428 protein-coding genes, 5 tRNA genes, 1 other RNA gene, 4 pseudogenes and 4 riboswitches (2 of these 442 only partly in view) are annotated in these 449,105 nt (G+C 66.5%); of the genes and pseudogenes, 193 read left to right on the top strand and 245 right to left on the bottom strand.

The features are described from left to right. From JCQ34_RS03025 to JCQ34_RS03000, 6 genes and pseudogenes are all read left to right on the top strand, one after another. Positions 1–954: the 3' portion of a cupin domain-containing protein gene (locus JCQ34_RS03025; protein WP_286401690.1), read on the top strand. Its footprint begins 177 nt before the window's first position; the window shows 954 of its 1,131 coding nt (coding positions 178–1,131); its start codon lies off the left edge, out of view; the stop codon is at positions 952–954. Next, a complete protein-coding gene (locus tag JCQ34_RS03020; protein WP_286401687.1) occupies positions 954–1,793 on the top strand; it encodes a fumarylacetoacetate hydrolase family protein in 840 nt (279 codons plus the stop codon). Before JCQ34_RS03025 ends, JCQ34_RS03020 begins: the two co-directional genes overlap by 1 nt. Then, positions 1,793–2,551 (top strand): maleylpyruvate isomerase family mycothiol-dependent enzyme, encoded by a 759-nt coding sequence (locus tag JCQ34_RS03015; RefSeq protein ID WP_286401685.1) that lies wholly within the window; start codon positions 1,793–1,795, stop codon positions 2,549–2,551. Before JCQ34_RS03020 ends, JCQ34_RS03015 begins: the two co-directional genes overlap by 1 nt. A gap of 337 nt (positions 2,552–2,888) precedes the next feature. Further along, positions 2,889–4,379 (top strand): PucR family transcriptional regulator, encoded by a 1,491-nt coding sequence (locus JCQ34_RS03010; protein ID WP_286401684.1) that lies wholly within the window; start codon positions 2,889–2,891, stop codon positions 4,377–4,379. Continuing rightward, complete coding sequence (locus JCQ34_RS03005) at positions 4,376–5,314, top strand: glutaminase (RefSeq protein WP_286401682.1); 939 nt, start codon at positions 4,376–4,378, stop codon at positions 5,312–5,314. The genes JCQ34_RS03010 and JCQ34_RS03005 overlap by 4 nt, the downstream gene beginning before the upstream one ends. Before the next feature lie 202 nt (positions 5,315–5,516). Continuing rightward, a pseudogene (locus tag JCQ34_RS03000) lies at positions 5,517–7,157 on the top strand (thiamine pyrophosphate-dependent enzyme). A gap of 104 nt (positions 7,158–7,261) precedes the next feature. On the opposite strand, the gene JCQ34_RS02995 reads toward JCQ34_RS03000, so the two are convergent. After that, complete coding sequence (locus JCQ34_RS02995) at positions 7,262–8,041, bottom strand: SDR family NAD(P)-dependent oxidoreductase (protein WP_286401681.1); 780 nt, start codon at positions 8,039–8,041, stop codon at positions 7,262–7,264. Between the two features lie 82 nt (positions 8,042–8,123). Here JCQ34_RS02995 and JCQ34_RS02990 point away from each other — a divergent pair, with 82 nt between their 5' ends. Together JCQ34_RS02990 and JCQ34_RS02985 are read left to right on the top strand one after the other, a co-directional pair. Continuing rightward, positions 8,124–8,726 (top strand): TetR/AcrR family transcriptional regulator, encoded by a 603-nt coding sequence (locus tag JCQ34_RS02990; RefSeq protein WP_286401679.1) that lies wholly within the window; start codon positions 8,124–8,126, stop codon positions 8,724–8,726. Positions 8,727–8,841: 115 nt separating this feature from the next. Next, the gene (locus tag JCQ34_RS02985; protein ID WP_286401678.1) at positions 8,842–9,486 is read left to right on the top strand and encodes an NADPH-dependent F420 reductase; all 645 of its coding nucleotides are present in this window, start codon (positions 8,842–8,844) and stop codon (positions 9,484–9,486) included. 72 nt (positions 9,487–9,558) lie between these two features. Here the strand turns inward: JCQ34_RS02985 and JCQ34_RS02980 are convergent, their stop codons facing one another. Next, the gene (locus JCQ34_RS02980; protein WP_286401676.1) at positions 9,559–9,906 is read right to left on the bottom strand and encodes a hypothetical protein; all 348 of its coding nucleotides are present in this window, start codon (positions 9,904–9,906) and stop codon (positions 9,559–9,561) included. 213 nt (positions 9,907–10,119) lie between these two features. Between JCQ34_RS02980 and JCQ34_RS02975 the strand changes: the two genes are divergently transcribed. Continuing rightward, positions 10,120–10,329: a hypothetical protein gene (locus JCQ34_RS02975; protein WP_286404276.1), complete on the top strand. Its 210-nt coding sequence runs from the start codon at positions 10,120–10,122 to the stop codon at positions 10,327–10,329. Between the two features lie 148 nt (positions 10,330–10,477). On the opposite strand, the gene JCQ34_RS21055 is transcribed toward JCQ34_RS02975, so the two are convergent. Beyond that, entirely contained in the window at positions 10,478–10,729 is a 252-nt protein-coding gene (locus tag JCQ34_RS21055) for a hypothetical protein (RefSeq protein WP_350310816.1), read from the bottom strand. Between JCQ34_RS21055 and JCQ34_RS21050 the strand changes: the two genes are divergently transcribed. Further along, positions 10,722–11,135 carry a DUF4232 domain-containing protein gene (locus JCQ34_RS21050; protein WP_350310815.1) on the top strand — a complete coding sequence of 138 codons (414 nt, stop codon included), beginning with the start codon at positions 10,722–10,724 and terminating at the stop codon, positions 11,133–11,135. The genes JCQ34_RS21055 and JCQ34_RS21050 overlap by 8 nt on opposite strands. Positions 11,136–11,266: 131 nt before the next feature. Here JCQ34_RS21050 and JCQ34_RS02965 read toward each other — a convergent pair whose 3' ends face one another. Continuing rightward, the gene (locus JCQ34_RS02965) at positions 11,267–11,731 is read right to left on the bottom strand and encodes a DUF4383 domain-containing protein (protein WP_286404273.1); all 465 of its coding nucleotides are present in this window, start codon (positions 11,729–11,731) and stop codon (positions 11,267–11,269) included. A gap of 200 nt (positions 11,732–11,931) precedes the next feature. Between JCQ34_RS02965 and JCQ34_RS02960 the strand changes: the two genes are divergently transcribed. From JCQ34_RS02960 to JCQ34_RS02950, 3 genes are read left to right on the top strand one after another with little or no spacing between them, the layout of a single operon-like run. Then, complete coding sequence (locus JCQ34_RS02960; RefSeq protein WP_286401673.1) at positions 11,932–13,491, top strand: FAD-dependent oxidoreductase; 1,560 nt, start codon at positions 11,932–11,934, stop codon at positions 13,489–13,491. Positions 13,492–13,550: 59 nt separating this feature from the next. After that, positions 13,551–18,713 carry a DNA glycosylase AlkZ-like family protein gene (locus JCQ34_RS02955; RefSeq protein WP_286401671.1) on the top strand — a complete coding sequence of 1,721 codons (5,163 nt, stop codon included), beginning with the start codon at positions 13,551–13,553 and terminating at the stop codon, positions 18,711–18,713. Beyond that, positions 18,706–19,536 (top strand): Fpg/Nei family DNA glycosylase, encoded by an 831-nt coding sequence (locus tag JCQ34_RS02950; RefSeq protein ID WP_286401669.1) that lies wholly within the window; start codon positions 18,706–18,708, stop codon positions 19,534–19,536. The genes JCQ34_RS02955 and JCQ34_RS02950 overlap by 8 nt, the downstream gene beginning before the upstream one ends. Here JCQ34_RS02950 and JCQ34_RS02945 read toward each other — a convergent pair. Then, complete coding sequence (locus JCQ34_RS02945; protein WP_286401667.1) at positions 19,500–20,174, bottom strand: YczE/YyaS/YitT family protein; 675 nt, start codon at positions 20,172–20,174, stop codon at positions 19,500–19,502. The two genes, JCQ34_RS02950 and JCQ34_RS02945, sit on opposite strands and share 37 nt — an antisense overlap. 60 nt (positions 20,175–20,234) lie before the next feature. On the opposite strand from JCQ34_RS02945, the gene JCQ34_RS02940 reads away from it, so the two are divergent. Next, positions 20,235–21,731: a PLP-dependent aminotransferase family protein gene (locus JCQ34_RS02940; RefSeq protein ID WP_286401665.1), complete on the top strand. Its 1,497-nt coding sequence runs from the start codon at positions 20,235–20,237 to the stop codon at positions 21,729–21,731. A gap of 37 nt (positions 21,732–21,768) precedes the next feature. Here the strand turns inward: JCQ34_RS02940 and JCQ34_RS02935 are convergent, their stop codons facing one another. Next, positions 21,769–22,461 (bottom strand): SRPBCC family protein, encoded by a 693-nt coding sequence (locus JCQ34_RS02935; RefSeq protein WP_286401664.1) that lies wholly within the window; start codon positions 22,459–22,461, stop codon positions 21,769–21,771. Further along, a complete protein-coding gene (locus tag JCQ34_RS02930; RefSeq protein WP_286401661.1) occupies positions 22,454–23,092 on the bottom strand; it encodes a winged helix-turn-helix domain-containing protein in 639 nt (212 codons plus the stop codon). The genes JCQ34_RS02935 and JCQ34_RS02930 overlap by 8 nt, the downstream gene beginning before the upstream one ends. A gap of 105 nt (positions 23,093–23,197) precedes the next feature. Here JCQ34_RS02930 and JCQ34_RS02925 point away from each other — a divergent pair, with 105 nt between their 5' ends. Continuing rightward, on the top strand, positions 23,198–24,181 hold the full coding sequence (locus JCQ34_RS02925) for an RluA family pseudouridine synthase (RefSeq protein ID WP_286404270.1): 984 nt from the start codon (positions 23,198–23,200) through the stop codon (positions 24,179–24,181). 15 nt (positions 24,182–24,196) lie between these two features. Here the strand turns inward: JCQ34_RS02925 and JCQ34_RS02920 are convergent, their stop codons facing one another. After that, positions 24,197–24,721 (bottom strand): O-acetyl-ADP-ribose deacetylase, encoded by a 525-nt coding sequence (locus tag JCQ34_RS02920; RefSeq protein WP_286401660.1) that lies wholly within the window; start codon positions 24,719–24,721, stop codon positions 24,197–24,199. On the opposite strand from JCQ34_RS02920, the gene JCQ34_RS02915 reads away from it, so the two are divergent. Beyond that, complete coding sequence (locus JCQ34_RS02915) at positions 24,720–25,379, top strand: DedA family protein (protein WP_286401658.1); 660 nt, start codon at positions 24,720–24,722, stop codon at positions 25,377–25,379. The genes JCQ34_RS02920 and JCQ34_RS02915 overlap by 2 nt on opposite strands. Here JCQ34_RS02915 and JCQ34_RS02910 read toward each other — a convergent pair. The 4 genes from JCQ34_RS02910 to JCQ34_RS02895 form a co-directional block, all read right to left on the bottom strand. Beyond that, positions 25,376–25,681: a hypothetical protein gene (locus JCQ34_RS02910; protein WP_286401657.1), complete on the bottom strand. Its 306-nt coding sequence runs from the start codon at positions 25,679–25,681 to the stop codon at positions 25,376–25,378. The genes JCQ34_RS02915 and JCQ34_RS02910 overlap by 4 nt on opposite strands. Before the next feature lie 94 nt (positions 25,682–25,775). Continuing rightward, positions 25,776–28,583 carry a phosphoenolpyruvate carboxylase gene (gene ppc / locus JCQ34_RS02905; RefSeq protein ID WP_286401654.1) on the bottom strand — a complete coding sequence of 936 codons (2,808 nt, stop codon included), beginning with the start codon at positions 28,581–28,583 and terminating at the stop codon, positions 25,776–25,778. A gap of 79 nt (positions 28,584–28,662) precedes the next feature. Further along, positions 28,663–29,235, bottom strand: coding sequence for a hypothetical protein (locus JCQ34_RS02900; RefSeq protein WP_286401651.1), 573 nt, complete (start codon positions 29,233–29,235; stop codon positions 28,663–28,665). 8 nt (positions 29,236–29,243) lie between these two features. Then, positions 29,244–29,930, bottom strand: coding sequence for an NADPH-dependent F420 reductase (locus JCQ34_RS02895; RefSeq protein ID WP_286401649.1), 687 nt, complete (start codon positions 29,928–29,930; stop codon positions 29,244–29,246). A 103-nt stretch (positions 29,931–30,033) separates the two neighbouring features. On the opposite strand from JCQ34_RS02895, the gene JCQ34_RS02890 reads away from it, so the two are divergent. Beyond that, a complete protein-coding gene (locus JCQ34_RS02890; protein ID WP_286401647.1) occupies positions 30,034–30,906 on the top strand; it encodes a DUF1684 domain-containing protein in 873 nt (290 codons plus the stop codon). Between the two features lie 12 nt (positions 30,907–30,918). Here the strand turns inward: JCQ34_RS02890 and JCQ34_RS02885 are convergent, their stop codons facing one another. After that, positions 30,919–32,124, bottom strand: coding sequence for an acyl-CoA dehydrogenase family protein (locus tag JCQ34_RS02885; RefSeq protein ID WP_286401646.1), 1,206 nt, complete (start codon positions 32,122–32,124; stop codon positions 30,919–30,921). Next, positions 32,121–32,915: a 3-hydroxyacyl-CoA dehydrogenase gene (locus tag JCQ34_RS02880; protein ID WP_286401645.1), complete on the bottom strand. Its 795-nt coding sequence runs from the start codon at positions 32,913–32,915 to the stop codon at positions 32,121–32,123. The genes JCQ34_RS02885 and JCQ34_RS02880 overlap by 4 nt, the downstream gene beginning before the upstream one ends. 144 nt (positions 32,916–33,059) lie before the next feature. Here JCQ34_RS02880 and JCQ34_RS02875 point away from each other — a divergent pair, with 144 nt between their 5' ends. Further along, positions 33,060–34,340, top strand: coding sequence for a glycoside hydrolase family 76 protein (locus JCQ34_RS02875; protein WP_286401643.1), 1,281 nt, complete (start codon positions 33,060–33,062; stop codon positions 34,338–34,340). Here the strand turns inward: JCQ34_RS02875 and JCQ34_RS02870 are convergent. Further along, positions 34,337–34,939, bottom strand: a complete 603-nt coding sequence (locus JCQ34_RS02870) for a YdeI/OmpD-associated family protein (protein ID WP_286401641.1) — start codon at positions 34,937–34,939, stop codon at positions 34,337–34,339. The two genes, JCQ34_RS02875 and JCQ34_RS02870, sit on opposite strands and share 4 nt — an antisense overlap. 108 nt (positions 34,940–35,047) lie before the next feature. On the opposite strand from JCQ34_RS02870, the gene JCQ34_RS02865 reads away from it, so the two are divergent. The 7 genes from JCQ34_RS02865 (at position 35,048) to JCQ34_RS02835 (ending at position 41,493) form a co-directional block, all read left to right on the top strand. Further along, the gene (locus tag JCQ34_RS02865) at positions 35,048–35,791 is read left to right on the top strand and encodes a VOC family protein (RefSeq protein WP_286404268.1); all 744 of its coding nucleotides are present in this window, start codon (positions 35,048–35,050) and stop codon (positions 35,789–35,791) included. Between the two features lie 9 nt (positions 35,792–35,800). Then, entirely contained in the window at positions 35,801–36,340 is a 540-nt protein-coding gene (locus JCQ34_RS02860; protein WP_286401639.1) for an NUDIX hydrolase family protein, read from the top strand. Between the two features lie 88 nt (positions 36,341–36,428). Continuing rightward, a complete protein-coding gene (locus JCQ34_RS02855; protein ID WP_286401638.1) occupies positions 36,429–37,460 on the top strand; it encodes a DUF6707 family protein in 1,032 nt (343 codons plus the stop codon). A gap of 72 nt (positions 37,461–37,532) precedes the next feature. Beyond that, positions 37,533–38,261: an SRPBCC family protein gene (locus JCQ34_RS02850; protein WP_286401636.1), complete on the top strand. Its 729-nt coding sequence runs from the start codon at positions 37,533–37,535 to the stop codon at positions 38,259–38,261. A gap of 55 nt (positions 38,262–38,316) precedes the next feature. Continuing rightward, positions 38,317–39,603: a tRNA guanosine(34) transglycosylase Tgt gene (tgt, locus tag JCQ34_RS02845; RefSeq protein ID WP_286401633.1), complete on the top strand. Its 1,287-nt coding sequence runs from the start codon at positions 38,317–38,319 to the stop codon at positions 39,601–39,603. A gap of 36 nt (positions 39,604–39,639) precedes the next feature. Next, the gene (locus tag JCQ34_RS02840) at positions 39,640–40,398 is read left to right on the top strand and encodes a dienelactone hydrolase family protein (RefSeq protein ID WP_286401632.1); all 759 of its coding nucleotides are present in this window, start codon (positions 39,640–39,642) and stop codon (positions 40,396–40,398) included. 156 nt (positions 40,399–40,554) lie between these two features. Then, the gene (locus JCQ34_RS02835) at positions 40,555–41,493 is read left to right on the top strand and encodes a type IV toxin-antitoxin system AbiEi family antitoxin domain-containing protein (protein ID WP_286401630.1); all 939 of its coding nucleotides are present in this window, start codon (positions 40,555–40,557) and stop codon (positions 41,491–41,493) included. A gap of 121 nt (positions 41,494–41,614) precedes the next feature. Here the strand turns inward: JCQ34_RS02835 and JCQ34_RS02830 are convergent, their stop codons facing one another. Beyond that, positions 41,615–42,376, bottom strand: a complete 762-nt coding sequence (locus JCQ34_RS02830; RefSeq protein WP_286401627.1) for a queuosine precursor transporter — start codon at positions 42,374–42,376, stop codon at positions 41,615–41,617. Positions 42,377–42,571: 195 nt separating this feature from the next. Here JCQ34_RS02830 and JCQ34_RS02825 point away from each other — a divergent pair, with 195 nt between their 5' ends. The 4 genes from JCQ34_RS02825 (at position 42,572) to JCQ34_RS02810 (ending at position 45,491) form a co-directional block, all read left to right on the top strand. Then, positions 42,572–43,228, top strand: a complete 657-nt coding sequence (locus tag JCQ34_RS02825) for a TetR/AcrR family transcriptional regulator (protein ID WP_286401624.1) — start codon at positions 42,572–42,574, stop codon at positions 43,226–43,228. Between the two features lie 22 nt (positions 43,229–43,250). Continuing rightward, on the top strand, positions 43,251–44,162 hold the full coding sequence (locus tag JCQ34_RS02820; protein WP_286401620.1) for a TIGR01777 family oxidoreductase: 912 nt from the start codon (positions 43,251–43,253) through the stop codon (positions 44,160–44,162). Between the two features lie 160 nt (positions 44,163–44,322). Beyond that, the gene (locus JCQ34_RS02815) at positions 44,323–44,562 is read left to right on the top strand and encodes a hypothetical protein (protein ID WP_286401619.1); all 240 of its coding nucleotides are present in this window, start codon (positions 44,323–44,325) and stop codon (positions 44,560–44,562) included. Between the two features lie 71 nt (positions 44,563–44,633). After that, positions 44,634–45,491 carry a hydroxymethylpyrimidine/phosphomethylpyrimidine kinase gene (locus JCQ34_RS02810; RefSeq protein ID WP_286401616.1) on the top strand — a complete coding sequence of 286 codons (858 nt, stop codon included), beginning with the start codon at positions 44,634–44,636 and terminating at the stop codon, positions 45,489–45,491. Between the two features lie 30 nt (positions 45,492–45,521). Here JCQ34_RS02810 and JCQ34_RS02805 read toward each other — a convergent pair whose 3' ends face one another. From JCQ34_RS02805 to JCQ34_RS02795, 3 genes are all read right to left on the bottom strand, one after another. Further along, a complete protein-coding gene (locus JCQ34_RS02805; protein ID WP_286401613.1) occupies positions 45,522–46,793 on the bottom strand; it encodes a serpin family protein in 1,272 nt (423 codons plus the stop codon). A 134-nt stretch (positions 46,794–46,927) separates the two neighbouring features. After that, on the bottom strand, positions 46,928–48,676 hold the full coding sequence (locus JCQ34_RS02800; protein ID WP_286401611.1) for a pyruvate dehydrogenase: 1,749 nt from the start codon (positions 48,674–48,676) through the stop codon (positions 46,928–46,930). 187 nt (positions 48,677–48,863) lie between these two features. Continuing rightward, on the bottom strand, positions 48,864–50,258 hold the full coding sequence (locus JCQ34_RS02795; RefSeq protein ID WP_286401608.1) for an MFS transporter: 1,395 nt from the start codon (positions 50,256–50,258) through the stop codon (positions 48,864–48,866). A 240-nt stretch (positions 50,259–50,498) separates the two neighbouring features. Here JCQ34_RS02795 and JCQ34_RS02790 point away from each other — a divergent pair, with 240 nt between their 5' ends. The 4 genes from JCQ34_RS02790 (at position 50,499) to JCQ34_RS02775 (ending at position 54,372) form a co-directional block, all read left to right on the top strand. Beyond that, positions 50,499–51,170 carry a response regulator transcription factor gene (locus tag JCQ34_RS02790; protein ID WP_286401605.1) on the top strand — a complete coding sequence of 224 codons (672 nt, stop codon included), beginning with the start codon at positions 50,499–50,501 and terminating at the stop codon, positions 51,168–51,170. Continuing rightward, complete coding sequence (locus tag JCQ34_RS02785; RefSeq protein WP_286401603.1) at positions 51,167–52,612, top strand: sensor histidine kinase; 1,446 nt, start codon at positions 51,167–51,169, stop codon at positions 52,610–52,612. The genes JCQ34_RS02790 and JCQ34_RS02785 overlap by 4 nt, the downstream gene beginning before the upstream one ends. Continuing rightward, on the top strand, positions 52,605–53,615 hold the full coding sequence (locus tag JCQ34_RS02780) for a TAXI family TRAP transporter solute-binding subunit (protein ID WP_286401600.1): 1,011 nt from the start codon (positions 52,605–52,607) through the stop codon (positions 53,613–53,615). Before JCQ34_RS02785 ends, JCQ34_RS02780 begins: the two co-directional genes overlap by 8 nt. Positions 53,616–53,952: 337 nt before the next feature. Beyond that, the gene (locus JCQ34_RS02775; RefSeq protein ID WP_286401598.1) at positions 53,953–54,372 is read left to right on the top strand and encodes a hypothetical protein; all 420 of its coding nucleotides are present in this window, start codon (positions 53,953–53,955) and stop codon (positions 54,370–54,372) included. Here the strand turns inward: JCQ34_RS02775 and JCQ34_RS02770 are convergent. Then, positions 54,369–55,880 carry a helix-turn-helix transcriptional regulator gene (locus tag JCQ34_RS02770; protein ID WP_286401596.1) on the bottom strand — a complete coding sequence of 504 codons (1,512 nt, stop codon included), beginning with the start codon at positions 55,878–55,880 and terminating at the stop codon, positions 54,369–54,371. The genes JCQ34_RS02775 and JCQ34_RS02770 overlap by 4 nt on opposite strands. A 149-nt stretch (positions 55,881–56,029) precedes the next feature. Between JCQ34_RS02770 and aceA the strand changes: the two genes are divergently transcribed. Both aceA and aceB read left to right on the top strand, forming a co-directional pair. After that, entirely contained in the window at positions 56,030–57,358 is a 1,329-nt protein-coding gene (gene aceA, locus JCQ34_RS02765; protein WP_286401595.1) for an isocitrate lyase, read from the top strand. A 250-nt stretch (positions 57,359–57,608) separates the two neighbouring features. Further along, positions 57,609–59,261 carry a malate synthase A gene (gene aceB / locus JCQ34_RS02760; protein WP_286401594.1) on the top strand — a complete coding sequence of 551 codons (1,653 nt, stop codon included), beginning with the start codon at positions 57,609–57,611 and terminating at the stop codon, positions 59,259–59,261. Positions 59,262–59,457: 196 nt separating this feature from the next. Here the strand turns inward: aceB and JCQ34_RS02755 are convergent, their stop codons facing one another. Next, positions 59,458–60,651, bottom strand: a complete 1,194-nt coding sequence (locus JCQ34_RS02755) for an MFS transporter (protein ID WP_286401593.1) — start codon at positions 60,649–60,651, stop codon at positions 59,458–59,460. A gap of 143 nt (positions 60,652–60,794) precedes the next feature. Between JCQ34_RS02755 and JCQ34_RS02750 the strand changes: the two genes are divergently transcribed. Both JCQ34_RS02750 and JCQ34_RS02745 read left to right on the top strand, forming a co-directional pair. After that, positions 60,795–61,754: a D-2-hydroxyacid dehydrogenase family protein gene (locus tag JCQ34_RS02750; RefSeq protein WP_286401592.1), complete on the top strand. Its 960-nt coding sequence runs from the start codon at positions 60,795–60,797 to the stop codon at positions 61,752–61,754. Positions 61,755–61,769: 15 nt separating this feature from the next. Then, entirely contained in the window at positions 61,770–62,303 is a 534-nt protein-coding gene (locus tag JCQ34_RS02745) for a GNAT family N-acetyltransferase (RefSeq protein WP_286401591.1), read from the top strand. An 8-nt stretch (positions 62,304–62,311) separates the two neighbouring features. On the opposite strand, the gene JCQ34_RS02740 is transcribed toward JCQ34_RS02745, so the two are convergent. Both JCQ34_RS02740 and JCQ34_RS02735 read right to left on the bottom strand, forming a co-directional pair. Next, positions 62,312–64,492 carry an amylo-alpha-1,6-glucosidase gene (locus JCQ34_RS02740; protein ID WP_286401590.1) on the bottom strand — a complete coding sequence of 727 codons (2,181 nt, stop codon included), beginning with the start codon at positions 64,490–64,492 and terminating at the stop codon, positions 62,312–62,314. A gap of 58 nt (positions 64,493–64,550) precedes the next feature. Further along, positions 64,551–65,612 carry a glycosyltransferase family 4 protein gene (locus JCQ34_RS02735; protein ID WP_286401589.1) on the bottom strand — a complete coding sequence of 354 codons (1,062 nt, stop codon included), beginning with the start codon at positions 65,610–65,612 and terminating at the stop codon, positions 64,551–64,553. 215 nt (positions 65,613–65,827) lie between these two features. Between JCQ34_RS02735 and JCQ34_RS02730 the strand changes: the two genes are divergently transcribed. Next, positions 65,828–66,526: a DsbA family oxidoreductase gene (locus JCQ34_RS02730; protein ID WP_286401587.1), complete on the top strand. Its 699-nt coding sequence runs from the start codon at positions 65,828–65,830 to the stop codon at positions 66,524–66,526. Positions 66,527–66,561: 35 nt separating this feature from the next. Further along, the gene (locus JCQ34_RS02725; RefSeq protein ID WP_286401585.1) at positions 66,562–67,212 is read left to right on the top strand and encodes a TetR/AcrR family transcriptional regulator; all 651 of its coding nucleotides are present in this window, start codon (positions 66,562–66,564) and stop codon (positions 67,210–67,212) included. A gap of 30 nt (positions 67,213–67,242) precedes the next feature. Here JCQ34_RS02725 and JCQ34_RS02720 read toward each other — a convergent pair whose 3' ends face one another. Both JCQ34_RS02720 and JCQ34_RS02715 read right to left on the bottom strand, forming a co-directional pair. Next, a complete protein-coding gene (locus JCQ34_RS02720; RefSeq protein ID WP_286401582.1) occupies positions 67,243–67,905 on the bottom strand; it encodes a LytR C-terminal domain-containing protein in 663 nt (220 codons plus the stop codon). Next, positions 67,898–68,197: a type II toxin-antitoxin system VapB family antitoxin gene (locus JCQ34_RS02715; protein ID WP_286404266.1), complete on the bottom strand. Its 300-nt coding sequence runs from the start codon at positions 68,195–68,197 to the stop codon at positions 67,898–67,900. The genes JCQ34_RS02720 and JCQ34_RS02715 overlap by 8 nt, the downstream gene beginning before the upstream one ends. Positions 68,198–68,335: 138 nt before the next feature. Between JCQ34_RS02715 and JCQ34_RS02710 the strand changes: the two genes are divergently transcribed. Continuing rightward, positions 68,336–69,265: a hypothetical protein gene (locus JCQ34_RS02710; RefSeq protein ID WP_286401580.1), complete on the top strand. Its 930-nt coding sequence runs from the start codon at positions 68,336–68,338 to the stop codon at positions 69,263–69,265. Positions 69,266–69,359: 94 nt separating this feature from the next. Further along, positions 69,360–70,985 carry a stealth family protein gene (locus tag JCQ34_RS02705; RefSeq protein ID WP_434738927.1) on the top strand — a complete coding sequence of 542 codons (1,626 nt, stop codon included), beginning with the start codon at positions 69,360–69,362 and terminating at the stop codon, positions 70,983–70,985. Positions 70,986–71,042: 57 nt separating this feature from the next. Here the strand turns inward: JCQ34_RS02705 and JCQ34_RS02700 are convergent, their stop codons facing one another. Both JCQ34_RS02700 and JCQ34_RS02695 read right to left on the bottom strand, forming a co-directional pair. Next, positions 71,043–71,972 (bottom strand): phosphodiesterase, encoded by a 930-nt coding sequence (locus tag JCQ34_RS02700; protein WP_286401574.1) that lies wholly within the window; start codon positions 71,970–71,972, stop codon positions 71,043–71,045. A 159-nt stretch (positions 71,973–72,131) separates the two neighbouring features. Then, on the bottom strand, positions 72,132–72,608 hold the full coding sequence (locus JCQ34_RS02695; protein WP_286404263.1) for a glutathione peroxidase: 477 nt from the start codon (positions 72,606–72,608) through the stop codon (positions 72,132–72,134). Between the two features lie 136 nt (positions 72,609–72,744). Here JCQ34_RS02695 and JCQ34_RS02690 point away from each other — a divergent pair, with 136 nt between their 5' ends. Then, positions 72,745–73,281 carry a hypothetical protein gene (locus tag JCQ34_RS02690; protein ID WP_286404733.1) on the top strand — a complete coding sequence of 179 codons (537 nt, stop codon included), beginning with the start codon at positions 72,745–72,747 and terminating at the stop codon, positions 73,279–73,281. Positions 73,282–73,628: 347 nt separating this feature from the next. On the opposite strand, the pseudogene JCQ34_RS02685 reads toward JCQ34_RS02690, so the two are convergent. Then, a pseudogene (locus tag JCQ34_RS02685) lies at positions 73,629–73,982 on the bottom strand (M23 family metallopeptidase); the annotation flags it as partial. Between the two features lie 605 nt (positions 73,983–74,587). Here JCQ34_RS02685 and JCQ34_RS02680 point away from each other — a divergent pair. Then, on the top strand, positions 74,588–75,523 hold the full coding sequence (locus JCQ34_RS02680) for an oxygenase MpaB family protein (protein WP_286401572.1): 936 nt from the start codon (positions 74,588–74,590) through the stop codon (positions 75,521–75,523). Positions 75,524–75,636: 113 nt separating this feature from the next. Here the strand turns inward: JCQ34_RS02680 and JCQ34_RS02675 are convergent. Then, a tRNA-Ser gene (locus tag JCQ34_RS02675) sits at positions 75,637–75,721 on the bottom strand. 330 nt (positions 75,722–76,051) lie between these two features. Between JCQ34_RS02675 and JCQ34_RS02670 the strand changes: the two genes are divergently transcribed. From JCQ34_RS02670 to JCQ34_RS02650, 5 genes are all read left to right on the top strand, one after another. Next, a complete protein-coding gene (locus tag JCQ34_RS02670; protein ID WP_286401570.1) occupies positions 76,052–76,375 on the top strand; it encodes a hypothetical protein in 324 nt (107 codons plus the stop codon). 45 nt (positions 76,376–76,420) lie between these two features. Beyond that, positions 76,421–76,517: signal recognition particle sRNA small type (gene ffs / locus JCQ34_RS02665), an RNA gene on the top strand. Positions 76,518–76,538: 21 nt separating this feature from the next. Next, entirely contained in the window at positions 76,539–80,057 is a 3,519-nt protein-coding gene (locus tag JCQ34_RS02660; RefSeq protein WP_286401567.1) for a DNA polymerase III subunit gamma and tau, read from the top strand. A 76-nt stretch (positions 80,058–80,133) separates the two neighbouring features. Further along, the gene (gene recR / locus JCQ34_RS02655; protein WP_142131272.1) at positions 80,134–80,733 is read left to right on the top strand and encodes a recombination mediator RecR; all 600 of its coding nucleotides are present in this window, start codon (positions 80,134–80,136) and stop codon (positions 80,731–80,733) included. 208 nt (positions 80,734–80,941) lie between these two features. Next, a complete protein-coding gene (locus JCQ34_RS02650; protein ID WP_142131273.1) occupies positions 80,942–82,300 on the top strand; it encodes an aspartate kinase in 1,359 nt (452 codons plus the stop codon). A gap of 110 nt (positions 82,301–82,410) precedes the next feature. Here the strand turns inward: JCQ34_RS02650 and JCQ34_RS02645 are convergent, their stop codons facing one another. Together JCQ34_RS02645 and JCQ34_RS02640 are read right to left on the bottom strand one after the other, a co-directional pair. Then, positions 82,411–82,626 carry a hypothetical protein gene (locus JCQ34_RS02645; RefSeq protein ID WP_286404260.1) on the bottom strand — a complete coding sequence of 72 codons (216 nt, stop codon included), beginning with the start codon at positions 82,624–82,626 and terminating at the stop codon, positions 82,411–82,413. A gap of 117 nt (positions 82,627–82,743) precedes the next feature. Beyond that, positions 82,744–82,986, bottom strand: coding sequence for a hypothetical protein (locus tag JCQ34_RS02640; RefSeq protein ID WP_286401559.1), 243 nt, complete (start codon positions 82,984–82,986; stop codon positions 82,744–82,746). 77 nt (positions 82,987–83,063) lie between these two features. Between JCQ34_RS02640 and JCQ34_RS02635 the strand changes: the two genes are divergently transcribed. From JCQ34_RS02635 to JCQ34_RS02620, 4 genes are all read left to right on the top strand, one after another. After that, on the top strand, positions 83,064–83,549 hold the full coding sequence (locus JCQ34_RS02635; protein ID WP_286401557.1) for a MarR family winged helix-turn-helix transcriptional regulator: 486 nt from the start codon (positions 83,064–83,066) through the stop codon (positions 83,547–83,549). A gap of 75 nt (positions 83,550–83,624) precedes the next feature. Beyond that, positions 83,625–84,194, top strand: coding sequence for an SSI family serine proteinase inhibitor (locus JCQ34_RS02630; RefSeq protein WP_286401554.1), 570 nt, complete (start codon positions 83,625–83,627; stop codon positions 84,192–84,194). Further along, positions 84,172–85,104 (top strand): 3-methyladenine DNA glycosylase, encoded by a 933-nt coding sequence (locus JCQ34_RS02625; protein ID WP_434738926.1) that lies wholly within the window; start codon positions 84,172–84,174, stop codon positions 85,102–85,104. The genes JCQ34_RS02630 and JCQ34_RS02625 overlap by 23 nt, the downstream gene beginning before the upstream one ends. Further along, positions 85,101–85,433 (top strand): serine protease inhibitor, encoded by a 333-nt coding sequence (locus JCQ34_RS02620; RefSeq protein ID WP_286401549.1) that lies wholly within the window; start codon positions 85,101–85,103, stop codon positions 85,431–85,433. The genes JCQ34_RS02625 and JCQ34_RS02620 overlap by 4 nt, the downstream gene beginning before the upstream one ends. 90 nt (positions 85,434–85,523) lie before the next feature. Here JCQ34_RS02620 and JCQ34_RS02615 read toward each other — a convergent pair whose 3' ends face one another. Together JCQ34_RS02615 and JCQ34_RS02610 are read right to left on the bottom strand one after the other, a co-directional pair. Further along, positions 85,524–88,637 (bottom strand): S8 family serine peptidase, encoded by a 3,114-nt coding sequence (locus JCQ34_RS02615; protein WP_434738943.1) that lies wholly within the window; start codon positions 88,635–88,637, stop codon positions 85,524–85,526. 273 nt (positions 88,638–88,910) lie between these two features. Next, positions 88,911–89,096 (bottom strand): hypothetical protein, encoded by a 186-nt coding sequence (locus JCQ34_RS02610; protein WP_286401543.1) that lies wholly within the window; start codon positions 89,094–89,096, stop codon positions 88,911–88,913. 269 nt (positions 89,097–89,365) lie between these two features. Between JCQ34_RS02610 and purS the strand changes: the two genes are divergently transcribed. Genes purS through purL form a run of 3 tightly spaced genes read left to right on the top strand, consistent with a single transcriptional unit; the run spans position 89,366 to position 92,698 of the window. Then, complete coding sequence (gene purS, locus JCQ34_RS02605; protein ID WP_015935902.1) at positions 89,366–89,617, top strand: phosphoribosylformylglycinamidine synthase subunit PurS; 252 nt, start codon at positions 89,366–89,368, stop codon at positions 89,615–89,617. A gap of 1 nt (position 89,618) precedes the next feature. Beyond that, entirely contained in the window at positions 89,619–90,392 is a 774-nt protein-coding gene (purQ, locus tag JCQ34_RS02600; RefSeq protein ID WP_286401540.1) for a phosphoribosylformylglycinamidine synthase subunit PurQ, read from the top strand. Beyond that, positions 90,389–92,698: a phosphoribosylformylglycinamidine synthase subunit PurL gene (gene purL, locus JCQ34_RS02595; RefSeq protein WP_286401537.1), complete on the top strand. Its 2,310-nt coding sequence runs from the start codon at positions 90,389–90,391 to the stop codon at positions 92,696–92,698. Before purQ ends, purL begins: the two co-directional genes overlap by 4 nt. A 265-nt stretch (positions 92,699–92,963) precedes the next feature. Here the strand turns inward: purL and JCQ34_RS02590 are convergent, their stop codons facing one another. From JCQ34_RS02590 to JCQ34_RS02570, 5 genes are all read right to left on the bottom strand, one after another. Beyond that, positions 92,964–93,635 carry a hypothetical protein gene (locus JCQ34_RS02590; RefSeq protein WP_286401534.1) on the bottom strand — a complete coding sequence of 224 codons (672 nt, stop codon included), beginning with the start codon at positions 93,633–93,635 and terminating at the stop codon, positions 92,964–92,966. Positions 93,636–93,883: 248 nt separating this feature from the next. Continuing rightward, a complete protein-coding gene (locus JCQ34_RS02585; RefSeq protein ID WP_286401533.1) occupies positions 93,884–94,177 on the bottom strand; it encodes a DUF503 domain-containing protein in 294 nt (97 codons plus the stop codon). Positions 94,178–94,253: 76 nt separating this feature from the next. Further along, positions 94,254–94,571 carry a putative quinol monooxygenase gene (locus tag JCQ34_RS02580; RefSeq protein ID WP_286401532.1) on the bottom strand — a complete coding sequence of 106 codons (318 nt, stop codon included), beginning with the start codon at positions 94,569–94,571 and terminating at the stop codon, positions 94,254–94,256. Continuing rightward, the gene (locus tag JCQ34_RS02575) at positions 94,568–95,122 is read right to left on the bottom strand and encodes a DUF1990 family protein (protein ID WP_286401530.1); all 555 of its coding nucleotides are present in this window, start codon (positions 95,120–95,122) and stop codon (positions 94,568–94,570) included. Before JCQ34_RS02575 ends, JCQ34_RS02580 begins: the two co-directional genes overlap by 4 nt. Further along, complete coding sequence (locus tag JCQ34_RS02570) at positions 95,115–95,528, bottom strand: MmcQ/YjbR family DNA-binding protein (protein WP_286401528.1); 414 nt, start codon at positions 95,526–95,528, stop codon at positions 95,115–95,117. Before JCQ34_RS02570 ends, JCQ34_RS02575 begins: the two co-directional genes overlap by 8 nt. A 45-nt stretch (positions 95,529–95,573) precedes the next feature. Between JCQ34_RS02570 and JCQ34_RS02565 the strand changes: the two genes are divergently transcribed. Beyond that, positions 95,574–96,602 carry an isopenicillin N synthase family dioxygenase gene (locus JCQ34_RS02565; protein WP_286401526.1) on the top strand — a complete coding sequence of 343 codons (1,029 nt, stop codon included), beginning with the start codon at positions 95,574–95,576 and terminating at the stop codon, positions 96,600–96,602. Here the strand turns inward: JCQ34_RS02565 and JCQ34_RS02560 are convergent. Continuing rightward, on the bottom strand, positions 96,599–97,024 hold the full coding sequence (locus tag JCQ34_RS02560) for a CoA-binding protein (protein ID WP_286401525.1): 426 nt from the start codon (positions 97,022–97,024) through the stop codon (positions 96,599–96,601). The genes JCQ34_RS02565 and JCQ34_RS02560 overlap by 4 nt on opposite strands. A gap of 320 nt (positions 97,025–97,344) precedes the next feature. Here JCQ34_RS02560 and JCQ34_RS02555 point away from each other — a divergent pair, with 320 nt between their 5' ends. The 7 genes from JCQ34_RS02555 (at position 97,345) to JCQ34_RS02525 (ending at position 105,230) form a co-directional block, all read left to right on the top strand. After that, positions 97,345–98,160, top strand: coding sequence for an ABC transporter ATP-binding protein (locus tag JCQ34_RS02555; RefSeq protein WP_286401523.1), 816 nt, complete (start codon positions 97,345–97,347; stop codon positions 98,158–98,160). A gap of 145 nt (positions 98,161–98,305) precedes the next feature. Further along, positions 98,306–99,358 carry an aliphatic sulfonate ABC transporter substrate-binding protein gene (locus tag JCQ34_RS02550; RefSeq protein WP_286401520.1) on the top strand — a complete coding sequence of 351 codons (1,053 nt, stop codon included), beginning with the start codon at positions 98,306–98,308 and terminating at the stop codon, positions 99,356–99,358. Further along, a complete protein-coding gene (locus tag JCQ34_RS02545; RefSeq protein ID WP_286401519.1) occupies positions 99,358–100,260 on the top strand; it encodes an ABC transporter permease in 903 nt (300 codons plus the stop codon). Before JCQ34_RS02550 ends, JCQ34_RS02545 begins: the two co-directional genes overlap by 1 nt. Then, the gene (acs, locus tag JCQ34_RS02540) at positions 100,251–102,203 is read left to right on the top strand and encodes an acetate--CoA ligase (RefSeq protein ID WP_434738942.1); all 1,953 of its coding nucleotides are present in this window, start codon (positions 100,251–100,253) and stop codon (positions 102,201–102,203) included. Before JCQ34_RS02545 ends, acs begins: the two co-directional genes overlap by 10 nt. After that, the gene (gene sfnG / locus JCQ34_RS02535) at positions 102,200–103,393 is read left to right on the top strand and encodes a dimethylsulfone monooxygenase SfnG (RefSeq protein ID WP_286401514.1); all 1,194 of its coding nucleotides are present in this window, start codon (positions 102,200–102,202) and stop codon (positions 103,391–103,393) included. Before acs ends, sfnG begins: the two co-directional genes overlap by 4 nt. Beyond that, positions 103,393–104,739 (top strand): O-acetylhomoserine aminocarboxypropyltransferase/cysteine synthase family protein, encoded by a 1,347-nt coding sequence (locus tag JCQ34_RS02530; protein ID WP_286401511.1) that lies wholly within the window; start codon positions 103,393–103,395, stop codon positions 104,737–104,739. Before sfnG ends, JCQ34_RS02530 begins: the two co-directional genes overlap by 1 nt. Beyond that, complete coding sequence (locus JCQ34_RS02525; protein ID WP_286401510.1) at positions 104,736–105,230, top strand: CoA-binding protein; 495 nt, start codon at positions 104,736–104,738, stop codon at positions 105,228–105,230. The genes JCQ34_RS02530 and JCQ34_RS02525 overlap by 4 nt, the downstream gene beginning before the upstream one ends. 61 nt (positions 105,231–105,291) lie before the next feature. On the opposite strand, the gene JCQ34_RS02520 is transcribed toward JCQ34_RS02525, so the two are convergent. From JCQ34_RS02520 to JCQ34_RS02500, 5 genes are all read right to left on the bottom strand, one after another. Further along, on the bottom strand, positions 105,292–106,260 hold the full coding sequence (locus JCQ34_RS02520) for a hypothetical protein (protein ID WP_286401508.1): 969 nt from the start codon (positions 106,258–106,260) through the stop codon (positions 105,292–105,294). After that, positions 106,257–106,808, bottom strand: a complete 552-nt coding sequence (locus tag JCQ34_RS02515) for an RNA polymerase sigma factor (protein WP_286401505.1) — start codon at positions 106,806–106,808, stop codon at positions 106,257–106,259. Before JCQ34_RS02515 ends, JCQ34_RS02520 begins: the two co-directional genes overlap by 4 nt. 298 nt (positions 106,809–107,106) lie before the next feature. Continuing rightward, complete coding sequence (locus tag JCQ34_RS02510) at positions 107,107–107,490, bottom strand: YegP family protein (protein ID WP_286401503.1); 384 nt, start codon at positions 107,488–107,490, stop codon at positions 107,107–107,109. Between the two features lie 177 nt (positions 107,491–107,667). Next, positions 107,668–108,957 (bottom strand): adenylosuccinate synthase, encoded by a 1,290-nt coding sequence (locus JCQ34_RS02505; protein ID WP_286401502.1) that lies wholly within the window; start codon positions 108,955–108,957, stop codon positions 107,668–107,670. A 236-nt stretch (positions 108,958–109,193) separates the two neighbouring features. Next, positions 109,194–110,258 (bottom strand): M14 family zinc carboxypeptidase, encoded by a 1,065-nt coding sequence (locus tag JCQ34_RS02500; protein ID WP_286401500.1) that lies wholly within the window; start codon positions 110,256–110,258, stop codon positions 109,194–109,196. 231 nt (positions 110,259–110,489) lie between these two features. Further along, positions 110,490–110,594, top strand: a riboswitch (SAM riboswitch). 13 nt (positions 110,595–110,607) lie between these two features. On the opposite strand from JCQ34_RS02500, the gene JCQ34_RS02495 reads away from it, so the two are divergent. Both JCQ34_RS02495 and JCQ34_RS02490 read left to right on the top strand, forming a co-directional pair. After that, positions 110,608–111,816, top strand: a complete 1,209-nt coding sequence (locus JCQ34_RS02495) for a cobalamin-independent methionine synthase II family protein (RefSeq protein ID WP_286401499.1) — start codon at positions 110,608–110,610, stop codon at positions 111,814–111,816. Positions 111,817–112,019: 203 nt separating this feature from the next. Beyond that, positions 112,020–112,649: a uracil-DNA glycosylase gene (locus tag JCQ34_RS02490; protein WP_286401498.1), complete on the top strand. Its 630-nt coding sequence runs from the start codon at positions 112,020–112,022 to the stop codon at positions 112,647–112,649. Between the two features lie 74 nt (positions 112,650–112,723). Here the strand turns inward: JCQ34_RS02490 and JCQ34_RS02485 are convergent, their stop codons facing one another. From JCQ34_RS02485 to JCQ34_RS02475, 3 genes are all read right to left on the bottom strand, one after another. After that, positions 112,724–113,146: a DUF3151 domain-containing protein gene (locus JCQ34_RS02485; protein ID WP_286401496.1), complete on the bottom strand. Its 423-nt coding sequence runs from the start codon at positions 113,144–113,146 to the stop codon at positions 112,724–112,726. Beyond that, complete coding sequence (fbaA, locus tag JCQ34_RS02480; RefSeq protein ID WP_286401494.1) at positions 113,147–114,166, bottom strand: class II fructose-bisphosphate aldolase; 1,020 nt, start codon at positions 114,164–114,166, stop codon at positions 113,147–113,149. It abuts the gene before it with no gap. Between the two features lie 261 nt (positions 114,167–114,427). Then, positions 114,428–115,084, bottom strand: coding sequence for a TrmH family RNA methyltransferase (locus JCQ34_RS02475; protein WP_286401491.1), 657 nt, complete (start codon positions 115,082–115,084; stop codon positions 114,428–114,430). 70 nt (positions 115,085–115,154) lie between these two features. Between JCQ34_RS02475 and JCQ34_RS02470 the strand changes: the two genes are divergently transcribed. Then, positions 115,155–115,991, top strand: a complete 837-nt coding sequence (locus JCQ34_RS02470) for an HAD-IIA family hydrolase (protein ID WP_286401490.1) — start codon at positions 115,155–115,157, stop codon at positions 115,989–115,991. Here the strand turns inward: JCQ34_RS02470 and JCQ34_RS02465 are convergent. The 4 genes from JCQ34_RS02465 to JCQ34_RS02450 all read right to left on the bottom strand — a co-directional run bounded on the left by JCQ34_RS02465 (position 115,988) and on the right by JCQ34_RS02450 (position 119,320). Further along, positions 115,988–117,028, bottom strand: coding sequence for an alpha/beta fold hydrolase (locus JCQ34_RS02465; RefSeq protein WP_286401488.1), 1,041 nt, complete (start codon positions 117,026–117,028; stop codon positions 115,988–115,990). The two genes, JCQ34_RS02470 and JCQ34_RS02465, sit on opposite strands and share 4 nt — an antisense overlap. Positions 117,029–117,097: 69 nt before the next feature. Then, positions 117,098–117,718: a hypothetical protein gene (locus tag JCQ34_RS02460; RefSeq protein ID WP_286401486.1), complete on the bottom strand. Its 621-nt coding sequence runs from the start codon at positions 117,716–117,718 to the stop codon at positions 117,098–117,100. Positions 117,719–117,798: 80 nt separating this feature from the next. Continuing rightward, positions 117,799–118,545, bottom strand: a complete 747-nt coding sequence (locus JCQ34_RS02455) for a GAF and ANTAR domain-containing protein (RefSeq protein ID WP_286401484.1) — start codon at positions 118,543–118,545, stop codon at positions 117,799–117,801. A 61-nt stretch (positions 118,546–118,606) separates the two neighbouring features. After that, positions 118,607–119,320 carry an ArsR/SmtB family transcription factor gene (locus JCQ34_RS02450; RefSeq protein WP_286401483.1) on the bottom strand — a complete coding sequence of 238 codons (714 nt, stop codon included), beginning with the start codon at positions 119,318–119,320 and terminating at the stop codon, positions 118,607–118,609. 64 nt (positions 119,321–119,384) lie between these two features. Here JCQ34_RS02450 and JCQ34_RS02445 point away from each other — a divergent pair, with 64 nt between their 5' ends. Beyond that, a complete protein-coding gene (locus JCQ34_RS02445; protein ID WP_286401482.1) occupies positions 119,385–120,014 on the top strand; it encodes a flavin reductase family protein in 630 nt (209 codons plus the stop codon). Here the strand turns inward: JCQ34_RS02445 and pyrE are convergent. Further along, positions 120,011–120,595: an orotate phosphoribosyltransferase gene (gene pyrE / locus JCQ34_RS02440; protein ID WP_286404258.1), complete on the bottom strand. Its 585-nt coding sequence runs from the start codon at positions 120,593–120,595 to the stop codon at positions 120,011–120,013. The genes JCQ34_RS02445 and pyrE overlap by 4 nt on opposite strands. A 48-nt stretch (positions 120,596–120,643) precedes the next feature. After that, positions 120,644–121,894 (bottom strand): annotated as a pseudogene (locus tag JCQ34_RS02435) (FAD-dependent oxidoreductase); the annotation flags it as partial. A gap of 75 nt (positions 121,895–121,969) precedes the next feature. Between JCQ34_RS02435 and nadE the strand changes: the two are divergent. Next, complete coding sequence (gene nadE, locus JCQ34_RS02430; protein ID WP_286401481.1) at positions 121,970–122,824, top strand: ammonia-dependent NAD(+) synthetase; 855 nt, start codon at positions 121,970–121,972, stop codon at positions 122,822–122,824. A gap of 105 nt (positions 122,825–122,929) precedes the next feature. Here nadE and JCQ34_RS02425 read toward each other — a convergent pair whose 3' ends face one another. After that, positions 122,930–123,727 (bottom strand): IclR family transcriptional regulator, encoded by a 798-nt coding sequence (locus tag JCQ34_RS02425; RefSeq protein WP_286401479.1) that lies wholly within the window; start codon positions 123,725–123,727, stop codon positions 122,930–122,932. 163 nt (positions 123,728–123,890) lie between these two features. Here JCQ34_RS02425 and JCQ34_RS02420 point away from each other — a divergent pair, with 163 nt between their 5' ends. The 3 genes from JCQ34_RS02420 to JCQ34_RS02410 are packed head-to-tail and all read left to right on the top strand — an operon-like array spanning position 123,891 to position 126,502. After that, the gene (locus JCQ34_RS02420; RefSeq protein WP_286401475.1) at positions 123,891–124,619 is read left to right on the top strand and encodes a CoA transferase subunit A; all 729 of its coding nucleotides are present in this window, start codon (positions 123,891–123,893) and stop codon (positions 124,617–124,619) included. 30 nt (positions 124,620–124,649) lie between these two features. Then, the gene (locus tag JCQ34_RS02415; RefSeq protein ID WP_286401472.1) at positions 124,650–125,321 is read left to right on the top strand and encodes a CoA transferase subunit B; all 672 of its coding nucleotides are present in this window, start codon (positions 124,650–124,652) and stop codon (positions 125,319–125,321) included. Beyond that, positions 125,318–126,502 carry an acetyl-CoA acetyltransferase gene (locus JCQ34_RS02410; protein ID WP_286401469.1) on the top strand — a complete coding sequence of 395 codons (1,185 nt, stop codon included), beginning with the start codon at positions 125,318–125,320 and terminating at the stop codon, positions 126,500–126,502. Before JCQ34_RS02415 ends, JCQ34_RS02410 begins: the two co-directional genes overlap by 4 nt. Before the next feature lie 305 nt (positions 126,503–126,807). Here JCQ34_RS02410 and JCQ34_RS02405 read toward each other — a convergent pair whose 3' ends face one another. Next, positions 126,808–127,668 (bottom strand): 3-hydroxyacyl-CoA dehydrogenase family protein, encoded by an 861-nt coding sequence (locus JCQ34_RS02405; protein WP_286401467.1) that lies wholly within the window; start codon positions 127,666–127,668, stop codon positions 126,808–126,810. An 11-nt stretch (positions 127,669–127,679) separates the two neighbouring features. Next, positions 127,680–128,891, bottom strand: a complete 1,212-nt coding sequence (locus tag JCQ34_RS02400) for an MFS transporter (protein ID WP_286401465.1) — start codon at positions 128,889–128,891, stop codon at positions 127,680–127,682. A gap of 181 nt (positions 128,892–129,072) precedes the next feature. On the opposite strand from JCQ34_RS02400, the gene JCQ34_RS02395 reads away from it, so the two are divergent. From JCQ34_RS02395 to JCQ34_RS02380, 4 genes are all read left to right on the top strand, one after another. After that, positions 129,073–129,579: a TetR/AcrR family transcriptional regulator gene (locus JCQ34_RS02395; RefSeq protein WP_286401464.1), complete on the top strand. Its 507-nt coding sequence runs from the start codon at positions 129,073–129,075 to the stop codon at positions 129,577–129,579. Positions 129,580–129,747: 168 nt separating this feature from the next. Further along, positions 129,748–129,951: a cold-shock protein gene (locus tag JCQ34_RS02390; protein WP_009357211.1), complete on the top strand. Its 204-nt coding sequence runs from the start codon at positions 129,748–129,750 to the stop codon at positions 129,949–129,951. Positions 129,952–130,087: 136 nt separating this feature from the next. Beyond that, positions 130,088–130,423 carry a hypothetical protein gene (locus tag JCQ34_RS02385; RefSeq protein ID WP_286401448.1) on the top strand — a complete coding sequence of 112 codons (336 nt, stop codon included), beginning with the start codon at positions 130,088–130,090 and terminating at the stop codon, positions 130,421–130,423. A gap of 67 nt (positions 130,424–130,490) precedes the next feature. After that, the gene (locus tag JCQ34_RS02380) at positions 130,491–131,273 is read left to right on the top strand and encodes a MerR family transcriptional regulator (RefSeq protein WP_286401446.1); all 783 of its coding nucleotides are present in this window, start codon (positions 130,491–130,493) and stop codon (positions 131,271–131,273) included. A 34-nt stretch (positions 131,274–131,307) separates the two neighbouring features. Here the strand turns inward: JCQ34_RS02380 and JCQ34_RS02375 are convergent, their stop codons facing one another. The 4 genes from JCQ34_RS02375 to JCQ34_RS02360 form a co-directional block, all read right to left on the bottom strand. Next, entirely contained in the window at positions 131,308–131,961 is a 654-nt protein-coding gene (locus JCQ34_RS02375) for a DedA family protein (protein ID WP_286401443.1), read from the bottom strand. A 110-nt stretch (positions 131,962–132,071) separates the two neighbouring features. Further along, positions 132,072–132,848 (bottom strand): enoyl-CoA hydratase, encoded by a 777-nt coding sequence (locus JCQ34_RS02370; RefSeq protein WP_286401441.1) that lies wholly within the window; start codon positions 132,846–132,848, stop codon positions 132,072–132,074. Then, positions 132,845–133,807, bottom strand: coding sequence for a 3-hydroxyisobutyrate dehydrogenase (gene mmsB / locus JCQ34_RS02365; protein ID WP_434738941.1), 963 nt, complete (start codon positions 133,805–133,807; stop codon positions 132,845–132,847). The genes JCQ34_RS02370 and mmsB overlap by 4 nt, the downstream gene beginning before the upstream one ends. Before the next feature lie 25 nt (positions 133,808–133,832). Beyond that, entirely contained in the window at positions 133,833–134,948 is a 1,116-nt protein-coding gene (locus tag JCQ34_RS02360; protein ID WP_286401437.1) for an enoyl-CoA hydratase/isomerase family protein, read from the bottom strand. Positions 134,949–135,110: 162 nt separating this feature from the next. Here JCQ34_RS02360 and JCQ34_RS02355 point away from each other — a divergent pair, with 162 nt between their 5' ends. After that, entirely contained in the window at positions 135,111–135,917 is an 807-nt protein-coding gene (locus JCQ34_RS02355) for an exodeoxyribonuclease III (protein ID WP_286401434.1), read from the top strand. Between the two features lie 34 nt (positions 135,918–135,951). Next, entirely contained in the window at positions 135,952–136,842 is an 891-nt protein-coding gene (locus JCQ34_RS02350; RefSeq protein ID WP_286401431.1) for a hypothetical protein, read from the top strand. A gap of 49 nt (positions 136,843–136,891) precedes the next feature. Here JCQ34_RS02350 and JCQ34_RS02345 read toward each other — a convergent pair whose 3' ends face one another. The 5 genes from JCQ34_RS02345 to JCQ34_RS02325 form a co-directional block, all read right to left on the bottom strand. Next, on the bottom strand, positions 136,892–137,947 hold the full coding sequence (locus tag JCQ34_RS02345; RefSeq protein ID WP_286401428.1) for a LacI family DNA-binding transcriptional regulator: 1,056 nt from the start codon (positions 137,945–137,947) through the stop codon (positions 136,892–136,894). Positions 137,948–138,102: 155 nt separating this feature from the next. Further along, positions 138,103–138,351 (bottom strand): hypothetical protein, encoded by a 249-nt coding sequence (locus JCQ34_RS02340; protein ID WP_286401425.1) that lies wholly within the window; start codon positions 138,349–138,351, stop codon positions 138,103–138,105. After that, positions 138,348–139,247 carry a carbohydrate ABC transporter permease gene (locus JCQ34_RS02335; protein WP_142131327.1) on the bottom strand — a complete coding sequence of 300 codons (900 nt, stop codon included), beginning with the start codon at positions 139,245–139,247 and terminating at the stop codon, positions 138,348–138,350. The genes JCQ34_RS02340 and JCQ34_RS02335 overlap by 4 nt, the downstream gene beginning before the upstream one ends. After that, a complete protein-coding gene (locus tag JCQ34_RS02330) occupies positions 139,244–140,281 on the bottom strand; it encodes a carbohydrate ABC transporter permease (protein ID WP_286401422.1) in 1,038 nt (345 codons plus the stop codon). Before JCQ34_RS02330 ends, JCQ34_RS02335 begins: the two co-directional genes overlap by 4 nt. Before the next feature lie 7 nt (positions 140,282–140,288). After that, entirely contained in the window at positions 140,289–141,584 is a 1,296-nt protein-coding gene (locus tag JCQ34_RS02325) for an ABC transporter substrate-binding protein (RefSeq protein ID WP_286401419.1), read from the bottom strand. A 141-nt stretch (positions 141,585–141,725) separates the two neighbouring features. On the opposite strand from JCQ34_RS02325, the gene JCQ34_RS02320 reads away from it, so the two are divergent. Further along, on the top strand, positions 141,726–143,540 hold the full coding sequence (locus JCQ34_RS02320; RefSeq protein ID WP_286401417.1) for a glycoside hydrolase family 13 protein: 1,815 nt from the start codon (positions 141,726–141,728) through the stop codon (positions 143,538–143,540). Positions 143,541–143,639: 99 nt separating this feature from the next. Here JCQ34_RS02320 and JCQ34_RS02315 read toward each other — a convergent pair whose 3' ends face one another. The 8 genes from JCQ34_RS02315 to JCQ34_RS02280 all read right to left on the bottom strand — a co-directional run bounded on the left by JCQ34_RS02315 (position 143,640) and on the right by JCQ34_RS02280 (position 146,419). Beyond that, positions 143,640–144,251 carry a hypothetical protein gene (locus JCQ34_RS02315; protein ID WP_286401415.1) on the bottom strand — a complete coding sequence of 204 codons (612 nt, stop codon included), beginning with the start codon at positions 144,249–144,251 and terminating at the stop codon, positions 143,640–143,642. Then, positions 144,248–144,886, bottom strand: a complete 639-nt coding sequence (locus tag JCQ34_RS02310; RefSeq protein WP_286401412.1) for a hypothetical protein — start codon at positions 144,884–144,886, stop codon at positions 144,248–144,250. Before JCQ34_RS02310 ends, JCQ34_RS02315 begins: the two co-directional genes overlap by 4 nt. After that, the gene (locus JCQ34_RS02305; protein WP_286401410.1) at positions 144,883–145,308 is read right to left on the bottom strand and encodes a hypothetical protein; all 426 of its coding nucleotides are present in this window, start codon (positions 145,306–145,308) and stop codon (positions 144,883–144,885) included. Before JCQ34_RS02305 ends, JCQ34_RS02310 begins: the two co-directional genes overlap by 4 nt. Then, positions 145,305–145,496: a hypothetical protein gene (locus JCQ34_RS02300; protein ID WP_286401408.1), complete on the bottom strand. Its 192-nt coding sequence runs from the start codon at positions 145,494–145,496 to the stop codon at positions 145,305–145,307. The genes JCQ34_RS02305 and JCQ34_RS02300 overlap by 4 nt, the downstream gene beginning before the upstream one ends. After that, entirely contained in the window at positions 145,493–145,942 is a 450-nt protein-coding gene (locus tag JCQ34_RS02295) for an Asp23/Gls24 family envelope stress response protein (protein WP_286401406.1), read from the bottom strand. Before JCQ34_RS02295 ends, JCQ34_RS02300 begins: the two co-directional genes overlap by 4 nt. A gap of 116 nt (positions 145,943–146,058) precedes the next feature. Next, positions 146,059–146,134 (bottom strand) — tRNA-Phe (locus JCQ34_RS02290). A 48-nt stretch (positions 146,135–146,182) separates the two neighbouring features. Further along, positions 146,183–146,256, bottom strand: a tRNA-Asp gene (locus JCQ34_RS02285). A 90-nt stretch (positions 146,257–146,346) separates the two neighbouring features. Beyond that, a tRNA-Glu gene (locus JCQ34_RS02280) sits at positions 146,347–146,419 on the bottom strand. 175 nt (positions 146,420–146,594) lie between these two features. Here JCQ34_RS02280 and JCQ34_RS02275 point away from each other — a divergent pair. From JCQ34_RS02275 to JCQ34_RS02255, 5 genes are all read left to right on the top strand, one after another. Then, entirely contained in the window at positions 146,595–147,611 is a 1,017-nt protein-coding gene (locus tag JCQ34_RS02275) for a PHP domain-containing protein (RefSeq protein WP_286401404.1), read from the top strand. A 139-nt stretch (positions 147,612–147,750) separates the two neighbouring features. After that, positions 147,751–148,731, top strand: a complete 981-nt coding sequence (locus JCQ34_RS02270; RefSeq protein ID WP_286401401.1) for a DMT family transporter — start codon at positions 147,751–147,753, stop codon at positions 148,729–148,731. Between the two features lie 9 nt (positions 148,732–148,740). Then, entirely contained in the window at positions 148,741–149,169 is a 429-nt protein-coding gene (locus JCQ34_RS02265) for a metallopeptidase family protein (RefSeq protein WP_286401398.1), read from the top strand. Between the two features lie 10 nt (positions 149,170–149,179). Then, the gene (locus JCQ34_RS02260; RefSeq protein WP_286401395.1) at positions 149,180–150,100 is read left to right on the top strand and encodes a cation diffusion facilitator family transporter; all 921 of its coding nucleotides are present in this window, start codon (positions 149,180–149,182) and stop codon (positions 150,098–150,100) included. Positions 150,101–150,283: 183 nt separating this feature from the next. After that, the gene (locus JCQ34_RS02255; protein WP_286401393.1) at positions 150,284–151,798 is read left to right on the top strand and encodes a C40 family peptidase; all 1,515 of its coding nucleotides are present in this window, start codon (positions 150,284–150,286) and stop codon (positions 151,796–151,798) included. A gap of 46 nt (positions 151,799–151,844) precedes the next feature. Here the strand turns inward: JCQ34_RS02255 and JCQ34_RS02250 are convergent, their stop codons facing one another. The 5 genes from JCQ34_RS02250 to JCQ34_RS02230 are packed head-to-tail and all read right to left on the bottom strand — an operon-like array spanning position 151,845 to position 158,843. Next, complete coding sequence (locus tag JCQ34_RS02250; RefSeq protein ID WP_286404256.1) at positions 151,845–152,705, bottom strand: ABC transporter permease; 861 nt, start codon at positions 152,703–152,705, stop codon at positions 151,845–151,847. Between the two features lie 13 nt (positions 152,706–152,718). Further along, positions 152,719–153,696 carry an ABC transporter ATP-binding protein gene (locus JCQ34_RS02245; RefSeq protein WP_286401392.1) on the bottom strand — a complete coding sequence of 326 codons (978 nt, stop codon included), beginning with the start codon at positions 153,694–153,696 and terminating at the stop codon, positions 152,719–152,721. A gap of 44 nt (positions 153,697–153,740) precedes the next feature. Beyond that, positions 153,741–154,862, bottom strand: a complete 1,122-nt coding sequence (locus JCQ34_RS02240) for a hypothetical protein (RefSeq protein WP_286401390.1) — start codon at positions 154,860–154,862, stop codon at positions 153,741–153,743. 48 nt (positions 154,863–154,910) lie between these two features. Next, entirely contained in the window at positions 154,911–157,751 is a 2,841-nt protein-coding gene (locus JCQ34_RS02235; protein ID WP_286401387.1) for a PEP/pyruvate-binding domain-containing protein, read from the bottom strand. A gap of 51 nt (positions 157,752–157,802) precedes the next feature. After that, positions 157,803–158,843 (bottom strand): universal stress protein, encoded by a 1,041-nt coding sequence (locus JCQ34_RS02230; protein ID WP_286401385.1) that lies wholly within the window; start codon positions 158,841–158,843, stop codon positions 157,803–157,805. 473 nt (positions 158,844–159,316) lie between these two features. Here JCQ34_RS02230 and JCQ34_RS02225 point away from each other — a divergent pair, with 473 nt between their 5' ends. After that, positions 159,317–159,955 carry an NAD(P)-binding protein gene (locus JCQ34_RS02225; protein WP_286404253.1) on the top strand — a complete coding sequence of 213 codons (639 nt, stop codon included), beginning with the start codon at positions 159,317–159,319 and terminating at the stop codon, positions 159,953–159,955. A gap of 55 nt (positions 159,956–160,010) precedes the next feature. Here JCQ34_RS02225 and JCQ34_RS02220 read toward each other — a convergent pair whose 3' ends face one another. Continuing rightward, a complete protein-coding gene (locus tag JCQ34_RS02220) occupies positions 160,011–160,676 on the bottom strand; it encodes a copper resistance CopC family protein (protein WP_286401382.1) in 666 nt (221 codons plus the stop codon). A 111-nt stretch (positions 160,677–160,787) separates the two neighbouring features. Here JCQ34_RS02220 and JCQ34_RS02215 point away from each other — a divergent pair, with 111 nt between their 5' ends. Then, positions 160,788–162,230, top strand: a complete 1,443-nt coding sequence (locus JCQ34_RS02215; RefSeq protein ID WP_286401380.1) for an NCS2 family permease — start codon at positions 160,788–160,790, stop codon at positions 162,228–162,230. Positions 162,231–162,295: 65 nt separating this feature from the next. Here JCQ34_RS02215 and JCQ34_RS02210 read toward each other — a convergent pair whose 3' ends face one another. Then, complete coding sequence (locus JCQ34_RS02210; RefSeq protein ID WP_286401377.1) at positions 162,296–163,600, bottom strand: cation:proton antiporter; 1,305 nt, start codon at positions 163,598–163,600, stop codon at positions 162,296–162,298. A gap of 205 nt (positions 163,601–163,805) precedes the next feature. On the opposite strand from JCQ34_RS02210, the gene hutG reads away from it, so the two are divergent. Further along, positions 163,806–164,759 carry a formimidoylglutamase gene (gene hutG, locus JCQ34_RS02205; protein ID WP_286401375.1) on the top strand — a complete coding sequence of 318 codons (954 nt, stop codon included), beginning with the start codon at positions 163,806–163,808 and terminating at the stop codon, positions 164,757–164,759. Between the two features lie 25 nt (positions 164,760–164,784). Here hutG and JCQ34_RS02200 read toward each other — a convergent pair whose 3' ends face one another. Further along, positions 164,785–165,450, bottom strand: coding sequence for a response regulator (locus tag JCQ34_RS02200; protein WP_286401373.1), 666 nt, complete (start codon positions 165,448–165,450; stop codon positions 164,785–164,787). Continuing rightward, positions 165,447–167,027, bottom strand: coding sequence for a sensor histidine kinase (locus tag JCQ34_RS02195; protein WP_286404251.1), 1,581 nt, complete (start codon positions 167,025–167,027; stop codon positions 165,447–165,449). The genes JCQ34_RS02200 and JCQ34_RS02195 overlap by 4 nt, the downstream gene beginning before the upstream one ends. A gap of 318 nt (positions 167,028–167,345) precedes the next feature. Between JCQ34_RS02195 and JCQ34_RS02190 the strand changes: the two genes are divergently transcribed. The 4 genes from JCQ34_RS02190 to JCQ34_RS02175 are packed head-to-tail and all read left to right on the top strand — an operon-like array spanning position 167,346 to position 170,835. Beyond that, a complete protein-coding gene (locus JCQ34_RS02190) occupies positions 167,346–168,356 on the top strand; it encodes a Bug family tripartite tricarboxylate transporter substrate binding protein (protein WP_142131346.1) in 1,011 nt (336 codons plus the stop codon). Beyond that, positions 168,353–168,856, top strand: coding sequence for a tripartite tricarboxylate transporter TctB family protein (locus tag JCQ34_RS02185; RefSeq protein ID WP_286401367.1), 504 nt, complete (start codon positions 168,353–168,355; stop codon positions 168,854–168,856). The genes JCQ34_RS02190 and JCQ34_RS02185 overlap by 4 nt, the downstream gene beginning before the upstream one ends. Further along, entirely contained in the window at positions 168,857–170,446 is a 1,590-nt protein-coding gene (locus JCQ34_RS02180; protein ID WP_286401365.1) for a tripartite tricarboxylate transporter permease, read from the top strand. Beyond that, positions 170,443–170,835, top strand: coding sequence for a universal stress protein (locus JCQ34_RS02175; protein ID WP_286401362.1), 393 nt, complete (start codon positions 170,443–170,445; stop codon positions 170,833–170,835). Before JCQ34_RS02180 ends, JCQ34_RS02175 begins: the two co-directional genes overlap by 4 nt. 41 nt (positions 170,836–170,876) lie before the next feature. Here JCQ34_RS02175 and JCQ34_RS02170 read toward each other — a convergent pair whose 3' ends face one another. After that, positions 170,877–171,767 (bottom strand): fumarylacetoacetate hydrolase family protein, encoded by an 891-nt coding sequence (locus JCQ34_RS02170; protein WP_286401360.1) that lies wholly within the window; start codon positions 171,765–171,767, stop codon positions 170,877–170,879. Between the two features lie 193 nt (positions 171,768–171,960). Between JCQ34_RS02170 and JCQ34_RS02165 the strand changes: the two genes are divergently transcribed. Continuing rightward, on the top strand, positions 171,961–172,221 hold the full coding sequence (locus tag JCQ34_RS02165) for a hypothetical protein (protein WP_286401357.1): 261 nt from the start codon (positions 171,961–171,963) through the stop codon (positions 172,219–172,221). 111 nt (positions 172,222–172,332) lie between these two features. Here JCQ34_RS02165 and JCQ34_RS02160 read toward each other — a convergent pair whose 3' ends face one another. From JCQ34_RS02160 to JCQ34_RS02140, 5 genes are all read right to left on the bottom strand, one after another. Next, on the bottom strand, positions 172,333–172,578 hold the full coding sequence (locus JCQ34_RS02160; RefSeq protein ID WP_286401355.1) for a hypothetical protein: 246 nt from the start codon (positions 172,576–172,578) through the stop codon (positions 172,333–172,335). Positions 172,579–172,740: 162 nt separating this feature from the next. Beyond that, positions 172,741–174,333, bottom strand: a complete 1,593-nt coding sequence (gene hutH, locus JCQ34_RS02155; RefSeq protein WP_286401352.1) for a histidine ammonia-lyase — start codon at positions 174,331–174,333, stop codon at positions 172,741–172,743. Between the two features lie 100 nt (positions 174,334–174,433). Then, on the bottom strand, positions 174,434–176,131 hold the full coding sequence (locus JCQ34_RS02150) for a urocanate hydratase (RefSeq protein WP_286401349.1): 1,698 nt from the start codon (positions 176,129–176,131) through the stop codon (positions 174,434–174,436). A 126-nt stretch (positions 176,132–176,257) separates the two neighbouring features. Continuing rightward, the gene (locus JCQ34_RS02145) at positions 176,258–177,115 is read right to left on the bottom strand and encodes an IclR family transcriptional regulator (RefSeq protein ID WP_286401347.1); all 858 of its coding nucleotides are present in this window, start codon (positions 177,113–177,115) and stop codon (positions 176,258–176,260) included. Positions 177,116–177,230: 115 nt separating this feature from the next. Further along, positions 177,231–177,944 (bottom strand): helix-turn-helix transcriptional regulator, encoded by a 714-nt coding sequence (locus JCQ34_RS02140; protein WP_286401345.1) that lies wholly within the window; start codon positions 177,942–177,944, stop codon positions 177,231–177,233. A 73-nt stretch (positions 177,945–178,017) separates the two neighbouring features. On the opposite strand from JCQ34_RS02140, the gene JCQ34_RS02135 reads away from it, so the two are divergent. After that, positions 178,018–178,749 (top strand): alpha/beta fold hydrolase, encoded by a 732-nt coding sequence (locus tag JCQ34_RS02135; protein WP_286401342.1) that lies wholly within the window; start codon positions 178,018–178,020, stop codon positions 178,747–178,749. 64 nt (positions 178,750–178,813) lie between these two features. On the opposite strand, the gene JCQ34_RS02130 is transcribed toward JCQ34_RS02135, so the two are convergent. Beyond that, positions 178,814–180,400 carry an HNH endonuclease signature motif containing protein gene (locus tag JCQ34_RS02130; protein ID WP_286401340.1) on the bottom strand — a complete coding sequence of 529 codons (1,587 nt, stop codon included), beginning with the start codon at positions 180,398–180,400 and terminating at the stop codon, positions 178,814–178,816. A gap of 231 nt (positions 180,401–180,631) precedes the next feature. Here JCQ34_RS02130 and JCQ34_RS02125 point away from each other — a divergent pair, with 231 nt between their 5' ends. Next, positions 180,632–182,101: an amino acid permease gene (locus JCQ34_RS02125; protein WP_286401339.1), complete on the top strand. Its 1,470-nt coding sequence runs from the start codon at positions 180,632–180,634 to the stop codon at positions 182,099–182,101. Here JCQ34_RS02125 and JCQ34_RS02120 read toward each other — a convergent pair. The 3 genes from JCQ34_RS02120 to JCQ34_RS02110 all read right to left on the bottom strand — a co-directional run bounded on the left by JCQ34_RS02120 (position 182,098) and on the right by JCQ34_RS02110 (position 185,285). Beyond that, positions 182,098–183,027: a hydroxymethylglutaryl-CoA lyase gene (locus JCQ34_RS02120; RefSeq protein ID WP_286401338.1), complete on the bottom strand. Its 930-nt coding sequence runs from the start codon at positions 183,025–183,027 to the stop codon at positions 182,098–182,100. The genes JCQ34_RS02125 and JCQ34_RS02120 overlap by 4 nt on opposite strands. After that, entirely contained in the window at positions 183,027–184,370 is a 1,344-nt protein-coding gene (locus JCQ34_RS02115) for a CaiB/BaiF CoA transferase family protein (RefSeq protein WP_286401336.1), read from the bottom strand. The genes JCQ34_RS02120 and JCQ34_RS02115 overlap by 1 nt, the downstream gene beginning before the upstream one ends. A 141-nt stretch (positions 184,371–184,511) precedes the next feature. Continuing rightward, a complete protein-coding gene (locus JCQ34_RS02110; RefSeq protein WP_286401333.1) occupies positions 184,512–185,285 on the bottom strand; it encodes an IclR family transcriptional regulator in 774 nt (257 codons plus the stop codon). Positions 185,286–185,517: 232 nt separating this feature from the next. Here JCQ34_RS02110 and JCQ34_RS02105 point away from each other — a divergent pair, with 232 nt between their 5' ends. The 3 genes from JCQ34_RS02105 (at position 185,518) to JCQ34_RS02095 (ending at position 188,369) form a co-directional block, all read left to right on the top strand. Beyond that, complete coding sequence (locus JCQ34_RS02105; RefSeq protein ID WP_286401331.1) at positions 185,518–186,357, top strand: ABC transporter ATP-binding protein; 840 nt, start codon at positions 185,518–185,520, stop codon at positions 186,355–186,357. Then, positions 186,354–187,220, top strand: coding sequence for an ABC transporter permease (locus JCQ34_RS02100; protein WP_286401330.1), 867 nt, complete (start codon positions 186,354–186,356; stop codon positions 187,218–187,220). Before JCQ34_RS02105 ends, JCQ34_RS02100 begins: the two co-directional genes overlap by 4 nt. A gap of 66 nt (positions 187,221–187,286) precedes the next feature. Next, positions 187,287–188,369, top strand: a complete 1,083-nt coding sequence (locus JCQ34_RS02095; protein ID WP_286401328.1) for an ABC transporter substrate-binding protein — start codon at positions 187,287–187,289, stop codon at positions 188,367–188,369. A gap of 95 nt (positions 188,370–188,464) precedes the next feature. Here the strand turns inward: JCQ34_RS02095 and JCQ34_RS02090 are convergent, their stop codons facing one another. Then, complete coding sequence (locus JCQ34_RS02090) at positions 188,465–189,328, bottom strand: SDR family oxidoreductase (protein ID WP_286401326.1); 864 nt, start codon at positions 189,326–189,328, stop codon at positions 188,465–188,467. A gap of 118 nt (positions 189,329–189,446) precedes the next feature. Between JCQ34_RS02090 and JCQ34_RS02085 the strand changes: the two genes are divergently transcribed. Both JCQ34_RS02085 and JCQ34_RS02080 read left to right on the top strand, forming a co-directional pair. Then, complete coding sequence (locus JCQ34_RS02085) at positions 189,447–189,821, top strand: winged helix-turn-helix transcriptional regulator (protein ID WP_286401324.1); 375 nt, start codon at positions 189,447–189,449, stop codon at positions 189,819–189,821. A gap of 166 nt (positions 189,822–189,987) precedes the next feature. After that, the gene (locus tag JCQ34_RS02080) at positions 189,988–190,251 is read left to right on the top strand and encodes a hypothetical protein (RefSeq protein WP_286401323.1); all 264 of its coding nucleotides are present in this window, start codon (positions 189,988–189,990) and stop codon (positions 190,249–190,251) included. A gap of 4 nt (positions 190,252–190,255) precedes the next feature. Here the strand turns inward: JCQ34_RS02080 and JCQ34_RS02075 are convergent, their stop codons facing one another. Both JCQ34_RS02075 and JCQ34_RS02070 read right to left on the bottom strand, forming a co-directional pair. Then, on the bottom strand, positions 190,256–191,005 hold the full coding sequence (locus JCQ34_RS02075; RefSeq protein ID WP_350310803.1) for a 3-hydroxybutyrate dehydrogenase: 750 nt from the start codon (positions 191,003–191,005) through the stop codon (positions 190,256–190,258). Between the two features lie 90 nt (positions 191,006–191,095). Continuing rightward, positions 191,096–192,475 (bottom strand): MFS transporter, encoded by a 1,380-nt coding sequence (locus JCQ34_RS02070; RefSeq protein WP_286401318.1) that lies wholly within the window; start codon positions 192,473–192,475, stop codon positions 191,096–191,098. A 127-nt stretch (positions 192,476–192,602) separates the two neighbouring features. On the opposite strand from JCQ34_RS02070, the gene JCQ34_RS02065 reads away from it, so the two are divergent. Continuing rightward, positions 192,603–193,520, top strand: a complete 918-nt coding sequence (locus JCQ34_RS02065) for a LysR family transcriptional regulator (protein ID WP_286401316.1) — start codon at positions 192,603–192,605, stop codon at positions 193,518–193,520. 46 nt (positions 193,521–193,566) lie between these two features. On the opposite strand, the gene JCQ34_RS02060 is transcribed toward JCQ34_RS02065, so the two are convergent. The 11 genes from JCQ34_RS02060 to JCQ34_RS02010 form a co-directional block, all read right to left on the bottom strand. Beyond that, positions 193,567–194,529: a spermidine synthase gene (locus tag JCQ34_RS02060; protein WP_286401314.1), complete on the bottom strand. Its 963-nt coding sequence runs from the start codon at positions 194,527–194,529 to the stop codon at positions 193,567–193,569. A gap of 32 nt (positions 194,530–194,561) precedes the next feature. Then, a complete protein-coding gene (gene rfaE2 / locus JCQ34_RS02055) occupies positions 194,562–196,097 on the bottom strand; it encodes a D-glycero-beta-D-manno-heptose 1-phosphate adenylyltransferase (RefSeq protein WP_286401313.1) in 1,536 nt (511 codons plus the stop codon). Further along, positions 196,094–197,533: an aldehyde dehydrogenase family protein gene (locus tag JCQ34_RS02050; protein ID WP_286401311.1), complete on the bottom strand. Its 1,440-nt coding sequence runs from the start codon at positions 197,531–197,533 to the stop codon at positions 196,094–196,096. Before JCQ34_RS02050 ends, rfaE2 begins: the two co-directional genes overlap by 4 nt. 104 nt (positions 197,534–197,637) lie before the next feature. Then, a complete protein-coding gene (locus JCQ34_RS02045) occupies positions 197,638–198,354 on the bottom strand; it encodes an SDR family oxidoreductase (RefSeq protein WP_286401309.1) in 717 nt (238 codons plus the stop codon). Between the two features lie 45 nt (positions 198,355–198,399). Beyond that, a complete protein-coding gene (locus JCQ34_RS02040) occupies positions 198,400–199,806 on the bottom strand; it encodes a PfkB family carbohydrate kinase (protein ID WP_286401307.1) in 1,407 nt (468 codons plus the stop codon). Beyond that, positions 199,803–200,468 carry a D-sedoheptulose-7-phosphate isomerase gene (locus tag JCQ34_RS02035; protein WP_286404248.1) on the bottom strand — a complete coding sequence of 222 codons (666 nt, stop codon included), beginning with the start codon at positions 200,466–200,468 and terminating at the stop codon, positions 199,803–199,805. The genes JCQ34_RS02040 and JCQ34_RS02035 overlap by 4 nt, the downstream gene beginning before the upstream one ends. Before the next feature lie 56 nt (positions 200,469–200,524). Continuing rightward, on the bottom strand, positions 200,525–201,802 hold the full coding sequence (locus tag JCQ34_RS02030) for a glycosyltransferase (RefSeq protein WP_286401305.1): 1,278 nt from the start codon (positions 201,800–201,802) through the stop codon (positions 200,525–200,527). After that, a complete protein-coding gene (locus JCQ34_RS02025) occupies positions 201,799–202,833 on the bottom strand; it encodes a glycosyltransferase (RefSeq protein WP_286401304.1) in 1,035 nt (344 codons plus the stop codon). Before JCQ34_RS02025 ends, JCQ34_RS02030 begins: the two co-directional genes overlap by 4 nt. Continuing rightward, positions 202,830–203,918 (bottom strand): glycosyltransferase family 9 protein, encoded by a 1,089-nt coding sequence (locus JCQ34_RS02020; RefSeq protein ID WP_286401303.1) that lies wholly within the window; start codon positions 203,916–203,918, stop codon positions 202,830–202,832. The genes JCQ34_RS02025 and JCQ34_RS02020 overlap by 4 nt, the downstream gene beginning before the upstream one ends. Continuing rightward, complete coding sequence (locus JCQ34_RS02015) at positions 203,918–204,454, bottom strand: D-glycero-alpha-D-manno-heptose-1,7-bisphosphate 7-phosphatase (protein ID WP_286401302.1); 537 nt, start codon at positions 204,452–204,454, stop codon at positions 203,918–203,920. The genes JCQ34_RS02020 and JCQ34_RS02015 overlap by 1 nt, the downstream gene beginning before the upstream one ends. Positions 204,455–204,768: 314 nt before the next feature. Further along, positions 204,769–205,728, bottom strand: a complete 960-nt coding sequence (locus JCQ34_RS02010; RefSeq protein WP_286401301.1) for a sigma-70 family RNA polymerase sigma factor — start codon at positions 205,726–205,728, stop codon at positions 204,769–204,771. Between the two features lie 148 nt (positions 205,729–205,876). On the opposite strand from JCQ34_RS02010, the gene JCQ34_RS02005 reads away from it, so the two are divergent. Further along, complete coding sequence (locus tag JCQ34_RS02005; RefSeq protein WP_286401300.1) at positions 205,877–206,917, top strand: NAD-dependent epimerase/dehydratase family protein; 1,041 nt, start codon at positions 205,877–205,879, stop codon at positions 206,915–206,917. 54 nt (positions 206,918–206,971) lie between these two features. On the opposite strand, the gene ccmD is transcribed toward JCQ34_RS02005, so the two are convergent. Continuing rightward, complete coding sequence (gene ccmD / locus JCQ34_RS02000) at positions 206,972–207,631, bottom strand: heme exporter protein CcmD (protein WP_286401299.1); 660 nt, start codon at positions 207,629–207,631, stop codon at positions 206,972–206,974. Between the two features lie 186 nt (positions 207,632–207,817). On the opposite strand from ccmD, the gene JCQ34_RS01995 reads away from it, so the two are divergent. The 5 genes from JCQ34_RS01995 to JCQ34_RS01975 all read left to right on the top strand — a co-directional run bounded on the left by JCQ34_RS01995 (position 207,818) and on the right by JCQ34_RS01975 (position 211,849). Further along, complete coding sequence (locus JCQ34_RS01995; RefSeq protein WP_286401298.1) at positions 207,818–208,825, top strand: hypothetical protein; 1,008 nt, start codon at positions 207,818–207,820, stop codon at positions 208,823–208,825. Next, positions 208,825–209,256, top strand: a complete 432-nt coding sequence (locus tag JCQ34_RS01990) for a phage holin family protein (RefSeq protein ID WP_286400676.1) — start codon at positions 208,825–208,827, stop codon at positions 209,254–209,256. The genes JCQ34_RS01995 and JCQ34_RS01990 overlap by 1 nt, the downstream gene beginning before the upstream one ends. Continuing rightward, on the top strand, positions 209,253–209,915 hold the full coding sequence (locus JCQ34_RS01985) for a DUF3618 domain-containing protein (protein ID WP_286400674.1): 663 nt from the start codon (positions 209,253–209,255) through the stop codon (positions 209,913–209,915). Before JCQ34_RS01990 ends, JCQ34_RS01985 begins: the two co-directional genes overlap by 4 nt. A 105-nt stretch (positions 209,916–210,020) precedes the next feature. Continuing rightward, positions 210,021–211,238, top strand: a complete 1,218-nt coding sequence (locus tag JCQ34_RS01980; protein ID WP_286401297.1) for a YihY/virulence factor BrkB family protein — start codon at positions 210,021–210,023, stop codon at positions 211,236–211,238. 353 nt (positions 211,239–211,591) lie between these two features. Continuing rightward, on the top strand, positions 211,592–211,849 hold the full coding sequence (locus JCQ34_RS01975) for a hypothetical protein (RefSeq protein ID WP_286401296.1): 258 nt from the start codon (positions 211,592–211,594) through the stop codon (positions 211,847–211,849). 104 nt (positions 211,850–211,953) lie between these two features. Here the strand turns inward: JCQ34_RS01975 and JCQ34_RS01970 are convergent, their stop codons facing one another. The 5 genes from JCQ34_RS01970 to JCQ34_RS01950 are packed head-to-tail and all read right to left on the bottom strand — an operon-like array spanning position 211,954 to position 216,342. Then, positions 211,954–212,754 carry a glycosyltransferase gene (locus JCQ34_RS01970; RefSeq protein ID WP_286401295.1) on the bottom strand — a complete coding sequence of 267 codons (801 nt, stop codon included), beginning with the start codon at positions 212,752–212,754 and terminating at the stop codon, positions 211,954–211,956. Next, a complete protein-coding gene (locus JCQ34_RS01965; RefSeq protein WP_286401294.1) occupies positions 212,751–214,130 on the bottom strand; it encodes a bifunctional PIG-L family deacetylase/class I SAM-dependent methyltransferase in 1,380 nt (459 codons plus the stop codon). The genes JCQ34_RS01970 and JCQ34_RS01965 overlap by 4 nt, the downstream gene beginning before the upstream one ends. After that, positions 214,124–215,212 (bottom strand): hypothetical protein, encoded by a 1,089-nt coding sequence (locus JCQ34_RS01960; RefSeq protein WP_434738925.1) that lies wholly within the window; start codon positions 215,210–215,212, stop codon positions 214,124–214,126. The genes JCQ34_RS01965 and JCQ34_RS01960 overlap by 7 nt, the downstream gene beginning before the upstream one ends. 56 nt (positions 215,213–215,268) lie before the next feature. After that, positions 215,269–215,958, bottom strand: coding sequence for an O-methyltransferase (locus tag JCQ34_RS01955; protein WP_286401291.1), 690 nt, complete (start codon positions 215,956–215,958; stop codon positions 215,269–215,271). 60 nt (positions 215,959–216,018) lie between these two features. Then, a complete protein-coding gene (locus JCQ34_RS01950) occupies positions 216,019–216,342 on the bottom strand; it encodes a thiamine-binding protein (RefSeq protein WP_286401289.1) in 324 nt (107 codons plus the stop codon). Positions 216,343–216,464: 122 nt separating this feature from the next. Between JCQ34_RS01950 and JCQ34_RS01945 the strand changes: the two genes are divergently transcribed. Then, complete coding sequence (locus JCQ34_RS01945) at positions 216,465–217,088, top strand: TetR/AcrR family transcriptional regulator (RefSeq protein ID WP_286401287.1); 624 nt, start codon at positions 216,465–216,467, stop codon at positions 217,086–217,088. Positions 217,089–217,268: 180 nt separating this feature from the next. Beyond that, positions 217,269–217,496 carry a hypothetical protein gene (locus JCQ34_RS01940; protein WP_286401284.1) on the top strand — a complete coding sequence of 76 codons (228 nt, stop codon included), beginning with the start codon at positions 217,269–217,271 and terminating at the stop codon, positions 217,494–217,496. Positions 217,497–217,608: 112 nt separating this feature from the next. On the opposite strand, the gene JCQ34_RS01935 is transcribed toward JCQ34_RS01940, so the two are convergent. The 7 genes from JCQ34_RS01935 to JCQ34_RS01905 all read right to left on the bottom strand — a co-directional run bounded on the left by JCQ34_RS01935 (position 217,609) and on the right by JCQ34_RS01905 (position 222,572). Then, on the bottom strand, positions 217,609–218,013 hold the full coding sequence (locus JCQ34_RS01935; protein WP_286401282.1) for a hypothetical protein: 405 nt from the start codon (positions 218,011–218,013) through the stop codon (positions 217,609–217,611). A gap of 83 nt (positions 218,014–218,096) precedes the next feature. Continuing rightward, positions 218,097–218,354 (bottom strand): hypothetical protein, encoded by a 258-nt coding sequence (locus tag JCQ34_RS01930; protein WP_286401279.1) that lies wholly within the window; start codon positions 218,352–218,354, stop codon positions 218,097–218,099. A 113-nt stretch (positions 218,355–218,467) separates the two neighbouring features. After that, the gene (locus JCQ34_RS01925; protein WP_286401277.1) at positions 218,468–218,779 is read right to left on the bottom strand and encodes an AzlD domain-containing protein; all 312 of its coding nucleotides are present in this window, start codon (positions 218,777–218,779) and stop codon (positions 218,468–218,470) included. Then, positions 218,776–219,564, bottom strand: a complete 789-nt coding sequence (locus tag JCQ34_RS01920) for an AzlC family ABC transporter permease (RefSeq protein WP_286401275.1) — start codon at positions 219,562–219,564, stop codon at positions 218,776–218,778. Before JCQ34_RS01920 ends, JCQ34_RS01925 begins: the two co-directional genes overlap by 4 nt. After that, on the bottom strand, positions 219,561–220,055 hold the full coding sequence (locus JCQ34_RS01915; protein ID WP_286401273.1) for a DoxX family protein: 495 nt from the start codon (positions 220,053–220,055) through the stop codon (positions 219,561–219,563). The genes JCQ34_RS01920 and JCQ34_RS01915 overlap by 4 nt, the downstream gene beginning before the upstream one ends. 259 nt (positions 220,056–220,314) lie before the next feature. Then, complete coding sequence (locus JCQ34_RS01910; RefSeq protein WP_286401271.1) at positions 220,315–221,652, bottom strand: CoA transferase; 1,338 nt, start codon at positions 221,650–221,652, stop codon at positions 220,315–220,317. 20 nt (positions 221,653–221,672) lie between these two features. Next, positions 221,673–222,572, bottom strand: coding sequence for a glycerophosphodiester phosphodiesterase (locus JCQ34_RS01905; RefSeq protein ID WP_286401268.1), 900 nt, complete (start codon positions 222,570–222,572; stop codon positions 221,673–221,675). A gap of 49 nt (positions 222,573–222,621) precedes the next feature. Between JCQ34_RS01905 and JCQ34_RS01900 the strand changes: the two genes are divergently transcribed. After that, entirely contained in the window at positions 222,622–223,983 is a 1,362-nt protein-coding gene (locus tag JCQ34_RS01900) for a DUF445 domain-containing protein (protein WP_286401264.1), read from the top strand. Positions 223,984–224,115: 132 nt separating this feature from the next. Here the strand turns inward: JCQ34_RS01900 and JCQ34_RS01895 are convergent, their stop codons facing one another. From JCQ34_RS01895 to cycA, 3 genes are all read right to left on the bottom strand, one after another. Beyond that, on the bottom strand, positions 224,116–224,865 hold the full coding sequence (locus tag JCQ34_RS01895) for a LamB/YcsF family protein (RefSeq protein ID WP_286401262.1): 750 nt from the start codon (positions 224,863–224,865) through the stop codon (positions 224,116–224,118). Then, complete coding sequence (locus JCQ34_RS01890; protein WP_142134903.1) at positions 224,849–225,658, bottom strand: hypothetical protein; 810 nt, start codon at positions 225,656–225,658, stop codon at positions 224,849–224,851. The genes JCQ34_RS01895 and JCQ34_RS01890 overlap by 17 nt, the downstream gene beginning before the upstream one ends. 175 nt (positions 225,659–225,833) lie before the next feature. Beyond that, the gene (cycA, locus tag JCQ34_RS01885; RefSeq protein ID WP_286401257.1) at positions 225,834–227,366 is read right to left on the bottom strand and encodes a D-serine/D-alanine/glycine transporter; all 1,533 of its coding nucleotides are present in this window, start codon (positions 227,364–227,366) and stop codon (positions 225,834–225,836) included. Between the two features lie 51 nt (positions 227,367–227,417). Beyond that, a riboswitch (glycine riboswitch) is annotated at positions 227,418–227,512 on the bottom strand. Next, a riboswitch (glycine riboswitch) is annotated at positions 227,513–227,611 on the bottom strand. A 290-nt stretch (positions 227,612–227,901) separates the two neighbouring features. Beyond that, a riboswitch (glycine riboswitch) is annotated at positions 227,902–228,002 on the top strand. Positions 228,003–228,162: 160 nt separating this feature from the next. Between cycA and gcvP the strand changes: the two genes are divergently transcribed. The 6 genes from gcvP to lipA all read left to right on the top strand — a co-directional run bounded on the left by gcvP (position 228,163) and on the right by lipA (position 236,743). Continuing rightward, positions 228,163–231,024, top strand: coding sequence for an aminomethyl-transferring glycine dehydrogenase (gene gcvP / locus JCQ34_RS01880; protein ID WP_286401254.1), 2,862 nt, complete (start codon positions 228,163–228,165; stop codon positions 231,022–231,024). A gap of 11 nt (positions 231,025–231,035) precedes the next feature. Beyond that, positions 231,036–232,169, top strand: a complete 1,134-nt coding sequence (gcvT, locus tag JCQ34_RS01875) for a glycine cleavage system aminomethyltransferase GcvT (RefSeq protein ID WP_286401251.1) — start codon at positions 231,036–231,038, stop codon at positions 232,167–232,169. A 228-nt stretch (positions 232,170–232,397) separates the two neighbouring features. Continuing rightward, positions 232,398–232,781: a glycine cleavage system protein GcvH gene (gene gcvH, locus JCQ34_RS01870; RefSeq protein WP_286401250.1), complete on the top strand. Its 384-nt coding sequence runs from the start codon at positions 232,398–232,400 to the stop codon at positions 232,779–232,781. Between the two features lie 29 nt (positions 232,782–232,810). Next, positions 232,811–234,112, top strand: a complete 1,302-nt coding sequence (glyA, locus tag JCQ34_RS01865) for a serine hydroxymethyltransferase (protein ID WP_286401248.1) — start codon at positions 232,811–232,813, stop codon at positions 234,110–234,112. An 83-nt stretch (positions 234,113–234,195) separates the two neighbouring features. After that, positions 234,196–235,671 carry an L-serine ammonia-lyase gene (locus JCQ34_RS01860; protein ID WP_286401245.1) on the top strand — a complete coding sequence of 492 codons (1,476 nt, stop codon included), beginning with the start codon at positions 234,196–234,198 and terminating at the stop codon, positions 235,669–235,671. 58 nt (positions 235,672–235,729) lie between these two features. Beyond that, complete coding sequence (gene lipA, locus JCQ34_RS01855; RefSeq protein WP_286401242.1) at positions 235,730–236,743, top strand: lipoyl synthase; 1,014 nt, start codon at positions 235,730–235,732, stop codon at positions 236,741–236,743. Between the two features lie 10 nt (positions 236,744–236,753). Here the strand turns inward: lipA and JCQ34_RS01850 are convergent, their stop codons facing one another. The 3 genes from JCQ34_RS01850 to JCQ34_RS01840 all read right to left on the bottom strand — a co-directional run bounded on the left by JCQ34_RS01850 (position 236,754) and on the right by JCQ34_RS01840 (position 240,794). Further along, positions 236,754–239,099 (bottom strand): glycoside hydrolase family 65 protein, encoded by a 2,346-nt coding sequence (locus tag JCQ34_RS01850; protein WP_286401238.1) that lies wholly within the window; start codon positions 239,097–239,099, stop codon positions 236,754–236,756. 139 nt (positions 239,100–239,238) lie between these two features. Further along, the gene (locus tag JCQ34_RS01845; RefSeq protein ID WP_286401235.1) at positions 239,239–239,976 is read right to left on the bottom strand and encodes an HAD family hydrolase; all 738 of its coding nucleotides are present in this window, start codon (positions 239,974–239,976) and stop codon (positions 239,239–239,241) included. 200 nt (positions 239,977–240,176) lie between these two features. Next, positions 240,177–240,794, bottom strand: a complete 618-nt coding sequence (locus JCQ34_RS01840; RefSeq protein WP_286401232.1) for an alpha/beta hydrolase — start codon at positions 240,792–240,794, stop codon at positions 240,177–240,179. Positions 240,795–240,966: 172 nt separating this feature from the next. On the opposite strand from JCQ34_RS01840, the gene JCQ34_RS01835 reads away from it, so the two are divergent. The 5 genes from JCQ34_RS01835 (at position 240,967) to JCQ34_RS01815 (ending at position 245,781) form a co-directional block, all read left to right on the top strand. Then, positions 240,967–241,224, top strand: a complete 258-nt coding sequence (locus JCQ34_RS01835) for a DUF6458 family protein (protein ID WP_141158415.1) — start codon at positions 240,967–240,969, stop codon at positions 241,222–241,224. 290 nt (positions 241,225–241,514) lie between these two features. Beyond that, the gene (locus JCQ34_RS01830; RefSeq protein ID WP_286401228.1) at positions 241,515–242,321 is read left to right on the top strand and encodes a DeoR/GlpR family DNA-binding transcription regulator; all 807 of its coding nucleotides are present in this window, start codon (positions 241,515–241,517) and stop codon (positions 242,319–242,321) included. Beyond that, positions 242,318–243,340, top strand: a complete 1,023-nt coding sequence (locus JCQ34_RS01825) for a 1-phosphofructokinase family hexose kinase (RefSeq protein WP_286401225.1) — start codon at positions 242,318–242,320, stop codon at positions 243,338–243,340. The genes JCQ34_RS01830 and JCQ34_RS01825 overlap by 4 nt, the downstream gene beginning before the upstream one ends. 2 nt (positions 243,341–243,342) lie before the next feature. Then, positions 243,343–245,436: a PTS fructose transporter subunit IIABC gene (locus tag JCQ34_RS01820; protein WP_286401223.1), complete on the top strand. Its 2,094-nt coding sequence runs from the start codon at positions 243,343–243,345 to the stop codon at positions 245,434–245,436. Between the two features lie 66 nt (positions 245,437–245,502). Further along, positions 245,503–245,781 (top strand): HPr family phosphocarrier protein, encoded by a 279-nt coding sequence (locus tag JCQ34_RS01815; RefSeq protein ID WP_142131405.1) that lies wholly within the window; start codon positions 245,503–245,505, stop codon positions 245,779–245,781. Between the two features lie 118 nt (positions 245,782–245,899). Here JCQ34_RS01815 and JCQ34_RS01810 read toward each other — a convergent pair whose 3' ends face one another. From JCQ34_RS01810 to JCQ34_RS01800, 3 genes and pseudogenes are all read right to left on the bottom strand, one after another. Beyond that, complete coding sequence (locus tag JCQ34_RS01810; RefSeq protein ID WP_286401219.1) at positions 245,900–246,331, bottom strand: SRPBCC domain-containing protein; 432 nt, start codon at positions 246,329–246,331, stop codon at positions 245,900–245,902. Between the two features lie 3 nt (positions 246,332–246,334). Next, positions 246,335–247,177, bottom strand: a pseudogene (locus JCQ34_RS01805) (class I SAM-dependent methyltransferase). A gap of 149 nt (positions 247,178–247,326) precedes the next feature. Then, complete coding sequence (locus JCQ34_RS01800; protein WP_286401216.1) at positions 247,327–248,457, bottom strand: Ku protein; 1,131 nt, start codon at positions 248,455–248,457, stop codon at positions 247,327–247,329. A 40-nt stretch (positions 248,458–248,497) separates the two neighbouring features. Here JCQ34_RS01800 and JCQ34_RS01795 point away from each other — a divergent pair, with 40 nt between their 5' ends. After that, on the top strand, positions 248,498–251,083 hold the full coding sequence (locus tag JCQ34_RS01795; protein ID WP_286401214.1) for an ATP-dependent DNA ligase: 2,586 nt from the start codon (positions 248,498–248,500) through the stop codon (positions 251,081–251,083). Between the two features lie 145 nt (positions 251,084–251,228). On the opposite strand, the gene JCQ34_RS01790 is transcribed toward JCQ34_RS01795, so the two are convergent. Beyond that, the gene (locus JCQ34_RS01790) at positions 251,229–251,486 is read right to left on the bottom strand and encodes a hypothetical protein (RefSeq protein ID WP_286401213.1); all 258 of its coding nucleotides are present in this window, start codon (positions 251,484–251,486) and stop codon (positions 251,229–251,231) included. A gap of 433 nt (positions 251,487–251,919) precedes the next feature. Between JCQ34_RS01790 and JCQ34_RS01785 the strand changes: the two genes are divergently transcribed. Both JCQ34_RS01785 and JCQ34_RS01780 read left to right on the top strand, forming a co-directional pair. Next, positions 251,920–253,509, top strand: a complete 1,590-nt coding sequence (locus JCQ34_RS01785; protein ID WP_286401211.1) for an MFS transporter — start codon at positions 251,920–251,922, stop codon at positions 253,507–253,509. A gap of 203 nt (positions 253,510–253,712) precedes the next feature. Next, positions 253,713–254,819 (top strand): FUSC family protein, encoded by a 1,107-nt coding sequence (locus tag JCQ34_RS01780; protein WP_286401208.1) that lies wholly within the window; start codon positions 253,713–253,715, stop codon positions 254,817–254,819. Here JCQ34_RS01780 and JCQ34_RS01775 read toward each other — a convergent pair. Further along, a complete protein-coding gene (locus JCQ34_RS01775; protein WP_286401205.1) occupies positions 254,787–255,560 on the bottom strand; it encodes an SDR family NAD(P)-dependent oxidoreductase in 774 nt (257 codons plus the stop codon). The two genes, JCQ34_RS01780 and JCQ34_RS01775, sit on opposite strands and share 33 nt — an antisense overlap. 176 nt (positions 255,561–255,736) lie before the next feature. Here JCQ34_RS01775 and JCQ34_RS01770 point away from each other — a divergent pair, with 176 nt between their 5' ends. Beyond that, positions 255,737–256,075: a hypothetical protein gene (locus tag JCQ34_RS01770; protein ID WP_286401202.1), complete on the top strand. Its 339-nt coding sequence runs from the start codon at positions 255,737–255,739 to the stop codon at positions 256,073–256,075. A gap of 136 nt (positions 256,076–256,211) precedes the next feature. Continuing rightward, a complete protein-coding gene (locus JCQ34_RS01765) occupies positions 256,212–256,535 on the top strand; it encodes a hypothetical protein (RefSeq protein ID WP_286401199.1) in 324 nt (107 codons plus the stop codon). A 173-nt stretch (positions 256,536–256,708) separates the two neighbouring features. On the opposite strand, the gene JCQ34_RS01760 is transcribed toward JCQ34_RS01765, so the two are convergent. The 7 genes from JCQ34_RS01760 to JCQ34_RS01730 form a co-directional block, all read right to left on the bottom strand. Then, positions 256,709–257,038, bottom strand: coding sequence for a GNAT family N-acetyltransferase (locus tag JCQ34_RS01760; RefSeq protein ID WP_286401196.1), 330 nt, complete (start codon positions 257,036–257,038; stop codon positions 256,709–256,711). A gap of 15 nt (positions 257,039–257,053) precedes the next feature. Then, positions 257,054–258,361 carry an acyltransferase family protein gene (locus tag JCQ34_RS01755; protein WP_286401193.1) on the bottom strand — a complete coding sequence of 436 codons (1,308 nt, stop codon included), beginning with the start codon at positions 258,359–258,361 and terminating at the stop codon, positions 257,054–257,056. A gap of 87 nt (positions 258,362–258,448) precedes the next feature. Beyond that, positions 258,449–258,853, bottom strand: coding sequence for a DUF1304 domain-containing protein (locus tag JCQ34_RS01750; RefSeq protein ID WP_286401191.1), 405 nt, complete (start codon positions 258,851–258,853; stop codon positions 258,449–258,451). A gap of 117 nt (positions 258,854–258,970) precedes the next feature. Then, complete coding sequence (locus JCQ34_RS01745; RefSeq protein ID WP_286401188.1) at positions 258,971–259,822, bottom strand: class II fructose-bisphosphate aldolase; 852 nt, start codon at positions 259,820–259,822, stop codon at positions 258,971–258,973. After that, on the bottom strand, positions 259,822–261,288 hold the full coding sequence (locus JCQ34_RS01740; RefSeq protein ID WP_286401186.1) for a GntP family transporter: 1,467 nt from the start codon (positions 261,286–261,288) through the stop codon (positions 259,822–259,824). Before JCQ34_RS01740 ends, JCQ34_RS01745 begins: the two co-directional genes overlap by 1 nt. A gap of 183 nt (positions 261,289–261,471) precedes the next feature. Then, entirely contained in the window at positions 261,472–262,371 is a 900-nt protein-coding gene (locus JCQ34_RS01735) for an NAD(P)-dependent oxidoreductase (protein ID WP_286401184.1), read from the bottom strand. An 81-nt stretch (positions 262,372–262,452) separates the two neighbouring features. Next, complete coding sequence (locus tag JCQ34_RS01730; protein WP_286401182.1) at positions 262,453–263,952, bottom strand: four-carbon acid sugar kinase family protein; 1,500 nt, start codon at positions 263,950–263,952, stop codon at positions 262,453–262,455. Positions 263,953–264,123: 171 nt separating this feature from the next. Here JCQ34_RS01730 and JCQ34_RS01725 point away from each other — a divergent pair, with 171 nt between their 5' ends. Together JCQ34_RS01725 and JCQ34_RS01720 are read left to right on the top strand one after the other, a co-directional pair. After that, positions 264,124–264,828 carry a FadR/GntR family transcriptional regulator gene (locus tag JCQ34_RS01725; RefSeq protein ID WP_286401180.1) on the top strand — a complete coding sequence of 235 codons (705 nt, stop codon included), beginning with the start codon at positions 264,124–264,126 and terminating at the stop codon, positions 264,826–264,828. Between the two features lie 127 nt (positions 264,829–264,955). After that, positions 264,956–265,168, top strand: a complete 213-nt coding sequence (locus JCQ34_RS01720; protein ID WP_142131425.1) for a dodecin — start codon at positions 264,956–264,958, stop codon at positions 265,166–265,168. Positions 265,169–265,241: 73 nt separating this feature from the next. On the opposite strand, the gene JCQ34_RS01715 is transcribed toward JCQ34_RS01720, so the two are convergent. Further along, positions 265,242–265,448: a hypothetical protein gene (locus JCQ34_RS01715; protein WP_056331347.1), complete on the bottom strand. Its 207-nt coding sequence runs from the start codon at positions 265,446–265,448 to the stop codon at positions 265,242–265,244. Between the two features lie 152 nt (positions 265,449–265,600). Continuing rightward, positions 265,601–266,500: a helix-turn-helix domain-containing protein gene (locus tag JCQ34_RS01710; RefSeq protein WP_286401175.1), complete on the bottom strand. Its 900-nt coding sequence runs from the start codon at positions 266,498–266,500 to the stop codon at positions 265,601–265,603. A gap of 216 nt (positions 266,501–266,716) precedes the next feature. Between JCQ34_RS01710 and JCQ34_RS01705 the strand changes: the two genes are divergently transcribed. The 12 genes from JCQ34_RS01705 (at position 266,717) to JCQ34_RS01650 (ending at position 281,312) form a co-directional block, all read left to right on the top strand. Next, positions 266,717–267,538 (top strand): aldo/keto reductase, encoded by an 822-nt coding sequence (locus JCQ34_RS01705; protein ID WP_286401173.1) that lies wholly within the window; start codon positions 266,717–266,719, stop codon positions 267,536–267,538. Positions 267,539–267,591: 53 nt separating this feature from the next. Beyond that, positions 267,592–268,563: an aldo/keto reductase gene (locus JCQ34_RS01700; RefSeq protein ID WP_286401171.1), complete on the top strand. Its 972-nt coding sequence runs from the start codon at positions 267,592–267,594 to the stop codon at positions 268,561–268,563. Then, positions 268,557–269,579: an SDR family oxidoreductase gene (locus JCQ34_RS01695; RefSeq protein ID WP_286401168.1), complete on the top strand. Its 1,023-nt coding sequence runs from the start codon at positions 268,557–268,559 to the stop codon at positions 269,577–269,579. Before JCQ34_RS01700 ends, JCQ34_RS01695 begins: the two co-directional genes overlap by 7 nt. An 81-nt stretch (positions 269,580–269,660) precedes the next feature. Then, a complete protein-coding gene (locus JCQ34_RS01690) occupies positions 269,661–270,398 on the top strand; it encodes a TetR/AcrR family transcriptional regulator (protein ID WP_286401166.1) in 738 nt (245 codons plus the stop codon). A gap of 126 nt (positions 270,399–270,524) precedes the next feature. Continuing rightward, positions 270,525–271,781: an acyl-CoA dehydrogenase family protein gene (locus JCQ34_RS01685; protein ID WP_286401163.1), complete on the top strand. Its 1,257-nt coding sequence runs from the start codon at positions 270,525–270,527 to the stop codon at positions 271,779–271,781. Between the two features lie 30 nt (positions 271,782–271,811). Continuing rightward, positions 271,812–273,008, top strand: a complete 1,197-nt coding sequence (locus JCQ34_RS01680; RefSeq protein WP_286401161.1) for an acetyl-CoA C-acetyltransferase — start codon at positions 271,812–271,814, stop codon at positions 273,006–273,008. 24 nt (positions 273,009–273,032) lie between these two features. Continuing rightward, on the top strand, positions 273,033–274,589 hold the full coding sequence (locus JCQ34_RS01675; protein WP_286401158.1) for a long-chain-fatty-acid--CoA ligase: 1,557 nt from the start codon (positions 273,033–273,035) through the stop codon (positions 274,587–274,589). 215 nt (positions 274,590–274,804) lie between these two features. Next, entirely contained in the window at positions 274,805–277,366 is a 2,562-nt protein-coding gene (locus tag JCQ34_RS01670; RefSeq protein ID WP_286401157.1) for a rhamnogalacturonan lyase, read from the top strand. 35 nt (positions 277,367–277,401) lie between these two features. Next, on the top strand, positions 277,402–278,235 hold the full coding sequence (locus tag JCQ34_RS01665; RefSeq protein WP_286401156.1) for an aldo/keto reductase: 834 nt from the start codon (positions 277,402–277,404) through the stop codon (positions 278,233–278,235). Positions 278,236–278,367: 132 nt separating this feature from the next. After that, positions 278,368–278,634: a GlsB/YeaQ/YmgE family stress response membrane protein gene (locus tag JCQ34_RS01660; protein WP_142131436.1), complete on the top strand. Its 267-nt coding sequence runs from the start codon at positions 278,368–278,370 to the stop codon at positions 278,632–278,634. 122 nt (positions 278,635–278,756) lie between these two features. Beyond that, the gene (locus JCQ34_RS01655) at positions 278,757–279,176 is read left to right on the top strand and encodes a YtxH domain-containing protein (protein ID WP_286401153.1); all 420 of its coding nucleotides are present in this window, start codon (positions 278,757–278,759) and stop codon (positions 279,174–279,176) included. Positions 279,177–279,416: 240 nt separating this feature from the next. Then, positions 279,417–281,312 carry an HNH endonuclease signature motif containing protein gene (locus JCQ34_RS01650; RefSeq protein WP_286401151.1) on the top strand — a complete coding sequence of 632 codons (1,896 nt, stop codon included), beginning with the start codon at positions 279,417–279,419 and terminating at the stop codon, positions 281,310–281,312. A 78-nt stretch (positions 281,313–281,390) separates the two neighbouring features. Here the strand turns inward: JCQ34_RS01650 and JCQ34_RS01645 are convergent, their stop codons facing one another. Then, positions 281,391–282,116, bottom strand: coding sequence for a putative protein N(5)-glutamine methyltransferase (locus JCQ34_RS01645; protein ID WP_434738924.1), 726 nt, complete (start codon positions 282,114–282,116; stop codon positions 281,391–281,393). A 313-nt stretch (positions 282,117–282,429) separates the two neighbouring features. On the opposite strand from JCQ34_RS01645, the gene JCQ34_RS01640 reads away from it, so the two are divergent. Then, positions 282,430–283,509 carry a lactonase family protein gene (locus JCQ34_RS01640; protein WP_286401149.1) on the top strand — a complete coding sequence of 360 codons (1,080 nt, stop codon included), beginning with the start codon at positions 282,430–282,432 and terminating at the stop codon, positions 283,507–283,509. 177 nt (positions 283,510–283,686) lie between these two features. Next, positions 283,687–286,872, top strand: coding sequence for an alpha-amylase family glycosyl hydrolase (locus tag JCQ34_RS01635; RefSeq protein WP_286401148.1), 3,186 nt, complete (start codon positions 283,687–283,689; stop codon positions 286,870–286,872). Positions 286,873–286,961: 89 nt separating this feature from the next. On the opposite strand, the gene malQ is transcribed toward JCQ34_RS01635, so the two are convergent. Both malQ and JCQ34_RS01625 read right to left on the bottom strand, forming a co-directional pair. Continuing rightward, positions 286,962–289,184 (bottom strand): 4-alpha-glucanotransferase, encoded by a 2,223-nt coding sequence (gene malQ / locus JCQ34_RS01630; RefSeq protein WP_286401146.1) that lies wholly within the window; start codon positions 289,182–289,184, stop codon positions 286,962–286,964. A gap of 161 nt (positions 289,185–289,345) precedes the next feature. Then, positions 289,346–290,080: a GAF and ANTAR domain-containing protein gene (locus JCQ34_RS01625; protein ID WP_286401144.1), complete on the bottom strand. Its 735-nt coding sequence runs from the start codon at positions 290,078–290,080 to the stop codon at positions 289,346–289,348. A 177-nt stretch (positions 290,081–290,257) separates the two neighbouring features. On the opposite strand from JCQ34_RS01625, the gene JCQ34_RS01620 reads away from it, so the two are divergent. The 3 genes from JCQ34_RS01620 to JCQ34_RS01610 all read left to right on the top strand — a co-directional run bounded on the left by JCQ34_RS01620 (position 290,258) and on the right by JCQ34_RS01610 (position 292,321). Then, entirely contained in the window at positions 290,258–291,301 is a 1,044-nt protein-coding gene (locus JCQ34_RS01620; RefSeq protein ID WP_286401141.1) for an aldo/keto reductase, read from the top strand. Positions 291,302–291,406: 105 nt separating this feature from the next. Next, complete coding sequence (locus JCQ34_RS01615) at positions 291,407–291,931, top strand: DUF488 domain-containing protein (RefSeq protein ID WP_286401138.1); 525 nt, start codon at positions 291,407–291,409, stop codon at positions 291,929–291,931. Positions 291,932–292,024: 93 nt separating this feature from the next. Beyond that, a complete protein-coding gene (locus JCQ34_RS01610) occupies positions 292,025–292,321 on the top strand; it encodes a DUF3040 domain-containing protein (RefSeq protein WP_286401136.1) in 297 nt (98 codons plus the stop codon). Here the strand turns inward: JCQ34_RS01610 and JCQ34_RS01605 are convergent. Both JCQ34_RS01605 and JCQ34_RS01600 read right to left on the bottom strand, forming a co-directional pair. Then, entirely contained in the window at positions 292,208–293,266 is a 1,059-nt protein-coding gene (locus JCQ34_RS01605; RefSeq protein WP_286401133.1) for a DMT family transporter, read from the bottom strand. The genes JCQ34_RS01610 and JCQ34_RS01605 overlap by 114 nt on opposite strands. 2 nt (positions 293,267–293,268) lie before the next feature. Continuing rightward, positions 293,269–293,877: a TetR/AcrR family transcriptional regulator gene (locus tag JCQ34_RS01600; RefSeq protein WP_286401131.1), complete on the bottom strand. Its 609-nt coding sequence runs from the start codon at positions 293,875–293,877 to the stop codon at positions 293,269–293,271. Positions 293,878–294,082: 205 nt separating this feature from the next. Between JCQ34_RS01600 and JCQ34_RS01595 the strand changes: the two genes are divergently transcribed. The 3 genes from JCQ34_RS01595 to JCQ34_RS01585 are packed head-to-tail and all read left to right on the top strand — an operon-like array spanning position 294,083 to position 296,860. Beyond that, entirely contained in the window at positions 294,083–294,559 is a 477-nt protein-coding gene (locus tag JCQ34_RS01595) for a hypothetical protein (protein ID WP_286401129.1), read from the top strand. Further along, on the top strand, positions 294,556–296,571 hold the full coding sequence (locus JCQ34_RS01590) for a glycoside hydrolase family 15 protein (RefSeq protein WP_286401126.1): 2,016 nt from the start codon (positions 294,556–294,558) through the stop codon (positions 296,569–296,571). The genes JCQ34_RS01595 and JCQ34_RS01590 overlap by 4 nt, the downstream gene beginning before the upstream one ends. Further along, entirely contained in the window at positions 296,561–296,860 is a 300-nt protein-coding gene (locus tag JCQ34_RS01585; protein WP_286401123.1) for a DUF4193 domain-containing protein, read from the top strand. The genes JCQ34_RS01590 and JCQ34_RS01585 overlap by 11 nt, the downstream gene beginning before the upstream one ends. Positions 296,861–296,946: 86 nt before the next feature. Here JCQ34_RS01585 and JCQ34_RS01580 read toward each other — a convergent pair whose 3' ends face one another. From JCQ34_RS01580 to JCQ34_RS01540, 9 genes are all read right to left on the bottom strand, one after another. Then, on the bottom strand, positions 296,947–297,429 hold the full coding sequence (locus JCQ34_RS01580) for a hypothetical protein (RefSeq protein WP_142131448.1): 483 nt from the start codon (positions 297,427–297,429) through the stop codon (positions 296,947–296,949). Further along, positions 297,426–299,891, bottom strand: coding sequence for a molybdopterin oxidoreductase family protein (locus JCQ34_RS01575; RefSeq protein WP_286401119.1), 2,466 nt, complete (start codon positions 299,889–299,891; stop codon positions 297,426–297,428). Before JCQ34_RS01575 ends, JCQ34_RS01580 begins: the two co-directional genes overlap by 4 nt. A 125-nt stretch (positions 299,892–300,016) precedes the next feature. Continuing rightward, positions 300,017–301,039 carry a bile acid:sodium symporter family protein gene (locus tag JCQ34_RS01570; protein ID WP_286401117.1) on the bottom strand — a complete coding sequence of 341 codons (1,023 nt, stop codon included), beginning with the start codon at positions 301,037–301,039 and terminating at the stop codon, positions 300,017–300,019. A gap of 102 nt (positions 301,040–301,141) precedes the next feature. Further along, positions 301,142–302,704 (bottom strand): o-succinylbenzoate--CoA ligase, encoded by a 1,563-nt coding sequence (gene menE / locus JCQ34_RS01565; protein WP_286401115.1) that lies wholly within the window; start codon positions 302,702–302,704, stop codon positions 301,142–301,144. Positions 302,705–302,711: 7 nt separating this feature from the next. Next, on the bottom strand, positions 302,712–304,037 hold the full coding sequence (locus JCQ34_RS01560; protein WP_286401113.1) for an MFS transporter: 1,326 nt from the start codon (positions 304,035–304,037) through the stop codon (positions 302,712–302,714). A 108-nt stretch (positions 304,038–304,145) separates the two neighbouring features. Continuing rightward, positions 304,146–304,601: a MaoC family dehydratase gene (locus JCQ34_RS01555; RefSeq protein WP_018763272.1), complete on the bottom strand. Its 456-nt coding sequence runs from the start codon at positions 304,599–304,601 to the stop codon at positions 304,146–304,148. Positions 304,602–304,655: 54 nt separating this feature from the next. Beyond that, positions 304,656–305,885, bottom strand: a complete 1,230-nt coding sequence (locus JCQ34_RS01550; protein ID WP_286401110.1) for an acyl-CoA dehydrogenase family protein — start codon at positions 305,883–305,885, stop codon at positions 304,656–304,658. Position 305,886: 1 nt separating this feature from the next. Continuing rightward, positions 305,887–306,777, bottom strand: coding sequence for an amidohydrolase family protein (locus tag JCQ34_RS01545; protein WP_286401108.1), 891 nt, complete (start codon positions 306,775–306,777; stop codon positions 305,887–305,889). A gap of 2 nt (positions 306,778–306,779) precedes the next feature. After that, a complete protein-coding gene (locus JCQ34_RS01540) occupies positions 306,780–307,721 on the bottom strand; it encodes an SDR family NAD(P)-dependent oxidoreductase (protein ID WP_286401106.1) in 942 nt (313 codons plus the stop codon). Between the two features lie 130 nt (positions 307,722–307,851). Between JCQ34_RS01540 and JCQ34_RS01535 the strand changes: the two genes are divergently transcribed. Together JCQ34_RS01535 and JCQ34_RS01530 are read left to right on the top strand one after the other, a co-directional pair. Further along, the gene (locus JCQ34_RS01535) at positions 307,852–308,319 is read left to right on the top strand and encodes a MarR family winged helix-turn-helix transcriptional regulator (RefSeq protein ID WP_286404729.1); all 468 of its coding nucleotides are present in this window, start codon (positions 307,852–307,854) and stop codon (positions 308,317–308,319) included. 806 nt (positions 308,320–309,125) lie between these two features. Further along, a complete protein-coding gene (locus JCQ34_RS01530) occupies positions 309,126–309,392 on the top strand; it encodes a hypothetical protein (protein WP_286401104.1) in 267 nt (88 codons plus the stop codon). A gap of 368 nt (positions 309,393–309,760) precedes the next feature. Here JCQ34_RS01530 and JCQ34_RS01525 read toward each other — a convergent pair whose 3' ends face one another. The 9 genes from JCQ34_RS01525 to JCQ34_RS01485 form a co-directional block, all read right to left on the bottom strand. After that, positions 309,761–310,264, bottom strand: coding sequence for an SMI1/KNR4 family protein (locus tag JCQ34_RS01525; protein ID WP_286401102.1), 504 nt, complete (start codon positions 310,262–310,264; stop codon positions 309,761–309,763). A 1,252-nt stretch (positions 310,265–311,516) separates the two neighbouring features. Beyond that, positions 311,517–312,341, bottom strand: a complete 825-nt coding sequence (locus tag JCQ34_RS01520) for a class I SAM-dependent methyltransferase (RefSeq protein WP_286401100.1) — start codon at positions 312,339–312,341, stop codon at positions 311,517–311,519. A gap of 81 nt (positions 312,342–312,422) precedes the next feature. After that, complete coding sequence (gene manD, locus JCQ34_RS01515; RefSeq protein ID WP_286401098.1) at positions 312,423–313,652, bottom strand: D-mannonate dehydratase ManD; 1,230 nt, start codon at positions 313,650–313,652, stop codon at positions 312,423–312,425. A gap of 55 nt (positions 313,653–313,707) precedes the next feature. Further along, the gene (locus tag JCQ34_RS01510; protein WP_286401096.1) at positions 313,708–314,688 is read right to left on the bottom strand and encodes a sugar kinase; all 981 of its coding nucleotides are present in this window, start codon (positions 314,686–314,688) and stop codon (positions 313,708–313,710) included. Further along, positions 314,685–315,362, bottom strand: a complete 678-nt coding sequence (locus tag JCQ34_RS01505; protein ID WP_286401094.1) for a bifunctional 4-hydroxy-2-oxoglutarate aldolase/2-dehydro-3-deoxy-phosphogluconate aldolase — start codon at positions 315,360–315,362, stop codon at positions 314,685–314,687. The genes JCQ34_RS01510 and JCQ34_RS01505 overlap by 4 nt, the downstream gene beginning before the upstream one ends. A gap of 5 nt (positions 315,363–315,367) precedes the next feature. Further along, positions 315,368–316,516 (bottom strand): galactonate dehydratase, encoded by a 1,149-nt coding sequence (gene dgoD, locus JCQ34_RS01500; RefSeq protein ID WP_286401092.1) that lies wholly within the window; start codon positions 316,514–316,516, stop codon positions 315,368–315,370. A gap of 8 nt (positions 316,517–316,524) precedes the next feature. Continuing rightward, the gene (locus tag JCQ34_RS01495) at positions 316,525–317,403 is read right to left on the bottom strand and encodes a carbohydrate ABC transporter permease (RefSeq protein WP_286401090.1); all 879 of its coding nucleotides are present in this window, start codon (positions 317,401–317,403) and stop codon (positions 316,525–316,527) included. Further along, entirely contained in the window at positions 317,400–318,353 is a 954-nt protein-coding gene (locus JCQ34_RS01490) for a carbohydrate ABC transporter permease (RefSeq protein ID WP_235009338.1), read from the bottom strand. The genes JCQ34_RS01495 and JCQ34_RS01490 overlap by 4 nt, the downstream gene beginning before the upstream one ends. A 96-nt stretch (positions 318,354–318,449) precedes the next feature. Then, positions 318,450–319,748 carry an ABC transporter substrate-binding protein gene (locus JCQ34_RS01485; RefSeq protein WP_286401085.1) on the bottom strand — a complete coding sequence of 433 codons (1,299 nt, stop codon included), beginning with the start codon at positions 319,746–319,748 and terminating at the stop codon, positions 318,450–318,452. A 138-nt stretch (positions 319,749–319,886) separates the two neighbouring features. Here JCQ34_RS01485 and JCQ34_RS01480 point away from each other — a divergent pair, with 138 nt between their 5' ends. Further along, positions 319,887–320,615: a FadR/GntR family transcriptional regulator gene (locus tag JCQ34_RS01480; RefSeq protein ID WP_286401083.1), complete on the top strand. Its 729-nt coding sequence runs from the start codon at positions 319,887–319,889 to the stop codon at positions 320,613–320,615. Between the two features lie 180 nt (positions 320,616–320,795). Further along, the gene (locus JCQ34_RS01475; RefSeq protein ID WP_286401081.1) at positions 320,796–321,554 is read left to right on the top strand and encodes an SDR family NAD(P)-dependent oxidoreductase; all 759 of its coding nucleotides are present in this window, start codon (positions 320,796–320,798) and stop codon (positions 321,552–321,554) included. 62 nt (positions 321,555–321,616) lie between these two features. Here JCQ34_RS01475 and JCQ34_RS01470 read toward each other — a convergent pair whose 3' ends face one another. From JCQ34_RS01470 to JCQ34_RS01460, 3 genes are all read right to left on the bottom strand, one after another. Continuing rightward, positions 321,617–322,054: a universal stress protein gene (locus JCQ34_RS01470; protein ID WP_286401079.1), complete on the bottom strand. Its 438-nt coding sequence runs from the start codon at positions 322,052–322,054 to the stop codon at positions 321,617–321,619. A gap of 36 nt (positions 322,055–322,090) precedes the next feature. After that, a complete protein-coding gene (locus JCQ34_RS01465; RefSeq protein ID WP_286401078.1) occupies positions 322,091–322,375 on the bottom strand; it encodes a hypothetical protein in 285 nt (94 codons plus the stop codon). 119 nt (positions 322,376–322,494) lie between these two features. Further along, positions 322,495–323,217: an AAA family ATPase gene (locus tag JCQ34_RS01460; protein WP_286401077.1), complete on the bottom strand. Its 723-nt coding sequence runs from the start codon at positions 323,215–323,217 to the stop codon at positions 322,495–322,497. Positions 323,218–323,319: 102 nt separating this feature from the next. Here JCQ34_RS01460 and JCQ34_RS01455 point away from each other — a divergent pair, with 102 nt between their 5' ends. Further along, positions 323,320–323,640, top strand: coding sequence for a hypothetical protein (locus JCQ34_RS01455; protein WP_286401076.1), 321 nt, complete (start codon positions 323,320–323,322; stop codon positions 323,638–323,640). Here JCQ34_RS01455 and JCQ34_RS01450 read toward each other — a convergent pair. Next, positions 323,625–324,425: a GAF and ANTAR domain-containing protein gene (locus tag JCQ34_RS01450; RefSeq protein WP_286401074.1), complete on the bottom strand. Its 801-nt coding sequence runs from the start codon at positions 324,423–324,425 to the stop codon at positions 323,625–323,627. The two genes, JCQ34_RS01455 and JCQ34_RS01450, sit on opposite strands and share 16 nt — an antisense overlap. Positions 324,426–324,476: 51 nt before the next feature. Between JCQ34_RS01450 and JCQ34_RS01445 the strand changes: the two genes are divergently transcribed. Then, on the top strand, positions 324,477–326,048 hold the full coding sequence (locus tag JCQ34_RS01445) for a carboxylesterase/lipase family protein (protein ID WP_286401072.1): 1,572 nt from the start codon (positions 324,477–324,479) through the stop codon (positions 326,046–326,048). Here the strand turns inward: JCQ34_RS01445 and JCQ34_RS01440 are convergent. Continuing rightward, positions 326,032–326,472, bottom strand: coding sequence for an SRPBCC family protein (locus JCQ34_RS01440; protein ID WP_286401070.1), 441 nt, complete (start codon positions 326,470–326,472; stop codon positions 326,032–326,034). The two genes, JCQ34_RS01445 and JCQ34_RS01440, sit on opposite strands and share 17 nt — an antisense overlap. Positions 326,473–326,677: 205 nt before the next feature. Here JCQ34_RS01440 and JCQ34_RS01435 point away from each other — a divergent pair, with 205 nt between their 5' ends. Continuing rightward, positions 326,678–327,127, top strand: coding sequence for a transferase (locus JCQ34_RS01435; protein ID WP_286401068.1), 450 nt, complete (start codon positions 326,678–326,680; stop codon positions 327,125–327,127). A gap of 3 nt (positions 327,128–327,130) precedes the next feature. Here JCQ34_RS01435 and JCQ34_RS01430 read toward each other — a convergent pair whose 3' ends face one another. Next, positions 327,131–328,183, bottom strand: a complete 1,053-nt coding sequence (locus tag JCQ34_RS01430; RefSeq protein WP_286401066.1) for a LacI family DNA-binding transcriptional regulator — start codon at positions 328,181–328,183, stop codon at positions 327,131–327,133. Positions 328,184–328,348: 165 nt separating this feature from the next. On the opposite strand from JCQ34_RS01430, the gene JCQ34_RS01425 reads away from it, so the two are divergent. Then, complete coding sequence (locus tag JCQ34_RS01425; protein ID WP_286401064.1) at positions 328,349–330,280, top strand: adenylyl cyclase; 1,932 nt, start codon at positions 328,349–328,351, stop codon at positions 330,278–330,280. A 55-nt stretch (positions 330,281–330,335) separates the two neighbouring features. Here JCQ34_RS01425 and JCQ34_RS01420 read toward each other — a convergent pair whose 3' ends face one another. From JCQ34_RS01420 to JCQ34_RS01365, 12 genes are all read right to left on the bottom strand, one after another. Continuing rightward, positions 330,336–331,388 (bottom strand): HoxN/HupN/NixA family nickel/cobalt transporter, encoded by a 1,053-nt coding sequence (locus JCQ34_RS01420; protein ID WP_286401063.1) that lies wholly within the window; start codon positions 331,386–331,388, stop codon positions 330,336–330,338. After that, entirely contained in the window at positions 331,388–332,218 is an 831-nt protein-coding gene (locus tag JCQ34_RS01415; protein ID WP_286401062.1) for an urease accessory protein UreD, read from the bottom strand. The genes JCQ34_RS01420 and JCQ34_RS01415 overlap by 1 nt, the downstream gene beginning before the upstream one ends. Positions 332,219–332,349: 131 nt before the next feature. Beyond that, positions 332,350–332,964: an urease accessory protein UreG gene (gene ureG, locus JCQ34_RS01410; protein ID WP_286401060.1), complete on the bottom strand. Its 615-nt coding sequence runs from the start codon at positions 332,962–332,964 to the stop codon at positions 332,350–332,352. Between the two features lie 30 nt (positions 332,965–332,994). Beyond that, positions 332,995–333,663, bottom strand: a complete 669-nt coding sequence (locus JCQ34_RS01405; RefSeq protein WP_286401058.1) for an urease accessory protein UreF — start codon at positions 333,661–333,663, stop codon at positions 332,995–332,997. A gap of 150 nt (positions 333,664–333,813) precedes the next feature. Then, a complete protein-coding gene (gene ureE / locus JCQ34_RS01400; protein ID WP_286401057.1) occupies positions 333,814–334,299 on the bottom strand; it encodes an urease accessory protein UreE in 486 nt (161 codons plus the stop codon). Positions 334,300–334,320: 21 nt separating this feature from the next. Continuing rightward, positions 334,321–336,051 carry an urease subunit alpha gene (gene ureC / locus JCQ34_RS01395; RefSeq protein ID WP_286401056.1) on the bottom strand — a complete coding sequence of 577 codons (1,731 nt, stop codon included), beginning with the start codon at positions 336,049–336,051 and terminating at the stop codon, positions 334,321–334,323. Continuing rightward, positions 336,048–336,401: an urease subunit beta gene (locus tag JCQ34_RS01390; RefSeq protein ID WP_286401054.1), complete on the bottom strand. Its 354-nt coding sequence runs from the start codon at positions 336,399–336,401 to the stop codon at positions 336,048–336,050. The genes ureC and JCQ34_RS01390 overlap by 4 nt, the downstream gene beginning before the upstream one ends. A 10-nt stretch (positions 336,402–336,411) precedes the next feature. Next, a complete protein-coding gene (locus JCQ34_RS01385) occupies positions 336,412–336,714 on the bottom strand; it encodes an urease subunit gamma (RefSeq protein ID WP_286401053.1) in 303 nt (100 codons plus the stop codon). A 94-nt stretch (positions 336,715–336,808) separates the two neighbouring features. Further along, positions 336,809–337,366: a cysteine hydrolase family protein gene (locus tag JCQ34_RS01380; RefSeq protein WP_286401052.1), complete on the bottom strand. Its 558-nt coding sequence runs from the start codon at positions 337,364–337,366 to the stop codon at positions 336,809–336,811. 98 nt (positions 337,367–337,464) lie between these two features. Next, positions 337,465–338,469, bottom strand: coding sequence for a LacI family DNA-binding transcriptional regulator (locus tag JCQ34_RS01375; protein WP_286401051.1), 1,005 nt, complete (start codon positions 338,467–338,469; stop codon positions 337,465–337,467). Beyond that, a complete protein-coding gene (locus tag JCQ34_RS01370) occupies positions 338,469–339,056 on the bottom strand; it encodes an HhH-GPD-type base excision DNA repair protein (protein WP_286401049.1) in 588 nt (195 codons plus the stop codon). Before JCQ34_RS01370 ends, JCQ34_RS01375 begins: the two co-directional genes overlap by 1 nt. 57 nt (positions 339,057–339,113) lie before the next feature. Continuing rightward, positions 339,114–340,640, bottom strand: a complete 1,527-nt coding sequence (locus JCQ34_RS01365) for an alpha-N-arabinofuranosidase (protein WP_286401047.1) — start codon at positions 340,638–340,640, stop codon at positions 339,114–339,116. A 466-nt stretch (positions 340,641–341,106) separates the two neighbouring features. Between JCQ34_RS01365 and JCQ34_RS01360 the strand changes: the two genes are divergently transcribed. Beyond that, positions 341,107–341,895: an ANTAR domain-containing response regulator gene (locus tag JCQ34_RS01360; RefSeq protein WP_286401045.1), complete on the top strand. Its 789-nt coding sequence runs from the start codon at positions 341,107–341,109 to the stop codon at positions 341,893–341,895. A gap of 104 nt (positions 341,896–341,999) precedes the next feature. Then, on the top strand, positions 342,000–342,476 hold the full coding sequence (locus JCQ34_RS01355) for a hypothetical protein (protein WP_286401043.1): 477 nt from the start codon (positions 342,000–342,002) through the stop codon (positions 342,474–342,476). Here JCQ34_RS01355 and JCQ34_RS01350 read toward each other — a convergent pair. The 5 genes from JCQ34_RS01350 to JCQ34_RS01330 all read right to left on the bottom strand — a co-directional run bounded on the left by JCQ34_RS01350 (position 342,466) and on the right by JCQ34_RS01330 (position 346,710). After that, the gene (locus JCQ34_RS01350; RefSeq protein WP_286401041.1) at positions 342,466–343,260 is read right to left on the bottom strand and encodes an anti-sigma factor; all 795 of its coding nucleotides are present in this window, start codon (positions 343,258–343,260) and stop codon (positions 342,466–342,468) included. The genes JCQ34_RS01355 and JCQ34_RS01350 overlap by 11 nt on opposite strands. Further along, on the bottom strand, positions 343,247–343,861 hold the full coding sequence (locus JCQ34_RS01345) for an RNA polymerase sigma factor (protein WP_434738923.1): 615 nt from the start codon (positions 343,859–343,861) through the stop codon (positions 343,247–343,249). Before JCQ34_RS01345 ends, JCQ34_RS01350 begins: the two co-directional genes overlap by 14 nt. 29 nt (positions 343,862–343,890) lie before the next feature. Further along, positions 343,891–344,631, bottom strand: coding sequence for a class F sortase (locus JCQ34_RS01340; RefSeq protein WP_286401038.1), 741 nt, complete (start codon positions 344,629–344,631; stop codon positions 343,891–343,893). 112 nt (positions 344,632–344,743) lie between these two features. Beyond that, positions 344,744–345,580: a DUF4397 domain-containing protein gene (locus JCQ34_RS01335; RefSeq protein ID WP_286401036.1), complete on the bottom strand. Its 837-nt coding sequence runs from the start codon at positions 345,578–345,580 to the stop codon at positions 344,744–344,746. A gap of 110 nt (positions 345,581–345,690) precedes the next feature. Next, positions 345,691–346,710, bottom strand: a complete 1,020-nt coding sequence (locus JCQ34_RS01330) for a LacI family DNA-binding transcriptional regulator (RefSeq protein ID WP_286401034.1) — start codon at positions 346,708–346,710, stop codon at positions 345,691–345,693. A gap of 148 nt (positions 346,711–346,858) precedes the next feature. On the opposite strand from JCQ34_RS01330, the gene JCQ34_RS01325 reads away from it, so the two are divergent. Both JCQ34_RS01325 and JCQ34_RS01320 read left to right on the top strand, forming a co-directional pair. Continuing rightward, complete coding sequence (locus JCQ34_RS01325; RefSeq protein WP_286401032.1) at positions 346,859–347,200, top strand: YciI family protein; 342 nt, start codon at positions 346,859–346,861, stop codon at positions 347,198–347,200. A gap of 34 nt (positions 347,201–347,234) precedes the next feature. Beyond that, a complete protein-coding gene (locus JCQ34_RS01320; RefSeq protein WP_286401030.1) occupies positions 347,235–347,834 on the top strand; it encodes a M23 family metallopeptidase in 600 nt (199 codons plus the stop codon). An 84-nt stretch (positions 347,835–347,918) separates the two neighbouring features. On the opposite strand, the gene JCQ34_RS01315 is transcribed toward JCQ34_RS01320, so the two are convergent. Next, positions 347,919–347,994, bottom strand: a tRNA-Lys gene (locus tag JCQ34_RS01315). Between the two features lie 210 nt (positions 347,995–348,204). On the opposite strand from JCQ34_RS01315, the gene JCQ34_RS01310 reads away from it, so the two are divergent. From JCQ34_RS01310 to JCQ34_RS01295, 4 genes are all read left to right on the top strand, one after another. Then, positions 348,205–348,864 carry a hypothetical protein gene (locus tag JCQ34_RS01310; protein WP_142131545.1) on the top strand — a complete coding sequence of 220 codons (660 nt, stop codon included), beginning with the start codon at positions 348,205–348,207 and terminating at the stop codon, positions 348,862–348,864. 313 nt (positions 348,865–349,177) lie between these two features. Further along, positions 349,178–349,795 carry a DUF47 domain-containing protein gene (locus JCQ34_RS01305; protein ID WP_142131547.1) on the top strand — a complete coding sequence of 206 codons (618 nt, stop codon included), beginning with the start codon at positions 349,178–349,180 and terminating at the stop codon, positions 349,793–349,795. 1 nt (position 349,796) lies between these two features. Continuing rightward, complete coding sequence (locus JCQ34_RS01300; RefSeq protein WP_286401027.1) at positions 349,797–350,807, top strand: inorganic phosphate transporter; 1,011 nt, start codon at positions 349,797–349,799, stop codon at positions 350,805–350,807. 180 nt (positions 350,808–350,987) lie between these two features. Then, positions 350,988–351,395 carry a hypothetical protein gene (locus tag JCQ34_RS01295; RefSeq protein WP_286401025.1) on the top strand — a complete coding sequence of 136 codons (408 nt, stop codon included), beginning with the start codon at positions 350,988–350,990 and terminating at the stop codon, positions 351,393–351,395. 119 nt (positions 351,396–351,514) lie between these two features. Here JCQ34_RS01295 and JCQ34_RS01290 read toward each other — a convergent pair whose 3' ends face one another. The 5 genes from JCQ34_RS01290 to pstS form a co-directional block, all read right to left on the bottom strand. Beyond that, positions 351,515–351,946 carry a hypothetical protein gene (locus JCQ34_RS01290; protein ID WP_286401023.1) on the bottom strand — a complete coding sequence of 144 codons (432 nt, stop codon included), beginning with the start codon at positions 351,944–351,946 and terminating at the stop codon, positions 351,515–351,517. A gap of 90 nt (positions 351,947–352,036) precedes the next feature. Next, on the bottom strand, positions 352,037–352,816 hold the full coding sequence (gene pstB, locus JCQ34_RS01285) for a phosphate ABC transporter ATP-binding protein PstB (protein ID WP_018763202.1): 780 nt from the start codon (positions 352,814–352,816) through the stop codon (positions 352,037–352,039). Between the two features lie 76 nt (positions 352,817–352,892). After that, on the bottom strand, positions 352,893–354,005 hold the full coding sequence (pstA, locus tag JCQ34_RS01280) for a phosphate ABC transporter permease PstA (protein WP_286401021.1): 1,113 nt from the start codon (positions 354,003–354,005) through the stop codon (positions 352,893–352,895). Next, a complete protein-coding gene (gene pstC, locus JCQ34_RS01275; RefSeq protein WP_286401020.1) occupies positions 354,006–354,938 on the bottom strand; it encodes a phosphate ABC transporter permease subunit PstC in 933 nt (310 codons plus the stop codon). A gap of 103 nt (positions 354,939–355,041) precedes the next feature. Then, positions 355,042–356,163 (bottom strand): phosphate ABC transporter substrate-binding protein PstS, encoded by a 1,122-nt coding sequence (gene pstS / locus JCQ34_RS01270; protein ID WP_286401018.1) that lies wholly within the window; start codon positions 356,161–356,163, stop codon positions 355,042–355,044. Between the two features lie 248 nt (positions 356,164–356,411). Here pstS and JCQ34_RS01265 point away from each other — a divergent pair, with 248 nt between their 5' ends. The 3 genes from JCQ34_RS01265 (at position 356,412) to JCQ34_RS01255 (ending at position 360,771) form a co-directional block, all read left to right on the top strand. Beyond that, entirely contained in the window at positions 356,412–357,539 is a 1,128-nt protein-coding gene (locus JCQ34_RS01265; RefSeq protein ID WP_286401016.1) for an FUSC family protein, read from the top strand. A gap of 29 nt (positions 357,540–357,568) precedes the next feature. Continuing rightward, the gene (gene radA / locus JCQ34_RS01260; protein WP_286401014.1) at positions 357,569–358,942 is read left to right on the top strand and encodes a DNA repair protein RadA; all 1,374 of its coding nucleotides are present in this window, start codon (positions 357,569–357,571) and stop codon (positions 358,940–358,942) included. A 122-nt stretch (positions 358,943–359,064) separates the two neighbouring features. Continuing rightward, a complete protein-coding gene (locus JCQ34_RS01255) occupies positions 359,065–360,771 on the top strand; it encodes a sensor histidine kinase (RefSeq protein ID WP_286401012.1) in 1,707 nt (568 codons plus the stop codon). Positions 360,772–360,815: 44 nt separating this feature from the next. On the opposite strand, the gene JCQ34_RS01250 is transcribed toward JCQ34_RS01255, so the two are convergent. Next, entirely contained in the window at positions 360,816–361,052 is a 237-nt protein-coding gene (locus tag JCQ34_RS01250) for a hypothetical protein (RefSeq protein ID WP_286401011.1), read from the bottom strand. A 129-nt stretch (positions 361,053–361,181) separates the two neighbouring features. Here JCQ34_RS01250 and JCQ34_RS01245 point away from each other — a divergent pair, with 129 nt between their 5' ends. Beyond that, positions 361,182–361,670, top strand: a complete 489-nt coding sequence (locus tag JCQ34_RS01245; RefSeq protein ID WP_286401009.1) for an NUDIX domain-containing protein — start codon at positions 361,182–361,184, stop codon at positions 361,668–361,670. Between the two features lie 102 nt (positions 361,671–361,772). On the opposite strand, the gene JCQ34_RS01240 is transcribed toward JCQ34_RS01245, so the two are convergent. Together JCQ34_RS01240 and JCQ34_RS01235 are read right to left on the bottom strand one after the other, a co-directional pair. Next, complete coding sequence (locus JCQ34_RS01240) at positions 361,773–363,017, bottom strand: beta-ketoacyl-[acyl-carrier-protein] synthase family protein (protein ID WP_286401007.1); 1,245 nt, start codon at positions 363,015–363,017, stop codon at positions 361,773–361,775. A gap of 1 nt (position 363,018) precedes the next feature. Continuing rightward, positions 363,019–364,632, bottom strand: a complete 1,614-nt coding sequence (locus tag JCQ34_RS01235; RefSeq protein ID WP_286401005.1) for a peptide chain release factor 3 — start codon at positions 364,630–364,632, stop codon at positions 363,019–363,021. 194 nt (positions 364,633–364,826) lie between these two features. On the opposite strand from JCQ34_RS01235, the gene JCQ34_RS01230 reads away from it, so the two are divergent. The 3 genes from JCQ34_RS01230 to disA all read left to right on the top strand — a co-directional run bounded on the left by JCQ34_RS01230 (position 364,827) and on the right by disA (position 366,918). Then, positions 364,827–365,075, top strand: coding sequence for a hypothetical protein (locus JCQ34_RS01230; RefSeq protein WP_286401003.1), 249 nt, complete (start codon positions 364,827–364,829; stop codon positions 365,073–365,075). A 17-nt stretch (positions 365,076–365,092) separates the two neighbouring features. Continuing rightward, a complete protein-coding gene (locus JCQ34_RS01225) occupies positions 365,093–365,593 on the top strand; it encodes a 2'-5' RNA ligase family protein (RefSeq protein WP_286401001.1) in 501 nt (166 codons plus the stop codon). A gap of 248 nt (positions 365,594–365,841) precedes the next feature. Beyond that, on the top strand, positions 365,842–366,918 hold the full coding sequence (disA, locus tag JCQ34_RS01220) for a DNA integrity scanning diadenylate cyclase DisA (protein ID WP_286401000.1): 1,077 nt from the start codon (positions 365,842–365,844) through the stop codon (positions 366,916–366,918). 147 nt (positions 366,919–367,065) lie between these two features. Here the strand turns inward: disA and JCQ34_RS01215 are convergent, their stop codons facing one another. Beyond that, a complete protein-coding gene (locus JCQ34_RS01215; protein WP_286400999.1) occupies positions 367,066–367,761 on the bottom strand; it encodes a hypothetical protein in 696 nt (231 codons plus the stop codon). 256 nt (positions 367,762–368,017) lie between these two features. Between JCQ34_RS01215 and JCQ34_RS01210 the strand changes: the two genes are divergently transcribed. Together JCQ34_RS01210 and JCQ34_RS01205 are read left to right on the top strand one after the other, a co-directional pair. Continuing rightward, positions 368,018–368,854, top strand: coding sequence for an A/G-specific adenine glycosylase (locus JCQ34_RS01210; protein WP_350310822.1), 837 nt, complete (start codon positions 368,018–368,020; stop codon positions 368,852–368,854). Positions 368,855–368,912: 58 nt separating this feature from the next. Then, positions 368,913–369,344 carry a DUF3592 domain-containing protein gene (locus tag JCQ34_RS01205; RefSeq protein WP_286400998.1) on the top strand — a complete coding sequence of 144 codons (432 nt, stop codon included), beginning with the start codon at positions 368,913–368,915 and terminating at the stop codon, positions 369,342–369,344. 30 nt (positions 369,345–369,374) lie between these two features. Here JCQ34_RS01205 and JCQ34_RS01200 read toward each other — a convergent pair whose 3' ends face one another. From JCQ34_RS01200 to lysS, 10 genes are all read right to left on the bottom strand, one after another. Beyond that, entirely contained in the window at positions 369,375–369,548 is a 174-nt protein-coding gene (locus JCQ34_RS01200) for a hypothetical protein (RefSeq protein WP_286400996.1), read from the bottom strand. Positions 369,549–369,583: 35 nt separating this feature from the next. After that, entirely contained in the window at positions 369,584–370,294 is a 711-nt protein-coding gene (gene dhaM / locus JCQ34_RS01195) for a dihydroxyacetone kinase phosphoryl donor subunit DhaM (RefSeq protein ID WP_286400994.1), read from the bottom strand. Continuing rightward, positions 370,291–370,923: a dihydroxyacetone kinase subunit DhaL gene (gene dhaL / locus JCQ34_RS01190; RefSeq protein ID WP_142131584.1), complete on the bottom strand. Its 633-nt coding sequence runs from the start codon at positions 370,921–370,923 to the stop codon at positions 370,291–370,293. The genes dhaM and dhaL overlap by 4 nt, the downstream gene beginning before the upstream one ends. A gap of 2 nt (positions 370,924–370,925) precedes the next feature. Continuing rightward, positions 370,926–371,927, bottom strand: coding sequence for a dihydroxyacetone kinase subunit DhaK (gene dhaK / locus JCQ34_RS01185; RefSeq protein WP_286400993.1), 1,002 nt, complete (start codon positions 371,925–371,927; stop codon positions 370,926–370,928). A gap of 251 nt (positions 371,928–372,178) precedes the next feature. Beyond that, on the bottom strand, positions 372,179–372,688 hold the full coding sequence (locus JCQ34_RS01180; RefSeq protein WP_142131588.1) for an amino-acid N-acetyltransferase: 510 nt from the start codon (positions 372,686–372,688) through the stop codon (positions 372,179–372,181). A gap of 184 nt (positions 372,689–372,872) precedes the next feature. Beyond that, complete coding sequence (locus JCQ34_RS01175) at positions 372,873–374,993, bottom strand: S9 family peptidase (RefSeq protein ID WP_286400991.1); 2,121 nt, start codon at positions 374,991–374,993, stop codon at positions 372,873–372,875. A gap of 353 nt (positions 374,994–375,346) precedes the next feature. Then, positions 375,347–377,839, bottom strand: a complete 2,493-nt coding sequence (locus JCQ34_RS01170) for an ATP-dependent Clp protease ATP-binding subunit (protein ID WP_142131592.1) — start codon at positions 377,837–377,839, stop codon at positions 375,347–375,349. Positions 377,840–378,206: 367 nt separating this feature from the next. Beyond that, on the bottom strand, positions 378,207–378,539 hold the full coding sequence (locus tag JCQ34_RS01165) for a histone-like nucleoid-structuring protein Lsr2 (protein ID WP_286400989.1): 333 nt from the start codon (positions 378,537–378,539) through the stop codon (positions 378,207–378,209). A 138-nt stretch (positions 378,540–378,677) separates the two neighbouring features. Then, entirely contained in the window at positions 378,678–378,854 is a 177-nt protein-coding gene (locus JCQ34_RS01160) for a hypothetical protein (RefSeq protein WP_286400987.1), read from the bottom strand. A gap of 2 nt (positions 378,855–378,856) precedes the next feature. Further along, a complete protein-coding gene (gene lysS, locus JCQ34_RS01155; protein ID WP_286400985.1) occupies positions 378,857–380,395 on the bottom strand; it encodes a lysine--tRNA ligase in 1,539 nt (512 codons plus the stop codon). 68 nt (positions 380,396–380,463) lie between these two features. On the opposite strand from lysS, the gene JCQ34_RS01150 reads away from it, so the two are divergent. After that, positions 380,464–381,393, top strand: a complete 930-nt coding sequence (locus tag JCQ34_RS01150; protein WP_286400984.1) for an alpha/beta fold hydrolase — start codon at positions 380,464–380,466, stop codon at positions 381,391–381,393. Here JCQ34_RS01150 and atzF read toward each other — a convergent pair. From atzF to JCQ34_RS01125, 5 genes are read right to left on the bottom strand one after another with little or no spacing between them, the layout of a single operon-like run. Beyond that, positions 381,371–383,245, bottom strand: coding sequence for an allophanate hydrolase (gene atzF / locus JCQ34_RS01145; protein WP_286400982.1), 1,875 nt, complete (start codon positions 383,243–383,245; stop codon positions 381,371–381,373). The genes JCQ34_RS01150 and atzF overlap by 23 nt on opposite strands. Beyond that, on the bottom strand, positions 383,242–386,955 hold the full coding sequence (uca, locus tag JCQ34_RS01140; RefSeq protein ID WP_286400981.1) for an urea carboxylase: 3,714 nt from the start codon (positions 386,953–386,955) through the stop codon (positions 383,242–383,244). The genes atzF and uca overlap by 4 nt, the downstream gene beginning before the upstream one ends. Next, on the bottom strand, positions 386,952–387,647 hold the full coding sequence (locus tag JCQ34_RS01135) for an urea amidolyase associated protein UAAP2 (RefSeq protein WP_286400979.1): 696 nt from the start codon (positions 387,645–387,647) through the stop codon (positions 386,952–386,954). The genes uca and JCQ34_RS01135 overlap by 4 nt, the downstream gene beginning before the upstream one ends. Further along, positions 387,644–388,522 carry an urea amidolyase associated protein UAAP1 gene (locus JCQ34_RS01130; RefSeq protein ID WP_286400978.1) on the bottom strand — a complete coding sequence of 293 codons (879 nt, stop codon included), beginning with the start codon at positions 388,520–388,522 and terminating at the stop codon, positions 387,644–387,646. The genes JCQ34_RS01135 and JCQ34_RS01130 overlap by 4 nt, the downstream gene beginning before the upstream one ends. 41 nt (positions 388,523–388,563) lie before the next feature. After that, positions 388,564–390,066 (bottom strand): amino acid permease, encoded by a 1,503-nt coding sequence (locus JCQ34_RS01125; protein WP_286400977.1) that lies wholly within the window; start codon positions 390,064–390,066, stop codon positions 388,564–388,566. A 239-nt stretch (positions 390,067–390,305) separates the two neighbouring features. On the opposite strand from JCQ34_RS01125, the gene JCQ34_RS01120 reads away from it, so the two are divergent. Then, the gene (locus tag JCQ34_RS01120; RefSeq protein ID WP_286400976.1) at positions 390,306–390,977 is read left to right on the top strand and encodes a TetR/AcrR family transcriptional regulator; all 672 of its coding nucleotides are present in this window, start codon (positions 390,306–390,308) and stop codon (positions 390,975–390,977) included. A gap of 57 nt (positions 390,978–391,034) precedes the next feature. Next, the gene (locus JCQ34_RS01115) at positions 391,035–391,871 is read left to right on the top strand and encodes an alpha/beta fold hydrolase (RefSeq protein WP_286400975.1); all 837 of its coding nucleotides are present in this window, start codon (positions 391,035–391,037) and stop codon (positions 391,869–391,871) included. A gap of 63 nt (positions 391,872–391,934) precedes the next feature. On the opposite strand, the gene JCQ34_RS01110 is transcribed toward JCQ34_RS01115, so the two are convergent. Next, positions 391,935–393,449 carry an MDR family MFS transporter gene (locus JCQ34_RS01110; protein ID WP_286400973.1) on the bottom strand — a complete coding sequence of 505 codons (1,515 nt, stop codon included), beginning with the start codon at positions 393,447–393,449 and terminating at the stop codon, positions 391,935–391,937. Positions 393,450–393,572: 123 nt separating this feature from the next. Continuing rightward, entirely contained in the window at positions 393,573–394,139 is a 567-nt protein-coding gene (locus JCQ34_RS01105; RefSeq protein ID WP_286400971.1) for a type 1 glutamine amidotransferase domain-containing protein, read from the bottom strand. A gap of 259 nt (positions 394,140–394,398) precedes the next feature. Between JCQ34_RS01105 and JCQ34_RS01100 the strand changes: the two genes are divergently transcribed. Next, on the top strand, positions 394,399–396,123 hold the full coding sequence (locus JCQ34_RS01100) for an HNH endonuclease signature motif containing protein (RefSeq protein WP_286400969.1): 1,725 nt from the start codon (positions 394,399–394,401) through the stop codon (positions 396,121–396,123). Positions 396,124–396,181: 58 nt separating this feature from the next. On the opposite strand, the gene JCQ34_RS01095 is transcribed toward JCQ34_RS01100, so the two are convergent. Then, a complete protein-coding gene (locus JCQ34_RS01095) occupies positions 396,182–396,856 on the bottom strand; it encodes a TetR/AcrR family transcriptional regulator (protein ID WP_286400967.1) in 675 nt (224 codons plus the stop codon). Between the two features lie 129 nt (positions 396,857–396,985). Between JCQ34_RS01095 and JCQ34_RS01090 the strand changes: the two genes are divergently transcribed. Next, positions 396,986–397,252, top strand: coding sequence for a hypothetical protein (locus JCQ34_RS01090; RefSeq protein WP_286400966.1), 267 nt, complete (start codon positions 396,986–396,988; stop codon positions 397,250–397,252). An 11-nt stretch (positions 397,253–397,263) separates the two neighbouring features. Here JCQ34_RS01090 and JCQ34_RS01085 read toward each other — a convergent pair whose 3' ends face one another. From JCQ34_RS01085 to dacB, 14 genes are all read right to left on the bottom strand, one after another. Then, positions 397,264–398,187 carry a 4-phosphopantoate--beta-alanine ligase gene (locus JCQ34_RS01085; RefSeq protein ID WP_286400965.1) on the bottom strand — a complete coding sequence of 308 codons (924 nt, stop codon included), beginning with the start codon at positions 398,185–398,187 and terminating at the stop codon, positions 397,264–397,266. Further along, a complete protein-coding gene (locus JCQ34_RS01080; protein WP_286400963.1) occupies positions 398,188–399,081 on the bottom strand; it encodes a Rossmann-like and DUF2520 domain-containing protein in 894 nt (297 codons plus the stop codon). Then, complete coding sequence (locus tag JCQ34_RS01075) at positions 399,074–400,720, bottom strand: PH domain-containing protein (RefSeq protein WP_434738922.1); 1,647 nt, start codon at positions 400,718–400,720, stop codon at positions 399,074–399,076. Before JCQ34_RS01075 ends, JCQ34_RS01080 begins: the two co-directional genes overlap by 8 nt. Continuing rightward, positions 400,717–401,229: a PH domain-containing protein gene (locus JCQ34_RS01070; protein WP_286400961.1), complete on the bottom strand. Its 513-nt coding sequence runs from the start codon at positions 401,227–401,229 to the stop codon at positions 400,717–400,719. Before JCQ34_RS01070 ends, JCQ34_RS01075 begins: the two co-directional genes overlap by 4 nt. Next, a complete protein-coding gene (locus tag JCQ34_RS01065) occupies positions 401,210–401,755 on the bottom strand; it encodes a DUF3180 domain-containing protein (RefSeq protein ID WP_142131628.1) in 546 nt (181 codons plus the stop codon). Before JCQ34_RS01065 ends, JCQ34_RS01070 begins: the two co-directional genes overlap by 20 nt. Then, entirely contained in the window at positions 401,752–402,297 is a 546-nt protein-coding gene (gene folK / locus JCQ34_RS01060) for a 2-amino-4-hydroxy-6-hydroxymethyldihydropteridine diphosphokinase (RefSeq protein ID WP_286400957.1), read from the bottom strand. The genes JCQ34_RS01065 and folK overlap by 4 nt, the downstream gene beginning before the upstream one ends. Next, positions 402,294–402,686 carry a dihydroneopterin aldolase gene (folB, locus tag JCQ34_RS01055; protein WP_286400955.1) on the bottom strand — a complete coding sequence of 131 codons (393 nt, stop codon included), beginning with the start codon at positions 402,684–402,686 and terminating at the stop codon, positions 402,294–402,296. The genes folK and folB overlap by 4 nt, the downstream gene beginning before the upstream one ends. Before the next feature lie 13 nt (positions 402,687–402,699). After that, positions 402,700–403,638 (bottom strand): dihydropteroate synthase, encoded by a 939-nt coding sequence (folP, locus tag JCQ34_RS01050; RefSeq protein ID WP_286400953.1) that lies wholly within the window; start codon positions 403,636–403,638, stop codon positions 402,700–402,702. A 9-nt stretch (positions 403,639–403,647) separates the two neighbouring features. Next, entirely contained in the window at positions 403,648–404,292 is a 645-nt protein-coding gene (folE, locus tag JCQ34_RS01045; RefSeq protein ID WP_286400951.1) for a GTP cyclohydrolase I FolE, read from the bottom strand. A gap of 9 nt (positions 404,293–404,301) precedes the next feature. Next, positions 404,302–406,362 carry an ATP-dependent zinc metalloprotease FtsH gene (gene ftsH / locus JCQ34_RS01040; RefSeq protein ID WP_286400950.1) on the bottom strand — a complete coding sequence of 687 codons (2,061 nt, stop codon included), beginning with the start codon at positions 406,360–406,362 and terminating at the stop codon, positions 404,302–404,304. A 184-nt stretch (positions 406,363–406,546) separates the two neighbouring features. After that, entirely contained in the window at positions 406,547–407,098 is a 552-nt protein-coding gene (hpt, locus tag JCQ34_RS01035; RefSeq protein ID WP_142042755.1) for a hypoxanthine phosphoribosyltransferase, read from the bottom strand. A gap of 30 nt (positions 407,099–407,128) precedes the next feature. Continuing rightward, positions 407,129–408,187, bottom strand: coding sequence for a tRNA lysidine(34) synthetase TilS (gene tilS, locus JCQ34_RS01030; RefSeq protein ID WP_286400947.1), 1,059 nt, complete (start codon positions 408,185–408,187; stop codon positions 407,129–407,131). Positions 408,188–408,286: 99 nt separating this feature from the next. After that, entirely contained in the window at positions 408,287–409,462 is a 1,176-nt protein-coding gene (locus JCQ34_RS01025) for a zinc-dependent metalloprotease (protein WP_286400945.1), read from the bottom strand. 274 nt (positions 409,463–409,736) lie between these two features. Continuing rightward, positions 409,737–411,233 carry a D-alanyl-D-alanine carboxypeptidase/D-alanyl-D-alanine endopeptidase gene (gene dacB / locus JCQ34_RS01020; protein WP_286400943.1) on the bottom strand — a complete coding sequence of 499 codons (1,497 nt, stop codon included), beginning with the start codon at positions 411,231–411,233 and terminating at the stop codon, positions 409,737–409,739. A 156-nt stretch (positions 411,234–411,389) separates the two neighbouring features. On the opposite strand from dacB, the gene JCQ34_RS01015 reads away from it, so the two are divergent. The 3 genes from JCQ34_RS01015 (at position 411,390) to JCQ34_RS01005 (ending at position 414,193) form a co-directional block, all read left to right on the top strand. Further along, the gene (locus JCQ34_RS01015) at positions 411,390–411,878 is read left to right on the top strand and encodes an inorganic diphosphatase (protein WP_018762663.1); all 489 of its coding nucleotides are present in this window, start codon (positions 411,390–411,392) and stop codon (positions 411,876–411,878) included. Between the two features lie 211 nt (positions 411,879–412,089). Beyond that, entirely contained in the window at positions 412,090–413,433 is a 1,344-nt protein-coding gene (locus tag JCQ34_RS01010; protein ID WP_286400941.1) for a carboxylesterase family protein, read from the top strand. Between the two features lie 7 nt (positions 413,434–413,440). After that, positions 413,441–414,193: a DUF429 domain-containing protein gene (locus tag JCQ34_RS01005; RefSeq protein WP_286400939.1), complete on the top strand. Its 753-nt coding sequence runs from the start codon at positions 413,441–413,443 to the stop codon at positions 414,191–414,193. Between the two features lie 4 nt (positions 414,194–414,197). On the opposite strand, the gene JCQ34_RS01000 is transcribed toward JCQ34_RS01005, so the two are convergent. Beyond that, positions 414,198–416,621, bottom strand: a complete 2,424-nt coding sequence (locus tag JCQ34_RS01000) for a phosphoketolase family protein (RefSeq protein ID WP_286400937.1) — start codon at positions 416,619–416,621, stop codon at positions 414,198–414,200. A 186-nt stretch (positions 416,622–416,807) separates the two neighbouring features. Here JCQ34_RS01000 and JCQ34_RS00995 point away from each other — a divergent pair, with 186 nt between their 5' ends. Then, entirely contained in the window at positions 416,808–419,039 is a 2,232-nt protein-coding gene (locus JCQ34_RS00995) for a catalase (protein ID WP_286400936.1), read from the top strand. Between the two features lie 155 nt (positions 419,040–419,194). Further along, entirely contained in the window at positions 419,195–419,794 is a 600-nt protein-coding gene (locus tag JCQ34_RS00990) for a hypothetical protein (RefSeq protein WP_286400934.1), read from the top strand. A gap of 52 nt (positions 419,795–419,846) precedes the next feature. Here the strand turns inward: JCQ34_RS00990 and JCQ34_RS00985 are convergent, their stop codons facing one another. Together JCQ34_RS00985 and JCQ34_RS00980 are read right to left on the bottom strand one after the other, a co-directional pair. After that, complete coding sequence (locus JCQ34_RS00985; RefSeq protein ID WP_286400933.1) at positions 419,847–420,431, bottom strand: histidine phosphatase family protein; 585 nt, start codon at positions 420,429–420,431, stop codon at positions 419,847–419,849. A 118-nt stretch (positions 420,432–420,549) separates the two neighbouring features. Then, entirely contained in the window at positions 420,550–421,437 is an 888-nt protein-coding gene (locus JCQ34_RS00980; RefSeq protein WP_286400932.1) for an HAD family hydrolase, read from the bottom strand. 272 nt (positions 421,438–421,709) lie between these two features. Between JCQ34_RS00980 and JCQ34_RS00975 the strand changes: the two genes are divergently transcribed. Further along, positions 421,710–422,705 (top strand): hypothetical protein, encoded by a 996-nt coding sequence (locus JCQ34_RS00975; protein ID WP_286400931.1) that lies wholly within the window; start codon positions 421,710–421,712, stop codon positions 422,703–422,705. An 85-nt stretch (positions 422,706–422,790) separates the two neighbouring features. Here JCQ34_RS00975 and serS read toward each other — a convergent pair whose 3' ends face one another. Beyond that, positions 422,791–424,071, bottom strand: a complete 1,281-nt coding sequence (gene serS / locus JCQ34_RS00970) for a serine--tRNA ligase (RefSeq protein WP_286400928.1) — start codon at positions 424,069–424,071, stop codon at positions 422,791–422,793. An 88-nt stretch (positions 424,072–424,159) separates the two neighbouring features. Between serS and JCQ34_RS00965 the strand changes: the two genes are divergently transcribed. Beyond that, a complete protein-coding gene (locus tag JCQ34_RS00965; protein WP_286400926.1) occupies positions 424,160–425,239 on the top strand; it encodes a diacylglycerol/lipid kinase family protein in 1,080 nt (359 codons plus the stop codon). 64 nt (positions 425,240–425,303) lie between these two features. Here JCQ34_RS00965 and JCQ34_RS00960 read toward each other — a convergent pair whose 3' ends face one another. The 3 genes from JCQ34_RS00960 to JCQ34_RS00950 form a co-directional block, all read right to left on the bottom strand. Next, positions 425,304–425,528, bottom strand: a complete 225-nt coding sequence (locus JCQ34_RS00960) for a hypothetical protein (protein WP_286400924.1) — start codon at positions 425,526–425,528, stop codon at positions 425,304–425,306. A gap of 94 nt (positions 425,529–425,622) precedes the next feature. After that, complete coding sequence (gene pheA, locus JCQ34_RS00955) at positions 425,623–426,603, bottom strand: prephenate dehydratase (protein WP_286400922.1); 981 nt, start codon at positions 426,601–426,603, stop codon at positions 425,623–425,625. Beyond that, entirely contained in the window at positions 426,603–426,929 is a 327-nt protein-coding gene (locus JCQ34_RS00950) for a rhodanese-like domain-containing protein (RefSeq protein WP_286400920.1), read from the bottom strand. Before JCQ34_RS00950 ends, pheA begins: the two co-directional genes overlap by 1 nt. A gap of 211 nt (positions 426,930–427,140) precedes the next feature. Here JCQ34_RS00950 and JCQ34_RS00945 point away from each other — a divergent pair, with 211 nt between their 5' ends. From JCQ34_RS00945 to JCQ34_RS00925, 5 genes are all read left to right on the top strand, one after another. Beyond that, the gene (locus JCQ34_RS00945) at positions 427,141–428,547 is read left to right on the top strand and encodes an amidase (protein ID WP_286400918.1); all 1,407 of its coding nucleotides are present in this window, start codon (positions 427,141–427,143) and stop codon (positions 428,545–428,547) included. Positions 428,548–428,696: 149 nt separating this feature from the next. Further along, positions 428,697–428,924, top strand: a complete 228-nt coding sequence (locus JCQ34_RS00940; protein WP_286400916.1) for a hypothetical protein — start codon at positions 428,697–428,699, stop codon at positions 428,922–428,924. A 78-nt stretch (positions 428,925–429,002) separates the two neighbouring features. Continuing rightward, on the top strand, positions 429,003–429,221 hold the full coding sequence (locus JCQ34_RS00935; protein ID WP_286400914.1) for a hypothetical protein: 219 nt from the start codon (positions 429,003–429,005) through the stop codon (positions 429,219–429,221). A 202-nt stretch (positions 429,222–429,423) separates the two neighbouring features. Beyond that, positions 429,424–429,876 (top strand): LapA family protein, encoded by a 453-nt coding sequence (locus JCQ34_RS00930; RefSeq protein WP_286400913.1) that lies wholly within the window; start codon positions 429,424–429,426, stop codon positions 429,874–429,876. 49 nt (positions 429,877–429,925) lie between these two features. After that, positions 429,926–430,510 carry a dihydrofolate reductase family protein gene (locus JCQ34_RS00925; protein ID WP_286400912.1) on the top strand — a complete coding sequence of 195 codons (585 nt, stop codon included), beginning with the start codon at positions 429,926–429,928 and terminating at the stop codon, positions 430,508–430,510. Between the two features lie 75 nt (positions 430,511–430,585). Here the strand turns inward: JCQ34_RS00925 and JCQ34_RS00920 are convergent, their stop codons facing one another. From JCQ34_RS00920 to JCQ34_RS00910, 3 genes are read right to left on the bottom strand one after another with little or no spacing between them, the layout of a single operon-like run. Beyond that, the gene (locus tag JCQ34_RS00920; RefSeq protein ID WP_286400910.1) at positions 430,586–432,103 is read right to left on the bottom strand and encodes a carboxyl transferase domain-containing protein; all 1,518 of its coding nucleotides are present in this window, start codon (positions 432,101–432,103) and stop codon (positions 430,586–430,588) included. Position 432,104: 1 nt separating this feature from the next. After that, on the bottom strand, positions 432,105–433,313 hold the full coding sequence (locus JCQ34_RS00915; RefSeq protein WP_286400908.1) for a CaiB/BaiF CoA transferase family protein: 1,209 nt from the start codon (positions 433,311–433,313) through the stop codon (positions 432,105–432,107). Positions 433,314–433,362: 49 nt separating this feature from the next. Further along, positions 433,363–434,733 (bottom strand): SLC13 family permease, encoded by a 1,371-nt coding sequence (locus tag JCQ34_RS00910; RefSeq protein ID WP_286400906.1) that lies wholly within the window; start codon positions 434,731–434,733, stop codon positions 433,363–433,365. 133 nt (positions 434,734–434,866) lie between these two features. Between JCQ34_RS00910 and JCQ34_RS00905 the strand changes: the two genes are divergently transcribed. Next, complete coding sequence (locus JCQ34_RS00905; protein WP_286400904.1) at positions 434,867–435,565, top strand: FadR/GntR family transcriptional regulator; 699 nt, start codon at positions 434,867–434,869, stop codon at positions 435,563–435,565. A gap of 118 nt (positions 435,566–435,683) precedes the next feature. Here the strand turns inward: JCQ34_RS00905 and JCQ34_RS00900 are convergent, their stop codons facing one another. Together JCQ34_RS00900 and JCQ34_RS00895 are read right to left on the bottom strand one after the other, a co-directional pair. Further along, entirely contained in the window at positions 435,684–436,154 is a 471-nt protein-coding gene (locus JCQ34_RS00900) for a DUF4190 domain-containing protein (protein WP_286400902.1), read from the bottom strand. A 34-nt stretch (positions 436,155–436,188) separates the two neighbouring features. After that, positions 436,189–436,761 (bottom strand): LysE/ArgO family amino acid transporter, encoded by a 573-nt coding sequence (locus JCQ34_RS00895; RefSeq protein WP_286400900.1) that lies wholly within the window; start codon positions 436,759–436,761, stop codon positions 436,189–436,191. A 95-nt stretch (positions 436,762–436,856) separates the two neighbouring features. On the opposite strand from JCQ34_RS00895, the gene JCQ34_RS00890 reads away from it, so the two are divergent. Beyond that, positions 436,857–437,783, top strand: a complete 927-nt coding sequence (locus JCQ34_RS00890; protein WP_286400898.1) for a LysR family transcriptional regulator ArgP — start codon at positions 436,857–436,859, stop codon at positions 437,781–437,783. Here the strand turns inward: JCQ34_RS00890 and JCQ34_RS00885 are convergent. Next, positions 437,743–438,708, bottom strand: a complete 966-nt coding sequence (locus JCQ34_RS00885; RefSeq protein WP_286400896.1) for a nuclease-related domain-containing protein — start codon at positions 438,706–438,708, stop codon at positions 437,743–437,745. The two genes, JCQ34_RS00890 and JCQ34_RS00885, sit on opposite strands and share 41 nt — an antisense overlap. Before the next feature lie 240 nt (positions 438,709–438,948). Between JCQ34_RS00885 and pgm the strand changes: the two genes are divergently transcribed. Further along, entirely contained in the window at positions 438,949–440,613 is a 1,665-nt protein-coding gene (gene pgm / locus JCQ34_RS00880; RefSeq protein WP_286400895.1) for a phosphoglucomutase (alpha-D-glucose-1,6-bisphosphate-dependent), read from the top strand. Here the strand turns inward: pgm and JCQ34_RS00875 are convergent. Together JCQ34_RS00875 and JCQ34_RS00870 are read right to left on the bottom strand one after the other, a co-directional pair. Next, positions 440,603–441,151 (bottom strand): 2'-5' RNA ligase family protein, encoded by a 549-nt coding sequence (locus tag JCQ34_RS00875; RefSeq protein ID WP_286404720.1) that lies wholly within the window; start codon positions 441,149–441,151, stop codon positions 440,603–440,605. The genes pgm and JCQ34_RS00875 overlap by 11 nt on opposite strands. A gap of 114 nt (positions 441,152–441,265) precedes the next feature. Continuing rightward, positions 441,266–441,871, bottom strand: coding sequence for a malonic semialdehyde reductase (locus JCQ34_RS00870; RefSeq protein WP_286400893.1), 606 nt, complete (start codon positions 441,869–441,871; stop codon positions 441,266–441,268). Positions 441,872–442,071: 200 nt separating this feature from the next. Between JCQ34_RS00870 and JCQ34_RS00865 the strand changes: the two genes are divergently transcribed. After that, a complete protein-coding gene (locus tag JCQ34_RS00865; RefSeq protein ID WP_286400892.1) occupies positions 442,072–443,424 on the top strand; it encodes a uracil-xanthine permease family protein in 1,353 nt (450 codons plus the stop codon). A 428-nt stretch (positions 443,425–443,852) separates the two neighbouring features. Here the strand turns inward: JCQ34_RS00865 and JCQ34_RS00860 are convergent, their stop codons facing one another. Both JCQ34_RS00860 and JCQ34_RS00855 read right to left on the bottom strand, forming a co-directional pair. Further along, positions 443,853–444,761 (bottom strand): SGNH/GDSL hydrolase family protein, encoded by a 909-nt coding sequence (locus JCQ34_RS00860; RefSeq protein ID WP_286400890.1) that lies wholly within the window; start codon positions 444,759–444,761, stop codon positions 443,853–443,855. Beyond that, entirely contained in the window at positions 444,758–445,642 is an 885-nt protein-coding gene (locus tag JCQ34_RS00855) for a GAF domain-containing protein (RefSeq protein WP_286400889.1), read from the bottom strand. Before JCQ34_RS00855 ends, JCQ34_RS00860 begins: the two co-directional genes overlap by 4 nt. Before the next feature lie 277 nt (positions 445,643–445,919). Between JCQ34_RS00855 and treS the strand changes: the two genes are divergently transcribed. Beyond that, the gene (gene treS, locus JCQ34_RS00850) at positions 445,920–448,193 is read left to right on the top strand and encodes a maltose alpha-D-glucosyltransferase (RefSeq protein WP_286400887.1); all 2,274 of its coding nucleotides are present in this window, start codon (positions 445,920–445,922) and stop codon (positions 448,191–448,193) included. Positions 448,194–448,224: 31 nt separating this feature from the next. On the opposite strand, the gene JCQ34_RS00845 is transcribed toward treS, so the two are convergent. Continuing rightward, on the bottom strand, positions 448,225–449,105 hold the 3' portion of the coding sequence (locus JCQ34_RS00845; RefSeq protein ID WP_286400885.1) for an ROK family transcriptional regulator. It continues 337 nt past the right edge of the window; only the last 881 of its 1,218 coding nucleotides appear in the window; its start codon lies beyond the right edge, outside the window; it ends in the stop codon at positions 448,225–448,227.

The following is a 449,105-nucleotide window of genomic DNA, read 5'->3' as shown; positions in this document are numbered from 1 at the left end:
AAGGCCGTGCCGCACGTGTGGCGGTGGGATGACCTGTACCCGCTGGCCGCCCGCGCCGGCGACCTGGTTCCGGTGGGACGCGGCGGGGAACGCCGTGCGATTGCGCTGGCCAACCCCGGCCTGGGCGGCACCCCCTACGCCACCCCCACGCTATGGGCTGCCATCCAGTACCTGGGCGGCCGCGAAACTGCCCCGGAGCACCGCCACTCCCAGAACGCTTTCCGCTTCGTGGTTGAAGGCGAGGGTGTGTGGACGGTGGTGAACGGCGATCCCGTGCGGATGTCCCGCGGCGACTTCCTGCTCACCCCGGGCTGGAACTTCCACGGCCACCACAACGACACCGACGAGCCAATGGCCTGGATCGATGGCCTGGACATCCCGTTCGTGCACTACGCCGACGCCGGGTTCTTCGAATTCGGCACCGAGCGTGTCACCGACGAGGCCACCCCGGACATTTCCCGCTCCGAGCGGCTCTGGGCCCACCCCGGCCTGCGCCCCCTCTCCGGCCTGGAGAACACCACCAACTCCCCCATCGCCGCTTACCGGTGGAAGTACACCGACGCCGCCCTGCGCGAGCAGCTGCTCTTGGAGGACGAGGGCCACCCGGCCACCGTGTCGCAGGGCCACGCCGCCATCAGGTACACCAATCCCACCACCGGCGGGGATGTCATGCCCACCATTCGCGCCGAATTCCACCGGCTGCGCGTCGGCGCCTGGACCGAGACCGTCCGCGAGGTGGGCTCCAGCGTCTGGCAGGTCTTCGAAGGCATCGGCACCGTGACCCTGAACGGCGAAACCCGGGTCCTGGCCAAGGGCGACCTGTTCGTCGTCCCGTCTTGGGCCGCATGGTCCCTGCAGGCGGAATCCGAGTTCGACCTGTTCCGGTTCAGCGACGCCCCAATCTTTGAGCGCCTGAACTTCAACCGCACCTACATCGAAGGACGCACCAAGTAATGAAACTCCTCACCCTCCGCACCGCTGACGGCACCGGCAATGGCAGCACGGTGGCGGTCCGCCAGGACGGCGACACCCTCACCGAGATCCCGGGTTTCTCCGACGTCGGGGCCCTCCTGAAGGACCCCAACTGGGAAACCACGGCGAAGGCGGCCAACGGCGCAACCCATGCCCTGTACGGCGCCGACCTCGCCGCCGTCGTGCCCTCCCCCGGCAAGATCATCTGCGTGGGCCACAACTACCGCAACCACATCAAGGAAATGGGCCGCGAAGTCCCGGCGCACCCCACCCTGTTCGCCAAGTACGCAGAATCCCTGATCGGGCCCAACGACGACCTTGCCCTGCCGCAGGAATCGGACACCGTGGACTGGGAAGCCGAACTCGCCGTCGTCATCGGCAAGGCCGGCCGCCGCATCCGCGAATCCGAGGCAGCGGACCACATCGCCGGGTACGCCGTGCTGAACGACATCTCCATGCGCGACTACCAGTTCCGCACCATCCAGTGGCTGCAGGGCAAGACCTGGGAGAAATCCACCCCGTTCGGCCCGGCCCTGGTCACCAGGGACGAATTCACCCCCGGCCCGCTGATGACCTCGGCGGTGGACGGCGAAGTCCAGCAGTCCACCCCTACCTCGGACCTGGTGTTCACCCCTGAGTTCCTGGTCTCCTACATCTCCACCATCATCACGCTGAACCCGGGCGACGTGATCGCCACCGGCACCCCCGGCGGCGTGGGCCACGCCCAGGACCCCAAGCGCTACCTGCAGGAGGGCCAGGTCCTGGTCACCACCATCGAGGGCCTGGGCCAGCTGACCAACCGCGTGGTCAAGGAAGCCTGATGGTTGCCCGGCACGACCAGACCACCGATCCTGTCCTGCTCGACGGGCTGCTGCAGGCCCGGCGCGGCACCGCGTTCTTCGCCCGCAAGCTCAACGAGCTCACCGACGCGGAACTCGACGGGAAGTCCCTGCTGCCGGGCTGGTCGCGCCGGCACGTTGCAGCCCACGTGGGCTACAACGCCCGGGCCGTCGCCCGCCTGGTCGAATGGGCAGCCACCGGCGTGGAGACCCCCATGTATCCCTCGGTCGAGGTCCGCAACCACGAGATCGACTTCGGTGCGACGCTCTCCCCCATCGCGCTGCGGAACCTGTTCGACCACTCCGCGGTGCACCTGAACGTCGAGTGGCGGGACCTGCCCGCGGACAACTGGCACCACAAGGTCAAAACCGTCCAGGGACGGACGGTCCCGGCCGAGGAAACCGTGTGGATGCGCACCCGCGAGGTCTGGGTGCACGCCGTGGACCTGGACAACGGAGCCACGTTCCAGGACATCCCCGAGCCCGTCCTGGAACGGCTCCTCACGGACATCACCGGCGCCTGGCACGCCCGCGGCACGGACAAGGACCTGGTGGTCAAAGTCACCGGCCAGCCTTCCGAGCTGGTCTTCGGTGACACGGCAGCCGCCTCCCCCACCGTGGTCTCCGGCTCCCTGGCCGCCATTGCACAGTGGGCCACCGGCCGCGACACGGACGGCACCACGGCAACCCGCGACGGCGGATCGGTCACCCCGGCGTTACCGGCTCCTGCCTGGATCTAACGCCCAGGACACTTCCACTAACCGCCAAAGGCGGGTCAGCATCCGCTGGCCCGCCTTTCGTGTGTACCGTCATTTACTCGCCTGTCCCCCGCCTGCCGCCGCACCTCAGTCTGCGGACCAAAAATCACCGCCCGCACTTGGAAGGGGATCCATATTTCGGCTGCCCGGCGCTCGGTAGCATGAGGGAACCGGACAAAGCCGTCCGGCGGGATCGACGCAAAAGGAAACCCCATGGCCGCGGTTACGGTGGATGACATCCTCTCGGATCTCCCCCTTGGCTTCGCCAGCCTCATTCTCCGGCCCGCTTCTACGGCGCCGGCCATTGAACGGTTCCTGATTGTCGACGCCGACGACGACGCACCCGCAGCCTCCGGCGCGTTTGTCCTGCTCATCGGCGTCCGCGGCCGCTCCGCCCTCCCGGCGCTCCGGCGGCTCCTCAAAGACCCGCCGCCGGTGGTGGCCGTCAAGGGCACCCACGAAGACCTCGCCGAAGCGGAAGAAACTGCTGCAGGCCGCCGGCTCGGGCCTCCTGCTGGTGGATCCGGCCGCCGATTGGGACCGCCTGCTCTCCATCGCGCAGGACCGGATCCAGCCGCGCAGCTACGAGAGCGAAGTCCTCACCCTGCTCGAGGAAGACCTGTTCGCCATCGCCCAGACCACAGCCAGGCTCACCTCCAGCCACGTGCTGATCGAGGACGCGGCCAACAAGGTCCTGGCGTATTCAACGGTGACCAATGACATCGACGAGCTCCGCAAAGCGTCCATCCTCTCCCGCCGCGGCCCGCGGAAGTACGAACTGCTGCTCAAGGACCTGGGTGCCTACCGCGAACTGCACCGGACCCGCCAGCCGGTCCGTGTGCCGGCCCGCCCCCAGGACGGGCTGCGGGAACGCGTGGCCATCGCACTCTTCGCCGGCGAGCGGATCATGGGCTACATCTGGCTCCAGGAGACCGGAGAGGGCTTCGGCCCGGATGTGGAGTACGTCCTCACCGGATCCGCGGCCAGGGTTTCCGCCGAACTGATCCGCTACCGCAACCAGCAGTCCGTCCACATGCGGGAGGACCGGGTGGCACGGATCCTGTCGGGCCCCGCCGAGGCCGCCGCCAGCGCCCACAGCGGAAAGATCCCTTCGGAGCGTCCCGCCGCTCTGCTCCTGATCGGCATGTCCGACGCCGACTCCCGGGCTGATGACGCCGCACTCAAGCACGGCGAACTGGCCAACCTGGCATCCATCCACGCCGCCGCGTACAAGGCGTCCGCCGTCGTCGGCCAGTTCAAGGGCGACACCGCAATCATCCTGCCGGACCTTCAATCCGGCACGGCGGAGGCTGGGCTGAGGTCCCTCGCGGAAGCGGTGGTCAAGGATGCCCGCAGACACCTGGGCATCACCCCCTTCGCCGCCGTCGGACCGCTGGCCCCGGACCTGCTGTCCATCCACGGGATCGCCGGTATTACCGAGGCCCTGCTGGCCTGCGTCCGGGACGCCACCCCGGGCACGGTGGCCGGCGTGGACGATTTCGAGGCGGAAGTCCTCTATCGCGAGGCCATACGGAACTTTCACAGCTCACCCTTCAGGCACCGCAGCCTGGCCGCGCTGCTCCAGGAGGACGCCGAACTCGCAGCAACCCTGCGGGCCTACTTCGACGCGTGCTTCGACGTGTCCGAATGCGCCAAACACATGAACCTTCACAAGAACACCGTCTACTACCGCGTTGCCAAGGCGGCCAGGGTGACCGGGCTGGACTTCGGCAATCCCCGCGATTCACTGGTGGCCCTGCTCCACATCCAGGAGTGGGCCTCCTCCAACGACAATTCAGGCAGGAAATGAGCACCACACTCAGCGCACCGCCACTCAGCCTCCTCCTGGAGGACATCGTCCGGCGCCACCGGCCCCGGCAGAACGCCGGCAACGTCCCCACTAACATTCCATTCCTGGCCACGGTTCCGTTCGACCGCTTCGGCATCGCCGTGGCCACCACCTCCGGGGAGGTCTACAGCTCCGGCGACGCCGGCGTTCCCTTCTCCATCCAAAGCATTTCCAAAGTCTTCACCCTGGCCATGGCCCTGCAGGGCGGCAGGTCCGCCGGCCTTTGGTCCCGGGTGCTGCGCGAACCGTCCGGAACGTCCTTCAACTCGCTGGTCCAGTTGGAAGCCGAAAAGGGCATTCCCCGCAATCCCTTCATCAACGCAGGCGCCCTGGTGGTCACCGACCACCTGCTGGAAGAGACGCCCGACGCCGCCACGCAACTCCTGCGGTTCCTCACCGAACAGGCGGGGGACGCGGGCCCCGCGCCGTTCATCGATGAGGCCGCCGCGGCCGGTGAGCTGGACAGCAGCAGCCGCAACCTGGCCCTGGCGCACTTCCTCAAGGATTTTGCCAACCTCACCCGGCCCGCCGCCGTCGTGGTGGAGAACTACGTACGCCAATGCTCCATCATGATGACCTGCGTCCAGCTGGCCAGGGCCGGCCTGTTCCTCGCCAACAACGGCCAGGGAACAGCCGGCACGGTGCTGTCCCCCAGCGAGGCAAAACGGATCGGCTCCATCATGCTGACCTGCGGCATGTACGACGCCGCCGGCGAATTCGCCTACCGGGTGGGCCTGCCCGGCAAGAGCGGGGTGGGCGGCGGCATTTTGGTCATCGTCCCGGGCCAGTGCGCCATCTGTGTCTGGAGCCCCCGCCTGGACGCCAAGGGCAATTCCCTGGCCGGCACCGCAGCCCTTGCAGACCTCTCCGACCGCACCGGCTGGTCGGTCTTCTAAGCTTCCCCATCCACCAGGATCTTCCCCTGATTCGAAAGGAACACCCATGCCCAGCAACCCCAATGACGAGGTTGATTTCCGCCACACGGTTGACGTTCTTGACGGCGGCCGCGCGCCTGCGTCCAGGACGGGACTGCCCATAGGAGACAAGGGTATCCCCAGGACCCTCGCGCCCCGGCTCCGCCCGCATCCAACGGACCGTGTGCAGCCCCAGCTCAAGTCCGCCGGGCACGTGATTGTCGATTCACTGGCGGCCCACGGCGTGGAACGCACCTACGTGGTTCCCGGCGAGAGCTTCCTCGACGTGCTGGACGGGCTGCACGATTCGGACATCGAGACCATCATCTGCCGGCACGAGGGCGGGGCCGCCTACATGGCCGAGGCGGACGGCAAGATGCAACAGCGTCCGGGCGTGGCGATGGTCACCCGCGGACCGGGAGCAGCGAACGCCCACGTCGGGCTGCACACCGCATGGCAGGATTCCACGCCCATACTGCTCTTCGTGGGCCTGATCCCCTTTGCCCACCGTGACCGGGAAGCGTTCCAGGAATTCGACATCAAGTCGTGGTTCGATACCGGCGCCAAACGCGTCATGGTCCTGGACCATCCGGAACGGGCCTCGGAAATCGTGGCCGAAGCCATGTTCGCGGCCATGAGCGGGCGGCCCGGGCCCGTGGTTGTGGGCCTGCCCGAGGATATCCTCCGGCAGCAAATCAGCCCCGCGCTGCACCCCGTAATTCCTGTGGCGGCCGGCGGCATGAGCGGCAGCGATTCCGCGGCATTGAAGGCTGCCCTGGCCGGGTCCAGCAAGCCGCTCTTCGTCACTGGCGGCAATGATTGGACGAAGGAGGCGGCAGATCAGCTCACCGCCTGGCTGGAGCGGCACCACATCCCCGCCGCTGCCGAATGGCGGACGCAGGGAACGGTTTCCTTTGATTCGCCGTCCTATGTGGGACCCATCGGGTACGGCCGTCCCCGCCCCACCTACGACCTGCTGGAGGAAACCGACCTCCTGATATTTGTGGGCACGGTGCCCGGAGACGTGATCACTGACGGGTTTGTGTGCCGGCAGGACTGGGACAAGAAGAACTTCCTGGTGACGGTAGACCCCTCCCTGCGCGGCCGCTCCGGCCCCGTTTCCCGCCAAATCCTGGCCAAACCGGAAGCCTTCGTCCGGAACCTCGACGAGATCGACCTGCCGGTCAAGGAAGAGTGGAAGGCGTGGACCGCCAGGATGCGCGCCGAGCAGGAGAAATTTGCCGCACTCCCCCCGGCCGCGCCGGCTCCGGGCAAGGCGCGGATGGACACGCTGATGGCTAACCTCGTGCCCCGCCTTCCCGAGGATGCCGTGGTGACTTTCGGGGCCGGTGAACACCCCAACTGGGCCCACCGGTATTTCCCCACCCGCCGCTAAGCCTCCATGCTCAGCGCCCGCAACGGCTCCATGGGGTATTCCGTGCCGTCCGCCATTGCCGCGTCGCTGGCCGACCGGGGACGCCGTGTGGTCACCATCGCGGGGGACGGCGAGTTCCTCATGAACGGGCAGGAGTTGGCTACTGCCGCCCAGTACGGCGCCACACCGCTGGTGGTGGTGATGGACAACCGGGAATACGGCACCATCCGGACGCATCAGGAGCGCCACTACCCGCAGCGCGTGTCCGGCACGCAGCTGACAAACCCGAATTTTGCGCTGCTGGCCAGGGCTTTCGGTGGTTTCGGCATCACTGTCACGGCGGACTGGGAGGTCCCCGCTGCCCTGAACGCCGCCATGGCGGCAATCGACAGGGACGGCGTGTTCGCCCTGATCCACCTCATCGTGGAGCAGAGGGTGAAGGCCTATTAGGAGCCGGGCAAGGCCGGGGACAGGCAAATGGTGACAGGGACGACGGCGGGGCTTCCCGCCGTCGTCCGCCTGCCCTAACTGCCGGTCACCAGCGCCGGCACCGGCTACAGCGCCGACCAGCCGCCGTCGGACGCGAGGATGGTGCCGTTGACGTTGGTGCCGTCATCGCTGAGGAGGAACGTGATAGACGCGGCGAGCTGGGCAGCCGTGGCGGGTGCGGGAATGTTGGCCTGCATTAGCGGGCCCAGCCGTTCGGCGGCCATCTGCGACCCCCAGTTGGCCACGATGTTGGTGATGGTGGCGCCGGGGGCGACGGCGTTGAAGCGCAGGCCCTTGGGTCCGTATATCACTGCCGAATTCTTGGTCAGCCCCACCACGGCGTGCTTGGAGGCGGTGTAGGCCGCTCCGGCGGCAGAGCCACGGAGGCCGGCTTCGGAGGAAATGTTGACCACCGAGCCCGCGCCCGCTTCAAGCATCAGCGGCAACACTGCCCGAGTGAGCCGCATCAGGGCGGTGACGTTGATGCGGAGGACGCGATCCCAGGTCTCGTCGTCCAGGTCGTGAATGGGCGCGAAATTGTCCATGATGCCTGCCACGTTGGCCAATGCGTCCACTCGCCCGCCAGCGGCGCTCACCACGGCGGCCACTGTTTCTTCAGTCGATATATCCCCCGCGACCGGCACCAGGTCCAGTCCAGGGTTCTGCTCCACCAGTTCGTCCAGCCGTTCCTTGCTGACGTCGGCGGCGATGACCCGGCCGCCTTCCTTCGCAACCCGCAGCGCCGTTGCCTTCCCGATGCCCGAACCTGCGCCGGTGACGATGACGGTCTTGCCTGCGAAGCGGCCGTGCGTGACCACTTCCTGCCATGAAGCTTCGTTGCCCATGATGTCCTTCCCAATTGCGAGCCAGATGCCCACACTTTATGACACAGGGTGTCATTATGGAAGGGCAGGCAGGACGGCAGCGATGGAGGCAGCAGTGAATGGTTCAAAGGTGCGGACGCCGGGCCGTCCCGCGACTATCGACCCGGACGCCGTTGCACGCGCTGCCACGCGGTTGTTCGATACAAAGGGGTACGACGACACCTCCATGGACGATATCGCCCGAGCGGCGGGAATCGGCCGCAAGAGCCTGTACCGTTACTTCGCCACCAAAGCCGACCTGGTGTGGGGTGGAATGGAACCCGCCCTCGATGCTTCGCTGGAGGCCCTCGACGCCGGTGCCGCAGAACCTGTACGGTCCGGGGACCCGCTCGCCCGCCTCGCCCGCGCGGCAACCGCAGGATCGGCGGCATTGCCTGACCTCGAACTGACCCGGGCACGCTTGCGGCTCATCGCCGCGCACGGCGAGCTCCTCAGTCACAGCTACGAGGCCTTGGGTGCCCAGCGCGGGCGGACGCTCGCCTACCTCACGGCAGCGGGCGTACCGGATGATACCGCCAGTTACCTTGCCGCAGCCTTCATCGCCGCCACCTTCCAGGCCTGGCTGGACTGGGCAGCGGGAACCGGGCCGGATCCGGCCCCTTACCTGCGGGCGGCGGCAAGCGTCCTCCAGATTCCGTCCGATTGAAGTTGGCGCGGCGGGAATAGATTTCCAAAATCAGTAGTTGAAGCTTCAAGTAAGAGCATTTCGACAAAGGATTGCAGTGAGTTTCCTATCCCGCCTCTTTGGAAAGAAGAACATCATGACTGACATCACCATCATCGGCACCGGCAACATGGCCCGTGGATTGGCAGTCCGGGCCCTGGCCGCAGGCAAGAACGTCCAGCTGCTCGCCCACGAAGACAAGTCCAAGGCCGACGCCCTGGCCGCGGAACTCGGCGGCCAGGTAGCCACCGGAGTACTCGGCGACACCGTCACCGGTTCCATCGTCATGCCGGCCGTCTACTTCGACGCCGCCAAGGACATTGTGTCGCGCTACGGCGAAAGCCTCGAGGGCAAGGTGTACGTGGACATCACCAATCCTGTGGACTTCTCGACCTTCGAAGGCCTCTCCGTTCGCGCCGACAGTTCAGCTGCCGAAGAACTCCAGAAAATCACCCCGGCCAAGGTGGTCAAGGCCTTCAACACCGCCTTCGCCGCCACCCTGGGTGCGGGCGAAGTGGATGGCCAGCAGCTAGACGTCCTGATTGCCGGCGATGACGAGTCCGCCGTTGCATCCGTCAGCGGCTTCGCTTCCGCTGCCGGCCTGACCCCCATCGTTGTCGGTCCTCTCCGCCGTGCCCGGCAGCTGGAACAGGCAGGCTTCCTGAACATCCTGCTCTCAGCCAACGAGCAGCTGCCGCAGTTCCAGTGGAACTCGGCCCTTAGGTTCATTCCCGCGGCGTAGCCGGCACTGAGCAGGACAGACAGAGGGGAAGGCCGACACATCCATGCCGGCCTTCCCGTCTATTTGTTCGGGCTAGAGCCTGTCGGTCCGGTCCTCGCCACCCTTGTGGCCGGCTCCACGCAGGTTTTCCTGGACCTTGCCGAACAAGTCCTTGATGGTGGACTCCGCATTGGAAATAACGTCCACAGGAACGAAGACCTCATGGGTCACCGGCAGGTCGTATTCATCCTTCAGGTGCGTGCCGTTTCCAACCCCCGTCAGGGAGAGGTAGACCATGGCCTCTGTCCGGGCGATGCCGGCGAGCTTGCCGAATACGATGGTGAACTCGTTCGGCTGGAAACTGATGGTCTGCCCGATGTGGCTGCGGCCCAGCTCTCCCGCGGGGACGGCCTTCTCTGACTGGCTTCCGGTGTAGTCCATGAACTTCTCCTTCGATCGCCAACACGTACGGAGGCAGTCTAACCCTGGCCCCTTCACGCCGACACAGGCCCTGCTGGAGCCGTGCACAAAGGCCGGCGCGCGAGGGTGGCCATTCCTCCATTGAGCCGGGCAGGGGCGCCCCTGTTTGATGGCATCACCAGTGCGGCAACGGCCGCCCGGCCATACGCTTTCAAAGGAAAAACCGTGACTTCAATGACGAACCGCGCAAAAATCCCTGTCCGTTGGGACACCGTCGAGACCGGTGATGCAGTGGAACTGAGGAGTAATGGACGCACCGTGTTCAGCGGCCTGGTGGACTCCCGGACAGAAGACGGCGACGTGGTGTGGGTGGCTGCTCCCGCGGGCGGCCGGCGCCTGTTCCACATCGCGGACGGCTTCGACCTGGCAGGGGTGCCGGCATGACGGACTGCCCCGAGGACTGCCACTACTGCACGGGCCCGGAAACCGATTGAAGGTCCGGATCATCACGATCCGGGCATCAAATTGCCGCTACCGCATGTGGCATCGTTGACGCGGGCAACAGCTACAGCGAAGGTGGTGCCATGAGGTCTCAGAAAATTTCCCAGGGGTTGGTTATGACGACGGCGGCTGCAGCGGCAGCACTGTTGCTCACCGCGTGCGGTCCAAGCCAGCCGCAGTCCCAGACGACGACGTCGCCCTCACCTTCGGGCAGCGGGCAGGCGAGCCAGTCCGCTACGCCGTCGGCCAGCACGCCACCTCCGGCGTCTTCGGCGCCGGCCACGTCCACGCCTTCCTCCCCGGCCCCCGCCACCACAGCCGCCGGCGCACCCGGCCTGTGCAAGGCAGCCGGCCTCACCGCCGCCACCGACGCTTCCGGCGGCGGCGCGGCGGGCAGCGTCTACATGAAGCTAAACCTCACCAACAAGGGCTCCGAGCCCTGCATCCTCAGGGGCTTCCCCGGCGTTTCCCTGGTGGCGGACGCCGCCGGCGAACCGATCGGCGCCCCGGCAACGCGGGACGACTCCGCCGGCGTCGTCGACGTCCTGCTGGCTCCCGGCCAGACCGGCACCGCGGTGCTGCGCTACACGCAGGCCCGTAACTACCAGGGCTGCTCACCGGTGGATGCGGCCGGTTACCGGATCTACCCGCCGGAGGACACCGACTCACTGTTCATCCCGCAGCCCACAACGGCCTGCAGCAACGCAGATATCACCCTGCTCTCCATCGGAGCGTTCCAGCCCGCCTGACCTGGCGACCACTCCCCATACGGCGAAAGGCGGCCCGGCAATCAAGCCGGGCCGCCTTCGGTAGTCCTGGGCCGCCGTCGGAGGTTTCATCCCGACGGCGGCCCTATTGGCTTATTCGCGCTGCGTTATGGTTACCGGGCCGCCGTGCTGGTGCGGCCTGCGCGCGTCGTCCCGCGGGACAGTGCCACGCCCAGGCCGATCATGGCGACTCCGAGGACGAAGTGCAGCCAGTTGTCAGCACTGTTGACCGGCACGAAGTTGGCTCCGCTGTCCTGTCCGATGAACAAGCCATAGAGCCACAACACCAGGTAGATGGCGCCACCGACCACCAGGTAGTTCCTGGAGGCTGCCGCGCTGCGCGCCATGGCGACGCCAGCGATGCCGAACAGCAGGTGGACGATGTTGTGCAGGATCGAAACCTGGAAGATGCCCAGCAGCAGGGCGTCGGATCCGTGGCCGGCGAAGCCCAGGGATCCGTAGTTGGAAGTGATGCCCGGGATGAACCCCAGGACCCCCACCAGGAGGAAGACCACGCCTACGGCAAGGGTGGCTTTTTGGATGTTGGCCCGGCCTGCGGTGCGACCGCCGGAATTCATGGTTGTCATGATGTCTCCTGCTTGTGTCGTTGGTGCATTCTGGCTGCCGGGCGATGCACGACCATTGGTGCTCGACCGTAGACTTAAACCCCGACATCGTAAGTATACTTAGCAAATCCGCCGCGGATAGTAAGGGTCAGTAACGGACCCATCACAAAGTGGCCTGTCAGGGCCTTGGACCGGAGGCAGGTTGGACTGGCATGACGTCGATATGGCTGGACCGCAGGACCCCTTTTACATCTGATCCTTTCGAACCGGACACCAGGTACGACACTGTGGTTGCCGGTGCCGGGCTCACGGGTCTGGTCACCGCCCTGTTGCTGGCCAGGTCCGGGCAGAGCGTGCTGGTACTGGAGGCCCGCCACCCCGGCGCCGTAACCACCGGCAACACCACGGCCAAAGTAACCCTGCTGCAGGGAACGTTCCTGTCCCAGCTTGCCCGCCAGTATTCCCGGAAACAGGTGCAGGCGTACGTCGACGGAAACCGGGAAGGGCAGTCGTGGCTGCTGCGCTACCTCGAGGAACAGGATGTGCCCTTCCAGCGACGGGATGCCTACACCTACGCCGCCTCCGCGCAGGGCACCGAAAAGCTGCGGGAAGAGATCGGCGCCGCTACCACCGCCCTGCTGGACGTGGACTACGTGCGCGACGCCGGCCTGCCCTTTCCGGTCCACGGTGCCGTGCGCATGCGGAACCAGGCCCAGATCAACCCGCTGGACGTCCTGGATGCGCTGGTGGCGGATATCCGCAGCCGGGGCGGACGGATCGTTAGCGGAGTGCGCCTCCGCGACGTCACCGGGGATTCCCCCTCCGCCGTCCGGACCGACCGGGGCAGCGTAAGAGCGGACAAGGTGGTCCTGGCCACCGGCATCCCCGTCCTGGACCGCGGCCTCTATTTCGCCAAGCTGAAGCCAAGCCGCTCCTATGCCGCCGCACTCCAGCTCCAGGAGGACCAGGCACCTCCGCCGGGCATGTACATCTCCGTTGAGCAGCCCACCCACTCCCTCCGCGACTACGAAGTGGACGGCAGGAACCTGCTGCTGGTGGGCGGACACGGGCACCAGGTAGGCCGCACGGAGTCCGAAAAGGCACACCTCGCAGGCCTGCTGGACTGGGCCGGGAAGCATTACCCCGGCGCCGTCACCACCCATACATGGTCGGCGCAGGACTACATGCCAACCAACCTCATGCCGTTCTTCGGCAAACTCCCCCGAGGCAAGGGCCAGATCTACTTTGGCACCGGCTACAACAAGTGGGGAATGACCAACGCCGTAGCCGCCGCACTGGGCATCTCCGCGGACATCCTGGGCGGGCAGGTGCCCTGGGCGGATACCATCCACCACCGCATCACATCGCCGGCAGGTGCATTCTCCGCCGTCACGCTTAACGCCGGCGTGGCTGCCAGGATGGCCACGGACTGGGGAAAGGTGAGTGCCGGGGGCCGGAAGATCGATGGCCTGAAACGCGGCACGGATCAGGCTCCTCCGGCACCTGTGGCGGCTGGCCCGTCCGATGCCGCCGCTCCACCGGAAGGGCAGGGCAAGGTCTACCGTGACGGCAACCGTCCGGTGGCAGTGTCCACCGTGGACGGAATCACCTGCCGGCTGTCCGCAGTCTGCACCCATCTGGGCGGCATCCTGCACTGGAATGACAACGAACGGTCCTGGGACTGCCCGCTGCACGGCTCCCGGTTCACCAACGAGGGCCAGTTGCTCGAAGGGCCCGCCACCAAAGACCTGCCGGAGGCCGGAACTGCCTGAGCAGGGTGGAGTTGAATGGGGCGCAGTTGACTGTCAGTGGCTTGGGGCATGATGGAGGCATGAACCAGGAACAGCGTCCTGCCGGCAGCAGTGCTTCCGGTGCAGCTGCACCCATGGGCCAGTTCAGCCGGCCCACCCGGGAATGGTTCCTGGGCGCGTTTTCCGAGCCAACACCTGCGCAGGCAGGAGCCTGGAACGCCATCTCCTCGGGCTCGCATGCGCTGGTGGTGGCCCCCACGGGCTCCGGCAAAACCCTTGCGGCCTTCCTTTGGGCACTGGACCGGCTCTTGGCGTCTGCGCCCCAAGCCCCTGAACCCGTCGCAGCTGAGACGCCCGCCAAGGGCAAGCGTGTCCGCGCGCCCAAACGCAAGACCCGGGTCCTTTACATCTCGCCCCTAAAGGCTTTGGGCGTGGACGTTGAACGCAACCTGCGGTCCCCCTTGATCGGCATCACCCAGACAGCCAAGCGGCTGGGGCTTCCCGCGCCGCTGATCACGGTGGGGGTCCGGTCCGGGGATACGCCGGCGGCGGACCGGCGTGCCCTTTTGAGCAACCCGCCGGACATCCTCATCACCACCCCCGAGTCCCTGTTCCTCATGCTCACCTCCAAGGCCCGGGAGACCCTTACCGAGGTGGACACCATCATCATCGACGAGGTTCACGCCGTGGCCGGCACCAAGCGCGGCGCCCACCTTGCTGTCTCGCTGGAACGGCTGGACGCGCTGCTGCCCAAACCTGCGCAGCGCATCGGGCTTTCCGCCACGGTGGAACCCAAGGAACTCGTGGCCCAGTTCCTTGCCGGTTCGGCCCCCGTGGAAATTGTGGCCCCGCCCGCCAGGAAGAACTGGGACCTCACCGTCTCCGTACCCGTGGAGGACATGTCGGACCTGCAGGGGGCAGCGGGAGCGTTCGATTCCGGGCCAGCCTCCGGGCTCCAACCGCAGGCATCCATCTGGCCGCATGTGGAAGAAAAGATCGTGGACCTGGTGCTGGCCAACCAGTCAACCATCGTGTTCGCCAACTCCCGGCGCCTCGCCGAGCGCCTGACGGCCCGGCTCAACGGAATCTACGCCGAACGCCAGCTGATCGCGGTGGGTGGCGGCTGGGACGACCCCAGTCCGGAAGGGCACGCGGGTGCGTCCGGTACCCGGGAGGCAACGGCGTCGGGCATTCCCGCGTCAACCGCCACGCCCGCCCATATGATGGCCCAGGCCGGAAGCTCCGCCGGTGCGGATCCTGTCCTGGCCCGCGCCCACCACGGTTCCGTCTCCAAGGACCAGCGCGCCCTCATCGAGGATGACCTCAAGTCCGGGCGGCTGCGCTGTGTGGTGGCCACGTCGTCCCTGGAACTCGGCATCGATATGGGAGCCGTGGACCTGGTGGTGCAGGTGGAGTCGCCGCCTTCGGTGGCCAGCGGCCTGCAGCGCGTCGGCCGGGCCGGGCACCAGGTGGGCGAGATCTCCCAGGGCGTCCTCTTCCCCAAGCACCGGGCGGACCTGGTCCACACCGCAATCACCGTGGAACGGATGCTGGACGGCAAGATTGAGCGCCTCAGCATTCCGGCCAACCCACTGGACATCCTGGCCCAGCAGACTGTGGCCGCCACCGCCCTGGGCAGCATCGATGTGGAGGAATGGTTCAGCACCGTCCGGCGCTCGGCACCTTTTGCCTCCCTTCCGCGCTCAGCATTCGAGGCCACCCTGGACCTGTTGGCCGGCCGCTACCCCTCTGACGAGTTCGCCGAGCTGCGGCCCAGAATCATCTGGGACCGCAACGCCGGCACCATCGAAGGCAGGCCGGGCGCCCAGCGCCTGGCCGTCACGTCCGGCGGCACCATTCCGGACCGCGGTTTGTTCGGCGTCTACATCATCGGCACCGAGCAGGAAGGGGCGGAGTCCCCTGCGGAGGACGGAAAACCGGCGCGTGCCCCGAAGGGCGGCCGTCGCGTGGGCGAGCTGGACGAAGAGATGGTCTACGAGTCCCGGGTGGGCGACGTCTTTGCCCTGGGTGCCACCAGCTGGAAGATCGAGGACATCACACACGACCGCGTCCTGGTCTCCCCCGCTTTCGGGCAACCCGGCAAACTTCCGTTCTGGAAGGGTGACTCCCTGGGGCGGCCGGTGGACCTGGGCCGTGCGCTGGGAGCGTTTGTCCGCGAGCTGTCGGCCTCCGACGCCGGCCCTGCAGCGGAGCGGTGCAAGGCCAGCGGGCTGGACGACTTCGCGGCGAACAACCTTATCCAGTACCTCACCGAACAAAAACAGGCCACGGAGGTAGTCCCCAGCGATACCACCCTGGTGGTGGAGCGGTTCCACGACGAACTGGGCGACTGGCGCGTCATCCTGCACAGCCCCTTCGGCATGCCGGTGCACGCGCCGTGGGCACTGGCCGTGGGGCAGCGGCTCCACCAGCGCTACGGGCTGGACGGCTCGGCAATGGCGGCCGACGACGGCATCGTGCTGCGGGTGCCCATGATGGAGGACGAGCCGCCGGGCGCTGAACTGTTCCTCTTTGATCCGGAGGAACTGGAGCAGATCGTCACTGCCGAGGTGGGCGGCAGCGCCTTGTTCGCGTCGCGGTTCCGCGAATGTGCAGCCCGCGCACTCCTGCTGCCCCGGCAGACCCCAGGCAAGCGGCAGCCGCTGTGGCAGCAGCGCCAGCGGTCGGCCCAGTTGCTGGATGTGGCCCGCAAATACCCAACGTTCCCCATCGTCCTGGAAACGGTGCGCGAATGCCTCCAGGACGTCTACGACCTGCCGGCGTTGAAGGACATCGCCGCATCCGTGGAACGGCGGGAACTGCGGATCCTGCAGACCACCACCCAGCAGCCTTCACCGTTCGCCAAGTCCCTGCTCTTCGGCTACGTGGCCCAGTTCCTCTACGAGGGCGATTCCCCGCTCGCGGAACGGCGCGCAGCCGCCCTGGCGCTGGACTCCACCCTCCTGAACGAACTGCTTGGCCGGGTGGAGCTGCGCGAACTCCTGGACGCCAAGGTCATCGACGCCACCGAACGCGAACTGCAGCGCCTGGCGCCGGACCGCAGGGCACGCGGGATGGAAGGCGTCGCGGACCTGCTGCGGCTGCTGGGTCCGTTGGCGCCCGCGGAAACCGCAGCACGGCTGCAGGGCGCGGCGGAGGCTGATCAGGAAACCACGGCGCCGGGGCCGCCCGGAAACGCGGCCATTCCAGCTCCGGAGCCGCCGAGTGAAGGCGACGACCCGGCACATACTGAAGCCGGGCCTGGGCCCATGCCCGCAGCCACGGTGGCAGAAGCGGCAGCCCACCTCGCCGCCCTCCAGCGTGCCAACCGCGCCATCAAGGTCAACATCGGCGGAGTTGAGCGCTTCGCCGCCGTCGAAGATGCAGCGCGCCTGCGGGATGCCATCGGCGTTCCGCTGCCCATGGGGGTGCCGTTGGCTTTCATTGAACCGGTTGCCGATCCCCTGGGTGATCTTGTCTCCCGGTACGCACGGACGCACGGCCCCTTCACGGCGGCCGAGGCAGCCGCCCGGCTCGGTTTGGGCGTGGCCGTGGTGGGAACAGCGTTAAAACGGCTGGCCGCGGACGGCCGCGTCGTTGAGGGCGAATTCCGCCCCCATGTCACCTCGACGGCAGCCGCGCTGCCCGAATCAGCGCTGGCGGATGCCGCACCCCTGGAAGTCGGGCCGCCGGAGGCCGGCCGTGCTGCCGGCGCACCGCCGATCGACGAAACAGCGCAGCCAACTGGCGGCACGGCTCTGCCGCCCGCCGAAGCGCCCGCGCCGGACATTCCGCATTCCATCGCCAGCGAATGGTGCGACGCGGAAGTGCTGCGCAAGCTCCGCCGTCGTTCGCTGGCTGCCCTGCGCGCTGAAGTGGAACCGGTGGATGCCGCCGCCTACGGACGCTTCCTGCCCGCGTGGCAGCACGTCCGGACGCCGGGCGGTGGCCGCGGCCAGCCTTCGCTGCGCGGACTGGACGGCATCATTACCGCCATCGACCAGCTTTCGGGGGTGCCCGTCCCGGCATCGGCATGGGAGCCCCTGGTGCTGGCCACCCGCGTGTCCAACTACCAGCCCGCCATGCTGGACGAACTCATGGCCGCCGGCGAGGTGCTCTGGTCCGGCGCAGGCGCCCTGCCCGGCAACGACGGCTGGATAAGCCTGCACCTGGCGGATTCGGCCGAGCTGACGCTCAACCCCGCGCCCGAGTTCGAACCGGGGGACGCGGGACAGCGGCTCCTGGACCACCTGCGCAACAACGGCGGTGGGTACTTCTTCCGGCAACTGACGGAGGTGGCCGGCGGCATGGACGCCGTCCTGGGCGACCAGGAAGTGGTGGCTGCGCTCTGGGACCTTGCGTGGGCGGGGAGGATCACCGGCGACACTTTCGCCCCTGTGCGGGCCCTGATCGCCGGAGGCCACACCGCGCACCGGCAAGTGGCCCGTGCGCCGCGTGCCAGGGCCCCGCGGCTAAGCCGCCTGGGCCGTTCCCATGGCACCGGCCTGATGGGGTCCCCCGGGCTGGCCGGCGGGCGGTACGGAACGCAGGGTGCCGCCACACCGCCTACAGCGGCAGGCCGCTGGTCGGCGCTTCCGGAGCCTGAACTCGATCCCACCATCCATGCCCGCGCTACCGCCGAACTCCTGCTCGACCGCTACGGCGTGGTTACCAGGGGATCGGTCATGGCGGAACAGATCCTTGGCGGCTTCGGGCTTATGTACAAGGTGCTCGCACGGCTCGAGGAAGCAGGCCGGTGCCGCCGCGGCTACTTCATCGAGCACCTGGGTGCCGCCCAGTTCGCGGTTCCCGCCACCGTGGACCGGCTTCGCTCTTACTCGGAGGACACCCAACTGGCAAAAGGCGAACCCGTGGCCCTGGCCCTCGCCGCCACCGATCCCGCCAACCCCTATGGCGCGGCTTTACCCTGGCCGGCGCTGCAGGAAGACGCCGGCACGGGGCACCGGCCGGGCCGGAAAGCGGGGGCACTGGTGGTGCTGGTGGACGGGGCGCTGGTGCTCTACGTGGAGCGCGGTGGAAAGACCCTTCTGGCGTTCAGCGAGGACGACGCTGTGCTGGCGGCAGCAGGTGCTGCTCTGGTGGGGGTGGTGACCCGCGGGGCGGTGGACAAGCTGATCATGGAGAAGGTGAACGGTCACGACCTCCTGGATACCCCTGTCGCTGCTGCCCTGAGCTCCGCCGGTGCCTACTCCACGCCGAAGGGGTTGAGGATCCGTGCCTGAGGGCGATTCCGTGTGGCGGGCCGCCCACCAACTTCACGAGGCCCTGGCCGGACAGACACTGCTTGCCTCCGACTTCCGCGTGCCCCGGTTCGCCACACTGAACCTGGCCGGCTGGACCGTGGACGAAGTTGTCCCCCGCGGCAAGCACCTGCTGATGCGGGTGGTCAGCCCGGAGGACAAGAGACTCACCATCCATTCACACCTGAAGATGGAAGGCGCGTGGCAGGTTTATCCGCCCGGCGGCAGGTGGCGGAAGCCGGGCTTCACCGCGCGGTGCGTGCTGCGCACGGCAGTGGCGGACGCCGTCGGCTTTTCGCTTGGCATTGTGGAAGTGGTGGCAACAGCGAACGAAGACGCCATCGTCGGCTTCCTCGGCCCGGACCTCCTGGGCCCGGACTGGGACCTGGACGAGGCGGAACGCCGCATCCGCTCCCGTCCGGAAGTCCCCATCGGAGTAGCGCTCCTGGACCAGCGGAACCTGGCGGGCATCGGCAACATCTACCGCTGCGAAGCGTGCTTCCTGTCAGGAACGCATCCCGCCACGCCTGTCTCCGAGGTGGCCGACGTCCGGACCATGATGACCGACGCCAAGCAGCTCCTGGAGGTCAACCTTGGACCCGGCCGCCGCGTCACCATCCTCAACACCCGGGGCATGCCGGTGGGCAGGATGGCCGGCAGGCCCGGCTACTGGGTCTATGGCCGGGAACGCCAGCCGTGCCTGAAATGCCGCACACCCATCCGGCGTGGGCTCCTGGGCAAGCCCAACGGTGAAGAGGAGCGGGACATCTACTTCTGCCCGAAGTGCCAGCCGGCTCCTACCTGACGTCGTTCAGCGGGCCGCCAACAGTTCGCGGCGCTGCTTTCACTGCTGGATTTCCGGGGCGCGGCAGCCACCGTGAAACGCGGCAGCAGCACATGCACCAGGGGGCCGATGGCCAGGGCGTAGACCACCGTGCCCACGCCCACCGAACCGCCCAGCAGCCACCCGGCCGCCAGCACTGTCACCTCAATGAGGGTGCGTGACACCCTGACGGTCCATCCGGTACGGCGGGCCAGACCGGTCATCAGGCCGTCGCGGGCGCCCGGGCCAAAGCCGGCGCCAATGTAGCAGGCTGAGGCCACGGCATTTACCAGCACGGCCCCCGCGAGGAGCACAATCTGCAGGGCCAGGTGGGACACCGGCGGCAGCAGTGCCAGCCCGATGTCCGCGAACACCCCCACCAGGATGGCGTTGCACAGGGTCCCGAATCCAGGCATCTGCCGCAGCGGGATCCACAGCAACAGCACCAGGAAACTCACGATGATGACCACAAGGCCGATGCTGAGCCCGGTGCGGTTGGCCAGCCCCTGATGGAACACGTCCCAGGGATCCAGGCCCAGTCCGGCGCGGATGAACATGGCCAGGGAGATGCCGTAGAGGGCGAGGCCGGTGAAGAGCTGGATCAGTCTGCGGGTCATCATAAAATCATGTTCGCAGCCAACTGGCATGGAATTACATATCCAGTCTGAAAGACTGGCTACATGGCTGCCGCGCTTAGTGCCCTTGCTTTGTCCCGCCTCCTTGGCCCTTGGAACAGCGGAACCGGCCCGGCCTATCGTGAACTGGCCGACGTGGTGCGCCTGCTCATCCTCGATGGCCGGATCCCGCTCGACACAGCCCTCCCCAGCGAGCGTTCACTGTGCACAGCCCTGACGGTCAGCCGCACCACCGTCACCGCGGCCTACGCCAGCCTCCGGGAGCAGGGATTCCTCAGCAGCGGGCAAGGGAGCCGCGGTAAGACCCGCATCCCTGAACTGACGCCGTTCGGCCCGGCACTCTTCGGCCCCCAGCCGCCTACCGCCAGCCCCTCGGCGGGGCCAGGGCTGAGCGCGCCCGGGCTGGCTGCGCCCGGGGGACTCATCGATCTGGCATACTCCGCTCTGCCCGCGAGCGGCGAGGTGGTGCACCGGGCCTTCGCCGCGGCCCTGACGGAACTTCCTGCCCTGCTCCCAGGTTTCGGGTACGACGCCTTGGGGCTGCTGCCGTTGCGCCAGGCGGTCGCGGACCGGTATTCAGCCGCCGGAGTGCCGACGCAGCCGGGACAGATCATGGTGACGTCCGGTGCCCAGCACGCCCTCACCATCATCATCCGCACCCTGACGGACCGGCAGGACCGGGTGCTGGTGGAACATCCCAGTTACCCCCACGCGCTGGATGCCATCCGCTCCGCACGGTGCCGCCCGGTCCCGGTGGCGTTCACAGCGTCCGGCTGGGACCTGCCCGCGCTGGAATCCGCCATGGCGCAGCAACAGCCAAAGCTTGCCTATGTGGTCCCGGACTTCCATAACCCCACGGGCATGATCATGCCTGATGCCCAGCGCCGCCGGCTGGCGCGCGCGGCCGCAGCTGCAGGAACCGTGCTGGTGGCAGACGAGACGCTTCGCGACCTTAATCTCGACGGCGTTGCCACAACTCCCCTTGCCGGGTTCAGCAGCAGCGTGGTGTCCATAGGGTCGCTGAGCAAATCCCACTGGGGCGGCCTGCGGACTGGCTGGATCCGGGCATCGGAACCAATGATCCAGCGTTTCGCCGCCGCGCGTACCACCTTGGACCTTGGCGGCCCTGTGATGGAGCAACTGGCAGCAGCCCACCTGGTCCGGGCACTGGAGGAACCACTGCCCGCGCTGCTGCAGTCGCTGCGCCGCAACCGGTCCGCACTGCTCGGCTTCCTCGCCGAGCACCTCCCGACATGGCAGGTGGCGCCTCCGCCGGGCGGTCTCTCCGTCTGGTGCCGGCTGCCCGGACCCATCAGCACGGCCCTGACAGTGCTGGCACCCGACTTTGGCCTCAGGCTTGCAGCCGGTCCGCGCTTCGGGATTGGCGGCGCCTTCGAACGCAACCTGCGGCTGCCCTTCACCCTTCCGCCCGACAAGCTTGAGACCGCGGTCCTGGCGCTGCGGGCGGCCCAGGACAAACTCGACGCCGCACCCCAGCTCCGGCAGTCTCTGACCCAGGCCCCCGCCGTCGCCATCGCGTGACCGGCACCACCGGACTCGCCGGAACGGCAAGCGGGAGCTACGCGTACACGCGCTCCAGGAATCCACCCCACGCCTTGGCAGTTGCCTCGGAATCACCCGCGCCGCTGAAGTCGTGCACCGTCATGCCCACGGGGGCACCCCACGCATTGCGGCCGAAGAACCGGTACATCGCGTCAGCGGTGCGAATGCCCAGGAAGTGCTCGTTGGAGAAGTCCACCTCGCCCGTAAGCCGCCCCACGCCGTCGAGCTCCACATCAACCTTGGCGCCCTGCTCCACGGAACCGGCGCCCAGCGCGTCACGGAGCAGGGTGAACCCGCCCGGCCCCTGGGAGGCCGCAGGGGCCTGGATGTCGGTGAAGACCACGGGCCGCCCGTCAAAGTACTGCAGGTACTCGCCCAGCGTGTGCAGGTAGAACCCGGTGTGGCGGCTGGCGCCGTCATACTGCTGGTCCCAGTTGTCCGCGAAGATGCCGCTGTGGACGTAGTGGAGCCGGGCGCGTCCGCCGTCGAGCGGTTCCAGGACGTGCTCCAGCTGGTTGAACCAGCCGTCCGGGCCGTCCATCCGGGACACCAGGTGGCGGGGGTACTCCTCCACGGTCTTGACGTCCGGCCACTGGTCCGTGGGGAACATCCACGCCGGCGTCCCGTTGGTGACGGCTTCCCAGACCCGCTCGGGAGTGGCGGGAAGTTCAGTGTCGTAGACGATTTCGAAGTCTCGGTTCTCAGTCATTGTCCTGCTCCTTGCCTGCTGTTTGGTTGGCTGCCTTGGGGGCATTGGTTTCTTTGAGGGCAGGGTGCAGCGCCACGACGAGCCGGTGCCTCCGCCCCTGGGGTGCTGCCCCGCCGTCGTGGTACTTGTCCACCAGACGCGTGACTTCCACGCCGAGCTCCTCGGCGAAAGCGGCACGGTCAGCGGCGCTGCGGAAGGTTATGTCGCCGTCGATGGCGAACGTGGCCAGCTTTTGCCTGGCAGCAGCGGCGCCGGCAAGGAGCTTGCCCACCTCCTGGACCATCCGTCCCGCCAGCGCCAGCAGCCAGAAGGCGGAGAAGCGGTCCGCGAACCGCCGCGGGTCGGGGGACACCGCCGCGAGCGCGGTGGGTGAGATGAGGTAGGACGCCGCCGTGGCCTGCACCACCCGCTCCGTCACGTTGCCCTTCCGGCGCTCCTCCACCAGCTCAACCAGCCCGTGCCGCTCCAGGGCCTTGAGGTGGTAGTTCACTTTCTGCCGTGGCAGGCCCACGCGGACCGCCAGCTGCGTGGCTGAGCCCGGCTGGACCAGCTCGCGCAGGATCTGCGTGCGGATGGGGTCAAGGGATGCCTCGGCCGCAGCCGGGTCCTCGATGATTGCGATGTCCTGCATGCCTTCAGTCTGGCAACCGACAAGTTTTTTTGTCAAGAACTTTTTTGTCGTCGGGAGGACAGTGCCAGCAGGGTGCCGATCCTGCCCCGGTAGAATGGACCGGTGATGCGATCCCCCCTCCCCGTGCGCGACGGCGTCAACGCCACCCGCCTGCGGCTTCCGGACGAAGGGCCGTGGGACACCGCGATGGACTACATGATGCACCGCTGGGGCCACATCGATCCGCAGGGCATCGAGGACAGGTTCGACGCCGGCGAGATCGTCGGCGAGGGCGGCATCCCCCTGAGCCGGCACACCAAGCTGGAGGACCACACCTTCATCTGGTACTACCGCACCCTGCCGCAGGAGACGCGCCTGCCCGTGGACCTCAGCATCCTGCACCAGGACGAGCACCTGCTGGTGGTGGACAAGCCGCACTTCCTGCCCACCACGCCGGGCGGCACCTACATCCAGGAATCGGCCCTGGTGCGCCTGCGGAACCAGCTGGACCTGCCGGACCTGATCCCCATGCACCGGCTGGACCGCATGACCGCCGGGGTCCTGCTCTTTTCCACCAATCCGCAGACACGCGGCAAGTACCAGGTGCTGTTCGAGAAACGGCAGGTGCAGAAAGAGTACGAGTGCGTGTCCGCAGCCGAGCCCGCGCCGGGGTATCCCGCCGTCGAATTCCCGGTGGTGGTCCGCAACCGGATGACCAAGTCCCGCAGCTACCTGCTGGCGGAAGTCATCGACGGCGAGCCGAACGCTGAAACCAGGATTGAACGGCTGGAAACGTTCGACGGCGGCAAGGCCATGAGTGCCCGGGGAACCAGTGCGAACGGAACCTCGGGTGCCAACCGCCTCGCCAGGTACCGGCTGGAACCGCACACCGGCAAGACCCACCAACTGCGCGTCCACATGGCTTCGCTGGGACTGGGGATCGTGAACGACGCCTTCTACCCGGACCTGCTGGACAAGGCCCCGGACGACTACACCAGGCCGCTCCAGCTCCTGGCCCGTGGCATCCGGTTCGTAGACCCTATCTCGGGGAAGCCAGTGGAGTACCGCAGCGGCCTGGAGCTCAGCGAAGCAATTCGGGCACAGCCCTAAGCTTCGGGTACGTCCCTAAACCCCGAGCACGTCCCTGAACACGGCCTCGATCCCGGCGGTGTGCAGCACGAACTCCACCAGCGCCAGTCCGCTGTCCGGGTGCAAGGATTGGAACCCCGCCACGGCATCCTCCGCGGCCTGCGCAACGGCCGCCGCGCTCCACCCATAGGCTCCGGCTCCCACCGCGGGAAAGGCCATGTCCCGGGCGCCCAAAGTATGGGCCAGCCGCAGGCTTTCGCTGAAGCAGGACACCAGGAGCGCGCTGTTGGTCTGGCCCGCGTGCCGGTTGGGCCCCACGGTGTGGACCACCCAGCGGGCCGGCAGCCGGAACGCAGGGGTTGCCACGGCGGCGCCGGTCTGGAGGCCGTGCGGCAACGCGCTTTCCCGCAGTTCCCGGCACGCTGCCAGCAGCTCCGGCCCCGCGGCCCGGTGCAGCGCCCCGTCCACTCCCCCGCCGCCGAGCAGCGAAGCGTTGGCGGCGTTCACCACCACGTCCACCCGCCGTTGCGTAATGTCGCCCTGCAGAACAGAGATCCGCATGCCGCCAGTTTCCCAAGTGCGGTACCTTGTGGCAATGGACTTCGGCGGCATCGACAGCTGGGGAGCGACCTTCTATTTGTGGGTCATCCCGATGGTGATCGGTGACGCCATTTTTCCGCCCATCCCGTCCGAAATGGTGGTGATCACCGGCGGCGCCCTGTCCGCGGACGGCCGGGCCAACGTGTTCCTGGTGCTGGTGCTCGCCGCCCTGGCGTCCTGGCTTGGTGACATGGTGGTCTTCCATCTCTTCCGGCGACGCCTCAGCCATGTGCTGGACCGCTGGAAGTGGGGCCGGCGCGTCCATACCGGCATCCATGCGGCCCTGGCCAAGGCGGGGCGGTCCTCCACCTACGGAACCATCATCGGCGCGCGCTTCATCCCCGGCGGCAGGCTGGCCACCTCGGCAGCCTCAGGCGTGGCAAACGTTTCGGTCCGCGGCTTCAGCCTGTGCGCAGGCCTGGGGGCGGTCCTGTGGGCCTGCTGGCTGGTGGGGCTTGGCTACTTCACCGGCTCAACCACCAAGCTGCCGTTCTGGGCAAGCTCGCTCATCGGCGTGGCGGTGGGCCTGGTGATCGGCGCCGTCGTGGGCATCATCGTCACCCGCCGCAGGGGCACCCGTTCCCCGGTCGAGGACGAGCCCATCCCCGACGCAGGCTAGACGGGCAGCCACTTGCCGCGGCTGCGCCGCAGCACGCTCAGTGCACCCGTCAGCGCAACGCGTTCGACGGCGTCGCGCATCATGGCTGCCGACTCCACCGCCTGGCGGTTCTCGCCGCTGTATTCGCTCGCCTCCACGAGGAAGCGCAGGTTCAGCTGCGGCACGCCTCCGGCGATCTGGAGCTGGTGCGCCTCCACGTGGTGCCGGGTCCCCAACGCCTCCACGGCCGCGTCCATGACGGATTCCGGCGCATTGCCCGGCCGGAGCCCGGTGATCTTGAGGCGGGTCTGGAAGGAAGGCATGCCCTCCACCCTATCCAAACGCCCCGATGCTCCATCACGTATGGTCCCTAACATCGCCTGTTAGGGACCATAAGTGATAGAGCAACAGGAGAGATTAGCCGGTGTTGCGGAGGCCGGCGGCCACGCCGTTGACGGTGATGAGCATGGCCCGCTGGAGGCGCTCGTCGAGCTCGGCTCCGCTGATTTCGGATTCGGTGCGGACGCGGCGCAGGAGCTCCACCTGCAGGTAGCTGATGGGGTCCAGGTACTGGTCCCGGATCTCCAGGGAGCGCTTCAGCGTCGGCTGTGCGTCCAGGAGGATGTTCTCGCCGGTGAGCTTCCGCACCTCGGCCACCGTCAGCTCGTACTCTTCGCGGATGGTCCGGAACAGGTGGTGCAGCTCCTCCGGGACCAGGGTGGACACGTAGTAGCCGGCAATGTCCATGTCCGTCTTGGCCAGTGTCATTTCCACGTTGGACAACACAGAGCGGAAGAAGTTCCAGTGGTCCATCATTTCCATCAGCTGCGCTGAGTGGCCGGCTTCGCGGGCTGCCTTCAGGCCCGAGCCCACGCCGAACCAGCCGGGCACGATCTGCCGCGACTGGGTCCAGCCGAACACCCACGGGATGGCGCGCAGGCCGCCCAGGCCGGCACCGGAATCGGGGCGCTTCGACGGGCGGGACCCGATGTTCAGGGAACCCAGCTGTTCCACGGGGGTGGAGGCCATGAAGTAGGCGGGCAGGTCCGGGTGGTCGATGAGCTTGCGGTACCGGTCAAAGGCGGCGTCCGAGATGGCCTCCATGACGTGCCCGTAGCGTTCCCGCTGGTCCTCGGAGGTTCGCGGATCGCGGTGCAGGGCGGACCCCTGCAGGACCGCAGCCAGGGAGAGCTCAAGGTTTTCCCGGGCCAACTCCGGCAGGGAGTACTTGTCGGAAATGACTTCGCCCTGCTCGGTGAACTTGATCTCGCCTTCCAGGACGCCGTTGGGCTGGGCCAGGATGGCATCGTAGGTGGGCCCGCCGCCGCGGCCCACAGAACCGCCGCGGCCGTGAAACAGGCGGACGCGGACACCGTGCTTGGCGGCGACGTCGCGCAGCTTGCGCTGGGTCTTGTGGATCTCCCACTGGCTGGTCATCACGCCGGATTCCTTGTTGGAGTCCGAGTAGCCCAGCATGACTTCCTGGATGTCACCGCGCAGCCGCACCAGTTCGCGGTAGGAGGGGTCGGACAGGAGCTGGTCGATGATCTCCGCGGAGGCCCGCAGTTCCTCCACGGTCTCCAGCAGCGGCGCGAAGCCGAGCTTGGCGTAGGGCTTGTCACCGAAGAGGTTGATCAGCCCTGCCTCGCGGGCCAGCACGGCCGCGGCCAGGACGTCGTCGGCGCCGCGAGTCATCGAGATGATGTAGGTCTCGATAACGTCCGGGCCGTACATGCGCAGCGCCCGGCGGATCTCGCGGAAGACGTCGTAGGTGCCATCGGCAGCGCCGTCGAGCTTGATCGGGTGGCCGGATAGCGGGCGGCGGGAAGCCAGTTCGGAGCCCAGCACCTCAAAGCGTTCTTCCCGGCTGAGTTCGGCGTAGCGCAGCCCCGGACCGCCGATCCGGTCCATCAGTTGCCCCACGGCGTCGTGGTGGTGGTCCGCGTGCTCGCGGATGTCCAGGGTGGCCAGGTGCAGGCCGAAGGACGCGATGGCGCGGCGGACCCGGGCCAGGGAGCCATCCGCAGCGAGGGCTGCGGAGTGGTTGCGGAGCGACAGTTCCAGCAGGTGCAGGTCCGCCAGGAGCTCTTCGGTGCCACTGTAATCGCGGCCGTGCTCATGGTTGGAGTTCACGGCGACACGCTTGCCGGTGTTGATGAGCTTGGCCTTGATGCAGGTGAGCTTGAGCCGGTAGGGCTCCTGGGCGTTCAGCTCCAGGACGCGCTTGTCCAGGCCGGGAAGCTTCCTCAGATCCTCGTCGATGGACGTGAGCAGCGATTCGTCCGCGCCTGCCAGTGCTGTGGAGTTGGAGAGGATGGAGATCAGTTCGTCGATCATGCCGATGCTGATCCGGATGGCGCTCTGGTTCTGGATCTGCAGGATCTCGCGGGTAACGGCCGCGGTAACGTTCGGGTTGCCGTCGCGGTCACCGCCGATCCAGGAGCCGAACCGGATGGGGGCGTCCTTGGAGGCAAGGGTGACGCCGTGCTCGCCGAGGAGCTCGGAGAGTTCGGACAGCATTTCGGGCATGGCGTCGGTGAGGATGCCGCCCAGGTAGTAAATGGCGTTACGGGCTTCGTCGACTGGAGTGGGGCGGACCTGGCGCAGTTCGTCGGTCTGCCACATCTGGTCGATGATCTCGGCCAGCTGCCGGTCCTGCCGGCGCCGGGCCGTGGATCCTTCGGCGGTGGACTGGGACAGGACGTCGGAGAGCTTGCGGATTTTGTCCAGGACCGAGCGGCGGGAGGCCTCGGTGGGGTGGGCGGTGAAAATGGGCCGCACGTCCAGGCCGTTAACCACTTCCTGCAGGACGTCGGGTCCGGCCTTGGCGGCGATGTCCGCCACGGTCTTGGCCAGCCAGCCGTCCTTTTCGGCGCGGGTCCGCAGTCCCCGGACGCGGTGGACCTGCTCGGCGGCGTTGGCCAGGTGGAAGTAGAACGCGAAGGCACGGACCAGGTCGGTTGCCTGCTCAATGGGCAGGGAGCCGAGGAGTTCACGGACCTGGGCAACGACGTCGTGCGCGCTCCAGGGGCCGGTGGCGTGCGCACCGCCGCGGGCCGCCTCCTTGGATTCCTTGGTCAGGAGCCGGACCTGCTCCACGAGGTCCAGGAGTTCCGGACCGTGCTGGCGGACCAGGGATTCGCCCAGCAGGGTGGAGACGCGCCGGACGTCCGCGCGCAGTTCGGAGGCAAGATCGGTCTCGGGAGGTGTTGCAGTGTGAGCCATTGAAACAATCTTTCGAGGGGTTCGGACTTGGCTCGTACACTGCGCTGGATACTGTGAGCCACGTTACTAGCTAAAGATGCTACCCCCGCTCCTGCGCGGTGGTGGAATCCGTCTCAAAAGATGTCGTGATACCCAGGTGGTGTTTGACCGCGTCGAGTTCGTTGCGTAGTTTTTCCACCTCGTCCTGCCAGGCAGCAGCCTGGGCCTTCCGCCGGCGTGCGCGCCTGGCCTGCACCGCTGCGGCTGCCAGTGCCACCGGCACCGAAGCGGCAAGGGCCCAGCCTGCGGCCGCGAAGAAGCCCAGTGCCACAGGCAGTGCGGCCTGGAAGTCGATGAAGTCGTTGACGCCGCCGGCCATTCCGGCCATGGCCCCCTCAAGGGGCTGCAGGAACTGGCCCACAACGGGAGTCCCGGACAACGATGGCGCGGCGAGCTTGGCCTGCGCATCCCCGCCCCAGCGCCCGTCCGCCAGGTGGTTGAGGACATAGATGCCGGCGCCGACGTTTGCTGCCATGAAGACGACGACGGCGGCGAGCGCGGCGAGGTCCGCCCGCCTTCGCCGCCACACCAGCACGCCCGCGCAGGCAGCCGCAGCTGCTATCCAGGTGAGCGCCGCCAGCCACTCCCGATTCACTCCGGCAAGGATGTCCACCTCCCCATTCAACCCCGGCGGACGATCTTGAAGTTGAAATCCGGGGTGCCCAGCGCGCCGAACAGCCGCAGCCAGAGCGGCAGCACCATCTCGGCGCCGCGGGCCGTCGTGATGTCGCCGAGGTCAATGACGTCCCGGTGGCCCAGGGATTCCAGCAGGCCGGTGACGATCTTCTTGGCTTCGGCGTCGTCGCCGGAAACGAACACCGAATGGTCTGCGTCCGCCAGCCGGCGCGGGTCCACCATCAGCCCGGCATTCATGGTGTTGAGCGTCTTCACCACCCGCGTCTCCGGGAAGGCCCGCTGGATCCGCTCACCCAGGCTTTCGGTATTGACAGGGTTCAGCACCGGCGGCATGCCCTGCGAGAAGTCGAGCGGATTGGAGACGTCCATCAGGACTTTTCCGGCCAGCCGCGCGGCACCGGCCGCCCCCAGGGCCGCAAGGGAAGCGGCGCCGTTGGTGGCATTGACCACCAGCTCACAGTCACCCGCCGCGGCCGCGAAGGTGTCCAGCCGGATGTTGCCGTGCCCTGCATGCCAATCCTTGAAGGGCGGGCCGCCCATGGGATCCGGGCTGGTCCGGCCCGCGGTTTCGGCGGGGTCCCGTGTTCCCAGGACCACCTCGTGGCCCAACCTGCTGAATGCTGCTGCCAGCGTGCGTCCTACAGTGCCCGTGCCAAGAACTGCGATCTTCATGGCAGAACGCTACTCTCCGCACCAGCGGGAACAAGAGGACTTAGGGCGGAATAAACACGCCGTGTACGCGGTTATAGCGGGGGCATCCGCAACGGAAGGAACCATGGCCACCACCCCAGCCGCCCAAACGTCAACTGCCACTGCACCAACTGCCGCCCCGCCGGCCGCGCGGGTAGAGCGCTGGCAGCGTTTCCGTACCAACCGGGACAAGGCCCTCGCCTCACCGCATGGCTGGCTCACCCTCACTTCCTTCCAGTGGCTCGGGGACTCCCCCGCCGCCGTCGACCTCGCCCCGGGCCTGTGGTCCACTGACGCAAAGGGTACGACGGCGTTCCTCACCGCGGTCCCGTCGGACGGGCTCACGCTGGTGGAGACGGGCGGGAAGGTGGACGGTACCGTGTCCGCCGTCCTGGCGGACGAGGAATCGCTGATGTGGGTGCGGTACGGCGGCCCGGACGGGGACCAGGTGGTGGTGGAACTGGCCATGCGCGGCGGCCGGTACGCCATCCGCACCCGGGACGCGGCCTCACCGGTCTTCACGGACTTCGACGGCGTCCCCACCTACCCCTACAACCCGGACTGGGAAGTGACGGGCCGGTTTGAGCCGTACCCCGAGCCGGTGGACGTTCCGATCGGCACTGCGAACCCATTGGTGGACGGCGTGCACCGGAGTGTGGGCGAGGTGGTCTTCCGCCTGCCTGGCAGTAGCCACGAGTTCCGGCTTCAGGCCGAGGAGGAGAAACTCGGCGCCCTGACCGTCACCTTCCACGACGAGACGAATGGGGACACGACGGACGACTGGCGAAAGCTCGCGGTGCCCAGGCCGCGGCCGGATGGCTCCGTGGTCCTGGATTTCAACCGCGCGATCAACTACCCCAGCGCCTTCACCCCGTACGGCACCTGCCCCATGCCGGTGAAGAACAACAGCCTGGATGTGCGGGTTGAGGCAGGCGAGAAGCAGCCGTATCCGGCCTAGCATCCGGGAAGCTCAGGAAATGGCGGAAATCCCGGTGATGGCCCGCCCCACGATCAGTGTGTTGACCTCAAACGAGCCCTCGTAGGTGTAGATGGCTTCGGCGTCGGCGAAGATCTTGGCCATCCGGTAGTCGGTGACGATGCCGTTTCCGCCCAGGATGGAACGGCCCAGGGCCACGGTTTCGCGCATCCTGGCGCTGAGGTAGGACTTGGCCAGGGCCACCTGGGGCATGTCGGCGGCGTCCCGGTCCTGCAGCCTGGCGATCCCGGCCATCATGGACATGCTGGCCACGGCGTTGCCCAGCATGGTCACCAGCTGCTGCTGGATCAGCTGGAAATGGGCCAGCGGGCGGCCGAACTGGTGGCGTTCAACCGCGTACTGCCGGGCGACGTCGAACGCCGCCAACTGCTGGCCCACCGCCTGCCAGGCCACCATGATCCGGGAACTGCGGAGCAGTTCCTTGGTGTCCTCGAAGCTGTTGATCCCGGCAAAGCGGTCCGCTTCCGGCACCAGGACGTCCCGGAACTCAATGTTCGCGTTCTGCACCGTGCGCAGGGCGATCTTGTTCTCGATCCTGCTCCGGCTGACGCCCGGCAAAGCGGCGTCGACAATGAACCCCCGGACCGATCCGTCCGCCTCGTCCCGGGCCCACACCAGCATGTAGTCGCAGAACGTCCCGTTGCCGATCCAGCGCTTGGCGCCGTTGAGCACCCAGGCATCACCGCCATCGTCCGTTTCTCCTGTTGCCGACGAAACCCGCCTGGCACGCGTCTCCATGCCACCAGCCACATCGGACCCGTGCATCGGTTCGGTGAGCGCGAAGGCACCGGTGGTGCGCAGTTCCGAGGCGTCAGCGAGCAGCCGTTCCTTCTGGTCGTCGGTGCCGAAGGTGTGGAGGGATTCAACAAAGAGGTCGTGGTGGACCAGGAAGAAGGTGGCCAGGGACGTGTCCACCCTGGTTATCTCCGCGATGACCAGCCCGGCGAAGAGGTGGCTGTAGCCGCGGTGCACGGGCGTGCTCAGTTCCAGGGCGGCCAGCTTGGGAAGGATGTGCGCCGGAAACTCGGCCTTGTTCCACCAGTCCCCCGCGTAGGGTGCGACCTCGGCGGCCAGGAAGTCCCGCAGCTCGGCAAGCTTGTTCCGTTCAGCCCCGTCCAGCATCGCTTCGACGGCGAAGAAGTCCGCCGCAGGCAACTGGGACAGGTCCGGCGTGCTCATTTCGGCCCCATCCTGATGGCGCCGTCCAGGCGGATGGTTTCGCCGTTCAGCATGGCGTTGTCCACGATGTGCGCCACCAGGTTGGCGTATTCCGCGGGCTTGCCCAGCCGGGAGGGGTGCGGGACCTGCGCGCCGAGGGAGTCCTGGGCTTCCTGCGGCAGGCCGGCCATCATGGGCGTCTCGAAGATGCCCGGGGCAATGGTGACCACCCGGACCAGCGAGCGCGCCAGCTCCCGGGCGATGGGCAGGGTCATCGCAGCCACCGCACCCTTGGACGCGGAATAGGCGGGCTGGCCGATCTGCCCGTCGAAGGCCGCCACGGAGGCAGTATTGATGATGACCCCGCGTTCGGGGCCGCCCAACTCGGTGGCGGTGGGCTCCGTGGCCACCATGGCTTCGGCGGCCAGCCGCAGGACGTTGAACGTGCCCACCAGGTTCACCTGGATGACGCGGCTGAACGTGTCCAGGGGCAGGACGCCGTCGCGCCCCAGGACCTTGCCGGGGGTGGCGATCCCGGCGCAGTTCACTACGATCCGGAGCGGCCCCAGCTCCGCGGCGGTCCCGACGGCGGCCCGCACGTCGGCCTCGCTGGTCACGTCTGCGGGGGCGAAGACGGCGGACTGGCCGGCTTGGGCGCGGCCGTTGAGTTCGTCCGCCACTGCCTGGCCGCTTGAGGACGGCAGGTCGACGAGCACGACTGACGCGCCGCCGTCGAACAATCTGCGCGCGGTGGCCGCTCCCAGCCCGGACGCGCCGCCTGTCACCAGCGCGACGCTGCCTTTGATGTCCATACATCCTCCTTGATGCGTGTCCCCATGCCGCGGCGCGGCCTCGAGCAACAGTTAATGAATGTTAACTGAAATTGTGATCTCCCGCACCCTGCGCGCATGCCGCGTTGCCCCGGCGGCTCCGCAGGCACGGTTAGGGTGGACGGCATGACGTCCAGCAGCACTTCCATGACCGCCTGGCCGGACAGGGCGAACCACGCGGCCCGGTCCGTCACCGCCCTGTTCGGGCACAGGCTGCTGTTCCTCCCGGGCACCCATCTGGGCGCGGTGCTGTGGCAGGGCAGGCACCCGGGCCCGCGGGTCCAGCAGGAGCAACAGGAGCAGGCCGCGCATCCGGGCAACCGGTGGCTCGCGTTGCTCCGGCGGGCCCGGCCGGCCGCCGCCCTGGCCCTCCCGTGGCACTACTGGTGGCAGGCGCACTACGTGGACTGCCTGGTGGACGCCGGCCGGCGCGAACTTGGCAGCGGAGCAACCCCCGCGGCCCGGTTCGACGGCCCGGACCGGCCCAGCGCGGGCCACCTGGCCTCGCGGTTGGTGACGGGCATCAGGCTCCGCAACGCGCTGACCTTCGTGAACAGCTACTACGACGACATGGCCTGGCTTGCCCTGGCAACCCTGCGGCTGGACCGGCTGGCCGGGGAGACACGGCGCCCCGGCCGCCGCCGCAACGCCAAAGTCCGTGCGTCGCTGGCGCTGCAGTTCGACGCCGCCTGCACCGACGACCTGGGCGGCGGAACGTTCTGGAGCAAGAAGCGGGACTTCAAGAACACCCCCGCCACGGCGCCGGTGGCGCTGTTCTATGCCCACACCGGCCAACATGCCAAGGCACAGGCGCTGCTGGACTGGCTGGACGCTACCCTGTTCGACGCCGGGCAGGGACTGTACCTGGACGGCGTCCGCCTCACCCCTGCCGGCGAGGTGGTGGAACGGGCCGTGTACACCTACAACCAGGGCCCGGTGCTGGGCGCGCTCCTGGAACTGGGCGGCGAAGCGAATCTGGCCCGGGCAGCCGTCCTGGTGGACGCGGTGCAGCGGCTGCTGACGGTGGCGGCAGGCGGCGCGGAGGGCGCTTCCGCCGGCGGTTCGGTGCTCCGCTGCGAAGGAACCGGCGACGGCGGCCTGTTCACCGGGATCCTCTGCCGTTACCTGGCGCTTGCGGCAGCGGATACCCGGCTTCCCCAGGCCACCCGCGCAACCGCGGCCCGGCTGGTGACGGACACGGCCGAGGCGTTCTGGTCCGGCCGCCGCCCGGTAGGCCCCAACGAAGCCGGTGGGCGGTTGCGGGGCAGGAGTATCTTCTCTATTCACGCTGCGCAACCGGCGGCCGCGACATATCCGCCGGGCGCCGCCGTCGAGCTCGTCACCCAGCTGCAGGCATGGATGACGCTGGAGGCCGCCGCGGCCGTAACCGCAGCGGGTCTTCCCTAATCCAACCCTGGCGGGCGCTTCTTCTGCGGATAGGGCGTCTCGCCGCGCGCCAGCATGTCAACGAAACCGGCGATCCTGCGCTCGCGGGTGGCGGCCTGCTTCGCGGAATTGGTCCGGTACACCAGGGAGAACAGGTTGGTCTTGGTGAGGACATCGAACATTGCCTGGGCGGCCGGGTTTTCCGCGATGGCGGCTGCCAGGTCCGCCGGAACCTCAACATCGGCCTGCCCGCCGTAGGCCGCGTCCCAGCGGCCGTCGGCCTTGGCGGCTTCCACCGCCGCCCTGCCGGCGTCGGTCATCTTTCCTGCCGCTTCCAGCCTGGCGATATGCCCCACGTTCCGGGCGGACCAAATGCTGCGGGGACGCCGCGGCGTCATCCGCTGGAACACGCTCTCGGCATCCCGGCGCCGCCCCTGCCCATCGATCCAGCCAAAACACAGGGCCTCATCCAGTGCAGCGGGATAGTCGAGCCCGGTGACCGTCCCGCCCTTCTTGTGCAGGACCAGCCACACGCCCGGGCTGGTCCCGTGATTCGCTTCCAGCCAGGCACGCCAGGCAGCGGCATCAGGCACCAGCAGTTCCTCAAGGTCATTGGCCATGGCCTAATTCTGCCCCCGGAAGCACAGGCCACAAGCCCCGTGTGCACCGCGCCTCCAGGTGGCATCATGGCCCTACAGACCGTCGCCCACCTCCTCAAGGACAACGCCATGCTTCGAGTCCGCCCCGTCCACTTCACCTCCCGCACCGACTCCTGGAAGCAGTTCCTCACCGCACTGGGCATGGTGCAGACAGAGGACGACGGCGGCTGGCACGTCTTCGATTCAGCGTCCGGACGGCTGGCGCTCCACGGAGCGGAGGCCGGGTCCGGGCAGGACGGCCACACCGTATTCGGGGTGGAGGTGGGCGACGTGGCCGAATTCGCGCGCCGCACCAACCTCTCCGCGCAGGAGGATGGGACACAGGGAGGAGGAGCGCAGCCGGCTGAGCTGGTTACGGCGGCCCACGGCGAAACCTGCCGGATCAGCGCCCCGGACGGCTTCAGTTTCATGGCCGACAAGGCATCCCATGCCGCCCAGTGCGCTGACGCCGACCCCGCCCTGGCCGTCGTCGCGGTCTGGTACACAGCGGACCCCGAGGGAGCCGTCCGCACCCTGCTGCACGTAGGCGCGCATCCCCGCCCGGTCCCGGACAATGACGAGACCGCCGACTTCACGGCCAAGAACGGCGGTGTCCTCCTGGTGCGGCCGGCAACGGGCGCCTCCCGCTCGGGTTTGGGCTTTGAGTACGACGGCGGCCTGGAACCGTTGCGGGACCGGCTCACCGCCGCCGGTTTTGCCGCCAGCCTCACCGAGGAGGCGTTTGGAAGCACCCTCCACGTGGCCAATCCGGACGCCGGCAGCCCCAACGCGCCAGCCACCGTCTGGATCTCCCAGCGCCGCCCCATGGGGTAGAACTTAAGCATGAACGTGCGCACACCTGACCCGAATCCCGGCTGGCTCTCCGAAGAAGACCTCTTTGAGGCGCGCGGGCGGCTGCCCATGGTGTACGTGGAGGCCGTACCGGTCAGGCTGGATCCGCTGGGGTACGTCAACGAGGTGGGCACGCTGCTCCAGGCGGACTCGGACGGAACCATGGTGCGCTCCCTGGTCTCCGGCCGGGTCATCTACCGCGAAACCATCCGCGCCGCCCTGCTGCGGCACATGGAAAAGGACCTGGGCCCGCTGGCGTTCCCGCAGCTGCCGCTGAGCCCCGTGCCGTTCACGGTGGCCGAATACTTCCCCGCGCCCTCACAGACGGGGTTCACGGACGAGCGGCAACACGCCGTGTCCCTGGCCTACGTCATCCCGGTGACGGGCGAGTGCGAGCCCCGCCAGGACGCCCTGGAACTGACCTGGATGACCCCCGAGGAAGTCCTCAGCCCGGGCGTCCAGCTGGAGTTTTCCGGCGGCCGTGGCGGCCTCATCCGGCAGGCCCTGGCGTTCGCTGGCGTGGGCTTCTAACCACCCCGCCGGGACGTGGGGGTCCCCGGTTTTGAGTGCCCGCCTTTGTAGACTGTAGGGCGGACCGCAAGAGAACTTAAGGACTCCCATGACCGAATCACCAGCCGCCAGGCACCACAGTGAGCAGCAGGCTGGATCTCTGACCACCGGCAGCCACATCCTCCTTCCCGACGGCCGCCGCACTGCCGAAATCGACCAGGTGGAGCTCGAGCACGACGACTTCGGCTCACCGGCACTGGTGCTGGCAAGCCTTTCGGGCGGCGGCACGCTGCGGGTGGCCATCGGCACCACGGTCACGGTGGTGGATGGAGCGCACGACGACGTCACCCAGCTTCCGCTGCCGGCAAACCTTCCGGAGCCCACACCGCCGGCGGAAACCGCCGCACCCAACGACGGACGGCAGGAGCAGCCCGGCTCCGGGACCGGTCCCATCAACGTGGCCCCCGCCGTCGTCGTCCCTCCCCTTCCGCCGGTGCCGCCCGCGGTGACGGGGCCCAGCGAAGAGGAACTGGCGCTCATCCCGGCTCCTGCCGGCACCCCTGAGTCGGTGGTGGAAGCCGCCGCTGAGGCGCACCCTGACGCGGAGGGCGTCCTGCTCCTGGCCGACCGGCTGTCCAAGGGCGTCAACTTCAAGTCCGGAAGCTGCCTGAAGGACCTCAGCGACCTGGCGCACGAGCTGTTCATCACGCTGAAGGACGCAGACGGTGCACTGTCCGTGGCGGACCTCCTGACCGTGCTGCCCTATGACGGAAACCCGGGTCGATGGACCTCGGTGGAGGCGTCCCTGGCGCTGGCCAGCTACATCTGCCGGCAGGACGGCCAGGACAAACGCGCCGAGGTCTACGAGAAGCTGATCCGCACGCCGGAGAACCAGGAAACGGACCCGTTCAAGGCGCGCATGGCCGCCAAGGTGCGGCAGCGCTCGCTCAACGAGCCCAACCTGTACGACAAAGAGATCTTCCGCTCCATCGACAACTCCAATCACGACGCCGAGCGCGAGTGGCGGCTGCTGCGGCTGGAGTCCCTGCTCTTCCTGCGGGCGCACGGCGGCTCTGAAACCATCGGGATGTCGGAGCTGGAACGGCGCATCAGCAACGAGCTGGAGGCCGTCCGCTCCTGAGCCCCGCGGCATCTGCCCGGGCGGGGAAGTTACCCCTACCCGGGGCAGTCTCCGGGGCGTACATTCGGGGCTATGACGAACAATCTCAGCGTAGTGATCAACGCCGACGCGCCGCAGGTCTGGACCATGCTGCGTGAACCGTCCAGGGTGGCCCAGTGGCATGGCTGGCAGGCCGAAGACCTGGAATCCGAGATCAAGGAGATCTACTTTTCCAGCGACGTGGAGGAAGCCGCGGACCACACGAGCCTTACCGTGCACGGCGGGGACACGTTCCAGCTCCACCCGGAAGCCGGGGGGACGCGGGTCAGCGTCACGCGTGGAGCCGTGGATCACGATTCCGAGTGGGCTGCCTGGGACGAGGACATCACCCAGGGCTGGCTGACGTTCCTGCAGCAGCTCCGCTTCGCTTTGGAACGGCACCCGCACGGCAAGCGGCACACCTTGTTCCTGCACCTGACCGAGGGCAACGGCTCCGCCATCGACAAGCTGGGGCTCGCCGACCTCCCGGCGCCGGGTGAGCCGTACCAGGTGACGCTGGGCACCGGCGAGGAGATCAGCGGCAAGGTCTGGTACCGGACCAGCCACCAGGTGGGGCTTACCGTTCACGGCTACGCGGAGCACGGCGAAGGGCTGCTGGTGGTGGCCGACCATCCCGCCATCAAGGATGTCCGGGCAGAAGGCGACGGCTCGCTGGTTGTCGCGTCCACCTACGATCTCGGGGCCGGGGCGTTCGACGCCATCCGGCAGTCCTGGGATTCCTGGCGGGCCACGAACTACCCGGCATCGGAACCGGCCAGCTGACCCCACTTGCCCCTTGATTTACGGGGGCCGGGTGGTTTGCTGGCACACTGGTACGGTGCCAGCCAACCCTGCCTTCGCCCTGCCTGATACCCGGTCACAGTTTTCCTTCACGGTAGGCACGCGCCTTGGGGACTCCTGCCCGCCCTCCGGGGAACAGGTTGCTGAAAACGGCGGGGAGTTCCTGGGCCGCACCGGCACCATCACCACCCCGCACGGCGAGATCCAGACGCCGGCGTTCATCGCCGTCGGTACCAAGGCCACGGTGAAGGCCGTCCTCCCGGAATCCATGGCGGACCTTGGCGCCCAGGCGCTGCTGGCCAACGCCTACCACCTGTACCTGCAGCCGGGCCCGGACATCCTTGACGAAGCCGGCGGGCTGGGCGCCTTCATGAACTGGTCCGGCCCCACGTTCACGGACTCGGGCGGATTCCAGGTGATGAGCCTGGGCTCGGGGTTCAAAAAGGTCATCGACATGAAGTCTGTGGACGCCTCCGGACCGGACGACGCGGTGGCACCCGGCAAGGAACGCCTGGCACACATCGACGACGACGGTGTCTGGTTCAAGTCCCACCTGAACGGCGACCGGCACCGCTTCTCCCCCGAAATCTCCATGCAGGTCCAGCACCAGATCGGCGCGGACATCATGTTCGCGTTCGACGAGCTGACCACCCTGCAGAACTCCCGGCGGTACCAGGAGGAATCGCTGGAACGCACCCGGCTGTGGGCGGAGCGGTGCATCGAAGAGCACTTCCGGCTGACGGAGGCACGGGCGGCCAAGCCGTACCAGGCTTTGTTCGGCGTGATCCAGGGCGCCCAGTACGAGGACCTGCGCCGCAAGGCCTGCCGTGATCTTGGGGCCATGCCCTTCGAAGGATTCGGCATCGGAGGTGCCCTGGAGAAGGAAAACCTGGGCACCATCGTCCGCTGGTGCAACGAGGAGCTCCCGGAGGACAAGCCGCGGCACCTGCTGGGCATCTCCGAACCGGATGACATCTTCACCGCCATCGAAAACGGCGCCGACACCTTCGACTGCGTTTCCCCCACCCGGGTGGCCCGGAACTCCGCCTTCTACACCCCGGAAGGCCGGTTTAACCTCTCCGGCGCCAAGTACAAGCGCGACTTCGGGCCGCTGCAGGAAGGCTGCGACTGCTACGCCTGCGCCAACTACTCGCGGGCCTACATCCACCACCTGTTCAAGGCCAAGGAAATGGTGTCCGCCACCCTCATCTCCATCCACAACGAGCGGTTCGTGGTAAAGATGGTGGACGATGCCCGGCTGGCCATCGAGTCCGGCACGTTCTTCGACTTCAAGGCCGAGACGCTGGGCCGGTACTACTCCTAGGCACTACCATCAGGGAGCTCCGGTAGGGTGAGCCCCATGCCTATCGAACCCATCGAAATCCCTGCCGCTGACGGCACCGCAGAGGCCCTGGTGGCCCGTCCGTCCAACGGAACCGGCCCTTTCCCGGGCGTCATCTTTTATATGGACGCTTTCGGCCTGCGGCCCCGCATCCACGAGATGGCCCAGCGCATTGCCGACTGGGGCTACGTGGTGCTGGCGCCGAATGTTTTCTACCGGGAAGGATCGGCCGCAGAGCTGGCCCCTTCAATGGACATGACCAGCCAGGAAGGCCGGGAGACGGCCGGCAAGGCTGCCTTCCCGCGCGTTGGCCGGCTGACCTCGGACAAGGCGCTGCCGGACATTGATGCCTGGGTTTCCGCGCTCAGGGCGCTCGACGGCGTGGCCCCCGGCCCTATCGGGACCACCGGCTACTGCATGGGTGCCCGGCTCGCCGTCCGCACCGCCACTTCCCACCCCGAGGAAGTGGCAGCGTGCGGGGGCTTCCACGCCGGCGGCCTTGTCACCGACGAGCCGGACAGCCCGCATCTGGGACTCAAGGAGGCAAAGGCGCGGTTCGTGTTCGGCCACGCAAACCACGACCCCAGCATGGCCCCCGCCGCCGTCGCCCGCCTGGGCGAAACGCTGAAGGACGCAGGGCTGGAAGCGTCCAATGAGATTTTTGAGGGGGCCCCGCACGGCTACACCATGGCGGACACCTCCGCCTTCCACCCCGAAGCCACCGAGCGGCACTTCCAGGAACTGCGGGCGTTGCTGGACGGCGCGCTGAAGGGCTAAGCCGGCCAGCCGCCGTCGAACCCGCCGGAAAGCTGCCGGCCCGCCGGAACGTTCCGGCGACCCCGCACATTTCCGGCGAGCCCGGGAGGCAGGACGTTGTCCACATGACGACGGCGGCCCCTTCCGGAGGTGCCACAGCTGCAGGATCGTGTCGGCATGACGCCACAGCAGCCGGTCCGCCTCCCCGCCCTTCCGAGCACCGGCAACCTGTGGCGGACGGGACAATTGCACGAGCACGGGCTCAATTCCCGGGCCATCAAGGCGCTGGTGCTCCACGGGAAGCTTGTCCGCCTCCGCCACGGCTGCTACATCCGCTCCGGGCTGTGGGAGGAGCAGTCAGGGCCTGTCCGCAGCAGGCAGTTGATTTACGCCCATGCCCACGGGACGCTGACCTCCTCAGCAGGCGGCTATGTGTACAGCCACACTTCGGCGGCCCGGCTGCACCGTTTGTATGTCTGGGACGTCGATGACCTGATCCACCTTCTGCTGCCAGGCAGCCCATCAAGCGAACGGCTCGGCAAGGATGTCCGTGGCCACACCCGGCCCTGGACGGAGGCGGATGTGGTGACTCTCGGCAGCCTCCGGGTGACATCGCTTGAGCGGACGGTAGTGGATTGCGCCATGATGCTGGGCCACCGGCAGGCACTGGTGCTGATGGACCACGCCCTCCGGCTCGGTGCGGACAAAGCCGTCATGGAAAGCATGGCTGACGGCCTGCCGGGAAGCCGTGGGATCCGGTGGCTCCGGCTCGCGCTCGCCCACGCAGATCCTCGATCGGAGTCGGCCGGTGAGACGCTTACCCGTGAACTCCTCATACGGCTGAACCTTCCCCTGCCGGAGCCCCAAGTCAACGTTGACACGCGCGCGGGCCGGTACCGCCTTGATTTTGCCTGGAAGGAAAAGAAGGTCGCCCTGGAATTCGACGGTAAAACGAAGTACTTCGACTACAAACCGGCCGCCGAAGTGCTGTACCAGGAACGGCAGCGGGAGAATGCCCTCACCGAGGACGGCTGGACCTTCGTCCGCGTGAAATGGGCCGACCTCTTCCGCGAACAGGAGTTCAAAGCCCGAGTTCTTGGCGCGCTCCGGCGGTAGTCATGCCACGGGGCGCCAAATCGCCGGAACGGCACCAAAACGCCGGTAATTTCCGTCGATCCGGCAGCTTTCCGGCGGTCCCACGCGATCAGCTGTTGGAACGCCCGACGCCGGGTGGCAGCTACGCGGCGTTGGTCACCGCTTCCGCGGCGCGGGCCGGGGCACCGTAACTGGGCTCGCGCCGCTTGACCCAGTTGATGGCCAGCGAGGTCACGGGGACGAAGAGGAACTCCACCAGGGTCTTGTAGATGAAACCCACCAGCACGTAGTTCACAAAGCTGCCGAAGTCGGCGATGCCGATGACGGGCGCGGCGATGCTGCAGAAGATCAGCGTGTCCACGAACTCTCCGGCCCCCGAGGATCCCATGAGCCGCGCCCACAGGGACTTCTCCCCCGTGCGGGCCTTCATCCGCACCAGGATCCAGGAGTTGATGGTCTGCCCGGCCAGGAATGCCAGCAGCGAAGCCAGGACAATCTGCGGCACGGGGCCAAGGGCGCCTTCCAGGGCGGACTGCTTGGCTGCGCCGTACTCGTCGTCGAACCCGGGCAGCGCGATGACCACCCAGTAGCAAAGGGAAGCGAACACGGACAACGCGAAGGTGGTGAAAATGGCCTTCCGGGCCACCTTATAGCCGTAGACCTCACTGATTACGTCCCCGAGGATGTACGCGAGCGGAAAGAGGAAAAAGCCGCCGTCGGTTACGATGGGGCCGAATGCCACTCCCTTGGACGCTCCGATGTTGGACAGGATCAGCACCACTGCCATGGCCGCCAGCATGATCCCGAAGTAGGGCGAACCGATGTCCGCGAATCTGGCGGCGGAACGCGCGGCGGTTGGCTGGATGTCTTCGGGCACGGCGCTGCGGCCGGGGGCAGGGGTCATCAGGGGATCCGTTCAGGAGTGGTTGGCCGGCCCGCCGTCATGGGCGGCCGGTTGTATTAGCACTCGTGTCATTCTCGCACCGCCTTTCGCAACAAAGCTCCTCGAGCAGCAGGGCTGACCGGCGCGGAGTATTTTTTGAACATGTTCAAGTAGTGTGGCAGACTGCTTTTGAACACGTTCAAGAATGGGGATGCTGTGGCAGCGAAGAGCGAACAGACCAGGCAGTTGGTGGCGGACACCGCGCTGCGGATGTTCCGGGACATCGGGTTCGAGAAAACCACCATGCGCGCCATCGCCGCCGAGGCAGGCGTTTCCGTGGGCAACGCCTACTACTACTTCGCATCCAAGGATGACCTGGTCCACGAGCTGTACATCCAGGTACAGGCAGAGCACGCGGCGCGGGCCGCGGAGGTGCTGGACGGGACCGCCGCCCTGGCCGACCGGCTGAAGGTCACGCTGCATGCCGGCCTTGACGTCATGGCCCCGTACCACCGGTTCGGCGCGGACTTCGTGGCCACCGCCATCCGGCCCACGTCACCGGTGAACCCCTTTTCAGCAGGGTCCACGACTGCGCGGGAGGCATCCCTGGACATCTTCAGGCGCACCGTGGAGGGAGCCAAACCTGCCGTGCCGAAGAAGCTGCGGGCCGACCTGCCGGAGCTGCTGTGGCTTTGCTACATGGGGGTCACCCTCTTCTGGGTCTATGACACATCGGAGGGCCAGCGGCGGACCAGGAAGCTGGTGGACGGCGCGGCCCCACTCCTTGCCCGCGGACTGTCACTGGCCCGCATTCCGGGAGTCAACAAGGTTCTGGACGATGTCCTGGACCTGAGCCGCAGCATCCGCGATTAGGGAAGAAACATTGGGGGACAAGATGGGCAGCACAAAGACCGTGGTGGTGGCAGGGGCTTCGGGCTTCATCGGCACGTACCTTCGCCGGCGTTTCCAGGAGGACGGGTGGACGGTGCGCACCATAGGACGCAAGGGAACCGGCAGTTCTGCGGCAGCGTGGGACGACGACGCCGGCATGGTCCGGGTGCTCAACGGCGCCGCACTGGTGGTGAACCTCGCCGGCCGGTCCGTCTCCTGCCGCTACAACAGGCGGAACAAGGCGGAGATTCTGGACTCGCGGGTGGCCACCACCAAGGCACTCGGCCGGGCCATCGCACAGTGCCCGGAGCCGCCGTCGACCTGGCTGAATGCCAGCACCGGCACCATCTACCGGGACGCCCGCGACCGCCCCCAGTCCGAAGCCGGGGGCGAGCTTGGCTCCGGGTTCTCCGTGGACGTAGCCAAAGCCTGGGAAGCCGCCGTCGAGGCAGCCACCACGCCGGCCACCCGGAAGATCCCGCTGCGGATCGCCATCGTGCTGGGCCGCGGCGGCGGCGCGCTGGCGCCCTTCGCCAACCTGGCGCGGCTGGGCTTGGGCGGCCACATGGGCGACGGCAGGCAGCGCTTCAGCTGGATACACGTGGAGGACCTATACCGCGGCATCCGCTTCCTGCATGCGCGGACCGATATCACCGGACCCGTCAACGTGGCCTCGCCCGATGTGGTCAGCAATCAGGAGATGATGCGCCTGGTGCGGCGGGCTTACGGCGCGCGCTTTGGGCTCCCCACCCCTGCGTGGCTGCTGCGGGCCGGGGCCGTGCTGATCCGCACCGAAACCGAGTTGGTACTCAAAAGCAGGTGGGTCCAGCCGCAGAAGCTCCTGGACGCAGGCTTTGTCTACAGCCAGCCGGAGTTGGGGCGGGCCCTGCTGCAGATCGCCAAGGGCCAGGGATGAGCCGCCCGGTGCGCGTCACCTTCGGTCCCGGCGCGTTCCTTGCCGGCGCGTTCCTCACAGTCCTGGTCTTCGGGTTCCCCCTGGGTTTCCCCGGCTATCTCTACGGAACGCTCTCCGCGCTGCTTCTGGGCATGCCCTGGCGCTGGCTGCCGGAGTTTGCATGCGGCCGGTCCGCAACCAACTGCTTCACGTCTTGGCCGTCAGCGCGGCAGGGCTGGTTACCGGGATGCTCACGCTCATGTTCATCACCGGGAGCCACTGGCCCGCCATGTGGGGCACAGTCTTGTGGACCGGGTTCTGCGCAGCCCTGGGGCGCGCTGCCGTGTCCGGCCTCGTCACCATCCATGACGCAGCCGGGCACCAACCCGGGGTACCCGCACCTGCACCGCTGGAACCCTGACCATACGGCGTCCCGGAGCCCTGTCCGGTGACACATGGAAAGCGGCCGACGCCGGGTGGCAGGATGGGTGCATGACTTCCGCTACCCCTGACGCAACGCTGCCCGCCGCAAGTCCCGCCGTCGTCCTCACCGTCGCCGGCTCCGAAGCGACCGGCGGCGCCGGCGCGCAGGCCGACCTGAAGACCTTCCAGGAACTCGGCGTCTTCGGCATCGCCAACCTCACCTGCATCGTGTCCTTTGACCCGAAGGACAGCTGGAATCACCGCTTCGTGCCGGTGGACCAGCAGGTGATCGCGGACCAATTGGAGGCGACGACGGCGGCGTATGGTCCGGCGTCGGGCGCACCGTCGGCTTTGGACACGGTGAAGATCGGCATGCTGGGCAGCCCTGCCACCATCAGCACCGTGGCCGGCGCCCTGAAGGAGAACAGCTTCGCCAACGTAGTGCTGGATCCGGTGCTGATCTGCAAGGGCCAGGAGCCGGGCCACGCGCTGGACACGGACCAGGCCCTCAAGTCCCAGATCCTTCCGCTGGCCACATTCGTCACGCCCAACCGCTTCGAGGCGGAGTCGCTGTCCGGCCTGGACATCACGGACGTGGAGTCGCTGAAGGCCGCTGCGGTCCGCATCCACGAGCTCAGCGGCGCAGCAGTCCTGGCCAAGGGCGGGGTCAGGCTGGAAGGCCCGGACGCCGTCGACGTCTTCTATGACGGCCAGACCCTCGAAGTCCTCAGCGCCCCCAAGGTGGGAGAGGTGGCAGTGTCCGGTGCGGGCTGCTCGCTCGCCGCCGCGGTGACGGCCGAGCTCGCCAAGGGCGCCACGCCGTTGGACGCCGCCCGGACCGCCAAGGACTTCGTCACCGCCGGCATCCGCAACCGGGTTGCCTCGGGCGCCCCCTTCGATGCCCTCTGGCAGGGCGGCGCCCGCTAGCCCTGGTCCTGCAGAATCCCAGGGAAGGTCTCATGAGCTGGGGTTAGACACCCTGCCCATAAACAGCGGCAGCCCGGTCTCGACGTGGACGATCTCGTAGAGGAACGGCCGGTCGAAACGGATCGTGCGCGAGGAGACGGTGCCGCTCACCGCCTGCGCGTTGATCTGGGTGGCGGCGGCCGCAATGGTGCCCTTCTCCGCAACGGTGATGTTGGCGGCCTGCGCGGCCTGCGTGATCTTCAGGCCAGGCTGGATCGAGTCGAAATCTGTCTCGGTATCAAGCATCTTCCGCAGTCCGAGGCCAGCGAAAACCTCCCGCAGCTCGAAGCTGCTCTTGTCATCCCAGTGCGGCAGGTAAATCTGAGTAGGCGCCGAGGCAGCCGCGGCCAGTGCCCGGGCAGCATCTGTCAGATATGGCTCGCCGGCGCCGGGGGTCCCGGCATCCGGCAGAACCAGCCGCATGACGAATCCCTCGGCGTAGGGAAGGTCGACGGCCTGCCAACCCTCGCCCCGGGCAAAGGCGAGATCCTGGACGCCGGACATGGTGGGAACAGAGACCTTCTCACCCGTGGCAGTCGTGAAGGGACGGTCTGCGGAGTCCGCCGGATTGAAAGGAACCTTCCATGCCGAGGCGAAATACACGGCATTGACCATACTGAAGGTGTTCTCGCGGCGGTAACCAGCGGGTGCCTTTTTGATCCGTCCGCCGGTGTTCTTGTCCACCCAGGCGTCGATCGCCGGTTTGGTGGTGCCCTCATCCTGGAAATCCACTGGGTACACACCGGCCCCGAAGTATCGCGCCAGTGAGCGCAGGTAACCCTCACCCGCGGGTACGCGCTTGTCCACGAACAGGCCGTTGGCGGTGTGCAGGACCGGCCGCCGCGGAGGGTTCTTTTCGTCCACCGAGCCGGGGTCGCCGTCGAAAGCCTCCAAGGAAGCGAGCAGCGCGGCCAGCGCCTCGTCGCGGTGCTGTGCGGGGAGGTCCAGGACGTTGTCCATCTCGGCGGCCGTCGCCCCAGACGCACCCGTGCGCAGCATGGCCAGGGCAAGCAGCAGGCTGCCCGGGGACGCAACGACGTTGCCGTTTCCGGCCTCCCCGCCGTTGGCGAGGAGCGTTGCGCCCAATTTCCGGGCTGATGCCTGGAGCTGCGCCAGCCCGGCCTGGTAGTCGGACCGGCCCACCGACACGCGTTCGACGCCGCCGGCCTTCACCACTGCCGGCGGCGAGGCCGCACAGGCTGTCAGAACCAGCACCAGGCCCGCTGCGCCCGCAAGAATGCGTGCCGGAATCTTCCGTTTCATCGCGCCCCCAAAGCCCGCACAACCGAGGAAAACGGCGGGGAATCCGCCTACCGCCAGTCAAGCACCGGCAACGGGATAGCGGGACCGCGCCCCGGTCACGATTTGGTGCCGTTTCGTGTGGGAACCGGCGCCCCTTACCTCCGCGGAATGTTCCGCAGGTTGCTGCGGGCCATGCTGACGGCCTCGCCTGCGCCGCGGTTGAGGACCACCTTGGACATGGCGGTGGCAAAGCCGATCACCTGCGATCCGGAGATCTTGGGCGGGATGGACAGTGCGTTGGGGTCGGTGATGAGTTCCACGAGTGACGGGCCCGGGTGCGCAAACGCCTCCCGGTAGGCCGCCTCGATCTGGCTTGGATCGGTGACCCGCACGGCGTGGAAGCCCAGGGCCTTGGCCACCTGGGCGTAGTTGGCGTCCGGCACGTCCACGCCGAAATCCGGCAGCCCGTCCACCAGCATTTCCAGCTTCACCATGCCCAAGGTGGAGTTGTTGAAGACGACCACATTGACCGGCAGCTTGTATGCGGCGGCAGTGATGAGTTCGCCCAGCAGCATGGAGAGCCCACCGTCGCCGGAAACCGAGATGACCTGGCGGCCCGGATACGCCAGCTGCGCGCCGATGGCGTGCGGGAGGGCGTTGGCCATGGAGCCGTGCAGGAAGGACCCGATCAGCCGGCGCGTGCCCAGCGGGTTGATGTAGCGCGCGGTCCAGACGTTGCACATGCCGGTATCCGCAGTGAAGATGGCGTCCTCGGCGGCCACCTGGTCCAGCAGCGACGCCGCGTACTCGGGATGGATGGGCTGCTTCTTCTCCACCTTGCGCGTATAGGCGCCCACGGCCTTGTTCATGAGCCGGTCGTGCTTTTTCAGCATCTGGTCCAGGAACCGGCGGCTCTTTTTGGCTTTCACCAGCGGCAGCAGCGCACGAAGCGTGGGCAGGATGTCGCCGTGGACAGCGATGTCAACGTCGGTCCGCCGGCCCAGGCGCTGGGCCGCGCGGTCCACCTGGGCGGTGCGGGTGTCCGGCAGGAACTGGTCGTATGGGAAGTCCGTGCCCAGGAGGATCAGCAGGTCTGCGTCCTCGATGCCCTCCGCCGCGGCCCCGTAGCCAAGGAGGCCGGTCATGCCGATATCGAACGGGTTGTCGTACTGGACGAAGTCCTTGCCGCGCAGCGAGTGCCCCACCGGCGCCTTGGCGAGCTCGGCGAGCGCCATGAGCTCACTGTGTGCCCCCTCGACGCCGGCGCCGGCAAAGATGGCAACCTTGCCGGCGTCGTTGATCGCGTCGGCGAGCGCCTGCACGCTGACGGGATCCGGCACCAGGGCGGCCGGCCGGAAGGTGGCCGGCGCGGGGGTGGAACCTACAGCCTCCAGGCCGGCGATGTCGCCGGGCAGCGTCACGACGGCGACTCCCCCGAGTCCCAGCGCGTGCTGGATGGCGCTGTGCATCACACGCGGCGCCTGCTCGGCGGTGCTGACCAGTTCGGAGTACACGGAGCACTGGTTGAAGAGCCGGTCCGGGTGGGTTTCCTGGAAGAAGTCCGTGCCGATCTGCTTGCTGGGGATGTGCGAGGCGATGGCCAGCACGGGCGCCCCGGAGCGGTTGGCGTCGTAGAGGCCGTTGATCAGGTGCAAGTTGCCGGGCCCGCAGGATCCGGCGCATACGGCGAGCCTGCCAGTGAGCTGCGCTTCGGCCGCTGCGGCGAACGCGGCGGCTTCCTCATGGCGGACGTGGATCCAGTCGATGCCGCCCTTCGCGGAGCCTCCCGTTTGGCGGACGGCGTCCACGATCGGGTTGAGGCTGTCACCCACGATTCCATAGATCCGCTGCACGCCGGCAGCCTGGAGTTGTTCGATGAGCTGGGTGGCAAGTTCCTTGGCCATGGGTGCAGACTCCCGCGTTTGTGGTGGTGTTCTGACATGGCCCAATATAGTCCGCCCACCTCAGCGGGCACTTCGGAACAGGTATTCAGCAGCAGCAAGCCGAAACAAAAAGGAGGCGTACGACGGCGGCCTGGCAGCCGCCGTCGTACGCCTCCTTTAGGAAACAGGCACCGTGGCGCCGTCCGGACTAAACGCCCAGGGGATCCTTGTCCTTGCCGCCGCCCTTGGGCGCCTGGTCCCAGGCGTGCCCCTGCTCGTCGTCGAGGTGCGTGGCCTTCTTGTTCTTCAAGGCGAAGATGTAGACCAGCAGCGAGATGGCGATCGCCACGGTGACGTAGGTGAAGAAGAGGTCCTCGCGCTCCGCCTTCTGGAATGCGGCGCCAATCAGCGGAACAGTGCCGCCGAAGAGCGAGTTTGCGATCGCGTAGCCCAGGCCCACGCCCAGGGCTCGGATGGAGGCGGGGAACAGTTCTGCCTTCACCAGGGCATTGATGGAGGTGTAGCCACCCACGATCAGCAGGCCGCCCATCATCAGCAGGAACGCGGTGAACGGGTCCTTGGTGCCGGCCAGGGTGGACAGCAGCGGCCAGGTGAACAGCACGCCGGTAATGCCGAACCAGAGCAGCAGGGGCTTGCGGCCCACCTTGTCCGAAATGATGCCGTAGACAGGCTGCAGCAGCATGAAGATAAACAGGGCCCAGAAGTTGATCACGGAGGTGTCGGTCTTGGCGATGCCGGAGGTATCGTTCATGAACTTCAGGATGAAGTTGGTGTAGGTGTAGAAAGCCACGGTGCCGCCCAGGGTGATGCCGATGCACACCAGCAGCGGCTTCCAGTAGCCGGTGAAGAGCAGCTTGAGTGTGCCGGGCTGTGCCTGGCCGGACTTCGCGGGGGTTTTCGCGGCGTTGATCTGTTCAGCGGAAACGGTCTCTTCCATGGAGCGCCGCAGCCACAGCACCACCAGTGCGGCCACGCCGCCGATCGCGAACGGAATGCGCCAGCCCCACTCGCCCAGGTCGCCCTTGGGCATGACGTTCTGCAGGATCACCAGGACCAGCAGGGCCAGCATCTGGCCGCCGATCAGTGTCACGTACTGGAAGCTGGAGAAGAACCCGCGGCGCTTGCTGGTGGCGGCCTCGGACATGTAAGTGGCGCTGGTGCCGTATTCGCCACCCACGGAGAAGCCCTGGATCACGCGGACGATGACCAGCAGGATCATGGCCCACAGCCCAATGACGTCCTGGGTGGGCAACACCGCGATGGCGAAGGAACCGGCGGACATCAGGGTGACACTGAGCGTCAGCGCAGCCTTCCGGCCGTGGCGGTCGGCGTACCGGCCGAAGAACCAGGCACCGATGGGCCGCATGAGGAAGGACGTCGAGAAGACGGCCATCGCTTCGAGGCCCGCCTGGAGTTCATCCTTGGAGTTGAAGAAGTGGGCCTGGAAGTAGGCGGCGAAGACCGTGTAGACGTAGAGGTCGTACCATTCCACAAGGTTGCCCGCGGAACCCTTCAGGATGTTGCCCACGGCCCGCCGGGTCTGGGCGGCCTCCGATAAGGGCGCGGTTTGTTGGGTGCTCATCGGTGAGTTCCTCCTTGTGGTGACGTGCGTCCTCCAACGCCGGAGGGCCTCATCCAAGGTATGGGTGATCCACCGCACAACCAACGTGGCGGGGCATTTCCTAACACTTCCTTAGGTTTTGACTGACTGGCCGTCCCTTCCTGCCGGCCGGCCGCCGTCGGACATAACTGTTCCTTAGGCGGTAGTCTCCAAAGGCGGGGGATGAACCGGAGACCGCACAAAACAGCAAGGAAGATGGCAATGGATGTGCTGATCGTCGAGGACGACGACGCCATGGCCGGCGCCCTTACCGCTGCCGTCGAAAGCGCCGGGCACCACCCGCAGCGGCTCTCCCGCGGCGCGGACGCGCTGCTGTCCCACCGGAACTTCCAGGTGATCCTCCTGGATCTTGGCCTGCCGGACATGGACGGGCTGGAGGTCCTGCGCAAACTCCGCCAGGTTACCAACGTCCCCATCCTCATCCTGACCGCCCGCGACGACGAACGCAGCGTGGTGCTCGGGCTCCGTTCCGGCGCGGACGACTACCTGGTCAAGCCGGTCAAACTGGTTGAACTGCTGGCCCGGATCGAGGCGGTGACGCGGCGGGCCGGGCGTACGGGCAGCGTGCCGCAGGAAGACACCATCGTGCTGGACGACGTCGCCATCGACCTGAACCGGCGCACGGCGTTTAAAGCCGGCCTCCCCATCCCGCTGACGGCCACGGAGTTCGAACTCCTGGCCCTGCTGGCGCGCCACGCAGGCTCGGTGGTCACCCGCGAACAGATCCTGGACGCGCTGTGGGGCGACGCCTTCCTGGCCTCATCCCGCTCGCTGGACGTCCACCTCACCGGGCTGCGGGCAAAACTGCAGAAGCCGGGATTCATTATCAACGTCCGCGGCGTGGGCTACCGGGTGGAGGCGGCCGGCGCATGAGGCTGCGGGTCCTGGGCGTCCTCAGCGTCCTCTGCCTGGTAGTGGTGTTCCTGATCTCGGGCACCATCCTCACGTCCGCATCCCGTGAGCTGACCCAGGAACTGCAGATCAACCGGGCGGCCTCGCTGAACCGGCTGGCCCAGGTGGCCTTCGATGCCGCGAACGACGGCGACACCGTGCGCCTGCAGCGGGAAATGGACACGTACTCGGGGCTGTACGGCGAGGGAATAGTGGTGCGGGTGCAGGCGTCCACCCTGGCCTCCGGGGGCCTGTCCCCCGAACGGCCGGATGTGCAGAATTCCTTGTCCCTGGCCCGACTGAACGTGAGCGGCACATCGCTGAAGCCGCTGGAGCCGTTCAGTTCGGGCTCCCAGGTCATTTTCCGCCCCTTCGGCAGCGCCAGCCAGGTCCTGGGTGCAGTGGTCCTGGACGTCCATGCGGACACGGCACAGCAGAAACTCCGTGAGCGCTGGCTTGGGGTGGGCGTGGCCGCGCTCGCGCTGGCCACCATACTCCTGGTGGGGGCGGCACGGGTCACCGGCTGGGTCCTGCGGCCCGTCCTCCGCCTGGATTCGGCGGTGCATGAGCTGGAGCGGACCGGGCGCATGGAACGGCTCCCGGAGGACGGCCCACCTGAGCTGCGGGAACTGAGCCGGTCCTTCACGGCCATGGCCAGGACCGTCAGCGCCAGCATGGCGGCGCAGCGGCAGCTGATCGCGGACACCTCGCACCAGCTGCGGAATCCGGTGGGAGCCCTCCGGCTGCGGCTTGACCTGCTGCAGCTCGAGCTGAAGACGGCCCGCGAACACGACGCGGCCGAGCGGGCCGTGGCGGAGCTGGACCGCGTGGAGGAGATCCTGGACGGGGTGCTGAAGCTGGCCGCAGCGGAGCACCGGGCATCCGAAGGCTACCTGCGGGCTGCCGGTGGTTCCGGAGACCATCCCCCTGCCCAGCCGGTGGATCCTTACCCGGTACTTCAGGGGGAGATCGAGCGTGCAGCGCCGCTGGCGGAACAGGCGGGGTGCCGGCTGGTCCTCGCCGAGCCTCCGCAGTCGCCGGCGCTGGCTGCCTGCCACCCGGCCGAGCTGGCCCAGATGGCGGGCGAACTCCTCAACAACGCCATCAAGTACGCCCCAGGTGCCACGGTGGCGGCGGCAGTCCGGCTGGAGCAGGATGTGGTGGTTGTGGAGATTTCCGACGACGGTCCCGGGCTTTCCGCTTCAGAGCGCGCCTCGGCTGCCACCAGGTTTTGGCGGTCCCCGCGGCATTCCGCGGTTCCGGGGACGGGGCTGGGCATGACAATCGTGGGCGAGCTTGCCGCGGCCAACGGTGGCCGGCTGGTGCTCGCCGAGGCCTCTCCGCATGGGTTATTGGCCCGGATTGAGTTCCCCGTCGCAGCTTCTGACCCGGTGCTTCCGGATAAGGGCGGCGCCAATGCGTGAACCACTTGCCCGGGGCTGTCCTGACCCCCTGCCGGCGCGACGGTCCGTGCTGAAGTCAGCCTTCGCCGTCGGACTCGCAGCGTTCCTGCCGCCTGCCCTCAGCGCCTGCACCGGCGGGGACCGGCCAGAGGATCTCGTGGTGGCCGGCGGCGAACCGGGCGGGTTCTACCTGGAGTTCTCAACGCTGCTGGCCGCCGCGCTTGAGCGGCACGGCGTCGCCGCGCACGCCCGGGCTGTTGCAACGGGCGGAAGCCTGGACAACATTGCAGAACTGCGGGACGGGCGGGCCGCTTTTGCCGTAGCCCTGGCCGACGCTGCCGGCCAGGCGGGCAGGGACACAGCGGAGATCGCCGCCATCGGGAAGGTGTACGAAAATTACGTCCACTGCGTGGTCCGGAAGGACAGCGGCATCCGCGATATTTCCGGACTGGCAGGGCGCAGGGTTGCCGTGGGCCAGCCGGGATCGGGCACTTCGCTCACCACTCCCCGGCTGCTGGAAGCGGCCGGGCTGGGCACCTCAACGGACGGTGTGGCGCCCGCTGCCGGAACTGCCGCCGTCGAAAATCTCGGCCTCAACGATGGGATCGCCGCCCTCAAAGCGGGCACCGTGGATGCCCTGTTCTGGTCCGGCGGGGTGCCCACGGCTGCCATCGCCGCCGCCCAGCAGGAAGTGGCACTGGGGCTCGTGGACCTGTCGGGCCTGCTGCCGGAACTGCGCCGGCGATATGGCGGCATGTACGACCGCGTCCTCATTCCGGAAGGCAGCTACCCCGGAATTTCGGCAGTGTGGACGGTGGGCGCACCCAATCTGCTCCTGTGCCGCCGTGACCTGGACAACGCCACCGTGGAGCGGACCGTCCAGTTGCTGGTGCACAATGCCGGCGAGCTGATTCCGCAGTCCACCCTGGGCGTGCAGTTCCTCAGCGCTGAGAGCCTCATCAACACCGCAGGCGTCCCCCTGCACCCCGCCGCCGCGGACGCGTACCGTGCCCTCCACGGCTAACCAAACGCCCGCTCATGTTTGGCAGGAAATCCTCCAACGCCCGCTCACTTATGGCGGCCTAAACCCCAACGCCCGCTCACTATCCTCAGGAGAGTGAGCGGGGGTGTCTGGAAAACGCCAGGATTCGAGCGGGCGTTCAGTCAGCTTGTATGCCGACTTTCCACATAGGTGCTTCCGGCTGTCGCAGGGCCGACAGTTTCCTCCGTACTGTTTGGACGACCAGGAGAGCAGGCAGGAAACGAGGATCACTGTGGGCAGGAACCAGCGCCGACGGGCGGCACGAACGAACCATGTGCGAAAGCAACCAAGAGTCGCGTTCAAAGCCGCCGTCCCTAAAGTGGCAGTCCCTTTATCGGACAACGTCCGGGAGCTGGAAACGCTGGCCCCAGCCTTCATCTGCTGGTATGTCCAGCGCCCATTCAGCACAGACGTGGAAGAGGTGCTGGCGAGCCTGAAGCTCTTTTTCCGCTTCTACCCTGAGGCTGGCGAAAGCCGTTCCATCACTGCCCTCGACCCGGCCGAGGTGGCAGCAAGACTGGTATCTCTGATAATCAATACCGCCCACGCAGGCCTCGTGGCCACCTATTCGCTGATGCAATTCCTAAAGTTTCTCCAGGATTCCGGCCGCTGGTGCGGCAACCCGGAATCGTACCGGGCAGTATGCGGCATCCTGACGGACATCATCTGCCTGGACATGCGCTCGACTCCCAGCGGCGCGGAGACGGCTGCAGGCGTCACAGCTTCCCCCGCTGACTAACTCCCCGAGTGGGCCTGCAGGAAGCTGTACACCTCGGTCTCGTCCACGCCGGGGAAGGCGCCGGGCGGCATCGCGGCGAGCAGGTGGGAGTGGGCCCGGGCTGACGGCCAGGCGTTGCCGGCCCACTGTATGGCCAGCTCGGCCGGCGGCCGCTTGCAGCAGGTGGGGTCCGGGCAGTTGGACGTTGCCCGGGCAGTGGTCTCCCGGCCCCGGAACCACTTCACATGCTGGTACGGCACCCCGATGCTCAGGGAAAACTCTCCGCTGGCGGACCGCTCTGTCCGTGCCGTGCACCAGTACGTGCCGGACGGCGTATCGGTGTACTGGCTGTACGCACTGAACTTGTCCGGCACGTCGAACACGGCGCGGGAGGTCCAGGCCTTGCACGACGGTTGCCCCTCGATGGCGCCGGTGTGGTCCTGGGGGAAGTTCACGCCGTCGTTCTCATACGCCTTGTAGATGATCCCGCTCTGGTGTGTCTTCTGGAAATGCGTGGTGAGGCCCAGATGCTTCGTGGCCAGGTTGGTGAAGCGGTGTGCTGCGGTCTCGTAGGAAACGGCGAACGCATCCCGGATGTCCTCAACGGCTATTTCCTTGGCCGCTTTGGCTTTCTGCAAAAAATCCACGGTTGCCTGTTCGGGCAGGAGCAGGGCGGCGGCGAAATAATTGGTGGCCACCCGCTGGGCCAGGAAGTCGCCGTAGTTTTTGGGTGTCTCATGGCCCAGAACGTAGTGGCCCAAGGCTTGCAGCAGCACCGAGCGGGGGTCATGGTCCTGCCGCTGGCTCTGCGTCAGGTAAATTTTGCGGTTCTTCAAATCCGTCACGGAGCGGGTGGAATGCGGTAAATCCCCCACGTGGTGGAGGGTGAAACCGAGGTGCTCGGCGATGTCCGCGATGACGTGCTGGCTCAGCGGACCTGAGGTGTAGCCCACCTCTTTGAGGACCTTCTGCGCCTCGGCCTCGTACTCCGGGAAGTAGTTGCCGCGCTCCCGCATCATGGCCCGCAGTTCACCGTTGGCGCGGCGGGCCTCCTCAGGGGTGGCCACTTGCTCGTTCATCTTCCGTTCCAGCTCATGCAGCAGCCCCACCTGGGCCTCCAGCACATCCAGCGGAAGCCGCGAACTGATGCGGATTTTGGGCAGGTCCAGCGATTCGTACAGCGGCCCCCGCTGGTACCGTTCCAGCTCGATTTCCAGGGCTGCCCGGCGGCTGGGAGGCTCGGCTCCGAGCAGCTGGTCGATGGTCACATTGAGCGCCCCCGCGAGGTGCTGGAGGAGGGTCAGTTTGGGCTCACGCTTGCCGTTTTCAATCAGGCTTAGCTGGCTGGGCGCGGTGCCGACGGCGGCGCTCAGGTCATCGAGCGTGAGCCCGGCTTGTTTGCGCAAATGGCGGACCCGGCGGCCCAGCGCGATGACATCCAGTTCCGCTGCGGCGGTGGACTGTGGCTGGGAAACGTCCCTGTTCCAGCTTGAAGGCGACATTTCTGAAGAATACGTGAAGAAGTGCATTTCTTTCCAGACTTCTTATCTAGAAAGGGGGTTGAAAGTGCTGAAAAGTAGTTGTCACGGAAAGAAACACCGCACCGGATAAGCCGGTGGGAGCCTCAACGACGCGGTTCCCACCTACTCCATCCGGAGCTCAATCAAGGAGATCAACGATGACTGCAGCATTTGAGCCCACCCAGCAGCCGTCCAGCCAGGACACAACGCAGCAGGCCGCCGCCCTGGAGCTCGAGTGGGCCGCCAACCCCCGCTGGGAAGGTGTGACCCGGGACTACTCAGCCTCCGACGTCGTCCGCCTCCGCGGCCGCGTCTCCGAGGAGCACACCCTGGCCCGGCGGGGCTCCGAGAAGCTGTGGAAGCAGCTCACCGAGGAGCACAAAACCGGCGGCTACACCAACGCCCTTGGCGCCCTCACCGGCAACCAGGCCGTGCAGCAGGTCAAGGCCGGGCTGCGCGCCATCTACCTCTCCGGCTGGCAGGTAGCAGCCGACGCCAATAACTCAGGCCACACCTACCCGGACCAGTCCCTCTACCCGGCCAACTCGGTCCCCACGGTTGTCCGCCGCATCAACAACGCCCTGCTCCGCGCAGACCAGATCGAATTCTCCGAAGGCATCCAGTCTGTTGAGGACTGGCTGGTCCCCATCGTTGCCGACGCCGAAGCCGGCTTCGGCGGCCCGCTCAACGCCTACGAGCTCATGAAGTCCATGATCCAGGCCGGCGCATCCGGCGTTCACTGGGAAGACCAGCTCGCATCCGAAAAGAAGTGCGGCCACCTGGGCGGCAAGGTCCTCATCCCCACCCAGCAGCACGTCCGCACCCTGAACGCCGCCCGCCTGGCAGCCGACGTCGCCGGCACCCCCACAGTCGTCATCGCCCGCACCGACGCCGAGGCCGCCACCCTGATTACCTCCGACGTCGACGAGCGCGACCAGGAATTCATCACCGGCGAGCGCACAGCCGAGGGCTTCTACAAGGTCCGCAACGGTATCGAACCCTGCATCGCCCGCGCCAAGGCCTACGCCCCGTACTCCGACCTCATCTGGATGGAGACGGGCACCCCTGACCTGGAACTGGCCCGCAAGTTCGCCGAATCCGTCAAGGCCGAGTTCCCGGACCAGATGCTCTCCTACAACTGCTCGCCGTCCTTCAACTGGCGCAAGCACCTGGACGACGACACCATCGCCAAGTTCCAGCGGGAACTCGGCGCCATGGGCTTCACGTTCCAGTTCATCACCCTGGCCGGTTTCCACGCCCTGAACTACTCGATGTTCGACCTCGCCCACGGCTACGCCCGTGAAGGCATGAGCGCCTACGTCGAACTCCAGGAAAAGGAATTCGCCTCCGAGTCCCGCGGCTACACCGCAACCAAGCACCAGCGCGAAGTCGGCACCGGCTACTTCGACACCATCTCCACGGCGCTCAACCCGAACGCGTCGACCCTCGCCCTCGTGGGATCCACCGAAGAGGGCCAGTTCCACTAATTTTCGCCCAAGGTGAGCCATTCGCCTCGCTCACCGAAGAGGCACGACGGCGGCACGCGCCTGAGCGTGACGTCGCCTGGCCGGGATGGGGAATCCGGAAGAGTGCGTAAAGGGGCCCTGTCCCCGGCGTCGACCGAGCTTTGCGAGGTCTTACGCCGGGGATGGGGATAGCACGCGGAGGATTTCCGATCCCGGCCCACCCAGGTAAGTCCCGCCGTCGAACTTCCCTTTCGTCTTTAAGGAGACTGAGATGAACAGCTTCACCGATAACTTCACGATCAATGGCATAACCCTCACCGCGCAGCCGATTTGCCGGCAGGATGAAGTGCTCACGCCGGATGCCCTGTCCTTTATCGCCAAGCTGCACCGGGCCACTGCCGAGCGGCGTCAGGAGCTGCTCCAGGCACGGCGGGCACGGCGCGCCGACATCGCGGCGGGCGCCGATCCCCGGTTCCTCCGGGAGACCGAGCACATCCGCAACGATCCGTCGTGGCGGGTTGCTCCCCCCGCACCCGGCTTGGAGGACCGCCGCGTGGAAATCACCGGGCCGGTCGACAAGAAGATGACCATCAACGCCCTGAACTCGGGCGCCAAGGTGTGGCTCGCTGACATGGAGGACTCCTCCACCCCCACATGGCGCAACGTCATCAAGGGCCAGCTGAACCTGACGGATGCCCTGGAGCGCCGGATCGATTTCACCAGTGAAGAGGGGAAGGAATACAAGCTCCGCCCGGCCGGCGACCTGCCCACCATCGTGGTCCGTCCCCGCGGCTGGCACCTGCCGGAGAAGCACATGCTGATCGATGGCCAGCCAATTGCCGGTGGCATCGTGGACTTCGGCCTGTTCTTCTTCCACAACGCCCGCCGCCTGCTGGCCCAGGGCAAGGGCCCGTACTTCTACCTGCCCAAGATCGAGAACCACCTCGAAGCCCGGCTGTGGAACGACATCTTCATCCTGGCCCAGGACCTGCTCGGCATCCCGCAGGGCACCATCCGCGCCACGGTGCTGATCGAAACCATCACCGCCGCATTCGAGATGGAGGAGATCCTCTACGAACTGCGCGACCATGCCGCGGGCCTGAACGCGGGCCGCTGGGACTACATCTTCTCCATCATCAAGAATTTCCGCACCCGCGGCCCCCGCTTCGTGATGCCGGACCGCAGCCAGGTGACCATGACCGCCCCCTTCATGCGCGCCTACACCGAACAGCTGGTCCGCGCCTGCCACAAGCGCGGCGCCATGGCCATCGGCGGCATGGCCGCGGCCGTACCCAATCGCAAGGACCCCGAAGCCAACGCCAACGCGCTCGAGAAGGTCCGCGCCGACAAGACCCGCGAGGCCAACGACGGCTTCGACGGCTCCTGGGTTGCCCACCCGGACCTGGTGCCCATCTGCCGCGAGGTGTTCGACAGCGTCCTCGGCGAACGGCCCAACCAGCTCGGCATGCTCCGCGAGGACGTCACCTCTGACGACCGCGCCCTCATCGATATCGCCTCCCTGCACGGCACCATCACCGAACAGGGCATCCGGAACAACATCGAAGTGGGCATCCGCTACATCGAGTCCTGGCTGCGCGGCAACGGTGCGGTGGCCATCCACAACCTCATGGAGGACGCCGCCACCGCCGAAATCTCCCGCTCCCAGCTGTGGCAGTGGATCTACGCCCGGGCCATCACCGACCACGGCGAGATCGTCAGCCACGAGTGGGTGGAGGAGCTCCTGGACGAGGAGTTCGCCAGGCTGGAACGCTTCGACGGCGATCGGTTCGAGGATGCCCGCGACATCTTCGAAGAGGTCACCCTGGCCACCGAGTTCCCGTCCTTCCTTACCCTCCCCGCCTACGCCCGCTACCTGACCGAGGCCCGCGAGAAGGCAACCGTTGAGGAGCTGGCTGCGGCCTGACACTCAAGAAACTTCCGTTTGCCGGGCCGGCACGCCCTTCGCAACAGGCCCCCCGAAATCCGGGGCGCCGGCCCGGTAACGGAGCATTACATTCCATCCGCGAGATGGCATTTATGGGCAGTGTTCCGAGGAACCATCGGCCTTAAATGCCATCTCGCGGTGGGGTTTAAGGGAAGCGCGACGGCGGCGCCCCGCCTTAGCGCCCCTTCGGCACCTTTCGCACGGAGAGGGTGGTGCTGACGAAGAAGGTCAGCACCGAAACCAGGATGACCAGCAACGCAGGGGTCCACGACTCCGAGCTGTCGTGCACGAAGCCCACCAGCGGCGGGGCCACCGCCCCGAGGCAGTAGCCCAGGCCCTGGACCGTGGCGGACATCCGCCCGGCGGAAGCCTGGTCGCGGGCCAGCTTGATGATGGCGATGAAGATCAGCGTGATGCCGCCGCCCTGGGCGATGCCGCCGGACGTTGACCACAGCCACCACAGCTGCGGCGCAAGAAGCAGCCCCACCGGAACGGGAAGCCACAGGGCGCCCAGGGTGACCGCGACCGCAGTCGTACTCATGTATTTGGCCGCAAAGGGCACGCCGAGCCCGCCCACGATGGCAAGGATCTGGAAGATGGAGGAGGCGGCTCCGGCTTCCGCGGCCGTCATGCCCAGCTCGTCATGCAGGTAGCTGGGCAGCCACGCCGTGACGCCGTAGTAGGAGAACGCCTGGCCACCGAACCCGGCCGTGAGCCCGAAGGTGATCCAGCCGGAACGGGCCGCCGGGGCACGGGGTGCATCTGCGTCATCCTCAGCCACGGCCAGGAATGCGGTCCGGGGCCCAACAGCCAGCACCCACACCACCACCGCTGCGACTGCCAGGACGGCAACTGCTGCCAAAGCCAGCCGCCACCCCGTCGCGGCCGCGAGCGGGGCCATGATGACCGAGGTCAGGAAGGACCCAATGTTCAGTGCGGCGGTGTAGATCCCCATCGCGGTCCCCTGCCGCCGCGGCGCAAAGTCCCGCCGGATGATCAGCGGCACCGCGATGTTTCCCACCGTGATGGCAACCCCGATAACCACCGTGCCGGCCACCACCAGCACCGGTCCCCCAGCGGAGCGCACCAGCACACCGGCCAGGACCCCCACGATGGTCAGCGTAACGGCGAACTCGGCACCGAATTTCCGCGAAGCAAGGGACGCCAAGGGAGCAGCGAGCGAAAAGCAGAGCACGGGAATGCTGGTCAGCAGCCCCAGCATGACCGGCGAAAAGTGCAGCTCCGCCTGCATGAGGTCCACCAGGGGTGCTACGGCAACGAAAGGGCCGCGGAGGTTCAGCGCAAGCAGGCCGATGCAGGCCAGCAGGACCCAGCTCTTCGGGATGCGGGAGAGGACGCGGCCGCTCACAGGGGCAAAATCGGGAATGGGCGTGGATTCATCACTCCCATTGCTATCATGCCCGGCGTTGCTGGAGTTTCAGGCACCCTCCCGGGCGGCGCTGCCATACGATGAACGTGACCCAAGGACGCAGCACACTGGGAAGGACACCCATGACGCACCGCCTGGCCATCCTCGACGACTACCAGGACGTGGCCCACGGCTTCGCCGACTTCGCGGCCCTGGAGGCGGAAGGGGTCGCCGTGACGTCCTACCGTGAGCCTTTCGCTTCCCAGGACGCCCTGGTTTCCGCGCTGGCAGACACCACCATGGTGATCGCGATGCGCGAGCGGACCGCGTTCCCGCGTGAGGTGTTTGAGAGGCTTCCGGGGCTTGAGCTGCTGGTCACCACCGGAATGGCGAACGCCGCCATCGACGTGGCAGCCGCGGCCGAGCACGGGGTGACGGTGTGCGGCACGAACGGTTCGCCCGCTGCAGCGCCGGAACTGACCTGGGCCCTGCTGCTGGCCATCGCCCGGCACCTTCCCGCGGAGGAGTCCTCCCTCCGGGCCGGAACGTGGCAGTCGACGGTCGGGGTGGAGTTGGCCGGAAAGACCCTGGGGATCGTGGGGCTGGGCAAAATCGGCCGGCGGGTGGCCGCCTACGGGCAGGCCTTCGGCATGGACGTGGTGGCGTGGAGCCAGAACCTCACGGCGGAAGCAGCCAAGGAGGCCGGGGCCCGGCTGGTTTCCAAGGAGGAGCTCTTCACGGTTGCCGATGTGGCCACCCTCCACCTGAGGCTCTCCCCACGCTCGGAGAACACGGTGGGCGAGGCAGAACTGAGGCTCCTGGGGCCTGACGGCATCCTGGTAAACACCTCCCGCGGACCGCTGGTGGACCAGGAAGCGCTGATCAAAGCGCTGAACGAGGGGTGGATCCGCGGCGCCGCCCTGGACGTCTTCGACCAGGAACCGCTGCAGGCCGGTCACCCGCTCCTGGCTGCACCCAACACCGTACTCTCCCCGCACCTGGGGTACGTCACCCAGGAAAGCTACCGGCAGTTCTACGGCGGCGCCCTTGAGGACATCACCGCCTGGCTGGCCGGCTCCCCCATCCGAACCATCACCGCCTGAACCCGAAAGAACAGCATGACCCACACCATCCGCAGGGCAACAGCGGACGACGCCGGCGCGCTGGCTGCGCTGGCGGCCGTCACCTTTCCGCTGGCCTGCCCGCCGTCGTCGTCACCTGCCGATATTGCCGCCCACCTGGCCAACACCCTGAGCGAAGAACACTTCAAGGGGTACCTTGCGGACCCGGACACCACCATCCTGGTCATCGACGCCGGCGGGCAGCTCAACGGCTACAGCCTGCTGGTGGACCGGCCCGCCACCGATCCCGACGTGGCCTCTGTCCTGAAGTTGCTGCCGTCCGTCGAAATCAGCAAGTGCTACGTCCACCCTGACTACCACGGCCTGGGCGCGGCAGCCGAACTCATGCACGCCAGCCTGCAGGCGGCGGCAGGAGGCGGCGGCGCCGGAGCCTGGCTGGGCGTGAACAGCCAGAACGCCCGGGCCATCCGGTTCTACGAAAAGTCCGGTTTCCACAAGGTGGGCACCAAGTCCTTCCGGCTGGGCAGCACCGTTGAACATGACTTCGTCCTGGAGCGCGCCCTCCCCTGAACCCGGGATCAGGCGCCGGGCTGGTTGAGTCCGTGCCGCACGGAACTCCCGGCAAAACCGTTCGGCGGGTAGGCCAGCGGGGGCCGGGGCTCGGTCAGGAGCTTGAGCCCCGGCGGAAGGCCCTCGACACTGCCTTTGGTTCCGGCTGCGCTGATGGTGACCCGGCTGGAGTCGAGCAGGACGTTCTCCGCCCGGAAGGTGCCCACCACCTCAGGCAGGATGGGTGCCAGGTGCACCACGTCCCGGGTGAAGACGGGGTCGAACCGGAGCAGGATGCGGGCGAGTTGCACGGGCGCCGCGGCAGCCCACGCTTGAGGTGAGCATGCCGTGGGATAAGGCACCGGGCTGGGAAACTCTCCGCGGTCGAAACCGCAGAACAGTTCCGGCAGCCGACCGTCGAAGTGCGCGGCAGCGTCGAAGATTCCCAGGGCCACCCGCTTGGCCTCGTCCACGAACCCGTAGCGCATCAGGCCCGTGGCTACCAGCGCCGTATCGTGCGGCCACACGGAGCCGTTGTGGTAGCTGACGGGGTTATAGGCGCCCATGTCCGAGGCCAGCGTACGGATGCCCCATCCGGTGAACATCTGTGGGGACATCAGATGCTCCATCACGGACACCGCTTTGTCCTGGTCCACGATGCCGGTCCACAGGCAATGGCCGATGTTGGAGGTCAGGGCGTCGACCGGCCGCTTGTCCTTGTCCAGCGCCACCGCATAATAGCCCTTGTCCGGCAGCCAGAACTTCTTGTTGAACTCCTCCTTGAACGCCGCTGCCTTGTCGGCCCAGTGCAGTTCCAGGGCCGGGTCGCCGCTCCAATGGGCCAGCAGTGACCTGCCCAGGTAGGCGGAGTACACATAGGCCTGGACTTCGCACAGGGCGATCGGGGCTTCGGCGATGGTGCCGTCGGCGAAGTTGATGCCGTCCCAGGAGTCCTTCCAGCCCTGGTTGACCAGGCCATGGTCATTGGCGCGGAGGTATTCGACGAATCCATCACCGTCCCGGTCGCCGTAATTTTCGATCCAGTCCAGTGCACGGTCGGCGTGGGCCAGCAGCGGCTGGATCTTGTCCCGGGACAGCCCCCAACGGCTCAGCTCACCGAGGACCGCTACAAAAAGCGGTGTCGCATCCGCCGTGCCGTAGTACGCCGTGCCGCCGAGGGAAAGGCCCGCCGTCACGCCGAGCCGAACCTCATGGGGAATGCGCCCCGGTTCTTCCTCCGAATCCGGGTCCACCTTCTTCCCCTGGATTCCGGCCAGGGTCTGCAGGGTGCCCAGGGCAAGGTTGGGATTGACCATCAGGCTCATGTAGGAGGTCAGCAGCGAATCCCGCCCGAACAGGGCCATGAACCATGGCGCACCGGCAGCAACCGCTGCCCGTTCCGGGTGATGGGCATCGAAGATGCGAAGGGCACCAAGATCGCTCTGGCTTCGGTTGAGCAGGTTCTGGAGGCTGGTGTCCTCAATGCTGATCCGCGGGATGTTCTCTTCCCAGGCCAGGTGCCGTCGCACACCCTCGCGGTGATGCGGCAGTTGTCCTTCCTTGAATGGCTCTTCCGGCGCTTCACCGTTCACCAGCGGCACCACAATGACACTGGTGGCCCATTTGCCCCGGGCCGGGACAGTCACCCGGAAGCGCAGTCCGTCCGTGCTGACCTCTGCGTCCCGGGCCCCAATGGCGGAGCCGCGCTGCTGGCCATGGCGCCCGGCCTCGATGACAAGCCTGCCCTCGGACACCGTCCGGGTGGTGTCATCCGCTCCCGTGGTGCGTCCACCTTTTACGTCAAACAGGTCGGCCTGGTCGGCATCCACCAGGAGTTCGATGTCGCATTCCACGGGCTCGGCGGCATAATTTTCCAGCGTGATGTCGTCCTGCAGGCCCGGGCCGATGTGCCGGACCTGCCGGACCACCAGCGGGCTGTCGAATCTCCCGCCGGGCCACTTTGCCCGCCCTACGAAGGTGGCCTGGAAGGGTTGGGGGCGCTGGGCCGAAAGCGGTTCGCGCAGCGAGCCGTTGACGCGCAGAACCCAGCGGGACACGATGCGGGTGTCCTGGTAGAACGCTCCGTTCGTGCCGGCATCTGGACTGATGTCGCCACTGCCCGAGGAAATACAGAAGGACGAACCCTCCAGGACAGTGACTGAGCCCGACTCGGAAACGGTGGCCTCATTGTCTGCGTTCCAGGCTGTCATGGAAGGACTCCCTTCTGAAGGGGACGCTTCCCGGGGGATCGGGAATGCAGTTCTGCCCCTATCGATTCTGGTGCAACCGGGTACCGTGCGGAACCCCTGGCGGCATCCTCCCTTCAATCAGGTCGCTGTAGAGTTCCAGGTGCTCGGCAACCATCCGTTCGGCACTGAACCTGTCCTCCACGGATTTGCGGCACCCAGCCCTGTCCAGTGCTGCAGCAGCAGGAACGAAGCCGGCCAGCTCCTCTGTCTTTCCCAGGAATCCCGTGCGTCCGTGCTTAACGATCTCCGGGGCGGAACCGATGTACGTCCCTACCACGGGCGTTCCGGTGGCCAGGGCTTCGATCATCACCAAGCCGAACGGCTCCGACCACTGGATAGGGTTCAGGAAGGCTGCCGCCTCCCCCATCAGCCGGTATTTGGTGGCGTCGTCCACCTCGCCCACGAAGTCCTCGTTGGGCCCAAGCATCGGTTCAATGACATCCCGGAAGTAGCGGATTTCTTCCGGCTCCCGCATTTTGACCGCGATCTTAAGATGCATGTCGGCCTGCCGCGCGATGGCGATGGCCTCAACCAGGCCCTTATCCGGGCATGATCGGCCCACGAAGCACAGGTAGCCGCCGCTTCCGGACCCAACCGGTACGGCGGAAAGGTCCATTCCATGGTGAATCACGCGGGTCACGGGAACCGTGGGTGCGTGGGATGCCTGGTCCCTGGAGATGGCTATGACCGCTCCACTCCTGGCTACGGCACGGTAGATGTCCGCAGCCTGTTCGTGGATTGGCCCGTGGATGGTGGTTGCCAGCGGAACCCCGCCGGGCCGGTGCAGGTAGAGGGGACCCGCAAGCGTGTGGTCGTGGATGATGTCCACGCCCTTCAGCCCCTCGTAAGCCCTGACCACGTGGCTGAGCTCGGAGAGCGTGGTCCCCAGCCCCCCATAGTCGGTGGGCCGCATCCCGGGCACCAACTGCACGGGGCAGGTGCTGTCTGACGGTGCTGCCAAAAGCACCTCATGCCCGGAGGCCGCGAAGCCCCTGGCCAGCGTGTCCACCACTCTCTCGGTTCCGCCGTACGTTGCCGGTGGCACCTGAATCCACGGCCCTGTGACAAGTCCAATCCGCATTCCTGGCTCCCAGGTTTGACAGGCCGGGCTCCCCAGCTGGCCGGGCAATACTTCACCGGGCGTATTACCTGCGCCGCGGTGCTTTCCGAAAGGGCCCGCTGCATGACCTCTGCTCCGACTATTCCGCAGGATTGCCCCGGCCACAAGACCCGGTTGTGGGACATCTCATACCCGGGGCCAGGAATGGTGGCGGAAGCCCGCGGGTTGTGCAGGACATGAAGATTGAGATCTGGTCCGACGTCGCCTGCCCGTGGTGCTTCATCGGCAAGCGCCGGTTCGAGGCTGCCCTGGCCGCATTTCCCCACCGCGATGCCGTTGACGTGGTGTGGCGCAGCTACCAGCTGGATCCCACGCTTCCGGAACACTACGACGGCACCGAACTGGAGTACCTGAGCAGCCGCAAGGGCATGCCGGCCCAGCAGGTTTCCCAAATGTTCGAGCACGTGGCCCAGCAGGCAAAGGGCGAAGGCCTGGACTACCGGTTCGACAAAGTGGTGGTGGCGAACAGCTTCACCGCCCACCGGCTGATCCACCTGGCCGCGGCACACGGCAAACAGGATGCGGCGAAGGAACGCCTGCTCAGCGACCACTTCGAGCACGGCAAGGACATCGGCAGCCGGGAGTACCTGTCCGCCCTCGGCAAGGACCTGGGGCTGCCGGCCGCCGAGGTGGATGAGCTGTTCACCACGGACAAGTACTCGGACGAGGTACGGTTCGACTTCCAGGAAGCCCGGGGCCTGGGCATCAGCGGTGTCCCGTTCTTTGTGATCGACCGCAAGTTCGGGCTGTCCGGAGCCCAGCCCACGGAGACGTTCACCGCAGCCCTGGACCAGGCCTGGCAGGAAGCCAACCCACTGGTCCTGGTCAATTCCACTGACGCCGAAGCCTGCGGTCCTGACGGTTGCGCCATCTAGCGCACTTTACTGACACATCGCGGTAAAGTGTCCGCATGCCCAGGATTTCAGCGGCCAGCAATGCCGAACAACGCGCGGAGACCCAGCGCCGCATCCTCACCGCTTTCGGCGAGCTCCTGTTCACCCACGGCCTTCCAGGGCTGACCATGACCGACGTGGCCCGCCACGCAGGCATTGGCAGGACTGCAGTCTATAACTACTTCGCCGATATCGAAGAGCTCCTGATCTCCTACGCCCTCGATGAAACCGAAAAGTTTCTTTCCGACCTGCGCGACGCACTGGAGCGCCTGGAGAACCCGGTGGACCGGCTGGCCCTGTACGTCCGCGCCCAGGTGGTTGACCTCAGCCGCCGCCACCTCCCGCCTGGGCCTGCCATGGGGGCCGTGCTGTCGCCGTCGTCCTTTGCCAAACTCTCGGACCACGTGGGTGAGCTCAGCGTCCTGCTCCAGGGCATCCTGCGGGATGGCATGGAACAGGGCTACCTGCCCGTAGCCGACGTGGGCCAGCAGTCGCAACTGATTCTGGGCACCCTGTCCTCCAGCGCGGCGAGGGGCAGCGACGAGCCTGCCGAGCTGGAGGCCCGCGTGGCCCGGACCGTGCGGTTCATCCAGTTGGGCGCAGGTGCAAGGTTCGACGCCGGGGGGCGGCCCATCAGGGTGGCGCAGCTTCCGGCGGTGGCCAGCTGACGGGCAGGCGCCAGGTGCCGGGCCGGAGGATCAGGCGGCAGGCGTAACGGGCAGCTTGTCAGGGTCTGCTATGCGCCGGCTTTCCCGGGGGCAGCTGAGCTGGCCCGGAGTCTGGTCAACAAGTTCCGGCGGGACGAGGCCCTTGTAGTCCTGCGCCAGGATCACATCAACGCTGGCGTCGTTCCTGCCGTCCTGGAAGTAGTCGGAACCCTGGAGATTGCGCTGCACCGTGAAGGCCGCCGCTTGTCCGGCCGCACCTGACACCACCGCAGCCACGCCCCGATAGCCGGCGTTGATGTTAGACACGTTCCCCACCACGAACTTCCGTGCCAGGAACTCGTCCGCCACCGAGCGGGCCAGCCCGGACCGGCTGGTGGAGTTTAGGACGTTGAGGTTGACCTTGTCGTTGGGTGTGTAGTCGAAGCTCGAGGCCGGGCAGGATGACACCGGAGTCGGGGCCGGTTCGGCGGCAGGGATTTTCAGCCGCCCGTTGATGATGGCCATGGCAACGATGATGCCGGCGGCGATCAGGCCGATCAGCAGGACCAGCACCACCCCGTGCAGTACGCGGCGGCGGACCCGGGCGGTCTCATCGGCGTCCTTGGCCGCTTCCATGGCGGCGCGCAGCTCCGGGCCGGAAACAACATGGTGGCCGTGAAGGACGCTGGGGTCCGCCGGCCGCTTCCTAGCCATCGAGTACCAGGACCCGGGCGTGGATTGCGGTGCGCTGGTGCAGTGCGGTGCGGACCGCGCGGTGCAGCCCGTCCTCCAGATACAGGGTTCCCCGGTACTGCACCACGTGCGGGAAAAGGTCGCCAAAGAAGGTGGAATCCTCCGCCAGCAGCGCCTCCAGGTCCAGGGTGCGCTTGGTGGTCACCAGTTCGTCCAGCCGGACGGGCCGCGGCGGCAGGGAGGCCCACTGTTTTGGGGTGTTGAAACCATGGTCGGGGTAAGGGCGGCCCTCGCCCACAGCTTTGAATATCACCATGCCACAGTAGGCACCGCGCCGCGCCAGTGAAAGTAGCAGGGCTGGTGCGTGCCAGGTTGTAGCCAAACAGTGACAAAGCGCCCCCGTCCCCCGGCGCCCGCGCAGCACCCCCGCCCGTGCTGAGAGAATGGAGCCATGACAGCCACCGAGTCCCCAGCCGTGCCCGCACCCGGAATCCGCCTGCCGTCCGCACCGCCGCTGGCGCTCCTGCTGGATGTGGATGGGCCGGTGGCCAGCCCGGTGACCCGGAACGTTAAAGCGGACATCATCCTGGACCTGGTGGCCCTCGCCGCGGCAGGGATTCCCGTCATCTTCAACACCGGCCGCTCCGACGCCTTCATCCGGGAGCAGGTGATGGAACCGATGATCGCGGCCGGTATTCCGGCAGGCACGGTTATCCACGCCATCTGCGAAAAGGGGGCCGTCTGGTTCAGCTACACCTCCGCCGGGCCCGGGCCCGTCCACGTGGACCGGGAACTGGCCGTGCCGGCAGCGTATGGCGACGACATCCGCCGGCTGGTGGCAGAGGACTACGCCGCGCACATGTTCTTCGATGAAACCAAGCGGGCCATGGTGTCCGTGGAGCAGCACATCGACGTGCCGAGCGCCGACTACCTGGCCGAGCAAAAGCTGTTCGACGCCGAAGCGATGGAGCTCATGGTGCGGCACGGCCTCGGCGTTGTCCGGCTGGACCACCACGTCCCCAATTCCGACGACGAGGTGGACTACCGCGTGGATCCCACCATCATTTCCACTGACATCGAGTCCGTACGCCTGGGGAAGGACCTGGGCGCCAGCCGCGCCGTGGAACTCCTCGCGGCCCAGGGCATCACGCCGCAGGCGTGGCGGACGGTGGGCGATTCACGCACCGACTACGCCATGGCTGATTGGCTCCACCACAACGACCATTCCGTCAAGCACGTGGACGTGCGCCCTGCGGACGGCGTGCCCAACAAGCCCTACCCGGTGCTCACGGCGGAGGACCTGGGGCTGGAAGCCACAGTGATCCACGACGACGCCGGCGGCGCCTTCCTGCGCGCCTGGCGGGAGGCGCTGGACGCCTGAGCCGCTGCCGGGCCGCCGTCGAACGTTCACCGGGGTGCCCTGACGGCGCTCCGAAACCTCCCGTTACAACTGCAGGACTATCATGCAGGTAAGAATGCCCACTTCCAGCAGCACGGAGACAACCATTACAGAAGCACCGGTCCAGGACGAGGTCTACTACGGCGGCCAGGCGTCCGTGGAGGAACAATTTCATGCCGAGATCACGTCGGCGGCGGCGGAGCAGCGGCTCAGCCACCGGCCGGACGTCATCAGGCACAAGGGCCGCTATTCCCTGATCAACGACACCAGGACCCCATACCAGGCCATGGTGGAAGACCTGCTGTTCCTGCGCAACGTCCTGGCCAACGCCGGCCTCTCCTACCTCCTGGTCCGCGGGAACAACGACCGGCCCGTGCTGGCTCTGGACTGGAAGGACCGGAAGAAGCTTCGCGCTGCCCTGGTGGAGGCCTGCCGGGACGAGCCCTTCTACTCCATGACCGTGGATGCCAAGAAAAAGACATCCGTCCTGGTGGCCGACGGCGAACTGTCCCCCAACCGGCAGGGCCGCATCTTCCGCCTCTACCGTCCGCGGGTTGAGCCGGTGGGCGGCTTCGAGTTCGGCGCCTCCGCCGGCGTCCAGATCGAACTGTGGGCCTTCGAGGGCGAACAACTCACCCTTCCCATCGAAAACTCCCTGACCCGCAGGACCCTGCTGCGCCAGGACGCGGTCCGCGGCACGGTGGAGCGCTACGGCCACACCTGGCCCACCATCGAGAACATGTTCGCCGACCATGCCAGCGACATCAGCTTCGACGTCGACATCGTCTTCTCCTGGGTGGACGGCAGCTCCCCCGAATACATCGCGGCCCGCCGCGCCCAGCAAAAGGGACATGTCCTGGGTGAAGGCGACGACCATGAGGCCCGCTTCCGGCAAATCAACGAGCTGAAGTACGCGCTGCGCTCGGTCTACATGTTTGCGCCCTGGATCCGCCGCATCTTCATCGCCACGGACTCCCCCGCGCCGGCCTGGTTGGCCGACCACCCCTCCGTCACGATCGTCCGCAGCGAGGAGTTCTTCTCTGATCCCTCGGTGCTGCCCACCCACAACTCCCAGGCGGTGGAGTGCCAGCTGCACAACATCGAGGGGTTGTCCGAGCACTTCCTCTACTCCAACGACGACATGTTCTTCGGCCGCCCCGTGGGCCCGGACATGTTCTTTACCCCCGGCGGCATCACCAAGTTCATCGAGGCGGAAACCAGGATCGGCCTGGGCGAGAACGATGCCGAGCGCAGCGGATTCGAGAACGCCGCCCGCGTGAACCGCAAGCTGCTGTGGAACCGGTTCGGGCGGATCACCACCCGGCACCTTGAGCACACCGCCGCGCCCCTGCGGCGCAGCGTGGTAAGCCAGATGGAGCAAGAGTTCCCTGAGGAGTTCCGCAAGACGGCGGCCAGCCGGTTCCGGGCGGCGGACAACATCTCCGTGACCAACTCGTTCTACCACTACTACGCCCTGCTCACCGGCCTGGCCGTCACCCAGACAGCGGCCAAGGTGCGTTATGTGGACACCACCATGCGGTCCGGGCTGAAGTACCTGCCCAAGCTGCTGGGCAAGCGGAACATGGACTTCTTCTGCCTGAACGACGGCAGCTTCCCCGAGGTCAGTGCGGACGAGCGGGCCGAACTGGTGACCGATTTCCTGGAACGGTACTTCCCCATCAAGGCGCCCTGGGAAAAGTAGCCAGGAAAGACCAATGCCGGTCCCCCAACGGGGACCGGCATCACCTTCAAGCTATGCCTAGCGTCGCACGCTGATTCCGAGCTTGGAGCTCCCCAGCTGCTTGGTGGTTTCCGGGATCCGGACGCCCGCCGCTTCCAGGCGCCGGGCCGTTTCTTCGGGTGAGACGTACTCGCCCACGGTGGGCGAGCTGCCCAGCGGAACCACCGAGTGCACGATGGTGTGCTCGTAGACGTGCACCAGGTTGAACGCCTGGCCGCCGTCCTGTCCGCGGGTGCCTCCCACCGGAACGTTGAGGTCCTGCGTGTAGCAGGACGCGGACGCGACCGACACGGGCACGCCGGCGAAGCTGGCAGTGGTGGAGTAGTGCAGGTGGCCGGCCAGGATGGTGCGGACGTCCGAGTTGCGCACCACGGCCGCCAGGGATGCCTGGTCCCGCAGTTCCACAAGCACCGAAAGATCCAGGACAGACGGGACCGGAGGGTGGTGGAGGGCCAGGATGGTGCCGTCCGGCGCGGGGGTTTCCAGCTGCCGGGCCAGCCACTCCAACTGGGCGGCACTCAGTTCGCCGTGGTGGAAACCCGGGACGGTGGTGTCCAGCGTGATGACGCGCAGCCCGTTGATGAAGTAGCTGTGGTCCACCGGTTCATCCGTACCGGGTTGGTCGAGCAGGCCCTTGCGGAAATTGGCACGGTCGTCGTGGTTGCCCATGGCCCAAATGACCTGGGCGCCGAGTTCCTTGCAGGCGGGCTCGACGATGGCGCGCAGCTTGACGTAGGCCTGTGCATCGCCCTTGTCGGCGAGGTCGCCGGTAAAAATCACGGCTTCCGGCCTGGCGCCGGATGCTTTGACTTCGTCGAACAGCTGGATAAGCCTGGCTTCGCTGTCGACGGTTCCGTAGAGGGGTTCTGGACCTCCCAACAGGTGGGGATCGCTCAGGTGGAGTAGGAAGTGGCGTGGCCGGGGATGTTCGGCCTCGATGTGCTCCATTGCTACCTCTATGGTCGGTGGGAAGCCGTTCTTCCCTTGTACCCTTCAGTAATATTTATCCAATCAGACATTTGGCAAACTTGGGGTGAATCGCCGTTGCTGATGTGGAAAAAGTTAAAAGAACTGCGCTTTTGCGGACGATGTTCGGACAACCCGCCCTTATCCGAGCTCCTGCTCGATCGCGTCGATCACTGCTGCTGAGTCCGGCTCCACTGTGGGAGCGAACCGGGCCACCACATTCCCCTCGCGGTTGACCAGGAACTTCTCGAAGTTCCACTTCACCATCCCCGGCAGCAGGCCGGTCCGGAACTTGGTGAGCTCGCCGGAGAGCAGGTGCTGGTTCCTGCCGCGGACATCGGTCTTGGCCGTGAGTGGGAACGTGACGCCAAAATTCCGTTCACAGAAGTCCGCAATTTCGTCGTCGGTACCGGGTTCCTGACCCGCGAACTGGTTGCACGGAACGCCAAGGACTTCGAACCCCCGGTCCCGGAACTTGCCGTAGAGGGCTTCGAGGCCTGCGTATTGGCGGGTGAATCCGCAGTTCGAGGCGACATTGACCACCAGCACTACTTTCCCTTCGAACTGTCCAAAATTCGTCCTGGTCCCGTCATTGAGGATCAGCGGGATCGGATACAGGGGCGCGGGCTGCGCATCAGCGAAGAATTATTCATATGGGGAGTTCGTTGCCGAAGCCCCCATGTACGGGTACGGACCGGAGTTTTTCTAGGCCGGCGGCGTTGTGGGTACGGGTCCGGTCAACGAGGGCGATGGCGTGGGGGTTGGCGTTGGGGTTGGCGCAGGCGGCACGGTCGTCGGAGCCGGGACCGGAACCGGTGCCGGCGCCGGCGCCGGAGCAGGCGCTACCGTCGTCGGTGCCGGGGCGGGTGCGGGAACCGGGGAGGGTGCGGGAGCAGGAGCCGGAGCCGGAGCCGGAGCCGGAGCAACTGGAGCCGGCGCAGGTGCGGGAGCAGGTGCTGGTGCCGGTGCGGGAGCAGGTGCAATTGGCGTTGGCGCAGGTGTAGGAGCCGGCGGGGCAGGAGCCGGGTCGACGGGCGCCGGTGAGGTGGGCGAGGGAGCCGGATCAGTGGCCGCGGGAGTCGGGCTGACCGGCTCTGTGGGGGTCGGCTGGGTCGGCGAAGGCGACGGACCCGGCGAAGTGGGCGAGGGCGCCGGATCAGTGGGCGCGGGAGTCGGGCTGACCGGCTCTGTCGGGGAAGGCGACGGGCTCGGAGAAGTGGGCGACGGCGTCGGCCCAGTTGGCGAAGGCGTCGGGCTCGGCGAAGTGGGCGACGGCGTCGGGCTTGGCTGAGCAGCCGGCGGCCCGCTGGGTGCCGGGCCGGACGAAGGCGGCGCGGCACCTCCGGATGGTTCGGGCGGTGGCGGGGCCGACGTCGTCGTTTGCGCGCTGGGAGGTGGGAGCACGATGCCCGTCGCTTCGGACGGCACTGGGCTTGGAAGACGTGGCAGGAGCGGCGGGAAGGGCGACGGCAGCAGCCCGGCCGCCGGCGACCCATCGCCCGGGTCCACCTGGAGGGGAATAGTCCAGCTGATCATGCCCGCGGAGGCTCCCTGGCCCGGCGCGTACGAAACCATGTCGGCCGGAACCTGGCCCAAAGCCCGGAGCTGGAGGAAGCTCCACCGCAGGGGATTGGTGTAGCGGCCGTTGAGGATGGCTTCGAAATGCAGGTGGCAGCCCGTGGACCATCCGGTGGTGCCCACGCGTGCGATGACCTGGCCAACCTTCACCCTGTCGCCGGTATGAACGCCGATGGACTCCAAGTGGTTGTAGGTGGTGATGAGTCCATCGCCGTGGTCGATCTCTATCCGGTTGCCGCCGCCCCATGGATGCCAGCCGGCCGCCCGCACAACACCCGAATCAGCTGCGTAGACGGGCGTGCCGCAGGCCGCCGCATAATCCTGTCCCAAATGGAAGTCCCCCGCAGTGCCGCTAAGCGGGCTGACCCGGAGACCGAAAGGCGAACTCGGATCGAGGAACTGGAGCGGTGCCATCAGGAAGCCGGCCAACGGCCTGCCCGCACCTGCGGGTCCCAGGGTCAGGGCACCCGGACCCACTTGCCCGGCGCCACCGATCGACGTGTGCGGGAAGGCCAGCGTGACCTGCGGACTGGACAGGATTGCGGGCGGAAGCGCGCCGGCCACAACCTGGTCTGATGCAGGCGGAACTGGTTGCCGTTCGGTCTTTTTGCCCGCGTCTGCACCCGGAGTTTCGAACGGGGCGGCGGTACCCGGAGTTACCCCGGCGGGGGCAAAGGATCCTGCCCATTGTCCCGGTTCTGCTGAATCGGCGGAAAGATTGACAGCGTAAACAGACGCGGCCAGCACGCCTGCAGCGGCGGCGGCGCGGGCAACGGGGCGAAACGTACGCTGGTCCGGCTTCCTGCTGCCGGGTACGGATTTCTTAGCCAATTGACTGACTCCACGACGTGGCCTGCCGCACGTTGTCTCGACGGTATGTCCCATGGGACCACAGGGCCGCACGGGTGGAAACCCCACGTACGGGCAATGCGGGTTTTTTATCGGGCGTTAGGGGGTGCGCAGTTGTGGTCTTGGGCCGGCGGCCCTGCTGTCCCGGCCGGAATGGGCAACAATGGTTCATGCGCAATGTCCTTCGATCATGGCAGGACGAGGTCAAGAAGACCTTCTCAGGCAACGCCGACGCTCCGCCGGAGTGGTCGCTGCGCCTGGCGGAAGGCGACGACGCGGGCTACCACCTGCCCGGTTCAGCGGTCTGGGCTGTCCACGGCTCCATGACGCCCATTGTCGGAGGAATCCGAACGTTGCTCATGCAGTCGCTGCATCCGGGCGCCCTGGCAGGCGTTCACGAGCACTCCAACTTCCGCGAGGACCCCTTGCGCCGGCTGGCCAACACCATCCGCTGGATCTTCACGGTCACGTATGGATCCACGGCGGCGGCGGAGGAGGCAACACGGCGTGTCCGCCACCTGCATAAGCCCGTCCAGGGCAGCTACCAGGACAACGACGGCGGCCAGCGCACCTACAGTGCCAACGATCCGGCGCTCGCAGGCTGGATCCACCTCGCCTTCACGGACGGCTTCCTCGCAGCCCACAAGATCTGGGGTGGGCCCATTCCGGACGGGGACGACGCCTACGTCCGGGAGTGGGCCCAGGCGGGGCGGCTGATGGGGGTGGAAAACCCGCCGACGACGGAAGCGGAGATGCGGAGCCAGCTGGAAGGGTGGTACGCGCAGGGCCAACTGAGGGCAGACGGGCGGGTGAAGGAGACCGTGGAGTTCATCCGCAAGGCTCCGCTGCATCCCCTGCTCAGGCCCGGCTACCGGATCCTGTTTGCCGGCGCCGTCTACAGCCTGGAACCCCGGTACCGCGAAATGCTGGGGCTCTCTGTGCCACGGCTGGGCCCCTTTCCCCTTCCGGTGAGGCTGGCCACGAAGGTGGTGCTCGGCGTCGTACACCTCGCCCTGGGCGGCATCGGCCGGCGCATGGGTCCGAGTGAAATCGCCGCGAGGCAACGCCTGAAGCGGCTCGGGGAGCCCTCGGCGAACCTGGCCTGAGCAAACATCTATCGACAAGGCGGGCACCAAGGAAGCCGGCGGCAACAGTGCCGGGCGACGGCGAAAAAGCAAGAACCCGGCCCCAGGGTTGCTGGGACCGGGTTCTCGACCGGCGGAGAATGGGGGATTTGAACCCCCGAGGGCGTTAACCCAACACGCGTTCCAGGCGTGCGCCATAGGCCGCTAGGCGAATTCTCCATCTGCTTCTGAATCAAAAGCAGGTACTAGATTACCTGAACTTTTCCGCATCGCCCAATTGGCCCACACGGAGCAGGTTTGAGGGCGCCGTCCAAGCATTTGCGGAGGCTTCTTTAGGGAGTCTTTAATCTGAAAATGGACGCCCCCAATGCGCCCATTCCCTGGTGCACCGTTGAGCTGCCGGGTCCGGCCCGCCCAACCAGGCCACGCAGCTCACAACCTTGAGATTGCCCCAATCGGTGTACGTTTCCATGATCGCGGCTGGGACGGAGATAAGCAATGGAATCCGTGAAGCGCCCCGCCCCTGGCGGCATCGGGCAGGATGGGTTCATGGCCGAGCTGCATGCACTGGTGGTTTACGTTCCCGCGTCCCACACCCGGAAGGTTCTCGATGCCATCGGCGACGCCGGAGCTGGCCGGCTGGGCAATTACTCCCACTGCTCTTTCGTCACGCCGGGGACCGGGAGGTTCACACCCCAGGATGGCGCCCGGCCCTTCCTTGGGCGGCCAGGCGCCCCTGAAGTAGTCGCCGAAGAACGCATCGAGTGTGTTGTGGACGAACGGGTGCTGGCCGCCGTCGTGGCCGCCTTGCGGGCCGCGCACCCGTACGAGGAGCCCGCCTTCATGACCTGGCGCGTGGAAGGCTGGCGGTGACGGGAGCCCGATTCGAGTCGGGCCACATGTTCGGGTAAAGTATCTGACGGCCCCTCATGTGGCGTCATCCTGTTGAACTCCCCCAGGACCGGAAGGTAGCAAGGGTAGACGGGCTCTGGCGGGTGCATGGGGGGTCTTTACTATTCCCCCACAGGGCGGCATGATGTCAGCCCGGATTGGTAGGGTTTTCTCTGTGACAGTTACTACCGCCCTGTACCGCAGATACCGTCCCGACTCGTTCGCTGACGTTATCGGGCAGGAGCACGTCACCGAGCCGCTGATGACGGCTTTGCGGAAGAACCGGGTCAATCACGCCTACCTTTTTTCCGGCCCCAGGGGCTGCGGAAAGACCACGTCCGCCCGCATCCTGGCCCGCTGCCTCAACTGCGCCCAGGGTCCCACAGACACCCCTTGCGGAAGCTGCCCCAGCTGTATTGAGTTGGCACGCGGCGGCTCCGGATCCCTCGACGTCATCGAGATTGACGCCGCCAGCCACGGCGGCGTCGACGACGCGCGGGACCTCCGCGAGCGGGCCACCTTCGCCCCCGTGCGGGACCGCTACAAAATCTTCATCATCGACGAAGCCCACATGGTCACCTCCGCAGGGTTCAACGCCCTGCTGAAGATCGTGGAAGAGCCGCCGGAACACATCAAGTTCATCTTCGCCACCACGGAGCCGGACAAAGTCATCGGAACCATCCGGTCCCGGACCCACCACTACCCGTTCCGGCTGGTGCCGCCGGAACCTCTGATGGCCTACCTCGAGCTCCTGTGCCGCCAGGAAAACGTCCCGGTTGCCCCGGGCGTGCTGTCACTGGTTATCCGGGCCGGCGGCGGTTCCGTCCGCGACTCGCTCTCCGTCCTGGACCAGCTCATGGCCGGTGCCGGTCCCAACGGCCTCGACTATGAACTCGCCGTCGCGCTGCTGGGCTACACCCACGCCTCACTGCTGGACGACGTCGTGGAGGCCATCGCCGCTTCCGATTCCGCCACCGTCTTCCGCGCCGTGGACCGGGTCATCCAGACCGGCCACGATCCGCGCCGGTTCGTGGAGGACCTGCTGGAACGCTTCCGCGACCTGATCATCGTCCAGGCCATGCCCGAAAGCGCCCACGCCATCCTGCGGGGGATGCCGGCCGACCAGATCGCGCGGCTGCAGAACCAGGCCCATAACCTGGGGGCTGCGGAACTTTCGCGTGCCGCGGATGTCACCAATACTGCGCTGACCGAGATGACCGGTGCCACGTCCCCGCGGCTGCACCTGGAACTGCTGTGCGCCCGGATCCTGCTGCCCAGCTCCGAGCAGAACGAGCGCGGCATGGCTGCACGGATCGACCGCGTGGAGCGGCGGCTGAACTACGCCGGGAACGACGTCGGAGCTCCCGCCGCCCCAGCACCGGCAGACCCGGCAACCGTCCCCTCAGCCCGGACAGCAGCGGCTGCAGCACCAACGGCAGCGCCAGCAGCCCCGGCAGGCCAGGCCACAGCCCCTGCCGGAGCTCGTGGCCCGGCCTCCGGCGCATCGTCTGCCGGACCACGCCCTGCCCCGGAGCAGGCGGGCCCCGAAGTGAGCCGTATGCCGGAGCAGGCGCGCCCTGCCCCTCAGCCGGCTCAAGAGGCATCCGCTCCCGCTGCGTCCGCTGCACCCGGGTCCGGCAGCCAGGACTCTCCTGCCGCCGAGGCATCCCGCAGCCCGCTCACACCGCCAAGGGTCAGCACCAGCGACTGGCCTGTCGAGGAGCCGGCGCGGCCCCGAACACAGCATGGCTCCGGAACTGCGGACCCCAGCCAAGCAGCGCCGCAGGCGAGCGCTGCGGTGCATCCCGGCGCCGCGCCGGACCACGAATCTTCAAGCCCGCAGGCACCTGCCCACCAACCACCAGCCGGCGCGCCAGCCCCTGGCAATCACGCACCGGGCAACCAGGCGCCCGCGCCGCAGCAGGGGGCACCGGGAAGGCCAGCACCCGCCAGTGCTGCAGGCATGGGTGATGTGGAGGTCCTCCGCAGGGCATGGCCGGACGTCCTGCAGGCTCTGTCCAAGATCAAGCGCAGCACCTGGGCGCTTGTTGAGCCCAACGCGCAGGTAAGTGCGTTTGACGGCAGTGTCCTCACCCTGTCCTTCACTACGTCCGGACTTGCAGGCGCCTTCGGCCGGGCGGACCACTCTGACAACCTGCGCCAGGCCATCCACAGGACCGTGGGCATTGACTGCCAGATCAACGCCGTTGCCGGTGGCGCCAGCCAGGCGAGCTCTGAGCCAAACCCAAAAGCGCCCGTCAGCCCGGTGGTTCCGGCCACTTCAGCTGACGTTGCCTGGGGTCTGGCTCCTGCGCCGGCACAACCAGCCGCACCGGCACAAGGCCCGGCCTCACCCGTCCAAACAGCCGCACCGGCGCAGGGCCCTGTCTCACCGCTCCAGCAGGCGGCCAATTCGACCACGCCCGGGACCGCCCCTGAAACTCTGGCCGCCCCGGCAGCCCAGTCGGGTGGAAGTCCTGAGGGTTCCGACGTTGGTAACTCCGCCCGCAGCAGAAGTTCCGGGAGCACTGCCGTTGCCGGCGGCCCGGCTGCCGCACCGGCAGGTACGCCTGCTGCGGCCACCGTCGCTGAAACACGTCCGGCACAGGGTGTGAACAGCCGCGTCCGGCAGGACCCGGAACCCGTCCGGACGGCGGCCGGGAGCCCGGGAACCCCTCCTAGCGCCTCCGGCCCTGATGCCGGCCAGTCCCCGTACCCGTCAACCGGCGGTGACTATTCCTACTCGGATGACGACTGGGGCCCGCCCCGGGACGAGGACGCTCCCCCGCTGGATGAGGAACCTCCCATGGACTGGGAGCCCTCCGCGGGTCCCGCCAGCCGCGGCGCCTCATCCTCCTCCGCAGCCGGCGGGCGCCAACCTGCCGGCGGCCAAACGGAGGCTGGCACACGTTCCCACGGAAGTTCGGCTGTTGCCCCGCGCACGGACAGTGCCGCCGCTCCGCAACCTGGCCCGTCCTCCGCCCAGTCTGCAGACGCACCCCACGATCCATGGACACGGGCGGTTGAGCAGGCCCCAGGGGTCTGGGTTGTGGGAGACAAGAGCAACGTGGGTGCCAAACCGGTAGCCGCCTCCGGCAGCGACAACATCGGAGCGCAGGGCAACGTTCCGCACTATGCGCCGGCAACAGCCCAGGTACCGTCCTCTATTCCTGTGGCTCCGGTGCCTGCTGCCGGCGTGCCAGGGAACGGTTGGGATCCGGGTTCCGGCAACGGTCATGCGGCGTCCGCCACGGAAAGCTACCAGGCATCGTCACCGCAGCCCGCCCCGGTACCCGAATACGCCATGGCCTCCGCCGCGCCCGCGACGGGTGCGCCGGCCGCTGTTGCACCGGCCACGATGGCACCCGCTGCCCCGGCCCGCGCGCAGCCGCCTGCAGCTGCTCCGGTGGCCGGGAGAACCGAAACGCGGCAAAGCCTGTACCAGCGGCTTTCAAGCAGTCCGGAAGCTGAAGCAGGCCGGGCCAAGGCGCCTGCCAGGGCGGCTGCCGCCCCCAGCGCCTATGTCCAGGACATCCCAAGCGCCGATGATGAAACCATCGAGGAATCGGGCGTGTTCGGCCGGGCGGCCGTGGAGCGAATCCTGGGTGGCAAGCTGATCGAGGAGCGGTCACTGGACGGCAGCCCGGTCACCCCACGCTATTGACGGTGGGCAAGGCTGCCCCGGCAGCCCCAGGCCATGACCGATCCACCCGCATCCAAACCAATTTGAAGAGGGAAACGTGTACGAAGGTGCTGTCCAGGAGCTGATTGATGAGCTCGGACGCCTTCCGGGGGTTGGACCCAAGTCCGCACAGCGGTTGGCGTTCCACATCCTGGAAGCCGATCCCCAGGACATGAAGCGGCTGGTGGAGGCCATCACCACCGTCAAGGAGCGGGTCAAGTTCTGCACCGTGTGCGGCAACGTCACCGAGCAGGAGCTGTGCAACATCTGCCGCGACCCGCGCCGTGATCCCGCTGTCATCTGCGTAGTGGAGGAATCCAAGGACGTGCTCGCGGTGGAGCGCACCCGGTCGTTCCGCGGCCGGTACCACGTGCTGGGCGGTGCCATTAATCCCATCGCCGGTGTGGGACCGGACCAGCTGCGGATCCGCGAACTGCTCACCCGTTTGAACGACGGCCAGATCCAGGAAGTCATTATTGCCACGGACCCCAACCTGGAAGGTGAGGCGACAGCCACGTACCTGGCCCGCATGCTGAAGACGATCGGCATCGCCGTCACCCGCCTTGCCTCCGGCCTTCCCGTGGGCGGGGACCTGGAATACGCCGACGAGGTTACTTTGGGCCGGGCCTTCGAAGGCCGCCGGAACGCCCTGGGCTGACGCACCCGGCCGCCGTCCGCCGTCGTACATCATCCCCACTTGGCCCTGCCGCCATCTTTCCTGCCGGCGCCGTGCCGTGGCCGGTATGTGGTCACAATTAAACGTCCCTCCGGGCACGGCGATAAACTGTCCCAAGGAATGCTGCGCCCGCGCGGCGCCAGGCCGTCTGGCCTCCCGGAACTCCAATTGACCCAATGAAGGTACGCGCATGAGTACGCCCACCACCGAAGTGCACAACGCAACAGAGCCGCAGGCAGCGCCCGCCGCCGGCGCGGTGACCAAGCAGCTCATTGTGCAGAAATTCGGCGGCTCGTCCGTTGCGGACGCGGCAGGGATTAAGCGCGTGGCCGCGCGGGTGGTGGCTGCCCAGCAGGCCGGCAACGAGGTGGTGGTGGTTGTTTCGGCAATGGGCGACACCACCGACGAGCTCCTCGACCTTGCCGCCGAGGTCACCGACTCCGCGCCCGCCCGCGAAATGGACATGCTCCTTTCGGCCGGCGAACGCATCTCCATGGCGCTGCTTGCCATGGCCATCAACAAGCTTGGCGCCTCAGCCCAGTCCTTCACCGGATCCCAGGCCGGCATGATCACCGACGGGATCCACGGCAAGGCGCGGATTATCGACGTCGACCCGCACCGGATCCGAACCGCCCTGGACAAGGGCAACATCGCCATCGTGGCCGGCTTCCAGGGCATGAGCCGCACCACCCACGAGATCACCACCCTGGGCCGCGGCGGCTCGGACACCACCGCCGTGGCGCTGGCCGCAGCACTTGAAGCTGATGTGTGCGAGATCTACACGGACGTGGACGGCATCTTCACCGCCGACCCCCGTGTTGTCCCGTCAGCACAGAAGATCGACACCATCTCCAGCGAAGAGATGCTGGAACTCGCTGCCTCGGGCGCCAAGATCCTCCACCTGCGCTGCGTCGAGTACGCCCGCCGGTTCGGTGTGCCGCTGCATGTCCGTTCCTCATTCAGCCAGCATGAAGGCACCTGGGTAATCCCCAGCGCCGACGACAAGATCACCACTCAAGAGGGAGTTGCCTTGGAGCAGCCAATCATCTCCGGCGTTGCGCATGACCGTTCCGAAGCGAAGGTCACCGTGGTCGGCGTCCCCGACATCCCCGGCAAGGCTGCCGCGATCTTCCAGGTCATCGCCGCCGCGCACTCGAACATCGACATGATCGTGCAGAACGTCTCCACCCACGGCACGGGCAAGACCGACATCTCCTTCACCCTGCCCATTATTGAAGGTGCCGACGCCCTGGCCGCCCTTCACGCTGCGCAGGACCAAATCGGCTTCGAGGCCATCGAATACAACGAGAAGATCGGCAAGCTGTCCCTGATCGGCGCCGGCATGCGGTCCCACCCGGGCGTCTCCGCCACGTTCTTCAAGGCGCTGTCCGACGCCGGCATCAACATCAACATGATCTCCACGTCCGAAATCCGGATCTCCGTGGTGACCCACGCGGACCTGCTCGACGAAGCTGTGCGCGTCATCCACAAGGCGTTCGGGCTCGATACCGAAAGCGAAGCCACGGTTTACGGCGGCACCGGCCGCTAACGCCGCGCCGGCAAAAAGCCTGGCTGCCTTCCCTGGATTCCCAGGAGGAAGGGCAGCCCGGCTTTTTTGGTGCCATGATGCTTTGTTGTTTCAGGAAGCGCCGGAGAGAATCAGGTTTCGCGTTCCAGGTCTTCGCGGCGCACGGCGTAGTGGTGTCCGGTTGAGTCGGTTTCCACCACGAAATGCGTGAGTTCCTCTTCGGAGGCCTGCTCGAATTCATCATGCTTGTGCACCACCGGCGCATCGGCATCCAGTCGGGTGGCAGGACCGAAGACGAAGCGGAGCCTCTCAGTCAGGCTCATGAAGCCGCTGAGGACATGTGCCACTGTTTCCACCCCCTTCCCGAGCCTCGGGCGAAAGTGCAGCCGGCTCCGGCGGGAGCCAGTGCCCTTATTTTATGCCCGGGCCGTGAAAAAGGCGCCGGCGCGTGAAGGGCGGAATCGTCAGCGCAGGGACCGGTCTTCGGGGTTCCTTGGGACGACGTAGGTGCTGCCGTCCGGCCTGGTGATCGTTTCCCATTGCTGGGTCTCGGCCTGGCGCTGGGCAAGCAGCCGGCGGTTCTCTTCGGTCATGTCGTGCCCCAGGGCAGTGCGGCTGGCGGGACCGAAGATGGCCCTCAGCTTTCCTGTGGCGCGCATGAAGCGCTGGGAGGCGTTGCCCTTGTCCGCGGACTTGTCCCTGCCCATGAAGAAGTTCCTTCCACTCACCCTTTACCTACATCAAATGTACACTAATGATTAGTGCACTAACAGTTGGAGGGGCCATGACCGTCACAACGGCGAAGGAAGCGACAGCAAAGGACGCGGCAGGGGCAGATGCGCAGGAGGAAGACCTGCTGCTGGAACACCAACTCTGCTTTGCCCTCACGGTGGCTGCCCGCAGCGTGGTGGGGGCCTACAAGCCTGTATTGGAGAAGCTCAACCTCACCCATCCGCAGTACCTGGTGATGCTCTGCCTCTGGGAAAACAGCCCGCGGACAGTCCGGAACATCAGTGAGGCGCTCGCGCAGGAACCGGCCACCATTTCCCCGCTCCTCCGCCGACTGGAGGCAGCGGACCTGATCACACGAAAGCGGGCCGACGGAAACGAGCGCGCACTCGCCGTCGAACTGACACCCAAAGGGGCCGCACTGCGGCAGCAGGCATTACGGGTGCCGGGGACCATGATGGAGCGGCTGGGGCTGACCCGCGAACAGGTCGCTGAACTGCATGCCTCGATGATGGGACTGATTGCCGCCACCTCCCAGTGAGTGATTGCGGCCAAACGGAAACCTGCCGCCGTACGCCAAGCGACTAGAATTACGGGACGAACGAGAGGTGGCCTGATGCGCAAATTTCGGACCCTCGCGGTCTTCCTGGCCGTGACCGCCGGGCTGGTCTCCGGTTGCAGTGGTACACCCGACGGCGGCACGTCCGCGTCCACAGCACCTTCCACCAACCCAGGCAGCTCCTCCAGCTCTCCCGCGGACTCTGCCACCCCCTCCGCTGACACGGAAACCTCGGTACCGGCCCCCGCTCCCGCATCATCGCGGCCAAGCGCCGGCCCGGGACAGGGAAACGCCGAACTGGCCATCACGGTGGTGCCGTCCCAGGGCGCACCTGAGGTCGACTACACCCTGGTCTGCACCTCGGGAACACCGGCCGCGGAAAGCAGCCATCCGAATGCCGCTGCGGCCTGCGCGGCAATTAAGGCAAACCCGGACATCCTGGCTCCGTCGAAGCCGACAAGCGCCCAGGCCTGCACCCAGCAGTACGGCGGCCCCCAAAAGGCGACCATCACGGGGGTAGTGGACGGTGTCGCCGTCGATTCATCCTTCGCCCGGACCAATGGATGTGAAATCAGCGCGTGGGACGCCGCCAAGGACGTTTTGGGTGCGGCCGGTGGAGCCTCTTAGGCTCCTGGCGGCTGACGGTGCGCAGGACAGGGAGAAAGCCCATGTGCAGCGTGTCAGCCGCTATGCCGATCCCTACCTGGCCCGCCGGTCGGCCGGACAAAAACACCCCGTAGAGGATTTCCTCTTCACCTACTACACGCAGAAACCCGGCCAGCTAAAGCGCTGGCACCCAGGGGCCGGCGCGGTCCTCACCGGTGACCAAGCCGCCGCGCGGGTTGGGTGGAAGCACTACCGGAGGCTCGACGACGGCGAGCTCGCCTCCCTGGGGCTGGCTGCGGGCAGCACCGCGGTCACCTTCGACCGGAGCGCCTTCCTCGACGACCGCAAGGAAGCGGTGGCCTTTGCCGGCATTATCCTCCGCGGCACTGCCGCCAGGCCCGCCCAGTTCGGCTGCTTCGGCCTGCACGAGTGGGCCATGGTCTACCGGCAGGACAAGTTCGACCTCCGCCATGAGTACCTGCAGCTCCGGCTGGGAGCCGCCGGCACGGACAAGGTGGTGGAGGACAACAGGATCCGCTGCACCCACTTCGATGCGTTCCGCTTCTACACTCCGGACGCCATACCGCTCAATGAACACTCCCCCAGCCGGGAAACGCAGCGGCATCTGGAGCAGCCCGGCTGCCTCCACGCCAACATGGACCTGTACAAGTGGGCCTACAAACTCCTGCCTGCACTGTCCAGCGAACTGGTCATGGACTGCTTTGAACTGTCATGGCGAATCAGGGCCATGGACATGCAGGCATCGCCCTACGATCTGGCCGACTGGGGCTACCCTGCCATCGCCATCGAGACGCCCCAGGGCAAAGCCGCCTACGTCGAGTACCAGCGGGCGTTTGCAGCGGAAGCGGGGGTCCTGCGGAACAGGCTCGCGGCGGAGCTTGGGGCCATGGCAGAAGGGATATCACGGTGATCGACCTGACCATCAGTATTCGGGAGGACCCCGGAGCTCCCGAACACGTATTCCGCCTGCTGGCTGGCGACGGCCAACCCCATGCCGGGACCACCTTGCCTGACCCGGGGGCGGCCCTGGCAGCGGTAGAGCGCTTCGGCGAGGACATCTTCTTCCCCAAGCCCGGACCCCCAAAGCTGTGCACCCAGCAGTACGGCGGGCCGCAGGTTGCCGTGGTCACCGGGACGTTCCATGGGCGCACCGTGCATTCGACCTTCACCCGCACAGACGGGTGTGAAATCGCACGGTGGAAAGCCATGGCCCCTTTGCTGGGCGGCACGGCCACCTAGCCACTCCCGGGCAAGGGAAGAAGCCGCGGGAACAGAAAAGGTCCCGGGCGGCCTGACGACCACCCGGGACCTCCCCCCATGTCTACCCGGTCAGGTGGCGGGTACCGCCTGGGCCAGGTCAAGCTGGGGAGCGCCGGCCGGGGCAGGAGCGGTGCCCGCTCCCACCTGGACGTTCACCCAGGTCTTGATGCCGTTGCTGCCAAGGCTCAGCCGTGAGAGGTAGGAGCCTTCAGCAAGCCCGGTCCAGTTCAGCGTCGCCGAGGTTGCGGTTCCGTTCGGTGCCACAATGGGGTTCGGGTTCACCGTAAGGTTGCCCGCATCACCGGCGAAGGTCACCGCCTGCACGGAGGCAGTGGCGGGACCATTGTCCGGCGTGGCGTACAAATTGGCCACCACATAGTAGGTTCCGGCCCGCGGAGACTCGATGTCCAGGAACTCACTGGCAGATGCCGTGGCCACCTGGGTGGCCGCCAGCCCGCCCGAACCGTTCGGTGCGTAGACCACCATGTCCCAGTCGACGTCGTTCGACTGCGCCTGGATGCCCAGCCGGGCAAACGAGGCGCCGGCAGGCACTTTCACCTGGACCAGGGCGTTGTGTGCGTCATTTGTAGGCGCGTACTCGCCCGGCGTCTTGGTGATCGCGGTCTGGCTCAGTGGTGCAAGGCCCTCGACGCCGACGGCGATGGGGCTGTCCGAGCCGGACACCAGTTCCATGGTTCCGCTGCCGGTGCCGGTGCCGGTGGCAGAGCTGAACGAGAACGACGGGGCGATCTGCGCGTCGACCGGGCGGATGGCGATCGGTGAGGTCACCGTCCGCGGGCCCTTCCAGGTGAGGCTTCCGGTGCTGAACTTGCCCACGGGTGCACTGACGTTGCGGATGGTCACGGTCACTTCGCGGGTCTGGCCCGCCTTGGCGAAGTTCAGGGCCTTGGGTTCCACATTGACGTTGAAGCCCGGCATGTTCACCTCGGGGCGGTACATGCCCGGCACCAGAGCGGTCAGCTTGCGCTTCACCTGGACCTCGCCCACAAGGCTGCCCAGGGCAATGGAAGGCAGGTTGAGGTCGCGGGCAGCGATGGAGCCTGCCTGCGGAGCGCCGGTGTCCACACCCTGGCCGTTGAGGAAGCCGAGCCAGTCCTGGATACCGGAGTCGTACACCAGGCCGGGATCGAGGACCCGGGTGGAATCGATGTGTCCCGCACCGCCCTGGAAGGGGTCGGTGTTGGGCGAGCCATCGGCGTTGACCAGCGGGTAGGCCGTGGTCATCATGGCGGACTTCACCATGGCGGGGGTCCACTTGGGCTGCTTGCCCAGCACCAGGGCGCCGAAACCGGCGATGTGCGGCGCGGCCATGGACGTGCCGGACATGAACCCGAACTGGTCGCCGTGGTTGCCGATGGTGGAGACGCCAGCCAGGACGTTGACACCCGGGGCAGAGATGTCCGGCTTCAGCAGGTCACCGCCGGAGGCGAAGGTGGGTCCGCGTGACGAGAAGCCCGCGATCTGGGGTGCCGGAGCCGGGGGAAGGCCAGTCAGGTCACCCTTGACCAGGCTGACGGTCAGCGCAGGGTTGGCTTCCAGTTTGGATTTGAGTTCCAGGCTCTTTGGCGCGTTGACGTGGACCGTGGGGATGACGTGGTTGTCGGCGTCCTCGGAGCTGCTGGTGAGGTTCACCAAAATCATGCCCACGCCGCCCTTGTCCATGACCTCCTTGCTCTTGGCGGTCCGGTCCACCACTCCGCGGTCGCAGACCACGACCTTGCCGGCCACCTTGGTGGCGTCGAGGGTTCCCGGACCGCACAGGTTGGGATTTGCGGCGCCGGCGGCAGCGGCTGCGGCGGCGACCACAACAGGCTTGTCCGCCACTTCGGACTTCATGATGGAGGCGCCACGGTACAGCGATCCGTCGGATACCTTGACGGTGCCCTGCAGGTCGCTGGGGAAGGTGGAGGCGGCCACAGTGGTCAGCCACGGCGATGCGTGGTTCACGGTGGAAGCCGTAGGACCGGAGTTTCCTGCGGAGGCCGAGACGAAGATTCCTGCGGCTGCGGCGTTCAGGAAGGCCAGCGCGACCGGATCGGTAGTGCTGTTGTTGTTGCCTGAAATGGAGTAGTTCAGGACGTCGACGCCGTCCTTGATGGCTGCGTCCACAGCCTCAACGGAGGCCGAGGAGTAGCAGCCGCCGGTGTCCGGGTTGGTGTCCTCCCAGCAGACCTTGTAGACGGAGACCTTGGCGGCCGGGGCCACGCCCGAGCTCTTGCCGAAGCTGGCCCCGTCAATCACCTGCTCAATATTGGCGTTACCGGCTGCCGTGGTGGCGGTGTGGGTGCCGTGGCTGCCGACGTCCACCGGGGAGATCTGCTCTTCCGGTGCCCGGTTTCCCGGCGCCACGTACTGGAGGAAGGAGTCGGCGAAGTAGCGGGCACCGATGACCTTCGAGTTGCAGAGCGAGCCGTCAAACCCTGCCCCGGTTCCCTCGCCCTTTTGGCATTCGCCCTCAAAGGTGGTGCCGTCTGACTTCAGCATGGCGATCTTGCCGTCAGCCGTGCGGTAGGGAACGCCCACCTGCGGGCTCCCCTGCAGCGGCTTCAGCGCTTCGCCCTGGAGGAAGGGGTTGTCCGGTGCGTAGCCGGAGTCGATGACGCCCACCACCACACCCTTGCCGGCGTTGGCTTCTCCGCCGAACTGCTTGGCCCAGGAACCGTCGGGACCGGTGAGCTTGAGGAAGTCGGTGGTGGTGTAGTCCGGCTTGTTTTCAACGTCGGGCGCCACCACCAGGACGCGGGTGTCCTTGGACAACGCCGAAGCCTGGGCCGCGGTCAGCTCTGCGCTGAACCCGTTCAGGGCCGCGGTGTACTGCTTGGCCGGTGTGACTCCCTGGGCAGCCGCGACATCACGCTGCTGCTTGCGCAGGTGGGCGTCGTAGGCCTTGTAGTTGGGGCTGCCGGCGTCGAGCTTCCTGCCCTGCTGGGGCTTGGTTGCACCAAGCCCGGGAGCTCCCCCTTCATAGGCCGCGGCAGCGGGCCCGGCCAGCACTACGATGTACCGGCCGTCCTTGAACTGACTGTCCTTGGCGCTGGAGGAAGCATTCCCCACGCCCTTGCCGTCAGGGGCCGCCGAAGCGGGACCTACTGCCAGCGAGCTGAGGATAAGGGGCAACCCGACGGCCAGCGCGGCCGCCTTCCGGAGTCCCCCAGCCCGCAAGGGGCTCTTTCCAGTTGATTTCACGTGCAACCCTTTCACGATGTGCCGCCCAGACTTGGTGGGCGCCCCCGAACGACTGGCACTGCAGAGGAAATTACAGGTTTTGTAATTTGCTGAGACCAGACTGATCACAGAGTACAGACTGAGAGCGGGATATGACATAGAGCACATTTGAGATTTTTTTGCTTGTCATATGGGCATGCCCGGACAGTTCCGGGCATGAAAAAGGGCGCCCCGAAGGACGCCCGGACGAGTGGCAGGTGGGAGGCCGCGTTACTGGCGCGGGGTCCGCACCACGTCGCTGATCCACTGCCTGGTCTTTTCATCCACCGGGCCGGCTATCCGCGTTTCGCGGGCCAGCCGGTCTGCCTTGATCTTCTGGAAGACCATCCTGCCCAGGCCGGCGAACACCGCTGCGGCAACCATCGGCAACAGCACGGACTTTGAATTCTCAGCCATCCAGCAATCCTAGTGAAGGCCTTCGGGCAACTCCAGACCATCCTGCCAGCGGAGCCGGAGCGGGCCGTTCCACGCGGCGTTCCGGCCCCGAACCCGCCGAATACAGAGGGACGTGTCCGGGCCGGTAGAATGGGAAGGCAAGCTCGCGGAGCGCCCGACCTCATGGTGAACCAACGCAGGTGACCACTTGTCCCCCAACATCCCGGTACGGCGTGAGACGGCACCACTCCGCTGCGCCCTTACCCAAGCTCACGCACAGGAGTTACCGGATGCCCCGGATCGTTGTTGACGTCATGCCCAAGCCCGAGATTCTGGACCCGCAGGGGAAGGCAATCGTTGGCGCTCTCCCCCGGCTGGGCTTCACCAGCTTCAGCTCTGTCCGCCAGGGCAAGCGCTTCGAACTGACGGTCGACGGCGAGGTGACGGAGGAAATCCTGGCCCAGGCACGTGACGCCGCGGAAACCCTCCTCTCCAACCCCGTGATCGAGGACGTCGTCAACGTCGAGGTCGTCGAGGCCTGAGATGACTGAACTTCCCCTGATCGGCGAAGCTGTCGCTGTCGCGGCGGAACCGCGCCTCGCCGGCGCCCGCATCGGCGTCGTCACCTTCCCCGGCACCCTGGACGACCGGGACGCTGCCCGCGCCGTCCGCCTTGCCGGCGCCACCGCCGTCGAACTCTGGCATGGCGACACCGAACTTGGCGACGTGGACGCCGTAGTCATCCCCGGCGGTTTCTCCTACGGTGACTACCTGCGCGCCGGTGCCATTGCCCGCTTCGCCCCGCTGATGTCCAAGATCATCGACGCCGCGAACTCCGATGCCAAGCTGCCCGTCCTCGGCATCTGCAACGGTTTCCAGATCCTTACCGAGTCGCACCTGCTCCCCGGTTCGATGATTAAGAACGACCACCTGAAATTCCTCTGCCGCGACCAGGTGCTGCGCGTCGAGAACAGCAACACCGCGTGGACGCTGGACTACGAAGCGGGCCAGGAAATCACCATCCCGCTGAAGAACCAGGACGGCCAGTACATCGCTGACGAGAAAACCCTGGACGCCCTTGAGGCCGAGGGCCGCGTCGTCTTCCGCTACGTAGGCTTCAACCCGAACGGTTCACGCCGGGACATCGCCGGCATCTCCAACGCCGCCGGCAACGTGGTGGGCCTCATGCCGCACCCCGAGCACGCCGTGGAGCCGGGCTTCGGTCCCGAGTCCCTCGATGGCATCGGCGGGTCCGACACCGACGGACTGGGCTTCTTCACCTCCGTACTGAACAAGATTGTGGGAGGCGACAAGTGACCACCGAAACCACCAAGAAGTTCAACATCGACACCGTCGAGAACGCTGCCAAGACCCCGGACACCGAGCTGCCCTGGGCAGAGCTGGGCCTGAAGCAGAACGAGTTCGACGAGATCGTCAAGGTCCTGGGCCGGCGCCCCACCGGCGCCGAGCTGGCCATGTACTCCGTCATGTGGAGCGAACACTGCTCCTACAAGTCCTCGAAGAACCACCTGCGCCAGTTCGGCCAGAAGGTCACCGAGGAAATGAAGAAGGACATGCTGGTGGGCATCGGCGAAAACGCCGGCGTGACCAACCTGGGGGACGGCTGGGCCGTGACCTTCAAGATCGAATCGCACAACTCGCCGTCGTTCGTTGAGCCCTACCAGGGCGCTGCGACCGGCATCGGCGGCATTGTCCGCGACATCATCTCCATGGGCGCCCGCCCCGTGGCGGTCATGGACCCGCTGCGCTTCGGCGCCATCGACCACCCCGACACCGCGCGCGTCATGCACGGCGCAGTGGCCGGCATCGGCGGCTACGGCAACTCGCTTGGCCTGCCCAACATCGGCGGCGAGATGGTGTTCGACTCCGTCTACCAGGGCAACCCGCTGGTCAACGCCCTCGCCGTGGGCGTCATGCGGCACGAGGACATCCGCCTGGCCAACGCCTCGGGCAAGGGCAACAAGGTGGTCCTGTTCGGTGCACGCACCGGCGGCGACGGCATCGGCGGAGCCTCCGTCCTGGCCTCCGAGTCCTTTGACGACACCAAGCCCTCCAAGCGTCCCGCCGTCCAGGTGGGCGATCCCTTCGCCGAGAAGGTGCTCATCGAGTGCTGCCTGGAGCTCTTCAAGGGCTCCCTGGTGGAAGGCATCCAGGACCTCGGCGCCGCGGGCATCTCCTGCGCTACCTCCGAGCTCGCGTCCAACGGCGACGGCGGCATGCAGGTTGAGCTGACCTCCGTCCTGCTGCGCGACCCCACGCTGACCCCGGGCGAGATCCTGATGTCCGAGTCGCAGGAACGCATGATGGCCGTGGTCACGCCGGAGAACGTGGAAGCGTTCGAAGCCGTCATGGACAAGTGGGCTGTGGAGTACTCCTGGCTGGGCGAGGTCACCGACACCGGCCGCCTCATCATCACGTGGGAAGGCGACGTGATTGTCGACGTCGATCCGCGCACCGTGGCGCACGACGGCCCGGTCTACGACCGCCCGTTCGCCCGTCCCGAGTGGCAGGATTCGGTCCAGGCCGACGCCTTCACCGGGTCCGTCCAGGATGCCGGCCGCCCGGCCGCTCCCACGGAACTGGCCGCCGCTGTCACTGAGCTCGTGGCGTCCCCGAACATGTGCTCCAAGTCCTGGATCACCAACCAGTACGACCGGTACGTGGGTGGCAACACCTCCATGGCGTTCCCCGACGACGCCGGCGTGGTCCGCGTTGACGAGGAATCCGGCCTGGGCGTCGCCCTGGCCACCGATGCCAACGGCCGCTACACCTACCTGGACCCGTACCACGGCGCCCAGCTGGCGCTGGCCGAGGCTTACCGCAACGTTGCCACCGCGGGCGCCATCCCCATGGCCGTCAGCGACTGCCTGAACTTCGGTTCCCCCGAGGATCCGGACGTCATGTGGCAGCTGGCCGAGGCAATCCGTGGCTTGTCCGATGCCTGCATGGTGCTGGGCATTCCGGTCACCGGCGGCAACGTCTCGCTCTACAACCAGACGGGCACCACACCCATCCACCCCTCCCCCGTGGTGGCGGTGCTGGGCAAGCTCGACGACGTCGCCCGCCGCACGCCGTCGGGCTGGCGTGAAGACGGCCAGGCCATTTACCTGCTGGGCACTACGGGTGCCGAGCTGGACGGGTCCGAGTGGGCCAACATGCGCGGCCACCTGGGCGGGCAGCCGCCGAAGGTTGACCTTGAGGCCGAACGCGCCCTGGGTGAAATCCTGATCAACGCCTCGCGCGATGGCATGATCGACGCCGCGCACGACCTCTCTGAGGGTGGCCTCGCGGCGGCCCTGGTGGAGTCCTCGCTGCGCTACGGCGTGGGTGCGCGGATTGCGCTGCAGGACGTCATGGACCGGGACGGCGTGGACCTGTTCACGGCGCTCTTCTCCGAGTCCCAGGGCCGTGCCATTGTGGGCGTCCCGCGCTCCGAGGAAGTCCGCTTCACCGACATGTGCACCGCCCGCGGCTTCGCGCACACCCGCATCGGCGTTGTGGACGCGGACAGCGGCAAGCTGGAGATCAACGGCGTGGACGCCCTTTCCCTCGACGCCCTCCGCGAAGCCCACGAGGGGACCCTGCCGAAGTACTTCGGCTAGTCCCACCCCCATCGAGTGCTCCGTACTTGTCGTTTTGAACCGTCAGAACGACAAGTACGGTGGGCCCCCGCCGGCGAGGGGCCCGGCCTGAGCTTGCGAAGGCTGGGAGCCGGTGGGGACAATCGTTTTTAAGAACCCCTCCGCCAACCGGCCTGGGCCAGGGCAACGAGAACTCTGGCCGCGGCCGGTTTCGCGTCGTTGACCATGTGGCGCTTGGAGATCCTGACCTCCGTCCACCCCAAGGCGGCGTACCGTTCAGAGCGCGCTATATCCCTGCGATCTGGCTTTCCTCGCCGTGGTGTTCGCCCTCGTACTCGATGCCGATCCGGTATTTGCGGTAAGACAGGTCCGGCTTGTGATGCCTGATGCCGTCCTCAGTGATAATTGGGACATTCAGCTCGGGTTCGGGCAGCCCCGCGCGCACAATCGCGAGCCGCAGCATGGTTTCCTGGGCCGAATCCGAGCCGACCCGGATCAATTCCAGGGCGTCCTTCGCCTTCCGGAGCCCGCGTTTTCCCCGGTGTCCGTCAACCATCCGCTGCAGATCCCATACGCTGCACAGCGGCATGTCCCGGTCCTCAAACTCCGGCCTGGGCATGCGAACGCAGGCATCCCCTATGGCCACGATTTCATCGAGGGACAGCAATTCCGCCATGTCGAGCCAGGTACGCGCCGGGGTCGTGACCGGAACCCCGTCAATTGCCGTGACTTCGTCCCCGTACAGCTTCATGCGGTGGACGATGACGTGGGGCCTGTCCAGGTGGGCTGCGCCTTCGGGCCGGATCAGGTGGAAAACGTCAAAGGTCCCGTCCTGGCGCCGCTGCGGCAGCGCGTGAAGCTCCGCAGCCGTAACATGCGAGGCGGCGCAGAGCTCGTTGACCTCAACGAAAGGCCGGACCCGCGCGCCTAACGAAAGCGCCGCCGTCGTGCCCTCCATCCTGATGCCCCGGCCGAAGCGCTCCAGCGACCCATGCCGCCAACGCCGCGGTGATAGGCCCGCAGAAGCTGCGTCAGCAACGGTAAAGGGGCGGCCGCGGAGTTCCTCCGGTAATGAGCGTGGGGTCTTCATCGGTCCATGACACCAGAATCAGGATTAGTGCGCAGAAGTTATCCACACCCTCCATCGATTGCTGAGTACTTGTCGTTTTGGCGCGTGAAAACGACAAATACTCAGCAGTCGATGGGTTAATCTTCGCTGTGGAGTTCCCGTTGGCGGGCGCTGAGCAGTTCGATCTCCGGGCGGCCTGCCACGAAGCGTTCGACGGCGGCCAGCACCTCCACGAGGTGCGCCCGGTCGGCTGCCACCAGGCCAACGCCGAGCTGCGTGCGCCGGTACTGGCTGTGGTCCCCCGTCTCGGAGACTGAGACCTCGAAGCGGCGCTTGAGCTCGGCCAGGAGGGGCCGGACCACGGAGCGTTTCTCCTTCAGGCTGTGTACGTCGCCAAGGAGGATGTCGAACTCGATCCAGCCGATCCACATGGCTTCATGCTATCGACTGCTGCGTACTCGTCGTTTTGGCGGGTCAAAACGACAAGTACGGAGCAATCGACGGGGTTTAGATGGTGAGTTCGCCCATCAGGTCCCAGCCTTCGCCGTCGAGCTGGCGGCTGATGATTTTGGGCGTCTCGACGAGGGCCTGGGGCATGTCAGCCATGGCCTTCTTGAAGTGGTCGCTGTTCACGTGGTCGCCGGCCGCGTCGTCCTTGAAGGCCTCCACCAGGACGTATTCGTTGGGGTCGTCCAGGCTGCGGGACCAGTCGAACCACAGGTTGCCCGGTTCCTTGCGGGTGGCTTCGGTGAAATCAGCCACGAGGTCCGGCCAGCGCTCCGACCACTCGGGCTTGACCTTGAACTTGACGACGATAAAGATCACTTGGTTTTTCCTTCCGCGGCGAGACTGCGTGCTCCTTCAATGTACCGGGAAGTAACGTAGCGCTGCGTCGCCCGGGTGACCGGGCCGCCGGCCGCATAGAACCAGTTGGAGGGCTTGCTGAAGGCACGGATCCTCAGCCACACCTCCCCCTGGCTGTTGATCTCCACCTCGAATGATTCCTCCCCGCGGGCGGGGTGGCCAGGCAGTGTGCCGTATCCGAAGCCGGCGGATTGGGGAACACCGTCGGGGGCCGGCTCGTGGACCCACACCACTTGGCAGGGTGCGGGCAGGCGGAAGGGCCCGACGCCGAATCCGCTCACCACGTGTGCCCCGGGGACGGCCCGCGGCGAATCGGCCCGGACCCGGAGCCCTGCCCACCGCTGCAGTTCCCAGCCCAGGATGCCGTCCGCCACCCGCCTGTAAACGTCCAGTCCAGTGCCCAGGCGGGCCTCCTCCAGGACTCGGTCGTAGCCTTGCGGAGCGCTGCCCTGCTCCGTGCTCCCCACACCGGGGTATCCGAGCTTGCCCGGAACCTGTCCCTCTTCAGTCATTGCCGCCTGTCCTCTCGAGGCCTGCCCACCCCAGTTGCTCCTGTTGCTTCCGGCTCAAGCCTGCCACCACAAGGTCATAGGAGTCCTCCACCATGTCCCGGACCATCCCGTCCGGCAGCGAGCCGTCAAGTCGGATGCCATTCCAGTGGGTTTTGTTCATGTGCCATGCGCCGGTGATGGCCGGGTGCACTGCGCGCAGCTGCACGGCCAGGGCCGGTTCGCACTTCAGGTTCACGTAGAAGTCGGCCTGGTCCATGGAGGACAGGGCAAACAGCTTGGCCTCGTGGCGGGTCCCGCCGGCAATGTGGGCGCGGACCTTGAACACCGAGGTTTCGGGCCCGAAGGGGAAATCCTCATAGGTTCCCGGGAAAGACAGGCAGATCTCCCGCAGCGCACTTGGGTCCATATAGGAAGCCTATAAAGCGGGCCTGCACGGTGCTAGTGTGCAGGGATGTCACGCGACCAGGGAGCAATACCTGTTCTGGATTTAGGTTCCGCACGGCTGCCTTACGGGTCTTTTCGCCCTGAGTTTATTGAGCAGCTGCGGCACGCCACCCACGATGTTGGCTTCTTCCAAGTCACGGGATATGGCGGCCGGCCGGGCCAGGCCGAAGAGCTCCTGGGCACTGTCCGGCGCTTCTTCGACCTGCCGCTTGAGGAGCGGATGAAGCTGGACAACCGCCTTTCCCCGCATTTCCGCGGCTACACCCGGATGGGCACGGAGGTGACCCAGGGCAGGGCGGACGCCCGCGAGCAGATTGACTACTCACCGGAGCGCGAGCCTGTCAGGGATTATCCGGCCGACCAGCCCTACTGGCTGCTGCAGGGCCCCAACCTCTGGCCGGATGAAACCTTCCCGGAGCTGAAGACTGCCGCGATGGAGTGGGCGGACCTGATGTCCGGGGTGGGGATGGAACTGCTGCGGGCCATCGCTGTCTCCCTGCATCTGCCCGAGGACTATTTCGACGAGCCTTTTCGGGATTCGCCTGCGTGGATGGGCAAGCTGGTGCACTACGTAGGCGGTGTGGTGGAAGAAGCCGGCGACCAGGGCGTTGGATCCCACGCCGATTACGGCTTCGTGACGCTCCTGCTGCAGGATGAGGTGGGCGGCCTTGAAGTACTGCCGCCCGGGACCACCGAGTGGCTGCCGGTGGAACCGCTGCCCGGAGCGTTGGTGGTAAACCTCGGCGAGATGCTGGAAGTTGCCACCGAGGGGTACCTCGCGGCGACCATCCACCGTGTGCAGGCGCCTCCGCCCGGCGTGGACCGCTACTCGGTGCCGTTCTTTTGGTCGCCACGGCTGGACGCGGTCATTGAACCGGTGCCGCTGGCTCCTGACCTGAAGGCGGCTGCCCGGGGAATCACCGATGACCCCGCCAACCCGCTCCTGGCTTCCTTCGGCATGAACATGCTCAAAGGCCGGATGCGTGCGCACCCGGACGTCACCGAACGGCACTATCCAGAGTTACTGAAGCGCTAAAGGTTGTACTTCCACGCGAGCTGGGCCGGGCAGGCGTTCATCACCACGTCCAGTCCTGCAGCCTTGGCGCGCTCCGCCGCTGCCTCGTCGATAACCCCCAGCTGCAGCCAAACAGCTTTGGCCCCCACTGCGATGGCCTGGTCCACCACGCTGCCCACCTTCTGCGAGTTCACAAAGCAATCCACGACGTCGATGGGCCGCTTTTCCGCCGGAATGTCACCGAGGGTGCGGTACCCGGTTTCGCCGTGGACAGCGTCGCCGGGCAAGTTGACGGGGATGATCTCCATGCCCAGCCGGTCGCGGATGAACAGCGAGACATCATAGGCGGCACGCCATTCGTTGGTGGTCAAACCCACGATGGCCCAACGCCCCTTGGTTCGCATGAGGCGTTCGATGACTGCAGGATCGTTCGTGTGGCCCATGGGATTAGCCTACGCTTTGCCTTGAGCAGCAGGAGCGATCGAATAAAAGAATGATCGCTCTTCGCTCATGCCGCTATGAACGAATATTACGCGCGGAAACGCGAGAGTTTGCTCTCGGCGATTCATTGCTGTGTAGTGGTGCTTGACCATCCCGAGCGGCCGAGAGACCTGGATCGATGACGCCGCAGCAACCCTGGTCGCCGGACGCTCCCCAACGGCCCCGGCGATAGCAAGGATTGCAGCCGTGGGTACCGGAACCGACCACTCCGGCGAAGGCTGCCTCCGTAGGGTGCTACTGCCAGGACCGATGGAGTGATCCTATGACTGCAGTTTTGTCGCCCCTTTCTGCCGGGGCGAACCCCGGCCACGCGCCTGCCCTCCCCGTATCCTTTAGGAACCTGCGCCGCACGTTCGGAGCCGGCACCGCAGCCCATACCGTCCTCCGCGATGTGACGTTCGATGTGGCAGCGGGAGAGGTGCTGGCCATCCTGGGACCTTCCGGCTGCGGAAAGTCCACACTCCTGCGCGCCACGGCGGGCCTGGACTTCCCTAGCGCCGGTTCCGTGGTTATCGAGGACACCCCGGTGCACGGCATCGATCCCCGCTGCGCCTTCGCCTTCCAGGAACCCCGGCTACTGCCCTGGCACACCCTGCAGGCGAACGTAGCCATCGGCCTGCCCACCGGATGCAGCGCGAAAGAGGGCAAAGCAAAGGTCGCCCGCCTGCTGGAACTGGTGGGGCTCGAGAAATTCGCCAAGCACCGCCCGCGCGAGGTGTCCGGCGGCATGGCGCAGCGCGCATCGCTGGCCCGTGCCCTTGCCCGGAACCCCGGCGTCCTGCTGCTCGATGAGCCGTTCGGCGCGCTGGACGCCCTCACCCGCATCAAGATGCAGGACCTGCTCCTGGACATCCACCGGGCAGAGCCCACCACCGTCCTGCTGGTCACCCACGACGTAGACGAGGCCCTACAGCTCGCCGACCGCATCATCGTCCTCGGCCCCGACGCCACCGGGCAGGGTGCAACCATCGTCAGGACAGTCCAGGTACCCGGCAGCCGGCCGCGCGATCGCGCCTCAGCCGAACTCGCGCTCATGCGCAGCTCGCTCCTGGAAACGCTGGGCGTCGACGGGCACTAGGCGCCCCTGACCCCGACAAAACCTTCACCCGCCCCGGTGGCCCGCGCCGCCGTCGGACCCTATCCCTTTGGCAGGCGCAGCCTGGCCTCCCCTGTTCCGCACCGTCTATTTCCGCACCGTTCCATCCCGTTTTCGAAGGAAACCAATGCCGCACGCATCGCCCATCTCCCGCCGTTCAGTCCTGGGCGCCGCAGCCCTCGCCGTTTCCACGGTCCTGGCACTCACCGGATGCGTTGCAGGGGAAGGTTCCTCCGGCAGTGCGGCGGCGGCCGGCAACAGCAAAGGCGGTGGAACCCTGAACATCGACTTCGCCACGTACAACCCGCTGAGCCTGGTGATCAAAAAGCAGGGGTGGCTCGAGGCGAGCCTCAAGGAGCAGGGCGTCACCGTGAACTGGGTCCAGTCCGCCGGCTCGAACAAAGCCAATGAGGCGCTGCGCTCCGGGGCCATCGACGTCGGATCCACGGCAGGATCCGCGGCACTCCTGGCCCGTGCCAACGGTTCGAAAATCAAGACCATCGACATCTTCTCGCAGCCGGAGTGGGCAGCCCTGGTGGCACCGGCCGGCTCAGACATCAAGTCTGTGGCCGACCTCAAGGGCAAGTCCGTTGCCGCCACCAAGGGCACCGACCCCTACTTCTTCCTCCTGCAGGCACTGGAGCAGGCCGGACTGAAGCCAAGCGACGTGACCGTGCAGAACCTGCAGCACGCCGACGGCCGGACCGCCCTGGAAAACGGCTCGGTCCAGGCCTGGTCCGGGCTGGACCCGATCATGGCAGGGGCGGAGCAGAAGGGCGCCAAGCTCTTCTACCGCAACCTGGACTTCAACACCTACGGCTTCCTCAACGCCACCGAATCCTTCCTGAAAAACAAGCCTGAACTGGCCCAGGCTGTGGTGAACGCCTATGAAAAGGCCCGTGCCTGGGCAGCGCAGAACCCGGACCAGACCGCCCAGATCCTGGCTGACGTCGCCGGCCTGGACCTCTCCGTGGCCAAGACGGTAGTCCTGGAGCGCAGCAACCTGGACGTCAACCCCGCACCGGGTGACGCGCAGCGCAAAGTATTGGAGAAGATCGGCCCCACTTTCGTGGAAACCGGCGACGTCAAGACGCAGAAGCAGATTGACGACGCCGTAGCCTCCCTTCTCGACGACTCGCTGGTGAAGAAGGCTGATCCGTCAGCCATCAAGGCCTCCTGATGAGCCATCAAGGAGAGCCCTACACCACCGGCGCAAGTGTTGCGGATGGGCGTGCTGCAGCCGCCACCGCAACCGCGGCAGACGCCGCCCATGCGGGTGCCGGCACGGCACCCGCTCCGGCACCGGGATGGTCTCCCGCCGGAGTCCGTTCCTGGAACTGGGCGCGTCTGCCCCTTGGCCTGATCATTCCGGCAGCCCTGCTGGCAGCGTGGCAGCTCGCCTCCACCAGCGGGATGTTCACCGTGGTCCAGCTGCCCCCGCCGGCCATGGTGCTGTCCGCTGCCGGCGAGCTCGTGGACCGTGGCGAACTGGGGACCCACATCGCCATCTCCACCCAGCGGGTCCTTATCGGATTCCTGGTGGGCGCGGCCCTGGGCCTGGTCCTCGGCGCAACCGTGGGACTGTCCAAGCTCGCCGATGCCCTGCTGGCACCCACCATCGGCGCACTCCGGGCAGTGCCGTCGCTGGCCTGGGTGCCGCTGCTGATCCTGTGGATGAAGATCGGCGAGGACTCGAAGGTCACGCTCATCATCATTGGCGCCTTCTTCCCGGTGTTCACCACCGTCTCCCTGGCGCTGCGCCACGTGGACCGCAACCTGGTGGAAGCCGCCCGCGCCTTCGGGCTCAAGGGGATCCGGCTGCTGACCACCGTGCAGTTGCCCGCCGTCGTCCCCGCCGTGTTCTCCGGCCTGCGCCTGGCCCTTGCCCAGGCCTGGCTGTTCCTGGTGGCGGCTGAGCTGATCGCCTCCTCCATGGGACTGGGCTTCCTGCTGATTGACTCGCAAAACAACGGCCGCACGGACCGGCTGCTCCTGGCTATCGTGATGCTGGCCGTGATTGGAAAGATTACCGACGCCCTGCTGGGCCTGGCCGAAAAATGGGCGGTGAAACGATGGGCTTGAGCGCCACCGAAACGTTGGACCAGAACGCAGGCGTGCACCCGGACAACGTTGCCTTTTGGGAGCAGCAGGCGCTGCGACTTGACTGGGACACCCCCTGGCATACCCCGCACCGCTGGATTCCGGCAGACGCCGGGGCGGGCCGCGGCCCGGAAATCACCTGGTTCGAAGGCGGCAAGCTCAACGTGGCCGCCAACTGCGTGGACCGGCACGTAGCCGCGGGGCGCGGCAACAAAGTGGCCCTCCATTTCGAAGGCGAGCCGGGCGACCGCCGCTCCATCACCTACGCCGAACTCCAGCGCGAGGTGTCCAAGGCAGCCAACGCCCTCCTGGCCCTGGGCATCACCAAGGGCGACCGGGTGGTCATCTACCTCCCGGTCATCCCCGAAACCATCATCATCACCCTCGCTGTGGCCCGCATCGGCGCCATCCACTCGCTGGTGTTCGGCGGCTTCTCGGCGGAGGCACTGAAGTTCCGGGTGGAGGACACCGGCGCCAAGCTCCTGGTCACCACCGACGGCCAGTTCCGCCGCGGCGTGGCCGTTCCCGTGAAGGACAACGCGGATGCAGCCGTCGCCGGGGACAATGCCATCGAGCACGTCCTGGTGGTCAACCGCACCACCCCGGCCACCGACCTGGCAACCGTCCCCATGACGGAGGGCCGCGACCTCTGGTGGCACGACGTCGTCGAAACCGCCGCGGACGTCCACGTTCCGGAGGCGTTCGACGCCGAGACGCCGCTGTTCATCATGTACACCTCCGGCACCACCGGCAAGCCCAAGGGCCTGGTCCACACCTCCGGCGGCTACCTCACGCAGGCGTCCTGGAGTTTCGAGCACTTGTTCAGCAACCCGGACCCTGCCCTGCGGGACCGGGACGTGCACTGGTGCACCGCGGACCTTGCCTGGGTCACGGCGCACACCTACGAGATCTACGGCCCGCTCTCCAACGGCGTCACCCAGGTGACCTTCGAGGGCACCCCGAACACCCCGCATCCGGGCCGGCACTTCGAGATCATCGAACGCTACGGCGTGACGCAGTACTACACAGCACCCACGCTGGTGCGTTCCCTCATGGGCTGGTTCCCGGACGGCGTTCCGGACACCTACGACCTGTCCTCCATCCGCCTGCTGGGCACCGTTGGGGAAGCGGTCAATCCGGAGGCCTGGCGCTGGCTGCGCGAGAACGTGGGCGCCGGCACCGCACCGGTGGTGGACACGTGGTGGCAGTCCGAAACCGGCGCCACGATCCTCTCCCCCGCGCCCACGGACACCAGCTTCAAACCCGGCTGCGCGGCACGCCCGCTGCCGGGCGTCAGCACCAGGATCGTGGACGACGGCGGCAGTACCGTTGCGCCGGGCGTCCAGGGAAACATCGTGGTGGACTCCCCCGGACCCGCCATCGCGCGCACCGTCTGGGGCAACCCCCGGCGCTACTTTGATTCCTACTGGAGCAAGTATGCGGACCAGGGCTGGTTCCTGGCCGGCGACGGCGCCAAATACGATGCCGACGGCGACATCTGGATCCTGGGCCGGGTGGATGACACCCTGAATGTTTCCGGCCACCTGCTCTCCACGATCGAGATCGAGTCCGCCTTGGTATCGCACTCGGACGTGGTGGAAGCCGGCGTCTGCCCGGTGGCGGACCCCAAGACGGGGCACGCCGTCGTCGCGTTCGTGGTGCTGAAGGCCGGTTCCCCGGCTGACTGTGCCCAGGAGCTCCGCAACCACGTCGCCAGGGAGATTGGCCCCATCGCCAAGCCGCGCGACGTCGTCGTGGTCCCTGACGTTCCCAAGACCCGCAGCGGCAAAATCATGCGCCGGCTGCTCACCCAGCTGTTCGAAGGAACGACCCTGGGCGACACCACCTCACTCCAGAACGAGCCGGCCATCGCCGGCATCCAGGACGTCCTGCGCCAGCGGGCCCTACCAAAGGAAGAATCATGACAGACACCAGCAACGTCGCACGTCTCTCCGAACCGCTCAAGTTCGCCTACTGGGTGCCCAACGTCTCCGGCGGCCTGGTGGTGTCCACCATCGAACAGCGCACCGGCTGGGACTTCGACTACAACAAGAAGCTGGCCCGCATCGCGGAGGAGTCCGGCTTCGAGTACGCGCTGACCCAGACCCGGTACGCCGCCTCCTACGGGGCGGACAAGCAGCACGAGGCAACCTCGTTCAGCCTTGCCCTGCTGGCCGCCACCGAACGGCTCAAGGTAATCGCCGCCGTCCACCCCGGCATGTGGCACCCGGGTGTGCTGGCGAAGTACATCATCACGGCGGACCACATCTCCAACGGCCGTTCCGCCGTCAACATCGTCTCCGGCTGGCTCAAGAGCGAGTTCACCAACTTCGGCCTTGAGTGGCTGGAGCACGACGAGCGCTACGTCCGCACTGAGGAATTCATCAACGTGCTGCGCGGCCTGTGGACCGAGCAGGAGTACAGCCAGTCCGGCAAGTACTACAACATCACCGACTTCACCCTGAACCCCGCTCCCGTGGACGTCCCGGGCCGGGCGCACCCGGAGATCTTCTTTGGCGGAAACTCGACGGCGGCCCAGGCCACTGCAGGCCGGGTGGCCGACTGGTACTTCTCCAACGGCAAGGACCTGGAGGGCTTCAAGGAGAACATTGCCGGCGTCGTCGCTTCGGCCGGTGAAGCCCGCCGCGGCACCCCGGGCCAGCTGGCCGCTCCGCGCTTCGGGCTGAACGGTTTCGTCATCGCCCGCGACTCGGAGAAGGAGGCCCGGGACACGCTCCGGGAAATCGTGCAGAAAGCCCACAAGCCGGCCGTGCAGGGCTTCCGGGACGCGGTCCAGGAAGCCGGGGCCTCCACCAAGGACGGCAAGGGTATGTGGGCCGACTCCACGTTCGAGGACCTGATCCAGTACAACGACGGCTTCAAGACCCAGCTGATCGGAACGCCGGAGCAGATCGCAGAACGGATCGTCGAATACAAGAAGATCGGCGTGAACCTGTTCCTCACCTGCTACCTGCACTTCCAGGAGGAGGTGGCCGCCTTCGGCCGGGACATCCTGCCGATCGTCCGCGAGCTTGAGGCGGACCTGGCCCGGAAGAACGGCACCGAGCTCGACCTGTCCAGCACCCCGGTTACCGCCGAAGCGGTGGCTGTCTGATGGCTGAACGCACCTTCGGTTTCCGCACCCGCGCCCTGCACGCCGGCGGCACCCCCGACGCCGAGCACGGCGCCCGCGCCGTCCCCATCTACCAGACCACGTCGTTCGTCTTTAAGGACACCAACGACGCGGCCAACCTGTTCGCCCTGCAGAAGTACGGCAACATCTACTCCCGCATCGGCAACCCCACCGTCGCGGCGTTCGAGGAGCGCATCGCGTCCCTTGAGGGCGGAATCGGAGCCGTGGCGACGTCGTCGGGCATGGCAGCGGAGTTCATCACCTTCGCGGCCCTGACGCAGGCGGGAGACCACATCGTGGCAGCCTCCCAGCTGTACGGCGGCACCGTGACCCAGCTGGACGTGACCCTCCGCCGGTTCGGCGTGGACACCACCTTCGTCCCCGGCACGGACCCCGCAGACTACGCCGCGGCTGTCCAAGACAACACCAAGGCGATTTTCGTGGAGGCAGTGGCCAACCCGTCGTCGGAGGTCCAGGACCTTGCGGCGCTGGCAAAAGTGGCGCACGACGCCGGGATCCCCCTGGTGGTCGACGCCACCTTGAGCACGCCGTACCTCGTGCGGCCCATTGAACACGGCGCCGACATCGTGATCCACTCAGCCACGAAGTTCCTGGGCGGGCACGGCACCACACTGGGCGGCGTAGTGGTGGAAAGCGGCCGGTTCAACTGGGGCAACGGCAAGTTCCCCACCATGACCGAGCCTGTGGCTTCCTACGGCAACGTCTCCTGGTGGGGCAACTTCGGCGAGTACGGCTTCCTCACCAAGCTCCGCTCCGAGCAGCTGCGGGACATTGGCCCGGCCCTTTCGCCGCAGTCGGCGTTCCAGCTGCTCCAGGGTGTCGAAACCCTGCCGCAGCGGCTGGACGAGCACCTGAAGAACGCACAGGCCGTGGCCGAATGGCTGGAAAACGATGACCGGGTAGCCTACGTCAACTACTCCGGGCTGCCGTCGCACCCGCACTTCGAACGGGCACGCAAGTACCTGCCGCAGGGCCCTGGATCGGTGTTCTCCTTCGGGGTCAAGGGCGGCCGCGCTGCCGGCCAGAAGTTCATCGAGTCGCTGCAGTTGGCATCGCATCTCGCTAACGTGGGCGACTCCCGGACCCTGGTAATCCACCCCGGCTCCACCACCCACCAGCAGCTCAGTGCGGCCCAGCTTGAATCGGCGGGTGTGCCGGAGGATCTGGTCCGCATCTCGGTGGGCCTCGAGGACATCGAGGACATCCTGTGGGACCTGGACCAGGCACTCACCGAAGCGTCCAAAGCGGTGCCCGGAGCCATCGCTGAAGAACCCGCAGAAGCCTGCACGATCGGAGCAAACGCATGAGCACCGCCGAACGCACCTGGTCCGGCCCGTCCGCACCGGAGCGGCTTTCCCTGCTCCGGCAGGCGAAGTCCATTGCCATTGTTGGCGCCTCGGACAAGCCGTCCCGGGCCAGCTACTTTGTGGCCACCTACCTGCTGTCCTCCACCCGCTACAAGGTGTACTTCGTCAACCCGGTGGTCAAGGAGATCCTGGGCCAGCCCACCTACGCCTCGCTGGCGGACCTGCCGGAAAGCCCGGACATTGTTGACGTGTTCCGCAAGCACGACGACCTTCCCGGTGTCCTGGACGAGGCAGTGGCCGCGGGCGCGAAGACGCTCTGGCTGCAGCTGGGCTCATGGCATGAAGGCGTGGCAGCAGCCGCGGAAGCCGCGGGGCTCAATGTGGTGATGGACCGCTGCGTGAAAATCGAGCACGCGCGCTTCCATGGCGGACTTCACCTGGCCGGTTTCGATACCGGCGTGGTTTCCTCCAAACGCCAGGTCCTGGCGTAACGCTTCCCTTCGAAAGACGACAGCGGGCCCGTTGCCACGGGCCCGCTGTCGTCTTTAACGGTCATTTCGCGGGGAAGGCACCCTTCTGCGCGTTGCCCGGGTTCCCGCCCTGCGACTGGCCCTGTGTCTGGCTTTGGGGCTGGCCCTGCCCCGCATTGCCCGCGGAGCCTGCCGGCTTCTGCGCGCCGGCACCGGCTGTCCCCTGGGCCCCGGCCGGAGTACTGGCTGCCGGCGGTTCAGCCTTCGCCACTCCCTGCGAGCCCGGCCCTGCCGTCGTTCCGTCAGCCCCGGCCGGTCCCGCGTTGCCTTTGCCGCTGCCGGCTCCATTGCCCTGTGCAGCTGCCCCGGATGAACCGTTGTCCCCGGTCGCCCCACACTTCGCTGTACCCTGTTCGGCGGCAAGCCTCACCGGGCTGGTGCACGGCGGGAAGTTTCCGGACAGGCCCGCATGACCCCGCAGGAGCCGGGACGCCGGATTTGCGGCGTCGGCAGCCGCGCCGGGCGCAGCGGTTGATGCGGGTTCACCGTCTGCCGCCGCTTGAGGCGCGCGGTAACCCGGGCTGGCCGCCCCGGTACCGTCCCCGGCGGCTGACGCGTCGGCGGCAGGCCGGCTCCACGGTGCCCACTCCTCCAGCACCTGCTCGATGGCGTTGCCCCCGGGAGCGGTGGTGCTGGCAGCAACTCCACCAACGCCGAGTCCCATCCCGGCCACCAGGACCAGGCCCAGCGCCGTAGGGCGCTGGCGGCGACGGCGGCGGGCAAGTTCGTCCTGCGGCTGGACGCCTGGCTCCTCCTGCGGCGGGCCACCTGGCTGCTCTGCATCCGGCTCACCCGAATCAGGCACTTCAGCCGTTGGCGGCACACCTGCAGCAAGCAATGCGGCCAACTCCCCGGTGGGAGCGGGTACGGGCAGCGATGCCATGGTGCCGAGCGAGAGCAGGGCGTCACGAAGTTCCGCGTCCTGGCCGCAGCCTGCGTCCTGGAGCATGTCGTCCACAAGGGTGGCGAGGTTATCCGAGGCGGATGTCATGGCGTGAGATACTCCTTCACTGCCTTAAGTTCCCGGAGTTTGAGCAAGGCGCGCCGCTGGAGCTGTTTCACCGCACCGGCGCTCTTATCCATGGTTTCCGCTGTCTGTTCTATGGAAAGGCCGCCCACCAGCCGAAGCGACAGCACTTCCCGCTGGTCCTGGGGCAGTCCGTCCAGCAGCCCAAGGACTTCCCGGGGCGAGATGCGCCGCAGGGCTTCCTTCTCCGCGGAGGTATCTTCGCGCTGGTCGAGTTCGGGCTCGAAGGACAGCTTGACCGGAGTCCGGCTTTGGCGGCGGTGGTCATCCACCATCCGGGCATGGGCAACGGAGAAGATAAAGGTCTTCAGCCCGGCTTCTCCTCCATGGACGGTGTCGAGCCTGGGCAGCACCGAAAGGAACACTTCCTGCATGGCGGCCTCCGGATCCTCGACTCCCCGGGCCGTGAGATAGCCCAGTACCTGTGATGCGTATGTCCTGTAGACGAGGCTGAAGGCAGCGGTACCGGAAACTGGCTGGTCCGGAGCCTCATCTGTCTGTGCATCGGTCACTGACGTAGTGCTTTCCGTCAAAGAGGGTGTTGGCAAGGCAAGCGCTCAGTACATCCGGAACGCTGGCCCCCACTCTACCCTCCGGTAACCACCCTGCCGGAACGCCACGGTGCCGGGTACGGTCCGGTGCGGGGTACGGTCCGGTGCGGGGTCAGGCGGGGAAGCTACCTACGGGGAAAGATAAAAGAGCCGGCCTGGAACGTGATGGGGGACAGGTTCCAGACCGGCACTTCATAGGGGTAATCGCCAACGCTGCAGTCAGGGTTACGCGTTTTCAAAAAAACTTTCAAAAGTTTTTTCAGCGGGCTGCTGTCCTGGTCCACCGCGGGGACGTCGCTTGCCGTCGGGGCGCCTTGGCCAGTGCGAATGCGTGCAGCCTGACGGGCAGGCGCTCTTCGCCGCAGACGGGCACGACGACGGCCCGCGGCTCCGCGGCACTCGCGGCAGCGGGCGGGGTTCCGTGACGGTTTACCGCTTCGCCGGGACGGGTTACGGCTCCCGCGGGGCACAGATCGGTGACCAGGCCGGTGCCGGCACATTCCCGCACCGCGGCGATCCCGGCCGCCACCGATGCCTTATCTTCGTACGGGCCTGAGATCGCGATTACTCCCCCGTCAGGAGCCAGGAGCCGGAACCGGAAGAATGAATCAGCGTCGATGAATGCTTCGAATTTTCCAGCCATGACAGTCCTTCCTTGGGCACCAGGGGGTACTACCGAGTGTGGCTGCCACGCCAGCCGCCTCACAAGACCGGCCGCGTTAAGCCTGTGTAAATTGCTTCCACCCCAGCACCAAAGCAAACGGCAGGCCACCTGCAAAGGTGGCCTGCCGCCGTCGTCATGCTGCGCTCTAAGCGCGGGTTAGTCGTTGATGAGGTCGTTGACCACAATCGTCTGGTCCCTGTCCGGGCCAACGCCAATGGCAGAGAACCGAGTGCCGGAGAGCTTCTCCAGCGCCAGCACGTAGTTCCGCGCGTTCTCCGGCAGGTCCGCAAGGGTCCGGGCGCCGGTGATGTCCTCGGTCCAGCCGTCGAAGTACTCGAAGATCGGCTTGGCGTGGTGGAACTCGGTCTGCGTCATGGGCATTTCGTCGTGCCGGACTCCGTCCACGTCGTAGGCCACGCACACGGGGATCTGTTCGATGCCGGTGAGCACGTCCAGTTTGGTCACGAAGTAGTCCGTGAAGCCGTTGACGCGGGAGGCGTGGCGGGCCAGGACGGCGTCGTACCAGCCGCAGCGGCGCGGCCGGCCGGTGTTGACGCCGAACTCACCGCCCGTCTTCTGCAGGTACATGCCCATCTCGTCGAAGAGTTCCGTGGGGAAGGGGCCGGCGCCAACGCGGGTGGTGTAGGCCTTGATGATGCCGATGGAGCGCGAGATCCGGGTGGGCCCGATGCCGGAGCCAACCGATGCGCCGCCTGCGGTGGGGTTGGAGGAGGTGACGAACGGGTAGGTGCCATGGTCCACATCGAGGAACGTCGCCTGGCCGCCTTCCATGAGGACCACCTTGCCTTCGTCCAGGGCGGAGTTCAGGACCAGGGTGCTGTCGATGACCAGCGGGCGGAGCCGCTCGGCGAAGGACAGGAAGTACTCCACGATCTCGTCAACCACCACGCTGCGGCGGTTGTAGACCTTGACCAGGAGTTCGTTCTTCTGGCGCAGCGAGCCTTCCACCTTCTGGCGGAGGATGGATTCGTCAAAGACGTCCTGGACGCGGATGCCCAACCGGGCAACTTTGTCCATGTAGGCGGGGCCGATGCCGCGGCCCGTGGTGCCGATGGCACGCTTGCCGAGGAATCGCTCGGTCACCTTGTCCAGGACCTGGTGGTACGGGGCCACCAGGTGGGCGTTGGCGGAGACGCGCAGCCTGGACGTGTCGGCGCCACGGGCCTGCAGGCCGTCGATTTCCTGGAAGAGTGCCTCGAGGTTCACAACGCAGCCGTTGCCGATGATGGGAACGGCATTGGGGCTGAGAATGCCTGCCGGCAGCAGCTTGAGTTCGTACTTTTCACCGCCCACGACGACGGTGTGCCCGGCGTTGTTGCCGCCGTTGGGCTTGACGACGTAGTCAACACGGCCGCCCAGCAAATCGGTGGCCTTGCCTTTTCCTTCGTCGCCCCACTGGGCTCCTACGATCACAATTGCTGGCATGGGATCCTCCCCCATTCGTTCGGGCTGCCCGGGTCCGGCCACCAGGTGGCAGGCCTATGCAGCGCCGTTCATGAGAATGCCCCGAACATACCGGCCTTCGCGCGGCCGCAGCACGGCACGGCGAAGGAAGAGTCCCGGGGCTCTTACCACCCAAGTTTAGCCGATGGGGCACTTTGTCCACCGTTTGGCCCGCCGCTGCCCTTCAGGCGTATAGGGCAGCGGCGGCCCTTGGCGCGCTATTCGTCGTCCGCCTCCCCGGCGGGCCGGGACGTCTGCTCGGCGAGGGTGTCCCAGAAGGAGGTGTCGGCGTCGGCAATGGAACCGTCCGCAATGGCGGCGGCGGTGGACGTCAGCGTGGTGACCGTCTGCTTGATCAGGTAGCCGTTGCTGCGCTGGCCCAGCGCGTAGCCGTCCAGGTAGTGGTCGGACATGCCGCGCATCTCGAAGAGCAAGGTGGCGATGCCGTATTCCACGGAGATGCCGTTGCGGCTGATGGTCTCGGCGCTGCCGCCCTGGTACTTGCCCAGGTGGCCCCAGCCGGTCGAGTCGACGTTGTTGAAGACCACGGCGCCCAGCTGCTTCGACTTTTCGACGACGGCGGGATCTGCGTTGGGAGTGGTGGGGTACAGGATGGAGCCGGAGACCAGCTTGCCGTCACGCTCGGCGCGGGTGCCCTGGTGGTGCAGGTCGATCATGTAGTCGATCCGGTACTTGCGCATCACGTTGTTGTGCAGCGCCTGGGTTTCCGGCTGGACCTTGGCCACGTGGTCGCGGTTCAGGTCCACGCCCTGGGCGTTGTAGCGGGTGAGGTGCCGGTCCCCCTTGGCGAGGTAGTTGTCCAGGGAGAAGTTGACGTCCCCCATGGCGCCATCCGCGTTAAGCATGGGCACCACCAGGATGTTCACGCCTTTGAGGATGTCCGCCGATTTGCCGGTGCCCAGGTGCTTGATGAACTCCATGGCGCCCTCGGTGGTGAGCTGTTCGTTGCCGTGCTGCTGGGTCAGGTAGAGGATGGTGGGCTTGGCCGGATCGGAAATGTACTTGACCAGGTGGATGTCGCGGCCCTTCACGGTCTGGCCGATGACTTCCAGTTCCATGGCGGGCTGCTTGGCGTCCTGGTCCTTCAGGAAGGAAACCATCTGGTCATAGGTGGCCAGTTTTGTTGTGGTGATCTGGCCGTTGCCGTCATAGCCGGGGCCTTCGCCCACTGCGATGGCCAGCGGCGCCGGTCCGGCCACGACGGCGAGCGCCAGGGCGCCGGAAAGGGCAAGGTTCCTGAAGGTTGCCAGGGATTTGTTCACGGTGAATGACCTCTTCTTTGGGTGCGATGCGGTTCGTGCGAGTGGGCAGTCAGCCATCGTTTCCCTCATTTGGCTGTGACAAGAGCCAACCAAGCTGGACAGAATCTGTCAATACGCTGGACGAAAGCTGTAAGTACGCCAACAGCACAGAAGAAGTAAGCGCCGGCATCTGGTGCGACACAAAGCGGACAGGACTTGCCCAGACCCGCGCTTCTCGCTTTAAGTGAGAGGGAACCATCCGGAGCGGCCGAGAGACCTGGCTCGATGACGCCGCAGCAACCACGGTCCAGCAGGAGTCCTGCTGGCCGAAGGTGCTACTGCCAGGACCGATGGAAAGAGAGATTCCAGCATGTCCCTGAACACCGACCACATCCGCGTCACCCACGCCGGTTCCCTCCCCCGCACCCCGGAACTCATCGCAGCAAATGCGGCCAAGGAAGCCGACGGCATCACCCCGGAATTCCTTGATCTCCTCGAGGCCTCGGTGGTGGACATTGTCCAGCGACAAAAAGACCTGGGCGTCGACATCGCCAACGACGGCGAGTACGGCCACACCATGTCCACTTCCGTGGACTACGGCGCTTGGTGGAACTACTCGTTTTCCCGACTCGGCGGCCTGGAACCGACCAACGTGGACCGCTGGGCCGACTCGCAAGTCCACCGCTCCTCGCCGGGCCACATCGTCCTGACCTCCTTTCCGGACCGCCGCGACCGGCAGAAGTTCAACGACGCCTATAGCGATCCGTCCTCGGGCATCCTCTCAAACCGCAAGTCGGTCACCCAGCCCAAGATCGCCGGGCCGCTGACGTACACGGGCCAGGACCTTGTGGCGTCGGACATCAGGAACCTGAAGACCGGGCTGGCCGCTGCGGGCCTCTCCGACGGTTTCGTGGCCTCGCTTTCCCCCGGCTCCTGCGCCCGGGTGGCCAATGAGTACTACAAGTCCGACGAGGAACTGGTCTACGCCTGTGCCGACGCCATGCGGGAGGAATACAAGGCGATCATCGACGCCGGACTCACCGTGCAGCTCGACGACCCGTCCCTGGCCGAGAGCTGGGACCAGATCAACCCCGAACCGTCGTTGGAGGACTACCTGAAGTTCATCCAATTGCGCGTCGAGGCTACCAATTGGGCCCTCCGGGACCTTCCGCAGGAGCAAATCCGGCTGCACGTCTGCTGGGGTTCCTGGCACGGCCCGCACACCACCGACATCCCGTTCGCAGACATCATCGGCTCCGTGCTGCAGGTCAACGCCGGCGCCTACTCCTTCGAGGCTGCCAACGTGCGCCACGAACACGAATGGCGGATCTGGGAGGACACCAAGCTCCCCGAAGGCAAGGTGATCATTCCGGGCGTCGTATCGCACGCCACAAACGTCGTGGAGCACCCGGACCTGGTGGCGGACCGCATCGTCCGTTTCGCCGACGTGGTGGGCCGGGAGAACGTCATTGCCTCCACCGACTGCGGCCTGGGCGGCCGCGTGCACCCGCAGATTGCCTTCGCCAAGCTGGAGGCGTTGGGCGAGGGTGCCCGCCGCGCCACCAACCGGCTCTGGTAAATACGCCTGCAGTCCGGGCGCCGGCTGTTCCTTCCATCACCGGAAAGGGGCAGCCGGCGTTTCGCTTCCCGGGGCTTGCTAAACTGGGGAAGGCCGGCGAGGTCCGGCCCACCCCAACCAACCGCTGCTGATGCGTTGCGCCTGCCCGCGCCCTCATCTGCCGGCGGCAGCAACGCCAATCCCCGCAGGAGAACCAGCACTTCATGACAGCCCTGGCCCCCGAAACATTCCACGAACAGCTCATGAGCCGCCGCTACGAACCCAGCGTGGCAGCCGTCAACGAACTGTGCGATTCCCTGCGGGAGACCAAGCCCGGAACCGTGGTCCCCTACGTGGATCCGATGCACGACGTTGAAGAATGCCGCATTGTCAGCCTCTACTCCAACATCGGTGAGGCGGATCCGTCCGGCTTCATCACCGCCGGCGACCAGGACGCCGCCACCCGTATGCTGGGCATCCAGTGGAAGCTGGGCCTGCGCCCCGAGTTCGTGATGCCGTGGAACGTCCACCCCTGGCACGTTCCCGGCGAACCCAACGGCAAGTTCACCCCGGACCAGGTTCAGGCCGGCCTGAAGCCCCTGCTGAAGTTCCTGGCCCTGGTGCCCCGCGCATCGGTCATCGTGGCGCACGGCACTGAAGCCAACCGCCTGGCCAACCTGCTGCTGAAGACCGAGGTGCCCCTGCTGTGGCGCCGCGGCCTGAAGACCTACAAGGTCCGCTCGCTGAGCGGCCGCGCGTTCGCCGGTTCCCCTGCACGCCAGGAGGAGTTCCTCGAAGACATGCGCACGGCCTACGCCGACGCCATGGCCCGCACCGGCATCGCCAAACCTTAAACGAACGACGGCGGGTGGTGACTTTCGGAATGAAAGTCACCGCCCGCCGTCGTCTGCTTTAAGGCCGTTGGGCCTCAGGCACCCTCGATGGCCGCTTTCGCCTTGGGGTCCGAGTCGTTGAGGAATTTCTCGATCCGCTCCGGCTCGTCAGCCTCGCCAATGGCCGAGGACGCCCGCCCCAGGGAGTAGAGCGCCCGCAGGAAGCCGCGGTTGGGCTCGTGCTCCCACGGGATGGGCCCCACGCCCCGCCAGCCATTGCGCCGGAGCGAATCCAGGCCGCGGTGGTAGCCCACCCGCGCATAGGCGTAGGAGTCGATGGTGCGCCCCTCCGCCCAGGCTTCCTCGGCCAGGATGGCCCACAGGAGCGAGGACGTTGGGTGCTTTTCCACCAGGTCCAGGGCTTCCTGACCGGCGTCCAGCTGTCCGTACACTTCGGTCTCGGCGGGCAGGAGCGTGGGCTCCGGCCCCATCAGGTTCCGGCGGAACTCGTCCGACATCTAGAAGGTCTTTCCGGCCGAACCGAGCTGCTTGGTGGCTTCCACCACGCGGGCCGCCAGGCCTGCTTCTGCGGAAGCGCCCCAGACGCGGGGGTCGTAGGTCTTCTTGTTGCCCACTTCGCCGTCCACCTTCAGGACACCGTCGTAGTTCTTGAACATGTGGTCCGCCACGGGACGCGTGTAGGCGTACTGGGTGTCGGTGTCGATGTTCATCTTGATCACGCCGTAGGAAACAGCGTCCGCGATTTCCTGGTCGGAGGAGCCGGAGCCGCCGTGGAACACCAGGTCGAACGGGTTCTCCTTGCCGATCTTGGCACCCACCTGGGCCTGGATGTCCTTCAGGATCTCCGGGCGCAGCTTAACGCCACCGGGCTTGTACACGCCGTGGACGTTTCCGAAGGTCAGGGCGGTGATGTAGCGGCCGTTCTCGCCGGCGCCCAGGGCGTCGATGGTGGCCAGGGCGTCCTCGACCGTGGTGTAGAGCTTGTCGTTGATGGCGTTCTCCACGCCGTCCTCTTCACCGCCGACGGTGCCGATTTCAACCTCGAGGATCATCTTCGCCGCAGCGGTGCGTGCCAGCAGGTCGCGTGCGATCTTCAGGTTCTCCTGCAGGGTTTCGGCGGAGCCGTCCCACATGTGGGAGTTGAACAGCGGGTTGCGGCCGGCCTTGACCTCAGCCTCGGAAGCCTCGAGCAGGGGCAGGACGAATCCGTCCAGCTTGTCCTTGGGGCAGTGGTCCGTGTGCAGGGCGACGTTAACGCCGTAGTTCTTGGCAACCTCCCGGGCGAAAGCCGCGAAGCCCAGGGAACCGGCGACCATGTCCTTCGTGGAGGCGCCGGACCAGTAGGCTGCGCCGCCGGTGGAAACCTGGACAATGCCGTCGGACTCGGCCTCGGCGAAGCCGCGGAGGGCTGCGTTCAGGGTCTGCGAGGACGTGACGTTCACGGCCGGGTATGCGAAGCCGCCCGCCTTCGCGCGGTCGATCATCTCGGAGTAGATCTCTGGGGTTGCAATGGGCATGCTGGCTCCTCTGCTGAGTTTCGTCTGTGGGTGGAAGACCCTCAAGTAGACCGCTTACGGCTTGGCACCATCCTAGCCATTAGCGGGCCGGGAGTGCTCTGGGTTACGCCCCACCCGCACCCTAACTTCGCAAGCTCAGCCAGGGAACCCTGCGGGCGTGGGCCCACCACCCGCACCCTAACTTCGCAAGCTCAGCCAGGGAACCCTGCGGGCGTGGGCCCACCACCCGCACCCTGGCCGTCCAAAGGAAGCGGCCCTTCCCTAGACATGCTGGTTGAAGACGTGCCGGCGGATCCACGCGTGCATGGCGATGGCGGCGGCGGAGGCCGCATTGATGGAGCGGGTGGAACCGAACTGCTCGATGGACAGCGTGGCGACGGCAGCCTGGTGGACTTCCGGGGTCAGGCCCGGCCCCTCCTGTCCGAAGACCAGCACGCAGTCCCGGGGCAGCTCGTAGGTTTCCAGCGGCACGGAGTCCGGGAAGATGTCGATTCCGATGATCGCGAGCCCCTCCCCCTGCGCCCACTGGACAAAGTCCTCAACGGTGGGGTGGTGGCGGACATGCTGGTAGCGGTCGGTGACCATGGCACCGCGCCGGTTCCACCGCCGTCGGCCGATGATGTGCACTTCCTTGGCAAGGAAGGCGTTGGCGGTGCGCACCACGGTGCCGATGTTCAGGTCGTGCTGCCAGTTTTCGATGGCCACGTGGAAGTTGTGGCGCCGCGAGTCCAGTTCCGCGACGATCGCCTCGTGCTTCCAGTAGCGGTATTTGTCCAGGACGTTGCGCCGGTCGCCGTCGGCCAGCAGATCAGGGTCCCAGTGGTCGCCTTCGGGAAGTTCCCCTTCCCAGGGCCCGACGCCGACCTCCGCCTTTGCGGGTTCGGCCTCCCCGGGCTGGTGGTCGGGTTCGTCTGTCATGCCGGGCGTTTGGTTCACCCTTCAACACTAGACTGGACTCTTCGGGCAACCATCACAGGCGGAGGCAGGCATGGCAGAGGCAGACGAGGTAGCAGGCAACCCCGCGGTATACCGCAGCGGCCAGGACATCGAGTGCTGGTTGACGGACATGGACGGCGTCCTGGTCCACGAAAACCAGCCCATCCCGGGAGCCGCGGAACTGATCCAGCGCTGGGTGGATACCTCAAAGCGCTTCCTGGTGCTGACCAATAACTCCATCTTTACCCCCCGCGACCTCGCCGCCCGCCTGCGCGCGTCCGGTCTGGAGATCCCGGAGGAAAACATCTGGACCTCCGCCCTCGCCACGGCCCAGTTCCTGAAGGACCAGGTGTCCGCCGGGGGCGCTGAATCCGGGAACCGCGCCTACACCATCGGCGAGGCAGGGCTGACGACGGCGTTGCACGAGGCAGGCTTCATCCTCACCGACCAGAACCCCGACTTCGTGGTGCTCGGCGAGACGCGCACGTACTCTTTCGAAGCGATCACCACCGCCATCCGCCTGATCCTGGCCGGTGCCCGGTTCATCGCCACCAACCCGGACGCCACCGGCCCCTCCAAGGACGGCCCGATGCCCGCCACCGGCGCCATCGCGGCCCTGATCACCAAGGCCACCGGCAGGGAGCCTTACATTGTGGGCAAGCCGAACCCCATGATGTTCCGTTCGGCGATGAACCAGATCGACGCCCATTCCGAAACCACCGCCATGATCGGTGACCGGATGGATACGGACATCATTGCCGGCATGGAGGCTGGCCTGCACACCGTCCTGGTCCTGAGCGGCATCACCCACAAGGACGACATCGCCGCGTACCCGTTCCGGCCCAACCAGGTGCTGAACTCGGTGGCGGACCTGAAGAACCAGATCTAGAAGATGCTGACCCGGGAACCGCCCCGGGGAAGTGGGAAGTACTCGTCCAGCAACTCCTTTACCAGGGGCCGGTAGATCTGCGGATTCCAGCCGGGGCTGGCGTGGGCGGGGGCAGCACCGGTGGTCTGCAGGTTGCTTGAGACCATGTTGTCCTTGAACACCACGGACCACGTTTCGGACGCGGTCTCGTAGTCCACGGTCCCGTCCTTGGGATTGCCTATGTAGGCCATCTTGGCTGTGCCAAGATGGCCGGCGAACTGGCTTCCCTCGAAGTGGTAGATGTAGGCGGACTCCGTCTGGACCAGGACATTGGACGGGGCAATCGGTGAAAGCTGCTCCAGCGTCTGGTTCAGGATCTGCCGCCAGCTCCGTTCGTCCTTGTGGATGATCCGCTCCCCCAGTTCATAGCCGCCGCGGAGGGTGGACGGGAACCTGACCCCGCTCTCGTAAAGGAACACCACGCCGTCGAACCAACTCTGGTCCAGGACGTCGTGCGCGCTGTAGGGGCTGGAGTCCAGGAGGATGAACTGCACCTGGACTCCCTGCAACGCCAGCAGCCGCGCAGCCACCTGTGTTGCCAGCATGCCGCCAAAGCTGTGTCCGTAAAAGAACAGCTTGGTGATCTTCTCGGCGGCGATGTAGTCAGTGATGGCGTTGACCACCTCGGTGATGTTCAGGCCCAGATTGGAGTACCCGACGGCGGCTAGCCGGGCCCGCTTGTTCAGGGCGCCGCGCATGGTGTTGAGGATCCACTGCGCCTCTTCCCAGCTGGTTTTGTAGCCCGGGAACAGGAACCAGCTGGCGTCCGGGTAGTAGGCGTCGGCGAAGTCATCAGGAACGGTCAGGATCCTGGTGCTGCGGCGCTGCGACTGCACGTCGCGGGTCACCAGCATGTCGGCAGCCAGAAGTCCGGAGGCCCCGGCACCGGCCAGGAAGCTGCGCCGTGAAAAGCGCTTTAGGGCAGCCGCTTCCAGCAGCAGCCGGGCGTCTGGGACCCAGCGCCGGCCCTGCGGACTTACCTCCCCCTCATACGGCACCCTCCTACCGTAAGCCCACCGAAAGTGGCCACTGCAACCGGTGGAGGTAACCGTTTGGTGACGGGAGGGTCAGCTGGCGGCCTGCCCTTCCGCAGCTGGGAACGGCGCGTGGGGTTCCTGCCGGCGGCGGAGGATTTCCAGGCCGATATCGTTGTAGCGGCCCAGCAGGTCCGCTCCGTCGGGGGCTTCCGGGGTGTCCAGGAGCGCAAAGACCGCGTCACTCGCCTGGAGCAGTTCCTCGTCTGTGTATTCGGTCAGCGGGCGGCCGTACAGCTCTTGGATCCACATGACGGGCAGCTGGGGGAACTCACCGGCAAACTCGCCCCCGGGGAAAAGCTCACGGACGTCGTCGTCCATCAGGAGCGGCTGGCAGCTGGCGGCATTCTCCGGGGCCCAATCATGCGCGGCGGGCGTGAGCTGAAGTTCCACCGTGGCGGAAGGAACACCCAGCAATGAGTTGGTGGCGATTGCGTTGAGATCCGTCCGCAGCCCGGCCAGCGCGGAGGATTCAATAAGCTCAGCCTGCGAAAGATCAACGCAGATGCGGCAGCGGATGCCCATCCTTCGGACGCGGCGGATAATGTGGACCAGGTCAGCACGGGTGTCGTGGTGAAGGGCCCCCCGGACTTCAATCCGGACGATGTCGGCAGGGACATCAAGGTTAACGAGTGCGTCTAATACGCGGTCCATAGGTACTCCAAAAGAGGTCTATGGCCGACGGCTCAACCTCCGCAAGCGTAACCCCCGTGAAGCCCCCGCACAAGCTGCCGTCAGGCGCTGGGGCCCGACCCGACCTTCCCCGGCTCCTGGTAGTAGGTGCGCGCACCGGGACCGCCCACCGAATCAACCAGTGACTTGGCGATGTCCCGCAGCTTTGTGTTGCTGTTGCTGGACGCCTCGGTGAGGATTTCGACGGCGGCCTCTTGGCTGCAGCGGTTCTGCGCCATGACGATGCCCACCGCGATGTCGATGATGGTGCGGGATTCCAGGGTGGCCTTGAGGTTGGTCGCGCTGTCTGCGTGCAGCGAGAACCTGACGGCCAGGCGCAGGGCCTGTGAGATCTCCCGGGTGAAGTCCCTGGCCCTCTCCGCAGCCCGCCCGTCGAACTTGTGCGGGAAATCAGAGTAGAGGTTCAGGGCTGCCCTGGCTTCGCCCTGCAGGTGGAAGGGCAGGGAAAAGACCGAGCGCAGGCCATGCGAGGCAACCGCAGCGGCATAGTCCGGGCCCCACCGGTCCTCCTGCAGCAGATCCGGAACGTAGACTTCCCGTTCTTCCTTCGCCGCAGTCAGGCAAGGACCTTGGGAAAGGGAGTACTGGATCTCGTCCACTTCCCGCGCCGAGGGGCTGCTCCAGCCAATGGTGGCTGCCTTGCGGTCACGGAGCAAGGTGATGCCGCACAGGGCATCGTCGCCGTCCCCTGCCATTTGGTGGGCGGAGAACCGGGCGAGTTCGTTAAGGAAATCCTCGAAATCAGCGCTTTCCAGGATCAGGTTCTGCACCTGGTCGGTTGCGCTCAAGGGCTGTTCTGGGGGGAGCAAGATGCATGGTCTCCAAGCAACTGAAAAGTGTTAACGCACATCATAAATCAGCGCCTATGGGGGCTCCAAGCGCATTGGCCAGTCCCAAGCCGGCAAGCCGCCCGGCGCCTGATTCAGTCAGGACGACGGAGCGGGGATGCGATCCGCGCTTGAGCCATCCTGACGACAGTGCGTGCTGGGTGAAAAGATCCGGCAGCACGCCGGCGGCATGGTCAACACGTTCGGTCCAGTCCAGGCACGGCCGGACCAAAGGGCGTGGCGGCTTGTCGGGGAACCGCAGGCCAATCGATTCCGCCCAGTCAAACCCGGCCCCGCTCACCTCCCAAGCCGGGGTGATGAACCCACGGGTTTGCCACAGGGCGGTCAGTTTGACCCCCATTGCCCCGGCCAAATGCTGGTAGCAGGTCCGGCCATGTTGCAGCTCCTGCTTATGCCTGCCCCCGCGGTAGGTCGTGGGAACTTCCGGGCCGGGTGAAGGACTGAGCCGGACCATGGCTTCGATCGCGTCGGCTACACCCTGGTTCTTCAACCGTACATACCGGTGCCGCCCCTGGCGCACTTCATCCAGCAGGCCGACATCAACGAGATGGTTCAAATGCGTGGTGGCCGTGCCCTTGCTGATCCGCGCACAGCCGGCAAGTTCTGTGGCTGTCCAGGCCCGGGCATCCATGAGGGCAACCAGGATCCGCGCCCGCGACGCTTCTCCCATCGCCCTGGCTATCAGGGCGAGGTCCTCAGCCCAATACGCTGTCATGCAGCCATCCTGCCCGGAGGACAGTTTGTCCCCCCTCAAACCTTCTCCCGGGAAGGATGAACCCATGTTCACCACGATTTCCCCAAGCGTCCACTACTTCGGCTCCCTGGTGGTCCTGCTAACCACCAGCAACCCGGATGGAACCACCAACATCACGCCCATCTCCTCCGCGTGGTCGCTGGGAGACCACTACGTCCTGGGGCTCAGCTCCCGTAGCCAGGGTTACCGGAACCTGATCCGCACCGGCGAGGTGGTGCTCAATCTTCCCGAGGAATGCATGGCGCCGGCCATCGAACGGATCTCCATGACCACGGGCAGTGACCCGGTGCCGGCCGTGAAGGGCAGCAGCTACCGCACCGAGCACGACAAATGGGCCGTGGCGGGCTGGGACCCGTTGCCGGGCCTGCGGACCGCTCCCCAACGGATTGCGCAATGTCCCGTCCATATCGAGGCGACCCTGGACAACTCGTGGCCCTTGGAAGCCGACCTGCATGCAATCCATGTACGCGTCCGGCAGGTGCAAGTCCGCGATGACCTGGCGCTCGATACCTCCCGTGTGGACGTGCGAACCTGGCGGCCCATGTTCTATACATTCCGCCACTACTTTGGGAAAGGTCGCCATCTTGGCCAAAACGCAAGGGCGGAGCAGCGGTTCACCGCCCAGACCAGCGGCCCGTCCGGCCGCGGGGTCTAGTCCAGCCCCAGTTCGTCCTTGCCGAACGCGAACAGGTACGGCACGCCGGTTTCGGCTTCGATCTTTTCCTTGGCACCGGTGTCGCGGTCCACGATCACGGCCACTGCCACAACGTTGCCGCCGGCTTTCCGGACGCCTTCGACTGCCGTGAGCGCGGAGCCGCCCGTGGTGGAGGTGTCCTCCAGGACCAGCACCTTGCGGCCCTCGACGGAGGGGCCCTCCACCTGGCGGCCCATGCCGTAGGACTTCTGCGCCTTGCGGACCACGAACGCGTCAACGGTGCGGCCGGCGTCAACGGCGGCGTGCATCACGGCTGTACCCACGGGGTCGGCACCCATGGTCAGCCCGCCGGCGCACTCAAAGTCGATGCCGGCGTCGTCCGCCAGCGCCAGCATGACCTGGCCCACCAGCTTGGACGCCTCGTGGTGCAGCGAGATGCGGCGGAGGTCGATGTAGTAGTCGGCCTCAGCTCCACTGGAAAGGATCACCTTGCCGCGGACCACGGCGAGCTCCTTGATCAGTTCGAGCAGTCGGGCGCGGGCAGCCGCGGTGTCTACCGCAGTGTCAGTGGGCGAAGTCATGGCTTCAAGTTTAGTGGGTGGGCGGACCGTGAGTGGGCGCGCAAACCCCGGCGCATGCTCCGGGCGCGGTCCCAGCGCGATGACGCGCGGGAGTACGCGCTTTACCACGGGGTTGTGGCGGAGGATGAAAAAGATGGCCCGCTGTATCAGGAACCTGCCACCAACCCCCTTGCCTGCCAGCGTGTCTCCGGACAGCCTCCCCTCGAAGAGCGGAACGAACACCACCCTGTGCATGACGCGCTGCACGGTCTGCACCACCACCGTGGGCATGCGGCGGCGGCGCTGGATCGCGGCGAGGGTTTTGGTGCGCACGTATCCCCGGCGAAGGTCCGGAGCCAGCCGTTCCGCGGCTGCCACTGCGTCCTGGATGGCGAGGTTGATTCCCACTCCCCCGGCGGGGGACATCGCGTGCGCCGCGTCCCCAATGCACAGGAAGCCGTCCACGTACCATCGGCGCAGGCGGTTCAGTTTGACGTCCAGCCAGTGCAGGTCCTCCACGCTGCGGATGGACTCGACGCGGTCCGCGAGGTCCGGGCGGAGCGCCGCCACCCGCTGCCGGAACCGGTCCACACCATTGGAGCGAATCAGGGCGTCGGAACCCTTGGGGGCGAGATAGCCCATCTGGTAGTACTTGGTGCGGTTGAGCGCGATCATGGCGTCCCGGTCGCCGATGGCGGGCACCACCCCGGCAACTTCACCTTTCTCGGAGGCGTGGCGTGGAAGCGTGAACCACCAAACGTCGAAAGGCACGGGATACTCCTTGGTCCGCATCCCGGCCGCCTGGCGCAGCACCGAATGCCGTCCATCCGCGGCCACCACCACGTCGGCGTGCAGCACCTGCTCGCCGGTGGCTCCGGCCCTGCGGCAGCGCACTCCGGTGACCCGCCCGCCGTCGAACTCCAAACCCGTTGCTTCGGTTTCCAGGAGCAATGTGAACGTCGGTTCCTCCGCGGCCGCGGACGCGAGGAAATCCAGGAAGTCCCACTGGGGCATCATAGCCACGTAGTTGTACGGGGGTTTCAGGGAGTCGAAGGCGGCAAGGGTGACCAGGCCGGTGCCGGGGACCGGGACGGCTACATTGCTCAGGCGGCTTTGCGGCAGGGCGCGGAACCCCGCGCCCAAACCCAGTTCGTCCATCAGCCGGACAGTGGAGGCATGCACCGTGTCACCGCGGAAGTCACGCAGGAAATCGCGGTGCTTTTCCAGGACCGTTACGTGCACCCCGGCCCGGGCCAGCAGCAGGCCCAGCATCATCCCCGCCGGGCCCCCGCCCACCACGGCACACCCTGTCCGCTCCATGGCATTACGCTACGCCCCGCAGAACCCTCGTGGAACAGTTGAGGGTTGTTGACAGCGCTGGCTAGGCTGGACCACATGCGCGAACTCCAGGCCAAGATCATTGCAGAAATGGGCGTCCAGCCCCGGATCGATCCAGCAGGGGAGGTGCGCAAACGCGTCACGTTCCTCAAGGAATACCTCAAGGCCACCGGCACCAAGGGCTTCGTCCTGGGCATCTCGGGCGGCCTGGATTCATCCCTCGCGGGAAAGCTTGCCCAGCTGGCAGTGGACGAGCTTGAAGCCGAGGGCGTCGAGGCCAATTTCGTGGCCGTCCGCCTGCCCTACGGCGTGCAGCATGATGAGGAAGACGCCCAGGCGGCCCTGGACTTCATCAAGGCCAAGACGGAATGGACCTTTAACATCTCCGCGGCGGTGGACGGTTTCGAGGACGAGTTCGAGAAGACCGTGGGTTCGGAGATTTCCGATTTCCACAAGGGCAACACCAAGGCCCGCACCCGGATGATCGCCCAGTATGCGCTGGCCGGCGAGTTCAACTACCTGGTGCTCGGCACGGACCACGGCGCCGAATCCGTCACGGGGTTCTTCACCAAGTACGGCGACGGCGGCGCGGACATCCTGCCCCTGTTTGGCCTCAACAAGCGGCAGAACAGGGCCCTGCTGGCCGAGCTGGGTGCGCCGGCCCGGGTCTGGGAGAAAGTTCCCACGGCCGACCTGCTCGATGACCGGCCGGGCCGCACCGACGAGGATGAACTGGGCATCAGCTACGACCAGATCGACGACTACCTCGAAGGCCGCGAGGTGCCGGACGCCGTGGCCGAGTCCATCGAGCAGAAGTACCTGCGCACCCGCCACAAGCGCACGGTGCCGGTGACCATCTTTGACACCTGGTGGAAGGAAGAGGGCCCGGAGGAGCCCCGCGCTGGCCTGTAGCCCTCCGCTTCTGCTGATTTTTCCCCATCTTTGGGGAGTACGACGGCGGGCCGCGCCGGAAAAGCGCGGCCCGCCGTCGTGGTTTCACGCCAAAGCCGGGGAGACTCAGCGGGTGCGCCGGCCGCCGTCGCCGCCCCCGCCCAGCTGCTGGGTAATCCGGTGCGCCTCCGCCATCAGCAGGCCACCCAGCTCCTCCTGCCGCTCGGGCTTGAAGCGCGGCTCGATGCCGGTCAGGGACAGCGCCCACGCAGGCTTCCCGGAACGGTCAAACACGGCGGCCCCCATCCCCCAGCTTCCCTCCAGGACCAGCCCGGGGTTCACCGAGTAGCCGGCCAGCCGGGTGCGGGCCAGGTTCTCCCGCACCAGCTGCGGAGTGTGGTTCGCGGCGAAGGCTCCGGCGTGTTCGCTCCAGTGGCCCAGCAGTTCCTCCTGCTCGCTCTTCGGCAGGAACGCCAGGATGGCGGTCCCGGCCGACGCCACCCCCAACGGGAACCGGACGCCCTCGTGCAGGACGAAGGACCGGACCGGGAAGCTGCCCTCCTCGCGCAGCAGGCATACCGTTTCGGCCCCGCGGCGGATCGAGAAGAAGGCGCTCTCCCCCGTTGCCTGTGCCAGCCGGCGCAGGCTGGGCCGGGCAATGTCCTCCATGGGAAACCTGGCTGAAGCCACCGACCCCATCAGCAGGATTTCCGGGCCCAGAACCCAGTTGCCCGTGATGGGGTCGTGGTCCAGGAGTCCTTCCGCGGCCAGTGATGCCAGGAGCCGGTGGACCGTGGGCCGGGTGAGTCCCGATTCCCGGACCAGGCCGGCAAGCGGCATGCCTTCGGCGCTCCGGCCCACCAGGCGCAGCAGCCCGGCGATTCGCGCCACAACCTGGGCGCCCTGTACCGGCGTCGTCGCCATCAACCCTCCCAGTGTCCACAATATGGATGCTTTTGTTCCTACTGTCCATACTGTAATGCCTAGAGAAGTGATTCTTGACACTCCCGGCCAGGCGCCCGTAGTCTCCAAACTCAGATCCAGGTGTCCACCAAGTGGACGCCACTGCGCTCAACGAGGAGACGTCATGAAGAAACTCCAGGCTTCTGCCGCCGCCGCCCTGGAAGGGGCCCTGCAGGACGGCATCACCCTGGCCGTCGGCGGGTTCGGCCTCAGCGGCATCCCAGCCGACCTGATCGAAGCCGTCCGGGACTCCGGTGTCCGGGACCTTACCGTCGTGTCCAACAACATGGGCGTGGACGGCAAGGGCCTGGGCCTCCTGATCGAGGCGGGCCAGGTCCGCAAGGTGATCGCCTCCTATGTGGGTGAAAACAAGCTGTTCGCCGAGCAGTACCTCGCCGGCAAGCTCGAGGTGGAATTCACCCCTCAAGGCACCCTCGCCGAGCGGCTCCGCGCCGGCGGCGCCGGTATCCCGGCCTTCTATACCAAGACCGGCGTGGGCACCGTGGTTGCCGAAGGCAAGCCGCACGAGGTGTTCGACGGCGAAAAGTACGTCCAGGAGCGCGCCATACTGGCCGACGTCGCATTGGTCCACGCCCACACCGCGGACACGGACGGCAACCTGGTCTACCGCTACACCGCCAGGAACTTCAACCCGGTGGTGGCCACGGCAGGGATCCTCACCGTCGCGGAGGCGGAAGTCATCGTGGAGCATGGCCAGCTGGACCCCAACCACATCGTCACCCCCGGCGTCTTTGTCCAGCGCCTGGTCCAGGCAACGGACCGGGTCAAGGACATCGAGCAGCGGACCGTCCGGCAGCGCGCCGGAGCAGACATTGCAGCGTTAGCTGTCTAAACCCCCGCCACTTTTCAAAGGAGAAACCCCATGGGATGGACCAGGGATGAAATGGCCGCCATCGCGGCAGAGGAACTGAATGACGGCGACTACGTGAACCTGGGGATCGGCATCCCCACCCTGGTGGCCAACAACCTGCCCGAGGGCGTGCGGGTGGTCCTGCAGAGTGAAAACGGCCTGCTGGGCATGGGACCGTTCCCGTACGAAGGCGACGAGGACGCGGACCTGATCAACGCCGGCAAGCAGACCGTCACGGTGCTGCCCGGCGGGAGCATCTTCGACTCCGCCACCTCCTTCGGCATGATCCGTGGCGGGCACGTCAAGGTGGCCATCCTGGGCGCCATGCAGGTCTCCGGCAACGGCGACCTGGCCAACTGGACCATCCCGGGCAAGATGGTCAAGGGCATGGGTGGGGCCATGGACCTGGTGGCCGGCACGCCGCGCGTGGTGGTCCTCACCGAGCACAACGCCAAGGACGGCTCAGCCAAGATCGTGCGCGAATGCAGCCTTCCGCTGACCGGGCTCAGCTGCGTGGACAGGATCATCAGCGACCTCGCCGTCTTCGACCTGCACAAGACGGACGACGGCGGGCGGCAGCTCACGCTCACCCGGCTGGCCCCGGGGGTCACGGTGGAAGAGATCCGGGAGAAGACCGAGGCCGGCTTTGAGGTCCGGCTCGAGAATGAGGAAGTGGCGGCATGAGCTTGCAGGAACAGTTTGGCAAGGACGTCCTGCTCACCGGCTGGGGACACAGCCGGTTTGGCAAGCTGGCTGAGGAGACCCTCGAGTCCCTGATCGTGCAGGTGGCTACCGAGGCCATTGGCAATGCCGGGATCGAGCCCGGCCAGATCGATGAGATCTACGTGGGCCAGTTCAACTCCGGCATGATGCCACTGGCCTTCCCGTCCTCGCTGGCGCTGCAGGTCTCGCCGGACCTCGCCAACGTCCCCTCCACCCGGGTGGAAAACGCCTGCGCCTCCGGTTCGGCCGCATTCCAGCAGGGCACCAAGTCGCTGCTGGCGGGGACCGCCAGGACGGTCCTGGTCATTGGTGCCGAGAAGATGACGCATGCCGGCGCCGACGTTGTGGGCGCGGCCCTGCTCGGGGCCGACTACGACATGGCCGGCAAGCCCTCCACGACAGGCTTCACCGGCCTCTTCGCCGAGGTGGCCAAGCACTATGAGAAGCGTTACGGAGCGGTGTCCGACGTGCTGGGCACCATCGCGGCGAAGAACCACCGCAACGGCGTCGACAACCCTTACGCCCAGCTCCGGAAGGACCTTGGTGAGGAGTTCTGCCAGACCGTCTCGGACAAGAACCCGATGGTGGCAGATCCCCTGCGCCGCACCGACTGCTCCCCGGTCTCCGACGGCGCTGCCGCCGTGGTGCTCAGCGTGGCGCCCACGGGCGGCGCCACCGCACCGGTACGTCTCGCCGGCTTCGGCCAGGCGAATGATTTCTTCCCCACCGACCGCAGGGACCCCACGGCCTTCGCCGCGACCCGCGCGTCCTGGCAGCGTGCCCTGGGCATGGCCGGTATCGGGCTGGAGGACCTGGACTTCGCCGAGGTGCACGACTGCTTTACGATCGCCGAACTGCTGATGTACGAGGCCATGGGCCTGACCGAACCCGGCCAGGGCGCCCGCGCGGTCAAGGAAGGTTGGGTCTTCAAGGACGGCAAGCTTCCCATCAACGTCTCGGGCGGCCTCAAAGCAAAGGGCCACCCGGTGGGGGCCACCGGAGTCTCACAGCACGTCATCACTGCAATGCAGCTCACCGGAACCGCCGGCGACATGCAGTTGGCCAGCCCTCGCCGGGCAGCCGTGCAAAACATGGGCGGCGTGGGCATCGCGAACTATGTCAGCGTGCTTGAAGCCGTCTGAATGCCCGCCCGCAGAGCTGGTTCGGGTTACCAACTGGCTTGGGCTGGCGGCCGGCGCACCCGTGATGGTGCGCCGGCCCGGGTGTTTCCCGGCGGCCGCGACGGCAGAACTCGCGACGCCGGACGGGACAGTTCTCTGGGTCAGGTACCTTGCCTCCGCTGAGCGCGTCATGCTGCACAAGGGCGACGGCACACAGGTCTGGTGCCCGGCAGTCCGGGGCTGAGTACGGCATCGAACATGCGGCTGGTCTGCCGTTCCGGGATTCCTCGACAACAACGTAGGCATCGCCAAGGTGGGCGGCGGATTTAGGCGTAGTCGCTGTAGAACCCGCGGCCGCTCTTGACGCCCAGCCAGCCCTTGTCGATGTAGCCCTGCAGCAGCGGGGCCGACTTGTTCTCCATTCCTGCCAGCTGGCAGTAGTGGTTCTCGATGTCGAGGACCACGTCCAAGCCCACCTGGTCCATGAAGCGGAACGGCCCGGTGTTGGACTTGAAGACATCAAGGAACAGTGCGTCCACGTCTTCGGGATCGGCAACACCCTCGGCCACTACCAGCAGGGATTCACGCTTGATCGCGGCCCAGACCCGGTTGAAGATGAAGCCCGTGCTTTCCTTGCGCACCAGGTGTGGGGCCAGTGCGTACTTGGGCAGCTCCCCCATCAGCAGGTCCAGGATCGCCGGCTCGGTGCGGCCGCTGGACATCAGTTCCACCGAGCGCACGGCCGGCGGCATGTAGAAGTGCATGTTCAGCACCCGTTCCGGCGTGCCTACCCCACCGATGAATTCGGACGAGGCGAAGGACGAGGAGTTGCTGGCCAGGACAGTGTCGGGGGCGGCCAGGCGGTCGAGGTCGGCGAAGATCTTCTGCTTGAGCTCAAGCTTTTCCGGCACCGCCTCAATTACGAGCCAGGCGTCACTGAGGGCTGACGGGAGGTTGTCACCCGCGGTAATCCGCCCTGCGGGAACACCACCGAATTCCTCCACGGCTGCAGGGCGCTCCGCTGCGATGTAGTTGACGGCGGCCTGGGCCACCGCAACGTTGGTGTCGAAGATGCGCACCTCGGCGCCCTGGAGCGAGAGCATGAGGGCGATGCGCCGGCCCAGGGTGCCGCCACCGAGTACGGTGATGGGCCGGCCCGCGATGTTGGCAGGAAGGGTGAAGGTCATGTCATTTCCTTTCAGGATGCCGCTGTTGGTTCAACAGGCGGGGTGATGCGGTTGGTGCGTGTGCCCCTGGCGGTGACCAGCAGGGCAGGAATGGCCGCCAGCACCAGGGCGGCGCCGTAGAGCAACGTCGTGCTCTTCATCCCGGCAACGGCCACCAGCAGCCCTGCCGCCACGGCGGGCACACTGAAGCCGAGGTAGCAGATCAGGTAGATGCTGGAGAGCATCCCCACGCGCTCATGCGGGCTGCACAGCGGCAGCGTCATCCGCATCGCGCCGAAGTAGCCGCTGCCAAAACCGACTCCGGCCACCATCGTGCCGGCGAAGTACAGCGGCGCCGAGCCCACCTGGACGGCAAGGACCGTCAGGGAGATCCCGGCGATCAGGGAGACTACACCGGTCAGGAGCGTGTTGCGGTCGGACCAGCGGCGGACGACAAGGATTGCCAGCGCCCCCGGAACGAAGAGGGCAAACAGGGCCAACCCTCCCACCAGCACCGAGTTGTCTTTCGTAATCGAGTGCGCGAGCGACGGTCCGAGCGAGAGATAGAAGCCGGCAAGCGCCCAGGTTGCGGCTGCCACCGGCATGGTTGCGGCCATCGTCTTACGGGCAGAACTGGGGATCCTCGCCTCGGGGACCAGGGAGCGGAACCAGCCGGGCGTCTTCTGCCCGGCGCTGGGCAGCCACAGCAGCGCAGCTCCGAGGACAAGGAGGAGGGCCGCGAGGAAGAAGTACACCGTTTTGGTCGGTTCGGGCAGGAAGCGCACCAGCGAGGCCGAGCCCAAGGCACCAATGGAGAGCCCGACGGGGGAAGCGGCGCTGTTGACCAGGGAGCCGCGGCCGCGCCGCACGGTGCCTTCGAAGGCCAGCAGCGCAGCTCCGGCGGCCGCCATGGCCCCTCCGGTGGCAACTCCCTGCAGGGCCCGCGCAGCGAGGAGCATTTCCGGGCCCGGCGCGAATGCAAAAGTCATCATGGCTCCGACCTGGAGCACCACGGCGCCCAGCAGCACCGGCCTGGTTCCCAGATGGTTTGCCAGCGATCCCACCACCAGCAGGGTCAGCAGCACTGCCACCGCATACACGGCGAAGACGACCGTGACGGCCGCGGATCCGAGACCCCATTGCCTGGCGTAGAACTCATACAGCGGAGACGGCGCCGACGAGGCGCCAATAAAGACTGTCAAAAGCGCCGCGTGCAGCCAGAACGCTGCCCCATTGTTTTTCACTGCTCTCCCTGCCCGATCCACGCGCAAAACCTCTCTAAAGCACAAACTCTGCATTAAGAGACTACTCCTGAGTGCCGTCACTAAAGCGTAGTTTTTGCATTAAGATGGTGTGATGATGGTGACAGCGACTCCCCGGCCAGGCGGCCGCAGTGCCCGGGTTCAACAGGCCGTTCACCAGGCTGTGCGCTCTCTACTCGACGAGAACGACGGCGACCGCTCGGCTTTGTCGGTCCCGCAGGTTGCAGAGCGTGCCGGCGTCAACTCCTCCACCATCTACCGAAGGTGGGGTGACCTTTCGCGGCTCCTCGCCGCCGTCGCCTCCAACCGGATGCTGCCCGAGCAGGTGGAGGATACCGGCTCACTCAGGGGCGACATGGAAGCCTGGTTCATCCCCTACGTAGAAGAGTTCTCCTCGCCGCTGGGGCGCCAGGTGCTGAGGGACATGCTCGCGGACGGGGCAGTAACGCGGGAGTACTTCCAATCGATGCAGGGCCATGTCGACGAAATCCGAAGACTTGCCGGACTTCGCGGCGAGAGTGCGCCGGAGACGTCGCAAATTGTGGATACCGTGGTTGCTCCCGTGATCTACCGCATCCTCTTCAACCATGAATCTGCGGCGGATCTGATGGTCCAGGACCGGATTAGCCGGCTGCTGGGCGATGGACCGGAACACCCCGCGCAGCCATAGAGCCCGGCCAATGGCCCGGTTGCGACCACATCGGACAACGCTTTATGGCGTATACCCTTGCACCACGGCCCTGCGCCCCGTACGTTTGGGGACAGTGGGGGATTACCTCCCGCGCACTCCGGGACGATCCCCGGGGAGAGAATCAGAGTCACATGAAGGAATGCAGCCATGGCAACAGGCACAGTTAAATGGTTCAACGCCGAAAAGGGTTTTGGCTTCATTGCCCCCGATGACGGGTCCGCTGACGTTTTCGCCCACTACTCGGCAATCGCCACCAGCGGTTACCGCTCCCTGGACGAGAACCAGAAGGTCGAATTCGATGTGACCCAGGGCCCCAAGGGTCCGCAGGCTGAGAACATTCGCCCGCTCTAAGTCTTCGGCGGCCTCCGGCAACTGCCGGGACCCCATTCAGCGGCCCCTCCACCCCATGGTGGAGGGGCCGCTATTTTAATGCCAAGGCTGTTGGGTGTCCGCACCCTTCGTTTCCAGAGTTTGGGATAATTAAGGCATGAGCGCACAGGACCAGGACAGGGATCCGTGGGAGGAGTTCGACTCCCTTGGACCTGCCGCACCGGACCGCGTCCCCGGCCAGCCCGGCGGGGAGCCGCACGGGTTTGGGTTCCGGACCGGCGTCCGCAGCGCCCGGGTGGCCGTCGGCTTCGCCGTTTACGCGCTCGCCCTGGGAACCATTCTGGCCTTGACCGGATGCATCGTCTTTATCACCCGGCAGCAATGGCTGTTGATGGGCCTCATGCTGCTGTTCGAGGCGATCTTTGTTTTCGCGTTCACCAGGCTGGTCGCCCAGGCCAGGCACCGCACGCCCCGTGACCGCCACGCCAAATAACCCGGCGGAACGCCTGCCGGCCATCCGGCGTTGACCTTGACGCAGCGTCAAACCTTAGGCTCAAACCATGGAAGAAACGGCGGCTCGCGGGGGACGGGATTGGTCCATCCAGGAGGTGGCCAGGATCGCAGGCACCACCAGCCGCACCCTGAGGCACTACGACGACATCGGCCTGCTGAAGCCCAGCCGGGTGGGCAGCAACGGTTACCGCTATTACGACGGCGCCGCCCTCCTCCAGCTGCAGCGCATCCTTTTGCTGCGGGAGCTGGGCCTGGGGCTGCCGGCCATTGCGGAGGTCTTCCACCGGCAGGCCGGTCCCGTTGCGGCGCTCACCCGGCATCTCAAGTGGCTGGACCAGGAGCAGCAGCGGCTGGCCCGGCAGGCGGAGTCCGTGCGGCAAACCATCGAAACAGTGAAGGCAGGAGGCCAACTGATGGCAGAGGACATGTTTGAAGGCTTCGACCACACGCAGTACAAGGATGAGGTCGAGGAGCGTTGGGGCAAGGACGCTTATGCCACATCCGATGCCTGGTGGCGCGGCATGGCTGCGGCGGAGAAGCAGGAGTGGAAGTCGAAGGCGGAAAAGCTCAGCAGGGACTGGAGCACGGCAGCGGCCGCCGGAGCCGCGCCGGACGGGCAGGAGGCCCAGGACCTGGCACGGCGGCACGTGGCCTGGCTGCAGTCCATTCCCGGAACCCCCGCCGCCGGCGATAAAGACCTTCGCGGATACGTCCTCGGCCTGGCGCACATGTACGTCATGGACCCCCGGTTCGCTGTGAATTACGGCGGGATGGAGGGCGCGGGTTTCGTCCGGGAAGCACTGCGCAGCTTCGCCGACGAGTCCCTGTAGCGTTCAGGAGGTGGGGTTCGCCTGCTGCCGGTTGTCAGCGCCTGGTCTTGGCGCGTTTGGTCCGCCGGACGATGAGCAGGACCACAGCAACAGCCAGCGCGGCGTAGACCGCGTAGTTCAGGTAGTGCGAGTACTCCTCAATGAGCCGGTACTGAGTGCCCAACAGGTAGCCCAGGCCAATGAGGGCGCCGTTCCAGAGGCCGCTGCCGGCGAGGGTGAAGAGGCTGAAGGTTCCCACGGGCATGGCAGCCGCTCCGGCCGGCAGGGAAATCAGGCTGCGCACCCCGGGCAGCAGACGGCCAAAGAATATGGAGGACCTGCCGTGGCGCCGGAACCAGCCTGCCGCGTGCTCAAAGTCTTCCCGGTCCACCAGCGGCAGCTTGGACAACCACTGGATGGACCGGTCAAGGCCCAGTTTGGCCCCCAGCCAGTAGAGCAACAATGCCCCGAGGTACGCGCCAAGGGTGCTGGTGCCAAAGACGAGGAGGAGGTTCAGGGAGCCCTGTTTGGCGAGGTAGCCCGCCAGCGGGAGTATCACCTCGCTGGGAATGGGAGGCAGCACCGTTTCGGCGAGCGTGAAGGCGCCAACGCCCCACTCCCCCAGGGCATCAATAGCCCTCGCCGCAAAGCCCACGATTCCGGTGAGCCCCTCGGTGGGGCTGGCTGCACCGGTCATGATTGTCCACATACGCCTGTCCCGTTCCGCTGCATGCCATGGCCGCGTGCTAGCCCCGTCATGCCTACCTTACGGGGCTTCCCGTCGTCGCACGCTTTATCCAGGCAGGCGGGACATCCGCATCACCGGTGCTTGAACTCCGGCTGGCGCTTCTCAGTGAAGGCTGCCATGCCTTCCTTTTGGTCCTCGGTGGCGAACAGGGAATGGAAGAGCCGCCGTTCGAACTGGACCCCGTGGGCCAGGCCGGTTTCGAAGGCCGCGTTGACCGCTTCCACCGCGGCCATCGCCGCAGGCTTGGATTTGCCGGCTATCACCCCGGCCGCCGCGAGCGCCTCGGACACCACGTCCGCTGCCGGAACCACCCTCGACACCAGACCGCACCGCTCCGCTTCGTCCGCATCGATGAACCTGCCGGTGAGGATCATGTCCATCGCCTTCGCCTTGCCCACGGCCCGGGTGAGGCGCTGGGACCCGCCCATGCCGGGGAGGACGCCGAGGTTGATTTCCGGCTGGCCGAATTTCGCGTTGTCGCCGGCAATGATGAGGTGGCACATCATGGCCAGTTCGCAGCCGCCGCCCAAGGCAAAGCCGGACACAGCAGCGATTGTGGGGATCCGCAGCCGGGCGAAGTCCTCCCAGCCCCGGAACCAGTCCGCCAGGTACATGTCCATATAGCCCTGGTCCGCCATCTCCTTGATGTCGGCTCCTGCCGCGAACGCCTTGCCCGAGCCCGTGATCACCACCGCCCCCACGCCGGGATCGGAATCCATGGCGGTGACGGCTGCCACCAGCTCTTCCATGGTGGCCTTGTTCAGGGCGTTCAACGCGGAGGGCCTGTTGAGCGTCACCAGCCCCACCCTGCCCTGCTGTTCCACCAGGATGTTGGCGTACTCCGTCATTCGGGGCTCCCGTCGTCGTGTGCTCTTGTACTGTGCCTGCGTGGTGCCTCCCCGGGGGCAAGCTCCCCGGCTGCCTCGTCCCGGGCAGGCTTGCCGGATGCCCGGCGGATCTCCGTGATGATGGCGGAGAAGTCACGGCCCGCGCCGCCCTCCGCGGCAAACCTATCGTAGATATGGGCGGCGAGCGCTCCCATCTCCCCCGCCACCCCCGTGCCGTTGAGGGCGTTGACCGCGAGGTTCAGGTCCTTTGCCATCAGCGCTGAGGCAAAGCCCGGCTGGTAGTCCCGGTTGGCAGGGCTGGTGGGAACCGGCCCCGGCACCGGGCAGTTGGTGGTCAGCGCCCAGCACTGGCCGGACGCGGCGGAGGCGACGTCGAACAGCGCCTGATGGGTCAGGCCCAGCTTTTCGCCCAGGACGAAGGCCTCGCTCACCGCAATCATGGAAACGCCCAGGATCAGGTTGTTGCAGATCTTGGCAGCCTGGCCGGCGCCGTGGCTGCCGCAGTGCACCACCCGCTTGCCCATGACCTCCAGGAGCGGCCGCACGGCCTCAAAGTCCGCGTCGTCTCCGCCGGCCATGAAGGTCAGGGTGCCGGCTTCGGCACCCACCACGCCGCCGGAAACGGGGGCGTCAACGGACCGGTGGCCTGCCTCGATGGTTAGGCGGGCAGCTGCGCGGGCCTCTTCGACGTTGATCGTGGAGCAGTCCAGGAACATGGTTCCCGGACGGGCTGTTGCCAGCAGGCCGGGATCACCATCGGAGCCCTGGTAGGCGTCCAGGACGTGGCGGCCGCTGGGGAACATGGTCAGCACCAGGTCCGCGCCGGCCAGGGCGTCAATGGCAGAACCCGCCACGGGAATGCCGTGCGCCTTTGCCGCTTCACGTGCTGCCGGAACGACGTCGAAACCCGTCACCCGATAGCCTGCGCGGACCAGGTTGACGGCCATGGGGCCGCCCATGTGCCCCAGTCCCAGGAGGGCAACACTAAATGTGCCAGGCACGGTCGCCCTCCTTCACCTGCAGGTCCAGTTCCCCGCTATCCAGCGGCTGGAAAAACCGGTCCACATCCTGGGGAAGCACCTCGGCAAGGGTTGCCGGCTTCCACTGCGGGTTCCTGTCCTTGTCCACCACCTGCGCGCGGATTCCCTCGCGGAAATCCGGCCCCTGCAGGAATCGCAGTCCTGCCCGGTACTCCTGGGCCAGCGCTTCATCCAAGGTCAGGTTTGAAGCGCGGCGCAGGGACGCCAGGGTAACTTTCACGGACGTCGGCGATTTGGCTTCGATGGTGTCTGCAGCCGCCGACGCATCGTCCTGGCCTGGCCCGGTCCAGGAGCGGAGGCGGGCGACAATTTCCCCCGCGTCGTCGGAGTCATAGCAGGCATCAATCCACTCCCGCTGCCCTGCCAGCACCGAGGCGGGGGCCTGCTCAGCGTAACGGGCGACGGCGTCTTCCGGGCTTTCGGTTTCCAGCGCCGCCGCCAGGCGGGGCAGCTCGGATGACGGAACATAGTGGTCTGCAAGGCCCAGGAACAAGGCATCCCCGGCGCCCAGGTGTGCGCCCGTAAGGGCGGCGTGGGTTCCCGTTTCGCCCGGCGCGTGCGAGAGCAGGAAGGTCCCGCCGACGTCGGGCGCAAACCCGATGGTGGTTTCCGGCATCCCCATCCTGGTCCGCTCGGTGACCACGCGGACGTTCCCGTGCGCCGAAACGCCAACCCCGCCGCCAAGGACCAGTCCGTCCATCAGCGCAACGTACGGCTTGGGGTACCGGGAAATCAGGGAATTCAGGCGGTACTCGGTTTGCCAAAAACCCGCCGTCGCACTTCCGCCGTGCAGCATGTCCTGGTAAATGGCCACGATGTCTCCGCCCGCGCACAGTCCCCGTTCCCCGGCGCCCTGCACCAGGACGGCGGCCACGCCGTCGTCCCCTGACCAGGTGGTGAGCTGGCTCAACAGCAGGTCCACCATGCCCGCCGTGAGCGCGTTGACCGCGCGGGGGCGGTTGAGGGTGGCCACCCCCAGCCTGCCGCGGCGCTCAAATAGTACATCCGCACCTCCGCCGCCTGTCGTGCTGTCCGTCATGTTCCCCTTGGCTGCGGTCATCGGCTGGGTGCTCCTTCGCATGGTGGCCGGATGAGTGATCCAGGTCATTCTGCTTGCGAATATACCCGCCCCTTCCGGTCCCTAACCAACCGCAGGGGCACCTGGAGGCGGGGCCGCCCAGGGCTTTACCCGGCGTGCGGCTGCCAAGGTAAGTTAGGAACCGTGAAGATAGCTACCTGGAATGTGAACTCGCTCCGTGCCCGCGCCGACCGCGTGGAAGCGTGGCTGCAGCGCAGCGACTGCGATGTCCTGGCCATCCAGGAGACCAAGTGCAAGGACGACAACTTCCCCTGGGAACTCTTTGAGCGGATGGGTTACGAGGTGGCCCACTTCGGGGTGAACCAATGGAACGGCGTGGCCATCGCCTCCCGGGTGGGGCTGGAGGACGTCGAGCGGACGTTCCTGGACCAGCCCTCGTTCGGCAAGGCCGGGAAGGACCCCGTCCAGGAGGCGCGCGCCATGGCTGCCACCTGCGCAGGCGTCCGGATCTGGAGCCTGTACGTCCCCAACGGCCGCTCCCTCGACGATGAGCACATGCCGTACAAGCTGAAATGGCTGGAAAGCCTCAAGACGCACGCCCAGGCCCTGGTCACGGACAACCCCCAGGCGCAGGTGGCACTGATGGGCGACTGGAACATCGCCCCCTTCGACGAGGACGTCTGGGACATTGACCTGTTCATCAACAACCGGTCCACGCACGTCAGCCCGCCGGAGCGGGAGGCATTCCACGCGTTCGAAACCGCCGGCTACACGGACGTAGTACGCCCGTACACCCCCGGCCCCGGCGTCTACACCTACTGGGACTACACCCAGCTGCGGTTCCCGAAGAAGGAAGGCATGCGGATCGACTTCGTCCTGGCCTCCCCCGCCCTGGCCGCGCGCGTCACCGGCGCCTCCATTGACCGCGAGGAACGCAAGGGCAAGGGCGCTTCCGACCACGCGCCCGTGCTGGTGGAACTGGCGGACTGATGACTGTGGCCTGGACCCACGCAAGGAGACCGCAATGACGGGAAACCTCTACCGGGGCCAGGCAGGCCTGCCTTTCTCCTCCACCCTGCGCGTCTACGAACCCCTGGAAGCCTTTCCGGAGGAACAACGCCCGGCCATCCAGGCAGCCGGAGCGCAGGCAGTCTCCCGTGCCGCCGTCGAAAACGCTGAACTGCTGGCCTCGCTGGGACGCATCACCCGCTCCGGCGGCGATCCCTTCCCCACCGGACGCACCGACCTTGTACGCGTCACCACAGCGCCGGCAACGGACGGCGGAACGGCCGACGACGGTGCTGACGCGGCCCCGGAGCCCGTCCTGCTGTATTGCCCCAGCCAGCTGGTCCTGCGCGCCGGACTGGCAGCCAACGCCTTGATGGAAGGCATCCATGGCCCGCTGGCCGAGCTGCTGATCCCGGAGGAGCAGCGGGACCGGCACCAGGAGAGGATCGACCTGGTGAAGGCCAGGGACGGTTCCGTCCGGGTGCACACGCGGGCTTCCACGTGGGGCATCCCGTTCAGCTGGTTCTCGCTGTTCGCCGAATCCGACCGCAAGGACGTGGTGGAAGCCGGCGGCCGGATTCTCACCGTGCGCGTCTGGGCGTCCATTACCGATGCCCTGGAGCGGGCCCGCTATGCCGTGGCCAACCTGGCCCTCGCCGCTCCCGACCTGGACATGCTTGATGACCTGGCGCAGCTGACGGAATGGCTGGAGCTGTTCCACGTGGACTCCATGGTGGAGCTGGACTACGGCGCCGTGGCGGACAAGGTCTACCCGGACGAGTCCCCCATGGATATCAGGCTGGGCATCGAGTGCCTGGCGGAGGGTGACATGACCGGTGCTGCAGCGGCCTACCGGCGGCTCGCCTCGCGCTGGATCCCCATCCGGCAGCTGGCCCGCGCCTCGTAACCGTTCCCTGGCTTTTAGAGGTTTTGGGGCTTTTAGAAGTTCTGGGCTTCTAGGGGTTCTGCGGCGGCGCCGTGGTGCGCCGGACAATCAGTTCATGCGTCGCGACGGCGGAGCGCACAGCTCCTGCCTGCCCATCAAGTTCGTCAAGAAGCATCTTGGTGGCCAGTTCGGCCTGCTCGTCCGGCCGCTGCCCCACCGTGGTGAGGCCCATGGGTTCAGCAAAGTCGTGGTTATCGATGCCCACCACGGAGAGGTCCTCCGGAACCCTGATGCCAAGGTGGTTGGCTTCGAAGATTACGCCCATGGCCATCTCGTCAGAAGCGCAAAAAATGGCGGTCGGCTTCTCCCCCTCCCGCGACCAGAGCCGGCGCAGGGCTTCCTGGCCGCTGCGTACGGTGAAGTCGCCCCATTCGTCCCATTCCGGGCGGGTGGGCAGACCGGCTGCCGCCATGACGTCCTTGAACGCCAGGATGCGAACCCGGGGAACGTCGAAGTTAAGGTCGGTCTCGTCGTCGCCGTGAAGCAGGGCGATCTTCTTGTGGCCGAGGTCGATCAGGTGCCGCACCGCCGTTGACGCGGCTGCGTAGTCGTCGATGCCGATGTACGAGCACTCCTCGACGTGGCCGCCGACGACGATGAGGGGGATGTCGATTTTCTGGAGATGGTCCAGTTCGTCATGGCTGAGCGCCATACACAGGACCAGGAGAGCGTCGATCTGCTTGTAGACCATGGTCTTGCTGAAAAGCCGCTCCCGGTTGCTGCCGTGGCCGCCGAGGTTGAAAAGGGACAGGTTGTAATTGCGGGCATGCAGTTCGCGGTCTGCACCCTCAATGGCTTTCGAGAAGAACCAACGGCTCACGAACGGGGCCAACACTCCGATGGTCCTGGTCCGCCCGGTCGCCAGGCCGGAAGCCGATGAGGATGCAACGTAGCCCAGGTTCCCGGCCACCTCAAGAATCTTCTCGCGGGTGGCCGGCGAAACCCTGGGCAACCCGCGGACTGCGCGGGACACCGTGGCTGTGGAGACTCCGGCGGCCGCCGCCACGTCCTCGATGCTGACGCCGTTATGGCCGCCCCGCTGGGACCTTTCCGTTGTCCGTGCCACCGTGTCCCCTCTTTGACTCCTTTGCGGCGTGGGGCCGCCCGGCCCCGCGTTTACCCCCGGCCCTGTATTTTTCCATTCAGGGGCCGGGCAGTGAAAACTTAGACAGCGCGAATCCACACAGTTGCCGCCAAGGCGGCGGGCGTGCGTATCAGCGCCTACCTGCGGGCCGGCAGTTTCCTGCGCAGCCGCACCATACCGTACAGCGCCAGCAGTGTTGCCAGCAGGCCCAGCGCCCACCCAAGGGCCGGCTGGGCAGTAACTTCCATCCACACGGTGACCACCAGCAGGACCAGTGCCCAGAATCCGAGGAAGCCGATGATGATATCGAAGTCCTCACCGGAGCGGACCAGTCGGCTGCGGCTTCCCGCCCCCGCGGTGCGGGGACGGGAACCGTTGTCCGTCACTTGACTGCACCTGCCGTGAGGCCGGCGACAATTTTGCGCTGGAAGACCAGCACCAGGATCACCAGCGGGATGGTGACGATGGTGCCCGCGGCCATGATGGCCGTGTATGGGATCTGGTTGGGCTGTGCCCCGGCGAAGTTGGCGATGGCCACCGTCACCGGCTGGGTTGCGTCGCTGGACAGCTGGCTGGCAATCAGGAACTCATTCCACGATGAAATGAACGCCAGGATTGCCGTGGTGAAGATTGCCGGCGCGGCCAGGGGCATGATGACCTTTCGGAAGGCCTGTCCCTGGGTGCAACCGTCCACACGGGCGGATTCCTCCAGTTCCCACGGCATCTCGCGGAAGAACGACGTCATGGTGTAGACCGTCAGCGGGAGCACGAAGGAGATGTTCGGGATAATCAGCGCCTGGTAGGTGCCCATCCAGCCGATATTGGTGAACAGCTGGAACAGTGGGGTGATCAGGGCAACGCCGGGGAACATCGAAGCACCCAGGATGAAGCCAAGCACCAGGAACTTGCCCTTGAAGTTCAGCCGGGCCAGTGCGTAGGCCGCGAACACGCCAATGAGCAGGGATACCAGCGTCACTACGCCGCCGATGAACACACTGTTCAGCAGCGCCTGGCCGAACCTGTTCCCGAAGGACGTGTCGAAGGCCGTCTTGAAGTTGTCCAGCGTCACATGGGTGGGCAGGATCGACGTGTCGTAGGTGAAGCCCACCTCGCGGAAGGCAGTGACCACCATCCAGTACGCCGGTGCCAGGCACCAGAGCAGGATGATGGCGGCGCTGAGGTACGTGCGCCCCTGTGCCCACTTCTCCCTGTTCTGGGCGGCCTTGCGGCCTTTGTCCTGTTGGGCCCGCAGCGCCGAGGCATCTGCTGTTGCCGTGGTCATTTCTTCCCCTTTCCGGTGGCGCCGCTCTGCTCAACGACGTTCGCCCCAAGGAAGCGCACGAATATGAAGGCGACGAGGAAGATGATGATGAAGGTGATGGTGGACAGCGCGGCTGCCGAGTTGAAGCCCTGCCTGATTTGGTTGATCACCAGGATGGACAGGGTGGTGGTGTTGTTCGCGCCGCCGGTCAGGATGTAGGGCAGGTCGAACATACGCAGCGCGTCCAGTGTCCTGAAGAGGATTGCCACCATAAGTGCCGGTTTTACCAGCGGCAGGGTGATCAGGCGGAATCGCTGCCAGGCAGTGGCTCCGTCCACCTTTGCTGCTTCGTAGACGTCCGCCGGAATCATCTGCAGGCCTGCAAGGATCAGCAAGGCCATGAAAGGTGTGGTCTTCCAGACGTCCGCGATGACCACGGCCCACTTGGCCGGCCACTCGCTGCCCGTCCACAGGATGGTGGTGTTGAACAGCTTGTTGGCAATGCCCTCGAAGGCGAAGATGAAGAACCAGAGCTTGGCCGTTACGGCAGTGGGGATGGCCCACGGCACCAGGACAGCTGCGCGGACCAGGCTGCGGCCACGGAACTCGCGGGCCATGATCATGGCCATCCAGAAACCCAGGACAGTTTCGAATGCCACCGTCACCACTGTGAAGAAGAACGTGGTGGCCGTGGCGGACCAGAACTGGCCGCCCAGCGTGCCGGGCGGGCAAGCGACCGTTCCGCCGTCCGGTGACGAACACTGCTGCGCAAGCCAGTTGACGTAGTTTTGGATGCCTGCCGGGCCGCCTGCAGTGAAGAGTCCGGTGGCTGGATCCAGGCCGGCGTCCTTCTGGAAGGACATGACGATGGCACTGATGATCGGGTAAACGATCACGATGCCCAGGGCGACGATGGTGGGGGCAAGCAGCCAGGACGCCCAGCGCCCCTGGCTTGCAATCCTGTTGTCCTCCCCCACGCCCTTGGGCGCATGACGGACGGGGGTACCGCCCGACGCCGGTGACTTGACCGGCGTCGGGCCTAGTTCGGTTGCCATGGCAGAACTACGATCCCGCACCGGCGGATTCGATGGACTTCTGCATGTCGGAAAGTGCGTTATCCACTGTCTTTTCTCCCTTGATAGCGGAGTAGGCATTGTCTTGAATTGCCTTGGTGACAGCCGGGTAGAAAGGCGTCACAGGACGCGGAACGGCGTTCTCGATGGACGTCTTCAGTACCGGCAGGTAGGGCAGCTTGGCAACGAGTTCCTGGTCGTCATACAGCGATCCGAGAACCGGAGCCAACGAGCCCTGCGTGGCGTAGAATTTCTCGGTTTCCGCCGAGGTCATGAACTTCATGAAGTCCAGCGCAGTGGCCTTGTTCTTGGAGTACACGCTGGTAGCCAGGTTGTGGCCACCCAGTGAGGAAGCGCCGGGTCCATCCTTGCCGGGGAGTGCAGCCAGCCCCGTCTTGTCCTTCACTGCAGAGGAGCCTTCAGTGGTGATCAGGTTGAAGGCGTAGGGCCAGTTGCGCAGGAACAGAAGCTTGCCGCTCTGGAATGCCTGGCGGCTGTCCTCTTCCTTGTAGGTGATGGCTTCCTTGGGGATGTTGCCATCCGCGTAGGCCTTTGCGAGGTTCCCCAGGCCGGCCTTGGCCTCGGGGGTGTTCAGGTCCGGCTTGCCGTCCTTGTTGAGGACCGAGCCGCCGGCCGAGTTGATGGCCTCGGAGGCATTCACCGTGAGGCCCTCATACTTGCTGAACTGGCCCGCGTAGCACCCGATGTTGTTCTGCTTCGCGATGGAGCACATGCTCATCATCTCGTCCCAGGTCTTGGGCGGGGTGGGGACCAGGTCCTTCCGGTAGTACAGGATGCCGCCATCGGAGGTTTGCGGGGCTGCGTACAGGGTGCCCTTGTAGGTTGCGCTGTCCACTGTCGGCTTGAGCATGGCGCTGGTGTCGATCGCCATCTTGTCCTTCAAGGGCTGCAGCCAGCCCTTGGCAGCGAACTCAGCGGTCCAGACGACGTCCACATCCACAACGTCGTAGTCGGACTGCTTGGCCTGGAAATGCTGCACGAGGTCATCGTGCTGCTGGTCGGCCTGGTCCGTCTGTTCCTTGAAGGTGACCTTCTCATTCGGGTGGGCGGCATTCCACTTGTCGACCAGGGGGCGGACCACATTGCTGTTGTCCTTGCCCTGCACATAGGTGATGGGGCCGCGGCCGTCGAGGTTGGCGCTAGCGTCACTGCCGCCACCGCCGCCGCCTGTAGAGCCTCCTCCACCTCCGCCGCCGCAGGCGGACAACGTAAGGGCCAGGATGCCGGCCGTGGCAGCCGGAAGCAGGAATCTCGGGGTTTTCATTAGCTTGAAGCTCCTCGCTGAGTGACAAGTAAGTCGACAGTGCGCTTGCTAGGTGAGGTTGATGTGGTGACTGTCACACTAGTAAGGTACATGTCAGTAATGCAAGCGTTTACATCAAAAAGTTATCAGGAGGGGAACCTAATGCCAGACCCATCCGTTCCCGCATCCGGACCGGCCCCCTCTGCCTGGTGGGCCGACGCCGTCGTGTACCAGATCTACCCCCGCTCCTTCGCAGATGGCAACGGCGACGGCATGGGGGATCTGCGCGGTGTGCTGGACCGCCTGCCCTACCTTGAACGGTTGGGAGTGGATGCCATCTGGCTGTCCCCCTTCTACAGGTCGCCACAGGCCGACGGCGGCTACGACGTGGCGGACTACCGCCAGGTGGACCCGCTCTTCGGCTCCCTGGCGGACTTCGACGCGATGTTGCAGGAAGCTCACCGCCGCGGATTCAAAGTCATCGTGGACCTGGTTCCCAACCACACCTCGGACGAACACGCATGGTTCCGGGAGGCGCTGGCCGCGGCTCCTGGAAGCCCGCAACGGGACCGGTACATCTTCCGTGACGGCAAGGACGAAGTACCCGGCTCCGGGGACGGCAGGCTTGCACCGAACAACTGGAAGTCCGTGTTCGGCGGTCCGGCCTGGAGCCGGGTAACCGACGCGGACGGATCGCCCGGCCAGTGGTATCTCCACCTCTTCGACACCAAGCAGCCGGACCTGAACTGGGAGAACCCGGAAGTTCAGGAGGAGATGCGCTCGGTGCTGCGGTTCTGGCTGGACCGCGGGGCGGACGGCTTCCGGGTGGACGTTGCGCACGGCCTGGTGAAGGAGGCTGGGCTGCCAGACTGGGACGGCGTGGCTGCCATGGTTGAGGGAACATCAGGTCCCCGCATCGAGAGCCATCTGCCCGGGGATGCACCCCACGCCCACACCGACGCCGAGGAACCACACAGGGCAGTCTCCCCGATGTATCCGCCGTCGCCGTTCTTTGACCAGGACGGGGTACACGCAATCTACCGCGACTGGAACCAGGTCCTGGCCGAATACGGCGGAGACCGGATGATGGTTGCCGAGGCCTGGGTGGAACCGGCTGAGCGCCTTGCACGCTACGTCCGGCCCGATGAGATGCAGCAGGCCTTCAACTTCGATTTCCTGCTGGCCGGCTGGGATGCCGAACGCATGGCCGACGCCATCGACGCGTCGCTGGCAGCGGCAGCATTAGTTGGTGCTCCCTGTACGTGGGTACTCAGCAACCACGACACCGTGCGTCACGCCACCCGGTTCGGGCTGACAGACCCCACCACTTTCCCGAAGGGCATTGGCCCTGATGACGAACAGCCGGACGCAGCCCTGGGCCTGGCCCGCGCCCGCGCTGCCACGCTGGTTGCACTGGCGTTGCCGGGTTCGGCCTACCTTTACCAAGGTGAGGAATTGGGACTTCCGGAGCACACAACCCTCCCTGCGGAGGCCAGACAGGACCCGACATTTTTCCGGACCCACGGTGCCGAGATCGGGCGGGACGGATGCCGGGTCCCACTGCCGTGGGCAGGAGAAGAACCTGGCTTTGGTTTTTCTGGAGGGGTATCCACAGGAGCACCCGGGCCGTGGCTCCCGCAGCCGAAAAGCTTCGGCCCCCTGGCCGTCGACCAGCAGGACGGCGAGGAAGGCTCGACGCTGGAACTCTACCGCGCCGCATTGGCGTTCAGGGCGGCCCAGCGCCTGGGCAGCGGCACCGTGGAGTGGACTGACGAACACGCGCCGGACAGCGGTCTGCTGGCGTTCCGCAATGGGGAAACAGTGGTCCTGTCCAACATGGGCTTCTCCTCGGCCCCCGTGCCCGAAGGTTATGCCGTGGTCCTGTCCAGCGGTCCCGAACCCGCCGAAGAATGGGCCAGCATGCAGGAGGTCCCGGTGGACTGCACTGTTTATCTCCAAAGCGTCCGGCATTCCTAAAGCCCACGGCATCCCTAAAGCCCACGGAACGCTCAACGCGGGCGGTAGCCGGGAAAGGCGGACAGTACCGGCCGCAGCGCCGGCGGAACCAGCGGTACGCTAGCGGACGCGTTCAGCCCGGCTGAAGCGGGTCCGTGCCCCGGCCCCTATGTGGATGAGGACCGGCACCTCCTTGCCCACAGCGGACTCCAGTGCGTGCAGGAGTCCTGACACCTCGGCTGCGAGCAGATGCGGGGCCACACCCTGGCGCGGCAGGAGACGGACCTTCAACGCGGGCGAACCTTTTACGTCATAGGTAGTGACGGTGGCCCCAGCCAAGTCCGGCCTTCCCTCCAAGGCCTGCTTCAGGGCCTGTTCCGCTACCCCGGCGCCGATACGGACGTCGCCGGGGGTGTCGCCGGGATCGTATTCGGCCGCGAGGAGGTTTGACCGGCCCTTCCCCTGCTGGGCGATCCAGGCCACCATGAGCCCCATTAGCGCCACCAACGCCAGTGCAACGACAATCCACAACCAGCTTTCCGGCCGGCCCGGGAACCGGGTCGAGTCGAAAAGCCGGGTGATCCCGCCCCATACTCCACCGGACCAGGCATGCCACCAGGAAGCGACGGGAGGAAGGGCCGCCAGCAGCACCAGCAGGATCCCTGCCCCAAGCAGGATCAGGCCCAGCACAGTGAGCAGGATGCGGTTGAGCAGCGCCGGTGTGCTGTTCATGCCCCGATCACCCCGGAAGCCGTGACGTTGACACGGGGAACGGGCGCAGGTTCCAGCAGCATCTGATCCAGCTCGTCGCGGACCGCGTCCAGCACCCTGTCCTGATCCACAGGGATTCCGGACGTGGGACGCACGTTGACCAGCACCTGCCGTTGGGAAACAACGACCATGACCTGTTCAGGTGTGACGTTGGCGGCCAACCGTGCGCGGCGGGCGAGCGAGGATGCGATGACCTCGTCATCCACCACCACCGCGGGGAGCCCCTCGCCGGGCGCACCGGCCAGCAGATGGCGGGCGCGCTTTCCGGGAAGGACACCGTTAAGGAAGAAAATCAGTCCCAGCATGGCAAGAACGGCGCCGATCGCTGCCAGCAGCAGCGGGGAGATTCCGGCCGGAAGGTCCACGATGCGCTGCGCCGCCACCTGCGGCTCGATCAGCCAGGCCGGCTGGCCCACGGCGTGGACCCCGGATTCCAGGACCCCGTACGCGGCCAGGACCAGGACCAGGATGGCGGCGGCAACGGACACCGCTGCACGGGACGAGTGGGTCTCACGGTAAAGGACCCGACGCATCCAGGGTTCGTTCTTCCCGCGGGTTCCACCAGTGACTCCGCGGTCTTCCACGCTGCTGCTCACCGCACCCGCCCTTCTGTGCTGATCCTTGGTGTGCTGACCCCGGCTGTGCTGATCCTTGCTGTACTGATCCTCGCCCCGCTGATGCGGATATCCACGCGGCTCAACCGGGAACCACTCAGTTCGGAAACTGTTGCCAGGATGCTTGCCTTGGCCCTGACAGTGCGGTCCCAGATGGAACCGCCGGCCGCCTGCACCCGTGCGGGGTCCAGAACCACGGACTGCAAAGGCGGGATGCTGATGGGGGCAACGACGGATAAAGCCAGCAGGCCGTCGTCGTCCGTCCAATCCGCGCGGACATCCTGCGCGTCGACGCCCAGGGCCTGCGCCGCCGCCACCCTGGCAAGGCTGGTCAATGCCTGGGTGCTGATCCGGTTATGGCCGCTGAGCGCCTGCCCACGCACAACGGGCGCGGGCGAGCTCATGACGACGAGCGCCGGCCGGTGATGGCGTCGAACACGCCGCGCAGGTCCAGCTTTCCTTCCGCGGCACGGCCCAGGAGCGCTCCGATGGCCATGAACAGCAGTGAAACAAGGAAGCCCCACAGGCCAAACTGCAGGGACATGAACGCAACGAAGGCGCCCATCGCCGCGCCTGCCACCGTGAGGCTCACAGCAGTGCCTCCCGCTCGGTGGTGGCGGGCGGGGTGGTTTTGACGGGCGGGGGTACGTAGACGTCCGTTATCTCCACGTTCACCTCGATGACCTGCAGGCCCACCAGTTCCTCGACGGCGCGGTAGACAGCGGCGCGGACGTCATTGGCCAGTGAGTGCAGGGGTGTTCCGTAGCTTGCCACCAGGGTGATGTCCACGGCTACCTGGGTTTCGCCCACTTCAGCGTGGACCCCGGCGGCGTGGTCGGAGCTTCCGACGGCGTCGCGGATGGCGCCCAGGGCACGGGAGGGACCCGAACCCAGGGAGTAAACGCCGGGAACTGCCCGCGCGGCAATTCCGGCGACCTTTGCCACAGCAGTCTCGGAAATAACGGTCCGTCCGGGGCCCGGGGCCGGGCTTGCGGCGGGACGGCTTGGCACCACGGGTTGTGGGTTCTGGTATTCCATCAGGCACTCCCCCTTCTGTTGCTTCCACCCTATCCCCAGCCTGTGACACTGCGCTGGAAGAGTGATCAGGGGTTAAAGCAGAAAAGCACCAGTTCCGAAGAACTGATGCTTCCCAGTGGTGGCTCCGACCGGCGTCGATCCGGTGACCTTTCGATTTTCAGTCGAACGCTCTACCAACTGAGCTACAGAGCCTAGGTGACTAGTCACCATGACAGCCGGAATTTCTTCCAACAATCAGAGCGACCCTGACGGGACTTGAACCCGCGACCTCCGCCGTGACAGGGCGGCGCGCTAACCAACTGCGCTACAGGGCCTTGCGTTTCTTGCTTTGCAGTATCTCTACCGCATTTTTCAAGGCTTCCAGCCTACCAGACTTTTTTAGCCTGCTTGACCAGTTCCTTGCGTACCCCCAACGGGATTCGAACCCGTGCCGCCGCCGTGAAAGGGCGGTGTCCTAGGCCGCTAGACGATGGGGGCCAGAACCTGTCCGGAACAAAATAAAAGGCGTCAAGCGGGGCTTTCCGTCTTTGTCCTCTGCGTTTCTCCGAACGGGACTCCACAACTATAGGGGGTAACCGGGAATATTCCAAAATTGCCGGAAACCCCCGCCGTTCCGCCGCTGTGCGCGGTAAATCCGGGTAAAGATGGACGGATGGATGCCGTCGCAGCCCTCAACGAGATTGCTTTCTGGCTGGAGCGCGGACGCGCCGCCACTTTCAAGGTCCAGGCCTTCCGCAAGGCGGCGGCCGCAATCGAGCCCCTTGGGCCTGATGAAGTGGCACTGCGTGCCCGCACCGGCCGGCTCAAGTCCATGAAGGGGATCGGTGACCGGACCTATGCGGTGATCCGGCAGGCCGTGGACGGGTTTGTCCCCGATTACCTCGCTGACCTCAGGGAGAAGGGGGCCCAGCCACTGGCATCCGGCGGGGAGGACCTCCGGGCGGCACTTCGGGGAGACCTGCACAGCCATAGCGAATGGTCCGACGGCGGCTCCCCCATTGAGCTGATGGTGGCTGCTGCAGAGGTGCTGGGCAGGGAATACGTGGCCCTGACCGACCACTCCCCCAACCTCACGATTGCCAACGGGCTGTCCGCCGAGCGCCTGCTGAAGCAACTGGATGCGGTGGCCGGCATCAACAGCAACGGCGGGGCCACCCGGCTCCTGACCGGGATCGAAGTGGACATCCTGGAGTCCGGTGGGCTGGACCAGGAGCCGGAACTGCTGGACCGGCTGGATATTGTGGTGGCCAGCGTCCATTCAAAGCTGCGCGCTGACCGGAAAACCATGACCACCCGGATGCTCGGCGGCATCCAGGACCCGCAGACCAACGTCCTGGGCCACTGCACAGGCCGCCTGGTGGAGGGCTCCCGCGGGACCCGGCCGCCGTCGGAGTTCGACGCCAAGGAGGTCTTCGCAGCTTGCGCCGAGCACAACGTCGCCGTGGAAATCAATTCCCGCCCGGAGCGGCAGGACCCGCCCGACGCCCTGATCCAGCTGGCGCTGGAGGCGGGGTGCCTGTTCTCCATCGACAGTGATGCCCACGCACCGGGGCAGCTGGACTTCCTGCAGTACGGCGCGGAGCGGGCCGCCCGCAACGACGTCCCGGCTGAACGGATCATCACCACCTGGCCTGTGGAGAAGCTGCTCGCCTGGGCTGGTGGGAAGTAGGGACGGCAAAAGGCAACGTCGGGCAGAAAAGCAGGCCGGGCATGAAGCAGGGGGCCTGCCCGCCGCCGCAGCGCCAGCCGGGCACCGACGTGGCCGATTCCCGCCAGTCCGGTGCCCACATCCGCCGTAGATTTATCTCATGCCTTCCACCAGCCCCGCCCGCCAACCACTTCCTCCCCAAGCTCCAGCGGCTGCTCCCGTCAAGGCCCTGGGCGTGGCGGCCATGGTGGTCACCGTCGTGCTGTGGGCCTCGGCGTTCGTGGGCATCCGGGCCATCGGCCCGCACTTCTCCCCCGGCTCCCTGACACTGGGCAGGCTGGCGATTGCCGCCGTCGTCCTGGCCTTCCTGGTGGTGCCGCAACTTCTCAAGAGCCGGCTGTTGCCCAAGGGCCGCGAGTGGCTGCCCATCCTTGCCTACGGCGTGATGTGGTTCGGCGGGTACAACGTGGCGTTGAACGCTGCGGAGCACATCCTGGACGCCGGCACCAGTGCCCTGCTGATCAACGTCAACCCCATCCTGGTGGCCATCATGGCGGGCATCTTCCTCAAGGAAGGGTTTCCGCGCTGGCTGCTCATCGGCAGCACAGTGGCGTTTGCCGGGGTCGCGTTGATCGCCCTCGGCCCGGGGCAGCCGCGCACACCGGGGGAAAGTTCGACGGCGGACCTGGCGGGTGTGGCGCTTTGCCTCCTTGCAGCGGTCCTCGCCGCGGTCAGCGTCATCATCCAGAAACCGGTTGTGCGGAAATTCCCGGCGGCCCAGGCCACGTGGTTCGGCATCGTGGTGGGAGCGCTGTGCTGCCTGCCCTTCGCAGGGCAGCTGGCGGCCGAAGTGCAGGCCGCCCCGCCGCAGGCCACGCTGGGGCTCGTGTACCTTGGCGTTTTCCCGACCGCCATCGCCTTCACCACCTGGGCCTACGCGTTGTCACTCGTGGATGCCGGGAAGCTGGCGGCCACCACCTACCTGGTCCCCGGCACCACCGTCCTGATCTCCTGGCTGCTGCTGGGCGAAATCCCCACTGCCTGGGGACTGGTGGGCGGGCTGGTGTGCCTGGTGGGAGTGGGGCTGACCCGCCGCAGGTCCCGGGCGGACCGCCTCCGGCAACAACGCTTCCAGCGGTAGGGTCTGGGCATGCCAACCAATCTGCCGCCGGGCCTGCCGATCGTTCCCGACGGCCCGCACGAGCCTTCCGCCTTCAGCATGTCCCCCGACGAGTTTGAGGCCGCTGTCCAGGACGCCCTGGACAGCATTCCGGAGCGGCTGGCCCGCGCCATGGACAACGTTGCGGTCTTCATCGACGACGATTACGTGCCGGGGCCTGGGGAGGATCCGGACACGGTGCTGCTGGGGCTGTACGAAGGGGTTCCGCTGACGGAGCGCGATTCGTGGTGGGAAGCCGGCTCCCTCCCGGACCGGATAACAATCTTCCGCGAACCGATCCTGGAAATCAGTGCCTCGCGGGACGACGTGATCCACGAAGTGGCCGTGACCGTGGTCCACGAAATCGCGCACCACTTCGGCATTTCCGATGACCGGCTGCATGAACTGGGCTGGGGCTAGCCTTGTAAACATGGGACACGACCACAGCCACAGCCACGGGATGACCGCCACCGGCCGGCACCGGAAACGCCTTCTGGCCGTCCTGGGGATCACCCTCGGCGTGGTGGTCATCCAGATCGTGGGGTCCGTGCTTTCCGGGTCACTCTCCCTGCTGGCGGACGCGGGGCACATGCTCTCCGACGCGGCCGGCGTCACCATCGCCCTGCTGGCTGCATGGATCGCGGGCCGCCCCGCGAGCGATCAGCGGACCTATGGCTTCCAGCGGGCAGAGGTCCTCGCGGCCCTGGCCAACGCGCTGATCCTGATTGTGATTTCCGTGGTCATTTTCACTGAAGCCATCAGACGGTTCGGCGCACCCCCGGAAGTGCAGACGGGCATCATGCTGTCTGCCGCCATCCTCGGCGCCGTGGCCAACCTGGTATCGCTGCTGGTCCTGCGTACGGCGCAGGAGGAAAGCCTGAACATCCGCGGCGCCTACCTGGAAGTGCTCGGCGACCTCCTGGGCTCGGTGGCCGTCATCATCGCCGCCGTGGTGATCATGCTGACCGGCTTCCAGGCAGCGGACACCATTGCTTCCGTCCTGATCGCACTGATGATCCTCCCGCGGGCCTGGAGCCTGTTGCGCGATGTGGTGGACGTCCTGCTGGAAGCCAGCCCGAAGGGAGTGGAGGTGCAGATGATCCGCGAGCACATCCTTTCGGTGGCGGGTGTGACCGACGTCCATGACATTCACATCTGGACCATCACATCAGGCGTTCCGGTGTTCTCGGCCCACGTGGTGGTGGAGGACGGCGTGCTCAACGCCCGGGGCGCCGACCAGCTGCTGGACAAGCTCATCACGTGCCTGGGATCCCACTTCGACACGGACCACTGCACCTTCCAGCTGGAACCCGCCAGCCACTCCGAACATGAGGAACACCAACACGCCTGAGCCGACACACCCCCGCGGATTCCGCCGCTAATGACACTGTTGTGGTTTATGTTATTGATGTGACTAGTGTTGCCAATGTGCAGATGGTCACGTAGCCTCGGACTGCTGGCGAGCAGCTGAGGGGCACGGTTGTGCCGCATCCAGAACCTCACTCCCAGCCTTACTGTTGCGAGGTCTCTGCAGATGGCTTTATCCGGATCCGGCCGCAGGACGGCCGTGCTTTGCGCCGCCGTCGTCCTTTTTGCTTCCGTCGCAACGCCGGCGGCCGCAGTCCCGGCACCGTCCCTGCCCCTGACCGTTCCGGCGACGCCCGAGATCCCGTCGCCCGAGGACATTGCCGCAGCCAAGGCCAGCGAGTCCGCAACGGCGGACAAGGTCACGGACATCGAACGCATCCTGGCCGACGCGTCCACAGCCCAGCAGGCCGCGTTCGCGGTGGCCATGCAGGCCAACAACGCCTACAGCGAGGCACTGGTGGAACTGCAGCAGCGGACCGAGGCGGCATCAGTCGCCGCAGCCAAGGCCGACTCCGCCCGGGAACAGCAGGACAAAACCCGCAAGCAGGTGGGGCAGCTCGCCGGTGACCTGTACCGGAACGGCGGCCTGAACCCCACCCTCGGCACCTTCGCCAGCGGCGGTGAAAGCCTGCAGCAGGCCGCCACGCTCGAGGCCCTCTCTGCCAGCCGCAGCCGGGCTTTCGAAGCTGCCGACGCCGCAGCCACCGCCTACCGTTCCCTGACCGCAGCTGCGGATGACGCCTCCAAGGCCGCCGACGATGCAGCCAAGATGGCGGAACAGCGGAAGTCCCAGGCGGAACAGGCCAACGCCGCACAGGCCAAGGCTGTGGCTGACGCCAAGGCCCAGCGGACCGTCCTGGTGGACCAACTCGCACAGCTCCGCAACACCACGGTGGCGCTCGAATCAGCCCGCGTAGATGCCTTGGACCGGCAACGCGAGGAGGCCCGCCTCGCCGCACTGTCCGCCGCCGCAGACAAGGCTGCAGCGGACAATGCCGCCCAGGATAAGGCAGCCCAAAACCAGGCAGCGCAGAACCAAGGCGGGCAGAACCAGGGCGGGCAAAACCAGGCTGCTGCCGGCCAGAACGACCCAAGCCAGGACACGGCCCCTGCGGCACCTGCTCCAGCAGCAGCCCCCGCAGCGCCGGCCGCACCGGCACCTGTTGCACCCGCGCCGGCGCCCGCGCCCGTTGCTCCGGCACCTGCTGCGCCTGTTCCCGCCGCGCCGGCTCCTGCCCCTGCTCCCGTTGCCCCGGCTCCCGCGCCCGCGCCTGCACCGGCTCCTGCGCCCGCCCCTTCAACGGGTTCAGGCACCTATGAGGCAGCGATCTCCGTAGCCCTGGGGAAGGTGGGGGCACCGTACTACTACCAGTGGGGCGGGACCGGGGTCTACGGTTTCGACTGCTCCGGGCTGGTGCAGAACGCCTTCGCTGCGGCTGGCCAGTACCTGCCGCGCACCGCCTCCCAGCAGTACGCGGCAGCCCCGGTCCACGTTCCGATTTCGCAGGCCCGCCGCGGCGACCTGCTGGTCTGGGGCTCGGCACCGAACTTCTACCATGTAGCCATTTACCTGGGGAACGGCCAGGTGGTGCAGGCCCTCAACCCGCAGGAAGGCATCACCGTTTCCAGCATCAGCTCGATGGTGGGCATGGAGCTTTACCCGTACGCGGCCCGCTACTGACCCTCATCGCTGGACCCTGCGGCAGTGATGTTTGCCGCCGGCATCGTCAGCTCAGAATGTCCTTGGTGACGAACCGGCCGTAGGCGAGTGCTCCGAACACTGCCACGTAGCCGGCCTGGAGCAGGGCGTTGCTGCCGAAGGAATCCCACACCAGCGGCTGGCGCAGCATGTCGCCAAAACCGAGCCAGTAGTGGCTGAATAGCCACGGGTGCAGCCACTCCAGCTGCGGCAGCTGGTCCGCGACCTGCGACACCACCGAGACCACCACGGTGGCAGCCATGGCCCCGACCGGAACCACGGTGAGGGTGGACAGGAACAGCCCGATCGCGGACAGGCCCGCCAGGGATACCGCCAGGTAGGCGGCGATCAGCACGATGCGCAAAGCCGCTTCGCCCGGCTGGACCACGCCGCCGGAGAGCAGCGTCACCGGGCCTACCGGGAAAAGCGCGGCTCCGATGGCCGCCCCGGCGACGCCCACGGTCAAGGGTGCCGCGATGCAGAAGGCCAGCGCGCCTGCGTACTTGACCAGCAGGAGCCGTACCCGTCCGGCCGGTGCCACCAGCAGGTACCTGAGGGTTCCCAGGTTCGCCTCGCCTGCGATCGTGTCCCCGGCCACCACCCCCACCGCAAGCGGCATGAACAGCGGTACGGAGACCAGCATGGCGGTGAAGGCAACGAACAGGCCGTTCTGGGTGATCCGGTCAAGGAATGCGGGACCCCTGCCGGGCGGGACGGCGGAAGAGACTTTCACGGCGATGGCGATGAGGACCGGGATGGCAGCCAGGGCCAGGAGCAACGCCCAGGTCCGGCGGCGCGCAAACAAAACCTTGAGTTCTGACCCAAGAAGGGAGAATCCGGAGCTTCGCGGGGCTGCTGCCGGCCGGGCCGTTCCGGCGGCTTCGGGCATGTCGGCGGGCACGCTACTGGGCAACGTCGAATCCTTCCCCGGTGAGGGCAACAAAGCGGTCTTCAAGGCTTTCACGCTCGACGGCGAACCCCCGGACCCGAACGCCGGCGTGCACCAGGTGCGCCACGACGTCCTCCGGGAGCACCTCCGGCTGTTGGGCGCCGGTCTGGAGCACCGCCACAACGGTCTCCCCATCGGCTTGTGCACGCGGTCCAGCCTGTCCGGGGTCAGGTGCCAGCCCCAGCCGGGCCAGGACCTCCCGGGCCGACCCGCCGTCGGGCGTGACCAGCCGGAGGCGGGTGGACCCTGCCTGCCGCAGCTCAGCCAGCGGCCCCTGCGCCACAAGCCTGCCGGCGCTCATGACGGCGGCATGGGTGCACATCTGGTCCACCTCGGCCAGCAGGTGGCTGGACACAAAAACGGTGGCGCCCTCATTCGCCAGGGACCGCACCAGGTTGCGGACTTCCCGGGTGCCCTGCGGATCCAGCCCGTTGGTGGGCTCGTCCAGCACCAGCAGGTCCCGCGGCGAGAGCAGGGCGTTGGCGATGCCCAGCCGCTGCTTCATTCCCAGCGAGTACGCGTGCACCCGTTTGCCTGCGGCGTGTTCCAAGCCCACACGCTCCAGCGCCTGCTGCACCCGCGCCTTCCGCGTTGCCGGCACGGTGTGCGGGCTGGCCGAATCCAGCCGGTGCAGGTTGGCGGCGCCGGAGAGGAAGGGGTAGAAGGCCGGCCCCTCAACCAACGCGCCCACCCGCGGGAGGACCTCGTGGAGTTTGTCCGGCATCTCGCGGCCCAGCAGGCTTACCGTTCCGGCGGACGCAGCGGCCAGGCCCAGCAGCATGCGGATGGTGGTGGTCTTGCCGGACCCGTTGGGCCCCAGGAAGCCGAAGACCGTCCCGTGCGGAACGGCGAGGTCCACGCGGTCGACGGCGGCCTGCTGGCCAAAGTGCTTGCTCAGGCCACGGGTTTCAATCGCCAGGGCGCCGCTCACCGGAGCAGCCCCCGCATGGCCACCGTTCCCCGTCCGGCCACCACTTACTGGGCCGCTGCTGCTGACTGCAGCTGTTCCGGCGGCACCATTCCCGCGAAGACGCGTCCGTCGTCGGTGACCAGGACGTTGATGAGTGCGGTGGAGAGGAGCCGGCCGCCGGGTACGGCGACGGCAGCCTGGGACAGCAGCGGATCCTGCAGGACGGATCCGGCTGCAGAGGCATTACCCTTTGCGGTGCCCACCACGGTTTCCCAGCCGGTACCGGTTACGGACACCTGTCCCTTGGCGCCCTTGTGCATGCCGTTCTGATGGGCACCGTCAGCGTGCTCACGGGACTTGTCCGGAACCGGGAGTTCCTTGACGGTGCTGCCCGGGGGCGGGGTGAAGGCGAAGACGGACTGGTCGGGGACGGCCAGGGAGAGGCTGGTGAAGCCGGAGCTGAAAGCAGGCTTGTCCGCTCCGCGTGCGGTTACCTGGACGGACAGGGGCATGCCGTTTTGGCCGTCGACGGCGATGGCCACCTTGCCCACCAGGGTTGCGTCTGTGCGTGGCTCAATCAGCAGGTTGTAGGCTGCCCGGCCGGCAACGGAAACGTCCGGTCCCACGGACACGGCGGTGCTGGGGTCAACCTTGGACAGGAACTGCTGGGCCACCTCGGCCGGTGTAGGCATAGCGCCCGCCCCCTGGCGGTCCTTTGGCGACGCCGGGTCATGTGCGGGCAGCGCAACGTGCGCCGCCGAGTTGTCCTTCGACGAATAGAACCACACATCGCTGCCGTGGCGGACAACATCCCGCTCGGCCAGTTGGTCCATCACCTGAACCCGGGCATTGTCCTTGCCGTCCATGAAGACACGGGCGGTGTGCTTGCCGGACAGCAGCTCAATCACGGAAGCTGCGCTGCCCGGGGATGCAGGCGCGGACGGCTTGCCCGTGGCCGGCAGCTCCGGCAGCCCCAGATCGGCCGACTGCTCCACGGTCCCCGAGAAGGCCTGCACCTGATGGCTGGCTGCCAGCTCCAGGACTTGGGCGGGCGTCCTGGCCGGCAGGGGGTCGCTGGCCCCTGCCGGGAGGGACCCCGCGAGGGCGCCCGCGGCAATAACTACCGGGGCCGCCACGGCAGGCAGCCACCGCAGCCACACCCGACGGCCCGGTGCTGTGGTGTTCACTTGAAAGCGTCCGCTGGAACCCAGCCTGTTGGAGCCCATACGTAAAGACTACGCCCGTGCCGGCGGCTCCGCGCCCCTCCGCAGCCCTCCGTCCCGGGGCGTTCCTGGCGGTTCCGGCACCACGGTTCCCGCCCCGCCGTCGACCGTTATTTTTTGGCCCGTGCTGATGCGGCCCGTTGCGTCCGCCACTCCCACCACCGCCGGGATGCCGTACTCCCTGGCCACCACGGCGCCGTGCGAGTTCGCTCCGCCCATCTCCATCACCAGCCCTCCCGCCGTGAGGAACAGCGGAGTCCAACCGGGGTCCGTGGACGGCGCCACCAGGATCTCGCCCGGCTCAAGGCGGGCGCCGACCGGATCCAGGATGACCCGTGCCGGCGCAGTCACCGTTCCCGCCGAGGCCGGGCTGCCGGCCAGGGTTCCGTCCCCGGAACTTCCGACGGCGGCCCGCACCGCTTCGGGTTCGGTGCCGTCCGAGAGCAGCACCCTGGGGATGTGCCGGCGCCTGAGCTCCCGGGCGTACTCCTGCTTCCGCTCCGCCACAAGCTGCCGCAGGTCCAGGGCAGGCCCTTCCGCGCCAGGGGTGTTGCCCGCCAATGCGCGGCGGACCTCGGCGAAGTCCAAAAAGAACACGTCGTCCCGGCACGCGATGGTGCCCGCCTGCTCCAGTTCCCTGCCAACCAGGAGCAGCTGCCGGCGGACTTCCCCGAGTCCAAGCACCAAAAGGTACTTTGGCAGCTCCCGCAGGCCGGCAAACAACCGTGCCCTGCGCAGCGCCGCGCGCACGAGTCGTCCCCGGATCCTGCCCCGGGCCGCTGCGCGGGCAACCAGCCGTTCCACCTGTTCTTCGGCATCCTCGGCTGCCTTGCTGAACTGGGCGTCAGGGGCCAGCGCCGGGTTATCCAGGCGGAGGTAGTTGGCGAGGATTCCCAGGATGTGTGCCGGTTCCTCCGACCATCGCGGCAGTCCTACGTCGATTTCACCCACTGCCCGCTGGCCGTACCTGTCCAGGAACCTCGCCAGGCCGGCGTCCAGTCGGGCCGGCAACTGCCCGGCCCGGTATGCGTCCGCGAGGATGGAGGGGTTCTTCGTCAGGAGCGCGGCGCGCGAGTCCGGGTCTTCCTGGATGGCTGTTGCGAGGCGCCACAATTCCAGGTCCATTTCCGTGGTGACATTGTGGGGCAGGCCGCGGATCACAGGCTGCAGTTCATCCCATGCATCTCCGCCAAGCAGCTTCCCGGCGAGGCCCAACATGGCGAAGCCCAGGGCGGGAAGGGGCAGGATGGCCGGCACGATCAAGAACAGGCGTGACCCCAAGAGCGATTCGGCGTGGTCGAGCCGCACCAAGGTATCAGCGCCTGCATCGGGAGCCAGCGAGGCTTCATAGTCTTGGGTGAACTGGTCCAGCCGGCGCAGGGCCGCGCGGGGCCGGAACAGGGCATGGACGAGGGTGGCGGGAACCTTGGCACGGATCGCTACCGGTGCCACGTGGCGCAGCAGCCCGAACGGCGTCCTCTTAGTCACCGAGAAGGCGGGGTCCTCCATCAGCCGGCGCATGACCGTTGCGGTCCGCGCCTCCATGATGTCGAAAACCCGGGGAACGATGCGTCGGCCCACCGCGCTGCGGATCGGGGTGGTGAAGTCAACGTAGATCCGCTGCCCGGCCTCGGCATAGGGTGACGGTCCGTGCCGGGGATCAGGAACAGGGAAACCGGCAGCCGTGGCAACGGAGGAGGCAATGAGTCGGACGGCCGCGAGGCCCACGGGGGTGAGCGGCCGGGTGAGCCCCTGGGCCAGGCTGAAGCAGAGGTACGCCCTGGTGCCGGTGACGGGTTTTCCCCGCGCGGCCCTGCCTGCGGCGCCGTTGCTCCTCGGAACCGGGTACAGCGTGGTGATCGGCCTGGACTGCGTGAGCCAGAGGGCACCGGCCCGGTCGATGGCCCACTCGGTGTCCTGCGGGGAACCGAAATGCTCCTGGGCCTTCAAGCCCAGCGTGGCCAACATCCGCAATTGGCTGTCTGCCAGGCAGGCCCCACCGCGGTCGTCCGGCAACTCCCGGATATGTGTCCCGCCGCCGGGGAGCGGCCGCACCTCGATGCCCGTGGCGCCCAGTTCCAGTTCCAGCACCCTGCCGGTCAGCGCATCCACTACGAAGTGGTCCGGATTGACCGCGCCGGAGACAACCGACTCGCCCAGGCCCGGACTGGCGTCCACCACTACCTGGCGGCGGCTGCCGGTGAGCGGATTCGCCGTGAACATGACGCCCGCCGTCTCCGCGTCCACCATCCGCTGGACCACCACCGCGAGCGCCACCCCGGCAGGGTGGATCCCCAGGGTTGCCCGGTATGCCGTTGCCCGGTCAGTCCACAGCGACGCCCAGCAACGACGTACGGCCTCCAGCACCGCAGGAACTCCCACCACGTTGAGGTATGTGTCCTGCTGCCCCGCGAAACTGGCGAACGGCAGGTCCTCGGCGGTGGCCGAAGACCTGACCGCCACCGGAACATCCGGACCGAGGGCCCGATAGGCGTGCCCTACGGCCTCGGCGACGGCAGCGGGAATCGGCGCTGCCTGGATTGCCGCACGTGCCTTTCCGGCCAGCCCGGTTATGTCAGGTGGTTCCCCTCCGGCGCCGGCTGCAGTGTGCAGGGCCGCGTAGGCCACTGCCAGCGCGGGGAGCAGGCTGTCCGGGGCTCCGATTGCCTGGCGGTACGCAGCGGTAGTGAGGCAGAAGCCGTCAGGAACCGGCAGCCCGCGGGACAACAGCTCACCGAGGTTGGCTGCCTTGCCGCCCACCAGCGCCAGCATCCCGGCGTCGAGGCCACGCAACTCCAGCACCAGCTCGTCGTCCGGGCTGGTGCCCACCATCGGCGGGGTTTGCTGCGCCATGTCCCAGGTGCCGTATGCCTGAATAGCCGTGTTGCCTGGCAGTCCTGCGCTTTAGGCGGCGTCGCCCAGTATTGGGCCGAACCGCGCACGGTCAGCCATGCGCGGGTCCTCCCGGTCCGGGACCACCATGACCGGTCCCTTGGCGTGGTGGAGCACGCCGTCGGATGTTGAACCCAGGAGCATGCCGGTGAAGCCGCCCCGGCCGCGGGTGCCTACTACCACCAGCTCCACGTGCCGGCTTTCTTCAACGAGCACGTCAACCGGTGAACCGTCCTTCAGCTCGTACTCGGCCTCAAGGTGGGGGTAGTGGCTGCGGAGCCAGGCCATGCCGGCCTCCAGGGTGACCCGGATGTCATCGAACAGGGCTTTGCGGTCCATCGGCGCCGGAACCCAGGCCAAGGAACCGCTGTACTGGGGTACGGCGCACACCACGCGCAGGGAGGCGCCAAGGCGTTCGGCTTGGTCGGCTGCTTCGAGGACGGCGACGCGCGCCTGATCGGAGCCATCCACCCCGACCACCACCACGTTTTCCACTTGCCGGTGCCCGGACTTGGCCTGCTCGGCCTTGACCCGGCGGTCCTCGGTGGTCTCGCCCAGCCGGTTTGAGCAGAACAACGGCACCGTCACTGTGGGGCATTTGGCATGGGCGGGAAGTGCACTGCTGACCGAGCCCAGCAGCCGGCCCACGAAACCGCCGCGGCCGCGGGTTCCCACCACCAGCAGTTCCGCGCTTTCGGAGATCTCCAGCAGAACTCCTGCCGCGTCACCGTTCTCCACGGAGGATGTCACGTCCACGTCGTACGGCGAGATCTTCTCGAGCGCCTGTTTGAGGATGGCCTCGGCACCTTCGCGGATAACGGAGTCGTCCACCGTGGCGTAGCCGCCGTCCAGCCCTGACGCGGCGAAAATCGGCACAGAGTAGGCGGTGACTATATGGAGAGGGCGACGGCGGCGCTGGGCTTCGCGTGCAGCCCACACCAAGGCGCACTGGCCATGGTCCGAGCCGTCAACGCCCACCACGATGCCATGGGGAGCGTCAGACGCACCACCACCATCCCGGGCCGGGTCCGGATGCAACTCTCGTGAGCCCATGGGGGCCGCCTCCTCGCGATACGCCTGATGTTGCGGCTATTCTGCCAGAAAACCGACCCTCCCCCGCACATCCCGATTCCGGGCTGCACCGGCAGGAAATGACCGTCTTCCGTTTCCCACTATTCTCCGTCCCCACAGGCTTAGCAAGCCTGCTCAGGGGCACGTGAGCCCAGTTATCCACAGGCTCGGCCAGCCCATTCAGGGGTACGCGAGTCCACGTATCCACAGGCTTTAGGGCGACCGTCGGAAAGCGCCTTCACGCCCGGAGGATTGTTTTCTCCATTGGGCTATTCAGGGCCGCTTTTGTTCTGTAGTCTTCAGGACATTGTTGGTCCGGGACGCCAAGCGCAACTTCCTGCCAGGACGTTTCCGGCCATACTCTGCGTCCGGACTTTGGGGTTACCGGGACGCGGGCCGGCGAGGATGCCGGCGCCTGCTGAAAGCTTCGAAGGAGGGAAACTGTAGTGTCAAGCGTGCCTGGGGATGCGGGGACCGAACAGACCACCACGGTGATCATTGGCACGGGCCTGTCCGGACTGGCCGTGGCCGCCGAACTGCGCCGGCACGGCGTGGACTCCATAGTGGTGGACGGGCTGGACATCCTTGGCGCCAACCAACCCGCCAACACCTCCTCACTGCAGCGCTGCGATGCGGCAGACAGCGATACCCTCCGGGAACGGAACGAGATCCTCCGCCACCTCCGCAATTACGCGGCAAGCCATCGTGTAGATGTCCGGAACACCACCCGCGCGGTCCAGCTGACCATGGTGGGAGGCCCGAAAAACGAATCGACCCCGCAGTGGCGGGTGCACACCCCCACAGGCGTCCTGGTGGCCGACCACATTGTGCTGACCCGGTGCGCGCACAGCCAGCTGCGGCGAATGCTCAATGACTTCGGCATTACGGTTGGCCGCAACGTGGCAGCGGCCATGCGCGCCATCGGCATCTACCTGGTGGGGGTGGGCGAACTGATTACGCCCTCGCCCAAGGAAGTGCTGCGCCAGGCCAAGACCGTGGGCCAGGCAATCTCGGCCAAGGTCAACCAGGGCACTGCCCAGCAGCCCGGCGGTGCCTTCCCGGCAACGGGGAGCTTTGCGGTGCTGGGCTGCTGAAGCCCCAAACCCTTTCCACCGTCAGGTCCCGGCCTTCCGGCCCTGCTGGCGGCAGCTACTCCCCGCCCTTTTCTCCCGCGTCCCCGTCGCCGTTAAGCCGACGCCGGGCCAGCACGCCGAGAGCCACCAGCAGCCCCACCGCGACGACGGCAAAGATCACAATGCTCCACTGGAAGGGCTCTCCCGCCCTGGCGGGGCTGGACGGCTCTTCCGTCACCCCGGGCTGTGCCGTGCCCATGCTCGGCACCGTACCCGCCGCCGTCGAACTTCCCGCCGCGGAAGTTCCGGAGGACGCAGCACTGGACGGAGCAGCAGCGGAGGGGGCAGCACCGGGTGCGCCGCCGGTCACGGTGAAGGTGAAGGTGCCTTCGATGGGGTGGGAATCCGACCCGACTACGCGCCACGCGACGGTGTACGCGCCCGACGGACCGCCCTGCCGAAGCTTCTGGGTTGCCACGTTATCAACGATCTGGACGGAGCCGTCAGCCCATTCCGTGCCACCCGAATCCTTGACCGAGAAGGACGATCCGATGCCCAGCGGCTTGTTGCTGAAGGTCACGGAGACCTCCTCCGGCGGCGCGGCGAGCGAAGCCCCCTGGGCGGGGCTGGTGGACTCTGCAGCATCGTGGGCGGAGGCTGGGCCTGCCAGGCCCAGCGATGTGGCTGCAAGGATAAAGGACCCGAGCACAAGGCCCAGCAACTGGCGGCGAATTTGGCGCATGGTTGGGCTGCTCCTTGTGTTGGCTTCCTTACAGACTAGGCGCATTTGGCGGCCCAACCCCTCCCGCACCATTAGGATGCAGGTATTCCCACACACTCCCCCGGAGGACTAATGCTTAAGCAAGGCTCTGCCCTGGACCGGTATTTCAGGGTTACCGAGCGCGGTTCCAACCTTTCCCGCGAGATCCGGGGCGGGTTCGCCACGTTCTTCGCCATGAGCTACATCGTGGTGCTGAACCCGTTGATCCTGTCCGGTCCGGACTCCAGCGGCACCACGCTCGGCTTCACCGCGGTGGCCGCCGTGACCGCACTGGTGGCAGGCATCCTCACTATCCTCATGGGGGCATGGGGACGTCATCCCTTCGCCCTGGCCACCGGCCTGGGCGTCAACGCGTTCGTGGCCGTCACCGTGGCCACCAACCCTGGCCTGACGTGGCCCGACATGATGGGCCTGGTGGTCCTCTCAGGTGTCACCATGCTGATCCTGGTCCTCACCGGCTTCCGCACCGCCGTCTTCAAGGCCGTGCCGGACGGGCTCAAGACCGCCATCGTGGTGGGCATCGGCCTGTTTATCGCCCTGATCGGCCTGGTCAACGCCGGCTTCGTGCGCCGCATCCCCGACGTTGCAGGCACCACAGTGCCCGTTGGCCTTGGTTTCGAGGGCAAGCTGCTGGGCTGGCCCACGGCCGTTTTCGTCTTCGGCCTGATCCTGACCATCGCCCTGGTGGTGCGCAAGGTCAAGGGCGCCATCCTGATCGGCATCATCACCTCCACGGTGCTGGCCGTCATCCTGGAATCGACCCTGCACATCGGCCCCAGCTTCGACGGCAAGAACTTCAACCCGCAGGGCTGGTCCCTGGTGGCCCCCGCATTCTCCGGCTGGGCCGCCCCCGACCTCTCGCTGATCGGCAAGGCCAACCCGTTTGGCGCCTTCCAGCACCTCGGTTTCGTCGCCGCCACGCTGCTGGCCTTCGTCATCCTCCTCAGCATCTTCTTTGACGCCATGGGCACCATGGTGGGCCTGGCCAACGAAGCCGGCACGGTGGACGAAAACGGCAACATCCCCGACGTCGACCGCGTGCTCCAGGTGGACGCACTCGGCGCCATCATCGGCGGCGGCGCCTCGGTATCCTCCAACCAGATCTACGTCGAAGCCGGCGCCGGCATCGGCGAGGGTGCCCGGACGGGCATCGCTTCGGTCGTTACCGGCCTACTGTTCCTGGTGGCCATGTTCTTCACCCCGCTGATCAACCTGGTGCCGTTCGAGGCTGTGGCCCCGGCCCTGGTTGTGGTGGGCTTCATGATGGTGTCCCAGGTGGGCAAGATCGACTGGCAGGACTGGGGCATCGCCATCCCGGCGTTCCTGACCTTCGCCCTGATGCCGTTCACCTACTCGATCGCCAACGGCCTCGGCGCGGGCTTCATCAGCTACGTCATCATCCGGACCGTCCAGGGCCGTACCAAAGACATCCACCCCCTCATGTGGGCCGTGGCCGCGGCGTTCGCGCTTTTCTTCGCCATTGGCCCCATCGAGGCTGCATTGGGCATCAAGTAAACCCCTGCGCAGAAAGGGCTGGTGCGGCGTTCGCCGCGCCAGCCCTTTGTCGTTTGCACGGGTAACTACACCGGGGTGTTCGGTGCCAGCCCCTCATCGCCGGACACTGCCAGCGCCTTCCTCTGCCGCAGCCGGTCGAGCCGGTTCATCAGCGGTGAAGTGGTGGCACCGTGGATCACGATGGACAGCGTAATGACCAACCCAATGAAGGACCAGAGCCAGTGTGCCTGGTCCGTGAAGTGGCCCTCAGCCAGCGCAAACGCAAGGTAGTACACGGAACCTATTCCGCGGATGCCGAAGAAGGACAGTGCCACGCGTTCCCGCGGGCCGGTCTTGCCGCCCAGCAGGCCCAGCCAGCCCGCAAGCGGCCGGACCACCAGCAGGAAAGCCAAAGCCACCAGCACTTCCGCAGGGCCGACCCCGGCGAGCAGCCCGCGGGCAATGGCACCACCCAGCAGGACCAGGATCACCACCGTCAGAAGCCGTTCCAGCTGCTCAACGTAGGAGTGCAGCACCCGGTGGTAGCCGTGGGTGCGTTCTGCGGCACGGATGGTCACGGCACAGACAAACACCGCGATGAACCCGTAGCCCTCCACCATGTCCGTCAACCCGTACGCCAGGAACGTCGCCGCCAGTGCCACAAAGCCTTCGGAGTGGTTGGACAGCCGGAGACTGTCGGCGCGGGCCGAAAAGAACAGCCTCGCGAGCAGCTTGCCGGTGAGGAAACCCACGAGAAGCCCAACCGCCAGCCGCCACAGCACGTCCAGGCCGAACCATTCACCGAACCAGGCAGAGGGGTTTGCTCCGGCGACGCTGATGGCAATTGCCAGGTACACGAACGGGAACGCCAGGCCGTCATTGAGCCCGGCCTCCGAGGTCAGGCCGAACCGGACCTCATCCTCCTTGTCAGCGTGCTCGTCCTGGTCTGCGGGCTCGCCCACCTGTACCTCCGAGGCCAGCACCGGGTCCGTGGGGGCGAGGCTGGCAGCCACCAGCAGCGCCGCGCCGAGACCGAGGCCAAGGAACCACATGCCCAGCAGGGTCAGTCCAACGATGCAGAGGGGCATGGCGATCCCCAGGAGCCGCCATGTGGTGGACCAGCGCTTACGTCCTACCGGCCGGTCCAGGGCAAGCCCGGCACCCATCAGCGAGATGATCACGCACACCTCCGCAAGGTGCATTACGAAGTCGCTGTGCTCCACGGGGTTGGGGTCCGGCAGCGAGGGGATCAGCGCGAAGGCACCCATCCCTGCGCCAAGGAAGACCATGGGCATGGACAGGGGCATATTGCGCAGCAGCTTGGGCAGCACCGCGGCAATGAAGACGGCCAGGCCGGCCGCGGCAAAAAGGATGTCGGGGGCTTCAAACATGGGCTCTCCAGCCTGGAATTGTTGCGTTGACGGCCGGCAGGAATTGCTTGCTGCCACGGACCCACTGGGTCTCACCCTATTCCCTGTACCCCACCGGGCGCGCCCTTCCCCGCGAAGGCTTGCTTTCCGTGCGGGTTCTTGGATCCCGGACAGGACGACGGCGGCCTTGCTGGTTTTCGCGGCCGGCATGCGGTGAGCTTGGAGCATGTCTCTCCAGCTCCCCGCCGTCGATGTCCCGCCGCAGCCCTGGACAGGAAGGTTCGACGGCGACGGTCCCGGCCACCGCCGCTGGTGGCAGGCGGTGAACTCCGGCAGTAAGTCGTGGAATGGAGAAGCGGCGGCGAAGCCTGCCGCCCTGCTGGGCTTCGCCAGCGATGAGGGCGTGCGGCGCAACAAGGGCCGCACGGGAGCATGCGAGGCCCCGGCTGCCCTGCGGAAAGCCCTTGGCCCGCTGGCATTCCACCTGGACCGCGCGGTGGTCGACGTCGGTGACGTGGTGGTGTCCGGGCAAGACCTGGAAGCGGGCCAGGACCGGCTTGGCCGCGCAGTGGCGGCCCTGCTCGAGGCCGGCCACCAGACTGTCGTGCTGGGCGGCGGCCACGAAACGGCCTACGCCAGCTACCTCGGGGTCGCCGGCTCGACGGCGGTCCAAAGCGGGCAGCGCCTCGGCGTCCTGAACCTTGACGCCCATTTCGACCTCCGCGACGAGCCCATCCCCAGCTCCGGGACACCGTTCCTTCAGATGGCCCGCGCGGAGGCGGACGCCGGCCGCGAATTCCGCTACGCCGTCGTCGGCATCTCGGAGCCGAACAATACGCAGGTCCTCTTCGACACCGCCCAAAAGCTCGGCGTCCAATACCTGCTCGACGAGGACTGTGACGCGGACCGGGTCCGGGACTTCGTGGGCGGCTTCCTGGCAGGCATCGACGTCCTGTACCTGACCATCGACCTGGACGTGCTACCCGCCGCCGTGGCGCCCGGGGTCAGTGCGCCCGCTGCGTACGGCGTTCCGCTGCACGTCATTTCGGCGGTGTGCCGGCAGGTGGCGCAAAGCGGCAAGCTGCTGCACCTGGACGTGGCCGAACTCAATCCTGCGTTCGACATTGACGGCCGCACGGCACGGACGGCGGCGCGGCTGGTGGACACCCTGCTGCGCTGACGGCCTAGGTGCCTCCCGCAAAGGGTCAGGCTTTCAGGGCGTACCGCCGCTCGGGACGGCCCACGCCGTACTTGAGCCGCACGTCCAGCGTCCCCTCGTCGTGCAGGTATTCCAGGTAGCGGCGCGCGCTGACCCGGGAGGTCCCAAGTTCCTCGGCTACCTCCGCCGCGGACACGTCGCCGGTGGCCGCGTTCAGCGCGGCCTCCACCAGCCTCAGCGTCTCGATGCTGCAGCCCTTGGGGAGAGGACGTTCGGCGCGGTCCAGGCCGAACACCCGGTTGACGTCAGACTGTTCGGCAACGTCCTTGGACGCATCCAGGCTTTGGTAGGCGTTGCGGTAGTGTTCCAGCCGTTCCTGCAGGTCCGTTTGCGAAAACGGCTTGATCAAATAGTGGACGATGCCGCCGCGCAGGGCTTTCCGCACGGTTTCGACCTCCCGTGCGGCGCTGATCACCAGCACGTCCAGTTCGGGGGCCACGCCGCGCAGCCGCTGCATCAGGTCCAGGCCGTTGATGTCCGGCAGGTGGATGTCCAGCAGCACCAGGTCGGGCTGGAGCCGTCCCGTTTCCGCGAGGGCCTGGGCGCCGGTATGCGCCGCACCCACCACGGTGAAGCCCGGCGTGCGCTGGATAAAGCCGGCATGCACCTTGGCCACCATGAAGTCGTCGTCGACGATCAGGACCTTGATCATGGCTGGGTAGTTCCTCGTTTCAGCACGGCGGTAAAGACAGCCCCATTATCGTTGGCCACGGTCAGGTTCCCGCCAGTCCGGCGGCAAACCACCCGGGACAGCGCCAGGCCGAAGCCGCGGCTGCCGGCGGGACCCGGTTCCTTGGTGGTGAAGCCCTGGCGGAAAATGCGGTCGGTGGACCCGCCGGGAACGCCGGGACCGTTGTCCCGCACCGTCACCACCACGTCTTCACCAGCCCTGCCATCCACCAACACCCTGACCGCTGCGTGTGGAAGGCCCGTGACGGCGTCGAACGCGTTGTCCACGAGGTTCCCCACCACGGTGGTGAGGTCCCTGGACAGCCCGTCATCAATCTTGTCCAGCATGGAGTCGGGATCCAGCTGCAGGGCCGCCCCGCGTTCGGTGGCAAGGCTCGACTTGGCGATCAGCAGGGCCGCGAGCGCCGGGTCCTTGATCCGGCCCGTCACCTCATCGTTGAGCCTGGTCCGGTCCACGGTGGCACCGTTGACGAATTGGACCACCGAATCATACTCGCCGATCTGGATCAGGCCGGAAATCACGTGCAGTTGGTTGGCGAACTCGTGGGCCTGCGCCCGGAGGGTGTCCGTGGCGGTGCGGGTGGTCCCCAGTTCCTGCTCCAGCTCGGAAAGTTCCGTGCGGTCGCGCAAAGTGGTGACGGAGCCGATCACGCGGCCACGGGATTCGAACGGCATCCGGTTCATCACCACCAGCCGGTCCCCCACCAGCACCAGCTGGTCCGGCCCGGGCTGCTCGTGGGTTAGGACTTCCTTCAGGGCAGGTTCGACGGCGAGTCCCGCCACACGCTTGCCCACACAGTCGGGCGGGAGGCCGAGCAGGGCACGCGCACTGTGGTTGGCCACCGTAATCCGGTCGTGCAGGTCCAGCGCCACCACACCTTCCTTGAGGCCGTGCAGCATGGCTTCGCGGTTTTCCACCAGGCTGGTGATTTCGCTCGGTTCCATGCCCAGCGTTTGCCGCTTCACCCGCCGCGACAGCAGCAGCGACCCGGCGATACCCAGGACACTGGCCACGCCGAGGTACGTCAGGAGGTTGGGGACGGCGTCGCCCAACCGCTCGAGCATGGTGGGATAGCTGCGGCTGATGGAGGCGATCCCGATCATGTGCCCGGTGTCGTCCAGGACCGGGACGTGCGCGGACAGCAGCGGGGCAGGGGTTCCGCCCACCACGCCGGTCCATGCCCTGCCTTCCATCACCCTGCTGGCGCCGAGCTCCAACGGCTCTCCCAGCAGGCTGGGATCCGAGGACGCCACCACTGTCCGGTCGATTCTGGCCAGCGCCACCCTCGAGGAGCCCGAGACAATGCGCACCGACTCCGCCACTGCCGGCAGCACGGCTCCGCCGCGCGCCTGGGACTCGGGGAGGAGTTCACGCACCACCGGGTTCCCGCCCAGGGCTTCTGCAGCGGACAGTGCCCGCCTGCCTTCAGTGCGCTCGAAGGCGGCAGCGGACTGGGCCAGGGAAATGGCCACCACGCCCACCAGGACCGCGAGGACGATGAGCAACTGCAGCAGCAGGTATTGCCCCGCGAGGGACATTCCTCGTCGTCGAGTCACAATGGTCTTCCTGGTGGTGCGGCAGGGCGGGTTCTCCGGCACGGCGGGCTGGCGGGCAAAGTGCGGGCAGCAGCAGGGGCGCAGGGCCGGGTGTACCGGGAACTATATCCCAAAGCCGCGCCCCCAAAGCCCGGGCAGGGGCGATGTGGGGTTTTGGAAACGTGAACGCAATGAACACAACTTTCTCTGCGTACACAAGAGTGATCGCCGTCACGGCCGCCCCTAGCATCGGAACCGCAAGGCATCGGAAACACAAGTCAACTGATGCTGATCAGATTTGTTTTGAGAGAAGAGGAACACATGCGCCAGATCCGCGCATTGCGAATTGCCGCCGTTGCTGCCGGCATCGCCCTGATGGCCACCGGCTGCGGTGCCACCGGCAAGAGCTCCACCGGCTCGGAGAGCACCGGCGCCGCCGCCGGGCCCATCACCGGCCTGCAGATCATGGTCCCCAACTCCCCCGGCGGCGGTTACGACACCACCGCCCGCGCCGCCGCGAAGGTCCTGGACGACGCGAAGATCTCCACCAACACCGAGGTCTTCAACCTGGCCGGCGCCGGCGGCACCGTGGGCCTGGCCCGCATCGTCAACGAAAAGGGCAACGGGGACCTGGCCATGCTCATGGGCCTGGGCGTTGTAGGCGCCAGCTACACCAACAAATCCGAGTCCAAGCTGACCTCCACCACCCCGCTGGCCCGCCTCATCGAGGAACCCGGTGCCATCATGGTCAGCAAGGATTCGCCTTACAAGACCATTGACGACCTGGTGAAGGCCTGGAAGGCAGATCCCGGCTCCATCGCCGTGGGCGGCGGCTCCTCCCCCGGCGGTCCCGACCACCTGCTCCCCATGCAACTGGCCGGTGCCGTGGGCATCGATGCCACCAAGGTCAACTACGTGGCCTACGACGGCGGTGGCGACCTCCTGCCCGCGATCCTGGGCAACAAGCTGGGCTTCGCTGCCTCCGGCGCCGGCGAGTACCTGAAGCAGATCGAATCCGGCGAGGTCCGCGTCCTGGCCACCAGCGGCGAGAAGCGGCTGGACGGTGTGGACGCACCTACGCTGAAGGAATCCAATATCGACCTGGTGTTCACCAACTGGCGCGGCGTCGTGGCCCCTCCGGGCATCAGCGACAAGGATAAGGAAGCCCTGATCGCCGCCCTGGAGAAGATGCACGGCACCGACGGCTGGAAGGAAGCGCTGAAGACCCACAGCTGGACCGACGCCTTCATCACCGGTGACCAGTTCAAGACCTTCCTCACCGAGCAGGACAAGCGGGTGGCGGACGTCCTCACCAAGCTTGGGTTGGCGTGACGTCCCTGACCACAGGTCTCAAGGGCCGCTCCGAGCTGGGAGTCGCACTCCTGCTCGGGGCGGCCGGCGTCGTCGTCTTCCTGGACGCCAACGGCCTGGTAACCCCGTATTCGAAGTCGGACCCGGTAGGGCCAAAAACTGTTCCGTTCATCGTGGCCGGAATGCTGGTGGTCTGCGCAGTCCTGCTGGCCATCAACGTGCTGCGCGGCGGCAAGGGCGAGGCCGAGGGCGGCGAGGACGTGGACCTGGACCACCCCGCCGACTGGAAGACCATCCTGCCGCTGGCAGGTGCGTTTATTGCGAACATCCTGCTCATCGACTGGGCCGGTTGGGTAATCTCCGGGACCGTCCTGTTCTGGGGCAGCGTCCTGGCCCTCGGCAGCCGCCGCTACATCCGGGACGGACTGATCTCCGTGGCACTGTCCCTGCTGACCTTCTACGGCTTCTACCTCGGCCTGGGCATCGCGCTGCCGGCCGGCCTCCTGGAAGGAATCCTCTAAATGGACGTCTGGTCCTCCCTGATGGACGGCTTCGCCACCGCCCTCACCCCCATGAATTTCCTGTACGCCGTCATCGGTGTCATCCTGGGCACCGCCGTCGGCGTCCTCCCCGGCCTGGGCCCGGCCATGACCGTCGCCCTCCTGCTTCCCGTCACCTACGCCCTGGAACCCACCAGTGCCTTCATCATGTTCGCCGGCATCTACTACGGCGGCATGTACGGCGGCTCCACCACCTCCATTCTCCTCAACACCCCCGGCGAGTCGTCCTCTGTGGTTACCGCCATTGAGGGCAACAAGATGGCCAAGGCGGGCCGGGCGGCACAGGCGCTTGCGACGGCGGCCATCGGCTCGTTCGTTGCCGGCACCATTGGCACGGCGCTGCTGGCCGTCTGCGCACCGATCGTGGTGAAGTTCGCCGTCAGCCTCGGCGCCCCCAGCTACTTCGCCATCATGGTCCTCGCCCTGCTGGCCGTCACGGCCGTGCTCGGTTCGTCGCGGCTGCGCGGCTTCGCCTCCCTGGGCCTTGGCCTGGCCATCGGCCTGGTGGGCATGGACTCGGTCACTGGCCAGCGCCGTCTGACGTTCGGCCAGCCGCTCCTCGCGGACGGCCTGGACATCGTGGTGGTCGCCGTGGCCATCTTCGCCGTGGGCGAGGCCCTCTGGGTGGCGGCGCACCTTCGCCGGACCCCACTGCACGCCATTCCCGTGGGGCAGCCCTGGATGGGCAAGTCCGACTGGAAGCGTTCCTGGAAGCCGTGGCTGCGCGGGACCGCTTTCGGCTTCCCGTTCGGTGCGCTGCCGGCCGGTGGTGCCGAGATCCCCACCTTCCTGTCCTATGTCACGGAAAAGCGCCTCAGCAAGCACCCTGAAGAGTTCGGCAAGGGAGCCATTGAAGGTGTTGCCGGCCCGGAAGCAGCAAACAACGCTGCCGCTGCCGGCACCCTGACTCCCATGCTGGCCCTGGGCCTGCCCACCAACGCCACGGCGGCCGTGATGCTCGCTGCCTTCACGTCCTACGGCATCCAGCCGGGCCCGCAGCTCTTTACCAGCGAGGGTCCCCTGGTGTGGGCGCTGATCGCCAGCCTCTTCATCGGTAACCTCCTGCTGTTGATCATCAACCTGCCGCTGGCACCGATGTGGGCCAAGCTGCTGCAGCTCCCCCGCCCGTACCTGTACGCCGGCATCCTGTTCTTCGCCACGCTGGGCGCCTACTCGGTGAACCTGCAGGCGTTCGACCTGGTGATCCTGCTGGTCCTGGGCGCCCTCGGGTTCATGATGCGGCGCTTCGGGCTTCCCGTGCTGCCGCTGATCCTCGGCGTGATCCTGGGCCCGAGGATCGAGGGGCAGCTACGTAAGACCCTGCAGCTGAGCGCGGGTGATCCGGCAGGGCTCTTTGGTGAGCCGATCGCCGTCGTCATCTACGTCATCATTGCCCTCATCCTGTTGTGGCCCTTCGCCTACAAGCTGATCCGGCGCAACCGGCCCGCTGCTGCTCCTGCCGCCGGGGCATCGGCCCTTGCCACGGAACCCGATGATACGGTCCACTCGAACCACGATGCCGTTTATTCCGACCATAAGGAGCGACCATGACCGTTGTTGTGGGATACGTCCCCACCCCCGAAGGCGAAGCTGCCTTGACCCAGGCCATCACCGAAGCCCGGAAGAACAACAGCACGCTGGTGCTGATCAACTCGTCGAAGGGCGAGGCAGCGGTGGACAACCGCTTCGCACCCGAAGGCGAGATCCAGGACATTGAGCAGCGGCTGGCCAGCCAGGGCATCCAGTACCTGATCAAGCGGCCGGTCCGGGGCCATGACGCCGCGGCCGAGGTCCTGGACGCGGCCGAGGAACATAAAGCCGATCTCATCGTGATTGGCCTGCGCCGCCGCACCCCGGTGGGCAAACTGATCATGGGCAGCACGTCCCAGCGCATCCTGCTGGAGGCGGACTGCCCGGTCCTGGCCGTCAAGGCCAGCTGAGCCAGGCCGCCGAGCCAGCCCGCCGAGTCAGTACGGCTGAGTCAGGCCGGCTGGGCCGTACTGGCCGCCGGCGTCCGGAACAACTCCTGGCGCTGGCGGCCCAGGCCTTCCACCTCGACCTCCACCACGTCACCCGGCTGGAGGTAGGGGAAGCGGCCGGAGAGGGCCACACCCTGCGGGGTTCCGGTGAGGATCACGTCGCCCGGTTCCAGCCGCATGTACTGGCTGCAGTGGTGGACCAGTGTGGCGGCGTCAAAGATGAGCTCAGCTGATGTTGAATCCTGCCGCGGCTCACCGTTCACCCAGCTGCGCAGCCGCAGGTTGCCGCCGTCGATCTCTTCTGCCGGAACCAGCCACGGGCCCAGGGGGGTTGACCCGGGAAGCGATTTGCCCTTGGTCCACTGCCCTGCCGCCCCGGGCAGCTGGTATTCACGCTCGGAGAAATCGTTGGCCGTGACGTAGCCGGCGATGCAGCTTGCCGCTTCATCAGTGGAGCGGAGGTAACTCGCTTCCCTCCCGATAACGATGCCCAGTTCCACTTCCCAGTCGTACTGGGTGGAGCGCGGGGGCATCGGGGCGGGGTCGCAGGGGCCGGTGACGGTATTGCTCGGCTTGAGGAACACGACAGGAATGGTGGGCGGCTCTGCCCCGGATTCCGCGGCGTGGGCGGCGTAGTTCATTCCGATTCCCACGACGGAGCCGGGGCGGGCCACGGGTGAACCAATGCGGAGTGAATGGGCGTCCATGATCTCCGGCAGCTCCCCCGCCTCCAATGCCTTCCGGGCCTTGTCCAGGCCGCCGGAAGCAAGGAATGCCCCGTCCACGTCACGGGTAATGGGCAGCAGGCTGAAACACCGGTCAGTTCCGTCCACTGAGGGGACCAGTACGGCTGGCTGTTCGTTGCCGACATCGCCCAGGCGCATGATTTTCATTCCCGAATTCTCCTCAGGGTCTTGGTGGGTCGTTGGGCCGGTGGTGGCCCGTTTCCATGGTCCTCGATCTGCTGCCTGGGCCGCGAACGGACGCTTTGTGACCGCCCTCCTAAGAGCAGACATCTGACATATCGCCGGATCAGTCGGTAGAATGTGGGAGCCATCTTGGCACGAAACACAGAAAGTTCAGTACATGACTACAGCCATTTTGGAGCGCGTCCCCGCCGCTGCCAAGACCACCGAAGGATCCGCGACGCGGTCGATCAGCCTGGAGTTTTCCAGCGCCGCCGAGGTCCACGCCGGACTGGAACAGGCCGTCGCGCAGCTGATTGACGTTGCGGCCAAGGACGCCGCCTGCGGCATCCTGGTCACCAGGCTGCACCCGGGAAGCTACACCGTAGCCCTGGATGAATCGGTACCGTTCGGCGAAACCTACGAGTCCTTCGCGGCCTGATCCGGGCCGCCTGTTCGTCAGTGCCGGCACCTTCCCTCCGCCTCCCCTCGTGGTGGCAACAAAAACCCCGCACGCCGGTTGGCGGTGCGGGGTTTTTTGCTCTTGGCGGGACTAGCCGCGGCGAATCTCGACGCCGTCAGACTTTAGGAAAAGCTGCTTCTCTGCAGGACCTGTCGGACCCGCCGGAACCAGCCAGAGGACGTTGCCGCTCTGGGACACCTCTTCCACTTCCCCGGCTGCCACCACCTGCGCATGCTTGATGATCTCGACGCGGTCCCCGGCCTGGAGCGACTTCCAGTTGGATACCGCGGCGGAATGGGCATTGCGCCTCGACAGGACTGCCCCACGTGCTTTCATTTGAACTTCTACCCCTTTGTATCGTTCTGCTGCCACAGCCTCTTTGATGTGACTTTCACTACACCTTCAGTTCTACTACACTCCCGGCGCCACGGCAGGCCGTGGCGCCGGAAATTCCGCCTTTTGGGCGCGTGCCCTGCAGCCCCTGAAGATCCTTCGGTGTCAGGCCAAGGGCCCGACGGCGGATTCGGCTGCCCGGCGCACCTCACCTGAGGCGACCAGCCGGTCCGCCGCTTCCAGTTCCGGAGACAGGAACCTGTCCGTCCCTGGCCCCTCCACCACGTCGCGCAGGGCAGCGACAACGGCGGCGCCTGCCGGCCCCGGCGTCAGGACGCCGCCCGAGAGCTGCGTCCGGATATCCAGCGCCCGCGCCGAGGTCACCAGTTCGATGGCCAGGACCCGGCGGAGGTTCTCCACGGCCTTGCGCAGCTTCCGCGCCGCGTGCCAGCCCATGGACACGTGGTCTTCCTGCATCGCCGAGCTCGGAATGGAGTCCACCGAGGCCGGAACGGCCAGGCGTTTGTTGTCCGAGACCAGGCCGGCCTGGGTGTACTGGGCAATCATCAGGCCGGAGTCCACTCCCGGGTCCGCGGCGAGGAAGGCGGGGAGACCGTGGGACCGGGCGGGATCCAGCATCCGGTCGGTGCGGCGTTCGGCGATGGAGGACAGGTCCGCGACGGCGATGGCCAGGTAGTCCAGGACGTACGCAACCGGGGCACCGTGGAAGTTGCCGTTCGAGCTGACGCGGCCGTCCGGCAGGACGACCGGGTTGTCGATGGCTGCCGCCAGTTCCCGGGTTGCCACCAACTCCGCATGGTCAACGGTGTCGCGGACGGCACCGGCCACCTGCGGGGCGCAGCGCAGCGAGTAGGCATCCTGCACCCGGGAGTCCCCCACCCTATGCGAGGCGACGATCGGGGAATCCGAGAGAACGCGCAGCATGTTGTCCGCGCTGGCCGCCTGGCCCGGGTGTGGCCGGAGCGCGGCGTGCAGTTCTGGCAGGAACACCTGGTCGGTTCCCAGCAGCGCCTCGACGCTGAGCGCGGCGGTGATGTCCGCCGTCGTCAGCAGCCGCCGGAGGTCCGCGATGGCCATCAGGAGCATGCCCAGCATGCCCTCGGTACCGTTGACCAGCGCCAGGCCTTCCTTCTCGGCGAGGATGACCGGCTCAATGCCGTGTTCTGCAAGCAGCTCAGCGACAGGGCGCTCTCCGCGCCCACCGTACGTGACGCCGTCGGGCCCTTCCGCTTCGCCTTCCCCCATCAAAACCAGCGCGCAGTGCGAAAGCGGGGCCAGGTCGCCGGAGCAGCCCAACGACCCGAATTCGCGGACCACCGGCGTGATGCCGGCGTTGAGCACGTCCACCATGGTCTGGAGGACCACGGGGCGGACGCCGGTGCGGCCGGAAGCGAGGGTCTTGGCGCGCAGGAACATGATGCCGCGGACCACTTCGCGCTCCACGGCGGGGCCCATGCCGGCCGCGTGGCTGCGGATCAGGGACTTCTGCAGCTGGGTGCGCAGTTCGTTGGGGATGTGCCGGTTTGCCAGGGCGCCGAAACCGGTGGAGATGCCGTAGGCGGGGACGTCGCTGGAAGCGAGGTCGTCGATGTGCGCGCGGACCTTGGCGACGGTTTCCAGGGCTTCGGGCGCGATGGTCACCTTGGCTCCCCCGCGTGCGACGGCGAGCACGTCCTCGGGCGTGACGCCCGCCGGACCAAGGGTGACGGTGAGCGGTTCATGGGTAATCGTAGTCATTTGGTGGTTCCTACTTTTTTCTCGTCGATTGCTCCGTAAGCGCCCTTTTGAGGGGTCATAACGGCGCCTACGGAGCAACCGATGTGGAATTGGGTCTCGGTTAGCGGGATTCCTGCATGGGGATACGGACGCCGCGTTCCTTGGCGACGTCGAGGGCTCGCTCGTAGCCGGCGTCCGCGTGGCGGATGACGCCCATGCCCGGATCGTTCGTGAGGAGGCGTTCGAGCTTCTGCGCAGCGAGATCCGTGCCGTCGGCGACGGAGACCTGGCCGGCGTGGATGGAGCGGCCGATGCCGACGCCGCCGCCGTGGTGCAGGGACACCCAGGTGGCACCGGAGGCGGTGTTGAGCAGGGCGTTCAGCATGGGCCAGTCGGCGATGGCATCCGAACCGTCCGCCATGGCCTCGGTTTCGCGGTACGGGGAGGCGACGGAGCCGGAGTCCAGGTGGTCGCGGCCGATCACGATGGGGGCCTTGACCTTGCCTTCCTTGACGAGCTGGTTAAAGAGCAGCCCGGCCTTGGCGCGTTCGCCATAGCCCAGCCAGCAGATGCGCGCAGGCAGGCCTTCGAATTCCACGCGGTCCTGGGCGGCATCGATCCAGCGGTGCAGGTGCTTGTTCTCGGGGAAGAGCTCCTTGATCGCTTCGTCCGTGACGCGGATGTCCTCAGGGTCGCCGGAAAGGGCCACCCAGCGGAACGGACCCAGGCCTTCGCAGAACAGCGGCCGGATGTAGGCGGGTACGAAGCCGGGGAATTCGAAGGCACGGGTGTAGCCGCCCTTGCGGGCCTCGTCACGGATGGAGTTGCCGTAATCGAAGACCTCGGCGCCGGCATCCTGGAATTCCACCATGGCCTGGACGTGCCGTGCCATGGAGGCCTGGGCCTTCTTGGTGAAGCCTTCCGGATCCGCTTCAGCTTCGCGGTGCCACTCGTCCACGGAAATGTCCTCGGGCAGGTAGCTCAGGGGGTCGTGGGCGGAGGTCTGGTCAGTGACAATGTCCACGGCGAGTTCACCGGCTTTGTGGCGCCGCAGGATCTCGGGGAAGACCTCGGCGGCGTTGCCCACGTAGCCCACGGACCAGCCGCGGCGCTCTTCCTTAGCCTCGAGCACCTTGGCGATGGCGGCGTCGAGGTCTGTTTCCACTTCGTCCAGGTAGCGCTTGCCGGCCCGGCGGCGCAGGCGGTTTTCGTCGACGTCGACGATCAGGCAGGCACCTTCGTTCAGGGTGACGGCCAGCGGCTGGGCACCGCCCATGCCGCCGCACCCTCCGGTGAGGGTCAGCGTGCCGGCAAGGGTGCCGTTCTCGTCTCCGGTCAGCTTGCGGGCGATCGCGGCGAACGTTTCGAAGGTCCCCTGCAGGATGCCCTGGGTGCCGATGTAGATCCAGGAACCGGCCGTCATCTGGCCGTACATCATCAGGCCCTCGGCCTCGAGGCGGCGGAATTCGGGCCAGGTGGCCCAGTCGCCCACCAGGTTGGAGTTGGCCAGGAGCACGCGCGGGGCCCATTCGTTGGTGCGGAAGACGCCGACAGGCTTGCCGGACTGGACCAGGAGGGTTTCGTCCTTTTCCATGGTTTCCAGGGTGCGGGTAATGGCGTCGAACGCGGCCCAGGAACGGACGGCGCGCCCGGTGCCGCCGTAGACCACAAGGTCATCGGGGCGTTCGGCTACCTCGGGGTCCAGGTTGTTCATCAGCATGCGCAGAGGCGCTTCGGTCTGCCAGGACTTTGCGGTGAGCTCGGTGCCGCGGGCTGCTTTGACCGGGCGGGCACCGGTGGTGAAATCGGCGGGTGCCATGATGGGCTCCTTCTGGTGATTGTCTGGATGGGGAAAGAAGTTCTGTATCAACTAAAGCCCCTCGGCCAGGGCCGCCACAGGGCTTTCGTCGTGGTTGTGTCCGGTATTCCAGACGAGGGCCGGAGGCTATTTGACGGGGCGGCCGTGAATGCGCACAGAGAGTTCATCTGCCACTTTCTGGACGCGGGCAGCCAGCACCGGCCACTCCTCCGCGGGCAGCTTGTCCTCCAGGAAGGTGACCGCGACGGCGGCCGTGGGCCACCCAAGATGATCCGTGACAGCGGCGGCGATGGAGCCGAAGCCCGGGGTCACTTCGCCATGCTCGGTGGCGTACCCGCGCTGCCGGACCTGGTCCAGGTGGGAGGACAGGGCCGAGTACTTCATGATGGCTCCCTCCACTTCGTGGCGGGCAGTGAAGGCCGCGGCGTTGGGATAGAGCGCACGCACCTGGGATTTGGGGAGGGCGGCCAGGATGGCGCGGCCGCTGGCGGTGAGGTGGCTGGGAAGGCGGACGCCGACGTCGGTCACCAGGGACGGCCGGTTCTTGGCCCGCTCCTCCACGATGTAGAGCACATCCCGCCCGTGCAGCACGGCGAGGTGCGCGCTCTCGCCAATCGTGTCCACGAGGCCCGCAAGCAGGGGCCGGCCGAGGCGCGACAACGGCTCCTGCCGGGAGTAGGCAGAGCTCAGCTCGAAGGCACTGATGCCCAGCCCGTACCGTTGCTCCTCGTGGAGATGCAGCACGAAGCCGTTGGCCTCCATCACCCCCAGCAGGTGATAGACGCTTGACCGCGGCAGGTCCAGGCTGGAAGCGATCTGTGACGCCGCCATTGGACCCCGCCGCGAAGCCAGCAGCTTGAGGATGCGCAGGGTGTTTTCGGCGGCAGGAACTTTCGACGACGCCTTGGCCGACGCGCGGGACGCCTGCGTTTCGGTGTTGGGTGTTGGAGCGCCTCGTGTTGCGGCGCCTAGTGCAGTGCTCATGGAGTGGAAGGATCTTTCTGGCTAGCTCTGTCCGGTATCCCGTACTTAAGCTTGCGGCCGCTGGCAGGCGTTGACGACCCCCAATCCTGGTCAGTTGTCTGTAATACCAGACGCGCTAGCTACCGCTCTTCTGGTGAGCGCCACCGTTCACCGGTCTGGCGTTCGCTGGGGGTTCTCCGACCTCGTCGATAGTGTGGCCGCTGCAGGCGGTCTTAGTTACGGTGGCCTGCTGGACACGCGACACGCTAAACCATCTCATTGCGTCGCGCATCAGGCACCATCCAACTAAGTACCACTGGCCGTTCGTGGAGGCGAACAGCACGGGCTCCACATCACGGGTTGTTGTGGCCCCTTCTCCCGAGGTGTAGACAATGCGGATTACCCGCTGTTCGGACATCGCTTCCTCCAACGCCGATTTGGTCGCGCGCGAGGTCGAGGGAAGCGAGTTAACCCACACACGGCGGGCCAGATCGTCCGCTCTTGCCCGGGTCCTGGGATCGAGGACGTCCAGGATTTTCCGGATACCAGCTGCTGCCAGGTCAGCGTAGGGGGCATCCGACGCAGCGGACACAGCCGCCATGAGTGCAACAGCCTGCGCCGGAGACAGGCTGACGGGCGGAAGGGAGGAACCGATTGCCAACCCGTACCCACCACCTGGACCTGGACGTGACCAAAGAGGCGCACCGCTGTTCTCCAGCGCATCGAGATCCCTCTTAACGGTGCGCACAGACACCTCGAACTCTCTCGCCAACTGTTCGGCGGAGACACCCCTCGCGCCGCTGCGGCGCAACATCTCCGATAGCGCATGGAGCCGTTCCGCCCGCTTCACAGCTCAAACCCAAGCAAATTCATGACATAAATAGTGACATAGCGTTGTCCACCGCGCCTGCGAAAGTTGTGGCATGACAACCGCTACGAGCAGTCCGACCATCATTCTCATCGCTGGCCACTGGCTTGGCGCCTGGGCGTGGGATGACGTTCTTGAACACCTGGATAACCACCACCTCCATGCTCTGGCGATGACGCTGCCCGGCCTTGACGCGGACGATCCGGAGCGTTCAAGTAGGACCTTGGACGCCCAGGCTGACGCGATCCTGGGTGTCATCACTGAACACGGCAATCAGCCTGCAATTCTCGTCGCCCACAGCGGGGCTAACGCGCCCGTCAGCCTCGTTATGGACCGACACCCTGAGCTTGTCCACCGGGTAGTGTGGGTCGACTCCGGCCCGGCGGCGACGGGAAGTGTCTTCGCCCCAGACCTCCCGGAGGAATTGGAGGAGCTTCCACTGCCGCCCTTCGACGTCCTTGCACAGCAGACAAGCCTCGAAGGCCTGAGCGCAGAGGTCCTCGAGCAGTTTCGGGCCCGGGCCGTCCCTGAGCCCGGCCCCGTGCTTCGTCAACCCATCGAGCTCACCAACGGCGGCCGCCGCAAAGTCCGGACAACCCTGATCTGTTGCTCAATCCCCAGCGCCCAGGTGCTGGAGCTGGCCCAAACCGGTCATCCCATGTTCGCTGAAGTCGCGAACCTGGAACACCTCGACATCATTGATCTCCCGACGGGCCATTGGCCAATGTGGAGCAGTCCCCGGGACCTCGCCAAGGCCATTCAGTCAGAGGCTTTTCGAACCAACTGAGCTGCACGCGCAACATGTAGGGGCAGCCGAATCCAGCTGGCCCGGCCCTGTTCCATCAGAACACCTACGTGGCGCCCGGGAGCGCTGGTGCCCTCAGCTCGTCGAAGTCCAAAAACAAGTTCCACTCCGGAAAAGGATCGGCGGGGAGTTGGTAGTTCCAGGGGCCGGGGTCGTCGGGGACGCCTAGCTCCTCAAGCAAGCCGGGGTGTTCGGGTACGTACACGTCCGGCCACTCCAGTGCCCGTGTTGAGGTCTCCCGTTCCGAGGTGTCGCCGAACAACGCCAGGAGCCATTGTGGCCAGTGTGTTGGTTCGGTGTCTGGGTGTTCGGGTTTGTAGTGGCGGCCGGTGGGTGAGGTCCAGCCGGGTGGGTCATTGTTGGTGGCCGTACCTGGTGTCCATGGGCTGTGGTGTTTGAGCCGGTGATGTTTGGGGCAGAGTTGGGCCAGATTGGTGGTGCCGGTGGTGCCGCCGTGTTCCCAGGCTTGGAGGTGGTCGGTTTCGTTGTCGGGGGTGTGGTTGGTGCAACCGGGGAAGGTGCATTTGGTGTCGCGCATCCTGATCCAGCGTTTGATGGTCTCCGTCAGCCGGTAGTTCTTCCTGCCGATTTCCAGCGGTGCCCCGTCCCTGGGGTCGACCAGGACCCGGTAGAAGGAGTCGGCCCCGTCGGCGACGAGTTTCCGGGCCATGGACGCCGGGATTGGTCCCATGCCGTCCAGTACCGCCGGCTCATCCGTCGCACCCAGCAGGGAGAGTACCGGCACCATGACCAGGACATCGGCCCGCGGCGTGGGTACTTCGCCGAGTTCGCTTGCTGTTCCTGATCCGAGGAGCAGTGATGCTGCGATGTCGGGGCGGAGTTGGGTGATGGTGCGTGGTTCGTTGGGGCCCTGCAAGCCGCGGGCGGTGGCGGTGGTGCGGTTCCAGATGGCGCATGCGGTGTCGCCGGGGAGGTGGAGGGAGATCCAGGCCATGCCGTCGCGGTCGAGGGTGTATTCCATGCGCCGGTCGGCAAAACCTTTGGCGTGGCGTCTTTCGATGGATTCGGGGTGGTGGCGTTCACGCCAGCCACGGACCTTAGCCCGGAACCGGGACGGGACGAGTTCACCCGGTGCGGCGCCGCGGGCGGGGTGGGGTGCGTCGGGGTCGAAGAAATGCGCCACCAACTTCACCGCGCCCTCAGGAGTTAGGCCTTCGGTTTCATCGGCGATGACCTTGGCGTGCTGCCAGGACATGTCACCGGCGGCCAGGGCCTCGAACACGGGTGGGAGGGAGCAAACTTTCCGGGACTGTTCCAGGAACGCCCCGGCGGCGGCGGAGCTGATGGTCAGGACCCCGGCGATCTCCTCCACTACGGACATCTCCGTGTAGGTGCGGTCGTGCAGGGACGCGTCCGGCGGTGTCATGGCCTGCTGAAACCCGACGGCCTCGGCTGAGTCCCGTGCCTTCATCGCGGACAGCCGCGCCTCCAGGCGTGCCGTGACCTCCAGGCGTTCCAGCCGGATCTCATACCGCCGCTGCAACACATCAATGCCTGTACCAATGGAGGCGCCGGAAGCCAGGGAAGCGTCCTCGAGCTCCAGGGCAGCGAGGGCAGCAACAGAGGCATGAACACCTTCCAAAACCGCCCCAACACCGCTGCCGCTTGCCATACCCCTATCATCCATTGACCCACTGACATTCAGACTCCGGGGCTGCCGGCCGCCAGGCCCCCTGCAGCTCGGTCGTGCCTCAGCGCCTCAAGCCTCGCGCCGCCGTCGTACGCATCTCACGGCCGACAGTCTGTAACCGAAGACACCAACCCCGCGTGAGCCTCATCACGGCAGGGCCGAAAATGGTCTGCTGGTTACCGGCTCCCCTCCCAAAGACGAGAAGGTAACTCTATGCAACCCACCCCAACCCGGACCCAAAGTCCGGTGGAAAAGCAAAACCCGGCACCCGTCGTCGGACAAGCCCTTAGCCGTGGCCTGAATGTCCGGCACATCCGCTTCATGGCCCTCGGCTCGGCCATCGGTACCGGCCTTTTCTATGGCTCGGCCTCGGCGATCCAGAAAGCCGGCCCGGCCGTGCTGCTGGCTTACATCATCGGCGGCGCGGCCGTGTTCATGGTGATGCGCGCACTCGGCGAGATGGCGGTGCGGCACCCGGTATCCGGGTCCTTCAGCCAGTATGCGAGCCGCTACCTGGGCCCCCTTGCCGGCTTCGTAACCGGCTGGACGTACGTTTTCGAGATGGCGATCGTGGCGATCGCCGACGTCACCGCCTTCAGCATCTACATGGGTTTTTGGTTCCCACAGGTGGACCGCTGGATCTGGATCCTGGCTGTCATCTGCTTCCTGGCCGCGTTGAACCTCCTCAGCGTGAAGGTGTTCGGCGAGCTCGAGTTCTGGTTCTCGCTGATCAAGGTCGTGGCCATCATCGCCATGATTGCCGGCGGTGCAGCGCTCATCGTGTTTAGCTTCCAGACCGCCGATTCCCCGGTCGCTCCGGGCCTGGGCAACCTGGTTGAGCACGGGGGCCTGTTCCCCAACGGCTTCGAAGGCCTCCTGGCATCCTTCGCCGTGGTGATGTTCGCCTTCGGCGGCGTGGAGACGCTGGGCATCACGGCCGGCGAGGCTGCCGATCCCAAGAAGGTCATCCCCAAGGCCGTCAACACCGTCCCCGTCCGCGTGCTGCTCTTCTACGTCCTCACCCTGGGCGTCCTGATGAGCCTTTTCCCGTGGGACCAGGTAGGCACCAGCGGCAGTCCGTTCGTTCAGATCTTCAGCAGCCTGGGCATCCCGGCCGCGCCGCACATCCTCAACGCGGTGGTCATCACGGCAGCCCTCTCGGCCATCAACAGCGACATTTTCGGCGCCGGACGCATCCTCTTCGGACTCTCCAACCAGGGCCATGCGCCCGCCGCCTTCGGTAAGGTCTCCCGACACGGCGTCCCCTGGATGACCGTGGTCATGATGGCAGGCATCCTGCTGGTGGGCGTAGTCCTCAACGCCGTCATTCCGGAAGACGTGTTCCTGGTGATTGCCTCTATCGCCACCTTCGCCACGGTCTGGGTCTGGGTGATGATCCTGGCGTCCCACGTGGCCATGAAGCGGGAAATCGCGCGGAAGGGCCTCCCGGCGTCGGAATTCCCCTCGCCGTGGTGGCCTGCCGCTTCCGTGCTCACCATCGCCTTCATGGCGCTGGTGATCGGCGTCCTGGGTGCCTTCGAGGACACCCGGATCGCCCTGTACGTCGGCGCGGTGTGGCTGGGGCTGCTGGTCCTCGCCTACCGTTTGTGGATCAGAGGTGACGGACGACGGCGGGCCCACCTTGAGGACGAAACCTCGCCGCTGCCGGTGGTCTCCTCCTAGGCGGCCTTGGGGAACACTCCCGCGCCGGCCAGCCCCGAGCGGGGAGCCGTCTCCACTTTGGCGCAGATCCAGCGCCCCAGTTCGGTGGCCGCCCGCGGGTCTATCGAGGTGGCAAACCCTGCTCGTTCCAACATCCACGCCAGGTCTTCCGTGGAGATATTGCCGGCCGCGCCGGGGGCAAACGGGCAGCCGCCCAGGCCTCCCACGGCACTGTCAAAGACCCTGACCCCAGCAGCCACGGCCGCATAGGTATTCGCCAAAGCAGTGTGGCGCGTCTCGTGCAGGTGGGCGCGGAGTGACACGTCCGTTTCCGATGCCAGGGCGGTAAAGACCTCGCCCACCTGCCAAGGGACGGCGCAACCGATGGTGTCGGCCAGGGCAACTTCGGCCAAGTGGGCCCTTTGAAGCGCGCTTCGGACGACGGAAAGAGCCTGTTCCGCGGGCACGTCGCCCTGGTACGGGCAGCCAAAGGCGACGGCGGCCGTGACGGTGAGCGGGATGGCCGAAGCGGCAGCAATTCCGGACACTTCCTCAAGGGCATCGAGGGCGGCGGCCACCGTGGTGTTCTGGTTGGCCGCCGCGAAGGCATCCGTTACGGGAAGGACGTAGTTGATCTCGTCCACCCCTGCATCCACCGCCCTGTACGCGCCCCGGGTGTTCAATACGAGGCCGATGTAGCTGGCTCCCGCATCCCGCGGCACCCCGGCCATGACGGCGTCGGCGTCAGCCATCTGCGGAACCTTTTTGGGATTCACGAAGCTCACTGCCTCGATCCGTCTGGCCCCCAAGGCGATCAGGTCGTTGATGAGGCGCAGCTTGTCGTGGGTACTGACTGGAACCTTTTCATTCTGCAGCCCGTCCCGGGGACTGACATCCACGATGGAGACTGCGCCCCTGGACTTATCGCTTCCCGCAATTCCGTTCATCAGATCGCACCTTCATCCTTGGCATCCTGCAGTTCTTCGGCGCTGAGCTTGAGTAGGCCCGCGTAGACGTCGCTGTTGTGCGAACCGGGCGCCAGAGGCCCGTTCCATGCGATGCCGCCACGGGTCCGGGACAGCTTGGGGATGATGCCCGGCTGGACCACCGTCCCCAACTGTTCATCGGCAACGTCCACCAGCATCCCGCGCGCCCGGAGCTGTGGGTCCTCGAAGATGTCCTCGATGGTACTCACGGTGCTGTTGGGAACAGCGTGCCGGTCAAGGCACGCCACCAGTTCCGAGTGGTTGAAGCCTGCGGCCCATTGGGCGATCAGTTGTTCCAACGCCTCCTGGTTGACGCCGCGCGAAGCGTGGTTGCTGTAGAGGGGGTCGGACGCCAGCTCCGGGGCGCCCATCGCGGCAGCCAGCCGCACGAACACCGAGTCCTGGTTGGCAGCGATCACCACCCACTTTCCGTCGCTGGAGCGGAAAATATTGGACGGCGCTATCCCCTTCAGTCCGGAACCGCTGGGGCCCGGCACAACGCCCGCAGCCGCGTAATCGGGCACGGCACTTTCCAAAAGGGAGAAGCAAGCCTCTACGAGGGACACGTCCACAACCTGCCCCGTCCCTCCCTTGGCATCCCGCCAGTACAGAGCCAACAGGATTCCCTGCAGCGCGTAGAGCGAAGCGAGGCTGTCCCCCAGCGAGATGCCTGTCCGTGGCGGCGCCTGGTCCGGATATCCATTGAGGTGGCGCAGGCCGCCGCGGGCCTCGGCCACGGAAGCGTAGCCCGGTTTGTTCGCGTCCGGTCCGGTCTGGCCGTAACCGGAGACCCTGGCGATCACCAAGCCCGGATTGGTCTGCCAGAGCACTTCGGGGGAAAGACCTAGTTTCTCGAGTGTTCCGGGTCGGAAATTCTCCAGGATGACGTCGGCTTCCCTGCAAAGTTCCAGGAACAGCTCACGACCGCGGGGTGACTTGAGGTCCAACGTCACGCACTTCTTCCCCCGTGACTGGACCGACCACCAGAGGGTGTGGCCCTCGATTCGGGCCCGGCCCCATTCGCGCATGGGATCGGGACGGTCAGGAGACTCAATCTTGATGACCTCCGCACCGAAATCCGCCAGTTGCCGTCCCGCAAAAGGGCCCGCGATGAGTGATCCGAGCTCCAGTACACGCACGCCGGCGAGCGGTCCGCCGACTGCGCCCGTGGCGTCACCGGGATCAGGAGTACCGCCGGACTTAGCAGCAACGCGCCGGGTACCGGTCTGGGGCGCAGGTCCGGAATCCGGGTTCTGAGCACCGCGCATCTCCCCGGCGGGTGCGGATTGTGAAGTTTCCACCATCTTTGGGACTCCTGTTCTGCCGGCAGCCGGTGTCCGGGCCGCGTTGCCCGGCCTGCCGTGGATCGCGAAACATCGTTGGCACGATAACTCATATTGTGGACCCAAAATCACAATGTGGATAGAGGGATCCGGGAACCGGCCCTACTGGGGGATAGTGCCGCCGATCACCCGGGTGCCCTCCTCGGCGGCCGCCAGCACCTGCTCCACCCAGGACGCGCAGACGTCGAAGGGCATCCTCAGCGCGGGACCCATCACCGTCAGGGCCCCGAAGAGTTCACCCTGCGGCCCGAAAATCGGAGCCGAGATTCCGCTGGCGCCTGACACGCGCTCACCGGTGGTGATGGCGAAACCATCGGCCCGGACTTTGGCGACCGACTCCTCCAGGCTCGCGGCATCGGTGATGGTCTGGTCCGTCAGGGACGCCAGGCCGGACCGGTACACGTGCTCCGCGACTTCCGGGTTCCAAGCCAGCAGCACCCGCCCCGCCGCACCGACGTGCAACGGCATGATTTCACCGACGCTCACCACCCTCCGGAGCATGCGGCGGGTCTCGGCCAGGGCGATGCAGACGCGCTTTCCCTGGGATTCGCGGAAGATGCAGGCTGTCTCACCCAGTTCGTCACGAAGCCTCCGCAGCACGGGGGTCAGCAGTTCCAGGAAGTCCAGGCCCTGGGTTGCCGGCGCTGCCCAGTGGGCCATCCGCACCCCCACCCGGTAACGGTCGCCGTGCCGGTCCAGGATCCCTTCCTGCACCATGTTCGCCACCAGCCGCTGCACCGTGGAGTGCGGCACGCCGGTGCTGGAACGGATCTCGGCCAGCGACAACTCGGGCCGGGCGAGGGAGAAAGCATCAAGGATGGCAGTGATCTTTCGAAGGACCAACAGGGGCGTGGCCGACGTTTCGCTGGAGCTCATGGGGAAAGTGTATGAGCCACGGAGGCGTTGAGTGTGACCGAAGTAACTGTTAGCATCAGGTCCACATCATGATGGAGAACCCACGATGTGGCAGGTATACACCTGCTGATGAGCAGTACCAACGGAGTCCGTACACGGGACTCTGGACGCGGACCGATGCACCACCATCGTTCCGACAGCGTGAACCAGCAGGGGGAAACAAGCGGCCGGAGTTGGCCGGGAAGAGGCAAAGATGCCAGCTGCACAGCCAGCCACGTCCGGATATGCCGTGGAGCTCACCGGGTGCACCAAACAATTTCCAACATCCGGAGGCGAGACCTACTTCGCAGTCCGCGACATCGACCTGAAGGTTGAACCCGGCCGCTTCGTCTCAATCGTTGGCCCGACTGGATCAGGAAAGTCCACCATCCTGAACATGGCGGCAGGCCTCCTGACTCCCAGCTTCGGCGAGGTCAAGAGCTTCGGTGAACCCGTGACCGGCGTGAACCGCCGTGCATCCTACATGTTCCAGCAAGACGCGCTGCTGCCATGGAAAACCGTCATCGACAACGTCAGCCTGGGCCTCACCATGGCTGGCGTCTCCAAGGCCGAGGCCCACGCAGAATCGCGGCGCTGGCTCGAAAAGGTGGGCCTCAAGAACTTCGCCGACCGCTACCCGCACCAGCTCAGCGGCGGCATGCGCAAGCGCACGGCCATCGCCCAGGCCTGGATCGTCAATCCGGACATCCTCCTCATGGACGAGCCGTTTTCCGCGCTCGACGTCCAGACTCGCCAGATTATGGAAAACGAACTCCTGCAACTTTGGCAGGAATCGGGCAAGGCGGTGGTCTTCATTACCCACGACCTCGACGAAGCGATTGCCTTGTCCGACGAAGTGGTCATCCTGGGCGCGGGCCCCGGGAGCACCGTGGTGGGAAGCTACGAAATCGACATTCCGCGCCCCCGCGACCTGCTGGACATCCGGGATGACCCGCGCTTCGTTGCCCTGCACCGGGAGATCTGGGGCCGCCTGAAAATCGAAGTCTCAAAGACCTACGAAAGCGCCATGGCAGAGGAAGGTGAAGCCGCATGACCATCCTCGGTTCTCGGAAGCCGGGTCCGCGCGGGAACGGCTCTCCCGGCAGCACCCAGGACCGCAGCCCCGCCAGCCGGTCCACCCGCCGGGGAGAAATGTCACCCCTGGCCATGCGGAGCATCCAACTCCTCCTCACGGTCCTCGTGCTGGGAGCGTGGGAGGTCCTGGGCCGGGCCGGGGTGATTGATGAATTCTTCTTCCCCCTTCCCTCGGACATCTTCCAGACCGTGTGGCTCTGGGTGTCGTCAGGGTTCGTGTTCCCCCATCTTTGGGTGACCATGCAGGAAGCCATCCTCGCGTTCCTGGTGGGGGCCGCCGTCGGACTCCTCCTGGGTTTCATCCTTGCCCGGGTCCGTTTCCTGGAACGGCTGCTGGACCCCTTCCTCCAGATGTTCAACGCGCTCCCGCGCGTAGTCCTCGCTCCAATCTTCCTGCTCTGGTTCGGGCTGGGCATCTGGTCCAAGGTCGCTTTCGGCTTCACCCTGGTGTTCTTCATCGTCTTCTTCAACACATTGGAAGGCGTCAAGAGCGTCGACCGGGTCCTGGTGGACAACGCCAAGATGCTGGGGGCCAGCGAAAAGCAACTCCTGCGCCACGTCTTCATTCCCAGCGCCCTCACGTGGATCTTCTCCAGCCTGCACATCAGCGTGGGCTTCGCCATCACCGGCGCAGTGGTCGGTGAATACCTGGGAGCCTCGGGCGGCATGGGCTACGCCATTGCCCAGGCCCAGGGCGTCTTCGACACCAAGGGCGTCTTCGCCGGGATGTTCATCCTCATGATCGTGGTCCTGATCATCGATCTCCTCGTCAACCGCCTGGAGCGGCACCTCCTCAGATGGCGCCCGGTCCGGTCCTCCTGACCAGTCCTCACAGCCAAAAGCCGCCTCACAGCGCAAACTTTCCAAAACCGCCTGAAAGGGATACCCATGACAGACAAAGCAACCCGGCGCCGTGGCCGGGTCTTCCTCCGGCCGCTGACCCTGATTGCTGCCGTTGCCGTGGCACTCTCGGCCTGCGGCGCCCCCGCCGCAGCCCCTCCCGGCCAGAGCGGATCAGCCGCGGCCGGCGGCGGAGGCGGGGGCGGCAAGGTGGTTATCGGCGTGGGCGGCCAGACCCTCCTGACCTACCTTCCGACGACTCTGGCCCAGCAGCTTGGGTACTACAAGGATGAAGGCGTGGACGTCGAGCTCCAGGACCTCCAGGGCGGCTCGAAGGCCCTGACGGCCATGGTCGGCGGCAGCACCAACGTGACAAGCGGCTACTACGAGCACACCATCCAGATGCAGGCCAAGAACCAGCAGATCAAGGCCTTCGTGGACATGGGCCAGTCGTCCGGCCTTGCCCTGCTGGTGGCGCCGAAGAACGAAGGCCAGATCAAGACCATTGCCGACCTCAAGGGCAAGAACGTCGGAGTGACGGCCCCGGGCTCCTCCACGGACATGTTCGTGAAGTTCCTGCTGGCCAAGAACAACATGCAGCAGTCCGATGCAGCGGTGTCCGCCATCGGCGCGGGATCTTCCGCCGTTGCCGCTGTTGAGCAGGGCCAGGTCGACGCAGCCGTGATGCTCGAACCGGACGTATCGGTCCTCACCAAGCGCATTGGCCACAATCCTGTAGTGCTGGAGGACGTGCGCACCTCCGAGGGGCTGAAGGAAGTGTTCTCCACTGATTCCTGGCCTTCCGCCTGCCTCTATGCCAAGACGGACTGGCTGAACCAGAACAAGGACACGGCGGCCAAGCTGGCCAAGGCCATCAAGCGCACCCTTGAGTACATCAACGGTCACTCCGGGGCCGAGATCGCGGCCAAGATGCCGGAAAGCTTTGCCGGCGGAGACAAGGAGCTCTACGCCAAGGTCATCGATGACCTCAAGAAGACCCTGAGCAAGGACGGCACTTTCACTGAGGACGGCGTCCAGGCGGTCCTGAAGACCCAGCAGGTAGCCAACCCGGACGTGGGGAATAAGGAAATCAAGCTTTCCGACACGTACACCAACGACCTCGTGAAGTAGCTGCTGCCGACGGCAGCGAACCACGCCCGGCGAGCAGCTTAAAAACGAAAGGTGCCCGGTCCCCCAAAGGGGCCGGGCACCTCGCCGTTTCTGTCCTAGGCGGAAGCAGCGGCGGAGCTGACCGCCTGGCCCAGCGACGTCGTCGGGCGCCCGATCAGCCGGCGCAGGTCGCCGGTGCTGACCAGGAGATCGCCGCGCGCAATGCCAAGGTCGGAATCCGCAAGGATTTCAGCGAAAGCCTCCGGCACGCCAACACCAGTGAGCACGCCAACGTATTCCTCCGCGGGCAGGTCGTTGTACTTAATGGCCTTTCCGGTTGCGGCGCTGATCTCCGCAGCCAGGTCCGCCATGCTGAAAGCGTCATCGCCGCCCAGTTCGTAAACCTTGCCGGCCTGGGCGTCGGCCACCAGGACTGCGGCGGCTGCGTGGGCATAGTCCACCCTGGCAGCCCCGCTGACCTTGCCCTCGCCGGCACTGCCCGCGAGCGCTCCCTGGGCAAGGGTTCCGGGCAGCTGCTCCGTGTAGTTCTCCAGGTACCAGCCGTTGCGCAGCAGCACGAAGGGCACCCCGGATTCACGCAGCAGCGCCTCGGTTGCCTTGTGCTCATCGGCCAGCTTCATGGCCGTGGTGTCCGCGTTGGCGATGCTGGTGTAGGCCAGCAGCTCCACGCCCTCCGCCTTGGCGGCTTCAATGACGGTCCGGTGCTGCTGGACCCGCTGTCCCACTTCGCTGCCGGAGATGAGCAGTACCCGTTCGGCGCCCTTGAGGGTGGCTGCCACTGAGTCGGCGTCAGCGTAGTCCATAGGCTTCACCTGCACCCCGCGCTCGGCGAAGTCCGAGAGCTTGCCCACCGAACGGCCGGCCGCGACGATCTCCTCCGCGGGTACGCCCCGCTCCAGGAGGGCTTCCAGAACGTGGCGGCCCAACTGTCCAGTGGCGCCGGTAACAACAATGCTCACGATGATTCCTTTCGGTATTTGCTCTGCCGAAGGGCACAACCACCGCCCGCAGAAAGAACTTCCCCAAAGGGAGTACGCACTTTAAAGTAAGGTACTGACCTTTAGGTAAGCTGGCTGCATGGAAGCAGCTCCCCTACCCTTGGCCTTTAGCGACGGCGTGTTCCCGGCAGGGTGCCCCAGCCGCGTCGTACTGGACCACATCACCAGCAAATGGGGCGTCCTGATCCTGCTCGCGCTGTCCGAGGGTGAACAGCGGTGGAGCGACCTGCGGCGTCGGGCCGAGGGCATCAGCGAAAAAATGTTGGCACAAACGTTGAAGACATTGGAGCGTGACGGCCTGGTGAGCAGGAACGCGCAGCCGGTCATTCCACCGCGGGTGGACTACAGCCTCACCGAGCGGGGCTACGAATTGAGCGCGCTCCTGGTACCGCTGGTGGCGTGGGCATTCGAGAACGCAGAGGAGATCGTCAACGGGACCGGAACAGGCAAGTAGCCGGCCTCCGCAACTCGAGTACCTGTTACTGGTGTGACTGATGTGAATAATGCTTAGCGTAGGAGTACGGTGGCGGCCGGAATGGGAGGACCATCCTCTGCTGGGAGCGTTCCGCCAACCAGCACCGTTAGCAGGCGGCAGGCTGCCGCTTGGAGGAGTTGGTCACGTGGCCAAGGACTATGCACAGGATCTTTCGGATATGGGCCAGCCCGTCAGCCTTGGCACTGCCCTCGCAGGCGCTTGGGGCCGGACTTGGGCGGCCTTCGAACCGCGGTGCCCCTACCGCATTGGGGACACGGTGATAGGGGACGACCCCTTCAGCGGCAGGCGCGAAGGGGTCGTCGTCTGGAAAGACCGCCGGTCGGTGGGAGTCAAGACGCCGTACGGTGTCTTCTTTTTCGACCACCGGCTGGTCAAGCCTCTGGACTAGCGTGCTAGCGTGCGGACCAGCCGCCGTCCATGGTGTAGCTGGCGCCGGTGACCATGCCGGCGTCGTTCGATGCCAGCCACGCCACCAGGGAGGCCACCTCTTCCGGTTCCACCAGGCGCTTGATGGCGGCTTCGGTGAGCATCACCTTGGACAGCACCTCGGATTCGGGGATGCCGTGCACCTGGGCCTGGTCCGCGAGCTGCTTCTCTACCAGCGGCGTGCGCACGTAGCCGGGGTTGATGCAGTTGGAGGTGACACCGTGCGGTCCGCCCTCCAGCGCCGTCACCTTGCTCAGCCCCTCCAGGCCGTGCTTGGCAGAGACATAGGCGCTCTTGAACGGGGAGGCCCGAAGACCGTGCACCGAGGAGACGTTGATGATGCGGCCGAACTTGTTGGCGTACATGTGCGGCAATGCGGCGCGGATCAGCAGGAACGGCGCCTCCAGCATCAAAGTGATGATCCGGCGGAAGTCCGCGGGGTCGAAATCCTCGATGGGGCTAATGCGCTGGATTCCTGCGTTGTTGACCAGGATGTCGCAATCCAGGCTCAGGCTGGCCAGGGCGTCTACGTTCAGCAGGTCAATGCCCCATGCGCTGCCGCCCACCTCATCGGCGAGGGCCTCGGCAGCAGCGGCATCGACGTCGGCCACCACCACTTTCGCGCCGCGCGCGGAGAGTGCGCGCACGCAGGCCGCGCCGATTCCACTGGCACCGCCGGTGACCAGCGCCTTGCGTCCATTCAACGTGTTGTCCATTCCAGTTCTCCTTTGTACACCCACGATTAAAACGCTTCAGTTATCCGGGGTGGGAGGCCCAGCCCGGATAACTGAAGCCCGGCAGCCGGCTCAGCGGCGTCCGGCGGTCAGCAGCCCCTCGCGGGCAGCATCTTCCTTGTCGACGTCCTCCAGCGCAACGCCCTTGGTCTCCTTCAGGCTCAACACGGCCACGGCGGTGATGACACAGGCGACCACCAGGTAGATGGCGGTTGGCAGCCAGGACCCGGTGTCCTTGAGCCACTGGGTGGCCAGCAACGGCGCCAGTGAACCGGCGAAGATGGACGTTACCTGCGAGCCCAGGGATGCACCGGAATACCGCATGCGGGTGGGGAACATTTCGGCCATGATGGCCGGTTGCCCGGCGTACATGAGGCCATGCAGGATGAGGCCGATGGTCACGGCCAGAACGATGACCACGGCGTTGCGGGTATCGAACATGGGGAAAGCGAAGAACGGCCAGGTGGCTCCGAGGATGGCGCCGGCCAGGTAGACGGGCTTGCGGCCGATCCGGTCCGCCAGGCGTCCGTACTGCGGGATGATGGCGAAGTGGATAATGTGCGCGATCAGCAGTGCCAGCAGCAGCGATGAAGTGTCGTACTTGTGCACGCTCTTGAGGTAGACAATCGAGAAGCTGACTACCAGGTAGTACATGATGTTTTCCGCGAACCGCAGGCCCATGGCCTGGAAGATGCCCTTGGGGTACTTGCGGAGCACTTCGAAGACGCCATAGCTGACGGCCTGTTCCTTTTCGACCAACTCCTTCGCCTCGAGGAAGATGCGCGACTCGCTGACGTTGGTGCGGATGTAGTAGCCCACGAAGACGATTACGGCGGAGAGCCAGAAGGCCACGCGCCAACCCCAGCCGAGGAACGCCTCACTGCTGAGGGTGGTGGACATGATGTACAGCACCAGGGTGGCCAGCAGGTTGCCCACCGGGACGGCGGCCTGCGGCCAGCTGGACCAGAAGGCGCGGGTCTTGTTCGGGCTCTGTTCGGCCACGAGGAGGACTGCTCCGCCCCATTCGCCGCCCAGCGCGAAGCCCTGGATAAAGCGCAGGGCCACCAGCAGCGCCGGGGCCAGGTATCCGATGTCGGCGAAACCGGGGAGGCAGCCCATCAGGAACGTGGACACGCCGATGATGACGATGGTGAGCTGCAGCGTGGGCTTGCGGCCCAGCCTGTCTCCAATCTGGCCGAAGACGATGCCGCCCAGCGGGCGGGCGATGAAGCCCACGGCATAGGTCAGGAAGGCCTGGATGATTCCGTCCAGGTCATTCCCTGTGGCGGGAAAGAAGTACTTGCCGAACACCAAAGTGGCGGCAGTGGCGTACAGGAAGAACTCGTACCATTCCACCACCGTGCCCACCATCGATGCGGCAACAACCCTCTTCAGTCCCGATTCCTTGGGTGCACGCCCGGCATCCGTTGCCCGGCCTTGCTCAATGCTCATGGTTCTCCTCAGTGTCCACATTGACACGCGCTGTGATCTCCAGCACAAGTGACTCAGATGAGTATTGCTGCACAAAGAGGGCACTTCAATGGCCAAAACAGCACTATGTGTGTGCACAATTGCAGATATGAAGGCGAACCCCGACGACCTGCTGGTCCTGCTTGCGGTGTCCCGCTCGGCAAAATTCACGACGGCGGCCCAGGCCCTGGGCTTGAACCACACCACGGTCTCGCGCAGGATCGCCTCGCTGGAAAAGGCACTCGGCGGCAGGGTCCTGTCCCGCGCAGCCGGTGGCTGGGAATTGACGGAGCTTGGCGAACAGGCGGTGCGGGCGGCGGAGCAGGTGGAGGCGGTGCTGGGCACGCTGGGACCGACGGGCCAGGCACACGACGCGATTGCCGGCGTCGTACGCATGACCGCAACGGATGGCTTCAGCGCCTATATTGCCGCCCCGGCCGTGGCGCGGCTGCGCCGGGACCACCCCGGCCTCAGCGTGGAAGTGGTGACCATGACCCGCCGGGCCCTGCAGCAGCGGTCCGGGCTGGACATCGAGGTGGTGGTGGGCGTGCCCCAGGTGCACCGTGCCGAGGCCATCCGGCTGGGCGAATACCGGCTCGGCATGTACGCCTCGCGCACCTACCTCGAGGAGCACGGAACGCCGGCCACAGTGGGAGAACTCAACCAGCACCCACTGGTCTACTTCGTGGACTCAATGCTGCAGGTGGACGACCTCGACGCGCCGCGCCGACTGGTCCCCGCCATGCGGGACGGCCTTACCTCCACCAACGTGTTCGTCCATGTGGAGGCCACCCGGGCCGGCGCCGGCGTTGGGTTCCTGCCGTGCTTCATGGCAGACCTCCACGATGACCTGGTCCGGCTCCTGCCCGACAAGATCGGCGAACTGCTCCCCTACTGGATGGTCCTGCGCCCTGACTCGCTGCGCCGCCCGGCGGTTGCCGCCGTCGTGCAGGCACTCCAGGACCGGATGGCTGAGTACCGCGAAGCGCTCCTGGGGAAGCAGGAATCCTCATCGACTGCTGAGTAACTGCCGTTTTGGACGCTGAAATTAAAAAGGGCCCACGCCGGCAGGGTTACCTGGCCGAACTTGTGAGGTCAGGGGGCCGGTGGGGATCAATCGATGGGGTGGGAGCGGGGTCGTGACGGACCGGTGCTCCGGCGGCGAACGCCCGGACCTGCGCATCGTCCCAGAGGTGCGCGGGGACGGCGCCGCCCAGGAGCCGGCGGCGCAACTGGGGGTCGTGGCCGAAGGGCACATCGCTGCCGGCCATCACCATGTTTCCGTAGCGCCTGCCCTTGAGCATGGCGGGGTCGGCGATGATCACGGTGTGCTTGAAGGCTGCCGCGATAGTGGCGGCGTCTTCCCGCGCGTTCTTGAGGTCCGGGGCATCGCCGGAATTGGCCACGTACAGGCCGCCCGGCGCCAGGACCCGCTTGGCGTGGGCAGTGAACTCCGCCGTGGTCAGCGGGCGCGGGGTGTGGGCGCCGGCGAAGACGTCCCGGATGATGAAGTCCCTGGTCTGGGCAGTGAGGGTTTCCGTTACGGCGCGGGCCTCCCCCACGCGGATCCGCAGCACGGGCGCCTTGGGAAGGTCGAACCAGCCGCGCACGTACTCGGCCAGCTTCCCGTCCAGTTCCACCACCACCTGCCGGGCGTCCGGGTAGACGGCCGCGAAGTAGCGCGCCATGGAGCAGGCCCCGCCGCCCAGGTGCAGCCCACGGAGTTTGTGGCCACCCCCGGCCGGGGAACCAGCAGACGACGACGGCGGCCAGCGGGACTCGATGAGCGCCGCCATCCACCGCATGTACTCGAAGTCCAGGAACAGCGGATCGGCCAGGTCGATGTGGGAGCTCATGACGCCGTTGATCTTCAGGAGCCAGCCGGTGGAGTTGTCCTGGTCCGCGACCAGCTCGCAGTCACCGGTGTCGATGTAGTACACACCCTCCACCGGGCCGGCGGGGGCAACGCCCTTGGGCACCTCCACCACACCCGGCGCGGACCGGGCCCGGCCGCCTGACTTTCCGCGTTTGCCCATTACCCGTGCCCCGCTTCAGTCATCCCTCAACCCTAGTTGACCGGGCTGGCTGCCCCCTTGCCGTCCCGGATCCGGTTCACCACAGCCGTGGTGGACCGCTCTGCCACGTAGTCCAGGATGGCCACGCGGCCGCCGTACTCCTCCACGGCCGGGGTCTCCTCCAACATTTCGGGGGTGTAGTCCCCGCCCTTGGCGTACACCTCGGGCCGGAGCCTGCGGATCAGCGGCGTGGCCGTGGGGGTGTCGAATACCGTCACGTAGTCCACGCAGCTGAGGGCCGCCACCACTGCTGCCCGGTCCACCCCGTTGTTGATGGGCCGGCCGGCACCCTTGAGCCGGCGCACGGAGTCGTCGCTGTTCAGGGCCACCACCAGGACATCACCCAGTTGTTTGGCCTGGTTCAGGTAGCGGGTATGGCCGCTGTGCAGCACGTCGAAGCAGCCGTTGGTCAGCACGATCCGCTGGCCCTGGGCCCGGTGCAGCTCCATTTGCCGCTCCAGCTCATCCGCGCTCAGCGCCGTGTCCGCGAAGGCCTCCAGGTACCGGCTGAGCTGGGCGGTGCTGCACACGGAGGTGCCGGGCTGGTGCACCACCACATCGGCGGCCGACTGGGCCAGGTCCAGGCTGGCGGTCAGCGGAAGCCCGGCTGCCCGGGCCAACGTCAGGGCCGCCACAAAGGTATCGCCCGCCCCGGAGGCCTGTTTCTCGGCTGCCGGCCGCGCCCACGTGCGGTGCCGCACGCCGTCGGAAGTCAACAGCACGGTGCCGTCCCGGTCCAGGGTGACCACCACGGCGCGCGCACCGGTTCCCCGCAGCAACGCGGCGGCTTCGGCGCCCACCGCGTCCACCCGTTCCTGGCCTTCCGGCAGTTTCCGGTCCAGCAGCTGCGCGGTCTCCTGCGCATTCGGGGTCACTAGGTCAGGCTCCAGGGCAGCCCACGGGCGGGGGTCGTGCGCGTCAACCACCACGAGCGGACGGTCGGTTCCGGCATTCCCGCTGCCCAGGACATCGGCAAGAGCCGAGCGGACAGGGTCCGCCACCACGCCGGTTCCGTAGTCGCACACCAGCACAGCATCCTGGCGATCGACGGCGGCACGCACCGACGCGGTGAGCGCGGCGAGTGCTTCGGCAGGGACAGCTTTGGCTGAGTCGTCGAGGCGCAGCATCACCTGGCCCCCGCTGCTGATCCGGATCTTGGTGGTGGTAACCATGTCCGGGTGTGTGAGCAGGTGCTGGACATCGATGCCTGCGGCCGCAAGCTGCCCGCGCAGGTCCTCACCGGCGTCGTCGGCGCCGACGATGCCTGCCACCGACACCTTCGCTCCGAGGGCGGCCAGATTCATGGCGGTGTTGGCCGCCCCGCCCGGAACCGATTCGCGGGTCTGAATGTCCACCACCGGCGCCGGGGCTTCCCGGCACAGCCGGTCAATGCTGCCGCTCCACCAGCCGTCCAACATGACGTCACCGATCACCAGGATCGAAGGCTGCTCCGCGGCCAGCCGGCCGGGCAGCCAGTCGGACAGCGCCCGCTGGGTGGAGAGATCGGCGTGTTCCGGGGAGGTGCTCATGGCAGGTCCTGTTCCTCGGGGACGGAGCCTGCAGGTGCCGGCGGAGCTTCGATGTGCACCACCTTGACCTGGGTGAACTCGTCCAGCAGTTCGGGCCCGTAGCCGAACCCGGCACCGCTCTCTCCGCGGGGCTGGGCAGCGCCTCCGGGTGCGCCGCCGAACACTGCGTTGACCTTCACGGTTCCCACGGGCAGCGCGGCCACTGCCTGCTGGATGTGTGCGATGTTGCCGCTCAGGACAGTGGCGGCCAGGCCGTACTTGCCGCTGCAGGCCAGGCGCAGGCCGTCGTCGAACGTGTCCACCACCTGCACCGGGGCAACCGGGCCGAAGGTTTCTTCCGTCATGACCGCCATGTCGTCGGTGCAGTCGAGCAAGACGGTGGCGGGGTAGAACGAGCCCGGCCCCTCCGGCAGGGCACCGCCCTCAAGCGCACGCGCGCCCTCCGCCAGGGCATCGGCAACGTGGGCATGGACAGCGTCCCGCATCCGCAGGTCCACCAGCGGCGCCACGGTGCCGTTGCTGTTCCGGAGCGCTGCCTCTGCCTCCAGGGCGCTGCAGAATTCCTCGGCAATATCGCGGTGGACATAGATCCGTTCCACCGAGGTGCAGATCTGCCCACTGTTGGCGAACGCGCCGATCGCCGCCTGCCCGGCAGCCCACGCCGGGTCCACGTCGCGGTCCACCAGCAGGGGGTCGTTGCCGCCGTTTTCCCTGATGACGTGGGCACCCGTGCGGGCTCCCGCCTGGGCTATCCGGGCACCGGATGCGCTGGAGCCAACATGGGCAATGACGTCCACTTCTGCCTGGGACAGGGCGGCACCCACTCCGGCCCCGCCGGAAATGGTCAGGAAGACGCCGGAGGGGAAGGCCGGGGCCAAGACCTCGCCAAGCGCCTCGCCCAGGCGCGGACAGCGCTCACTGGGTTTGTGGATCACCGCGTTGCCTGTGACCAGCGCGGCGCCGATCAGTCCGCAGGCCACGGCTACGGGGTCGTTCCACGGGGTCAGCAGGACTGCCACTCCGCGCGGTTCAGCGATGGTGTAGTCGGTGGCTGAGCGGCTGCCGCGGAGGCTGTGACCGCGCTGGACCGGGCCCAGCTCGGCGTACTGCTCCAGGGTGGAGACGCCGGCGGCGATGCCTGCCAGTGCCTCGGCTTCCGGCCGTCCGGTTTCGCTGGCGTTCAGGCCCGCGAGCTCCTGGGCTGCTGCTTCGAGCGCCTTCGCCGCGGCGCGGAGGGCTGCGCCACGTTCGGCGGGAGCTGTTGCTGCCCAGCCGGGTGCAGCCCTGCGGGCCACGCCCACGGCATGGTTTACTGCGTCCGGTCCCGCTTCGGGAACTGTCCAAAGCACCTCTCCGGTGCGCGGGTCCTGGATGGTGACGCCGGCGCCCTGGGCTGTTTCGTTGCCTGCGGTTGTTTCGATGGCTGTGGTGGGCATGGTGTTCCTCCCGCCTTTCGGTGCTGGATGAGTTGCTGCTGGTGGTCCTGCTGTGGCCGCACCAGTTGGGTGCGGCCACAGCAGGTGGTGCGGCCGGTTCCGGCTTAGGGCCAGGAGCCTTCTTCCTCGTGGCAGATCAGCATTTCGCGGACCTCGCAGCCGGTGGGCTGGTTGAGGGCGAACAGGATGGCCTGCGCAGTGTTGGCGGGGTCGTTGAGCCGGGAATCATCCTGCGGCTTGTACTGCTCCGTCCGGTCATCGAAGAAGCGCGTCTTCATGCCGCCGGGGATCATGGTGGTCACGCCGATTTCGCCACCGGTTTCCGCAGCGAGCGCGTGGCTGAAGCCCACAACGCCGAACTTGGAGGCGCAGTAGGCGGTGGCATCGGCCACGGCGCGCTTGCCAAGGGTGGAGGCGACGGTGACTACCCGGCCGTGGGTTTCCTTGAGGTAGGGCAACGCCGCGCGCACGGTGGAAACGGTGCCCATCAGGTTGACCCCGATGACCTTTTCCCATTCGGTGGCTTCGACGTCGGCGAGCTTGCCGCAGCGGTCGATCCCGGCCGCCGTCACCACCGCGTCCAGGCCGCCCAGGGTCTCCGCGGCTTCACGCACGGCCTGCTCCACGGCGGCGCGGTCCGCCACATCCACTTCGAACGCCTTCACGCCGGAGACGCTGCTGATGTCGCGGTCCAGGACCACCGGGGTGCCGCCAGACCGGAGGACGGCTTCGACGACGGCGGCCCCCAGTCCGGAGGCACCTCCCGTTACCAGGACGCGGCCAGGCGTGGTGGAGGCAGTTGCAGTTGGTTCTGCAGTCATGGTGTTCCTTTCAATGGGGAAAACAAGTTTGCGAAGTAGTCAGGATCAGCTGACCTTGGCGAGTGCGTCGGCCAGGCCTGTCGTGGAGCGGGCGGGGTGGAAAGGGACGGTGAGGCAGCGTCCGCCCCAGCTTTCCACCAGGTCCGCCTCGGGGAGGCGGGCGCCTTTGTAGTCGCCGCCTTTGACCCAGATATCGGGGCGGAGCCGGTCCAGCGCTGCTTCGGGGGTGTCCTCGTCGAAGACCATCACGGCGTCCACGCATTCCATGGCCAGGAGCAGTTCCGCCCTGTCGTGCTGGCCGATGATGGGACGTTGCGGGCCCTTCAGCCGCCGCACCGAGTCGTCGGAGTTCAGGCACACGATGAGGCAGTCCCCCAGTTCGCGGGCTGCCGCAAGGGACCGGATGTGGCCGGCGTGGATCAGGTCGAAGCAACCACCCGTGGCCACCACCTTTCCGCCGCTTTCGCGCACCGAACGGGCCAGCAGCAGCGGCTCGGTGGTTCGCCGGGCCGGGACCGGCGTGGGCCTGGGCTTGCCGGCGGCAGCATCGGCTTGATCGGTCTCCGGCAATGCCGAGACGCCCCCTGCCGCCAGGAAATCCGCGGCGTCGTGGACTGCCAGCGCGGCCGCTTCCGGCAGGTCGCGTCCGGCCAGGAGGTGCACTGCAAGGCTGGCCGCCAACCGGTCGCCGGCACCGCAGGGGTCGCCGGCTTCCACCCGTGGCGCGGGAACGGCGCGGGAAGCGGCCTCTCCCTGCTGCAGCAGGAGGGCCCCTTCCTCGCCCTTCGTCACCAGGACGGCCTGGCTGCGCCAACGCTGCAACAGGACCTCCGCTACGGCTGCCGCGGGGTCATCGGAGTCGGGAAGGCCGCCGGCTCCGGACTGCACGGCCTTGGTGGCTTCGGAAATGTTCGGAGTCACGACGGCGACGCCCGGCACGGGTTCCGGCCCCGAGGGGTGCGGATCCCAGATGATGGGCACAGTACCGGCAAGCCGTGCGAGCGTATCCCGCAGCTGCTGGTTGGCCGCCAGTCCCCTGCCGTAATCGGCAACAATGACCACGCCGGCTTTCTCCACGGCACGGAGCATGGCGGGGCTGACGTCGGGAACAGGGGTTTTCTCGCAGCCCTGGTCGAAACGGACCACCGGATGGGAACCAGCACGCACCCTGGTCTTAACCGGGGAGGGGTAGCCGCTGCTGCCCGCCACGAGCCGCACCCCGCCGAGGTGCGCACGCAACTGGCTGCCGGCGTCGTCATCCCCCAGGACCGTCACCAGGGTGACCGGCCAGCCGTCCTGGGCCAGCATGCGCGCCACCAGGCCCGCACCGCCGGCGCGGCGGCGGACACCGGAGACGTCCACCACGGGTACCGGGGCATCAGGGCTGAGCCGGGTGGCCTCACCGGAAAGGTCGACGTCGAGCATGACGTCGCCCACGACGACGATCCTCATCGCCGGCCTCCGTTTGCCGCCGCGGTGCCCAGGGAGGGGGTGTGCCGGGCCACCTCAAGGTCGAAGGCGCGGCACACTGCATGCAGGGCGATCAGGTGTCCTTCCTGGGCGTTGGCGTTCAGGGCGTCCACCATGACGGCTTCGTCGCAGGCTTCCGACAAGGGATTGGGCCCGGAGCCGGTGAGTGCCCAGGTGGTCACGTTGAGGCGGGAGGCAGCTTCCGCGGCCCGCAGCAGGTTGGGACTCTTGCCGCTGGTGGACAGCAGCATCAGCACGTCGCCCGAGCGGCCGTGCGCCCGCACCTGCCGGGCAAAGACGTCGTCGTACCCGTAGTCGTTGGCGATCGCGGTGACGGCGGACGACTCGGCATGCAGGGAGATGGCGGAGAAGGGCACCCGCTCGGAGTCGAACCGGCCCACCAATTCGGCGGTCAGGTGCTGCGCCTCCGCGGCCGATCCGCCGTTTCCGGCCGCCAGGAGCCGTTGGCCGCGAAGGAGGCGCTGGGCCAGCTCCACACCCCAGGCTGCAAGCCGGCCGGACTGGCTGCGCAGCGAGTCCAGCGCCGGAAGCACGTTGTCCAGGTGCGTGCGGACGGCGTCCGCACTGGCGGGGTCCACGAACGTGGCTCCCGGGAGCACCGCAGGCAGCGCCGGCGGCACCATCAGTGTGCGGAGGTCTGCTTCGCGCAGGCTTGATTCACGCAGGGATGATTCGGCAGTCACAGTGCGGCTCCTTCCATCGGTACGATGCCGGCCGGAGCGCCCGGCTGGGCGCTTTTCTGGACGCCGGCCACGGCCAGCTGGTAGGCCTTTTCGGTTTCCGCTGCCACCCGGTCCCACGAGTAACGGGTGCGGGCACGCCGCTCGCCGGCCTGGCCGAGCTTGGTCCTGAGGGTTGGGTTTTCCAGCAGCAGCGACAGGGCCGACGCGATGGCCTCAGGGTCCTTGGGCGGCACGTGCAGGCCGGTGGCGTGGTCCACCACCGTGTCGCGGAGCCCGCCCACGGCGGCTGCCACCACGGGCACGCCGCAGGCCATGGCCTCGAGCGGCACGATGCCGAAGGGCTCGTACCAGGGTGCGCACACCACGGCGTCGGCGCTGCGGAAGATGCCGGGCATCTCAGCCCGGGAGACCTGGCCCTGCAGCGTTACCTGTTCGGACACGCCGAGTTCGGCGGCAAGGTCCAGGAGGCGGCGGATTTCCGGGTCGGCGTGCATCACGTTCGAGTCCCCGCCGCCGCCCACAATCAGGAGTTCAACGTCTTCGAACCCCGCGGCCTTGAGGTACGGGAGGGCCCGGATCACCAGGTCCACGCCCTTGCGCGGCACCAGCCGTCCCACGGACAGGATCCGGTAGCGGCGCTTCCGGGCAGCGGCAGGACCGTCCGGGGAGAAGAAGCCAAGGTCCACACCGCAGGGTGCGATCGAGATCTTGTTGGTGGCGATGCCCATGGCCTTGAGCTCGAAGACCTCGTCCGAACAGGTGGCGATGATCCGGTCCGCGGAGCGTCCCACGCCCGGTTCCAGCCAGCGGCGTGCCTCCGGGCTGGTGTCCTCCGCACCCTGGTGCCTGCGCTTGACGGTTCCCAGCGCGTGGAACGTCTGCAGCATCGGCACCCGGTAGCCGGTGTCCGGCCGCCGGGCTGCGTCCAGGGCGGCCAGGCCGGACATCCAGAAGTGTCCGTGGACCACGTCCGGCGGCTGCTGGCCCCAGTCGCTGGCCACGCCGTCGGCGAGCTCACCCATGTAGGGCAGCAGTTCGTCCTTGGGCACGTGCCGGGCAGGCCCGGCGTCTACGTGGACCACCTCGAGGCGGCGTCCCACCCGTACCCTCCCGGGGAGCTCCTTTGCATCCCTGCGGGTATAGACGGTGACGTGGTGGCCCCGGTTGGCAAGGGCTTCTGACAGCGCGGCAACGTGCACGTTCTGCCCGCCGGCATCCACCCCGCCCAGTGCCGCCAGCGGACTGGCGTGCTCGGAAATCATTGCGATTTTCATGGGGTCTTCCTCTCCCGCGCCGGAACGAGGATCCGCTCGTCCGGACGTTCGTTGTCGGAGTGCCGGGGCCGGCTCCGCAGGTCCGCCAGGAGCTCATCCCAGCGGTCCTGGAACTTGCCCAGGCCGTAACGCTCCAGCGCCGCCTCACGGGCGGCAAGTCCCCGCCGTCGGGCCTCATCCGGATTGGCAACCAGCCGCGCCGCGCAACGGAGCAGTTCGTCGACGTCCGCGGAAACGATGCCGGCTTCCTGCGGCACTGCCCGCGGCGCCTCCGTGGCTGCGAGCACCACCACCGGCATGCCCAGATGCATGGCTTCCAGGAGAGACAGGCCCAGCGAGGTCCAGCGCATCGGGTGGACGTAGACCCGGCAGCGGGCCAGTTCCCGGTGCAGGTCAAGGGTTTTCAGGTCTCCCCGGGCCGTCAGCCGTGATGCTTCGATTCCGGTGGCTTCCGCGAGGCCGTCCGTCTTCATGCCGAACACCTGCAGCGGTGCCACAGAAGCGAAGCCCGGCAGCAGGTCAGTTCCGGTGACGCGGCCGCGGCGGACGGGCTCGTTGATCACGACGCCCAGTTCGGGCAGTTCGCCGGTGTAGAGCTGCCCGGGGTCGGGGATGCCGTGCTCGATCACGGTGGTGGGAGCGGAGCCGTTGTCCCAGGCCAGCCGGTTGAAGTGGGTGACGTGCACAAGGGGGATGCTCTTTTGGTCAGCGAGCGGGTGGCTGATGTTCGGGAAGTTGCCCTTGGGCGTGTTGTGTTCCACGAATACCGCCGGAAGGTCGACGCCGGGCATGCGTCCCAAAGCGCGGACCACTTCGTCGATCTCTTCGGGCCGTTGGAGGACGACGGCGTCCACGGAGTCGGCGTCGAGCGTCGCCAGGTCCACCTCCCGCACGAATTCCGGCCAGTCCCTGCCGGCGCGGCCCAGTCCCCAGGCCCCACCTCCGGGTAGGACGGGAAGCAGGTACTCATGACGGCCGCGGACAAACGCGTCCGTCCAGGAACCGTGGACATGCCAGAGCAGGATTCTCATCTGTTGCGGGCCTTTCTACGGGTACTCACGTGGGTGCTGAAGGAACTCACCCCGCTGATCAGGCGTTCCACCGCCGCCACCACTTCTTCGGGCGAAACCGAGTCGAGGCAGGGGTGGCCGGGGACCGGGCAAACCCGGGCGCGGGACATGCGGCAGGGGGCATTCTGGTCCCCGAGGAGTTCCAAGGGCACGCCATACGGCGCCCAGCGGATGGCCGGGACCACGGGGGAAAACAGGCACGCGACGGGTGTACCCACCGCGGCCGCCAAATGGGCCGGGCCGGTATTGCCGCTGACCACGGCATCGGCGCCGGCCATGACGCCCGCCATGGTGGAAAGATCAGTGCGTCCGCCCAGGTCCAGGGCAGAAGGGCCAGCCACCGTGGCGGTCAGCGACTTTTCCGCCGGACCGCCGGTTACCACCACGCGGTACCCGGCGCCCTGGAGGAGTTCGACGGCGGCGGCATGGTGCAGCGGGGGCCAGGCCCTTGCGGGGACGGCCGCTCCGGGGTGGACCACGACATAGGGTTCGTCGCCTACCAGGCCGGTTACGTCGGGGATGGAGCCGACATGGAGTTTCCCGTCGTCGCCGGCCGGAAGCCGGAAACCTGCGGCCTCGGCAATGCCCAGCGCGCGTTCCGCCTCCGGCTGGTCTTCGGGGAAGTCCTCGCCGGGCTTGAGGCGAATGTCCAGGAGTGAGCCTGCGTAGTCGGTTGAGGCCCCCGTGATGCGCTCCACGCCGGCCAGCCGCAGCAGCAGCGCCAGCGGCAGCGGTGACTGGTGGAAGGAGGTAAGGATGACGGCTTCGGTGATCCGGGAATTGCGGACGAATTCGATCAGCCGGTCGGCATGCGGGCCTGTCATCCTGGGCGCCGGGTTCATGATCCAGGGGCTGTCCCAGCTGTAAACCTCTGCCACCCCCGGCAGCATCGCGGCAGCAGCTTCACCCTGCCGGCCGCACAGCATCACCACGTGGTTGGTGCTGCCGCCGTACTGTGCCCGCCCGTTGGCCACTGCCCGGACGGCGGGGCCGGCCAGCAAGACATCGCCCATGCTGTCCAGCCGGGCCACCAGGACGCGCCCCATCAGGCGGTCCCCTGCAGCAGTCCGACGGCGGACGCAAGATCCGGGGCTACAAGCCGCGCAGCGACTACCTCTTCGGCGCGCGTCACGGGGGTGGGAACCAGGACTCCGGTGGCTCCGGCCGCTTCGGCAGCGCCCACGTCGGCACCGATGTCCCCGATCAGGGCGGCTTCGGATTCCAGGATCCCGAGTTTGCGGCAGGCGCTGTGCACCATCCCGGGAGCAGGTTTGCGGCAGTCGCAGCCATCCTGCTCGGCATGGGGGCAAACTTCCCACACGTCGAACGGTCCCAGCAGTTCTTCCACGCGGGCATTGACTTTTGCCACGTCTTCGGCCGTGATCAGTCCGCGGGCAATGCCCGACTGGTTGCTGATCACGCCGGTGGCGATGCCGTCTGCCCGCAGGCTGTCCAGCACGGCTTTGGCGCCGGCCACGGGCCGTACTTTGCCGGGGTCCCCGTTGTAAGGCACATCGACCACCAGGGTCCCGTCCCGGTCGAACAGGACAGCCCGGAGCTTGGAGGTTTCAGAGCTTCCCATAACCAACCTGTTCCCTCCTGCTGCTGCTCCTAAACAGCGCCCTAGGCTTTTTCGGCTGTGGAAGCTGGTTCTGACATCGGTTTGAACAGGCAAGATAGGGAGCGGGTTGCCGCGGCTGCTCCTTCCAGGGCTCTTTCCAGCCTCTCCACGCACGCCCGTGCCGGCGCCTTTGAAGCCGTGTGCCGCCGTCGGAAATTAGCTGCACCGTGGCAAGAGATGGCAGCGTGGTCAGGGACTGCGCCGTCATCAGCGGCTGCGCCGTCGCGGAAACTGCCGGGGGCGTCCTGAAGGGACTACTGCTACCTGGACTGCTGCTACCTGGTCCGGGTGCCGCCAATTCGGCGGCCGGCTCCGGTGCGGGCCATGCCCTGGTGCCCGGCGCTCCTGGTCTGGCGGAACTGCGCAACCGGGCTGCCCATACGGTCAGCGTGCCCGGCGTGCGTTGAGGTTCCGGTGCCAACCGCATCCTCAGGCCGGGAGAACTGGGCGCTTGCCTCCAGGCGCCGCTGCAGTTCCACCAGCACCTTGGCCAGGCGGCGCGACACCTGCATTTGGGACATGCCCAACCGCTTTCCCAGCTGCACCTGTGTTTCCTCGCAGAAGTAGCGGCGGTACAAAAGCTCGCGGTCCGAGTCGTCCAGGTCCTGCATGGCGTCCCGGAGGCAGGCGAGTTCCTCAAGCCGCTCGAGCGGGGTTTCCGGGCATGCCAGCACTTCGCCGATGGAGGGTGCGTCCGAGTTGGGGTTTACTGCGTCGAGGGAATCCGGGTGCATGCTGCTCGATGCCGAAATGGCCTCCTGCACATCAGCCGGGTCAGCTCCCAGTTCACCGGCCAGCTCAGCAACGCTTGGGCTCCGGCCCAATGACTGGGTCAGCTCAGGCTCTGCCCGGAACAGCCGGGTCCTCAGGTCCTGGATGTGACGCGGAGGGCGGACAACCCACGTGCGGTCGCGGAGGTACCTCTTGAGTTCCCCGGTGATGGTGGGGGCGGCATAGGCGGGAAAGCTTTCACCCTTCGCCTGGTCGAATCCGCGTGCCGCTTTCACCAGGCCCAGGTAGGCCACTTGGTTCAGGTCAGCGCGTTCCCTCCCTCGGGCCTCAAACCTCGCGGCAAGGGCTTCGGCGAGGTCCAGGTAGCGCAGGACCAGGTCGTTTTCGAACGTCTCCCGCAGCCGTCCTGAGGTGGCGGGGGGACTTTGTTGTGGAGCCGGTTCCGGCTGTTGATGGTGGACAGGCGCAGCGTCCACGGCAAATGCGGCAAAGGATTCGGGCATGAGTGTTGGTTTCCCTCGGTCTGGTTCCGAAAGCCTGCGGCAAGACTTAGAAGCAGCAAATCATAAGGTTGCTTATAAAACAATCCTTCTCCGCTGTAGGCTCGGGATGTAAGCGGCGACCGGACCAACCCGCCAAGGAGTTTTTGCCATGCGCATCGCCATCACCGGAGCCAGCGGAAATGCCGGAACAGCCCTGCTGCGCAACCTGCAGGGCCAGCTTGCCCGGAAGCCCGGCAGCCTGCAGCTTGTGGGCATCAGCCGCAGGCTGCCCGACACTTCCCAAGAGCCCTACGTGGGCGTGCAGTGGCACACGCTGGACGTGGGCCTGGAGCAGGACAGGCCGAAGTTGGAGAATGCCCTCCTGGGCGTCGATGCGGTGGTCCATCTGGCGTGGCAAATTCAGCCAAACCACAATTTGGACCTCCTGCACAGGACCAATGTCACCGGCACGAAGAACCTGCTGGAAGCTGCTGCCAGGGCGGGCGTGAAACAGGTTGTCTGCGCGTCCTCCGTGGGCGCCTACAGCAAGGCCGGCAAGGATCCGCGCAGGGACGAGACCTGGCCGGCAACCGGAATGGCCGGGTCCCATTACAGCCGGCACAAAGCCGAGCAGGAAAGACTGCTGGATGAGTTCGCTGCCGCCCACCCGGACATTTCGGTGGCCAGGCTCCGGCCGGGGCTCATCTTCCAGGGCCGGGCGGGAAGTGAGATCGGCAGGTACTTCCTGGGACACGTCTTTCCGCGGCTCGTCCCGCGGAAACCATGGCTTCCACTGCTGCCGGCTCCGGACAACCTGGTTTTCCAGGCAGTCCATGCGGACGACGTCGCGGAGGCCTACTGGCGCGCGGTGGACCAGCGGGCCAGCGGCGCCTTCAACATTGCCGCAGAGCCCGTCCTGAACCCCCGGGAACTGGCCCGCATCCTCGGCGCCAAGAGAATACTGCCCGTCCCCATGCGGCTGCTCCACGCCGTAGTCGACCTGACGTGGCGGGCAAGGATCCAGCCCACCGATTCCGGCTGGGTGGAGATGGCCGCCGGTGCGCCCATCATGGACACCAGCCGGGCCCGGCGGATCCTTGGGTGGGAACCAAAGGTATCCTCCATTGACGCCGTCAAGGAACTCCTCCAGGGCATGGGGACGGGGGAAGGGGCAGCCCCTTCCCCCGCCCTCAAGCCGCGCAAACCCTAACCTTCTGCGGCAGCTATCCCGCGGTTGATTCCCGCCGCCGGGACAGCGGGGATCCTAGATGCGCGGATTTCCGTCGCCCCGCGCATCCCGCCCCATGGAGGTGTCCCCGGGTCCGGGGTGGCGCCTGCGCCCGGATCCATCCTCAGGAAATTCCGCATTGGCACCCGGAGCCGCGGCTTCCTGGTGCGCGCCGTGGCCATGTTCGTCGGAATGTCCGATGTTCGAATACCCGGCGTGCGTTTGGTCCGCGTTCCTTTCGTCGGCATTCACGTGGCCGGCATCCTGATATCCGGCGTCCCCATGCCCACCGTCCACGTACCCCGCGTCGCGGCCGGCAGGAGTGTCATGGCGCGGGCTGCGGTCCGCCCCGGCATCGGGGTCGATCTCGTCCGCCTTGCGGGTATGGCTGGCAACGTCACCACGCAGGGACTGGGCTTCGTGGCTGCGCTGTTCAGCTTCTTTTTGCAGCCGCGCCGCGTCAACCTTGGCCTGTTCGGCGTCGGCACGCGCCCGGATGGCCTTGGCCTCCCGTTCGCGGGCGTCGATTTCCATGTTCTCGGCTTCACGCCTGATCTCGGCAGCCTTTTCCCGGTGCTCCTGGTCCCGCTTCTGCTGCATGGCTTTCCGGCGCCTTCCTCCGGCCAGAAGCAGCAGCACGATCAAAACCACCACAACTACGGCAACTACCACCCATACCCATGGAGCTGTATCCATTTTTCCCACCACTTTCCACTTCGTTGTGACCGGGCAGGCCCTCGCCATTCCGGCTGACATTTTTGGAACGGTTATAACTCGCTTAGCAAGGGTACTTATCTTTTATTAGTAATCATGCTTATCATTTTACCGCCAGTATTGCTGGTTCTTGATTCAACAACCGGCCTTCTTGGAAAGAGAGCGACGATGACAGAGAACCAATGGTCCGAGGATCCCGCTTACACGGCCCCTCCGGCCAGCACAGGAATTCCTGGCGAGCGGGAGCCCGCCACCTTCCCATCCACCGCTGCTCCCCTCGCCGGTGAGAGCCAGGCCGGCTACGCCCAAAGCCCTGACGCCCACGCCGGTGACGCCTCTGGTTCATCCCGCAAGGATGCAGCCAAGGAAGAAGCAGCCGATGTAGCCCGGACTGCCAAAGGATCGGCCCAGGGCGTGGCGGAGACGGCCAAGGGTGAGGCCGCGAACGTGGCACAGGAGGCGAAGGCCAACGCGCAGGACCTGCTGCACCAGGCAAAGTCCGGGTTGACCAGCCAGGCCGGCACGCAGCAGCAGAAGGCTGCCGAAGGCATGCGCAACATTTCCAGCCAGCTGCACAGCATGGCCAGCGCCCCGGACCAGCAGGGCGTGGCCAGCGACCTTGTCCGGCAGGCGGCCGAGCGCACCTCCACGGTGGCGTCCTGGCTGGAGAACCGCGAGCCCGGTGACCTCCTGAACGAGGTCACGCGCTTTGCCCGCAACCGCCCCGGCACCTTCCTGCTCCTCGCCGCAGGCGCAGGCGTACTGGCCGGGCGCCTCACCCGCGGCCTCACCGCAGGAGCCCCGGAGTCTTCCTCCACCACTTCTGCCGGCACCGGTGCCGCAGGCCTGTCCGGCCAGTATTCCGGCACCACATACGGCGACCAGTACAACCAGTCCTACCCGGTTGCCGGTGGAACCGTTCCGCCACCGCCGGTCCAGCTCCCCGCTCCGGCCAGCACCACGGCAGGTTACGACGGCGGCGCAGCAGGGAGCAGCTATCCCGAGGCCGCAGGTCCGGCGAGTGGACTCGACAGCCCGCAGCTGGTGGAGGAACCCTGGTCCGGCAACCAGCTGTCCGACGACCCGCTGCGTGACCGCGCGCTTGCTGACGATCCCATGGCGAACGATCCCCTCACCCAGGACCGCACCCGGGGTGGCCAGACGGGTGGTCTGTGATGAGTAGCCAGATTCCTGAGCCGCCGCCCAGTGCGGCGCATGTGAAAGCGGACAACGCGTCCCTGGGTGAACTGTTTGGTGATGTGACCCGGGACCTGTCCACCCTGATGCGCCAGGAAGTGGAGCTGGCCAAGGCCGAACTCAAACAATCCACCTCCCGGGCCGGGAAGGGCGCAGGCATGCTCGCCGGCGCCGGCGTGGGCGGACACTTCGTCCTGCTCTTCCTCTCCCTGGCCCTGATGTGGGCCCTGGGCGCCGTCATGGCCCTGGGCTGGGCCGCGCTGATCGTCGCCGTGATCTGGGCGATCATCGCCGCGGTCCTGGCCTCGGTAGGCCGCAAGGAACTCAAGCAGATCAAGGGACTGCCCCAGACAGGGGAAACCCTCTCAGAAATTCCCCCAACCCTAAAACCAGGTGAGGTAAACCGATGAGCGAAAACCCCGACGTCATCCGAGCAGACATCGAAGCCACCCGGGCACGCCTGGGCACCAACGTGGACGCCGTGGCCGACAAAGTCACCCCGTCCAACATCGTCCACCGCCAAACCGACAAAGTCCGCGATGCCGTGACCGGGGTGAAGGAGAAAATCATGGGAGCCGCAGACACCGCCACCACCAAAGTCCACGACACAACCTCCACCGGCGCCGAGCACACCACCAACGCCATGCACTCAGCCGGCGACAGCCTCCACCAGGCAGGAGACACGGTCTCGGCCAAACTCTCCGACGCCGGCCACACCGTCAGCGCCGCCCCGGACCAGGTCAAAGCCAAAACCGCCGGCAACCCCCTGGCCGCAGGACTCATCGCCTTCGGCGCCGGGCTGCTGGTCTCCTCCCTGATCCCGGCAAGCCAGAAAGAACGCGAAGCCGCGGACCAACTCAAAACCGCAGCCCAGCCCCTGGCAACCCAGGTCACCGACGCCGCCAAAACCGTCGCCCAAGACCTCAAGGAACCCGCCCAGGAAGCCATGGAAAACGTCAAGGCCACCGCCACCGACGCCGCCCAAAACGTCAAAACCGAAGGCCAACAAGCCGCCACCGACGTCAAAGACCGCGCCACCGACGCCAAAGACAACGTCCAAAACACCTAACCCGGCCGGTCACGGCACGCAAAGGCAACAGCACTGTCCAGCAGGCCGGCACCGCTTCCCGCGGGCCGGCCTGTTGGCTTCGCCCCCTGATTGAGAGGACGCCCCATGGCCACTCACGACGATTCCGAAACCAGTACCGCCAAGGCGGGACAGGCCCCGGCCCCAGACGATCCAAGAAAGCCCAACAGCGTACGGGACTTGGACGGCACGTCCTGGAAATACATCGCCAAGAAAACCCTCCGCGAGTTCACCAAGGACCAGTGCCCCGACCTCGCGGCAGGCCTGACGTATTACGCAGTCCTCTCACTGTTCCCGGCCCTGCTGGCTTTGGTTTCGGTGCTTGGACTGTTTGGCGACCCGCAAAAAACCACCAATGCGTTGCTCGAAATCGTGCGCGGCTTTGCTCCGGCGGAGACCGTAAACACCATCAGCGGCCCGGTGTCGGAACTGACCAGTGCGCCCGCGGCAGGGTTCACCCTGGTCATCGGCCTCGTTACCGCACTGTGGTCCGCGTCCGGCTATGTGGGCGGCTTTGGCCGGGCCATGAACCGGATCTACGAGGTGGACGAGGGCCGTGGCTTCGTGAAGCTGCGGAGCACCCTGCTCGCCATCACTCTCCTTGCCGTGGTCATCGTGGCGCTTCTGGCCGGCATGCTGGTCCTCAGCGGCCCGGTTTCCGAGGCAGTGGGCGGACTGATCGGCCTGAGCGGTGCCTTCCTCATGGTCTGGAACATCGCCAAATGGCCGGTCATGATCATCCTGATCATCGCCATCATCGCCGTGCTCTACTACGCCACCCCCAACGTCAAGCAGCCCAAGTTCCGCTGGATGAGCATGGGTTCCGCGATCGCGCTGGTGGTGTTCCTGATCGCTTCGCTGGGCTTCGGCTTCTATGTGGGCAACTTCGGCAACTACAACAAGACCTACGGCGCCCTTGGCAGTGTGATCATCATGCTGCTGTGGCTCTGGATCCTGAACATGTCGCTTCTTTTCGGCGCCGAGTTCGATGCCGAGGTGGAGCGCGCCCGTGAGCTCCAGGCCGGCATCAAGGCAGAGGAAACCATCCAGTTGCCGCCTCGGGACACCAAGAAGAGCGAGAAGCTGCAGAAACAGTTCGAGGACGACGTGAAGTACGGCCGCGAACTCCGGGAGAAGCACAGCTCGGAAAACGGCGAGGATGGCCGGCACGGTTCCGATGGGGACCAGGACGGCCAGAATGACACACGCGCCGGTGAAAGCCACCGCGACAGGATCCGCGAGAAGGTACAGCACCGTGCCGGCAGCGCAGAGTCCGACGGCGGTCCGCGGGGCGGGAGCGCCTAAAAGATCGGGTGCAGGGCCCCAGGGAAAGGGGCCGGCAGAAGGACTAGGCAGGACCTTCAGGATGGAGGAAAATTCATCTTGAAGGTCCTGTCGAGTTTTCCGGGTTTGCACCGAACCCGGGGTATAGCGGGGTCGGCGGTGAGATGGCCTCTTCTGAGACCGAGGCCAGTCCCCCCAGTCGCCGTCGGCCCCCTCAGACTCCCTTGGTACAGGGGAAGCAGCTGGACAGAACCGACTGGACAAATTGCACTGAACTGCAATACTTTCTTGAATACCTCGCCGGGATCCTTTGGAGACTGGCAGGTCCGCTGAAGCAGCCGGCGGCATCAAGGTCAACCTTTTAACGAGCGGACATGCCTGCTACCCATTTTGAACAGTTTCTTGCCGAAGCAGTTGTCCCTGACAAGGAGCCTGGCCTGGGCTTGGGACGCGACGAGCTATACGGCCTCTATACGAGTTGGTGCCTTTTGCAGAAGGCTGAACTCCAGCAGCCAGCCGCCCTTTGGCAGGCCATGCAGGAAGCCGGAATCAATCCGGACAGCAATAACCTTTCCATGACGGGACCAGCTGCGGCTGACTACATCGTTTCCAGCGCTCCAGATTTGGTGTAATGCGGAGATGATGGGTCTTCCAAAAGATTGACTCCTTGACCACAAAAGGGCTGTTGCCAAAAGGCAACAGCCCTTTTGCATGCCATCAAGCCTGCTTCCTGCTGTCACGGGCAAGGCTGTGCCAGCGCCAGGAGGTAGGCCGCGAAACCCTTCGGCGCGCGTCCTGCGGTTCTCCCCGATGTGAGGATGCGTGTTGTGTCTGTGGCAATAATGTCGGCACCGCCGGCACGAAGCCGGTCCACCAGCGCGCGGTCCTCATCAAAGTCAACTCCGGGGAAACCGCCCGCGGCAAGGTAGGACGAGGCACGGACGCCCAGATTGGCGCCATACACGTGCGGATGGTCCTCGGTGGAGGCATGGCGGGCGTGCCATCGGGCCACGAGTTCATGGTGCATACCGTGGGGATCCGGGTGCACGGTGCCAAGGACAACGTCGCTTCCGGACGCGGCGAGTTCCAGCTGCCGGACCAGCCAGCGCCCGGGGACTGACGAATCGGCGTCGGTGTTCGCCACCCAGACCCACTGCATCGGATCGCCTGCAGCGGTATTCCCATCGTGGGGACGCGTACTCACGTTTTCCAGCGCTGCATTGACGCCGGCCCGCCGGCTCTTTCCGACACTTCCGAAGCTGACAGGCAGGATGTGGAACCGTGGGTCCGCTTCAGCTGTTGCCGCGGCTATTGACGGTGACGCGTCAGTGCAGCTGTCCAGGACAACTACCACCTGCACCTCCACGCCTGGACGTTCCGACTCAAGCAGGTCTGCGGCGCTGCCCACGGCGGCAAGTGCCTGCTTGAGGTGTTGCTCCTCGTTGTGCACTGGAATTACCACTGCCACGTGCTGGATGATGCGTGGATCGAGGCGCTCAGGGCCCGCTTCATCCCCCTCTGACGCCCACAGCCTCATGCCGTTGCCTTATTACCGGGGGCAATAAGGACTTCCAGCACGAAGTCGCGTTCCTGGTAGAGCCCTGCGCTGCGCCAGCCCAACCGCTGCCGGGCCAGCGCGTGGACTGCGTCGCCATCGAGTTCCCAGCCCCTGATGGGGTGCCGCCAGTGGCACAGGAGGAGGGTTCCCCCAGGTTCCAGGGAGGCCTCCACCCGGTCCCACAGCGTGGTTAGCTCTTCAGCCGCCAGGTAGTAGCCCACTTCGGAAACCACCACCAGGTCATAGTTCCCCTCCGGCCAGTCGCGGGGAAGGACGCGCTGCTCCACGTGGACGCCGGGCAAGCCCTCCAGCACCTGCCCGGCTTGGCGCACCGCGGACCCACTGGCGTCGACGGCCAACAGGCTGCTGCACCGCCCTGCCAACTCGGCCGTCAGGGTTCCGATGGAGCAGCCCACTTCCAGCCCGTTTTCGTAGGAAGGATCTGGAAGCGCGGCAAGGGTCAGCGCTCGTTTGCGGCGTTCATACCAGCTCCCGGTGTAGTTCCACGGATCTGCCGAGCCGTCGTGGACTCTGTCGAAGACCGCCTCGGCATCACTGCTGGAGTACACCTCGTCGGAGGGGGGTAGCGCGGGTGTCCAGGCAAACACCTCGAAGCTACGTGAGAAGTGCTCCAGGAATTCGCCGCTGAGCAGTGTTTCGTCCCCGGGCAGCGGTGACAGCGGCTGCACCTGTGTTGCGTGCTCGGCCATGGCCGTCTGTTTGGCCTGGCGGGCGGGTTCAGCCAGGTGGAAGCGGACCCAGTCGCGCCACTCCCGGTGCTGCGTGGTGGCCCAATGCCAGAACCAGATGGGGTATTCCAGCAGTGCGTGGCCGTCCTCCCGGGCAACCTCTGCTGCCACCGCGCCCAGCGCGTCATGGTCGCCGTGCCCGTCTGCGCGGTATGGCGCCACGACGGCCAGCATGCCGGCATCAGCGGGCATTCGATGGGCAGCGCCGCGGACGGCGCGGGCGATCGCCTCCGCGTGCCCGGCAAGCCCGCCGTCCGGCAGGCCGAGGAACGTCCAGTGGTCCTTCAACCCGAGGGCTGTGAGGGCTTCGGAAAACTCGGCCAGCCGGACCTGGGCCAACTGCTCCGGAGTGATGGTGGGTGAATCCGGGTGCGACCCCTCCCCCGCGGTGCAGAGCAGGACTTCCACCTTGGCTCCAAGCCCCACCAATGACGCCATGAGCCCGCCGGCGCCCAGTGTTTCGTCGTCGGGATGTGCTGCGAGCACCACAAAGCGCATGGCGGCCAGTTCGGTGGCATGAAGCGGCAGCTCCGGCGCTGTGGGCAGTCCGCTGGCTGCCCAGGCGGCCTCGCTGGTTCCTTCGTCCGTGTGCGAAAAGGTCACCACGGGCAATCTCCTTTGAGCGCGAGCCGGCCCAGCTGGGCGTCATCGCGTGCGCCATGATGCTGGCGCACGTAGAGTGCCAGGTCCGCCATTCTCTTGGCGTATTGTTCGTCGAAGGCAAGCGGCCCTGGACCCCGGTTGGAGCCCACCAGGGTAAGGACACGTTCGACGGCGGCGGCGACGGTTCCGCGCAGGCGCTGGGCTTCGCTCCAGGTACTGGGGCCGCCCGCGCCGCCCAGAAGGCCATCATCCAGCCGTGCAGCAGTCCGGGCAAGATACTGCAGGGCGGCCGTTAGCGTGCGGTCCACCTCGCCAAGTGCGGCGAGCGCCACCTGGTCAGGCTCCCGTCCTCCCTCCGCTCCCGCAAGCAGGCCAGCGCGGAAATCCCTGGCCACGCCCACTGCTCCACCGAGCCAGCAGGCAGCCACACCCATGCCGCCCCAGGCGAAGCCCGGCCGGCTGTGGTACCAGCCGGTTCCGCCAAGGGGCAAAGCCGGGACCCCCTCGAACCGGACGCTTCCGCTGGGTATTTCCCGCAGCCCCCGCGCAATCCACTCCGGCTGCTCACATGCCACCCCTGGGTGGCGTAGGCTCACCGCGAAAGCCGCGCGGCCGCCGTCGTCAGTGTGGGCTGTGATGACGGCGGAGTCCAGGCTGCCGGCAAGGGAGCACCACGGCTTCGTCCCGCTCAGGACTACGCCGGTTCCAACAGAGCGTGCTTCAAGCCGGACCCCTGGCGCTTCTGCGGCGAATACCCCCCATGTTTGTGCCAGGGATGCCTCCGGCACAGGCTCGGCGTCCGGAAAAGCTAGGGCGAACTGGGAAAGAATGGCGACGGCATCGAGGTGCGGCTCAAGCACACGGGCCGCCGCCACGTCGATGGCGGCCACGGAGGCCAGGAGCTCCCACAGCACCGCGGTCCGGCCTTCCCCGGGTCGCGGCCAGGTCCTTCCGGCCTCAACCGCCAGCGACAGCAGGGCAGGGACGTCACCGACGGCAGCGCTGACCGCATCAAGGTGCGAAAGCCACGGAGACAGGTCGGCGGGGGTGGAGCTGAGGAGCACGGGGGCAGGTGCCGCTTGCAAGAAGGTCCTCCATCGACGATGGCCGGCAGGGCACCGGTCGCATCTCCACAGCTTACTTACTGTTGTTGCGGAAGAATGCGTGCCAGCGCGAAGCCGTCCCAGCCCTTGGAGCCGACGGTCTGGATGACAGTGGCATCCAGCCGTGGATGGTTCCCGAGCACCTTGAGCGCGTCGATGATTCCCGGCGCGTTGACGGGATCGATGTCGGGGTCCAGGACCGCCCCTTCCCAGATGGTGTTGTCCAGGACCACCACAGCACCGGGCCTGCCGAGCTTCACCGCCCAGTCAAGGTAGCGGCTGTTGTTCTGTTTGTCGGCGTCAATGAAAATGAAGTCGAACGGCTCCCGTTCCTCTTCCTCGAGGGCAGCGAGCGTATCCAGTGCGGGGCCCAGCCGGATCTCCACCCTTTCGCCCAGTCCGGCGGCATCAATGTTCGCCCACGCCACCTCCGCGTGCTGGGGCAGGTATTCGCAGGTGACCAATGTGCCGCTGCGCGGAAGTCCCCGCCCCATCCAGATGGTGCTGTAGCCGGCCAGCGTCCCGATCTCCAGGATCCGGTGGGCGCCGGACAGCTGGACCAAGAGCTTCAGGAACTTCCCGGCATTCGGCGCCACCTCGATGGGCGGCATTCCCGCTTCCGCAGCCGCGCGGATGGCTTGCTGGACAGCCGCATCCGGATGCACCACGGCGCTGGACAGGAACTCCTCAGTGGCAATCCACTCCGGCCGGGGCTTGTGCTCGAACATGGCCACAGTTTGGCACGCGGCGTTACGGCGGTCCAGATGCTTTGGCCCCTCCGGACAGGCTTAGGGCTCCTGCGTCAGGGCGTTCTCCAGGCGGTCCACTTTCGCCGTCAACTCGCCGCTGTATCCGGGCCTGATGTCCGCCTTAATCACCAGTGAGACGCGGCTTCCGTAGCGGCCCACGGCCTCGGTTGCGCGTTTTACGACGTCGAACACTTCATCCCACTCGCCCTCGATGGTGGTGAACATGGAATCTGTCTGGTTGGGAAGCCCAGACTCCCGGACGATCTTCACCGCGGCGGCGACGGCGTCGTGCACTGACGCATCGTTGGGCCGGGAACCTTCGCTGGGAACGCCTGACGGAGCAACAGAAAATGCAAGCAACATGCCCCCAGTCTCCCACGCGGCCGCCGGCGAGTTACCCGGGAAAACAGGCTGCCCTCCGTCACATAAGGGCCTACCCCGGAGTAACCGTGTTGGCCGCAGGCTCCGTTGCTACCCTTTTGGGCATGAGCCTCGCAGTCGCCCGCAAGCCCCTCCGCGCAGACGCAGCGCGGAACGTGGACAAGATCATCACGGCGGCGCGCCAGTGCTTCCGTGAGTTCGGACCGGACGTGCCGCTCCAGACCATCGCCACCACCGCCGGCGTGGGGCCGGCCACCCTGTTCCGCAACTTCGCGGACAAGGAGGAGCTGGTGCTTGCGGCGCTCAACCGGCAGCTCCGGCTCACGGTGGACCCGGTCATGGACGGAGCGCTGGCCGATATCGACGCCGCAGCCGGGCTGCTGCGCGTCCTCGAAGCCCTGATGGCGGCCGCAAGCGACGACGCCAACCTGTTGTGCGCTGTGGCAGGGCGCCGTGAACTCCTCCCCGGAATCACGGGATCGCTCATGGACTCCATGGGTGTGCTGCTGGTTCGGGGACAAGGCCAGGGAAGCCTGCGCACTGACATTTCCATGACGGACATGTTCCGGCTGCTGGCCATGCTGATTGGGGTGGTAGACACCATGGAACCCGGCTCCGACGCCTGGCGCCGGCCGCTGGCGCTTGTCGAGGACGCCATCCGCACCGTCCGTCCGTCGCGTGCGCTGCCCGTGCTGGTGCCGGTTCCGGCTGCCGCGCCCAGCCTGTAACAGGCCGGGCCCTGGCAGGCCCGGCCCGCTGTTTACCGGGTTCCTCTTTGGCCGGGTTCGTTGTTAGCGCCGGGAAGGTGCAATAGACTGCCACTTGGGGTTAGGCAGCCAGCCTCGGTACTTCCAGCGGGAGCGACCCATGCACTTTGTGCCTATCCGCCGTTCGACGGCTGCGCTGCAATGAATCACTCAAAGCTTCTCCACTACCTCACCGATCCCCGCGGGCCCGAGGAGGTCCTCCCTGCGCTGACCGCCGGGGAACTCGTCGAACTGCTTGACGCGCTGTACCAGAACCTTGACACCCCTGAGCCAGAGTTCGGCGCACAGGTTTGGTATGAGATGGGCGTGGAAGAAACGTGCCGCCGCCGGGCAGTGTCGCCGGGCGGCGCCGCCCACGGAGTGGCTTAGCTGACTGCCGCATCCGGCAGCGCCTCGCCGCCGTCCCGCATTACAAAGCGTCCTGCAATACCCGACAGCAGAGCGAAAGGCCAGGCTTCAGACCTGCAGTGGGAGTTGCCCCCTACCCGTTGCTTTCAGTTTCGCCGTGTTGGGACTGGCCTGGGGCTTGATGATGCGTTTGCGCTGCAGCCTGCTCATCACCACGCTGTTCATGACCCTGCTGTTCATGGCCCGGGTACCCATGTCCTTCATGCCCGTGGTGGTGCTCGTGGAACTCGTTGGGAACGTGATCCTTCGCTTCCATCAGGTGCTGCTGGAGTTTTTCTTCGGCATCACGGCGCCTCCTTGCCGTGTCCCGCAACTCCCGGGTCGACTCCGAACCCCTGGGATCCAGGTAGGCGGCCCGCTGCTTTCCTGTCTGCTCTGCCGCCGGCACCCCGGTGCCCTGTTCTTCCCTGGCGTTCCTGCCGGTGTCCTCGGTGCCCTGGCCGTCCTGCGGCTCAACCGGCCGTGACTGTTCGTCCATCTCGATTCCTCCTTTGGTGGCCGCCTGGGTGTGGGCTGCCTCTCTTCCAGTGCACCACACATGGCACCCGGAAGGTGCCGGCGCTAGGCGCTGCCGGCTTCTTCCCGCCTGCGCATTTCCTGATGCACCAGGGCCTGCAGCGCCGGTACGGGCGACGCCGGATCGACGTCGAGCGCCTCGCGCAGCCTTTGGGAAAGCATCTCCAAGTCCTCTTCCGGCACGTCCGAAAGCCTGGAAAAACGCCTAAAGAAGCGTTTGGCAGGCAGCCCTGCCCGTCGTCGGGCGTTTTTGTGACGGGGCTTGCCCGCTAAGCCCCCTGCAGGATGCAGCTGATTTTCCATGGTCGCCGTTCATAGGAATGCCATGGCCAACTGCATAAGCCGATCTCATAGTACAACCGGCACCTGGCAGTTGAAGTGACCTGGATCACTATCCGGCGCAAGCGGTGCGACCGCTAACTCCAGCCCAGGAACCTCAACAGTGCCGCCGTGCCTGCTCCGGCGATGACCACCACCAGGAAAGGAGCCCGGAGCGTCAAGGCGATTGCAGCCGCGCCAAGCGCGCCAAGCCTCGCGTCGGCGGCAAGGCCCTGCCCTGACACCACCGCGTTCACCACGGTCAGCGAAGCGAGAAGGCCGATGGTCATGGTCCCTGCGACGCGTGATGTGCGCGGGTCCTCGAGGAATTTGGCGGGCATAAAATACCCCACGATTTTCCAGGCGTAGGCCAGGGCGCAGGCAATCAGCAGCCAGATCCACAGGCTCATGTACCCGCCTCCGGATCCGCGCCTTCGGGGCGCTCCGCTCCCGGACGGGTGCCGGCGGCGTCCTGGTGATGTCCGGGATGGTGTGTGTAAGGCTCGATGTCGGGCTCCAGGCCTTCGTCACGGCGGCCATGGCTGAACCACCCCACGAGTGCAGCCACCACGGCGGCAACAAGGATGGGCACGCCCGGAGGCACGAAGGGAACCGCCACGACGGTGGCCACGGCGCAAACGGCCGCGATGGCGATGGGTTCCCGCCCCTTGAGCCGGGGCCATAGCAAGGCAAGGAAGGCTGCGACGGCAGCACCGTCCAGCCCCCACTGTTTGGGATCGCCCAACCCGCTGCCGGCGATCGCGCCCACAGCCGTGAAGAGGTTCCACAGCACGTACACCCCAACTCCGGCTGTCCAAAAACCGCGGCGCTGCTCCGCGGGGTCTGTCTGGCCGGTACTGGTCGCCGTGGATTCATCGATGGTCAGCTGGGCCCCGACGTACTTGCGCCATCCGGTTGGCCGCAGTAAAGCGTTCAGCTGCATGCCGTAAATTCCGTTGCGCATGCCCAGGAGGGTGGCGGCGCTCATGGCTGCGATGCCCGATCCGCCGCCGGCCACGACGCCAATAAAGGCGAACTGCGATCCGCCGCTGAAGAGGAGCAGGCTCAAGGCCATCGCCTGCCAGAAGTTGAGCCCTGACGTCACCGCGAGCGCGCCGAAGGAGATTCCATACAAGCCGGTGGCGATGCTGATGGAGAGGCCTACCCTCACCGCCGGCGAGGCCAGGAGCTTCACACCCGCCCTCCGTGCTGCTCTGTGGGCAGGGCCGGTTTCCGGAGACTCCAGGCCCACAGGATCAGGGGCGCCTGAAGCGGCAGGCGCACGGTGTGGATCTTCCGACGGCGGGGAGTACCGGCCGGCCCGTACGCCCGCACGAGGGCGTCCACATGCCCGGCCAGGAATGCGGTGAACATGGCAGTGAGGGCGGTGGCCGTCAGTTTTCGCGTGGGCGGCAGCAGGATTCCGACGGCGGCGGCCAGCTCCAGCAGGCCGCTCACTGCGATCCACTCGTCCCGGGACAGGAGGGCCAGAGGATGCTGCGCTGTGGTGCCCTGGTCCCCTGTGCCCTGGTCGGCGTTGCCCTGGTCTCCTGTGCTCTGGTCGCCGCTTCCTTGGTTGGTGTCGGGCGCCGGATCCTGGCGGCACAGGTAGTCCGGAACCACCTCCCGGTAGAAGCCCGGATCCCGGAAATGCTTGCTTGCGCTGGCCAGCAGGAGGGCGCCCATGGCAGCCGCGGAGAGGTTCTGGGCGACTGGGCCCTGAAAGGACGGGCGGGAAAACGACCGGCGCGAAAAAGGCCGGCCCTGTGTGGACAGGCCGCGTATGGACAGGCTCCGAAACGCGGGGCCGGGCCAAAGAAAAGACATGGAACCACTCAATCACAGCAACTGCGACGGCCAGAAACCGGCGGCTGCCGCAAGACGGTGACGTCAGAAAAGGCATTATGCAGCTGTCACGCCGGGCATCTGTCGCACTGCGCACCTGTCACACCCAGGCGAGCGGCGAACCTCCATACGGCGGTGGCGGAAATGGGTAGTCCAGGGGCTGGCCCCCATCCGTCAGCGGAGGCCCAATGTAGCGGAGTTCGCCATAGGTGCTGTCCGTGGACCGGTAGTCGGGGGCGGACACTTCTGAAGGCCGTTCCGTGTTCCTGCCCAGCGAGAAGAGTTCCTCGGCAGTCCGGGCGAGGGACAGGTGCGCGGCGCCCCCTGTCCCGGCCTCCCGGCGTCGGGCCAGCAGGTGGATGGCAGCCGCAGCGACGCCGTAGCCTGTGGCGTGGTCCAGTGCCTGGACGGGCAAGGCACCCGGGCGCCATTCGCCGTCGTGGTTGTCCTTGCCGTAGACGTGCGCGATTCCGCACGCTGCCTGGACGATACTGTCGAAGCCGCGCAGCCCGCCCCAGGGACCGGCACTCCCCCAGCTGTCCAGGGTGACCACCACAAGCCCGGGGTGCGAGGCCAGCAGTTCCCGGGGATTGAGCCCGAAGCGGTCCAGGGCGCCGTGCCGGTAGCCGGCAACCACCACGTCCGCGGCCGGCAGGAGTTGCCGGAGCCGGTGCTGGTTACCCGGCAAACTGAGATCGGCTTCGGCGCTGCGCTTGCCGAATGCCGTGTCCACGAACTGGTCTTCAATCTCGGGGAAGGCAGGCGGGTCGATCCGCAGGACATCTGCTCCGAGGGCCGCGAGCAGGCGGGTGGCAACTGGTCCCGCGATCACGCGGGTCAGGTCCAGGACCCGCAAGCCTCGCAGGGGCAGAGCCTCCGCCTGGCCGCTGCCCCGTCCGGCGCTGTTTCCGCCCGAACTTTGCTCGCCAAAATCCCGCAGCCCCAGCCCGTCCGCCGTCCCGTCCGCGAACTCGAAGGCAACCCAAGCTCCCAGGCTGGCCGCACGGCCCATGTCCGAGGCAAGCCATTCGCTGCGCGTCCTGACTGCGGCCGCGATTCCGGCATTGCTTTGGATGGCCGCCTCGGCTTCCAGTGCGGCCATGGAGCGGAGCCGCCGCTCCGCCTCCTCGGGCGAGGTGGCGCCCAGTGCCCGCAGCAACCGCTGCTCGTGGTGGGGGTAGTTGGCGTGGAGGCGGATCCACCCGTCGCCGGTACGGTGGAAGCCGGAAAGGGGCGCGAAGCCCTGCGGTTTGCGCCCGGCAATGCGCAGGTGGCCAAAGGAGTCGAAAGCTGCTGCGGTGAGCGCAGACGTAGTCCTGAACAGGCCGGGCTTACCGGCATATAGGTTGACGGCAGCCGCCGCGGCCTCCACCGAACCCAGTGCCAGGCCTTCGACGTCGAGCGGACCGGCCCACCAGCGGCGCGGGGAGTACGTCACCGCCGCATCCACGGCAGGCCCTACTTCCCCTGCGGTGAGGCCATCCGGAGCTGGTCAAGGACACGGCCCGGAACGTTGGTGGTGATCTCCTGGATGCCCAGGTCCTGGCAGAGCGCCACATCCTCTGGCGAATCCACCGTCCACACGCGGAAGCGCCGGCCCGATTCGAGCCAGCGGCGGACGGTGGCCGGGCGCTCCCGGACGTAGTCGATGCCGGGGCCGGCCATGCCAACTTCCCGGTCGTCCAGGATGCGTTCCCCCTCCAGCTGCGTGGCCTTCATCAGGTTGGCGATGGCGCCCCCGGTAAGTGGTCCCACGCCCAGCCCGCCACGGATCTCATGGATGGTGAGGTCGTCCACGAGCTGGCAGATGTATTGCGGCGGGACGGAAAGGAGCAGGTGCCGGACGGAATCGGGGTTGAAACTCATGAAGGTTACAGCCACGTTGTCCACCGTGGAGCTTTGCGGGTCCCAGCCCTCGCTGCGGAGCACCTCCAACACCCGGTCCTCAAGTTTGAGCTGGTACGGGCTGGGGTGCTTTAGCTCGATGGCCAGCTTCATGGGCCGGCCCGCTCCCCGGAGAATGTCCAGAAGCTCCGGAAGCGTGAGGAGCTGTTCCGAGCGTGCCCCATATGCTTCCGGGATGCGGGCTCCCTTCCAGGAGGAGAAGTCCAGCTGCTGCAGCTCCCGCAGCGTCCGTTCCGCCACCGGACCGGTTCCGTCCGAGGTGCGGTCCAGGTTGGCGTCGTGCAACAGGACGACGTGCTGGTCCCGGGTCAGGTGGACATCGCACTCCACCCCGTCGGCGCCGTCGGCCAGGGCCTGCAAATAGGCGGCGCGGGTGTGTTCGGCATAGGCGCCGCTTGAACCGCGGTGGGCAAAGACCAGCGGCCGCGGCGGCACTGACTCGTCAGTTGTCATGCTCACACGGTAGCCGACCGGCCCCCGCCTTCGGGGCTAGGCTTGGCACATGCAGGTGAACTCTGAGGCAACTACCGGGCCAACCACGCAGGAAGCACCCGCCGAACCAGCGCAGCAGGCGAGGTCCGGCACCAGGGCGGCAGGCGCCGTCGTACGCGGCCAGCTTGGTGCCGGTGACGCCGAAAAGGCGGCAGCGCTGCGGAAGATGAAGCTGCTGGCACTGAGCCTGCTTATTGCCATGGCGGTGATTTTTGTCTTCGCGTTTGCCCTGCAAAAGGACTATCCGTGGCTGCAGTACGTGCGCGCGGCCGCGGAAGGCGGCATGGTGGGTGCGCTGGCCGACTGGTTCGCGGTAACGGCCCTGTTCAAGTACCCCATGGGCATCAAGATTCCGCACACAGCCATCATTCCGCGGCGGAAGGACCAGATCGGCGCTTCCCTGGGCGAATTCGTGGAAACCAACTTCCTGTCCGAACAGGTGGTCCAGGACAAGCTGGCGAGCGTCAACATTGCACGCCGGGCAGGTCAATGGCTTTCTGCACCCGCCGGCGCGGACCGAGTGGCCAAGGAGGGTGCAGCGCTGATCCGCGGCGCGTTCAAGGTGTTGAATGACGACGACGTCCAGGCCGTCATCGAGGGAATGGTGCGCAAGCACCTGCTCACTCCGCCATGGGGACCTCCGGTGGGCAGACTGGCGGAGCGGATTTTCCATGACGGGCACCACCACACGCTGGTGGACCTGTTGGTGGACCGTGCCGCTGACTGGGTGGACGACAATCACCAGACAGTGACCCGCCTGGTGTCCGACCGCTCCCCCACCTGGGTTCCGCAGTTCGTGGACGGGCTGGTGGGCGACAAGGTCTACCTCGAGATCCTCAAGTTCGTGCGCGCCGTCCAGGCGGACCCCAGGCACCAGGTGCGGCAGTCGATCGACAAGTACCTCAACGATCTCGCCCAGGACCTTCAGCATGATCCCGCGATGATTGCGCGCGCCGAGGACATCAAGGCCCAGGTGCTGGGCGACCCCGAGGTGCGCGAGCTGGCGTCCCGGACGTGGGGCACCGTGAAGAACGCTTTGCTGGGTGCCGTGGACGATCCGGACAGCGAGCTCACCGTCAAGTTCAAGGCAGCGGTGCGTGATTTCGGGTCGCGGCTGGTGGACGATCCCGAGCTGGCCGGGAAGGTCAACGCCTGGATCGGTGACGCCGCAGGCTACCTGGTCCGGACCTACCGTTCAGACATCGCCGGGGTCATCACGGACACGGTTGCGCGCTGGGACGCCGAAGAGACCTCGCAGAAGATCGAGCTCCAGGTGGGCAAGGACCTGCAGTTCATCCGCATCAACGGCACAGTGGTGGGGTCCCTGGCGGGCCTGGCGATTTTCACGGTGGCACAGCTGATTTTTGGGTGATTTCGCCGCGGATAAATTCCGGCGCTGCGCACATTCCTTTTCGACCCCCGCATTTGAGGTGCATAAAGGAACGTGCGCAGCGAGAAGGCTTACGACGACGGCGGGCGGCCCGGTCAGTCCGGCACCACGCCCCTAGGCGAAGGCCTCCAGCTCCACGCCTGCGGCCTCAAGCCCAGCACGGATGCGGGCCGCCATTTCCAGCGCTCCAGGGCTGCCGCCCTGCAAGCGCAGGGAGTCCGGCCGGACCTTGACCACCGTCCCGTCCACGGCGATCACTTCCCCTTGCGTTGCCAGCCGGACGGCGCGCTCAACCACCACGTCAATGTCGTGCAGGACTGCGTCCTCCTCGGAAAGCGGCACCAGGCTGCCGTCGGCGAGGTACGCCCGGTCGGCGAAGGCCTCGACGAAGACCGGGTTCCCGGCTTCCTTGGCCTGCTTCACCAGCTCGGAGCCCGGGAAACCCAAAATGGGAAGGCCCGGGTCATAGGCATTCACTGCCGCAACCACGGCCGACGCCTGCTCGGCGTCGGAAATCAGTGCGTCGTACAGCGCTCCATGTGCTTTCACGTAGTCCACCGAGGCACCCACGGCATGCGCGACGCCGTCGAGCGCCCCTAACTGGTACAGCACATCGCCGAACAGCTCGTCGAAACCCATCCCCAGCGCGCGCTGCCCATAGCCCGCCAGGTCGCGGTAGCCGAGGTGCGCCCCCACGGTGACATCGAGTTCGTACGCTGCGCGGCAGCTGTCCAGCATGGTGACGGGGTCGCCCGCGTGCAGGCCGCAGGCCACGTTGGCGCTGGTGATCAGCTGGAACATGGCCGGGTCGCCTCCTGCCGTCCAGGAGCCGAATGATTGGCCTACGTCAGCGTTGAGATCCAAGTATGTTGCCTTCCAGCGTCAGGTGGTCCGGCCCGGCAGCTGCGGTCAGCTCCCCGGGAATGGTGTCCGGCATCGGCCCGAACGCCTCACGGGCATTCTTGGCCACCGCACGGCCCATCACGAGGTTACCGGCTCCTCCCACAACGGCCCCTATGCCGAACGGGAGCGCCCTGCCGAACAGGGCAGTACCCTGCCGCTTGAGCAGGTTCTTGAGGAAGGCGTGCTGGATACGCTTGCGTACACTGCCGAAGCCCGGCCCCACCATCGACTTGGAAAGCACATTGCCCCAGTTATTGGCGGCGCTGTTGCCGCTGCCGGAGGCCTGGCCACTCAGCGTTCCCAGCAGGGCGGTACCCTCCTCGCCGAGCATGATGGCCATGACCATGGTGCCGGCCTTCTCCGGGTTGGTGAGGCGGATGCCGTGAAGTTCGGCCAGCGAGGTTGCGTACAGTGCCGTTGCTTCCAGGAAGCCCACGGTGGCGGCGGCGGACAGTCCCAGCGACGCCACAGTGCCAACACCGGGTACGACGGCGGTAGCGCCCACCACGGCGCCGCCACCGGCGACAGCACGCAGGTAGTCGCGCTCGGCGATGTCCGCCAACTGGGCAGCCGTTGCGCGGGGGTGCTTCTTTTGGAGCCGCCGGATGTAGCCAACCACCAGCGGCCGCTGGATCTGCACCGCCTTCAGAAGCATGTTGTGGACGCCGGGCTTGGGCTTGCCGTCGGAGTCGAACATGGTTCTGTGGGCGGTTTCCTGTGCGATACGAAGTGCGGGATTGCTGCGCCGGGCCATGGTCACCTTCATTCAAATCGACCTGCAGCGGGAGGCTGCCGTGCTCTTTCCATCCTATGTGGATAAACACTAAGTATGCTTAACTTCCGCGCCCGGCACCGGCGGGCGGGCTACCTTGGCAGGCCGGACCCATCATTGGATCCAACGCACCTGCCCGGCAGCCCGCCGTCGGCCGTTACTTCCTGGCCTGCTCTACCTCTTCGGCGGACACCCCGGCGGCGCTCCGTCCGGCTGCCACCGCGGCGTCATTGCGAAGCTCGGCGCGGAAGACCTCGAAGCGGGCAAGGTGTGCGGGTCGGCGCCGCAGGACGGCCCAGGCCACGCCAAGGACGACGAACCAGGTGGGCGTCACCAACAAGGCGATGAGGGTGTCCGGTTGGGTGGTCAGCGCCCAGAGGACGAACGCGAAGAACGCGTAGACCACCCAGACCGCGGGGGTGCCGCCTGGCATCTTAAAGTTCGACGCCGCGTGCAGATGGGGGCGGCGGCGACGGAACGAGATGTAGCTGGCCAGGATGATCGACCAGACGAAGATGAAGCAGACGGCGGACACTGTGGTCACCATTTCGAACGCCTTGCCAACGTCCTGGCCGGCGTACATGAGGACGACGCCGGAGAGCAGCAGCACGCAGGACAGGCGCAGGGCGTTGCTGGGCACCTTCCTCGTGGACAGGCGGCTGAAGATGCCCGGCGCGTCGCCCTCCTGGGCAAGGCCGAAGACCATGCGGGACGTGGAGTAGATGCCGGAGTTGGCGGAGGACATGGCCGAGGTGAGGACCACCAGGTTGACCACGGTGGCCGCGGCGCCGAGGCCGGCCAGGGAGAACATGCCGATGAAGGGGCTGTGGCCAGCGGCGAACTGGGTCCACGGGGTGACGGCCATCAGGATGACCAGCGCGCCCACGTAGAACAGGAGTACGCGGACCGGGATGGCGTTGATGGCCTTGGGCAGGGTCTTCTCCGGGTTCTTGGCCTCGGCGGCGGTGGTGCCCACCAGTTCAATGCCGACGAAGGCGAACACGGCGATCTGGAATCCGGCTACGAAGCCCATGAATTCGTTGGGGAAGAACCCGCCGTGGCTCCACAGGTTGGTGAAGCTGGCCGTGCCCGTGTCGGACTGGAAGCCGGTGAAAATCATGAAAAGGCCCACGATGATGAGCGCAGCGATGGCGACAATCTTGATGAGGGCGAACCAGAACTCGGTCTCGCCGAAGGCCTTGACCGTGGCGAGGTTCAGCAGGAGCAGGATGCCGATGGTGGCCAGGCCAGGGATCCAGAGCGGCAGCGCCGGCCACAGTTCCTTGGAGTAGCCGGCGATGGCGATAACGTCCGCGATGCCGGTGATTACCCAGCAGAACCAGTACGTCCAGCCGGTGAAGAAGCCGGCCCACGGCCCCAGGAGGTCCGCAGCGAAGTCGCTGAAGGACTTGTAGTTCAGGTTGCTCAGCAGCAGTTCGCCCATGGCGCGCATGACGAAGAAGAGCATGAACCCGATGATCATGTACACGAAGATCACGGACGGGCCGGCCGCGGAAATGGTTTTGCCGGAGCCCATGAAGAGGCCGGTGCCGATCGCGCCGCCGATGGCAATGAGCTGGATATGGCGGTTGGTCAGCTGCCGTTCCAGGTGGGGAGGCTCGCTGCGGACCGCCGTGCGCGCGCCGTTGCGCGCTGGTTCGCCGTTGGACGTGGGGGGATGAATCGCCATGAGGAACTCCATCGGTAAAGCGGCATTTTGGGTACCGCAAAAGATTTGGTTCCTCCCCGCTCTGTAGGGAACCTGAGAGTTTCCGCAGCCCAAGCCGCTTGCACCGTCGGTGAGCCAGGGCATGCCTGGCTGCTTTCCAGAGTTGCCTGTCCGCGGCGGTACGTGGGCCTGAGAGTTTCCTGGGGAGGGTTTGCTCCTACGGCGCCTGCTAAATGTACCCGGCAAGGCTCTCCCGCCGCAGGTCGAAGGCATGTTCAGTTGGAAACCGCAGCCCGTAAGGGCCGCAGCGGTCATGCGTCGGGACGGGCGCCGGCAGTCGGACTGCTCCGGATACGCTGAGCCAGCCGCAGACGGCGCCAATCCCGGGGATCAGTGTGGTGTCCGTCACGATGCAATGTCAAACCCTTCCCGACACAAGCGGAGCAAGGCCCTGTCATCTTCCTGTATCTGACCCGCTTCAGGAGCCCGCGATTTGCCACCGGCCGCATATCCCGATACCTTGTGAGCCGAATCACCCACATTTGAATAAGCCTTTCGAGCTGTGACGGGAGAGTCCTCCCGGCGAAACACCGGGCAGGCGCCGTAGGAGCAAATCCTCCCCAGGAATCTCTCAGGCCCACGTACCGTCATGGCGAGGCGACTCTGGAAAGCAACCGGGCTTTTGCCTGGTTCACCGACGGTGCAAGCGGCCCCCTGCCAAGAGCAGGCAACGCGGAATCTCTCAGGTCCAATACAGAGCGGGGAGGAACCCATCCCACGCCGTGCCACCTTCGGCCGGCCAGAACTGGAGTTCCTCATGACGATTCAATCGCTTCCAACATCGTTTGTTGACCGCCATATCGGCGCGCGCCGCCAGGCCGACGTCGAAACCATGCTCAAGGCCGTGGGCTACGACAGCGTGGACGGCCTGGTGGACGTTGCCGTCCCGGCCTCCATTCGGCAGGAAACCGCCCTCCGCCTCCAGGACGCCCTCAGCGAGGTTGAGGTCCTCACGGAGTTGCGCAAGCTCGCCGGCAAGAACAAGACCGCCGTCCAATTGATCGGCCAGGGGTACTTCGACACGGTCACTCCGCCGGTGATCCGCCGCAGCATCCTTGAGTCCCCAGCCTGGTACACGGCCTACACCCCGTACCAGCCCGAGATTTCCCAGGGCCGCCTCGAGGCGCTGCTGAACTTCCAGACCATGGTCCAGGACCTCACGGCACTCCCGGTGGCCAACGCCTCACTGCTGGACGAGGCCACCGCGGTGGCCGAGGCCGTGCTCCTGATGCGGCGTGCCAATAAGAACAAAGACGCCAAGGACGGCAGGACTCTCCTCGACGCTGACTGCCTCCCCCAGACCATCGCCATCGTGAAGGGCCGCGCGGAGGCGCTGGGCTTCGAAGTTGAAGTGGCGGATCTCTCCAAGGGCCTGCCGGAAGGTGCCATCAACGGCGTCGTCCTGCAGCAGCCCGGGGTTTCCGGCCGGGTATGGGACCAGTCCAAAGTCATCAGCGCCGCCAAGGACCGCGGCGCCCTGGTCACCGTGGCAGCTGACCTGCTGGCCCTGACCCTGATCACCCCTCCGGGCGAGCAGGGCGCCGACATCGCTGTCGGCTCCACCCAGCGCTTTGGCGTGCCGCTGTTTTTTGGGGGGCCGCACGCCGCCTACATGGCCGTCCAGAAGGGCATGGAACGCTCGCTCCCCGGCCGCTTGGTGGGCGTCTCCAAGGACAACGCCGGCGCCCCTGCCTACCGGCTGGCTTTGCAGACCCGCGAGCAGCACATCCGCCGCGAGAAGGCCACGTCCAACATTTGCACCGCGCAGGCATTGCTGGCCATCGTTTCCTCCTTCTACGCGGTTTACCACGGCCCGGATGGACTGAAGGCCATCGCCGAAGGCGTCCACCACAAGGCACGCGTCCTGGCCACCGCCCTCGCGTCCATGGGCCGTGAACTGGTCACCGATTCCTTCTTCGACACCCTCACCGTGCGCGTCCCGGGCAAGGCCGCCAAGGTGATCACCGCCGCTGAAGCCCGCGGCATTAACCTGCGCTTTGTCGACCAGGACACGGTGGGCGTCTCCCTGGACGAGACGACGACGGCGGCAACGCTGTCCGCCGTCGCGGTCGCCTTTGGCGCGGGTCCGGTGGGCGACGCCGAAGGCTTCGAACTGCCTGAATCGGTCCTGCGCACCTCCGGCTACCTGGAGCACCCGGTGTTCAACACGCACCGGTCCGAGACGCAGCTGCTGCGCTACATCCGGAAGCTGTCGGACCGGGACCTGGCCTTGGACCGCACCATGATCCCGCTGGGTTCGTGCACCATGAAGCTGAACGCCACCGCGGAAATGGAAGCCATCTCCTGGCCGGAGTTCGCCTCCATCCACCCGTTCGCCCCGGACTCCCAGACCGAGGGCTGGCGCGAACTGATTGCTGGTCTTGAATCAGACCTGGCCGAGATTACCGGGTACGACCAGGTTTCCATCCAGCCCAACGCCGGATCCCAGGGCGAGCTCGCAGGCCTGCTGGCGATCCGCGGCTACCACCACTCCCGCGGTGACCAGCAGCGCAACGTCTGCCTGATCCCGGCTTCGGCGCACGGCACCAACGCCGCCTCCGCCGTCCTGGCAGGGATGAAGGTGGTTGTCGTGGCCACTGCATCTGACGGCACCATCGACCACGAGGACCTGACGGCCAAGATCGAGGCGCACAAGGATGTTCTGTCCTGCATCATGATCACCTACCCGTCCACCCATGGCGTGTACGACGGCGACGTCCGTGAGGTCTGCGACGCCGTGCACGCCGCCGGCGGCCAGGTATACGTGGACGGTGCCAACCTGAACGCGCTCGTTGGGCTGGCCCAGCCGGGCAAGTTCGGCGGCGACGTGTCCCACCTGAACCTGCACAAGACCTTCTGCATCCCGCACGGCGGCGGCGGACCCGGTGTTGGCCCTGTTGCTGCCAAGGCCCACCTAGCACCATTCATGCCGGGCGACGCCAACAACGCTTCTTCCGGGGGCGCAGTGGAGGGACACGGCGTTGCCATTTCAGCCTCGCGGTTCGGTTCGGCCGGCGTGCTGCCCATCTCCTGGGCCTACGTGAAGCTGATGGGCGGGGAGGGCCTGACCGAGGCCACCAAGTCCGCGCTGCTGGCTGCAAACTATGTCGCCACCCGGCTGAACGAGTTTTACCCGGTCCTCTACACCGGTGAAGGCGGTCTGGTGGCGCACGAGTGCATCCTGGACCTGCGTGAACTCACCGCCAGGACTGGAGTGACCGCCGAGGACGTGGCCAAGCGGCTGATCGACTTTGGCTTCCACGCCCCCACCCTGGCGTTCCCTGTCGCCGGGACGCTGATGGTGGAGCCCACCGAGTCCGAGGACCTCGCGGAAATCGACCGCTTCATCGACGCCATGATAACCATCCACGCCGAGATTGAGCAGGTTGCTGCCGGGGACTTCTCCCTGGAGGCATCCCCGGTGCGCAACGCACCCCACACGGCTGCCGCCGTCGTCAGTTCCGACTGGGACCGCGCCTACCCGCGCGAACAGGCCGTGTTCCCCGTGCCCTCGCTGCGGCAGGACAAGTACTTCCCGCCGGTGGGACGGATCGACGGCGCCGCCGGCGACCGGAACCTGATCTGCTCCTGCCCGCCGCTTGAAGACTTCGAAAACTAAGGACTCACCCAATGACTGAGAACTACACCGCTCTCTACGAGCAGCACAAGAAGGCCGGGGCCTCCTTCACGGACTTCGGTGGCTGGCAGATGCCGCTCAAGTACAACTCCGAGCTCGCCGAACACCACGCCGTGCGCAAGGCTGCCGGCCTGTTCGACCTCTCCCACATGGGCGAGGTCTGGGTGACCGGGCCGGACGCTGCCGCGATCCTGGACTACGCCCTTGCCGGCAAGTTGTCCGCGGTCGCCGTCGGGAAGGCCAAGTACTCCTTGATCTGTGACGCCGACGGCGGCATCATCGACGACCTCATCACCTACCGCAGGGCTGATGACAAGTTCCTCGTGGTGCCGAATGCGGGCAACGCGAAGGTGGTGGCCGATGCCTTGCAGGAACGCGCCGCCAACTTCGACGTGACCGTTGAAGATGCCTCCGTGGAAACTTCCCTCATCGCCGTCCAGGGTCCCGCCGCCGAGGCCATCCTGCTGCAGCTGGTTCCCGCAGAACAGCACGCCCTGGTCACGGATCTGAAGTACTACGCCGCAGTTGAAGTGGGCGTCAGCTTCGGGGGTGCCGTCCGCGACCTGCTCGTGGCCCGGACCGGTTACACCGGCGAGGACGGGTTCGAAATCTACGTTCCCAATCTGGACGCGCCCGCGCTGTGGGAAGCACTGCTGGAAGCCGGGGAAGGACATGGCCTGGTCCCCGCCGGCCTCGCAGCCCGTGATTCCCTCCGCCTTGAAGCAGGCATGCCGCTCTACGGCAACGAGCTCTCCCGCCACGTGAACGCCTACGCGGCTGGGCTGGGCCCGGTGGTGTCGCTGGCCAAGGAAAGCGACTTCGTGGGAAAGGAAGCCCTGGCCGCCATCAAGGCTGCCGGCGTCGGCTCCACCATCGGTCAGAAGCTCGTGGGCCTCAAGGGCGCCGGACGCCGCGCCGCCCGCGGCCACTACCCTGTCCTCAAGGACGGCACCCTCGTTGGCGAAGTGACCTCCGGCCAGCCGTCGCCCACCCTCGGCTACCCCATCGCAATGGCCTACGTCGACGTCGAATTCGCCGAGCCCGGCACCGTCCTGGACGTAGACCTCCGCGGCAAGCCCGAACGCTTCGAAGTAGTAGCCCTGCCGTTCTACCGTCGCCAAAAGTAGGCCGGCGCGGCTGGTTGGCCCAACGGGCCGCCCTCCTCTGCATGCTCGGTCGCGTAGACGCCCGCTGGGCGGACGTGACGCTCCCTTAGACGCATGCTGCCGGAGGCCGGCCCGCAGGGGCCTGACGCCCGCTCACTTTTGGTGGGTTTTAGACCGACGCCCGCTCACTTTTGGCGGGTTTAGTGCGGACGCTCTCTCACTTTTCACACACGAACAATAGGAAAAATTATGAGCAACGTTGTAGCTGAACTGAAGTACTCCGCCGAGCATGAATGGGTTGCTGTTGACGGGTCCGGGCCTGCGGGGATTGGTATTTCCGCCGTGGCCGCCGATGCCCTGGGCGACATTGTGTACGTGGATCTGCCCGAGGTGGGTTCTACCGTGACCGCCGGCGAGACCTGCGGCGAGGTGGAATCCACCAAGTCCGTGTCCGACCTCTACGCGCCCGTCACCGGTGAGGTCACCGAGATCAACGACGCCGTGGTGTCCGACCCCGCACTCATCAACAGCGACCCTTACGGCGCCGGCTGGCTCTTCAAGGTGGCCGTCACCGAGGAAGGCCCGCTGCTGTCCGCTGAGGAATACGCTGCGGCAAACGGCGGCGAACTGTGAGCGCCGCGGCCGCAGGCACCGGTACAACCATGGCCTTCGAGCAGGTGGTCTCCCCCAGCCTGAACGCCGACCTGTCCGTCCTGGACCCCGAGATCGCGGCAAAGATCGACGACGAACTGGGCCGCCAGCGCGACGGCCTGGAAATGATCGCTTCCGAGAACCACACTGCCGCAGCCGTAATGCAGGCGCAGGGCTCGGTACTGACCAACAAGTACGCCGAGGGCTACCCCGGCAAGCGCTACTATGGCGGCTGCGAGCACGTGGACGTTATCGAGCAGCTCGCCATCGACCGGGTGAAAGCCCTGTTCGGCGCGGAGTTCGCCAACGTCCAGCCGCACTCCGGCGCGCAGGCAAACGCCTCGGTGATGCACGCACTGATCAAGCCCGGTGACACCATCATGGGCCTGAACCTTGCCCACGGCGGCCACCTAACCCACGGCATGAAGATCAACTTCTCCGGGAAGCTGTACAACGTGGTGCCGTACCAGGTCCGTGAGGACACCCACACCATCGACATGGCGGAAGTGGAGCGGCTGGCGCAGGAGCACAAGCCGCAGCTGATCGTGGCTGGCTGGTCGGCCTACGCAAGGCAGCTGGACTTCGCTGAGTTCCGGCGGATCGCGGACTCCGTTGGTGCCTATCTGATGGTGGACATGGCGCACTTCGCCGGGCTGGTGGCCGCGGGCCTGCACCCGTCGCCGGTCCCGCATGCCCATGTCACCACCTCCACCACGCACAAGACCCTTGCCGGTCCGCGCGGCGGCATCATCCTGTCCAACGACCCCGACGTTGCCAAGAAGATCAACTCCGCCGTGTTCCCGGGGCAGCAGGGCGGGCCGCTGGAGCACGTGATCGCCGGCAAGGCTGTGGCGTTCAAGATCGCCGCCTCCGAGGAGTTCCGTGAGCGGCAGGAGCGGGTCCTCGCAGGTGCCCGCATCCTGGCCCAGCGCCTGGTCCAGCCCGACGTCACGGCCAAGGGCATCAGCGTGGTGTCCGGAGGCACGGATGTGCACCTGGTCCTCGTGGACCTGCGGAACTGCGCGCTCAACGGACAGCAGGCCGAAGACCGACTCGCGGCAATCGATATCACCGTCAACCGCAATGCAGTCCCCTTCGACCCACGTCCTCCGATGGTGACGTCGGGCCTGCGCATCGGCACCCCCGCCCTGGCCACCCGTGGCTTCGGCGAGGACGCCTTCCGCGAGGTTGCGGACATCATCGCCGAGGCATTAATCGCCGACGCCGATGCCGACCTTTCCGGTCTGCGTCACCGCGTCGAAGCACTCGCCGCAGCCCACCCGCTCTACCCGGGCATCGCACCGCTGTCCTGAACTTGGTTTCGACGGGCTCAGCCAGAGGTGGTTGAGCCCGTCGAAACCCGCTCCGATCGTAATTTTTAGTTAGGAATCCCCGCATGGCTGTTGGTGTCTTTGACCTTTTTTCGATCGGTATTGGTCCGTCGTCTTCGCATACTGTGGGGCCGATGCGGGCTGCTGCTGTTTTTGCCGAGGAGTTGGTGGGGTCCGGGGTGCTGGGTTCCGTGGGGTCGTTGCGGGTGGATTTGTATGGGTCCCTGGCGGCGACGGGGCATGGGCATGGGACGATGACGGCGGTCCTGTTGGGGTTGGAGGGGTTTCATCCGGAGTTGATCCTGCCGGCGGAGGTGGAGGAGCGGCTGGCTTCGATCGCGGAGACCGGGGTCCTGAACCTGGCCGGGGCGGTGGAGGCTTCCGGTGGCGGTGTGCCGTTGCCGTACGGGGTGGAGGATATGGTGCTGCGGCCGTTGACGGTGTTGCCGCGGCATACGAACGGGATGACGTTCACCGTCTCTGATGCGGGCGGGGAGGTGCTGCATGCGGCGACGTTCTTCTCGGTCGGTGGCGGGTTCATCGTCCGGGAGGGTGGGGAGGATGCCGCGCAGCAGGAACTGGATGCGTCCAAGGAGGAGTTGCCGTTGCCGTTCCGGACCGCTGCTGAGCTGTTGGAGCACTGCGCGGTGACCGGGCTGGGCATCGCCGATGTGATGTTCAGGAACGAGCTGGCCTCCCGGGATGAGGGGGAGATCCGGGCCGGGCTGCTGCAGATCTGGTCGGTGATGGAAAACTGCGTGGCCACGTCCCTGAAGCGGGACGGGGTGCTGCCGGGCGGGTTGAAGGTCCGCCGCCGGGCCCCGGACTGGTACGACCGGCTGAAGAAGGAATGCGCCGACGGCCTGGAGGACCAGGACAACAGCGAGGACCAGGACGCGGCCTGGGACGCGGGCCGGCACGATCCACGGTATTGGCAGGAGTGGGTTAACTTGGTGGCGTTGGCGGTGAACGAGGAGAACGCTTCCGGCGGGCGGGTGGTCACCGCGCCGACGAACGGGGCGGCCGGGATCATCCCCGCGGTGCTGTACTACGCGCTGCACTTCGCCCCCGGCATGGACCAGGCCACCCAGGCTGACCGGGACGGTGTGGTGGTGCGGTTCCTGCTCGCCGCCGGCGCGGTCGGGGTGCTGTACAAGGAACAGGCCTCGATCTCCGGGGCAGAGGTCGGCTGCCAGGGCGAGGTCGGGTCCGCGTCCTCGATGGCCGCCGCCGGCCTGGCGGAGGTCATGGGCGGCACCCCGGCGCAGGTGGAAAACGCGGCCGAAATCGCGATGGAACACAACCTGGGCCTGACCTGTGACCCGATCGGCGGGCTGGTCCAGGTCCCGTGCATCGAACGGAACGCGATCGCCGCCGCGAAAGCGATCAACGCCGCGAAAATGGCCCTCTGGGGCGACGGCACCCACCGGGTTTCCCTCGACGAAGTCATCATCACCATGCGCGAAACCGGCAAAGACATGAGCGACAAATACAAGGAAACCGCCATGGGCGGCCTCGCCGTCAACGTCGTCGAATGCTGACACCGGTTCCCGACACGCTCAGCCAACGGCAAAACCACCGAACAAAGGAAACAAGACCATGACATTGGCACCTGAAGGCCGGAAGATGCTGCGGATCGAGCAGCGCAATGCTGCGGTTCCGGTGGAGCGCAAGCCGGAGTGGATCAAGGCCAAGGTCCAGATGGGCCCGGAGTTCGTCGGGCTGAAGAACCTGGTGAAAAAGGAAGGCCTGCACACCGTCTGCGAGGAAGCCGGCTGCCCCAACATCTTCGAATGCTGGGAAGACAAGGAAGCCACGTTCCTGATCGGCGGGTCCGAATGCACCCGCCGCTGCGACTTCTGCCAGATCGACACCGGCAAACCCTCACCCCTGGACCGGTTCGAACCCACCAAGGTGGCCCGCTCCGTCCAGTCCATGCAGCTGCGCTACGCCACCGTCACCGGCGTGGCCCGCGATGACCTCGAGGACGAAGGCGTCTGGCTCTACGCCGAAACCGTCCGCAAGATCCACGAACTGAACCCCGGCACCGGCGTCGAACTGCTCATCCCCGACTTCTCCGGCAACCCCGACCACATCAAAGCGATCTGCGACTCCAAACCCGAAGTCTTCGCCCACAACGTCGAAACCGTCCCCCGGATCTTCAAGCGCATCCGCCCCGCGTTCCGCTACGACCGCTCCCTGGACGTCATCACCCAGGGCCGCAACCACGGGATGGTCACCAAATCCAACCTCATCCTGGGCATGGGCGAAACTCGCGGGGAAATCTCCGAAGCCCTCCGAGACCTCCACCAGGCAGGGTGCGACCTGATCACCATCACCCAATACCTGCGCCCCAGTGAGCGGCACCTGCCCGTGGACCGCTGGGTCAAGCCCCAGGAATTCGTCGACCTCCAGCACGAAGCCGAAGAAATCGGGTTCCTCGGCGTCATGTCCGGCCCCCTGGTCCGATCCTCCTACCGCGCCGGGCGCCTCTGGGCCACCGCCATGCGCAAAAAAGGCCGCGACATCCCCGCTGAACTCGCCCACATCGCCGACGGCATCCAGGACTCCGGCACCACCCGCCAGGAAGCCGCCACCCTCCTGGCGGGCTAGCAGCGCAACGTCAGCTGTTCCCGCGCACCACCGGGATGCTCGCCGTCGGCAGTCCGCTGGGGAAAACCGTGGGCTCCGGCTCCACGACCGGTTCAAGCGGTACCTGCACGGGCCCTGCCCCCACCGTGAGGAGCTGGCCGCGGACGTCCACCTCCAGCGACTCACCCTCCTGCACCGTGAGAGTGATGGAACCGGCGGCGAGCTGGACCAGCAGCAGGCGCCCCCGGATCTTCAGGTGGAAGGCCAGTCCGTCCCATTCGGCGGGCAGGCGGGGATCGAAGTACGGCACCGGGCCCTGGTCGCGCATGCCAGCGAACCCGCACACCAGCGAACTCCAAACTCCCCCGGTGGAGGCGATGTGGACGCCGTCGATGGTGTTGCCGTGGGTGTCGTCCAGGTCGATGAAGGCGGCGTTGGTGAAGTGCTCCAGCGCTTCCTTCGAGTAGCCCACCTCCGCCGCCATGATGCCCTGCACGCAGGCGGACAGCGTGGAATCGCCGGTGGTGAGGGGATCGTAGAAGTCGAAGGCGCGCTGCTTTTCCTGCGCAGTGAAGTCCTGCCACTGCAGGAACATGGCCAGGACCGTATCCGCCTGCTTCAGCACCTGGTGGCGGTAAATCACCAAGGGGTGGAAGTGCAGCAGCAACGGGTACTTGGACCGCGGAGTGGTCCAGTCCCAAGCCTCCAGGGTCATGAAGTCGTTGTCCTGGGAGTGCACCTGCATGCGCTCGTCGAACGGCAGGTTCATCCGGCTGGCCGCAGCCTCCCACAGCTGGCGCTCCTCCAGCGTGATGCCGGCGTGCTCAAGGGCAGCGGCCGCGCGAAGGTTGAAGCGGGCCATGACGTTCGTATAGAGATTGTCGTTCACCACGGCCGTGTACTCGTCCGGGCCGGTGACGCCGTGGATATGGAAGAGCCCGTCCTTACCGAAGAAGCCAAGTGAGATCCACATCCGGGCGGTCTCGATCAGCAACTCGGCACCCATTCCGTCCCGGAACGCGGTGTCACCGGTGGACCAGAGGTACCTGTTGGTGGCGAAGGCGATGGCTGCCGCGATATGGAACTGGGCGGTGCCGGCAGCGTAATAGGCGCTGGCTTCGAGCCCGTTGATGGTGCGCCACGGGAACAGGGCACCGTCCACGCTCAGCTCCTTGGCCCGGATCCTGGCTTCGGGAAGCATGCTGTGCCGGAATTCCAGGACCTGCCGGGCGCCGTCGGGATTGGTGTAGGTAAGGTACGGCAGGAGGTACACCTCCTGGTCCCAGAAGTAGTGCCCCTCGTAGCCGGACCCGGTCACGCCCTTGGCGGGAATGCCGGCAACATCCGCACGCGCGGTGGCCTGGGCCAATTGGAACAGGTTCCACCGGATGGCCTGCTGCAGCCCGGGCCGGCCGCCCTCCACCACGATGTCGGACGTGGCCCAGTAGCTGCGGAAGTGCGCCTCGCTCTCGGCAAAGATGTCACTCACCGGCCGCAGCGCCTCTTCCGCCACGGCGGCTGCGTCGATTTCCGGGTCCTGGATGGTGCGGCCGGCGGCGTAGCTGACGCTCTTCTCCAGCCGGAACGGCTCATCAGCGTCGACCGCCAGGACGTACCGGACACTGCTGTCGTCCTGGTCAACCAGCGTCTCGAACGGCTGGTGCCCGGGCGACGTCCAGTGGTCCACGGCGATGCCCACCCGCTGCTTGGACTCCGCCGCCTCCCACGACAGGCGCAGGGAGCCGTCGCCGCCGTCGAGCCGCAACGGCAGCAGCACGCGCCCTGCGTGGCGGCCGGCGCGGCGGGGATCGTGCACGGAGTGGTCTTCCACCGGCTGGTCCTGGCGGTTGATCACGGACGAGGTGACATCCAGGGAAACCTGCTGGTTCGTTGCCACCTCCAGCGAAATGCCGAGGCCGCCCCGCGACGCGAAGCCCACGGCACGCCGCTCCGTGGTGGTCACGGTTGCGCCGGACCGGCATTGCCAGGTGATGCGGCATTCATAGATTCCGGTACAGAAGTCCACGGTCCGCCGGTAGTCCAGCACCTCGGACTCGGCCAGGCTGAGGCTTTCCCCGTCCACCACTACCGTGAAGTTGTTGGCGTCCGGAATGTAGAGGATGCGCTGCCCGGTCCGGGCGAAGCCAAACGCGTTCTCGGCGTGCTTGATGTCCCAGATCTCGTGCAGCCCGTTGATGAAGCTTCCCGGCAGTTCGGCATCGGCCGCCGCCCAGTGGGCGCCCCGGATGCCCAGGTGTCCGTTACCGAGGGCAAACAGGGTCTCAAGCGTTGCGGCTCCATGGGTCTCGTAGCGGGTTTCGACGAGCTGCCAGGGGGTGTCGGGGAACCGTTCGCGGTCCGCGGTGATCAATGCCATGGTCGGGGTCCTTTTGGCCTTGCTGTGCTGCCGGGCTGGCCGGCACGGAGTATTCGGGGGAAATGCGGTAACTGGATTGGTGCTGCGGTGGGTGGGATAGCGGGGTTGCCCGGGGGAAGGCAACGGCTCCCGGATGGGTTTAGGGGATGAGTTCCTGAAGGTCGTTGACCACCAGGGTGGCGCCGGCGTCCAGGAGCGTCTGCCGCCCGGCTCCGCGGTCCACGCCGATGACGGAGTGGAATGATCCCGCCTGCCCGGCCTGTACACCGGACACCGCATCTTCGACCACCACGCACTCGGAGCTGGACAGGTCCAGCAGCTTGGCGGCGTATTCGTACGTGGCCGGGTTTGGCTTGCCTGGCAGGCCCTGCTCCGCGGCCACCACCCCGTCCACCACGACGGCGAAGTGCCGGCTGAGGCCGGCGGCCTTCAGGACTGCGGGGGCATTGCGGGAGGAGGAGACGACGGCGACCTTGAGTCCGCGGTCAAGCGCGGCTTGGAGGAAGCGGACAGAGCCGTGGAACGGTTCGACGCCGGCGCTCACGATGTCGTTGAAGACCGCGTTCTTCCGGTTGCCCAGACCATGGACGGTGTCGTGGGAGGGATCGTCATCCAGCGGGCCCTCCGGCAGGGTAATCCCACGTGAGGCCAGGAAGTCGCGTACCCCGTCAAAGCGCGGCTTGCCGTCGATATGGTCGAAGTAGTCGCTTTCCCTGTAGCCGGAAACACCTGGCTGTGAGGCAAGGTAGCCATCGAACAGCTCCTGCCAGGCCCGCTCATGCACGCTGGCTGTGGGCGTCAGCACCCCGTCCAGGTCGAACAGGATTGCTGCGGCGCCGGTCCAGGCGGCGGTATCAGCTGCAGTTTCTTGTGTCATCGGCGGTGCGGTGTCCTCTCTGTTGGTGGACAGCCGGCCCCGCCGGGCAGCCGAAAGGAGGTTCAGCTGCGCGGCATGCGCGCAGCATCACTCCCTTGTCCGCCCACTGCAGGACCGATCATGGCCGTAGACGAGTGTAAGCGCTTGCAAATTTCGCTGGCAACTGTTTTTTCTTACCCTCCGCTGCAGCGGATAATCAGTCACCGCAGGACGTAATGGCGGAGGAAGGCGCTGACGTCCACCATCTCCGTTTTGGACATCGCGTGCCCCATCCCCGGGTAGGTCCGGGGCGTCAACAACGTGTTCTGGTCCAGCCATTCGGCGGTGTAGGCGATGGCGTCCTCGTTGATGACCAGATCGGCCTTGTCCCGCCCCCAGAAGAAGGGCGGCTTGGCCTCGAAGGAATCCATGACCGTGAGGAGCTCGTTCTTGAGGACGAAGCCGGACAACCCCACAACGGCCTTGTAGTCCTCGGGGTGCAGCCGCAGGAGCGTGGTGGCCATGGCCATGCCCTGGGAATAGCCCATGAGGGTGACGCTGCTGTGCTGGTCCCTGACGGAACTGATCCACGCGCGGACGGAGTTGGCTGCGGAAATGACGTCGGCGAAGTCGTTCGCCAGGAAGTAGTCCAGCAGGAACCAACCCCAGTGGTCGCCAATCGGCATCGGGGCGCGCACGGCGGCACAGGTGAACTCCTGTGGCAGGTATTCGAAAAGGCGCACCATCCGCGACTCGTCCGTGCCGTAACCATGCATCATCACCAGCAACGGAGTGCCGGCACGCTGGCCTTCGGGCTTGGACCACACAACTGTTTCCACCGGAACAGCCTAGCGAGACGTGCCTGTCCTCACGGCCGGGTCATTGAATCCCGAATCACTGGGAGGTAGCGTGACGCTTGACAGACAGCAGGCTTAGCTTTTGGCAGTGACGCACCACCTTTCCGTAACGCCCTACCAGCGCCGCGCAGGACGCGGTTATAAGGAGCAAGTCATGAGAATCGGCTCGTCAATCTTCCTCATCGCCCTCGGCGCCATCCTTGCCTGGGCAGTGGCTCCCGGACTCATTCCATTCGTGGACCAGCAGTTGGTGGGCTACATCCTGATGGCCGTGGGCGTGATCGGACTGATCGCGTCCCTCATCCTAGCTTCCCCCGGCCGCAGCCGGCGCGTCAGCGAGTCCCGCTCCGTCATCGATCCCAACACCGGCGAGCGCATCACCCGCCATGAAAGCCGCGACGGCGGAATCTAACCACCGGCGGACCGGGGACAAGGCGCCTCGAAACAAAAGAACCCGAAGAGCCGGGCTGGACCAAAGCGTTCAGCCCGGCTTTTTCGCGTCCCGGCCCGGCTTTCTTGTCCAGAGCTGGAGGCCACAACACTCCCAATCCGTCGTTCGGAGCAGGAATTCCAACCCTTCGCAGATCTAAATCTTGTTTCATGTTGGTTTCCATTGACAAACCAACAGAAGCAAAGATAAAGTCAAGTAACTCAACACCAGAGTGATCCAAGTCACGACAGCCACTACGCAACGGAGGGTACGTGTTCGCCGAGGAGCGCCAGCAGAAGATTGCCGAGCTTGTGGCCGGCAACGGCCGGGTCAGCGTGACCCTGCTCGCTGAGCGCTTCAGCATCACCACGGAAACCATCCGCCGTGACCTTGCCGCTCTGGAGAACGCCGGCACCGTACGGCGCGTCCACGGTGGAGCGGTGGCGGCAGACCGCTTCAGCACCACCGAGGAAAGCGTCACCGAGCGGGCCATCCAGCGGCCGGACCAAAAGGTCCGGATCGCCCAGGCCGCCCTCACACTGATCCCCCGGAACTCGCCGGCCAGCGTCCTCATGGACGGCGGCACCACCACCGAAGTGCTGGCGGACCTGCTGGCGCGACGCACCGCCGTCGAACCTTCCGACGGAACCGGGCCGCAGCACGAACTGGTGGTTATCACCCACGCTGTACCCATCGCCAGCAAGCTCTCCAACGTCCCCGGCGTCGCCCTGCAGATCCTGGGCGGCCGGGTCCGCGGACTCACCCAGGTGGCCGTGGGCCAGGCAACGGTGGATGCCGCCAGCCGCATCCGCCCGGACATCGCGTTCATCGGAACCAACGGCATCCACGCCACCTTTGGCGTCAGCACTCCCGATCCTGAAGAAGCCGCCGTCAAGGCAGCCTTCGTCCAGTCGGCCCGCCGCATTGTGGTGCTGGCCGACTCCTCCAAACTGGACACGGAAACGCTGGTCCAGTTCGCCTCCCTGAAAGACCTGGACACCTTGATCACAGACAGTGAACCCGGACCTGAACTCGCCTCCGCCCTGGAAGAGGCCGGCGTTGATGTGGTGATCGCATGATCGTCACCTTCACGGCCAACCCAAGCCTCGACCGCACAGTGGCCCTCCCCGGGCCCCTGGCGCGCGGCGAAGTACAGCGCGCCGTCTCCGTCCGCCAGGAATCCGGCGGCAAAGGCGTCAACGTCTCCCGCGCCCTGGTGGCCTCCGGACTCGAATCCCTTGCCGTCCTGCCAGGGGCGGACAGCGATCCCGTCCTGGCCGGCCTGCGCGAAAGTGCAGTCCCCTTCATATCCCTCCCCATCGACGAGCCGCTGCGCACGAACGTGGCGCTCACCGAGCCCGGCGGCGTGACCACAAAGATCAACGAGCCCGGGCCCGTCCTTGCCGCGGACCAGCAGGAAGCGCTCATCAAGCTCCTGCTGGAAAGCTCCCGCGGCGCCAGCTGGGTGGTCCTGGCCGGTTCGCTGCCGCCCGGATTCCCGGACAACTTCTACGCCACGGTGGCCCGCCGGATTCGGGAGGCGGGCAACGGCAATTCGCCGCTGATCGCCGTCGACTCCTCCGGGACACCCCTCGCCGCTGCCCTGACCGACGCCGGAACCCCCGACGACGGCACAGGCACCAGCGGAACAACCACGGGTTCCGGGAAACCGGACCTCCTCAAGCCCAATGCCGAAGAACTGGCGGAGCTGGCCGCAGCCGCCGGTTTTGCCCCGGCCTCCGGTGACGAGCTGGAAGCGGACCCGGCGGCTGCCGCTGCCGCCGCAGCCGCCGTCGTACGTTCCGGTGTGGGTGCTGTGCTGGCAACTCTCGGTTCCAAGGGAGCTGTCCTCGTAACGGCCGACGGCGCGTGGCTTGCCACGCACCCGCCGGTCGCCGCGGTCAGCACGGTGGGTGCGGGCGACTCCGCACTTGCCGGCTACCTGCTTGCCCACGGCCGGGGCGCCGCCCCCGCCGACTGCCTTCGTCAGGCGGTGGCCCACGGTGCCGCCGCTGCCTCGCTGCCCGGATCCACTGTTCCGGCAGCAGACCAAACCACCCCGGATGCCGTAACCATCACGGCCCTTCGAAAGGATTGACAGTGACCCAGCTCATCACCACGGACCTGGTCGAGCTCGACCAGAACCTGGGCAACGCCCCCGAGACGGTGATCCGGCATCTGGCAAGCAAGGTAGCTGCCACCGGACGCGCGTCGGAAGTCGAAGGACTCTTCGCCGATGCCTTCGCCCGCGAGCAGAAGACCGCAACCGGCATCCCTGGCGGCATCGCCATTCCGCACTGCCGTTCCGCCGCCGTCACGGTTCCCACCCTGGCCATGGCACGGCTGGACCCGAAGGTTGACTTCGGCGCCAAGGACGGCCCGGCCGACCTGGTGTTCTTCATCGCCGCTCCCGACGGGGCGGACCAGGAGCACCTGAAGCTGCTCTCCAAGCTGGCCCGGTCCCTCATCAAAAAGGACTTCACCGCGGCCCTGCGCAACGCCTCCTCACAGGCCGAAATCGTGGAGCTCGTGGACGGCGCCCTGGCCGACAAGCCCGCCGCACACGCCGCTGCCGCCCCGGTTGACGCCGTTCCGGTCGGCGCCACTGTTGGCGCGGCAGCAGGCGCCGGTGAAGCAGGTTCTTCAGCCGCTGCAGGCGCAAGCGCCGACGGATCTGCCGCCGGCTCAACCCCTGCACGGTCCAGGCGCCTCGTGGCCGTGACCGCCTGCCCCACCGGCATCGCCCACACGTACATGGCTGCCGACTCGCTGGTGGCAGCTGCCAAGGAAATGGGCGTCGACCTGCAGGTGGAAACCCAGGGCTCCTCCGGGGCCAAGCCACTGGACCCCGCGGTCATCGCAGCGGCCGACGCCGTGATCTTCGCCGTTGACGTGGATGTCCGCGGCAAGGAGCGCTTCGCCGGCAAGCCGGTCATCAACGCTCCGGTCAAGCGCGGCATCGACGAGCCGGACAAGATGGTCCGCGAAGCGCTCGCCGCGGCAGAGAACCCCAACGCCCACCGCGTTCCGCACTTCGGTGCCGAGGAACAGGCTGAGCACGAGGCTGAGGAGAAGGGCGAGCACATCGGCCAGAAGCTCAAGAAGGCCCTGCTCACCGGCGTCAGCTACATGATTCCGTTCGTTGCCGGCGGCGGCCTGCTGATTGCGCTGGGCTTCCTCCTGGGCGGCTATGACATCACCGGCGTCGCTGACAAGGTGGTGGTGCAGAACAACTTCGGCAACCTGCCCGAGGGCGGCCTGGCCATCTACCTGGGCGCCGTAGCATTCAAGATCGGCGCGCTCTCCATGGGCTTCCTGGTCCCCGCACTGGCCGGCTACATCGCGTACGCCATCGCTGACCGGCCCGGCATCGCCCCGGGCTTCGTTGCGGGTGCGGTGTCCGGATTCATGGGCGCCGGCTTCCTGGGCGGCATCGTGGGCGGCCTGCTGGCCGGTTACATCGCCCACCTGATCGGAACCTGGCAGGTCCCCCGCTGGCTGCGCGGCCTGATGCCCGTGGTGATCATCCCCCTGCTCGCCTCGATCGTTGCCTCCGGCCTGATGTTCCTGGTCCTGGGCGGACCCATCGCCGGACTCACCACGGCGCTCAACAACTGGCTGTCCGGCATGACCGGTGCTTCCGCCGTCGTCCTTGGAATCATCCTTGGCCTCATGATGTGCTTCGACCTGGGCGGCCCCGTCAACAAGGTTGCCTACGCGTTCGCCGTGGCCGGCCTGAGCGCCGGCAGCGCCACCAACCAGGCTCCGTGGCAGATCATGGCCACCGTGATGGCGGCCGGCATGGTTCCGCCGCTGGCCATGGCACTGGCAACGGTCCTGGACAAGAAGGTGTTCAGCCTGGCCGAACGCGAGAACGGCAAGGCAGCCTGGCTGCTGGGTGCGTCCTTCATCTCCGAAGGCGCCATCCCGTTCGCCGCGGCCGATCCCCTGCGCGTCATCCCCGCCTCCATGCTGGGCGGCGCACTCACCGGCGCACTCACCATGGCCTTCAACGTGACCTCCCAGGCCCCCCACGGCGGCATCTTCGTCTTCTTCGCGATCGGCAACCTGCTGATGTTCGTCGTCTCGATCATCGCCGGCACCGTGGTCAGCGCGCTGGCCGTCGTTGGCCTCAAGCGCTGGGCAGTCAAGAAGACCGTTGATACGGTTGAACCGGTTCCCGCAACCGTCTGAGCCGGCTTAGCCACACACCTCACCGGCCGCTGAACCCTCAGCACGCCGAAAGACAAAGGAGCAAAAATGCCAGAACGCACAGCAACCGTTGCCAGCCGCGTGGGCCTGCACGCCCGCCCGGCCGCCATCTTTGCCGAGGCAGCCGGAGAGTTCGACCTGGACATCACCATCGCCCGTGAAGGCGAGCCGGCCGACGAAGCCATGGACGCTGCCAGCATCCTGTCCCTCATGAGCCTGGGCGCCTCGCACGGTGACGTGGTGGTCCTCCGCGCCGAAGGTGCCGGCGCAGACGACGCGCTGGACCGGTTGGTGCAGATTCTGGAAACGGACCACGACGCCGAGTAGCAGCAACGCTGCCCCAAGCCACAAAGCCGGCGGCCGCCGTCGGGCTTCCCTAAATGGGAACGTCCGACGGCGGCCGCTTGGCTTTAAGCGCCCCGGCCTACCTGGGTGCCCGGAACAGTCAGCCGCGTTCGGCGAGCGCCTTGACGTCGGCCAGGAGTTTGTCCCACATGCCCTTGGAGTGTGCGGCGGCTTCCTCGGTGGGGTTGTTGTCCTGCGCCAGCGACAGGCGAGTGGTGCCGCCCTGGTCCTCAAGCGTCCACTCGAGCGTGTGGTAGTTTTCCGGCTTGTCCTCCTGGCCGGACAGGGGGCTGAAGTGGGTATGCACCAGTTTCCGCCCCGGTTCGACATGGAGGATGCGGCCTTTGTCCCGGTACGTCTTCCCGTTCCACTCGCCCTGCCAGGTGATGGGACTGCCAACGCTCCAGTCGGTCTCCAGGGTGGTTCCGAACATGAACTCCTTCACGGCGGCGGGATCCGTGAGCACGCCCCAGACGTGTTCGGCAGGTGCGTTGATGGTGATGACTGAGGTTGCCACGTGGTTTTCCGTCATGGCTCAGGCCTTCTTTGCCGTGAAAAGCAGGTATTCCCATTCCATCTGGAACGGGGAATCGCCGTGGGCGTCGCCAAAGGAGTCAGCCAAATCGGTGAGGGCCTTATCCAGCGCGTTGACTCTGTCATGGTCTTCCGCGAGCGACTTGTAAACGGAGATCATGGGGCCGTAGTGGGACTTGAAGTACCTGACGAAGTCCGCGGGCTGGTGGAAGCTTTTGACGGCCAGGTTCTGCTTGCGGGTATGGACGTCCGTGATCCTGTCCCCCAGCAGTTCGCGGACATGGCCCTCACTCCCCCACAGCGGCGCAGGCTGTGCACCGGGCGGGGGCGGCGGCGCGAAAGGCTTCATGGCGGCAAGCATCTGGCCGACAAATCCTTCCGGCGTCCAGCACAGCAACCCGATGGAGCCGCCCGGTTTGCAAACCCTGAGCAATTCGTCGGCGGCCGCCTAGTGGTGCGGCGCGAACATCACTCCGATGCAGGACATGACAGCGTCGAACTCGGCATCGTCGAAAGGCAAAGCCTCGGCATCACCTTCCTGCCAGTCCAGGGCGACGCCCCGGTTCGCCGCTTCCCGCCGCCCCGCCTCGAACAGCTCCGGGGTGAGGTCGCTGGCAACCACCTTGGCGCCCATCATTGCTGCCGGAATGGCGGCATTGCCGGTTCCCGCCGCCACGTCCAGGACCCGCTGGCGCGGCCGGATGCCGGTGGCCTCCACCAGTACGGCGCCCAGTTCCAGGAGCATCTCGTCCGCGAGGGCCGGGTAGTCCCCGGACGCCCACATGGCCCGGTGCTTCTTTTTGAGCTCCCGGTCCGCCTCCACTGCATCGGTCTGCTGGCTCATGCCCGTGCCCCTCTACGTGTCCGGTCCGAATGGCTGACAGCACGCTGTTGGCACAGCGGAGGCTGTGATGCGACTCATTGTGGACGCGATGGAGGCCGCTGTAAAGGCGGGACTGCCGCCGGGCAGGCTGGCGGGCGCGTGATTCCTGCTCAGGCCGGCTTGCGCGCCCTGGTGGTCTTGGCGGCCGGCTTGGCTGCGGTCTTTGTTCCGCTGGATTTGGTGTCCGCTGATTTGGTTCCGGTGGACTTGGATGCGGTTGCCTTAGCGGCAGTGGACTTGGCGGCGGTGGACTTCGTGGCGGTGGACTTCGTGGCCGACTTGGCGGCCGGCTTTGCGTCGTCCGTGCCGGTCTTCGCGGCCGTCTTCGAGGCTGCCCCGGTGCTGGAAGCCTTGGTGCCGGAGGCTTTGCGGGCCGGCTTGGCCGGCTCGGCTTCCCCGTCCCCGGTGTCCGCCACGTCATCGGAACTTCCGCCGGCGGAGGCGGCTTCCCCGCCGCCGCGTTTCCGGTCCAGGCTCCGCTTGAGGGCCTCCATGAGGTCGATGACTTCGCCCTTGCCGCCCTCGCCGGCCTCGACGCCGAAGGTCTCCTCCGTGTCCAGCGATTCGCCCTGTTCGAGCTTGGCGTCGATGAGCTGGCGGAGCTGCACCTGGTACTCGTCCGTGAAGGAGTCAGGTTCGAAGTCGGCAGCCATGGACTCCACCAGCGCCGCGGACATGTCCCGCTCCTGCGCGGAAATCCTGATGTCGGCTTCCAGGGACGGGAAGTTGGCTTCCCGCACCTCATCGGGCCACAGGAGGGATTGGAGCACCAGCACGTCGTCCTTGATCCGTAGTGCCCCCAGCCGGGTCTTTTCCCGCAAGGCGAACTGGACGATGGCCACCCGGTCCGTGTCCTCCAGCGCCCGGCGCAGCAGCACGTAGGCCTTGGGCGACTTGGAGTCGGGCTCCAGGTAGTAGCTTTTCTCGAACATCATGGGTTCAAGCTGCTCGGACGGGACGAACTGCACCACTTCGATCTCGTGGCTGTTTTCCGCCGGGATGGATTTGAGCTCATCCTTGGACAGCACCACGGTACGGCCGTCCTCGTCGAACGCCTTCTCGATGTCCGAGTAGTCCACCACCTCGCCGCACACCTCGCACCGGCGCTGGTAGCGGATCCTGCCACCGTCGGCATTGTGAACCTGGTGCAGACTGATGTCATGATCCTCAGTGGCGCTGTAGACCTTCACGGGCACGTTGACCAGGCCGAACGCGATGGCACCTTTCCAGATGGCTCTCATTCCTACAGTCAACATCAGAGCGGGCCGGAGGTGAAGCCCTGTGGCCGGTAGCAGGGAGCGTGTCCGGGTGGCGGGGCGGGAACTGACCCTCACCAACCTGGACAAAATCATCTATCCGGAGACCGGCACCACCAAGGCGGACGTGCTGGCCTACTACGCCGCGGTTGCCCACGTCCTGGTTCCTGCGGCAGCCAACCGCCCGGCCACCCGCAAGCGGTGGGTTAACGGAGTGGGCACGGCGGACAAGCCCGGGGAAGTGTTTTTCCAAAAGGAGCTGGAGGATTCGGCCCCGGGATGGCTGCCTCGGGCGGCGATCACGCACAAGGACCGCACCATCCACTACCCCCTGGTCAACGATGCCGCAACCCTGACCTGGTTCGGCCAGATCAACTCGCTGGAGATCCACGTGCCGCAGTGGCGGGTGGACTCGCACGGCAACCAACTGAATCCGGACCGGCTGGTGCTGGACCTGGACCCGGGCGACGGAGCCGGCCTGCAGGAGTGCCGCGAGGTGGCCCTCCTGGCCCGCGCCATCCTGCAGGACGTGGGCCTGAACCCGGTGCCGGTGACCAGCGGCAGCAAGGGCATCCACCTCTACGCCGCACTGGACGGGACCCAGACCTCCGAACAGATTTCCGCGTTCGCCCGGGAACTGGCGCGCGCACTCGAGGCCGACCACCCGGACCTCGCAGTCAGCGACATGAAGAAGTCGCTGCGCAAAGGCAAGGTACTGGTGGACTGGAGCCAGAACAACGCGGCGAAAACCACCATCGTCCCCTACTCGTTGCGTGGCCGGCCCACCCCCCTGGTGGCTGCACCGCGGACGTGGCGGGAGATCGACTCGCCCAACCTGAAGCACCTCGACTACCAGGAGGTGCTGCGGAGGGTGCGGGACGGGAAGGACCCGTTTGCCGCCGTCGTCAGCGCCGCAGGTGGCGGGGCACCAACCGCGGCGGACGACCACGAGGAAGCGAACGACGCCGATCCCCGCCTGGGCAAGTACCGCGCCATGCGCGATCCCAACGCCACGCCCGAGCCGTTCGCCGGCCTCCCCGCAGGCGGCAACAGCTTTGTCATCCAGGAGCACCACGCCAGCCGGCTGCATTGGGACCTCCGGCTGGAACACGAGGGCGTCCTGGCATCCTGGGCACTTCCCAAGGGCGTTCCGGAGTCCGGCGGCAAGAACCACCTGGCTGTCCAGACCGAGGACCACCCCATGGACTACCTCACCTTCCACGGGACCATCCCCAAGGGCGAGTATGGCGCGGGCGTCATGACCATTTGGGACACCGGCACCTATGAACTGCACAAGTGGATCAACGGCCGGGAGGTCATCGTCACGCTGACCGGCGCCGAGGACGGCGGGCTGGGCGGCACCAAGAAGATTGCGCTGATCCACACCGGAAGGGGCCCAGGCAAGGACGCCCAAGGGCAGTGGCTCATCCACCTGATGGACCAGGAGCAGCCAGGCGGACGACGGCGGCTTGCGGCTCCGGCGGGACAGGTTCAATCCGCTTCAGCGGCACCGGCTGAGGAGCCGGCCGGGGAGCCGGACGAGGAGCCGGACGAGGAACCGGACGATCCCGAAGAGGACGACGGCGGTGCGGCGCCGGAGCAGGAAGCCACGCCTCAAGTGCCGGCAGAGCCTGCCACCGGCACCGTTGCGGACCCGCTGGAATACCAGCCCATGATAGCCACGTCCGGCACCACGGTTGACCTGCAGGGCAGCTCGTGGCAATACGAACTCAAATGGGACGGCGTCCGGGCCATCCTGGTGGCCGACAGGGAAAGGGTGCGCATCTTCTCGCGCAACGGCAACGATGTCAGCCGCACCTACCCCGAGTTCACGGACCGGGGCTGCTGGCCGGAGCAGCCCTTCGTGGCGGACGGTGAGATCATCGCCGTCCGGCCCGGCGGACGGCCTGACTTTGGCCTCCTGCAGGGCCGTATGAAGCTCACCCGGGCCGCCGACGTCGCCAAAGCCCGCACCACCATCCCGGTCCAGCTGATGCTGTTCGACCTCCTGTTCGACGACGGGAGGGACCTCCGGCGCCTGTCGCTCAGCAAACGGCGGCAACGGCTCGAGGAGTTTTTCGAGCCGTCCGACTGCCCTGTGGACCTGTCCATGGTGCTGGCGGAGTCCGTTGAACTCCTCATGGCCAGCGCGCAGGAGCTTGGGCTTGAAGGCATCATGGCCAAGCGGACCGACAGCCGCTACGTCAGCGGCCAGCGGACCCGGACATGGATCAAACTCAAGACGGAACAGACCCAGGAAGTGGTGGTGGGCGGCTGGCGTCCGGGCAAGGGCGGCCGCCAGGAGACCGTTGGATCACTGCTGGTGGGGATTCCCGACGGCGACAAGCTGCAGTACGTGGGCCGCGTCGGCTCCGGCTTCAGCAGCCGTGAACTCACGGAGCTGCGGCAAACGGTGGAGCGGCTGGGCCGGAAAAGCTCGCCGTTCCACGAGGTCCCCCGCCCCGATTCTGCCGACGCACACTGGGTGGCACCGGAACTGGTGGGCGAAGTAACGTACAGCGAATGGACCGGGCCGGGCAGGCTCCGGCACCCACGGTGGCGGGGCTGGCGCGTGGACAAGGACCCGGCGGACGTTGTCCGGGAAGGCTGAGGCAAGTCCGGCGGGAGCGGCGGTTTTCGACGCGCCCACGGGTCCGCGACGCACAAATTACCCGGCGCGCCCATATTCCGGGGGCGCCAGGTAATTTCAGTGTCGATTTTGAATGCGCGTGTCGCGAGGCGCACGCTCCCCCCGGCTACGAGGAGTGCGGCATCTGCGGCCTGCCGGTGCGGTGGACCGCCGTCACGGCTGCTTCGTGGCCAAAGCGGCCATGGCCGGAAGCGTTGTCCTTCGGATGCCGGCGCTTACCGTACCCGTCAGGCCACCCGCTTTGCTGCGCCAGCGGAACACCGCCGATCGCTGCAGGGCCGGGTGCCACTGGAGCATCCATTGCCGCAGCCAGGTGGTCTGCCACCTCAGGCTTGATGTGGAACTGGTGGGATTCTTCACCCATTTTGGTTCTTCCCTTCTTCCCTCGTTTTCCTTGAGACGAAACGCCAGCGAAAGCGCCCGGGCACGCAGGCTTACTGCCCGGAAAGAAGTGTGTTCATCGCTCTACCATAGGCACCTCTGCCCCTGCTGGGAACCCCCTTCAAGGACAGTGGTTGCCGTCACGTTTGCGCCCGGTTTCCCGGAAGTTGGCGGGTGTAAACGGGGCGATTTGGAAAATTTTTGGTAACGGCGCTGTTCATCAGCCTGCTTCCCAGTGATGGCGCGGGAAAAGCCGGGGCAAAAAATTTCGGAACCGGGCTCATTTCGATGCCAAAAGGCCGGACTCTACGCCATGAAACCGAACGCGCGCCAGCGGAATCCCGTAAAATTGAAGGCCTGCCCAGAGCGGGGCAGCTACAAGTCGCAAGCAAATGACCTCCACAGGAGTTGCCCAAATGCCCACAGACCGAAGCAGGACCGACTCTTTTGCAGGCGCCACAAACGCCCGCGGAACCGACCCGGCAGCCGCCACGGCTGCCAAGAAGCCCAGGCTGCTGCCACGCCGCCGGCTCAAGGAATCAGACGTCAACGTGGTTGACCAGCCGATGCTCAAAAAAGCGCTCGGCGGAACCATCGTGGGCAACACGATGGAATGGTACGACGTAGGTGTCTTCGGCTACCTCATCACCACCATGGGGCCCGTATTCCTGCCGGAGTCCGATCCCACAACGCAAAACCTGTTCCTGTTGGGAACGTTCGCTGCGACCTTCATCGCCCGCCCTCTCGGTGGCGTCATCTTCGGCTGGCTCGGCGACAAGGTGGGCCGCCAGAAGATCCTGGCCACCACGCTGATGATCATGGCGGCCAGCACGTTCGCCGTCGGCCTCCTGCCCGGGTACGCCCAGATTGGACTGTGGGCGGCAGCGCTGCTGGTGCTCCTCAAGGTGATCCAGGGTTTCTCCACAGGCGGTGAATACGCCGGCGCCACCACGTTCGTCAGCGAATATGCCGCTGACAAGCGCCGCGGCTTCTTTGCCAGCTTCCTGGACCTCGGCAGCTACATGGGCTTCGCCATCGGCGCCGCTTTGGTTTCGGTCCTGCAGCTGACCCTGGGCCAGGCGACCATGGAGGACTGGGGATGGCGCATCCCGTTCCTGATCGCCGGTCCGCTGGGCCTGATCGCCGTGTACTTCCGGAGCAAGATCGAGGAATCGCCGCAGTTCCAGGCCACCCTCGATGCCCAGGAGGAGAACGCCAAGAACGCATCCGACGGTGACACCGCCCAGGCCAAGGGACCCGTGGGGATTATCAAGGCCTACTGGCGCCCCATCATCGTTGCCATGGTTGTGGTGGCTGCTGCCAACACGGCCGGTTACGCCCTGACGTCCTACATGCCCACGTACCTGACCGACGCAAAGGGTTACGACGAGCTCCACGGCACGCTGCTGACCATTCCCGTACTGGTGGTCATGAGCCTCTGCATCCCGCTGACCGGCAAGCTGTCCGACCGGATCGGCCGCCGCCCGGTACTCTGGATCGGCGCCGTAAGCACCATCGTCCTGGCCGTGCCGGCGTTCCTGCTGATCGGCATCGGCGCCGTCTGGTCCACCCTGGCCGGACTGGCCCTGGTTGCCTTCCCGGTCACCTTCTACGTGGCCAACCTTGCCTCGGCCCTGCCGGCCCAGTTCCCCACCTCCAGCCGCTACGGCGCGATGGGCATTGCATACAACTTCGCGGTGGCGATCTTCGGTGGAACCACCCCGTTCATCGTGGAGCTGCTGATCAAGTCGACCGGCAACGACATGATGCCGGCGTACTACTTGATGGCAACCTCCTTCGTTGGCGCAGTGGCCATCTACTTCCTGAAGGAATCCGCCAACCGCCCCCTCCCGGGATCAATGCCCAGCGTTGACACCGAGGCAGAGGCGAAGGAACTGGTGGCCACCCAGGACGAGAACCCGCTGATCAACCTGGACGAGCTGCCGTTTGATACCCACGATGGCACCGACCCCCAGGCGCACCGCGGGGTTCCGGCCGGGGCATAGCTCCGCTCCTGGCGCTCTTGTAGCCCACGCTCGCAGGCCCGTCCCGCGTGCTTCCTTGGGGGAAGCACGCGGGACGGGCCTTTGCGTGCCCGGCGCATGTCCGATTGTGACCGCCGGGAATGTGACTCCTCCTGAGGGCCAGTGATACGTTCCGAAAGGCCTCCGGGCTAAGGCAGCACACCAAAACAGAACAGGTTCGGTACATGAAGCAGGTAGTGGAGCAGGTGCGGGCGCTCCACCGGCTGGAACCTGCCAGCGGGGACCACCTTGCCGCACTCCGCGTGGCGATCAGCGTTGCAGTCCCCTCGCTGCTGCTGTTGGCTGCGGGCCGAACCGACCTCATGATCTACGCAGTGTTCGGAGCTCTCACCGGCATGTACGGCAGGTCCGAACCCCACCAGCTGCGGCTCCGCCACCAGGGACAGGGTGCCCTGGTGCTGCTCAGCGGCGTGGCCGTGGGAGTAACGCTGTCCATCAACCACATCCACTCGTGGTGGCTGGTGGCCGTGGAAGCCACCCTGGCAGGAGTTGGCTCGGTCTACGCTGACCGGGTACGCCTCAAGCCGAACGGTCCCTTCTTCGGCATTCTTGCCCTCGGCGCCTGCGCTTCCGTTCCCACCGTGGTCCCCTGGTACGCCGCCATGGCCATCGCCTGCGCATCGTCGGTGTTCTCGATCCTGATCGGCTTCAGCGGCTGGGTGCGGAGCCGGGCATGGGAACCGGGCGCAACCCGGAGCAAGCCGTCCCGTTCATCGGCACGGCACCGCGAACTCTCGGTCCACGCTGCACGGTATGTTCTGGCAGTGGGGGCCGCGGGGACGGCGGGTGTCATCAGCGGCACCGGCCATCCGCATTGGGCCATGGCCGCGGCGGCTGTGCCGCTCGCCGGCGCAGACCTGCCCAGCAGCGTCCGGCGTGGCGTCCACCGCATCGTGGGGACGTTCGTGGGGCTGGCGGTCACCGCCGTCGTCCTCCTGCCGGAGCCCTGGGCACTGGCAGGCCTTTACCCCGCACTCCAGGAACCGGCGCACCGGGCCGCGGTGCTTGCCCTGCTGGTGATCCTCTTCCAGTTCGCCACCGAGTTGTTCATGACCAGGCACTATGGCCTGGCGATGGTCTGGTTCACCCCTGTCATCCTGCTGATGACCCAGTTGGCCTCGCCCATCGAGCCGAGGGTCCTGATCCTTGAGCGCGCTGTGGAGACGCTGGTGGGCGCACTGCTGGGGATTCTGGTGGTGGTAACTGTGCGCCGGCCGGGTTCCCGTACCCGGATCCCCCTACTTCGGCTTCCGCGCCGGCCCGGCCATTAGGCGCGCCGGAGCAACCTTGGCCACTGCGGCCACCACCTTGTAGCGCTTGGACGGGATGGACACCGCCTTGCCGTGCTCGTTGTCCGCCAGCCCTTCACGGACCACCCGCTCGGCGCGGAGCCATGTCCATGAGGGGGCCACCGATTTGTCCATCCCCATCCGGTCGTGGAACTCGGTGTGGGTGAAGCCGGGGCAGACGGCCGTAACCTTGATGCCGCGCTTGCGGTAGGCAAGGTTTGCCCACCGGCTGAAACTCACCAGCCAGGCCTTCGCCGCCGAGTAAGTGCCGCGCGGCAGGAACGCGGCCACGCTGGCCACGTTGATGATCCTGCCGTCGCCGCGCTCCAGCATGCCCTTCAACGCTGCGTGGGTGAGCAGCATGGACGTTTCCGCGTGCAGCTTCAGGTGCTTTTTCTCCTCCGCTGCGTGGTTGTCCTCAAAGTTGCGAAGCAGGCCAATCCCTGCGTTGTTCACCAGGATCCCTATGGGCCGCGTGGCGTCCTCAAGGCGTTCGACGACGGCCGCCACGTCGTCGTCCTGGGTCAGGTCAGCGGGAAGCACCTCAGCCGTGATTCCGTACTGCCGCCGGAATTTTTCGGCTGTTTCTGCCAGCCGGGAGGCGTTGCGTGCCACCAGGACCAGGTCGTTGCCCTGGGCCGCAAGCTGCTTGGCGAATTCGTGGCCGAGCCCTGCGCTGGCTCCGGTGACGAGTGCTGTGGTTCGGGTGCTGGATGGCGTCATGCTGCCAGCCTAGCCAGCAAGGCGGCGGGATGGGACCGTCCTGCCTGCACCAAGCGTGAATTCGGCAGAGGCAGCACCAGGGACTCAGGTTGGAGTGCGTGTGACAGGACGGCCCCGCCTGAGGAAGGTACGCTGGAACCGCTGGCGGCCGGCCAGGCTGCCGTGAAGGGGGAAACATGGACCAGCAACAATCCGCGGCGTTCGGGTTTCGTGAAGTGGACCGGGACGGAAACCCGGTGCTGCCTGAAACGGAGGACTTTGAGCCGGCTGGGCCTGCCCGGAGCTTGCGGATGCCAAACCCTTTCATCGTGGTGCTGTGGCTGCTTGCTGCAGGCCTGATTGCCGGCGGACTCAACGCACTCCTGGCTGGCCCCATGTCCGTCGGCATGGCTGACCGGGCCACAGCCGAATACCTGGTCTTCGCATTCGCACCACAGGGTGTTTCGGGCGGAATTGCCGTCATGCTGGCACTCATGTTCTGGCACGCCTGGCAGTGGCAACGCCGGCGCGGCTGAGCGGTTTTCACAAAAGCAACTTGTGCAACATTTAGTAAGCATGCTTTGCTTATGGGGATAGATGAACCTCCGCAAGCAGTTCGCGGCGGGGCTGCCAACGTTGGCACTCCGTGAAAGAAGCCCAGGGAAGAACATAATGACTACCGCAATGGAAGACCAGTTGGCAGCGTTTGGGGAGCGCACTAAAGCAGCTGGAAATGTCTTGACCGCCACCGTACCCGTAGACGCAGGGCTGCTGTTAACCCTCAACTCACGGATGCATTGCCGCACGCCTATGCAGCGCGTCGACCACGACGAACTTCCGGTCCGGCAGCCCGTGTACGTTGACGGGAACTCCGTCGTTGCCCTTCGGCCCGGATCCGTTCCGGAGAGCGTGGTCACCTACCGCTGCGCCTGCGGCTTCACGATTGACGATCCCGGGGCCGCCATGCCGGTCAGCGACCAGGCGCTCGCCAGCTAGCCGGCCCCTGCTTGACCCTCAAGACCCCCGCCAGCTAATCAGCCGGCGGGGGTCTTTCCAGCTGACAAGGCCCCCCAGTCAACGACCCGCGGTCAACCTGGACCCGCGCCCGGCCAAGACCGGGGGCTATGCCCAGGGAATAACGCCGGAGCGGGTCGGGGGCCGGTCAGCTTTCAGCGGTCCGGCCAGTCGACGAATTGTTCGTAGCCCTCGTGCTTGCGCAGGTAGCCGGAAATGAAGGGGCAGTGCGGGATGATGCGTTTGCCGGTTGCCACTACGTCGTCCAGGGCGAAGTGCGCCAGGACCTTTCCCAGGCCCTGGCCTTCAAAATCCTGCCCTGTCTCGGTGTGGGTGAAGTCGATGTGACCGGGAAGGTCGCGGAAAAAGGCCTGCACCGCAAGCCGGCCATCCACCAGGAGTTCGTACCGGTGCTGCGCGTCATTGCGCCGCAGCGAAACATTGGCGGTGAACTTGTCCTCTGCGGACGTGGTGTTCTCGGTCATGGTTCGACACTGGCACTACTTCACCCCGCTGGCAATGCCCCTTCTCCCCCTCTTCCGGCGCGCACCCAGGGGGACACCTCCCAGCAAAAGCGTGGCGACGGAGAAACACGCAGCCCCGGCTGCCAGCAGCCCCAGGGACAGCCCGTTAAGGGCGGCGTCCGCTACGGGGATGAAGACCACCACGACGGCGGCCCCCGCCTGGGCGGGCCGGCAGCGGAAGGCACGCATCGCCGTCGTCCGTTCCTCCAGGTGCCCAAAGGCAGCCGCCACCGGCAGGAGCAGGAGGACCAACACAAGGACCACCAGAGGCCGCGACCACCACCATGCGGCCGTGCCGGAACCGGGTTTGGGGATCGGTGCCAGGAGCAGCAGCCCGGACATAGCCACCAGGAGCGGCAGGTGCCACAGGTACACCGTCAGGGACCTCGCCCCGGCCAGCTTCAGCATCCGGCTGATCCAGCCCACTTCCGCCAGCGGAGCCAGCACCGGCCGCGCCAGTTCCATCACGGCCAACTGCGCAACGCCCAGGATCACCAGGGTCAGGTTGGGTGGGTTGAGGTTGACCAGCATGTTTCCCCGATACAGCCCCAGCCCGGTCACGAGTCCCAGCAGCAGGTGTGCCGCCACGGCGACGCCCAGCAGCCCCGAGCGGGAAAGGCGGGAAAAGTAGCCGTCGGCGGCCAGGAACCCCAGTTGCTGAACCGCGCACCACACGAAGACCAGATTGGCGTTGGCAAGGTCCGGCAGCGCACCCCGCAGGCAATCCACGGCGACCACCAGCCCCGCGAGCAAGCCCAAGGTCAGCCAGGGGGCGCGGGCATGCAGCGCCGCCAGAACCGGAATGTTCAGCTGCGCCGCCAGATAGGCGGCCAGGAACCACAGCGGCATCGCAGCGCCGGTAGCCATGAGCTGGACTACCTGCCGGTCCACCCCGAAGGCGCCCGCCACGGACAATCCCACAACCATGGAGGCAAGCAGGGCGGTTGCCGGGCGGACCAGGCGCAGGAGCCGGGCGCGGATGAACTGTGCCGCCGTGCCACCGGCCGCCTTGAGCCGGCGCCAGGACTGCAGCCCGGTGATGCCGCCGGTGACGAAAAACAGGGGCATGACCATGAAGATCCAGATGACCGGCTCGAACCAGTGCTGATCACCCAGGGTATTTTCCGTGGTCACGGTGCCGTCCGGGTGAAGGACGGGGCTGACCATCATGGAGTGCCCCACCACCACCAGCGCCAGGCAGACGAAGCGGACAAGGTCGATTGCCGGATCACGGTTCGCCGTGTCCGGCACAGAATCTGGCCCGTGCCTGCCGGTGTTGCGCACGGGGTCCTACAAGCGCTCGAGGCTGCCCACGGCACTATTGTGCCCCCGTTGCCTGTGCTGGTTAAGGACCTTGGGCCCCTTCCGCCGCTACTGCAACACGGCCAGCAGGCCCAGAACGACGGCGAGCAGGGGCGTGGCGCCCTGCGTTACGGCGGCGCGGAGGTACTTGCGCCCGGTCAGGGCCAGGACGGCCGCAGCGAGCAGCATGGACCCGCAGCAACTGAAGATAAGGGTCCACCCCGCCACGGACTGCGCCGACCCTTGGCCGCCAACGGCTGCCAGTACGATGCCGACAATCGCCCCGACCGCCAGGAACAGGTTATAGAAGCCCTGGTTGTAGGCCATGGGTTTTGTGGTCTCGGCATCCGACTGGGAGGCAATCCCGAAGCGCTTCCAAGTGGCCGGCCGGGTCCAGGTGAGCGATTCCATCGTGAAAATGAAGACGTGCAGCGCGGCGGCAAGGAAGGCAAAAAGAAGGGAGGCCAGGATCATTGCTCGATCCTAGCCTCCTGCTGAACCCTCACCCCTCCCCGGCAATTCGGTGAAGGCACAAAAAAGGAGGCCAGGACCGGCTGCATGATCCTGGCCTCCCGCTTGTGGTGGATTTAGCTACCGTGCCAGTGTGGCCAGTGTGGTGGCCGCAAAGCCCTTCGCCGACTGGTTCCACAGCGACAGCAGGCCCTGCAGGTTCTCGCCGTCGGCACGGTGCGCCGGAAGCTGGTCCTGGAGGGTGGCCAGCACGCCGGTTCGCAGCTCCGTGTTGAAGTTGACCTTGCCAACGTTCATGGCCGCGGCCTTCACCAGTTCCTCCGCCGGGATGCCGGAGGCGCCGTGCAGCACCAGCGGAATGTGGATCCGCGCCGCGATGTCCTGCAGCACGTCCCAGCGCAGCTTCGGCTCGCCCTTGTACTTGCCGTGGACGTTGCCCACGGCGACGGCCAGCAGTTCCGCGCCAGTGCGGGAGACGAAGTCCTCCACCTGCGCGGAGTCCGTCAGGCCGGCCACGTCGACACCGGACTGGTCGGCTCCGAAGGCGCGGTCCTCGTCCCCTGCCAGGCCGCCGAGCTCGGCCTCGAGCACCACCTCGGCACCCAGCAGGGCACGGGCCGCCTGGACCAGCGCAATGTTGTCCTCGTAGGGAAGGGACGAACCGTCGGCGAGGACGGAGTCCGCCCCTGCCTTGACGGCGTCGGCCATGACACGAAGGTCGGATGCGTGGTCAAGCTGCACCGCGACGGGCACGGCAGCGGCATCGGCCAGGCCACGGAGCGCCGCGATGAGCCTCAGGCCGTTCGCAGTGGCGGCGGTCTTGGGTGCCACCAGCAGGATCACGCCCCTGCCGGACTCTTCCGCGGCACCCACCACGGCAAGCGCGGTGGTGAAGTCGTAGCAGGTGAAGGCGGGCACTGCGGAACCCTGCTGCAGGGCGGAGGTGACCAGGTGGTCCAGTCGGGTATGCATCAGGCGCCCAGCCCTCCCACCAGGATCCAGGCGACGAAGGTCAGCAGGAAGCCGGCCACGCCCAGGATGGTGGTCAGGACGGTCCACGTCTTCAGGCCGTCGGAAACCGTCAGGCCGTAGTACCGCACCACCACCCAGAAGCCGGCGTCCGTCACGTGGGACAGTCCCAGCGCGCCAAAGCCGATGGCGATCACGATCACGGCGATCTGTGCCGGGCTGTAGCCGCCGCCGCTGACCGCCGCGGACAGCAGGCCGGTGGTGGTCACGATGGCCACGGTGGCAGAACCTTGGGCCGCACGCAGTGCCAGCGAGATGATGAAGCCGAGCAGCAGCAGCGGCACGCCCAGGGTGTCCAGCGTTTTGGAGAGAGCGCCGCCGATGCCGGAAACCTGCAGCACGTTGCCGAACACGCCGCCGGCGGCCACCACCATCAGGATCGAGGCGATGGGCGGCAGGGAGCCCTCGAAAATTTCGCCGGTTTCCTTGAAGGACCAGCCACGGCGGACCGCCAGCAGGAAGAAGGACAGCGCCACGGCCACGAGCAAAGCAAGGAACGGGTTGCCGATGAAGGCAGCGAGGCCGTAGAGCGGATCGGACTTGGGGATGACGAGCGTGCCTACGGTACCGAGCAGGATCTGCACGATCGGCGCGGCGATCAGGAAGATGATCAGGCCCGGCCGCGGCGGGGCAATGGCGGCGGCGCCGGGGCCGTCGTGGCCCACCTTGACCAGCGAATCGGAGCCGAATTCCTCCACCTGGGTCTTTACAGCCGGCAGGAGCTCGTAGTCCTTGCGGTTCATGATGGATGCTACCCAGTAGGACAGGAAGCCCAGCGGCACGCAGATCAGCAGCGAGATCAGGGCGATGAGTCCGATGTCGGCGCCGAGTACGCCCGCGCCGGCCACAATGCCCGGGTGCGGCGGAACTGCCACGTGGATGGAGAGCATGATGCCGGCCATGGGGAGGCCGAACTTCACGGGGTGGACCTTGGCGATTTTGGCGAAGGCGTACACGATGGGCACCAGCACGATGATGCCCACCTCGAAGAAGACGGGGATGGCCACCAGGAAGCCGACGGCGGTCAGCGCGACGGCCACGCGGCGGGCGCCGAGCTTGCGGGTGAAGTGGTCGGCCAGGGACTGGACGCCGCCGGACACCTCGATCATGCGGCCCAGGACTGCGCCGAGCGCGATCAGGATGGCAACCTTGCCCATGGTGCTGCCCACGCCGCTGGACACCACGGTGAAGATGTCCTGCAGCGGGATGGTTGCTGCCACGGCCACCAGGATGCTGACGGTGAGCAGGGCCACGAAGGCCTGGATCTTGAAGCGGATGATCATCATCAACAGGATGGCGATGCCTGCCGCTGCGATGGTGAGCAGCAGCGGGGTGCCCAGCTCGACGGCAGGCTTGATGGCCGGAGCATCGGCCGCCCGCTGTATCAGCGGGTTGATCAGGTGGTTCACGGGGAGGTGTCTCCTATAACGTGCCGGCCTGAGGGCAGGCGGCAGCAGGGAATGGTGGGGGTGGAACGAACGTTGCGGGACTGCGCCGGCAACGCTGGGAGGTACGACGACGGCGGAGGGGGGACCGCCGTCGTCGTACCTTATGCCGCAAGGGCAGGAGGGTGGCTTGTTTGGTGCGCTGGCTTACTTGGTGCGCTTGGCGGGGGCGACCACCTTGATGACGGCGGAATCATCGGCGGCGGCGAGGCCCTGGGCCTGGCCCAGCAGGTAGAGCTGTTCCGCGGCGGCGGCGACGGGGGCTGCGAGGCCGGCAGCGCGTGCGGCCTTGCCTACGATACCCATGTCCTTGACGAAGATGTCCAGGCGGGAGAGGACCTCGGCGCCTTCCTCGTTGTAGGCCTCCAGGATGCGCGGGCCCCGGTTGGACAACATGAAGGAGCCGGCAGCACCCGCTTCCAGGGCGGCCAAGGTCTTGGCCTGGTCAAGCCCCAGGGCGTCGGCCAGGGCCAGGGCTTCGGCGGCGGCGGCGATATGGACGCCGCACAGGAGTTGGTTGACGGTCTTCAGGGCCTGGCCGTCGCCGGGGTTGTCGCCCACAACGGTGAGCGTGGAGGCGAGCAGGTCCAGGGCCGGCGCAGCTTTTTCGCGGGCTTCGGGGGAAGCGCCGACGACGATCAGCAGGTCGCCTTCGCCGGCGCGCTTGGGGCCGCCGGACAGCGGGGCGTCCACCAGGTTCACGCCGTATTCGGCCAGTTTGGCCACGGTGGCGGGGATGGCGTCGGTGCCCACCGTGCTGCCGAGGATGACGACGGCGCCCGGCTCCAGCACGGAGGCCACGCCGTTTTCGCCGAAGAGGACCTCGTCGAGCTGCTCACCGTTGCGGACTGCCAGGAGTACCGCGTTGGCACCCTTGGCGGCGTCGCGGGCCGTGGTGAAGGTGGTGATGCCGGCTTCTTCAGCGAGCTTGAGGCGGGCCTCGGCGATGTCGAAACCGTGGACGGTCAGCTGGGTGGCCAAGCGGGTGGCCATGGGGAGGCCCATGGCGCCGAGGCCCAGGACGGTGACGGTGTAGTTGCTGGTCATGGTGTTTCTCCTTGAAATTTGCTGGGCCCACTCCGGCGAGGGCCCCGGCCCGAGCCTGCGGGGGTTGGGAGCCGGTGGGGACTAGAACGTAGTGCTGAGCTTGCGGGTGACCTGGGCCAGGGAGTCGTCGTCGCCCACGTTGCCGGCGAAGACGATGTACGGAATGCCCTTGGCAGGTCCGTCCACCGGTTCCCAGAGGGAGACGATGCCCGGCAGCATGGGGCCGCGGACGATGGCGTGGCGGATTTCCAGGCCGTGGGCTGCCACGTCCGAGGACGTGATGCCGCCCTTGGCGATGACGAACCGCGGCGGGAACGTCTTCAGGGTCCGGTTGACAACGTCCACGACGGCGGCCGAGACGGTCCGCGCGATCCGCAGGCTTTCGGCGGGGTCATCGGTTTTGATGAGCAGGCGGCTGGTGTGGACGATGACGTCCCCTGCGTGCAAGGCATCGACGACGGCGGCAACGGTCTGGTCCAGGTGGGCCTTGGCGTCCGTTTCAGCACCAAGGAGCTTCTCGACGTCGATCTCGATGATGCGCGCGGAGCTGTGTTCCGCGGTGAGGACGTTGAGCTGGCGCGTGGTGAGGCCAACGTGTGAGCCCACCACGATGAGGCCGCCGGCTTCCGACGGGGTGTTGCCCTCGTAAGCCTCTTCCCCGGTCAATGCTGCGCGGACTTCCTGGCCGATGCGGCCGCGGACGAACGGCGGGCCAACGCGGTACAGGAGCTTCTTGCCGCGGCGTTCGGCTTCTTCCAGGCCCAGGGCCAGGGCGCGGAGGTCGTTCTCGGTGACGATGTCGGCCACGATCGGGGTGGAGTCTGTTGCGGGCTCGATGGCGTCGGCGATGGCCTTGGCGGAAATGGCGGGGTCCTGCGCTGAGGCACCGGCGCGGATGATGTTCAGGTCCAGGACGATCACGGAGTCCGCGGGGAACCGGCCCTGGGATTTCTCTGCGATGTAGTCGGCCATGACGGAGGTGCTGAAGCCGAAGGATGCGTCCTTGGCGAACTCGGTTTCGGAGACCGGGACCAGGGTGCCTTCAGCGTCGCGCATGTAGTGGACTCCCCCGATGGTGACCCGTCCGGCGTCCGGGAACGCCGGAACCAGCACAACGCCGTCGGTCTTCTCCCCGCTGACCTCGGCGACCGTCGCCGAGATGACGTCCGGTTCCAGCGGGTAGTGGCCGCGGAGGGTGGAGTCACTGCGGCTGACGAATCCGAGCCGCAGGCTCGGAGTGGCGGTGGAATTGGCGTTCTCCTGCGCTCCTGCCGCGGCCAGCGCGTTGCGGACTACTTCCTCATTGCGGGCCGCCGCTTCTGCCGGATCCAGGCTGCGGGTGTTGGTCAGGACGTAAACGGCTGGCTTGCCCTGGCCAAAGGCCCAGGCGAAGTCCGCCACGTCCCAGCGGGTGAGCACGGGCAGGTCTGCCACAGACTGCGTGCCGGTGGGATCGTCGTCGAGCACTACCAGGACGCGGGGAACCTCCGCGTTGGAAGCGGCAAGCGTGTCGGCTACCAGCCCAGCGGGGATCTCGAGGTCTGCCGGGTAAGCGGCCAGAACGTCTGCTTCATGCGTCACAGTGCACTCCGTTGTGTAACGATCCGGTTTGGCGGATCCAGGTGTAAAGGTAACTGTAAGATGTCTGACATCTTGCATTTGAATGTTAGTGTGGCACACGGCATACGGACGCGCAAGTACACTTGTCTGACATATCCGCCGCGGAAGCCGGAAGCAGGAATCGGGGGCAGCATGGCACGGAAGTCGCTGGTTGGCGTTGTGGCCGACGAGTTGCTGGACCGCATCATCGAAGGCGAGTTCCCGCCCGGTTCCACCGTTCCCGGCGAGCACGAACTCAGCGCCCGCCACGAGGTCAGCCGCATGACGGTCCGCGAAGCGATGAAGACCCTGCAGGCACAACGCATCCTGAGCGTGGAGCGCGGCCGTGGAACATTCGTGAACCCGCTGAGCCGCTGGGCCTCGCTGGAAGCCGTCCTGCGCGCGGCGTCCGAGGGCAAGAACGACGCCGATGCCTCCATCCAGCTCATCGAGTTGCGCAGGATGCTGGAAACGGGAGCCTGCGAGCTTGCCGCCGGACGGATCGCGGAAGAAGAAATCACCTCCCTCTTCAACTACATTTCGGCGATGAAGGCGGCCCACAGCATCAATGACGTCGCCGCGTTCGTGGAAGCAGACCTCGCCTTCCACGACGTCATCCTGCACGCCTCCGGCAACGTCTTCGTGTCGGTCCTGTTTGAGCCGCTGCACCGGGTCCTGGAAAACCGCAGGACCGAGACCTCCGCCGTTCCTGAAATCCAGGAACACGCCATCGGTCATCACCAAAACATTGCCGAAGCCCTGCAGTCGCGCGACTCAGTCCGGTCCCGGGAGGCCATGGACGCCCACATGCAGCAGACCCTCGATGACCTGAAGCACCTGGTGCTGGAAACCAAGTAACCCCTCCCCCCTGGTCATGGGAAGCGGCTCCCCTAATTGCCGTTGGCCCTGTTCAACGCTCCAGCAGTCCTACTAGGCTTCAGGGACGGCCCGCAACCGGGAGCATCGACGATCACGAGGAGCGAAGTTGTCCAACCACACGTACAGCATTTCTGAAATTGTCGGCACCTCCACCGAGGGCGTGGATGACGCCGTCCGCAACGGTATTGCCAAGGCGTCCCAGACCCTGCGGAACCTGGACTGGTTCGAGGTCAAGGAGGTCCGCGGCCACCTGGAGGACGGCAAGGTCGCGGACTGGCAGGTCACCATCAAGATCGGCTTCCGCCTGGAAGAGCACTGATCGAAAGCAACCGGCCACAGCCGACACTTCCTGGAGGTGTTGACTGCGGGCCGGTTTTGCTTTTACAGCTGTCCTAGTTTGCCGTGCCCGGACTGCGCCGCCGCCATACCGTTGGGACGCCGTCGAACGCGGGGAAAACGTGGCCCTCGAAGAAGGACAGGACCGTATGGGGATCAAGGTCCGGGCTCCATAGACCTGAGGCGGGGCAGTGCGAACCGGTGGCGGTGGAAGCGGCGCCGGCGGATGCCTGGCGTTCCTTCAACAGGGCGATGCGTTTCATCGTTGAGACCATCCTGGGGTGACAAAAAGCGGGCAGAGAAGCAGTACTCCCCACCCTAGGAAAGGGCGCGCGCCGGACCAATGGGCGGCTGGCCAGAATCCACCCCTTCCGCTGGACGAATGTACAGTGGCTCACACCCATTAAGGGGCAGGTCAGCCCAGGTCGCCGCTTTCCGCCACGGCGGCTGCGTCCCGCTCAGCGCCAGTCCCTTGACCCGCTCCGAGGCTGCCCAGCAAGGCCAGGGCGTCCGACGACGGCGATCCCGGCCGCGCGGAATACACTCGGAGCGTCTGGTCGGGGTCCTCCGGCAGGGCGAGGTTTTCAAAGTTCAGTTCCAGGTCCCCCACGGCGGGGTGATGCAGGCGGACGGTTCCGGCTGCGCGGGTTGCCACCCGATGCCCGGCCCACCACTGGCGGAAGTGTTCACTGTGGACCGCCAACTCGCCCACCAGGTGGTTCGCCTGGGGATCGTTGGGGTGCCGGCCCACATCCAGGCGGAGCGATCCGGCGGCTTCGGCCGCCACCGTCTTCCAATCCCTGAAGAGTTCCCGGGCGGCGGGGTCAAGAATGGTCCAGCGGGTGAGGTTCCGCTCCGCGGGCGGCAGCGCCGGAAAGTCGGTGAAGAGCAGGAATGCCATCCTGTTGCCGGCAAGGACGTCGTTGCGCCGGCCCAACACGAGGGCGGGCACTTCCCCCACGGCGTCAAGCAGCTGGCGCAGTGCCGGCCGGACGCCTTGGGCTGCACTGGCACCGGGATCCCGGGGAGCGCTGGCGCAGTTTTCGAGCAGGTCCAGCATGTGCGCGTGCTCGCTGCTGTCCAGCCGCAGCGCCCGGGCCACCGCGTCCAGGACGGTGCGGGACGGGTGGATGTTGCGGCCCTGCTCCAGCCGCACGTAGTAATCGGTACTGACACCGGCCAGCCGTGCCACTTCCTCCCGCCGCAGGCCGGGAACCCTGCGGGCGCCCGTGCTGGGCCCTGTCCCGGCGACTTCCGGGCTCAACCGGGACCGCATGGCTTTGAGGAATTTTCCGAACTCGGCGCTTTGACCCATGCAGACCATTCTGCCTGCGTTGGGTGCCACGCTCTACAACGAAGGTAGGACTGGCAGTCCTAGGAAAAACAGGAACAGCTTTGCCTGCTGACTTGGTGGCCGAAAGTGCATAGGCTCAGGAGTGAGCCGGTGGAAACCGCTTTCTCACTTGTCGAGCAGCCGGCACCGTTCAGCACCTCATCTTCCAGCCATACCTCCCATAGAAGGAGCACACCCATGTCAGAGCTGACACTCAACAATGGCGTCACCATCCCGCAGCTTGGCTTCGGCGTTTTCCAGGTCCCGCCGGAAGACACGCAGCGGACAGTAGAGGACGCCCTGGAAGCGGGCTACCGCCACATCGACACCGCTGCGGCCTACCGCAACGAGGCAGGAGTGGGGGCAGCACTGGCCGCCACCGGCATCGCCCGCGAGGAAATCTTCGTGACCACCAAGCTCCGCAACGGCGAGCAGGGCAGGGCCCAGGAGGCATTCCAGAACAGCCGCAAGGCCCTTGGCCTCGACTTCGTCGACCTCTACCTCATCCACTGGCCCGTCCCGTCGCAGGGGCTGTTCGTCCAGGCATGGAAGGAGATGGAGCGGCTGTACGAGAACAAGGAAATCCGCGCCATCGGCGTCTCCAACTTCCTCTCGGACCACCTGGACACCCTGCTGGAGTCCGCGGAAACCGTCCCGGCCGTCAACCAGATCGAACTGCACCCCAGCTACCAGCAGGCAGACCTGGCCGCCAAGTGCCGCGGTCTGGGCATTGCCGTCGAGGCATACAGCCCGCTGGGACAGGGCGGGGACCTCAACGGAAACGCCGTCACCGAAATCGCCGCTGCGCACAACGCCAGCACCGCGCAGGTGGTGCTGGCATGGCACCTTGCCAACGGAAACATCGTCATTCCCAAGTCGGCCAATCCTGACCGCATCCGCGAGAACTTCGGGGCGTCGTCCCTGACGCTGTCCCAGGACGAACTGGCCGCCATCACGGCACTGGAGTCCGGTGCCCGCATTGGTTCCGATCCCGCCGTCGCCTCCTTTACCCAGATGTAGGGACCGGCAGGTTCAACCATTCCCTGCAGGCTCCCCCATCGAAAGGAAATTCCATGCAGTACACCCATCTGGGCCGCTCCGGCCTGAAAGTTTCCCGCCTCTGCCTGGGCACCATGAATTTTGGGCCGCAAACGGAGGAAGCGGACGCCCACAGCATCATGGACTCCGCCCACGAGGCCGGCATCAACTTCTTCGACACTGCCAACGTGTACGGTGGCGTGGACCACCGCGGCTGGACCGAGGAAATCATCGGGCGCTGGTTTGCGAAGGGTGGCGAGCGCCGCGAGCACACCGTCCTGGCCACCAAGCTCTATGGCACCATGACGGACCGGCCGAACGAGTCAAAGCTGTCCGCGCTGAACATCCGCAGGGCCCTGGATGCAAGCCTTAAGCGCCTGCAGACCGACTACATCGATGTGTACCAGTTCCACCACATCGACCGCGACACCCCGTGGGACGAAATCTGGCAGGCCATCGAGGTTGCCGTGCAGCAGGGGAAGATCCTGTACTCGGGCAGCAGCAACTTTGCCGGCTGGCACATCGCCCAGGCACAGGAAGCGGCGCGCCGCCGAAACTACACCGGGCTGGTCAGCGAGCAGTCCATCTACAACCTGTTCCGCCGCGAGCTCGAGCTTGAGGTCATCCCGGCAGCGCAGCAGTACGGCCTGGGCCTGATCCCCTGGTCACCGCTGCAGGGCGGGCTGCTGGGCGGCGTGCTGAAGAAGGAACGCGAGGGCGTGCGGCGCACCGAAGGACGGGCCGCCGAAACGCTGAAGAAGCACCAGGACCAGATCCGCCAGTACGAGGACTTTGCGGACGAGCTGGGCCACGAACCCGGCGATGTCGCCCTGGCGTGGCTCCTGCACCAACCCGCGGTAACCGCTCCGATCGTGGGCCCCCGCACCCAGGAACAGCTGGATGCCGCCATCCGCGCCCTGGACGTCTCGCTCGACGAAGACGCCCTCAAGCGCCTGGACGACATCTTCCCGGGGCACCGCACGGCACCGGAAGACTACGCGTGGTAACCCCGCTTGGGGCCGATACCGTGGCGCAGCGGAACATCCTCTTCATCGGCGGCACCGGGGTCATCAGCGCGGCGGCGGCAGAACGCGCCGTCGCGCTGGGCCACCGGCTCACCATCCTGAACCGTGGCCAGTCCACCCGCCCCATCCCGGAGGGCACGGAGGTGCTGCACGCCGACGTTCGGGATGCAGCAGCCGTGCGGGAGGCGCTGGGCAACAGGGAGTTCGACGCCGTCGCGGACTTCATCTCCTACACCCCGGACCAGGCGCAAACCAGCATGGAGTTGTTCCGGAAGCGGACCGGGCAGTACGTCTTCATCAGCTCCGCCTCCGCGTACCAGAAGCCGCCCACGCGGCTGCCCATCCGCGAGTCAACGCCGTTGAAGAACCCCTTCTGGCAGTACTCCCGGAACAAGATCGCATGCGAGGAGCTGCTCTTCCGGGCCTACCGGGAGGATGACTTTCCCCTGACGGTTATCCGGCCGTCGCACACCTACGACCGCACCAAGATCGCCATGGTGGGCGGCTGGACGGACATCCACCGCATGCGCAACGGCCTTCCGGTCATGGTCCACGGTGACGGTACCTCCTTGTGGACCCTTACGCACAGCAAGGACTTCGCCAAGGCTTTCGTCGGACTGCTCGGAAGGCCGCAGGCGGTGGGTGAGAGCTACACCATCACCTCGGATGAGTACCTGCCCTGGAACCAGATCTACCAGCTGTTCGCCCGGGCAGCAGGGGTCCGGGAACCGGAACTGGTGCATGTGGCGTCCGAAACCATCGCCGCCCATGACGAGGAACTGGGTTCCAACCTCCTGGGCGACCGCTCCCACTCGGTGGTCTTTGACAACGCCAAGATCAAATCGCTGGTCCCGGACTTCACGGCCACCATCCCTTTCGCGGACGGCGCCCGGGAGATCGTTCAGTGGTACGACAGCCACCCGGAACTGCAGCAGGTGAACGAGGCCTACATGCAGCTCTCCGACAAGCTGACCGGCTGGGCACGCCAGGGAGCCTGAGCCCACGTCCACCGTCAACTGCCCTGCCTCCGTCCGGAGGCAGGGCAGTTGCGCAGGGGCGGCTGTGCTACATTTCGGCGCATGACTTCGCCCCCTACCAGCCAGCCCGACGACGGGCATCCCGCCGACGGGCCTGTCGCGGCAGCCATCGGACTCCTGGCGAAGCAGGGCTTCGATGCAACGTCCGTCGAGGAGCTCGCCGAGGCCTCGGGAATGAGCCGCAGCACGTTCTTCCGCAGGTTCGGGTCCAAGGAGGACGTGGTCTTTGCAGACCATGAGCGGATCCTGCGCCAGGTCAATGACCGGCTGTCCGAATCAAGGCTTGAGCCGCCCGCCGCCGTTGCGGACGCCGCCATGCTGGTCTTTGAGCACCACCTGCGGAACCCGGCAACGTCCCGCGCCCGGTACGGACTCCTGCAGGCAGTCCCGGCCCTCCGCGACCGGGAGCTGGTCACCTCCCACCGGTACGAGCGGGCATTCCTCCAGTTCCTCAATGACACGCTGCCCGGAAAGGGCCGGCACGAGTACAAGGCCGTCGCCTTCGCCGCGGCCGTGGTGGCCGTGCACAACGCCTTCCTCCGCCAGTGGCTGCGCACCACACCCAAGGCCGGGGACACCGCTGCGGCAGATCGGAAAAGGGCAGCCGCCCTGGCCGCCGAGCTCCAGTCCCTGGCGGAAACGTTCCGGCCTGCGCTCCTCGGTTCCCCAGCCCCCTCCCAACCGGCCCCGACCGTCGTCGTGACCGTCCTTCCCGGCACCGCCGACCGGGAAGCCATCGCCCAGGCGGTCAGGGACGCCCTCCCCTGGGAACATTCCTAGCCAGCCGCCCACTTTTGGAACGCAGTTTCTTGACGTGGAACTGCGTTTCATTGCATTCTTAGTTGGTGTGGTGCAAGCCACACAGTTCCGGCAGCCCCCGCCGCTGATTCAAAAGGATGCAGATACATGACGACGACGTCCCCCACCCGAGTGCCCGCCCGCACCGAAAGTCCCACCAGCTTTCCTGCCGGCACCGTGGAGCCGGACTACCTCCTCACTGAGGCGCTGGGCACGGACCCGGCCTCCGTCCTGGCAGGCATCGGTGCCGAGGACCGGGCGTACTGGGACCGCGCCCGCAACTTTGTCCAGGATGAGGTCCTCCCCGTCATCGATGGCTACTGGGAACGCGGCGAGTACCCCCTGCACCTCCTCCGCCGCCTCGGCGAACTGGACCTCCTGCGCGACGGCATAGCGGTGGAGGGCTATGCACCCATGAGCAGCATGGCCGCCGGCCTGGTGAACATGGAGATCAGCCGGGGTGACGGCTCCGTGGCAACGATGATCGCGGTCCAGGGCGGCCTGGCCCTGCGGTCCGTCGCGGAATGCGGCTCCCCGGAGCAGAAGGAGCGCTGGCTCCCGGAAATCGCCGGCGGCGCCGAATACGCCGCCTTCGCCCTTACCGAGCCCACCCACGGCTCCGACTCCGTCGCGCTCGAGACCACGGCCACCCGCACCGACGGCGGCTTCCTGCTCAACGGCGAAAAGAAGTGGATTGGCAACGGATCCGTGGGCGGCGTCAGCATCGTGTGGGCCCGGGGCGAGGACAGCCAGGTCCACGGCTACCTGGTTCCGCAGGATTCCCCCGGCTACACCGCCACCAAAATCGAAGGCAAGCTGGCCCTCCGCGCCATCTGGCAGGCCCACATCCGGCTGGAAGACGTCTTCGTCCCCGACGAAAATGTCCTGCCGGGCGCCCGAACCTTCAAGGACACAGCCCGTGTCCTGTTGGCGACCCGGCTGGGCGTTGCCTGGTCCGCCGTCGGGCATGCCACCGCCTGCTACGAAACGGCCGTCCAGTACGCCAAGCAGCGCAAGCAGTTCGGCCGGCCCCTGGCCGCCTCCCAGATCGTGCAGGAACGGCTGGCCCGGATGCTCAGCGAACTGGCCACCATGCAGCTGATGGTGGTGCAGATGACCCGGCTCGATGAAGCCGGGGCGCTCACCCCTGAGCAGGCGTCCCTGGCAAAGTACACCTGCACCCGAACTGCCCGCGGCATCGCTTCGAACGCACGTGACCTGCTCGGCGGCAACGGCATCCTGCTGGAAAACCGCGTGGCCCGGCATCTCGCCGATATTGAAGCCATCCACACCTACGAAGGCACCGAGACCATGCAGGCCCTCATCATCGGCCGCGGCATCACCGGTACCTCCGCCTTCGCGTAACTCCGCCCAACACCTCCGAAAGGAACGTTCTTGAACCAGAACGCCAACATCCCCGTCATCCTGGGCGGCGCCCGCACCCCGTTCGGCAAGTTCCGCGGCGGCCTCACCCCCTTCTCCTCCAGCGACCTCGGCGCCCACGCAATCCGGGCCGCCCTGGAACGGACCGGAGTGGCGCCGGAGCAGATCGGTGCCGTCATCGTGGGGCAGGTGATCCAGGCCGGCGCCGGCCAGGGCCCCGCCCGGCAGGCCAGCCTGGCCGCGGGAATCGGCTGGGACGTCCCCACCATCACCATCAACAAGCTTTGCCTGTCGGGTCTGACGGCCGTCATCGACGCCGCCAGGATGATCCGCACCGGGGAAGCGGACTTCATTGTCGCCGCAGGCCAGGAGTCCATGACCAATGCACCACACCTGGTACCCGGGCTCCGTGCGGGCGTGGTCATCGGTGACGCCCCAATGCTGGACTCCCTCAATCACGACGGGCTGCAGGACCCGGTGAGCAAGAAGCTCATGGGTGAGGCCACCGACGCCGGAAACGCCGAACGCGGCATCACGCGCGAAGAGCAGGACGCCGTCGCGGCCCGCTCCCACCAGCGTGCCGAGGCCGCCCGCGCCGCCGGGATCATGGCGGAGGAGATCGCGCCGATCGAGATACCGCAGCGCAAGGGACCCGCCGTGACCCTTGAGCACGACGAGGGCATCCGCCCGGACACCACAGCGGAATCCCTGGCCCAGCTCCGCCCGGCGTTCTCCAAGGCGGAGACCGCCACCATTACCGCTGGTTCGTCGTCGCCCCTGTCCGATGGCGCGGCCGCCCTGGTCATCGCCAACAAGGCGGCAGCCGAAGCCGCAGGCCTGGAATGGATCGCCGAGATCGGCGCCCACGGCCAGACCGCCGGACCTGACGGATCCCTGCACTCCCAGCCCGCGCGGGCCGTCGAGCGCGCGCTCAAGCTCCAGGGACTCACCGCCCAGGAACTGGACCTGGTGGAAATCAACGAAGCGTTCGCCTCCGTCCTCATCCAGTCCGCCAACGACCTCGGCATTGAAACTGAGGCCGTGAACGCCGAAGGTGGTGCCATCGCCCTGGGCCACCCGGTGGGAGCGTCGGGGGCACGCCTGGTACTGCACCAGGCGCTGGCCCTGAAGCGCCGCGGTGGCGGCACCGGCGTCGTGGCCCTCTGTGGCGGCGGCGGCCAGGGCGACGCCCTGATCCTCTCAGCATGACCCACCCCAACGAAGAAGCAGGCCATGACCAACACCAACTCCGCTGACGGCTTCGCCACCATCTCGGTGGCAGCCGTGCTGGCTGAATCAGCCAAAAGGACTCCGGACAACATCGCGCTGGTAGTGGGCGAGGACCAGGTCAGCTACGGCGACCTGTGGCGCCAAACGCGTGCCTATGCCGGCGCACTGCGGGCGCGTGGGATCGGGCCGGGAGACGCCATCGCCGTCCTGATCCCCAACGTTCCGGACTTCGCCCGGGTGTACTACGCCATCCTGTCGCTAGGTGCCATTGTTGTGCCCGTGCATGCCCTGCTCAAGGCCCGCGAAATCGAGTACGTCCTGCAGGACAGCGGCGCCAAACTGCTGATCTGCGCCGCACCGCTGCTGGGCGAGGGCGCTGCGGGTGCCACGGCCAGCGGAATCGACGTGCTGACCGTGATGGCTTCCGACGACGGCGGGTTCCACCGGCTGGAAGCGGAAGCTGCGGCGGCGGAACCGATCCAGACGTACGAACCGTGCCGCCCCTCGGACACGGCCACCATCCTTTACACGTCAGGCACCACCGGCAAACCGAAAGGCGCGCTCGGCACCCACTTTGCCTTGGTGGAACAGACCAGCACCCTGCTGACCAGCGTGATGGATTTCCGGCCCGGCGACGTCCTGTTCGGCGGGCTGCCGCTCTTCCACACCTTCGGCCAGACCGTGGTCCTCAACACGGGGCTGCGCGCCGGCGCCACCATCGTCCTGATGCCGCGGTTCACGGGCCCCGACGCCCTGAAGCTGCTGGCCAAGCACAACGTCAACATCTTTATCGGCGTGCCCACCATGTACGTGGCGCTCCTGGAAGCCGCCAAGACCGTACCCGATCGGCCCGCTGCCCTGCGGTACGGCATCTCCGGCGGCGCGGCCCTTCCGCTGGCCGTGCTGGACAAGTTCCGCGACGTCTACGGGGTGGAGATCCACGAGGGCTATGGCCTGACGGAGACCTCGCCGGTGGCTGCCTTCAACCACGTGGGCACGACACCCCGGCCGGGCACCATCGGGGTCCCGATCTGGGGCGTTGACATCGAGATCGCCCGGCCCGAGGTGGTGGACAGCATTGAGCTGCTTCCCAACGGCGAATTGGGCGAGCTGGTCATCCGCGGCCACCTGCTGATGAAGGGCTACCTCAACCGGCCCGAGGCTACCGCGGAGGCCGTGGTGGACGGCTGGTTCCGCAGCGGGGACCTCGGGACGAAGGACGACGACGGCTACCTCACCATCGTGGACCGCAAGAAGGACATGATCATCCGGAACGGCTACAACGTCTACCCGCGTGAAGTGGAGGAGATCCTCCTGACCCACCCCGCCGTCGTCAGCGCCGCCGTCTATGGGATTCCGGATGACGTCCACGGGCAGGAAATCGCGGCAGCCATCGTGCTGGACGCCGGAGCCAGCGTGACCGAATCCGAGTTGATCGACTTTGCCAGCGCGCAGCTGGCCGCCTACAAGTACCCGCGGGTGGTCCGGATCCTCTCCGAGCTCCCCCTGGGACCCAGCGGAAAGATCCTCAAGCGGAAATTGGCGGAAGACCCTGCATAGGGTTCGTTTGGACTAAAAAACTTGGCGAAGCCGGGCGTCACACCCTGAGTCAGCCTGCGTCAGAGGGCCCGCTGCAACCGCAGCGGGACCTCTTTCGTTCTACAACGTTCTAAATACCCGCTCTGAGCTAGGAAAACAAGGCTTCCCTTGCCCCCACCCCACCGCTAGATTGCTGGGGAAGCGTTTTCCGGTCTCAAAATTGAAAGGATTCACTGATGAATCCCCGCACCCTTCCCCTTCGCCTGCTCTCCGTTGGCGCAGCCGGCCTGGCACTGACCCTGAGCTGTCTCGCGGCCCCGGCCTCCGCCGTCGGACCCTCCCCCAAGCCCGGGAATCCGGGCATTCAACTGGACCACCTGGACCGTGGCCTGGTGGCCGCCGCCACCTCCGAGGGCGTGTTCCTCAGCTGGCGGTTGCTGGGCAACGAGGCAACCGGCTCCTCCCCCACCGGCTTAACCGGCACCGACTTCAACGTCTATCGGGACGGCCAAAAACTGGCAACCGTCACGGACAGCACCAACTTCCTGGACCGGGCTGGAACCGCAGGATCGGCCTACCAGGTGCGGGCCGTTGTCGCGGGAGTTGAGGTTGACCGGAGCGCCGGCACCACACCGTGGGGCAGCAACTTCAAGGACATCCCGCTCAGGAAGCCGGCCGACGGAGTCACCCCGGCCGGCCAGGCCTTCACCTACTCCGCCAACGACACCTCGGTGGGGGACGTGGACGGCGACGGGCAGTATGAGTTCATCGTCAAATGGGATCCGAACAACTCCAAGGACGTCTCGCAGGTGGGCTACACGGGCAACACCTACGTCGATACCTACAAGGCGGACGGTACGCTCCTCAGCCGGATCGACCTGGGCGTCAACATCCGGTCGGGGGCCCACTACACGCAGATGCTGGTCAACGACTTCGACGGCGACGGCCGGGCGGAGATGATGATGAAGACAGCCCCGGGGACCAAGAGCACCAGCTTCAACGCGGACGGCAGCATAGCGGCCAGCTCGTTCATCTCCCTGCTCCAGTCCGATATCGACGCCGGATACTCCAACACTGATGACTACCGCATGAGCGCGGCGGATTACTACCAGCACATGGTAAAAACCTTCCGGGGCTGGACCGAGCACCCGGAGGTCAAGGCGGGCCGTTGGCCGGCCACCCTGGAGGAAGCTTTCGGTATCGCCCCGCAGTACAAGTACCCGCTCTCCCAGGCTGATGCGGAAAAGCTCACCGACTACTTCATGGACGTCTATGCCCCGTCCCGCAGTGCACGCAACAACCTGCGTGCATTCGAGGGCTTCATCGTGTCGGGACCGGAGTACCTGACGGTGTTCGAAGGCGCCACGGGCAAGGAACTGAAGACCGTGGCCTACACCCCGGGGCGGACGGACGACGGCCTGATGTGGGGCGACTACGCCATGGCGCGGATAGAGCCGGGGAACCGCGTGGACCGGTTCCTGGCCGGCGTCGCCTACCTGGACGGCCGGAAGCCGGCGGCGGTCTTCGCCCGCGGCTACTACACCCGCACCACACTCGCCACCTACACCTGGGACGGGACCAATCTCTCGCCTGTCTGGAACGTGGACTCGGGCTGGACACCTATGAGCAACCCGTTCAACGACTCACCGCACGGCCGGGACGGCACGGACCCCACCTACGGCAAGCTCACCACGCAGGGTTTCCACTCCCTGAGTGCGTCCGACGTAGACGGTGACGGCAAGCAGGAGATCGTCTACGGGTCCGCGACGCTCGACGACGACGGCTCGGTTTTGTACACGTCGTTCGACACCCTGCCGGCGGGCAGCGCCGCTCCCGGCGAAGAGGCGCGGCTGGGCCACGGCGACGCCATGCATGTGGCCGACATCGACCCCAACCGGCCGGGAAAGGAAATCTTCACCGTCCACGAAGGAGCGGCATATGCCCCATACGGCTACGCCATGCGGGATGCCGCCACGGGTGAGGTTCTGTTCGGCGCGTACTCCGGGAAGGACACCGGCCGCGGCATGATCGGCGATGTGGATCCGGAAGTTCCCGGCATTGAGAACTGGGCCATCGGCATGCAGTCTGCGGACGGCCGCAAACTTTCCAGCAGCGCACCCGGCACCAACATGAGCATCAAGTGGGCCGCAGACATGACCACGCAGATAATCAACGGCTCGGGCGACCAGACCCCCACTATCGATGACTGGAAGCGCGGACGGCTGCTCACCGCCGACGGCACCCGGACCAACAACAGCACCAAGGGCACTCCCGGCCTGGTGGCCGATATCCTGGGCGACTGGCGGGAGGAAATGGTGGTCCGCACGGCAGACAGCTCCGCCCTCCGCATCTACCTCAGCACCGAAGTAACCAACCACAAGCTCTACACGCTGATGCACGATCCGCAGTACCGGGCCGAGGTTGCCAGGCAGAACACCGCGTACAACCAGCCCGCTTACACCGACTTCTACTTCGCTTCCGACATGAAGTTTGGCAGCGTCCCGCTGCGTGCTGCCTGGCTTCCGGGCAGCATCGAGGCCCTGCAGGACATCCTGACGGACCTGAGGGACTCGGGGGACGTTTCCGGACCGGTGGCCAGCCAGCTTGCCGCAAGCATCCAGCAGGCGGCAAAGGCGGTCCAGGACGGCGACACGGCTAAGGCGGGGCAGGCGGTGCAGCGGCTTGTTGACTTCCTTGCCCAGCAGAAGAAGCCGGATGCGGTGTCAAGTACGGCCCGCGTGGCGCTGGAGTACAACGCAGGCAATATCCTCCGGGCATTCTCGAATAGCGGGCAGTGAGAGCCGGGACGGGCGATAGAGGGGAGACTGATGGCATGACACTTGCACCGCTCATCGAGCTCAATGACGGCAACAGGATCCCGCAGCTGGGGCTTGGCACCTGGCCGCTGGACGACGAACAGGTGGCGGCCGCCGTCGTACACGCCGTGGAAGCCGGGTACCGGCACATCGATACCGCCGTGAAGTACGGCAACGAACGGGGTGTTGGCAACGGCATCCGTGCCAGCGGCGTGGACCGCAGCGAGCTGTTCATCACCACCAAGCTGGACGGCGAATTCCAGGGCCACGACCGCGCCGTGGCTGGCCTGGAGGGATCGCTTAAGCGCCTGGGGCTCGATTATGTGGATCTGCTGCTGATCCACTGGCCGCTCCCCGGCCGGGACCAGTACATTTCCACCTGGCAGACGTTTGAACGGCTGCAAGCCGAGGGGAAGGTCCGGTCCATCGGGGTGTCCAACTTCAAGCCCGCCCACCTTGAGCGGCTGATGGCGGAGACCGATGTGGTGCCGGCGGTGAACCAAATCCAGCTCAGCCCTGCAATCACCCGGACCGCGGAGCGCGAGTTCCATGCCGGGCATGGCATAGTTACTGAGTCCTACAGTCCTTTGGGCGGCTCGGGAGCAGGTTTGCTCAGTGCCCCCATCCTTTCCCAACTGGCTGAAAAGCACGGGAAAACGCCTGGCCAACTGGTCCTGCGGTGGCACATACAAAACGGATTGGTAACGATTCCGAAGACTGCTTCCCCGGCGCGTATGGCCGAGAACCTGGACGTGTTCGATTTCGCCCTGGATCCGCAGGATCTAGCGGAACTTTCGGTCTTGGACGAGGGTCCCGGCGCGGGCAATGACTCGGACAAGACGGGGCACTAAAGTTGCCCTGAACAGCACTTTTTTCCTAAAACGGGGTTGGCAAATAGATAGTAAGCATGATTACTATTGAGCCAGAAGGACGAAGTGCCTCCCCAACATGGAGGCCTCCTTTACTTAGGAAGAGAGCGACAAATGGGATTTATTGCATTTCTGATTCTCGGACTCATCGCCGGCGCGATTGCCAAGGCAATCCTTCCGGGACGTCAGGGTGGCGGCTGGATCATCACCATGGTGCTGGGCGTCGTAGGCGCACTGCTCGGTGGCTGGATCGGCGGCGCCCTGTTCGGCGGCGGACTGCAGGAGTTCTTCTCGCTGCAGACCTGGCTGCTGGCGATCGTTGGCTCGTTGATCGTTCTTGCGATCTACGGCATGGTCACTAAGCGCGGCGCACGCGGCTAATAACCGCGCACGCCAGGAAGCCGGCCTGGGGACACCATCCCCGGGCCGGCTTTCACTTTCTCCAGCATGGGGCACCTCTCCCCGCCAGGATTGACAACCTTCTCGCAGAGCAGGAGTTCAACGTGAAAAACAAGCTTCTTTTGGGTGTAGGCGTTGCCGTCGGCTATGTCCTCGGCTCGCGGTCAGGCCGTGCTGCTTACGACAAGCTGAAGGCCCGTGCGGCCGGCATCTGGGACAGCAAGCCGGTCCAGGACAAAGTTTCCGTAGCTACGGAGGCCATCAAGGAAAAGGCGCCTGAAGTGGCGGACCAGCTGGGCGAAGCCGCACGCAGGGCAGGGACCGTGCTTGGTTCTGCCGTGCACCGGGATGGCTCGTCCAACGGCGGCCAGTCTTCCGCAGCGGCCGGCACTTCCCCCGGCACCCCCACCGGTACCTCTACAACCAACGCGGGCGGCCTTGGCGAAGACCACATCCCCGCACACAGCACCCACCCGGAAACCACCAACCTTGGGACCTCCGATGGAAGCGGCGCAAAGTCCTGACTCCCGTTTCATTACGCGGTCGCTGCCGCGTGACATGGGACTGAGCGGGCTTTGTGCTACAACTGAATCGCCTTGCCGGCCGTCGCGATCCTTGGGGGACGCGGCGGCCGGCAGTGTTTAAACCGGTCCATTGCGGAGAGGACCGCCAGCCAGTTTCCGTGTTTATCCGTGGCTGCCCTGTTTTCCACATAGGGGTTTTGGGGTCTCTTGATTGTCGGTGGTGGCTGGCAGAGTTGGGTTATGGAGGCCATTGGGGAAGATCTGGGGAGGGCGTACGACGCCGGCAGTCGGCTGCCGCGCCCGGCCCGCCTTCGCCCGGTCCCCAGTGAGGATCCTCTGACAGGTCCTTTGCAGGCATCAGCCTCAGGGCCCGGTGAGCAGGACGTATTGGACCGGCTGGCCGCACAGCTGGCAGCCGCCGCCCTGGCCACCCCGGACCTGCTGGCAACGGCCTCTTATGTCGAGGCTGCCGATTATGCCGCCCGGATCGAGGGCCTCGCCCGCTCCGTGGAGTACCTCCAACTCGTCTCAGCCGGGGCCGTGGACCGCACCCGCACCCAGGCCATCAACGACGCCGCCACAGCCAAGACCCGTGCAGCCCGGTCCCGCGCAGGCCGGTCCCGCGCAGGCCGGTCCCGCGCAGGCGGGTCCACGGGCTGGATCACCGGGTGGGACGCCACCGGCTTTGAAACCCTGCGCACCGCCCCAGCAACAGCCAGCGGGACCGGTGTCGTGCGTGAGACCGACGCCAACTGGCCCGGGCCGCCCTCCACACGAGGCCTGATGCGCCCGGTGGTGGTGTCTCCGGCCGATGACGGGTGCCGGAACACCGCAGAGTTCCTCCGCCTGCGCCTGCAAATCCCCATCCGCGAAGCCCGGCGCCGCCTCGCCCTCGCCCAGCACGTCCTGCCCGTCACCACCATCACCGGCGAACCACTCCCGCCAACCCGGCCACACCTCGCCGCCGCCCTCACCCCCGCCACTGAACTCCACGCCAGCACCGAGGCCGGCGCCTGGCCCGGGCCGGCTCAGGGACCTGCGGTGTCCTCGCACGCCGCGACCATCATCACCGCCACCCTGGACCGGCTCCAACACCACACCACACAAGAAACCCTCGACACGATCGAGCACCACCTCACTACCGCCGCCACCAGCTGCGACCCCGACTTCCTCACCCGCCTGGCCCAACGCTGGACCGACACCATCGACGCCGACGGCACCGAACCCACCGAAGAAGCCCTCCGCCACACCCAAGGCGCCTTCATCCGCAAACCCCGGCACGGCCTGCACCGTGTCGAAATCTTCGCCACCGGCGACCAATACGAACACCTCCTCACCGTCATGAACACCGCCACCAACCCCCACACCACCACCCCCAACACCGAAACCGGAACCGGCACCGGCACCGGCAGCGAAGGCAGCACGTTGGCAGGCAGCGCAACGGCAGGCGATGCCAGGGGGCACATCGCCCTGCCGGACCTGGACCGGCGCACCCGCGCCCAAAAACAACTCGACGGCCTCGTCACCGCCGCCAAAGCCGCCCTCACCACCAACACCCTGCCCACCACCGGCGGCAACCGACCCCAAATCATCGCCACCATCAACTACCAAGACCTCTTCCCCCACACCACCGGCACCAAAGCCGACACAGCGGCATCCGCAGGAACCGGGACATCCGCAGGAATCGGGACCGGGACCGGTTCCTTTGCCTTCACCGGGCCCGTCGCCGCCGCCACCCTGCGCAAAACCGCCTGCGACGCCGACATCATCCCCGCCCTCCTGGGCACCAACGGCGAAATCCTCGACCTCGGCCGCAAAACCCGCCTCTTCACCCCCGCCCAACGCCTCGCCCTCACCGCCCGCGACCAAGGCTGCGCCTTCCCCAACTGCACCATCCCCGCCCCCTGGTGCGAAGCCCACCACATCACCTACTGGTCACAAGGCGGACCCACCACCACCAACAACGGCGCCCTGCTCTGCAGCCACCACCACCACCTCATCCACAAAGAACAATGGAAAATCACCACCACCCACGGCACACCAACCTTCATCCCCCCACCCCACCTCGACCCCAACCAAACACCCCAACAAAACCACTACTTCAAACCACCCCCACCACCCCACCCACGGGAATGACGAGGGCTGATTCGGCGTGTGGGCACCGTGTTGTGAACGTCCAAGCCACCCAGCGAGGCAAAGCGCTACCGAAGCAGGCTACTTACCCACGTTCTTCGCCACCAGGCGCCCTATGACCACTGTCCCATCAAGCTCCTTTGAACGAACCGTCCGTACGGCGAACCCGGCCGCTGCCAGGATCTCGGAGGTGGCCGCCGCCTGCCGCTCACTGGTTTCGATGAGCAGATGCCCCTCCGAAGCCAGCCACTGAGTCCCACCAACAGCAATCCGGCGGTGAAAGTCCAGGCCATCAGGACCGCCATCGAGTGAAACCGCGGGTTCGTAAAGGCGTGCTTCCGGCGGCATGGTCCGGATGGCTTCTGTGGGTACGTATGGAGCATTTACAGTCAGCACTCGCACCCGGCCATGCAGTGCAGGCGGAAGAGCCTCGAAGAGATCACCCGCATGGACGTGGCCGCCAAGAGGTTCAAGATTCGCATGGGCACACCGTACGGCCGTGGGTTCAATATCTGCCGCATGCAAATCCACCCCCGGCGCCTGGCGAAGGACGGCCACCCCCACGGCACCCGAACCACAGCAGAGGTCCACCACAACCGGGGGCGCCGCCAAGGCGTCGTTCCGCAGCAATGCCACGGCCTCGGCGACCAACAGTTCCGTGCGGCGCCGCGGCACAAAGACGCCAGGCTCAACCAGGACCCGACCGCCGGCGAACTCTGCCCAGCCCAGGATGTGTTCGAGGGGAACACCCTCCATGCGGCGCCGGACGTTCCGCTGGAGTTCCGTGGGGCTACAGGTTTCAGCCAACAGGAGCCGGGCTTCATCTTCGGCGAAAACACAGCCGGCAGACCGCAACAGGGAGACGATACGCTCGTAGGCCGGCCATCCGGGTTGGCCGTGAACCGCCTGTGATCCAGAAGGCAGCAAAGCTGCGCCTTTCGGTGAGCCGACGGGCACCCCCACGGTCGCTAGGCCCAACTCTCGGAACGGCGCGGCGAGGGAGAACCCGATACTGATAGAGCCGAAATTGCACCCACCGCCTTCTGCCGTTGCCGGAAATCCCATGCTAATCGGCGGCCCGGCGCTCCGGAATAGCAGCAGCTGTTGGCAGGATGGGAACATGACCACCGGCGCAGCCAACAACAACGCAGCCAGCAACCTTCTTTGGATCGGCACCTACACCCCCGACGGCGGCGGCCGGGCCCAAGGCATTGGCGCTGTCCGCGCGCACCAGGACGGAAGCCTCGAATGGTTGGGAACAGCAGTCGAGGCCCAGTCGCCGTCGTTCGTGGCCGTCCACCCCGCACTGCCCGTCGTGTACGCGGCCGCCGAGCAGCGCAAGAAGGTCCAGGCATACCGGCGCCTGCGGGACTGTGGCCTGAAAGTCCATAAAGAAGCACAGCCTGCGGGCGAGGCCACCTGCCACGTTGCCGTCGACCCGGGCGGCCGCTTTGTCACCGCCACGTGCTGGGGTGACGGGCAGGTCCTCCTCTACGAGTTGGACGCCGACGGCGGGATGACCGGAAGGTTTCCCGCCGCACCGTCGGTTGATCCCCACGGCAGCCTTTCTCCCGGCAGCCCGCGGCAAAGCCGTGCCCACGCCAGCCTGATGCTCAGCGACGGCCGCGTCATGACCACAGACCTGGGCCACGACACCCTGCGCATCTGGAACTACGAGCCGGGAACCGGATTGGTAGCCGACCACGAGGTTGTCCTCCCCCACGGCAGCGGCCCGCGGCACATGGTGGAGCATCCATCCGGCAGCGTCGTCATCGTGTCTGAATACTCAGTGGAGGTCTTCGTGGTGCGCCCCGAAGCTGGCACCTACGAGCTGGTCTTCCGCGGACCCGCAACGGCGGGCGGAAGCCAGGAGGGCGACTCCGCCGCCGAAATCTGCCTTGGCCCGCAGGGAAACTTTGCCTACGCCGGCGTCAGGGGCTCGAACATCATCAGCGTCCTGGAGGTGGCAGCGGGCGGTACCGAACTGATCCCCGTCAAGGACATCCACAGCGGCGGGGACTGGCCGCGGCACCACCTGGTCCGGGGAAACCTGCTGCACGTGGCCCACGAACGGTCGGACAACATCGCCACATTCGAGCTGGACCCTGTAACGGGCCTCCCAGGCCCGCTGCTGCATAACCTGCCCACCCCATCACCCACGGCCCTGGTGCCCGCAGTTATGCCTGCGACCGCAGGCTAGAACGTCGGCTGCTCCACCGCGACGGACCTTTCCTAAACACTGGAGTAATCCAGTGCAAGCGCTTACAGTTGTGACTTGGTTCACAGGACAGCATGCTGTCCTTCGAACTCTCCTGCCGCATCCCCATGTCAACGGCAAGCCTGTACAGCAGCGCTGCTTCCCAGGAAGGTCTCACCCTTGTTATTCCGCACCCCTCCCGGCGCGCCCCCACGCGCCCAACTGCCGGCAAAGCCCGCTGGAACACAACCCGCCCCCGGCCGGCGAACCCGCGGCCGTACCGCCGCCGTCCGATCGGCAGCCGGCCTCCTGGCAGCCGCCGTCGCCTTTTCCACTGCAGTCCTCCCGGCCCAGGCCGCACCAGGTCCGGACGGCCCCGGCCCCAATACCCCCGGCTCCAACGGTTCCAACGGCTCCAACAGCGCCGGCACAAAAAGCAACGGGTCCGCCTCCGCCCAGCACTCGCTCCGCGGGCCGGTGACCGACGAAAACTTCTACTTCGTCATGGCGGACAGGTTCAGCAACGGCAGCACCGCCAACGACCAGGGTGGCCTGGGCCCCGATCCCATGGTGTCCGGCTTCGACCCCACTAAGAAGGGCTTCTACAACGGCGGGGACCTGGCCGGCCTGCACAGCAAGATCGACTACATCCAGGGCCTGGGCACCACATCCATCTGGCTCACCCCCAGCTTCAAGAACAAGGCCGTCCAGCCGGAGGACAAATCCGCCGGCTACCACGGCTACTGGGTTACCGACTTCACCCAGATCGATCCGCACCTCGGCACGAATGACGAACTCAAGGGCCTCATTGACGAGGCCCATGCCCGCGGCATGAAGGTGTACTTCGACATCATCACCAACCACACCGCGGATGTCATCGGCTACCAGGAAGGCGACCGCAAGGGCTACGTGTCCAAGGACGCCGTTCCCTACGAGACGGCCTCGGGCGAAGCGTTCGACGACCGCGATTACGCAGGCACGGGAAACTTCCCCAAGCTGGACGCGAACACCTCGTTCCCCTACAAGCCCGTCCTGGCCCCGGGCGAGGAGAACCTGAAGGTTCCGGCCTGGCTGAACGACCCCACGCTGTACCACAACCGCGGCGACACCACCTTCACCGGCGAGGACTCCATGTACGGGGACTTCTACGGCCTCGATGACCTCTTCACCGAGAACCCGAAAGTGGTGCACGGCATGGAGGACATCTACAAGTCCTGGATCGGCGACTTCGGCGTGGACGGCTTCCGCATCGACACCATGAAGCACGTTAACGACGAGTTCTGGCAGGAATTCGGCCCCAACGTCCTGAGCTACGCCAAGGAACACGGCAAGGACGATTTCTTCATGTTCGGCGAGGTCTTCGACACCAGCAAGAGCTTCACCTCGCAGTTCACCACCCGCAACAGGATGCAGGCGGTCCTGGACTTCCCCTTCCAGGACGCCGCCCGCAACTTCGCCTCCAAGAGCCAGGACGCCAAGGCGTTGCAGGCCTTCTTCGCCGGGGACGACTGGTACACCGACGCCGACTCCAACGTCTACGAGCTGCCCACCTTCCTGGGCAATCACGATATGGGCCGCATCGGCAGCTTCATCGCACAGGACAACCCTGCCGCCACCGATGCCGAGAAGGTGGCCCGGGACGAACTGGCCCACGAACTGATGTACTTCTCGCGCGGCAATCCGGTGGTCTACTACGGCGATGAACAGGGCTTCACCGGCCCAGGCGGTGACCAGGATGCGCGTCAGACCCTCTTCGCCAGCAAGGTGCCCGACTACCTTGACGACGACCTGCTGGGCACGGACGCCACCAACGCCACCGACAACTTCAACCCGGACCACCCGCTCTACGCCAAGATCAAGGAACTGGCTGCCCTCACCAAGGAGCACCCCGCGCTGCGGAACGGCGCCCACCAGCACCGCTACGCCTCCGACGGGCCCGGCATCTACGCCTTCTCCCGTACCGACGCCCAGGACCAGCGCGAATACGTGGTGGCCCTGAACAACAGCGCACAACCGCAGACGGCACAGGTCCCCACCTACATCGCCAAGCGCAGCTACACCCGCATCTACGGCCAGGGCGCAGACGAAGTGAAAACTTCCGAGGACGCCAAACTGACCGTGACCGTGCCGCCGCTCTCCGCCGTCGTCTACGAATCCTCCGGCCGGATTCCGCACTCCAAGACGGCCCCCGCCGTCAAGCTCCAACAGCCGGCCGCCGCGGCCGGTGACAATGGACGGCTCAACGTAACGGCCGACGTCGACGGCACTTCGTTCTACGAGGTCACCTTTGAGGCAAGGACGGCAGGCGGCGAGTGGCAGCCGATCGGCACCGACGACACCGCCCCGTACCAGGTGTTCCACGACGTCGCGGCGCTGGACGCAGGCACCCCACTGGAGTACCGCGCCACCGTGCTGGACAATGGCGGGCATACCGCCACCACCCAGAGCCGATCGGCGAGCGTTCCCGCGCCCGTCCTGACCCTGCAGAAGCCCACCGAGGGCAGCAGCGTGGAGGGCAAGGTCGAGCTGGGCGCCACCGCCGATCCGGAGAAGTCCAGCCATGTGGTGTCCTTCGAACGCAGCGTCAACGGCGGGAACTGGACCGCACTGGGCACCGACTCGTCGTCGCCCGTGTACACCGCAAATGATGATGTCTCCGGGCTCGCCGACGGCACTACGGTCCGGTACCGCGCGGCCATGACCGGCACGGGCTTCAGCGTCACCAGCGAAACCAGGACCGTCACGGTAGGCCAGCCGCCGCAGCCCGACTCAGTGACCGTTGCCGGTTCGCTCAACCAGGCAATGGGGTGCAGCTCGCAATGGGACCCCGCCTGCGCGCAGGCGAAGATGGTGCTGGACCCGGCGGACCGGATCTGGCGGCTGACCGTGGACCTGCCGGCCGGAAAGTATGAGTACAAAGCCGCGCTCAATGGCGGCTGGGACGAAAACTACGGCGCGGACGGCCAGTTCAACGGGCAGAACATCGTGCTGGACCATCCCGGCGGTCGGGTCACCTTCCGCTATGACAACCGCACGCATGTACTCAGCGCCGTGTACGCCTCCCAGCAACCGGGTGCCGTGGCGGCGGCCGGAAGCATGGACAGCGAGCTGGGGTGCGCCTCGGACTGGGAGCCGTCCTGCACCCAGGCGCAGCTGGTGCTGGACCCTGCGGACCTCGTCTGGAAACTGACCGTGCCTGACCTGCCGGCGGGAAGCTACGAGTTCAAGGCCGCGCTGAACAAGTCATGGGATGTGAGCTACGGGGCCGGCGGGGCATCCCCGGGCGCCAACATTGCCTTTAAGCACGACGGCGGTCCTGTCACCTTCCGGTACGACCACTTCACCCACGTGATGACCACGGGCTAGGTTCATCCCGGAACAAACACCGTGGCGCCGCCGCTTCCAGGAGCGGCGGCGCCACGGTGTTTTCGTGTCCGCTTAGGGGCCGGTGCAGGTTATTGGCGGTGCATCGCTCCCTCGACCGCCGCGAGCAGTGAATTGAACCGCCTGTTGCCAGGAAGGTCATCGAGGTAAACGGGCCTTCCGTCCGGGCCGCCCAGCGGAACCTGCCAGTTGGGATACAGCTCCTCCGTGGTGCCCGGCTGGTTCTGGACGCGCCGCTCCCCCACCGCATCCACCAGGGCCACCCCGAGCAGAACCGACGGTGCCTGGGCGAGCAGGAGGTGCAGCGCCTCGATGGTGTGTTCCTCGGTCTCCTGCCCGGACCCACCGGACGCAGGGACCTCGGAAAGGTAACCGCGCTCCCGCAGCAGGGCGAACATCTTCTCCAGGGAGGCGTTGTGCTCCGCGCGCTCTTCGGACTCGGAGCGTTCCAGCAGTCCCAGCCTGCTCCGCAGCCCCACGTGGTCCCCGGCAAGGTAGCCGGCGGTGGGCGGGAGATCGTGGGTGTTAACGCTGGCCAGCGCCTGCGTGCGGTACTTTTCCGGCGCAAGGGGCGAATCGCCGTCGTACTCAAACCACAGGATGGACGTGCCCAGGATGCCGCGGGCCGCGAGGTAGTCACGCACCCACGGCTCGAAGGTGCCCAGGTCCTCGCCGATCACCACGGCACCGGCCCGGTGTGCCTCGAGCGCGAGGATGCCGATCAGCGCCTCGTGGTCGTAGCGGACATAGGCACCGTCCCCCGGGGCGTTCCCCATGGGAATCCACCACAACCGGAACAAGCCCAGGATGTGGTCGACGCGGATGCCGCCGGCATGCCGGAGCACGTTGGCCAGCATATTGCGGAACGGCTGGTAGCCGGCTTCCGCCAGCCGGGCCGGGTGCCACGGCGGCTGACCCCAGTCCTGGCCCTGCTGGTTGTACATGTCCGGCGGCGCGCCCACGCTGGTGTTCGGGGCCAGTACGCCGCGCAGCGTCCAGGCGTCCGCGCTGCTGTGGTCCACGCCGACGGCGAGGTCGTGCACCACGCCGAGCCGCATCCCGGACCGCAGCGCGGTGCGCTGTGCGTTCTCCAACTGCTCGTCGCAGATCCATTGCAGCCAACGGTGGAAGCCAATGCGGTCCGCCAGCTTCTCCCGGAGCGCCTCCGCCTCCGGTGTTCCGATGGCGTACGCCGGGTCCTTCCAGAGCGGGTCGCCCGGTGCGAGGTCCTCGCGGATGGCTGACCAGAGCGCAAAATCCTCCAGCCCCTTGCCGGAGAGGCGGCAAAATTCATCGAACGCGGCCTGCCGGGCCGGTGAACGGCGCGTGTGGTAGAGCATCTCCAAGGCCTGCAGCTTCGCCGCGTACACGGCATCCCGGTCCAACCGCGCACCTTCCTTGTTCAGCACTGCCACCTCTTCGTGGAGCTTTTCCAGGGCCGCACGTTTGCGGGGCCGCAGGTACGCCAGCTCAGGAATGGCTTCGATGCGGATGTACAGCGGGTTGAAGAACCGGCGGGTGGACGGCGAATAGGGCGAGGGCTGGACGGGCGGTACGGGCTCCGCGGCATGGAGCGGGTTAACCAGGACGTAGTCAGCACCGCGAGCGCCACTGATCGCAGCCAGGTCCGCCAGGTCGGCGAAGTCTCCAATGCCCCAGGACCGTTTTGAGCGGACGGAATACAACTGGGTGGCCAGGCCCCAGCCGCGGCGCTCCTCGAGCGGCTTCGCCGTGGCCAGCCGCGCCGGCGTCACCACCAGGGTGGAAGTCGCCGTGGCGCCTTCGGACTCAGCGTGCAGTGTGTGCCAGCCCAAAGGCAGGTCCTCGGGAAGGGAGAACGTGGCACGTCCGGTGGAGACGCCGTCGACCTCCCGGGGCTGGACCCAGACATCCTGCTGGACCGCCTCCCGCTGGACCGCACCCCCCTCAAGGGTGATGGTCAGGCGGGTAGTGGCCCCGTCCCGGACGTGAACCGGAACCTGGGCGGGCTCGCCCTGCTTGATGACGACGGCGGGCGGCAGCATCCGCCGCCATGGCGCCAGTTCCGCTTCGACCAGGGCCGCCTCAATGTGCTGGTTGGTGCGGGCGTCAACGCCCAGGGCGGCCAGCACCTTGACCAACGTCGATTCTGCAACGGAGTGCGGGAGCCCGTCCCAGCCCTGGAAGGAGGTACCCACGCCGTGCGCGTCGGCCAGTTGCTGCAGCAGGTGCGGATCCACGGGTTCAGGGGCAGCGGCGGGAGGGTCGGCGGGCATAAGTGGCCGTGGTGCGTGCTGCTGGTCTGAAGCCGTCATGGGTGTCCGCCTCGTCTGTGATGGTCCCGGAACTTACAGTGCTGCTGTTGTTGTACCCGGGCAGTGACACCCCATGCACAACCGTTGGTTCAGATTATTGCAGGGCGGCGCGGAGGCGAAACCCGGGCTGCATGCAGGCGGGTCGGGACAGGTGCACCGATTTAAGGATCGAAGTGCGTGTTCACTGCGCCGTCGCTGACGCGGCCAATGATTTCACCGGCCAGGTCCCGCAGCTTCTGGTTCCGGTGGCTGGACGCCTTGGTGAGGAGGGCCATGGCTTCCTCCTGCGAACACCGGTTCTGTGCCATGATCACCCCGCACGCCATATCGATGGTGGTGCGGCTTGCCATGGCGGCCTTGAGGTCATCCGCCAGGTTCTGGGCGTCCGCGATCCGCAGCGCCAACCGCAGTGCCCTGCCGGCAAGGTCCGCGAACCCTTCCGCCCGCTGGACGACACCAGGGGTGAACACATCCGGCTCCGCCGCGAAGAAGTTCAGGGCGGCCGCCTGGTGCTCATCGAGGGCGAGCGGCACTCCCAGCGCGCTGCGGCAACCGTTGTCGGCCAGCACCTCCTGGTAAGCGGGCCAGCGCGTATCGGTGTGCACGTCGGACAGAACCATCGGCTTCATGGCATCCAGTGACGCGATGCAGGGCCCGTTCCCCAGCGCCTGCTCCAGCTTGTCCAGCACGGCTGCGCGTTCGCTGCTGCCGGCAATGGTGGCGGTGCGTTTACGGCGGCGGAGCGTCACCCCGCACTCGATGACGACACCGGCAGTATCGCTGAGCGTTGAAGCGGCAACCGTGGAGAGCTCAGTCAGGAAGTCAGCCACGTTGGTGCTGCCAATGATGAGGTCGTGCAGTTGGACGAACTCATCGCCACTTGTAGGGGTACTCATGCCTCAATATAAGCGCTCCTGGCAGCTGTTTGGGCGCCACAAAACGTCATTCCCGCGGCCCCGGTTACTCCATGCGACGAAAAGCGAAGGACTAAGGCGGGATTCTGTGGGGGCCTGCGGAACCTGTGTAGCCTCGTGACGATCCAAGGCAGGGCAACCAGATGGAGGAGACCGCGGATGAGCCTCAGCGAACTGCGGGTGTTCGGACGGTCGGGCACCCCCATCAGTCCCCTCACCCTTGGCACCATGAACTTCGGCGAGGGAACGGGCAGCCCGGGTGCCCCCACCGGCGCGGAAGAGAGCATCCGCATCATCCACGCCGCACTGGACGCCGGCATCACGGCGATCGACACGGCAGACGTCTACTCCCAGGGCGAGTCCGAGCAGGTGGTGGGCCGGGCGCTCCGCGGCCGCCGGGACGACGTCTTCCTGGCCACCAAGTTCCATGGCCAGATGAGCCCCAATCCCGCACACTCCGGGAACTCCCGGCGCTGGATCACCCAGGCCGTGGAGGGGAGCCTGCGCCGGCTCCAGACAGACCGGATCGACCTGTACCAGGCACACCGGCCGGACTACAACACCGACGTCCTGGAAACCATCACCACCCTCAACGACCTGATCCGGCAGGGCAAGATCCTGTACTACGGCACCTCGGTGTTCACGCCCGCGCAGCTTGTCGAGGCGCAGTGGCTGGCCACCACCAACCACCTGATCCCGCCGCTGGGCAACCAGGTCCCGTACTCCATGCTGGTCCGCGGCAACGAACGGGACGTCCTGCCCATTGCCCAGCAGTACGGGCTGGGGGTTCTTGCCTACGGCCCGCTGGCGGGTGGCTGGCTCTCCGGCAGCTTCGTCCTGGAATCCGGCAAGCCGCCCACCCGGGTCCACACGCTGCCGGGCCGGTACGACATCTCCGGGCCCTCCAGCGAGCGGAAACTGCTTGCCGCGGACTCGTTGGCCCGGCTGGCGGACAAGCTGGAGCTGTCCCTGGTGGACCTGGCCGTGGGCTTTGCCCTGACCCACCCCGCCATCAGCAGCGTGATCATCGGCCCGCGCAGCGAGGAACACCTTTCCGCCTACCTCCGCGCCGCGGATGTCCGGCTGGGCGAGTCCGTCCTGGACGCCATCGATGACCTGGTGCCGCCGGGCACCAACTTCGTGGAGCGGGACGCGGGCGCCATTGTCCCGTCCATCGAGTTCGCGGAACTACGACGGCGGTAGCCGGCTTTCCGGGGCCGCATCCAAGGTGCGGCAACCCGAAGAGGCCGCGGGCCGCCGTCGTACCTCCCCTGAGCCCACAGCACCGCCCTGCCTATGATGGCTGGGATGGAAACGCTGTTCACGGTAGGTCACGGCACCTCCTCCCAGGCGGACTTCACCGCCCTGCTGAGGAATGCGGGGGTAACGTCGCTGGTGGACGTGCGGATTGGGCCCGGCAGCCGCAAGTATCCGCAGTTCGGCAAGGACCTGATGGCGGAGTGGCTGCCCGACGCGGGCATAGGTTACCGGTGGGAGAAACGGCTGGGTGGATTCCGGAATTTGCTCCCTGACTCCCCGGATACGGCCCTCCGCAACGAGTCGTTCCGCGCCTATGCCGGTTACATGCGCACCGGGGACTTCCTGGCTGCTGCTGAAGAACTCGTCGCCGGCTCCCAATCGGCGCGGACCGCGATCATGTGCAGCGAAACCCTCTGGTGGCGCTGCCACCGCCGCCTCATCTCCGACCATTGCCTCCTCCTGGCCGGCCAGCCCGTCGAGCACCTGATGCCGCCGGGCAAGGCGGTCCCGCACGTTCCCACCAAGGGCGTGCGGGTACTGGGGCATGAACTGCGCTACGACCTCGCCGGGTGATGCCCCCACAGTGGCGCCGGCGCTATTGACTAACCGGTAGAACGCTCCTACGGTCGATACCGATACCGCCTCCCAGGGAAGCAGGGGCCCGCCATGCCGATGTCCGATGAGGAGCGACGCCTGCTCAAGGAACTGGAACTGGGACTGATCGCGGATGACCCCCATCTGGCCATGGAGCTGCTGTCCGGTTATCCCGCACGCCGTTTCCCTTCGGGCCTGCTCCCCGGAATCGTGGCGGTCTTGATCGGCGTGGTGCTTGTCGTTGCCGGGGCCGGGCTACCGGCTCCCGGAGCGGTGGTGCTGGGGATTCTGCTGTTGGGGCTGGGCGCCTGCCTGCTGCTGGGCCCCACTGTGCTGGCCCGCAGCGCCGGACGCCAGCCCACCGGCTGAGAGGCTTGATGCAGCGCGCCCAGGTGCCGGGCGGAGCTTTTTCGGCCTCGGGGTGAGGATGAACAGGCTGGCCAGGACGACGGCGGCGCCAAGCCAGCCAAGTGCCGGAAGCCGTTCGCCCACCACGAGTACCGCCAAGACGGCAGCCACCACGGTTTCGAGCAGGGAGATGCTGGTGGCCGTGCTCGCCCCGACCCGCGCCAGCCCCCACCCGAACAGGAGATACCCGGCGAACATCGGGACTGCGGCCATGTAGGCGCCCACGCCGACGCTGCGCCAGGATTCCAGCAGCGGGCCGCCGGTCAGCGCGAGGACCGGCATCAGGAGGAGCCCACCCAGCCCAAAGATGGCGCCCATTGCCGCCCTCGAGGTGAGGCCTTGACCGGTCAGCCGGTGCGCCGCCCAGGAGTACAAGGCATACGTGGTGCCGGCCAGCAGGCCCAGGAGGATTCCCGCCGTCGAGGTCCATGGATCCGCGCCCGGGCCTGCGGCAGCCGGCTCGTGTCCGGAAAGCGACAACAAGGCGGCTCCGCCCACTCCCAGGAGGGCCCCCAAAATCCATTGCCGGCTCAGCGGTTTCCGGTCCGCGAAGCGTTCGATGAGGGCGGCCGCCAGCGGGGCCGATCCGATCGAGACTACGGTGCCCACGGCCACTCCGGACAGATGCATGGAGCTGTAGAAGGCCAGCGGATACACGGCCACCGCCACGGCGCCCAGCGAAACCAGGCGCCACCGCTCAAGCAGGCTGCCGGACTGGATCCTGATGTGCCGTGCGGCGTACAGAGCCTGCAGCAGTCCGCCCAGACCCATCGCCACGGCGCCTATGGCCAGCGGGCTCACAGCGGGAGCGAAGGTGGCGGCGGTCCCCGTGGTGCCCCAGAGAACCGACGCCGCCACCACGGCCAGCGCTCCCCAGAGCTGGGCCTTGGGATGGGGCTGATTCATGGTCACAGGGCGTCCAGCAGGTGCCCGGCAATAGTCTTCGCTTCCTGCACGGGCGCGTCGTTTCCCTCCAGGCCTGCCCTGGCCATGGCTCCTTCGAGCAGGAAGGCCAGATGCGCGGCAATTTGCGGCGTCCGTTCCTCCTGTGCGGGCAGCAGGCCGGCCACATGTTCCGCGAGGAGTTCCTGCACCTCCTCCTTGTGGCGGCGCACGGCGGCCCTGCCGGGATCCCCGGCGGGCAGCTCCGCTGCCGCGTTGAGGAGTCCACAGCCCCGGAACCCGTGCTGGTACGCGAAGTTGGCGTGGTCCAGGTACGCGTCGAACACGGCCAGGACCTTCTCCCGGGGAGCGCTGGCCGTCTCCAGCCGCTTGCGGTAAAGCCCCAGCCATTCCTCATGCCGGGCTTCCAGATAAGCGGCCACCAGTTCGGCCTTTGAGCTGAAGTTGTTGTAGAGGCTCTTCTTGGCAACGCCCGCTTCGGCGGTGATGGTGTCGATTCCGGTGGCTGCGACGCCGTTTGCGTAGAAGAGACGAGCGGCCGCCTCCAGCAACAGCTCCCTGGCGGGCGGTCGGGCTTGAGTCGAGGCGGTCCCCGCCGTACGGGCAGCAGGCATGGGTACTCCTTGTATTCGTAGTAGGTAGACCAGTCTACCTACTACGACCCGGAACCGGAGATGCATCACCTCGGGCTCCTTGACATGCGTTGGTGTGAGTTCTAAATTCAAGATATTCAATTTTAGAACGAGGCTCCGATGCTGCATTCCAACTACTCCACGAATGGAACCCTGGCCCTACTGCCGCTGGATTGCGCGGCATGAGATGGACTGGCAAGGATGGGGACTCTTCGGGCTCCTGGCCACCGCAGTCCTGACGATCATCATGATTGCCGCCCAGATGGCCGGCCTGACACGGCTGGACCTGCCACTGGTGCTTGGCACCCTGGTAACACCCGATCCGGACCGGGCCCGTGTTGCCGGCTTCTTTATCCACCTTGCGGCGGGCCAGGTGTTTGCCCTCGGCTACGCCGGAACGTTCGCCCTCCTGGGCAGGGCTGACTGGTGGACTGGCGCACTGCTGGGCCTGCTGCACGTAGCGGTGGTGCTGACGGTCATCCTTCCGCTGCTGCCGGGCGTGCACCCCAGGATGGCCTCCACACGGGCAGGCCTTTCCACCACCGCCGTGCTCGAGCCGCCGGGACTGCTCGGTCTGAACTACGGCATCCAGACGCCGGCCGTGGCCATCGTGGCGCACGTAGCGTATGGGGCCGTCCTGGGACTTTTGCTGAGGGCGCTATGAGCATCGCATCTGAACGGAAACGCCGCACCACCGCAACAGGGCAGCCAAAGCCGCAAGCCGCCGTCGGCCCCTCCCCCGCCGCACCCTGGCAGCCCTCCGCCATCGCCAATTACGGGATGATCGGGGATACCCGGACGGCAGCCTTGGTATCGTCCGCGGGATCAATCGACTGGATGTGTGCCCCGGCCTTCGACGGTGAGCCAATTTTCGGCGCCCTGCTGGGCGGCTGGGAAGCAGGCCAGTTCGTTGCCGGACCGGCCGGGCCAGCGCACCTGCTGAAGCGCCGCTACCGCGGGCATACCGCGACGCTGGAAACCACCTGGTCCTCGGGTGGAGGCGTGTTGACGTTGACCGAAGCGATGGTGGCTGAGGTATCCGGCGCGCTCTTGCCCACCACGCTCCTGGTCCGGCGGCTCACAGCGCACGAAAGCCCGGTAGCCGCCGTCGTCCGCTTTGCTCCACGGCTGGGCGAAACGCACCGCGTCCCGCGAATCAGCAGGCGGGCCCGGGACCTGGTGTGCGAATGGGGACCGTTGGCCGTGTCTCTGGGCTCCAGCGAAGGCTGCCCACTCCCGGAAGGCGATGAACAGGAACTCGTGGTGCATCCCGGGCACCCGGTGACGCTCGTCCTGGCCGTCGCGTACGGCGAGCCCTTGATCCACGTGGACCCGGAAGCCGCCTGGCAACTGCTGCTCGATGACGAACGGAAATGGGAATCCTGGGCAGAGGAGGTGGACGCAGGCCTCCCGTTCCGCGAACAGGTGCTGCGTAGCCTGCTGACGCTGCGGCTCCTGACCTATTCACCGTCGGGCGCTCCGGTCGCGGCGCCCACCACCTCCCTGCCGGAAAATCCGGGTGGAATCCGGAACTGGGACTACCGGTTCGCGTGGCCGCGGGATGCAAGCATCGGTGTCGCAGCGTTCCTGCACGCCGGCAAGACGGATGTGGCCTTGAACTTCTTCGGTTGGCTGCTGCACGCCAGCCGGCTGCAGCGGCCCCGGCTTCCGGCCCTGCTGACGCTGTCCGGACGTGCGGTCCCCCGCGAGCGCGAACTGCGGGGCTGGCCGGGCTATTTGGGCAGCACACCGGTGCGGACCGGCAACGGTGCCGCCGGGCAGCACCAGCTCGACGGTTACGGCTGGGTGCTGGACGCTGCCTGGGTGCTGGTGCAGGGCGGCCACCGGCTGTACTCGGAGACATGGCGGGCCATGCGCGGGTTCGCGGACTTGGTGGCCGAATCGTGGCCTGCGCCAGACGCCGGGATCTGGGAAATCCGCGATGACGCTGCCCACCACGTCCATTCCAAGCTCATGGCGTGGCTCGCCCTGGACCATGCCCTGCGCATTGGTGCCACCCATCGCCTGGCAACCAGGCAGCGGCGCCGGTGGGAGTCCTCCCGCGACCGGCTCGGGGCGGAAATCCGAAGCCTGGGCTTCGATCCGGTCCGGGGCACCTACACGCGCACCTACGGATCGGCGGACCTGGACGCCGCCCTGCTGGTCCTTCCCCTGGTTGGACTGGAGGAGCCACGCGCCGAAGCAGTCCGCCGGACCGTTGACGCGATCCGGGACCAGCTGGGTGCCGGCGGACCCCTCCTCTACCGGTACCCGCCCGGGCAGGATGGACTGGAGGGCGGCGAGGGCGCCTTCCTGCCCTGTTCGTTCTGGCTGGTCCAGGCGCTGGCCCTGACCGGCAGGAGGGAAGAAGCGGAAGAGACATTCCGCGCGCTGCTGGACCTGGCTTCCCCGCTGGGGCTCTTCAGCGAGGAGCTGGACCCCGCCACGGGCGCCTTCCTTGGCAACTATCCCCAGGCCCTTACCCATGCCGCAATGGTCCAGGCCGCGCTGGCCCTGCGCCAGGCTGGCGTCCCGCCGTCGGAAGCGCTTGAAAACCCTTCCGGAAATCCGGCCGCAGCCTCGGGAATTAGTTGCCTGCGTCCTGCGTTGTCGATCTGTTCAGAACAATCTGGGCACGGAAATCCTGGACAGGAGAACACACCACATGTCAGTTGACTACGACGCTCCGCGGGTGACTCCCGAGGAAGAGCCGAACGTCGCCCTGGAGGAGCTGAAGTCCGATAAGTCCGGCCGCCGGGAAGCTTCTCCCGACCTGGACGAAACGGACCTCGCGGACAGTTTCGAGCTGCCCGGCGCAGACCTCTCCAACGAGGAACTCCTCATCCAGGTGGTCCCGGTGCAGGCAGACGAATTCACCTGTATGTCCTGCTTCCTGGTCCACCACCGCAGCCAGTTGGCCCGGGAGAAGGATGGCAAGAAGTACTGCAAGGAATGTGAGGGCTAGCCGGGGACGAAGACCGGCCACGGTTAGGCTTCGACTATTGGACTCCCTACTCGTGGCCGGCGGGAACGCCAGCTGAACCGTTTCCCCTAGCTGACCAGGACCTGCGTGGCGGACTCCTTCAGCTTGCCGTTGGCCCACTTCATCTGGCGGATGGTCTGGGGGTGGCACTTCTCAGCCAAGGCGAGGAGGTCCTTGTCCTTCTTCCCTTGGGCCGCCTGGGCCAGCAGTTCCCAGTCCGCCGATACCCCGCAGGCCTTCAGGTAGAGCTCGCGCAAATCACGCAGCAGCAGCATGCCGGTTTCGGGTCGCCGGCCGACCATCTCGCTGCCCTTCTCGCGGATGGTTTCCATCAGTCCCATCTCGCCGCGCGGTTCCGGATCAAGGTCCAGGCCGTAGTTCTTGCCCATGGCCGCGATGTCCCGCACGTGCTGCTGGGACCAGCGCGCCAGGTCCCGGGCCAGGTGGTAGATCTCGTGGTCCACCTTGTGCCGCTCCGATATGGTCAGCAGGTGGTGCGCCAGGTCGTTCTCGGAGCGGTGCATTTCCTCAAGTACAAGCCCGAATTTCATCGTGCGCCTCCTGCCATCTCCGGAGCCTCATCGGCCATCGCAGACGGAATGCCCTTCGTCGCGGCCGCTTCAGGGAAGCCGCCCACCGGAGCCGAGGCTGTGGTGGTGGGCGCCAACGACGGACCATCGCCGGCCGAAATCCTGGTGATGCGTGCCGCCGCCGTCTTGAAAATGGGCTGCTTGGACGCAGCGTCCCAGTCCGTGATGGTCAGCTCGTTCGCGGCCCGCCCTGCCCCGTCCGGCTGATGGCCGCCGTCGGTGTCCCAGTAGCCGTAATGGAAGGGCAGGAACAGCACCCCGCTCCTGATGCCGCTGATCCGCACCTTGGCACGGACGGACCCGCGGGGCGTCGCCACCTCCGCAAGGTCACCTTCGGCCATTCCGTACGCGCCGGCGTCGTCCGCGGACAACTCAACCCAAACATCCGGTGCCGCCGCGTTCAGCTCCGGCGCCCGGCCCGTCTTGGTGCGGGTGTGGAACTGGTAGAGCGTGCGGCCGGTGATGAGCTGGAGCGGAAAGTCCTGGCTGGGCAGCTCGTGCGGCGGCATGTACTCGGCGGCCTTGATGATGGCTTTGCCCTCAGGGTTGAGGGCCTTGTACTCGGACGGGTCCACGGGCGCGCCGGTGATGAGGTCGCGGCCGTAGGTTTCGCAGTACTCCGGGTGCGCCCAGAACTTCCCGTCGGCGTAGATCCGCTCCGTGCCGTCCGGGTTCTCCTCGTTGCACGGCCACTGGATGCCCGAGCCGCCGCGCAGCTTGTCATAGGTGATGCCGGTGTAGTCGCAGGGCCTGCCGCGGGTGCATTCCTTCCAGGCCTCAAAGGCCGATTCGGGGTCGTGCCACTTGATCAGCGGCTGCCCGTCCTTGTCCTGCAGGCCCATGCGGTGGGCGTAGTCGATGAAGATCTCCAGATCCGGCCTGGCGTCACCCGGCGGCTCCACGGCTTTCTCGGAGAGGTGCACGGTGCGGTCCACGTTGGTGAACGTGCCGGTCTTTTCGCCCCAGGTGGCGGCGGGAAGGACGACGTCGGCCAGCTGGGCTGTCTCGGACAGGAAGATGTCCTGCACCACCAGGAACAGGCGGTCCTGTTCCAGGATGCCGCGGATGCGTGCCAGCTCGGGCAGCGAGACCGCCGGGTTGGTGCCGCTGACCCACAGCATTCGGATGGAGCCGTCCTCCGCGTACCGCATCATCTGCATGACGTGCGTGGGCGGGGAGTAGTGCGGGATGGACATGGGGTCGATGTTCCAGACGCGTGCGAGGTCCTTGATGTGGGCGTCGTTTGACCAGTTCCGGAAGGCGGCAAGGTCGCCGTCGGCCCCGCATTCGCGGGTGTTCTCCGCCGTGGGCTGGCCGTTCATCTGCAGGATGCCGCACCCGGGCTTGCCCAGCATGCCGCGGATGATGTTGACGTTGTTGACCTGGACGGCGGCGGCCGTGGCCTGGTTGGACTGGTAGAAGCCCTGCAGCACCGTGGACAGCAGCCGCTCGGCGTGGCCGATGATGCTGGCCGCCTCGGTGATCTGCTCCGCCGGGACACCGCAGATTTCCGCCACCAGGGCCGGCGGGTAGTTCTTGACCTCTTTTTCGAGCTCGGAGAACCCCACCGTGTGCGCCTGGATGTACTCCTGGTCCACCCAGCCGTTGGAGATGATCTCGTGCAGGATGCCGTTCATCAGCGCCACGTTGGTGCCGGGCCGTGGGGCCAGGTGCAGCGTGGCAGCCTTGGCCACGGGCGTCATGCGCGGGTCCACGCAGATGATTTTGGGTGGGTTGGGCCCGGCCAGCCGGTCCAGCATCCGGGTCCAGAGGACGGTCTGGGTCTCCGCGACGTTGTGCCCGTAGAGGGCGATCACGTCGGCGTGGTCAACGTCCGTGTAGGAGCCGGGCTGGCCGTCGCAGCCGAATGACTCCTTCAGCGCTTCACCGGCGGTAGCTGTGCAGAGCCTGGTGTTGCCGTCCACGTGGTTGGTGCCGATCCCGCCATGCGTAAGCGCACCCAGAGTGTAGTACTCCTCGGAAAAGAGCTGGCCGGTGGTGTAGAAGCCGAGTGCGCTGGGTCCCTGTTCGGCCAGCAGCGCCTTGGATCTGTCCACGATGCGCTGCATGGCCGTGTCCCAGTCCGTCTCCACCAGTTTGCCGCGCTCGCGGATGAGGGGCTTGGTGAGCCGGTCCGGGGAGGCGTTGGCCTGCCACCCGTACAGGTCCTTGGGGCCCAGCCGGCCGTGGTTGACGCGGTCCACGGCCCGTCCCCGCACCCCGACGATCCTGTTGTCCATAACGGCGATATCCATGGCGTCACCGTTTGAGTGGAGGAGAGACGCCGTCTGGACCCACCGGTCCACGTCCTCCGCAGCCACCCCCTCGGCCAGGTGGGTGTCCACCCTGACCGGCCATTCACCGCCGCTGCCGTACGGCGTCCTTGTCCCCCATGGTTCAGCTATTCGGTCAATCCGAGTCATCTGTCCATCTCCTGTCCGGAACCGGCGGGCAGCGTCGAAACGACGCTGTCCCTACCGGTTCCTGTACCCAGGACGGGCGGCTGGTAACAGGGGTTTTTTGTGCCGCCGGAGAGAGACGGTGCTGGTCAGGCCTGCTTGGAAGGCGACGGCGCGTAGGCCGGCTTGTCCTGCAACGGACGCCGGGCCAGCCAGGCGGCCACGATGGCGCCGGAGACGTTGTGCCACAGCGAGAAGACGGCGGACGGGAGCGCGGCCAACGGGGTGAAGTGGGCGGTGGCCAGGGTCGCGGCAAGGCCTGAGTTCTGCATGCCCACCTCGAAGGCGAGGGCGCGGCGGGCCTTGTCGTCGAGGCGGCCCAGCTTGCCGGCCAGGTAGCCCAGGCCCAGCCCGAAGCCGTTGTGCAGCACCACGGCGAGGAACACGATGGCCCCGGCGCTGATGATCTTGCTGGCGCTGCCGGCCACCACGATGGCCACGATCAGGGAGATTACGACGGCGGACGCCCACGGCAGTGCCGGCAGCACCTTCGCAACGAGCTTCTTGAGGAACAGCCGGGCAAGGAGGCCGGCGATGACCGGCAGCAGCACGGTCTTGACGATGTCCCCCACCATGCCGGCGGCGTCGATCTGGAGGTAGGAACCGGCCAGGAACAGGACCAGCAGCGGGGTGACGATCGGGGCGATCAGGGTGGAGACGGAGGCAACCGCCACGGAGAGCGCAACATCGCCCTTGGCCAGGAAGGCCATCACGTTGGAAGCGGTCCCGGAAGGCGCGCAGCCCACCAGGATGACCCCGACGGCCAGCTCCGGCTCAAGGTTGAGGGCCCCGGCAATCAGCCAGCCGGCGCCGGGCATGATGATGTAGTGCGCCACGATCCCCAGGGCCACGGCCCACGGCCGCTTGGCAACGGCGGCGAAGTCGGGCGGCGTGAGGGTCAGGCCCATGCAGAACATGATGATGCCCAGCAGGTACGGCACGCTGGGCGCGATGGGTTTGAAGACGCCGGGGAGCAGGAAGCCGATGATGCCTGCAGCCACCACCAGGATGGGGAACACCGTCACGGCGATGCGGGCGATCTTGCTTTCCGCTTCGAGCGCAGGGTTGACGGGTGTTCCGTCCGAATTCTGGGGTTTAGTTGCCTCAAGCATCCAATCATGGTGGCACCGGCTGGTATGGTTCCGCCAATTGATGACCGTGAACGGTAACAACGGCGGAACCATACGGGGCCTGAACTGCAGGGATCTCAGCAGTCAGAGCTGCTTCCGGAGCTCCATCTTCCGGATCTTGCCGCTGGCCGTGCGGGGCATGTCCGCCACCACCACCATCGACTTGGGGATCTTGTAGCGGGCAAGCCTGCCGTCGAGGAAGCTGCGCAGCTGCTCCGCGGTCAGCGATTCCCCCTCGCGCAGCGTCACAATCGCCTGCGGGACCTCGCCCCATTTGTCATCCGGAACGCCGATGACCGCCACGCTTCCCACGGCGCCGTGCTCGGAGATGACCGCTTCCACCTCCGCCGGGTAGATGTTCTCCCCTCCGGAAATGATCATGTCCTTGAGCCGGTCCGAGACGAACAGGAAGCCTTCCTGGTCCCGGTAGCCCATGTCGCCCGAGCGGAACCAGGAACCGTCCGCGTAGCTGGCGGCTGTGGCCTCCGGCCGGTTCCAGTACTCCTTGATCACGTTGGGTCCGGAGATCTGGATCTCGCCCACCTCGCCCGGGACCACCGCGCCGCCCATGGGATCGGCGATCCTTAGGTCGGTGAAGAAGTGCGGCAGGCCTGCCGAACCCGCCTTTTCCCGCGACCGGTCCACGGGGAGCATGGTGACGCCGGGGGCCGTTTCGGTCATGCCGTAGCAGCTGGTGAAACCGATGCCACGGTCCTCGTAAGCGTCCAGGACCCGGCGCGGAATCGCCGAACCGCCGCAGGTCAGCTTGTCCAGGGAGCTCAGGTCGGCCGCGGCCCAGCCCGGATCTTCGCAAAGCAGCTGGAACGTGGTGGGCACCCCGTTGAGGGTGGTCACCTTTTGCTTCTGGATCAGGTCCAGGACCCTGGCGGGATCGAACTTGGCCTCGAGGACCACGGTGGCACCCTTAAGGAGCATCGGCAGCAGCCCCATGTCCAGGGACGCCACGTGGAACAGCGGCGAGATCATCAATGCCACGTCGTTGCGGTTGATGTCCATGTCCACGATGGTGTTGATGCAGTTCCACGTGATGTTCCCGTGCGTCAGCAGGGCGCCCTTGGGTTTGCCCGTGGTTCCGGAGGTGTACAGGATCATGGCTCCGTCGTCATGGCCCACGGCCACGTCGATGGGTTCGGCAGCTGCCCCCTGCAGCGCCTCCCCATACTGTTCCACCGTGACGGAGTGTCCGACGGCGGCCGGTGACGTGGCGCCGGAAGGTTCCGTCCCGCCGTCGGCCGCTACGACCAGGCGGTGGGTCACCGCCGTTCCTTCCAGGGCAGCGGAGGCGGAGGCCTCCAGGGCGCGGGCGTTGACCAGGAGCCGGGCTCCGGCGTCCTGGAGCTGGAACTGCAGCTCCGGCGGGGCGAGCCGGGTGTTGAGCGGGACGAAGATTGCGCCCAGGAGGCCACAGGCGAAGAACGTTTCCACGAACGAGGGGTGGTTCTCCCCCAGGTACGCCACCCGGTCCCCCTTGGCCACTCCCCTGTCGCGGAGCGCGTTGGCCAGGCGGTCGGTCCGTTCGGCAAGCGCCTCGTAGCTCAGGGTTCCCGCTGCTGACAGCAGGGCCGTCTTGGTGCCCGACTTGCGGCGGCGGCGCTGCAGCCAGGAGCCAACTCCGTTGTTGTCCATGGTTCTCCTAACGGACCGTGGTGAGGTCGTTGTTCTTAGATTCGCGCGTCAGGGCGATGAAGACAATCGAGACCAGCGCCATGACGGACAGGAACACCACCACAGGGAGGATGTTCTGGCCGGAGTCCTTGTAGAGGCCTGCGATGATGCCGGGGGTGAAGCCTGCGCCGATGAGGGTGGCCAGCTGGTAGCCCACGGCGGCGCCGGTGTAGCGGGAAGTGGTGCCGAACTGTTCGGACACGAACGCTGCCAGCGGCCCGTAGAGGGAGGAGTGCAGGATCAGCGCCACGGTGAAGGCAACGAACACCAAGGCAACATTGCCGGAGCCGAGCATCCCGAACATCGGGAAGAGGTAGGCGATGAACAGGGCCAGCCCGGCGATCATCACCGGACGGCGGCCGAACCGGTCGGACAGGCGGCCGCCCAGGAGGACGAAGACGATGGAGATGGCCGAGGCTCCGGCGAACGCGTAGAGCACGCCCTGCTGCGGTGCGCCCTTGGAGACGGCGTAGGTCACGGAGAAGGTGGGCAGCACCACCTGGAGGCCGAACCCGGCAGCCCCGGCGAACATGATCATGATCAGCGCCTTGGGCCGGCGGAGCACGTCCAGCAGCGGGATCTTGCGCTTGGTGCCCTGCGCTTCTTCCTTGGCCACGGCTTCGGCGAAGATGGGGCTTTCGGAAACCCGGAGGCGGACGAACATGCCCACGATCAGCAGCACGAAGGACAGCAGGAACGGCACGCGCCAGCCCCAGGCCAGGAAGGCGTCCTGCGGCAGGGCCGAGAAGGCGCCCATCACCAGGGTGCCCAGCACGGCGCCGGTGGGGGCACCGGCGTTGACGAACGACGCCGCGAAGCCACGCCGCTTGGGGTCCGAGTGCTCCAGCGCCATGAGCGCCGCCCCGCCCCATTCACCGCCGACGGCGATGCCCTGGCAGACCCGCAGCAGCACCAGGATGACGGCACCCCACGGCCCGATCACGCCGGCGCCCGGAATCAGGCCGATCAGGGTGGAGGCGATGCCCATCATGGCCATGGAGATGATCAGCATCCCCTTGCGGCCCACTTTGTCGCCGAAGTGGCCGAAGATGATCCCGCCCAGCGGCCTGGCCACGTACCCGGCAGCAAAGGTGGCGTAGGCGGCGACGACGCCCACCCATTCATCCGTGCCGGCGAAGAATACCTTGGGGAAGGCCACTGCTGCGGCCGTGGCGTAGAGCAGGAAGTCGTAGAACTCGATGGTGCTGCCCAGATAGCTGGACAGGATGACCGTGCGCGCTTCCTTGCGCGTGGCGGCCGTGCCCGCAGGTGCGAGCGTGGTGTGTCCGGACATGGCTGTTCCTAAAGACGGAGGAATGTGGGGTTTTTGGGGTTGCCTGAGGCGGCGGCGCCGGGGCGTGCCGCCTGTGGGTTTGCAGCTGTTGTTCCTTGTGGGTGCGGCTTACTTGTAGAAGCGCGCCAGGAATTCGGCGACGACGGCCGGGCGTTCCTGGCCTTCGATTTCGATGGTGGCGTTGACCTTGATCTGGGCGCCGCCCTTGACCTCTGTGACGTCGGCGATAGTGGCCTGCATGCGGACCTTGGAGCCGACCTTCACCGGGGATGTGAAGCGGACCTTGTCCAGGCCGTAGTTGACCTTGGTGGTGACGCCGTCGACGTCGAACAGCTCGCCCCAGAACGGGATGATCAGGGACAGGGTGAGGAAGCCGTGCGCGATGGGCGCGCCGAACGGGCCATCTTTGGCGCGTTCGGGGTCGGTGTGGATCCACTGCTGGTCGTCGGTGGCGTCCGCGAACTGGTTGATCTGGTCCTGGGTGATCTGGCGGTAGTCGGTGGTGCCGAGGTCCTTGCCGGACAGGGTGAGCAGGGTGTCGAAATCGACGACGAGATTGGGCATCATTGCCTCCTGGGCTGGTGTGTGGTTGTGGTGCTGTGCAGGTGTTGCAGGGCTCTAGCGGGTGAAGGCACTTTCGCCGGTGAGGGCGCGGCCGATGATGAGGGCGTTGATCTCGTGGGTGCCCTCGTAGGAGTAGACGGCCTCGGCGTCGGCATGGAAACGCGCGACGTCGGTTGCCAGGGTGATGCCGTTGCCGCCCACCACTTCCCGGGCCAGGGCTACGGTGTCGCGCATGAACAGGGACGTCTGCATCTTGGCCAGGGCAGAATCCTGGTCGCGGTAGATGCCTCTTGCCTGCTGTTCCGTGAGCCGGACCACCAGGGAGAGGCTGGCCGTGACGTTGCCGAGCATTCGGGCCAGTTTCTCCTGGACCAACTGGAAGGAACCGAGGGTCCGTCCGAACTGCCGGCGTTCGTTGACGTAGGCGAGCGCGGCCTCGAAGGCGCCGGCGGCGATGCCGGTGGCGATCCAGGCGACGTCCGAGCGCATGGCCCGGAGCATTGCCGCCACATCCCGGAAGGAGTTGACGTTGTGCAGGCGCATGGCCTCGGGGACGCTGACACCGGTAAGGGTGATGTGGGCGTTCTGCATCATCCGCAGCGAGGCCTTGCCCTGGATCTTCTCCAGGGTGACGCCGTCGGCTGTGCGGTCCACGAGGAAGGCCTTGACCTGCCCGTCCGCGGTGTCCCGGGCGAAAACTGCGAGGACGTCCGCGGTGGCTGCGCCGCCGATCCAGCGTTTGGCGCCGTCAAGGATCCAGCTGCCGTCGGGCTGCCGCCGGGCGGTGGTGGAGAGTCCGCCGGCGATGTCCGATCCGGATTCCGGTTCGGTCAGCGAGAACACGCCCTTGAGCGAGAAGTCGATGACCTTGGGCATCCATTCGGCCTGCTGTTCCGCTGAGGCACCCACGCGGATGGCGGTGCGGAACAGTCCGGCCTGTGCGGTGTACCACGTGGCCAGGGACGCGTCCGTGCGGGCAAGCTCGAAGATTCGGAAGCCCTGATAGATGCCGCGGGCCGGCCCGTGTCCTGCACCCGCGGCGCCAGTGAGTTCGGCAGGTTCCATCAGGTCCAGGTCGATCAGCGGCCGCGCGAGCTGCTCGGGAAACTCCCCGCGTTCCCAGTACTCGGCCAGGAGGGGCCTGGCTTCCGCATCGAGGAAGGTCCGCAGCCGGGACAGGACCTGGCGCTCTTCGGGCGTGAGGAGGGACTCGGCGTCATACCAGTCCGCTGCCTCGTAGAGCCGGGCACCCAGGGCGGCCTCCGCCGTCGTCAGCGTGCCCATCTCAGGCCCCCAGCCCGAGGAGGCGGACCGCGTTGTCCTTGAGGATCTTGGGCCGGACCTCGTCCTTCAGTGGCAGATCCGCGAACGCACCGAGCCACTTCTGCGGGGTGATGAGCGGGAAGTCGGTGCCGAACAGCACTTTGTCCTGGAGATAGGAGTTGGAGGCCTTGACCAGGGATTCCGGGAAGTACTTGGGCGACCAGCCGGAGAGGTCTATGAAGACGTTGGCCTTGTGGGTGGCGATGGAGTTGGCCTCGTCCTGCCAGGGCACGGACGGGTGGGCCATGATGATCTGCAGGCCCGGGAAGTCCGCGGCGACGGCATCCAGCAGCAGGGGGTTGGAGTAGGCGAGCTTGATGCCGAAGCCGCCGGGAAGGCCCGCGCCCATGCCGTTCTGGCCGGTGTGGAAGATGGCGGGCAGGCCGAGTTCCTGGAGGGTTTCCCAGAGCGGGTAAAAGCGCTCGTTGGAGGGGTCGAAGCCCTGCAGGGAGGGGTGGAACTTGAAGCCGCGGGCGCCGAGTTCGATGGCCTGGTGCTTGGCGCCGGCGATGGCGTCCTCGCCGGTGCGCGGATCCACGCTGCCGAACGGAATCAGGACGTCGTTGTTCCGGGCGGCCCCGGCGATGAGCTCGGGGATGCTGTTGGGCTCGTGCTTGAGCTGGGTGCGTGCGTCCACGGTGAAGACGACGGCGGCCATGTTCAGTTCGCGGTAGACCTCGGCGATCCGGTCCAGGGACGGGGTGCGGTCCTCGGCCTTGAAGTACTTGGCCGAGGCTTCGGTCAGTTCCTCCGGCAGGGAACCATGGCCGCAGCTGTCCACCTCGAGGTGGACGTGCATGTCGATAGCATCGAGTTTCGCGGGGTCGATGCCCAGTTCGTAGCGGTCGGCCATGGTCAGCGGGCGTCGGCGGGCTGTGCGGGCTTCAGGTCCTCCGGCAGCGGGAGGAATTCCTCGCCGTAGCTTTGGAGGGTTTCGGCGGTAAACAGGTGCCCGGCGTTTTCCTGCAGCGCCTCGTAGCTCCAGCCGCCCTCGCGGTACTCGGTGGTGGCGGCCTCCGGGTGGGTCCAAACCTGGAGCCGGTCACCACCCGCGCCGATTGCCTGGCCGGTGATGTTGGCTGCCTCGTCTGAGGCGAGGTAGGCAACCAGTCCGGAGACGTCGTCGGCCGTTCCAAAGCCCAGGTCGTGGCGGAAGAAGGACGGCATGGCTTCGCCGCGCTCGTCTGCCTCCACGGCTTTCTGGAAGTAGGGCACGGTCTTGGTCATGGCGGTGGCGGCGACGGGGATGACGCTGTTGACCGTCACGCCGGCCTTCTTCATTTCCAGCGCCCAGGTGCGGACCATGCCCACGATGCCGGCCTTGGCGGCGGCGTAGTTGGTCTGGCCGAAGTTGCCGCGCTGGCCGGTGGGTGAACCGATGGTGATGATGCGGCCCTGGACGTTGTTTTCCTTGAAGTAGGCGTAGGCCTCGCGGACGCAGGTGAAGGTGCCTTTGAGGTGGACGTTGATCACCAGGTCGAAGTCCTCGTCCGTCATCTTCAGGAGGGATTTGTCGCGGAGGATCCCGGCGTTGGTGACCAGGATGTCCAGGCCGCCGAACGCGTCCACGGCGCCGGCCACCAGTGCCTTGGCGGCATCGGTGGTGCCCACCGGAACCACCACTGCGGTGGCGCGGCCGCCGTCGGCTTCGATTTGCGCGACGGCCTGCGCGGCGGTGTCGGCGTTGACGTCATTGATGACGACGGCGGCACCCTGGCGGGCCAGTTCCCTTGCGTAAGCGAGGCCGAGGCCCTGCCCGCTGCCGGTGACGATTGCAACCTTGCCGTTCAAGCTCATGGCCTGCTCCTTCGCATGCGCCGGCCGAAGCCGTTGGGGTGGTCCCACTGCGGTGTGAGATCCTTGTTGAAATCAATGAAATTACGGATCATTGAAAAAGTCAACGATTGTTTTTTACACCGGAGTTGTGATGGCCACCTTGGGCACCGAAGTTCAGACCCCCCGCCTTGCGGCAGCCAGGATCGGCAGTGATGTGGGCCTGCTGCTGGCCAAGCTGCATGCTGCCGGCTCGGTGCTGAACAACAAGGCCCTGGCCGACTTTGGGCTGCGCGAGCGGTCCTTTTCCATCCTGACCCTGGCGTGCAGCGGACTCGAGCCGACACAAAGGGAACTGGCGGACTTCCTCAGCCTGGATCCCAGCCAGGTGGTCAACCTGGTGGACGACCTTGAGCACCGCGGCCTGGTGGAACGGGCGCAGGGAAAGCAGGACCGGCGCGCCAAGATCATCGTCTCCACCGCCGAGGGCCGGCGGATGCACGGCAAGGCCCGCGCCGCCATGGACGCAGCCGAACTGAACCAGCTGGCAGTGCTCTCCGGGGAGGAGTCGCTGGAACTGAAGCGGCTGCTCCGCAAGGCACTGTGGGGCGCGGCGGAGTAGGCAGCTGATTTTAGGGTTTAGCTGCACGAGCTTGGGCAACTCCGTGAACCCGTTCGGGGACCTGTAAGACGTCTCACGCTCCAAGGGTTTCGAGGCAATCTGGAGTGTTGCGGTTAGGGCACCTTCACCGTGCATCTCATCGTGCGGGGTAAACGTACATGGGGGCCAGTTGCGGTTGCGATACAAGAATCCGTACGTGGCTGCACGGTAAACGACCGGCAAACGGAACACCGGATGAACTACCCCCTGGTGTCCAAGTCTGATCACGGCTAGGCTCCGCGTACAACTAAAGGGGGAAACGTGGTTGATCTGAAAGCACTTCCGTATTGGGCACGGATCGGTTCCGCAGCTGCAGTTGTAGGTGCCGTCTACTTCTTCACGTCAGCAGTACTCTCGGGCATAGATGGCGCCGGGAGTAGTGACGTTCTGTTCGACATGCTCGTGGCGGGGGCATTTGCACTCCTGGCTGCTGCAATCGCTACTAAAGCAGGCTCGCGGAATGCTGTAGGTGACCGCCGTTCGGGACCCTTGGATTTCTAAATAGGCACCGTTGCCCGCTGAACACGATGGCTATTGGGGAAAGTAAGTCAGCGAGTCGCCGAGGTTACAGCATCGAATTGCAGCTACGCACGATACCTGCCCGATAACGGATCCCTGACCGTGCATGCGCGGCGTGGAAAAAGGGCTTGGACCTGAAAATCCGGAGACCGTCAGCACCGTGAGGAAAAAGTGACCAACCCCGGTGTTGTGGTGCTCTTTCCCACGGCATACGCTTTGAGCCTGATCGGGGATTGGGGTGCGGTCGAATGGCCGGAAAAATCAGACTCTCGCTATTGGCCGTTACGCTATTGGCCGTTCTGGTTGCGTGCGCAGGTCCTGACACGCGGATGACCGAAGCATCGTCGAAATCGCCGCCCACTACTGCTTCCGGCATGCCAACCATGCTCTATACCCACTGTGGAATCAAGGAATTGCGCGTCGACGACACATTCTTCCTCGCCGAAACCCCATTGGACGACGGCCAGGGCAATCCCCTCCGGGATGGGGAAACCCTTATCAGGCGGGCACTGTGACGGTGTCCGGCTCAAAAGCTGTACTTCGGGATGACAATGGCCACCTCATCACTTTCCTTGCTCGTCCGGGTGCCACAGGTTTCCTCAATATCTGTTCCTAGGAACCGCTGGGCCACACGGTAAAAGATCGGCTTACGTACGCTACCCTAGAGAACATTGGGGGTTAAGTCAGAAGTTCCACCATCCAATTGCGGGCGGTCCTCTACCTTGAGGGCGGCGTCCTACAGAGAAATCGGGCGCACGGCTCGGCCGGTCATATTTGCCAAGAACTAGCCGGTTTCGACTTGCGGCCTTGTCGAAAGACTACGAGTCACGCACCACGCCAACACACGGCTGGCACCCGAACGGAGGGTCTGGGGCAGCTTGACTCAAGCGGAGGCGACGCCTTCCCAATACTTGCTCCCGAGGGCCGTGCGGTATTTGGTCAGGAACTCCGTTAGAGACGGAGCAACTCGATACCAGTGGGCCCTAGGGTCGAGAGGGAGAGCTACGAGCACTCCCTCCCCATCACCGGACAGCACCAGAAGTTCCAGATCACCGAGGAACTCTCCTATCACGATGTCACCTCGGACGGCGTCATCCGGGTAAGTATCGTAAAACTCGATTGTCCGAGCCGCCGCTTGCTCGGGTGACAGGAGGACTAGGCCCCACTGTCCGTACTCCACGTCCTCAAAAAGGCGCACAGTCCGGCTTGTCAGCCACAACCAGCGCAATTCGGTCGGCACATCACCTCTCCACGTCTTTTCGATCTCGTCGTGCGGGGCGGGGTCTGCGAGAGAGCAACCCAACTTGAAGGGGTTCGTTCCCACTCCGTGTCTCGGCTCTTCGAACGCCCGAAAAGAATCAAGGGCTCCCGAAATGTCATTATCCATAGCCTAACCACCCTGCGCCAAAGAGAGTTTGATTACCTCCGGGATTGCCGCGAACTCCAACCCCGTGATCGTGAGTCTAGGGCGCGGCTGACATATGTTCCCTGAAGTAACGGCTGCCCCACTAAGGGATCCTCTTGCGGGACAGTGCATCCCCTGCGCGTCTCATAACCCATGCGCCTCAATTCCGGGGGGTCCGGATCCGCAGTTGAAGGGTCTCCTGCACCGGCCTGAATCTCAAGGGGCCGTCGCATCCGATAACAAACGGGTGTTCACCGGCGGATTCCGTTTCTACTGCCCTCGTGTCCCGAGACAAACCGCCAATGGCAGCTACGATCGTCACCCTGCGACCACGCTGCCGACCACAACGAGGAGTGCCCACCGACGCTTCATGGAGTGAGACTAACTCTCTACTGCTCATTTCCTCCAAAGAGGGAACTGTGCAGTCTAAATAGGCAAAATGATAAAGGACGCTGGTCCTGATTCAGAGCGCACTGGGCCTTATTGCGTGGGAGCAAACGCTAATGGCTTTCTCTCTGTCCCCGCCGCCCTCGGTAAAGGGCTCTAACGAGGCAGGATCCGAAACCTGCACCCAGCAGGACGGAAGCCGCCGTTATTAGCCCTGTCGCAAAGTAACCGGCCGGCGGTCCGACATAACAGGAGCTGTTCCCCTGATAGTCATCGGTGTAGACGGAGCAACTTCCTATCGGCATCCACAACAATCCCGTGAAAACCACGATTGGCGTCATAAAGAATATCCAGGGCCAGGCTCGGTTCCATGGTCACTCATCAATTTTCCTTATCATCCCGCTCCCCCGTTGCAAGTTTGATCGGGACAAGATTCAAATCTGTGCCCCGCGCAATTAGTCCTTTAATTCGTCCTGCTTATAGGACCTTCAGCTGACGCCAGGATGTCAGTTCCGGTTCTTCGAATGTTGGACTGACCGGATAATTCGATACACGAAGTAGACGGCCAGTAGCAATACGACAGCCATAAAGACTGGGCGGATATCGAGAGGAACGAGGTAGAAGTCCCGGCAGAGGCTTCTACCCTCGTCAGAGGTGGCACTGCAGCCATGACTCGCGATGCTGAGTGCAAAAGCAGCAATAGCGGACACCAGCAAAAGAGCGATTGCCCAGGGCCACCATTCGGACCATGGCCACGAGCCAGCCCCGTGAGATTGCCGCCGGTCCGTCATACGCAGAGCCTAGACAGCTTTCCGAGAAGCGTAAACAGCCATTTTCGAAAGGATGATCAGGACGGCCGCGAGCACACGAACATGACGGTCCGGATGCGACCCTCGGCGAGGTTGGCCACCTGGTTGGCTGTCATCTGCGCGAAGCTGTCGCCAAGGAAGGTCGCGAAAGTCACCGGCGGAGGCCCCTCCCGCTGGATTTTGGCACGCATGTGCTGGAACCAGGAAAGGCTTTCGTCCGAAGAGTCGACCTCCGAGAGGACGTCGAAACCGGCCGACGGAAGCAGTTGGCGCATGTCCGCCAGGGTTGCGGGAAAGCTGGTCGAGGTGTCCGCGGCCCACGGCACCGGGTAGTGCACCTCGCCGCCTTCACCCTGCAGCACGTCGTAAACCACAAATCTGCCGCCCGGCCGCAGGACCCGGAAGGCTTCTGCATACAACCCGTGCTTGTCCGGGATGTTCATCGCCACATGGACGGTCATCACGGCATCCACTGACTCGTCCGGAAGGCCGGTGGCCGTAGCGTCCCCGACGTGGAAGCGGGTGCGGCGGGACAAGCCTGTCCACTCCGAGAGCGCCGTCGCTACCTGGCAGAACTCAGGTGTGAGGTCGACCCCCGTCACCGTGCACCCTGTCACCTCGGCGAGCGTCCGTGCGGGGCCGCCCAATCCGCTGCCCAGGTCGAGCACATGGAAATCAGCAGTAAGGTCGAGCGCTTCGATGATTTCCAGCGTGGCCCTGCGACCACGGATGTGGAACTCGTCAACGGCAGCGAGATCGGCCGGCCGCAGCCCTGCGCGGCCCACACCGGCCATGTCCAAAGCAGAACTGATGGCCGCCAAAAGTCGCCCGGGGCCGGTGTAGAAGGCCGAAACCTCATTCATGGCGCCATCCTCACACCGGGCGGCCCCAGGGTCAACGGGAGCCCCGCCGGTGGCGGCTTGGTTTCCGGTCAGTGGCTTCTGCTACCAGTCGTGGACGGTGCCGTCGACGAGGCGGTTGTAGGGCAGGTAGGCCTGCTGGTACGGGTAGGCCGCGGCGGCTTCTTCGTTGAATTCGACGCCGATGCCGGGCTTGTCGCCCGGGTGCAGGTACCCGTCCACGAACGTCATGGACTGCTCGAAGACCTCGTTGGTCTTCACCGAGTGCTGCATGTACTCCTGGATCCCGTAGTTATGGATCGCCAAGCCCACATGCAGCTGCGCCGCGAACCCCACCGGGGAAATATCCGTCGGCCCATGGAACCCGGACTTGATCTGGTACTGCGCAGCGAAATCCATCACCTTCTTCAACGGCGAAATCCCGCCAAAATGCGTGGACGCGGCCCGGACATAATCAATCAACTGTTCCTTGATCAACGTCTGGTAATCCCACACCGTATTGAAAACCTCCCCGATCGCCAACGGCGTCGTGGTGTGCTGCCGCACCAGGCGCAAACCCTCCTGGTTCTCCGCCGGAGTGCAATCCTCCAACCAAAACAAGTCATACGGCTCCAACGCCTTGCCCAGCTTCGCCGCCTGGATCGGCGTCATCCGGTGATGCCCGTCATGCAGCAACGGGATCTCCGGACCAAACTCGTTCCGGACCGCCTCAAACACCCCCGGCAAATGCCGCAGGTACGCCCGGGTGTCCCAGTCCTCCTCAACCGGGAACGCACCACGACCCGCAGGCTCATAGTCATACCGCTCCCCCGACGCCTGCGCCTGCGCCGCCACCCCATACAGGGCCTTGATCCCCGGCACCGCCGTCTGGATCCGGATCGACTTGTACCCCAGCTCCAGATGCTCCCGCACCGAATCAAACAACGACTCAATATCCGCACCCGACGCATGCCCGTACGCCCGCAACCCGTTCCGCGACGCACCACCGAGGAGCTGGTACACCGGCAAACCGGCCACCTTGCCCTTAATATCCCAAAGAGCCATATCCACCGCAGCGATCGCCGCCATCGTCACCGGACCCCGCCGCCAATACGAAGACCGGTACAGGAACTGCCACGTATCCTCAATCCGATGCGCATCCTTCCCAATCAACAACTGCGCCACATGCTCCTTCAAATACGCCGCAACAGCCAACTCACGCCCGTTCAGCGTGGCATCACCAATCCCGGTCACCCCGTCCTCGGTAGTGATCCGGAGGGTGACAAAGTTCCGTGAGGGACTGGTCACAAACACATCGGCGGCAATGATCTTCATGGCTGGCTTTCGGGTTGGAGTTGGCAGGACCTGGGAAATATGTGCCTGGCGGGGGTCAGCGCTGGGTGCTGCCCCTGGCGGCATCGAGCAGGGCAAGTTCTTCGGGACGGGGCAGCCCTTCCCAGTCGCCGCGGGTGCTGACTGCGAAGGCGCCGGCAAGGATGCCGCGGTGCAGGCGTTCGGGAACTTTTGCACCGCCGAGCAGAGCCGAAAGGTAGCCGGCGGTGAATGCGTCGCCGGCCCCGACGGTGTCCAGGCAGGTCACGGCGAGGGCGGGCGCTTCGAGAAGGCCTTCGGCTGTATAGACGGCGGCGCCGGCGGCGCCCCGCTTTACCACCACTTCCCGGACCCCCGCCTCCAGCAGCCGGGCAGCGGCACAGGCCTCGCCGCCAGCCGCCCCGCTCCCCGCCTGGGGTGGGGCAATCAGGTCCAGTTCGTCGTCGGACGCTATGACGATGGTGGCGTGCCGCGCCAGGAGGCCGAGCACGGCCCTCGCCTGGTCCCGGGACCACAGCTTGCTGCGGTAGTTCACGTCGAAGGAAACGACAATGCCTTCGCCGGCAGCCCGCTCGGCGGCATACTCCACCGCGTCACGAGCCTCGGCGCTGAGTGCCGGCGTGATGCCGGTGAGGTGCAGAATCCGGGCACCTCCGTCCAGCGCGGCAGCGACATGGTCCCGTGAGATGGTGGCGCCCGCAGAACCTGCGCGGTAGTAGAAGGCCCTGCTGAGGTCTGCGGTGCGCTGTTCCAGGAACATCACGCCCGTGCTGCGGTCCGGATGCACGCTGTGGTGCAGGTGGACGCCCTCGCCCCGGAGCTGCTTCACGATGAACTCGCCATGCGGGTCCGCCCCCACGGCCCCTGCCCAGGCGGACGTGTGGCCCAGGCGTGCCACGCCGATGGCAACGTTGGATTCGGCCCCAGCCACCTGCATGTTCAGCGTTCCGCCGTTCGCCAGGGGGCCGGTGGACCGGAGCGAAACCATGGACTCGCCGAAAGTCAGCAGGCCCACCGGGTCCAGTGCCGGAGCAGTCATGAAGACGTCCCGGTCCGCGCGGCGAATTCGGCGGCGAGGCCCAGGAAGCTGCGGGCGCGGTCCCGCATCTCCGTCAGATCACCGCCTGACGCCGCCTTGCCGAAGAGCGGACCACCCAGGCCGACGGCGATGGCCCCGGCCTCCCAGTACCCGGTGGCTTCATCCAGGCCCACACCGCCGACGGCGATGAACGGGATGTCAGGGAAGGGATCCCGGACGGCCTTCAGGTAGCCGGGGCCGCCGATGGACGCCGGGAACAGCTTGATGGCGGTGGCGCCGCCTTCCATCGCCTCGTAAGCCTCGCTGGGAGTCAGCGCACCGGCCAGGACGGGGATGCCGGCACTGGCAGCCTCGCTGATGGAGGGGGCCAGGGACGGGGTGACGATGAACTGGCCACCGGCTGCCAGGACGCGTCCGACGTCGGCCTGGCTGAGGACGGTGCCGGCGCCCACCAGGCAGCCGGCCGGGGCAGCCGCACGGACTTCCCGGATGGCCTCCAGCGCGTTGGGCGTGGTGAGGGCGATCTCCACGTACTGGAAACCCTCCTCCATCGCCGCCAGCGCAGCCTTGGCGGCAGCACCGCCGTCGTTCCCGCGGACAATGCCAATAAGGCGCGTCTGGCGGATACCCGCCAGGAGGCTGGCGGGGGTAACAGCTTCATTGTGGGATGTCATGTGGTTCACCATTCTGCGAAGGATCCGTCGGGATGGCGCCACACGGGGCCGCGCCAGGCATGGCCGCGCTTGTCCGCCGCCCGCACCACGGCCTCATCAATCTCGACGCCGAGTCCGGGCCCGGTGAGCCGCTCGATGTGGCCGTTCACGAACTTGAACGGTGTCTTGTCCACCACATAGTCAAGGACTTCCGCGCCCTGGTTGTAGTGGATGCCGATGCTTTGTTCCTGGATGAGGAAGTTGGGCGTGGCGAAGCCAACCTGCAAACAGGCCGCGAGCGCCAGGGGTCCCAGCGGGCAGTGCGGCGCCAGCTGGACTTCGTACACCTCGGCCAGCGCGGCGATCTTGCGGACCTCCGTGATGCCGCCCGCGTGCGACAGGTCCGGCTGCGCCACGGCGATGCCTGCCTGCAGCGCGGGCAGGAATTCCTGCCGGCTGTAGAGCCGCTCCCCCGTGGAAACCGGGGTGGTGGTGGATGAGGTGAATTCGCGCAGCAGGTGGGTGTTCTCCGGAACCACCGGCTCTTCGAGGAAGAAAGGCCGGAACGGCTCCAGCAGCGGCGCCACCCGTTTCGCGTTCGCCAGGCTGAAGCGGCCGTGGAAGTCGACGGCCACATCCCGGTGGTCGCCCAGGACCTGGCGCGCCGCGGCGACACGGCGGATGACGCCGTCGATCTCCGCGACGGACGCCACCGGGCTCATCCGGCCGCTGGCGTTCATCTTCACGGCGGTCAGCCCCACTTCAAGCTGGGCGCTGATCTGGTCCGCCACCTCGTTGGGTTCGTCGCCGCCCACCCACCCGTACATCCGGATCCGGTCGCGGACATGGCCGCCCAGGAGCTGGTGCACGGGGGTGTTGAAGTGCTTGCCGGCGATGTCCCACAGGGCCTGGTCCAGGCCGGAGACGGCGCTGGCCAGGATCGGGCCGCCGCGGTAGAAGGACCCCTTGGTCATCACCTGCCAGTGGTCTTCGATCCGGAGGGCGTCCCTGCCGATGAGCAGTTCCGAGAGTTGTTCGACGGCGGCGCGCACCGTTTCGCTGCGGCCCTCGCAGGTGGCCTCGCCCCACCCCACGATTCCGCTGTCGGTCTCGATCCGGACAAAGAGCCAGCGGGGCGGGACGAGGAATGTTTCGATCCGGCTGATGACGGTCACGGGCGGTCCTAACCCTTGGTGGCGCCGGCGGTCAGGCCGGAGACGATGTACTTCTGCGTGAAGAGCGCAATGATCATGATGGGGATGGTCACCACGGTGGCCGCTGCCATCAGCCCGCCCCAGTCGATGCTGGCGTAGGAGACGAAGTCGAAGATCGCCACCGGCAACGTCTTGGTCTTGGCACCGGAGAGCACCAGCGCGAACATGAAGTTGTTCCACGAGAAGATGAAGGACAGGATGCCCGCGGTGGCGATGCCGGAGACCGCCAGCGGAAGGGTGATCAGCCGGAACGCCCCGATCGGCGTAAGGCCGTCCACCTCGGCAGACTCCTCCAGTTCCAGCGGCAGGGAGTCGAAGTAGCTCATCATGATGTACACGATCAGCGGCAGGGCCACGAACATGTGGCTGAGGATCAGTACCTCGAACTTGCCCACCATGCGCAGGTTGGAGAAAACGTAGTACCAGGGCACCAGGAGTGAGACGCCCGGGATGACGCGCGCCATAAGGACCACCAGCGCGGAGCGGTGCATGGTGAACCGGCTCATCGCGTAGGCAGCGGGGACGCCCAGGACGATGGACAGCGCGGTGGAGACAAACGCCACCCAGAAGCTGTTGACGACGAACACGAAGTAGTTGTTGCGCTGCAGCACGTTGGCGTAGTTCTCGAAGGTGGGCGAGAAGATGAAGGCCTTGGCGGTGTCGTAGATGTCCACGTTGGTCTTCAGCGACGCCAGGAGCATCCAGAACAGCGGCGCGAGCAGGAACAGCACCACCACGATCAGTGCCACCACACGGAACACTTTGTACGCGCGGGTGCCCAGGGGCTTGCGGCGGCGCCGGGGCGTGTTGTCCGCGGACGGGGCGGCGGAGTCTGTCATGACGGTCATTTGCTTACCGCTTTCTTGCGCATGGTGAGCAGCCACATGGAACCGATGATGATCATGAAGAACAGGATCAGCACCGCCGAGGAGAGCCCGTACTGGTTGTAGTCGAAGCTCAGTCCGTAGGCGTAGACGTTCAGCGTCTCCACTTCATGGAACGAGCCGCCGCCCTTGCCCTTGGTGGCGTAGAGGATGTCGAAGGTCTTCAAGGCGTCGATGCCGCGCAGCAGGATGGCCACGATCACGGTGGGCATCATAAGGGGCAGGGTAATGAAGAAGAACCGCTGGAAGGCGTTGGCGCCGTCCACGCGGGCGGCCTCGTCCGGTTCGTCGGACAGCGAGGTCAGGCCGGCCAGCAGGATGAGGACCACCATGGGGGTCCACTGCCAGACGTCCATGAAGATGGTGGTGCCCAGGGCGGTGTCCTGGCCGGACAGCCACGGCTGGGGCGGGATGCCCACCATGCCCAGGAGCTGGTTGACGAAGCCGATGTTGGGATCGAAGATCAGCCGCCACATCATGCCGACGGCCACGGGGGTTGCCACCAGCGGCAGCAGGATGGCCACGCGGACCCACTTTTCCCCGCGGAACGGCCGCCACAGGAGCAGCGCGATGCCCATTCCCAGCACTACTTCGAAGGCCAGCGCGACGCCGGTGAAGGCAAGGGTGCGGCCTACTGCGGGCCAGAAGCGCTCGGTGTCACTGAGGACCGTGAGGTAGTTCTGGAGCCCGATGAACTCCGTGGCGGCCCGGACGGAGCCCTGGGAGTCGGTGAGGCTGAGGTACAGGGTCCAGGCAAGTGGGAAGACGATCAGGACACCGACGAAGATCATGGCCGGTGCCGCGAACAACCACTTGCGGTGCCGGTTGGCCCAGGCGGAAAAGCTCCCCCTGGCTCCGGAGGGGCCGCCGGCCCGGCGGGTGCGGGCACTGCGGGGAGGGTTCAATACAGACATGGTTCACCTAAGGAGTTCGGGGGTGAAGCGGGCCGCGCCGGGACGGCCCTGGGGCCGTCCCGGCGGGATGGGTTGGCGCGGTACGCGCCTGGCGTCCTACTTCTTTTCGCTGTCCAGGAAGGTCTGGAAGGCAGTCTGGGCGTCGTTGGCCGCGGCGGCGGAGTCAGCGCCGGTGATGGTGGCAACGATCGGAGCGCCCACGATTTCGCGGGCCTTGCCCACGGTGACTACCTCGGGACGGTCATGGCCCACGCCGCTCTTGGCGCTGGCGGCAATCGCGTCGGCGAGGTCCTTGGGGTAGGTGGAGGTTCCGTCAGGGTTGGCCCAGACGGAGGTGCGGGGTCCGGGGACGCCGGCCTTCTGGGCTTCCAGCGTGCGCTCCTTGCTGGTGGCCCACTGGATGAACTTCCAGGCGTTCTCCTGGTTGCTGGAGTTCTGGTTCACACCAAGGGCCCAGGAGGGGATGTTGTAGGGCTTGGAGCCGGCGGGGCCAGCCGGCAGCGGGGCGAAGCCAACCTTGTCCGCAACCTTGGACTTGGCGGGGTCGGTGGCGTTCTTGTAGAGCGAATCAGCTTCGGTGTAGAAGGCAGCGCCGCCCTGGGTGAAGATGGCCATCGCCTCAGGCCAGCTCATGTCCGTGCTGACGTTGGCGGGGCCGTAGTTCTTGATCAGGCCACCGTAGAAGGAGTAGGCCTTCTTGGCGGCATCGGTGTTGACGGAGGCCTTGCCGCTGGAGTCGACGAAGTCGCCGCCGAAGCTGTACAGGAAGCTGGAGAACTGGGTGACGGCGGCGGACTTGCCGGTGCGGGCTACGAAGCCAGCGGTGTTCGGGGAGGATGCCTTGATGGCCTTGGCCGCGGCTTCCAGTTCATCCATGGTCTTGGGCACCTGGAGCCCGGCAGCCTGCAGCAGGTCCTTGCGGTAGTACAGGACTTCACGCTCGGTGATGATCGGGACACCAACCACCTTGCCGTCAACGGTGGTGGCCTTGACCGGGCCTTCCTGGTAGTCCTTCCAGTCCCAGTTCGAGTCGGAGGAGACGTTCTTGGTCAGGTCGGCCAGGTAGCCGTTCTTGGCGAATGCCTTGCCTTCCTGGAGCGGGCGGTACATCATGACGTCGATCTCGTCGCTGCCTGCGTTGAGCTTGACGTTGTACTGGTCAGAGAGCTGGTCTTCGCCCAACTGGGTGAGCTCGACCTTGAGTCCGCTGGACTTCTCGAACTCGGGAATGGCTGCCTTGATGCCATCGGTCCAGACGTGGTTGGCGAGGGTGACGCGGACCGTTCCGGACTGCTTGGCCTGGTCGCTGCCGCCTCCACCGCCGCTGCAGGCTGTCAGCCCCAGCGACATCACTGCGGCAACTGCCGCGTACTTCACAATTGAACGCCGCTTCATTACGACTTCCTTTGCCTTCAGGGCCCGCAGCTCCGCGGACCGGTTACAAACGCCTCTTTACGTCTGCTGTGTTCAGCGAGCATAAACAAATAAGGCAGACATATACAAGAGCTTGCTGTGTCCCCATATGATTTATTCATGACCATCCCAAAGGCGGCGTTGTCCCCCGACCTGCATTCATCGCTGGTCGAGAACCTGGGGCTCGCCATCGCTGAGGGAACGCTGGCGCCGAACTCGATCCTGCGGCTGGATGAGTTGGAGGCGCAGCACAAGGTGTCCCGCTCCGTGATTCGGGAGGCTACCCGCGTCCTGTCCTCCATGGGAATGCTTGAGTCCCGGCGTCGGCTGGGGACGGTGGTCCAGCCGGAGGCAAGCTGGAACCTCTACGACCCTCAAGTGATCCGGTGGCGGCTGGCATCGGCCAAGCGGCTTGAACAGCTGCAGGCGTTGAACGAACTGCGCGGTGCCATCGAGCCGCAGGCTGCCCGCCTGGCTGCCGAGCGGGCCTCCCTTGATGCGGCCAGCGATCTGGTTTCCATGGCGGCGCGGCTGTGGGCCGCCGGGCAACGGGGCGACCAGGACGAATTCCTGCGCCTGGACATCGAATTCCACGCCGCGGTCCTCAACGCTTCCGGCAACCTGATGTTTTCGCAGCTTCACAAGCTCGTGGCTGAAGTGCTGTCAGGGCGCACCCAGCACGGCCTGATGCCCCATCTTCCGGATCATGAGGCGCTGCAGATGCACGTGGACGTAGCCAGCGCCATCCAACACCGCGACGCCGGTGCCGCACACGCCGCCATGAGCAGGATTGTGGAGCAGTCCACGGAAGAGATGGGCGATATCTGGTCCAGCAGCCACCCGGGCTGAGAACCTGCCGGGAAGAAGTGAGCCGCTCTTCGGCGCGGCCCTGCCCCGGCCTGCCCTCCCGTTAGGCATGCCTCCGGCGCGGGTACGTGGAGAGCGACCCCTCAGGGAATTTTGAAGGGGCCAGTTGGCAGGCACTAGCGAGTCCGGCCGAACCGCCGGACCAGGATCGAGGATGCAGGCATGGCACAGTTCACGGACAGGGTTGCACTGGTTACCGGCGGCGGGTCGGGGATCGGTGAGGCCACCTCAAAGGAGTTGGCGGCCAAGGGCGCAAAAGTCGTTGTGCTGGACCTCGATCTGCACGCCGCGCAGCGGGTGGCCGATGAGATCACCCAGGGCGGCGGGACCGCCAGTGCCCTGCAGGGCAACACCGCAGCCAAGGAAGACAACGAAAAGGCGGTCCAGTTCGCCATAGAGACCTACGGCAAATTGAATTACGCGGTGAACAACGCGGGAATCGGCGGCAAGCAGGCACCGGCCGGGGAGCTGGACCTGGATGATTGGGACAAGGTCATCGGCATCAACCTCAACGGTGTGCTGTACGGCTTGCGGTACCAGATTCCGGCAATGCTCGACGCCGGCGCAAAGGAAAGTGCCATCGTCAACATGGCCTCCATCCACGGTTCAGTGGCAGCGCCGATGAGCAGCGCATACACCGCAGCGAAGCACGGCGTGGTGGGCGTGACCAAGAACGCCGCCGCCGAATACGGTGCCCAGGGCCTGCGCATCAACTCCGTCGGCCCCGGCTACATCGCCACCCCGCTGCTGGACAAGAACCTGAACGAGGAAGCCCGAAAAGCCCTGACCGCCAAGCATCCGCTGGGCCGCCTGGGTACCGCGGAGGAAGTCGCCCACATGGTGTGCTTCCTGCTTTCGGATGAGGCATCGTTCGCCACTGGCGGTTATTACCTTGTGGACGGCGGCTACACCAGCGTCTGAGAGTCGGTTCCCTGCCTGCCCACCGGACTTCCCGGCGTCCTGGACACCACAGGTGCAGGGGTCTACTCAGGTGATGGTTCCCGGATCACCAGCACCGGACAGTGTGCGTGGTGGATGGTCTGGTGGGACACGGAGCCAAGGAGCATTCCGGTGAACCCGCCGTGGCCGCGCGAACCGACGGCAATGAGATCAGCGTCGCGGGAGGCATCGATGAGCGCCGACGCCGGGTTCCCTTCCATGACCCGCCCGGAAACCGTCACACCCCGGTCCTTGACGCGTTCGAGTTCCGCTTCAAGAATGGCCTGCGCGTCCTTCTCGAAGATGTCGTAGTCCCAGGCCGTGCCCATGGCGTCGCTGACGTAAGGAAAGCTCCAGGCCGTCAACGCCTGGACCTCACCCTTGCGCAGCCTGGACTCCTCAATTGCCCAGTCCATCGCCGCCTTGGACTGCTCGGAGCCGTCAACCCCCACTACGATCCTGAAACTTCCGTTGCCGGCCACGACTCCCCTTTTCCTGTTGTACTGGCGCCGGCGGGACTAACCCTGGTCCGCCGTCGCGCCCTGTGCCGGGACAGCCACCGTGGAGTGCTCCGTCTTGGCGGCCTGGTGTGGATTTCCTGCTTCCCTGGCGCAGTGGAGGCAGCAATAAATGCCGGCTTCGCTTTCAACGGGATGGCCCAAAATCCGGCAGCCGCAGTGCTCGCAGGCCGGCGCCATCATATGGATGGCGCATTCGAAGCTGTCGAACGTGCCGGTTTGGTTTCCCATGCTGACGGTGAACATCCGGCCCTCGCTGCTGCCGCAGACATCACATGCGCCCATGGTCCATGCCTCCTGTTGTAGTCACCTGCTCCAGACACTCAAGTTGACTGCTTTCCCGGGTGCCTGCCTAGGGGCAAAAGTCCTTGCGCAGGGACGTGATGCACCCGGGGCGAAGGCCGCTAAATGTGCCTGAGGTAGCGCTCGGGCGAGCCCAGGAAGTTCCGCCAGTTGGCCACGAGCTCCAGCTCCTCCCAGCGCCGCCGCCGCAGGCCCCAGGGTCCCACTTCGAGGATGGTGGCGCCGGTAAAAGCCGCCAGCAGAGGGGAGTGGGTGGACATCACCACTTGGGATTTACCGTCGGCCATCAATTCCTTCAGGACTGACAACAGGCTGAGGCAACCGGAAAAGGACAGGGCGGATTCCGGCTCGTCCAGGAGCCACAGGCCCGGGCCATGGAACCTGTCAGCGGCCAACTGCAGGAAGGACTCGCCATGCGACATGTCATGGAACGGGATGTCAGGAAGGAAAGTGCTGGGGTTCTTTTCCAGGTAGGTGTAGAACCCATGCATGGTTTCCGCGCGGAGGAAGTAGCCGCGGCGCGTCGCACCGGCGTTGCGGACCAGCTGGAGGTGGTTCCCCAGGACTGATTCGGTGGGCCGGGTAACATGCCGGGCACCAGTTGAGCCGCCTTCAGGAGACAAACCGTAGGCGAGCGCTATGGCCTCCACCAGCGTGGATTTACCCGAACCGTTTTCGCCCACCAGGACGGTGGCAGGTCCCAGGTCCAGCCCCTGTTCAAGGACCTGGGCCACCGGCGGCAGGTCGGCCGGCCAGCGTGAGCGGTCAAGGACGTTTCCAGGATCCTCTGCCAGCCGCCGGATCGGGTAGGTGCGCAGAGGCATGGAGCCATTCTTGCAGCAAATTCTTTCTGAACCTTCCCCATCCGCCGGCCGGGCCGTTCCGAATTCCGAGCGTAGTAGTGCAAGCAAAGCTAGGACGGGACGATGGATGCCGTGGACCAGCAGGCCCTGACCGGTGCCGTTATCAAGGAGCACCAGTTGGATTTGGCGCAACTGTGGCTGGAATTCGTTGGATTGGGCGGGGATGCCTCCGAACAGCTCATCCGGGATTACTGCGCCGGCGAAGCCACCCTTTCACCGAAGGAGCGCGACGCTCTGGCGCAGGCAGTCAACGAGCATTGTTCTGCCGAGGGCCTGCCGCTGCGGGCTCCCTTGAGCATCTCCCCGCTTTCCCTTCCTCAGCCGGACCGGAGGGACCCGGAGCGGCATGACCCGGATCGGAAAGACCCCTACTCGTCGAAGTAGGTGAAGGTGTCCGCCACCCCGGCCACCGACGCGACCACAGCGGCCGCAACCTCGCGGAGCTTCATGTTCCGGGTGTTGGATGCATCCTTCAGCAGCTTGAAGGCAGCGGCCTGGCTGCACCTGTTCTGCGCCATGATGGCGCCCGTGGCCAGGTCGATGACCGTGCGGGTCTGCATGGCGGCGCTCATGCCGTCCCTGGTTTCCTCCAGCTTCAGCATACGCAGGGCGAGTGTGAGCCCCTTGGACGCCTGCCGCACAAAGGTCTCGGCAACGTGGATTTCGTCCGTTATGTCAACAGGCGCTGTGCAGTAGAACGTCATCATGCCCCGGGCATCCCCTTCCAGCGCTGCGGGGATACTTAGCACCGAAAGGAAACCGTGCCTCCGCACTGCCCGGACGTACTCCGGCCAACGCTGCTCCCGCCGCAGGTCCGCCACCAGAACGGTACTGCCGGTCCGCATCGCCAGCAGGCCCGGGCCGTCACCATGGTCGGACTCCAACGGGCTCAGCAGCGCTCCATCGGCCCTGCTTCCGGCAGTTGCTGCGGGTTTCTTGGGCCGCAGCACCGTAATTTCACAGCAGCATTCATGGTTCAGCGGAGCCAGCCTGGACGCGGCGTACTCGGCCAGGTCCCGAAGGAATGCCTCAACCTCAGGGTTCTGCAGGAACGACTCCTGAAGATGCAGGGCAACGTCTGCGAAGTCCTCGCCTTCAGGGACGCCGGCCTTGAGCACGGGGCATACCTCCGGGACAGTAGTTAAAAGCCACACGATGTGGGCGCCCACTGCCGAACGGTGATGACAGCCTACCCGTGGTGAGGCCGTAATCTGGCATCCATGACGCGTCTTTCCACCCCGAGCGGATCCGTCCGCGGCAGCCGCCTGGAGACTGACGGGACCACCGTGCAGCGGTTCCTGGGCATCCCGTACGCAGCGCCGCCGTCGGGCGCCAACCGCTTCCGGCCGCCGGTCCCGGTGGTGCCGTGGAAGGAAGTGCTGGACCGCACCGTTCCTGGCCCCGCCGCGCCCCAGAACCCTGAACTGCCTGCGCCCCCGGGCGCCACGCCGCGCAGCTGGAGCGAGGACGGGTGCCTCAACCTGAACATCTGGACGCCGGGGACTGACGGTCCGGCCAGGCCGGTGATGGTTTGGATCCATGGCGGCGCGTACCTTTCGGGCGCCAACAGTGACGGGATGTACGACGGCGGCAGGCTCGCCGCTGCGTCGGGCGCGGTGCTGGTGTCCATCAACTACCGCCTGGGTGCCCTGGGCTTCCTGCACCTGGCGGAGCTGCTGGGTCCCGGCTACGAGGACTCCTCCAACCTGGCCCTGCTGGACCAACTGGAGGCCCTGCGCTGGATCCGCCGCAACATCAGCGCCTTCGGGGGCAACCCTGACAACGTCACCATCTTCGGCGAGTCCGCAGGCGCTGCAGCGATCGGCACCTTGCTGGGCATGCCGGCGTCCGAAGGACTGTTCCGCCGGGCCATCATGCAAAGCGGGACTGCGGAACGGTACCGGCAGCCGGAGGAATCGGCGCACATCAGTGCCGCATTCCTTGAACTCTGCGGCCTGGACCGCGGCTCAGCCATGGAGTTGCTGAGCCTCCCGGTGGAGCGGCTTCTCGAGGCCCAGGCCGCCCTGGAACGGCGCATTGCCGCGGAGTCCTATGCCGTTCCGCTGCCGTTCCAGCCCACTGTGGGCACACCGTCGCTGCCGGCCCCGCCACTTGAAAGCGTGCGCAGCGGGGTCAACGCCGAGGTAGACCTGCTGATCGGGACCAACCTCAACGAGGGCTCCTTCGCGGTGGAGATGCGTCCGCCTTCCGCCGGTGACCCGGCCTACCCCGAGCGCGCGGCCGCAGTGCTCGCAGGGGAAGGGATCCCCGCCATCGAAGCACCCGGCTACGCCTGTGCGCTTGCAGAGGTGCTCAACCGGGAGCCGTCCGGAAAGGAACTGCTCGAGGCCGCCATCGGGGATTCCATGTACCGCCAGCCCAGCAACCGGCTGCTTGACGCGAGGCTGCTGGGTGTCGCCCACTCGGCCGCCGCCGCGACCTCCGCCAATACCGGGAAGAACTTCGCCTACCTGTTCACGTGGCGGAGTCCCGCCATGGGCGGGAAACTCGGCGCCTGCCACGCCCTGGACGTCCCCTTCGTCTTCCGGCACCTGGACATCCCCGAAGCCGCCTTCCTTACCCGCCGTAAGGCGCCGCAGTCCCTCAGCGACGCCATGAGCGGCGCCTGGGCTGCCTTCGCGCGCCACGGCGCGCCGGAGATGGCCGAACGTGAGTGGCCGGAGTACGGGCAGGAGCGCAGCACCATGGTGCTCGACGCCGAGCCCCGCCTGGAAGCCGACCCCCGGCGGGAGATCAGGAAATTTTTCGAAACGGTCACTCCGCTGCCATAGCGTTGAGGGTGTCCCGGATCCCGTTGAGCGCGGGGTCCCGCAGGGAATTGAAGGCAGGCCTCAGGAGCGGCTGGATGATCTTGGCCGGGCCGTTGATGCTGAACTCGGCCGTGTACGTCACCACGGAGCCGGTGCCGCTGGGGCCGACGTCCACCGAGTCGAAGGCCGTGACGGTCTTATTCTCGCCGCGCAGCTTGATGTGGTTTTCCGTCAGCTCAATGACCTCGTAAACCAGGGTCTGGCGCTTTCCCCTGAACTCGGATTCGGCATGGTACTTGTGCCCCACAGCCACTGGCCCGGGGGTGAGCTTGTCCATGACAGGGGTGTTGGGGTCCCACTTGCTGGTGTTCTCGAACTCACTCATGAAGGCAAAGGCCTTCTCCGCGGACAGGTTGGTTTCCACACTTCCGGTGACTGTGATCATCGTCCAAGTCTAGGAGTAGCGGGCAGCCGGACGGCAGGTTTTTGTGCGGCGTGGACCCGCGAAGCATAATTCTTGCCGCCTGCAGATCCACTGCCGCCAATCTGGTGGCCTAACCCCTTCCCACCTGCCCTTTTGGGAATCCCAGCGCCCTCCCACCCGTTAACTTACTGAGCGGTAAATAGCCGCAGCGTTAACGAGGGATGGTATGACCGCAAAGTTTGTGTCAGTCGAGGACGATACCGGGAAGGTCACCCGGTATGCCCGCCATGACAACGGCGGCGGGTTGATCGCCCCGGGCGCCCGGGTGGCGGACAGCGCCCGCATCGGCCCCATGACCTACATTGAACACGGTGCCCAGGTGGGCTCAGGCTGCCGGATTGGACACGGCAGCTGGATCGACCGCGATGCCACCATCGGCGACCGGACCGTGATCGGCGACGGCGTGCGGATCGGCCGGGGTACGGTCATCGGCAACCGCGTGCATATTGGCAGCCACTCGAGGATCGGCTCCAGCGTGCTCATCGAGCACGGGGTCCACCTAGATTCCGACAGCGCAGTGCCGGACGGCAGCGAGGTGCTTACCGGCGCCCACACACGCGTGGCTCGGGCAAGGCACCAGCAGCACCGGAAGGCGAAGGGCGGGCTGGCCGCCTAGGCCCTACATAACACTGCTTCCGCGGACCACGAGTTCCGCCGGATAGATGACCGGCTCCAGCTGCTCCCCGGTGTTCTCAATGGCGCGGATCAAGAGCTGTCCTGCATTTTTGGCTATCTCCACCATTGGATGGGCCACCGTAGTGAGGTCCATGCCGTTCGGCGCCTGGATGGAGTGATTGTCGAAGCCCACAACGGCCACGTCCTCCGGCACGCCCTTGCCCGCACTGCGGACGGCCTCGACCACGCCCAGCGCCATGAGGTCCGACGCGGCGAAGACGCCGTCCAGCGCAGGTGCCTGGCCGAAAAGTTTGCGTGCTGCCTCGGCGCCGCCCGCCGTCGTGAAATCCCCGTGGACAATCGGTCCCGGCTTCAGTCCTGCTTCCTTGAGTCCCTGCAGCCAACCGTCCAGGCGGTCGACGGCGGCCGTCATGTCCCTGGGGCCGGCAACAGTTCCGAGCTGGGTACGGCCGATGGCGGCAAGGTGCAGCGCCGCCAGCCGCCCGCCCTCGAAGTTGTCCAGATCCACAAACGGAAGTTCCGACTTCCTGTCCCACGGCCTGCCGATGAAGACGGTAGGCAGCCCGGTGGAACCCAGGGTTTCCACCCAGCCGTCTGCGCGGTGGTGGGACACCACGATGGCGCCGTCCACATGGCCTCCGCGCAGGTAGCGAAGTGTCCGTGAAGAATCGTCCCCTGCCCGCGACATCAACAGCACCAGCTGTATGTCGGTATCACGGAGGGATTGGTTGACGCCGGTGACCACGGCGGCAAAGTAGGGATCCATCATCACCCTGGCATCCGGTTCCGGGATGACCAGCGCCACCGATCCGGCCCGCCGGGTGACCAGGCTTCGTGCCGCACGGTTGGGTATGTACCCCAATTCCGCGATCGCAGCGTCGACGGCGGCCTGGGCCGCCGGGCTTACCCTGGACCCACCGTTGATGGCCCGGGAGGCAGTGGACCGGGAAACTCCAGCGGCCCTGGCCAGGTCCTCGAGCGTCGGGAGCGGCCGCCCCTCCCCGACCGGCGCGGCTGGAGTGGTCTTTGGGTTCACTCAACAGACATTACGACACTGGCGGCATGGGAGCGCTTCCGTCAACCCTTGCTGGGGCAGGAGGGCGATGCTACTCTTCCCCCGTGGGAGCGCTCCCACCACTGACCCAAGTTGCCAACTGCAGCTCACGGGGGTCGTCCAGCACACCGAATGACAGGACCAGCAATGCCGCTAGCCCCTTGCCCTGATCCATCCCGTCTCTCCCCGGCAGGCCGTCGGCACGGCGGCGGTCTCGTCGCCGCGGGTGCCGCCCTTCTCATTGGGCTATTCGCCGCAGGCGGGACCGCTCCGGCCCAAGCGTCGCCGCCAGCGCCGTCTGCAGCGCCCGCGCAGCAGGCTCCCGCCTCCCCGCAAGCTCCACCCCAACCCGCGCAGAACCCGTTCGGGTCCAATGTCTACGTCTTCGACCCCGGCATGCCGGTGGCGCAGATCCAGGCCACGGTGGATTCCATTGCCGCCCAGCAGGTGGACGACGAAATGGGGACCAAGCGGTACTCCCTGCTGTTCAAGCCCGGCACCTATGGCACACCGGAGGAGCCGCTGATCGTCCAGGTGGGCTACTCCACTGAGGTGGCGGGTCTGGGCGCTTCACCCACGGATGTCACCATCAACGGGCACGTGGACGTCTACAACCGCTGCCTCACCGCGGAGAACTGCATCGCGCTGAACAACTTCTGGCGGTCCCTGTCCAACCTCACCATCAATGTCACGGGCCTGGAAGGCTGCCGCAGCTCGGCGAATTTCTGGGCGGCGTCACAGGCCTCCCCCATGCGGCGGGTCAACATCACCGGCGGCAACCTCTCCCTCATGGACTACTGCACGGCCGGCCCGCAGTACGCCAGTGGCGGTTTCATCGCGGATTCGAAGACGGGGGCCATCATCAACGGCTCCCAACAGCAGTACCTGGTGCGCGACAGCAGCATTGGAAGCTGGTCCAACGGAGTCTGGAACCAAGTGTTCTCCGGCGTAAACGGCGCACCCGGCGATTCCTTCCCTAACCCGCCGTACACCACGCTGGCCAACACCCCCATCAGCCGCGAAAAGCCGTACCTGACGCTGGATGCGGGCGGGCAGTACAGTGTCTTTGTTCCGGCCGTCCGCCAGAACTCCGCGGCGACCACGTGGGAGAACGGTCCTACAGCAGGCCGCAGCATCCCCTTGGACGACTTCTACATCGCAAAGCCCGGCGATTCGGTGCAGGCCATTAATTCGCAACTGGCCCGTGGAAAGAACCTCCTGCTGACCCCGGGTGTCTACGACGTTGACCGCAGCATCGAGGTCAAGCGGGCCAACACCGTGGTGCTTGGGCTCGGCATGGCAACACTGACCGCCGTCAACGGGTCCGTCCCGCTTAGCGTGGCCGATGTGCCCGGGGTTGATATCGCCGCAGTCACGGTGGATGCCGGCAAGGTGAATTCCCCTGCCCTGATGCGCCTCGGCAAAGCAATTCCGGGCGAAGGCAGTGGACCGGCCAACGCTGCCGTCCACAGCGATCCCGCAAACCCCACCACACTCCATGACGTGTTCTTCCGCATCGGTGGCCCGCACGTGGGCAAGGCCTCGGTGAGCCTGGAGGTCAACAGCGACAACGTGCTCCTGGACCACATCTGGGCGTGGCGCGCCGACCACGGCAACGGGGTGGGCTGGACAACCAATACGGGCCGGAACGGCGTGATTGTCAACGGCAACAACGTCACCGCCACGGGCCTCTTTGTGGAGCATTACCAGGAGTACAACGTCATTTGGAACGGGGAGAACGGCAAGACCGTCTTCTTCCAAAACGAACTGCCCTACGACGCGCCCAACCAGGCAGCATGGCAGCACGACGGGATCCTGGGCTGGGCGGGTTACAAGGTCGCCGACTCCGTGAAGACCCACGAACTGTGGGGCGGCGGCAGCTACGTGTACAACAACGTGGACCCCACCATCCACGCCACCCGCGGCTTCGAGGTCCCGGTTGCTCCCGGCGTGAAGCTGCACAGCCTGCTGACCGTCAATCTTGGAGCGGGCACCCTGGACCACGTTGTCAACGACACGGGGGCGCCTGTCTCGACCGATGCCGTTGGCGTTCCCAGCTACGTCGCCGATTTCGGCTAGGAGCCAGGCCCCCACAGGGCGCGGCGCCGGCAGTGGATGCCGGCTCCGCGCCCTGTCAGTTCCGCTGTCGCGAGGTGTTCCGGGGCTGCCTCGATGCCAGCGCAGCTCCTCCCCACACGGCCAGCAGCAGCGCCACCAGCAGCAGGCCGGCGTCGCCGAGCTCGACCGATCCAAGCCATGCCGTCACCGGATCATGCAGGCCGAATGCGGCGTGGACGAATCCACCCAAGGTGATCACGGCAATGAACAATGCCGAGACCGCGGAAATCCCCGTGACAAGCGCGTTGAAGCCCAACTTCCGCTGCGGATCATCAAGTGCCGAGCGGTACATCCGCATCATGGCCAGACCGTTCAGGGAATCACACAGCGTCATCGCGGCTGCGAAGGCCAACGGCAGCGCGAGCAGGGTAAAGGGCGGCACCCCTGCCAGCGAGGCCGCCGTCGTCATCATCAGCAGTCCGATGGTGGTGGCGGTGTCAAAGCCCAGGCCGAAGAGGAAGCCGATCACGTAGATGTTCCGCGGTCGCCGCACCCTGGCCAGCGGCCGGGCGAGGAGCCGCGCCACCAGCCCCTGCGGTTCCAGGTCCCGGGGATCGACGGCGGCGCCGTTCCGCACACGGCGGTAGGCCCGGGCGGACTGGGCGAACGCGGAGCCGTTGAATAGGCCCATGGCCAGCAGGAACAGCCCGGACATCCCGCTGCCGACCAGCCCGAGTGCGAGGTTCCCGGCAGTGCCGTCCTCCATCAGCCCGCCAACCATCGAGGCACCCGCGATCACCAACGCCCCAGCCAGGGTCACCACCGAACTGTGCCCCAGGCTGAAGGCGAAGCCCACGCTGACCGGGTCCTGCTTCTGCGCCACGAACTTCCGCGTCGAGTTGTCGATCGCGGCGAGGTGGTCACAGTCGTAGCTGTGCTTGACCCCGGCCAGGTAGGCGGTAGCGACCAGGCCCAGGGTCAGCACCTGGCCGCCCCCGTTGAGGGTACCGGCAAGCAAAAGTACGACGGCGGCAGCATGCAGCGCGGTCACCGCACCGAAAGTGAAGACCAGGCGCGTCCGCAGTGGCAGGGCGTCCCGGTCCCGGTAAAGCGCCGCGATGCTGGTCATCAGTGCTTCCTCAGGTCCAACGGTTCCTGCCCAAACCAGCGTCGGCGCAGCAGGTCCGTGCAGGATCGAAGAAGGCGGTTCAGGTCGTCGGTGCTGTTGGACAGGCTGCGCAGCACCAGCCCGGTGGTTCCCCCAACCGTGCGGGTCAACGAGAGGCCAGTCAGGGCCTGGTGTTCAGCAGTCAGCAGATGCAGTTCATCCGCCAGCCCTTGGTCCACCCGCGGATCCACCACCACCAGCGACCCCAGATGGCTGAAACCCTCCATGAATCCAAGCCCGGTGACATCGGTCAGCGGCGGCCGGATTAGCAGGTTGTCCAGCGCCAGCAGTTCGGTGCCGGCTTCAGTTTCGACGCGGATCTCGTTCCGCAGCCGGACTTCCTCGTACCGGAATGCGGCCCCGTCCGGGGACCAGCCGGGCGTCACCACTTCGGCCATGACCAGCGACGACGTCGGCTGCAGGGTCACGGAGGTCCGCTGCCGGTAGCTGGCCTCCCGATAGGCAATGAGCTGGTCCGGCATCAACTCCAGCCGGGCCCCCTCCCCCAAACGCACGGCCATCCGCTGCTCGGCAAACGACCCAGGAGTCCGATAAACCTTCGTGGCGGACTGCGTGGTCAGCAGCAGGTCAGCCCCATCCTGGACTTCAATATCCAGCAGGAACAGATCCACCCCAAGATAAGCCCCGCCAGGATTCACAACGACATAACAAACCTGCCCCGAGTCATCGAGATAGTGAGGCCGCATAACTCGAAGAGCACCCCGGTGGTACTGATGCGAAGCAACCGAGCGCTGACCACGCAAGGCGACCACAAACTCAAGCTCGCCCATCGGGGGCCGATCAGCGGACGCGGGTGGAAGGGGCCGCGGCGTGGCGGGCACCGCGGAGCGGGCACGGCCCCTTCCACCCGCGGGCGCAGGCCCCGGTGACGGACGTGCGGAACTTGCTGCCGCCGTCGTACTCATGCCAGGTCGAGCATCAGGACGTCGCGCCTTATCCATTCGATGACTTTGTCCAGCCCTTCGTCGGTTTTGAGGTTGGTGAAACAGAAGGGTTTGTTGCCGCGGAATTCCTTTGAGTCCCGTTCCATGACGGCGAGATCGGCGCCGACGTGCGGAGCCAGGTCGGTTTTGTTGATGATGAAGAGGTCGGATTTGATCATGCCTTGGCCGGCTTTCCGGGGGATCTTTTCGCCCTGGGCCACGTCGATGATGTAGATGGAGAAGTCGACCAATTCGGGGCTGAAGGTGGCGGAGAGGTTGTCGCCGCCGGATTCGACGAAGATGACCTGCAGGTCGGGGTGCCGGGCTTTGAGTTCCTCGATGGCGGCCGTGTTCATGGAGGTGTCTTCGCGGATCGCGGTGTGCGGGCAGCCGCCGGTTTCGACGCCGATGATCCGGTCCACGGGCAGGATGCCGTTGGCGGCGAGGATTTTGGCGTCCTCGATGGTGTAGATGTCGTTGGTGATGGCGGCCATGGAGATGTCGCCGCTCATGTGCCGGGTGAGCCGTTCCACGAGCTGGGTTTTACCGGCGCCGACCGGCCCGCCGATGCCGATCATGATGGGTTCAGTCATGGTGTTCCTCCTGTGAAGCGGTAAGCACGGTTAGCTCATGAACATCCGGGCACGTTGGCGTTCGTGCCGCATTTGTGAAATTTCCAGTCCGGGGCTGACGGCGCCGAGGTCGTCCGGCGTGAGGTCCGCGATCGCGTCGAGGGCGGCAGCGACGTCGTCGTGCGCTTTCCGCAGCACCCGCTGCCCGGCGTTCTGGCCGAGCGGGATGGCGCGGACGGCGTTCTGCGTGAGGGACGTGACGGTGGCGAAGAGGTAGGCGGCAAGTGCTTCCTGCAGCGGCACCCCGAGGGAGCGGGCGACGACGGCGAACGCCAGCGGCTGGTGCCCGGAGGCCCGGCCGGTGGCTACCAGGTCCCGGTACAGCCCCAGCGCGGGCGAAGGAAACACCTCAGCCCCAATCTCGAGCAGCCGCGAGCCCATCTTGAGGGAGGCCTCCCGAACCTGCCGGGGCAAAAGGGAAGCAGACAAAAGAGAATCGAGCTCCCCCAGCTCACCGCCCTCATAAAAAAGTCGAATAGCAAGCCCATCCGAATAGGTCAGCGACTGAGAGATGAACGCGGACAACCACACTCCAAAACCAGCCTCATCAGCAACCACACCGGCGTCAACGTAGGTCTCAAACCCCAAAGAGTGGGCAAAAGCCCCAGTAGGAAGCGCAGAGTCAACCAACTGCTGCAAAGCCAACTGATACCCGCTCACGAAAAGCGCACCCAAGGCGACGAACCCAAGCGACGCCCGGGGATGGGGGCCGCGGCGTGGCGGGCACCGCGAAGCGGGCACGGCCCCCATCCCGGGGCGGCGCAGCCAACCCGGACACCTCGAGGAGCGCCCAGCGTGGCGACGGGCCTATTAGTGACTGTGTTCAGCATGGCGGAAAGGCACAGGGAGGACGCGTTGCTGGCGGGTGTAGGGCACGGATTGGTGGCGGAGGTAGTCCTCGACGGTGTGGTCGTAGGCGCACACCATGACTTCGGCTTCATATTCCGAGGACGCATCGAAGAACTGTGCCTGGAGGTGCCGGTTGCCGAGGGAGTGTGCGGTGATGCCCATTTCGGTGATGGTCCTGGGTGCGATGACCAGGACGTCGGTGGGCAGGACGGAGACGACGATCATGTTGGTATCGGCGACGTGGAGGATGTCGCCGTCGCGGAGGTCGCCGGAGCCTGCGGGGAGCCGGATGCCGATCTCCTTGCCGTGGTCCGTCGTCGCCCGTTGAATGCGTTTGACCAGGGAAGCGCTGGGCAGGACAACCTTCTCGCGGTGCAGCCCGGCATAGGCCGCGAGGTCGGTGTCCGGCAGGTCGTGGAGGTTGCCGAGGACTCGTTCGATGATCACGTGGTTGCTTTCTGGGTGTGATTAGAAGAGGAAGTACCGCTGCGCCATGGGCAGGACGTCGGACGGCTCGCAGGTGACGTCCTCGCCGTCGACGGTCACTTGGTAGGTTTCCGGGTCCACCTGGATGTCCGGGGTGGCGTCGTTGTACTTGAGGTCGGCCTTGGTGAGTTGCCGGATGCCGGAGACGGCCCGGATGACCTTTTGAAGCCCCAGCTCTTCGGGGACACCGGAGTCGATCGCTGCCTTGGACAGGAAGGTGATGGACGACCGGTGCACGGCCTTGCCGAAGGTGGCGAACATGGGCCGCATGGTCCGTGGCTGCGGCGTGGGTATGGACCCGTTGGAGTCGCCCATCAGGGCGTAGGCGATCTGGCCGCCCTTGAGCACCACTTCCGGTTTGACGCCGAAGAAGGCCGGGTCCCAGAGCACCAGGTCGGCGAATTTGCCCACTTCCACGGAGCCGACAGAGTCCGCGATGCCCTGTGCCAGGGCAGGGTTGATGGTGTACTTGGCCACGTAGCGCTTGAGCCGGAAGTTGTCGCCGTCCGCGCTGCCGTGCGTGCCGCCGTCGTTGTCTTCCAAAACCCCGCGCTGCTTCTTCATCTTGTCCGCCACCTGCCAGGTGCGGGTGATGACCTCGCCCACCCGGCCCATGGCTTGCGAGTCGGAGGAGGTGATGGAGAAGATGCCCAGGTCCTGCAGGACGTCCTCGGCGGCGATGGTTTCGGCGCGGATGCGGGAATCGGCGAAGGCCACGTCCTCGGGGATGTCCGGATTGAGATGGTGGCACACCATCAGCATGTCCAGGTGCTCTTCGATGGTGTTGCGCGTGTACGGGAGCGTGGGGTTGGTGGACGCGGGCAGCACGTTGGGCATGCCCGCGATCTTGATGATGTCCGGGGCGTGTCCACCGCCCGCGCCTTCGGTATGGAAGGTGTGGATGACGCGGCCGTCGATGGCGCGGATGGTGTCCTCCACGAAGCCGCACTCGTTGAGGGTGTCGGTGTGGATGGCAACCTGGATGTCGTACTCGTCAGCCACCTTGAGCGAAGTATCGATCGAGGAGGTGGTGGCGCCCCAGTCCTCGTGGACCTTCAGCCCGATGGCGCCGGCGCGGATCTGCTCGGTCAAGGGTTCGACGGCGGACGCGTGGCCTTTGCCGAACAGGCCGATGTTCATGGGGAATGCCTCGGCGGCCTGCAGCATCCGCTGGATGTGCCACTTTCCCGGGGTCACGGTGGTGGCTTTGGTGCCTTCAGCGGGGCCGGTGCCGCCGCCGATCATGGTGGTGACCCCGCTGGCCAGGGCCGTGGGGATCTGGTCCGGGGAAATGAAGTGGATGTGGGTGTCGATGCCGCCGGCGGTGAGGATTTTCCGTTCCCCGGCGATGATCTCGGTGCTGGCGCCGATCACGATGTCCACGCCGTCGGTGATCTGCGGGTTTCCGGCCTTGCCGATCCGGAAGACGTGCCCGTCCTTCAGGGCGATGTCCGCCTTGTAGATGCCGGTGTAGTCCAGGATGACGGCGTTGGTGATCACGGTGTCCGGAATGTCCTCATCCCGGATGGCCTGCCCGTTCTGGCCCATGCCGTCACGGATCACCTTCCCGCCACCGAACACCACTTCCTCGCCGTAGACGGTGAGGTCCTTTTCGATCTCGAGGAAGAGCTCGGTGTCGGCCAGGCGTATTTTGTCCCCGGTGGTCGGTCCATAAAGGTCGGCGTATTGCCGGCGCGGGATCTCGAAGCTCACTTGCCGTCCCCTTCCGTGACAGTCCCGCCGGGGCGGGCGCCGCCGTCGAGCTTTCCGTTGACTCCGTTGCTGAGGCCGTAGACCTCGCGGGAGCCTGCCAGCTCAATGAGCCGAACGGTCCGTGAGTCCCCCGGCTCGAACCGGGCAGCCGTCCCCGCCGGGATGTCCAGGCGCCGGCCGTGGGCAGCTTCACGGTCAAAGTTTAGGGCCGCGTTGGCCTCGGCAAAATGGTAGTGGGAACCCACCTGCACGGGCCGGTCTCCGGTGTTCGTCACGGCAACCTCGATGGCCTCCCTTCCCGCATTCGCTGTGATGGGCTCCGGCCGGAGGACGTACTCGCCTGGAATCATTGCCGCGCTCCTAACGGATGGGGTTGTGGACGGTGACCAGCTTGGTGCCGTCGGGGAACGTGGCTTCGATCTGGACGTCGTGGATCATCTCCGGCACGCCTTCCATCACGTCGTCGCGGGTGAGCAGCGTGGTGCCGTAGCTCATGAGCTCCGCCACGCTGCGGCCGTCGCGGGCGCCTTCGATCAGCTCATAGCTGATGATGGCCACAGCCTCGGGGTAGTTGAGCTTGAGGCCGCGGGACTGACGCCGGCGGGCGAGGTCGGCGGCCACCACGATGAGGAGCTTTTCCTGCTCACGCGGCATCAGATGCATGGGGTTCCCTTCGACGGCCTGGGGCGTGCTGCCAGCGTAAGCCCGGCACGTTTCCGCCAGGTTTCAGGAGTATCAGTAAAGGCTGTGGGTCCGCCTACTTGGCGTCGCTGAGCCGGCCGAGGATCTCATCGCTTGACTGGATGGGCTGGCGGTAGGTGGTGGAAAGGATGCGGAGCATGTCGGCGGCGTCCTGGTCGGCTTCGGAGGCCATGGCGTCCTTGGCGTAAGTGACCCGGATGTTGTGGGCGAACGCGTCCGCGGCGGTCTGGGCGATGCAGTTGTGCGTGGAGACGCCGGCGAGCACCACTTCCTCGGCGCCCCAGTTCCGCAGCCGCGCCAGCAGGTTGGTGCCCACGAACCCGCTGTCCCTTGTCTTGTTCAATTGGGGCAGGTCCTCCTTCAGGAGCCCCGGCACCGACTGGGCCTGCTCGGTGCCGCGGAAGATAAACCCTTGGTCGTCGTCAAGCATGCTCAGGGTCCAGGTGGACTTGTCCCGTTCGTGTTCGGTGCCCACCAGGAGCGCGTTGTATCCGGCTGCCTTGAACCCTTCAATCAGCCGGTTGCACTCCCTGACCACCCGCTCCTGCTGGGCTGCCAATTCGGGTGTTTCGAAGAATGCGTTCTGCATGTCGATGACCAGGAGGGCAATCATGTGCACACCTTTCCTCGTTGAGCGGGTTTACGGAAAGGTACCCGCCAGCGGCACACGCGAAACCCCTGGCGGGAGGTGTGGGCCAGGTGCGGGGGCAGTCAGGGCGCGGACTCGCGGACCTTCAACTCGAATCCGGCCTCCACGTGCACGCCCTGTTCCGATGTCTCGCGGCCTGCGATCCGGTCCAGCAGCAGGCCGATGGAGCGCTCGGCGATTTCGTCCATGCCCGGCGAGACGGTGGTCAGGGACGGGGAGGCGAACCGCGCCTCGTCAATGTCGTCAAAACCGGCCACCGCTACGTCCTGCGGCACCTTCACGCCGCGAATCAGCAGCTGGTGCATGGCGCCGAGTGCCAGCACGTCGTTAAGTCCGAAGACGGCGTCGAACTGCACGCCGGACTCCAGCAGGCCGGCCACCGCCGCGGCACCGGTATCGCGCCGCCACTCAGCAGGGGCGATCAGCGCGGGGTCGAAGGGAACGCCTGCCTCCTCCAACGCCTTCCGGTAGCCGTTCAGGCGCAGGCCGGCCGTCCCGGCAGACTCCCCCGTGTTGGCACCAACCACGGCAATACGACGGCGGCCGCCGGCCAGCAGGTGCCTGGTCAGCGCGGCCGCGGCTTCCTCGTTTTTCATGGTCACCAGGTCGAAGCGGGGATCCAGGATGTGCTCGCCGAGCATCACCATGGGCTTGTTGCCCGCCCGCGCGGCAATGGCATCCGCGTCCACCACCAGTGGAGTGAACAGCAACCCGTCGGTGAGCTGGCGGAAGGTCCCCTGGAGGGCGCCAAGTTCAACGGAGGCTTCGGCGTCGGACTGCTCCACCATCACCCGGTAGCCGTGGCGGGCGGCAGCCTTCATCAGCTTGGACGCCAGCTCGGCGTAGTAGGGGGCGGAGAGGTCGGACAGGACCAGGCCCAGCATGGACGTCTTGCCGGACCGCAGGCTGCGGGCGGTGAGATTGGCTTCGTAGCCCAGCTCCGCGATGGCATCCTGCACGCGTTGCTTGGTGGCGGGCCGGATGAATTCGTAGTCGTTCAGGACGTTGGAAACCGTCTTGAGGGAAACCCCTGCCGCCCGCGCAACGTCGTTCATGGTGACTGCCATTAACGCTCTTTCCCTGCCTTCGCCGCGGCTTTGGCGGCCTGCTTGCTGGCGCGGACCTTGGCCAGGGACTCCGGGTCCACGATGTCCGCCACCGAAAGGTAGGAGCCGTCCTCGCCGTAGTGACCGGCAGCTTCCCGCCACCCCGGCGCCTCAAGGCCGCGCTGCTTGCCCAACAGGGCCAGGAAAATCTTGGCCTTCTGCTCCCCGAATCCGGGCAGGGCCTTGAGCCTGCGCAGCACCTCGGCACCGTCGGGGGACCCCTTGGTCCAGATGGCTGCGGCATCGCCGTCCCACTCGCTGTGCACTGCTTCGGCGAGCGCCTGCACCCGCGCGGCCATGGAGCCGGGGAAGCGGTGGACCGCCGGGCGTTCCTTGAATACCTCCACGAACGCGGCGGGATCGTGCGCGGCAATGGCCGCGGGTTCCAGCGACCCGAGCCGGGCCCGGATCTTCTCCGGCCCCGCGAAGGCTGATTCCATGGTGACCTGCTGGTCCAGCAGCATGCCGGTCAGCAGGGCGAAGGCGTCCTCACTCAACAACTTGTCCGCGGCGGGATCCCCCGTGATGTGCAGTTCCATGCCGTCCATCCTCCCACCTGCGGCCCGCCGTCGTCATAAGGACGCCCCCGCCTTCCCACCCGGGGGTCAGGCGCTGACAGCCAGCCGGATCATGGACCAGGACACGGCCGGAAGCTCGGCGGTGAGCCAGCCGCCGTCCACCTTCACCGTTCCGTTTTCGGACGGCAGGACCGACGTTGAATCGTCGGCGCTGGCCTGCCAGTAGGGGTCCTTGTTGGCGTAGGTCACGGCTTCCACCACTCGCACGTTGCCCAGCGAGGCCACGGCGGCATCCAGGTTCAGTGCCTGGCCTGCCGAGCGGTTGACCGCGAACACCACGGCCTCGCCCTTGTCCGCGTCATAGGTGGCGACGGCGGACAGGGCCGCGATGTCGGCGGTCTTGCCGCTGCTGACCAGCGGCGATTCGACGGCGAGCTGCAGTACGGTACCGGAGGCGTGGCGGGAGGTCAGGGCGAAGGGGTGGAAGGTGGTCTGCTTCCAGGACCGGCCGCCCGGCTCGGTCATGATGGGCGCGATGACGTTCACCAGCTGTGCCAGGCTTGCCGAGTGGACGCGGTCCGTGTTCCGGAGCAGCGTGACCAGCAAGTCCCCAACTACCACGGCGTCGGCAACCGTGTAGGTGTCCTCAAGCAGCACGGGGGCCACGGGCCAGTCCTTGCCGGTGGGCACCTTGGATTCATCGCGGCTCATGTGCCAGACGTTCCACTCATCGAACGAGATGTTCACCTGCTTGGTGGACTTCTTCACCGACTTCACATGGTCAATGTGGCTCACGAGGTCGCGGATGAAAGCGTCCATCTTGTGTCCGGCGGCGAGGTGTTCCTGCAGGTCGCCAAAGTCCTCAAAGTACTGGTGGGCGGAGATCAGGTCCACCAGTTCGTAGGTTTCGGACAGCACCACACGCTCCCACTCACCGAACGTGGGCATGGTGGGCCCGGAACTGCCGCACGCCACCAGCTCCAGATCCGGCTCCATCATGCGCATTCCGCGGGCGGTGTCGGCAGCGAGCCTGCCGTACTCCAGGGCGTTCTTGTGGCCGATCTGCCAGGGACCGTCCATCTCATTGCCCAGGCACCACATCTTGATGCCGTAGCCATCGGCGGCCCCGTTGGCCCGGCGCTGTTCGGAAAGCTCGGTACCGCCGTCGATGTTGCAGTATTCCAGGAGGTCCAGCGCCTCCTGCGTGCCGCGCGTGCCCAGGTTCACCGCCATCATGGGTTCCACGCCGGCCTTGACGGACCATTTGGCGAACTCGTCCACCCCCACGGTGTTGGGGTCGGTGGAGTGCCAGGCGAGGTCCAGCCGCACGGGGCGCCGGTCCACCGGGCCCACGCCGTCCTCCCAGCGGTAGCCGGAGACGAAGTTTCCGCCCGGGTAGCGGACGGTGGAGACTCCCAGTTCCCGGGTCAGCGCCAGGACGTCCCTGCGGAAGCCGTCCTCGTCGGCGTCCGGGTGGTCCGGCTCGAAGATGCCGGTGTACACACACCGGCCAAGGTGTTCCACGAAGGCACCGAAAGTACGACGGCGGACGGGGCCCACGGTGAAGGAGGGGTCAAGGGTGATTTTGGCTGCAGCGGGTTCTGGCTGGGTCACGAAGGTATCCTCGGCTTGGTTTTTACAACGTTATAGAAGACATTGTTGAGGCTTCCGCTTCATGCGTCAAGGGTTGTATCAATCCATTCCTGTTTGGGGATTCCGCCGGCGACGGGAGCGGAAGGCGGACTGACCTGCGGCGGGACCCCGAACAGCCTCGCGGCCCCGGGCCTCCAAGTACTACCTAACCGAAAAGACAGGTACCAGTTACGCATTCACGCGGGCCCGGAGGGCAATTAGGTTTCTTTACCAGAGACAAGACCTGTTCTGGTTCTCGGTACTTGGCTCACTAGGGGGTGTGAGACTGGCAATGCACGCACGACACGTAGGCCCAGGCTTCCCGGTCCACAGGACGCGGGTAATAGGCGGGGCCGGCGACGAGGAGTCCTTTGAGACCAAGGACTCTCCCCCAGCCGTCGCCGGCCCTCTTGCCCCTTCGGACGCCCGAAGGGGCCGCACACCCCTGTTGAAGGCCAGCCATGACCAGGGCACGCCCACAAACCCGGCCCTCCTGCTGGACCTGGTCAACGGAGCACAGACCCTGGCCGATTCCCTTGACCTGCTGGTGGCGGCCTCTGCCGGGCATGTGGCCAGGACAGCCAACCTGGATGTTGGCTGCGGCCTGGTGCTGCGCCAGCCAAAGCGGAGCCTTGCCATCACCGGCACTTCGGGCGAGGTGGTCCGGCTGCTGGACTGGGAACGGGAGATGGCCGAGGGGCCGGTGACCGATGTGATGTCCGGCGGCCACCCCGTGGCGGTCCTCCAGAGGAACGGCGACTTCCGGTGGCGGCAATATTCCACCCAACTGCAGTCAGCCGGGTTCGGCAGCGCCCTTGCGGTGCGGTTCCGCCTCGATGCAGACATTCCGGCCGACGACGGGATCCCCGGCAGCGCTGAACTGGGCCAGTCCAGCGCCGCGCTCGCCTTCTTTGCGCAGGACGCGAAGGCCTTTCCGCTCCAGGCCATCGCGGAAGCGCGCACCTTCGCCGCCCTGGCAACCAAGAGCCTGCAGATGGCCATCAACCTGCACACCGCCCGTTCGCTGGCCACCGATCTCCGCTCAGCCCTGGACAGCCGTACGTCCATCAACGTGGCCTGCGGCGTGATCATGGCCCAGAACAGGTGCTCATACCAGGAGGCGTTTTCCATCCTGGCCAAGGCATCCAGCCACCGGAACATCAAGGTGCGCAAGGTAGCCGAGGACATCCTTGAACGCCTGCCGGAGGGCACACCGACCTCACACTTCGGCCGCTAGCCACCCCGCTGACCACGCCGCAGGCCACCCCTGCCTGCCTCCTTGGTTCACTCCTGCCGGAATGGGTAGGGAACAATGAGGTCCAGCAGCGGAAGGGCAGGCGGATGGAGAGCACGCAGTCAGCCGTTCCGCGCACCCGCGGAAGCGCCCTTACCTCGCTGGCAGGTCCCCTGGCCACCGCCCTGGGACTGGCCGCGCATGTTGCGGGGGGAGGCGCCTCTCCCGCCGTCGTCATCGTCGTTGCACTGGCGGTGCTGCTGGGCCTGGGCGCAGTGCTCCTTGAACGGCTGGCGCCCCCGCAGCTGCCGGGCTGGGCTGTCCTGGCGGCATCCGCGGTCGCCCAGCAACTGCTGCACCTTGCCTTCTCAGCTTTCTCAACCGCCAGCGCCGTCCCCTTGCCGGGCCACGACCATGGCGCCGGAAGCACGCCGGACGTGCCGTCGTCGTCGGCCGCTGCTCCGGCCGCGCACTCACTCCACCTGATGCTGTACCTGCACGCGGGCGCTGCGCTGGCAGCCGCTGCCATTGTTGCCCAGTGGAGCAGGGTCTCCGCGTGGGTCCGGGCACGCATCAGGACGTGAGGGTGCCCCTGGCGATGCTCACGGTGGAGTGGGCCGGATTGCCGTCCATGGGCTCGTCCGACACATCAACCACCGGATACTGCGACAAGTCAAGGCCGGCGGGCACCTGGAAAGTTCCCGACGTGGAGTTCATGACGCCGAGGCTGACCAGCTTGGAGAGGTCCGGGGCGATCAGCCACACCTCCTGGTAGCCCTTGGCTTCATCCTTGTCCAGGCTGACCTCCAGGCTGCGTGAACCGTCGGCGGCGGACACCACCTTGGCTGATCCGGCGGCGGAGTGCTGGGCCAGCGGGGTCAGTTGGGCCTCGGCAAGTTCCCGGGGCTGCGGCGGGCGGTTCAAGGCCCAGAGGGCGCCCGCAACCACCAGGACAGCAGCGGCCGCTGTCGCCAGCCACGCGCCGGGGCGCTGCCACCAGGCGCCCTTCCTTCGGGCACCCTTCGGCCGGGCAGCCATGGGAACAACGTTGGACGGCGCCGCGTCCCCGTGTGCCGCCGTGGCGGCAGGGGTTGCCCCGGCTTCCGTGGGTGGTTCCGCGGCCAGCGGGTCCTCCCGGACGGACTCCCCCAAGCCGAGTTCGCGGTGGATTCCCGCCCAGACCTGGGGCCCGGGAACGGACAGGCGGCTGGTGTCGGGCGTCGTCTTCACTGCCTCCACCGTGCGGCGCAGGGCGGCGTAGTCGGCGGCGCACCCAGGGCATTCCAGGAGGTGTTCGCGGCCTGCCGGGTCCTCCCAGTCGTCGTAGAGTGCCAGGAGGCTCAACTGTTCCGGATCAAGATGCGGCATGGTCTACCTCCAATCTGCTTCTCAGGTGCGTCAGGCTGCGCCGGATGTGGCTCTTGACGGTACCAAGGGGCAGGTCCAGTTTCCGCGAGATCTGTTCGTGCGTCAGGTCCTCATAGAAGGCAAGCTTCATGATGGAGCCCTGGGGCTCGCCGAGCCTCTCCAGTTCGCCGTCCAGGAGCAGCCGGTCCGCCAGGGTTTCCGCGGCCTCGGTTCCCGCCCCGGGGTCCGCAGCCAAACCGGCCCCGGCAGCAGCATGCGCCTTGCGTGCTTCGCGGGCCGATGACTGCTGCGCATCGGTGATTGCGTTCCGCGTGATCCCCACGATCCATGCGGGAAGCCGCGCCACCTGCGGGTTGAAGGTGCTCCGCGAGCGCCACACCCGGATGAAGACCTCCTGCGTCACGTCGTCCGCGGCGGCCCGGTCGGCGAGCGACCGCAGGGCCAGGGTATGCACCAGGGGCGCGAACTCACGATAGGCAGCTGCCAGGGCATGCTCATCGCCGGACAGGAAGGAGGCGGTCAGCCCGTCGTCCCATCCTTGGGCGGCACGGCCGGGGAGCGTCACAGGCTGCTCCCTCCCGGCTTCGGCGACGAGATACATTGCGGGCCACCGCTTATCCAGGAAGTGGTTCATCCGGAAACTGGTTCAGGGACTGCGGTGACAATGACATTGTCGCTGTAGTCCATCCGCGCGTCCAGCCATTTGCCGCCGCAGGTGACCAGCTTGAGCTCATGCGGTCCGGAGCGGCGGAACACGGCGGCGCCGTCGAACTTGTCCTTCGCCATCAGCTCCACACCCACCACCCGATAGGTAAGGGCCGGGGCGCCTTCCCGTCCCACGCTGATGACGGTTCCCTCCTTGAGCGACTTCAGCGCGGAGAACGGCGCGCGGTCCGAGGTGGTGTCGATGTGCCCGGCGATGACGGCGGTGCCTTCGGCAGCCCCGGGGGCCGGGCCGTACTTGTACCAGGCGGCACGGTCGAACACGTCTGGAATTTCCATCGCTCCCCCGGCCGACACTCCCCCAGGCACCACGGGCATGCCGATGGCCGTGCCGGCCACAGTAAGCGAAGTGGGCGGCGGGGCGGCAGCGGCGGCCGGCGGAGTGGCCGGCCGGACCGGGATGGCCTTTGGCGGCGCTGCAGCAGGGGTGGACGGGGCAGCTTCAACGGCGGTTGCGGGCGGCAGCGGGGTGTTGGGTGGAGCCGGCGCGCTGGTGGCCACCGCAGGAGTTGGCGCCTGCCCGGAAGTGGCGGGGCCCGCGGAGCCGCAGCCGGAAAGAACCAGGGCAGCAGCCACCAGCGCTGCTGCCCCGGCACCCAAGGAATGCCGACGGCGCTGGGCACCTGCCGTCGTCGTACTTGCCTTCATGCCTGCCGCCTCCTGGAAACGCGGAAACCGAACAACTGGAAGGACCGGGGCAGGGGCCCGTCCGCGGGGTGCGGCCGGGCCCCTGCGCTTGCCGGTCCTGCGCAGGAACTGGTTAGAGTTCCGCGCGCCGGGCGCGGACCACGCGGTCTACGCCCACCGCACCGGCCAGCAGGGCCACGGCTGCCAGGCCGAATCCGGCCGTGGTGGCAGCGGAGCCCGCGCCGGCGGAATCAGCGGAACCATTGAGGGCGCCAGGCACGGAGGCCGGAGCCGAGTGCAGGCCCTCGATGGTCTGCACGGCGAGCTTCAGGTTCTGGTCCGCCAGGCTGCCCCAGGCGTAGACGATGGTGTGCGTCCCTTCCGCCACAACCACGTCCGCCGGACCGATCACGGGAGCGGTGGTTCCGGCGGCGGCAACTGCGGCCGGAACAGTGCCGGGATCGAGGGTCAGGGTTTGCTCGTTCGGGTTGGCCAGGTTGGTGACGACGGCGGTGCCGCCCGCCAGGACATCGACGGCGGGCGCGGCGGCGGCGTGCCGGACGGTCAGCTTGCCCTTGCCGGCCGGGATCTGGGACGTGTCGTTGGTGAAGAGGCTGGCGGTGGGCTTGCCATCGGCGCCCAGGTGGGCAGCAGCGGTGTAGTTTCCGTTGGCCGCCAGGTTGACGCTGACCGGGCCAATGGCAGGTGCGGATGCGTCGGCGGCGTCGGCTGCCGTGATGGCGATGTCGTAGGTACCGGCCGGAAGCGCCAGTGGCCCGGCAAGGGTTCCCGGGGCGAAATCATCAAGCGTGCGCTCGCCGTTGACCCAGACGTCCACGGTCAGTCCGGGGACCCCGTGCAGGACGGAAAGCTGGGCGTCTCCGTCTGCTGCGTTGGCGGGACCTGCCAGAGCGATTGCCGCTGCAATGGCTGCTGCACCGGCACCTGCGGTGAAGATTGTGTTGCGCATGTCCATCTCCTTGAACGGCCCGGCTGCCGGGCGTTTTTTGCTGACACCCCTACTACCGGCGGAGGCCCGGATTTGGATGCAGATTCATGGAGATTTTTTTGGGGGAGCTCCTAGGGGGATGCCGGAGCGGCGGTGCTGGCACGGAGGACCAGTTCCGGCGGGACCACGGTGGAGCTCACGGGGGCGCCGGACTCAATTTCCTTGAGCATGATGTCCATGCACCGGCGGCCCAGCTCCTCGAAGTCCTGGCGGACGGTGGTCAGCGGGGGCGTGAAGTACCCCGCCTCCGGCTGGTCATCGAAGCCCACCACGGAGACGTCGTCGGGCACCTTGACCCCCGCCTCGGTGAAGGCGCGCAGCAGGCCCAGTGCCATCTGGTCATTCCCCACGAAAATGGCCGTCGCCGTGCGTTCCGACGCCAGCTCGCGGCCAATCGAATAGCCGCTTCCGGCGCTCCAGTCGCCTTCCACCAGCAGGGACTCATCCAGCCCTGCCTCCCGGAGCGCGGCTCGCCAGCCCTCGGCACGCTCGGCGCCGTCTGTCCAGTCCGGCGGCCCCGCGATGTGCCCGATCTGCCGGTGGCCTTCCTTGATGAGATGCTCGACGGCGAGCCTTGCGCCCGCGCGCTGGTCCACCATGGCACCGCTCACCGAAGCACTGCCTGCCGAGCCCACAGCCACCACGGGCACGGGGAGGTTCATCTGTTCCAGTACGGCCAGGGTTTCCGAGTGCGGCACCAGCACACCGATGCCGTCCACGGCCTGGTCCATGAAGTGGCCAACAGCGTCCGAGATGGCGTCCCTGCTGACTTCCCGCAGGGCGGCGATGCTGACAAAGTAGCCGGCGTTCCGGGCGGCATTCTCAACGCCCACCAAAGTGTTGGCCGGGCCGTACTGCGAGAGCTCGCTGGCCAGCACGCCGATGGTCTGCGAGCGCCGCGTGACAAGGCTCCGGGCCGCGGTATTGCGCCGGTATCCCAGTTCCGCGATGGCCGCTTCCACCTTTTCCCGGGTCGCCTTGCTGACGTTGGGATGGTTGTTCACCACGCGGGACACGGTCTGGTGGGAGACCCCGGCGATCTTTGCCACGTCTTCCAGGCGCGGCATCCGGCCCTTGCTGGTTTTTGCCATGTGCCTATTGTGCCTGCTGCGGCCCCTGCGGCTGCCTGTATTGCGGGTGCAAATAGTGCAGAGCCCTGATTGCGTATGAATGCTTGCGTTGCCCCAGGGGGATGGGAAGGATGAGGTCATCCGCGTCTGCAACAAAGGAGCCGGCCCAATGACCAAGTACCTAATCTCGTTTCCCAGCGGCGTGATGGACATTCCCGACGGCGGCCTGCAGGAGGTTGCCGACGCCGCCCATGCAGTGGTCCAGGAGGCAAAGGACGCGGGCGTCTGGGTGTTCGGCGGCGGCATCGACGAGAGCGTCCCGCCGGTCATGGTCGACGGCGGCGGAACCGTCACGGAGGGCACCTACCCACAGACAGCGCAGATTGAAGGCGGCTATACAGTACTGGAGCTGCCCAGCTACGACGCTGCGCTGCACTGGGCCGCGAAGATTGCCGGCGCCTGCCGCTGCGCCCAGGAAGTGCGGGCGTTCCAGTACGACCCCGCCAGCTGAACACCGGACCCGGCCGCCTGGAGCTGGAGTGATTGTGGAACTGCAGTATCCGTTCACGGGCTCCTGGCTGGTGCAAAACTCCCCCGCGGACAGGGTCCCCAGCCACGGGACGCGGCTTTTGGGCACGAGTTACGCCATCGACTTCACGCCGGTGGACGGAAACGGGCGGTCTGCGCGGTTCACGCCGGCGTCGTTGTTCCGGCCCGAGCCGCCGGAGCACTTCGCCGGTTTCGGCAGGGCAGTCCGGGCACCGCTGTCCGGGCTGGTGTGTGCCGCCCATGACGGCGAGACCGACCACGCCGCCTTCCGCGGCTTCCCTTCAATCGGCTATGCCGCCACCCAGGGCAGGCGTGTCCGGTCTGGATGGCTGGGGCTGGCCGGCAACTACGTGATGATCGAGAGCGCGGGCATGTTCGTCGCCCTGTGCCACCTCAAGCGGCAAAGCGTCAGTGTCCGTCCGGGGCAACGGGTTGAGTCGGGTGAAGTGGTGGGAGCGTGCGGCAACTCCGGCAACAGCACGGAACCGCATCTGCACGTGCAGGCCATGGACGGCCCGGATCCGGAACAGGCTTCCGCCGTTCCCATCACGTTCCCGGGCGGGCTGCCGCGGAACGGGATTGTCCTGTCAGTTTGATGGCTGCCCAGACGCGGGTCCTCGCTGGTTCAGGGTCCTGAAACACCGGCAGGCCAGCGGCTGCGTGCCGCTGGCCTGCGTGAATGGTGGGCCCTGTGGGGCTCGAACCCACGACCCACGGATTAAAAGTCCGATGCTCTACCAACTGAGCTAAAGGCCCCTGCCGGCCAGTCAAACACGCTGTGTCCGCCCGTCCGGCCCAATCCATTTCTGGACGTTAATACTCTAACCCATGGTTCCGGCGTCTTTCGCACCTGCTCCGGAGCCGCCGTCGTGCGTCCAACCCGACTGGTGAGGGCCCTTTTTGCCCGGAGCGGGAGGAACGCAAACGTGCTCGATTTCCATTGCGGCACAGGAGTAGCGTGGGGGCATGAGCGAGCAAGCAGGAACCAGTCCATACGGCGGCAGCAACCGGCACCACAAGCCCAAGCCTTTTGCGCCAATGGACTTCGAGCCCTTCGCCGGCGGCGCTGATCCTGCACGCGTGTCCGAGGCCGCCCACCTCGCCGCCCAGGCCTTGGTCCGCCACGGCCGTGATAGCGACGACCCCCAGATCACTGAACGCCTGGTAAGGCTCGCCGACGAACAGGGCCTGGACGCCATTGCCGAAATGTGGGCAGAAAGCCCCGCCCGTTCCCTTCCCGGTGCGCTCTGGCGCCTCTACGCCCTCCGCGCCGCCACTGTCCAGGACCCCGAGCGCATCTCCGTCTACTTCCGGGCCGGCAGGGACACCGCCCAGGTCTCCAATGTGGTGGCCGGCGCCGCAGAACCTCCGGGCGCTGATGAGATGCGCACCATGGCGGACGCCATCCTCTCCGGCGCCTTCGACGGCGATTTCGACGTCGCGCTGGAGCGTTCCGCCGCGTTCTGCCGCGTGGTGGCGCTCGGCCAGGCCACCCTCGCCGATGGCGCCGAGCACGCCAACGAGGCACATGCCAGCAAGCTGACGCGGAACTCGCACCAGCTGGTGAAGACCGCCGAGGACCTGGAACATGCTGCCAACGCGTGGCGCCTGGGCGAGCTGGACTGAGTCCTGCTTGAAGCCGGCGGCCCGGATTTCCGGGACGGACCGGGCCCCGCTGTCAAGATTGACTTGGGCCGGGTGAAGTAGAAGACTGAAACCGGTGCCGAGCCGCGAAACCCCCGGGCTTCAACAATTAGCCGCCTAGAGCGGCCTACCGCCGAGAGGCGTATCCGGTTCGGCACCATTTTTCTGCCCTCATCCAGGTGGCCGATTCAGAGGGTGCTGTTACGGGCCGGTAGAGTAGGCGACAGTTGCCCGCCGGCGTCAAGTCACACCGCAGCAACCCCGCCTTGATAAGTCCCCGGAGACCGGTAAATACGTGAAGCTGCGCCTTTTTCCCCAGGAGCCCGCAGGGCTGAAGCTGCTCTCGCAGATGGCACAACAGATCGTGCTGGCCAGTGCCACCCTGGCCGAGATCCTTGGCGTACCCGCGGACGAGCACGCCAAGCTCGTGGAGGACATGCACAACATCGAGGCCAAGTCCGCGGAACTGCACTTCGCCCTGCTGACCCACATGCGCAGCAGCTTTGTGAACCCCCTCCCCCGCGAAGACATGTATGCGCTGTCCCGGTACCTCAACGAGGCCATGGAGAAGATGGATGCCGCCGCGGAGCTGGTGGCCCTGTACAAGCTGGACCGCCTTCCCAAGCGGGCAGCCGACCAGCTGGAGATCATCAGCCGTCAGGCCGAGCTGACCGTCGACGCGATGCGCAGGCTCAACGACCTCGATGACCTCGAGGACTACTGGATCGAAATCCTGCGCCTCGCCAAACGGGCGGAGCGGACCCACCGCGTCTGGGTGGCGGACATGATCGCGGACATGAAGTGGGCCCAGTACTCCCGCAACCGGGACATCGCCAACCAGTTGGTGGAGGTCACCAAGGACATGCGGCGGGTGGCCACCCAGGTAGGCAGCATCATCGTCAAGGAATCCTGAGGTGGCGGCGGTCATCTTCGGCGCGGTGGTCCTGTTGGCCGCAGTGTTCGCCTTCCTGAACGGCTTCCGCGACGCGTCCACCTCCGTTGCCCTGGCGGTGCGCAACCGGGCACTGACACCCAGCGTTGCCGTGCTCCTTGCCGCGTTCTTCAACTTTGTCGGCGCCCTCCTCAGCGCCCTGCTCGCCGTCGCCGCCAGCCAGACCTGGATCAACCTTCCCAGCGGTGCTCACGGCCTCACCATCCTGGTGGCCGGGCTGGCCAGCGCCTGCGCCTGGGGGCTGCTGATGTGGCGGCGCGGCATTCCGGCCTCCTCCACCCATGCATTGGTGGGCGGCCTGGCAGGCGCAGGCCTTGCCAGCCTGGCGATCGGCGGCCCAGGGGTGGCCGGCGTGGACCAGTCCCTGCTGTTCCAGGTGGTCCTGCCGCTGGTGCTGTCACCGCTGGTGGCCTACAGTGGCTCCTTCCTCCTGGTGTATCCGGCCACCTGGGTGGCCCGCTACACCCAGCCCAACGTGGTGAACCAGCGCTTCCGCCGGGGCCAGGCTGTTGCCGCCGGCGCGGTTGCGTTCGGCCACGGCCTGCAGGACGGCCAACGCGTCAGCGCCGTGCTGCTGCTTGCCCTCCTGGCGGCAGGCAATTCCGACGGCGGGATCCCCACCTGGGTGGCGGCGCTCTCCGCCGTCATGATGACGGCCGGGACACTTTTTGGTGGCTGGCGGATCTCGCAAACCATCGGCTACAAGATCACCAGGATCGATCCCCTCCGCGGGTCCGTGGCCCAGACCTTCAGCGCGCTGATGCTTTTTGTGGGCGCCATCGGGCTGCACTGGCCGCTGTCCACCACCCACACCGTCACCGCCGGGGCCCTGGGCGCCGGCGAAAACCAGCACTTCTCCGTGACCAACCGGAAGCTGGTCATCCGGATCCTGTGGCTCTGGGCCCTGACTCCCCTGGCCACCTGCGCCCTGGCCTTCGTGCTGGCCCTGGCACTCTCCCCCATCTCCGTCTAGGCGGGGTTCCCCGGGGACGCGGCTACCCTGTACACGGAATCCGCCGTGACGTACATTCGAAAGTGCGCCCCCGGTCAATGGTGCCGGGGAGCGGCGTCCGCGCCGTGTGCAGGGCTGCGGATGAGCGCCGCTGCAGCCACACGGCGGCTTGGATGCACCACGCGGAAATGAGCACGCGTCATGTCTTTCCAGTATTCCCGGCGCCCCCTGCCACAGCCCCGGCAGCCGCAGTGCGAGGCCTGTGGAACCGAGCACCAGCTGACCATCCACGCCATCACGGCCATCGGCGCCGCGGGCGGGGACCTGGTGACGGTCTCCTACACCTGCAACGACTGCAACCTGTTCCAGGAACACACGGCCTACGCCACCGACGTCGCGGCTGCGCTGAACCAGGTCCGGTGGATGGCCAAGGTCATCATCTTCGGGGACGACTACATCCACTGCGGTTTTCCCATGGAGGAGGCCGAGTTCGAAGTTGAGCGGCTCTGCTACCGCAGCAGCAGGACCGGCCGCAGCCTCAACGCCGTGTCCCTGCCTACCCGGGTGCTGCGCTGCCACTGCGGGTTCCAGCTGGAAGTTCCGGAATGAGCGTATCCGCAGGGGCTCCCCTGTACCGGGCTGCGCAGTGACGGTGCGGCTCAGTGCGCCGCGGCAGTCCCTGCGCATCGAGGCCAGCCGTCAATGCGCACGGCGAACCACGGGGTTTGTTAGAGATCCAGGGTTACGGGAGCTGCGGCCATCAGCACGGTGGTGAGTTCGTCCTGCGTTAGGTTCGCGGCTGAGCACAGCTCATCCTGCGCAATTCCAGCTGTGGAAGCTGCGCGGACTGCTTGCCGCAGGGCTTCCTGGGCGTTATCCAGTTCCCATTGCATGCTTTCCACGTGGGAACTGGCCCGCCAGACCACGGACAGCACATCGACTTCTTCCTCGATGCCGGCCGCCGCGGCGAGACCGAGGCCCGGATCAAGTTCCGGGGCCAGTGGGCCTCCGGCGAGCGGACCCGCCACAAGGGGCCCCGCCAGGCCGGCGGCCTCGGCGAAACCCTGCACCGGCACCACGTCATCCTGCCCAGGTGCGCCCACCGCAGGTACGGAAACAGTAAGCTGGGGGCCTAATGGGCTGCTGGCCGTCTGCGTCATGGCAAAACTCCTAAGCTTGCTTACTACTAGTTTCAAAAGTATCTAGTTCAGCGTACTAAACGAATTGGTAGAGCGCCAACAGGAGCGGGTTTACCCGAAGCGTCCGGACACGTAGTCTTCGGTGGCCTTCTGGACGGGGTTGCTGAAGATGGTGTGGGTGTCGCCGTACTCGATCAGCTTGCCCGGCTTGCCCGTGCCCGCGATGTTGAAGAATGCGGTCTTGTCAGAGACGCGCGCGGCCTGCTGCATGTTGTGGGTAACGATCACCACCGTGTACTGGTCCTTGAGCTCATTGATGAGGTCCTCGATGGCCAGGGTGGAGATGGGGTCCAGGGCAGAGCAGGGCTCGTCCATGAGGATCACCTGCGGCTCCACAGCAATGGCGCGGGCAATGCAGAGGCGCTGCTGCTGGCCGCCCGAGAGGCCGGAGCCGGGCTTTTCCAGCCGGTCCTTGACCTCGTTCCAGAGGTTGGCGCCCTTGAGTGAGCGTTCCACCAGGACATCAGCCTCGCCCTTGGAGATCTTCTTGTTGTTCAGCTTCACGCCGGCCAGCACGTTGTCCCGGATGGACATCGTGGGGAACGGGTTAGGGCGCTGGAAGACCATGCCGATCTGCGAGCGCACGGTGACAGGGTCCACGCCGGGGCCGTACAGGTTGTCGCCGTCCAGCAGGACCTCGCCCTCGACGCGTGCGCCGGGGATGACCTCGTGCATGCGGTTCAGGGTGCGGAGGAAGGTGGACTTTCCGCAGCCGGACGGGCCGATGAACGCGGTGACGGACTTGGCCTCGATGTTGATGCTGACGTCCTCAACGGCGAGGAAGTCGCCGTAGTACACGTTCAGGTCCTTGACGTCGATGCGCTTAGACATGGTGTTCCTTCACTTACTGGGTATGGATTGAAGTCTAGGATCCGCCGCGGTACGGCGGAAGATGCGGCAGGTCTGCTTACCGGCCGGTTTTGGGGGCGAAGATCCTGGCGATCAGGCGCGCCACCAGGTTCAGGACCATCACCAGGATGATCAGGACCAGGGCCGCACCCCAGGCCCGCTGCGAGGACGGGTCCGGGTTGGACGGCGAAGTCGGGTTGAGGATCTGGGTGTAGATAAACGTGGGCAGCGAGGCCATCCAGCCGCCGAACACGTTGGAGTTGATGCTGGTGGCAAAGCCGGCGGTGACCAGGATGGGCGCCGTCTCACCGATGACCCGGGCGATCGCCAGGGTAACGCCGGACGCGATGCCGGAGATCGCCGTCGGAATCACCACCTTGAGGATGGTCCGCCACTTGCGCACGCCCAGCGCGTAGGCGGCCTCACGGAGTTCATTCGGGACGATCTTAAGCATTTCCTCGCTGGAACGGACCACCACGGGGATCATCAGCACGGAAAGCGCGACGGCGGCCACCGCACCGGTCTTGGTCCCGGGGCCCACCACCGCGAAGAAGAATGCGGCGGCGAACAGGCCGGCCACGATGGAAGGGATACCGGTCATGACATCCACGAAGAACGTGATGGCCCTGGCCAGCCGTCCGTTCTGGCCGTACTCCACCAGATAGATGGCGGTGAGCAGCCCCACGGGGACAGAGATCAACGTGGCCAGCAGCGTGATCTGCACGGTGCCCAGGATGGCGTGGTAAATGCCGCCCATCACGGGGGCGCCGCTCTCCACGGACTTGTTGTCGAAAGCACCCGTCACACCGTTCATGGAGGTGGTGAGGAATCCGGGATCGAGGAGCCCTGGGATGCCGTTGACCAGCACGGTCCAGATGACCGAAACCAGCGGCAGCAGCGCCACCAGGAACGAACCCACCACCAGGCAGGTGGCCAGCTTGTCCTTTGCCTTGCGGGAGCCTTCCACAGCCGCGCTCCAGGACACCAGGCCGATCGCGAACAGGATCGCGGAAACCACGCCCCAGCCAAACGGGTTGAAGCCGATCAGGGCCATGATGGCAGCGCCGGCGATCAGGGCCGCACCGAGCACGGCGTACGGCGCGTACTTGGGCAGCTGGCCCTTGGTGAGTGCCGACCGCTTGCTGCGGACGGGGGTAAGCGTGGAGGTCATTTAGTTGGCTCCCGAGAATTCTTTGTGCCGGGTGATGACCCAGCGGGCGATCATGTTCACGGCCAGGGTGATGATAAACAGCACCAGGCCGGCGGCGATCAGGGTGCTGACCTTGATGCCGCTGGCTTCGGGGAAGTTCAGGGCGATCTCGGCGGCGATGGTCTGGTTTCCGGACTGGATCAGGCTGGCGGTCAGCGCACCGGAGGAGAGCACCAGGGCGACGGCCATGGTCTCGCCCAGCGCGCGGCCCAGGCCCAGCATGACCGCGCTGATGATCCCGGGGCGGGCGAAGGGCAGCACTGCCATCTTGATCATTTCCCAGCGGGTGGCGCCCAGCGCCAGCGCCGCTTCCTCATGCAGCTTGGGGGTCTGCAGGAAGATCTCGCGCGACAGCGAGGTAATGATCGGCAGGACCATGACGGCCAGGACAATGCCGGCCGTGAGGATGGTCTTGCCGGTGGTGGAGGCCGGGCCCTGGAAAATGGGCAGCCAGCCCATGTTGGCTGCGAGCCAGCCATACGCCGGCGAAATTTCCTTGGCAAGGAAGGCCGCACCCCAGGCACCGTAGACCACGGAGGGTATGGCGGCCAGCAGGTCCACCACATAGCCAAGCCCGGAGGCCAGGCCCCGGGGTGCGAAGTGGGAGATGAACAGCGCCACGCCGATGGCGATGGGGGTGGCGATCACCAGCGCGATGGCGGCGGCGATGAGCGTGCCGATCACGATGGGCCAGATGTAGGCGAAGAAGCCCTGGCCGCCCTGGATCTTGTCCGCGGGAGCGGTCAGCGCGGGAATTGCCTGGACTACCAGGAAGAGTGCGACGCCGAAGAGGACGGCGAGGATCAGGCACCCGGCGGCGAGCGTGGCACCGGAGAAGACTTTGTCCCCGGCGCGCCCGGCGCCCTGGGTACTGGTCAGGGAGGTGGCGGTCATTCGACGGCCCTTCGATTCGTTGCTGGATTAAGGAAGCTGGGTGCAAAGCCAAGTTCCCCGCACTGCCGTCCGGCAGGCGGGGAACCCGGTTTTGCAGCGTTGGCTAGGACTTGACCTTGATCGAGTCGATGGCCTTGCCGGCCTTTGCTGCGAGGTCGGAGGACAGCGGGGCGGACTTGGCCGACTCGGCTGCGGCCTTCTGGCCCTCTTCGGAAACTACGTAGTGCTCGAAGGCCTTGACCAGGTCAACGGTCTCCTGCTTGTCGTAGGTGGTGCACAGGACGTGGAAGGACACCAGGACGATCGGGTAAGCGCCGGCGATGGTGGTCTTACGGTCCAGCTTGATGGAGAGGTCGTTGGCGGCGCGGCCTTCAACCGGCTTGCCGGCGTCAACGGCCTTGGCAGCAGCCTCGGCGGAGATCTTGGTGAAGGAGTCGCCCACCTTGATCTGGGCCACGCCGAGCTTGCCGCTCACTGCGGAGTCGTCAGCGTAGGTCACGGCACCGGGGGTGTCGGAGACGGTCTTGACCACGCCGGAAGTGCCCTTGGCGTTCTCGCCCTGGAGGCTGGCGGGCCAGACACCGGCGGCCTTGTCGGTCCAGACGTCAGGAGCGGCAGCAGACAGGTAGTCCGTGAAGTTCTGGGTGGTGCCCGAGTCGTCGGAGCGGTTCACCGGGGTGACCTTCAGGTCGGGCAGCGAAACGCCGGCGTTCAGGGCGGTAATCGCGGGATCATTCCACTTGGCGATCTGGCCGCGGAAGATCTTGGCCACGGTGGCGGCATCCAGCTTCAGGTCCGTGACGCCGGGAACGTTGAAGGCCACGGCGATCGGGGAGATGTAGACCGGGACGTTGATGGCGCCGTCGGGGCCGCAAACGGACTTGGAGGACGCGTATTCGTCATCCTTCAGGTAGGCGTCGGAGCCGGCGAACTGTGCCGAGCCGTCCAGGATGGCCTTGCGGCCTGCGCCGGAACCGTCCGGGGAGTACTGCACGCTGGCGCCGGAGTTGGCGGAAGCGAAGTTGGTCTTCCAGGCGTCCATGGCAGCGCCCTGGGCGGAAGAGCCGATGCCGGTCAGGGTGCCGGTGACCTTGGTGCCGCCGGCGGACTGGCTGCCGGCGGGAGCGGTGCCAGTGGCGTTGTCTGAACCGCAGGCGCTGAGCGCGAGTGCGCCGGCTGCGATAACAGCGATAGCCGCGTGGCGGCCGAAGCGGAGTGCCTTCACTAGATACCCCTTCCAGGGTTATTCAGGTGCGGGACAGGGACGGAGAACCCTGCTGCGCGATGCGTACGTTGTGTACCTTCAAGAAAGTTATGGGCCGCAGGTAACGGGATGGGCTGTCCAAAGTGAACGGAGGATTAACGACGGCGGGATGTTGGCTGACAAATGCCGGGTCACCATTGCGCGGATCACATGTCCGGCCGTAGTGGCGGCACGAAGTGAAGCACCGTGCAGCAAATAGACTGAACGGCATGGCTCCAGCAGCAGGACTTTCAGCAGGCAAACGGTTCCTGCACGGCCGCATCCGCACCGGGCTGATCCGCAGCCGGAATTCCCTTGTTCCGGCACTCCAGATGACCGTCTGCGCAGTGGCGGCCTACGCCTTCGCCGAGTACGTTCTGGGGCACACGGGACCGCTTTTCGCGGCCACGTCGTCCCTGATTGCCCTTGGTTTTTCCCGCGAGCCGCGGCTGCGGCGGGTAGTGGAGGTGGGCCTTGGCTGCACCATCGGGATTGCCGTGGGTGATCTTCTCCTGCACTGGCTGGGCAGCGGAATCTGGCAGGCCGCCGTCGTCCTTCTTTTCTCAATCCTGCTGGCCCGCTTCCTGGACAGCGGCGTCATCTTTACCACCCAACTGGCCCTGCAGTCGGTGCTTGTGGTGTTGCTGCCGGCGCCGGCGGGCGGCCCGTTCACCCGGAGCATCGACGCCGTGGTAGGTGGAGTTTGCGCGCTGCTGGTGACCATCCTGATGCCCAAGGATCCACGCCGGGAGCCGCGCAGGGACGTCCAGAAGCTGCTCCATGAGCTGGCGGAGGTGCTCCGGGAATGCGCCGATGCCATGGTCAACAGTGATTCCAGCCAGGCGTGGCATGCCCTCATCCGGGGCCGCAACTGCCAGCCGTTGGTCGATGCAATGCGCCAGTCGCTCCGCGCCTCGGGGGAGGTTGCCACCCTGGCGCCCGCCTACCGTCGGCACCGGGATGAGCTGGACCGGCTCAAACAGTCCTTGGATTTCATCGACCTGGCGCTGCGGAACAGCCGGGTTTTTGCGCGCCGGCTGACCAGTGCCATCAACAATGCGGCCCTCTCTGATGAGGCGACGGACAGCATCGCCGGGGTGCTGCAGGAGACCGCTGCCGCGATTGATGAGCTGTCGCTGGGCCTGGCGGAGTCGCACGACGGCGTCCGCCGCGCCCACCTGCGCACCGCCCGGCGGGACCTGAGCGAAATCGCACTCCGCCTCCATCCCAAGCTACTGGAGGTGCAGCGGCTTGAGGGTGAAACGGTGGTCATGCTGTTCCGGCCGCTGATGGTGGACCTGCTGGAGGCCACCGGAATGGACGCTGACGAGGCCAGGGACGTGCTGCCCGCACTGTAGTGTCAGTGCCCGCCACTAGGGTTTAACACATGGCAACAAAGACTTCCCGGGCATCCAAAGCGCCCGCGTACAAATGCGCCGAATGCGGCTGGACCACGGTCAAGTGGGTGGGCCGCTGCGGCGAGTGCCAGGCCTGGGGCACCGTTGAGGAAACAGGCACCGCGGTGGCCCGGACGACGGCGGCCACAACGGTCGCGGAACCGGCACGGAAGATTGCTGACGTGGACGCCACCACGGCGGCGTTCCTTCCCACCGGTGTGGACGAACTGGACCGGGTGCTGGGCGGCGGGCTGGTTCCGGGTGCCGTCATCCTGCTGGCCGGTGAACCGGGGGTGGGCAAATCCACGCTCCTGCTCGACGTCGCGGCCAAGTTCGCGCGGACTGCCCAGGACGTCCTCTACGTGACCGGTGAAGAATCGGCCGCCCAGGTGAAGCTGCGCGCGGAGCGGATCGATGCCGTGGCCGAATCCCTGTACCTGTCCGCAGAGACCGATCTTGGCCAGGCGCTGGGGCAGGTGGAGAAGATCGAGCCGCGGCTGCTGATCGTGGACTCGGTACAGACCCTGAGCAGCGCGGACGTGGATGGCAGTGCCGGGGGCGTGTCCCAGGTGCGGGAAGTGGCGGCTTCCATCATCGCCGCGGCCAAGCGGCGGAACATGACCACCCTGCTGGTGGGGCACGTCACCAAGGACGGGTCCATCGCGGGGCCGCGGCTGCTGGAACACCTGGTGGACGTGGTGTGCCAGTTCGAGGGCGAGCGGCATTCGAGGCTGCGGCTGCTCCGGGCGGTTAAGAACCGGTACGGGCCCACCGACGACGTAGGCTGCTTCGACCTGAACGAGAACGGCATTGAGGGCCTGGCCGATCCCAGCGGCCTGTTCGTCAGCCGCACCAAGGACCCGGTTTCGGGGACCTGTATCACCGTCACCATGGAGGGGCGGCGTCCCCTGCTGGCGGAGGTGCAGTCGCTGCTGGCCGAAAGCCCTAATTCGCAGCCCCGGCGGGCCACCAGCGGCCTGGACAGTTCACGGGTGTCCATGCTCCTGGCCGTGCTGCAGCAACGGGCAGGAACGCTGCTGCACAAGGACGATTCATACGTTGCCACCGTTGGCGGGGTGAAACTCAGCGAGCCCGCAACGGACCTTGCAGTTGCTCTTGCCGTGGCTTCGGCCAAGGCCCGCAAGCCGCTGCCCATCCGGCTTATCGCCTTCGGCGAAGTGGGGCTGGCAGGCGAGGTCCGTCCGGTGCCGGGCATTAACCAGCGCATCCAGGAGGCCCACCGGCTGGGATTCACCCACGCAGTGGTTCCAGCCAGCCACACCGGCCCCGGCCCGGTGCCGCCGGGGTTCTCCGTACGTGAAGTGGAACACCTTACGGAGGCACTCAGCCTTTTGATTGGCTAGCAGCCCCGGCTTCTCGGTCAGCCGCTGGCCTCTGCGCTTAGGCAGATGGCGCTCCAGCTCAGGGTACTGTGAGTGGGAGCCTTCTTGCAGATGGAGGCTTACACGTCTGTGCTGGGGGAAGCTTGGTAATCCAGGAACAGCAGGGCACCGCCGGGGACGCGGGCCTCGCACGCAAAACGACGGTGCAGCCGGTCGTGTCGAACCGGCTCGACGGGCTGTTCGGAGGGCTCAGCGCGCGCATGCGGGTGGTGGCTGCCCAGTCTCCGGTCACGTTGGCCATGGCCCTTGTGATTGTTGCCACGGCTGTTTTCAGCCCGGAAACGTTCAGCAACAGCCTGTTCGTGGCGGCTCTGGTTTTCCACCTGGCAATTGCCGCGTTCTGCGTAACCATGCCATGGGGCCGTGTCCCGGCTACGGCGTTTGCCGTCATCCCGCTCATGGATTGCATTGCCATCGGGCTTACCCGCCAGGCGGGCGGCCCCACGTTCAGCGTGCTGAGCGTAATGCTGGTGTTCCCCGTCATCTGGCTCTCCGCTCAGGTCCGGCCCTATATGCCTGCCCTCGCCATTGGGGGGACCGTCCTCAGCATCGTTGCCCCCGCGGCGCTGCAAGGCGCTCCGCCTGCGGGCGGCTCGATGATCCGCACCCTGATCCTCCCCCTGGTCATGTCCGTCATTGCGGTCACGGCGCATGTGGTTGCAACCACCATCCGCCGCCAGCGCATCACCCTGGTTGAAAACGAACATGAGATGGCACGGACCCTGGGCGAAAGCGTCCGCCGGCAAAACCTGCTCGACGCCGTCCTCAAAGCCGTCGGGGTCGGCGTTTGGGTGGTGGACCGGCGGGGCAACACCGTGCTGACCAACAGGGCCATGCGGGCTGACCCCGTCCTCGCAAGCGTCATCGGGTCCCAGGGTGGAAGCAGCCCCGCCGGTGGGCCGGGGCTGCTCATGGCGGCAGACCGCTCCACCCCTGTCACAGCCGGCCGGCTTCCCGCGGCCCGCGCCGCCGCAGGGGAAGCTTTCACGGACGAGTTGTACTGGGCAGGTCCTGCCGGCCGGCAGCGCGCCTACTCCGTAAGTTCACAGTCCTTCCCTCCTGCCGGCGGGCAGGAGGGCGGTGCCGTCATCACGTTCGTGGACGTCACCAGCCTGATTAGCGCGCTGGCGGCAAAAGACAATTTTGTTGCCACCGTCTCGCACGAACTCCGGACCCCGCTCACCTCAATCCTCGGCTACCTGGAACTGGTCCTGGACGAACCCGGGCACGAGGAGATCCAGGAAGAGCTCCTGGTGGTCCGCCGGAACGCAGAGCACCTTCTGAGCCTGGTCAACGACCTGATCGCCGTGGCGTCGGAGCGGGTGGATCTGTCCTTGGAGGAGACGGATCTGGCCCGGCTGCTCGCCGTCGAGATTAACGCTGCCTTACCCGCAGCCGCCAGCAACGGGCTGCAGCTGGCGCTCGATGCGGGGCAGCCGCTGCCTGGCATGATGGACCCGAAGCGGATCAGCCAGGTGATCCAGAGCCTGCTCTCGAACGCCATCAAATACTCCCCCGACGGCGGCCTGGTCACCGTCCGGGCTTATCGCAACGGGCAGGGCCTGGTCTGCACCATTACGGATACCGGTCTGGGGATGACGGAGGAGGAGCAGGAGCAGGCGTTCACCAAGTTCTTCCGTTCGGCCCGCTCGCGTGAAACAGCCATCCCCGGTGCGGGCCTTGGGCTGATTGTCAGCAAAACGATTGTTGAGGGCCACGGAGGGTCGATCAGCCTGGACAGTGAACCCGGCGTGGGCACCAGCGTTACCTTCATCCTGCCCCCATCCTGAACGGTTCGGGCTGACCCGGCCGACGCCCAGTTTGGAGCCAGCGGTCAGGAACCGGCGCTCAGCCAGCGGGAGACATCGCTGCGCAGCACCAGCAGCGGGCCGCCGGTGGCGCTCACATTGCCGTTTGCCACGTAGTACCCCCGGCCGGAGCCCGCTCCTCCGGCCGCCCGGTCCAGGGCCTCCACAAGGTGCCGCGGCAGGTGACCCTGCGGGCCAAGGCTGCGCAGCTCATCCACTTCTTCCGGCGTCAGCCGTCCCAAAACTTCAGCGATGTTGGCCATGAGTGGTCCCTTCGAGCGAGGTGCCTAGCGAAGTGCCTGAAGGAATAACCTAGAGCAGCGCCGTGAACTGCACGTTAACGGCGGACGGCAATTGCACTTCCGCCGGGAAGTGCCCTGGTTGGAGGATCAATGCCCATTCGAAGCGCCGGCATACTGCTGTATCGGCAGGACCTGCCCGCACCCGCCGGCGCCCACGATGGGTTGCAGGTATGGATCGCCCACATGGGCGGCCCCTTCTGGGCACGCAAGGACGCCCACGCCTGGTCCATTCCCAAGGGCGAGTACGCCGACGGCGAGGACCCGCTGACCGCCGCCCGGCGCGAGTTCGCCGAGGAGATGGGCACTGAAGCCCCCGGAGTCGAGTACAGGCTGCTTGGCGAATTCCGGCAATCCTCCGGAAAGATCATCACCGTTTACACCGCGGAAGCCGCTTTCGACCCGGAGGTCATCAGCAGCAACACCTTTCCGCTTGAGTGGCCCAAGGGGTCCGGCAGGATCCAGCACTACCCGGAAATTGACGACGCCCGCTGGTTTCCGGAGGAGGAAGCCCGGCTCAAACTCGTCAAGGGCCAGCTGCCCATCCTTGATGCACTGGTTGAAGACATGGCAGCACGCTAGACCAGCCGCTTAGCGCACTGCTGCATCCGGATCGCCGGCACGGTGCGGAAACGCCGATCAGTTCCGGCGGACCCGCACCGTTCCGGCGTTTCCGGCGTTTGACTAGGCGCCGGTTAGCACCAGGGCCACGCTGTGCCCACCGAAACCGAAGGCGTTCACTAGCCCGGCCCGTGTATGGTCCGGGGCCAGTTGGTAGGTTCCTTCGGTGATGACGTTGAGGTCCACCTCCGGGTCCAGCGCCTCGACGTTCAGGGTTCCCGGCAGTTGGCCGGTGCCGAGGGCTTCAAGGACCACGACGGCGGCCAGCGCACCCGCTCCACCCAGCAAATGGCCAGTATGACCCTTCGTGGACGTTACCGGCACGTTGGGGCCGAAGACTGCGCTGATCGCCTGGCCTTCCAGCCGGTCACCCACGGGAGTGGAGGTGGCATGTGCATGGACGAAGCCAATGTCCGCCGGCTGCATACCCGCACAATCCAGCGCCTTCTGCATGACCCTGCGCTGCATCGCGGGATCGGCGGCGACGATGTCGTTCGCATCGGACGTCACCGCCCCGCCGGCCACCGCTCCCAGAATGGCGGCGCCCCGGTTCCGGGCATGCTCTTCGCTTTCCAGCACCACCACCGCAGCGCCCTCCGCCAGCACAAAGCCATCCCGGCCGGCATCGAAGGGACGGGACGCCCGCTGCGGTTCGTCCGCGCGCGTGGACAGGGCACGGATCTGGGAAAAGCCGCTGATCACCAGGTCGTTAACCGAGGCGTCAACACCACCGGCAATTACGACGTCGGCAGCACCTGAGCGGATCAGCTCGGCTGCCTGGACAATCGCCTCAGCCCCGGAGGCGCAGGCGCTGACAGGCGTCCTGGCACCGCCACGCGCACCGAGATCGATGGAGACCCAGGCCGCCGGCCCATTGGCCATCAACCGGGTGAGGGTATGTGGCGAGACTTTCCGCGGGCCGGACGCCGTCAGCACCCGGTCCTGTTCGATGGTGGAGCCCAGCCCGCCGTACGCGGAGCCGATGACCACGGCAAACCGCTCAGGATCCACCTCGGGGGCACCTGCCTGCACCCATGCTTCCCGTGCCGCAATCAGGGCAAGCTGGCCGCAGCGGTCCATCCGTTTCATTTCTCGGGTGCTGAGGTGCTCCGCAAGATCCGTCGTCACCTGCCCGGCGATCCTGACCGGCAGCTGCTCCGCCCAGTCCTGCTCCAGCACCGCAATCCCGGACCGCCCGTCGAGCAGGGCCTCCCAGGTCTCCTTGACCGTGGCACCGAGCGGATTAATTGTGCCGATTCCGGTCACCACGGCGCGGGCCTGTGCCGGGCCCGCCGGAAGGTTGGCCACCCTACTTCGCCGGGTTATGCGTGCCGATGGGCACAAGCGTCAGGTCCGGGTGGTTCTTCTCAATCCGCCGCAGCGCCCACACGTCGTTGAACAAGGCGAGGTACTCGCCATCGGACCGCAAAAGCACCTCCGCGCCCGGTACGTTGGCCAGCGCCGGCATGGCGTCCGCCGTCGTAATCCTTGCCAGGGAGTAGGGCAGGCGTTCCAGGCGCATGGGGGCGCTGAAGTCGTGCGCCATGCGGTCCTCCACCACTTCGAACTGCATGGGTCCGACGGCGGCGAGCACCGGCGCCTGGTCACCGCGGAGGTCGGAGCGGAGCAGCTGGATGACGCCCTCGTGTTCGAGCTGCTCGATGCCGCGGCGGAACTGCTTGAACTTGCTGGGGTCCTTTGACCGGGCCACCTGGAAATGCTCAGGGGCGAACAGCGGGATGGCCGGGTACTCCACGGCTTCCTCAAGGAACAGGCTGTCACCGACGCGCAGCGAGGACGCGTTGACCAGCCCGACAACGTCCCCGGGGTAGGCCTCGTCGATGACTTCGCGTTCGCGGCCGAACACCTGCTGCGCGTACTTGGTGGCGAAGGACTTGCCGGTACGGGTCTGGGTAACCACCATGCCGCGTTCGAAGACGCCGGAGCAGACGCGAATGAAGGCGACATGGTCGCGGTGGGCCTTGTTCATGCCGGCCTGGACCTTGAACACGAAGCCGGAGAACGGGGATTCCACCGGGCGCGGGTTGCCGTCCACGTCCGGGCGCGGGGATGCCGGCGGCGCAAAGTCCACCAGTGCGTCCAGCAGTTCCTTGACGCCGAAGTTCAGCGCGGCGGAGCTGAAGAGGATGGGGGTGGCTTGGCCGGCGTGGAAGGCGTCTACGTCGAATTCGAGGTTGGACTCGATCACCAGTCCCGCCTCGTCCACGGCGTCGGACCAGTTGCTGCCCTGGTCTTCCGCGGCTTCCTCCGGGGTGAAGTAGTCGGTGATGGCGATCTGCGCGCCTGCGTTGTTGCGCTGGAACCGGGCAAAGCGGTCGTTGCGCAGGTCCCAAACGCCGCGGAAGTCGCCGGAAATGCCCACGGCCCAGGTCAGCGGCATGGGCTGCAGGCCGGTGCGTTCGGTGATCTCGTCCATGAGCGCCAGGGCGTCCAGGCCCGGGCGGTCCCATTTGTTGATGACGGTGATGATGGGCAGGTTGCGCTGCTTGCAGACCTCGAAGAGTTTCATGGTCTGGGTTTCCAGGCCCTTTGCGGCGTCCACCAGCATCACGGCGCAGTCGACGGCGGCCAGCACGCGGTAGGTGTCCTCGGAAAAGTCGGCGTGGCCGGGGGTATCGAGGAGATTGATCACGGTGTCACGGTAGGAGAACTGCAGGGCGGCCGAGCTGATGGAGATGCCGCGGTCCTTTTCCATCTGCATCCAGTCGGAGACGGTTTCCCTGCGGTTGGCCTTGCCGCTGGAGGCGCCCGCGGTGCCGATCACTTTTGCGTGCAGGGCCAGCGCTTCGGTGAGCGTGGACTTGCCGGCGTCGGGGTGGGAAATGACGGCAAAGGTCCTGCGGCGGCCCGCCTCCTTGTGAATCTCGGAGATCCGGGCGGGGGTCAGGACATCTTGGGACACGGTGCTACTTTCGCTGCGGTTGTGGCTGCCCAGGGCCTGTCGGGAACTGCGCTGCGACTCATGGGCGGGGAATGTCGTTGGCAAACGGCCAAAGTACAAGTTTATCGCAGGGCCGCAAACGGCAGCGGCGCCGCTTAACGAAGGCGAAACCGAACGTTCAAAGCCGCGAAATGCCGGGACGTTAGCTTGGGCGCATGATGCATGGCGCCACCTTCACCGGCAACCTCTTCTTCGACCCGCTGGCCACCAACCTTGCCGACCGCTTCGGTGCCGTCGACAGCTTCGACGCGTCCGCGGCACAGCGTCCCGATCCCAGCCTTTCCGCCGGCTCACCGCGAAAGCGCGGAGTCCAGACAGCGGAAGAACACAAGGCGCTTCGGGCCGCCTCCCTTTCAAAAGTCAGCAGGGACCTGGAGCGGATGCTCAGGGACCTCAAGCGCTGATCCCGCATGATGGGTTCATGCGCAGCATCGAGTTGTTTTTTGACGGCCCCACCGATTCCCTGATCAGGGCGGACTGGGCGCGGCTGCAGGCCGCGGGCCTTCCGAGCCTTGCAGCGCACAGCTCCCCCAGCAACAGCCCGCACATCACGCTTGCCGCCGGGACGGACCTGCGGGCTGATGGGGATGGTCCGTGGCAGGCGCTGCCCGTGAACGTCACGTTCTCCGGCGCCATCGTTTTCCCCGCGGGGCCGGGCAAGTATGTCCTGGCCAGGGCCGTCCTGCTGACCGCTCCCCTGCTGGACCTGCACAGGTGCCTCCACCAGGGCCTGTCTGGTGCGTTGCCGCTGACACTGCCGGGGGCATGGACGCCGCACGTCACCATCTCCCGCCGTATTCCGGGCCACCAACTCGGAACAGCCATGGACCTGCTGGACCTGCGCCTTGAAGGCCAGGGCACGGGGGCGCGCCTCTGGGACAGCAGCACCAGGGCCATCTCGCCATTGGGAGGGATGGTCTAGGCAACGGCACTCCACCCGGGACTTAAAGGGGGAAAAATGCCCTGCCCGCACCCGCCGTCGAGCGCGTTTTCCCGGTACTTTCCGAGACCCCCTAATGAGGCACTTTGGGGCTTGCCCGTGCGGAACTTGGGCTTCTTACCCCTATCATTGAGCTTGCGGGGAATCAGAGCACTTTCTGATCCTGCCGGCCAACTACTGATGCCGGCATTCCTGCGGGCGGCGGTCCGCACCTTTGAAGGGACATACCTATGGCGCGGAGCCCCGAAGAATCGCTGAGGGCCACTCTGGGCAGGGTTGCACCCGGAACTCCCCTCCGCGACGGCCTGGAACGGATCCTGCGCGGACGCACCGGCGCGCTCATCGTGCTGGGGTCTGACCGCACTATCGATTCCATCTGCTCGGGCGGGTTCGATATCGGCATCGAATTCTCGCCCACCCGTCTGCGCGAGCTGGCCAAGATGGACGGCGCCATCATCTGCGACAAGGACGCGGGCAACATCCTGCGCGCCGCGGTCCAGCTGGTCCCGGACTCCAGCATCGAAACCCAGGAGTCCGGCACCCGCCACCGCACGGCGGAACGGGTGGCCAAGCAGACGGGCGTACCTGTCATATCGGTCAGCCAGTCCATGCAGATCATCGCCCTCTACGTCAACGGCCTGCGGCACGTCCTGGAGGGCTCGGAAAACGTCCTGGCCCGCGCCAACCAGGCCCTTGCCACCCTGGAGCGCTACCGCGCCCGCTTGGACCAGGTCACCAGTTCGCTCTCAGCCCTGGAAATCGAAGCCATGGTGACCGTGCGGGATGTGGCCGTCACCCTCCAGCGGCAGGAAATGGTCCGCCGCATTTCAGAGGAAATCTCGCAGTACGTCCTGGAACTGGGCGAGGACGGCCGCCTCCTCTCCCTCCAGCTGGACGAACTCACCGTGGGGCGTGGCCCGGGCAGCGACGTCATCATCCGGGACTACGCCAGCCCCCACGCCTCCGCCGAGGATATCGAAAAAGCCGTCACCGAGCTGGTCAACCTGGGCCCCACCGAGCTGATCGACCTGGGCAAGATTTCGGCAATAGTTGGGTTTGCCGGCGGCGAGGCGAACCTGGATGCAGTGGTCCAGCCCCGCGGTTACCGCCTGCTGTCCGGCCTCAAGGCAGTGCCCAAGGCCGTTGCGGACCGCCTGGTGGACCATTTCGGGGGCCTGCAGTTCCTGATGGCCGCAACCATCGACGATCTCATGACCGTTGATGGCATCGGCGACCAGCGTGCCCGGACCGTACGCGAGGGCCTGAGCCGGATGGCCGAAGCAAGCCTCCTGGACCGGTTCCTCTAGACACCCCGGGCTAAACCCAGCACCGCGCCGGTTCAGCCCCTGCAGCACTGCCCCCAGCGCCACGGCTAAACCCCATCGATTGCTCCGTAGTTGTCGTTTTCACGCCTCAAAACGACAACTACGGAGCAATCGATGGGGACGGAATAGTCAGTTCAGCTGGAAGACCGCCTTGGGGCTGGCCCGTGAGCCCAGCTTCGCGGTGAAGATGTAGTACGCCCCGCCACCGCCGGGAGCAGCGGCCACCTCTTTGCAGCCATCGGTGCTGCGGTTCCGGTTCCACGGGAAGTTGGCTGTTTCGCTGGCGCCGGGCGCAATGACCTTCACCAGGTCCTCGCTGGACGCCTGGCAGTCCTTGGAAGAAAAGATCCGGTCCGAGCCGCTGGTCACCAGGAATTCCATCTGCGAGGTGCCTATGTTGACCTCACAGGGGACTTTGCCTCCGTTGGTCACCTTGAGCGTGAGCATCGGGTTTTCACCGGGGCCGTAGGCGGGTTTGTCCGTGGTGGCAGTGACGGTCACCAGGTTCTGGTTGCAGGTGGGGGTTGCGGAGGCAGTGGGCGACGGCGTGGCGGAAGCAGTTGCCGAGGCGGAAGCGGAGGGTGTGGCTGAGGCCGCCGGATTCGCGGAGGCAGGGTCGGTGGGAGAAGGCTGGGTGGAGGAGGCCTGCTGCGATCCGCCCTTGAAGGCACCCGCCAAGGCGAAACCGCTGACCACGAGTGCGATCACCAGCAGCAGGGCACCGCCAGCGACCAGCCGGCGGCGGCGGTATACAGCGGCGCTCGGTTTCCGGACGCTGCTGGAACCCGACGTGCCGCGTGCTGATGAATTGCCTTGCCTGCCCATCCTTCTAGGCTAGGGAACGCCTCCGGTTCTGCACGGCCACCACGCCGCCGCCGGCCCATTGCTCTGGTCACACCCGGTTTTCGGCCCGCCGGAATCCATCCACTACAGTGTTGGCATCGAAACTCAAACCTCCCCCATTACGGACGCATCAGTCGCCTCCGCGGACCTGGAGCTGCTGCACCGGCGGATCAATGGCTGGTTCGCCGGCATTGCCCGCGACCTGCCGTGGCGGGACCCTGGCTGCTCCCCCTGGGGCGTGCTGGTCAGCGAGATCATGCTGCAGCAGACGCCTGTGGTCCGGGTGCTGCCCGTCTGGCATGAGTGGCTCAAGCGCTGGCCCACTCCCGCCGGCCTGGCAGGTGAACCGGCAGGCGAAGCTGTCCGTTCCTGGGGCCGGCTGGGCTACCCACGGCGGGCCCTGAGGCTGCACGCGGCGGCCACCGCCATCGTGCAGGACCACGCCGGCAAGGTCCCCGACACTTACGCGGAACTGCTGACCCTTCCCGGCGTGGGCAGCTACACCGCCGCGGCCGTAGCAGCTTTTGCCTACGGCCGTCGGGAAACGGTGGTGGACACCAACATCCGCAGGGTGCACGCCCGGCTCATCACCGGCACAGCGCTACCGGCCCCGGCCCTGACGGCGGCGGAAATGCGCCTTGCTGCCGCCCTGCTGCCGGACAACGACGAAACCTCCGTGCGCTGGAACGCCGCAGTCATGGAACTGGGGGCGCTGGTGTGCACGGCCCGCGCCCCCAAGTGCGCCGACTGTCCCGTGAGAGACTCCTGCGCCTGGCTCGCCGCCGGTGAGCCGCCGCCGTCGTACGTTCCCAAAGGGCAGTCCTGGCACGGCACCGACCGCCAGGTCCGGGGCGCCGTGCTGGCCGTGCTGCGGCTGGCGGACGCACCCGTGCCGCCGGACATGTTCCACCGCGAACCCGCCGATCTTGGCTACGCGCCGGAGGGAATCGGCGTGCCCCTGGCCGCCCTGCACCGGCTCAACTCCGCCCCCGAGCAATTGGACCGGGCGCTGGCAGGGCTGCTGGCGGACGGGCTGGCGGAGATGCACGACGGCGGCTTCCGGCTACCAGCCTGAGCAACCGGCCGCGGGGGCCGGGATGGCATACTTCTTGGTGACCGGAACCGGGGGAACCATGAAAACCATTCTGTACATCGTGTGGGCGCTGTTTGTTGCGGCCGCCATATTTTCACTGGTCTACGCGGCACGCAGGACCAAGCGCCAGAGCCAGCAGATGGCTGCGTGGCCCAAGGCGCAGGCTACTGTCACCGGCAGCGCCACCCGATGGATCGGTGGAACAGGCGGCTCCAGCCGTAACCTGCGCTATTACCCCACCTACCAGTTCACCGATCCGCGGGGCACCCTCTTCATGGGCAAGTCAGAAATTTCGACAGTGGAGCAGCCGGCGCCGGGCTCGCTGATCGAGGTTGCCTACAACCCGGTCAACCCGAACGAGTCGCTCCAGGTTTCCTCAGAACCGCGTACCGTAATGGGCTGCCTGATTGCGTTTTTCGCAGTCTTTGCCGTGGTTTCGTTCTGGTTTATCGGCGTCTTCCCGCTGGGTTAGTGGTACCCGGACCGGACCAGGAGCAGGCAGCTAGAACAGCGCGGGCTGGCTGTACTCTTCGCCCTCGGAAGTCCCGCCTGCCGGGCCACCGCCCACAGGTTCTGCCGTCCAGTTGAAGCCGAGTTCAGCGAGCAGTTCCTCCACGGAGATCTGGCCGTCCAGCACTTCGATTTCCTGGGAGTTGTCTGTAAGCGGCCGTTCCATGCCACCGAGCTTATTAGCAGGAACGGCCGGGGTGGTCAGGGCTCGCCGAATCCGGCCTCCACCAGGCCGCCCACATACTCCACGGCACGTTCCGCATCGGGGCCCCACGCTTCCACGTGCAGCACGGTGCCTTTGCCGGCGCCCAGGGTCATCAACCCGGTCATGGACGCGCCATCCACGCCGTTGATGGTGACCTCGGCATCCAGGGAAGCCAGTCCCCCGGCCACCTTTGCGGCAGGCCGCGCGTGCATGCCTGCCTGGTTGACCAGTTCGAAGTCCCCGGTGCTGTCGGGCGGGGCGCTGGTGACAGGCTCCACCGCCCCGGATGCGGCCGATCCAGCCGGATGCGCCGGGCCCCTTGCAGCTTCAGCCGCTTTCCGTACCGCTTGCACGTCAGCTCCACCCTGGGCAGCGACGGCGGCGGCTACCAAACCTTCTACCAGCGGCGCGTCGGCGAGCAGGACGCCGGCCGGGTTCTCCAGGAATTCGAGCGCCGATTCCGCTGTCATCACTGCCGATCCCAGGTCCGTGATGACCACGGTTCCATCCGGGCCAGGCTCCCCTCCTGCCTGTTCGCCGGCCTTTTCCAGGGCTGCGAGGACCTTCTCCAGGCTGGTACCGATCCTGCCGTCGTCGGTGCCGCCGGCAGGCAGGATCATCACGTCCGGCGCCATTTGGGCGGCAAGCTCCACGGCGCCGTCGGCAATTTTTTCGCTATGGGACACCACAACGATGCTGACGGTCACGCAGCCGCCCCAACGGCTGCGCGCAGGATCAGCGCGCTGGACACCGCGCCGGGGTCCCGGTGGCCGGCGCTGCGTTCGCCCAGGTAGCTGGCCCGGCCTTTCCGCGCGACCATCGGATCGGTTGCCACGGCCCCGGCCTCCGCTGCCTCGGCGGCCGCCACCAGGACGCCCAGGACATCCGCGCTGCCGCCGTCAGCTGCCGCCCGGGCAGCGTCGACAGCTGGAGTCCAGGCGTCCACCATGGTCTTGTCCCCGGACTCCGCCTTCCCGCGCGCCACAATCCCGTCCCGCGCAGCCGCCAGGGCCCCGGCCAGGGCGGCCGCATCAACCTCAGCGGAATCTCCAAGTGCGGTGGCGGCGCGAAGGAAGGCCGTGCCGTAGAGGGGGCCTGCGGCGCCGCCGACCTTGGACATCAGCGTCATGGCGGTCATCTTCAACGCAGCGCCGGGCGTCTCCGGTGTTGATTCGCCGAGCTTGGCCAGCACAGCCTGAAACCCGCGGTCCATGTTCTCGCCGTGGTCCGAGTCCCCAATGGCCCGGTCCAGTTCGATGAGTTCAACGCGGTGTTCAGCCATGGCCTGCGCACACAGCGTCAGCCACTTCACGGCCCAGTTGACGTCCAAAACCACGGTTACAGGCCCCAGCGCAGCGCGGGGGTGTGCACGGGCGCGTCCCAGAGTTCCGTCATCTCATCATCAAGCCGCAGGACGGAGATGGAGCAGCCCTGCATCTCCAGGGCCGTGATGTAGTTGCCCACCAGCGAGCGTTCCACCGTGGCGCCGGCATCTCTGAGTACCTGCACCGCCCGCCGGTACACGATGTACAGCTCACTCAGCGGGGTGCCGCCCATGCCGTTGACGAAGAGCAGCACCTTGTCCCCGGAGGTGATCTTGAGGTCGGCCAGGACGGGCTCCAGCAGGCGGTTGGTGATGTTGTCCGCGGTTTCCATGGGAATCCGGTGCCTGCCCGGCTCACCATGGATGCCGATGCCGATCTCGATTTCATCCTCGGCGAGGTCGAAACTGGGTGTGCCGGCGTGCGGGACGGTGCAGGCGGACAGCGCCACGCCCATGGTCCTGACGTTGGCGTTTACCCGTTCGCCGATGGCGGCAACCGCGTCGAGGTCGTCACCGCGTTCGGCCGCGGCCCCCGCAATCTTCTCCACCAGCACAGTGCCGCCCACACCACGTCGGCCTGCGGTGTACAGCGAGTCTTCCACCGCCACGTCATCATTGACCAGGACGGTACGGACACTGACGCCTTCGGCCTCAGCCAGTTCGGCAGCCGTCTCGAAGTTCAGCACGTCGCCGGTGTAGTTCTTGACGATGTGCACGACGCCGGCACCTGAGTTCACTGCGAGGGTGGCGGGAAGGATCTGGTCCGGCGTAGGTGAGGTGAACACCGCCCCCGGCACCGCGGCGTCGAGCATTCCCTGCCCCACGTAACCGGCGTGCAGCGGCTCGTGTCCGCTTCCGCCGCCGGAAACCAGCCCCACCTTGCCGGCCACAGGCGCGTCCTTGCGCGTGATGTAGATGGGGTCTTCGCTGACGGTGACCAGTGCGGCATGTGCCAGGCCAAAGCCCTGGACAGCTTCCTGGACAACGGATTTTGGATCGTTGATGAGTTTCTTCATGGCGTTGCTCCTGGCTGTGCTCCTGAAGGATGTGTGTCTGACCCTACTACCGGGATCGCGGCTGGCGGTAGGTTCGTCCAGCCCGCTTTTCCGCACTTAACCCACAGGCTTGTGCCTTCGACGCAGCAAAGGGACAGCCCCCAATGACTGTCCCTTTCCTGCGGCCCCCCACATATCGGCCTCCAGCAGTTTATCCATCAATTCGAGTAAAGCAAAGAGGGCTTTGCCGAATGCTGCCTCCGGGCGCCGTGTTACAGTGCGCGGATCATCCGGGTGTTGCCCAGGGTGTTGGGCTTGACGCGTGCCAGGTCCAGGAATTCAGCCACGCCCTCGTCGTGGGAGCGCAGGAGCTCCGAATAGACTTCCGGATCCACCGCTGACTGGTCTGCCATCACTTCGAAGCCATGGCGCTTGAAGAAGTCCACCTCAAAGGTGAGGCAGAAGACGCGGGACACTCCCAGCGCCTTGGCTTCCTCCAGCAGGCTCTCCACCAGCACATGCCCCACCCCTTTGCCGCGCCACTCCCCCGACGCTGCAAGGGTGCGGATCTCGGCCAGGTCCTCCCACATGACATGCAGCGCTCCGCAGCCGATCATTTCGCCGTCGCTGGACTCGGCGATGCGGAACTCCTGGAGGCTCTCGTAATAGGCCACCGTCTCCTTCGCCATCAGGATGCGCTCCTCGGCCAAGGGCGCCACCAGCCTCTTGATGGCAGGGACGTCGCTGGTGCGTGCTGGGCGGATGTGGAAGGAGTCGGTCACAAGGCCATCCTACGAGGCGTGACGGCTCGCGGCTCGGTGACTGGGGCGGGGCGTTCCGGCACCGGCGCTATTTGCCGCTTGCTGCTCCTTCGTCGCTCTGACGCAAGCTACACAAATAGCCCCGGCACCTTCACTTCGCTAAAGGTGCCGCGCCTGGCGGTGCCCTGTACCGGTTAGAGAAAAATTAGAGGCCGAGTTCCGCCGGCAGGTCGAGGTCCTGGCCCAGGACGTTCTTTGCCAGGAACCACTCCACCACCTGGTACCAGACCTTGGCGTGCTGTGGCTTGAGGACCCAGTGGTTCTCGTCCGGGAAGTAGAGGAACCGGTGCGGCGTCTGGCCGTCCTGGCCCGCCGCCAGCTTTGACTTGGAAAGCAGTTCGTACCAGAGCCGAAGGCCTTCGCCGATGGGTACCCGGTAGTCCTTGTCGCCGTGGATTACCAGCATAGGGGTGCTGATGTTTTCGGCGTGGAGGTGCGGCGAGTTCTCCAGCGCCATCTCCTCGGTCATTTCCTTCAGCCAATACTGCGATGCGTCGGTGGTGGGCCCGAACTGGTCCAGGGCCCAGAGGCTGGCGTGGGTAACAACCGCTTTGAACCGGTCCGTGTTGCCCGCCACCCAGTTGGCCATGTAGCCCCCGAAGGATCCGCCCATAGCCGCGGTCCGGGTCTGGTCGATGTCCGGGCGCTCTGTGGCGGCATCGGTCACTGCCATGAGGTCCGTGAAGGGCGCCTTCCCCCAGGCACCCCAGCCGCGCTGGATGTACGACTGCCCATAACCCGTGGACAGCGCCGGATCCGGCAGCAGAACCGCGTACCCCTTCGCGGTCAGGAGCCAGGGGTTCCATCGCCACGTCCACGCGTTCCAGGATCCCAGCGGGCCGCCGTGGATCCACAGGAGCAGCGGTGCCGGCTGGTCAGCGGAAGCACCTTCCGGGAGGGCGAGGTAGGCGGGCACGCGCGAGCCGTCGGCAGCGGTTGCGGCGATGCGCTCCAGCCTGCCCGGAAAGGCCGGCCGGTCAGCTGGAGCAGGCAGGCGGGTGGTTTCCCCGGTGGCAAGGTCGATCCGTACGGCCTCGGCAGGGAACCCGTACGAGCTGCGCAGGGCATAGGCGCTGCGCCCCTCCGGCGAAATGACGACGTCGGAGTAGGCCGCAGCGTCCTGCGTCACCCGGGTGACGCCCACCTCAGCGGCAGCCGACGGAACGCTGACCCGGAAAACCGGCGACGCGCCGTCGTCGTCCGCTGTGACCAGGAGGCCGGAGCCATCCGGAAGCCACGCGGCCGGCTTGGGCCAGCGGTCCCAGTCGTGCGCCAAAGGCTGGAGCCCGGCGTCCCCGGCGGCCTCGCCAGAGACGTCGAGCAGGTGCATCTTGATCTCGGGGGCCTGCCGCGGGGTTGAATCGCTCTCGCTGACCACCACAAGCGTGCGCCCATCGGGGCTGACCGGGCCCGGGAAGTAGTTCATGCCTTCCTGGTCCAGCAGTACCTTCAGGTTGCCGGATGCCACATCCACGGCCACCAGGATGGACCGGCTGTCTGCCTTGGCAAGGGGCCTGGTGTAGCCGCTGTAGATGGTCTTCCCGTCGGGACTGACCACGGTCTCCGCCTCCCGAAGCCGCGGACCGGCGTCGGGGGTGAGGTTGCGCAGGACCAAGGGTGCGGTGGCGTCAACCGTTGTTGGCTTGCCGGCTCCTTCGGTTTCCCCCTCTTCCACCGCGAAAATCCGCGGCTGGCCCGGCCCCAGGTCGGCGTCCCAGTACCGGACCGGATATTCGCTGTGGAGGATGGCCGAAACCTTCCTGTCCTTGCGGGACTTGCGCCGCTCGGCATCGTCCTCCTCATCGGCTGACCCCGCCAGGACCTCGGCGGTCACAAACGCAGCATCTGCGCCCTTGGCAGTGATCACCCTGCTGACGCCGCCCGGCCGGCTAAGGACCACGCGCGCTTCACCGCCGTCGGCCGGAAGCAGCCACAGCGCACTCACCGGATCCTCGTCCGGGCTGTCCGGATCGGGACGGGCTGATGTGAAGTAGACGTCCCCGTTGGCCGCGAAGGCGGCGCCGGCTTCGCCCTTCGCGCTGCGGGTGATGCGCCGGGCGTGCTTCTGCCCGGCAGGGTCCAGCTCCCACAGGGCGCTGGCGAATTCGGTGCCCTTGCCGTTCAAGGTGCTCACCGTGGTTACCAGCCGCGAGCCGTCCGGGCTCAGGGCCAGGCCGCTTACCCGGGGGATGGACAGGTAATGGTCGAGGTCGTGGAAAGGGGTCAGCGGTTGCTCGTCCGGGATCGCCGGATTCTGATTAGCCATGCTCCCGATTCAACACGTTTTGTGCTGCTCGTCACAAACCTTCAAGCCGACACGCTGATGCGTTGGCTCGGGCGTGGTTGGGGCGCGCCGCCACCGGTGCCATTTGCCGCTTGCTGCTCGTTCCTCGCTTTGACGCAAGCTACACAAATGACCCCGGCGCCTGCGCTTTGCCTAACGCCCACCAGTGCACGAGGTGGCGGACATCAGGGATTTATGTAGGCGCCGTCAAAGCGAGGAACGAGCAGGCGCCGGGAAATCTCTGATGCCCAGCCACCGGACCCAACCACGGTGTCGTTAAAAAGCGAAAACCCCGCCGCTCCCTTCGGGGAGTGGCGGGGCTTTCGGTGTTGCGCTTAGACGCTGGGGGCGATTTCCGGGATGCGCGGCTTGGCGTTGCCGGCGAAGGTGAACTTCGCGTCGTCGCCTTCGCCTTCGACATCCACTACGACGATGTCGCCGGTGTGGATCTCGCCGAAGAGGATCTTCTCGGAGAGCTGGTCCTCGATCTCGCGCTGGATGGTGCGGCGCAGCGGCCGGGCACCCATGGCGGGATCGTAACCGCGGGTTGCCAGGAGCACCTTGGCGGCCTTGGTGAGCTCGATGCCCATGTCCTTGTCCTTGAGGCGCTTCTCCAGGCGGGTCACGAACAGGTCCACGATCTCGATGATCTCGTCCTGGGTGAGCTGCGGGAACACCACGACGTCGTCAACACGGTTCAGGAACTCGGGGCGGAAGTGCTGCTTGAGTTCCTCCGTAACGCGGGCACGCATGCGGTTGTAGCCGGTCTGCGTGTCGGTGCCGGACTGGAAGCCGGTGGCGACGCTCTTGGAGATGTCCCGGGTACCCAGGTTGGTGGTCATGATGATCACGGTGTTCTTGAAGTCCACCACGCGGCCCTGGGAGTCGGTCAGGCGGCCGTCTTCCAGGATCTGCAGCAGCGAGTTGAAGAGGTCCGCGTGGGCCTTCTCAACTTCGTCGAACAGCACCACGGAGAACGGACGGCGGCGGACCTTCTCGGTCAGCTGGCCACCCTCTTCGTAGCCCACGTAGCCCGGAGGGGCACCGAAGAGCCGCGAAACGGTGTGCTTCTCGGAGTACTCCGACATGTCCAGGGTGATGAGGGCGTCCTCTTCACCGAACAGGAACTCCGCGAGTGCCTTGGCGAGTTCGGTCTTGCCGACGCCGGTGGGGCCGGCGAAGATGAACGAGCCACCTGGGCGCTTGGGGTCCTTGAGCCCTGCGCGGGTGCGGCGGATGGCCTGGGACAGTGCCTTGATGGCCTCGTCCTGGCCGACGACGCGCTTGTGCAGTTCCTCTTCCATCTTGAGCAGGCGCGAGGATTCTTCCTCGGTCAGTTTGAAGACGGGGATGCCGGTGGAGTTGGCCAGCACCTCGGCGATGAGATCCTCATCCACCTCGGAGATGTCGTCCATGCCGCCGGACTTCCAGTTGCGCTCCTTCTCCGCGCGCTCGGAGATCATCTTCTGCTCCTTGTCGCGGAGCGAAGCTGCACCTTCGAAGTCCTGGGCGTCGATGGCGGATTCCTTCTCCATCTTCAGCTTGGCGATGCGCTCGTCCATGGCCTTGAGCTCCGGCGGAGCGGTCATGCGGCGGATGCGCAGCCGGGCGCCGGCTTCGTCGATCAGGTCGATCGCCTTGTCCGGGAGGAAGCGGTCCGAGATGTAGCGCTCGGCGAGGCTGGCGGCCGAGGCCAGGGCACCGTCCGTGATGGTGACGCGATGGTGTGCCTCGTACCGGTCGCGCAGGCCCTTCAGGATCTCGATGGCGTGCGCCACGGAGGGTTCCTTGACCTGGATCGGCTGGAAGCGGCGCTCCAGGGCGGCGTCCTTCTCGATGTGCTTGCGGTACTCGTCCAGGGTGGTGGCACCGATGGTCTGCAGCTCGCCGCGGGCCAGCATGGGCTTCAGGATCGAGGCTGCGTCGATGGCACCTTCGGCGGCACCGGCACCCACCAGGGTGTGGATCTCATCGATGAACAGGATGATGTCGCCGCGGGTGCGGATCTCCTTGAGGACCTTCTTCAGTCGCTCTTCGAAGTCACCGCGGTAGCGGGAGCCTGCCACCAGGGAACCGAGGTCCAGGGTGTACAGCTGCTTGTCGCGGATGGTCTCCGGGACGTCGCCGCGCACAATGGCCTGGGCAAGGCCTTCGACGACGGCGGTCTTGCCGACGCCGGGCTCGCCGATGAGGACAGGGTTGTTCTTGGTACGGCGGGAAAGGACCTGCATGACGCGTTCCATTTCCTGCTCGCGGCCGATGACCGGGTCCAGCTTGTTCTCGCGCGCAGCCTGGGTCAGGTTGCGGCCGAACTGGTCCAGGACTACGGAACCGGCGGGTGCGCCCTCGGGCTGTCCGCCGCCGACGCCTGCGCCGGTGGTTTCCTTGCCCTGGTAACCGGAGAGGAGCTGGATGACCTGCTGGCGGACCCGGTTCAGGTCGGCGCCGAGCTTGACCAGAACCTGGGCGGCAACGCCTTCACCTTCGCGGATCAGGCCGAGCAGGATGTGCTCGGTGCCGATGTAGTTGTGGCCCAGCTGCAGGGCTTCGCGCAGCGAGAGCTCCAGTACCTTCTTGGCACGGGGGGTGAAGGGGATGTGACCCGAGGGAGCCTGCTGGCCCTGCCCGATGATCTCCTGCACCTGCTCGCGAACGCCGTCGAGCGAAATGCTCAAGGACTCAAGAGCTTTGGCGGCAACGCCCTCACCCTCATGGATCAGACCCAAGAGGATGTGTTCGGTACCGATGTAATTGTGGTTCAGCATGCGTGCCTCTTCTTGGGCAAGCACAACTACGCGACGGGCACGGTCCGTAAATCGCTCAAACATTTCGCCACACTCCTAGCTACGACGTACTTTGATGCTACGTGGCCCGTCCGGCGATGTGGAGCGTGTTCGCCACAGGGGAAACCCGGCCTCTTGCGGGAATAGACGCAGCAGTGGAGCACAGCGCTGCGGAACCGGCCGGCAAAGGCACCGGAGGTGGGTACTGATACCGGGCCCCGGGGTTCTGCAAGGTCACCAAACGCACAGGAACCCAAATACTTCCGTGGGCCGTCCAACTGCCAGCGCGGCCCGCGGAATAAGGCAATTGGCGCATGGGCGGATGCCGTCCATAGCAGCATTATCGGGAAATTGAAAAACCCCGCCCCGCCGTGTGGCGGTAAGCGGGGTTTCCGTGGAGCTAAAGCCGGCCCTAGGAATTTGCCTTTTGGTAGGCTTCCTGGATTTCGGCCTGAATTCGGCCGCGGCTGTTAACCGTGTAGCCGTTATCCCGTGCCCATTGCCGGATTTGCGCTGAATCGTGGCTGCGGCCCCCGGTGGACGCCTTGGTGGCCCGCTGGCTCCGGCCTCCGGACGCCTTGCGCGCAGCGTTGATGAACCTCTCCAACGAAGACCGAAGTTCAGCGGCATTGGCTGCCGACAGGTCAATCTCGTAGTTGGCCCCGTCGAGGCCGAACTTAACATTCTCGTCTGCGGATCCCCCATCCAGATCATCAACGAGGATGATGTTTACTTTCTGTGCCATTAAGGTCTTCCTCTTGCTGGAAAGTCGGTTTTCAGAAAAGCAGGATGTTTCCCAAAAAAAGTATGACTCTTATCTTGGCAACGCGTCAAAGCGCCTAATGGTTCCTTGGGGATAATTCCCGAAAGTAGGGGGTTTTATCTATTTGGGTTCGAAACCCGGGCCGTCCGTGGGTTGCGCCGGGAGGGAATCCGCCTCGGCCTGGGCGCGGGCCTCCGCCTGCCGCTCGGCCTTGTCGGCGTTAAAAATGGCTTTCATGGCGAACCAGAACAGCAGGCCCACCACCAGGGAGGGAAGGAGTACAGCTACATATTCCATGATCAGTGCCCTTCGGGCTTCAGCAGGGGGAACAGGATGGTTTCGCGGATACCGGCACCGGTGAAGAGCATCACCAGCCGGTCGATGCCCAGGCCAATGCCGCCCATGGGCGGAGCACCGTATTCGAGGGCGCGCAGGAAGTCCTCGTCAAGCTGCATGGCTTCGACGTCGCCGGCGGCCGCGTGCATGGACTGTTCGGTAAGCCGCTCGCGCTGGATGACGGGGTCGATCAGCTCGGAGAAAGCCGTGCCGCGCTCCATGCCGCCGATGATCAGGTCCCAGGCCTCGATCAACCGGCCGTCCTCGCGGTGCGGCCGGGCCAGCGGCTGCGCGGAGGGCGGGTAGTCATAGACAAAGGTGGGGTTCAGCAGGGTGGGCTCGACGATTTCGCCGAAGAGCTCCACCACCAGCTTCTCGGCGTCCCACTTGGGATCCACCTTGACGTCGTGCTTGGCGGCAAGCTCCCGAAGCACCTCAACCGGGGTGTCCGGGGTGATCTCCTGCCCAACGGCGTCGGAAAGCCCAGGGTAGACGGGCAGCCAGACCCAGTCGCCGTCGAGGTTGATCTCGCCCGCCTCGGTCTGAAGGACCCGCCCGGCACCCACGGCGTCGGCGGCGTCAAGGATGATCTCCTTGATCCGCTGCGCCATGACGAACTGGTCGGCCCAGGCCTCGTAGCACTCGAGCGTGGTGAATTCCGGGCTGTGGGTGGAGTCAACACCCTCGTTGCGGAACACGCGGCCCATGTCGTAAACGCGGTCGATGCCGCCCACCACTGCACGCTTGAGGTACAGCTCGGTGGCGATGCGCAGGGTCATCTTCTGGTCGAAGGCGTTCATGTGGGTCTCGAACGGCCGTGCCAGGGCGCCGCCGTGGACCAGCTGCAGGATGGGCGTTTCCACCTCCACGTAGCGGTGCCGGAACAGCGTTTCGCGGATGGAGCGGGTGATCGCGGCACGAGTGTAGACCATCTCACGGGCCTCGTCGCGGACCATCAGGTCAACGTAGCGCTGGCGGACGCGGGTTTCCTCATTCAGGTCCGCGTGCAGCACCGGCAGCGGACGCAGGGCCTTGGAAGCCATGGACCAGGAGTCGGCCATGATGGACAACTCGCCGCGGCGGGACGAGATGACCTCGCCCTTGATGAACACGTGGTCGCCCAGGTCAACCAGGGCCTTCCAGTCGGCGAGCGCTTCCTCGCCGATGTTGGCCAGGCTCAGCATCGCCTGGAGGCGCGTCCCCTTGCCGTCGGTGCCGCCTTCCTGCAGGGTGGCGAAGCAGAGCTTGCCGGTGTTGCGGACAAAGACCACGCGGCCGGTGACGCCGACGATGTCGCCGGTGGTGTCGTCCGCCTCAAGGTGGGCGTACTTTTCCCGGATCTCGGCAAGCGAGTGCGTGCGTTCCACTCCCACGGGGTATGCCTCCGTGCCGCGCTCAAGGAGTTTGGCGCGCTTTTCCATGCGGATCCGCATCTGCTCGCTGGCGTCGACGGGCTCTGGGGCATTCTTGGGCGCGGGGGTGTTTTGGGAAGTCACAATCATCAAGTTTACCGGGCATTGGCTACCCGGGTTCCCAGCTGCCGCGCAGGCTTGCTGCCTAGGATGGATGGGTGAAAGAACAGGTCCTTCCAACGCACGACGGCGGCAGGCTGGCTTTGTACAGCTACGGCGCCGAGGATGCGCCGGGCGAAAAGCGGGTACTGCTGATCGGGGGCGCGTTCCTCACGGCCCTGATCTACCGCCCGTTCTCTATTGCGCTGGCGAAGGGCCTGGGCGACGGCTGGGCGGTGGATGTGTATGACCGCCGGGGCAGGGGAAACTCGTCCGAACAGCCGCCTGACTACAGCATGGCCACTGAGATCGAGGATGTCCGGACTGTCCTCACCGCCACCGATGCCCGGAACATCCTGGGCCACAGCCTGGGCGGATCGGTTGCGCTGAACGCGGTGCAGGAGTTCACGGGGACACCGTTCGTCCCGGACAAGCTGGCGGTGTACGACGCCGCAGTCAACATCGACGGCAGCATCGATACCAAGTGGCTGGACGGGTTCGAGGACGCCGTCAACAACGGCAAGGTGGGCCATGCCCTGGCCCACATGAAGAAGGCCACAAGCCCGGGCTCGGCCATGGCGAGGATTCCGGAACCCGTCCTGGCCGGCCTGATGGCGGTTTTGTCCCGGACCAAGGTGAACACCATTTTCCGGCAGGTGATGCCCAGCGGCGTGGGTGAGCTGCGCGCGGCCTACGACGAAAAAGACCACGCCCGGGACTTTAGCGTGCTCCCGCCGGGCACCCACTTCATGGCCGGCGGGAAGAGCCCCAGCTATTACCGGGTGACTGCCGAGCGGCTCCACGCAGCCGTCCCGGGCAGCACCTACCAGCTCTCCCCCAAGTGCTTCCATGGTTCCGTCCCGGCAGCGGTCAAGGAACTGGTGGAGGCCATCGCCGCTTACTTCAAGGACGAACGTCCGGACGGGGCCAACCCCGACGATGATTCCCGCCCGGACCAGGCCGGCGCTATCCCCGTTCCCCGCGGCTGAAGCCCGCCAACGCTGCTTCCCCGAGGTTCCGCCACACTGTGCGCGGCTTCGGTTCCACGCTCCGGTCCGCCAGCCAGTCGCCCCACGCGGTGATGTCCTCCCCGCCCGCAGCGGCAACGGCATCACAGGCAAACCCGACGCCGGCGGTCCCGTCAGAGAGCACCACTGAGCCCAGCAGCATGGGTTCGGGAAGCCCCGCCAGGAACGTCCCCAAAGCCGCCGGTGACAGCAGCCACCGCTCCCCCGCCAGCTCCGCGCCATCGTCGGACCGGTAAACGCCGGGCTTGGCCGGCACGGTATCAAGCGCCACCATCCGGTAGCGCGCTGCCGTCCGGACCGCACCATCCCAGAAGGCCCCAAGTTCCTCCAGCTGCGGCGCCAGCGGCTGTCCTTTACGGTGCGCCCCGACCACAACCAGCGGCACGGCCACCGCGCCCGCGGCCATCGGCCAGGGAACGGACGACGACGGCTGGCCGGCTTCCGGAATGGGTCCGCCTATGTCGCCGGCAACGGCAGCTCCGGCGGCGAAGAGTTCCGGCGCCGGCGGCGTGGTTTCGATGCGGTGTGCGATATCCGCAGCCACGGCGTCGTCGAAGGTCCGGCCCACCACCGTAAGTCCGAACTGGGCGCCGTCCACTTCCCCGGCGGGGACGGCCACGGCGCACAGATCGAACAGGTTGCAGAAGTTGGTGTAGGTGCCCATCAGCGAGTTCACGCCCACGGGGTCCGCAGCAACTTCGGCCAGCGTGGGGTGGAAGGGCGCCGTGGGAACCAGCAGTGCGTCGAAGCCTTCCAGCCGGTCCATGGCCCTGGTCTTCAGCTCCTCCAGCCGGGCGGTATCGGCGACATAGCGGTGCGCGGGCACTGTGCCGGCCGCGCTGATGATGCCCTGCACCGTGGGATCGATGCCCGCACTGTCCGCGGCGCCGTCGGCCGTTTCAACTGTCGCAGCATTCACGAAGCTGCCCACGGCGGCGTAGCGCTCTGCCACCAGCCCGCCGTCGTACAGCAGGCGGGCGGCCTTGAGGAAGTCGTCGAATTCGATCGGTTCGGCGTCCACCCCGGACGCCTGCAGCCGGTCAACCTGCCGGTCGAACTCCGCCGCCCACTCCGGTGTCAGGGCAGGCAGTGACGCGGGATATGCCACTCGCGGCCGGGACGGCGCAGCGAGCCGGATGTCCGCTGGCCAGGCCCGGGAGTTGCCGGCCATGACGCCCATGGCGAGTTCGGCGGCAGCAAGATGCCGGGCAAAGATGGTGACCGCGTCCCAGGACCGGCAGGCCGGCACCACCCCGGCCGTGGAGACCACGTTGAGGGTGGCCTTGATCCCGACGATGCCCTGCAGGCCGGCCGGGACCCGTCCCGAACCGGCAGTGTCCGTCCCGATCGCGATGTCCGCCAGTCCCAGCGCCACCGCAACAGCGGAGCCGGAGCTGGAGCCGCCGGAAATGTGGTCCGGGCGGCGGGAGTCGCGGACCGCACCGTAGGGACTCCGCGTTCCCACCAGTCCGGTGGCGAACTGGTCCAGGTTGGTGGCGCCCAGGACCAGGGCCCCGGCGGCGCGCAGCCGGGCCACGGCTTCGGCGTCCTCGTCCGGTGTATAGGCGAAGCCGGGGCAGGCGGCGGTGGTGGGGATGCCTGCCACGTCAACGTTGTTCTTGACGGCGAGCAGGAGTCCGGCCAAGGGGAGGCCCGCGCCGCCTGACACGGCGGTATCGATTTTGGCGGCCTCGGCCAGGAGGTCCTCCCGGCCGCGGAGGGTGACCCAGATTTCCGGCCGGTCCACGGCGTCGATGGCTGCGAGCGCTGCCCTGACGCGGCGGGTGGCACTGCCGGTGACGGTGTTGCTCATACCGTTGCCTCTTCCAGTTCGAGTGCTTCCAGCTCCGCAGTTGCAGGGTCCATGCCGGCCAGGACCACCACCGCTTCGCCAGCCACCACCTGCGAACCGGCGGCCGGCAGGACGCGGAGCACCACGCCGTCGCAGGGCGCTTCCAGGACGGTTTCCATCTTCATCGCCTCCAGCGAGATTAGCGGCTGGCCCTTGGCCACGCGGTCGCCTTCCGCCACGTCCACCTTCCAGACGCTGGCGGCGAACGGTGCCGAGACCAGCGAACCGCCCTCCGGAGCCTCCACTTCGCCTGCATCAGGGGCAACGACGGCGGCGAGCGCCTCCGCGCGGTCGAACTCGCCGGCGTCGGCCCAGGCCTGCCGTTCCACGGCGAAGGCTGCGCCCTGCTTTTCCCGGAACACCTCGATTGACTCGCGGTTCTCCGCCAGGAATGCCTCGTGCTCGGCCAGGGAGAAGGTGCCGTCCTCGATCTGAACGCCCCGTCCCCTGCCGGCGGCCATGTCCGCGCGCAGGTCCAGGAGTTCCTCCGGGCTGACCGGATACCAGGAGATCCTGTCGAAGAAGCGCAGCAGCCAGGGCGATCCCGGGTCGAACGGTGCGGAGTCGGCGTAGCGGGACCACACCTGGGTGGTGCGGCCCACGAACTGGTAACCGCCGGGGCCTTCCATGCCGTAGATGCACATGTACGCCCCGCCGATGCCCACGGCATTCTCCGGCGTCCACGTGCGCGCCGGGTTGTATTTCGTGGTGACCAGGCGGTGCCGGGGGTCCAGCGGCGTGGCCACGGGGGCGCCGAGGTAGACGTCGCCGAGGCCCAGGACCAGGTATTCGGCGTTGAAGACGGTGTCGAAGACCTCGCTAACGGAGTCCAGGCCATTGATGCGCCGGATGAACTCGATGTTCCACGGGCACCAGGGGGCGTCGTCGCGGACACCCGCCATGTACCGTTCGATGGCCTCGCGGGTGGCGGGATCGTCCCAGGACAGCGGCAGCCGGACGGTGCGGCTGGGAACCACCAGTTCTGAGCTGGCGGGCAACGCGGCCTCGACCTCCTGGACCAGGTCCAGCAGGCGGGTGGTGGACAGGACGGACGGGTCCACCTTGATCTGCAGCGACCGGATCCCCGGGGTCAGGTCCACGACGCCGGGAACACGCAATGCCTCGATGTGCTGGTGCAGGGCGTGGACCCGGGCGCGCAGGCCAAGGTCCAGCACCATCTCGCCGTATTCGACCAGCAGGTTGTCATCGCCGGAGCGGCGGTAGGTGACCGCCGGCCGGCCGGAGCCTTCCGGCACCCGGCCCAGCACGCCGTCGTCGCCATCTCCCTGGAACGAACGGGCCGGAACGCCGAGCGATGGGGTTGACGGCCACCCGGCGTTGCCCGGAAGCACCAGCTGCCGGCCGGGTCCCAGGTCCTTGGCCGACGGCGCCTGGCTGGCTTTGATGGGCACGAACCGGACCTTGTCCCCCGGGCGCAGCTGCCCCAGCTTCCAGCGCTCGGCTGTCACCACGGTGACCGGGCAGACGAAGCCGCCCAGGCTGGGTCCATCCGGGCCGAGCAGGATGGGGGTGTCACCGGTGAAGTCCAGGGCGCCCACGGAGTAGGCGGTGTCGTGGATGTTGGATGGGTGCAGGCCTGCCTCGCCGCCGTCGGTCCGGGCCCAGCGGGGCTTGGGTCCGATGAGCCGGACGCCGGTGCGGGCGGAGTTGAAGTGCACCTCGTACTCCGCGGCGTACAGTTCGTCGATGTCTTCGCGGCGGAAGAACTCCGGGGCGCCGTGCGGGCCTTCGGCAACTGCCAGCTCCCAGGTGGACGTCAGGGCGGGGCGGCTGTCCAGCGGCACCGCAGTTCCCGTGGCGTGACCCGCCGGGCCCTTTACCGTGCGAAGGACGTCGCCTGCCCGCAGGACCCGCCCGGCGTGGCCGCCGAACTGGCCCAGGGTGAAGGTGGAGGCGCTGCCAAGGTATTCCGGGATATCCAGTCCGCCCTGGAACAGGATGTAACCGCGCAGGCCCTTCCCGCCGGCCGTGCCGACGTCGAGCGTTCCTCCCGCGGGGACCGTGACGGGGGCCCACGCGGGCACCTCCGCACCCTCGACGGTCACCGTTACTTCCGCGCCGGTGACGCATACGGTGGTGGCGTGGGTGAAGGTCAGGCTGGGGCCGGTCATGGTGAATTCCAGGCCGGGGGCGCCTTCCGGGTTGCCCAGGGCCGTGTTGCCCAGACGGAAGGAAAGATCGTCCATGGGGCCGCTCGGCGGAACGCCGATCTGCCACAGCCCGGTGCGCCCGGGCCAGTCCTGGACGCTGGTCTGCAGGCCGGGGCGGTTCACGGTGATGCGCGGTTCCGGATCCCCCACGTTGTCCAGGGTGCTGGTGGAGTGCAGGACGCTGCGGACCACGTCCATTCCACTGACGGCCCGGAGCATACCGAGGTTGGTTTCGATGCCGTCGATGCGGGTGTTTTCCAGGGCTGCCGCGAGCCCGTCGAAGGCGGCTGAGCGGCTTGCGCCGGAGGTGATGATCTTGCCCAGGAGGGGGTCGTAGTTGGTGGCCACCTCGGTCCCGGTTTCCACCCAGGCGTCCACCCTCGCTTGGTCCTTTCCCGGGTAGGCCGCGTTTGTGACGGTGCCCGCGCTGGGCTGGAACCCGCGGGCCGGGTCCTCGGCGTAGACGCGGGCTTCGACGGCGTGGCCGGTCACGGGCAGTGCGTCCGGGACGTCGGCGAGGAAGGCCTTGGCGTCCGGGCCGCCCTGAGCCAGGCGAAGCATCCATTCCACCAGGTCGACGCCGGTGACGGCTTCGGTGACAGGGTGTTCCACCTGGAGGCGGGCGTTGACTTCCAGGAAGGAGGCTTCCCTGCGGGCGGGGTCGTAGACGAATTCGACGGTGCCGGCGGAGCGGTAGTTAAGGGAGGCGCACAGGGCACGGGATGTGCGGTGCAGTTCCGCCCGCAGATCATCGGGGAGGTCCGGGGCAGGTGCTTCCTCGAGGACCTTCTGGTGGCGGCGCTGGAGCGAGCAGTCCCGGTCGCCGAGGCTCACCACCCGGCCCTCGCCGTCGCCGAAGACCTGAACTTCAACGTGGCGGGCGTTTTCCACGTACCGTTCGGCGAACACGCCCGCGGTGCCGAAGCTGGCACGAGCCAGCCGGGCCACGCGGGGAAAGCTTTCGGCCAGCTCCGCCTCGGAACGGCAGACGGTCATGCCGATGCCACCTCCACCGCCGGTGGCCTTGAGCATCAGCGGGAAGCCGATTTCCTTGCCGGCCGTGACCGCGGCGTCCACGTCCTCCAGCAGCCCGGACCCCGCGATCATCGGCACCCCGGCCGCACGGGCGGCGTCGCGCGCTGTGTGCTTGGTACCGAAGATGCGCAGCTGGTCAGGCGTGGGGCCCACGAAGACATGTCCGGCTGCTTGCACGGCCTCGGCGAAGTCCGCGTCCTCTGACAGGAACCCGTAACCGGGGTGGATGGCGCCCGCGCCGGTGGCCTTGGCAGCTTCCAGGATCGCGTCGACGCGGAGGTAGGACTCTTTGGCGGGCGCGGGTCCCAGGAGCACGGCCTCGTCGGCGAGCCGGACGTGCCTGGCGCCGCGGTCCGCCTCCGAGAAGACGGCAATGGTGCGCAAGCCCAGTTTCCTGGCGGAGTCGATGATGCGGCAGGCGATCTCGCCGCGGTTGGCGATCAGCAGGGTGTCAAAGGTACTCATCGTGCAGCCTCCGGCCTTGTGACGATCATGCGGACAGGCGTGGGGTTGAACCCGTTGCAGGGGTTGTTGATCTGCGGGCAGTTGGAGACGAGCACAAGGGTGTCCACCTCGGCACGGAGGGCCACGCGCTTGCCGGGGGCGGAGAGTCCGTCCACGATGCCCAAGGCGCCGTCCGGGTCCACCGGCACGTTCATGAACCAGTTGATGTTGGACACCAGGTCCCGCTTGCCCAGGCCCCAGCGCGAGCCCTCGATCAGGAAGTTCTCCACGCAGGCGTGCTGCTCCCGGGTGTGTTGGCCGTAGCGGAGCGTGTTGGACTCCTGCGAGCAGGCGCCCCCGATGGTGTCGTGCACGCCTACCTCGTCTGCCACCACGGTCATGAGGGGTGCGCCGGTGTCGGCCCGGAGGACCGATCCTGTGGTGAGGACGATGGCCTGCTGCGCTGCGATCGTAGCGGGGGCGGAGTAGCGGACGGTGGTGTCGGCCGCGGAGTACAGCAGGCAATCGACGGCTTGGTTGCCTTCAAGGTCCACGATGGTCAGCACGTCGCCTGCCGCCACCACTGCCGACCACGGTCCGCGGGCTTCGACGAATTCGTCCAGGATCACGGTGCCGGCGGCGAGCGCGGTGTCGGCGGCCTTTGGGGCAGGTTTGGTGTCCGCGGGGGTTTCGGTGAAAGTGGCGGTGTTCATCGGGCGTTCCTTGCGGTGAGGTCGTGGTCGGTGTTGCGGAGGGCCTGCAGGTGTTCGGGGGCCAGCGGGCCGGTGAGGCGCCCGGCTTCCAGTTCCCCGAGGTCCCTGGGCGCGTGCCAGGCAACGATGTCGACGGCGGTGCCGGTAAAGTCCGGGCGGGGGTCCAGCGGGTGGGCGGTGTTCGCCAGGACCAGCACGGCGTCCATCTGGAGCAGGAGTTCGACGGCGGCACCCGGCCCCGCGCTTCCGGTGAAGGTAATGCTGCCGGCCGGGTCAACGGTGATGCCTTTGAAGAAGGCGAGCGACGGCGCCACATCCCTGGTGCCCAGGCCGTTCTTGAGGGCGGCCAGGGTGAGCAGTTCGCGGGCTGCCGGGGAGGCGCTGTGGGCGGTCCCGGCTCCGTACTTCGCCGTGTTGCCGGTGAGGGTGGTGGCGCCGGTGAGGGCATCGTGCCGGCTGGAGGTGTCCGCGACGATGGTGGCCATGAGCCGGCCGGCGTCGGACAGCAGCGGGTGCCCGACGCCGGGGTAGGCCTGCCACGGGACCTTGACGGTGTCCGCGATGTTCAGCCGCTCGTGCAGGTTGCCGGCGCGGTAGAGGAGGGCGTGCACGCACGCGTCGCCGGCAGTGTCGGTGAGCCGGATCCGGGTGCCCCGGGCCAGCGCCATGGTGGTGTAGCGGCCAAAGGCGAGGGATTCCGCCCAAGTGGGTATCACGCCGTCGGGCGCTCCGGCCAAAAGGTGCGAGGGGGCGGAAGCTGCCGGCACGTGGCGCATGGTGTCCGCCGTCTTGCCGTGCTGTTCCCTGGCGTGGGCACGGGCGCCGGCCGTCGTGGCCGTCCCGCTGGTGACTGGTGTTTCGAGGGTCTGTGTCATGTCAGTCCTGTACTTGGTGGAAGTTCGTGGAGTTCTGGGTCTCAGGCCTTGGCTGCCAGGTTCCGCTGCCGGACCCAGACGCCCAGGAGCAGGACGGCGGCGACCATCAGCGGTGCGGACCAGAGGAGGAGTCCGTTCTCGCCGGTGGGGTCGTACACCTCGGGCCTGGGCCAGGCGAGGTTGACCACCATGAGGCCGCCGTAGAGGACGGCAAGGATGTTGACGGGAAGGCCCCAGCGGCCGAGGGTGAAGAGGCCTGCCGGCATGGTCTGCCCCACCCGGTCCCAGTCGCCGCGGAGGCGGTTGAGCAGCTGCGGGACGGTGACCAGGAGGTAGGCGATGTAGACCATGACGATGCAGACGCTGCACAGGGTGGTGAACAGGGCCGCATTGCCAACGTTGATGGCCAGCACTCCCACTGCCAGGGCGCCGATCACTATGGAGGGCCACATCGGGGTGCCGCGGGTGGGGTGGACGGAGGAGAGAAGGGCCGACGCCGGGAGCTTGCCATCGCGGGCCATGGAGAACACCAGCCGGGAACCGGCTGTCTGGATGGCCAGGGTGCAGACGAAGATGGCGATGGCCACGTCCACCAGCAGGACCTTGCCCCAGAACGTGCCCAGGACAGCGGTGAGGACGTAGGGCAGGCCTTCGGTAGCCAGGCGGCCGTCGTCCAGGCTGGGCGCCGCCATCAGGGCGGTGATGATCATCAGCGCGCCGCCGATGCCGGAAATGAGGAGGGCGGAGAGGATGGTCCGCGGTGCGGTGCGACGCGGGTCCTTGGTTTCCTCGGACAGCTCGCCGGCGGAGTTGAAGCCCACCATCACGTAGGCGGCCATCAGTCCTGAGACGAGGAAGGCTCCCACGGCGCCCAGGTCGGAGCCCTGCAGCACGGTGGTGTCCGCGACAACTTCCGGTCCGCGCTGGGCGGCGCTGATGAGGGCCAGGATGACGGCGGCAACGCCCACGATCTCGCAGGTGACCCCCACCGAGTTCACGTGGGCCATGAGCTTGACGCCCAGGGAGTTGATGATGGTGGTGGCCACCAGGAGCACGGCGCCAAGGACCACGGCGTTGCTGGCGCCGGTCACGGTGTTGAGTGCGGGGTCGCCGCCCACCACCTGGAAGCCGTCCCAAAGTTGGGGCAGGACCACCTGCAGGGCGATGGCCGCGGCAGCCGCGGTCACCACCTGTGCAATGGCCATGAACCAGCCGGCGAACCAGCCGACGCCTTCTCCCCCGACGCGCCGCGCCCACTGGTACACGGCGCCGGAGAGGGGGTAGCGGGCGGCGAGTTCGGCGAAGTTCAGGGCGACCAGCAGCTGGCCTACCAGGACAACGGGCCAGGTCCAGAAGAACGCGGGCCCGGCGAAGGAGTAACCGAATGCGAAGAGCTGGAAGATGGTGGTGAGGATCGACACGAAGGAGAAGCCGGCGGCAAAGGAAGCGTAGCGGCCGAGCTTTCGGTGGAGGGTGGGCTGGTAGCCAAGGGACGTCAAGTCTGCATCGTCCTGGTGGACGGTGGGAAGAACGGTTGAGGTCATCGGGAATCTCCGGGCTGGAAAGGGATTGTGGGGCAAAGCCTCCCGGCACTGCAGCGCTCGGCCGAAGGCTGCTGATTACCGGTCAATTGATAGTTTTCCAGCGGGATGTCCCCAAACAGTTTCACCTCTGTAAAAGGCGGATAGACATCTTGTTTCGCGCAGATTTCCGTACCCTCACAACGGTGGCAGGCCCTTCCCGGGCTGTCCTTTGGTCCCGTCCGTGGTGCAAGAATGAGGCCGTGACTTCAGCAGGACCGGGACGTCCCCGCCACCAGCAGCCCTCGCGGCCAGGCGCCACCGCCCGCGATGAAATCCTCGACGCCGCGGCGGAACTGTTCACCACCCAGGGCTTTGCCAGCACCTCCACCCGCTCCATCGCGGACGCCGTGGGCATCCGGCAGTCATCCCTCTACCACCACTTCAAAACCAAGGACGACATCCTTGAGGACCTCCTGGAGGGGACGGTGTCAGGGGGCCTGAAGTTCGCGCGCGCAGTTGCCGCGTTGCCCGCCGAGCAGGCTGGAACCCATCGGCCGGCCGGAAGCCAGCTGCACGCCGTCGCGCTTTATGACGGAACCCAGCTGTGCAGCGCCCGGTGGAATCTTGGGGTCCTGTACCACCTGCCCGAGGTACGCACCACGCGCTTCGCCCGGTTCCTCAGCCACCGCCAGGAACTCCGGCGGCTGTACGGGGAGCTGGGCGGCGGGCTGTCGGCGACCGCCGCTGGTCCGGACGGGGGCGACTTCACCTTCCGGCTGGTCGAATCGCTGATCTATCTGCGTGCCGATGGTGCCGTGACGGCGGAGTCCGCACTGCAGGCAGCGGACGCGGGACTGATCCTCTGCGGACGCGGGGACCACCTGCCGGCCATCCGCACAGCGAGCCAGGCGTTGATCAACCAACTGGCGTGAGCTGGAGACGCCCGCGTCCGTGATGCCCCACCCAGCTTGCTCGGCTAGGCTCGGACCATGACGCGAGAGAACATCAGGACCCCCGACGGCGGCACTGTGGAGCTCTTTTCCACCGGCGCGGACATGGCTTCGGCAGGTTCGGGCGTGGTGGTGGTGCCGCCCTCCATGGTCACGGCCGCTGACTACACCAAGTTTGCCCAGAAACTGAGCGCCTCGCTGGGCCGGCCGGTGCACACCTTCAACCGGCGCGGCCGCGGTTCGTCGTCGCCCCAGCCGGAGGACTACACGCTGGACGTGGACATCCGGGACCTGGACACCGTCATGAAGCACACCTCCAGCACGGACGTCTTTGGGCACAGCTTCGGCGGGGCGGTCGCCCTGCACGCCGCGCGGACCCTCCCCGTGGAACGGCTCGCCGTCTACGACCCCGCCGTGTCAGTGAACGGCAGCGTCACCGCCACTTGGATCGCCGAGTACGAGAAGGCCATTGCCGCCGGCGACGATGACCGCGCCCTCGCCGTGATCCAGCGCGGCCTGGAAGCCGGTGGATCCTTCTCATCGCGCATGCCGCTCTCCATGCTCACCCTGGCCAACAAGCTCACGGCCGGCACCACTGAAGGGAAGCAGCAGCGCGAACTCATGCGCACCGGCGTGCGGGAGATCAAGGCCATCATCGCGGCGGACATGCCTGCGGAGCCGTTCCTGGACCTGCCCTTGGAGACGCTGATCGTGGTGGGCGAAAAGAGCCCGGCCTACTTCGGCATCGCCTGCGGGCAAATCCACGACGTATTGTCCGGCTCCAGCTACACCATCCTGCCCGGCTTCGGCCACGACGGCGCCATCAAGGCCCCGGACAAGCTGATCAAGGAACTGAGCGACTTCTTCGCCGGTTGAACCGGCACGAAAAGGCCGTTGCCCCACTGGGAGCAACGGCCTTCTTGGTTGAGCCTGGACCCGTCAGTGCGCTGCGCCGTGGCCCGGACCGGTGCCTTCGGTCTTGCGCATCATGGCAGAAAGCACGACGGCGGCGAGGGCTATGACGGTTGCCGTCATGAAGGCGGCGCTCATCCCTGCGACGAGGCCTGAGGCCGCGCTGACCACGGCGAAGATGGACACCAGCAGTGCCGTACCGGCGGCGCCGGCCACCTGCTGGGTGGTGCTCATGATCGCCGACCCGTGGGAATAGAGGTGCGGCGGCAGCGGGTTCAGGCCGGTGGTGAAGGCAGGGGTGAACAGCAGCGCCAGGCCGAAACTCAGCCCCACGTGCAGGGTGACGATCCACCAAACTGCCGTGCCGGCGTCGAGCATTGAAAACTGCCAGAGGGTCACCACCATCAGGATGGATCCGGTGACGGTGAGGGGCAGCGGGCCCACTTTGTCGAACGCGCGGCCGATGACCGGGCCCAGCAGGCCCATGGCCAGGCCGCCGGGGAGCAGCACAAGGCCGGTTTCAAGCGAGCCAAGGCCCCGGACCTGCTGGAGGTAGAGCGGCAGCAGGATGACCCCGCCGAACAGGGCCATCATGGCCACGACCATGAGCAGGACCGAGACGGTGAACATCCGGAAATTGAAGGCGCGCAGGTTCAGAAGCGGCGCTTCGCCCTTCTGCAGCCGGACCTGGCGGAGCACGAACACCGTCAGGGCAGCGACACCGATCACCAGGGCCGCGATGGCTCCGGCACCCGGACCTGCCTGGCCGCCGTGGCCGCCGCCGATCTGGCTGAGCCCGTAAACCAGGCCGCCGAAGGCCGGGACCGTGAGGACAACCGAGAGTGCGTCCAGCTTCCCCTTTTCCGTTTCGCCCACGTTGGTCAGGTACTTCGCGCCGATGGCCAGCGCCGCGAGGGCCACCGGCAGGACGAAGACGAACATGAAGCGCCAGGTGAAGTGCTCCAGGATCAAGCCGGAAACGGTGGGACCCATGGCCGGGGCGACTGAGATGGCAATGCTTACGTTGCCCATGACGGCGCCGCGCTTGGCGAGGGGAACCAGGGTGAGGATGGTGGTCATCAGCAGCGGCAGCATGATGGCCGTGCCGCCGGCCTGGATGATGCGGGCCAGCAGGAGGACCTCGAACCCGGGGGCAACTGCCGCCAACGCCGTTCCGCCGGCGAACAATCCCATGGCCAGCAGGAAGACTGCCCGGGTGGAGAGGCGCTGGAGGATGAAGCCTGTGGTGGGAATGACCACGGCCATGGTGAGCATGAAGCCGGTGGACAGCCACTGGACTGTGGGGGCGTCCACGCGAAGGTCCACCATGAGCCGCTGCAGGGCGACGTTCATGATGGTCTCGTTGAGGATCACCACGAACGTCGCCACCAGCAGCGTGCTGATGATGGTCACTGCTTCCCGCGACATCTTCTCCGGCGCTGCAGGCTGCTGTCCTTGGCGGACTCCACCGCGGATTTCGTCGCGGGTTCCTTCGCCCGGGCCGGGCTGGGCGCCGGCGTTCGGAGAGACTTCGGTAGACATGGGTGTTCCCTCAGGGGTGTTTGGATGAGTGATGCGCGGTCAGCGCCGCTGCAGATTCCAACACTCTACCCGCTGGAGTAATTCCTCCATACGGGTTTAAAAACCCTGAGGGAACTTTAGGGATTAGGCGGTCTGGCCCGCGTGCTGGCCTTCGGAGATCTCCTCCACCAGCTTGTTGTTGAATGCAGGGAGGTCGTCCGGGTTCCGGCTGGTCACCAGCCCCTGGTCCACCACCACTTCCTCGTCAGTCCAGTTGGCGCCCGCGTTCTTCAGGTCTGTCTCCAGCGTGAAGTAGGACGTGACGTTCCGGCCCTTGATCACGCCGGCCTCGATCAGCAGCCAGGGTCCGTGGCAGATCGATGCCACCGGCTTGTGCTGTTCGAAGAAGCTGCGGGTGAAGTTTTGCGCGTCCTTGTCGACGCGCAGGTGGTCCGCGTTGACGACGCCGCCGGGAAGCACCAGGGCGTCGAAGTCTGAGGCGTTGGCGTCGGCGACCGTCATGTCGACGTCGAAGGTATCGCCCTTGTCCGTGCCGTTGTAGCCCTGCAGCTTGCCGCTCTTGGGAGCCACCAGGGTGGGCTCGCCGCCGGCGTCTTTCACTGCCTGCCAGGGACTGGTGAGCTCTACCTGCTCCACGCCGTCAGTCAGCAGGAATGCGACCTTCTTGCCTGCGATGCTGTGCTCTGACATTGTTCCTCCTCGCCTGAGGCGGTCCGCGGCCCTTAGGCGCGCAGCAACCGCCCGAGAGTTGATTGCCTGACGTGTTCCAGCCTAGGAAATCCGAAAGTAATAAGCAAGCTGACTATCTGTTTTGTCAGCCTGGACGGTCCCGCTGGCGCGCATCCCCGGGCAACGTACGACGGCTGGTGGGTTGAGTGCTTCCAATTACCTGCGTGAGTGGTGGACCGGCGCAAGTCAGAATGTCAGTGCCTCGTTAGAAGATTCTCTTATGGAAATCAGCAGCAGTGCATCAGCGGTAGGACAGGGCCTTCATGGCTTTGCTGCTGCCCTTGATGCGCTGGAGCGGGAGGACGCTGCGCTGGCCTCCGGCCTTGCTGTTGGTTCCGGTGTTGATGTGTTGCAGCGGCGGTATGAGATCCGGTTGGAACGGCTGGATCTCCGGTCCCGGCTCACGGCCCAGCTCGCGGCCGGGCAGGCACAGGATGCATCCGAGGCCGTCGCGTTTCAGCAGGCCATGACTCCGCCCGATGCCTCCCTCCAGGACCGCACCTACGCTGAAATGTCCACCGTGGAGGAAATCGCCGGCGTCCTGACGCTGAGTTCAGCCGCCGCCGGCGCGTTCGTGGAACAGTCCCGGAAGGTCTGCTCCCTCCCGCCCGTGTTCCAGGCCCTGGCCGTCGGGGCCATGTCGTGGCAGCACGCGAGAATCGTGGCGGACGAAACCGAAGGCCTCGACCCGGCCGGTGCTGCCGGGCTGGTGGCGCATTTCTTCGACCCCGCCGCACCCCACCCCGCCCGCGGTGCCGCACCCGGTGAACTCGCCCCGTCCCGGTTCCGGGCCAAGGTCCGTGGCTGGCGGGAACGCCACCACCCCGAATCCATCGAAAAACGCCACGCCAAGGGTTTTGCCGACCGGCGGATGGAATACACCCCCGACCGCGACGGCATGGCCTGGATCTCGCTCCACCTCCCCGGCGACACCGCCTGCGCCATCTGGAACCGCACCACCGCCACCGCCCGGGGCCTCCAAGGCCCCAACGAACCGCGCACCATCACCCAACTCCGCCCCGACATCGCAGCATCACTGCTCCTCAGCACCGGCACCACCACCGCCGCAGCAACCGAGCCGGTCAGTAACGATGAAGGACCCGGTAACGACGACGGGACCGGCTCCGCTGCCGGTTCGCGGCCCGTCCGGGAGATCGGGAAGGTACCCGCCCCGCGGGCCGATGTCCTGGTCATGGTGCCGGTTTTCTCCCTGCTGGGGGTGACGGATGAGCCGGCGGTACTTGACGGGGTGGGACCGATCCCGGCCTCGATGGCCCGGAAACTCGTCGCGGACGGGGCGGAGTCCTTCTACCGGGTCCTGGTCGACCCCAGGGACGGGGCACCGCTGGAGATCGGGAGAACCCGTTACCGGCTTCCCGAGTCCATCAAACGCTGGATCAGGATGCGCGACACCAAATGCACCTTCCCCGGCTGCACCAACCACACCCCGGACAACGAAACCGACCACCTGCAAGCCTGGGAACACGGCGGAACCACCGGCACAACCAATCTGGCCCAACTCTGCCCCAAACATCACCGGCTCAAACACCACAGCCACTGGACACCCGGTCCGGCCACCAACAATGACCCACCCGGCTGGACCTCACCCACCGGCCGCCACTACAAACCCGAACACCCAGACCCCGAACCACCACACTGGCCGCAATGGGCGATGCCCGCCGGACTGAAGTCTCCTGGCGCCCAGGACCCCGACGCCAGATGCCGGGAAACCAAGTGTCCGGACACCAGGTGTATCGACGCCTGCTGTCTCACCATCCGCTCCGGCAATATCTGCTGCCTTGGGATCAGCCCCGAAGACCTGTCTCCCTGGGAACCGGAGGACGACAACTTCGTAGACGAGCACCTCATACACCCCGACGACCTGCCACCGGGTTATCCACTCTGGGCCGAACTCCTCGCGACGCCGCTCATACCCTCCGGATGACATGGGCTCATAGTCACGCGGCGGCATGCTCGGGCCGACGCCGTTACGGCCCGTGGTGCTAACCCCTGTGGTGCTCGATCAGCCAGACTGCCATCTGATGGGCTCGCTGTGCGGCCAGCCGGTCTCCCTCGGTGGCCGAGATGATTGAGCCCTTCATCAGGATCTGGCAGGAACGGGCAAATTCTTCAGGACGCACCAGGCCGGCTTCTTCTGCCAAAGCCTGGATATGTCCTCGGATTCTGGCCAAGTAGTCGATGCTGGCCTGGCCCAAGGGGTGGGCGGGCCCCATTTCCAGCAGGACGTTGACGAAGGAGCAGGCTTCGAAGTCATCACGCTGGAACCAGTCGCCAAACACGTCAAAAATGGCCAGCAACTGCTCCACCGGCATACTCCCCCGGCGGCGCGCCTCAGTCAGGATGGCGTCAACCGTCCACTGCCGGTCCCGCCGCTCGAGGAACGCCAGCACCAACGAGTCCTTCGAGGGGAAATGCCGGTAAAAAGTGGCCTTGGCTACGCCGGACCGTTCGATGAGCTCGTTGACGCCAACGTCACGGATCCCCCGCCGCGAAAACAGCTCGTAAGCCACCGAAAGGATCCGCTCCGCAGGGTTGGCATGCTCTGCCGGGTTGGCAAGATCCGTGAGGTTGGCAGGCTCTGTAGGGTGGGCAGGAGCAACCGCCGCCCCGGCCGTGAGGGGCGCGGCAGACGGTGAAAAATCTGCATTGGGATTCATTGCAATTGAAGTGTACTCCGGGGCAGACAGACCGGTCTTTCCCGCTGTACTGTTTTCCTACGCGCAGTGCTTTGAAGGCCGCGTAGGCCAGACCACCGGCCGCTTGGGAATGGTGCAAGGAGGCTCCAGATGACAGCAGAGCGGATGTTCGAGGGCGTTCCGTCAGCCCCGGACCCCTGGACGTCCAGTGACACCCCTGCCGAGATCCGGCAATTCGCCCTCGAGTCCCTCCGCTGGCAGGCCCAGGAAATAATCGATGAATTGCTGGCGGACACCAACCCCGCCGAAGAACTGGCCAGGGCACGGCTTCGCCGTTGCGTCGCCCGTAACCCGGGCCAGCCGGAGAAGGCACTCCTTGAACAGCTGATGGCCAGCGAGGACGGGTTGCACTTCTAAGCGGCGGGAAGTCAGGAACTCAGCGGGACGTTGTCGATCAGCCGCACCGGGCCCACCTTGGCCGCGATAAGTGCCAGGGCCTCGCCGCGGAACGGAGTTTCCCGGCAGTTCTCCGCCAGCGGCTCAAGGGTCCCCGGATCCACCACATCGAAGTAGTCCAGTTCCACCAGGGGCTGGGACTCAACCATCGCCAGCGCAGAATCAAGGTCCAATGGCTCGTGGGCGTTCGCCCGCTCTTCCAGCAGCCGCAGCGCCCTCGACAGGACCAGCGCGGCGTCCCGCTCGTCGTCGGACAGGAAGCGGTTCCGGCTGGACAAGGCCAGCCCGTCGTCAGCACGGACCGTGGGCACACCCACAATCTCCACGGGGAAGTTCAGGTCCGCAGCCATTCGCCGGACCAGGGCCAGCTGCTGGGCGTCCTTCTGGCCGAAGTAAGCCCGGTAGGCGGGGAGGCTGCCGCCGGCCGTGCCCGCAGATCCGGCCGGGAGGCCGGCCGCCGGCATCCCATAGTGCAGCAGTTTGGCAACGACAGTCAGGGCGCCATCGAAGTGGCCGGGCCGGGAGGCGCCTTCCCACTTCTCCCCCAGGCGTCCGGAGGTGATCCGCACCAGAGGCTCCCCGCCGGGGTAGACCTCCTCCACGGAGGGCGCGAAGGCGAGGTCCACGCCCTGCTCCTCCAGCAGCGCAAGGTCCGCGTCAAGCGTCCGCGGGTAGCGGTCCAGGTCCGCGGCATCCCCGAACTGAAGCGGGTTGACGAAGATGCTCGCCACCACAACGTCATTGTTTTCGACGGCGGTGCGGGCCAGCGCAGCATGTCCCTCGTGGAGCGCGCCCATGGTGGGCACCAGCCCCTGTGAGGTCCCCTGCTTCGCCTTGAGGAGCCGGGCGCTTTCGGTGTGCAGGCCGGCCACGGTGGTGACGAGTTGAATGGACATTCAGTCCTCCTTCGGATCGAGGGCCTCGTGCAGCCCTTTCAGCTGGTCGGCTTTCAGCAGTCCGCGCCCTTCGGCGCGGAGGGCTGTGGCGCGTGCCATCGCAAGGTAGGCCTCCAGCACATCACCGTGCCCGCCGGCGTCGTACTCCCGCAACGCCTCGGCGTGCGCGCGGACCGTTCCCACATCCCCGCGTGCAACGGGACCGGTCAGCGCAGACTCCCCCGAGGCCAGTGCGTTCTCCAGGGTCGCCCGCAGAAGCGGTCCCAGCATGCGCTCGGGCGACTCAACGCCCACCTCGCGCAGCAGTTGCGACGCCTGCGCCACCAGGGTGACCAAATGGTTGGACCCGTGGGCCAGGGCTGCGTGGTAGAGCGTCCTGTCCGCCTCGGCGATGGCCACCGGTTCGGCCCCCATCTCCACCACCAGCGCATGGGCAATGGGCAGCATAGGCGCGTCGGCCGTCACCCCGAAGGTGCAGTCCAGCAGCCGGGTAAGGTCCAGGCTCATGCCGGTGAAGGTCATGGCCGGGTGAAGTGCCAGCGGGACGGCGCCGGCGGCACGGACGGGATGGAGCACGCCGACGCCGAAGCGGCCGGAGGTATGCGCCACGAGCTGGCCGGGCTGCCAGGCGCCGAGCTTCGCCAGCCCTTCCACCAACCCGGGCAGGGCGTCGTCGGGCACCGCCAGCAGTACCAGTTCCGCGCGCTCCACGATGTCCTGCACTTCCAGGATGGGCACGCCGGGCAGCAGGGTTTCGGCCCTCTCCCGGCTGGCGTCGGAGACCGCCGACACTCCGACGACGGCGTGCTCGGCTGCGCGCAGCGCGGCGCCAAGGACGGCCCCCACCTTGCCGGCGCCGATGATTCCGACGCCGAGGCGTCCGGGCTTAGCCATGCTGCTGGCCTTCCTGTTGGTAATGGGTACGGGGCTCTGCTGCAGCCCCAGGCTTCACCGCCGGCGTGCATTCCGGAACTGGTTCAACTGACGGGACAACCTGCCGCAACCATTGTTCGGTGGTTTGCCGCTTCCGTGCCAGCCGGGCGCGTGCGGACTGCTCGTCGAAGAGTTGCCGGGCCTCGTCCAGCCCCGCCTGGGTCAGCCGTGGGGCCACCGGCCCGGCGGTGGTGTGCAGCACCAGGTCCGCCACCCGGAAGTGGCGCGCCACAGGCCCTTGGTGAAGTGCCATCGACTGCGTCCGCTGGTGCGGGACAACAACCAGTTCCCGCCACCAGCGCCCGGAGCGGATCAACAGCGCCGTGTCGGTGGCCGCGAAGCCGTTGCGCCGCCACGCCAGGGGTGCCAGCAGCCACGCCCGCCGCGGCGTGGTGACAAAGCCGCCGTGGGAATCGAAGCCCCCAAGCCCGGCAGCGAAAACCGCCTCCGGCTGGTCGGTGCCAGGGTCGGGCAGGACCAGCGAGAGCATGGCAAGGACGTCGGCAAATTTACCTACCGGCAGCAGGATGGTCCGGGTGTTGCCTTCGACGGCGTTGCCCGATGTCCCGTAGCCGGCGACATTCACCTGAATCCGATACCAGCCGAACGGGCGCCACAGCGGCGGCTGGGCAATCTTCACCGCCTGGATCCGGCCGGGCGGAAGCGTCTGCGCCTGGGTGTCGAGCAGACCGTACCGCAGCCGGATGCCATCCGGCGAAATGGCGGCGATGAAGTTGTACCCCTTGTTGAAGAAGTTCCAGTAGCTGGCCGCGAGGCCAAGGGCGGCGGGCACCAGGTAAAAGTAGAAGGCCCGGTTGTCCGTCAGTGCGGAGAGGAACATCGAAGCGGCGCCCCCCACCACGATGAAGAAGCTTTGCTCGCTCAGCAGCAGCGATCCGATAAGGCGCGACGGCGGCACGGCCAGTACCGTAAACTCCGGCGCCTCGGGTGCGGGCTGGGCGGGATGCTGCTGGCCGGCCGGCCCTTCCAGATCAATGCCCGGCGGGCGGCCCGGGATGTAGCCCGCGCCTGAACCGGCGCCGGCAACGGCCCCGGAAGCGCGCGCCAGGATGGTGGCGCGCAGTTGGCGGGCGTCGGCGATCTTCAGGTACGCCAGCCGCACGGCTGACTCGCCGGCGTCGGCCACCTCGAACTTGAGTTCGGCCAGGCCAAAGATGCGCGCCAGGAGGGGCTGCACGATGTCGATCGCCTGCACCCGGTCCAGCCGTGCCTGCCGGTGCTGGCGGTAGAGGAGCCCGCTGTTGACCCGTACATACCCGGCGGACACCTGGTATTTGGTGAAGTACCAGGTAAGGACGAATCCCAGCACCGCCACGGCCAGCACCACGGCACCGCCGCCCAGGACCCAGGGCGCGCGGCGGCCAAACCCCTCCTCGAAAACAGGCTGCCCCTGCAGGGACCGCTCAAAAAGGTCCCTGCCAAAGAAGAAGGCGATGGCAGCCAGGGCAACCCAGCCGCGGACGAAAGGTGAGGCGGGATGCACACGCAGCCATTCGCCGTCGGGCGTTCTGCTGCTTTCCGTGCCGGCTGCCGCAGGAGGCAGGACCGGCTGCCCGGGCTGCTGGCCGTCAGCCGTCACAGTCCTGCCAGCCTGGCTTCGCCGCGGGCCGCCAGCTGTTCCCGGAGCCGCGCGCCCTCAGCAGCCGGAAGGCCGGGGATGCGCGCGTTGGTGCCAGGCGACGCCGTATGAAGCTTCACGGTACACAGGCGCAGCCCACGCTCCACGGGGCCGACGGCGATGTCCACGTACTGCATGCGCCCGTAGGGAACGGCCATGGTGCGCTGGAAGAAGATGCCGCTCCTGACCAGCAGGTCGTCGTCGCGCTCGGCGTAGCCGACGGCCCTGACCTGCCGCGGGATGAGCACCAGCCGCCACACGGCAACCAGCAGCATGACGGCCGGAACGGTGATGGCCAGCCACAGCGGAGGCCAGCGCCACCAGCCCAGGAGGACAAACACCAGCGGGGCGGACAGGACCAGGACTGCGGCCAGGTTAGCCAAGGCCCACTCCACGAGGCGGACTGTTATGAATTTTGGCGACACCCGCTGCCAGTCGATACCCGGCGGGTCAATCGCCTCGGTACGCATATTCGCCTTCCCCGGCGGCCTCCCCGCGGGCAGGGCGGCCCTTCTTCCCGTCCAGGTTGGGGTCACCGTCTTCGGGTGGAATTTTGCAGAACCGTTCCACGATGAGCCCCACCACGATCATCACCAGGCCGCCGCCGGCCATGGCCAGGGCCAGCCACGTGATTCCCTGGTCACTGCGCATGCTCCAAATCCGCAGCTGGTCCAGGAAAATGCCCACGTGCCACCCGAGCAGCACTGTTCCGGCGTACGCGCAGGCCTGGGCCAGGACCAGGGTCCGGGCGGCCAGGAGGGGGTCCAGCTGGGTCTTCTTTGCCGTGCTGTTGGGCTTGTGGCTGTTGCGCCACCTCAGGATCCGGATGCCCAGGATCAGCGTGATGATGACGATGACGCCCATGGTGGCAAGGGCGGTGGCGGGCAGGACGGGCGTGGCAATGCTGTAGCGGCTGGTGACCACTGTCGCAGACCAGCCCGCGATGGCAAGGATGACGCCGATCAGCAGCAAGCGCAGGGGGTTGATGGGTTTCATCGCTCCTCCACCGCGCCGGCCGTGGGCATCCCGTCAAAGTCGCCGAAGCCGTCGAAGGGTGCCAGATCGGCGAAATCATCGGCCCGGGCGGCCAACGCGCCGATCCTTTCGCCCCCCAGGGTGGCGGCCGGTTCGATCAGCGACCAGGGGTAGAGGACGAATGCACGGGAGGCCGCCCGCGGGTGCGGGATGGTCAAGGCGGGATCGTCGCTGCGGAGGTCCCCGTAGGTGATGATGTCGACGTCGAGCGTCCGCGGCCCCCAGTGGACCTCGCGGACGCGGAGGTGCTTGTTCTCCACGGCCTGGCAGTGTTCCAGCAGCTCCATGGGGGTGAGGCTGGTTTCCACGGTGATGACCATGTTCAGGAAGTCAGGCTGTCCGGCTGGGCCGCCCACGGCTTTGGTCTGGACGATGGGAGAGACGGCAAGGAGGCGAACCTCCGGCGGATCCACCAGGTCCGCCACGGCCTCGGTCAGGGTCTCGTTCCGCTCACCAAGGTTGCTGCCGAGGGCGAGCACCGCCTTGGTGTAGATGCCGTTCATGTGCCGGCTCCGGACAGGGCATGGCCTGCACCGGCGCGTTCCCTGTGCACGGTGACGGCCACGTCGCCGAAAGGAACCTCGATGGGGGCCTGGGGTTTGTGGACTGTGATCTCCACGGCCTGGAGCTTGAATTCGGCCAGGAGGCTGTCCGCGATCCGCACCGCAAGTGCCTCGATGAGGTTCAGGGGTTCCCCGGAGATCCACTCGGTTATACGCTGCGCCACCTCACCGTAGTGTGCGGTGTCCCGGACGTCGTCGGACTGCGCCGCCTCGGTGAAGTCGAGGTAGAGCACCGCGTCCACCACGAAGGGCTGGCCCTCCCGGCGTTCGAAATCGAAGACACCGTGATGACCCACTGCGGTCACTCCGGTCAGCGTAATCCTGTCCATGGGTCCCCCGGCCCTATTGCGTTTTGGGTACGGCTGATGCTGTAGGTACGGCCGCCATGCGCGCGGCCACCTTGACGGCGTCAAGGCTTGAGCCGACGTCGTGGACGCGGACGGCCCAGGCGCCGCGGTAGGCGCTGATGGCCGTAATGGCCGCCGTAGCCCCATCCCGTTCCTCGGGAGCGGCGGCTTTCCCGGCCACGGTGAGGAGGGTGCCCAGGAAGCGCTTGCGGGAGGCGCCCACCAGGACCTTGTGGCCCAGGCTGTCCAGCTGGTCCAGGTTCTGCAGCAGTTCCCAGTTCTGGGCGTCGTTCTTGGCAAATCCCAGGCCCGGATCGATGATGATCTGTTCCTGGCTGACACCGGCCGCGTAGAGCTTGTCGCGCACTCCTGCCAGTTCCGCCACCACTTCCCCGGCAACATCGGTGTACTCGGCAAGCGAGTTCATGGTCCGGGCGTCGCCGCGCCGGTGGGTGAGGACGTAGGGCACCTTGGATGCTGCCACGAACTCGGCCATTTCAGGCTCGATGCTCAGGCCGGAAATGTCGTTGACGATGGCGGCGCCTGCCTTGACTGCAGCTTCCGCGGTGGAGGCATGGGTGGTGTCGACGCTGACCAGCGCCCCGGCCTTCACCAGGGCCTCGATCACGGGCAGCACCCGGCGCTGCTCTTCGTCGGGGCTGACGTCATCCGCGCCCGGCCTGGTGGACTCGCCGCCGACGTCGATGATGTCCGCACCGGCGTAGAACATCCGCAGGCCTGCGGCGATGGCGGTGTCCGCCGTATCGTGCTTTCCGCCGTCGCTGAAGGAATCAGGGGTGACGTTCAGGATGCCCATGACCAGGGCCCGGCCGGTGGGCAGGTCTTCGAAGCGCGCGGCCGGGCGGGGCTTGCGCAGAATGGGCAGGGGGGAGGTTGCGGGCCCCGTTCCGGGGGCTGCAGCGAGTGAATCCATGGTGTGTGGTTACCTTCCGAGGATGAGGCTCATGGCTTCGGCACGGGTGGCCGGGTCATGAAGCTGCCCGCGGACCGCACTGGTGACGGTCTTCGCTCCGGGCTTACGGATGCCGCGCATCGACATGCACATGTGCTCGCATTCAACGACGACGATGGCGCCGCGGGGCTTGAGATGGCTGACCAGCGCTTCGACGATCTCAGTAGTGAGCCGCTCCTGCACCTGCGGCCGTCGGGCGTACATGTCCACCACCCTGGCAAGCTTGCTCAGCCCTGTGACCCTTCCGTCGTGCGACGGGATGTAGCCAACGTGGGCCACGCCGTGGAACGGCACCAGGTGGTGCTCGCAGGTGGAGTAGAAGGGAATGTCCTTGACCAGGACCAGTTCCTCGTGGTCCAGGTCAAAGGTGGTGGAAAGAATTTCCGCAGGATCGTGGTGCAGCCCGGCGAACATCTCCGCGTACGCCTTGGCCACCCTTTTGGGTGTGTCCAGGAGGCCGCCGCGGTCCGGGTCCTCGCCGATGGCAAGGAGGATTTCTCGGACGGCCGCCTCGATTCGTGGCCGGTCCACCTTGTGGCTCGTGGGGTGGTGGGAACCGTCCCCCGCCGGATATCCGGCGGAGGCGGAAACGTCGTCGTCGTCGAAGGAAGTCACAGGGAAAGCTTAGCCGCGAAGGGTGTCAGGCCCCGAGTCGGTGACTCCGCCCTTGAAGGGTGCATCCTCCGGCACGCCCTGGGGGTGCGGGGGCTGGGCGTCCAGCGGCTCGTCCAGCCGGGCCTTCTTCGCTTCTTCCTGCGCTTCACGCTCGGCACGCTCCTGGCGGGTCTCCACCGGTCCGGCCAGGACGGGGCGGGTTTCCTTGGAGAGCCACACCTCGCGGAAGTCGCGCTTGCGCACATCGCGGAAGATGTCGGCAATTTCGGCCTGGTTGAGGGTTTCCCGCTCCAGCAGCTCAAGGGCCAGCAGGTCCAGGATGTCGCGGTTCTCGGTGAGGATTTCGTAGGCCTCATCGTGTGCCTGCTCAATCAGGCGGCGCACTTCCTCATCGACCACGTAGGCGATCTGGTCCGAGTAATTGCGCTCGTGCCCGGCGTCGCGGCCCAGGAAGGGCTCGCCGCCGCCCTGGCCCAGGCGGACCGCGCCGACGCGTTCGCTCATGCCGTACTCGGTGACCATCTTGCGCGCGGTGCCGGTGGCCTTCTCGATGTCGTTCGAGGCACCGGTGGACGGGTCGTGGAAGACGATCTCCTCGGCCACCCGGCCGCCCATGGCGTAGGCCATCTGGTCCAGGAGTTCGTTGCGGGTGACGGAGTACTTGTCGTTTTCCGGGACCACCATGGTGTAGCCCAGTGCACGGCCGCGGGGAAGGATGGTGATCTTGGTGACCGGAGCCGAGTTCCGCAGGGCCGCCGCCACCAGGGCGTGGCCGCCTTCGTGGTACGCGGTGATCTTGCGCTCGTGTTCCTTCATGACGCGGCTGCGCTTCTGCGGCCCGGCCATGACACGGTCGATCGCTTCGTCCAGCGCGCGGTCATCGATCAGGTTGGCGTTGGAGCGGGCGGTGAGCAGCGCTGCTTCGTTCAGGACGTTGGCGAGGTCCGCACCGGTGTAGCCGGGCGTCTTCTTGGCCACAGCCTTCAGGTCGACGCCGGGCGCCATCGGCTTGCCCTTGGCGTGCACCTGCAGGATCTGGTCGCGTCCGATCAGGTCCGGCGCTTCCACCGAGACCTGGCGGTCGAAACGGCCGGGGCGCAGCAGCGCGGGGTCCAGGACGTCGGGCCGGTTGGTGGCGGCGATCAGGATTACGTTGGTCTTGACGTCGAAGCCGTCCATCTCCACCAGCAGCTGGTTGAGGGTCTGCTCGCGTTCGTCGTTGCCACCGCCGATGCCGGCGCCGCGGTGGCGGCCAACAGCATCGATTTCGTCCACGAAGATGATGGCCGGCGAATTGGCCTTGGCCTGCTCGAAGAGGTCGCGGACGCGGGACGCACCCACGCCGACGAACATTTCCACGAAGTCCGAGCCCGAGATGGAGAAGAAGGGCACGCCGGCTTCACCGGCGACAGCGCGGGCCAGCAGCGTCTTACCGGTGCCCGGAGGGCCGTAGAGCAGCACGCCCTTGGGGATCTTGGCGCCGACGGCCTGGAACTTGGCCGGTTCCTGCAGGAATTCCTTGATTTCCTGCAGTTCCTCCACGGCTTCGTCGGAACCTGCGACATCAGCGAAGGTCACCTGCGGCATGTCCTTGCTGACCATCTTGGCCTTGGACTTGCCGAACTGCATGATCTTGGAGCCGCCGCCCTGCATGCGGGTCATCAGGAACCAGAAGAGGGCGCCCAGCAGGATGACCGGGATCAGCAGGGAGAGCAGGCCGGAGAACCAGTTGCTCTCGATTGGCTGGTCGGTGAAGCCCTGGGCGGGCTTGGCGTCGGTGACAGCCTTCACCACGTCCTGGGCACGGGCATCCACGAAGAAGAACTGGACGCTCTTGCCCTTGTCCTGCCCGTCCAGCTGCAGGTCGTCCTTCAGTGTGAGGTCAACGCGGTTCTCACCGTCGAAGATCTTGGCCTGCTCCACCTTGTTGCTGGAGAGCAGTTCCAGGCCCTTGTCAGTGTCGATCCGGGCCGCACCGCCGGGGGCGAGCGTTGCAAAAGCCACGAGGAGCAGACCGACCACAATGACGATCCAGATGCCCGGGCCTTTGAAGAAGTTCTTAGCTTTCATCTGTTCGGGGGCTGGCCCCGTCCTTCCGGTAGTGCTTCACGGCGAGTACTCTGCGCACGTGATGGTGCTGCGTCAGCTTCTAGCTATACACCGTCCGGAGTACATCACGCATAGCGAAAAGCAAAAGTTCCCTGTGGGCGTAGCGGGACAGACAGCGCACCGAATGCGTTGGAAGGGCCTGGGGTTACTCGTAGACGTGCGGTGCCAGGGTTCCGACGAAGTCCAGGTTGCGGTACTTCTCGGCATAGTCCAGGCCGTAGCCCACCACGAACTCGTTGGGGATGTCGTAGCCGACGTACTTGACGTCGATCTCCACCTTGGCGGCGGTGGGCTTGCGGAACGCAGTGCAGATTTCCACCGAGGCGGTCCCGCGGGATTCCAGGTTGGTCTTGAGCCAGGACAGGGTGAGGCCGGAATCGATGATGTCCTCGACGATCAGCACGTCCTTGCCCATGAGGTCCGTGTCCAGGTCCTTCAGGATGCGCACCACACCGGAGGACTGGGTTCCCGAACCGTAGGAGGACACGGCCATCCAGTCCATGGAGATGTGGCTGTGCAGTGCCCGGGCAAGGTCCGCCATAACCATGACAGCGCCCTTGAGGACGCCCACAATGAGGATCTCGCGGCCTTCGTAGTCCTTGTCGATCTGCGCGGCGAGTTCGGTGATCCGCTGCTGGATCTGCTCCCTGGAGTAGAGAACGTGCTTGAGGTCTGCCTGGACGTCGTTTGAATCCACCAATGGCTCCTGTTTAGATGCGGGGTGCGACTATTTTGCGGGCGGTTTTTGAGGCCGGAATACTAGCTTCCCACAGCGCGCCCGTTCGCGGGGAACAGAAGAGCCGCCCCCGATGGCAGCCGGCCCGGGATTGCCTTTCGATTCCTCCAGCTGCGCCAGCGACAACCGGTATGCACTTACGCCGCCGGGAAGCTCCACAGGACCGGCCGAACCCTGCCGCCGCAGCAGCGCTTCCGCCGCCAAAAGGCGCTGGTAGCTGGGCTGCTGCCCGCCGACGTCGGCCGCTGCCTTGGCGATCACCCGGAACCGGATGGCCGGGGCCAAGGCGCGCAGCGCCTCCTCCGGCAGGCTCAGCCCGCCGTCGTCCCGCTCCACGAGCGATGCGAAGGTGCTTTCCGCCACATCCTCCAGGTAGTCAGCGTCCAGCTGCAGGATGGCGGCGGTCCGGGCCAGCGATTCGGCCACGCCGGGGCCGAGTTTTTCCTCAAGGTGGGGGAGGACCTCCACGCGGGTCCGCGACCTCGCAAAGGCGGGATCGGCGTTGGTGGGGTCGTGCCAGGGGTCCAGCTCCTCCACCGCGCAGATCTCCTCCGTGTCTGCCCGGCGGAGCCCCAGGAAAGGACGAAGCAGTTTGCCTCGGGTTGGGCGCATGCCGGCGAGCGAGCGGGTCCCGGAGCCGCGGGCCAGGCCCAGCAGCACCTGTTCGGCCTGGTCGTCGAGGGTGTGGCCCAGCAGGACTGCTTCCGCGCCTTGTTCCGTGGCGGCGGCTTCGAGGGCCGCGTGCCGGGCCTCCCTGGCAGCTGCTTCCGGTCCCATGCCGGCGCCGGCCACGGTGACGGTCCGGACTTCCACCGGTGAGAGGCCAAGCTCCTGCAATGTCTTGGCGGTGCGGGCGGCAATGGCAGCCGATCCGTCCTGCAGCTGGTGGTCCACCACCGCGGCGCCCACGGTCACAGGGTGCCCGTCCACGTGGCCGCGGCGGGCGAAGTAGGATGCGACGGCGGCGAGCGCCAGGGAGTCCGGCCCGCCGCTGCAGGCCACCATGACGTGGCGGGGGTAACCTGCGTCCGCCAGGGCGTTCTGCAGCATTTTGCGCGCCGTGCCGACGACGGGCGCAAGCCTCCCGGGCCGGCGTCGTCCGCTGTGAACGGCGGCAGGCGCGCCTTCGGGCAACTGGGCGTCAGGCAATCAGAGGCCCATCCGCTCAAGCCACAGCTTGGCGTCGTGGATCTCTGGCTCGGTGGGCAGGTGGTCTGCCGACTCCCAGACCTTGTTGAACCCGTCCATGCCTGCCACATCCACCACGGCGCGGACAAACCGCGCGCCGTCGGAGTACTGGCGCATCTTGGCGTCCAGGCCCAGGAGGCTGCGGATGAACTTCTCCACCACGCCGCGGTCCTTGCCGCGGTCGTTGAAGCGCTGCCGGATGGTTTTAACGGAGGGAACGATGCTGGCGTCCACGGCATCCATCACCACGTTCGCGTGGCCTTCGAGCAGGCTCATCACGGCGGTGAGGTGCGAAATGGCGGCCTTTTCCTCCGGGTCCTGCAGCAGGTCCAGGATGGCGCCGCGGCGCGGCGCGTCCCCGGTGGCTGAGCGGTCCTTCAGGGAACGGGCGGCAGCGGACGCGCGCTCCATCAGGGAGTCGACGTTGCCCAGGAGGTGGCCGCTGAGGTTGTCGATTTGCTCCAGCATGTGGTGGCGCAGCCAGGGGGCGGCCGCAAACTGGACGCGGTGGGTTTGCTCGTGCAGGCATACCCAGAGCCGGAAATCCTCCGGCGTGACGTTGAGCTCGCGTTCCACCGAGACGATATTCGGCGCCACCAGCAGGAGCCGGCCGCCGGCGGGAGCCGTGGAGTTCTCGGCCAGTGCCGCGAAGGGGTCGTACTGGCCCAGGACCTTGCTGGACAGGAAGGCCAGGACGGCGCCCAGCTGGCTGCCGGTGATGGCACCACTGACGCTGGCCGCAGAGGGGCTCAGGGACCCGCGCCGGCTGTCCAGCATCTTCTGCATGGCAGGCTTGAGCATCACTGCGAAGCTCTGGGTGTTGGCCTTGGCCCACGATGCCCGGTCCACTACCAGCACCGACGAGTCGCGGAGGTCGCGTGCCGCTTCCAGCCCGGTGATTTCATGGACGTGCGGCACAGAGGCGTCCGCAAGACGGCGCAGGCTGTCCACCGCCTCGCCGATGGCCTTTTCGTCAAGCACGGGGCCGGCCGGAGCCAGCCGTGCCGCGGTGGAAGCAGCGAGGTCCCAGTTGATCAGGGCCTGCGCCTGGTCGGGGTGGACCCCATTGGATTGGGCCCCGTTGGACTGGGCTGCTGAGGACAACGTCGATGCGGACTCGCGCGCAGTGGACTCCATGAGTCCCATCAGAACACAGCAGGCTGGGGATCGTCCTTAAGTTCGCTCACCGGCGAACTTCCACAGCCGCTGCACAGGAGGCCGAAAGCGCTGCCCCAGCCAGGCCAGCCGAGCTGGAAGCACAGGAAGATTCCGCCCCGAAGGAGGCCGCCATGATTCCCTACCGCCCTGTTCCTCCCCTGACCGCAGGCCCGCGCAAGGGCTGGGCATCGGTGCTTGCCGCCGTCGTGATGGCTGCTTTCCTGGGAGTCCAGCCGCAGTAGCGGCAGCGGTACTAGCGGCAGCCGCAGCCTGCAAGCGCCGTGGCCGCCCTGTCCAGCGCTTCCTTGTTGCCGGCCGCCCCCGGCGTCAGGCCGTTGCCGAGGAACGAGAACACCAGGAGCCTGCCGTCGGCGTCCACCACATAGCCGCTCAGCGCCAGCACCGTGTTCAAGGTCCCCGTCTTGGCGCGCACCAGCCCGGCGCCGCCGGAGGTGGTGGCGTCTCCGTACCGCATGTCCAACGTGCCGGACAAGCCACCCACCGGGAAGCCGTCCAGAACGGCACGAAGCCTGGTATCGGCACCGGTGGTAATGGCCCGGACCACGTCCGTGAACTGGCGGGCGGAAACCTGGTTGCCCATGGCCAGGCCGCAGACATCCACCAGTTTCATGGTGTCCGAGGACAAGCCAGCGGCCCCGGCTTCGGCAGCAACCGCCGCGGTAGCGCCGTCATTGCTGCCCGGCCGCCCGTTTGCCACCGCTGCCATGCGCCCCATGGTTTCGGCCAGGTAGTTGTCCGAGACCTGCAGCATGAGGTTCACTTGCTCCGCCACTGTGGCGGAGTCGGCGGCGGCGAGGAGTGCGGCGTTGGCTTGGGACGCTCCCGGTGAACGTTCGACGCCGGCCGCCACGGTCAGTCCCGCACCGGCACCTGCCGCGCGGAGCAGGGCCGCGAATTCCTGGGTTGCAGCCAGGGCGGAGTCCTGCGGGCGGGGGCCGGTGGTGACGGCGGGATCGAAGCGCGCGGAGTTCAGGGCCAGCGGGTACAGCGGGGCGATTTCCCCGGCTTCCACGTCACCGGACTGCCAGTTGGGGTTCAGTGCGGGACCTGTAAAGAGGGAATCATCCACCAGCACCGTGATTTCCCCGGTTGTGCCGGCGGCCTGCAGCGCCTGCACGGTGGCTGCGGCAAGCGTGGCGAGGCCCGCGTGGCCCATCACCTGCTCCGGCTGCGACTCCCCGGCGCCCAGCAGGACGTCGCCGCCGCCCACCAGCACCACCTGGCCCGGGGCAGGGCCTTGAATCACCTTCGTGGTGAAGCGGTGATCGGGCCCCAGGGTGCGCAGCGCGGCGAGCGCCGTCAGCAGCTTAAGGTTCGACGCCGGCACCCGGCCGTCCGCGCCGCCCCGGTCAAAGAGCACCTGGCCCGTGAGCGCGTCCTGCACCATGCCCGTGAAAGTACCGCCGCCGTCGCCCTTTAACACCGGGTCCACCTGGGCTGTCACCGCCGGCTGCGCGGGGACCGGAGCCGAGGGCTGGAGCGGGGCAAGCACCTGCGCAGCGGAAAGCGTGGCGGGCGGTTGCTGCCACGCAGGCGGCGCCGGGACGGGTGCGGGAGCCTCAGGGCCTCTGAACCCGGGGGCCACCAACAGGACCCCCGGGATGGCAAGGACGATCAGGATCAAGGCAGCGAGGGCCAGCGGCCAGGGCTTGCCCGGACTTTGGCCCGGGCTTTCCCGCCGGCTGGACCGACGGGCGCGCAACGGTTCCCCGCCGGTTGTTTTGGTCATGCTGGTGCTGGTCCTCAAGTCCTGAAATTTCCCCACAAGTTCCTGATTCCAGGGCCTCTCGCTATATCCTCAATTGTAGTCGGCGGCACCGACACTCTTTTTTGTGGGCCCGTCAAGTGTGCCGCGCACCCCCTGCAATTGCCGAGGAGCATTCCCATGAAGCACGACGTGACCATCGAGATCCCCAAGGGATCACGCGTCAAGTACGAAGTTGACCACGAGACCGGCCGCGTCCGCCTGGACCGCGTCCTCTTCACCTCCATGCAGTACCCCACGCACTACGGGTACTTCGAGAACACCCTCGGCGAGGACGGCGACCCGCTGGACGCATTGGTGCTTCTGCAGGACTTCGACCTGCACCCCGGCGTCATCGTTGAGTCGCGCCCCATCGGCGTCTTCAACATGACCGACGACGGCGGCGGAGATGCCAAGATCCTCTGCGTCCCCGTGGATGCCCGCTTTGACCACATCCAGGAAGTCAGCGACGTCAACGAGTTCCTGATCAAGGAAATCGAGCACTTCTTCACCCGCTACAAGGACCTGGAGCCCGGCAAGTGGGTCAAGGCCGAGGGCTGGGGCGACCGCGCGGCCGCCGAAGCCGAGCTGGAAGCATCCATCAAGCGCTACGTGCCCACCGGACACTGACCCCACCCACCTAGGCCCTAACCTCGCTTCGCTCGGTCAGGGAACCCTGACGGCGTGGGCCCACCCACCGAGGCCCTAACCTCGCTTCGCCCGGTCAGGGAACCCTGACGGCGTGGGCTTACCCTTCACACCAGTCCGACGGCGGGTGCCTGGCTTTTCGAAGCCGGCCACCCGCCGTCGTTGTTTCAGGAACTTATGGCATGGTGGGGCTGTGAGTTCCGAGCCAGCGTTGACCTCCCAGCTTTTGTTCCACCCGCCCTGCGGGCCCGTCAGTGGATGGCGCGACGGCGACGTCATCCGCGCCACCGGCATCCCCTATGCCAGGGCCGGGCGGTTCCAGCCGCCGGCACCGGTCCCGGACTGGACCGCCGAGTTTGCGGCAACGTCGCTCTCCCCGGCGTGCCCCCAGGCACCGGTCCCGTTCCTCGACGCCGTCCTGGGCACCAAATACGGTGAGCTGCCCGGCAGCGAGGACTGCCAAAACCTTTCCATCACCATGCCCGGCGATCTCGCTCCGGACGAGAAGCTGCCCGTCATGGTCTGGATCCACGGCGGCTCCTACACCACGGGGTCGGGCGACCTGGCGATCTTCGACCCCGCCCGGCTGGTGGCCGAGAACCGCATCATCGTGGTCTCCGTGACGTACCGCCTGGGTTTGTTCGGCTTCCTGGCGACGCCTGCCGGGCGTCCCGGCAACCTGGGGCTCCTGGACCAGCTTGAGGCGTTCCGCTGGGTGCAACGGAACATCGGGGCATTCGGCGGGAACCCACGCCAGGTCACGGCTTTCGGCCAGTCCGCCGGCGGCGACGCGATCGCCCACCTGATGGCCACGCCTGAGGCGCCCGCACTCTTCCAGCGCGCCATCATCCAAAGCGCCCCGCTGGGCATCACCAGAGGGCGGGCGAAGATGAACCACGCCATGGGGATTGCCGCGGACGGCGTCACGGAACAGACCCCTGCCATGGACGTGGTGGCGCTCGAAACCCAGGTGACGCAGGTGGCCAAGAAGTTCGGGATGTTGGCGGCCATGCCGTTCGGCACTCAGTACGGGCACGATCCGCTCCCCGGGGAATCCGGCATCGAGGCTGCCTGGAACCGGACTTCCCCTGCCATCGAGGTGCTGATCGGGCATACCTCCGAGGAGGCCCGGCTGTTCCTCCCCCGCAGCCCGCGCCTGATGCGCCTCGCCGCGGTTCCACTGGTGGGCCGTGCTGCCGTGCGCGCCATCGACTGGGTGGTCACCGAAACCGTGTACGGGCGGGCCACCCGTCGCTTCGCCCGCCGGCACGCCAAGGCAGGCGGACAAGTGCACCGCTACGTCCTGGACTGGCACGCACCCGGCAATATCTTCGGCGCCGCCCACACCGTGGACCTGCCCCTGCTGCTGGGAAACCGGAAAACCTGGGACGGCGTGGGGCTCATCGCCGACGCCCGCTGGGAGGATGTGGACATGACCGGCAGGGCGGTGAGGTCATTGTGGGCCGGTTTTGCCCGCGGTGATGACCTCGGCGAGGCTGGCGTGGTGGACAACGCCCTCCGCTACCGGCGCGTCTGACAGGCCAATGAAGACCCTCGGCGTGGATCTGGCGGCCGCCACGAAGAAGACTGCGGTGGCGGTTATCGAGTGGAGCAATGACCGGGCCAAGCTCGCCCACCTGGCCCTGGACGTGGACGACCGGGAGATCGTGGACCTGTTCGGCAGCTGCGACATGACCGGGGTCGACTGTCCCGTGGGCTGGCCGGACGCACTGATCCCCTTCCTGGCCGGCCATCTGAACTTCGATGCCGCCCCGGTCCTTGAGCACGACGGGATCGCCGGCCGGCGGCTGCTGGCCTACCGGGACACGGACCGGTTTTGCACCGCCCAAACGGGGCTGATCCCGCTCAGCGTGTCCGCGGACAGGCTGGCCCATCCGGCCATGCGCTGCGCCGTGATCCAGGCCAAGATCGCGGCACTCCACGGCCCGCAGCCGCGCGACGGTTCAGGCCGGCTCGCCGAGGTGTACCCGGCAGCCGCACTCAAGATCTGGGGACTGAACGGGCGCGGCTACAAAGGCCGGGGCATCCCGGAAGCGGAACGCCTAAGCCTCCTGCTGGCGGCCCTCGAAGAGCAGGCGCCCTGGCTGAACCTGGCCGGACACCGGGACAGGCTCACCGCTTCGGACGACCTGTTCGACGCCGTCATCGCCTCGCTGACCGCCCGGGCCGTGGCCCGCCGTCGTACGCTCCTGCCCGATGCCGGGCACGCTCAGGCCGCCCGCAGCGAAGGCTGGATCCACCTGCCCTCCTGCACGCTGGACGACCTCCCGCTTTAGGGCGTCAGCCGCCCAGCTTCCAGTTCCGGATCTCTTCCGGGTCCTCGCCGTGGGTGCGCGTGTGTTCGCGCGCCCGGTTGCGCCGGTCCTGCAGGTCCTGGCGCAGGAGCGAGTGCTTCTCGGCCAGGCCGGGAACGCGGTCGATGGCGTCGATGGCCAGGGTGTAGCGGTCGATGCCGTTCAGCATGGCCATGTCAAAGGGCGTGGTGGTGGTCCCCTCTTCCTTATAACCGTGCACGTGCAGGCCCTGCTGGTTGGTCCGCCGGTAGGCCAGCCGGTGGATCAGCGCCGGGTAGCCGTGGTAAGCGAAGATGACTGGCTTGTCCGGGGTGAAGATCCCGTCGAAGTCGTGGGCCGGCAAGCCGTGGGGATGCTCGCTCTCGTCCTGGAGCCGCATCAGGTCCACCACGTTCACCACGCGGACCTTGAGCCCCGGCGCACCGTCGCGGAGCAGTTCGGCGGCTGCCACGGTCTCCACGGTGGGGACGTCTCCCGCGCACGCAAGCACGACATCGGGCTCCTCGCCGGGCACTTCCGAGCCGGCGAAGGTCCAGATGCCCAGGCCGCGGCGGCAGTGGTTGGCGGCGTCGGCGGGGCCAAGCCAGGTGGGCGAGGGCTGCTTGCCGCTGACCACGATGTTCACGTAGTCCGTGGACGCCAGGCAATGTTCCATGACGGACAGCAGGGTGTTGGCATCCGGCGGCAGGTAGACGCGGATGACCTCGGCCTTCTTGTTCACGGCATGGTCGATGAACCCCGGGTCCTGGTGCGAGAACCCGTTGTGGTCCTGCTGCCACACGTGCGAGGACAGCAGGTAGTTCAGCGACGGGACGGGCTGGCGCCAGTGCAGTTTGCGGGACACCTTCAGCCACTTGGCGTGCTGGTTGAACATGGAGTCGACGATGTGCACGAACGCCTCGTAGCAGTTGAACACCCCGTGCCGTCCAGTCAGGAGGTAACCCTCCAGCCAGCCCTGGCACAGGTGCTCGCTCAGCACCTCCAGGACCCTGCCGGAGCGCGAAAGGTGCTCGTCGACGTCGTCAATCCGGTACTGCCACACCTTGTCGGTGACCTCGTAAACGTTCTGGAGCCGGTTGGACGCCGTCTCATCCGGGCCGAACAGCCGGAAGTTCTCCATGTTCTGCCCGATGACGTCCCGCATCCAGGACCCGAGCGTCACCATGGGGCTGACGCGCTCGACGCCGGCAGATGGAACCTCGACGGCGTGGTCCTGGTACGCGGGCAGTTTCAGCGCGCGCCGCAGCACTCCGCCATTGGCGTGCGGTGTGGCGCTCATGCGGAAGTCGCCGGTGGGCGCACCTTCGGCGACGTCCGCGCGCAGCCGGCCGTCGCCGTCGAACAGTTCATCCGGCCGGTAGGACTCCAGCCACTCTTCCAACTGCTTCAGGTGCTCGCCGTTGGTGCGGACCTCGGGCAGCGGAACCTGGTGGGCCCGCCACGTGCCCTCCACCTGCAGCCCGTCCACGGTGCGGGGCCCGGTCCAGCCCTTCGGCGAGCGCAGGACGATCATGGGCCAGCGGTGCCCGCCCTCCCCCGCCTCTTCGCCGGCCGCGTCCTGCCGGTGGGCGTCCTGGATGGCCCTGATGTCGGCCAGGCAGCGGTCCAGCACGGCCGCGAAATCCCGGTGCGCCTGCGCGGTGTCATCCGGGTCCGCCACGGTCACGAAGTAGGGCTCATGGCCGTAGCCGCGCAGCAGCTGCTCCAGCTGCTCCTGCGGCATCCGGGCCAGGACGGTGGGGTTGGCAATCTTGTAGCCGTTGAGGTGCAGAATGGGCAGCACGGCGCCGTCCACGGCCGGATCCAGGAAGTTGTGCGAGTGCCAGCTGGCGGCCAGCGGCCCGGTTTCGGCCTCGCCGTCGCCAATCACGACGGCGGTCACCAGCTGGGGGTTGTCGAACACCGATCCGTAGGCGTGGGCCAGGGAATATCCGAGCTCGCCGCCCTCGCTGATGGAGCCGGGGCTTTCCGGGGCCGCGTGGCTGGGGATGCCGCCGGGGTAGGAGAACTGGCGGAACAGTTCAGCCAGGCCAGCCTCGTCATTGCCCACGTGCGCATAGATTTCGGAGTACGTTCCCTCCAGCCAGGCATTGGCGACGACGGCGGGACCGCCATGGCCGGGGCCGGCAACAAAGAGCATCTCGAGGTTGTCGCGGCGGATTGCGCGGTTCAGGTGGGCATAGACGAAGTTGAGTCCAGGGGTGGTGCCCCAGTGGCCCAGCAGGCGGGACTTGGTGTCCTCCGCCTGCAGCGGTTCGCGCAGCAGCGGGTTGGAGCGCAGGTAAATCTGGCCTACCGAAAGGTAATTGGCCGCCCGCCACCATTTGTCGACGAGTTCGAGTTCTTCCTGGGGAAGGCCATTCTGCTGCGCTTCATCCTGCATCTCATCCTGCCCAGTGCTGCCGGCCATAACCATCCTCACCTCGGGTGTGCCGCTGCAGGCGGCCGTTCCCCCATCGCAACAGATGAAGGGGCAGGCAGGCAACCCCCGCCGTCGAACCTTGCCCTGTGGGCCGTGGGCACCTGTAGGATACTAAGCAAGCTTAGTTTTCGCTGCGGCGAAGGCTGGGAACATCAAATGTGGGGAGATCAAGACATGCCAGCCGAAGACGATGTTGTAATTCCCGGGGTTCCGTCCAGCGAGCCTCCGGCGCTTGAGGAGCCCACGACGCCTCGGGAGCCGTTGCCGCCAAAGCCGGACCAGCGCGCTCCCGAAGCCGTGTCCCCCACGGGCAGCCCGACCGGCGCGCCGGCCACCGCACGTGCCCAGTCCGGCCAGTACCTGACCACGGCCCAGGGGCTGCGGCTGCAGGATACGGACCATTCCCTGAAGGCCGGGGCGCGCGGTCCCATCCTTCTGCAGGACCATCATCTGCGCGAAAAGATCACGCACTTTGACCACGAGCGGATTCCGGAGCGCGTTGTCCATGCCCGTGGAGCGGGAGCACACGGCGTGTTCCGTTCCTACGGGACGGCTGCCAAAGTCACGCGCGCCGGTTTCCTTGCCGCGGACGTGGAGACGCCTGTGTTTGTCAGGTTCTCCACCGTGCTTGGCTCCCGCGGGTCAGCCGACGCGGTGCGGGATACCCGCGGGTTCTCCACGAAGTTCTACACGGATGAAGGCACCTACGACCTGGTGGGAAACAACATCCCGGTGTTCTTCATCCAGGACGGCATCAAGTTCCCGGATGTGGTGCACGCGGCCAAGCCGCACCCCGACCGGGAGATTCCGCAGGCCCAGAGCGCGCACGACACGTTCTGGGATTTCGTGTCGCTCCACACCGAGGCGCAGGCCCACACCCTGTGGAACATGTCCGACCGCGGCATCCCCCGCTCCTACCGGACCATGGAGGGCTTCGGCGTCCACACGTTCCGTCTCGTCAACGCTGCCGGTGACACCACGCTGGTGAAGTTCCATTGGAAGCCCAAGCAGGGCGTGCACTCGCTGGTCTGGGAGGAAGCCCAGATCATCAACGGTATGGACCCGGACTTCCACCGGCGCGATCTGGCCGACGCCATCGAGGCCGGCGCCTACCCGGAGTGGGAGCTCGGCATCCAGACCTTCCCGGACACCGAAGACCAGATGTTTGAGGGCATCGACCTCCTGGATCCCACCAAGTTCGTCCCCGAGGAACTCGCGCCCGTGCAGCCCATCGGGCTCATGACCCTCAACGCGAACCCCACCAACTTCTTCGCCGAAACCGAACAGGTGGCGTTCCACCCCGGGCATCTGGTGCCGGGCATCGACGTCACCAACGATCCCCTGCTGCAGGTCCGCCTGTTCTCCTACCTGGACACCCAGATCTCGCGCCTCGGCGGGCCCAACTTCGCCCAGATCCCGATCAACCGGCCGCACGCACCGGTCAACGACATGCTCCGCGACGGCATGCACCAGACGGCGGACCACGCCGGAGTTGCACCGTACCGGCCCAATTCGTTGGACGGCGGGTGCCCCTTCCTGGCCGGGCAGGACATGGGTGCGTATGTGGATGTGCCCGAGGCGGTTGCGGAATCCATCAAGGAACGGCGCAATCCGGCGTCCTTCGATGACCACTACAGCCAGGCCCGGCTCTTCTTCCGGAGCCTCAGCGCCGTGGAGCAGGACCATGTGGTCCAGGCGTACACGTTTGAGCTCGGCAAGTGCTTCGAAACCGCCGTCCGTGAACGCCAGCTCCAGGCTTTGGCCAACATCGACGCCGCACTGTGCGCCGCCGTTGCCGCCGGCCTGGGGATGCCCGCCCCGGACGCCACCGAGCAGGTCCCGGACCGGGAGCCCAGCCCGGCCGTGTCCCAGGTGGGAGACACGTGGCCCGTGGCCGGGCGCGTGGTGGGCATCATTGCCGATTCCTCCAGCGACCTTGCCGAGGTGGAGGCTGCCCGCAAGGCGCTCGACGGCGAGGGCATGGTTCCGCTGGTCATCGCACCAACCGGCGGCACACTTTCCTCCGACGGGCTTTCGGTTACCGTGCAGCGGACCTTCCTCACGGCAAGGTCCACCGAGTTCGACGCGTTGATCGTCGCCGGGGGCAAGCAGCCTGGGCCTGACGCCACCGCCGGGCGCGACGCCAAAGCCGGGGAACCGGTTGGAGCCCCGGATCCGCGCGTGGCCCTCATGCTGTCCGAGGCGTACCGCCACGCCAAGGCCATCGGCGTCTGGGGCTCCGGCTCCGCCGTTCTTGAGGCGATCGGTATTCAGCAGGAAACGGTAGGCGTCGCTGCGGGAGACAACGCTGATGACGTGACTGCCGAGGTTTCCGGGCTGCTCGCCGCGCACCGCGCCTGGGACCGGTTCCCGGCAACCGGCGCAGCCGCCTCCGCGGAGCAGTAGCCGCAGCCTATTCACTGCCGCGTTCACCGCTGGGACCCGCATCGCACCTGATGCGGGTCCTCTGCGTTTTTACCGACGGCCCGGTTGTGGCCACGGTGGCCGACTGCGAAACCGGCCGTTTCGCCGTACCTACTTCCGGGTAGTGTGGACCCAGAATGTTCACCCTCACCATCAACCAGACGGACAGCCGGCGCGACGGCGACCAGGTTCCGCAACTGCTCAAGGCACTGCGGCACATCCCCGCGCGCCTGGATTTTGACCGGTCCGTGGAGGACGAGGTCCAGGGAATCGTCGACTGCCCGCACCAGGCGGTGGACGCCGCCCTGATCGCGCTCCGCAGCGGGCATTGGTACGTGGGCATCGGGGCAGGGCCGGTGGACGAGCCGCTGCCCAACCAGATCAAGGATGCATCCGGCCACGGCCTGGTCTACGCGCGCCGGGCGGTGGACCGGCTCCGCAACAGCAAGGAGCGCATCCCGGTTGCCGTGGAGGGGCCGCGGGCTGATGTAGCCCACGACGCCGAAGCCATCCTCCGGCTGCTGGGCCACATCGTGCGGGACCGCTCAGGGGCGGAATGGCGGGTGCTGGACCTGCTGACCCCCGGCGTTCGCGGGCAGCAGAAAGCGGTGGCGCAGGAACTGGGGATCACCACCCAGGCCGTCAGCAAAGCCGTGGCACGGGCGCAGTGGAATGAGGAACATGCCGCCCGGCCCGCTGCCGCCCGGCTGCTGGCGCTGATCCTGGCGGTGGGTTAACTGCCCCGGCCGCGTGCCGCCGTCGTACTCGGTTTTTGCGCCCCTTGGACCCTTAGCCTCCGGTAGCCGCCATCACGGGCTCTCCGTTGAAGTACTCCAGCTTCCACCCGTCGACCGCATGGTGGTGCGCCAGGTTAAGCGCGGCGTTGTCCACGCTGGCCAGGGTCTGGCCGACGGCGCGGCTGAGGCTGACCCGCAGCAGAGTGCCATGGGTGACCACCAGGAGCCGCTGGCCCCGGAACTCCTCCGCCAGGGCTTCCAGAGCCGCAATTCCACGGTCTGCCGCTTCGTCTTCGCTTTCCGCACCCTTGAACCCGCCGGGCACGCGCAGCGCCTCCAGTTCCGGGCCGGCCTGCATTCCTTCGGCAGGGCCGAAACTGCGCTCGGTGAGTTCCGGGACACGGCGGGACACCGTCAGCCCGAGCCCCTCGGCAATGAGGTCCGCGGTTTCGGCGGCACGGCTCAGCGGCGAGGAGACTATGGCGTCCCATTCGTAAGGGGCAAGGACGGCGACGGCGTCACGCGCCTGGCCGCGTCCGACGTCGTTCAGGGGGATATCGGTTGCCCCCTGCAGCCGGCGCTCGGCATTCCAGTCGGTCTGGCCATGGCGGACGAGGGCGAACGTCGTAAGGGTCATGCCCCTATTCTGCCTTGGCCGAGCACTGCGCCCTGAATTCCCGCTTGCTCCATCAGTAATGGCCCCTAAAACGGGAGTTTAGGAGCCATATCTGATGGGGCAAACTGCTGGATTTTGCTCAGAGGAGGCTGCGCAGCACGTGGGCGGCGCCGTCGTCGTGCACGGAGTGGGTGACCTCGTCCGCTGCTGCCACTACCTCTGCCGGGGCCTGCCCCATAGCCACGCCGCGTCCTGCCCAAGTGAGCATCTCAATATCGTTCCGGCCGTCACCCACGGCAACGGTAAGGTGCTCCTCGAAGCCGAGCCGGACCCGGAGGTTCTCCAGGGCGCTGGCCTTGGTCACCCCTGCGGCGGCGATGTCCAGCCACGCGGTCCAGCCCACGGAGTAGGTGACCCCGGCGAGGCCCACGTGGTTGATGGCCTCGTTGAACTCCTCGGGCGTGTTCTCGGTGCTGAACACCACCACGCGGACGGCGGTGGACTCCAGCATGGTGTGGAAGTCGACACCCACGGCCTCGACGCCGAAGCTGGCGTCCTGGAACCGCTCTGTGGAGAGGAAGTTGCCGTCGGCGTCCTCCAGCGCATACTTGGCGGACGGGAGGCGTTCCCGGAGGGCGCGCAGGGCCGGGGCGGGATCGAAGGTAGCCTTGTGGATCACCTCGTAGCCGTTTTCCAGTTCGGGGTGGAGCCGGAGGGTCACGCCGCCGTTGCAGCACACCGCGTACCCACGCTCGATGCCGATCTTTTCGATAATGGGAAGCGTGGCATTCAGGGAGCGGCCGGTGGCGATCATCACCTCGTGCCCGGCGGCCACCACGGCCTGGGCGGCCTCGCGCACGCCCGGGGACATGTGGCCGTCGTGGTTCACCAGCGTGCCGTCCACGTCCAATGCGACCATGAACTTCTGGTCAATAGCGGTGAACTCGATGTTGTTCAGGGTGTTGTTCTTGTTGTTCTCTCGCCGGTCATCGTTGCCGGCGACTGAGGTTTCAGTCAGCGTTGTCATCCACATAGTGAACCAGACGTAACTGACCCGCGCTAGGACGGGGACCACAGGTTTATTGAACTGTTGATTAACTCGGCGGGTTTCCACATGCACTCCCCCTGCGGCAGGTTTCCCTTCGCCGTCATCTACGATACGCACCCGCCCGCGGACACCACACCCCCGAACGCGCCGGTGCAACGTCCATCAGCCGGTGCGAATATGAGCTGCCTGGTTGTCCACATGCGCCAACCGGCCCCTTCAATTGCCACTCATTGGCCGGTGACGATAAGGGCATGCACCTGATCTCCGCGCAGGACCTCCGCCGCACCACGGGGGACACCCGTTCACTCAGTAGGCGCTATGCGCAGGGTGAACTTGTCCGTGTCCGCAAAGGTGTTTATGCCGAAAAACGTGCATGGGTGTCATTGCCGCCGTGGGAAAGATACGTCCAGACCGTCCGCGCGGTGGATCTGGAGCTCCCGCAACCAACATTCTGCCTGCACACGGCCGCTGTCATTTGGGATCTGGAACTTCTCGCCGTGCCGGCATACATCCACGTCTCCGGGGCAACCAGAGGCCACACGGGCCGCAGGAAACCAACAACGTCCGCGGCACGGGACAGGTCCGGACAAACAGGAATCGAACACATCACCGCCTACGGCATCCACCGGCATTTCGCGAACGGAGCAGCAGTCCAACGAGGAGGACTGCTGGTAACCCCTCTTGCGGAAACAGTCATTGGCGTCATTTCGAAGGAGGACTTCACGGCCGGAGTGGTACTGGCAGACCACGCGATCAGCAGCCGCCGGGTTTCAGGACCTCCCGTGAGCAAGGACGAACTGTTCCAGGCTGCTTCCCCGATCCCCTCGGCCGCCCGCCGACATTGGGTGGCACAGGTGCTCGACTTCGCATCGCCACAGTCAGAGTCGGCTGGTGAATCGCTCAGCCGCGCCCAGATGCATCTGCTCGGCTTTCCGGCCCCCATGCTCCAGGCAAAGTTCCTGCAGGAAGGTTCGCTGCTCGCCCGGACCGACTTCTTCTGGCCCAAGTACCGGCTCATAGGCGAGTTCGACGGCGACGCCAAATACCTCAATGATGAATATCTGGGCACTCGAACAGCCCGCCAGGCCGTACTGGCGGAAAAGAAGCGCGAGGACAGGCTTCGGGCGGCAGGTTTCAGGGTTGTCCGGTGGGACTGGGCAACGGCGTCGAACCCTGTCCGCTTTGCAGCATGCCTCCGGCAGGCAGGGCTGCCAAGCAGCCGGAGCAGGCAACCGGGCACCCGATAACGGACAGTGCACCCCCGAACTCGGCGGTGCACTGTCCGTTCAAGGGTGCACCGCCCAGTTGCGGGTGCGCGCGAAGAAGAGACCCCTACAGGACCGGCAGGACCTCGAGGCCGCCCAGGTACTTCTGCAGCGCCTTGGGAACGTTGACCGAGCCGTCCGCGTTCTGGTGGTGCTCCAGCAGGGCCACGATCCAGCGCGTGGTGGCCAGGGTTCCGTTGAGGGTGGCCACGGCGCGGGTGCCCTTGGAGACCCCCTCCGCATTGACGATGCGTTCACGGATGTTCAGGCGGCGTGCCTGGAAGGTTGTGCAGTTGGAGGTGGAGGTCAGCTCGCGGTAGGCGCCCTGCGTGGGAACCCAGGCTTCGCAGTCGAACTTGCGCGCCGCGGACATGCCGAGGTCGCCGGCGGCGGTGTCGATCACCCGGTAGGGCAGCTCGCACTTGGCCAGCATCTCCTCTTCCCAGGCCAGCAGCCGCTGGTGTTCCGCTGCGGCCTCCTCAACCGTGGTGTAGATGAACATCTCCACCTTGTTGAACTGGTGTACGCGGATGATGCCGCGGGTGTCCTTGCCGTGTGAACCGGCTTCGCGGCGGTAGCAGGAGCTCTGGCCGGCGTAGCGGATGGGTCCGGCGGAGAAGTCCAGGATCTCATCGGCGTGGTACCCGGCCAGCGCCACCTCCGAGGTGCCCACAAGGTAAAGGTCGTCTTCGGCGAGACGGTAGATCTCGGCGTCGTGTTTTACATCGAAGCCGGTACCCTGCATGGTCTCCGGACGCACCAGGGTGGGCGTGATCATGGGAACGAAGCCGGCTTCGATCGCCTGGTCCATAGCCATCTGAAGCAGCGCCATCTCAAGCCGCGCTCCAACGCCCTTCAGGAAGTAGAAGCGGGCACCGGAAACCTTGGCACCGCGTTCCATGTCGATCGCGCCGAGCAGCTCGCCGATCTCCAGGTGGTCGCGCGGTTCGAAGTCCGGGAATTCGCGCGGCGTGCCGACGGTCTTGACCACCACGTAGTCGTCCTCGCCACCCTCGGGAACGCCGTCCTCGACGAGGTTGGGGATGGTGCGGAGCAGTTCTTCCTGCTTGGTCTGCGCGGCATCGGCTTCTCCGGAGGCTGCCTTGACCGAGTTGGCCAGCTCCTTGACCTCGGCCAGCAGGGCCTGCTTCTCCTCGCCCTTGGCCTTCGCCACCTTCTTGCCGAACACGTTCTGCTCGGCGCGGAGGTTCTCGAAGCGGAGCAGGGCTTCGCGGCGGGCGGAGTTCGCGGAGATGATCGCGTCCACCACTGATTCGTCCGCGCCGCGGGCGCGCTGGCTGGCACGGTACTTGTCAGGGTTTTCGCTGAGGTCTTTTACGTCGATCACCTGACAAGGGTATCCAATTCACCGCACGACGGCGGGCGTACGTCTCCGTGCCCCCTCCCGCCGCGTGCCGGGCTACTGTTGGAACACCATGAGCGACTGGATTCTCTACCTGCTGATTGCGGTGGCGCTTGCCTTCGCCACCTCCAGCTGGTGGGGGGTGCGTCGCCTCAAGGCGCTGCACGTTCGCAGTACCGTGGCCGGCGAGGCCTATGACTCCGGGCTGGCGCAGCAGCGCGTGGCAGTAGTCCTGAACCCCGTCAAGGGGCGGGCCGGGGAAGCCAGGGAAATGATTCAAAGAGCCTGCCTTGCCGCGGGGTGGGACGAGCCGGTCTTTTTCGAGACGACGGCGGAGGACCCCGGCTTCTCCCAGATGCAGGCCGCCCTGGCAGGGAAGCCCGACGTCGTCCTGGTGGGCGGCGGGGACGGAACGGTACGCGTCGTGGCCGAGGCCCTCGCACGCACCGATGTTGCCATGGGCCTGATTCCCCTGGGCACCGGCAACCTGCTGGCACGCAACGTGGACCTCGATGTGAACGACCTTCACGGCAACGTCCAGACAGCCCTTTTCGGCCGCCAGCGCTATATCGACACCGCCCGGATGGCTATTGAGAACTCGCGGACCGGGCACTACTCCGAGCACGTGTTCCTGGTCATCGCGGGCATCGGCATGGATGCCGAGGTCCTGGCCGACACCAACGCGGGGCTGAAGAAGGCCGTGGGCTGGCTGGCATACACGGAGGCCGGCGTGCGGCACCTCCCGGGCCGGCGCAAGAAGGTCTCCATCGCCCTGGACGGAAGCCCCGAGCAGATCCGTAACATCCGCAGCGTGCTGTTCGCCAACTGCGGCCTGGTGCCGGGTGGCATCGATTTCATCCCGCAGGCCATGATCGACGACGGCATGCTGGACGTGGTGGTCATGAGCCCGCGCAGCGCCATCGGCTGGCTCCTGATGTACGTGAAAATCATGTTCAAGCACAGCGGAAAGCTGCCCATCATGACCGTGTACCGGTCAACCAGGGTGGTCATCAAGTGCCCCGAGCCGATGCCTACACAGCTCGACGGCGACACGTCCGGGGAAGCGACGCAGCTTACGGTTCAGGTGGAGCCCCGGTCGCTCCTGGTCCGGGTGAAGGGGCAGGTACAGGTCAGTGGGGCAACCGCGCGGTAACAGACGGCAAAAGCGGCGCCGTGGTGGAACGCCGGAATGACGCGGGGCCGTGATACGGCCGCGGTCAGGCCCCGGATTCCTTCTCCGCCTGAGCGCCTTGTTTGCCAGCGGCAGGGGCTTCCTTGGCAGCGGCATGTGCTTCGGACTGTTCGCGGATCATGGCCTGCTCCTCTTCGAAGCGCAGGCGGTCGGCGCGGTCTGCGTCGTCCCCGTCCCAATCCTGGTTGTCCGCCGCAGGCTTGGGGTTGACGATCATCCCCTGGCCGTCGTTGTCATTGCTGCTGGTCATGACCCGCTCCCTTCATCAGGGGCCATACCCCGTGTGGATCAGGCAAGCATACGCATTGACCACAGCCCGCGGAAGTACTTCGAGAGGCATTTGCCTACGCTGTGCGCGAAGCTTCGGAACCGCTTTCACCTGCGACGGATTCCGCGCCGAGTATTGATTGGACCCAGGTATTCGCCGCCGAAAAGGCTGCATCGGAGGTGTGAGCAGCGACCGGCGTCACCTGCTTATCGGCCCTGGGGTATGAGCCCAGGAAGCGGGTTCCCGGGCTGATGCGGTGCAGCCCGGCGAGCGCATCCCCCACCCGCGCTTCCCCGGCGTGGCCGTCGGCGTCGATACTGAAGAAGTAGTGGCCCAGGTACTGCCCCGTGGGCCGGGACTCAATCCGGCTGAGGTTGACGCCGCGGCTGGCGAACTGGTCCAGGATCTCCATCAACGCGCCCGGGCGGTCCTCCGGAAGCGGGACCACAACCGTCGTCTTGTCCGCTCCGGTACGCGCCGGGAGCGCACCGGGCCGGCTGACCAGGATGAAGCGCGTCACGGCTCCGGGATTGTCGCCAATGTCCTCTCCCAGCACTGACAGCTCCGGGTGCTCCCGGGCCACGAGCGGGGCGCAGATTGCGGCGTCGTAGGTGCAGTCCTGTTCCAGCAATCCGAGTGCGGCCGCAGCAGTTGATGAGCCAGGCACATATTCCGCTTCAGGTATGTGCTTATCCACCCACAACCGGCACTGGGCCCAGGCATGGCCATGGGTCGAAACCCGCCGCACCTCTTCCAGCCCTATGCCGGGCCGGGCTACCAGGACAAAGCTGATGGGAACCAGGACCTCGCGGATGATGCGCAGTTCCTCGCCGGAGGCGATTGCATCCAAGGTGGCGGTAACTCCGCCCTCAACCGAGTTCTCGATGGGGACCATGGCGGCGTCTGCTGATCCGTCGCGCACCCGGTCGAGAGCTGCGTTGACGTTCGAGGCCGGGACCCTGACGGCCTGGAGCGCGTCCGGCACCTGCAGGAGGGCAGCCTCGGTGAAGGTGCCTTCCGGGCCCAGGAAGGCGTAGGTTCGGGAGCTGCCGGGCACTAAAGGACCAGCGGCTTAAGTCCGTTGTCCGAGACCAGGGGCTTGCCGGATTCCAGCCACTGGTCCATGCCGCCGGAGACGTTAATGGCGGTGTAGTCCTGGCCGGTAAGCCACTGGGCAACGCGGAAGGACCGCCCGCCCGTGCGGCAAATGACGTAGAGGTCCTCATCCGGATCGAGTTCCCCGAGCCGGGCCGGGATCTGGTCCATGGGGATGTGGAGTGCGCCGTCGGCGTGCCCTGCAACCCACTCGTAGTCTTCCCGGACGTCCAGGATCACTGCGTCGGCGGGAACGTCGTGGACGGGGACGGTATCGAAATCGCTCATCGGAGTCCTGTCTTGGCGGGATCAGAGTTCGCTTTAAGCCTAGCCCTTCCGCCCCTTGGTACCCCGAAGGGGCCGGAAAAGCCGCGGGTTAGGCTGGTTGAACCCAAGGAGGTTTGCATGTCCCAAAAGATCGCTGCCCACACCGGGGCACCGGCAGGCCCCGGCCGCAGCACGGAACCGGCGGCCAGGCCACAAGCGGTCGCGCGTTTACATGGCTGAACTCCACGAACTCCCGGCACTGGTCCTGCGCGGGCTCCTGCGGAGCGGAACGGTGTCTGCAGTGGAAGCAGCCACCCATTTCCTGGCGCGGACTGAACAGCAGAACCCCCTCCTGGGCGCCTTCATCACCGTGACTGCGGACCAGGCCCTGGAGGAGGCCCGTGCGGCGGATGCCCGGTACGCAAGCACCGACGCCGGGGACCTGCCGATGCTGCACGGCATGCCGCTTGCCTTCAAGGACCTCACGGACGTCGCGGGCGTGGTGACCACGCACGGCAGCGCCGCGCTGGAGCACAAACCCGTTCCCGTCGACAGCCCGCTGGTGGCCCTCTTCAAGGACGCCGGCGTGACCACGCTGGGCAAGACGCAGGTGCCCGAATTCGGACTGACTGCGTACAGCGAAAACCGCATCGCACCGCCGTCGCGCAATCCCCACGCACCCAGCAGGAGTTCCGGAGGATCCTCCGGCGGCAGCGCCGCTGCGGTGGCGGCAGGGTTGCTGCCTTTCGCCCCAGGGACCGACGGCGGCGGGTCCGTCAGGATTCCGGCAGCCGCTTGCGGCCTCGTGGGGTTGAAGCCGGGCCGGGGCCTCGTGACGGCCGGAGAAAGCGCGGGCGATCCCGCCCGGCTGGTGGTTCCCGGCCCCCTCGCCCGGACCTCAAAGGACGCGGCACTGATGATGGACGTCCTGGCACCGGGGCACGACTACCTCAGGGCACTGCAACAGGAGCCGCCGCGGCTGCGGATTGGGATCACGCAGGACAGCCCGTGGTCAAGCACTTTCCCCTTCACCGTGGAGCAGGAGGCCCTGGACGCGCTCCTCGCAGGCGTTACCCTCCTGGAGCAGGCCGGCCACGTTCTTGGTGATGCCGCCATCCGCTACGACAACCGCTACCCGGACGCTTTCACCACGGCCTGGACCGCGGGGGTGGGTGCGGCCAGGATCAGCCCCACCCGGGAGGCTTTACTGGCGCCCCTGACCAGGACCTTCCGGCGGCGGGCCCAGCAGCGCAGCCCCGCCAAGCTCGCCGAGGCGCTTGCCTTCCTGCGGCAGTTCCAGCATGACACTGTGGCGCAGTACGCCCAGTGGGACCTGATGCTGATGCCCACGCTGGCGCAGACGCCGCGGCCCGTGGGCTGGTTTACCGGCACATCCCACGGAAGCGACCGCTGGCCGGCCGCTGATTGGCCCGGGGATGCCGACGGCGACTACCGGAAACAGTGCGAATATGCGCCATGGTCCTCCATGGTGAACGTGTGCGGACTGCCGGCCATCACCCTTCCCGTGCTCTGGACGGGAGGAACCGCCGGTAGCGGGCTGCCCATGGGGATCCAGCTGGTGGGTCCCATGGGCTCGGAAGCCCTCCTCCTGCAGGTGGCGCACCACCTGGGCTATTAGGAAAGCCGCCTTATTGGGAGGCTGGCCGGCAAGGCTGTTGACCTGAACCTAACGCCCCCTTAACCCGCTGGTAACCCTGGCCGCGCACACTGGAAAGGCACGATTCAGCAGTCTCCATCCGCCCTCCCCCGACGAGGAGTTGCCCCACCATGAACGCTGAACAAGCTGCGGCGAGCGCCGGACCCACAGAGACCGTCGACGGCGAACGGCCGGACCTGAGCAATTCCAACGTCAGGGAGGACCTGGCCATGGCCGGCCGCTGCGCACTGGTCCACCTGCCCACGGGCCGGACCTGCCTCCTCCCCCTCCGCCATCAGGGGCCCTGCGAGTTCCACCGCCCCCAGGAGGCGCAGGACGTGGTGTCCAGCAGAGACTGACAGCTTCCGGCGCTGCTCTCTCGACTCCCGCGCCCGCCAGGAGGACGATTAAAGGGCAGTCACCTAAGGAGGTCTGTGATGTGCTACGCATCGAGCAAGGACTTCGGGTGGGGCGTAAGGAAGGAAACCCAGCGTCGCCCTGAAGCGGAACCGGCAACCCCTGCGGAACCTCCGGAGGAGCCGGTCAAGGCACAGAATTTCACGTTCTGGGCCTTCCCCAACTGGCGCAGGACGCCTGCGCCGCGCACCCCCTCCGCCGAAGCCGACAAGGACCAACGGAGCAGGGAGAGGGTCTGACGTCCGGGCAATCACCCGGGCAGAAGTCAGGAATGAACGGAAGGGTTCTCGTGGAGGGCCCTTCCGCCACGTTCCCCGCGGCCTGTCCATAAATCAAGCAGCACCCGGAATCAGGCGAGGCGGGCCGGTCGTTGTGCTGTCCCACCAGGCCGTCTATGGTTGAACCATAAGCATGCTTAGCATTCTGGGAAAGGGGACGAGCATGAGCGCAGGACAGTACACTCCGGGGCCGGACCGCCAGCCGGAAACGGACACGGGCACTTCGGCTTCAAACGCAGCCCGGCCGGCGGCAGACCGCGCAGCCTACGGCAACGCCCCGTCCTACTCAACGGGTGAGCCGGGAACACCTGCCACCGCAACCACCCCCGCCCCCAGGGCCAGCGGCGCCCCGGAACGCAAGGTCACGCGCACCGGAGTCATCTGGGCAGCCGTGGTGGCGGCCCTGGTGCTGCTGATCCTGCTGATCATCTTCATCCTGCAGAACCAGGAACTGGTCCTGGTGAAGTTCCTGGGCTTCGAAGGTTCCGTCCCGCTGGGCATGGCATTGTTCATCGCCGCCGTGACCGGCGCTGTCTTTGTGGCAGTGGCGGGCGGCGCGAGGATCCTGCAGCTGCGCCGGAACGCCCATCGGTCCAGGGTCCAGCAGCGCAGATAGAGGCACCGGCCAATACAAAAGGCTATCCGGCAAGGGAAGGCGGCCGGCGATGGGCAGGGTCATCGTGATGAACCACGTGACGCTCGACGGCGTCATGCAGGGTCCCGGCCGGCTGGATGAGGATACGCGGGGCGGATTCAGCGACGGTGGCTGGGCGGTGCCGTACGCCGACCAGGCGACGGTGCAGAAGATGGGCGAACGGATGGGCCCGGACCACGCCTTCCTGCTCGGGCATAGAACCTACGGGCAGCTCCTCGAGTCATGGAACGCCCAGGGCGGGCCCTTCAAGGAGGCCCTGAACAACACGCCAAAGTTCGTCGCCTCAAGGGACCCGGAAACCAGGCTGGAATGGCCCAACTCCACCCTTTTGCACAGTGACGTTCCCGCGGCCGTAAAGGAACTTCGGGAAGGCTTCGCCTCCAATCTCGTGATCATGGGCAGCGGCGTACTGATCCGCGCGCTCATGGCGGCCGGGCAGATCGACGAATACCTGCTCATGATCCACCCGGTCGTCCTGGGCAACGGGCAACAGCTTTTCGCCGGCGGCGCCAAGGCCCGGCTGCGGCTCATCGAAGCCGGGCATACAAGCACCGGCGTCCTCCTGGCCTTGTATACCCCGGACAGGCCTGATTAGGGACGCCAGCTGGAGCATGGGGCCGGAGCAGGAGGCACCGGGAAACCCCGGCGCCTCCCGACTCCGGACCAGGCGTCAGCGAGCACCGAGGCTGGCGAACTTGCGGGCCCGGTCGGCCACCAGTTCAGGAACCGGAACGCCCGCCACGGAGGCCAGCTCGTACTCGATGGCCTGCGCCATCCGGCTGCAGAACTCGCGTGGCTCCAAAGAGGCATCACCGCGTTCATCCACGATGTGGTCCACCAATCCGTTTGCGTACAGGGCGGCGACGTTCACGCCCTGCGCCTGTGCCATGGCCGGCGCGAACGCGGTGGTCCGGTGAACGATGGCACTGGCGCCCTCGGGGGGCAGTGGAGAAAGCCAGCTGTGCTGGGCCGCAATGGTCCGGTCCGCCGGCAGCAGGGCCAGGGCCCCTCCCCCGGCGCCCTGGCCAAGCAGCACGGAGACCGAAGGCGATCCCAGCCCGATCAGTTCGTGCAGCGAGCGCGCAATCTCCCCCGCAAGCCCGCCTTCCTCCGCCTCCTGCGACAGGGCCGCACCCGCGGTGTCGATGACGGTGAGCAGGGGCAGGCGCAGCTCCTCCGCCAGCTTCATTCCCCGGCGTGCCTCGCGCAGCGAACCGGGCCCCATGCCGGCGGCGTCCTTCCGCAACGGCCGCGCGTGTCCCAGCACGATGCACGACTGGCTGCCGAAGCGGGCCAGGGCCAGCAGCAGCCCCGGGTCCTTCTCCCCCTGCCCCGTCCCGTTCAAGGGCAGCGCGTCGACGGCGCCGAATTTCAGCAGCTGGCGCAGGTCGGGCCGCCGCTGCTGCCGGGAGATCTCGATGGACGTCCAGGCATCAACGGTCGAAGGCCGGATATTTAGGGTCTCGGGCGGGGCAGGCACCGCTGCGGCCGCGCCTTCCTTCGCGGAGAGGATGTCCAGGGCCCGGCCCACGAGGTCGGCCAGGTTGCCGGGTTCCACCACGCCGTCGATCAGTCCCTTGTGGAAGAGGTTCTCCGCCACCTGCACGTTCTCCGGGAACGGTTCGCCGTAGAGCGCCTCGTACACCCGCGGGCCCAGGAAGCCCAGCAGTGCGCCGGGCTCGGCCACGTTAATGTGCCCCAGGGATCCCCAGGACGCCATGACGCCGCCGGTGGTGGGGTGCCGGAGGTAGACCAGGTAGGGAAGCCCGGCCTGGCGATGGGCCCGGACGGCGCCGGTGATCTTCACCATCGACAGGAACGCAAGCGTCCCTTCCTGCATCCGTGTCCCCCCGGACGCAGGGCCGGCCAGCAGCGGCAGGCCCTCCGCGGTGGCGCGTTCGACGGCGGCAACAATCCTCTGTGCCGCCGCGTGGCCTATCGACCCGGCCAGGAAGGAGAATTCGCTCACGATCAGCGCCACCCGGCGGCCGCGGATGAGGCCCGCACCGGTGATCACCGACTCGTCGGCGCCGCTGCGTTCGCGGGCCCTGGCCAGGTCGCGGGCGTACTCCTCGGACAGGACCGGCTGTTCCGGCTCCGTGTCCCAGGAGATGAACGAACCGGGGTCCACCACCGCATCCAGCAGTTCGGTCGCTTTCAAGTGCCGCACCTTCTCCGCCGTCGCCACGTTATTCTGCCCCGGGAGCCGCGGAAGCGAGCCCCAGCCACTCCCGGATTGCCGGCCCGTCCTCGTTGAGCAGCGGCGGGGCGTCGTGGTGCTTCACCGTGGTTTCCGCTGCGTCGCCGGGGGCGAAGAACCGCAGCGGCGGGCCGGGCAGGCTCACCTTTCCGAGCAGTGGATGCTCAACATCCACTACCAGCCCCTGGGACGCCACCTGCTCCCAGGCGTACACCTCCTCCAGCGAGCGGACCTTCCCTGCCGGGATCCCGGCGTCGTTCAGTTTTTGCAGCAGTTCCTCCGCGCCGTACGCGGCGAAAGCGCCTTCGACGGCGGCAATCACCGCGGCGCGGTTCCGCACTCTTTCGGCGTTGCTGGCAAAGCCCGGGGCGGCCGGGTCCAGGCCGAATGCCGCGGCGAACGATTGCCAGAGCTTCTCGCTGCCCACGCTGATCTGGACACTCCCGTCCTTGCAGTTGAACAGGCCGTACGGGGCGATGGACGGGTGGTGGTTGCCCTGGGCCTGCGGAACCTCACCCGCGATGGTGGTCCGGGTCCCCTGGAAGGCATGGACCCCAATCAGGGAGGCCAGCAGCGAGGTCCGCACCACCTGGCCCTGCCCGGTCCTGTTCCGCTCCACCAGCGCCGCTAGCACGCCGAACGCTCCGTTCATGCCGGAGAGCAGGTCGGCGATGGGGACGCCCACGCGCTGGGGGTCGTCCGGCCCGGATCCGGTGAGGGACATCAGGCCGGCCTCGCCCTGCAGGATCTGGTCGTAGCCGCTGCGCTGGGACTCGGGCCCGTCATGGCCAAAGCCGGTGATGGACAGGATCACCAGGCGCGGGTTGAGCTCATGCATGGCGGCGGTGGAGAAGCCCAGCCGGTCCATGACGCCGGGCCGGAAGTTCTCGATCACCACATCTGCCCGCTCCAAAAGCCCGCGCAGCACCTCCTGGCCATCGGCGCTCTTCAGGTCCAAGGTGATGGATTCCTTGTTGCGGTTGCAGGACATGAAGTAGGTGGACTGCAGGTCGTCCTCCGGGCCGACGAAGGGCGGTCCCCAGCCGCGGGTGTCATCGCCCGTACCCGGGTTCTCCACCTTGATGACGCGGGCGCCGAGGTCCGCCAGCATCATGCCGGCGTGCGGTCCGGCCAGGGCCCGGCTGAGGTCGACGACGGTGTGCCCGGCCAGGGGGCCTTGGCGGTTCTCGGTGCTCATGTTCTGGTTTCCTTTCTAAAAAACAGGCGGTGTTGGGGTGCGGTGGCGGTTAGAGCCAGCCGGGGACCACCAATGCCAGCCATGCCAGGACGGGTCCGGCCACAATGACGATTCCGCTGTAGCCGAGGATCCGCTTGTAGAACTGGTCCTTGTCCACGCCCTCCGGGGCGTTGGCGAGCACCAGCGCGCCGTTGGTGGAGAACGGCGAGACGTCCACGATGGTGGCGGAGACGGCGAGGGCGCAGATAACGCCCACGGCGCCGATTTCGCCGGTGGACAGGAAGGGGACGGCGAGCGGGATGAGCGCTGCCAGGATGGCCGTGGAGGAGGCGAAGGCGGAGACGATGGCGCCGATGAAGCAGATGATGAGGGCTGCCAGCAGCGGCATTCCCATTCCTGCTACGCCGCTGGACACGAACTCGATGGTGCCGGCTTCCTCCAGCACACCGACGAACGTCAGCATGCCGCAGATCAGCAGCACGGTGGACCAGCTGATCTTGTTGATGGCGCCCTTCTGGGCTGCGGGCGAGACCAGCGCCAGCACGATGGCGATGGTGATGGACACGAAGCCGACGTCCATCTTGAAGCCGAGGGCCACGACGGCCAGCACGATCAGGCCGGCGATGGTGACCAGTTGCGGGATCCGGTCTTTGCGCTCCTTGGTTGCAGCAATGCCGTCGCCGGCGGGGTCCCGGGGGCCGTACATGCCGGAGCCAAAGCCTTTGAAGGGTACGTCGCCGCCGGGCGCCTTGGCGCCGACGCTGACGGCCATCCGCGCCTCGGCCGCCTGCTCCACGAAGTGCCCTACCTTGGAGGACATCAGGTTCTTGCCACCGAGGACCACGAAGAGCACGAGTGCAATGACCAGGTTGAAGATGAGGCTTGAGAGGAACAGGGCCGTGGGGCTGAAGGCGAGGTCGGTCTTGGCCAGGATGCCGTTGACCGTGACGCCGTAGACCGCGATGGGCGAGAAGCCGCCGGCCTGGGCGCCATGGATCACCATCATGCCCATCAGCAGCGGACTGATCTTGTACTTGCCGGCAAAGCTCAGGGCGATGGGGGCAATGATGGCGACGGCGGCGGGAGACAGGGCGCCCACGGCGGTGATCACTGCGGTGATGGCGAACATCACCCACGGAATGAGGGCCACGCGGCTGCCCACCAGCTTGACCGCGCCGCGGACCAGCAGGTCAATGGTGCCGTTGTTCTGCGCGATGGCGAACAGGTAGGTGACTCCGACGATGGTCAGGAACAGGCCACCGGGGAAGTTGGCCAGGATTTCGTTGGTGGACATGCCCAGCACCACGGCGCCGAGCAGGAAGGCGCCCACGAACGCGAGCGCGCCCATGTTGAGGGGCAGGACGGTGGCGAGCAGGAACATCGCCGCCAGGATGATGATCGATAAGACAGGAGCGGACATCGTTGGTTCTCCATTGGGGTGCGAGGAGTGTGACGTGAGTTACTGGCTCACTGGACTAGCCTCTTAGACAGTGAGTCTATCTGTCAATAGACGAAGCAGGTATCCTGATCCGGTACGTCCGAGGGAGGGCTTTGTGGAGAAGACAGCACGGCTGGGCCTGGAGCGGGTCTCGCGCCCGCGCCTTTATGAGCAGCTCGTGGAGCAGATCCTTGCCTACATCGAGTCCGCCCACCTGAAGCCCGGGGACCTCCTTCCGGCGGAACGCGACCTCGCCGAGCGGCTTGGGGTTTCCCGCGCCACCCTGGCCCAAGCGCTGGTGGCCCTGGAGGTGCTCGGCGTGATCGACGTCCAGCACGGCACCGGGGCCGTCCTGGCCCGGCGGCCCAGCGTTGCCTCGGTGGTCAAGGGCCTGCGCGAGCACCAGAGCCGGCTGCCGGAAATCGTGGAGGCCCGCAGCACCCTTGAAGTGAAGCTGGCAGCCTTGGCTGCAGAACGCAGGACCGACGCAGACCTTGCCGCCATCGACAACGCCTTGGACGTCATGTCACAGGAAATCAACGACGGCGACCGCGGCGCCCAGGGCGACGAACTGTTCCACCAGGCCATCACCGCCGCGGCACACTCCTCAGTACTGGCGCAACTGATGGCCTTCATCGCCGAGATGATCCTGGAAACCCGGATGGAGTCGCTGGGCCAACCGGGGCGGCCCGAGCAGTCCCTCGCCTCGCACCGCAAAATCGCCGAGGCGATCCGCGCGCAGGACGCGGACGCCGCCGCGAGCGCCATGTTGGCGCACATCGAACTCGTCTCGGATGTGGAACTGCTCCGCTAGGCAGCAAAGCAACGCCCCGTTAGACAACTCCCCGCCCCACAGACCAGTCCCCCCGCCCTTCGCAGGGGAATTGACCATCCGGTGGGGACTTTTGAGTACCGGGCTAAAAGGTGCCGGGCTAGAACGTGCCGGTATTCGACCCGGTGGTGGCCGCGACGGTCACGCCAATGATAAACAGCAGCCAGACTGCGCCGTAGCCCAGCAGGCAGAGGTAGCCCAACACCAGGCCGGTGATGGACATCCCCTTGCCTCCCGGTTCACGGCGCAGGGCCAGGTGGCCGGTGATGATGGCGGCGAACTGGGGAAGCAACAGCCAACCCATGATCACCGAGGCGATTCCGCAGACCATGCTGGCGATGCTCAGGGTCTTCGGCTCGACAGCCCTGCCGTAGTACGGCTGGCCAAAGTACTGGGGCTGGCCATACTGTCCCTCGTTGTACTGGCCGTACTGGCCCTGGTTGTACTGGGACTGGCCGTACGGCGGTTGCCCGTAGGGGGACCCCTGGTTCTGGGCCGGCGGCTGGTAGCCGGGCCATGGTGAAGAACCGCTGCGCTGGTAGTCAGGTCCCTGGGATGGCTGGTTGCTCATGATTTCTCCCCTGTAAATCTGGCTACAGCCTACTTCAGTGCAGCGCCAGGCGGATGGCCAGGACCACCATCAGCACACCGATGGCCCCGTCGATCCACCGCCAAGTGCGGGGACTGCTGAGCACTCCCGCCAAGGCCCTGGCCCCGTACCCCAGGCCGGAGAACCACAGTACGCTCCCGGTCACCGCGCCGGCGGCAAAGATCCAGCGCAGGTCCGGGCTCTGCTGGTTGGCCAGGCTGCCCAGCAGCACCACGGTGTCCAGGTAGACATGGGGGTTGAGGAAGGTCAGGGCCGCGGTGGTGGCAAGCACCGAATTCTTCGACCGGGGCGCCTGCTCGGCCAGGGCGGAGGGCTTCACCGCAGCCACGAAGGAGCGCACCGCAAACCACAGCAGGTAGGCGGCCCCCGCCCAGCGCAGGACTTCCAGCACCTCCGGGAAATGGGTGACAACCGCTCCGATGCCCGCGGTCCCGCCGACAATCAACAGGGCGTCGCCGGCCATGCACACGGCCACCACCGCGCCGATGTGCTCCCGGCGGATGCCTTGGCGCAGCACGAAGGCGTTCTGTGCACCGATGGCCACGATCAGTGCCAGGCCAGTCAGCATTCCGGTTATTCCTGCGGTCCACATAGGTACGACGGTAGGATCCTGTGCGATATGCAGGCAAATAACGGATTCTTGGGAATCATTAGGATTGCTTCATGAATTTGGAGCATCTGAAAGCGCTTGTGGCAGTTGTCGACGAAGGGACGTTCGAGGCAGCAGCTGACCTGCTTCGGGTCACCCCCTCTGCGGTGAGCCAGCGGATCAAGGCCCTCGAAGCCTCCGTGGGCCAGGTCCTGGTACGCCGCCGGCTGCCCTGCACCGCTACCGACGCCGGTGCCCTGCTGCTGCGGATGGCCCGCCAGGTGCAGGTACTGGAGGCGGAGACCTCGGCAGCGCTAGGTTCGGGACTGAACATCCGGGCCCATCTGCCGATAGCCATCAATGCGGATTCACTGGCCACCTGGTTCGTCCCCGCCCTGCACCAGGCCGCAGGCTGGGAGGACTCCACCATCGATCTCCACGTGGAGGACCAGGGCTACAGCAGCCAGCTGCTCCGCGACGGCGACGTCATGGGGGCCGTGACCTCGGACCCTGTTCCCGTGAGCGGCTGCCGGGTGGAGCTACTGGGCTCCATGCGGTACATCCCGGTAGCTGCCCCGGAACTGCGCCAGCGCTTTTCCACCTCCCGGGACGTGGACTGGGCGGCGATGCCGGTCCTGAAATTCAATACGAAGGACGACCTGCAGCAGCAGCTGCTCGCCGCAAGAGACGTGCAGCAGCTTCCGCCCACGCACACCGTGCCGTCCTCCCAGGGATTCCTCGCCGCGGTCACAGCCGGGCTGGGCTGGGGCATGATCCCGGAACTCCAGCTCACCGATGAGCTGGCAAACGGCGCCCTTGTCCGGTTGGAGGACACTGCCTACCAGGATGTGGGGCTCTACTGGCAGGCCTGGACGCTCGATTCCGAGCGGCTCAACCGGCTCAGCGAGGCAGTGCGCAGCGCCGCCAAAGACCACCTGCGGCCCGGTGATCCACAGGAAGCTACCGGCCCAAGTAGGGCAGGATATAGACGGCGAAAATAACGAAGGCCGCCAGCAGGGCCAGTTTCCCTCCGCTGGTAATGCCGTGCTGCTGCGCTTTGCCGTTCCGGCCGTGGCGGACGGGTCCCCCGGGGGTTCCTGCCCGGTGTCCCGGAGCCGCCTGCCGGCTTTCCGCGGACTTTCCTGCCGGCGTTCCCTTTGCAGTTCCCTTCGCAGGCAGGGCCCGGCCGGCCGGGTGCCTCGACACACTTCGGCTCCGGTCCGCGTCCTCGCCTGAACCCGGCTTTCCCCGCGGGTTGGCCGAGGGGCCGGCGGGCGGAAGTGCTCCAGCCGGCCGCACCACGGTTCCCGGCCGCACGTTCCGAAGGGCAGTGATGCCCGGCTCCTGCTCATGGGTGAGCTGCTGGCCCAGGTGCGCGTACACACCTACGACTGCTTGCTGGTCGAGTACCTCCGGGAGCGCTTCGATGGCTCCCACCAACCGCTGGAAACCGGCCACGGCAACGTCCGAGTCGGTCACCCCGAACAGGTCCGGCTGCGCGGCCATGCAGATGAGCGGCCGTACCAGCCTGCGGTGCGGCGGAGCGAGCACGGAAGCCACGGCGGCACATTGGGCCAGCGCGCCTTCCACGGCCTGGGTCCGGGCGTAGCGGCCCTGCCAGAGTACGCCGGACGCCACGCGGACTTCTCCGGTCCAGTTCTTGGAATCGACCACCACCACCCCGCCGGGACCCACCAGGACGTGGTCCAGGTTTGCCTTGGGGCGGCCCGGCCAATGGACATCGTGCAGCACGTACCAGCCGCGCGGCACCAGCTCACGGAGCTTGTCCGCGACCACCCGCTCCCCCACGGCCCCGGCGTCCCACGACTTCGTGGAGCGTTCGGCCTGGTCGAGCCGGCGCTTCAGCCGCGCGACGCGCTCGGCCGCCAGCCTGGACTGCTCCGCTGCCCCGTCTCCTGCCCCCATCGGACGTCCCCGTTTCCTTGCCGGAACGGACCAAGGCGGCAGGCCGCCGTCGTCCGTTCCCTTCGCTTGTTTTCGTGGAATTTTTCCGAAATTAGCAGTGCGGGAAAGGCCCGGTATATAGGTACTTTCGGGCCTGTGTACTCAGGCGGACTACTTGGGTGCGGGCGTCATGCCGTGTCACAGGGTCCGGATTTTGGGCGGGTCGTTTTGCCTCCTGCCAGGTTCTGGCATGCTGGAGCCATGGCTAGCCGCGCGGGCACAGTTGCCCAACCCCAGGACCTTGTTGACATCACTGCGCTCCTTGACGCGTATTACGACATCACACCGGACCTTGGTGATCCCGGCCAGCGCGTGGTGTTTGGAACATCCGGCCACCGCGGTTCCAGCCTCAAAGCCTCCTTCAACGAGCAGCACATCGTGGCCATCACCCAGGCGATCGTTGAATACCGCGCGGCGCAGGGCGTCACCGGCCCGCTGTTCCTGGCCAAGGACACGCACGCACTGAGCGAGCCGGCGCAGAACTCGGCGCTGGAGGTGCTGGCAGCCAACGGCGTAGAGGTCCTGGTGGACGCCCGCCACGGCTACACCCCCACCCCGGCGCTGAGCCACGCCATCCTCACCTACAACCGCAAGGCCGCGCCGGGTGCACCGCAGGCGGACGGCATCGTGGTCACCCCCAGCCACAACCCGCCGGCCGACGGCGGCTTCAAGTACAACCCCCCGCACGGCGGTCCCGCGGACTCCGACGCCACGGGCTGGATCGCCAACCGCGCCAATGAGTTGCTGGAAAACGGGCTGCGGGGCGTGAAGCGGGTCCCGCTGTCGGAAGCCCAGGCGGCGGACACCACCGGCAAGTTCGACTTCCTGAGCAGCTATGTGGATGACCTTCCGTCGGTCCTGAACCTGGACGCCATCCGCAACGCAGGCGTCCGGATCGGTGCCGACCCCATGGGCGGCGCCTCCGTTGACTACTGGGGCGAGATCGCCGAGCGCCACCACCTGGACCTCACCGTGGTGAACCCCACCGTGGACCCGCAGTGGGCGTTCATGACCCTTGACTGGGACGAGAAGATCCGCATGGACTGCTCGTCGCCGTCGGCCATGGCCTCGCTGATCCAGCGCATGTCCGACGCCGCGGCGTCCGGCCAGCCCGCCTTCGACGTGGCCACAGGCAACGACGCCGACGCGGACCGGCACGGCATCGTCACCCCCGACGGCGGCCTGATGAATCCCAACCACTACCTCGCCGTGGCCATCGACTACCTCTACCGCAACCGCAGCGGCTGGAACCCGGCCTCCGTGGTGGGCAAGACCCTGGTGTCCTCTTCCATCATCGACCGGGTGGCGGAGAGCCTGGGCCGAAAGCTCGTCGAGGTCCCGGTGGGCTTCAAGTGGTTCGTGCCCGGCCTGCTCTCGGGTGAAGGGGCGTTTGGCGGCGAGGAATCCGCGGGAGCGTCCTTCAACAAGCTGGACGGCACCGTGTGGACCACGGACAAGGACGGCATCCTGCTGGCCCTGCTCGCTTCCGAGATCACCGCCGTCACCGGCCAGTCCCCGTCCCAGCTGTACAAGGGCCTGACGGACCAGTTCGGCGCCCCGGTCTACGCACGGATCGACGCCGCGGCCACGCGCGAGCAGAAGGCGAAGCTGGGCAAGCTTTCCGCTGCGGACGTCACTGCCACGGAACTGGCCGGCGAAACCATCACCGCCAAGCTCACCGAGGCCCCGGGCAACGGCGCACCCATCGGCGGCCTGAAAGTGGTCACCGAGAACGCCTGGTTCGCTGCCCGCCCGTCCGGCACCGAGGACGTCTACAAGATCTACGCCGAGTCGTTCAAGGGCGAGGAGCACCTGAAGCAGGTGCAGGCCGAGGCCAAGGCCCTGGTGGACAGCGTCATCGCCTAGCTTTCACGTCCCGGCTCCACAGCCGGAGGATGCGCCGGATCGTGTGGTCGCCGTCGGGAGCCATGTCCACCAGGGCAATACGGTCAAGCACGACGGCGTCACCCGGGTGAAGGCGTTTAGCTTCAGTAACTGCGCTGGTTGGGTTGGTGCTGGCTTGGTTGGTTGCCGCCTGGTGGGACACGTGCGGGCGGTAGCCGGTCAAGGTGTGGTGCGGGGTGAGGATCCTGCCGCCCGCATCCGCCACCACCTGCACCAGCTGCTCGTGCAGTTCCTGCAGCGCTGGATGCGGTTGCACAAGGTTGACGGGGACGGAGCCGTTGCGGCCGAAGCCAGCGTCCTTCCCCACTGTCAGCCCCGCCCCGAGCGCGGTGGTGGCGGCAGCGGCGGCGAGCCCGGCGATGCGTTCGGCGACGTCCGCACTGTCCTGGCTGCCGGCGTCGAACCTCACCAGGGTGATGTGGAGCGGCCAGTCCGTCCGCGGGAAAACCTGGCCCTCAGCCACGGGCTCCACGAAGGCCACAAAGATCAGGTTCCGCATCGGCATAGCCCCAGTTTCCCACCCGCCCCTTAAACAGCGATGCTCTATCAGTTATGGTCCCCATTCCGGGTGGATAGGGACCATAACTGATAGAGCATCGGTGAGCTGCAGAAGTTAGACGGTGCGGACGGCCTCGTCGTAGGAGAACTTGGGCTTTGCCTCGCCCCAGGCCTCTTCACCGGGCTGGCCGATGTTGACCACCAGGAAGCTCTTCTGGTCGCCGGCCGGGAAGAATGCGGCGTCGATGGCATTGAAGTCGGCGCCGGTCATGGGGCCGGCGGCGAAGCCAAGCGAGCGGACGGCCAGAATGAAGTAGCCGGCCTGCAGGTGCGCGTTGTTGTTGCCGGTGGCGGCAGCCAGGGCGGGGTCGGCGTCGTACATCGCCTTGGGGGCGTTGTATCCGGGGAGGAAGCTGTCCCACTTACCGGCCCAGTCGGTGTCGAAGCTGAGGATCGCAACGAGCGGGGCGGAGGCGGTCTTGGCCTGGTTGCCGCGGGAGAGGGAATCCACCAGGGTGGCGCGGGCCTCGGGCGAGCGGACGTAGGTGACGCGCAGCGGCTGGGAGTTGAAGGCGGTGGGACCGAACTTGGTGAGCTCGTAGATGGCCTGGGCCTGTTCTTCGGTCACCTCGCCGGTGAAGGAGTTGGCGGTGCGGGCCTGGGCGAAGATGGCGTCCACGGCTGCCGAATCGATAACCGCTTCGTCATGGGCAATGGTCATTGGCTTACCTTTCGCTGTGCCGCCCGCCTGCCCGGGTGGCCTCTGTTGCTTTCCATAGTTGCAACTTCAAGTGCTTTCCTCCTCTTCCCGTGACGCCGGGTGACCTTGGACACAGCAGGGCTGCGCGAAAAACTTGGCGGTATTCTTGAGCGAGTTGATCTTCGCCCCCTCGCGGCACCCCCTGAAAGGCATTCCTTCCCATGAGCATGCTCGGAATCAAATGGAAGCTGCACGGCACCGGCAAAAACATCAAGCCCGGCCAGGTGGTGGCCCCGGATGAGCGGTTGGCGTGGCCGCTGACCGTCGGCGTTGGAATGCAGCACGTGGTGGCCATGTTCGGCGCCACCTTCCTGGTTCCCATCATCACCGGGATGCCGCCGGCCACCACACTGTTCTTCTCCGGCATCGGCACGCTGCTGTTCCTGGTGATCACCAAGGGCCGGGTTCCCAGCTACCTGGGCTCAAGCTTTGCGTTCATCGCCCCCATCACCGCGTCCCAGGCGCAGTTCGGCGTCCCCGGAGCCTTGGGCGGCGTGGTGCTGGCAGGCACCACCCTGGCCCTGGTGGGTGCGGTGGTGCAGAAGTTCGGCGCCGGCTGGATCAACCGGCTGATGCCGCCCATCGTCACCGGTGCCATCGTGGCGCTGATCGGCCTGAACCTGGCCCCCGCCGCCAAGCAGAACTTCGACGCCGCCCCCATCACCGCCCTGGTCACTTTGGTGACCATCATCCTGGTCAGCGTCCTGTTCCGCGGGATCCTGGGCCGGCTCAGCATCCTGGTCGGCGTGGTGGTGGGCTACATCGTGGCCATGCTCCGCGGCGAGGTGAAGTACGACAAGATGGACGCCGCCGCCTGGGTAGGCCTGCCGCACTTCCAGACCCCCGAGTTCCACATCGGCGTCCTGGGGCTGTTCGTCCCCGTGGTCCTGGTGCTGGTGGCGGAGAACATCGGCCATGTGAAGTCGGTTGCGGCCATGACGGGGCAGAACCTCGACGGCGTCTCCGGACGCGCGCTGATGGCCGACGGCGCCGCCACCATGCTGGCCGGCTTCGGCGGCGGCTCCGGCACCACCACCTATGCGGAAAACATCGGCGTCATGGCGGCCACCAAGGTGTATTCGACGGCGGCCTACTGGGTGGCGGGCATGTTCGCCGTCCTGCTCAGCTTCTCCCCGAAGTTCGGCGAACTGATCGCCACCGTCCCGGCAGGCGTGTTGGGCGGCGCGGCCACCATGCTCTACGGCATGATCGGCATCCTGGGCGTGAAGATCTGGGTCCAGAACAAGGTGAACTTCTCCAACCCCATCAACCTGACCACAGCCGCCGTCGCCCTGATCATCGGCATCGCGGACTACACCTGGACCATCGGCGACCTGAAGTTCACCGGCATCGCCCTCGGTTCCGCTGCCGCACTGGCGATCTACCACGGCATGAAGGCGATTGCGAACGCACGGGGAACCGTGGCCGAACCCGAAACGGAACAGGGCGTCCTGCCTCCCGCGGCCAAGGCCGCGATGAAGGCAGCCGCGAAACGGGCACCGAAAAAGCGATAAGGCCCGAACGCCGCGGAGGGGCGGCTCCGGGGCTGCCCCTTCAGGGTGGACGAACATCAGGCACTACCTTTGGGGGACCATGCTTGAGAACACCGCACGTCCATCGCAGCCGCCACCGCCGGCAGCCCATCGCCACGTCCAACAGGCGGACCTGCCATCGGAGCAGATTTTCGTTTCTTCAACGCCAGGGACAGTCACAGGCTGCTATCCCTTGCGCTCATCGCCGCCCTGGCTGCAAGCGTCGTAGCGGCGATACTCTCAGCGTTTCAACCCGAATACGGGCTTCTGCTGGCCGTTCCCGCCGTGGTGGCGGGGTTCCCTGCGCTCATGGCTCTGGCCCGGGACGCCCGCAGGTCGTGACGCCCGCCTGGTAGAGGCGGGCGTCACGACCAGCGGCTCCGGCTTTGGTGACGCCAGGTGAATGGAAGCTAGGCCGCGTGCCCTTCCGGTGCGGGACCCCCAGCCATGCCGGTGGGCAGGCCCGCGACGGGGTGGCCCGGCGGGAACGGACCCGGACGGCCAAGGCCGAACACCGGACCGGGCAGCGGCCGCTTCGCTGCCAGGGAGTCGTCGGACTGGTGGGGACGCAGCCGCTTCAGCACCCACGGCACGAAATACTGCCGCGCCCACACCAGGTCCTCGGCCCGCGCCTGCGTCCACCCGTGCGCCGGAAGCGGCCGCGGCTGGAGCGGCTTGAGCGCGTGTGCCACGCCCAGGGCGTTGAGGGTGGCCACGGCAACGGAATGATGGCCCAGCGGGGACAGGTGCAGCCGGTCCGGGTCCCACATCGGCGCGTGCTGGAGCTCCGGCAGGCACCAGAGGTCAACCATGATGGCGTGGTGCCGGGCCCCGATCCTGTGCAGGTGCTCGTTGTAGATCGCCACGCGGCCGCGGATCTTGCCAAAGACCGGAGTATTCCCCCAGTCGGGGCCGGCGTACAGCAGCACCGTGGCACCCGTTGCGGCCAGGACGCCTACAGCCTCATCGATCTTTTCCGCCAGCTTGTCCGGGTCGCCGTGGCGGAACACGATATCGTTGCCGCCGCCCGACATTGCAACCAGGTCGGGTTTGAGTTCCAGGGCCGGCGCCAGTTGCCCGTCGAGGATCTGCCTCAGCAGCATGCCGCGGATGGCCAGGTTGGCATAGGCGAAATCAGGCTGGCCGGCGGCCAGTTCCTCCGCCACCCGGTCGGCCCAGCCCCGCAGGCCGCCCAGGCTGTGCGGTTCGGGGTCGCCAATTCCTTCGGTGTAGGAGTCCCCCAGTGCGACGAACCGGTGCCAGGGGTGCCCGGCCGGTCCTCCCTCAATCGAACGCAGCTCCTGCTTCTCGATGGTCATGCCGTCCTCCCTTCTGCAGCGGACGGGGGTTCCTTCCCCGCCGCAGCGTCCTTGCGGGGCGACGTTCCGGTTGGAAAATCACGCCCCGCCGCCGACGGCCGCGGGAGTTCCGACACGCCGTCGTACGTTTCCTGCCGCAGCCCCGAAGGCTGCCCGGCCCCGCGGTCCATGCCGCTGGGGGCCACCACATTCAGTGCCGCGTCCCGGAGGTCCAGTTCGTGGTGCAGCGCCTGCGTCTGCAGGAACCGCAGCGCCCCCTCTCGGGTGAGTCCGTATTCGTTCATGAGGCTGCGCACCGCAAGGTCCACCAGGACCAGGGAGCTTTGGACGACGGCGAGACCCGCCGTTGCTTCCGCGCGCTCGGCCACCCGGACCACAACACGCAGCGCCCGCGCCACCTGGCGCGCATAGCTTTGACTGTGCACCAGGTCGTCGCTGGTGAAGGTGTGCGGAGACGGCGCGTAAAGATTGATGGCAGCACTGGTGGCGCCCTCGGTGAGGATGGGGACCGAGAGCAGGGACTGCACGCCGTGGACGGCCGCGGCGCTGGAATACCCGGGCCAGCGCCGGTCCCGGCTCAGGTCCGACAGCAGGACGAATTCCCCGGTGCGCACGGCTTCCATCACGGGCCCGTCGGCGAACGAGCATTGCTCCCGGTCCGCTTCGCGTGCCTGCTCGGTGCTGGCCGCGAGGGTGCGTGCCTTGCCCAGGCGAAAGAGGGTGGCTGCCCAGCTGATGCTGCGGCGCTCACCTTTGATACCCGCCATGAAATCGCGGGTCACTTCCCAGAGGTAGTCTTCAACGTCCTTGCTGTCGAAAACCGGCTCCGGGGTAACTGGAAGCGGTCCCCAGCCAACCTGCCCCGTGGGATCAGCGGCCATGCTCCAAGCCCTGCTATCAGCGCGTCGGCCCACTGCAAAACCTTTGCTCTAAGAATACGACCCCAAACCGCCTTGGTGGGGAATAGCGGGGAAACAAGGGGGATTCACCGGGTTAGGGATGAGCGGCGCGCCGGTGTCCCTTCCGCCGGCCCCGCTGCGCAGTAGCATCGGGAGAGGGAACGCCGAATACTCCCTGCTCACCTGGGTACCTGTCCCTGAGCAAGGGGTCTTGGAGCATCCATGCCAGCACGGAAACGAGCAACGGAAAGAGGAGCTTATGCGGGAGCCGGGCACCAGCGAGCGTACTTCGGAAGCGGATGAGGCCGTGGAGGCCAACGTGGAAGTGGAAGAGGACGCGGCGGAGCCGTCACCGGACCTTGAGGTCACGTTCGACGAGCAGTTCTTCGCGGCCCGCCCCAAGGCTCTGCGTCCCATCGCACGCAGGCGGCAGTTCGTAGGCAGCAAGCCGTCCTTCGAGTTCGACGGGCGCAACGCCGCCTACGTCGAATGGCTGCGCAACCAGGCTATGCTCGGGGACGCCAACACGCTGGCACGCCAGCTGTCCGGGCAGGCCAGCATGTGGCAAAACTCGTACGCGCACCCAAACCCGCGTGCCGCCGTCGAACGCGCCTCCGTGTGGTTTACCGCCTACCCGTTGTCCTTCATCACCCCCACCGGCCAGTCGTTCCTCTCCGCCCTGGGGGACCCGGAGATGTGGAAGGCGTTCCGCGAGATCGGAATCCGGGGCATCCACACGGGACCCGTGAAACTCGCCGGCGGCATCAGCGGCTGGTCCCACACGCCCAGCGTGGACGGGCACTTCGACCGCATCAGCATGGCCATCGATCCGGTTTTCGGCACCGAGGACGAGTTCCGCAGGATGTGCGAGGTGGCTGCTGAGCACGAGGGCACCATCATCGACGACATCGTCCCCGGCCACACCGGCAAGGGGGCCGACTTCCGGCTCGCCGAAATGAACTTCCGGGACTACCCCGGCATTTACCACATGATCGACATCCCGGAGGAGGACTGGAACCTGCTCCCGGACGTTCCGGAGGGTGCCGACTCGGTCAACCTCAGCCCCGACGCCGAGCAGGCGCTGCAGAAGGCCGGGTACATCATCGGCCGGCTGCAGCGCGTGATCTTCTACGAGCCCGGGGTGAAGGAAACCAACTGGAGCGTCACCCGGCCCATCGTGGACACCACGGGCAAGACCCGCCGCTGGGTCTACCTGCACTACTTCAAGGCCGGGCAGCCCTCCATCAACTGGCTGGACCCCACCTTCGCGGGAATGCGGCTGGTGGTGGGCGATGCCCTGCACTCGCTCGTGGACCTTGGCACCGGTGCGCTGCGCCTGGACGCCAACGGCTTCCTGGGCGTGGAAAAGAGCGCGGAGGAACAGCCCGGCTGGTCTGAAGGCCACCCGCTATCCGAGGCCGCCAACCAGCTCATCGGGTCCATGATCCGCAAGGTGGGCGGGTTCTCCTTCCAGGAACTCAACCTGACCATCGACGACATCAAGGCAACCTCGGAGTCCGGACCGGACCTCTCCTACGACTTCATCACCCGGCCGGCGTACCACTACTCCCTGGTCACCGGCGATACCGAGTTCCTGCGGCTGACCCTCCGCCTGTCCCGGGAAATCGGCGTCGACCAAGCCTCGCTCGTGCATGCCCTGCAGAACCATGACGAGCTCACCTACGAACTCCTGCACTTCGCTGCCGGGCACCGGGACGAGATGTTCGAGCTCAATGGCGAAGAGCTGACCGGCGCCCAACTGGCCGAACAGATCCAGCAAACCCTGCGGGACCGGCTCACCGGCGAGAATGCGCCCTATAACGCGGTCTTCACCACCAACGGCATTGCCTGCACCTCGGTCAGCTTCATCATGGCCGCCCTGGGGATCCAGGACCCGGACGCCGTCACTCCGGAGCAGGAAGCCCAGATCCGCGACGTCCACCTGCTCCTGGCCATGTACAACGCCCTGCAGCCCGGCGTCTTCGCGCTTTCCGGCTGGGACCTCACCGGCATCATGGCCCTGGACCGCGGCAGGGTCCGGGAACTTACCTCCCAGGGCGATACGCGCTGGATCAACCGCGGCGCGCACGACCTCATGGGAACCAGCCCGGACGCCACCACCTCATCGGCCGGGATGCCGCGGGCCCGCAGCCTCTACGGACCGCTGCCTGAACAGCTGAAGGACCCGGACTCGTTCGCGCGCCGGCTGCAGCGGATCCTCGCCGTCCGGGAGGACAACGGAATCGCCACCGGCACGCTGCTGGACGTGCCGGACGTCTCCAACCGTGGCGCACTGGTGCTGGTGAACCGGCTGAAGGACGGCGCCCTGCAGGTGACGGCGCTGAACTTCTCCGGGCAGGACATCGCCGGCAGCATCCAGTCCAACGAACTGCCGTCCGGAGCCAACGTCCGGGACCTGTTCAGCGGTGAGACCGTGGGGCAGGTGGACGATCTGCACAGCTTCTTCCTGGAGCTTCCCGCCTATGGCGGAACCGCGCTGCGCCTGACCGAAGCCCCGGAGGCGGAGGCCTAAAGCCACGGGTGGCGCCGGGAATCCCCCGGCGCTACCCGGCTGCTGCGGCCGTCAGCGTCGCCTCGATGATGGCCGGCGACAGGACGTACTGGGTGACCAGCTGGCTTGCCCCGAGCACGCCTGCATGGGCGCCGGCCCGCGAAACGTTGATGCGAAGGTGCGAGGTGGCCAGGGGCGGAGAACGCCGGTACACCACTTCGCGGATGCCGGCCACCAGGTGCTCCCCCGTCTCGCCGACACTGCCGCCCACCACGATGACGGACGGGTTGAGCAGGTTGACCACGGTGGCCAGCACCTCGCCGATGTCCCGCCCGGCCTGGCGCAGGGCCTGGATGGCCTGCAGGTTTCCATCGGCGGCGAGCCGGAGCACATCGGCGCCTACTGCCACATCAAGTCCCTGATCCTGCAGGGAGCGCACGACGGCGGGACCTGACGCGAGTGCCTCCAGGCACCCATAGTTCCCACAGGCACACAGGACGTCAGCGCCGCGCGCCACCTGGACATGCCCCAGGTCGCCGGCTGTGCCGTTGGCACCGCGCTGCAGCTCCCCGTTGCTGATGATTCCGGAGCCGATGCCGGTGGCCACCTTCACGAAGAAGAAGTTGCTGTGCTCGGGCCAGTGCGCGGACTGCTCCCCCAACGCCATGATGTTCACGTCGTTGTCCACCAGCACGTGGACCGGCAGTGAGCGCTGGACATAGCTGACCACGTCGAACCCGTCCCACCCGGGCATGATGGGCGGCTTCACGGGCTTGCCGGTGTCGTGTTCCACCGGGCCGGGCAGCCCGATGCCAATCCCGGCGAGTTCCCCCACGCTGCGTCCCACCGAGGCCAGCAGCTCCTTGCCCTGCGCCACCACCCGGTCCAGCACCACCTCGGGCCCGTCGGCCACCTGCTGCGCAAGCCGGTGTT

Origin of the sequence: Pseudarthrobacter defluvii, assembly GCF_030323865.1 — a bacterium.
Taxonomy (GTDB): Bacteria; Actinomycetota; Actinomycetes; order Actinomycetales; family Micrococcaceae; genus Arthrobacter; species Arthrobacter sedimenti.
The sequence above is the reverse complement of the archived record's forward strand: the minus strand, read 5'-3'. Positions and strand labels throughout refer to the sequence as shown.

Excerpts from the sequence above, each read along its gene's own strand:
- JCQ34_RS01670 (WP_286401157.1), top strand. The coding sequence starts at position 274,805 with ATGAATCCCCGCACCCTTCCCCTTCGCCTGCTCTCCGTTGGCGCAGCC.
- JCQ34_RS02785 (WP_286401603.1), top strand. The coding sequence starts at position 51,167 with ATGAGGCTGCGGGTCCTGGGCGTCCTCAGCGTCCTCTGCCTGGTAGTG.
- hutG (WP_286401375.1), top strand. The coding sequence starts at position 163,806 with ATGTCTCTCCAGCTCCCCGCCGTCGATGTCCCGCCGCAGCCCTGGACA.
- JCQ34_RS02325 (WP_286401419.1), bottom strand. The coding sequence starts at position 141,584 with ATGAAAACCCCGAGATTCCTGCTTCCGGCTGCCACGGCCGGCATCCTG.
- JCQ34_RS01175 (WP_286400991.1), bottom strand. The coding sequence starts at position 374,993 with ATGGCTAATCAGAATCCGGCGATCCCGGACGAGCAACCGCTGACCCCT.
- fbaA (WP_286401494.1), bottom strand. The coding sequence starts at position 114,166 with ATGCCCATTGCAACCCCAGAGATCTACTCCGAGATGATCGACCGCGCG.
- gcvT (WP_286401251.1), top strand. The coding sequence starts at position 231,036 with ATGACTGAGAACTACACCGCTCTCTACGAGCAGCACAAGAAGGCCGGG.
- JCQ34_RS01080 (WP_286400963.1), bottom strand. The coding sequence starts at position 399,081 with ATGGCTAAGCCCGGACGCCTCGGCGTCGGAATCATCGGCGCCGGCAAG.
- JCQ34_RS01460 (WP_286401077.1), bottom strand. The coding sequence starts at position 323,217 with ATGCCTCTGCGCACCTACCCGATCCGGCGGCTGGCAGAGGATCCTGGA.
- JCQ34_RS00895 (WP_286400900.1), bottom strand. The coding sequence starts at position 436,761 with ATGCTGACTGGCCTGGCACTGATCGTGGCCATCGGTGCACAGAACGCC.
- JCQ34_RS02895 (WP_286401649.1), bottom strand. The coding sequence starts at position 29,930 with ATGAAGATCGCAGTTCTTGGCACGGGCACTGTAGGACGCACGCTGGCA.
- JCQ34_RS01425 (WP_286401064.1), top strand. The coding sequence starts at position 328,349 with ATGCCGCTAGCCCCTTGCCCTGATCCATCCCGTCTCTCCCCGGCAGGC.
- JCQ34_RS02670 (WP_286401570.1), top strand. The coding sequence starts at position 76,052 with ATGGCCGAGCTGCATGCACTGGTGGTTTACGTTCCCGCGTCCCACACC.
- JCQ34_RS01165 (WP_286400989.1), bottom strand. The coding sequence starts at position 378,539 with ATGGCACAGAAAGTAAACATCATCCTCGTTGATGATCTGGATGGGGGA.
- JCQ34_RS02320 (WP_286401417.1), top strand. The coding sequence starts at position 141,726 with ATGCCAGACCCATCCGTTCCCGCATCCGGACCGGCCCCCTCTGCCTGG.
- JCQ34_RS01900 (WP_286401264.1), top strand. The coding sequence starts at position 222,622 with ATGCAGGTGAACTCTGAGGCAACTACCGGGCCAACCACGCAGGAAGCA.
- JCQ34_RS01485 (WP_286401085.1), bottom strand. The coding sequence starts at position 319,748 with ATGAAGCGGCGTTCAATTGTGAAGTACGCGGCAGTTGCCGCAGTGATG.
- JCQ34_RS00915 (WP_286400908.1), bottom strand. The coding sequence starts at position 433,313 with ATGAGCACCGAGAACCGCCAAGGCCCCCTGGCCGGGCACACCGTCGTC.
- JCQ34_RS01505 (WP_286401094.1), bottom strand. The coding sequence starts at position 315,362 with ATGACATCCCACAATGAAGCTGTTACCCCCGCCAGCCTCCTGGCGGGT.
- JCQ34_RS01650 (WP_286401151.1), top strand. The coding sequence starts at position 279,417 with ATGGAGGCCATTGGGGAAGATCTGGGGAGGGCGTACGACGCCGGCAGT.
- JCQ34_RS01465 (WP_286401078.1), bottom strand. The coding sequence starts at position 322,375 with ATGGGCGCATGTGATGTCTGCGGCAGCAGCGAGGGCCGGATGTTCACC.
- JCQ34_RS01925 (WP_286401277.1), bottom strand. The coding sequence starts at position 218,779 with ATGAGCCTGTGGATCTGGCTGCTGATTGCCTGCGCCCTGGCCTACGCC.
- JCQ34_RS01110 (WP_286400973.1), bottom strand. The coding sequence starts at position 393,449 with ATGTCTACCGAAGTCTCTCCGAACGCCGGCGCCCAGCCCGGCCCGGGC.
- ccmD (WP_286401299.1), bottom strand. The coding sequence starts at position 207,631 with ATGGATACAGCTCCATGGGTATGGGTGGTAGTTGCCGTAGTTGTGGTG.
- JCQ34_RS02810 (WP_286401616.1), top strand. The coding sequence starts at position 44,634 with ATGACTTCCGCTACCCCTGACGCAACGCTGCCCGCCGCAAGTCCCGCC.
- JCQ34_RS01095 (WP_286400967.1), bottom strand. The coding sequence starts at position 396,856 with ATGAATCCCAATGCAGATTTTTCACCGTCTGCCGCGCCCCTCACGGCC.
- JCQ34_RS01890 (WP_142134903.1), bottom strand. The coding sequence starts at position 225,658 with ATGGCCCGGCGCAGCAATCCCGCACTTCGTATCGCACAGGAAACCGCC.
- JCQ34_RS02095 (WP_286401328.1), top strand. The coding sequence starts at position 187,287 with ATGACAGACAAAGCAACCCGGCGCCGTGGCCGGGTCTTCCTCCGGCCG.
- JCQ34_RS02165 (WP_286401357.1), top strand. The coding sequence starts at position 171,961 with ATGACTACAGCCATTTTGGAGCGCGTCCCCGCCGCTGCCAAGACCACC.
- lysS (WP_286400985.1), bottom strand. The coding sequence starts at position 380,395 with ATGATTGTGACTTCCCAAAACACCCCCGCGCCCAAGAATGCCCCAGAG.
- JCQ34_RS02460 (WP_286401486.1), bottom strand. The coding sequence starts at position 117,718 with ATGGACCGCGTATTAGACGCACTCGTTAACCTTGATGTCCCTGCCGAC.
- JCQ34_RS01115 (WP_286400975.1), top strand. The coding sequence starts at position 391,035 with ATGACGCGAGAGAACATCAGGACCCCCGACGGCGGCACTGTGGAGCTC.
- JCQ34_RS02815 (WP_286401619.1), top strand. The coding sequence starts at position 44,323 with ATGCGGCCGGTCCGCAACCAACTGCTTCACGTCTTGGCCGTCAGCGCG.
- JCQ34_RS02865 (WP_286404268.1), top strand. The coding sequence starts at position 35,048 with ATGCTTCGAGTCCGCCCCGTCCACTTCACCTCCCGCACCGACTCCTGG.
- JCQ34_RS02275 (WP_286401404.1), top strand. The coding sequence starts at position 146,595 with ATGGATGCCGTCGCAGCCCTCAACGAGATTGCTTTCTGGCTGGAGCGC.
- JCQ34_RS02010 (WP_286401301.1), bottom strand. The coding sequence starts at position 205,728 with ATGCCCGAATCCTTTGCCGCATTTGCCGTGGACGCTGCGCCTGTCCAC.
- JCQ34_RS02495 (WP_286401499.1), top strand. The coding sequence starts at position 110,608 with ATGTCCCTGAACACCGACCACATCCGCGTCACCCACGCCGGTTCCCTC.
- JCQ34_RS02880 (WP_286401645.1), bottom strand. The coding sequence starts at position 32,915 with ATGGACATCAAAGGCAGCGTCGCGCTGGTGACAGGCGGCGCGTCCGGG.
- JCQ34_RS02635 (WP_286401557.1), top strand. The coding sequence starts at position 83,064 with ATGACCGTCACAACGGCGAAGGAAGCGACAGCAAAGGACGCGGCAGGG.
- JCQ34_RS01605 (WP_286401133.1), bottom strand. The coding sequence starts at position 293,266 with ATGAATCAGCCCCATCCCAAGGCCCAGCTCTGGGGAGCGCTGGCCGTG.
- JCQ34_RS02195 (WP_286404251.1), bottom strand. The coding sequence starts at position 167,027 with ATGTCCCTCGCGGGGCAATACCTGCTGCTGCAGTTGCTCATCGTCCTC.
- JCQ34_RS01760 (WP_286401196.1), bottom strand. The coding sequence starts at position 257,038 with ATGACCGAGAACACCACGTCCGCAGAGGACAAGTTCACCGCCAATGTT.
- JCQ34_RS01090 (WP_286400966.1), top strand. The coding sequence starts at position 396,986 with ATGACAGCAGAGCGGATGTTCGAGGGCGTTCCGTCAGCCCCGGACCCC.
- pstC (WP_286401020.1), bottom strand. The coding sequence starts at position 354,938 with ATGACCGCCACCTCCCTGACCAGTACCCAGGGCGCCGGGCGCGCCGGG.
- disA (WP_286401000.1), top strand. The coding sequence starts at position 365,842 with ATGGCGCGGAGCCCCGAAGAATCGCTGAGGGCCACTCTGGGCAGGGTT.
- JCQ34_RS02910 (WP_286401657.1), bottom strand. The coding sequence starts at position 25,681 with ATGCCTTCCTTCCAGACCCGCCTCAAGATCACCGGGCTCCGGCCGGGC.
- JCQ34_RS01660 (WP_142131436.1), top strand. The coding sequence starts at position 278,368 with ATGGGATTTATTGCATTTCTGATTCTCGGACTCATCGCCGGCGCGATT.
- JCQ34_RS00865 (WP_286400892.1), top strand. The coding sequence starts at position 442,072 with ATGAGCATGCTCGGAATCAAATGGAAGCTGCACGGCACCGGCAAAAAC.
- JCQ34_RS01065 (WP_142131628.1), bottom strand. The coding sequence starts at position 401,755 with ATGAAACCCATCAACCCCCTGCGCTTGCTGCTGATCGGCGTCATCCTT.
- JCQ34_RS01415 (WP_286401062.1), bottom strand. The coding sequence starts at position 332,218 with ATGGGCGAGCTTGAGTTTGTGGTCGCCTTGCGTGGTCAGCGCTCGGTT.
- JCQ34_RS00960 (WP_286400924.1), bottom strand. The coding sequence starts at position 425,528 with ATGACCAGCAGCAATGACAACGACGGCCAGGGGATGATCGTCAACCCC.
- JCQ34_RS02705 (WP_434738927.1), top strand. The coding sequence starts at position 69,360 with ATGCCCACTTCCAGCAGCACGGAGACAACCATTACAGAAGCACCGGTC.
- JCQ34_RS00925 (WP_286400912.1), top strand. The coding sequence starts at position 429,926 with ATGGGCAGGGTCATCGTGATGAACCACGTGACGCTCGACGGCGTCATG.
- JCQ34_RS02680 (WP_286401572.1), top strand. The coding sequence starts at position 74,588 with ATGCGCAATGTCCTTCGATCATGGCAGGACGAGGTCAAGAAGACCTTC.
- JCQ34_RS01455 (WP_286401076.1), top strand. The coding sequence starts at position 323,320 with ATGGATGCCGTGGACCAGCAGGCCCTGACCGGTGCCGTTATCAAGGAG.
- acs (WP_434738942.1), top strand. The coding sequence starts at position 100,251 with ATGGGCTTGAGCGCCACCGAAACGTTGGACCAGAACGCAGGCGTGCAC.
- purQ (WP_286401540.1), top strand. The coding sequence starts at position 89,619 with ATGACTGAACTTCCCCTGATCGGCGAAGCTGTCGCTGTCGCGGCGGAA.
- JCQ34_RS02350 (WP_286401431.1), top strand. The coding sequence starts at position 135,952 with ATGACGGGAAACCTCTACCGGGGCCAGGCAGGCCTGCCTTTCTCCTCC.
- JCQ34_RS01520 (WP_286401100.1), bottom strand. The coding sequence starts at position 312,341 with ATGAATGAGGTTTCGGCCTTCTACACCGGCCCCGGGCGACTTTTGGCG.
- pyrE (WP_286404258.1), bottom strand. The coding sequence starts at position 120,595 with ATGACTTCGCCCACTGACACTGCGGTAGACACCGCGGCTGCCCGCGCC.
- JCQ34_RS02385 (WP_286401448.1), top strand. The coding sequence starts at position 130,088 with ATGAGCGCACAGGACCAGGACAGGGATCCGTGGGAGGAGTTCGACTCC.
- JCQ34_RS02730 (WP_286401587.1), top strand. The coding sequence starts at position 65,828 with ATGAAGATTGAGATCTGGTCCGACGTCGCCTGCCCGTGGTGCTTCATC.
- JCQ34_RS00965 (WP_286400926.1), top strand. The coding sequence starts at position 424,160 with ATGAGCGACTGGATTCTCTACCTGCTGATTGCGGTGGCGCTTGCCTTC.
- malQ (WP_286401146.1), bottom strand. The coding sequence starts at position 289,184 with ATGACGGCTTCAGACCAGCAGCACGCACCACGGCCACTTATGCCCGCC.
- JCQ34_RS01085 (WP_286400965.1), bottom strand. The coding sequence starts at position 398,187 with ATGTCCATTCAACTCGTCACCACCGTGGCCGGCCTGCACACCGAAAGC.
- JCQ34_RS00930 (WP_286400913.1), top strand. The coding sequence starts at position 429,424 with ATGAGCGCAGGACAGTACACTCCGGGGCCGGACCGCCAGCCGGAAACG.
- JCQ34_RS02255 (WP_286401393.1), top strand. The coding sequence starts at position 150,284 with ATGGCTTTATCCGGATCCGGCCGCAGGACGGCCGTGCTTTGCGCCGCC.
- JCQ34_RS02170 (WP_286401360.1), bottom strand. The coding sequence starts at position 171,767 with ATGAAAATCATGCGCCTGGGCGATGTCGGCAACGAACAGCCAGCCGTA.
- JCQ34_RS01780 (WP_286401208.1), top strand. The coding sequence starts at position 253,713 with ATGAAGCAGGTAGTGGAGCAGGTGCGGGCGCTCCACCGGCTGGAACCT.
- JCQ34_RS02045 (WP_286401309.1), bottom strand. The coding sequence starts at position 198,354 with ATGACTGCAGAACCAACTGCAACTGCCTCCACCACGCCTGGCCGCGTC.
- JCQ34_RS02990 (WP_286401679.1), top strand. The coding sequence starts at position 8,124 with ATGGAGGCAGCAGTGAATGGTTCAAAGGTGCGGACGCCGGGCCGTCCC.
- JCQ34_RS01310 (WP_142131545.1), top strand. The coding sequence starts at position 348,205 with ATGAGCGAGCAAGCAGGAACCAGTCCATACGGCGGCAGCAACCGGCAC.
- JCQ34_RS01330 (WP_286401034.1), bottom strand. The coding sequence starts at position 346,710 with ATGGCAAAAACCAGCAAGGGCCGGATGCCGCGCCTGGAAGACGTGGCA.
- JCQ34_RS02750 (WP_286401592.1), top strand. The coding sequence starts at position 60,795 with ATGACGCACCGCCTGGCCATCCTCGACGACTACCAGGACGTGGCCCAC.
- JCQ34_RS02520 (WP_286401508.1), bottom strand. The coding sequence starts at position 106,260 with ATGACATCCGCCTCGGATAACCTCGCCACCCTTGTGGACGACATGCTC.
- JCQ34_RS02360 (WP_286401437.1), bottom strand. The coding sequence starts at position 134,948 with ATGACCGCAGCCAAGGGGAACATGACGGACAGCACGACAGGCGGCGGA.
- JCQ34_RS01665 (WP_286401156.1), top strand. The coding sequence starts at position 277,402 with ATGACACTTGCACCGCTCATCGAGCTCAATGACGGCAACAGGATCCCG.
- folP (WP_286400953.1), bottom strand. The coding sequence starts at position 403,638 with ATGGATTCACTCGCTGCAGCCCCCGGAACGGGGCCCGCAACCTCCCCC.
- JCQ34_RS02220 (WP_286401382.1), bottom strand. The coding sequence starts at position 160,676 with ATGCGCCAAATTCGCCGCCAGTTGCTGGGCCTTGTGCTCGGGTCCTTT.
- JCQ34_RS01345 (WP_434738923.1), bottom strand. The coding sequence starts at position 343,861 with ATGTATCTCGTCGCCGAAGCCGGGAGGGAGCAGCCTGTGACGCTCCCC.
- dacB (WP_286400943.1), bottom strand. The coding sequence starts at position 411,233 with ATGACCAAAACAACCGGCGGGGAACCGTTGCGCGCCCGTCGGTCCAGC.
- JCQ34_RS02145 (WP_286401347.1), bottom strand. The coding sequence starts at position 177,115 with ATGAGCACTGCACTAGGCGCCGCAACACGAGGCGCTCCAACACCCAAC.
- JCQ34_RS02985 (WP_286401678.1), top strand. The coding sequence starts at position 8,842 with ATGACTGACATCACCATCATCGGCACCGGCAACATGGCCCGTGGATTG.
- JCQ34_RS01340 (WP_286401038.1), bottom strand. The coding sequence starts at position 344,631 with ATGAAGGCAAGTACGACGACGGCAGGTGCCCAGCGCCGTCGGCATTCC.
- JCQ34_RS02175 (WP_286401362.1), top strand. The coding sequence starts at position 170,443 with ATGACCGTTGTTGTGGGATACGTCCCCACCCCCGAAGGCGAAGCTGCC.
- JCQ34_RS02740 (WP_286401590.1), bottom strand. The coding sequence starts at position 64,492 with ATGACAGCCTGGAACGCAGACAATGAGGCCACCGTTTCCGAGTCGGGC.
- JCQ34_RS02100 (WP_286401330.1), top strand. The coding sequence starts at position 186,354 with ATGACCATCCTCGGTTCTCGGAAGCCGGGTCCGCGCGGGAACGGCTCT.
- menE (WP_286401115.1), bottom strand. The coding sequence starts at position 302,704 with ATGGACAACAACGGAGTTGGCTCCTGGCTGCAGCGCCGCCGCCGCAAG.
- JCQ34_RS02475 (WP_286401491.1), bottom strand. The coding sequence starts at position 115,084 with ATGACAGACGAACCCGACCACCAGCCCGGGGAGGCCGAACCCGCAAAG.
- JCQ34_RS01935 (WP_286401282.1), bottom strand. The coding sequence starts at position 218,013 with ATGGACGAACAGTCACGGCCGGTTGAGCCGCAGGACGGCCAGGGCACC.
- JCQ34_RS02025 (WP_286401304.1), bottom strand. The coding sequence starts at position 202,833 with ATGAGAATCCTGCTCTGGCATGTCCACGGTTCCTGGACGGACGCGTTT.
- JCQ34_RS02560 (WP_286401525.1), bottom strand. The coding sequence starts at position 97,024 with ATGGGCCACACGAACGATCCTGCAGTCATCGAACGCCTCATGCGAACC.
- JCQ34_RS02490 (WP_286401498.1), top strand. The coding sequence starts at position 112,020 with ATGACAGCCCTGGCCCCCGAAACATTCCACGAACAGCTCATGAGCCGC.
- JCQ34_RS01495 (WP_286401090.1), bottom strand. The coding sequence starts at position 317,403 with ATGACCGTCATGACAGACTCCGCCGCCCCGTCCGCGGACAACACGCCC.
- gcvH (WP_286401250.1), top strand. The coding sequence starts at position 232,398 with ATGAGCAACGTTGTAGCTGAACTGAAGTACTCCGCCGAGCATGAATGG.
- JCQ34_RS00900 (WP_286400902.1), bottom strand. The coding sequence starts at position 436,154 with ATGAGCAACCAGCCATCCCAGGGACCTGACTACCAGCGCAGCGGTTCT.
- JCQ34_RS01690 (WP_286401166.1), top strand. The coding sequence starts at position 269,661 with ATGACTTCGCCCCCTACCAGCCAGCCCGACGACGGGCATCCCGCCGAC.
- JCQ34_RS02020 (WP_286401303.1), bottom strand. The coding sequence starts at position 203,918 with ATGGGGCGCGTCCTGGTGGCCCGGCTGGACAGCATGGGCGATGTCTTG.
- JCQ34_RS01480 (WP_286401083.1), top strand. The coding sequence starts at position 319,887 with ATGACCATCCCAAAGGCGGCGTTGTCCCCCGACCTGCATTCATCGCTG.
- JCQ34_RS02745 (WP_286401591.1), top strand. The coding sequence starts at position 61,770 with ATGACCCACACCATCCGCAGGGCAACAGCGGACGACGCCGGCGCGCTG.
- JCQ34_RS02265 (WP_286401398.1), top strand. The coding sequence starts at position 148,741 with ATGCCAACCAATCTGCCGCCGGGCCTGCCGATCGTTCCCGACGGCCCG.
- JCQ34_RS01555 (WP_018763272.1), bottom strand. The coding sequence starts at position 304,601 with ATGCCCAATCTCGTCGTCGATTTCGACACCCTGCTCACCCTGTCCGGC.
- JCQ34_RS02115 (WP_286401336.1), bottom strand. The coding sequence starts at position 184,370 with ATGGTGGAAACTTCACAATCCGCACCCGCCGGGGAGATGCGCGGTGCT.
- JCQ34_RS01380 (WP_286401052.1), bottom strand. The coding sequence starts at position 337,366 with ATGATTGCCCTCCTGGTCATCGACATGCAGAACGCATTCTTCGAAACA.
- JCQ34_RS01000 (WP_286400937.1), bottom strand. The coding sequence starts at position 416,621 with ATGGCCGGCAGCACTGGGCAGGATGAGATGCAGGATGAAGCGCAGCAG.
- JCQ34_RS00995 (WP_286400936.1), top strand. The coding sequence starts at position 416,808 with ATGCCAGCCGAAGACGATGTTGTAATTCCCGGGGTTCCGTCCAGCGAG.
- JCQ34_RS01390 (WP_286401054.1), bottom strand. The coding sequence starts at position 336,401 with ATGATTCCAGGCGAGTACGTCCTCCGGCCGGAGCCCATCACAGCGAAT.
- JCQ34_RS00935 (WP_286400914.1), top strand. The coding sequence starts at position 429,003 with ATGTGCTACGCATCGAGCAAGGACTTCGGGTGGGGCGTAAGGAAGGAA.
- JCQ34_RS02805 (WP_286401613.1), bottom strand. The coding sequence starts at position 46,793 with ATGAAACGGAAGATTCCGGCACGCATTCTTGCGGGCGCAGCGGGCCTG.
- folB (WP_286400955.1), bottom strand. The coding sequence starts at position 402,686 with ATGGACAGGATTACGCTGACCGGAGTGACCGCAGTGGGTCATCACGGT.
- JCQ34_RS01135 (WP_286400979.1), bottom strand. The coding sequence starts at position 387,647 with ATGAACACCGCCACTTTCACCGAAACCCCCGCGGACACCAAACCTGCC.
- ureG (WP_286401060.1), bottom strand. The coding sequence starts at position 332,964 with ATGACTGAACCCATCATGATCGGCATCGGCGGGCCGGTCGGCGCCGGT.
- nadE (WP_286401481.1), top strand. The coding sequence starts at position 121,970 with ATGCGCGAACTCCAGGCCAAGATCATTGCAGAAATGGGCGTCCAGCCC.
- JCQ34_RS02860 (WP_286401639.1), top strand. The coding sequence starts at position 35,801 with ATGAACGTGCGCACACCTGACCCGAATCCCGGCTGGCTCTCCGAAGAA.
- cycA (WP_286401257.1), bottom strand. The coding sequence starts at position 227,366 with ATGGCGATTCATCCCCCCACGTCCAACGGCGAACCAGCGCGCAACGGC.
- JCQ34_RS01385 (WP_286401053.1), bottom strand. The coding sequence starts at position 336,714 with ATGCATCTGATGCCGCGTGAGCAGGAAAAGCTCCTCATCGTGGTGGCC.
- JCQ34_RS02630 (WP_286401554.1), top strand. The coding sequence starts at position 83,625 with ATGCGCAAATTTCGGACCCTCGCGGTCTTCCTGGCCGTGACCGCCGGG.
- JCQ34_RS02125 (WP_286401339.1), top strand. The coding sequence starts at position 180,632 with ATGCAACCCACCCCAACCCGGACCCAAAGTCCGGTGGAAAAGCAAAAC.
- JCQ34_RS02015 (WP_286401302.1), bottom strand. The coding sequence starts at position 204,454 with ATGGGAAGCTCTGAAACCTCCAAGCTCCGGGCTGTCCTGTTCGACCGG.
- JCQ34_RS01765 (WP_286401199.1), top strand. The coding sequence starts at position 256,212 with ATGACTACCGCAATGGAAGACCAGTTGGCAGCGTTTGGGGAGCGCACT.
- JCQ34_RS02735 (WP_286401589.1), bottom strand. The coding sequence starts at position 65,612 with ATGCGGATTGGACTTGTCACAGGGCCGTGGATTCAGGTGCCACCGGCA.
- JCQ34_RS02575 (WP_286401530.1), bottom strand. The coding sequence starts at position 95,122 with ATGACTGAAGAGGGACAGGTTCCGGGCAAGCTCGGATACCCCGGTGTG.
- JCQ34_RS01530 (WP_286401104.1), top strand. The coding sequence starts at position 309,126 with ATGGCCGGAAAAATCAGACTCTCGCTATTGGCCGTTACGCTATTGGCC.
- JCQ34_RS02920 (WP_286401660.1), bottom strand. The coding sequence starts at position 24,721 with ATGCGGATCTCTGTTCTGCAGGGCGACATTACGCAACGGCGGGTGGAC.
- JCQ34_RS01200 (WP_286400996.1), bottom strand. The coding sequence starts at position 369,548 with ATGGAACGGCCGCTTACAGACAACTCCCAGGAAATCGAAGTGCTGGAC.
- JCQ34_RS01575 (WP_286401119.1), bottom strand. The coding sequence starts at position 299,891 with ATGACTCGGATTGACCGAATAGCTGAACCATGGGGGACAAGGACGCCG.
- JCQ34_RS01440 (WP_286401070.1), bottom strand. The coding sequence starts at position 326,472 with ATGATCACAGTCACCGGAAGTGTGGAAACCAACCTGTCCGCGGAGAAG.
- JCQ34_RS01355 (WP_286401043.1), top strand. The coding sequence starts at position 342,000 with ATGGAGAGCACGCAGTCAGCCGTTCCGCGCACCCGCGGAAGCGCCCTT.
- JCQ34_RS02380 (WP_286401446.1), top strand. The coding sequence starts at position 130,491 with ATGGAAGAAACGGCGGCTCGCGGGGGACGGGATTGGTCCATCCAGGAG.
- JCQ34_RS02980 (WP_286401676.1), bottom strand. The coding sequence starts at position 9,906 with ATGGACTACACCGGAAGCCAGTCAGAGAAGGCCGTCCCCGCGGGAGAG.
- JCQ34_RS00950 (WP_286400920.1), bottom strand. The coding sequence starts at position 426,929 with ATGAGCGATTTCGATACCGTCCCCGTCCACGACGTTCCCGCCGACGCA.
- JCQ34_RS01475 (WP_286401081.1), top strand. The coding sequence starts at position 320,796 with ATGGCACAGTTCACGGACAGGGTTGCACTGGTTACCGGCGGCGGGTCG.
- JCQ34_RS00980 (WP_286400932.1), bottom strand. The coding sequence starts at position 421,437 with ATGACAACGCTGACTGAAACCTCAGTCGCCGGCAACGATGACCGGCGA.
- JCQ34_RS01435 (WP_286401068.1), top strand. The coding sequence starts at position 326,678 with ATGACCGCAAAGTTTGTGTCAGTCGAGGACGATACCGGGAAGGTCACC.
- JCQ34_RS02790 (WP_286401605.1), top strand. The coding sequence starts at position 50,499 with ATGGATGTGCTGATCGTCGAGGACGACGACGCCATGGCCGGCGCCCTT.
- JCQ34_RS01290 (WP_286401023.1), bottom strand. The coding sequence starts at position 351,946 with ATGACGCAGACGGCCAGCAGCCCATTAGGCCCCCAGCTTACTGTTTCC.
- mmsB (WP_434738941.1), bottom strand. The coding sequence starts at position 133,807 with ATGGGCGGCCCCATGGCCGTCAACCTGGTCCGCGCAGGCTATCGGGTG.
- JCQ34_RS01525 (WP_286401102.1), bottom strand. The coding sequence starts at position 310,264 with ATGGATAATGACATTTCGGGAGCCCTTGATTCTTTTCGGGCGTTCGAA.
- JCQ34_RS01125 (WP_286400977.1), bottom strand. The coding sequence starts at position 390,066 with ATGACCTCAACCGTTCTTCCCACCGTCCACCAGGACGATGCAGACTTG.
- JCQ34_RS02590 (WP_286401534.1), bottom strand. The coding sequence starts at position 93,635 with ATGGAGGGCACGACGGCGGCGCTTTCGTTAGGCGCGCGGGTCCGGCCT.
- JCQ34_RS02660 (WP_286401567.1), top strand. The coding sequence starts at position 76,539 with ATGTCAGCCCGGATTGGTAGGGTTTTCTCTGTGACAGTTACTACCGCC.
- JCQ34_RS02780 (WP_286401600.1), top strand. The coding sequence starts at position 52,605 with ATGCGTGAACCACTTGCCCGGGGCTGTCCTGACCCCCTGCCGGCGCGA.
- JCQ34_RS01955 (WP_286401291.1), bottom strand. The coding sequence starts at position 215,958 with ATGTTCGAGCACAAGCCCCGGCCGGAGTGGATTGCCACTGAGGAGTTC.
- JCQ34_RS01685 (WP_286401163.1), top strand. The coding sequence starts at position 270,525 with ATGACGACGACGTCCCCCACCCGAGTGCCCGCCCGCACCGAAAGTCCC.
- manD (WP_286401098.1), bottom strand. The coding sequence starts at position 313,652 with ATGAAGATCATTGCCGCCGATGTGTTTGTGACCAGTCCCTCACGGAAC.
- JCQ34_RS02850 (WP_286401636.1), top strand. The coding sequence starts at position 37,533 with ATGACGAACAATCTCAGCGTAGTGATCAACGCCGACGCGCCGCAGGTC.
- JCQ34_RS02940 (WP_286401665.1), top strand. The coding sequence starts at position 20,235 with ATGGCTGCCGCGCTTAGTGCCCTTGCTTTGTCCCGCCTCCTTGGCCCT.
- pstA (WP_286401021.1), bottom strand. The coding sequence starts at position 354,005 with ATGACCTCCACGCTTACCCCCGTCCGCAGCAAGCGGTCGGCACTCACC.
- pgm (WP_286400895.1), top strand. The coding sequence starts at position 438,949 with ATGGCTAGCCGCGCGGGCACAGTTGCCCAACCCCAGGACCTTGTTGAC.
- JCQ34_RS02390 (WP_009357211.1), top strand. The coding sequence starts at position 129,748 with ATGGCAACAGGCACAGTTAAATGGTTCAACGCCGAAAAGGGTTTTGGC.
- JCQ34_RS02445 (WP_286401482.1), top strand. The coding sequence starts at position 119,385 with ATGTTCACCACGATTTCCCCAAGCGTCCACTACTTCGGCTCCCTGGTG.
- JCQ34_RS01775 (WP_286401205.1), bottom strand. The coding sequence starts at position 255,560 with ATGACGCCATCCAGCACCCGAACCACAGCACTCGTCACCGGAGCCAGC.
- JCQ34_RS02840 (WP_286401632.1), top strand. The coding sequence starts at position 39,640 with ATGCCTATCGAACCCATCGAAATCCCTGCCGCTGACGGCACCGCAGAG.
- JCQ34_RS02915 (WP_286401658.1), top strand. The coding sequence starts at position 24,720 with ATGCCGCCAGTTTCCCAAGTGCGGTACCTTGTGGCAATGGACTTCGGC.
- JCQ34_RS01945 (WP_286401287.1), top strand. The coding sequence starts at position 216,465 with ATGAGCCTCGCAGTCGCCCGCAAGCCCCTCCGCGCAGACGCAGCGCGG.
- JCQ34_RS00990 (WP_286400934.1), top strand. The coding sequence starts at position 419,195 with ATGTTCACCCTCACCATCAACCAGACGGACAGCCGGCGCGACGGCGAC.
- JCQ34_RS02890 (WP_286401647.1), top strand. The coding sequence starts at position 30,034 with ATGGCCACCACCCCAGCCGCCCAAACGTCAACTGCCACTGCACCAACT.
- JCQ34_RS02855 (WP_286401638.1), top strand. The coding sequence starts at position 36,429 with ATGACCGAATCACCAGCCGCCAGGCACCACAGTGAGCAGCAGGCTGGA.
- JCQ34_RS02410 (WP_286401469.1), top strand. The coding sequence starts at position 125,318 with ATGAGCTTGCAGGAACAGTTTGGCAAGGACGTCCTGCTCACCGGCTGG.
- JCQ34_RS02930 (WP_286401661.1), bottom strand. The coding sequence starts at position 23,092 with ATGCAGGACATCGCAATCATCGAGGACCCGGCTGCGGCCGAGGCATCC.
- JCQ34_RS02370 (WP_286401441.1), bottom strand. The coding sequence starts at position 132,848 with ATGACGGAGTACGCCAACATCCTGGTGGAACAGCAGGGCAGGGTGGGG.
- JCQ34_RS02210 (WP_286401377.1), bottom strand. The coding sequence starts at position 163,600 with ATGTTTGAAGCCCCCGACATCCTTTTTGCCGCGGCCGGCCTGGCCGTC.
- JCQ34_RS02130 (WP_286401340.1), bottom strand. The coding sequence starts at position 180,400 with ATGGCAAGCGGCAGCGGTGTTGGGGCGGTTTTGGAAGGTGTTCATGCC.
- JCQ34_RS02135 (WP_286401342.1), top strand. The coding sequence starts at position 178,018 with ATGACAACCGCTACGAGCAGTCCGACCATCATTCTCATCGCTGGCCAC.
- JCQ34_RS01005 (WP_286400939.1), top strand. The coding sequence starts at position 413,441 with ATGAAGACCCTCGGCGTGGATCTGGCGGCCGCCACGAAGAAGACTGCG.
- JCQ34_RS00870 (WP_286400893.1), bottom strand. The coding sequence starts at position 441,871 with ATGACCATTGCCCATGACGAAGCGGTTATCGATTCGGCAGCCGTGGAC.
- JCQ34_RS01930 (WP_286401279.1), bottom strand. The coding sequence starts at position 218,354 with ATGGAAAATCAGCTGCATCCTGCAGGGGGCTTAGCGGGCAAGCCCCGT.
- JCQ34_RS01580 (WP_142131448.1), bottom strand. The coding sequence starts at position 297,429 with ATGAAATTCGGGCTTGTACTTGAGGAAATGCACCGCTCCGAGAACGAC.
- JCQ34_RS02885 (WP_286401646.1), bottom strand. The coding sequence starts at position 32,124 with ATGAGCACGCCGGACCTGTCCCAGTTGCCTGCGGCGGACTTCTTCGCC.
- aceB (WP_286401594.1), top strand. The coding sequence starts at position 57,609 with ATGAACAGCTTCACCGATAACTTCACGATCAATGGCATAACCCTCACC.
- JCQ34_RS02770 (WP_286401596.1), bottom strand. The coding sequence starts at position 55,880 with ATGCACTTCTTCACGTATTCTTCAGAAATGTCGCCTTCAAGCTGGAAC.
- JCQ34_RS02405 (WP_286401467.1), bottom strand. The coding sequence starts at position 127,668 with ATGACCTTCACCCTTCCTGCCAACATCGCGGGCCGGCCCATCACCGTA.
- JCQ34_RS02060 (WP_286401314.1), bottom strand. The coding sequence starts at position 194,529 with ATGGGCAAACGCGGAAAGTCAGGCGGCCGGGCCCGGTCCGCGCCGGGT.
- JCQ34_RS01490 (WP_235009338.1), bottom strand. The coding sequence starts at position 318,353 with ATGTCTGTATTGAACCCTCCCCGCAGTGCCCGCACCCGCCGGGCCGGC.
- JCQ34_RS00855 (WP_286400889.1), bottom strand. The coding sequence starts at position 445,642 with ATGGCCGCTGATCCCACGGGGCAGGTTGGCTGGGGACCGCTTCCAGTT.
- JCQ34_RS01745 (WP_286401188.1), bottom strand. The coding sequence starts at position 259,822 with ATGCATACCCGACTGGACCACCTGGTCACCTCCGCCCTGCAGCAGGGT.
- JCQ34_RS02200 (WP_286401373.1), bottom strand. The coding sequence starts at position 165,450 with ATGATCAAGGTCCTGATCGTCGACGACGACTTCATGGTGGCCAAGGTG.
- JCQ34_RS01160 (WP_286400987.1), bottom strand. The coding sequence starts at position 378,854 with ATGGAATATGTAGCTGTACTCCTTCCCTCCCTGGTGGTGGGCCTGCTG.
- JCQ34_RS01970 (WP_286401295.1), bottom strand. The coding sequence starts at position 212,754 with ATGAGGCTGTGGGCGTCAGAGGGGGATGAAGCGGGCCCTGAGCGCCTC.
- folK (WP_286400957.1), bottom strand. The coding sequence starts at position 402,297 with ATGAACGGCATCTACACCAAGGCGGTGCTCGCCCTCGGCAGCAACCTT.
- JCQ34_RS02960 (WP_286401673.1), top strand. The coding sequence starts at position 11,932 with ATGACGTCGATATGGCTGGACCGCAGGACCCCTTTTACATCTGATCCT.
- lipA (WP_286401242.1), top strand. The coding sequence starts at position 235,730 with ATGACATTGGCACCTGAAGGCCGGAAGATGCTGCGGATCGAGCAGCGC.
- JCQ34_RS01940 (WP_286401284.1), top strand. The coding sequence starts at position 217,269 with ATGAATCACTCAAAGCTTCTCCACTACCTCACCGATCCCCGCGGGCCC.
- JCQ34_RS01100 (WP_286400969.1), top strand. The coding sequence starts at position 394,399 with ATGGAAATCAGCAGCAGTGCATCAGCGGTAGGACAGGGCCTTCATGGC.
- JCQ34_RS02650 (WP_142131273.1), top strand. The coding sequence starts at position 80,942 with ATGAGTACGCCCACCACCGAAGTGCACAACGCAACAGAGCCGCAGGCA.
- JCQ34_RS01785 (WP_286401211.1), top strand. The coding sequence starts at position 251,920 with ATGCCCACAGACCGAAGCAGGACCGACTCTTTTGCAGGCGCCACAAAC.
- JCQ34_RS02835 (WP_286401630.1), top strand. The coding sequence starts at position 40,555 with ATGACGCCACAGCAGCCGGTCCGCCTCCCCGCCCTTCCGAGCACCGGC.
- JCQ34_RS02470 (WP_286401490.1), top strand. The coding sequence starts at position 115,155 with ATGGCAGAGGCAGACGAGGTAGCAGGCAACCCCGCGGTATACCGCAGC.
- JCQ34_RS02610 (WP_286401543.1), bottom strand. The coding sequence starts at position 89,096 with ATGGCTGAGAATTCAAAGTCCGTGCTGTTGCCGATGGTTGCCGCAGCG.
- JCQ34_RS01620 (WP_286401141.1), top strand. The coding sequence starts at position 290,258 with ATGAGCCTCAGCGAACTGCGGGTGTTCGGACGGTCGGGCACCCCCATC.
- radA (WP_286401014.1), top strand. The coding sequence starts at position 357,569 with ATGGCAACAAAGACTTCCCGGGCATCCAAAGCGCCCGCGTACAAATGC.
- purS (WP_015935902.1), top strand. The coding sequence starts at position 89,366 with ATGCCCCGGATCGTTGTTGACGTCATGCCCAAGCCCGAGATTCTGGAC.
- pstB (WP_018763202.1), bottom strand. The coding sequence starts at position 352,816 with ATGTCTAAGCGCATCGACGTCAAGGACCTGAACGTGTACTACGGCGAC.
- JCQ34_RS01105 (WP_286400971.1), bottom strand. The coding sequence starts at position 394,139 with ATGTCAGAGCACAGCATCGCAGGCAAGAAGGTCGCATTCCTGCTGACT.
- JCQ34_RS02725 (WP_286401585.1), top strand. The coding sequence starts at position 66,562 with ATGCCCAGGATTTCAGCGGCCAGCAATGCCGAACAACGCGCGGAGACC.
- JCQ34_RS02260 (WP_286401395.1), top strand. The coding sequence starts at position 149,180 with ATGGGACACGACCACAGCCACAGCCACGGGATGACCGCCACCGGCCGG.
- JCQ34_RS02235 (WP_286401387.1), bottom strand. The coding sequence starts at position 157,751 with ATGGCGCAGCAAACCCCGCCGATGGTGGGCACCAGCCCGGACGACGAG.
- JCQ34_RS02935 (WP_286401664.1), bottom strand. The coding sequence starts at position 22,461 with ATGACTGAGAACCGAGACTTCGAAATCGTCTACGACACTGAACTTCCC.
- JCQ34_RS01215 (WP_286400999.1), bottom strand. The coding sequence starts at position 367,761 with ATGGGCAGGCAAGGCAATTCATCAGCACGCGGCACGTCGGGTTCCAGC.
- JCQ34_RS01700 (WP_286401171.1), top strand. The coding sequence starts at position 267,592 with ATGCAGTACACCCATCTGGGCCGCTCCGGCCTGAAAGTTTCCCGCCTC.
- JCQ34_RS03015 (WP_286401685.1), top strand. The coding sequence starts at position 1,793 with ATGGTTGCCCGGCACGACCAGACCACCGATCCTGTCCTGCTCGACGGG.
- JCQ34_RS01715 (WP_056331347.1), bottom strand. The coding sequence starts at position 265,448 with ATGAAACGCATCGCCCTGTTGAAGGAACGCCAGGCATCCGCCGGCGCC.
- JCQ34_RS02640 (WP_286401559.1), bottom strand. The coding sequence starts at position 82,986 with ATGGGCAGGGACAAGTCCGCGGACAAGGGCAACGCCTCCCAGCGCTTC.
- JCQ34_RS01540 (WP_286401106.1), bottom strand. The coding sequence starts at position 307,721 with ATGAGCTTGAACGGCAAGGTTGCAATCGTCACCGGCAGCGGGCAGGGC.
- JCQ34_RS00890 (WP_286400898.1), top strand. The coding sequence starts at position 436,857 with ATGAATTTGGAGCATCTGAAAGCGCTTGTGGCAGTTGTCGACGAAGGG.
- JCQ34_RS01445 (WP_286401072.1), top strand. The coding sequence starts at position 324,477 with ATGACGCGTCTTTCCACCCCGAGCGGATCCGTCCGCGGCAGCCGCCTG.
- tilS (WP_286400947.1), bottom strand. The coding sequence starts at position 408,187 with ATGCTGCAGAACGCCCTGGCGGACGCAGGTTACCCCCGCCACGTCATG.
- JCQ34_RS02555 (WP_286401523.1), top strand. The coding sequence starts at position 97,345 with ATGACTGCAGTTTTGTCGCCCCTTTCTGCCGGGGCGAACCCCGGCCAC.
- JCQ34_RS02510 (WP_286401503.1), bottom strand. The coding sequence starts at position 107,490 with ATGGCTGGAAAATTCGAAGCATTCATCGACGCTGATTCATTCTTCCGG.
- JCQ34_RS02870 (WP_286401641.1), bottom strand. The coding sequence starts at position 34,939 with ATGGCCAATGACCTTGAGGAACTGCTGGTGCCTGATGCCGCTGCCTGG.
- JCQ34_RS02700 (WP_286401574.1), bottom strand. The coding sequence starts at position 71,972 with ATGGAGCACATCGAGGCCGAACATCCCCGGCCACGCCACTTCCTACTC.
- JCQ34_RS01675 (WP_286401158.1), top strand. The coding sequence starts at position 273,033 with ATGACCAACACCAACTCCGCTGACGGCTTCGCCACCATCTCGGTGGCA.
- JCQ34_RS01825 (WP_286401225.1), top strand. The coding sequence starts at position 242,318 with ATGATCGTCACCTTCACGGCCAACCCAAGCCTCGACCGCACAGTGGCC.
- JCQ34_RS01625 (WP_286401144.1), bottom strand. The coding sequence starts at position 290,080 with ATGAGTACCCCTACAAGTGGCGATGAGTTCGTCCAACTGCACGACCTC.
- JCQ34_RS01985 (WP_286400674.1), top strand. The coding sequence starts at position 209,253 with ATGAGCGAAAACCCCGACGTCATCCGAGCAGACATCGAAGCCACCCGG.
- JCQ34_RS02485 (WP_286401496.1), bottom strand. The coding sequence starts at position 113,146 with ATGTCGGACGAGTTCCGCCGGAACCTGATGGGGCCGGAGCCCACGCTC.
- JCQ34_RS01375 (WP_286401051.1), bottom strand. The coding sequence starts at position 338,469 with ATGGCAGTCACCATGAACGACGTTGCGCGGGCGGCAGGGGTTTCCCTC.
- JCQ34_RS01735 (WP_286401184.1), bottom strand. The coding sequence starts at position 262,371 with ATGACCAGCAACTACACCGTCACCGTCCTGGGCCTCGGCGCCATGGGC.
- hutH (WP_286401352.1), bottom strand. The coding sequence starts at position 174,333 with ATGACTACGATTACCCATGAACCGCTCACCGTCACCCTTGGTCCGGCG.
- JCQ34_RS01025 (WP_286400945.1), bottom strand. The coding sequence starts at position 409,462 with ATGGAGTCCACTGCGCGCGAGTCCGCATCGACGTTGTCCTCAGCAGCC.
- JCQ34_RS02800 (WP_286401611.1), bottom strand. The coding sequence starts at position 48,676 with ATGGCCAAGGAACTTGCCACCCAGCTCATCGAACAACTCCAGGCTGCC.
- JCQ34_RS01725 (WP_286401180.1), top strand. The coding sequence starts at position 264,124 with ATGGCACGGAAGTCGCTGGTTGGCGTTGTGGCCGACGAGTTGCTGGAC.
- JCQ34_RS02450 (WP_286401483.1), bottom strand. The coding sequence starts at position 119,320 with ATGACAGCGTATTGGGCTGAGGACCTCGCCCTGATAGCCAGGGCGATG.
- sfnG (WP_286401514.1), top strand. The coding sequence starts at position 102,200 with ATGACAGACACCAGCAACGTCGCACGTCTCTCCGAACCGCTCAAGTTC.
- JCQ34_RS02830 (WP_286401627.1), bottom strand. The coding sequence starts at position 42,376 with ATGACCCCTGCCCCCGGCCGCAGCGCCGTGCCCGAAGACATCCAGCCA.
- JCQ34_RS02415 (WP_286401472.1), top strand. The coding sequence starts at position 124,650 with ATGGGATGGACCAGGGATGAAATGGCCGCCATCGCGGCAGAGGAACTG.
- JCQ34_RS02215 (WP_286401380.1), top strand. The coding sequence starts at position 160,788 with ATGCTTAAGCAAGGCTCTGCCCTGGACCGGTATTTCAGGGTTACCGAG.
- JCQ34_RS01230 (WP_286401003.1), top strand. The coding sequence starts at position 364,827 with ATGATGCATGGCGCCACCTTCACCGGCAACCTCTTCTTCGACCCGCTG.
- JCQ34_RS01015 (WP_018762663.1), top strand. The coding sequence starts at position 411,390 with ATGAAGCACGACGTGACCATCGAGATCCCCAAGGGATCACGCGTCAAG.
- gcvP (WP_286401254.1), top strand. The coding sequence starts at position 228,163 with ATGACGATTCAATCGCTTCCAACATCGTTTGTTGACCGCCATATCGGC.
- JCQ34_RS00875 (WP_286404720.1), bottom strand. The coding sequence starts at position 441,151 with ATGCGGAACCTGATCTTTGTGGCCTTCGTGGAGCCCGTGGCTGAGGGC.
- JCQ34_RS01815 (WP_142131405.1), top strand. The coding sequence starts at position 245,503 with ATGCCAGAACGCACAGCAACCGTTGCCAGCCGCGTGGGCCTGCACGCC.
- JCQ34_RS01070 (WP_286400961.1), bottom strand. The coding sequence starts at position 401,229 with ATGCGTACCGAGGCGATTGACCCGCCGGGTATCGACTGGCAGCGGGTG.
- JCQ34_RS01800 (WP_286401216.1), bottom strand. The coding sequence starts at position 248,457 with ATGAGAGCCATCTGGAAAGGTGCCATCGCGTTCGGCCTGGTCAACGTG.
- JCQ34_RS02050 (WP_286401311.1), bottom strand. The coding sequence starts at position 197,533 with ATGCCCACCACAGCCATCGAAACAACCGCAGGCAACGAAACAGCCCAG.
- glyA (WP_286401248.1), top strand. The coding sequence starts at position 232,811 with ATGGCCTTCGAGCAGGTGGTCTCCCCCAGCCTGAACGCCGACCTGTCC.
- JCQ34_RS02420 (WP_286401475.1), top strand. The coding sequence starts at position 123,891 with ATGAAGAAACTCCAGGCTTCTGCCGCCGCCGCCCTGGAAGGGGCCCTG.
- JCQ34_RS00985 (WP_286400933.1), bottom strand. The coding sequence starts at position 420,431 with ATGACCCTTACGACGTTCGCCCTCGTCCGCCATGGCCAGACCGACTGG.
- JCQ34_RS01595 (WP_286401129.1), top strand. The coding sequence starts at position 294,083 with ATGGACTGGCAAGGATGGGGACTCTTCGGGCTCCTGGCCACCGCAGTC.
- JCQ34_RS02975 (WP_286404276.1), top strand. The coding sequence starts at position 10,120 with ATGACGAACCGCGCAAAAATCCCTGTCCGTTGGGACACCGTCGAGACC.
- JCQ34_RS02295 (WP_286401406.1), bottom strand. The coding sequence starts at position 145,942 with ATGGAATACCAGAACCCACAACCCGTGGTGCCAAGCCGTCCCGCCGCA.
- JCQ34_RS02820 (WP_286401620.1), top strand. The coding sequence starts at position 43,251 with ATGGGCAGCACAAAGACCGTGGTGGTGGCAGGGGCTTCGGGCTTCATC.
- JCQ34_RS01205 (WP_286400998.1), top strand. The coding sequence starts at position 368,913 with ATGAAAACCATTCTGTACATCGTGTGGGCGCTGTTTGTTGCGGCCGCC.
- JCQ34_RS01615 (WP_286401138.1), top strand. The coding sequence starts at position 291,407 with ATGGAAACGCTGTTCACGGTAGGTCACGGCACCTCCTCCCAGGCGGAC.
- JCQ34_RS01610 (WP_286401136.1), top strand. The coding sequence starts at position 292,025 with ATGCCGATGTCCGATGAGGAGCGACGCCTGCTCAAGGAACTGGAACTG.
- aceA (WP_286401595.1), top strand. The coding sequence starts at position 56,030 with ATGACTGCAGCATTTGAGCCCACCCAGCAGCCGTCCAGCCAGGACACA.
- JCQ34_RS01640 (WP_286401149.1), top strand. The coding sequence starts at position 282,430 with ATGACCACCGGCGCAGCCAACAACAACGCAGCCAGCAACCTTCTTTGG.
- JCQ34_RS02330 (WP_286401422.1), bottom strand. The coding sequence starts at position 140,281 with ATGGCAACCGAACTAGGCCCGACGCCGGTCAAGTCACCGGCGTCGGGC.
- JCQ34_RS02570 (WP_286401528.1), bottom strand. The coding sequence starts at position 95,528 with ATGGACCCAAGTGCGCTGCGGGAGATCTGCCTGTCTTTCCCGGGAACC.
- JCQ34_RS02875 (WP_286401643.1), top strand. The coding sequence starts at position 33,060 with ATGACGTCCAGCAGCACTTCCATGACCGCCTGGCCGGACAGGGCGAAC.
- JCQ34_RS02955 (WP_286401671.1), top strand. The coding sequence starts at position 13,551 with ATGAACCAGGAACAGCGTCCTGCCGGCAGCAGTGCTTCCGGTGCAGCT.
- JCQ34_RS01225 (WP_286401001.1), top strand. The coding sequence starts at position 365,093 with ATGCGCAGCATCGAGTTGTTTTTTGACGGCCCCACCGATTCCCTGATC.
- JCQ34_RS01370 (WP_286401049.1), bottom strand. The coding sequence starts at position 339,056 with ATGGACGGCATGGAACTGCACATCACGGGGGATCCCGCCGCGGACAAG.
- JCQ34_RS00975 (WP_286400931.1), top strand. The coding sequence starts at position 421,710 with ATGCACCTGATCTCCGCGCAGGACCTCCGCCGCACCACGGGGGACACC.
- JCQ34_RS01980 (WP_286401297.1), top strand. The coding sequence starts at position 210,021 with ATGGCCACTCACGACGATTCCGAAACCAGTACCGCCAAGGCGGGACAG.
- JCQ34_RS01950 (WP_286401289.1), bottom strand. The coding sequence starts at position 216,342 with ATGTTGCTTGCATTTTCTGTTGCTCCGTCAGGCGTTCCCAGCGAAGGT.
- atzF (WP_286400982.1), bottom strand. The coding sequence starts at position 383,245 with ATGAGCAACACCGTCACCGGCAGTGCCACCCGCCGCGTCAGGGCAGCG.
- JCQ34_RS02305 (WP_286401410.1), bottom strand. The coding sequence starts at position 145,308 with ATGAGCTCGCCCGCGCCCGTTGTGCGTGGGCAGGCGCTCAGCGGCCAT.
- JCQ34_RS02070 (WP_286401318.1), bottom strand. The coding sequence starts at position 192,475 with ATGAGCATTGAGCAAGGCCGGGCAACGGATGCCGGGCGTGCACCCAAG.
- JCQ34_RS02335 (WP_142131327.1), bottom strand. The coding sequence starts at position 139,247 with ATGACCACGGCAACAGCAGATGCCTCGGCGCTGCGGGCCCAACAGGAC.
- JCQ34_RS02585 (WP_286401533.1), bottom strand. The coding sequence starts at position 94,177 with ATGTGGATCGGCTGGATCGAGTTCGACATCCTCCTTGGCGACGTACAC.
- JCQ34_RS01705 (WP_286401173.1), top strand. The coding sequence starts at position 266,717 with ATGTCAGAGCTGACACTCAACAATGGCGTCACCATCCCGCAGCTTGGC.
- JCQ34_RS02190 (WP_142131346.1), top strand. The coding sequence starts at position 167,346 with ATGCGCCAGATCCGCGCATTGCGAATTGCCGCCGTTGCTGCCGGCATC.
- JCQ34_RS02925 (WP_286404270.1), top strand. The coding sequence starts at position 23,198 with ATGCGATCCCCCCTCCCCGTGCGCGACGGCGTCAACGCCACCCGCCTG.
- JCQ34_RS01995 (WP_286401298.1), top strand. The coding sequence starts at position 207,818 with ATGACAGAGAACCAATGGTCCGAGGATCCCGCTTACACGGCCCCTCCG.
- uca (WP_286400981.1), bottom strand. The coding sequence starts at position 386,955 with ATGAGTACCTTTGACACCCTGCTGATCGCCAACCGCGGCGAGATCGCC.
- JCQ34_RS01545 (WP_286401108.1), bottom strand. The coding sequence starts at position 306,777 with ATGGCCGACCGCTACGAACTGGGCATCGACCCCGCGAAACTCGATGCT.
- JCQ34_RS02040 (WP_286401307.1), bottom strand. The coding sequence starts at position 199,806 with ATGAGGATCGTCGTCGTGGGCGACGTCATGCTCGACGTCGACCTTTCC.
- JCQ34_RS01265 (WP_286401016.1), top strand. The coding sequence starts at position 356,412 with ATGGCTCCAGCAGCAGGACTTTCAGCAGGCAAACGGTTCCTGCACGGC.
- JCQ34_RS02720 (WP_286401582.1), bottom strand. The coding sequence starts at position 67,905 with ATGGCTAGGAAGCGGCCGGCGGACCCCAGCGTCCTTCACGGCCACCAT.
- JCQ34_RS02525 (WP_286401510.1), top strand. The coding sequence starts at position 104,736 with ATGAGCACCGCCGAACGCACCTGGTCCGGCCCGTCCGCACCGGAGCGG.
- treS (WP_286400887.1), top strand. The coding sequence starts at position 445,920 with ATGCGGGAGCCGGGCACCAGCGAGCGTACTTCGGAAGCGGATGAGGCC.
- JCQ34_RS02120 (WP_286401338.1), bottom strand. The coding sequence starts at position 183,027 with ATGAACGGAATTGCGGGAAGCGATAAGTCCAGGGGCGCAGTCTCCATC.
- JCQ34_RS01590 (WP_286401126.1), top strand. The coding sequence starts at position 294,556 with ATGAGCATCGCATCTGAACGGAAACGCCGCACCACCGCAACAGGGCAG.
- JCQ34_RS02315 (WP_286401415.1), bottom strand. The coding sequence starts at position 144,251 with ATGAACAGCACACCGGCGCTGCTCAACCGCATCCTGCTCACTGTGCTG.
- JCQ34_RS02030 (WP_286401305.1), bottom strand. The coding sequence starts at position 201,802 with ATGAAAATCGCAATGATTTCCGAGCACGCCAGTCCGCTGGCGGCACTG.
- JCQ34_RS02035 (WP_286404248.1), bottom strand. The coding sequence starts at position 200,468 with ATGGTGCCGCCGGCGCTGCCTGCGGTGCTCCCGGGAGCCACGTTCGTG.
- JCQ34_RS01860 (WP_286401245.1), top strand. The coding sequence starts at position 234,196 with ATGGCTGTTGGTGTCTTTGACCTTTTTTCGATCGGTATTGGTCCGTCG.
- JCQ34_RS02565 (WP_286401526.1), top strand. The coding sequence starts at position 95,574 with ATGTCACGCGACCAGGGAGCAATACCTGTTCTGGATTTAGGTTCCGCA.
- JCQ34_RS01770 (WP_286401202.1), top strand. The coding sequence starts at position 255,737 with ATGGACCAGCAACAATCCGCGGCGTTCGGGTTTCGTGAAGTGGACCGG.
- JCQ34_RS00945 (WP_286400918.1), top strand. The coding sequence starts at position 427,141 with ATGGCTGAACTCCACGAACTCCCGGCACTGGTCCTGCGCGGGCTCCTG.
- JCQ34_RS02270 (WP_286401401.1), top strand. The coding sequence starts at position 147,751 with ATGCCTTCCACCAGCCCCGCCCGCCAACCACTTCCTCCCCAAGCTCCA.
- JCQ34_RS02230 (WP_286401385.1), bottom strand. The coding sequence starts at position 158,843 with ATGGGCTCACGAGAGTTGCATCCGGACCCGGCCCGGGATGGTGGTGGT.
- JCQ34_RS02065 (WP_286401316.1), top strand. The coding sequence starts at position 192,603 with ATGAAGGCGAACCCCGACGACCTGCTGGTCCTGCTTGCGGTGTCCCGC.
- JCQ34_RS01600 (WP_286401131.1), bottom strand. The coding sequence starts at position 293,877 with ATGCCTGCTGCCCGTACGGCGGGGACCGCCTCGACTCAAGCCCGACCG.
- JCQ34_RS02105 (WP_286401331.1), top strand. The coding sequence starts at position 185,518 with ATGCCAGCTGCACAGCCAGCCACGTCCGGATATGCCGTGGAGCTCACC.
- JCQ34_RS01585 (WP_286401123.1), top strand. The coding sequence starts at position 296,561 with ATGTCAGTTGACTACGACGCTCCGCGGGTGACTCCCGAGGAAGAGCCG.
- dhaK (WP_286400993.1), bottom strand. The coding sequence starts at position 371,927 with ATGAAGAAACTCATCAACGATCCAAAATCCGTTGTCCAGGAAGCTGTC.
- JCQ34_RS01710 (WP_286401175.1), bottom strand. The coding sequence starts at position 266,500 with ATGGGTCAAAGCGCCGAGTTCGGAAAATTCCTCAAAGCCATGCGGTCC.
- JCQ34_RS02375 (WP_286401443.1), bottom strand. The coding sequence starts at position 131,961 with ATGTGGACAATCATGACCGGTGCAGCCAGCCCCACCGAGGGGCTCACC.
- JCQ34_RS00940 (WP_286400916.1), top strand. The coding sequence starts at position 428,697 with ATGAACGCTGAACAAGCTGCGGCGAGCGCCGGACCCACAGAGACCGTC.
- JCQ34_RS01420 (WP_286401063.1), bottom strand. The coding sequence starts at position 331,388 with ATGACCAGCATCGCGGCGCTTTACCGGGACCGGGACGCCCTGCCACTG.
- JCQ34_RS02160 (WP_286401355.1), bottom strand. The coding sequence starts at position 172,578 with ATGAAAGCACGTGGGGCAGTCCTGTCGAGGCGCAATGCCCATTCCGCC.
- JCQ34_RS01835 (WP_141158415.1), top strand. The coding sequence starts at position 240,967 with ATGAGAATCGGCTCGTCAATCTTCCTCATCGCCCTCGGCGCCATCCTT.
- JCQ34_RS02180 (WP_286401365.1), top strand. The coding sequence starts at position 168,857 with ATGGACGTCTGGTCCTCCCTGATGGACGGCTTCGCCACCGCCCTCACC.
- JCQ34_RS01250 (WP_286401011.1), bottom strand. The coding sequence starts at position 361,052 with ATGGCCAACATCGCTGAAGTTTTGGGACGGCTGACGCCGGAAGAAGTG.
- JCQ34_RS01510 (WP_286401096.1), bottom strand. The coding sequence starts at position 314,688 with ATGACTGCTCCGGCACTGGACCCGGTGGGCCTGCTGACTTTCGGCGAG.
- JCQ34_RS02505 (WP_286401502.1), bottom strand. The coding sequence starts at position 108,957 with ATGCCAGCAATTGTGATCGTAGGAGCCCAGTGGGGCGACGAAGGAAAA.
- ftsH (WP_286400950.1), bottom strand. The coding sequence starts at position 406,362 with ATGAAAGCTAAGAACTTCTTCAAAGGCCCGGGCATCTGGATCGTCATT.
- JCQ34_RS02550 (WP_286401520.1), top strand. The coding sequence starts at position 98,306 with ATGCCGCACGCATCGCCCATCTCCCGCCGTTCAGTCCTGGGCGCCGCA.
- JCQ34_RS00860 (WP_286400890.1), bottom strand. The coding sequence starts at position 444,761 with ATGACCATCGAGAAGCAGGAGCTGCGTTCGATTGAGGGAGGACCGGCC.
- JCQ34_RS01350 (WP_286401041.1), bottom strand. The coding sequence starts at position 343,260 with ATGCCGCATCTTGATCCGGAACAGTTGAGCCTCCTGGCACTCTACGAC.
- JCQ34_RS01750 (WP_286401191.1), bottom strand. The coding sequence starts at position 258,853 with ATGATCCTGGCCTCCCTTCTTTTTGCCTTCCTTGCCGCCGCGCTGCAC.
- JCQ34_RS01170 (WP_142131592.1), bottom strand. The coding sequence starts at position 377,839 with ATGTTTGAGCGATTTACGGACCGTGCCCGTCGCGTAGTTGTGCTTGCC.
- JCQ34_RS01325 (WP_286401032.1), top strand. The coding sequence starts at position 346,859 with ATGACCAAGTACCTAATCTCGTTTCCCAGCGGCGTGATGGACATTCCC.
- JCQ34_RS01535 (WP_286404729.1), top strand. The coding sequence starts at position 307,852 with ATGGCCACCTTGGGCACCGAAGTTCAGACCCCCCGCCTTGCGGCAGCC.
- JCQ34_RS01550 (WP_286401110.1), bottom strand. The coding sequence starts at position 305,885 with ATGGGCACGCTGACGACGGCGGAGGCCGCCCTGGGTGCCCGGCTCTAC.
- JCQ34_RS01915 (WP_286401273.1), bottom strand. The coding sequence starts at position 220,055 with ATGGGCGCCCTCCTGCTGGCCAGCGCAAGCAAGCATTTCCGGGATCCG.
- JCQ34_RS01245 (WP_286401009.1), top strand. The coding sequence starts at position 361,182 with ATGCCCATTCGAAGCGCCGGCATACTGCTGTATCGGCAGGACCTGCCC.
- JCQ34_RS00910 (WP_286400906.1), bottom strand. The coding sequence starts at position 434,733 with ATGTCCGCTCCTGTCTTATCGATCATCATCCTGGCGGCGATGTTCCTG.
- JCQ34_RS01790 (WP_286401213.1), bottom strand. The coding sequence starts at position 251,486 with ATGGGTGAAGAATCCCACCAGTTCCACATCAAGCCTGAGGTGGCAGAC.
- JCQ34_RS01975 (WP_286401296.1), top strand. The coding sequence starts at position 211,592 with ATGCCTGCTACCCATTTTGAACAGTTTCTTGCCGAAGCAGTTGTCCCT.
- JCQ34_RS03005 (WP_286401682.1), top strand. The coding sequence starts at position 4,376 with ATGAGCACCACACTCAGCGCACCGCCACTCAGCCTCCTCCTGGAGGAC.
- rfaE2 (WP_286401313.1), bottom strand. The coding sequence starts at position 196,097 with ATGAGCACCTCCCCGGAACACGCCGATCTCTCCACCCAGCGGGCGCTG.
- JCQ34_RS01905 (WP_286401268.1), bottom strand. The coding sequence starts at position 222,572 with ATGACAACTGACGAGTCAGTGCCGCCGCGGCCGCTGGTCTTTGCCCAC.
- JCQ34_RS02425 (WP_286401479.1), bottom strand. The coding sequence starts at position 123,727 with ATGGCGACGACGCCGGTACAGGGCGCCCAGGTTGTGGCGCGAATCGCC.
- JCQ34_RS01335 (WP_286401036.1), bottom strand. The coding sequence starts at position 345,580 with ATGCGCAACACAATCTTCACCGCAGGTGCCGGTGCAGCAGCCATTGCA.
- ppc (WP_286401654.1), bottom strand. The coding sequence starts at position 28,583 with ATGGCTCACACTGCAACACCTCCCGAGACCGATCTTGCCTCCGAACTG.
- JCQ34_RS00885 (WP_286400896.1), bottom strand. The coding sequence starts at position 438,708 with ATGGGGGCAGGAGACGGGGCAGCGGAGCAGTCCAGGCTGGCGGCCGAG.
- JCQ34_RS02150 (WP_286401349.1), bottom strand. The coding sequence starts at position 176,131 with ATGGCACCCGCCGATTTCACCACCGGTGCCCGCCCGGTCAAAGCAGCC.
- JCQ34_RS03020 (WP_286401687.1), top strand. The coding sequence starts at position 954 with ATGAAACTCCTCACCCTCCGCACCGCTGACGGCACCGGCAATGGCAGC.
- JCQ34_RS02530 (WP_286401511.1), top strand. The coding sequence starts at position 103,393 with ATGGCTGAACGCACCTTCGGTTTCCGCACCCGCGCCCTGCACGCCGGC.
- JCQ34_RS01295 (WP_286401025.1), top strand. The coding sequence starts at position 350,988 with ATGTCTTTCCAGTATTCCCGGCGCCCCCTGCCACAGCCCCGGCAGCCG.
- JCQ34_RS02965 (WP_286404273.1), bottom strand. The coding sequence starts at position 11,731 with ATGAATTCCGGCGGTCGCACCGCAGGCCGGGCCAACATCCAAAAAGCC.
- JCQ34_RS02005 (WP_286401300.1), top strand. The coding sequence starts at position 205,877 with ATGCGCATCGCCATCACCGGAGCCAGCGGAAATGCCGGAACAGCCCTG.
- JCQ34_RS02945 (WP_286401667.1), bottom strand. The coding sequence starts at position 20,174 with ATGATGACCCGCAGACTGATCCAGCTCTTCACCGGCCTCGCCCTCTAC.
- JCQ34_RS02995 (WP_286401681.1), bottom strand. The coding sequence starts at position 8,041 with ATGGGCAACGAAGCTTCATGGCAGGAAGTGGTCACGCACGGCCGCTTC.
- JCQ34_RS01990 (WP_286400676.1), top strand. The coding sequence starts at position 208,825 with ATGAGTAGCCAGATTCCTGAGCCGCCGCCCAGTGCGGCGCATGTGAAA.
- JCQ34_RS01570 (WP_286401117.1), bottom strand. The coding sequence starts at position 301,039 with ATGCTTGAGGCAACTAAACCCCAGAATTCGGACGGAACACCCGTCAAC.
- JCQ34_RS01560 (WP_286401113.1), bottom strand. The coding sequence starts at position 304,037 with ATGTCCGGACACACCACGCTCGCACCTGCGGGCACGGCCGCCACGCGC.
- JCQ34_RS01130 (WP_286400978.1), bottom strand. The coding sequence starts at position 388,522 with ATGACACAGACCCTCGAAACACCAGTCACCAGCGGGACGGCCACGACG.
- JCQ34_RS01845 (WP_286401235.1), bottom strand. The coding sequence starts at position 239,976 with ATGACACAAGAAACTGCAGCTGATACCGCCGCCTGGACCGGCGCCGCA.
- JCQ34_RS02545 (WP_286401519.1), top strand. The coding sequence starts at position 99,358 with ATGAGCCATCAAGGAGAGCCCTACACCACCGGCGCAAGTGTTGCGGAT.
- JCQ34_RS02795 (WP_286401608.1), bottom strand. The coding sequence starts at position 50,258 with ATGAGCACCCAACAAACCGCGCCCTTATCGGAGGCCGCCCAGACCCGG.
- JCQ34_RS02075 (WP_350310803.1), bottom strand. The coding sequence starts at position 191,005 with ATGGACAACACGTTGAATGGACGCAAGGCGCTGGTCACCGGCGGTGCC.
- JCQ34_RS01810 (WP_286401219.1), bottom strand. The coding sequence starts at position 246,331 with ATGACGGAAAACCACGTGGCAACCTCAGTCATCACCATCAACGCACCT.
- JCQ34_RS02250 (WP_286404256.1), bottom strand. The coding sequence starts at position 152,705 with ATGCCCGAAGCCGCCGGAACGGCCCGGCCGGCAGCAGCCCCGCGAAGC.
- JCQ34_RS02710 (WP_286401580.1), top strand. The coding sequence starts at position 68,336 with ATGACAGCCACCGAGTCCCCAGCCGTGCCCGCACCCGGAATCCGCCTG.
- JCQ34_RS01850 (WP_286401238.1), bottom strand. The coding sequence starts at position 239,099 with ATGGCATTGATCACCGCGGACCGCGAACGGTTCCCCGACACCCCCTGG.
- JCQ34_RS02085 (WP_286401324.1), top strand. The coding sequence starts at position 189,447 with ATGGAAGCAGCTCCCCTACCCTTGGCCTTTAGCGACGGCGTGTTCCCG.
- JCQ34_RS02110 (WP_286401333.1), bottom strand. The coding sequence starts at position 185,285 with ATGAGCTCCAGCGAAACGTCGGCCACGCCCCTGTTGGTCCTTCGAAAG.